363 protein-coding genes, 1 tRNA gene and 9 pseudogenes (1 of these 373 cut by a window edge) are annotated in these 461373 nt (G+C 41.1%); 170 read left to right on the top strand and 203 right to left on the bottom strand.

Translation table 11 applies throughout. The annotated features are described in order from the left end of the window. A protein-coding gene (locus ACFG4S_RS25100; protein WP_392531652.1) for an alpha/beta fold hydrolase crosses the window boundary here: on the bottom strand, nucleotides 1-668 show its 5' portion. The gene continues 160 nt to the left of window position 1, outside the view; the window shows 668 of its 828 coding nt (coding positions 1-668); its start codon is at nucleotides 666-668; its stop codon lies off the left edge, out of view. Nucleotides 669-775: 107 nt separating this feature from the next. Further along, on the bottom strand, nucleotides 776-1504 hold the full coding sequence (locus tag ACFG4S_RS25105; protein ID WP_392531653.1) for a lysophospholipid acyltransferase family protein: 729 nt from the start codon (nucleotides 1502-1504) through the stop codon (nucleotides 776-778). Nucleotides 1505-1887: 383 nt separating this feature from the next. On the opposite strand from ACFG4S_RS25105, the gene metG reads away from it, so the two are divergent. The 6 genes from metG to ACFG4S_RS25135 all read left to right on the top strand — a co-directional run bounded on the left by metG (nucleotide 1888) and on the right by ACFG4S_RS25135 (nucleotide 8660). Beyond that, a complete protein-coding gene (gene metG, locus ACFG4S_RS25110; RefSeq protein WP_392531654.1) occupies nucleotides 1888-3492 on the top strand; it encodes a methionine--tRNA ligase in 1605 nt (534 codons plus the stop codon). 167 nt (nucleotides 3493-3659) lie between these two features. Beyond that, a complete protein-coding gene (locus ACFG4S_RS25115) occupies nucleotides 3660-4289 on the top strand; it encodes an NYN domain-containing protein (RefSeq protein ID WP_392536077.1) in 630 nt (209 codons plus the stop codon). Continuing rightward, nucleotides 4286-5548, top strand: a complete 1263-nt coding sequence (lptC, locus tag ACFG4S_RS25120) for an LPS export ABC transporter periplasmic protein LptC (RefSeq protein ID WP_392531655.1) — start codon at nucleotides 4286-4288, stop codon at nucleotides 5546-5548. Before ACFG4S_RS25115 ends, lptC begins: the two co-directional genes overlap by 4 nt. A 127-nt stretch (nucleotides 5549-5675) precedes the next feature. Beyond that, complete coding sequence (locus tag ACFG4S_RS25125) at nucleotides 5676-6059, top strand: metal-sensing transcriptional repressor (protein ID WP_392531656.1); 384 nt, start codon at nucleotides 5676-5678, stop codon at nucleotides 6057-6059. Nucleotides 6060-6217: 158 nt separating this feature from the next. Continuing rightward, complete coding sequence (locus ACFG4S_RS25130; protein ID WP_392531657.1) at nucleotides 6218-7240, top strand: serine/threonine protein kinase; 1023 nt, start codon at nucleotides 6218-6220, stop codon at nucleotides 7238-7240. Between the two features lie 103 nt (nucleotides 7241-7343). After that, nucleotides 7344-8660, top strand: coding sequence for a GUN4 domain-containing protein (locus ACFG4S_RS25135; protein ID WP_392531658.1), 1317 nt, complete (start codon nucleotides 7344-7346; stop codon nucleotides 8658-8660). Between the two features lie 128 nt (nucleotides 8661-8788). Here the strand turns inward: ACFG4S_RS25135 and ACFG4S_RS25140 are convergent, their stop codons facing one another. After that, nucleotides 8789-10957 (bottom strand): DEAD/DEAH box helicase, encoded by a 2169-nt coding sequence (locus tag ACFG4S_RS25140; protein ID WP_392531659.1) that lies wholly within the window; start codon nucleotides 10955-10957, stop codon nucleotides 8789-8791. A gap of 47 nt (nucleotides 10958-11004) precedes the next feature. Continuing rightward, nucleotides 11005-12252 (bottom strand): M20 family metallopeptidase, encoded by a 1248-nt coding sequence (locus ACFG4S_RS25145; protein ID WP_392531660.1) that lies wholly within the window; start codon nucleotides 12250-12252, stop codon nucleotides 11005-11007. Nucleotides 12253-12679: 427 nt separating this feature from the next. Between ACFG4S_RS25145 and ACFG4S_RS25150 the strand changes: the two are divergent. The 3 genes and pseudogenes from ACFG4S_RS25150 to ACFG4S_RS25160 form a co-directional block, all read left to right on the top strand. Continuing rightward, a pseudogene (locus ACFG4S_RS25150) lies at nucleotides 12680-12906 on the top strand (substrate-binding domain-containing protein); the annotation flags it as partial. Nucleotides 12907-13235: 329 nt separating this feature from the next. Beyond that, nucleotides 13236-14201 (top strand): nitrogenase iron protein, encoded by a 966-nt coding sequence (gene nifH / locus ACFG4S_RS25155; RefSeq protein ID WP_392531661.1) that lies wholly within the window; start codon nucleotides 13236-13238, stop codon nucleotides 14199-14201. A 381-nt stretch (nucleotides 14202-14582) separates the two neighbouring features. Further along, nucleotides 14583-14939 (top strand): hypothetical protein, encoded by a 357-nt coding sequence (locus ACFG4S_RS25160; RefSeq protein ID WP_392531662.1) that lies wholly within the window; start codon nucleotides 14583-14585, stop codon nucleotides 14937-14939. Nucleotides 14940-15082: 143 nt separating this feature from the next. Here ACFG4S_RS25160 and ACFG4S_RS25165 read toward each other — a convergent pair whose 3' ends face one another. Both ACFG4S_RS25165 and ACFG4S_RS25170 read right to left on the bottom strand, forming a co-directional pair. Continuing rightward, complete coding sequence (locus ACFG4S_RS25165; RefSeq protein WP_392531663.1) at nucleotides 15083-15700, bottom strand: PEP-CTERM sorting domain-containing protein; 618 nt, start codon at nucleotides 15698-15700, stop codon at nucleotides 15083-15085. A 103-nt stretch (nucleotides 15701-15803) separates the two neighbouring features. After that, the gene (locus tag ACFG4S_RS25170) at nucleotides 15804-16643 is read right to left on the bottom strand and encodes a PEP-CTERM sorting domain-containing protein (RefSeq protein WP_392531664.1); all 840 of its coding nucleotides are present in this window, start codon (nucleotides 16641-16643) and stop codon (nucleotides 15804-15806) included. A gap of 150 nt (nucleotides 16644-16793) precedes the next feature. On the opposite strand from ACFG4S_RS25170, the gene ACFG4S_RS25175 reads away from it, so the two are divergent. After that, nucleotides 16794-17774, top strand: coding sequence for a 2-dehydropantoate 2-reductase (locus tag ACFG4S_RS25175; protein ID WP_392531665.1), 981 nt, complete (start codon nucleotides 16794-16796; stop codon nucleotides 17772-17774). 82 nt (nucleotides 17775-17856) lie between these two features. Here the strand turns inward: ACFG4S_RS25175 and ACFG4S_RS25180 are convergent, their stop codons facing one another. Further along, complete coding sequence (locus ACFG4S_RS25180; protein WP_392531666.1) at nucleotides 17857-18348, bottom strand: NUDIX hydrolase; 492 nt, start codon at nucleotides 18346-18348, stop codon at nucleotides 17857-17859. 108 nt (nucleotides 18349-18456) lie between these two features. On the opposite strand from ACFG4S_RS25180, the gene ACFG4S_RS25185 reads away from it, so the two are divergent. Then, nucleotides 18457-19035: an NADPH-dependent FMN reductase gene (locus ACFG4S_RS25185; RefSeq protein ID WP_392531667.1), complete on the top strand. Its 579-nt coding sequence runs from the start codon at nucleotides 18457-18459 to the stop codon at nucleotides 19033-19035. Nucleotides 19036-19088: 53 nt separating this feature from the next. Here ACFG4S_RS25185 and ACFG4S_RS25190 read toward each other — a convergent pair whose 3' ends face one another. Beyond that, nucleotides 19089-19412, bottom strand: a complete 324-nt coding sequence (locus tag ACFG4S_RS25190) for a TSUP family transporter (protein ID WP_392531668.1) — start codon at nucleotides 19410-19412, stop codon at nucleotides 19089-19091. Between the two features lie 271 nt (nucleotides 19413-19683). Here ACFG4S_RS25190 and ACFG4S_RS25195 point away from each other — a divergent pair, with 271 nt between their 5' ends. Together ACFG4S_RS25195 and cofG are read left to right on the top strand one after the other, a co-directional pair. Next, complete coding sequence (locus ACFG4S_RS25195) at nucleotides 19684-21375, top strand: NAD-binding protein (protein WP_392531669.1); 1692 nt, start codon at nucleotides 19684-19686, stop codon at nucleotides 21373-21375. Between the two features lie 321 nt (nucleotides 21376-21696). Then, nucleotides 21697-22656, top strand: coding sequence for a 7,8-didemethyl-8-hydroxy-5-deazariboflavin synthase subunit CofG (gene cofG / locus ACFG4S_RS25200; protein WP_392531670.1), 960 nt, complete (start codon nucleotides 21697-21699; stop codon nucleotides 22654-22656). Nucleotides 22657-22695: 39 nt separating this feature from the next. On the opposite strand, the gene ACFG4S_RS25205 is transcribed toward cofG, so the two are convergent. Together ACFG4S_RS25205 and ACFG4S_RS25210 are read right to left on the bottom strand one after the other, a co-directional pair. Next, nucleotides 22696-23013 carry a DUF2288 domain-containing protein gene (locus ACFG4S_RS25205; RefSeq protein ID WP_392531671.1) on the bottom strand — a complete coding sequence of 106 codons (318 nt, stop codon included), beginning with the start codon at nucleotides 23011-23013 and terminating at the stop codon, nucleotides 22696-22698. A 131-nt stretch (nucleotides 23014-23144) separates the two neighbouring features. Then, entirely contained in the window at nucleotides 23145-23783 is a 639-nt protein-coding gene (locus tag ACFG4S_RS25210; protein ID WP_392531672.1) for a lysophospholipid acyltransferase family protein, read from the bottom strand. Between the two features lie 134 nt (nucleotides 23784-23917). On the opposite strand from ACFG4S_RS25210, the gene ACFG4S_RS25215 reads away from it, so the two are divergent. Further along, nucleotides 23918-29722 (top strand): AAA family ATPase, encoded by a 5805-nt coding sequence (locus tag ACFG4S_RS25215; RefSeq protein WP_392531673.1) that lies wholly within the window; start codon nucleotides 23918-23920, stop codon nucleotides 29720-29722. Here the strand turns inward: ACFG4S_RS25215 and ACFG4S_RS25220 are convergent. Next, a complete protein-coding gene (locus ACFG4S_RS25220) occupies nucleotides 29711-30919 on the bottom strand; it encodes a 3-dehydroquinate synthase (protein WP_392531674.1) in 1209 nt (402 codons plus the stop codon). The genes ACFG4S_RS25215 and ACFG4S_RS25220 overlap by 12 nt on opposite strands. Nucleotides 30920-31599: 680 nt before the next feature. On the opposite strand from ACFG4S_RS25220, the gene ACFG4S_RS25225 reads away from it, so the two are divergent. The 6 genes from ACFG4S_RS25225 (at nucleotide 31600) to ACFG4S_RS25250 (ending at nucleotide 39288) form a co-directional block, all read left to right on the top strand. Continuing rightward, nucleotides 31600-32481, top strand: coding sequence for an EboA family metabolite traffic protein (locus ACFG4S_RS25225; RefSeq protein WP_392531675.1), 882 nt, complete (start codon nucleotides 31600-31602; stop codon nucleotides 32479-32481). A 55-nt stretch (nucleotides 32482-32536) separates the two neighbouring features. Beyond that, nucleotides 32537-33472: a TatD family hydrolase gene (locus ACFG4S_RS25230; protein ID WP_392531676.1), complete on the top strand. Its 936-nt coding sequence runs from the start codon at nucleotides 32537-32539 to the stop codon at nucleotides 33470-33472. A gap of 61 nt (nucleotides 33473-33533) precedes the next feature. Then, nucleotides 33534-34466 carry a UbiA-like protein EboC gene (gene eboC / locus ACFG4S_RS25235; RefSeq protein ID WP_392531677.1) on the top strand — a complete coding sequence of 311 codons (933 nt, stop codon included), beginning with the start codon at nucleotides 33534-33536 and terminating at the stop codon, nucleotides 34464-34466. An 89-nt stretch (nucleotides 34467-34555) separates the two neighbouring features. Beyond that, entirely contained in the window at nucleotides 34556-35779 is a 1224-nt protein-coding gene (eboE, locus tag ACFG4S_RS25240) for a metabolite traffic protein EboE (protein WP_392531678.1), read from the top strand. 15 nt (nucleotides 35780-35794) lie between these two features. Next, the gene (locus ACFG4S_RS25245) at nucleotides 35795-37168 is read left to right on the top strand and encodes an alkaline phosphatase family protein (RefSeq protein ID WP_392531679.1); all 1374 of its coding nucleotides are present in this window, start codon (nucleotides 35795-35797) and stop codon (nucleotides 37166-37168) included. Between the two features lie 629 nt (nucleotides 37169-37797). Then, nucleotides 37798-39288 carry a catalase gene (locus tag ACFG4S_RS25250; protein WP_392531680.1) on the top strand — a complete coding sequence of 497 codons (1491 nt, stop codon included), beginning with the start codon at nucleotides 37798-37800 and terminating at the stop codon, nucleotides 39286-39288. A gap of 210 nt (nucleotides 39289-39498) precedes the next feature. Here the strand turns inward: ACFG4S_RS25250 and ACFG4S_RS25255 are convergent, their stop codons facing one another. After that, nucleotides 39499-41115 carry a tyrosinase family protein gene (locus tag ACFG4S_RS25255; RefSeq protein WP_392531681.1) on the bottom strand — a complete coding sequence of 539 codons (1617 nt, stop codon included), beginning with the start codon at nucleotides 41113-41115 and terminating at the stop codon, nucleotides 39499-39501. 696 nt (nucleotides 41116-41811) lie between these two features. On the opposite strand from ACFG4S_RS25255, the gene ACFG4S_RS25260 reads away from it, so the two are divergent. From ACFG4S_RS25260 to ACFG4S_RS25275, 4 genes are all read left to right on the top strand, one after another. Then, nucleotides 41812-41985, top strand: a complete 174-nt coding sequence (locus ACFG4S_RS25260) for an SDR family oxidoreductase (protein ID WP_392531682.1) — start codon at nucleotides 41812-41814, stop codon at nucleotides 41983-41985. 33 nt (nucleotides 41986-42018) lie between these two features. Further along, nucleotides 42019-43422, top strand: a complete 1404-nt coding sequence (locus tag ACFG4S_RS25265) for a glycoside hydrolase 100 family protein (RefSeq protein WP_392531683.1) — start codon at nucleotides 42019-42021, stop codon at nucleotides 43420-43422. Nucleotides 43423-43879: 457 nt separating this feature from the next. Next, nucleotides 43880-44161 carry a hypothetical protein gene (locus ACFG4S_RS25270; RefSeq protein WP_392531684.1) on the top strand — a complete coding sequence of 94 codons (282 nt, stop codon included), beginning with the start codon at nucleotides 43880-43882 and terminating at the stop codon, nucleotides 44159-44161. A gap of 133 nt (nucleotides 44162-44294) precedes the next feature. Next, a complete protein-coding gene (locus ACFG4S_RS25275; RefSeq protein ID WP_392531685.1) occupies nucleotides 44295-44768 on the top strand; it encodes a hypothetical protein in 474 nt (157 codons plus the stop codon). Between the two features lie 119 nt (nucleotides 44769-44887). On the opposite strand, the gene ACFG4S_RS25280 is transcribed toward ACFG4S_RS25275, so the two are convergent. The 4 genes from ACFG4S_RS25280 to ACFG4S_RS25295 all read right to left on the bottom strand — a co-directional run bounded on the left by ACFG4S_RS25280 (nucleotide 44888) and on the right by ACFG4S_RS25295 (nucleotide 50190). After that, entirely contained in the window at nucleotides 44888-45070 is a 183-nt protein-coding gene (locus ACFG4S_RS25280) for a hypothetical protein (RefSeq protein WP_392531686.1), read from the bottom strand. 244 nt (nucleotides 45071-45314) lie between these two features. Then, complete coding sequence (locus ACFG4S_RS25285) at nucleotides 45315-48326, bottom strand: UPF0182 family protein (protein WP_392531687.1); 3012 nt, start codon at nucleotides 48324-48326, stop codon at nucleotides 45315-45317. A 326-nt stretch (nucleotides 48327-48652) separates the two neighbouring features. Further along, nucleotides 48653-49288: a pentapeptide repeat-containing protein gene (locus ACFG4S_RS25290; protein WP_392531688.1), complete on the bottom strand. Its 636-nt coding sequence runs from the start codon at nucleotides 49286-49288 to the stop codon at nucleotides 48653-48655. A 227-nt stretch (nucleotides 49289-49515) separates the two neighbouring features. Continuing rightward, nucleotides 49516-50190 carry a cadmium resistance transporter gene (locus ACFG4S_RS25295; RefSeq protein ID WP_392531689.1) on the bottom strand — a complete coding sequence of 225 codons (675 nt, stop codon included), beginning with the start codon at nucleotides 50188-50190 and terminating at the stop codon, nucleotides 49516-49518. A 656-nt stretch (nucleotides 50191-50846) separates the two neighbouring features. On the opposite strand from ACFG4S_RS25295, the gene ACFG4S_RS25300 reads away from it, so the two are divergent. Then, the gene (locus ACFG4S_RS25300; protein WP_392531690.1) at nucleotides 50847-51287 is read left to right on the top strand and encodes a Crp/Fnr family transcriptional regulator; all 441 of its coding nucleotides are present in this window, start codon (nucleotides 50847-50849) and stop codon (nucleotides 51285-51287) included. A gap of 135 nt (nucleotides 51288-51422) precedes the next feature. Here ACFG4S_RS25300 and ACFG4S_RS25305 read toward each other — a convergent pair whose 3' ends face one another. Both ACFG4S_RS25305 and ACFG4S_RS25310 read right to left on the bottom strand, forming a co-directional pair. Further along, nucleotides 51423-52817, bottom strand: a complete 1395-nt coding sequence (locus ACFG4S_RS25305; RefSeq protein WP_392531691.1) for a cobyrinate a,c-diamide synthase — start codon at nucleotides 52815-52817, stop codon at nucleotides 51423-51425. Nucleotides 52818-53223: 406 nt separating this feature from the next. Beyond that, nucleotides 53224-53592 (bottom strand): hypothetical protein, encoded by a 369-nt coding sequence (locus tag ACFG4S_RS25310; protein ID WP_392531692.1) that lies wholly within the window; start codon nucleotides 53590-53592, stop codon nucleotides 53224-53226. Nucleotides 53593-53722: 130 nt separating this feature from the next. Between ACFG4S_RS25310 and ACFG4S_RS25315 the strand changes: the two genes are divergently transcribed. Continuing rightward, nucleotides 53723-53884 carry a hypothetical protein gene (locus ACFG4S_RS25315; RefSeq protein WP_392531693.1) on the top strand — a complete coding sequence of 54 codons (162 nt, stop codon included), beginning with the start codon at nucleotides 53723-53725 and terminating at the stop codon, nucleotides 53882-53884. Nucleotides 53885-53894: 10 nt separating this feature from the next. Here ACFG4S_RS25315 and ACFG4S_RS25320 read toward each other — a convergent pair whose 3' ends face one another. From ACFG4S_RS25320 to ACFG4S_RS25335, 4 genes are all read right to left on the bottom strand, one after another. Continuing rightward, nucleotides 53895-56165, bottom strand: coding sequence for an Ig-like domain-containing protein (locus ACFG4S_RS25320; protein ID WP_392531694.1), 2271 nt, complete (start codon nucleotides 56163-56165; stop codon nucleotides 53895-53897). A gap of 143 nt (nucleotides 56166-56308) precedes the next feature. Further along, nucleotides 56309-56890, bottom strand: coding sequence for a CAP family protein (locus ACFG4S_RS25325; RefSeq protein WP_392531695.1), 582 nt, complete (start codon nucleotides 56888-56890; stop codon nucleotides 56309-56311). A gap of 581 nt (nucleotides 56891-57471) precedes the next feature. Beyond that, the gene (locus ACFG4S_RS25330) at nucleotides 57472-58314 is read right to left on the bottom strand and encodes a sulfotransferase family protein (RefSeq protein ID WP_392531696.1); all 843 of its coding nucleotides are present in this window, start codon (nucleotides 58312-58314) and stop codon (nucleotides 57472-57474) included. A gap of 5 nt (nucleotides 58315-58319) precedes the next feature. After that, nucleotides 58320-58865 carry a hypothetical protein gene (locus tag ACFG4S_RS25335; protein WP_392531697.1) on the bottom strand — a complete coding sequence of 182 codons (546 nt, stop codon included), beginning with the start codon at nucleotides 58863-58865 and terminating at the stop codon, nucleotides 58320-58322. Between the two features lie 404 nt (nucleotides 58866-59269). Here ACFG4S_RS25335 and ACFG4S_RS25340 point away from each other — a divergent pair, with 404 nt between their 5' ends. The 3 genes and pseudogenes from ACFG4S_RS25340 to ACFG4S_RS25350 all read left to right on the top strand — a co-directional run. Further along, complete coding sequence (locus ACFG4S_RS25340; protein ID WP_392531698.1) at nucleotides 59270-60643, top strand: sensor histidine kinase; 1374 nt, start codon at nucleotides 59270-59272, stop codon at nucleotides 60641-60643. Nucleotides 60644-60762: 119 nt separating this feature from the next. Then, nucleotides 60763-61410, top strand: coding sequence for a response regulator (locus ACFG4S_RS25345; RefSeq protein WP_392531699.1), 648 nt, complete (start codon nucleotides 60763-60765; stop codon nucleotides 61408-61410). 193 nt (nucleotides 61411-61603) lie between these two features. Then, nucleotides 61604-62404: pseudogene (locus ACFG4S_RS25350) on the top strand (transposase); the annotation flags it as partial. Nucleotides 62405-62592: 188 nt separating this feature from the next. On the opposite strand, the gene opcA reads toward ACFG4S_RS25350, so the two are convergent. The 10 genes from opcA to ACFG4S_RS25400 form a co-directional block, all read right to left on the bottom strand. Then, nucleotides 62593-63969 carry a glucose-6-phosphate dehydrogenase assembly protein OpcA gene (opcA, locus tag ACFG4S_RS25355; RefSeq protein WP_392531700.1) on the bottom strand — a complete coding sequence of 459 codons (1377 nt, stop codon included), beginning with the start codon at nucleotides 63967-63969 and terminating at the stop codon, nucleotides 62593-62595. A 108-nt stretch (nucleotides 63970-64077) separates the two neighbouring features. Beyond that, entirely contained in the window at nucleotides 64078-65607 is a 1530-nt protein-coding gene (gene zwf, locus ACFG4S_RS25360) for a glucose-6-phosphate dehydrogenase (RefSeq protein ID WP_392531701.1), read from the bottom strand. 141 nt (nucleotides 65608-65748) lie between these two features. After that, a complete protein-coding gene (gene tal, locus ACFG4S_RS25365) occupies nucleotides 65749-66894 on the bottom strand; it encodes a transaldolase (RefSeq protein ID WP_392531702.1) in 1146 nt (381 codons plus the stop codon). Nucleotides 66895-67249: 355 nt separating this feature from the next. Then, on the bottom strand, nucleotides 67250-68299 hold the full coding sequence (gene fbp, locus ACFG4S_RS25370; RefSeq protein ID WP_392531703.1) for a class 1 fructose-bisphosphatase: 1050 nt from the start codon (nucleotides 68297-68299) through the stop codon (nucleotides 67250-67252). Between the two features lie 1087 nt (nucleotides 68300-69386). After that, nucleotides 69387-70619 carry an aspartate aminotransferase gene (locus ACFG4S_RS25375; protein ID WP_392531704.1) on the bottom strand — a complete coding sequence of 411 codons (1233 nt, stop codon included), beginning with the start codon at nucleotides 70617-70619 and terminating at the stop codon, nucleotides 69387-69389. Then, nucleotides 70616-71809: an iron-containing alcohol dehydrogenase family protein gene (locus ACFG4S_RS25380; protein ID WP_392531705.1), complete on the bottom strand. Its 1194-nt coding sequence runs from the start codon at nucleotides 71807-71809 to the stop codon at nucleotides 70616-70618. Before ACFG4S_RS25380 ends, ACFG4S_RS25375 begins: the two co-directional genes overlap by 4 nt. A 580-nt stretch (nucleotides 71810-72389) precedes the next feature. Then, nucleotides 72390-72911 (bottom strand): Ycf51 family protein, encoded by a 522-nt coding sequence (locus ACFG4S_RS25385; RefSeq protein ID WP_392531706.1) that lies wholly within the window; start codon nucleotides 72909-72911, stop codon nucleotides 72390-72392. A gap of 355 nt (nucleotides 72912-73266) precedes the next feature. Beyond that, nucleotides 73267-73785: a hypothetical protein gene (locus tag ACFG4S_RS25390; protein WP_392531707.1), complete on the bottom strand. Its 519-nt coding sequence runs from the start codon at nucleotides 73783-73785 to the stop codon at nucleotides 73267-73269. Between the two features lie 309 nt (nucleotides 73786-74094). After that, nucleotides 74095-75474 carry an O-antigen ligase family protein gene (locus ACFG4S_RS25395; RefSeq protein WP_392531708.1) on the bottom strand — a complete coding sequence of 460 codons (1380 nt, stop codon included), beginning with the start codon at nucleotides 75472-75474 and terminating at the stop codon, nucleotides 74095-74097. Next, a complete protein-coding gene (locus ACFG4S_RS25400) occupies nucleotides 75456-76298 on the bottom strand; it encodes a hypothetical protein (protein ID WP_392531709.1) in 843 nt (280 codons plus the stop codon). The genes ACFG4S_RS25395 and ACFG4S_RS25400 overlap by 19 nt, the downstream gene beginning before the upstream one ends. 862 nt (nucleotides 76299-77160) lie before the next feature. Here ACFG4S_RS25400 and ACFG4S_RS25405 point away from each other — a divergent pair. The 4 genes from ACFG4S_RS25405 (at nucleotide 77161) to ACFG4S_RS25420 (ending at nucleotide 81274) form a co-directional block, all read left to right on the top strand. After that, the gene (locus tag ACFG4S_RS25405) at nucleotides 77161-77538 is read left to right on the top strand and encodes a hypothetical protein (RefSeq protein ID WP_392531710.1); all 378 of its coding nucleotides are present in this window, start codon (nucleotides 77161-77163) and stop codon (nucleotides 77536-77538) included. Nucleotides 77539-77989: 451 nt separating this feature from the next. Continuing rightward, the gene (locus ACFG4S_RS25410; protein WP_392531711.1) at nucleotides 77990-78814 is read left to right on the top strand and encodes an SIMPL domain-containing protein; all 825 of its coding nucleotides are present in this window, start codon (nucleotides 77990-77992) and stop codon (nucleotides 78812-78814) included. Between the two features lie 778 nt (nucleotides 78815-79592). Then, nucleotides 79593-79991 (top strand): VOC family protein, encoded by a 399-nt coding sequence (locus ACFG4S_RS25415; protein WP_392531712.1) that lies wholly within the window; start codon nucleotides 79593-79595, stop codon nucleotides 79989-79991. Nucleotides 79992-80368: 377 nt separating this feature from the next. Then, the gene (locus ACFG4S_RS25420) at nucleotides 80369-81274 is read left to right on the top strand and encodes a bestrophin family protein (RefSeq protein ID WP_392531713.1); all 906 of its coding nucleotides are present in this window, start codon (nucleotides 80369-80371) and stop codon (nucleotides 81272-81274) included. 113 nt (nucleotides 81275-81387) lie between these two features. Here the strand turns inward: ACFG4S_RS25420 and ACFG4S_RS25425 are convergent, their stop codons facing one another. Beyond that, the gene (locus ACFG4S_RS25425; RefSeq protein ID WP_392531714.1) at nucleotides 81388-82236 is read right to left on the bottom strand and encodes a M28 family peptidase; all 849 of its coding nucleotides are present in this window, start codon (nucleotides 82234-82236) and stop codon (nucleotides 81388-81390) included. A gap of 316 nt (nucleotides 82237-82552) precedes the next feature. Here ACFG4S_RS25425 and dnaK point away from each other — a divergent pair, with 316 nt between their 5' ends. From dnaK to ACFG4S_RS25460, 7 genes are all read left to right on the top strand, one after another. Then, a complete protein-coding gene (dnaK, locus tag ACFG4S_RS25430) occupies nucleotides 82553-84640 on the top strand; it encodes a molecular chaperone DnaK (protein WP_392531715.1) in 2088 nt (695 codons plus the stop codon). Nucleotides 84641-84834: 194 nt separating this feature from the next. Next, the gene (locus ACFG4S_RS25435) at nucleotides 84835-85827 is read left to right on the top strand and encodes a DnaJ C-terminal domain-containing protein (RefSeq protein ID WP_392531716.1); all 993 of its coding nucleotides are present in this window, start codon (nucleotides 84835-84837) and stop codon (nucleotides 85825-85827) included. A 430-nt stretch (nucleotides 85828-86257) separates the two neighbouring features. Beyond that, nucleotides 86258-86782, top strand: a complete 525-nt coding sequence (locus ACFG4S_RS25440) for a J domain-containing protein (protein WP_392536078.1) — start codon at nucleotides 86258-86260, stop codon at nucleotides 86780-86782. Between the two features lie 28 nt (nucleotides 86783-86810). Further along, a complete protein-coding gene (locus ACFG4S_RS25445) occupies nucleotides 86811-87083 on the top strand; it encodes a DUF3143 domain-containing protein (protein WP_392531717.1) in 273 nt (90 codons plus the stop codon). Between the two features lie 263 nt (nucleotides 87084-87346). Further along, a complete protein-coding gene (locus ACFG4S_RS25450) occupies nucleotides 87347-89332 on the top strand; it encodes a DUF4157 domain-containing protein (protein WP_392531718.1) in 1986 nt (661 codons plus the stop codon). Nucleotides 89333-89341: 9 nt separating this feature from the next. Beyond that, nucleotides 89342-89680, top strand: a complete 339-nt coding sequence (locus ACFG4S_RS25455) for a type II toxin-antitoxin system ParD family antitoxin (RefSeq protein WP_392531719.1) — start codon at nucleotides 89342-89344, stop codon at nucleotides 89678-89680. Nucleotides 89681-89778: 98 nt separating this feature from the next. Beyond that, a complete protein-coding gene (locus tag ACFG4S_RS25460; RefSeq protein ID WP_392531720.1) occupies nucleotides 89779-89985 on the top strand; it encodes a type II toxin-antitoxin system RelE/ParE family toxin in 207 nt (68 codons plus the stop codon). Between the two features lie 226 nt (nucleotides 89986-90211). On the opposite strand, the gene uppS is transcribed toward ACFG4S_RS25460, so the two are convergent. From uppS to lysA, 3 genes are all read right to left on the bottom strand, one after another. Beyond that, on the bottom strand, nucleotides 90212-90961 hold the full coding sequence (gene uppS, locus ACFG4S_RS25465; RefSeq protein WP_392531721.1) for a polyprenyl diphosphate synthase: 750 nt from the start codon (nucleotides 90959-90961) through the stop codon (nucleotides 90212-90214). Next, the gene (cdaA, locus tag ACFG4S_RS25470; RefSeq protein ID WP_392531722.1) at nucleotides 90958-91902 is read right to left on the bottom strand and encodes a diadenylate cyclase CdaA; all 945 of its coding nucleotides are present in this window, start codon (nucleotides 91900-91902) and stop codon (nucleotides 90958-90960) included. The genes uppS and cdaA overlap by 4 nt, the downstream gene beginning before the upstream one ends. Nucleotides 91903-92047: 145 nt before the next feature. Further along, a complete protein-coding gene (lysA, locus tag ACFG4S_RS25475; protein ID WP_392531723.1) occupies nucleotides 92048-93463 on the bottom strand; it encodes a diaminopimelate decarboxylase in 1416 nt (471 codons plus the stop codon). A 91-nt stretch (nucleotides 93464-93554) separates the two neighbouring features. On the opposite strand from lysA, the gene rimI reads away from it, so the two are divergent. The 5 genes from rimI to ACFG4S_RS25500 all read left to right on the top strand — a co-directional run bounded on the left by rimI (nucleotide 93555) and on the right by ACFG4S_RS25500 (nucleotide 100806). Then, nucleotides 93555-94106 carry a ribosomal protein S18-alanine N-acetyltransferase gene (rimI, locus tag ACFG4S_RS25480; RefSeq protein ID WP_392531724.1) on the top strand — a complete coding sequence of 184 codons (552 nt, stop codon included), beginning with the start codon at nucleotides 93555-93557 and terminating at the stop codon, nucleotides 94104-94106. A gap of 1327 nt (nucleotides 94107-95433) precedes the next feature. Beyond that, complete coding sequence (locus ACFG4S_RS25485) at nucleotides 95434-96477, top strand: sugar transferase (RefSeq protein ID WP_392531725.1); 1044 nt, start codon at nucleotides 95434-95436, stop codon at nucleotides 96475-96477. Between the two features lie 981 nt (nucleotides 96478-97458). After that, on the top strand, nucleotides 97459-99927 hold the full coding sequence (locus ACFG4S_RS25490) for an ATP-dependent Clp protease ATP-binding subunit (protein ID WP_392531726.1): 2469 nt from the start codon (nucleotides 97459-97461) through the stop codon (nucleotides 99925-99927). A gap of 304 nt (nucleotides 99928-100231) precedes the next feature. Further along, nucleotides 100232-100405, top strand: coding sequence for a hypothetical protein (locus ACFG4S_RS25495; RefSeq protein ID WP_392531727.1), 174 nt, complete (start codon nucleotides 100232-100234; stop codon nucleotides 100403-100405). A 194-nt stretch (nucleotides 100406-100599) separates the two neighbouring features. Continuing rightward, nucleotides 100600-100806, top strand: a complete 207-nt coding sequence (locus ACFG4S_RS25500; protein WP_392531728.1) for a hypothetical protein — start codon at nucleotides 100600-100602, stop codon at nucleotides 100804-100806. Between the two features lie 64 nt (nucleotides 100807-100870). Here ACFG4S_RS25500 and ACFG4S_RS25505 read toward each other — a convergent pair whose 3' ends face one another. After that, a complete protein-coding gene (locus ACFG4S_RS25505) occupies nucleotides 100871-101437 on the bottom strand; it encodes a hypothetical protein (protein WP_392531729.1) in 567 nt (188 codons plus the stop codon). Between the two features lie 206 nt (nucleotides 101438-101643). On the opposite strand from ACFG4S_RS25505, the gene ACFG4S_RS25510 reads away from it, so the two are divergent. Next, nucleotides 101644-102087: a Uma2 family endonuclease gene (locus ACFG4S_RS25510; RefSeq protein WP_392536079.1), complete on the top strand. Its 444-nt coding sequence runs from the start codon at nucleotides 101644-101646 to the stop codon at nucleotides 102085-102087. Between the two features lie 113 nt (nucleotides 102088-102200). Here ACFG4S_RS25510 and ACFG4S_RS25515 read toward each other — a convergent pair whose 3' ends face one another. From ACFG4S_RS25515 to ACFG4S_RS25525, 3 genes are all read right to left on the bottom strand, one after another. Then, nucleotides 102201-103604 (bottom strand): DUF2079 domain-containing protein, encoded by a 1404-nt coding sequence (locus ACFG4S_RS25515; protein ID WP_392531730.1) that lies wholly within the window; start codon nucleotides 103602-103604, stop codon nucleotides 102201-102203. 265 nt (nucleotides 103605-103869) lie between these two features. Beyond that, nucleotides 103870-105789 carry a DMT family transporter gene (locus ACFG4S_RS25520; protein ID WP_392531731.1) on the bottom strand — a complete coding sequence of 640 codons (1920 nt, stop codon included), beginning with the start codon at nucleotides 105787-105789 and terminating at the stop codon, nucleotides 103870-103872. Nucleotides 105790-105861: 72 nt separating this feature from the next. Beyond that, complete coding sequence (locus ACFG4S_RS25525; RefSeq protein ID WP_392536080.1) at nucleotides 105862-107169, bottom strand: mannosyltransferase family protein; 1308 nt, start codon at nucleotides 107167-107169, stop codon at nucleotides 105862-105864. A 535-nt stretch (nucleotides 107170-107704) separates the two neighbouring features. Between ACFG4S_RS25525 and ACFG4S_RS25530 the strand changes: the two genes are divergently transcribed. Both ACFG4S_RS25530 and ACFG4S_RS25535 read left to right on the top strand, forming a co-directional pair. Continuing rightward, nucleotides 107705-108901, top strand: a complete 1197-nt coding sequence (locus tag ACFG4S_RS25530) for a 1-deoxy-D-xylulose-5-phosphate reductoisomerase (protein ID WP_392531732.1) — start codon at nucleotides 107705-107707, stop codon at nucleotides 108899-108901. Nucleotides 108902-109427: 526 nt separating this feature from the next. Then, nucleotides 109428-109625, top strand: coding sequence for a hypothetical protein (locus tag ACFG4S_RS25535; RefSeq protein ID WP_392531733.1), 198 nt, complete (start codon nucleotides 109428-109430; stop codon nucleotides 109623-109625). A gap of 79 nt (nucleotides 109626-109704) precedes the next feature. Here the strand turns inward: ACFG4S_RS25535 and ACFG4S_RS25540 are convergent, their stop codons facing one another. Continuing rightward, nucleotides 109705-110205, bottom strand: coding sequence for an acyl-CoA thioesterase (locus ACFG4S_RS25540; protein ID WP_392531734.1), 501 nt, complete (start codon nucleotides 110203-110205; stop codon nucleotides 109705-109707). Nucleotides 110206-110340: 135 nt separating this feature from the next. Between ACFG4S_RS25540 and ACFG4S_RS25545 the strand changes: the two genes are divergently transcribed. Beyond that, nucleotides 110341-112410 (top strand): CHAT domain-containing protein, encoded by a 2070-nt coding sequence (locus tag ACFG4S_RS25545; RefSeq protein WP_392531735.1) that lies wholly within the window; start codon nucleotides 110341-110343, stop codon nucleotides 112408-112410. Between the two features lie 550 nt (nucleotides 112411-112960). On the opposite strand, the gene ACFG4S_RS25550 is transcribed toward ACFG4S_RS25545, so the two are convergent. The 3 genes from ACFG4S_RS25550 to ACFG4S_RS25560 form a co-directional block, all read right to left on the bottom strand. Further along, complete coding sequence (locus ACFG4S_RS25550) at nucleotides 112961-113305, bottom strand: DUF1815 family protein (RefSeq protein ID WP_392531736.1); 345 nt, start codon at nucleotides 113303-113305, stop codon at nucleotides 112961-112963. Between the two features lie 940 nt (nucleotides 113306-114245). Continuing rightward, nucleotides 114246-114461, bottom strand: a complete 216-nt coding sequence (locus tag ACFG4S_RS25555) for a DUF2839 domain-containing protein (protein ID WP_392531737.1) — start codon at nucleotides 114459-114461, stop codon at nucleotides 114246-114248. Nucleotides 114462-114595: 134 nt separating this feature from the next. Next, nucleotides 114596-116161, bottom strand: a complete 1566-nt coding sequence (locus ACFG4S_RS25560) for a helicase C-terminal domain-containing protein (RefSeq protein ID WP_392531738.1) — start codon at nucleotides 116159-116161, stop codon at nucleotides 114596-114598. A 145-nt stretch (nucleotides 116162-116306) separates the two neighbouring features. Here ACFG4S_RS25560 and ACFG4S_RS25565 point away from each other — a divergent pair, with 145 nt between their 5' ends. Both ACFG4S_RS25565 and ACFG4S_RS25570 read left to right on the top strand, forming a co-directional pair. After that, the gene (locus ACFG4S_RS25565) at nucleotides 116307-117278 is read left to right on the top strand and encodes a M48 family metallopeptidase (protein WP_392531739.1); all 972 of its coding nucleotides are present in this window, start codon (nucleotides 116307-116309) and stop codon (nucleotides 117276-117278) included. A 288-nt stretch (nucleotides 117279-117566) separates the two neighbouring features. Further along, complete coding sequence (locus tag ACFG4S_RS25570; RefSeq protein ID WP_392531740.1) at nucleotides 117567-117995, top strand: hypothetical protein; 429 nt, start codon at nucleotides 117567-117569, stop codon at nucleotides 117993-117995. 195 nt (nucleotides 117996-118190) lie between these two features. Here the strand turns inward: ACFG4S_RS25570 and rpmB are convergent, their stop codons facing one another. From rpmB to ACFG4S_RS25585, 3 genes are all read right to left on the bottom strand, one after another. After that, nucleotides 118191-118427, bottom strand: a complete 237-nt coding sequence (gene rpmB, locus ACFG4S_RS25575) for a 50S ribosomal protein L28 (protein WP_392531741.1) — start codon at nucleotides 118425-118427, stop codon at nucleotides 118191-118193. A 139-nt stretch (nucleotides 118428-118566) separates the two neighbouring features. Continuing rightward, nucleotides 118567-120561, bottom strand: coding sequence for a molecular chaperone HtpG (gene htpG, locus ACFG4S_RS25580; protein WP_392531742.1), 1995 nt, complete (start codon nucleotides 120559-120561; stop codon nucleotides 118567-118569). 332 nt (nucleotides 120562-120893) lie between these two features. Beyond that, nucleotides 120894-121535, bottom strand: coding sequence for a class I SAM-dependent methyltransferase (locus ACFG4S_RS25585; protein WP_392531743.1), 642 nt, complete (start codon nucleotides 121533-121535; stop codon nucleotides 120894-120896). A 378-nt stretch (nucleotides 121536-121913) separates the two neighbouring features. On the opposite strand from ACFG4S_RS25585, the gene ACFG4S_RS25590 reads away from it, so the two are divergent. Next, nucleotides 121914-122816 carry a peptidoglycan recognition family protein gene (locus ACFG4S_RS25590; RefSeq protein WP_392531744.1) on the top strand — a complete coding sequence of 301 codons (903 nt, stop codon included), beginning with the start codon at nucleotides 121914-121916 and terminating at the stop codon, nucleotides 122814-122816. A 36-nt stretch (nucleotides 122817-122852) separates the two neighbouring features. Here the strand turns inward: ACFG4S_RS25590 and ACFG4S_RS25595 are convergent, their stop codons facing one another. After that, on the bottom strand, nucleotides 122853-123707 hold the full coding sequence (locus ACFG4S_RS25595) for a PD-(D/E)XK nuclease family protein (RefSeq protein ID WP_392531745.1): 855 nt from the start codon (nucleotides 123705-123707) through the stop codon (nucleotides 122853-122855). Nucleotides 123708-123854: 147 nt separating this feature from the next. Here ACFG4S_RS25595 and ACFG4S_RS25600 point away from each other — a divergent pair, with 147 nt between their 5' ends. Then, nucleotides 123855-125294, top strand: coding sequence for a phosphoglucomutase/phosphomannomutase family protein (locus ACFG4S_RS25600; protein WP_392531746.1), 1440 nt, complete (start codon nucleotides 123855-123857; stop codon nucleotides 125292-125294). A gap of 72 nt (nucleotides 125295-125366) precedes the next feature. Then, on the top strand, nucleotides 125367-125645 hold the full coding sequence (locus tag ACFG4S_RS25605) for a LapA family protein (protein ID WP_392531747.1): 279 nt from the start codon (nucleotides 125367-125369) through the stop codon (nucleotides 125643-125645). Between the two features lie 69 nt (nucleotides 125646-125714). On the opposite strand, the gene ACFG4S_RS25610 is transcribed toward ACFG4S_RS25605, so the two are convergent. The 20 genes and pseudogenes from ACFG4S_RS25610 to ACFG4S_RS25705 form a co-directional block, all read right to left on the bottom strand. Next, the gene (locus tag ACFG4S_RS25610; RefSeq protein WP_392531748.1) at nucleotides 125715-127106 is read right to left on the bottom strand and encodes a PP2C family protein-serine/threonine phosphatase; all 1392 of its coding nucleotides are present in this window, start codon (nucleotides 127104-127106) and stop codon (nucleotides 125715-125717) included. A gap of 1130 nt (nucleotides 127107-128236) precedes the next feature. Then, a complete protein-coding gene (ftsY, locus tag ACFG4S_RS25615; protein ID WP_392531749.1) occupies nucleotides 128237-129865 on the bottom strand; it encodes a signal recognition particle-docking protein FtsY in 1629 nt (542 codons plus the stop codon). Between the two features lie 214 nt (nucleotides 129866-130079). Beyond that, nucleotides 130080-130721, bottom strand: a complete 642-nt coding sequence (nusB, locus tag ACFG4S_RS25620) for a transcription antitermination factor NusB (RefSeq protein ID WP_392531750.1) — start codon at nucleotides 130719-130721, stop codon at nucleotides 130080-130082. A 123-nt stretch (nucleotides 130722-130844) separates the two neighbouring features. Continuing rightward, nucleotides 130845-131558 carry a DUF502 domain-containing protein gene (locus tag ACFG4S_RS25625; RefSeq protein ID WP_392531751.1) on the bottom strand — a complete coding sequence of 238 codons (714 nt, stop codon included), beginning with the start codon at nucleotides 131556-131558 and terminating at the stop codon, nucleotides 130845-130847. Nucleotides 131559-131953: 395 nt separating this feature from the next. Next, complete coding sequence (locus tag ACFG4S_RS25630; protein ID WP_392531752.1) at nucleotides 131954-132862, bottom strand: glycosyltransferase family 2 protein; 909 nt, start codon at nucleotides 132860-132862, stop codon at nucleotides 131954-131956. A gap of 119 nt (nucleotides 132863-132981) precedes the next feature. Then, complete coding sequence (locus ACFG4S_RS25635) at nucleotides 132982-133824, bottom strand: HpsJ family protein (RefSeq protein ID WP_392531753.1); 843 nt, start codon at nucleotides 133822-133824, stop codon at nucleotides 132982-132984. A 368-nt stretch (nucleotides 133825-134192) separates the two neighbouring features. After that, nucleotides 134193-134834, bottom strand: a complete 642-nt coding sequence (locus tag ACFG4S_RS25640; protein WP_392531754.1) for a TIGR04282 family arsenosugar biosynthesis glycosyltransferase — start codon at nucleotides 134832-134834, stop codon at nucleotides 134193-134195. Between the two features lie 32 nt (nucleotides 134835-134866). Beyond that, on the bottom strand, nucleotides 134867-135433 hold the full coding sequence (locus ACFG4S_RS25645; RefSeq protein WP_392531755.1) for a Tfp pilus assembly protein FimT/FimU: 567 nt from the start codon (nucleotides 135431-135433) through the stop codon (nucleotides 134867-134869). Then, the gene (locus tag ACFG4S_RS25650; RefSeq protein WP_392531756.1) at nucleotides 135399-136454 is read right to left on the bottom strand and encodes a glycosyltransferase; all 1056 of its coding nucleotides are present in this window, start codon (nucleotides 136452-136454) and stop codon (nucleotides 135399-135401) included. Before ACFG4S_RS25650 ends, ACFG4S_RS25645 begins: the two co-directional genes overlap by 35 nt. Further along, nucleotides 136451-137440 (bottom strand): hormogonium polysaccharide biosynthesis glycosyltransferase HpsE, encoded by a 990-nt coding sequence (gene hpsE, locus ACFG4S_RS25655; protein ID WP_392531757.1) that lies wholly within the window; start codon nucleotides 137438-137440, stop codon nucleotides 136451-136453. The genes ACFG4S_RS25650 and hpsE (ACFG4S_RS25655) overlap by 4 nt, the downstream gene beginning before the upstream one ends. 15 nt (nucleotides 137441-137455) lie before the next feature. Next, on the bottom strand, nucleotides 137456-138424 hold the full coding sequence (gene hpsE, locus ACFG4S_RS25660) for a hormogonium polysaccharide biosynthesis glycosyltransferase HpsE (RefSeq protein ID WP_392531758.1): 969 nt from the start codon (nucleotides 138422-138424) through the stop codon (nucleotides 137456-137458). A 193-nt stretch (nucleotides 138425-138617) separates the two neighbouring features. Beyond that, nucleotides 138618-139328, bottom strand: a complete 711-nt coding sequence (locus ACFG4S_RS25665; RefSeq protein WP_392531759.1) for a Tfp pilus assembly protein FimT/FimU — start codon at nucleotides 139326-139328, stop codon at nucleotides 138618-138620. A 38-nt stretch (nucleotides 139329-139366) separates the two neighbouring features. Then, nucleotides 139367-140362: a hormogonium polysaccharide secretion pseudopilin HpsC gene (hpsC, locus tag ACFG4S_RS25670; RefSeq protein WP_392531760.1), complete on the bottom strand. Its 996-nt coding sequence runs from the start codon at nucleotides 140360-140362 to the stop codon at nucleotides 139367-139369. Between the two features lie 71 nt (nucleotides 140363-140433). Then, on the bottom strand, nucleotides 140434-141078 hold the full coding sequence (hpsB, locus tag ACFG4S_RS25675) for a hormogonium polysaccharide secretion pseudopilin HpsB (protein WP_392531761.1): 645 nt from the start codon (nucleotides 141076-141078) through the stop codon (nucleotides 140434-140436). Nucleotides 141079-141282: 204 nt separating this feature from the next. Further along, a complete protein-coding gene (gene hpsA, locus ACFG4S_RS25680) occupies nucleotides 141283-146184 on the bottom strand; it encodes a hormogonium polysaccharide biosynthesis protein HpsA (RefSeq protein WP_392531762.1) in 4902 nt (1633 codons plus the stop codon). A gap of 685 nt (nucleotides 146185-146869) precedes the next feature. Beyond that, a pseudogene (locus tag ACFG4S_RS25685) lies at nucleotides 146870-147234 on the bottom strand (endonuclease domain-containing protein). Nucleotides 147235-147406: 172 nt separating this feature from the next. Further along, nucleotides 147407-150937, bottom strand: coding sequence for a methionine synthase (gene metH, locus ACFG4S_RS25690; protein ID WP_392531763.1), 3531 nt, complete (start codon nucleotides 150935-150937; stop codon nucleotides 147407-147409). Between the two features lie 335 nt (nucleotides 150938-151272). Next, nucleotides 151273-151626, bottom strand: a complete 354-nt coding sequence (locus ACFG4S_RS25695) for a type II toxin-antitoxin system PemK/MazF family toxin (RefSeq protein ID WP_392531764.1) — start codon at nucleotides 151624-151626, stop codon at nucleotides 151273-151275. Continuing rightward, on the bottom strand, nucleotides 151607-151810 hold the full coding sequence (locus tag ACFG4S_RS25700) for a hypothetical protein (protein WP_392531765.1): 204 nt from the start codon (nucleotides 151808-151810) through the stop codon (nucleotides 151607-151609). Before ACFG4S_RS25700 ends, ACFG4S_RS25695 begins: the two co-directional genes overlap by 20 nt. After that, the gene (locus ACFG4S_RS25705; RefSeq protein ID WP_392531766.1) at nucleotides 151776-151901 is read right to left on the bottom strand and encodes a hypothetical protein; all 126 of its coding nucleotides are present in this window, start codon (nucleotides 151899-151901) and stop codon (nucleotides 151776-151778) included. Before ACFG4S_RS25705 ends, ACFG4S_RS25700 begins: the two co-directional genes overlap by 35 nt. Before the next feature lie 58 nt (nucleotides 151902-151959). Here ACFG4S_RS25705 and ACFG4S_RS25710 point away from each other — a divergent pair, with 58 nt between their 5' ends. Then, nucleotides 151960-152232, top strand: coding sequence for a hypothetical protein (locus tag ACFG4S_RS25710; protein ID WP_392531767.1), 273 nt, complete (start codon nucleotides 151960-151962; stop codon nucleotides 152230-152232). Nucleotides 152233-152400: 168 nt separating this feature from the next. Next, nucleotides 152401-153129 (top strand): leucine-rich repeat domain-containing protein, encoded by a 729-nt coding sequence (locus ACFG4S_RS25715; RefSeq protein WP_392531768.1) that lies wholly within the window; start codon nucleotides 152401-152403, stop codon nucleotides 153127-153129. A gap of 147 nt (nucleotides 153130-153276) precedes the next feature. On the opposite strand, the gene clpB is transcribed toward ACFG4S_RS25715, so the two are convergent. Both clpB and gloA read right to left on the bottom strand, forming a co-directional pair. Continuing rightward, a complete protein-coding gene (clpB, locus tag ACFG4S_RS25720; protein WP_392531769.1) occupies nucleotides 153277-155919 on the bottom strand; it encodes an ATP-dependent chaperone ClpB in 2643 nt (880 codons plus the stop codon). Between the two features lie 532 nt (nucleotides 155920-156451). Beyond that, nucleotides 156452-156886 carry a lactoylglutathione lyase gene (gloA, locus tag ACFG4S_RS25725; protein WP_392531770.1) on the bottom strand — a complete coding sequence of 145 codons (435 nt, stop codon included), beginning with the start codon at nucleotides 156884-156886 and terminating at the stop codon, nucleotides 156452-156454. Between the two features lie 172 nt (nucleotides 156887-157058). On the opposite strand from gloA, the pseudogene ACFG4S_RS25730 reads away from it, so the two are divergent. Next, nucleotides 157059-157211, top strand: a pseudogene (locus tag ACFG4S_RS25730) (DUF2887 domain-containing protein); the annotation flags it as partial. Between the two features lie 256 nt (nucleotides 157212-157467). Then, on the top strand, nucleotides 157468-158757 hold the full coding sequence (gene eno, locus ACFG4S_RS25735; RefSeq protein WP_392531771.1) for a phosphopyruvate hydratase: 1290 nt from the start codon (nucleotides 157468-157470) through the stop codon (nucleotides 158755-158757). 94 nt (nucleotides 158758-158851) lie between these two features. Here the strand turns inward: eno and argC are convergent, their stop codons facing one another. Then, a complete protein-coding gene (gene argC, locus ACFG4S_RS25740) occupies nucleotides 158852-159910 on the bottom strand; it encodes an N-acetyl-gamma-glutamyl-phosphate reductase (protein ID WP_392531772.1) in 1059 nt (352 codons plus the stop codon). A gap of 311 nt (nucleotides 159911-160221) precedes the next feature. On the opposite strand from argC, the gene ribBA reads away from it, so the two are divergent. Next, complete coding sequence (ribBA, locus tag ACFG4S_RS25745; RefSeq protein ID WP_392531773.1) at nucleotides 160222-161895, top strand: bifunctional 3,4-dihydroxy-2-butanone-4-phosphate synthase/GTP cyclohydrolase II; 1674 nt, start codon at nucleotides 160222-160224, stop codon at nucleotides 161893-161895. A gap of 430 nt (nucleotides 161896-162325) precedes the next feature. On the opposite strand, the gene ACFG4S_RS25750 is transcribed toward ribBA, so the two are convergent. Then, nucleotides 162326-163996 carry a transglutaminase domain-containing protein gene (locus ACFG4S_RS25750; protein ID WP_392531774.1) on the bottom strand — a complete coding sequence of 557 codons (1671 nt, stop codon included), beginning with the start codon at nucleotides 163994-163996 and terminating at the stop codon, nucleotides 162326-162328. A gap of 321 nt (nucleotides 163997-164317) precedes the next feature. Between ACFG4S_RS25750 and ACFG4S_RS25755 the strand changes: the two genes are divergently transcribed. Next, nucleotides 164318-167176, top strand: coding sequence for a cation-translocating P-type ATPase (locus ACFG4S_RS25755; protein ID WP_392531775.1), 2859 nt, complete (start codon nucleotides 164318-164320; stop codon nucleotides 167174-167176). Between the two features lie 263 nt (nucleotides 167177-167439). Continuing rightward, nucleotides 167440-168558, top strand: coding sequence for a DNA replication/repair protein RecF (gene recF, locus ACFG4S_RS25760; protein WP_392531776.1), 1119 nt, complete (start codon nucleotides 167440-167442; stop codon nucleotides 168556-168558). Nucleotides 168559-168701: 143 nt separating this feature from the next. Here recF and ACFG4S_RS25765 read toward each other — a convergent pair whose 3' ends face one another. Then, a complete protein-coding gene (locus ACFG4S_RS25765; protein ID WP_392531777.1) occupies nucleotides 168702-169133 on the bottom strand; it encodes a nucleoside deaminase in 432 nt (143 codons plus the stop codon). 17 nt (nucleotides 169134-169150) lie between these two features. Between ACFG4S_RS25765 and ACFG4S_RS25770 the strand changes: the two genes are divergently transcribed. Further along, nucleotides 169151-170074: a nucleoside hydrolase gene (locus ACFG4S_RS25770; RefSeq protein WP_392531778.1), complete on the top strand. Its 924-nt coding sequence runs from the start codon at nucleotides 169151-169153 to the stop codon at nucleotides 170072-170074. Nucleotides 170075-170146: 72 nt separating this feature from the next. Here the strand turns inward: ACFG4S_RS25770 and ACFG4S_RS25775 are convergent, their stop codons facing one another. From ACFG4S_RS25775 to ndhL, 8 genes are all read right to left on the bottom strand, one after another. Next, the gene (locus tag ACFG4S_RS25775) at nucleotides 170147-171340 is read right to left on the bottom strand and encodes a serine/threonine protein kinase (protein WP_392531779.1); all 1194 of its coding nucleotides are present in this window, start codon (nucleotides 171338-171340) and stop codon (nucleotides 170147-170149) included. Nucleotides 171341-171569: 229 nt separating this feature from the next. Then, the gene (rfbB, locus tag ACFG4S_RS25780) at nucleotides 171570-172637 is read right to left on the bottom strand and encodes a dTDP-glucose 4,6-dehydratase (RefSeq protein ID WP_392531780.1); all 1068 of its coding nucleotides are present in this window, start codon (nucleotides 172635-172637) and stop codon (nucleotides 171570-171572) included. Between the two features lie 275 nt (nucleotides 172638-172912). Beyond that, nucleotides 172913-173911 (bottom strand): glycosyltransferase, encoded by a 999-nt coding sequence (locus ACFG4S_RS25785; protein WP_392536081.1) that lies wholly within the window; start codon nucleotides 173909-173911, stop codon nucleotides 172913-172915. A gap of 167 nt (nucleotides 173912-174078) precedes the next feature. Beyond that, on the bottom strand, nucleotides 174079-174780 hold the full coding sequence (locus ACFG4S_RS25790) for a DUF6391 domain-containing protein (RefSeq protein ID WP_392531781.1): 702 nt from the start codon (nucleotides 174778-174780) through the stop codon (nucleotides 174079-174081). A 384-nt stretch (nucleotides 174781-175164) separates the two neighbouring features. Beyond that, on the bottom strand, nucleotides 175165-175821 hold the full coding sequence (locus ACFG4S_RS25795; protein ID WP_392531782.1) for a heterocyst differentiation related protein: 657 nt from the start codon (nucleotides 175819-175821) through the stop codon (nucleotides 175165-175167). Nucleotides 175822-176053: 232 nt separating this feature from the next. Then, entirely contained in the window at nucleotides 176054-176881 is an 828-nt protein-coding gene (trpA, locus tag ACFG4S_RS25800; protein WP_392531783.1) for a tryptophan synthase subunit alpha, read from the bottom strand. 86 nt (nucleotides 176882-176967) lie between these two features. Further along, complete coding sequence (locus ACFG4S_RS25805; RefSeq protein WP_392531784.1) at nucleotides 176968-177279, bottom strand: DUF3007 family protein; 312 nt, start codon at nucleotides 177277-177279, stop codon at nucleotides 176968-176970. Between the two features lie 24 nt (nucleotides 177280-177303). Next, nucleotides 177304-177516, bottom strand: coding sequence for an NAD(P)H-quinone oxidoreductase subunit L (gene ndhL / locus ACFG4S_RS25810; protein ID WP_392531785.1), 213 nt, complete (start codon nucleotides 177514-177516; stop codon nucleotides 177304-177306). Between the two features lie 205 nt (nucleotides 177517-177721). Between ndhL and ACFG4S_RS25815 the strand changes: the two genes are divergently transcribed. Both ACFG4S_RS25815 and ACFG4S_RS25820 read left to right on the top strand, forming a co-directional pair. Then, on the top strand, nucleotides 177722-177868 hold the full coding sequence (locus ACFG4S_RS25815) for a hypothetical protein (protein WP_392531786.1): 147 nt from the start codon (nucleotides 177722-177724) through the stop codon (nucleotides 177866-177868). Between the two features lie 1337 nt (nucleotides 177869-179205). After that, on the top strand, nucleotides 179206-180522 hold the full coding sequence (locus tag ACFG4S_RS25820) for a hypothetical protein (protein WP_392531787.1): 1317 nt from the start codon (nucleotides 179206-179208) through the stop codon (nucleotides 180520-180522). A 47-nt stretch (nucleotides 180523-180569) separates the two neighbouring features. Here ACFG4S_RS25820 and ACFG4S_RS25825 read toward each other — a convergent pair whose 3' ends face one another. Beyond that, nucleotides 180570-181490 (bottom strand): lysylphosphatidylglycerol synthase domain-containing protein, encoded by a 921-nt coding sequence (locus ACFG4S_RS25825; RefSeq protein ID WP_392531788.1) that lies wholly within the window; start codon nucleotides 181488-181490, stop codon nucleotides 180570-180572. Nucleotides 181491-181944: 454 nt separating this feature from the next. On the opposite strand from ACFG4S_RS25825, the gene ACFG4S_RS25830 reads away from it, so the two are divergent. From ACFG4S_RS25830 to ACFG4S_RS25855, 6 genes are all read left to right on the top strand, one after another. Further along, nucleotides 181945-182526 (top strand): hypothetical protein, encoded by a 582-nt coding sequence (locus ACFG4S_RS25830; RefSeq protein WP_392531789.1) that lies wholly within the window; start codon nucleotides 181945-181947, stop codon nucleotides 182524-182526. A gap of 462 nt (nucleotides 182527-182988) precedes the next feature. Beyond that, complete coding sequence (locus tag ACFG4S_RS25835) at nucleotides 182989-185184, top strand: transglycosylase SLT domain-containing protein (protein ID WP_392531790.1); 2196 nt, start codon at nucleotides 182989-182991, stop codon at nucleotides 185182-185184. 633 nt (nucleotides 185185-185817) lie between these two features. After that, nucleotides 185818-186450 carry a DUF1449 domain-containing protein gene (locus tag ACFG4S_RS25840; RefSeq protein ID WP_392531791.1) on the top strand — a complete coding sequence of 211 codons (633 nt, stop codon included), beginning with the start codon at nucleotides 185818-185820 and terminating at the stop codon, nucleotides 186448-186450. Between the two features lie 20 nt (nucleotides 186451-186470). Further along, nucleotides 186471-187238 carry an SPFH domain-containing protein gene (locus ACFG4S_RS25845; RefSeq protein ID WP_392531792.1) on the top strand — a complete coding sequence of 256 codons (768 nt, stop codon included), beginning with the start codon at nucleotides 186471-186473 and terminating at the stop codon, nucleotides 187236-187238. A 57-nt stretch (nucleotides 187239-187295) separates the two neighbouring features. After that, on the top strand, nucleotides 187296-188420 hold the full coding sequence (locus tag ACFG4S_RS25850) for a flotillin domain-containing protein (RefSeq protein WP_392531793.1): 1125 nt from the start codon (nucleotides 187296-187298) through the stop codon (nucleotides 188418-188420). A gap of 692 nt (nucleotides 188421-189112) precedes the next feature. Next, on the top strand, nucleotides 189113-190489 hold the full coding sequence (locus ACFG4S_RS25855) for a hypothetical protein (RefSeq protein WP_392531794.1): 1377 nt from the start codon (nucleotides 189113-189115) through the stop codon (nucleotides 190487-190489). 64 nt (nucleotides 190490-190553) lie between these two features. On the opposite strand, the gene ACFG4S_RS25860 is transcribed toward ACFG4S_RS25855, so the two are convergent. The 5 genes from ACFG4S_RS25860 to psbQ all read right to left on the bottom strand — a co-directional run bounded on the left by ACFG4S_RS25860 (nucleotide 190554) and on the right by psbQ (nucleotide 196345). Beyond that, a complete protein-coding gene (locus ACFG4S_RS25860; RefSeq protein WP_392531795.1) occupies nucleotides 190554-192833 on the bottom strand; it encodes a TOMM precursor leader peptide-binding protein in 2280 nt (759 codons plus the stop codon). A gap of 144 nt (nucleotides 192834-192977) precedes the next feature. After that, nucleotides 192978-193562, bottom strand: a complete 585-nt coding sequence (gene hemJ / locus ACFG4S_RS25865; RefSeq protein WP_392531796.1) for a protoporphyrinogen oxidase HemJ — start codon at nucleotides 193560-193562, stop codon at nucleotides 192978-192980. A 199-nt stretch (nucleotides 193563-193761) separates the two neighbouring features. After that, nucleotides 193762-194613, bottom strand: coding sequence for an alpha/beta fold hydrolase (locus tag ACFG4S_RS25870; RefSeq protein ID WP_392531797.1), 852 nt, complete (start codon nucleotides 194611-194613; stop codon nucleotides 193762-193764). 50 nt (nucleotides 194614-194663) lie between these two features. Further along, complete coding sequence (locus tag ACFG4S_RS25875) at nucleotides 194664-195815, bottom strand: NAD(P)/FAD-dependent oxidoreductase (RefSeq protein WP_392531798.1); 1152 nt, start codon at nucleotides 195813-195815, stop codon at nucleotides 194664-194666. Between the two features lie 74 nt (nucleotides 195816-195889). Beyond that, nucleotides 195890-196345, bottom strand: coding sequence for a photosystem II protein PsbQ (psbQ, locus tag ACFG4S_RS25880; RefSeq protein ID WP_392531799.1), 456 nt, complete (start codon nucleotides 196343-196345; stop codon nucleotides 195890-195892). Between the two features lie 474 nt (nucleotides 196346-196819). On the opposite strand from psbQ, the gene ACFG4S_RS25885 reads away from it, so the two are divergent. Continuing rightward, nucleotides 196820-197239 carry a hypothetical protein gene (locus ACFG4S_RS25885; RefSeq protein ID WP_392531800.1) on the top strand — a complete coding sequence of 140 codons (420 nt, stop codon included), beginning with the start codon at nucleotides 196820-196822 and terminating at the stop codon, nucleotides 197237-197239. Between the two features lie 200 nt (nucleotides 197240-197439). On the opposite strand, the gene ACFG4S_RS25890 is transcribed toward ACFG4S_RS25885, so the two are convergent. The 7 genes from ACFG4S_RS25890 to ACFG4S_RS25920 form a co-directional block, all read right to left on the bottom strand. Then, the gene (locus tag ACFG4S_RS25890) at nucleotides 197440-198333 is read right to left on the bottom strand and encodes a M23 family metallopeptidase (RefSeq protein ID WP_392531801.1); all 894 of its coding nucleotides are present in this window, start codon (nucleotides 198331-198333) and stop codon (nucleotides 197440-197442) included. 341 nt (nucleotides 198334-198674) lie between these two features. Beyond that, nucleotides 198675-200117, bottom strand: coding sequence for a glycogen synthase GlgA (glgA, locus tag ACFG4S_RS25895; RefSeq protein WP_392531802.1), 1443 nt, complete (start codon nucleotides 200115-200117; stop codon nucleotides 198675-198677). Between the two features lie 125 nt (nucleotides 200118-200242). Continuing rightward, nucleotides 200243-201214, bottom strand: a complete 972-nt coding sequence (hemC, locus tag ACFG4S_RS25900) for a hydroxymethylbilane synthase (RefSeq protein ID WP_392531803.1) — start codon at nucleotides 201212-201214, stop codon at nucleotides 200243-200245. Between the two features lie 98 nt (nucleotides 201215-201312). Then, the gene (locus ACFG4S_RS25905) at nucleotides 201313-203577 is read right to left on the bottom strand and encodes a PAS domain S-box protein (RefSeq protein ID WP_392531804.1); all 2265 of its coding nucleotides are present in this window, start codon (nucleotides 203575-203577) and stop codon (nucleotides 201313-201315) included. A 67-nt stretch (nucleotides 203578-203644) separates the two neighbouring features. Then, a complete protein-coding gene (locus ACFG4S_RS25910; protein WP_392531805.1) occupies nucleotides 203645-204139 on the bottom strand; it encodes an ureidoglycolate lyase in 495 nt (164 codons plus the stop codon). Between the two features lie 43 nt (nucleotides 204140-204182). After that, nucleotides 204183-205202, bottom strand: a complete 1020-nt coding sequence (locus tag ACFG4S_RS25915; RefSeq protein WP_392531806.1) for an RpoD/SigA family RNA polymerase sigma factor — start codon at nucleotides 205200-205202, stop codon at nucleotides 204183-204185. Between the two features lie 495 nt (nucleotides 205203-205697). Next, nucleotides 205698-206015, bottom strand: a complete 318-nt coding sequence (locus ACFG4S_RS25920; RefSeq protein ID WP_392531807.1) for a DUF3172 domain-containing protein — start codon at nucleotides 206013-206015, stop codon at nucleotides 205698-205700. A 30-nt stretch (nucleotides 206016-206045) separates the two neighbouring features. On the opposite strand from ACFG4S_RS25920, the gene ACFG4S_RS25925 reads away from it, so the two are divergent. Then, on the top strand, nucleotides 206046-206201 hold the full coding sequence (locus ACFG4S_RS25925) for a hypothetical protein (RefSeq protein ID WP_392531808.1): 156 nt from the start codon (nucleotides 206046-206048) through the stop codon (nucleotides 206199-206201). 21 nt (nucleotides 206202-206222) lie between these two features. On the opposite strand, the gene ACFG4S_RS25930 is transcribed toward ACFG4S_RS25925, so the two are convergent. The 10 genes from ACFG4S_RS25930 to thrS form a co-directional block, all read right to left on the bottom strand. Then, nucleotides 206223-206639 (bottom strand): hypothetical protein, encoded by a 417-nt coding sequence (locus tag ACFG4S_RS25930; protein WP_392531809.1) that lies wholly within the window; start codon nucleotides 206637-206639, stop codon nucleotides 206223-206225. An 826-nt stretch (nucleotides 206640-207465) separates the two neighbouring features. Next, nucleotides 207466-208554, bottom strand: coding sequence for a DNA polymerase beta superfamily protein (locus ACFG4S_RS25935; RefSeq protein WP_392531810.1), 1089 nt, complete (start codon nucleotides 208552-208554; stop codon nucleotides 207466-207468). Between the two features lie 207 nt (nucleotides 208555-208761). Further along, a complete protein-coding gene (locus tag ACFG4S_RS25940; RefSeq protein ID WP_392531811.1) occupies nucleotides 208762-210420 on the bottom strand; it encodes an alpha-amylase family glycosyl hydrolase in 1659 nt (552 codons plus the stop codon). Nucleotides 210421-210721: 301 nt separating this feature from the next. Next, nucleotides 210722-211099 (bottom strand): DUF1823 family protein, encoded by a 378-nt coding sequence (locus tag ACFG4S_RS25945; protein ID WP_392531812.1) that lies wholly within the window; start codon nucleotides 211097-211099, stop codon nucleotides 210722-210724. 226 nt (nucleotides 211100-211325) lie between these two features. Further along, a complete protein-coding gene (locus ACFG4S_RS25950; RefSeq protein WP_392531813.1) occupies nucleotides 211326-212939 on the bottom strand; it encodes an NAD(P)H-quinone oxidoreductase subunit 4 in 1614 nt (537 codons plus the stop codon). Between the two features lie 245 nt (nucleotides 212940-213184). Then, complete coding sequence (locus ACFG4S_RS25955; protein ID WP_392531814.1) at nucleotides 213185-213697, bottom strand: hypothetical protein; 513 nt, start codon at nucleotides 213695-213697, stop codon at nucleotides 213185-213187. 94 nt (nucleotides 213698-213791) lie between these two features. Next, nucleotides 213792-214703: a homoserine kinase gene (gene thrB / locus ACFG4S_RS25960; RefSeq protein ID WP_392531815.1), complete on the bottom strand. Its 912-nt coding sequence runs from the start codon at nucleotides 214701-214703 to the stop codon at nucleotides 213792-213794. Nucleotides 214704-214971: 268 nt separating this feature from the next. Then, the gene (locus ACFG4S_RS25965; RefSeq protein ID WP_392531816.1) at nucleotides 214972-216798 is read right to left on the bottom strand and encodes a lipoxygenase family protein; all 1827 of its coding nucleotides are present in this window, start codon (nucleotides 216796-216798) and stop codon (nucleotides 214972-214974) included. A gap of 485 nt (nucleotides 216799-217283) precedes the next feature. Further along, nucleotides 217284-218972 (bottom strand): NAD(P)H-quinone oxidoreductase subunit 4, encoded by a 1689-nt coding sequence (locus ACFG4S_RS25970; protein ID WP_392531817.1) that lies wholly within the window; start codon nucleotides 218970-218972, stop codon nucleotides 217284-217286. 114 nt (nucleotides 218973-219086) lie between these two features. Continuing rightward, the gene (gene thrS, locus ACFG4S_RS25975) at nucleotides 219087-220964 is read right to left on the bottom strand and encodes a threonine--tRNA ligase (RefSeq protein ID WP_392531818.1); all 1878 of its coding nucleotides are present in this window, start codon (nucleotides 220962-220964) and stop codon (nucleotides 219087-219089) included. Between the two features lie 392 nt (nucleotides 220965-221356). Here thrS and ACFG4S_RS25980 point away from each other — a divergent pair, with 392 nt between their 5' ends. Next, a complete protein-coding gene (locus tag ACFG4S_RS25980) occupies nucleotides 221357-221674 on the top strand; it encodes a DUF2605 domain-containing protein (RefSeq protein ID WP_392531819.1) in 318 nt (105 codons plus the stop codon). A gap of 296 nt (nucleotides 221675-221970) precedes the next feature. After that, the gene (locus tag ACFG4S_RS25985; RefSeq protein ID WP_392531820.1) at nucleotides 221971-222300 is read left to right on the top strand and encodes a DUF2973 domain-containing protein; all 330 of its coding nucleotides are present in this window, start codon (nucleotides 221971-221973) and stop codon (nucleotides 222298-222300) included. Nucleotides 222301-222475: 175 nt separating this feature from the next. Here ACFG4S_RS25985 and ACFG4S_RS25990 read toward each other — a convergent pair whose 3' ends face one another. Further along, on the bottom strand, nucleotides 222476-223153 hold the full coding sequence (locus tag ACFG4S_RS25990) for a response regulator (protein ID WP_392531821.1): 678 nt from the start codon (nucleotides 223151-223153) through the stop codon (nucleotides 222476-222478). 145 nt (nucleotides 223154-223298) lie between these two features. Then, nucleotides 223299-224273 carry a GTPase Era gene (gene era, locus ACFG4S_RS25995; protein WP_392531822.1) on the bottom strand — a complete coding sequence of 325 codons (975 nt, stop codon included), beginning with the start codon at nucleotides 224271-224273 and terminating at the stop codon, nucleotides 223299-223301. A 310-nt stretch (nucleotides 224274-224583) separates the two neighbouring features. Here era and ACFG4S_RS26000 point away from each other — a divergent pair, with 310 nt between their 5' ends. Further along, complete coding sequence (locus tag ACFG4S_RS26000) at nucleotides 224584-225681, top strand: ATP-dependent 6-phosphofructokinase (protein WP_392531823.1); 1098 nt, start codon at nucleotides 224584-224586, stop codon at nucleotides 225679-225681. A gap of 297 nt (nucleotides 225682-225978) precedes the next feature. On the opposite strand, the gene ACFG4S_RS26005 is transcribed toward ACFG4S_RS26000, so the two are convergent. From ACFG4S_RS26005 to ACFG4S_RS26035, 7 genes are all read right to left on the bottom strand, one after another. Then, nucleotides 225979-226272, bottom strand: coding sequence for a hypothetical protein (locus ACFG4S_RS26005; protein ID WP_392531824.1), 294 nt, complete (start codon nucleotides 226270-226272; stop codon nucleotides 225979-225981). Between the two features lie 290 nt (nucleotides 226273-226562). After that, the gene (locus ACFG4S_RS26010; RefSeq protein WP_392531825.1) at nucleotides 226563-227417 is read right to left on the bottom strand and encodes a tetratricopeptide repeat protein; all 855 of its coding nucleotides are present in this window, start codon (nucleotides 227415-227417) and stop codon (nucleotides 226563-226565) included. Nucleotides 227418-227478: 61 nt separating this feature from the next. Then, nucleotides 227479-228363 carry a hypothetical protein gene (locus ACFG4S_RS26015; RefSeq protein ID WP_392531826.1) on the bottom strand — a complete coding sequence of 295 codons (885 nt, stop codon included), beginning with the start codon at nucleotides 228361-228363 and terminating at the stop codon, nucleotides 227479-227481. Continuing rightward, nucleotides 228320-229513: an ATP-binding protein gene (locus ACFG4S_RS26020; protein ID WP_392531827.1), complete on the bottom strand. Its 1194-nt coding sequence runs from the start codon at nucleotides 229511-229513 to the stop codon at nucleotides 228320-228322. Before ACFG4S_RS26020 ends, ACFG4S_RS26015 begins: the two co-directional genes overlap by 44 nt. Before the next feature lie 386 nt (nucleotides 229514-229899). Next, the gene (locus tag ACFG4S_RS26025; RefSeq protein ID WP_392531828.1) at nucleotides 229900-231027 is read right to left on the bottom strand and encodes a succinylglutamate desuccinylase/aspartoacylase family protein; all 1128 of its coding nucleotides are present in this window, start codon (nucleotides 231025-231027) and stop codon (nucleotides 229900-229902) included. Nucleotides 231028-231065: 38 nt separating this feature from the next. Further along, nucleotides 231066-236393 carry a translocation/assembly module TamB domain-containing protein gene (locus ACFG4S_RS26030; RefSeq protein WP_392531829.1) on the bottom strand — a complete coding sequence of 1776 codons (5328 nt, stop codon included), beginning with the start codon at nucleotides 236391-236393 and terminating at the stop codon, nucleotides 231066-231068. Between the two features lie 326 nt (nucleotides 236394-236719). Beyond that, entirely contained in the window at nucleotides 236720-236968 is a 249-nt protein-coding gene (locus ACFG4S_RS26035; RefSeq protein WP_392531830.1) for a hypothetical protein, read from the bottom strand. Between the two features lie 538 nt (nucleotides 236969-237506). Between ACFG4S_RS26035 and ACFG4S_RS26040 the strand changes: the two genes are divergently transcribed. The 3 genes and pseudogenes from ACFG4S_RS26040 (at nucleotide 237507) to ACFG4S_RS26050 (ending at nucleotide 239799) form a co-directional block, all read left to right on the top strand. After that, nucleotides 237507-238097: a flavodoxin family protein gene (locus ACFG4S_RS26040; RefSeq protein ID WP_392531831.1), complete on the top strand. Its 591-nt coding sequence runs from the start codon at nucleotides 237507-237509 to the stop codon at nucleotides 238095-238097. 194 nt (nucleotides 238098-238291) lie between these two features. After that, nucleotides 238292-238488 (top strand): annotated as a pseudogene (locus ACFG4S_RS26045) (IS5/IS1182 family transposase); the annotation flags it as partial. A 144-nt stretch (nucleotides 238489-238632) separates the two neighbouring features. Next, nucleotides 238633-239799 (top strand): hypothetical protein, encoded by a 1167-nt coding sequence (locus ACFG4S_RS26050; RefSeq protein WP_392531832.1) that lies wholly within the window; start codon nucleotides 238633-238635, stop codon nucleotides 239797-239799. Nucleotides 239800-239956: 157 nt separating this feature from the next. Here ACFG4S_RS26050 and ACFG4S_RS26055 read toward each other — a convergent pair whose 3' ends face one another. From ACFG4S_RS26055 to ACFG4S_RS26070, 4 genes are all read right to left on the bottom strand, one after another. Continuing rightward, nucleotides 239957-240160 carry a hypothetical protein gene (locus ACFG4S_RS26055; RefSeq protein WP_392531833.1) on the bottom strand — a complete coding sequence of 68 codons (204 nt, stop codon included), beginning with the start codon at nucleotides 240158-240160 and terminating at the stop codon, nucleotides 239957-239959. Between the two features lie 78 nt (nucleotides 240161-240238). After that, a complete protein-coding gene (locus ACFG4S_RS26060; protein WP_392531834.1) occupies nucleotides 240239-240955 on the bottom strand; it encodes a pirin family protein in 717 nt (238 codons plus the stop codon). A gap of 580 nt (nucleotides 240956-241535) precedes the next feature. Then, entirely contained in the window at nucleotides 241536-242108 is a 573-nt protein-coding gene (dps, locus tag ACFG4S_RS26065; protein WP_392531835.1) for a DNA starvation/stationary phase protection protein Dps, read from the bottom strand. 198 nt (nucleotides 242109-242306) lie between these two features. Further along, a complete protein-coding gene (locus ACFG4S_RS26070; RefSeq protein ID WP_392531836.1) occupies nucleotides 242307-243359 on the bottom strand; it encodes an aldo/keto reductase in 1053 nt (350 codons plus the stop codon). A 166-nt stretch (nucleotides 243360-243525) separates the two neighbouring features. Between ACFG4S_RS26070 and ACFG4S_RS26075 the strand changes: the two are divergent. The 6 genes and pseudogenes from ACFG4S_RS26075 to ACFG4S_RS26100 all read left to right on the top strand — a co-directional run. Then, nucleotides 243526-243645: pseudogene (locus ACFG4S_RS26075) on the top strand (Uma2 family endonuclease); the annotation flags it as partial. Between the two features lie 84 nt (nucleotides 243646-243729). Then, the gene (locus ACFG4S_RS26080; RefSeq protein WP_392531837.1) at nucleotides 243730-244143 is read left to right on the top strand and encodes a thiol-disulfide oxidoreductase DCC family protein; all 414 of its coding nucleotides are present in this window, start codon (nucleotides 243730-243732) and stop codon (nucleotides 244141-244143) included. Between the two features lie 310 nt (nucleotides 244144-244453). Next, nucleotides 244454-246304, top strand: coding sequence for a malto-oligosyltrehalose trehalohydrolase (gene treZ / locus ACFG4S_RS26085; protein ID WP_392531838.1), 1851 nt, complete (start codon nucleotides 244454-244456; stop codon nucleotides 246302-246304). A 175-nt stretch (nucleotides 246305-246479) separates the two neighbouring features. Then, nucleotides 246480-249278 carry a malto-oligosyltrehalose synthase gene (gene treY / locus ACFG4S_RS26090; RefSeq protein WP_392531839.1) on the top strand — a complete coding sequence of 933 codons (2799 nt, stop codon included), beginning with the start codon at nucleotides 246480-246482 and terminating at the stop codon, nucleotides 249276-249278. Nucleotides 249279-249414: 136 nt separating this feature from the next. Beyond that, complete coding sequence (locus tag ACFG4S_RS26095) at nucleotides 249415-250929, top strand: trehalase family glycosidase (protein ID WP_392531840.1); 1515 nt, start codon at nucleotides 249415-249417, stop codon at nucleotides 250927-250929. Between the two features lie 768 nt (nucleotides 250930-251697). Then, nucleotides 251698-252651: an SGNH/GDSL hydrolase family protein gene (locus tag ACFG4S_RS26100; RefSeq protein WP_392531841.1), complete on the top strand. Its 954-nt coding sequence runs from the start codon at nucleotides 251698-251700 to the stop codon at nucleotides 252649-252651. Between the two features lie 188 nt (nucleotides 252652-252839). On the opposite strand, the gene ACFG4S_RS26105 is transcribed toward ACFG4S_RS26100, so the two are convergent. From ACFG4S_RS26105 to ACFG4S_RS26125, 5 genes are all read right to left on the bottom strand, one after another. After that, nucleotides 252840-252998, bottom strand: a complete 159-nt coding sequence (locus tag ACFG4S_RS26105; RefSeq protein ID WP_392531842.1) for a hypothetical protein — start codon at nucleotides 252996-252998, stop codon at nucleotides 252840-252842. Nucleotides 252999-253380: 382 nt separating this feature from the next. Next, complete coding sequence (locus tag ACFG4S_RS26110) at nucleotides 253381-254907, bottom strand: serine/threonine protein kinase (protein ID WP_392531843.1); 1527 nt, start codon at nucleotides 254905-254907, stop codon at nucleotides 253381-253383. Between the two features lie 76 nt (nucleotides 254908-254983). Next, complete coding sequence (locus ACFG4S_RS26115) at nucleotides 254984-256603, bottom strand: serine/threonine protein kinase (protein ID WP_392531844.1); 1620 nt, start codon at nucleotides 256601-256603, stop codon at nucleotides 254984-254986. A gap of 547 nt (nucleotides 256604-257150) precedes the next feature. Then, nucleotides 257151-258335, bottom strand: coding sequence for an esterase-like activity of phytase family protein (locus ACFG4S_RS26120; RefSeq protein WP_392531845.1), 1185 nt, complete (start codon nucleotides 258333-258335; stop codon nucleotides 257151-257153). A 149-nt stretch (nucleotides 258336-258484) separates the two neighbouring features. Then, entirely contained in the window at nucleotides 258485-259945 is a 1461-nt protein-coding gene (locus tag ACFG4S_RS26125; protein WP_392531846.1) for a TM0106 family RecB-like putative nuclease, read from the bottom strand. A 170-nt stretch (nucleotides 259946-260115) separates the two neighbouring features. On the opposite strand from ACFG4S_RS26125, the gene ACFG4S_RS26130 reads away from it, so the two are divergent. The 9 genes from ACFG4S_RS26130 to ACFG4S_RS26170 all read left to right on the top strand — a co-directional run bounded on the left by ACFG4S_RS26130 (nucleotide 260116) and on the right by ACFG4S_RS26170 (nucleotide 267091). After that, nucleotides 260116-261306, top strand: coding sequence for an aminotransferase class V-fold PLP-dependent enzyme (locus ACFG4S_RS26130; RefSeq protein WP_392531847.1), 1191 nt, complete (start codon nucleotides 260116-260118; stop codon nucleotides 261304-261306). A gap of 86 nt (nucleotides 261307-261392) precedes the next feature. Further along, on the top strand, nucleotides 261393-261917 hold the full coding sequence (locus ACFG4S_RS26135; protein WP_392531848.1) for an AAA family ATPase: 525 nt from the start codon (nucleotides 261393-261395) through the stop codon (nucleotides 261915-261917). A 14-nt stretch (nucleotides 261918-261931) separates the two neighbouring features. Next, nucleotides 261932-263014, top strand: coding sequence for a glycosyl transferase (locus ACFG4S_RS26140; protein WP_392531849.1), 1083 nt, complete (start codon nucleotides 261932-261934; stop codon nucleotides 263012-263014). Between the two features lie 83 nt (nucleotides 263015-263097). Beyond that, nucleotides 263098-263511 (top strand): secondary thiamine-phosphate synthase enzyme YjbQ, encoded by a 414-nt coding sequence (locus ACFG4S_RS26145; RefSeq protein ID WP_392531850.1) that lies wholly within the window; start codon nucleotides 263098-263100, stop codon nucleotides 263509-263511. A 359-nt stretch (nucleotides 263512-263870) separates the two neighbouring features. Continuing rightward, on the top strand, nucleotides 263871-264620 hold the full coding sequence (locus tag ACFG4S_RS26150) for a hypothetical protein (RefSeq protein ID WP_392531851.1): 750 nt from the start codon (nucleotides 263871-263873) through the stop codon (nucleotides 264618-264620). A 234-nt stretch (nucleotides 264621-264854) separates the two neighbouring features. Continuing rightward, nucleotides 264855-265643, top strand: a complete 789-nt coding sequence (locus ACFG4S_RS26155) for a Nif3-like dinuclear metal center hexameric protein (protein ID WP_392531852.1) — start codon at nucleotides 264855-264857, stop codon at nucleotides 265641-265643. Nucleotides 265644-265936: 293 nt separating this feature from the next. Further along, nucleotides 265937-266158, top strand: a complete 222-nt coding sequence (locus ACFG4S_RS26160; RefSeq protein WP_392531853.1) for a hypothetical protein — start codon at nucleotides 265937-265939, stop codon at nucleotides 266156-266158. Nucleotides 266159-266733: 575 nt separating this feature from the next. Continuing rightward, the gene (locus ACFG4S_RS26165) at nucleotides 266734-266862 is read left to right on the top strand and encodes a hypothetical protein (protein ID WP_392531854.1); all 129 of its coding nucleotides are present in this window, start codon (nucleotides 266734-266736) and stop codon (nucleotides 266860-266862) included. Next, entirely contained in the window at nucleotides 266837-267091 is a 255-nt protein-coding gene (locus ACFG4S_RS26170) for a DUF6679 family protein (RefSeq protein WP_392531855.1), read from the top strand. Before ACFG4S_RS26165 ends, ACFG4S_RS26170 begins: the two co-directional genes overlap by 26 nt. 53 nt (nucleotides 267092-267144) lie before the next feature. Here the strand turns inward: ACFG4S_RS26170 and ACFG4S_RS26175 are convergent, their stop codons facing one another. The 3 genes from ACFG4S_RS26175 to ACFG4S_RS26185 form a co-directional block, all read right to left on the bottom strand. Continuing rightward, nucleotides 267145-268815: an MBL fold metallo-hydrolase gene (locus ACFG4S_RS26175; RefSeq protein ID WP_392531856.1), complete on the bottom strand. Its 1671-nt coding sequence runs from the start codon at nucleotides 268813-268815 to the stop codon at nucleotides 267145-267147. 649 nt (nucleotides 268816-269464) lie between these two features. Next, complete coding sequence (locus ACFG4S_RS26180) at nucleotides 269465-269932, bottom strand: DUF29 domain-containing protein (RefSeq protein WP_392531857.1); 468 nt, start codon at nucleotides 269930-269932, stop codon at nucleotides 269465-269467. A gap of 245 nt (nucleotides 269933-270177) precedes the next feature. Beyond that, complete coding sequence (locus ACFG4S_RS26185; protein ID WP_392536082.1) at nucleotides 270178-271203, bottom strand: mechanosensitive ion channel family protein; 1026 nt, start codon at nucleotides 271201-271203, stop codon at nucleotides 270178-270180. A 108-nt stretch (nucleotides 271204-271311) separates the two neighbouring features. Between ACFG4S_RS26185 and ACFG4S_RS26190 the strand changes: the two genes are divergently transcribed. The 7 genes and pseudogenes from ACFG4S_RS26190 (at nucleotide 271312) to ACFG4S_RS26220 (ending at nucleotide 286276) form a co-directional block, all read left to right on the top strand. Continuing rightward, on the top strand, nucleotides 271312-272229 hold the full coding sequence (locus tag ACFG4S_RS26190) for a histone deacetylase (protein ID WP_392531858.1): 918 nt from the start codon (nucleotides 271312-271314) through the stop codon (nucleotides 272227-272229). Nucleotides 272230-272311: 82 nt separating this feature from the next. After that, nucleotides 272312-276790 (top strand): translation initiation factor IF-2 N-terminal domain-containing protein, encoded by a 4479-nt coding sequence (locus tag ACFG4S_RS26195; protein WP_392536083.1) that lies wholly within the window; start codon nucleotides 272312-272314, stop codon nucleotides 276788-276790. 506 nt (nucleotides 276791-277296) lie between these two features. Next, a complete protein-coding gene (locus tag ACFG4S_RS26200; RefSeq protein ID WP_392531859.1) occupies nucleotides 277297-277512 on the top strand; it encodes a hypothetical protein in 216 nt (71 codons plus the stop codon). 285 nt (nucleotides 277513-277797) lie between these two features. Beyond that, on the top strand, nucleotides 277798-280623 hold the full coding sequence (locus ACFG4S_RS26205; RefSeq protein ID WP_392531860.1) for a calcium-binding protein: 2826 nt from the start codon (nucleotides 277798-277800) through the stop codon (nucleotides 280621-280623). 360 nt (nucleotides 280624-280983) lie between these two features. After that, complete coding sequence (locus ACFG4S_RS26210) at nucleotides 280984-281895, top strand: IS982 family transposase (RefSeq protein WP_392530720.1); 912 nt, start codon at nucleotides 280984-280986, stop codon at nucleotides 281893-281895. Between the two features lie 93 nt (nucleotides 281896-281988). Then, nucleotides 281989-284487 (top strand): annotated as a pseudogene (locus ACFG4S_RS26215) (DEAD/DEAH box helicase). Beyond that, nucleotides 284426-286276, top strand: coding sequence for a hypothetical protein (locus ACFG4S_RS26220; protein WP_392531861.1), 1851 nt, complete (start codon nucleotides 284426-284428; stop codon nucleotides 286274-286276). The pseudogene ACFG4S_RS26215 and the gene ACFG4S_RS26220 overlap by 62 nt, the downstream one beginning before the upstream one ends. A 53-nt stretch (nucleotides 286277-286329) precedes the next feature. Here the strand turns inward: ACFG4S_RS26220 and ACFG4S_RS26225 are convergent. Beyond that, nucleotides 286330-286402 (bottom strand) — tRNA-Arg (locus ACFG4S_RS26225). Between the two features lie 358 nt (nucleotides 286403-286760). Between ACFG4S_RS26225 and ACFG4S_RS26230 the strand changes: the two genes are divergently transcribed. The 3 genes from ACFG4S_RS26230 (at nucleotide 286761) to ACFG4S_RS26240 (ending at nucleotide 289444) form a co-directional block, all read left to right on the top strand. Beyond that, the gene (locus tag ACFG4S_RS26230) at nucleotides 286761-287414 is read left to right on the top strand and encodes an Npun_F0813 family protein (protein WP_392531862.1); all 654 of its coding nucleotides are present in this window, start codon (nucleotides 286761-286763) and stop codon (nucleotides 287412-287414) included. Between the two features lie 140 nt (nucleotides 287415-287554). Beyond that, nucleotides 287555-288406, top strand: coding sequence for a hypothetical protein (locus tag ACFG4S_RS26235; RefSeq protein ID WP_392531863.1), 852 nt, complete (start codon nucleotides 287555-287557; stop codon nucleotides 288404-288406). Nucleotides 288407-288427: 21 nt separating this feature from the next. Then, nucleotides 288428-289444 (top strand): transposase, encoded by a 1017-nt coding sequence (locus ACFG4S_RS26240; RefSeq protein ID WP_392531864.1) that lies wholly within the window; start codon nucleotides 288428-288430, stop codon nucleotides 289442-289444. A 137-nt stretch (nucleotides 289445-289581) separates the two neighbouring features. Here ACFG4S_RS26240 and ACFG4S_RS26245 read toward each other — a convergent pair. Both ACFG4S_RS26245 and ACFG4S_RS26250 read right to left on the bottom strand, forming a co-directional pair. Then, nucleotides 289582-290524 (bottom strand): annotated as a pseudogene (locus ACFG4S_RS26245) (ADP-ribosylglycohydrolase family protein). An 87-nt stretch (nucleotides 290525-290611) separates the two neighbouring features. Next, the gene (locus tag ACFG4S_RS26250; RefSeq protein ID WP_392531865.1) at nucleotides 290612-291553 is read right to left on the bottom strand and encodes an ADP-ribosylglycohydrolase family protein; all 942 of its coding nucleotides are present in this window, start codon (nucleotides 291551-291553) and stop codon (nucleotides 290612-290614) included. Nucleotides 291554-291944: 391 nt separating this feature from the next. On the opposite strand from ACFG4S_RS26250, the gene ACFG4S_RS26255 reads away from it, so the two are divergent. From ACFG4S_RS26255 to ACFG4S_RS26280, 6 genes are all read left to right on the top strand, one after another. After that, entirely contained in the window at nucleotides 291945-292484 is a 540-nt protein-coding gene (locus tag ACFG4S_RS26255; RefSeq protein WP_392531866.1) for an outer membrane beta-barrel protein, read from the top strand. 252 nt (nucleotides 292485-292736) lie between these two features. Then, nucleotides 292737-294653 (top strand): sulfite reductase, ferredoxin dependent, encoded by a 1917-nt coding sequence (gene sir / locus ACFG4S_RS26260; protein ID WP_392531867.1) that lies wholly within the window; start codon nucleotides 292737-292739, stop codon nucleotides 294651-294653. 244 nt (nucleotides 294654-294897) lie between these two features. Beyond that, complete coding sequence (locus ACFG4S_RS26265; protein WP_392531868.1) at nucleotides 294898-295539, top strand: Uma2 family endonuclease; 642 nt, start codon at nucleotides 294898-294900, stop codon at nucleotides 295537-295539. 13 nt (nucleotides 295540-295552) lie between these two features. Further along, complete coding sequence (locus tag ACFG4S_RS26270; protein ID WP_392531869.1) at nucleotides 295553-296281, top strand: 16S rRNA (uracil(1498)-N(3))-methyltransferase; 729 nt, start codon at nucleotides 295553-295555, stop codon at nucleotides 296279-296281. A gap of 54 nt (nucleotides 296282-296335) precedes the next feature. Then, nucleotides 296336-297400 (top strand): tetratricopeptide repeat protein, encoded by a 1065-nt coding sequence (locus tag ACFG4S_RS26275; RefSeq protein WP_392531870.1) that lies wholly within the window; start codon nucleotides 296336-296338, stop codon nucleotides 297398-297400. A gap of 18 nt (nucleotides 297401-297418) precedes the next feature. Next, on the top strand, nucleotides 297419-298303 hold the full coding sequence (locus ACFG4S_RS26280; RefSeq protein WP_392536084.1) for a DUF4351 domain-containing protein: 885 nt from the start codon (nucleotides 297419-297421) through the stop codon (nucleotides 298301-298303). Between the two features lie 271 nt (nucleotides 298304-298574). Here ACFG4S_RS26280 and ACFG4S_RS26285 read toward each other — a convergent pair whose 3' ends face one another. Next, complete coding sequence (locus tag ACFG4S_RS26285; protein WP_392531871.1) at nucleotides 298575-299534, bottom strand: hypothetical protein; 960 nt, start codon at nucleotides 299532-299534, stop codon at nucleotides 298575-298577. A 252-nt stretch (nucleotides 299535-299786) separates the two neighbouring features. On the opposite strand from ACFG4S_RS26285, the gene ACFG4S_RS26290 reads away from it, so the two are divergent. Beyond that, nucleotides 299787-302120 carry a VIT domain-containing protein gene (locus tag ACFG4S_RS26290; RefSeq protein WP_392531872.1) on the top strand — a complete coding sequence of 778 codons (2334 nt, stop codon included), beginning with the start codon at nucleotides 299787-299789 and terminating at the stop codon, nucleotides 302118-302120. A gap of 57 nt (nucleotides 302121-302177) precedes the next feature. Here the strand turns inward: ACFG4S_RS26290 and ACFG4S_RS26295 are convergent, their stop codons facing one another. Continuing rightward, a complete protein-coding gene (locus ACFG4S_RS26295) occupies nucleotides 302178-302654 on the bottom strand; it encodes a hypothetical protein (RefSeq protein ID WP_392531873.1) in 477 nt (158 codons plus the stop codon). 479 nt (nucleotides 302655-303133) lie between these two features. Here ACFG4S_RS26295 and ACFG4S_RS26300 point away from each other — a divergent pair, with 479 nt between their 5' ends. Further along, a complete protein-coding gene (locus tag ACFG4S_RS26300; protein WP_392531874.1) occupies nucleotides 303134-303769 on the top strand; it encodes an esterase/lipase family protein in 636 nt (211 codons plus the stop codon). Between the two features lie 19 nt (nucleotides 303770-303788). Here ACFG4S_RS26300 and ACFG4S_RS26305 read toward each other — a convergent pair whose 3' ends face one another. Beyond that, nucleotides 303789-304220, bottom strand: a complete 432-nt coding sequence (locus ACFG4S_RS26305) for a VOC family protein (RefSeq protein ID WP_392531875.1) — start codon at nucleotides 304218-304220, stop codon at nucleotides 303789-303791. Nucleotides 304221-304372: 152 nt separating this feature from the next. On the opposite strand from ACFG4S_RS26305, the gene ACFG4S_RS26310 reads away from it, so the two are divergent. The 3 genes from ACFG4S_RS26310 to ACFG4S_RS26320 all read left to right on the top strand — a co-directional run bounded on the left by ACFG4S_RS26310 (nucleotide 304373) and on the right by ACFG4S_RS26320 (nucleotide 309483). Next, nucleotides 304373-305164, top strand: coding sequence for a TIGR00297 family protein (locus ACFG4S_RS26310; RefSeq protein ID WP_392531876.1), 792 nt, complete (start codon nucleotides 304373-304375; stop codon nucleotides 305162-305164). An 861-nt stretch (nucleotides 305165-306025) separates the two neighbouring features. Continuing rightward, entirely contained in the window at nucleotides 306026-306808 is a 783-nt protein-coding gene (locus ACFG4S_RS26315; protein ID WP_392531877.1) for a peptidylprolyl isomerase, read from the top strand. After that, the gene (locus ACFG4S_RS26320; RefSeq protein ID WP_392531878.1) at nucleotides 306757-309483 is read left to right on the top strand and encodes a peptidase domain-containing ABC transporter; all 2727 of its coding nucleotides are present in this window, start codon (nucleotides 306757-306759) and stop codon (nucleotides 309481-309483) included. The genes ACFG4S_RS26315 and ACFG4S_RS26320 overlap by 52 nt, the downstream gene beginning before the upstream one ends. Before the next feature lie 133 nt (nucleotides 309484-309616). Here the strand turns inward: ACFG4S_RS26320 and ACFG4S_RS26325 are convergent, their stop codons facing one another. Beyond that, nucleotides 309617-309865, bottom strand: coding sequence for a hypothetical protein (locus tag ACFG4S_RS26325; RefSeq protein WP_392531879.1), 249 nt, complete (start codon nucleotides 309863-309865; stop codon nucleotides 309617-309619). A gap of 221 nt (nucleotides 309866-310086) precedes the next feature. Here ACFG4S_RS26325 and ACFG4S_RS26330 point away from each other — a divergent pair, with 221 nt between their 5' ends. Then, the gene (locus ACFG4S_RS26330; RefSeq protein WP_392531880.1) at nucleotides 310087-310989 is read left to right on the top strand and encodes a DUF3153 domain-containing protein; all 903 of its coding nucleotides are present in this window, start codon (nucleotides 310087-310089) and stop codon (nucleotides 310987-310989) included. 89 nt (nucleotides 310990-311078) lie between these two features. On the opposite strand, the gene ACFG4S_RS26335 is transcribed toward ACFG4S_RS26330, so the two are convergent. Then, nucleotides 311079-311432 carry a winged helix-turn-helix transcriptional regulator gene (locus tag ACFG4S_RS26335; protein WP_392531881.1) on the bottom strand — a complete coding sequence of 118 codons (354 nt, stop codon included), beginning with the start codon at nucleotides 311430-311432 and terminating at the stop codon, nucleotides 311079-311081. A gap of 140 nt (nucleotides 311433-311572) precedes the next feature. Here ACFG4S_RS26335 and ACFG4S_RS26340 point away from each other — a divergent pair, with 140 nt between their 5' ends. Continuing rightward, nucleotides 311573-312190, top strand: coding sequence for an FMN-dependent NADH-azoreductase (locus ACFG4S_RS26340; RefSeq protein ID WP_392531882.1), 618 nt, complete (start codon nucleotides 311573-311575; stop codon nucleotides 312188-312190). Between the two features lie 212 nt (nucleotides 312191-312402). Here ACFG4S_RS26340 and pdxH read toward each other — a convergent pair whose 3' ends face one another. After that, complete coding sequence (gene pdxH / locus ACFG4S_RS26345) at nucleotides 312403-313047, bottom strand: pyridoxamine 5'-phosphate oxidase (protein ID WP_392531883.1); 645 nt, start codon at nucleotides 313045-313047, stop codon at nucleotides 312403-312405. 127 nt (nucleotides 313048-313174) lie between these two features. On the opposite strand from pdxH, the gene ACFG4S_RS26350 reads away from it, so the two are divergent. From ACFG4S_RS26350 to ACFG4S_RS26360, 3 genes are all read left to right on the top strand, one after another. Next, complete coding sequence (locus tag ACFG4S_RS26350) at nucleotides 313175-314263, top strand: AI-2E family transporter (RefSeq protein WP_392531884.1); 1089 nt, start codon at nucleotides 313175-313177, stop codon at nucleotides 314261-314263. A 164-nt stretch (nucleotides 314264-314427) separates the two neighbouring features. After that, on the top strand, nucleotides 314428-315258 hold the full coding sequence (locus ACFG4S_RS26355; protein WP_392531885.1) for a segregation/condensation protein A: 831 nt from the start codon (nucleotides 314428-314430) through the stop codon (nucleotides 315256-315258). A gap of 231 nt (nucleotides 315259-315489) precedes the next feature. Continuing rightward, complete coding sequence (locus ACFG4S_RS26360; protein ID WP_392531886.1) at nucleotides 315490-316659, top strand: sugar phosphate nucleotidyltransferase; 1170 nt, start codon at nucleotides 315490-315492, stop codon at nucleotides 316657-316659. Between the two features lie 113 nt (nucleotides 316660-316772). On the opposite strand, the gene speA is transcribed toward ACFG4S_RS26360, so the two are convergent. Beyond that, a complete protein-coding gene (gene speA / locus ACFG4S_RS26365) occupies nucleotides 316773-318791 on the bottom strand; it encodes a biosynthetic arginine decarboxylase (protein ID WP_392531887.1) in 2019 nt (672 codons plus the stop codon). A gap of 231 nt (nucleotides 318792-319022) precedes the next feature. Here speA and ndk point away from each other — a divergent pair, with 231 nt between their 5' ends. Next, nucleotides 319023-319472: a nucleoside-diphosphate kinase gene (gene ndk, locus ACFG4S_RS26370; RefSeq protein ID WP_392531888.1), complete on the top strand. Its 450-nt coding sequence runs from the start codon at nucleotides 319023-319025 to the stop codon at nucleotides 319470-319472. A gap of 80 nt (nucleotides 319473-319552) precedes the next feature. Here the strand turns inward: ndk and ACFG4S_RS26375 are convergent, their stop codons facing one another. The 13 genes from ACFG4S_RS26375 to rpsT form a co-directional block, all read right to left on the bottom strand. Beyond that, nucleotides 319553-320290 carry a TerC family protein gene (locus ACFG4S_RS26375; protein ID WP_392531889.1) on the bottom strand — a complete coding sequence of 246 codons (738 nt, stop codon included), beginning with the start codon at nucleotides 320288-320290 and terminating at the stop codon, nucleotides 319553-319555. A 94-nt stretch (nucleotides 320291-320384) separates the two neighbouring features. Then, the gene (locus ACFG4S_RS26380) at nucleotides 320385-320531 is read right to left on the bottom strand and encodes a hypothetical protein (protein WP_392531890.1); all 147 of its coding nucleotides are present in this window, start codon (nucleotides 320529-320531) and stop codon (nucleotides 320385-320387) included. A gap of 100 nt (nucleotides 320532-320631) precedes the next feature. Continuing rightward, nucleotides 320632-321378, bottom strand: coding sequence for a creatininase family protein (locus ACFG4S_RS26385; protein ID WP_392531891.1), 747 nt, complete (start codon nucleotides 321376-321378; stop codon nucleotides 320632-320634). A gap of 250 nt (nucleotides 321379-321628) precedes the next feature. Next, the gene (locus ACFG4S_RS26390; protein WP_392531892.1) at nucleotides 321629-321901 is read right to left on the bottom strand and encodes a cupin domain-containing protein; all 273 of its coding nucleotides are present in this window, start codon (nucleotides 321899-321901) and stop codon (nucleotides 321629-321631) included. Nucleotides 321902-321923: 22 nt separating this feature from the next. Then, nucleotides 321924-322283 carry a Mo-dependent nitrogenase C-terminal domain-containing protein gene (locus ACFG4S_RS26395; protein WP_392531893.1) on the bottom strand — a complete coding sequence of 120 codons (360 nt, stop codon included), beginning with the start codon at nucleotides 322281-322283 and terminating at the stop codon, nucleotides 321924-321926. A gap of 618 nt (nucleotides 322284-322901) precedes the next feature. Next, the gene (locus tag ACFG4S_RS26400; protein WP_392531894.1) at nucleotides 322902-324365 is read right to left on the bottom strand and encodes a YARHG domain-containing protein; all 1464 of its coding nucleotides are present in this window, start codon (nucleotides 324363-324365) and stop codon (nucleotides 322902-322904) included. 47 nt (nucleotides 324366-324412) lie between these two features. Continuing rightward, complete coding sequence (locus ACFG4S_RS26405; RefSeq protein WP_392531895.1) at nucleotides 324413-324958, bottom strand: GIY-YIG nuclease family protein; 546 nt, start codon at nucleotides 324956-324958, stop codon at nucleotides 324413-324415. Between the two features lie 117 nt (nucleotides 324959-325075). Beyond that, nucleotides 325076-325396 carry a hypothetical protein gene (locus ACFG4S_RS26410; protein ID WP_392531896.1) on the bottom strand — a complete coding sequence of 107 codons (321 nt, stop codon included), beginning with the start codon at nucleotides 325394-325396 and terminating at the stop codon, nucleotides 325076-325078. 597 nt (nucleotides 325397-325993) lie between these two features. Further along, nucleotides 325994-330073: a DNA-directed RNA polymerase subunit beta'' gene (locus ACFG4S_RS26415; RefSeq protein ID WP_392531897.1), complete on the bottom strand. Its 4080-nt coding sequence runs from the start codon at nucleotides 330071-330073 to the stop codon at nucleotides 325994-325996. Nucleotides 330074-330230: 157 nt separating this feature from the next. Continuing rightward, nucleotides 330231-332108, bottom strand: coding sequence for a DNA-directed RNA polymerase subunit gamma (locus ACFG4S_RS26420; protein ID WP_392531898.1), 1878 nt, complete (start codon nucleotides 332106-332108; stop codon nucleotides 330231-330233). A 136-nt stretch (nucleotides 332109-332244) separates the two neighbouring features. Then, on the bottom strand, nucleotides 332245-335544 hold the full coding sequence (gene rpoB, locus ACFG4S_RS26425) for a DNA-directed RNA polymerase subunit beta (protein WP_392531899.1): 3300 nt from the start codon (nucleotides 335542-335544) through the stop codon (nucleotides 332245-332247). Nucleotides 335545-336297: 753 nt separating this feature from the next. Further along, a complete protein-coding gene (locus tag ACFG4S_RS26430) occupies nucleotides 336298-337083 on the bottom strand; it encodes a TatD family hydrolase (RefSeq protein WP_392531900.1) in 786 nt (261 codons plus the stop codon). A 62-nt stretch (nucleotides 337084-337145) separates the two neighbouring features. Continuing rightward, nucleotides 337146-337442 carry a 30S ribosomal protein S20 gene (gene rpsT, locus ACFG4S_RS26435; protein ID WP_392531901.1) on the bottom strand — a complete coding sequence of 99 codons (297 nt, stop codon included), beginning with the start codon at nucleotides 337440-337442 and terminating at the stop codon, nucleotides 337146-337148. Between the two features lie 862 nt (nucleotides 337443-338304). Between rpsT and hisD the strand changes: the two genes are divergently transcribed. The 3 genes from hisD to ACFG4S_RS26450 all read left to right on the top strand — a co-directional run bounded on the left by hisD (nucleotide 338305) and on the right by ACFG4S_RS26450 (nucleotide 340699). Further along, nucleotides 338305-339606 (top strand): histidinol dehydrogenase, encoded by a 1302-nt coding sequence (gene hisD / locus ACFG4S_RS26440; RefSeq protein WP_392531902.1) that lies wholly within the window; start codon nucleotides 338305-338307, stop codon nucleotides 339604-339606. Between the two features lie 394 nt (nucleotides 339607-340000). Then, entirely contained in the window at nucleotides 340001-340426 is a 426-nt protein-coding gene (locus ACFG4S_RS26445; RefSeq protein WP_392531903.1) for a universal stress protein, read from the top strand. Nucleotides 340427-340495: 69 nt separating this feature from the next. Next, on the top strand, nucleotides 340496-340699 hold the full coding sequence (locus tag ACFG4S_RS26450) for a hypothetical protein (protein ID WP_392531904.1): 204 nt from the start codon (nucleotides 340496-340498) through the stop codon (nucleotides 340697-340699). A 35-nt stretch (nucleotides 340700-340734) separates the two neighbouring features. Here ACFG4S_RS26450 and ACFG4S_RS26455 read toward each other — a convergent pair whose 3' ends face one another. Further along, entirely contained in the window at nucleotides 340735-341121 is a 387-nt protein-coding gene (locus ACFG4S_RS26455) for a hypothetical protein (protein WP_392536085.1), read from the bottom strand. Between the two features lie 249 nt (nucleotides 341122-341370). Between ACFG4S_RS26455 and hslO the strand changes: the two genes are divergently transcribed. Further along, nucleotides 341371-342270 carry an Hsp33 family molecular chaperone HslO gene (gene hslO, locus ACFG4S_RS26460; protein WP_392531905.1) on the top strand — a complete coding sequence of 300 codons (900 nt, stop codon included), beginning with the start codon at nucleotides 341371-341373 and terminating at the stop codon, nucleotides 342268-342270. 158 nt (nucleotides 342271-342428) lie between these two features. Beyond that, the gene (locus ACFG4S_RS26465; RefSeq protein WP_392531906.1) at nucleotides 342429-344510 is read left to right on the top strand and encodes a chromosome segregation ATPase; all 2082 of its coding nucleotides are present in this window, start codon (nucleotides 342429-342431) and stop codon (nucleotides 344508-344510) included. A gap of 200 nt (nucleotides 344511-344710) precedes the next feature. Here ACFG4S_RS26465 and ACFG4S_RS26470 read toward each other — a convergent pair whose 3' ends face one another. The 7 genes from ACFG4S_RS26470 to ACFG4S_RS26500 all read right to left on the bottom strand — a co-directional run bounded on the left by ACFG4S_RS26470 (nucleotide 344711) and on the right by ACFG4S_RS26500 (nucleotide 353285). Further along, the gene (locus ACFG4S_RS26470; RefSeq protein ID WP_392531907.1) at nucleotides 344711-345589 is read right to left on the bottom strand and encodes an NAD(P)-dependent oxidoreductase; all 879 of its coding nucleotides are present in this window, start codon (nucleotides 345587-345589) and stop codon (nucleotides 344711-344713) included. Nucleotides 345590-345933: 344 nt separating this feature from the next. After that, nucleotides 345934-347121 (bottom strand): class I SAM-dependent methyltransferase, encoded by a 1188-nt coding sequence (locus ACFG4S_RS26475; RefSeq protein ID WP_392531908.1) that lies wholly within the window; start codon nucleotides 347119-347121, stop codon nucleotides 345934-345936. Between the two features lie 217 nt (nucleotides 347122-347338). After that, on the bottom strand, nucleotides 347339-349078 hold the full coding sequence (locus ACFG4S_RS26480) for a Dyp-type peroxidase (RefSeq protein WP_392531909.1): 1740 nt from the start codon (nucleotides 349076-349078) through the stop codon (nucleotides 347339-347341). 752 nt (nucleotides 349079-349830) lie between these two features. Then, nucleotides 349831-350220: a VOC family protein gene (locus ACFG4S_RS26485; protein WP_392531910.1), complete on the bottom strand. Its 390-nt coding sequence runs from the start codon at nucleotides 350218-350220 to the stop codon at nucleotides 349831-349833. A gap of 480 nt (nucleotides 350221-350700) precedes the next feature. Continuing rightward, nucleotides 350701-351237: a GAF domain-containing protein gene (locus ACFG4S_RS26490; protein ID WP_392531911.1), complete on the bottom strand. Its 537-nt coding sequence runs from the start codon at nucleotides 351235-351237 to the stop codon at nucleotides 350701-350703. A gap of 503 nt (nucleotides 351238-351740) precedes the next feature. After that, nucleotides 351741-351914 carry a hypothetical protein gene (locus ACFG4S_RS26495; protein WP_392531912.1) on the bottom strand — a complete coding sequence of 58 codons (174 nt, stop codon included), beginning with the start codon at nucleotides 351912-351914 and terminating at the stop codon, nucleotides 351741-351743. A 186-nt stretch (nucleotides 351915-352100) separates the two neighbouring features. Next, nucleotides 352101-353285: an NAD(P)H-quinone oxidoreductase subunit H gene (locus ACFG4S_RS26500; protein WP_392531913.1), complete on the bottom strand. Its 1185-nt coding sequence runs from the start codon at nucleotides 353283-353285 to the stop codon at nucleotides 352101-352103. 330 nt (nucleotides 353286-353615) lie between these two features. On the opposite strand from ACFG4S_RS26500, the gene ACFG4S_RS26505 reads away from it, so the two are divergent. Together ACFG4S_RS26505 and rsmH are read left to right on the top strand one after the other, a co-directional pair. Further along, nucleotides 353616-355529 (top strand): M48 family metalloprotease, encoded by a 1914-nt coding sequence (locus ACFG4S_RS26505; protein WP_392531914.1) that lies wholly within the window; start codon nucleotides 353616-353618, stop codon nucleotides 355527-355529. Between the two features lie 173 nt (nucleotides 355530-355702). Further along, nucleotides 355703-356590: a 16S rRNA (cytosine(1402)-N(4))-methyltransferase RsmH gene (rsmH, locus tag ACFG4S_RS26510; RefSeq protein ID WP_392531915.1), complete on the top strand. Its 888-nt coding sequence runs from the start codon at nucleotides 355703-355705 to the stop codon at nucleotides 356588-356590. 248 nt (nucleotides 356591-356838) lie between these two features. On the opposite strand, the gene ACFG4S_RS26515 is transcribed toward rsmH, so the two are convergent. After that, the gene (locus ACFG4S_RS26515; protein ID WP_392531916.1) at nucleotides 356839-358506 is read right to left on the bottom strand and encodes a S8 family peptidase; all 1668 of its coding nucleotides are present in this window, start codon (nucleotides 358504-358506) and stop codon (nucleotides 356839-356841) included. A 555-nt stretch (nucleotides 358507-359061) separates the two neighbouring features. Between ACFG4S_RS26515 and ACFG4S_RS26520 the strand changes: the two genes are divergently transcribed. Next, nucleotides 359062-359589, top strand: a complete 528-nt coding sequence (locus tag ACFG4S_RS26520; protein ID WP_392531917.1) for a hypothetical protein — start codon at nucleotides 359062-359064, stop codon at nucleotides 359587-359589. Between the two features lie 142 nt (nucleotides 359590-359731). On the opposite strand, the gene ACFG4S_RS26525 is transcribed toward ACFG4S_RS26520, so the two are convergent. Beyond that, nucleotides 359732-360886, bottom strand: coding sequence for an extracellular solute-binding protein (locus ACFG4S_RS26525; protein ID WP_392531918.1), 1155 nt, complete (start codon nucleotides 360884-360886; stop codon nucleotides 359732-359734). A 354-nt stretch (nucleotides 360887-361240) separates the two neighbouring features. On the opposite strand from ACFG4S_RS26525, the gene ACFG4S_RS26530 reads away from it, so the two are divergent. Continuing rightward, complete coding sequence (locus ACFG4S_RS26530) at nucleotides 361241-361615, top strand: hypothetical protein (protein ID WP_392531919.1); 375 nt, start codon at nucleotides 361241-361243, stop codon at nucleotides 361613-361615. A gap of 59 nt (nucleotides 361616-361674) precedes the next feature. Here ACFG4S_RS26530 and ACFG4S_RS26535 read toward each other — a convergent pair whose 3' ends face one another. From ACFG4S_RS26535 to ACFG4S_RS26545, 3 genes are all read right to left on the bottom strand, one after another. Next, on the bottom strand, nucleotides 361675-362886 hold the full coding sequence (locus tag ACFG4S_RS26535) for a nicotinate-nucleotide--dimethylbenzimidazole phosphoribosyltransferase (RefSeq protein WP_392531920.1): 1212 nt from the start codon (nucleotides 362884-362886) through the stop codon (nucleotides 361675-361677). Between the two features lie 84 nt (nucleotides 362887-362970). Further along, complete coding sequence (locus tag ACFG4S_RS26540) at nucleotides 362971-363711, bottom strand: DUF2232 domain-containing protein (RefSeq protein WP_392531921.1); 741 nt, start codon at nucleotides 363709-363711, stop codon at nucleotides 362971-362973. A gap of 17 nt (nucleotides 363712-363728) precedes the next feature. Next, a complete protein-coding gene (locus ACFG4S_RS26545) occupies nucleotides 363729-364394 on the bottom strand; it encodes a Crp/Fnr family transcriptional regulator (RefSeq protein WP_392531922.1) in 666 nt (221 codons plus the stop codon). 865 nt (nucleotides 364395-365259) lie between these two features. Between ACFG4S_RS26545 and ACFG4S_RS26550 the strand changes: the two genes are divergently transcribed. Continuing rightward, entirely contained in the window at nucleotides 365260-369228 is a 3969-nt protein-coding gene (locus tag ACFG4S_RS26550) for a hypothetical protein (RefSeq protein ID WP_392531923.1), read from the top strand. A gap of 468 nt (nucleotides 369229-369696) precedes the next feature. Beyond that, a complete protein-coding gene (locus tag ACFG4S_RS26555) occupies nucleotides 369697-370410 on the top strand; it encodes a sugar transferase (protein WP_392531924.1) in 714 nt (237 codons plus the stop codon). 251 nt (nucleotides 370411-370661) lie between these two features. Here ACFG4S_RS26555 and ACFG4S_RS26560 read toward each other — a convergent pair whose 3' ends face one another. The 9 genes from ACFG4S_RS26560 to ACFG4S_RS26600 form a co-directional block, all read right to left on the bottom strand. Next, nucleotides 370662-371498, bottom strand: coding sequence for a carbohydrate ABC transporter permease (locus tag ACFG4S_RS26560; protein ID WP_392531925.1), 837 nt, complete (start codon nucleotides 371496-371498; stop codon nucleotides 370662-370664). A gap of 86 nt (nucleotides 371499-371584) precedes the next feature. Beyond that, the gene (locus ACFG4S_RS26565) at nucleotides 371585-372010 is read right to left on the bottom strand and encodes an HNH endonuclease (RefSeq protein ID WP_392531926.1); all 426 of its coding nucleotides are present in this window, start codon (nucleotides 372008-372010) and stop codon (nucleotides 371585-371587) included. After that, on the bottom strand, nucleotides 372007-372348 hold the full coding sequence (locus ACFG4S_RS26570; protein WP_392531927.1) for a hypothetical protein: 342 nt from the start codon (nucleotides 372346-372348) through the stop codon (nucleotides 372007-372009). The genes ACFG4S_RS26565 and ACFG4S_RS26570 overlap by 4 nt, the downstream gene beginning before the upstream one ends. Nucleotides 372349-372683: 335 nt before the next feature. Further along, nucleotides 372684-373688 carry a catalase family protein gene (locus ACFG4S_RS26575; protein WP_392531928.1) on the bottom strand — a complete coding sequence of 335 codons (1005 nt, stop codon included), beginning with the start codon at nucleotides 373686-373688 and terminating at the stop codon, nucleotides 372684-372686. Nucleotides 373689-373725: 37 nt separating this feature from the next. Further along, nucleotides 373726-374280 carry a 5-formyltetrahydrofolate cyclo-ligase gene (locus ACFG4S_RS26580; protein ID WP_392531929.1) on the bottom strand — a complete coding sequence of 185 codons (555 nt, stop codon included), beginning with the start codon at nucleotides 374278-374280 and terminating at the stop codon, nucleotides 373726-373728. A 324-nt stretch (nucleotides 374281-374604) separates the two neighbouring features. Beyond that, complete coding sequence (locus ACFG4S_RS26585) at nucleotides 374605-375549, bottom strand: GDP-L-fucose synthase family protein (protein WP_392531930.1); 945 nt, start codon at nucleotides 375547-375549, stop codon at nucleotides 374605-374607. 23 nt (nucleotides 375550-375572) lie between these two features. Continuing rightward, a complete protein-coding gene (gmd, locus tag ACFG4S_RS26590) occupies nucleotides 375573-376652 on the bottom strand; it encodes a GDP-mannose 4,6-dehydratase (RefSeq protein WP_392531931.1) in 1080 nt (359 codons plus the stop codon). A gap of 702 nt (nucleotides 376653-377354) precedes the next feature. Then, on the bottom strand, nucleotides 377355-378113 hold the full coding sequence (locus ACFG4S_RS26595) for a sugar transferase (RefSeq protein ID WP_392536086.1): 759 nt from the start codon (nucleotides 378111-378113) through the stop codon (nucleotides 377355-377357). A 100-nt stretch (nucleotides 378114-378213) separates the two neighbouring features. Further along, nucleotides 378214-379368: a glycosyltransferase gene (locus ACFG4S_RS26600; RefSeq protein WP_392536087.1), complete on the bottom strand. Its 1155-nt coding sequence runs from the start codon at nucleotides 379366-379368 to the stop codon at nucleotides 378214-378216. 336 nt (nucleotides 379369-379704) lie between these two features. On the opposite strand from ACFG4S_RS26600, the gene ACFG4S_RS26605 reads away from it, so the two are divergent. Next, nucleotides 379705-380643: an NAD-dependent epimerase/dehydratase family protein gene (locus ACFG4S_RS26605; RefSeq protein WP_392531932.1), complete on the top strand. Its 939-nt coding sequence runs from the start codon at nucleotides 379705-379707 to the stop codon at nucleotides 380641-380643. Between the two features lie 720 nt (nucleotides 380644-381363). Next, nucleotides 381364-382242, top strand: a complete 879-nt coding sequence (locus tag ACFG4S_RS26610; RefSeq protein WP_392531933.1) for an SMP-30/gluconolactonase/LRE family protein — start codon at nucleotides 381364-381366, stop codon at nucleotides 382240-382242. Between the two features lie 660 nt (nucleotides 382243-382902). On the opposite strand, the gene pgsA is transcribed toward ACFG4S_RS26610, so the two are convergent. Beyond that, the gene (pgsA, locus tag ACFG4S_RS26615; protein ID WP_392531934.1) at nucleotides 382903-383421 is read right to left on the bottom strand and encodes a CDP-diacylglycerol--glycerol-3-phosphate 3-phosphatidyltransferase; all 519 of its coding nucleotides are present in this window, start codon (nucleotides 383419-383421) and stop codon (nucleotides 382903-382905) included. Between the two features lie 174 nt (nucleotides 383422-383595). On the opposite strand from pgsA, the gene ACFG4S_RS26620 reads away from it, so the two are divergent. Further along, a complete protein-coding gene (locus ACFG4S_RS26620; RefSeq protein WP_392531935.1) occupies nucleotides 383596-385017 on the top strand; it encodes an aspartate ammonia-lyase in 1422 nt (473 codons plus the stop codon). A 118-nt stretch (nucleotides 385018-385135) separates the two neighbouring features. Next, on the top strand, nucleotides 385136-386107 hold the full coding sequence (locus tag ACFG4S_RS26625) for a DUF362 domain-containing protein (RefSeq protein ID WP_392531936.1): 972 nt from the start codon (nucleotides 385136-385138) through the stop codon (nucleotides 386105-386107). A gap of 488 nt (nucleotides 386108-386595) precedes the next feature. Here ACFG4S_RS26625 and ACFG4S_RS26630 read toward each other — a convergent pair whose 3' ends face one another. From ACFG4S_RS26630 to ACFG4S_RS26640, 3 genes are all read right to left on the bottom strand, one after another. Then, on the bottom strand, nucleotides 386596-388077 hold the full coding sequence (locus tag ACFG4S_RS26630) for an HlyD family efflux transporter periplasmic adaptor subunit (protein WP_392531937.1): 1482 nt from the start codon (nucleotides 388075-388077) through the stop codon (nucleotides 386596-386598). Nucleotides 388078-388344: 267 nt separating this feature from the next. Beyond that, entirely contained in the window at nucleotides 388345-389220 is an 876-nt protein-coding gene (locus ACFG4S_RS26635; RefSeq protein ID WP_392531938.1) for an SDR family oxidoreductase, read from the bottom strand. A gap of 233 nt (nucleotides 389221-389453) precedes the next feature. Continuing rightward, nucleotides 389454-389831, bottom strand: coding sequence for a hypothetical protein (locus ACFG4S_RS26640; RefSeq protein WP_392536088.1), 378 nt, complete (start codon nucleotides 389829-389831; stop codon nucleotides 389454-389456). Between the two features lie 129 nt (nucleotides 389832-389960). Here ACFG4S_RS26640 and ACFG4S_RS26645 point away from each other — a divergent pair, with 129 nt between their 5' ends. Further along, complete coding sequence (locus tag ACFG4S_RS26645) at nucleotides 389961-390149, top strand: hypothetical protein (RefSeq protein ID WP_392531939.1); 189 nt, start codon at nucleotides 389961-389963, stop codon at nucleotides 390147-390149. A 205-nt stretch (nucleotides 390150-390354) separates the two neighbouring features. Here ACFG4S_RS26645 and ACFG4S_RS26650 read toward each other — a convergent pair whose 3' ends face one another. After that, a complete protein-coding gene (locus ACFG4S_RS26650) occupies nucleotides 390355-391257 on the bottom strand; it encodes a S1 RNA-binding domain-containing protein (RefSeq protein ID WP_392531940.1) in 903 nt (300 codons plus the stop codon). A gap of 106 nt (nucleotides 391258-391363) precedes the next feature. Then, nucleotides 391364-392107, bottom strand: coding sequence for a dienelactone hydrolase family protein (locus ACFG4S_RS26655; RefSeq protein WP_392531941.1), 744 nt, complete (start codon nucleotides 392105-392107; stop codon nucleotides 391364-391366). Nucleotides 392108-392427: 320 nt separating this feature from the next. On the opposite strand from ACFG4S_RS26655, the gene ACFG4S_RS26660 reads away from it, so the two are divergent. Next, the gene (locus ACFG4S_RS26660; RefSeq protein WP_392531942.1) at nucleotides 392428-393411 is read left to right on the top strand and encodes a GntR family transcriptional regulator; all 984 of its coding nucleotides are present in this window, start codon (nucleotides 392428-392430) and stop codon (nucleotides 393409-393411) included. 65 nt (nucleotides 393412-393476) lie between these two features. Next, nucleotides 393477-394064: a Uma2 family endonuclease gene (locus tag ACFG4S_RS26665; protein ID WP_392531943.1), complete on the top strand. Its 588-nt coding sequence runs from the start codon at nucleotides 393477-393479 to the stop codon at nucleotides 394062-394064. Between the two features lie 93 nt (nucleotides 394065-394157). Here the strand turns inward: ACFG4S_RS26665 and ACFG4S_RS26670 are convergent, their stop codons facing one another. From ACFG4S_RS26670 to tig, 4 genes are all read right to left on the bottom strand, one after another. Continuing rightward, nucleotides 394158-395078, bottom strand: coding sequence for an alpha/beta fold hydrolase (locus ACFG4S_RS26670; RefSeq protein ID WP_392531944.1), 921 nt, complete (start codon nucleotides 395076-395078; stop codon nucleotides 394158-394160). A gap of 125 nt (nucleotides 395079-395203) precedes the next feature. Then, complete coding sequence (gene clpX, locus ACFG4S_RS26675) at nucleotides 395204-396544, bottom strand: ATP-dependent protease ATP-binding subunit ClpX (RefSeq protein ID WP_392531945.1); 1341 nt, start codon at nucleotides 396542-396544, stop codon at nucleotides 395204-395206. Nucleotides 396545-396553: 9 nt separating this feature from the next. Further along, nucleotides 396554-397252: an ATP-dependent Clp endopeptidase proteolytic subunit ClpP gene (gene clpP / locus ACFG4S_RS26680; RefSeq protein ID WP_392531946.1), complete on the bottom strand. Its 699-nt coding sequence runs from the start codon at nucleotides 397250-397252 to the stop codon at nucleotides 396554-396556. A gap of 309 nt (nucleotides 397253-397561) precedes the next feature. Beyond that, on the bottom strand, nucleotides 397562-398986 hold the full coding sequence (tig, locus tag ACFG4S_RS26685) for a trigger factor (protein WP_392531947.1): 1425 nt from the start codon (nucleotides 398984-398986) through the stop codon (nucleotides 397562-397564). 949 nt (nucleotides 398987-399935) lie between these two features. Here tig and ACFG4S_RS26690 point away from each other — a divergent pair. The 4 genes from ACFG4S_RS26690 to ACFG4S_RS26705 all read left to right on the top strand — a co-directional run bounded on the left by ACFG4S_RS26690 (nucleotide 399936) and on the right by ACFG4S_RS26705 (nucleotide 404827). Continuing rightward, entirely contained in the window at nucleotides 399936-400973 is a 1038-nt protein-coding gene (locus ACFG4S_RS26690) for an aspartate-semialdehyde dehydrogenase (protein ID WP_392531948.1), read from the top strand. Between the two features lie 232 nt (nucleotides 400974-401205). After that, a complete protein-coding gene (gene dapA, locus ACFG4S_RS26695; RefSeq protein ID WP_392536089.1) occupies nucleotides 401206-402090 on the top strand; it encodes a 4-hydroxy-tetrahydrodipicolinate synthase in 885 nt (294 codons plus the stop codon). A gap of 280 nt (nucleotides 402091-402370) precedes the next feature. Beyond that, entirely contained in the window at nucleotides 402371-404143 is a 1773-nt protein-coding gene (locus ACFG4S_RS26700; protein ID WP_392531949.1) for a ribonuclease J, read from the top strand. 123 nt (nucleotides 404144-404266) lie between these two features. Next, nucleotides 404267-404827 (top strand): Uma2 family endonuclease, encoded by a 561-nt coding sequence (locus ACFG4S_RS26705; protein WP_392531950.1) that lies wholly within the window; start codon nucleotides 404267-404269, stop codon nucleotides 404825-404827. 75 nt (nucleotides 404828-404902) lie between these two features. On the opposite strand, the gene ACFG4S_RS26710 is transcribed toward ACFG4S_RS26705, so the two are convergent. Beyond that, nucleotides 404903-406099 carry an anion transporter gene (locus tag ACFG4S_RS26710; RefSeq protein WP_392531951.1) on the bottom strand — a complete coding sequence of 399 codons (1197 nt, stop codon included), beginning with the start codon at nucleotides 406097-406099 and terminating at the stop codon, nucleotides 404903-404905. Nucleotides 406100-406592: 493 nt separating this feature from the next. On the opposite strand from ACFG4S_RS26710, the gene ACFG4S_RS26715 reads away from it, so the two are divergent. Beyond that, entirely contained in the window at nucleotides 406593-406970 is a 378-nt protein-coding gene (locus tag ACFG4S_RS26715; RefSeq protein WP_392531952.1) for a Mo-dependent nitrogenase C-terminal domain-containing protein, read from the top strand. An 88-nt stretch (nucleotides 406971-407058) separates the two neighbouring features. Here the strand turns inward: ACFG4S_RS26715 and ACFG4S_RS26720 are convergent, their stop codons facing one another. Beyond that, nucleotides 407059-408945, bottom strand: a complete 1887-nt coding sequence (locus ACFG4S_RS26720) for a caspase domain-containing protein (protein WP_392531953.1) — start codon at nucleotides 408943-408945, stop codon at nucleotides 407059-407061. 200 nt (nucleotides 408946-409145) lie between these two features. Here ACFG4S_RS26720 and ACFG4S_RS26725 point away from each other — a divergent pair, with 200 nt between their 5' ends. The 3 genes from ACFG4S_RS26725 (at nucleotide 409146) to ACFG4S_RS26735 (ending at nucleotide 410969) form a co-directional block, all read left to right on the top strand. After that, nucleotides 409146-409592 carry a hypothetical protein gene (locus tag ACFG4S_RS26725; RefSeq protein ID WP_392531954.1) on the top strand — a complete coding sequence of 149 codons (447 nt, stop codon included), beginning with the start codon at nucleotides 409146-409148 and terminating at the stop codon, nucleotides 409590-409592. Nucleotides 409593-409933: 341 nt separating this feature from the next. Then, nucleotides 409934-410107, top strand: coding sequence for a 50S ribosomal protein L32 (gene rpmF, locus ACFG4S_RS26730; protein WP_392531955.1), 174 nt, complete (start codon nucleotides 409934-409936; stop codon nucleotides 410105-410107). Between the two features lie 256 nt (nucleotides 410108-410363). Next, a complete protein-coding gene (locus ACFG4S_RS26735; RefSeq protein ID WP_392531956.1) occupies nucleotides 410364-410969 on the top strand; it encodes a sulfite oxidase-like oxidoreductase in 606 nt (201 codons plus the stop codon). A gap of 71 nt (nucleotides 410970-411040) precedes the next feature. Here ACFG4S_RS26735 and ACFG4S_RS26740 read toward each other — a convergent pair whose 3' ends face one another. From ACFG4S_RS26740 to ACFG4S_RS26750, 3 genes are all read right to left on the bottom strand, one after another. Then, on the bottom strand, nucleotides 411041-412423 hold the full coding sequence (locus tag ACFG4S_RS26740; RefSeq protein WP_392531957.1) for an aldehyde dehydrogenase: 1383 nt from the start codon (nucleotides 412421-412423) through the stop codon (nucleotides 411041-411043). Nucleotides 412424-412658: 235 nt separating this feature from the next. Continuing rightward, the gene (locus ACFG4S_RS26745; RefSeq protein WP_392531958.1) at nucleotides 412659-413804 is read right to left on the bottom strand and encodes a response regulator; all 1146 of its coding nucleotides are present in this window, start codon (nucleotides 413802-413804) and stop codon (nucleotides 412659-412661) included. 159 nt (nucleotides 413805-413963) lie between these two features. Continuing rightward, complete coding sequence (locus ACFG4S_RS26750; protein WP_392531959.1) at nucleotides 413964-414104, bottom strand: hypothetical protein; 141 nt, start codon at nucleotides 414102-414104, stop codon at nucleotides 413964-413966. A gap of 73 nt (nucleotides 414105-414177) precedes the next feature. On the opposite strand from ACFG4S_RS26750, the gene ACFG4S_RS26755 reads away from it, so the two are divergent. Continuing rightward, nucleotides 414178-415569, top strand: coding sequence for a malic enzyme-like NAD(P)-binding protein (locus ACFG4S_RS26755; protein WP_392531960.1), 1392 nt, complete (start codon nucleotides 414178-414180; stop codon nucleotides 415567-415569). A 134-nt stretch (nucleotides 415570-415703) separates the two neighbouring features. Here the strand turns inward: ACFG4S_RS26755 and ACFG4S_RS26760 are convergent, their stop codons facing one another. Next, nucleotides 415704-415910 carry a hypothetical protein gene (locus ACFG4S_RS26760; RefSeq protein WP_392531961.1) on the bottom strand — a complete coding sequence of 69 codons (207 nt, stop codon included), beginning with the start codon at nucleotides 415908-415910 and terminating at the stop codon, nucleotides 415704-415706. Nucleotides 415911-416043: 133 nt separating this feature from the next. Here ACFG4S_RS26760 and ACFG4S_RS26765 point away from each other — a divergent pair, with 133 nt between their 5' ends. After that, on the top strand, nucleotides 416044-418344 hold the full coding sequence (locus ACFG4S_RS26765) for a PhoD-like phosphatase (protein WP_392531962.1): 2301 nt from the start codon (nucleotides 416044-416046) through the stop codon (nucleotides 418342-418344). Between the two features lie 226 nt (nucleotides 418345-418570). On the opposite strand, the gene ACFG4S_RS26770 is transcribed toward ACFG4S_RS26765, so the two are convergent. From ACFG4S_RS26770 to ACFG4S_RS26785, 4 genes are all read right to left on the bottom strand, one after another. Then, a complete protein-coding gene (locus tag ACFG4S_RS26770; protein ID WP_392531963.1) occupies nucleotides 418571-419011 on the bottom strand; it encodes a hypothetical protein in 441 nt (146 codons plus the stop codon). 69 nt (nucleotides 419012-419080) lie between these two features. Continuing rightward, nucleotides 419081-419773, bottom strand: coding sequence for a hypothetical protein (locus ACFG4S_RS26775; protein WP_392536090.1), 693 nt, complete (start codon nucleotides 419771-419773; stop codon nucleotides 419081-419083). Between the two features lie 183 nt (nucleotides 419774-419956). Further along, complete coding sequence (locus ACFG4S_RS26780) at nucleotides 419957-420682, bottom strand: Uma2 family endonuclease (protein ID WP_392531964.1); 726 nt, start codon at nucleotides 420680-420682, stop codon at nucleotides 419957-419959. Between the two features lie 22 nt (nucleotides 420683-420704). Beyond that, nucleotides 420705-421349 carry a restriction endonuclease subunit R gene (locus ACFG4S_RS26785; protein WP_392531965.1) on the bottom strand — a complete coding sequence of 215 codons (645 nt, stop codon included), beginning with the start codon at nucleotides 421347-421349 and terminating at the stop codon, nucleotides 420705-420707. 226 nt (nucleotides 421350-421575) lie between these two features. Between ACFG4S_RS26785 and acs the strand changes: the two genes are divergently transcribed. The 3 genes from acs (at nucleotide 421576) to ACFG4S_RS26800 (ending at nucleotide 426215) form a co-directional block, all read left to right on the top strand. Further along, entirely contained in the window at nucleotides 421576-423549 is a 1974-nt protein-coding gene (gene acs, locus ACFG4S_RS26790) for an acetate--CoA ligase (RefSeq protein WP_392531966.1), read from the top strand. Between the two features lie 196 nt (nucleotides 423550-423745). Further along, nucleotides 423746-424426, top strand: a complete 681-nt coding sequence (locus tag ACFG4S_RS26795) for a tetratricopeptide repeat protein (RefSeq protein WP_392531967.1) — start codon at nucleotides 423746-423748, stop codon at nucleotides 424424-424426. Nucleotides 424427-425363: 937 nt separating this feature from the next. Next, complete coding sequence (locus tag ACFG4S_RS26800; RefSeq protein ID WP_392531968.1) at nucleotides 425364-426215, top strand: SDR family NAD(P)-dependent oxidoreductase; 852 nt, start codon at nucleotides 425364-425366, stop codon at nucleotides 426213-426215. A gap of 129 nt (nucleotides 426216-426344) precedes the next feature. Here ACFG4S_RS26800 and ACFG4S_RS26805 read toward each other — a convergent pair whose 3' ends face one another. After that, nucleotides 426345-426872 (bottom strand): hypothetical protein, encoded by a 528-nt coding sequence (locus ACFG4S_RS26805; protein ID WP_392531969.1) that lies wholly within the window; start codon nucleotides 426870-426872, stop codon nucleotides 426345-426347. Between the two features lie 77 nt (nucleotides 426873-426949). Between ACFG4S_RS26805 and ACFG4S_RS26810 the strand changes: the two genes are divergently transcribed. The 3 genes from ACFG4S_RS26810 to ACFG4S_RS26820 all read left to right on the top strand — a co-directional run bounded on the left by ACFG4S_RS26810 (nucleotide 426950) and on the right by ACFG4S_RS26820 (nucleotide 429909). Then, nucleotides 426950-428446, top strand: coding sequence for a glycosyl hydrolase family 57 (locus tag ACFG4S_RS26810; RefSeq protein ID WP_392531970.1), 1497 nt, complete (start codon nucleotides 426950-426952; stop codon nucleotides 428444-428446). Between the two features lie 170 nt (nucleotides 428447-428616). Continuing rightward, the gene (locus tag ACFG4S_RS26815) at nucleotides 428617-429111 is read left to right on the top strand and encodes a hypothetical protein (RefSeq protein ID WP_392531971.1); all 495 of its coding nucleotides are present in this window, start codon (nucleotides 428617-428619) and stop codon (nucleotides 429109-429111) included. Nucleotides 429112-429345: 234 nt separating this feature from the next. Next, nucleotides 429346-429909 (top strand): exonuclease domain-containing protein, encoded by a 564-nt coding sequence (locus ACFG4S_RS26820; RefSeq protein WP_392531972.1) that lies wholly within the window; start codon nucleotides 429346-429348, stop codon nucleotides 429907-429909. A gap of 246 nt (nucleotides 429910-430155) precedes the next feature. Here the strand turns inward: ACFG4S_RS26820 and ACFG4S_RS26825 are convergent, their stop codons facing one another. Beyond that, nucleotides 430156-431088, bottom strand: a complete 933-nt coding sequence (locus ACFG4S_RS26825) for a serine hydrolase (RefSeq protein WP_392531973.1) — start codon at nucleotides 431086-431088, stop codon at nucleotides 430156-430158. Nucleotides 431089-431097: 9 nt separating this feature from the next. Between ACFG4S_RS26825 and ACFG4S_RS26830 the strand changes: the two genes are divergently transcribed. The 3 genes from ACFG4S_RS26830 to ACFG4S_RS26840 are packed head-to-tail and all read left to right on the top strand — an operon-like array spanning nucleotide 431098 to nucleotide 433847. Next, nucleotides 431098-431781 (top strand): NlpC/P60 family protein, encoded by a 684-nt coding sequence (locus tag ACFG4S_RS26830; RefSeq protein WP_392531974.1) that lies wholly within the window; start codon nucleotides 431098-431100, stop codon nucleotides 431779-431781. 14 nt (nucleotides 431782-431795) lie between these two features. Continuing rightward, on the top strand, nucleotides 431796-432800 hold the full coding sequence (locus ACFG4S_RS26835) for a glycosyltransferase family 2 protein (protein WP_392531975.1): 1005 nt from the start codon (nucleotides 431796-431798) through the stop codon (nucleotides 432798-432800). A 21-nt stretch (nucleotides 432801-432821) separates the two neighbouring features. Then, entirely contained in the window at nucleotides 432822-433847 is a 1026-nt protein-coding gene (locus ACFG4S_RS26840) for an ABC transporter permease (protein WP_392531976.1), read from the top strand. A 16-nt stretch (nucleotides 433848-433863) separates the two neighbouring features. Here the strand turns inward: ACFG4S_RS26840 and ACFG4S_RS26845 are convergent, their stop codons facing one another. Next, complete coding sequence (locus tag ACFG4S_RS26845) at nucleotides 433864-434469, bottom strand: hypothetical protein (RefSeq protein ID WP_392531977.1); 606 nt, start codon at nucleotides 434467-434469, stop codon at nucleotides 433864-433866. A gap of 946 nt (nucleotides 434470-435415) precedes the next feature. Between ACFG4S_RS26845 and ACFG4S_RS26850 the strand changes: the two genes are divergently transcribed. Then, the gene (locus ACFG4S_RS26850) at nucleotides 435416-436006 is read left to right on the top strand and encodes a thioredoxin family protein (RefSeq protein WP_392531978.1); all 591 of its coding nucleotides are present in this window, start codon (nucleotides 435416-435418) and stop codon (nucleotides 436004-436006) included. A 355-nt stretch (nucleotides 436007-436361) separates the two neighbouring features. On the opposite strand, the gene ACFG4S_RS26855 is transcribed toward ACFG4S_RS26850, so the two are convergent. Then, the gene (locus tag ACFG4S_RS26855; RefSeq protein WP_392531979.1) at nucleotides 436362-438581 is read right to left on the bottom strand and encodes an Ig-like domain-containing protein; all 2220 of its coding nucleotides are present in this window, start codon (nucleotides 438579-438581) and stop codon (nucleotides 436362-436364) included. 399 nt (nucleotides 438582-438980) lie between these two features. Continuing rightward, nucleotides 438981-439103 carry a hypothetical protein gene (locus ACFG4S_RS26860; RefSeq protein ID WP_392531980.1) on the bottom strand — a complete coding sequence of 41 codons (123 nt, stop codon included), beginning with the start codon at nucleotides 439101-439103 and terminating at the stop codon, nucleotides 438981-438983. Between the two features lie 45 nt (nucleotides 439104-439148). On the opposite strand from ACFG4S_RS26860, the pseudogene ACFG4S_RS26865 reads away from it, so the two are divergent. After that, nucleotides 439149-440164 (top strand): annotated as a pseudogene (locus ACFG4S_RS26865) (transposase). 320 nt (nucleotides 440165-440484) lie between these two features. Here ACFG4S_RS26865 and ACFG4S_RS26870 read toward each other — a convergent pair. From ACFG4S_RS26870 to ACFG4S_RS26890, 5 genes are all read right to left on the bottom strand, one after another. Continuing rightward, nucleotides 440485-441504 carry a diguanylate cyclase domain-containing protein gene (locus ACFG4S_RS26870; RefSeq protein WP_392531981.1) on the bottom strand — a complete coding sequence of 340 codons (1020 nt, stop codon included), beginning with the start codon at nucleotides 441502-441504 and terminating at the stop codon, nucleotides 440485-440487. A gap of 825 nt (nucleotides 441505-442329) precedes the next feature. Further along, nucleotides 442330-442566 carry a DUF6737 family protein gene (locus ACFG4S_RS26875; RefSeq protein WP_392531982.1) on the bottom strand — a complete coding sequence of 79 codons (237 nt, stop codon included), beginning with the start codon at nucleotides 442564-442566 and terminating at the stop codon, nucleotides 442330-442332. Between the two features lie 244 nt (nucleotides 442567-442810). After that, nucleotides 442811-443110, bottom strand: coding sequence for a DUF3011 domain-containing protein (locus ACFG4S_RS26880; protein ID WP_392531983.1), 300 nt, complete (start codon nucleotides 443108-443110; stop codon nucleotides 442811-442813). A 212-nt stretch (nucleotides 443111-443322) separates the two neighbouring features. Beyond that, nucleotides 443323-444339 (bottom strand): sulfate/molybdate ABC transporter ATP-binding protein, encoded by a 1017-nt coding sequence (locus tag ACFG4S_RS26885; protein WP_392531984.1) that lies wholly within the window; start codon nucleotides 444337-444339, stop codon nucleotides 443323-443325. Between the two features lie 111 nt (nucleotides 444340-444450). Continuing rightward, on the bottom strand, nucleotides 444451-445896 hold the full coding sequence (locus ACFG4S_RS26890) for a transglutaminase domain-containing protein (RefSeq protein WP_392531985.1): 1446 nt from the start codon (nucleotides 445894-445896) through the stop codon (nucleotides 444451-444453). A gap of 546 nt (nucleotides 445897-446442) precedes the next feature. Between ACFG4S_RS26890 and ACFG4S_RS26895 the strand changes: the two genes are divergently transcribed. The 7 genes from ACFG4S_RS26895 (at nucleotide 446443) to ACFG4S_RS26925 (ending at nucleotide 452441) form a co-directional block, all read left to right on the top strand. Then, nucleotides 446443-446949, top strand: coding sequence for a hypothetical protein (locus tag ACFG4S_RS26895; RefSeq protein ID WP_392531986.1), 507 nt, complete (start codon nucleotides 446443-446445; stop codon nucleotides 446947-446949). A gap of 225 nt (nucleotides 446950-447174) precedes the next feature. Continuing rightward, nucleotides 447175-447504 carry a DUF6464 family protein gene (locus tag ACFG4S_RS26900; RefSeq protein WP_392531987.1) on the top strand — a complete coding sequence of 110 codons (330 nt, stop codon included), beginning with the start codon at nucleotides 447175-447177 and terminating at the stop codon, nucleotides 447502-447504. A 269-nt stretch (nucleotides 447505-447773) separates the two neighbouring features. Beyond that, nucleotides 447774-449024: an ABC transporter substrate-binding protein gene (locus tag ACFG4S_RS26905; protein WP_392531988.1), complete on the top strand. Its 1251-nt coding sequence runs from the start codon at nucleotides 447774-447776 to the stop codon at nucleotides 449022-449024. Between the two features lie 7 nt (nucleotides 449025-449031). After that, the gene (locus tag ACFG4S_RS26910; protein ID WP_392531989.1) at nucleotides 449032-449982 is read left to right on the top strand and encodes a branched-chain amino acid ABC transporter permease; all 951 of its coding nucleotides are present in this window, start codon (nucleotides 449032-449034) and stop codon (nucleotides 449980-449982) included. A gap of 14 nt (nucleotides 449983-449996) precedes the next feature. Beyond that, nucleotides 449997-450599 carry a Uma2 family endonuclease gene (locus ACFG4S_RS26915; RefSeq protein ID WP_392531990.1) on the top strand — a complete coding sequence of 201 codons (603 nt, stop codon included), beginning with the start codon at nucleotides 449997-449999 and terminating at the stop codon, nucleotides 450597-450599. 39 nt (nucleotides 450600-450638) lie between these two features. Further along, complete coding sequence (locus tag ACFG4S_RS26920) at nucleotides 450639-451649, top strand: branched-chain amino acid ABC transporter permease (protein WP_392531991.1); 1011 nt, start codon at nucleotides 450639-450641, stop codon at nucleotides 451647-451649. Nucleotides 451650-451670: 21 nt separating this feature from the next. Beyond that, entirely contained in the window at nucleotides 451671-452441 is a 771-nt protein-coding gene (locus tag ACFG4S_RS26925) for an ABC transporter ATP-binding protein (protein WP_392531992.1), read from the top strand. A gap of 189 nt (nucleotides 452442-452630) precedes the next feature. Here the strand turns inward: ACFG4S_RS26925 and ACFG4S_RS26930 are convergent, their stop codons facing one another. Next, the gene (locus ACFG4S_RS26930) at nucleotides 452631-452786 is read right to left on the bottom strand and encodes a hypothetical protein (protein ID WP_392531993.1); all 156 of its coding nucleotides are present in this window, start codon (nucleotides 452784-452786) and stop codon (nucleotides 452631-452633) included. A gap of 15 nt (nucleotides 452787-452801) precedes the next feature. Between ACFG4S_RS26930 and ACFG4S_RS26935 the strand changes: the two genes are divergently transcribed. The 4 genes from ACFG4S_RS26935 to ACFG4S_RS26950 all read left to right on the top strand — a co-directional run bounded on the left by ACFG4S_RS26935 (nucleotide 452802) and on the right by ACFG4S_RS26950 (nucleotide 455917). Further along, nucleotides 452802-453560 (top strand): ATP-binding cassette domain-containing protein, encoded by a 759-nt coding sequence (locus tag ACFG4S_RS26935; protein ID WP_392531994.1) that lies wholly within the window; start codon nucleotides 452802-452804, stop codon nucleotides 453558-453560. Next, nucleotides 453557-454180: an ABC transporter permease gene (locus ACFG4S_RS26940; protein WP_392531995.1), complete on the top strand. Its 624-nt coding sequence runs from the start codon at nucleotides 453557-453559 to the stop codon at nucleotides 454178-454180. The genes ACFG4S_RS26935 and ACFG4S_RS26940 overlap by 4 nt, the downstream gene beginning before the upstream one ends. Next, the gene (locus ACFG4S_RS26945; protein ID WP_392531996.1) at nucleotides 454180-455097 is read left to right on the top strand and encodes a glycine betaine ABC transporter substrate-binding protein; all 918 of its coding nucleotides are present in this window, start codon (nucleotides 454180-454182) and stop codon (nucleotides 455095-455097) included. The genes ACFG4S_RS26940 and ACFG4S_RS26945 overlap by 1 nt, the downstream gene beginning before the upstream one ends. A 244-nt stretch (nucleotides 455098-455341) precedes the next feature. Continuing rightward, entirely contained in the window at nucleotides 455342-455917 is a 576-nt protein-coding gene (locus ACFG4S_RS26950; RefSeq protein WP_392531997.1) for a Uma2 family endonuclease, read from the top strand. Between the two features lie 127 nt (nucleotides 455918-456044). Here the strand turns inward: ACFG4S_RS26950 and ACFG4S_RS26955 are convergent, their stop codons facing one another. Together ACFG4S_RS26955 and ACFG4S_RS26960 are read right to left on the bottom strand one after the other, a co-directional pair. After that, the gene (locus ACFG4S_RS26955; protein WP_392531998.1) at nucleotides 456045-459173 is read right to left on the bottom strand and encodes an efflux RND transporter permease subunit; all 3129 of its coding nucleotides are present in this window, start codon (nucleotides 459171-459173) and stop codon (nucleotides 456045-456047) included. 67 nt (nucleotides 459174-459240) lie between these two features. Next, nucleotides 459241-460698, bottom strand: coding sequence for an efflux RND transporter periplasmic adaptor subunit (locus tag ACFG4S_RS26960; protein ID WP_392531999.1), 1458 nt, complete (start codon nucleotides 460696-460698; stop codon nucleotides 459241-459243). Nucleotides 460699-461373 lie beyond the last annotated feature (675 nt).

The following is a 461373-nucleotide window of genomic DNA, read 5'->3' on the forward strand; positions in this document are numbered from 1 at the left end:
CGCTTTACTTCAGTTACAGAAGGCAAAAGCCGATCGCTACCACCGGCAATCAATAAAGCCGGTTGCGTTAAGCAACGTAATTCCTTATCATCAACATGAAACTCTCGCAGTAAAGACAACCGCCAAAGAACGGTTTCTGAAGGGACAGAACGCATAGTTCTTAAGAGTTCATGGCGATCGCTGCGAGAAATCCGTGGCAAAGATGCTAAAAACGGCAATAACCCCAATGCGCCAATATCATACAAGCCTGATGGCACTAAATAAGTAATTTGCGATACCCAATTTAACCAAGGGCGAAGGTGAAGGGCTGAAGCTGGGTTAATTAAAATAATTCGTTTAAATAAATGCGGTGCTTTAATCGCCACTTTCATCGCCAAACAACCCCCAAATGACTCACCACAGAGGTAAACTGGCCTTTCAGGACTTTTTTCTAATTCGGCATAGATCAAATCCAATACATTGTTCCTTAGGACATCCCAGCTGTTGAGATCTTGACGGGGGATGGCGAAACAGCGGACATCAAAGCCAACTTCTAATCCAGCGGTTTGCGATCGCAATAGTTGACCTGTTCCATCCATTCCTGGTAAATATACAAACAGCGGATATTCTGGTTGTAGTCGTTTAGGCGTAAGGAAACAAGGCTTGAGTTCAACTTCTGGAGTAGTCATTGGTCATTAGTCAATGGTATAAAACTTTTGGACTGTTGATTGTTGAAGGAAGTTCTTCGCTTTTGAGAAATCAGCTAAAAATCGTAGCGACAATCCAAAATCCAAAATTAACAATCGCAACCTTGATGCAGTAAGTTGCTAATTTCAGTGTGACAGTGTTCTGTCAGTTCAGCCACAACAGTTCTCGCTTGTTTGCCATGATATCTTTTTTGATGTTGAGGCGTAATCCAATAAGGGCGACCGATTAACACGGCAACTCGACGATAAATTACTAAAGGATGCAAACCTGGTTGCTGAAATAAAGGCTCTGAAGGATCAAATAAACTTAACACCTTTAACGGTAAACCAGAAGTGTTTACTTCTTCTAAAGAAGCGATGGCGATCGGCAAAATTGCTAAATCCTGGACATCAGCCCGGAATGCTAAATGAGCAAATCCCCGCTGAAATTCACCTACCACGTTTGGCACAGTAAATTTCACCATTGGTTCAGTTCCTTCGGGAAATACTCCCACCATCTGCCGAGACTGCAATAGCATCTGTGACTGCACAAAAAAGCTTTGTTGGCGATTTTGGGTTTTCTCCAAGGGAAAACACCCCAACTGTCCGGTAACAATCTCCCGCATTATTGGCACTTGTCCCATGTAATGATGGCAAGCAAAGCGAATCGGACTTGATAACGCCGCCATTAAAACCAATGCATCCATAAAGCTGCGGTGATTGCTGACTACCAACACGCTGGCATCTTGGGGAATGCGATCTTCGTAATAACGAAATATTTGTGTTGAAAGCGCCGCCAGGAAAGCGTGGGAAACCAACTCAGGACTATTAAGACTCATACCTAAGCAATATATGTTTCGATAACTATGGGAGTTTATCTTAATTTAATTTTTACATTTCTTTACTACCGCTATGACCGTCTTAAGATAGAAATATCTCATCCATAAAGCCAGTTCAATTTTCTGCTTTCTGAGTGAATGTATTCTTAAATACAATATTTTTGTGTAATAAAAAGTGTTTCCAAAAGTAATTTAGTAGTTAATTTCTGTTTTTTAGGCAAAAACAAGCTGAATTAATGCATATTTTAAAACAATTGCCGACCTGATAAATTTGCTAGTATTAAGGTGTTATTGGAAAAAATCCTAGCAATGTTATATAATAGCTTGGTTTTGCCGATAAAACAAAGATGTAAAACGTTTTAATAAGTTGATTTTTATTTTGCATGAATCTAGTGAATAAAACAGAAAAAACATTTGCACTGACAACACCCTTATATTATGTAAATGATATCCCCCATATAGGCAGTGCTTATACAACTATCGCCGCAGATGTAGTAGCGCGATTTCATCGTTTGTTGGGGCATCAGGTATTACTAATTACAGGTACAGATGAGCATGGGCAAAAAATTCAGCGATCGGCAGAAACTTTAGGGAAAGCACCACAAGATTTTTGCGATGAAATTGTGCCTAGCTTCGTTAGTTTATGGGAGTTATTAGATATTCAATACGATCGCTTTAGTCGGACTACTGCCCCTCGTCATGAAGCGATCGTCAAAGAATTCTTTGAACGAGTATGGAAATCTGGTGATATCTACCAAGGACAACAACAAGGCTGGTATTGTGTATCCTGTGAAGAATTCAAAGATGAACGGGAACTTCTAGAAGGACACCGTTGCCCAATTCACATTAACAAAGAAGTTGAATGGCGAGACGAAAAAAACTATTTTTTCCGCTTATCTAAATATCAAAATAAACTGACAGATTTTTATCAGTTAAAACCAGATTTTATCCAACCAGAAACTCGACGCAACGAAGTTCTAAGCTTTGTTAATCAAGGTCTACAAGACTTTTCAATTTCACGGGTAAATTTAGATTGGGGTTTTCCAGTACCAAACGATCCCCAGCACACCCTTTATGTTTGGTTTGATGCATTACTGGGTTATGTAACTGCATTACTCGAACCAGATGTAGAACCGACTTTAGCAAATGCTTTAGAGAAATGGTGGCCAATTAATCTGCACTTAATTGGCAAAGATATCTTGCGCTTCCATGCAGTTTATTGGCCAGCAATGCTGTTATCGGCTGATTTACCCTTGCCAGAACGAGTATTTGGGCATGGCTTTTTGACCAAAGATGGCCAGAAAATGGGCAAAAGTCTGGGTAACACCCTCGATCCTGTGGCGTTAGTTCAGCGCTATGGTAGTGATGCCGTTCGTTATTACTTCCTTAAGGAAATCGAATTTGGTAAGGATGGAGATTTTAATGAAGTAAGGTTCATTAATGTTCTGAATGCAGATTTGGCAAATGACTTAGGTAACTTGCTCAATCGCACCTTGAACATGGTGAAAAAGTACTGCGCTGAGAATAATGTCCCACCAGTCGACAACGAAGCAATCTCTGACGAAAATCCGTTGAAAACAATAGGTTTACGTCTAGGGGAACAGGTCAAAGAAGCCTATGAGCAGCTAGCTTTCAATGAAGCGTGCGAATCTGTCCTTTTACTGGTACAAGCCAGCAATAAGTTTATTGATGAACAAGCTCCTTGGACATTATATAAACAGGGACAGCAGCAGCAAGTCGAAAAAGTTCTGTACGTAGTTCTAGAATCAGTTAGACTAGCAGCTTATCTGCTATCTCCAATTATTCCGAACATCAGTAGCGATATTTATCAGCAGCTGGGCTTTGGAATAAACTTTAACGATCGCATACAAAGTTCGCTTAATGCACCTTTTGCTACCCATGCAACTTGGGGGATACTATCCAGTAAACAACAGTTGGGTACACCCCAGCCAATTTTTAAGCGCATAGAACCCCCAAAAAACGATTAGTCCTTATCAAACTCCAATTTTGTTGATTTTTCTAATTCTCTGCTAAAAACTTATCGGGGCTTAAACCAATTAGTCCCGGAACATTATCATAAACCACTGTGACTAGAATGTAAAAGTTGTTAATTTGTATCAAAAATTACAGGGATAAAAATTGAGGTATGACAATGATGTTGAATAATTTAGAAAATGACTCGATATTTACACCAGAACAAGTTTTGGAAAATCGGGGTCGAGTCGCCATATTTATTGATGGCTCAAATCTATTTTACGCTGCACTACAATTAGGTATTGAAATCGACTATACGAAGCTGTTGTGTCGATTAACTGGAGGTTCTCGGCTATTGCGGTCTTTTTTCTACACTGGTGTAGACCGGACAAACGAGAAGCAACAGGGGTTTTTGCTATGGATGCGTCGTAATGGTTATCGAGTAATTGCCAAGGATTTAGTACAACTGCCAGATGGCTCTAAAAAAGCCAACCTGGATGTAGAAATAGCAGTGGATATGATGGCATTAGTAGATTCTTATGATACCGCAGTTTTAGTCAGCGGTGATGGCGATTTGGCATATGCAGTAAATTCCGTGAGCTATCGTGGTGTGCGGGTAGAGGTGGTAAGTTTGCGTTCCATGACTAGTGACAGCTTAATTAATGTAAGCGATCGCTACATTGATTTAGAAGCCATCAAAGAGGATATTCAAAAAACCCCTCGCCAAAGCTATCCATATCGACCATTATCGAGTATGGGATTTTTGGAAGACCCAAGAACTAGTGATGGACACCTGGAAATCCAAGAATGAAGTATCAGTTTAATTACAAGGGGAGAGAAGGGGACAAGGAGACAAGGGGACAAAGGGACAAGAGGACAAGGAAAAGTTTTCTTCCCTCACTCTCCTACTCTCCCAATACCAAACTCTCCTCTTTCTTTATTTGGCCTTTAACCTTTTTTTTAGTCATTGGATTAGTTAGCTGTGGGGGGAAATCCCCCATAGCTTCTCAACCAAATAGTACTGATTCCTCTGACAACTCTAGTAAATTGACATTTTTTGATGTCACCTTAGAACAAGCAGATGAAGTAGGAAGACCGATTTGGAAAGTCCAAGCTAAAAGGGCAAAATATACCAAAGAAAAACAAATTGGTCAGGCGGAAAATCCTTATGGGGAACTATACCAAGATGGTAAAGTAGTTTATCAAATCAAAGCAGATGTAGCAGACATAGAACAAGATGGCAAGCAACTGTTTTTGAAGGGTAAAATATTTGCCACAGATCCTAGTAATGGCGTTGTGTTGCAAGGCAATGAATTAGAATGGCGTCCCCAAGAAGGTTTGTTGATTGTCCGCAACAACATTAATGGTACTCATAAAAAACTACAAGCTGTGGCACAGGAAGCGCGAGTTAAAACTCGCGAACAGCTGATAGAATTTTCTGGAGGAGTAGTAGCAAATTCTAGCGATCCCCAATTACAAATCCGAACTGAGCATTTGAATTGGAATATTAAAGAAGAAAAACTACTTGCCGATCGCCCCGTACAAATTGACCGTTACAAAAATAATCAAATTAGCGATCGCGGCAAAGGAAACTCCGCCGAAGTCAACTTAAAAACCAAAATTGCCACCATCAAACAAAATGCCCAACTAGATTTACTAGACCCACCATTGCAAATAGCTAGTAACTCTATGACCTGGAACATGAACGCAGAAACTATCAATACAAACTCACCAACGCGGATGTTTCAGCGTGTTGAAAATGTCCTAGTGACAGCCAATCAAGGTGAAATGAAAATACCCCAAAAAACGGTTTATTTAACAGGTAATGTCAATGCCGTTGGTCAACGTCAGCAGTCTCTAAAATCTAATACACTAACTTGGTATCTAGATAAAAAGTTAGTTGAAGCTCAGGGAAATGTACTTTATCGACAAGTTGACCCACCATTAAATTTTACTGGTGAAACAGCCGTTGGTAATTTGCAAACAGAAAATATTGTTGTCAAAAGTGGCAGTTCTGGCAGTAGGGTAGTAACAGAGATTATTCCCCAAGAGAGGGCTAATCGTCAGTAGTAGAGTTTGGGCATTAGGCATTCTCACCTCTGCTCCTCTCTCGCCCGAATCTCCTTCATCCCGCACTCCTCAATTTTGGGTCAAGTACTAGGCTAGGATCTTAGTACTACAAGTCCTTTGATAACTCATGAATGGATCAAACCGATCGCCGAAAGAATCCTTACCAACATCCGAGCTAGCAGAACACACCCACGAGCATCTAGATCGTACTCCTGGGCATGGAGAATTAGCTCATCCTCATATGCATAGCGAAGAGTCATTACGGCGAATTGTCAATCGGCTATCGCGTATAGAAGGACATGTTCGTGGTATCAAAACAATGGTGCAGCAAAGTAGTCCTTGTCCAGATGTTTTATTACAAATAGCCGCAGTGCGAGGCGCATTAGATCGGGTAGCGCGAATTGTTCTTGATGAACATTTAACCGAGTGTATTGCTAGAGCCGCCAAAGAAGGCAATATGGAAGTAGAAATTCAACAATTAAAAGCTGCTTTAGATCGGTTTTTGCCTTAAAAGTGAGAAAAATATTTAGCCATAAATCAGGGTTTTTACCAAAACACATAATTTTGTATTTGTCAATCAATATTAGTAGATCGGCGCTCTAGCCTTGTTGTCCAAGCGTGAGAGCTATTTATGCCAAAATTAAGACAAGTGTCTCACAGTCATAGCTGATGGTTTGGGCAGTTCCAAAGCAGTTGCAGGGGGGTAAATATACCCTCGAAAGTGTATTAGGGCGGGGACGTTTTGGCATTACCTATCTTGCCAGGGATGAAAAAGGTGATCGCCTTGTCGTCAAAACCTTAGACGATCGATTACAGAGCCAACCAGACTTCAAAAGGTTGCAGGAAAGATTTGTCCAAGAAGCCTTCAAACTCGCTAAATGCAAACATCCTCATATTGTGCGCCTCTTAGAAGATCCTTTTCAAGAGGACGATTTGTGGTGCATAGCGATGGAGTACATCGACGGAATCGATCTCGCCCATCGCCAAAAGAATATTTTGCCAGAAGCAGACGCCCTGCAATACATCCAACAAATCGGCGAGGCGTTAACGGTAGTGCATCAAAATAACTTGGTGCATAGAGATGTCAAGCCAGCCAATATTATGATTAGGGCTGGTTCAAAAGAAGCCGTTTTAATTGACTTTGGGCTAGCACGGGGAATTGACAGTAAAAAGCTGAGTGTGAGCAATCTAGAAACAGAAGCCGAAGCAGGTTTTACCCCCCCAGAACTGTATTCACAGACAATTGAACTAGGGGCGTATACCGACGTTTATTCACTTGCAGCCACACTTTACAACTTATTGACAGGACAACTACCAACCAGCGCCAAAGAACGACTGCAAAATAATATTTCATTAAAAGAACCAAGAGAATTGAATCCTCAAATTACCCATAACATCAATCGTGATATTCTTTGGGCAATGGATTTAGATCCCAAAAAACGCCCCCAATCGATTCAAGGTTGGCTAGATTCACTGAGATTAAAACCTATACTTGTTGTCCAACCACAAGCAACACGAATTAATTACGATAACTTAGGTTTATGGCTTACAATAATAGGTTTAATTGTTGCAGTCATAGCAATATTCACAGGAATTTTCCAACAAGAGATTCGAGACTTTTTTATCAACGCATCGCCTTCACAGACGGAAAAATCAACACCAAAAGCGCCCCCAACAAAACCAACAAATTAATGAACAAATATTGGAATAATGTAATTAAATCCTATCCCTTTCTTCTCTCTGCGTCTCTGCGCCTCTGCGTGAAATAAAAATTAACTTATAACTAACATAAAATATGTACTGGAATAAAGGCCATCAACTACACAATGGTAAATACATCATTGAAGACGAGTTAGGACAAGGTGCTTTTGGCATTACCTATAAAGCCGTACAAAACAGCCGGATTAAGCTACCAGTTGTTATTAAAACTCCTAACATGCGCCTAAAAAAGGATAGACAATATCCCCGCTATGTAGAGAAATTTATCCAAGAAGCTGAATTATTAGGGCAACTTTGCCAAGCACCTCATCCAAATATTGTGCGAGTAATTGATTATTTTGAAGAAGGTGACACCAATACACCCTGCTTGGTAATGGAATTTATTGCTGGGAAAAACTTGTATGATTTAATTGAAGCTGAAGTAACAATACCACTACCAGAAATAGAAGCTATTAAATACATTTACCAAATTGGAGATGCAATAGCAACAATACATGAAAATTCAATAGTGCATCGTGATATTCACCCTGGTAACATCATGTTGCGAAGTGGGAACCAACCTATTTTAATAGACTTTGGTTTAGCTGGAGATATTGCCCCAGCAACTTCTTTTTCTAGAAGTTTTGGGAATAAAAACTTTGCTCCTTATGAGCAAATGAATGGAAGTAAAGATATAACAGTTGATATTTATGGTTTGGCGGCAACACTTTACTATGTAGTAACAGGTCAATATCCCACAACTTCCTGGGATCGCAAATATCATCAAGCTGATTTAATTGAACCAAAGCAACACAACCCAAGTATTAGTGAACAATTAAATCTGGCAATTCTTGAGGGAATGAGGTTAGAAGCAAATGAACGCCCAAAATCTATGCAAGCATGGTTAAATTTATTAGTTGACCAAAAGACATCTGATGATTTAAGTTCAGAAGTAGGGGTAGATTACAGCAAACTACGCGACTACCTAGCAGCAGGAAATTGGAAAGAAGCTGACAATGAAACTTATCTAGTGATGCTTCAAGCTGTAGGTTGCGAAGGAGGTGATTGGATTAAAGACCAAGAACTTTTCAAATTTCCTTGCAAAGACCTCCGCACAATTGACCGCTTGTGGGTAAATTATAGCAATGGGCGCTTTGGCTTCAGTGTTCAAAAAGAAATTTACCTCAGCGTTGGTGGTAAGCTTGATAGTAAATATTACAAAGAAGCTTGGGATAAATTTGGTGATTGCATTGGATGGAAAATGAATAGTAACTGGATTAGTTACCGAGAAGTTACTTATGATAATTCAGCACTTAAGGGGCATCTCCCTACAACAGAATTTTTGAAGGTGGATTTAGGGGAGAGGATGTGGTGGTGTTCTCTCCTCTTTCGCATCGAGACTTGTAAACTTTAATATTTAAGGCTTTCAGAAATTTATAAATATTAATTACAGCCTAGTTTTTCACGAATTAATCAACATTTGAGATATCCGATACCTGAAACTGCTTTTTTGAGTTGCTCAACTGAATTCTGACAATACCATTACCACTTTGCGACTTCTAGCCGCACTTCTTCCATATCTAAATAATCACTAATAAAAGCCTTCCTTAAAAGTGGATGAGGAATAAATCCATCATACTTTTGAATTTCTGGCGCTTCTGAACTACTAACTAAATTTTCTGCGCTAATCCTTTGCTCACATAATGAAGCAATTTCACGAGCAACATAATTAAATTTACCCTTACCTAATTTAATTATCAAATAATAAGGATTTACTCCACCAATACTTGAAATTTCCAAAGATTCCCGACATAAAGAATTAAGTAATCTTTCTAAAGTGCGATAACCAACAGTACCCATCCAAGGAAAAATACAACATTTACCTTTTTCTAATTGCAAAATATTCTGCTTCTCTAATCCCACCCGCCGCACCAATTGACGAACCGTCTGTAAACGTTGTAAAGCATTCTTTTGCAAATAGCTATACTCGACATACTCAAACAAAACTTGCCGCATTCGTTGCAAAACTCTTGTATGAATATTCCCACCACCACCACGCCAATAAATACTAGCTTTACCTTCAGCTTGTTTAACAAAAATAGCCTTTTTTTTGAAGTCAACTTCTACAACTTCCCAAGTTCTCCCAGCTAAAGCAAATTGATTACCAACAGGAACCGGAATCGCAATACTGCCAATTTCCGTTGTACTTTGCTTGACAATATATTGTTGTTGTTCAGCAAACACAGCATAAAACTGAAATTTTCTTACTACCTTTTCTCCTGCCAAACCCAGGATTAATTTACCTTGTTCAGTATGTTGAATATGATTGATATCAATTAAATAACGTAGCAATAATTTAAAATCTTCTTGAGAAATTGTAGCAAAGGGTGGCAAACTAAAAATTTGTTTAGCTAAAATATTAGGCGAAATTTCTCCCGCCGCTGTCAAAATACTCATTGTTTGGTGATAAAGCAAACTCAAAGGATATTTAATCGGTTTGATTGGTTCAATCCATTTTTCTTCTAAATAAAGTTGAATAATAGCGATACATTGCAAAAGTTGCCAGGGAATTTGCTCTGGCAAAGAAGCTTCTGATAATGGCTGTTCTTCAGTGCAAATAAAGCGCATATCAGCAGCTTCACCTCTCCTACCACTGCGTCCCAAACGCTGTAAAAAGCTAGCTACAGACAAGGGTGAATCTAACTGAATCACTCGCTCTAAATGACCGATATCTATCCCTAATTCTAGAGTCAGAGTAGCAGCAGTAACCGCTGGATTGTTGGGTTCACGCATGGCATTTTCAGCGGCTTGCCGCAAACTAGCCGATATACTCCCGTGATGCACATGATATATATCTGGTAGTCGTTGTTCTGTGGCAATTTGTCGCAAAGATGCAATTATAGATTCGGTGCGCGTGCGATTATTTGCAAAAATAAGACATTTCCGAGACTTGCTGAGGTTGAAAATATATTGTTCGTAAGCTGTCGCCTCAGATTCATCAACTTCATCAGTTATATAAAAATGTTCTACAGCTAATTTTATTTGCCGTTTTATCCCATCTATTTGCGGAGTAATTACTGCCTTCTCGGTTCCAGAACGCAACCACTCTTCAGCTATGGAATAATCACCGAGAGTTGCTGACAAACCAATACGCCGAGGTTGTTTTTGTGTGATTTTTGCTAAACGTTGTAATTGACAAATAATTTGACAACCGCGTTCTGAACCCATAAAGGCGTGAATTTCATCGATAATTACAAACCTTAAATCACCAAATAAGCGAATTAGGTCATTATTTTTGTTAATTAACAAACTTTCTAGAGATTCTGGCGTAATTTGTAAAATGCCTTGAGGATTCTTTAAAAGTTTGTTTTTTCGACTTTGAGAAACATCACCGTGCCAGTGCCAAACGGGAATATCTGCTTCTTTGAGTAAGTCATTAAGACGCTCAAATTGATCGTTAATTAAAGCTTTGATTGGACTAATATATAAGACACCTATGGTAGTAGCAGGGGAGGTGTGTAATAAAGTCAAAACTGGGAGAAAGGCTGCTTCTGTTTTACCCGCAGCAGTTGCAGCAGTAATTAGTAAATGAGCATCGGTGTCAAATATAACTTGACAAGCAGCAATTTGAACTGGTCGTAATTCAGTCCATTGGTGATGATAAATATATTCTTGAATAAAGAGTGCGAGTCGGTTAAAGGCGTCGCTCATGTTTGTTTCACGCAAAGGCGCAAAGGCGCAAATTAAAATCTATACAATCATTCTGTAACGCTAAAAAATTTCTCGACGCATTTCACAAATATTTCTACACCCATTCCTAAGGCTGTTTCATCAAAATCAAATCGGGGATGATGATGGGGATATGCTAAGTCTTTTTCTGGATTAGCAGAACCTAAAAAGAAATAGCAACCAGGCACTTCTTTTAAGAAAAATGACATATCTTCAGCAGCCATTGTTTGGCATTCTGGCACGATTCCTATAGGAGTTTCTACTACTTCTTCTGCTACAGAACGCACCAATTCTGCAATTTTGATATCATTAATTACTGGCGGATAAAGTGACCAGTAATCTAATTCATAATTTGCGCCCTGGCTCTGACAAATTCCGGCAATAATCTGCTCAACGCGCTGATGGAAAAAGCCTTTGAAATTAGGATTAAAATACCTGACAGTGGCGCTCATTCTGGCTGTGTCAGCAATCACATTCCGCTTAGTTCCCGCATGAAGTTCCCCTACTGTAACCACTGCTGATTCAATGGGGTTAACATTACGAGCAACAATAGTTTGCAAAGCATTGACAATTTGAGCCGCCACGACAACGGAATCCACTGTTTGATGGGGTAGTGCGCCATGTCCCCCTTTGCCCAAAATTTTACAGTTAAAGCATTCTACAGCGGCCATCAGCGCACCAGCACGGACACCTACAGTTCCCAAGGGCAAATTATTCCACAAGTGCAAACCGATAATTGCATCAACATCAGGATTTTTCAGGACTCCAGCTTCAATCATCGGCTTTGCGCCTCCTGGTGATTCTTCCGCTGGCTGAAAGATAATCTTCACAGTACCGGAGAAGTCTTGGCGATGGTGTTGGAGATAGTAAGCTGTACCTAATGCGATCGCCACATGTCCATCATGTCCACAAGCGTGCATCATTCCATTATGCTGGGATTTGTACGGCACTTCGTTAAGTTCTTGAATTGGCAAAGCATCCATATCTGCCCGAATTGCCAAAACCTTCTCAGTGCTGAGTGGGGAGTGCTGAGTCCTGAGTTTATTACCCTTGATGGTGGCGACAATACCAGTTTGAGCAATGCCTGTTTGATGTTCAATTCCCCATTCTTGCAACTTTTGTGAAACAAACTCAGCGGTCAGTTTTTCCTGAAAACCCAACTCTGGTTGTTGATGTAATCGCCGCCGCCACTCTATTAATTGTGGTTGCAATGAGCGGATTGAAAGTCTAATTCGAGATTGGTCAACAGAAGAAGCGTTTGGGAAAGTGGAAACCATTATCAAGAAAAGCTAGTTTAAGTACACCTAAGTTAGGTTATTTTCCCACTTTAACGTGAGTTTGACGAGTCTTATAGCCTTTAGGCATTATAAAACTGTATTATTGGTAACTTTCCACCAATTTAATTGGTAACACGAAAATGTCAGATAAATCCTGTAGGAGCGATCGCTAATGACTTTTAACTGATAACCAACAGATAAAAAATAGTTTTCAGCAAAAAAAAATGCCTTTCGCAAGTAAATTGGCAATATCTGTGATAGTCTTTATATATAGGGAATCAACGCAGCCAAAGCACAAAAGATCGTCTGAGAGAAATGATATAAACTCAAAGACATACTTTTACCTTGGCAGATTTTATTTAAATCCGCTGCGGCTTTTTAAAACTGAGAGATCAAGCCAATAGCCCAACCTGTAGTCGGAAGAGTTGTCGATGCAGGTATCAGTACGGCATCAGTACCCACCGCCTTTGGAATAGGATTTATTCCTCTAGAGTAATCACGGTACGACTTAGTAATTCTCAAAGAATATCTGGAAGAAGCACCTGTACACAGCAGTTGCTCAGTACTTTGTGACATGGAATAGTTCACTCACAATTAGAAATTCTAGGCGGCTACTATATCAGCAAAATCGGGGAAGTTGTAGCGACCATTTAGAAGAGATTGCAATGCTAGGTTGGTTGTGTGGTTCTGGGAATAAGTCTGCGTCGATTTAAATTCCCGCTGCAACTACTCTTCAGGTATGAGCAACCAAATGGGATTTTGTTACAACAACCGAGAATGCTTCAGTCAAAGTTTTCGAGGCTTTCCAATAGTTGAATATGTCATTAATGTTATCTGTGTTTGCGGTAGAGCGTAGCCTCCGTTGACCAGAAAGTGCTAATGCCTCTAGGCACGTTCTACATAGGTTCACTACTTTAACTCTACAGTGAACGCCTCATCAACCAAAAGACCCAGCAAACAAACAAATTGCAGGAAAAATCATCATGTCAGACAACAAAATTAGACAAATTGCTTTCTACGGTAAAGGCGGTATCGGTAAATCTACCACCTCCCAAAATACCCTAGCGGCTATGGCAGAAGTGGGTCAACGCATTTTAATTATAGGTTGTGACCCCAAAGCTGACTCCACTCGTTTGATTTTGCACTGTAAAGCCCAAACTACCGTATTGCATCTTGCTGCTGAACGTGGTGCTGTGGAAGATATCGAACTCGAAGAAGTCGTCATCACTGGTTTTCGGAATATCAGATGTGTGGAATCAGGCGGACCAGAACCTGGTGTCGGTTGTGCCGGTCGGGGTATCATCACGGCCATTAACTTCCTCGAAGAAAACGGTGCTTACTCAGATGTAGATTTCGTATCTTACGACGTATTGGGCGACGTTGTGTGTGGTGGTTTTGCGATGCCAATTCGTGAAGGTAAAGCCCAAGAAATCTACATCGTTACCTCTGGTGAAATGATGGCGATGTTTGCAGCTAATAATATTGCTCGTGGTGTTCTCAAATATGCTCACACAGGTGGGGTACGTTTGGGTGGGCTAATTTGTAACAGCCGAAAAACTGACCGAGAAGACGAACTAATTAGCACCCTTGCAGCCAGATTAAGCACCCAGATGATTCACTTTGTGCCTCGTGACAACATTGTACAACATGCTGAATTACGTCGAATGACTGTCAACGAATATGCACCCGACAGCAATCAAGCTAATGAATACCGGACATTAGCCGACAAGATTATCAACAATAAAAATCTTGCCATTCCCACACCCATCGAAATGGATGAGTTAGAAGATTTGTTGATTGAGTTCGGTATTCTCGAAAGTGAAGAAAATGCTGCCAAACTAATTAGTCAAGCAGATGCTGCTAAAAAGCAAGAAGATGCTGAGGGTGAAGCACTAGAAGCACTGAAAAAAGGCGATGTGGAAATAGTTGCTAGTGGAGAAAAGAAGTGATACCAATTTTCTATGAGCATTAATCGGTCAATCTTGACACACTAAAATTCCTAGAATTCTTTGTGTTCTCCTTCTCTTATACCAATTTTTTATAAAGCTGCATATAATTCGATCCCCCCTAGCCCCCCTTAAGAAGGGTGGAACCAGAAAAACATCTATTAAAGTCCCCCTTTTTAAGGGGGATTTAGGGGGATCAAGATATGTGCAACTTCACGTTAAATTGGTATTAATTGTAATTGGTTGATTGTTTACATTTTAGGGAATGAGAAAAATAATTTTCCATTCCCTTTTCCAGTCTTGCAATAGACAGAAAATAAATAAAAATCTCTCTAAATCCGTCTACTTTGCTAATAACAATTCTCCATCCTTCGTTACTGAACTATGAATAAATCATCTCTTCCTGCCGATGATATGCCTCCTACTAGAGTAACCCTACTTAATGAGTTATTCTACAGGCAATTAGAAGAAGCTACTTGCAGACGTTTTTACCAAGCTTGTAGCCCCATTATGCGAGTTTTACTATCGAGTTGCCACTGGTATTTTAAGATAAATACTAGTCCTCTAATGTTAGTGATTATCTGCTATGACACAGAAAGTTATCTATACATAGTCGATGCTATTCCCCACTTCATTAAAAAGTTAAAGCAGTTTTCTAACAAGTCGAAAATTCATGTCTTTTCACCATCTCATCAAGGAGAACCTTGGGAAATAGAGATTGAAGAAATATCGGATAATTGAGTCTAGCCGAGCAGTTAATAAGTTGATGTGCTTTTAAGTTGCATATAGAAAGACCCAAATACAAGGGGACGCAAAGACACAAAGATGCAATTTAAATGACGATTAGCTTACCAATTTTGCCAAAGATAATGAAAACGGGCTTGCTAACAGCCTTCTGAAATGATTGGGCGATATCCCTTTCGCTTATACATAACTAATCCAACACCAACCCCCACTAAAGTGCCTGGGATTGAATCTGATTCAGGAACTGCTACAACCTTACCTGAACCACTGATTGTATTGGTAAAAATACCAAAGTCACTTACCCGCCTACCAGTCGTTACTAAAAAGTAATTTCGTTCAGCGGTTAGTTGTTGGCTAAACGCAAAACTACCATCATTGGGAGTAGTATTTGCTATCAGCACATTGATTAATTGGTTAGTAGGGTTGAAACTGTCCTGATATAAAACCAGAAAATTATCCCAGGCTCCATTAGTAGGTGATGTAGCTTCGGGTACAGTACTACTAAATGTATACAGACCCGATTCTTCAACTACAAACTGAAAAACTTTGTAGGGTACGATCATACCCATTGTCCCATCTTTTTCACCACTTACTAAAATAGGAGGATCGCCTGGTGCAGTCCGACGCCAAGTTGGCTGATTTGTAGTATCACCTTGATATGTCAAAACATTGGCCTTAGCAGGAATAGCAGTACATAATGCAGCTAATCCTAACCCCAGAGAAAAAATTATTTTCTGGGAAAAAAATGCTGTTTTCAAAATCAAAATTTATCCTGTCTATGCAGTGTATAAGATAAGCTCTTTAGTCGTCAGTTCTAGACTGGAATATTTACAGATATTCAACGATTAAAGATTAATAATTTCAGCATCTAAAAAGTGATGTTATTTGCTGAAATACTTGGCGATATCTACGCAATCTATATGCTGTGAAACAAGATATACCAATTAAGAAAAATCCTGAAATTGATGGTTCTGGAACTTTAGTAATTACTAAAGAAAGATTATCTGCGTAAGCATCATTTACCCGTCCTCTGGCATAATTGGCGTTCAACAGTACATTGATTTGACGTGTACCCATAGGTACCGAACCATCAGCGGATTCCAAAAATAAGCCTGTGATATTGTTTCTTTGCACGGGAGTCGGCGAAGCAATAGTAGCTATGCCTAAAGACTGGTTAGCTTCATCTAGGAAAGTAATGTTTAGTGATGCACTATCTTCATCGGTATCATATCCACCTAACCAGGCGCTCAAGTTAAATGTACCTTGTCCTGCATCAATTGTTGAGGATAAATCAGACACATCAATTAATTGCGAAGCACTGGAAGAGGCTCGATTAGCACCACCAAAAAACAGGTTTTGACCGCGATTACTTGGTCCAGGAACATCAGTGCTTGGAAGAGTAACATTTACTACGTTACTTAAAGGGTTGGTAAAGCTAAAACCTGTTGCCCCGTATTTTAATACACTAAAACTACCCGTCGGAGTCCAGCCAGGAATGGTAGGTATATCAGCGCCAACGGCATTCCCAATTGAGTCGCCTTGTCCTTGTTCTGCATTACCATTGACAATCAGATTAGTACCAAAGCTGGCAGCATAGATGGGGCTAGAAAGCAACAGACTAAATGAAAGTCCTGCAATCGAGGATGTTCCAATCTTAGCCATTACTTGAGAAAATAAAGGAAAGATTGCTAGCTTATTCATAGTTTGAATGAATATTTAACGGCATTTATTACGTATTTTTGACTGGATTAATTTTACCAACTAAGTTGGTAAAAATCAATTCAACTACGTAATTAAACGCTGACTTTATGAAAACTTTAAATAGCAGTCCGAAAAAGTTATTTTGAAAAAATGAAAATCTGTATTGTTGGCGCGGGTGCGATCGGTGGATATTTAGGAGCAAAATTGGCACTAGCAGGTGAAACAGTGACGCTAATTGCTCGTGGTTCTCATTTGGAAGCAATTCAAAAAGATGGGCTGAAACTGCTGATGGCGGACGGTTCTAGCCAAGTTGCTCGTCCAGTTTTGGCAACTAATAATATTCAGGAAGCGGGGGAACAAGATGTAGTAATTTTAACTGTTAAAGCTCACAGTGTTGCAACGATCGCCCCTTCTTTCTCTGCACTCTACAATCCTCAGACTATGGTGGTCACAGCTCAAAATGGTATTCCTTGGTGGTACTTCCGTCATCATGGCGGTGAGTATGAAGGTACACGCATTCAATCTGTTGACCCAGATGGGATCGTTGAAGCTGGGATCGGTGTTGACCGTGCCATTGGTTGTGTTGTTTACCCAGCAACAGAGATCGTTGAACCAGGTGTAATTAAGCATATTGAAGGCGATCGCTTTACTCTTGGTGAAATCGATGGCACTAAAAGCGATCGCCTTCAATTATTAGCCCAAACTCTCAAACAAGCAGGATTCAAAACACCAATCCGCAATCAAATTCGCACAGAAATTTGGATTAAGTTGTGGGGGAATGTGGCGTTTAATCCCATTAGTGCCCTGACTGGTGCTACTCTAGAAGATATTTGCCGCTATCACCTTACCCGTGAACTGGCGCGGCAAATGATGACAGAAGCCCAGGCGATCGCGGAAAATTTGGGTATAAAGTTTGGCATTACCTTAGAACAGCGAATTAATGGGGCTGAAAACGTCGGTGCCCATAAAACCTCAATGCTACAAGATATTGAAGCCAGACGCCCCACGGAGATAGACGCTATTGTTGGCGCGGTGGCAGAATTGGGAAAACTCACTCAAATTCCCACACCCCACATTGATGCTATCTATGCCAGCGTCAAGTTATTGGAGGCGACCAAAGTAAAGGTTTGACAGTCTTGGAATCATTGAGGGTTTGAAACCCAAAAATTATTCAATTGGAATTCGGTATATTTTAGTTGTGAATTGTGAATTGTTAAAACAACAGAAATTCACCGCTTTTCTTGTATTCCTGAAACTTTTCCAAAACAGGGTCATCATTTGGCATTAATAATCTAGGCAAGTCCGCCAAATCAAAAAATTTCAGCGCCAGAGATTCTCCATCTAGACAAGCGAGGCTACCTTCCCATTCAATAGCGAGGAAAATCAAAATGAAGTTTTGCACGCGATCGCCGTTGGGATAAGTTACAGTTTCAAACGCTGGGTTAGAAGAAAATCCTACAGGTTGTAAACGCTTAACTGTTAAACCTGTTTCTTCAAACACTTCTCGGACGGAACATTGTTCGATAGATTCGCCTTCTTCAGGACAACCACCAGGTAGTCCCCAAAGTTTAAAATCACTTCGCTGTTGCAAGAGAACGCGCCCCAAGTTATCCTCGATAATCACCCGTGTGCCGCATAACATCAGTAGGCGGTTTCCTACAACTTGTCGTAACTTACCCAGATAAGAGTCTGACCAATTCGCCATAATTTTAGAGAAAATTTCTAAAGAAAATCTAAAGGTAGCAAATAGCGATCGCCTGAAAACAGGATAATGCAGCTGAGTTAACCAATCTTTCCCATTAAACCTAAAACTATGGCATCTACACCCAAGATTCTCGCTTTTGCTGGCAGCACCCGCATTGATTCTTACAACAAAAAATTAGTCAAAATCGCAGCAGCTGGTGCCAAAGCAGCAGGTGCAGAAGTAACTTATTTAGATCTCCGTGACTTACCATTACCTTTGTTTGATGAAGATTTAGAAGCTCAAGAAGGACAACCAGCCAACGCCCGCACATTGAAGGAATTGATGATTTCTCATGAAGGATTTCTCATTGCTTCGCCGGAATATAATAGTTCCCTCACAGCAGTTTTGAAGAATGCCATTGATTGGGCATCCCGTTCATCTCCGAATGAACCCCCACTACCTGCTTTTATCGGTAAAGTTGCTACGATTATGAGTGCTTCACCCGGTGGACTTGGTGGTTTGCGGGGATTGGTTCACCTGCGGTCTATTTTGGGAAATCTCAAAGTTTTGGTACTTCCCGATCAGATTGCTGTATCCAAAGCTTATGAAGCCTTCAATAGTGACGGCAGTTTAAAAGATCCCAAACAACAAGAATCTATTGAAAAGTTAGGAGATGGCTTAACAAAAATATTGCTGAAGCTGAATTAAACTCTTCAATTTGAAACTAAATAACGAATACCTATCATTAGTACAAATATACCCTACAGATCTTTCATGAACTCACTGCTAATGAAAGGCTGATTTGCAAACAATGCTCCGAAGAAGTTACCTACGATTAAACCAATTGCAATAATCAGGGTATATTTAATATCAAGATTAGCTTTGCGATGGTAAACTAAGGCTGCTAAAATGCCGATTGGTAAAATTTGGGCAGCCCCAAAAATTCCTGTAGCTAACTTCTGATCCAAACCTATTACTAATATCATTGCTGGAATCATAATTGCGCCGCTACCAATGCCAAACATGCCACCAGCAACACCAGAAACTAAACCGATTAATAACAATTGGATAAAAATATTAGACATAAACAATGATTGTGAAGTTGCTGACTGTTGAACGCCACTTGCTCCAATTGGGGAAACCCCAAGACCGCAGTAGCGATAAATCGCTCACTACAGACCCATCAAAATTAATCGAATAGACCACTATACTTCCCACTCCCCAGTTTACAAAGCTAAAAATTGCTGTATTTGAAGCAATCGTGTTGTCAGCTACAGTTATATCCGAGGTAAGTAGGCAATAATTTGGATAAATAACTAGAAATGCAGCCCCACCCGTAAAAGATGCTGCCGTTTCATGAAACCCCGAATTATCGTTTGTGGCTTAGGACGTACCGGATATAAAACCTTTCGTTTGCTGAGACAGCAGGGAGCATTCGTTGTTGGCATTCATCATCAAGCAATCCCTGGTGAAACAACAGGAGATGTGATTGTTGGTGATTTAGAAGCAGCGGCTACCCTCACAGCGGCAGGAATTAAGGAAGCACACACTTTAGTAATTACTGGTTCTAAAGATACTCTCAATTTGTCAATTATGATGCAAGCGCGGGTACTGAATCCCGAGATTCGGATTATCAACCGCTTTTATAATACAAATTTAGGAGAGCGCTTAGATCAAAGTTTGGCAGATCATTTGAGTATGAGTGTTGTGGGTTTGGCAGCACCAGTATTCACCTTTGCAGCATTAGGAAACCAAGCGATTGGACAAATCAAATTATTTCAGCAAACTTGGCCAATTCACGAAGAATACATTGATGAAAATCATTTGTGGAAAGGTCGAAAACTGAGTGATTTGTGGGAAGATCAATCGCGGATGTTGATTTATTATCTGCCAGTAGAAGGTGAGATGGATTTGGTGTCAGCAGTTATATCTGGACAAGAGATCAAAGTAGGCGATCGCTTAATTGTTGGTACACAACCCCGCACCCGTTCCCCGCGCAGATCCTTAGTGAGAAAACTGCTAAAAGTCTTAACTAATTTTCGTCAGTTTCAGCAACACGGGCGATCGGTACTGATCGGTGCTGTTGTATTACTCGCAGTTATTTTAATTGCCACACTCACCTATAAATCTGCTGAACTCAAGTTATCTGTTGTCGATGCTCTATATTTTTCTGTAGGCATGATTACCGGAGCCGGCGGTAATGACAAAGTAGTAGAAAATGCTCCTAACAGTATTAAATTATTTACCGTTGTTATGATGCTGGTTGGGGCGGTGGTCATTGGTATTTGGTATGCCATGCTCACCGATTTTGTCCTGGGAAGTCGCTTTAAGCAATTTTGGGATGCAGCTCGAATTCCCCACCGATATCACTACATTGTCTGTGGCTTAAGTGGTATTGGGTTGAGAATTGTCCAGCAACTCCACGCCAGCGGATATGAAGTTGTAGTAGTTGAACCTGACTCCAACAACAAATATATCAACACCGCCAGAGAACTGGGTATTCCCGTAATTCAGGGTGATGCCAGCTTCCGCACAATACTTAAAGCCAGCAATATAGATTCTGCCGCCGCAGTGCTTGCCGTAACTAGTAACGATGCCACCAACTTAGAGATTGCCCTCAAGGCCAAAGGCTTAACACCAACTATTCCGGTGATTGTCCATTATGCCGATCCTGATTTTGCCGGCATAGCGCAACAGCTATTTGACTTCGAGGCAGTACTGAGTCCGGCTGAATTGGCAGCGCCAGCTTTTGCTGCTGCTGCACTAGGAGGACGAATCCTTGGTAATGGCATCACAGCAGATAGTCTTTGGGTAGCATTTGCGACTGTGATTACAACTTCACACGCTTTTTGTGGTCAATGGGTCAAAGATGTAGCAATGTCTGCTGACTGCGTACCTTTATATGTAGAGACAAATCATCAAACCCTCCACGGCTGGGATTTGTTGGAAACCAATCTTAGTGTTGGAGATGTTTTATATATGACTATTCCTGCAACGCGGCTATATGAATTGTGGCGTGATGAGCGAGTTTGCGAAACACACGCTTAATTGGCGTTGCATAAGGGACTTTCAGAAAATAAACTATTCCCTCAGTAATAATAATAATCTTCTCAAGAGGATGAAGGGGCAGCCTCTTTTTGTAGTAATTTGAATAAGGATTGAGTTTTTGAGTGGGGTAACAGGTGGCTATAGTATTAACTGATTCTCTCAAAAAGTTGTTAATTGAAACTGCGTCTCAATTAAGGAACTTCCAAAGAATAAATTATTCCAAAAATAAAGAAGAGACAGGTTGCTTGAAAGAATAATTATCATTCTATTGGAGGCAAAAATTGAGTAATTTAATTTTTGGATGCCCCTAACTGGCCTATTATGCCAATTAATAATTCTCGTGTTGTCACTTATAGCCCTGCTTACACAATCGTTCCCACTTATGAGTGTTTTAATCGCTGTAGTTACTGCAATTTTCGTAGTGAACCAGGTAAAAGTCCTTGGATGAATCTGTCAGCAGCAGAAAGTATTTTAAAACGACTTCAAAGTGAAAAAGTTTGTGAAATTCTGATTCTTAGTGGTGAAGTACATCCCCATTCATCAAATCGTCAGGCTTGGTTTGAGCGAATTTATGATTTGTGTGAATTAGCACTTTCAATGGGGTTTTTAGCACACACGAATGTAGGTCCGTTGAGTTTTGTAGAGATGCAAAAACTGAAGCATGTAAATGTTTCGATGGGGTTGATGTTAGAACAGTTAACGCCAACATTGTTAAATACTGTACATCGACACGCACCCAGTAAATTGCCAGAAGTCAGGCTCGAACAATTACAATGGGCGGGAGAGTTGCAGATTCCCTTTACAACGGGGTTACTTTTGGGAATTGGCGAAACTGCTGATGATTCCTGGGAAACATTAACAGCAATAGCTGAATTTCATCAGCGTTACCATCACATTCAAGAAGTAATTTTGCAACCCCACAGTCCGGGATATCAACAGACTTTTAATGCACCACCTTTTAATCCCCATCAATTACCAGAAGTAATTGCTAAAGCACGTCAAATTTTACCGTCAGATATTACGATTCAAATTCCGCCAAATTTAGTTAAGGATGACGAATGGTTAATTGCTTGTATCGAAGCTGGTGCTAGAGATTTAGGCGGAATTAGCCCTAAAGATGAAGTTAATCCCGATTATCCTCATATGCAGGAGCTGGTATTGAGAGAAATTTTACAGTCTGCGGGGTGGGAGCTGATAGAGCGTTTACCCATTTATCCACAATTTGATGGCTGGTTATCGGAAGAGTTGCAAAGGTTGGTAAAATGGTGGAGAAAAAGTTAAAAGTCTAGTTTTTAGGTGTTAAGAAATAAATTCTCTTCATTAAGCTGTGATTATTTCTTGCACTAAAACGTAAGGCTGAACGATGAGAGTATTAAATCGTTTGTTGCGTTGGGGTAGCCCGCTTAAGGGATCGCCATTCCATTCTCCTACCTGTATTGTGGTAGGTTTGGTAATTAATTGTTCGCTAATCCATTGTTGCACTGATGCAGTGTTATCATTGGCGATCGCTACCCCAACATCCACCAAGTTTAACTCAAGTGCCACCAAAATTACTGCATCTCGCTGCACATGAGGAATTAGCCACTCCCATTCTGCCTCATCTAGACTTTCTGTTAATTCTGCTCTTAAATCCGACATTGTTCCTCAATGTTTATTTGTAGATAGCCATTTTTTTATTATTCACTAGTTCGTACTTCTTGACAAATAACCAATGAAAATTCAAGTGGCGATCGCTATTTTCTTAAAGTATATATTTAGGCTTGTGTAACTCATTGTCCTAACTCATGCATTTCATTAATCACGGTGGCGCACTTTTGTGTTAACATCTCCAATTCCTGTTTGTTCGTGGAATTGGGAGGATCAATTAAGTTACCAATTCTGATTGTAACGGGAACTGAGCGGGGTATTTTTGAACCTTTTTGTAAAATTCCCTCAGTACCCAAAAGACTTACTGGTAATATTGGAGCTTTTGCTTTTGCTGCTAGTAGTAGTGCGCCTCTTTTTGGGTCTGTAATTCGACCATCTGGGGTACGAGTACCTTCTAAGAAAACACCTACAGCCCAACCGTGATTGAGATATTCTAAAGCTGAACGAATGGCATTGCGATCGGCATTTCCCCGACTCACAGGGTAAGCACCATAGAGTTTAATTACTTGCGCCAAAATGGGGATATCAAATAATTCTTCTTTGGCCATGTAGGCTACTGGACGACGTACACAATTAGAGACTATGGGAGGATCAAAGTAACTAGCATGATTACTCACAACCACCAATGGCCCTGATTGGGGGACATTTTCTGCACCATAAATCTGGCCTCGAAAGTAAGTATGAAACATGGGGCTGACGACCGACCATTTCAAAGTGTGGTAAAGTGCCAGACTAATAAACGGTTCGCGGTTTCTGTCCACAGAAAACAATTCCAATTAGATTAGATTTAGCATAAGCGATCGCAAGACCGAAGGCAAACGCAAAAAAGCCATACACAAGAATTGCTTCACTCATCTGGGAATACTAAATCTGGAAATGTTTAGGATTTAACAGTATGGTTAGCAATATAGTCAGTATTCCTGGATATCAAATTAGCGAACAACTCTACAACGGTTCTCGAACACTGGTTTATCGAGGGTATCGAGAGGCCGACTCATTACCTGTAGTGATTAAATTACTGAAGAATCCTTATCCTAGTTTTAGCGAACTGGTACAATTCCGCAATCAGTACACCATAGCTAAAAATCTCAACTCACCTCTAATCATTCAAACTTATAGCCTGGAACCTTATCAGAATGGCTATGCGCTGGTGATGGAAGATTTTGGGGGAATTGCCCTAAAAGAATATTTAACCTCTCTAAAGACGCGATCTAAAGGGTTTATACAAGAGTTTTTAGAAATTGCGATCGCTCTATCTAATACTTTAGATATATTGTATTGCGATCGCATTATTCATAAAGATATTAAACCTGCCAATATTTTAATTAATCCCAAAACCAAGCAAGTTAAATTAATTGACTTTAGTATTGCATCTTTATTACCACGGGAAACTCAAACACTGATGAATCCCAATGTGTTGGAAGGAACACTTGGTTATATTTCTCCAGAACAAACCGGAAGAATGAATCGTGGGATTGACTACCGGACTGATTTTTATTCTCTGGGCGTCACTTTTTACGAATTACTCACAGGTGAGTTACCTTTTCGGTCAAATGATGTTATGGAATTGGTACATTATCATATTGCAAAACTTCCAGAACAAATCAAAAGCGAAGAAATTCCGCAAATGTTGTCAGATATTGTGATTAAATTGATGGCAAAAAATGCTGAAGACCGCTATCAGGGTGCATTGGGGCTGAAGTTTGATTTAGAAAACTGTTTACATCAGCTAAAAGAAACTGGTGAAATTCAGAGTTTTGAAATTGCCCAACAAGATGTATGCGACAGGTTTATTATCCCCGACAAACTTTATGGAAGAGAAACAGAAGTAGAAACCCTACTCCAAGCATTTGAGAGAGTTAGCCTTGGGGCAACAGAAATGATGCTGGTAGCTGGTTTTTCCGGTATTGGAAAAACTGTTGTCGTTAACGAAGTTCATAAACCAATTGTCAAACAACGCGGTTATTTTATCAAAGGGAAATATGACCAATTTCAAAGAAATATTCCCTTCAGTGCATTTGTGCAAGCCTTCCGGGATTTAATGGGACAATTATTAACAGAAAGCGATGCTCAAATCCAGCAATTTAAAACTAATATTTTAGCGGCTGTAGGTGATAATGGACAGGTAATTATTGAAGTCATCCCCGAATTAGAAAGAATTATTGGTAAACAACCACCTGCTACAGAATTATCAGGAACTGCGGCACAAAATCGATTTAATTTATTATTCCAGAAATTTACCCAAGTCTTTACCACTGAAGAACATCCATTAGTGATGTTTTTAGACGATTTGCAATGGGCTGATTCGGCATCACTGACGTTAATGCAGTTATTAATGGCTGATACAGGTCATCTTTTCTTAATTGGTGCTTATCGTGATAACGAAGTCAACCCAGCACATCCGTTAATGTTGACTTTGAATGATATCCAAAAAACAGCAGCTACGATTAATACAATTACTTTAGCACCACTTACTCAAGGGCAAGTGAATCAATTGGTAGCTGATACACTTAAATGTACAGAAAATTTGGCATTACCTCTTTCTCTACTTGTATCTCAAAAAACTGAAGGTAATCCGTTTTTCGCTATACAGTTTCTCAAGGCATTACATCAAGATGGATTGATTGAATTTAACTTTAAGTCAGGGTATTGGCAATGTGATATCACACAGATTAATCAGCAAGCAGTTACAGATGATGTTGTTAAGTTCATGGTATTTCAATTACAAAAGCTGCATCAATCAACTCAAAATATCTTGCAGTTAGCTGCTTGTATTGGTAATCAATTTGATTTAGCAACTTTAGCAATTGTTTCGGAAAAATCAGAAATTGAAACAGCTGCTAGCTTATGGAAAGCTTTGCAAGAGGGATTAATTTTACCGATTAGTGATGTTTATAAATTTTATCAGGATTCGTCATTGGTTAGTGGTCATTTGTCATTAGAAAATAGCGAGAGAAGAACAGTTTTTTATAGATTTTTACATGACCAAGTACAACAAGCTGCCTATTCTCTAATTCCTGATAACCAAAAACAAGCAACTCATCTGAAAATTGGTAAATTAGTTTTACAAAATTCCTCTCAAATACAACAAGAGGAAAAACTATTTGATATTGTCGGGCATTTGAATTTAGGACAAGAGTTAATCACTCAATTAAACGAACGAAAAGCCTTGACTCAACTTAACTTGGCAGCAGGAAGTAAAGCCAAAAATTCCACCGCTTATGCTGCGGCCAGAGCCTATTTACAAACTGGAATTGAGCTACTCACAGTCAACTGCTGGCAAGATGAATATGAATTGACCCTGAATCTTTATGTTGCCGCCACTGAAGCCGCCTACTTGAATGCTGACCTTGATGGCATGGAACAGATAGCAGTACAGGTGTTGCAATCAGCCGAGACGATTTTAGACAAAGTTAAAATTTACGAAATTCAAATTGCTGCCCAGACTGCCCAAAGCAGAATGTTAGATGCGATCGCAGTTGGCAGAGATGCACTCTTACAATTGGGAGTTGAGCTACCTATTGAACCAAATGATGCTGAGATTGGTAAAGCTTTACAAATCCTTGCCAATCAACTCAAAGGTAAACAAATTGAGGAACTGGCTGACCTCCCAGTAATGACCGATCTCCAAGCGCAAGCAGCCATGCAACTGTTAGGAATGTTGTTTGCACCCGTTTTCCAGGGAATGCCGGGTTTATTGCCTCTAATTAGCTCCACAATGGTCAGTCTATCGCTTCAGTTCGGGAATGCGCCCGCCTCCACGGTGGGTTATGGGCTTCACGGAATGGTGCTGTGTGCCTTTTTGGGAGAGGTCGAAGTGGGCTATGGCTTTGGGCAATTGGCATTGAATTTGCTCGATCAGTTCAATCTGAGGGAATTCAAATCCACAATTTCCATGTTATTTGGCGGTTTTATTCAGCATCACCGAAAAGCTCTCTCCGAAACGATACCATTGCTGAAAACTGGTTTTACATCTGGTATGGAAACTGGTGATTTTTTACATGCTGGCTATAACGTATGTTGTTACAGCTATGCGGTGTTTTGGAGTGGCTTTGAATTAAACAATTTGGAATCAGATATCACAAATTACAACGCCGCCTTGACTCAGGCGAAGCAACATTCTGCCCAAACTTATGTAAGTATTATGCGGCAGGTGGCAGAGAACTTCAGGGAAACGCAAATTCAGCCGGATTGTTTGAGCGGCAGCATCTACGATGAAACGGTGATGATTCTCAAACATCGTCAGGCTAATGAACTCACGGTAATAGCCGAACTCTATATCTACAAACTTTTGCTTGCCTATTCTTTTGGTAACTACAAGGCAGCGATCGCCTATATTGACCAAGCCAAAGAATATTTACTCGCAGTATCAGGATTAATTTTTGTGCCGATTTTCCATTTCTATGCAGCCCTGATACACTTGGCACTATTTCCCTCCCAGCCAGAAGTTGAACTTTCTCTAATTCTCGCCCAGGTAGAAATCTATCAAATCAATCTGCACAAATGGGCGCAAAATGCTCCCATGAATCATCTGCATAAATGGCATTTAGTTGAGGCTGAAAAACAACGAGTGTTGGGTAATAAAGCAGAAGCACTTGAACATTACGATCGCGCCATAACTCTAGCTAAAGCTAACAGCTACATTCAAGAAGAAGCACTTAGCAATGAACTAGTAGCCAAATTTTATCTCGATTGGGGTAAAGAAAAAGTTGCCCAAGTATATATGCAAGAAGCATACTACTGCTACGCTCGTTGGGGCGCAAAAGCCAAAATAGAACACCTAGAAAAATGCTATCCCCAACTACTGCAATCGATTCTGCAACACCAACGAATTAATCTCAATACCCTAGAAAATATTAGCTTTCGTGGCACTTCCTCATCTACTCGCACTTCTAGCACTGGCAGTACCAGTATTTCTGATGCACTAGATTTTACTTCTGTCCTCAAAGCCGCTCAAGCTATCTCCAGTTGTCTAGAATTAGATCGAGTGATTGCTAGTCTCACCCGCATTATCTTAGAAAACTCTGGTGCAAAAAAATGTGTACTGCTGCTTCCCCAAGATGATACTTGGCAAGTCCGAGCAATTACCTTTATTGCTGATGGAAAAATACAAACTATTCTGGCAAGAGAATTACTCGATAATTGTGAAGATGTTCCTGTAAAAGTGATCAATTACGTCAAAAATACTCAACAAACAGTTGTTATAGACAATTGTAAAACAGATATTATTGGCTTAATTGGAAAATACATGTATCAAACACAACCCCAAAGTATATTATGTACCCCGATTATTAATCAGGGGCATTTGCTGGGGATTCTTTACCTAGAAAATAAACTAACGCAAGGGGTATTTACTAGCGATCGCCTTTCTATTGTAAATTTCCTCTGCACTCAAGCTGCGATTTCTTTGGAAAATGCCCAATTATATAATCATCTCCAGGAACGAGGAAAGTTCCTCAATAGTATTTACGAAGGTGTTGGCTGTCTGATTTTTGTGACTGATATTCGGGATAATGGTAGATTTGAGTACACAGGATGGAGTAAATCGTGCGAATTAACGGTTGGTATACCTGCTTGGCAAGTCCTGGGTAAAAGTCCACAAGAAATAATGACTCCTGATGAAAGTGCAGCAATCGAGCAAAAATATCTGCATTGCTTCCAAACTGGAACACCCATTACCTATGAAGAATGTCTAACATTTAATGACGATAAAATTTGGTTCTTAACCACACTCAGTCCATTAAAAGATGAGACAGGGAAAGTTTATCGCGTAGTCGGGACAACTATTAATATTACGGATCGCAAACAAGCTGAGTCAGCCGTAACAGAAAAATCTCAAGCACTTGGAACAGCCTTAGAAGATTTACAACAAGCACAATTACAAATTGTTCAGAACGAGAAAATGTCAGCACTGGGTAATTTAGTAGCTGGTGTAGCCCATGAAATGAATAATCCTTTGGGCTTTATTTCTGCGAGTCTCAAACAAGCTAAACCTACTATTGCTGATGTTGTTGAACACCTAAAATTATATCAAGAAATCTTACCACATCCTGGCGATCAAATTATCGAACATGCTGAAGAAATTGACTTGGATTATAGTTTACAAGACTTACCCAAGGCAATTGATTCAATGGTGATGGCGTGCGATCGCCTGAAAAATATCAGTACTAGTTTAAGAACTTTCTCCCGTGCAGATAAAGATTACAAAGTGCCGTTTAATATCCATGAAGGAATTGAAAGTACGATTTTAATTCTCAAACATCGCCTGAAAGCTAACGAACAACGTCCAGGAATTGAAGTGATAACCGAGTATGGTAATTTACCACAGATTGAGTGTTTTCCTGGGCAACTAAATCAGGTCTTTATGAACATCTTGGCAAATGCTATTGATGCTTTAGATGAGTCGAATACGGGACGGAGTTTTGCAGAAATTCAAATAAATCCTAATAAGATTACAATTCAAACTTCATTCAAAAATAAACAGATTAAAATAGCGATCGCTGATAATGCTCAGGGGATGAATGAAGAAGTTAAACAAAAGATATTTGACCATTTATTTACGACGAAACCTGTAGGAAAAGGGACAGGTTTGGGGTTGGCGATCGCTCGTCAGATTGTCGTAGAAAAACATGGAGGAGCGATCGAGGTAAATTCTAGACCCGGCGAAGGTACTGAATTTGAGATCCAGCTACCCCTGTAGCAAAAGTTCCCAATCTTGCAGTAATGAAATAGCATCTTTATACAAAGATAAATCCACTTGGTTAACTTCCATTCCCTGCCCGATTCCTTCTAGAAGGGTAATTGTTAAATTTCCTCCTAAGTGTTCGCGGAACTCTGTGATGCCTCTAAATATACAATTTGGATGGTCTGGTCGATCTAATTCCTCTGCTAGTTCAGGTATGTACAATGTGAAGCCTAATTTCTTCAGCGTTACTAGAACTCTTTGCCATTCTGATTGTAAGAGTTGCCCTGCTAAATATGAATAAGTTGTGTCTAAAGCAATGCCGATCGCCACAGCTTCACCGTGACGTAAACTGTAATTGGTTAAATGCTCCAGTTTGTGAGCAGCCCAGTGTCCAAAATCCAAAGGACGCGATGAACCCATTTCAAAAGGATCGCCGCTATTAGCAATATGCTCTAAGTGCAACTGGGAACAGCGATAAATTAGCCTTTCCATGATGTCCATGTCTCGATTAGCTAATCTATCGGCATAAGTCCTAATAAAATCGAAGAAATCCGCATCTTTAATCAGCGCAACTTTCACGGCTTCTGCAATACCCGATCGCCAATCGCGATCGTCAAGACTAGTGATAAAATCAAAGTCATTCAATACAGCATAAGGTGGCATGAATGTACCGAGAAAGTTCTTCTTACCAAAAGCATTGATTCCATTTTTTACCCCTACACCGGAATCATTTTGCCCTAATACTGTCGTCGGTACCCGTAGGAGCCGAATTCCTCGGTGAGCCGTTGCTGCTGCATATCCTACCATGTCTAGCACGGCGCCACCTCCAATGGCTAACACGTAGGAGTGACGGCACAATCCAGCTGCATTAATAATCTGATGAATTTGCTCTATCAATCTAGAATCATTCTTGACTGCTTCTCCGCCTGGAACTACGATCGGTTCACCACTAAGTCTGAGTACATCTGCATAATACTCGGCATAAGCTGATAATTTTTTTAGCAACCCTTTTTGGTAATGTAAAACTCCTCCATCTACCACTACTAGCACTCGTTTTGGAGTTATCTCTCCATTTGCGGTAATCACTTGTGCAAGTATTGGATTATTTAACTCAAATAGACCTCTAGTGAACTGAACATCATAGTTAAAGGTTACTTTAACACATTGATGAATTGGTTGCACATTGAGAGTAGTCTTTTGTTTAAGAGCCATATTTAATATTATTAATTTTTAATTAACTGTGAGTAGATGTGCTACTTCTAATTAAAATTAGGAGTAATTTTAACAAAATGAATCAACCTGACACTTCAGCTACACGAGTTTGCAAGTAACTGAGGTACAAAATGCAGGAATTAAAATTATACATAAACAGTTTATAACTTCTGCCGACGCTCTCTACGAGACGCAAAAAGCCTAGCTTACTTCTCTCTAAAAGGACGCGGACTTTCTATATCTTGCCTTCTGCCTCCTGCCTCAAAACCTATAACTTTGTACCTCATGCGAAGAAAACTACTGTAAATAATTTGCCAGTCAATATTAAGCTAATAAATCATAGATTTACAGTGCTTTCAACCATTGTTAGATAAAATCTAAAATAACATTTATTGGCAAATTTATTTATTAATGCCTAGACTTTATATCTAAACTTTGGCAGTAGATCTTATCGTTACATAAAATTTTAATTATTTTCAGTAACCTAACTTGAGATTTTATCAATTCATAATCATATCTTTACAATATCTTATTTAAAAAGAGGATAATTTTATAGATTCAATGAAGTTATTAGCTAAGTAATATACTATGGACTTGGTTGAATAATAAAGTATCCAATTTAATGCTAAAAATTATACATAGTTGTTACAAAAAAGTTGAACAACTGACGCTGAATTTATATGAGCAAAGTAAACAAGTTACTACATCAGTGGTTACTACGGTCTGTTTCTGAGACAGCTATAGCTTGGCTGGAACAGAAACAGGCACAGATTGCTGGCGGTGCTGCTGAGCGAGTCTTTTTCACAGCTTTTAGTGCTGTACCGCGTTATCTGGGTAAAGAGAATTTGCAGCTAACATCCCAAGACTTGGAAGCAGCCCAGGAAATAGTTCCTGCTTGGTATCCTGATAATTGGACTGTAGATCAAGCAGGTCGCACACTCTTACTTTTAGCTTTACCCCATAATGATGCTGACGGCTATGTGCGATCGCTCGATCGAGTCTTCTCTAGTGCCGATATGGGCGAGTTAGTTGCACTTTATCAAAGTTTGCCTCTATTGCCACATCCAGAATTACATCGCCACCGGACTGCTGAGGGAATTCGCAGCAATATGACTAATGTGTTCCAAGCCATAGCATTAGGCAACTCTTATCCGGCAAATTATTTAGATAATGCCGCTTGGAATCAGATGGTGCTGAAGGCTGTGTTTGTTGGCAGCCCGTTGCATCAAATTTGGGGTTTGGATCGTCGCGCCAATCCAGAATTAGCCAGGATGTTGGTCAACTACGCCCACGAACGTTGGGCAGCTAAACGCTCAGTTCCCCCAGAACTTTGGCGACTTGTAGGGAAATTTGCGGATAGTGCAATCATCGCAGATTTAGAAAAAGTTCTGGCTACTGGCGATATAGCCGAGAAAGAAGCAGCAGCATTAGCTTGTGCTGAATCTTCTTTACCTAAAGCGCAAGCATTACTTTCCCATTATCCAGATTTACACTCATCTATTCAACAGGGTAATCTGACTTGGAACAGTTTTAGCCGCGATGCTTGCGGCGAGCGGCGCTAACGCCTTGTTGTTTCCCAATAAAGGAGACTGGGGACTAAGGACGAAGGAAAAACCAATGCTGAATAACCAAACCAAATTAAACCAAACTATAATGTTTATCGATCCTCACATTCACATGTGTTCCCGTACTACTTACGACTACCTCGTAATGCGGGAATATGGCATTGTTGCTGTTATTGAACCAGCTTTTTGGTTAGGACAACCCCGAACCAACGCCGGCACATTCAAAGACTATTTCAGTACTCTTGTGGGCTGGGAAAGATTTCGTGCTAGTCAGTTTGGCATCCAACATTACTGCACAATCGGCTTAAATCCCAAAGAAGCTAACAATGAGGCGTTAGCAGCAGAAGTTATCGAACTACTACCGCTTTATGCTTGTAAAGAGGGAGTTGTCGCCATTGGCGAAATTGGCTACGACGATATGACAGAAGCAGAAGACAAATACTTTTGTGAACAGTTAGCATTAGCCAAAGAACTCGATATGTTAGTACTCGTTCATACACCCCATCGTAATAAGAAAGCGGGTGCTATTCGGAGTATGGAAAGGTGTGTTGAATATGGCTTAGATCCTTCACAAGTAATTATCGACCATAACAATGAGGAAACTGTTGAGGATGTACTAAGACGTGGTTTTTGGGCAGCTTTCACGATTTACCCCCAAACGAAGATGGGTAACGCCAGGATGGTGGAAGTTGTTCGCAAATATGGACAAAATCGCATTATTGTCGATAGTAGTGCTGATTGGGGTATTAGCGATCCGTTAGCAGTTCCGAAAACGGCTCAGTTGATGTTAGAAAGAGGCATTCCTGAAGAACATGTGCGAGCAGTTTGTTACGAAAATGCCTTAGCTGCTTATAGTCAAACTGGGCAAATGAAAGCCTCAGATTGGCTCAATCCGGAATCTGTCGATCAACGTCAGCTATTTAGTGGAAATTCTGTATTGCGAGGACAAGAACCGGGAATTAATTCGGTTTCGGTGCTGATTGAGTAGAAGTTTTTTTGTCTCACGCAGAGACAAGAGAGGCGCAGAGACAGTAGGAGGAGAGGATTTTATGAATGTTGCAAATTTGAATTTTCAAGGGTGGCGGGGTTATCTGGAATTGATGCGTCCGGCTAATATTGTGACTGCTTGGGCTGATATTTTGGTTGGTTTTGCTGCTTCTGGTTCAACGATTATTTTTGCTGCATTAATCAATGGTGAAGCAAGTTTTGCCAGTTTAGTTATATTAGCTTGGTTGTTATTAGCTACAACTGGTTTATACGGCGGTGGTATTGTTTTTAATGATGTTTTTGATGCGGAACTAGATGCCAAAGAACGACCAAATAGAGCAATTCCTAGCGGTCGTGTGTCCCGTCGAAATGCTACTTTTTTGGGAAGTATATTGTTTGCAATCGGCATAGGAGCGGCTTTTCAAGTATCGTGGGTGAGTGCGGCGATCGCTATATTTATTACTCTGGCATCGCTGCTCTATGATTCGCTCGCTAAACATCATCCTTTTTTTGGCCCGCTTAATATGGGTTTATGCCGTGGCAGTAACTTATTATTAGGTGTAAGTGCTGTACCATTGATAATAGCAGAACGTTGGTATTTAGTCCTAATTCCTGTTATTTATATTGCGGCAATCACTGCAATTAGTCAGGGAGAAGTTCACGGAGGGAAAAAAATTACAGGAGTCATAGCACTAGTCCTAATTGCAATAGTTTTGACGGCTATTTTAGCTTTAGGATTATTACCAGAGTATACAGCGATCGCCGCATTACCATTTGCTATTTTATTAGCTATCCGAGTCTTGCCTAATTTTATCAAAGCTGCGCGTGAACCTGTAGCTGAAAACATCCGAAATGCGGTGAAAATAGGCGTTTTGTCTCTAATTGTCTTAGATGCAACGGTTGCATCTGGTTTTGCTGGTTTGTATTACGGTTTAGCAGTCCTAATTTTACTGCCAATTTCGATGAAATTAGCAAAAATATTTGCCGTGACTTAAATTAACCTTGCTCAATATAACTATGAAAATATCACGCAGAAGTGCTGCATCTCTGCGTGCAAATCAAAAACAGAGGATAAAGCTAGAAAATGAAAATTACAAACAATAACTTTCACTTAACTTATTGCAGCAATATTCATCCTGGGGAAAGTTGGCTCGAGGTTTTCGCCAATTTACAACAATATATTCCCAATCTAAAATCACGTTTATCCCCTACACTACCTTTTGGGATTGGTTTAAGATTAGCACATATAGCCGCTAATGAACTGTTACAAAATAATAACTTAGCTCAATTCCAGGAATGGCTAACTAAAGAAAATTTATACGTTTTTACATTAAATGGATTTCCTTACGGTGGATTTCATCGACAGGTGGTAAAAGACCAGGTTTATTCACCAGATTGGTCTACAGAAGAACGGTTGAATTACACATTAAATCTAATGCAAATTCTAGCAACTCTGTTACCAAACGGACTAGATGGCGGAATTTCTACACTGCCATTATCTTATAAACCTTGGTGGCAAAAAGACCAAGGTACTTTTGAGATAATTCTCCAAAAAATTTGTTTTAATCTAGTATCAGTTGTTGCAGAAATGGTTCGTATCTGGGAAGAAACGGGAAAATTGCTTCATATTGATTTAGAGCCTGAGCCAGATGGTTTAATTGAAAATACTTCAGAAGTAATTGATTTTTTTGAAAATTGGTTATTGCCAATTGGTGGGAAAATTTTATCAAATAAGCTAAGTATTACACAGAGCTTCGCCGAAATTAAATTACTAGAACACGTCCGGCTTTGTTATGATACCTGCCATTTCTCAGTTGAATATGAAGAACCAAAGTCTGTATTTACGCGTTTAGAATCGGCAGGAATTAAGATTGGTAAGATTCAAATTAGTGCCGCAATTAAAGTAAAAATACCTCCTGAAGTTGAGAAGCGTACTTTGATAGTTGAACGGTTACGTCCTTTTGCAGAATCTACATATCTTCACCAAGTAATCGAACATCGTAATGATGATACATTCCATCACTATCCTGATTTAATAACTGCATTACCATATTTAGAGCAATCTCTAGCTGAAGAATGGCGTACTCATTTTCATGTCCCAATTTTCATTCATGATTATCAAATTTTGCAGTCCACGCAAAATGACATTGCTACTGTTTTACATCTACTTCAGGCAAACAATGCTTGCTCACATTTAGAAATTGAGACTTATACTTGGGATGTATTGCCATCAGAAATGAAAATAGATTTGCTGACTTCAATTCAGCGAGAATATGAATGGGTATTAAAAGAACTCGCTGTAAAATAAGAGGAAATTAAGTTTATGCAAAAAACAGTTGTTCTAAATGTTGTGGGATTAACGCCTAGCTTATTGGGAGAAAGCACGCCGTTTCTATCTGCTTGGGCTGCTAAAGGTCAAGTGGTTCCCATCAAAACAGTATTACCTGCTGTAACTTGTTCTGTTCAAGCTACTTATTTAACTGGAAAATTACCTGATGAACATGGAATTGTTGCTAATGGTTGGTACTTCCGCGATGAGTGTGAAGTAAAATTTTGGCGTCAATCTAATAAATTAGTACAGGCTCGAAAAGTTTGGGAAATAGCTAAATCAATCGATCCCAATTTCACTTGTGCCAACCTTTTTTGGTGGTACAATATGTATTCTTCAGCTGATTATGCCATTACACCGCGCCCAATGTATCCCGCAGATGGGAGAAAATTACCTGATATTTATACACATCCTAGTGATGTGCGATCGCCAATTCAATCTGATTTAGGGCAATTCCCCTTGTTCGATTTTTGGGGACCGAAAACTTCAATTATTTCTAGCCAATGGATTGCCAATTCCGCCAAATGGATTGAGGAACGTTATAGTCCGACATTATCACTAGTTTATCTACCACATTTAGATTACTGTTTGCAAAAATTTGCTCACGATAAAACACATATCCAAGCAGATTTACAGCAAATTGATGCTGTTTGTGGCGATTTAATTGAATATTATCAAGCACGAAATACTCAAGTAATTATTCTTTCTGAATATGGTATTACCCCAGTTTCTAAAGCAGTAGATTTGAACCGCATCCTACGGGAAAATAATTTAATTGCCGTGCGGGAAGAATTGGGGCGAGAATTGCTTGATTTTGGTGCTAGTATTGCATTTGCTGTTGCCGATCACCAAATTGCTCATATATATGTCAACGACCCGGCGTATATTCCGAAAGTACGATCGCTTTTAGAAGCCACTGAAGGCGTCGCCCAAGTATTGGATCGAGATGGTAAACAAGCCTACCATCTCGATCATCCTAGATCCGGGGAGTTAGTGGCGATCGCCCAGTCTGACGCTTGGTTTACTTATTATTATTGGCTTGACGATCGCAAAGCGCCTGATTTTGCCAGAACTGTAGATATTCACCGCAAACCTGGTTACGATCCGGTAGAACTTTTCCTCGATCCAAAAATTAAATTTCCTCAGGGAAAAATCGCCCTTAAGTTACTTAAAAAACAACTGGGTTTTCGCTACCTTATGGATGTAATTCCTCTAGATGCTTCCTTAGTACGTGGTTCTCACGGTCACATTACCACTTCTCCAGATGAAGGGGCTTTATTTATTACTCATCAAACTCATCTAATTGATACAAACACAATTGAAGCTACAGATGTTTGTTCGTTGATTCTCAAACATTTAAGTAACTGAAATAAAAATGTAGAAATGCGACAAGTAAATCTGCGTAATTAAAGCTAATTACCTAAGACCGTCATTTGTCATTAGTGATTGTTTATTGGTAAGAATTTTAAGCCCATTTACGTTTCATAATATAATTTGGTTTATTCCCACTGACTTACTTCGTATCTTTACATTTTCATCGTTAGGAACGTGGATTAAATAAGATGCAAAACTTCATCCTGTCTCTAGCTTCCCTCTCCTTTATAAGGAGAGGGATTGAGGGTGAGGTAACCCGAATTTCTCACTAATAGGGTGGGGAGGTGTGGGAGGTAAAGCGATCAACATGAAGCGCCCATTCTCAATTCCTCCTCATTCTCCCCACACTCCCCACACCCCTCAATTTCTCGCTTGTGAGAAATCCAGGCTAAGCCAGGGATATAAATTTTCCTTAGGGGCACACAGCTAAATGTGCGCCCCTACAGGCAATTATCCCAAAAATATAAAAAACTTCTTGTAATTCATAATCATTTCGAGTATGCTTTAGTTATAAACTCGTTATGACTATGAATTAACATGCTCTATCAATGGGCATTCGTCTATCTACTGCCTAAAATATACAGTGGGCAATTTGAATAAGTTAATGGAGAGCTTCTTTACCCATGACTGAACACCAAAACTTGACAACTGCTGATGGTATCCCTGTTGGTGATAACCAGAATTCACTGACTGCTGGGGCGCGTGGTCCTCTATTAATGCAGGATTTCCACCTGATAGAAAAGCTGGCTCATTTCAACCGAGAACGTATTCCTGAAAGAGTTGTTCATGCCAAAGGTGCAGCGGCTTTCGGTACTTTTACGGTTACCAATGATATTAGTCGCTACAGCAAAGCCAAGCTTTTTTCTGAGATTGGCAAGAAAACGGAAGTCTTGCTCCGTTTTTCTACAGTTGGTGGAGAAAAGGGTTCAGCAGATGCCGAGCGTGACCCTAGAGGATTTGCTGTTAAGTTTTATACTGAAGATGGCAACTGGGATATTGTAGGTAATAATACCCCGATCTTCTTCATCCGCGACCCCCTCAAGTTTCCTGATTTCATCCATACCCAAAAGCGTAATCCCCAAACCAATTGCAAAGAACATAATGCAAAGTGGGATTTCTGGTCACTGAGTCCAGAATCGCTGCACCAAGTGACAATTCTGTTTTCAGACAGGGGAATTCCCAAAACCTATCGAAATATGGATGGCTTTGGTAGCCACACCTTCAGTTTAATTAATGCTCAGGGCGATCGCGTTTGGTGCAAATTTCACTTTAAGACTCTGCAAGGGCATCAAACCTTGACTGAGGAAGAATCGGCTAAAATTAAGGGCGAAGATCCAGATCATGCGACTCATGATTTGTTTGAAGCGATCGCTCAAGGAGACTATCCCAAGTGGCGGATGTGTATTCAGGTGATGACAGACGAACAAGCGTCAAAACATACAGATAATCCCTTTGACTTGACAAAAGTTTGGAAGCATTCAGAATATCCCTTAATTGAAGTGGGAATCTTAGAGCTAAATCGTAACCCTGAGAATTATTTTGCCGAAGTTGAGCAAGCTGCTTTTAGCCCTAGTGCAGTAGTCGCAGGGGTTAGTTTCTCTCCAGACAAAGTTCTGCAAGCTCGCCTCTTTTCTTACCCAGATGCTCAACGCTATCGTTTGGGTGGTAACTATCAGCAACTACCTGTTAACCAGCCCAAATGTCCAGTGATGCATAATCAGCGAGATGGCTTCATGGCTTTAGGAAACAACGGCGGTAGCGCTCCTAACTATGAACCAAATAGTGCAGAGGGTACACCCAAAGAAAACCCAGCATACAATGAGCCACCCCTTCACCTAGGCGATGTCGCCGCCCATCGTTACAGTCATCGTGAAGGAAATGATGATTACACCCAAGCGGGCGATCTATATCGGTTAATGACTCCCGAACAGCAAGAACGTCTTGTAAAAAATATCACTGGTACTCTAAGTCAAGCAAGACAAGACGTTCAAATGCGTCAACTTTGCCATTTCTTTAGAGCGGATGTTTCCTATGGTAGTCGTGTAGCTGAGGGGTTAGGCATTTCAATCGATCCTTCAATGCTGAGTGCTATTGCTCAACCTGTAGGTACTTAGTACCGCTACGCAAAAGTTTAGTTAAAGTAGCACACCTGTGCTACCCCATAACCCAATCAGGGGAAAAGGGGAAAGGGGAAAAATTTTGAATACATCCTTTAACCTTTACCCCTTTCCCATTCCCCAGATCGCAAGGAAAGTGAAAAATGCTTATCCGAACCAGCATCTTGCAGGAGAAATTCGCATTTGTATGAACGTGAGTTTCCTTCTTTAATCTTTAACGTCAAGCTGATAGCTTAATTTCGCGGGAAGTTTTACTCCAGAAGATTGAAATTGTAATCTGCGATGTTGAGATTCTAAATGGTACTCAGCAAGTTCACGATGTTTAAATTCTAAATGGTACTCGCCATTACCCACTGCCTCTTTTGGTATAGCACTTAATGGGAAATGTGCAATCACCTCCAAGTGAGTTAGGCAATTAGCACACTTAATCACATTCCAGCGACTAAGAACAGAATGATGACCAATATAATGTTTTGTGGATTCACCCTTGGCGTTCTTAACAATCGCGTAAGCTTCTACTACAAAAGAACCTTGGAATAAAGCACGGTCAATTTTACTAGCGACTAGTTTTTGGGAACTAAAATTACTTCTCGTTCCCATTAGGTGTGGTACTTCCTCAAGGGAACCTGGTGCGTATGTATACCCAAGTTGCTTTTCAATATTGATGCAGTCCCTCGATGTGTAAACAGTGGCAAACTCGTCTTTGAGGAACGGGTTGAGAAGAGTATCTAGTGTCAGTGAGGTACCAGGAGCGACGCCTGGGGTGGGGCCTTGCGAATCACTTGAACTAGTGCCTTGGTAGCCATCAATGATGTCAATTTTATCGGTGTGACCGTTTTGCTTTTGCCATAGCCAGAACATACGATCTATATTGCAATGGTGAAAGAAAAAAATCGGGTCCATAGCAGCGGTATTATTCTCGCCCATGTCACCGTTTGCACCATGTATTATTCCACCCTCTCCCTGTCCGGGTACGTCAAACCCCCCAACAGCTAGATGAATATCGTTGTGAGGAGATTCTAATGGAGTCACTACACCATGATGGTTCTTGTTCCACTCTGCTGCTGAAGTAGTGTTGGAAAAAACAGTGTAATTTGGTGCCCGCAAGCAGTTCTGGAATTGTGAATAGATACCATCACTTGGGTGACTCTCTGGGGTTGGGCCTTTTAGCCAAGCGACTATATTCTCGTTCAGTAACTTAACATTTTTGTTGAAGTCTGGATATGTCGCATTGTGTTCTTTAGTGGCAGATTGAGCCTCTGGAGTACCTACCAAACCTGACAAGGGGTAGCGCACCGTTTCATATCCTTGGGGCTTCTCATAAATCCTATCATCAGTAGGTACGTAATCAGATAACGCCTCAGGCAAGACAAACGAACGCAAGGGATTATCAATTATTTTTCCGTCAAGTTCAAATTTCTCTTGTGTCAGAATTGAGGGAATGCCATTTTTGAGAGAATATTCACTCGTTTCGTCCCAATATGGCATCGTTACACCAGGTACGATACTTTGCAATGCCTCTTCTAATTTGAGAACATATACTCTGTGCCAAGTTGGGAAGAGGACATTTCCATGATTACAATAACCTCCCCAATATGTATATGTGTCAACGCTTGATAGCTGATCGACTTGTTGGCGATATTGAAAAGGTTCGCCGTGATAACCGCCGAGAACAAAAAACGATCTTTTATCTGTTGCAGGGAGTTCTTTGATTCCTTTCCAGGCTCGCACCAAGTCTTCAAGAGGCTGCTTATTGCCTTGATGATATTGTTCTTCGAGGTACTCTACTGAGTAACGTACTTTCAGTTTTTTTGATGTAGACATGCTTAGTTCCTTTGACTTTCAATTAGAGGGTGATGAACTGATAATTCAGTAGTAACTGTGAAAATAAAATACATTTTCCGAGTAGGGTGAATAAGTAGTGTGTAGGAAAAAAAGGCACTCTATATTGAACGCAGATAGAAACTTTTATCGCGTCAAACCTATTGTCACGGAAAGTTATCGGTTTATCTTGTCAATTTACGCCTGTTTGACTAGCAAAGGGTTTTTGATTTTTATCTCCCGAAGTGTTGCTACTAAATGTAGTAATTTATATTCAGAGATAATACTGCATTGCAACCTCTGGTAACCAATCAATCCATTGGAAATATTTATTATTTATAGGGAGTAATTTTATACTCTTGATGCTTTTAGCTGGAATAAAAAAAAGCCTCGTGGAAGAAGTTTTACTGAGTCAGATTTTGTACTGTAATCCAAAATCTCAAATGCAAAATTCTTTGAGCGAGGAAATTATGATAGGGTTAAAATGAAAGAATACCCTAATTACAGGTGCAACATCGGGTATCAGTCAAGCGATCGCCATTAGACTTGCTTAACAAGGGTGCAATATCACTATCAATTACTGCAAAGACCTTAAAACTGGGGCAAAAAAGCAAGATATAACACTAGAAAAAGTTTGTGGAGATAACAAAAAGTGTGGTGTGAAGTCGCTGCTAGTCCAACGCCATTGTCACGGTAAATATGGGCAATGGTACTACTGAAGAGATAGCAGCGACAGTAGCTTTTTTAATTTCGTATGAAGCCGCCTACATCACCAGACAAACATTGTTTGTAGATTGGGGATTGACTCTGTATGCTGACTTGCGGGAATTCTGGTCAGCTTCAGAGTTTAGCTGGCGTGGTTTCCACAATTGAGCCGATACATACCATTAGTGGAATGAGACGCCTATGACTAGCACGATCGATCGGGACAATCTGGTGGAGGCAGAAGCCTGGAAATTTCTCGAAAAGTCGATAATTTATTATCAGGGAAAACCTATCGGTACTGTAGCCGCTCAAGATCCGGATTTAGAGGCACTCAATTATGACCAGTGCTTTCTTCGGGATTTTGTCCCTTCTGCCTTGGTGTTTCTGATGCACGGCAAACCAGAGATAGTCCGCAACTTTTTAGTAGAAACACTGAAATTACAAAGCCATGAAAAGCAGATGGACTGCTTTGAACCAGGAGCAGGGTTAATGCCTGCCAGTTTTAAAGTACAATTCAATGGCAGTGAGGAATTTTTGGTTGCTGATTTTGGCGAACAAGCGATCGCTCGTGTTCCCCCAATTGATTCTTGTATGTGGTGGATTCTCTTGCTAAGGGCTTATGAAAAAGCCACAGGCGATTTGTCACTAGCGCGTCAGCCAAATTTTCAAGCCGGAATCAAGTTAATTTTGGATCTTTGCTTAGTACATCGGTTTTCCATGTACCCAACAATGTTAGTTCCCGATGGCGCGTTTATGATTGACCGTCGTATGGGAGTCTACGAACATCCTTTAGAAATTCAAGCATTATTCTACGCGTCTCTGAGAGCTACTAGTGAATTGCTTTTACCAGATGCGGATGGTGAAAGTTACCTAGGCAAAGTCAATAGACGGTTGGGATCTTTGAAGTATCATATCCGCAACTATTATTGGCTAGACCTAAAACGGTTGGGAGAAATTTATCGTTACAAGGGTAACGAATTTGGTAAAGAAATTGTTAATAAATTTAATATCCACTCAGAATCAATTCCTGGTTGGTTAACCGACTGGTTACCAGAAACTGGAGGATATTTAGCAGGAAATCTTGGCCCGGGAAGGATGGATTTTCGCTTTTTTGCTCTGGGAAATCTCATGGCAATTTTAGCTTCTTTAGCTAGCGTTGCCGAATCTGAAAGGATCATGAATTTATTTTCTCAACGCTGGCAAGACTTAATTGGCTATATGCCTATTAAAATTTGCTATCCCGCAATGGATGGTTTAGAGTGGAGAATTGTTACAGGATGTGACTCTAAGAACATTGCTTGGTCTTATCACAACGGCGGGAATTGGCCTGTTTTATTGTGGCTATTTACGGCTGCGGCGCAGAAAACAGGGAGAACAGAACTTGCCCAAGCCGCGATCGCCATTGCCGAAAAACGTTTATTTAAGGATAAATTCCCCGAATATTACGATGGCAAGAATGGTCGTTTAATTGGCAAAGAAGCCAGAATTTATCAAACTTGGAGTATTGCCGGATTACTAGCAGCAAAACAGTTACTAGCAAATCCAGATTACTTGGAATTAATCAGCTTTGCAGAAGGTCTTGAAGGTCCAGGTTGTAGCATCTAAGTATTAAATGCTGTCAATACTTATGCAAAAATAACGTGAAAGCTTTGATTTTCTATAAGTAAGTAGGCGAGAATAAACCAAAGTAAGTTAAGTAATGTAAAAACGCTTGAGATGACTTTGTGGTGTTCGCGAAGCGTCTCGCAGAGAGGGCTTCTGCCCTCATTTGAGGACTAAAGTCTTCTCTATGAGACGCTGTAGCTTACTTCCCCAAAGGATACACGACAAATCTTTAATTATTTACACCGCTCTAGTTAGAGACAATTGCTCAATTCCCCCTACAGCCTGTACTTTTGCATAAATTCATAGACGCATCTTCAAAAAAAATGGTATGAGAAGAGGAAAATAACCTCAAATACCGAATAACTGATACACTATATTGTAAGAGGTATCTGAAGTGTCATACTTAATATCACAAGATAGTATTTGCATAATTCACACGTTTTAACGTGTATAAACCATGAAAACTACTTCAGATTTAGTTCCAGAATTTGAAAAACTATTCAGAGAAAAATTACAACTAAATAATTGCAAGCTTAGAAAAAAAAGACAAGAGAATAATTATGAAATAATTACTCCAGCTAAAGACATTTTTTTGATGTATTGGTGTGAATTTCCTGAAGTTAACTTGATATATCAGCATGTAGGGGTACGCAATCAGCAGACTGGAGTTTATGAGCGAGCTATCCGCTCTCACATTAGTTCTTGTTTGAGTAGTATCCAGAATAACCCTGACTCTTAATCACTATGTATTAGTCAAATAAGTAATACTTAAGATAACGCACAGAATATTTACTAAACTCTCGTCAGTTTTTCTCATCTAACTGACTGACGAGAGATTGGTGAGCCAAAATCTGTTGATCTGAGAAATAAAAATGCAATCCGAAAAAAATTCCGACGGAGATCGACTAGATTATAAAACTTTGTTAGCCAATGCAAAGCAAGCCTTAAAACTTGAATACCAAAAATCATCAGCTTTAACATCCCAACTCCAACGCGTAAAAACTGAATTAGAGCAAGTACAGACTGAAAACAAAACTTTAAGAGAGAGTGCTTATGAAGATGTAATTAAGCACTTTGAGGCACGTACCCAAGCAGCAGAAACATTAGCGCTAAAAACAGAAGTGCGCCAGAAATTCCTTGAAGCCAATGGTTGCAAGGATGATGAAAGCTTCGATACTTTATGGGAAAGCATTAAAAATAAGATTCAGATTCAAGATGGTGAAATCAGAATTGTTGCTCAAAATGGCACTCCCAAATTTACCTTTAAGGGCGACATGATGAATTTGAGGGATTTTATCCAATCCCTCAAGGAAGACCCAATCTGTGGAAAATTTTTCTTGGACTAGAAAGCCAAATTAATTAAACCCCCTATTCTTCCCCTTGTTGCTTCGCTCAACAAGGGGTATCTTGTGGAAAAGAAGATGAAAGCTTTCCCTAAAAGCAGACTAATGGTTATAGCAGAAAGTTATTCATCTTCGTCTCCTGGGGGTCGTTCGCTCTCGCTTTGTTGGGCGTTCCACTCCAAAACAATACGTTCTAACATCTCAGGTTGCGTACAGTTATTAACATCGGCGTACATTTTAATCAACTGCCTCACTTTAGGACTAACGTGGCGGATCTCTAGTTGGTTATTTTGTGCCATGTCCATTAACTTTTAGTGTCTACTAAATATGTTGAACCATTAAACTATGGCTTTTGCAATAAATTTTGTTAATGGCGATGTCTTTTAACTTGCTACTGCGTGTCTAATTTCCCTGTCGCCAGCTAAATTACTTGGATGGCTGATATCAAGTTCGGGTAATCATTTATCCAACAGAATTGAGAATTCAATATTAAAATTTCTCCGCATCCTCGTGTCAGCCCTAAGAATAAATCTTCAAGAAGACATCAGATTACTGACCTGGCGGGGCTGATTCCTCTAATGGGCGGATAATTGCAGAAGGTGGTGTAACCTCTGGTTGAAAGATTCCCTGTAATGCTTGTTCTAATGTTTGTGCCATCACAATCCGGTTTTCGTAAGCCACAACTACCCGCACCAAAGTTGGTAGACTATTTTGTGTAGCTTCTAGATAAATTGGCTCGACGTAGAGCAGTGATTGTTCAATGGGAATTATTAGTAAATTCCCTTGAATGGCTCTTGAACCCTGGCGATTCCAGAGGGAAATTTGTTGGGAAATAACTGGATCTTGGTTAATCCGTGCTTCGATTTGCTCTGGTCCGTATATCAGTCTTTCTTTAGGAAAGATATATAACAATAACTTACCGTAATTAACACTATCCGATCGCGCTGCCAACCAAGCGATTAAATTACTCCGTTGTTTGGGAGTATAGGGCAAAAATAGGATAAATTCCTCAAAAGGTACAGTTGGTAAACTAGTAATCAAATAATATGGCTCCACCGGACGGGCTTCGCTATCATAGATTTCGTTAGGAATTTGCCACTGGTCTTCCCGGTTGTAAAATACCTGGGGATCGGTCATGTGGTAAGTCATCAACCGCTCAGATTGAATTTTGAAGAAGTCCACAGGATAGCGGATATGATTGCGGAGAGTGATGGGCATGGCACTGAGTGGTTTAAAGGTATTAGGAAATATCCTTGACCAACTGGCAATAATTGGATCGCTGGGATCGGCAATATAAAAGTTAACGATGCCGTGGTAGGCATCAATCACCACTTTGACAGAGTTACGAATATAATTAATACCATCGTTACCAGTATCTGAGTAAGGATAGCGATCGCTCGTTGTGTAAGCATCAACAATCCAGTAAAGATAACTTTGATCGTTTGGGTAGTCTGGATTGCTATTATGAGAGTTTGCATCGGCACTGACGAGATAAGGATCGCTGTCAAATTGCAAAAAAGGTGCGATCGCCTGAATTCTTTGCTTGATATTCCGCCGTAGTAGTAGTTTTGTGTCTGGCAAAAAGTCTCGCGTTAATACCATCTGCCAATCTTTCAAATGCATAGCAAATAGCCAGCGGCGCCATACCGAACCGATTTTAACGCCACCCCGGCCATCGTAAGAGTTATAAACATTGTCACTCCCACTGGGATAATCTAATTCTCGGACTTTTGTCCCAGTCATTACATAATTATTAGTGATTTCACCGTAATAAATCCTTGGTTTGCCAATGGGAATATTTTCACGAATGCCTTTACTGGAAGTCGTAAGGGTGGTGCTATCACCGCTAATATCTTTAACAAAATATTCTGGTAGCCCACCCGCACCGACTGTATTAACTGGGCTAACAGTAAATCCGAAACCGTGGGTATAAATCAGACGGCGGTTAACCCAGGTTTGGGCTTCCTGCGGCACAGTAGTATAATCTAATTCTCGTGCAGCAATTAATACCTGACGCCGTTTTGTTGCTTCAACTAATTGCTGTTTAGATATTGGTGGTTTTTGGGTCGTAGATGGTCGGTCTGAAGTTACCTCTGTTTTTAAAGTATAGCGATCGATATCGGCATCGGGAAACCGATAATATGGCCGAATTTGTTGCAGCTGACGATTGGTTTCTAACAGTGGCCGCTCATCCCAAAGGCGAATATTCCGAATCGTCAAGTCATTTTTTTGAATATCAGCTTCAGTTAAGGTTCCTTGGGGGTTAAAGGTTCTGGCATCGATCGCCTCTAAATCAAATGCTTGGCGAGTCAAGGCAATAGTACGCTGAATGTAGGGTTGCTCTCGCTGCAACTCATTCGGTTGAACAATTAAATATTGCACCAAAGTAGGTAGAACAATGTCAGCTGCTGCAACTAATACTAGATAAACCCCTAATCCGTAAAATACGAAGCGACGATACTGAGATTTGGGTTTCCAGAGAAACGTTCGCCAAAGTAAGTAAAAGGCCATGGCCATTGCCAAGACGCACAAGACAGTGTAAGCCGGTAACTGAGCTGTCACATCGGTATAGCTCGCACCATAACTTACTCCCCGGCCAGAATACACCAATTCATAGCGACTCAACCAGTAACTTAAAGCGACTACCAGCATCAACAAGCCACCCATACCGTATAAATGACGTTGCTGCTGGGACGAAAAACCAGGGAAAATACCCCGACTCAAACTGTCTCCTGAGAGGAGATAAGTGAGGGTAACGGCTAAGAAGCCATACAGAAATAATCCCATCAGCCAGAGTTCTAACAACTCCCACAAAGGTAATGAAAATATGTAGAAGCTGATATCTTGACCAAATAAAGGCTCAGAGTAATTGAAGGGAGTCGGGTGTAAATATTGGAGTATTTTTGCCCAGTGTTGGAATAGGATGAATCCCAACATCGGACTGAAGAAAATTGCGATCGCTGTGACTAAAAATTGGGGATAAATTAAAATAGCGATCGATCCTCCCGCAATCAAGCCAAGATACCAAATTTGAGAGATAATCTGGTTTAAGAGTTGCCAGATTCTCTCTGGTCGGAATCGGGCGGGAATAGGTAAAGTAGTCTGGTTAAGTGAAGAGTCCCAGTAGGAAAGAGCAATTTCACCGTAGGAAGCCAAGATTAACCCGATTAACAAACTTAGTATCAAAGCTAGAAGTAATAACCAGTGTAGTTTTAATGGTTTTAGTCCTTGCACCTCAGGTATGGAAATTTCATCGCGTCTTGGATAATCAGGACTGAGAAAGTTTTTTAATTCACTGTTAAGTCCAACTTGCTCAATCTTCAAAGATCTGGGATACTTCAGCCGTTGTGCTAAGGCAAGGTTTAGCAGCAGATAGGCAGCACTGACACTAGCCACTACCATCCACAAAGCACCACGAGTTACTAGCCTCAGCAGAAATACTTGCAGGTAACCGACTTCCTGAAACCAAAAAATTTCTGCTCCCAGGCGGGAACCGAAATCCAAGAGTAGCCACAGCCCAAAGAATACGATGAATAATCTAAAGCTCGATTTCCAGAACATTCTGTGGCAGCCAATCTAGTACTTTTCATTATTCTAGTGTTCACAAAAGACATTGAAACTGAGCGATATCATTTCGGGTTGGAGACTTATCATTATCATTGATACAAAGTCCGCCAAATCACCCATCATAAACAGTTTGTAGTGGGGACTTCAGTTCCCAAAACTAGGACTAAAGTCCTTACTACGAACATTTTTATTCAGTTTGATTCAGCCGACATGATATGACGCGGGGACGCGAAGAGAAATCCCACCGACTTTAGCCGATGGGATTGTCAAGATATTGATTAGGTGAAGTCTATCTTGCGTTGTAAGCAACGCACTCTTAATTATTGAATGGTGAATCCTTCTGGTCTGATGGCATCTTGCAAATCAACTCCCATCAGATTTACTCCCTGGATGTTTGCATTAGTAAGATTTGTGTTTTCCAAGTCTGCATTCTGTAAGTTCGCCGTTTGTAGGTTTGCTCCCAGCAGATTAGCTTTCTCTAGGTCTGCATCAAATAGGTTGGCTCCTAGAAGGTTTGCTCCTGCGATGTTTGCCTTGCCTAAATCGGCTCCTTGCAAGTTTGCTCCTTGTAAGTTGGTTTGCTGTAAGTTCGCTCTCTCAAAATCTGCTTTTTGTAAGTTCGCACCCTCTAGGTTGGCTGCTTGCAGATTTGCATCTTTGAGGACTGCTCCAGTTAGGTTACATCCGACACATTCATTTGTTGTTAGTAAACGTCTCACATTTGCTGCTACAGACTCCATTGCTGGTGCAACTGGAGAGATGACTGGAGTCGGTTCCAATATTGGCGATGGAACTGGAGATATGACTGGGACTGGTTCCGATTGTGTTGGTATTGATGGTGTTACTGTTTGAGCTTTAGCACTGGGCTGGTCAACTAGTGAAAATACTGATACAACTACTATAAATACGGCAGTTACGAGCCACTGAGTTAATTTTTGAGAATTTGGTTTATTCATGAGTTCCTCTCTATTGTGATTTGCAATCTTGGATTTACTTTTGTAAGAGCCATCAATAATCTGAATGTCCTTGATATTCACTGTAGATAAATTGATTGATAAGAGCAAATATTATTTCGGTTTAAATTGATAAATTCAAGTGATGAAAAAATCTTTGAGGATGGGAAGCAATAAGCTGATTTTTTAGTCATACCAGCGAGATAGCACCCATCAAGAGTTTTGAGCCACTAATTGTTAAGCATTGCTAGACTGGGTAACAGTCGATAGCTTTCACTTTTAATCAAAATTGACAATCCCAAGTAAATTAAGACGAAGGGGAAGACTTTTCGACCATAGCGAGTTAAAACGGGAGTCATTAGAGGATTGCGAGTGAGGTTGTAAGATAGCAAGCACCACACCCCAATAGCCAAATAACAGACACACAAAATTACGCTCAAACTTGGAAGACTGCTACTGGCAAACAATGGTACATAAATTCCAATGTTATTTCCTCCATTGGCAATGGTAACAGCGGAAACACGGTAAGTTTGGGGATCGCGGATCGTTGCTAATAGTGATTTTTTTTGGCGTCCAGATTTTAGAGGAGAAGGTAAGTCAACTGACACAGCTTGTACTGTCTCTCCTTCCTCTTCTCGACTTATGAGATTACTGATACCAATGGCGATAGGAAGCAAACCGAGTAAACCAATCCAAGTGCTGGGAATAATCATACCGCCGAAGAAACCAGGGAGACTGGCAAACACTAATGCCGTGAATCCCAGAAATTCACCGATAATAATATGCTTAGGACGAAAGCTGTGATTCACTTTTCCGAAGAAAGCTGTCAAATATAAATTGTCGTCAAAGGTGGTTGCAAAAGCCGCAGAGATCCCAATAATTACTGTACTAATTAGCCAACTCATGGTCGTTACTCACAATGATTCAATGCTGTTTGCTCTCAGTCCTTCTCTGCTTCTCGATTCTGATGGCAGTTCAGAAGATGTTATGACTGTTTTTGCCTAGCGAAAATTTATGGAAGTTCGCTAGTCATCAGCCAGTTGCCCAATTTTCAGGATTATTGCGGCGATCGCCGACAATGCAATTCCGAGCAAATTGGTGATTTTTTTTTCTCAGCAAGGTACCTTGGGAGTTCATGGAGTCAATATTAGGACTTTTTACCGAATAAGAGCAAATACTCTTGTTTTTTAAAATGATAAATTAAAGTGATTAAATAACTTGGCCTTACTTATTGGCGAATTAAAAGGGTGTCGAGAACGCCATAATTAAAATCAGGGTTTCAATTTTGATTAATAATTATGAATAGCTTTCAAGAGATTTGTCGTTATATGCTAAGCAAATTTATGCCAATCAAGCCTAGGATATTCTTGGCAACTAGCGATCGACATCGGTTAATATAACTAATTGCGCTCTCACTTTAGTTTTAAGATGTTCTAGGATTTCCTGAAATTCTTGTTGCAAATACGTTAGAGGCGTACAGATGTACCCCCTTATAGCTGATTCATTAGTTGCAAATATTTTTGTTAATGGTATTAAGGAATGTATTTTTTAACTTTTAATTATGTTAACTAGTGTTGACCGTTTATTATTTGTCCGGCGAGTCCCGATTTTTAAGGAATTGCGGGATGATTTTATTGTGCGGCTCACTTCAGTGATGAATGAACTATCCTTTCCAGCTAATTACACGATTTTTCGACAGGGAGAAGAAGGGCGATCGCTTTATATTGTCGTCTCAGGCCGAGTCAAAGTTCACATCGGCAAGAAACAGCTAGCAGAAGTAGAACAGGGAAAATACTTTGGTGAGATGGCTGTATTTGATACTCAACCTCGTTCCGCCACCGCCACAACCTTGGAACCGTGTGAATTTTTAGAACTAACCCAAGAACAACTGTATGACGCGATCGAAGAAACTCCAGAAATTGCGGTGAATATCATTCGTGAGTTATCCCGCTTAATTCGCAGATTAAATGACGATATGAATATGACTTCTTTGCAAAGTTAATCATCCAATAAAGAGATTTTGAATTTAAAATTTGGGATTTTCGATTGACATTACAAGGCAAACAAAAGAAAAAATAACGCTTTCACAGCAAGTAAATTTATTAATTGAGATTTACTTGTTAGTTTTTAAATTTCCTTAAATCCATGTTTTTGAAGATGCAAATTTCAGACATTCTTTAAGAAACTGCTGCGGAATTTCTATGTTTTGTCCCCAATGGAGATGAACATAGGAAGCGTAAACATTTGCTGATAAACCCCATCCCTCGTATCCCATATTTTCATCACAATCATAGCGAGAAGTTTCAAATAGGGGCTGACTAGGAATTGAGGTTAAATGAGAACGATGAAACTCATGTCCGTAAACAGTTATACCTGCTTTTACTAACAGATTATCTCGCAAAGCTACAGCACGACGATAGCCCAAAATTAAACGCCCATCCATCACAGCAGATGCCGATAAAACTCCGACCATCGACCAAGATTTACTTTCAAAATCAATAATTTGCTCACACAAATACATCAATCCCCCACATTCAGCAATTGTCGGCATTCCTTTGAGAATTGCTGTTTTTACTTGATTACGGGCGCTGATATTTTCTGCTAATTGCTGGGCAAAAACTTCTGGGAAACCACCACCAAAATACATTCCTTGGATATCTTTTGGGAGTTCAGTATCTATTAAAGGACTCCAGAAAATCAGTTCTGCGCCTAGCTGTTGCAGTAAATCCAAATTGTCTTGGTAGTAGAAATTAAAAGCCCGATCGCGGGCAATGGCAATTCTAACCACAGAAGGGGGATGAGGGGGATGAGGGGGATGAGGGGGATGAGGGAGAGGGTTTGATTTTAATAAAGGTAATAAGCGTTGCCAATCAAAACAAGTATCTCCTAAATCGGCGAGGCGATCGATTAAAGCGTTGAGTTCGGGAAGTTCGGCTGTGGGTACTAAACCCAAATGGCGATCGGGAATTGTGATGTTGTCTTGACGCCTGAGTACGCCGAGAATTGGTAATTGTAGGGGTTCTAGGGAATCTTTCAGGAGAGAGAGATGGCGATCGCTTCCCACGCGATTTAATACTACCCCAGCTATTTTAATTCGGGGATCAAAAGATTGGTAGCCGTGAGCGATCGCAGCTACAGAACCAGATAAGCGACTGCAATCAATCACTAACACCACAGGTAAATCTAAAAGCCTTGCGATGTGTGCCGTACTGGCAAAATCAGTTAATTTTTCCTTTTCTTGCCCATGCCCAATTCCATCAAATAACCCCATTACCCCTTCCACTAGGGCATATTCACTCAGTTGGCTATGATGGGCAAAACATTGCTGAACGTAGGCTTCACAAGTTAGTACTGGGTCTAAATTGCGACAAGGAACACCAGTTACGTGTTGATGAAACATCGGATCGATGTAGTCTGGACCTACCTTGAAAGATTGCACCAGGCGATCGCGACGGCGTAAAGATGCTAAAAGGGTGAGCGTAACTGTTGTCTTACCCACCCCACTACGTTCTCCAGCAATGATTAAAGCCATAAATGAAACAAATTAGTATGCAGCAACTATTTTGACTATTGGCTGTGTGTCTATCGTCGCTTGTTGCAAAAGCAGATGCACCAGTTTCTAAAACCAACTAACTCAAACTTATACCAATTAGAAACAAGAAAACTAACCAATTAGGGGATTTAGGCTGAAAAAATTTGTCGCTTACAAACGTGCGCTTGAGCGTGGAGGCAAATATGACTATATGACAAAGACGCGATAAATCGCCGTCTCTACAAAGGAATTAATTGTAGAAATGGCGATTTATCCCGTCTCTTCCTTCTTCCTCTTGCCTTAACTTATAAGAAAAACAAGGTTGTGCAACTATTTGCTCAACCTTGTTTTTCTTATGTATTTTGTAGAGCGATCGCACATCTAAAATGTGTTAATTTTTCCTAGCTCATGATGCGACTAACTTTTTGCGGCTGGGACGCTTGTACTCTGATTTTTTCTTCAATCCTACCGCTTGGGCTTGATCGCTATCTAATCCATATTGTCCGCGCACAACTTCTTTCATCGCTAACACTGCATTATGAAATTCCCATTCTGCTAATCGCGCAGCATCAGCCGCAGCACGGTATAAAGCTAATTTTTCGGTTTCGGCTTGTTGCTGGGCTAACATCGCCTGATAAGCTTGCTGTAAGTTGGTAGCAGAGGCATCAGCACGGGTTGTTTCGTAAGTGCCGATGGTTTGTAAGCCGTGCCATGAATTAACATCTTCACTAATTAATTGAGGGCGCAAACGGCGTGTTGTATCTTGGGTAGCCATATCAGCATACTGTTGTTATTTACATATTTAATGTACCCATTGCAACTCTAAATATATCAGTAAGGTAAAGTTTTTAGATTAAACAAGGTTAAAGAAGTAAACTCATTTTTGCAACTTAGATACAACAAAGATGCAAGTCGATGCATCAAAGTTGCAAGTTGATCCACCAAAGTTGCAGGGCGATGCATCAAAGTTGCAGGGCGATGCATCAAAGTTGCAAGTCAATGCATCAAAGTTGCAAGTCAATGCATCAAAGTTGCAGATTCATGCAACTAAGGTCGGCGTTGTATGAATCGAGATCGTTAAAGCGTGACAAAATTAGCAGCAGTCAGCGTCGTAGTATTAATACCAGTCAGAGTTGCCAAAATCTCATTCGTAGAAGTCACCAAGATATTGCTACTTGAAAAACTTAATTGCCCGAAGCTCAAGCTATTATACAGCCCGATCAAATCTGAACCCTTAGAGAAATCAGTAATCGTATCAGTGCCTTCCCCAGCAGCAAAAGCAAAGATATCGTTACCGTTATTACCCGTGAGGATATCACTGCCAGCGCCACCATAGAGGAGATCGTTGCCATTACCACCGTAAAGGTGATCAACGCCAGCGCCACCATAAAGAGTATCGTTGCCATTACCGCCTTCGAGGTAGTCGTTGCCACTACCGCCATTCATGAAGCCATCGCCATACAAGAGGTCGTTACCATTGCCGCCTTCGATGGTGTCATTACCCGCACCGCCGTTGATGGTATCGTTGCCATTACCGCCTTCGATGTTGTCGTTACCGTTAGTGCCAACTAAGTTATCTGCTTGGTTAGTACCATCAATGTCACGACCGACAGCTACAGTTACGCTAGCAGTGCCAGTCAGGCTACCATCGTTGAGGGTATAGTTAAAGCTGGCATTACCACTAAATCCACTAGTTGGGGTAAAGATAACGAAATCATCTGCGGTATTGCTGGCAGTGCCGTTATTATTCAGGACAGCAGTACCGTGGGTAACGCCGCTAACAGCAGTGATGCTAAGTCCGGTGCTATCGACATCGGTATCATTTGCCAGCAGGGTACTAGTTTGAATGCTAACGGCAGTATTAAAGGCAGTAATCACACTGTCGTTAACACCAACAGGCGCATCGTTAACGCCATTAATAGTCAGGATAACTGTTGCTGTGCTGGTTCCGCCGTTACCATCACTGATAGTATAAGTAAAACCGTCGCTGGCAGTAGCTCCCGCAGCCAAAGATTCAAATTTACCGTTAGGGTTGTAGTTGAAAGTGCCATTGGCGTTGAGAGTGAGCAAAGCACCAGAAGTTAAAGTAATCTGATTGCCTATACCCGGAGCATTGCCATTTACCTGTGTCACCGTTAACGTGTCGTTGTTCGGGTCACTGTCGGGTGTAGTAGAATTGGCGATTAGCACATTACCGTTGAGAACTGTATCCTCATTCGTGCTGAGAGCATCATTAACTGCAATAGGTGGACTGTTAGTAACAGGTACTTGTGTGCCGTAAACATCATCGTTATTGCTGAGAGTTCCTGCATCGTCAGCCGCATTGTTGCCGCTGAAGGTAAATGAACCCACAAAACCGATAGTGCCAATGGTGGTGGGCATTCCTTGGTTGTTGCCGTTGGTGTTGGTGGTGGACTGCATGATGAAGATTGCCCCACCCAAGCCTTGACCTGGGTTATTCCCTGTACCGCCTGTAGCCGTGTTGTTAGTAAAGCTGGTGTTGTTCAGGGTTAAAAAACCACTGCGGACAAAAATACCGCCCCCTAGTCCAGCACCACCGCCGCCGCCATAAGCTCCGCCAGAGCCGGCGCCGAAGCCGCCCTGTGCGTAGCTGCCGCCGCCGCCATAACCCCCCTTCCCTCCACCATAGAAGCCGTAGCCACCACCACCGCCAAAGCCGCCACTGAAGCCGTTGCCTCCATAGACACCGCCGCCACCACCACCGCCAAAACCCCCGTTGCTAACAGCAAACACTCCGCCACCGCCGAAGCCACCGTTGCTGCTACCGCCGTAGTTGCCATTACCGCCATAGCCACCGTTGTTGTCAGTGCTATCGGCAAACAATCCGCCACCGCCGCCACCGCCGCCGTTGCCAAACAGTCCGCCGCCGCCTTGAGCCAGTCCGCTAACACCGCTATTACCGCCTTGTGCTGCGTTATTACTAAAAGCGACATTGGTTAAAGAGACGCTGCCATCATAGATAAACAAACCACCGCCTAAACCAGCGCCGCCGCCGCCTTGTCCACTATCTCCGCCTTTGGCTCGTCCGTTGGCGATGGTCAAGTCAGATATACTGACGGTTCCCGACAGAATGAATAAGGAGCGCACGTCGCCATTGTCGTTGATGCCGTTGTTATTGGCATCGCCGCTAAGGGTGTGGTTATTGCCCACAATGCTGATGTTGCTGTTCACCAGGGTTTTTACTACCCCAGTCACACGCACATCATTATTGAGCGTAATAGTGTCATCCCCTGCTAGTTGATTCGCTTGGAGGATTGCATAACTGAGAGTGCCTGCGGTTAAGCCAGTGCCGTCATCAGTGGCTTGGTTGACGATGAAGTTTGTCATTTGATTTTTTTCTTTTTTGAGGTAAATGAGAAGTTATTTGGAGAGTGGAGTGTCACTTAAACTAAATCGCTGGACTTAGAACCCCAGCTTCTTCAAGAAGTCGGGGTTCTGAGTTATTTGTAAGGTAGGCAAACAGCAGATGACTAAGGTTTCAGCACGTTAGCAGGAAACTGCCCTTCCACATTACCTGCGGGAGAGTACTGGCAAACCACGTAGAATGCGTTATATTTAGTGCCCTGGATTGTTGCAGTACCTTGGGCTGCACCACAGCCTAATTTGGTACTGCCTTTCCATACCACCTGAGTAAAATGTCCGGTTTCGCTAGAAAACCCTGGACTCTCGTACTTGTAATCTTTAATTTCGCTGTACCAGTCTTCAACTGCTCCGTTGCCAAGGGTGGTTGGGTCTATGGAAGTCTCGGAACTATAGGAAGCGTATATGTTCTCTCCGACATTAGGAGTCCCGCTGTGTTCAAAGTTTCCACTACTGGCAATCTTCTCAGCCCAAGCTTGAGCGCCTGTGTTCAGGGAATTATCGATGGTAATGTTAGGGCTATGATGGGTGGCTCGATAAGTGTTGTGTTTAGACACAGCAGCGCTACGCACGGCGGCTAAGTCAATAGATGTGTCTCCAAAAACGGATTTACTACTTATTACTCCTCCTGTTAGTGCAACGGTTAAAGCTGTAGCTGTTGTCAGGGTTAATCTTGAAAATAATTTATTCATGGTTTTGTGTCTTTTAAGTTAGCTTTTGCTGGTTTCTTGGCTAGGGGCGCTCATGTTGCCCACCCCACAGGATTGGATAATTTATTTGTTGAAAGTTTCTAAGTTGCAGGTCAGTACAACTTTGTTGCATGTGAGTGCAGCAAAGTTGTAGGTGAATGCAATAAAAATGCAGGTGAATGCAATAAAAATGCAGATGAATGCAGCAAAGTTGTAGGTGAATGCAATAAAAATGCAGGTTGATGCAACTAAGTTGTAGGTGAATGCAATAAAAATGCAGGTTGATGCAACTAAGTTGCAGCTTGGTAGGAAAAGTTCCTCCCTTTCTAAGGCTACGGTGTATGCATAAGTCTGAAATAGTTTACTCACCTGGTTTTTTGTGTCAGCTTTACCCCACCCTAACCTTCCCCGTATGTATTGAGGAGGGAACTAGATTTCCGGTCTCCCCCCTTTATAAGGGGGGATTAAGGGGGGTAATTTGACTTGTGTATACACCGTAGCCTTTGTAAGGGGCTAGGGGGGATCGCTAAGTGCCTAAAATCACAGCCAACCACTTTTCAAACAACCTCTTAAGATTGAAAGCTTCATTTACTCACCGCTTCTACCGGCTGTGCGACAATTACATTAGCTAGACTGTTGCTAGGATTCTTCCAAAAAGACAAGGAATCATACTGAGTAAATAAATCCGGTGGTAAAATCGTCAGCCGCGATTGAAACTCAACTTTAGGACGCACTTGATGTAGTCCTTTGGTATTCAGCCGATTATCAAACTCCGAAGCTTCGTATTCCACGTTGGCAAAATCATGCTCAAATGGTTCCTCCTGCAAAAATTGATAAATCAGCGATAGGGTTTTATCAGGTGCTTGGCTTAATAAGTCATAGTCCACCAAAAGCAAAGAGGCGCTATGTTCGCTATAGAATGCTTCTTTGAGGGCGTTATAAGCAAACCCCACTAACCGTCCCCCTTGACTTAAGGCTTCGGTGCGGGTGTAAACTGTCGAGCGTTCGCCAGCATTATTAAACATCCGCGACACATCAAAAGCGTTTTTTCTAATCAGCCGTTCGATGCTATCCATAATCCAAGCGACATTCCGCACGCAGCAAATCACTCTTGAGCCAGGAAATAGCTCTTGAATTAAGGAGAGTTTGCTACACCACAAGCGGTTAGTATCGAAGATTACTTCTTTTTGTGCTTGGGGTTCGTAAAATGTGGAAAAGATAGTTAAGGTTAATGCCCGTTTTTGCTCAGGGGTGATAAAGACTGAAAATTCATTATCTTCGCTCATCGCTTCTAGCATTCGGTTCACCAAACTACCGACGGGGCTAGTCATTCTGGCGTGAAACCGGGGGTTTTGCCGCAGTAATGCTCCGAGTAAGGTAGAACCTGAGCGAGGTAAGCCGGAGATAAAGTGGATTTTGGAAGTCATTATAGTTAATTAGCGGGTTTGATTTGTTGCCCTGAGAAGTTAAATGTTGCTACAGGTGGGACATTATTTAATAAGGGATTAGCATTGAGGCTGAAAAAACGCAGTGTAATAGTCCCTTGTACTGTCTGGGTTTGGGGATTAAAGCTGGCTTGATAGTCAGAGCGAGCAATGCTACCAGTAGATCCTGCACTTCCTGGAAAAGCAAAGGTAATTGATCTGGCGCTGACCCCAGTTTTGCTATTACACTTCCAAGCACCTTGTCCACTGCTAAAGGGATTAAAGACGTTGGTAACACCGCCTTGATTGGAGTCAATGACAAAAAAGTTACCTTCTTCGGTAAGTGTTATGACTCCACGCGATCCGATTGTGCCGTCTTGGTTGAAGATTGTTGTCAGATAAGAACCGCCGACATTTTGGCTACAACGTGCCGTACTATCATTAGTTTTTCCTGCTGACAACTCATTACCCCTAACAACATTAGGTGTGGCAAGTAGTGTGGAAGCAATAACAAAACTAAACAACAAGGTTTTGCGAGACGAGATTTTATTCATTTTCTTTTGAAATTGATTACACAGATTTAATGACTTTATGAGTATTTTCAGCTAAATATTTGTGGAGAAGTTGTATTGCAACATCTCTACGCAATACAGTGTTTTTACTCAATGGTGTTAGCGCACAAGCTTTTGCTCCTGTGGGTTTTGACCGTAGAGGCAAGGCGATCACTTACGGCGGGCGGTACGCTATCGCCAAAGTTTTGCTTAAATCATTCGCGTGATGAATTGTACTGCGATCGCCTGAGTGAGCGCATCGAATACTTGTCCTATTTTTGACTAGGATCAATGACCTATATAACTATTACTTATGAATAGAGAATGTGTGTGGAGAAGGTGAAAAGTCTCTATTCAGGTGATATTACTTGTTTGTTGCTAGCTGTCAATTTTTCATCAAACAAGTAATGACTCTTGTTCCAAGTATTCTCAATATATTTGCTGGTATTTGCCTCTATGTTGGTCTATTACACTTGCTAATTGCCTCTGGGCGATTAAAACCAGCGCTGCACTTATCTTTTGGGTTAACCTGCTTAATAATTTTTAGTTATATCTTAGCTCTTATAGCCAAATACAAAGCCATAGATGTAGATGATTATATAAATGCCAGAAAATTGCTATCTAGTTTGGGATATATTGACGGAGTTTTCACCCTCTGGTTTGTGGCTTTATATACTAAATTTAAGCCTGTACGCCTACTTTTGGCACTGAATACCCTCTATTTCATCTGCCTCTTAATTAACCAAGTTTCACCTACTGGGATTCTCTATTCCCATATCAGCAGACTATCAAGTATTCCTTTGCCTTGGGGAGAACCAATTACCCACCCAGAAGGTACACTCAATCCTTTAGTCGGGTTCCAATTCTTAGCTTTAATCAGTAATGTAGTTTTTGCTTTTTACGCCTGTTACCGTCAATATCAGCGTGGTGAAAAGCAGGCTGCACTGATTTTAGCTTTGAGTCTGGCGATTTTTGTCGGAACTGTTCAATGCGATCGCTTAGTAGATTTGGGGAAGATCAAATCTATGTACATTGCTGAATATGGATTTTTGTCCTTCGTGGTAATTATGAGCCTACATCTGGTCAAAGACTTGATGCAAGCGATGAAGCTACGCAAACAATTGATTGAAAGCGAACGGCTACGGAAGATTGCTGTGGAACTGGAGCGAAATCGCCTCGCGCGTGACTTACACGATTCGGTATCGCAGACATTGTTTACTATGGCGACGATTGCCGAAGCTTTACCTAGAGTTTGGCAACGCAACCCAGAGGTAGCCCAACAGGGATTAGACGAACTCGCCCAACTGACACAAGGGGCGTTAGCAGAAATGCGGAATCTTGTGATTGAGTTGCGTCCTAGTGGTTTGACAGATAAACCATTAGGTGAATTGCTACAGCAGTTAATCAAGGGAATTCTAGGACGGGCAAGTCTACAGATAATAACGACGGTAGAAGGCGATCGACCTCTATCTGATGATGTAAAGCTTGTTTTCTGCCGCATTACTCAAGAGGCACTAAATAATATTATTAAACATGCCAAAGCAACGCAAGTATCAGTCAGCCTCCACGGTGATTCACAAGGAATAGTCTTGCGTATTATCGATAATGGGTGTGGTTTTGACTACAACAAAATACCATCTGGTCATTTGGGCATAGCAATTATGAAAGAACGGGCTGAGTTCATTGGCGCTATCTTTCATTTGTCAAGCTATCCAGGAAAGGGGACTGAGATTGTCCTGAGTTGGTCAGCCGCTATCAATAAAATAGGGAGTGGTGAGTAGAAAATTGGTGATAAATAAAAAATTAAAGATTAAGAATCTCACGCATAAATACTGAGAATGGAACAATCATGTAATGTAAATGTATTAAAAATAGTTTTGATATCCCGGATTTATATTATATGGAAAAAGATAAATCATTGAAACCGATTCGGGTGATTACTGTTGACGATCATGAAATTCTGCGGGGAGGTATTAAATTTGTCTTGCTGGCCTTTGATGACATGGAATTAGTGGGTGAAGCGCGTAATGGAGATGAAGCACTACATTTGTGCGAACAGTTGCAACCAGATGTAGTGTTAATGGATTTGATGATGGTGGGGATGAATGGGGCAGAAGCAACAAGAGCTATCCGCAAAAAATACCCAGAAATTCAAGTTTTAATTTTGACGAGTTTTCTAGCGAATGACTTGGTACAGCAAGCAATGCAAGCCGGAGCTATTGGCTACTTGCTCAAGGGTATCTCGATTGATGAGTTGGCGGATACCATACGAGCCGCTGCCATCGGTCGGTCTATGCTAGCACCAGAGGTAATTCAGGCGTTGCTGCAACCAAGCAAACCATCATCCCAAGCTATCGATGAACTAAGCAAGCGACAGCAAGAGGTATTAGCACTGCTGGCTTTAGGATTAAGTAATGAAGCGATCGCTCAACGAATGAAATTAAGTCCTTCTACCATTAGGCATCATGTTAGCCAGGTACTAAATAAGTTAGGAGTAACAAACCGCACTGAGGCTGCAACTACAGCAGTGCGAGTTGGATGTGTTTAATACAAGTAAAATACCAAATTATTTCTAAATAATTTAGACTGCAAAGTTTTAAAATAATAGGACTTACGCATTGACAGAATAACAAAATAGTGAATTCATAAATAAGGGTTGTTTACTTTATAGGTATCGGACAATTAGAGAAATTACTAAACCATCCACAGGACAATGCAATCTAGACCTCTACACCTTATTTCTGCTGTCAGAGCCAAAGTTTGGGGGGTGCAGTAGGTTGGCAGAGATATTGGGAGACGTTTCACATGATAGTGTGAATCGGTTTTTGTTGAGAGAGAGATACGAAGCGAAAGATTTATTCAACATAGTAGAGAAAATCATTAACTTGGTAGGAGGGATATTAAGTGTAGACGATACAGTAATAGAAAAGATTTACAGCGACCCAAAAAATGCCGAATTAATCAGTTATTTTTGGTCAGTAAAAGCCCATAAAGCTATTATTGGCTTAAATTTAATCACTTTATATTACAGCGATACTAACGGTAATTCAGTCCCAATAAATTACAGAATATATGACAAAAAGGAGGCGAAAACAAAAAACGATTATTTTCGAGAAATGGTGAGTGAAATAATAAGCTGGGGAGTCAAGCCAAGAATAGTAACAGGAGATAGTTGGTATTCAGGAGTAGAGAATTTAAAATTTCTAAAAAACCAGAAGCTGGGTTTTCTATTCGGGATTGAAAAAAATAGAACTGTCTCAAATGAACCGCATAAGTATTGCCAGGTAAGTACTTTGGTGATTCCAGAGTCAGGATTAAGAACTCATCTGAAAGAATTTGGATTCATAAAGTTGTTTAGGAAAGACTTCAAGAAAGAAGACTCTAGACACTATATTTTGTATGTTCCAGATGAAGAAAGAATCAAGGACATAACCAGAAATGAATTTATCACAATTCATGATACCCATTGGGGAATTGAAACCTTTCATCGAGCCATAAAACAAGTATGTGGAATTTGTCGATTCATGGTCAATGCATCAAAGGTGCAGCTTGGTAGGGGGCAATAGCTCTCAGTTAAGGTAAGAGACGTGATAAATCGCATCTCTTGCAATCTAGTCCAAAAAACGAAGCAAAAGAGAAAAACCCTCCAGATTATTGAAATATCCAAAAATCTGAAGGGTTTGTGTTTGATTTTCGCAATTTGGGTAACTTTTATTGTTTCCAGGCGAAACTAACTATTTGTTGTCAACTTGAAAATATTCGCTGTAATCCCCAGACTTTCTTCAAAAAGTGACTCACGACCCCAACGTTGTACCTGCTGACTCAGTAATGCTTCCGCCTTTTGTTCCGAAAGTGAAGTCACTTGCTGAAACAGACCGGCTGATTGGGCACCACCATGAGTTTCCATCCGCATACAACCACCCGTTTCCGAGCAAATTACTGTACCACAGTCTGCCTGTGTATTTGTCGAACTGAGGCGTATAGCAATCAAGTCACCAACAATTTCACCCACATCAGCAACTGGAACTCCAGCTAACTCAGCTTCTACCTGTCGTTGATCTTGGGCTATAAAGCAAATGCGAGTGATGTCGTAATCTTCGGTTTCCTTTTGATAAGAAACTGGCTGCCATTCTAGACGACTTGCCAACCAACCCAAAAATAGCAATGCCTGTGCTGGGTTGCCCTTTTCGTAATCAATAGTTACTCGGTCAACTTCTTTAAGTGCAGCACGACGCTTAGGTGAATCGTAAGCTTCAGCTGTCAATTCCTGCCATGCTGAGAGGCGACGCCAGTTCAGGTCAGCTAGGGGAACACCACTATCAACCAATTCTTGTAGGCTAAGTAAATCACTTTCTGGCTCGTTAAAGCGGCAAGAATCCACAATCACATTATTGCAGACTGCTGCCAGGCGCTTAAATAGAGTGTTGCTGGGCTGTGGTGTTGCCTTCCACCAAAGAAACTTCGGCAAGCCACCAATCAACAATGCTGGAATCATGCCTCCTATCCGTTCCAAGGCGGCAGCAGTGCCGCTCAGAGTAATATATTCGCAACAGATAAGTGTACTTGACGATTGTTTTTGGATGGGGCAATAAGCAGAAACTTGAGCCTTTACGCCTTCATCTTCGCCAGTAATGGGAAACAAAGCAATAATTCGGCAGGGGTTACGGAGGGCGATTTCATCGGCAATTCTAGGGCTTGGGGCATTTAAGCTGGGAAGACCAACAGAACCATTATCCCCATTAGTTGCATTACCCTGACGTTTGGTGAATTCTTCTCTCAAGACAGCCAGGGTTTCAGGTGTTGCTGTTCCAGTTTCTGGCAGTCCATGTTTTGTCTGCACTTCCCGCAAAGCAGCTTGCATCTGAGGTCCTAAAATCCCGTCAAGGGGACCGTTGTAAAATCCCAAACTAGCTAAAAGATACTGGGTTTCTTCTGGTTCGTAGACCACTAAAGTAAATGTTGTGGCTCTTGTAGCAGCAGGAAGCCCACCATCCTCGCCGGTAATGCCGTAACTTTGCCAGATTTGATTGAGTTCCGTATCTATTTCGTTAAGCGAAATATCTTTTGGTGCCTGAAGTGAAAAAATTGTCGAAGCTTGGGGAGCCATAGGAAATTTTGGATTTTGGATTTTGGATTTTGGATCTTATCATTCGTCATTTGTCATTTGTCATTTGTTGTTACTAGTGACTCATGACTAATGACTAATGATTAATATTTAGAGTCTGCGCCAGCGACGACCATCCTGGTTAATTAAGAATTCTGCTTCTGCGGGTTCCCAAGTACCGGCTTCATATTGGGGAATCGTAGTTGGGTCGGTGGGTGCATCCCAAACGGAAAGGGCTGGCGTTACTACCTGCCAAGCTGCTTCTACTTCGTCTGCACGGGTGAACAATGTTTGATCACCCATCATACAATCAAGGAAAAGGCGATCGTAAGCATCAGATGTTGCTTGGATGCCAAAGGAACCATAGCTAAAGTCCATATCAACTGAACGGGTGCGGAATTCTGCCCCTGGCATTTTCACGTCAAAACGCAGGGAAATACCTTCATTTGGCTGAATCCGCATCGTCAAAATGTTGGCGTTTGTCTGTTGGGCGGCAGATTGGAACATCCGAGATGGAACTTCGCGGAAGTGGATGGAAATCTCACTGACTTTTTTCGGCATCCGTTTCCCGGTACGCAAATAGAAAGGAACACCTTTCCAGCGCCAGTTATCTACCAAAAACTTCATTGCCACGTAAGTGGGTGTGCTGGAGTTAGGATCGACACCTGGTTCTGTGCGATACCCTGGCACTGCTTGACCCTTCATCCAGCCAGCACTGTATTGACCGCGGACTGCCGATCGCGACAGATTGTGAACATCAGCTAAACGAGTAGCTTGGAGTACCTTCACTTTTTCTGTGCGGATGCTGTCGGCATCCATTGCGTTGGGTGCTTCCATTGCCGTGAGGCAGTAAAGTTGCATGAGGTGATTTTGCAACATATCTCGTAGTGCCCCGGCGCTTTCATAGTAACCAGCCCGGTCTTCCACACCTACGGTTTCTGCTACGGTAATTTGTACGTGGTCAACAAATTGACGATTCCACAACGGTTCAAAAATCGCATTGGCAAAGCGAAACACCAACAAATTTTGGACTGTTTCTTTACCCAAGTAGTGGTCAATGCGATAAACTTGGTTTTCTTTGCAAAATTTCTGTACTACTTGGTTCAGACTCTGGGCAGAAGCCAAGTCCCGACCAAAGGGTTTTTCAATTACCAGACGGTGTTTATAGGGATCTTCTAGCATCCCGCAGCTTCCTAACTGCTTAATTGCTTCAGGAAAGAATGAAGGGGCTACCGAGAGGTAGAACATCCGATTTCCTCGTGTGCCCCGCTTTTCGTCTAATTCACTCAATAAGCTTTTGAGTTTTTGGTAGCCTTCCGGGTTGTCTATATCCCCAGGACTATAGAACAGACCTTGAGAGAAGTCTTGCCAGAGTTCTCCCAAATCGACATCAGGATGTGCCTCTTCCATACCCTTCTGCATTTGTTCGCGGAAGTATTCATGGCTCCATTCTCGCCGTGCTACACCGACGATGGTAGTTTCGGGTGGAATGCGCCGTTCTCGCCGCAATTTGTACAAGGCTGGTACTAGTTTGCGCCAGGTAAGGTCACCAGAAGCGCCAAAGATAACTATAATTTGGGGTTCGGGCATCCCTTGCTGTTGCAGACCAACGCGCAAGGGATTTTCTAGCAGACTGACCATAGGAGTTTGGGATTTTAGATTTTGGATTTTGAGATTGGGGACTGGGTATTAGGGACTGGGTATTGGGTATTGGGTATTAGGAAAATTGTTTAGCAGTCCCCAATCCCCAATCCCCAGTTCCCAGCCCCTAGTCCCTAGTCCCTACACTGGCGACAATACCTTGATCTTTTCTTCTAAAGAGTTCATCAAGGACTGGAAGGGCTGGATGAACTTGTCAATACCTTCACTTAACAGTTCATCCATTACGGTATCAAGATCGATGTTGATATCAGGATCTTTGAGGTTTTCGATCAGCGTGTAAGCTTCTTCTACACCTGTTTCTAGGCGTTCGCCTACGTTACAATGATCGGCACAAGCTTTGATGGTCGATGGTGGTACGGTGTTAACGGTATCAAGGCCTATTAACTCTTCGACATACATCACATCTCTGTAGTTGGGGTCTTTGGTGCTGGTGCTAGCCCAAAGTAGCCGTTGTACTGTGGCTCCTTTTGCTGCTAAGGCTTTCCAGGGTTCGCTCTCGATGATTTTCTGGTATTCTTGGTATGCAACCTTGGCGTTAGCGATCGCTACTTTTCCTTTAACAGCTCTCAACTTCGCTTCTACGGCAATATCATCAACACCTTTTTTCAACTTAGCATCAATCTTGGAGTCAATGTTGCTATCAATCCGGCTGAGGAAGAAGCTAGCGACTGAAGCAATTCTACTGATATCCTTACCTTCAGCCACTCGTTTTTCTAAGCCACGAATATAAGCCTTTGCTGTGTTGACGTAGCTTTCTACAGAAAATAGCAGGGTGATATTGACATTCATTCCTTCGGCTATTACCTGTTCTACTGCTGGCAAACCAGGTTTTGTACCGGGAATTTTAATCATCAGATTTTCCCGACCAATTTCTTGGAAATAGCGCCTAGCTTCAGTGATTGTGGCTTCAGTATCATGGGCAATGGTTGGCGGTACTTCAATACTCACATAACCATCTACTCTATTCGAGGCTTCATAAACAGGGCGTAAAAGATCACAAGCGTTACGGATATCTGCAAAAACTAGCGATTCGTAAATTTTGTCTATCGGCAAGCCAGCACGAACTCCGGCTTCAATATCGGCATCATAAATTACGTTACCAGCGATCGCTTTTTCAAAAATTGCGGGGTTGGAAGTAATCCCAGAAATTCCTTGATTTTCAACCAGGTCTTGGAGTTCGCCTGATTGAATCATGTCACGGGTCAAATTATCGATCCAGATACTTTGACCGTATTGCTTAATTTCTAGTAGATGATTAGTTGCCATAACTCTGGTTTTTCACTCCTGTATGATGATGTTTCTTAGTGAATGTGGCAAAATCGATAAAATGTTCAAACAGTTATTGTTCACTGATTGTTGATGGTGACTTCTGAATTTTGCCGTTGCCAATCACTTATCGCATCGACCAGCTGAGATAATCTTTAATTTATTTTCAAGAAGTGCTATTATGCATTCCCAATCCTAAATCACGATGATTAACTTTTAATTAATGGCATAGGCTAGACGCATCCTTGATTTTCTCTAATTCTTGGCTAGTAAAGTATGGCGGAAATAACGATCTAGTTAAAAAAGGTAATAATGGCTTTATTTATCAGCTTTTTTCACCTTCTGCCGACCTGTACTAGTGACCGTTTTGAATAAAAGACTCCACTTTTGCTACATCCTCTTTGCTACCAATAATTAAAGGCGTGCGCTGATGCAGTTTTTTTGGCACTACATCCAAGATATCTACCAGTCCTGTAGTAGCCCGACCACCTGCTTGCTCAATCAAAAAGGCTAGAGGAGCGGTTTCATAAAGCAAGCGCAATTTACCTTCCGGTTTTTGAATTGTACCTGGGTAAAGAAATACGCCGCCTTGAACTAAAATTCTATGGATGTCGCTCACCATTGCGCCGCTATAACGAGCGCTGTAGCCTTCTGTACGATGAACGTAGCGAATATATTCTCGAATTGATTCTTCCCACTGCCAGAAGTTACCCTCATTCACGCTATAAACAGAACCGTGCTTAGGAATGCGAATATTTTCTTCAGTAAGAATAAATTCTCCTAAGCTGGGATCGAGAACAAAGGAATGAACGCCCTTACCTATAGTATAAACCAGCATTGTGCAAGGCCCATAGAGGATGTATCCGGCAGCAAGTTGCTTACGTCCATTGGTGAGTAGGTCAGTTGCTTTGCCATCGCTATCAGTTCCTTCTTGTTGGCGAATGGCAAAAATTGAACCTAAGCTGAGATTGTTATCTGTGTTGGATGAGCCATCAATTGGGTCATATAACAGGGTATAGCGCCCAATGGGGCAATTTTCCGGGATATAGTAGGGATTTTCCATTTCCTCAGAAGCGAGGCGACAAACTAAGCCGCTTTGTTTAAATACTGAGATAAACACGTCGTTGGCATAAACATCCATCTTTTTGACGGATTCACCTTGGACATTCACTTCCCCAGTAAATCCGAGAACGCCTTCCATTAAACCGGCGCGGCTCATGCGGCGAGCAATCAATTTGCCAGCCAGGGCGATACGATTCATTAGCGCACTCAAATCCTGTGCATCGGCTGAAAAACTCTGAAGTTGCTGTAAGACGTGACGCGATAGAGTTGTACAATCACGATCTAAAGCTCTATCTGTAGGGTCGTTCATAGATAAGTTTAAAGATTCTGGCGCTTGAGCCATTTTTGTATTCTCCGTAGCCACTAGCTGTTAGTTGGGTTTTAGTCGTGTATGACAACTTATAGTTGCTGCTTCTATCTTAGGAAGGTAATTTGAGAACTTAGATGCGACTTTAGATAAACTAAAGAAATGAATGTTCTGTGACCCCTGCGCCGAGAGCAATGGGTAATATTCCACTTATTAATGTATTTGCGAAGGCGATCGCAGTTTGAATTTAATAAATTATTTTCTTCGCGCTTTCACTGGGAAGTTTAAATTTGTATAATCTATGATATAATTCAAAACCCTGGGATATTGGCACAGGGGTAGCGCACATCCTTCACACGGATAGGGTCACTGGTTCAAATCAAGTATCGCCCACTTAGTACCCAGTAAGATTTTCTGCTAACTTGTAATTTCAAGCAGAAGTGGTTCTTGGCAACTTTTGGTGATCTCGGCTGGGGAAAGCAGAAGGCAGTCCCAATGAAACAAGTTTCATAGTCAAGCATGAAAATGCGATGTGAGACTGATCTATATAGATACTCATCGAAGGAGCATTTTCAAGTCAGAAGTTGGAAGTCACAAAGATATAATTGAGATACTGAGATACTTCAAATTTCACTCCATCAAATATTTGAGGGATAAGCCTCAGCAAACCCTATGCCAGTGCGAACTCAATACGGTTCGGATAAGGTTTTTTGATGAAAATTCTAGACCGCCAAGACGCGATCATTTGCCATCTTTACAAGAATAAGTCCTTTGTAGAGACGGCGACAGAACTTACGCATTGACAAATTAGACAACAACTGTAGTAGGCAAAAGAAGAAAAAATATGCGATCGCTAGTCGGTAGGTGAGTGGAAAGTTGGATAATTTACGTGTCTCTATTGAGGGTATGGGCAATCAGAGTAACTACCAAGCCATCCACCGCAAAGTGTGACCTTAACACTTACACTCTGTTTTTATTGGCAGAATCAAAAAAGATTTAGCCATCAATCTTGCTCCTTTATTCTTTGAAATCAGCAAATCCATGAGAAAGTTGCCGACATACAATGCTAATTGACGTTAGCAAAATCGGTATTTCTGGTATTTTTGGCAAAAAAATCAAATAATCAACTAACCAGATCGGCGATCGCTCCTGAAGTAGAAACTAAGCTTTCAGGTTGATAGCGGATGCCGGCTTGCTTGAAGCGACGTAAAGCTTCACCCAAGCGATCGCAGTCTGCAATCAAACTAATCCTGACATACCCTTCACCTGCTACTCCAAAGGCATTACCTGGGGTAACGACAACGCCAGTTTGCTGCAATACGTTCAAGGCAAAATCTGTTGAACCCATTCCCACAGGACACTTCACCCAAAGATACATTGTCGCTTTGGTTTTGGGGATATCCCAACCCAGCTGTCCTAATCCTTCAATGAGGAAATCGCGGCGGGTACGGTAGCGCTGTTGTACTTCATGCAAATAGACATCTGGCAGTTGTAAAGCGGTTTCGGCTGCTTTTTGTAAGGCGGCAAAAATGCCGTAATCCAAGTTAGTTTTTAGTGTCCGTAAACCTTGAATTACATGGCGATTCCCCACTACAAACCCGACGCGCCAACCAGCCATATTGTAGGTTTTTGATAAGGTGTGAAACTCTACACCGATTTCTTTCGCGCCAGGAATTTCTAGCAAGCTAGTGGGTTGATAACCATCAAACGCTAACTCGGCGTAACACAAATCATGCACCAACAAAATTTCATATTTGCGGGCAAAGGCAACAATTTCTTCAAAAAACTCGCGGGGAGCTGTGGCAGCGGTGGGATTACTGGGATAGTTAAAATAGAGTATTTTGGCTTGTCTTGCAACCTCATCAGGAATCGCAGCTAAATCGATTAACCAGTCATTTTCGGGTTTAAGAATCAAGCTGTGGATTTTCCCGCCAGCGATCGCGGGGCCGCGGAAATGTGCAGGATAAGCGGGGGAAGGAACGAGAACTAAATCGCCAGGGTTAACGTAGGCGATCGCTAAATGAGTTAATCCTTCTTTAGAACCCAGTAGTGGCAAGGCTTCACTATCCGGATCGAGAACCACATTATAACGGCGATGATACCAGTTAGTGATGGCACGACGGAAACTAGCAGTACCTTCAAAAGGAGGATAACCGTGATTAGCGGGATCTTTTAAAGCGGCGATCGCTGCTTCTACTACTGGTTGTGGTGTTGCACCATCGGGATTTCCCATACCCAAATCAATTAAATCTAACCCTTGTTCCCGTGCTTTCGCTTTGAGTTCATCTAAACGGGCAAATACATAGGGTGGCAGTTTTTGTATACGTTCTGCTGGAACAATCCAATTCAAACTCATTCTTCAACCTCGTCACTCATTCCTTTGGGGGAAACTCGATTCATCGTGTCTCTACTATCTATAGGTGCAGTGGTAGAAACCATTGCTGCCATCAACTGTTCTGGCGCGACTTTAAACGGTAGTCGATGAATGTCAGAATTAGGAGCTAGGGCAACTTCAGCGGCTGTTTGCAACTCACCTAGTGTAATATTTCCCAATCCCAAATCACTTAATTTTTGGGGTAGTCCAATTTCTGTGTAGAACTTTAACAACTGTTGCCGTGCTGATGCTGCTAGTTGATTATTTTGTAGCATTTCTTCTAAACGCAGTTGTACCAAAATTCCCAAAGCAACTTTTTCGCCATGAATACTGCTATGTCCGGAGATGTGCGTTAAACCATTATGCACGGCATGGGCAGCAACTGTCCGACATTGCGCTCCTCCAAGTCCGCCAACTACCCCTGCAAGTAACACAGTAGCATCTACAACTTCTCGCCAAACTTCACTGCCTGGTTCTTTCAAGGCAGTAGCTGACTTTTGCAATAAGATATCTCGCAAAATTCGTGCTTGTTGAACTGCGGCAATAATTAAAGTGTCTTGCAAATGCCCACTGCTAACTGAGGCTTCGTACCATTTAGCGATCGCATCACCAATGCCAGCGACTAAAGTACGTTGTGGTGCTGTTTTAATCAAGTCATAATCGAGTATCAATAAATCAGGACAACGAGACAGCCCCACATCGTAAAGAAACGCCCCTTCTTGGGAATAAACATTCGACAAGGCACTCCAAGCTGCACAGGTAGCCCCCGAAGTCGGAATCGTCACCACTGGTAACTGTAACTGTTGCGCGATTAATTTTGCTGTATCCAGGGCTTTGCCGCCACCAACACCGATAATCACATCAGCTTTATGCTCTTTTGCCGCCTTGCGTAAAGATTTCAGGCTGTCTTCGCAGCAATCTGCACCATAAGAAGCTAGAGCAGAATATAACTGTTGGATTTCTAAAATCGGTTGCAGATTTTCTTGGCTGATGGTGAGAGTGCGATCGCCCGCCACAATTAACGGACGATTTCCCAAACAGGCAATTTCTGCTGCGGCTGCTTGCAAGACGCCAGAACCACGGATGACTTTTGCTGGGGCAACTACGAGGGTAAATAACGAACTAGAAGTTTGAGTAGACAAAGAAGGTTGAGTAGAAAATTTATTAGGCATATAACTAGTTTGCCAAAACTTTGATATTTCTTAATCAAATTAGACTTACGGTTAGGGATACTTGTTGCCAAGCTGATTTTAGAATGGTTACAACCTTCCACTCCCTCGGCTGGATTTTAGCCGAGCCATAAAATAGACAAAGCCTCTTACCGACGTTGCTTGAATCTATGATGCCCATTGACCTGAAATTCCGAACTATCAAAGTTTTGAATAACCGTATAATTAAATAACATTACCACTCTCAGATTCTCTGGAAAAGCTATTGAAAACTGAATCATGAAGATTCTCCGAGAAACCCTGACCTTGAAAATTGCAACCTCGGTAACTACGAAAATAACTGACAAATCACAATTGTCAGCACCCATTCCCCGCAAGCTAATTAACTTTTTTCCACAATGGATGCACTAAAGTTTAAATAATCTTAATCTAAGATTAATCTTTAATGTATCGGTAAATACAAAATAAATGATGTCATTCTGATGACAAGTGAATTTTTGTTGGGCATTAAGAGTGCTGAGTTAGGAGTTTTATTTATCTCCTTGTCCCCTTGTCCTTTTGTCCTCCCTTGCTCCTCTGCCTCTTAAGCTTTGCCTTTTGGTAATTGGGCGAAGTTGTCTTCGTAAATTTTTACTGTCATTGGGGAGTTGTTATGGGAAATGAGCGATCGCTTCACCTCACCCAAGTAAACTGGTACAGAAATTCCTGGTTCTGGGTGGATAATGGTACGGGCACGAACTGTTAATTTATCGTCTTGCACTGTACCTGAGCGACCATAAGAAAACAGATTGCTAGCTGCTTGACGTAAAGTTGCTTCTAATTGTGTTGGTGTAATTTGGGTTGATGTGGCAATTACCGCTTGGGTTGAACCATTGTCATAAACAAGAGTGTAATGTACTGCTCCAGGAATCACGCTCCGACTCAACGGAACTATAGAGAGTGCAAACAAACCAGCTGTTAGCACCAGCATAAAGCCAGTTGTACCCACCAGTCGAAAGCGGATGCCCCATTTGAGAATAAAAGCCAAAATTACCAAGGCAGCAAATACCAAGGTAGCTATACCCGACCATTGGGTGTACTGAAGAAAGTTAGCTGTTGTAAACATATGCTTGGTTAATGAAGCGTCTTTTTTTCGTTACCGACACACCTATTTTACCGAGAGCTTACACCATATTGCTTACCATAGTCTTGAATGCCAATCAAAATATTGGGTGTATAGACGTGTTGGCGTCAGACATTGCACTCATAAATAAAGTTGACACTTACTTTTAGCCTAAGAGGATGTTTGAAAAGTATTGGGCGAATAGAATTCGCTACTACACAAAACTTAGTCCACCTCCGTGGACTAATACAAAATCAAGGGTTTTAACCCACGTAGGTGGGTTTTGTCTGTGTAGCCGCGATTTCCAATCGCCGAGGCTAGTAATAAATTAGACTTTTCAAACAACCTCTAAAGTTATTCATAACAGTATCGGCTCACCAGAGACGACATGAGAATTTTGAGATGTCTGCAACTTAGTTTGAACACTATCAATGATTCCTAACCAATCAGCATCTTTGTTCCATTTGTACTGAATCTTGGTTTTAGTCGCCGCGTCATAGAGGTTACAAAATACCACATTCTCTTTTCCCGCAATTGCAGCGATAATCAGGGGTTTGGAAAAGTCCTGAACTAGTGATGCAGCTAAAAGGAAAGTTTTAGCAAAGTTCGTTTCTATCCCAGTCCTAACAACATAAATTTCATCCGCTCTAACAACGATGTCTAACTTATTGTTGTCTCTTTCTCTAAATTCTTTCGTCGTTAATTTAAGTTCAAATATATACCCAGTTAGACCTGTTTGTTGAACAGGAATAGTTTTATTATTATTGATATCATACTGATACCACAGGTAGGATTCCCCGTTGAATTCTCCGTTTTTCACATACAAATAAATAGGTTGTGGCGGGTTACAAAGACCTAGTTTAATTTCAGCTAGCATATTTTATGCTCCTTAATAAAATATTTTTTTTAGATATTCTGTTCAATTCAATACTTGAAAATTGTAAATAATAAACATACAAAAGGGCATCTACAAGAGATGCCCGTCATGCAGGAAAACCCCAAAAGGGCTGTCCCTACACCTTCCCAACAATCAGCAACAGTGACTAATTAGGTATTAGTCACACTCACAGACGTGAATATAGTAATCTTATTAACTCCAAACTTTAAATGTCCCCAGTACATACACTGAAAAAGAATTCATAGCCATAGGACTAATCCAAGTGTCATAAGTTTTTCGTAGAGTCTATCAATTAAGTAACTCATTTTGATCGGATGCAAGCTTTTCTTGTTGGTGATGGTGATGTATTATTCCACACATGGCAGCCAAAATTAACCATGAGAAGGAATTTAAACGAAAATCGAAGAGGGTTACATCTACTGTATTCAATAGAATCCACCCAACAAAGGCCAGAAGATAACTAAAAAATATTAATCTGTCTCCTATATTGAGATATTTTGACTTTCGCAGTAATTGCAGGCCTGTAATGACAATCCAAAGTAGTAAGCCACAAAATAAAAAAGTACTGGGAAAACCAGTTTCAGCAGATAACATCAAAAACAAGTTGTGGGGATGACCCAAAGGAATCTGCATATGTGCTTTGTATAATCCACCAAAACTGCGTAAGCCCCAGCCAGTCCAAGGATGTTGCTCAGCTAAAGACCAGGCAAACTCCCACTGAGTTTTTCGCATTAAAGCCACGGGTCTGTCTGGATACATATCGTCGTTTAACCTAGCCCAAAAGAAAGCAGGAACTATCCGACGAAAAATTTCCGCGACTGGGGAGGGAGCAAAAGCCGCCAAAAGGACGCTAGAGACGATCGCAGCGATAGCACCCACAAGAATACGCCAACCTTGGTAGAGTGCATAAGCTAAACAGGCAAAAATAGCGATCGCCCACCCATTACGCGAGTTGGTGAAAATCAAGGTGATGAAATTCGTAATCACGGCTACGGTTAGAAAGAGGAAGGGGACTGGGGATAAGGGGTAATGGGGACTGGGGACTGAATTCTTCGCAATACCCAATCCCCAATACCCAATCCCCGCTCGCCATTGTTCGAGCCACAACCCTAGACTCAGGATGAAAACTATCACTAGATAAGCAGCGAAGGTATTAGCGTGCAAGAAGAAGGAAGCTATGCGGCCTGGTGGATTTCCTCCTGGGACGATCGTCCAACTTAATACAACCCACAAAATCTGCAACTTCAAACTCCAGCCTAAAAATAACTGTCCCAAGCCGATAATCACCACAGGTACGGAACCTATTGTCAAAGCCCAAGCCATTTGCCGCAATTGGGTAGTTGTTTGAATCAGGTTGCTAAAGGCGGCAAAAACGAAAAAGAATGGTAAGAAATTAAATAAGCCCAGGAAAGCTTCTGTCTTGTTGGAGGCAAACCCAGCAGTCAAAATCAGCAACAGACTCCAAAGGGCAAATCCCCAGTTAAGGGGGCGGCGGCTAATTTTGTGGTTTTGTCTCATCCAAGTGATTAATGTTACAAAACCTATAGTCACAGCCCCTACTAAAGGACTTAACGGGAAGATTAACAGTGCTAATAAAGAGTAATTCCAGGGGGATTGCCAACGAAAGTTGAAACGATAAAAAGCTTTGTTCAAGCTGGCTCCCAACATTCAGCACGAGTGAGACGAATTTGAGCTAAGGCGAAGATGGTAGGGATGATCCGACCATAGTTAGTGGCGATCGCTCTCCACCCTAAATCTGCAAAAAACCAAGCCCACATCATTGGTCCAATCACGGCAAACATCGTGCGGGCTGCTCCATAACGAGCTGCACTCACAGTCATACCCCGTTGCGCCATTTGCATAGCTACATAGCTTTGAAATTGGGTTGCAGCTGCTTCTGAGCCTGTAATTGCCGCTTGTTTGGCTACTTCATAGGTAGCAAAGTGGATGGCAAATTGCCGGGCAATTTGCTTGAGTACAAGTGGCTGAAGAAGAGAAGTAACCGCGATCGCGCTACCACCTTTAAAAAGTAATCCCAAAGGATCGCGTTGCAATAAAAGTGGTAAAGGTTCTTTTAGTTCTGATTTGAGAAGTTGACGTTGCACCCGTAGAGTCAATTTTTGCTTTTCCTGTTCCGGCAATTTTTTCCACACCTGTCCTAGCAGATGCAAAAATACTTCTGCTTCTAAATCAACGGTTGCCAACTGATTAGAATAAGGAATTTTTAGATACTTACATACTTGAACTAACGCTTGTCGGTAAGTTACTTGGTCTGTGCGTCCCCGCAATACCGTCATTCCATCTGCCGCTAAAAAGCGGAAGCGGCCTTCTAGTGCGTCTAACCAAGCTTTGCGGTCTTGGCTTTGTACTTCGATGGGTTCGGGTGTATGAACATAGTCTAGAGGATTGAACTTACGACTAAATAGAATTGCCGTTAAGTCTTGTAATTCTTCTTCGGTCGCTAACTCTAGCGCCGCCCTCATCTCATCCAATTTCCCTTCCTCCCTTCCGTGCAGCTTTTCTGTACCTTATTCTACTATCAGCTTTCAGCAGTCATTAGTAGTAATTTTGTCCTTTGTCATTAGTCATTGGTCATTAGTCATTTGTTATTGACCAATGATTGGTGCCAGAATAATGGGTTTAGTCTTTTGGATATTCAGTGCTAGTGCCAAAAATCACAGCTAACTACTTTTCAAACAACCTCTAAAACCAAAAAATGCATTTTTGGGACATTTTGTGGAGATATGGGGATGTCTTCTAACTAAACAATCCGTTATGTTGTGGCTGACTGAATCAGTATCTATGTGAACTTTTAAAACAATTTAACTATATTATTTCATCCGTCGTTAGACTGATTTTGCACTATAGGAGATCAATCTTTTGCTGACTTAGCAAATCAATCTGCAAGCAATAAGTTTTCTCGATGAAACAGCAGATTTTGCAGCGAATCTAAAAATAGTTATTAGTCACGAATAATAAGTTTAAGATTCACTAAAAATTTGTTTCTCATTTGGTTTATAGTCTTGCCATTAATCTTGATCCCCTAGCTTTTATACTGCGTTTTATGTAGATTTCTGCCAAAAAGGCACAAAGTTGAAATAATAAAGATTATAAATATAAAGTGTCGGTAGTTTATCAGCTTTGATAAGCAATACTGATGTAGAGTATAAACTATAACTCAAATTCAGTACAGCAGAATGTTTGATATCCTATCCTAATCAAAGAGTTCTTTGAGAGTCTGTTGCATGTATCAGTTGGATGATTTATAACTGATTGTCATGACAATGTTGGCATCTAAAAAAGTTGTTTACTTCACAAATCATTGAGTGGATTAAAAAAAGGAGTTTAAAAATTATGAAAACCGTAGTTAATTTAACACAGCAGTCAGTAATAGGAGAAATTGAAAGCGTTTTGGATACATATCCATACCATCCATATCAACAAGCCTTTGCAATTCCTGACTTACGTCAAGAGTTAATTGTCTTCGTCCTCAACCGCATTCCCTCCTTTTACAGCGTGATATCTGACAGACATATTTCGCTAGCCGAGACAGAACAAGAAAGCTTGTTAAATTACCAGTTACCTCGTAAACCCTTGGAACAGCAACTACATTTACAAAATTTGATTCACCAAGGTATTTGCTCAATTCTTCAAGAAAAGTCAGATTGGATTAGCCATCATCTTTGTGAAACAGTTCAAATTGCTTGTGAACCTTCTCACTGGTTTGGTTAATACGGGAGATTTATTAAAGAAAACAGGTTTTCTGTCTGGTTACCAAACCCAGATTGTGTAAGCTGTTCTACATGTAACTTACATAATTAGGGCACTTATGTTGCCCAACTCACAAGAGTTATGTTTAATTCAGTTATGCAAATTAGATGTTTTTCAGCTTATCTCTAACAAGATTTGTCTGTCTGTCTAGATACATATAGTTTCCATAAGTTTTGAATATTGAGCTAATCCACGACTAAAATCAGTCTAGAAAATGTGGGACTAGCTCAATATTTTTTGTCTAATTGCTAACCGTCTTTTCTGGCTAACGCTAAGTATGAGATTAATTTTTTGTCATTTTCACCTTTTCTCCAGTCCTTTTTTTTATGGATTATTTGGATAAAAGATTCAGTATATTGCTCTAGAAGTGTAAACTTTGACAAGTACTAGGTGAAAAGGACATTCCCAGAATATGAGAAAAATAACTGCTTTAATGTTGGCAAGTATAAATATGACTGTTGGGGTAGAGATATTAACACCTAAAGTCAGTAATGCCCAATTATTTTATCCACCAGCAAGCGATCGCCATTCTTTAATGGTAATGGGTCAAGGAGCAGTGAGAGTGCCAGCAGATACAGCGGATATTGAATTGGTATTTAGTCGCGGAACTAGCAATGATGAGTTACAAACGCAACCATCAGCCTTACCAGAAGCTCACCGTATATTCTCACCAACTGTATTTTTAACTGACAAAACACCAGTAGAATCTTTACCAGATAAAAAATCACTAACAAAAGGAACTCTCCAGCCGATAGTAGATAGCCTAATTGCTAAGGGGATTAGTGCTGATAAAATTAAAGTGCAAATTAATACTAATACTAGTGATAATAATGCCAAGATATTAATCAGAGTGGAAAAACCAACACGCGATCGCATCCAAGAACTCGTTGCTACAGCAAACAAAGCAACGAGCAAACTGGAAAACCTGACTATCAAAAGCGTCGGTGTGGAATATGCAGTCAACGATTGTCAGGCTTTGCAGAGTTCAGTTTATCAATCAGCAATGAAAGACGCTCAAAGTCGCGCTCAAGCTTTAGCGACTGCTATGGGCGTAAAACTTGGCATTCCTTCTGTAGCCGAGCCATTTTATACATTATTTTATCCTTCTTGTGGGTCTAAAACTGGAGTTCCTTTACCGTCGTTTGCTAGTTTGTTATTATCACCAACTTACGATCCAGATGCCCCAGCAGAAGTAGAGATGAAAAAGGATATTTTTGTGACATATACTGTGAAATAAGTATTTTTATTAGATGCGATTGCACTTCAATTTATATCAAATTTTAAAGTGCGATCGCGTTTTATATTTATCCTAGCGTCAATATTCCTACTTCGAAATTTACAGCCAGCGCCAATATTTTTAATCATTGTAGTCATATTTTCCCTGAGTTATTTAACTATTATTCTATTTTTTCATTCTAGCAATCTATAGAAAAATCAAATATTCACTTGAGTTGAGGCTAAATGAGTAATTGTAAACTCCAATAATGAAAAAACTCCAGAAATGTTTGTCACAAATCTGGAGTCAGGAAAGATACGCATTTACCTATACCAATTCTTCACATGAGATAATCCTACGTCATCAGGGTATACACTCAAATATAGGTAGATTAAGGTGATATGTGTCTAAATTATATAAACACTCTTTATAATCGTTGACGATTAACGGTTAACAATCATCAGTCATCACTCATTATGCAAAACAGCCCCAGATGAACTGAGGCTGTTTTGCGAGAGTTGTTTGGTAGAGGAGTACATCAATAAGTGATGCTTCGTTTTAAATATAGATAATTCAGTATGCATCCCTATTCAAGGCTGTTTTGGCATATCCGGACGATATAGATAATTCAGTATGCATCCCTATTCAAGGCTGTTTTGGCATATCCGGACGATTTAGAAAATAAAGAAACTCCAGATACGCTTAAGGCATTCTGGAGTAGTAACAGGTTTCTAACATAAATCAATTTTTACCTATGCGATCGCCAAATGTCCTTAGGGTATATACTCAAATGTCTTTTATGTCTCATCATCCGCAAATTGAACAACAGGTCACTTTCTTTTATACTCACGATCTCAATGCATCCACAGAATTTTATGAACAAAAGCTGGGTTTGGAGTTGTGGCTTGACCAAGGAAGCTGTCGAATTTATACTGTTAGTGGTTCAGGATACTTGGGATTGTGCCAAGCAAGCGAAATCTCAACTCCTTCACCAGAAAAGCAATTGAGTGTCATTTTTACCTTGGTAACACAGCAGGTAGATGAATGGTTTGAATATCTCCAAGAACGTGGCGTCAAATTTGAAAAGCCACCTACACTAAACGAAAAGTACAACATTTACCATTGTTTTTTACGCGATCCCAGTGGTTATTTAATTGAAATTCAACGTTTTGAGGCTAATCACAAAAAAAAGACATAACTTATTTAGCTATGTCTAAACACTGAATTTACAGGGCAGGATTTGTACAGGTTAGAACTTGTTGATTTACTAGGGTACGTGATAACGATTAATGACCTATGGTCATTATCGATAGGTATGTACCTTTTCTTCTATACATTTATCGGGGTACGATGCGGGATTTATGCAGCCAGCCTAGAATCGTTACATTTGTTTATAAACACGTGCCTAGGCGTAGGCATCGCCTTTGAATTTTTTCAGACAGAAACTAGGATACAGTGATTTCTGCAAGCATATCCCATTGATTTCTAACCCTATTTTTCCAGTATTTTCCTTGAAAATTGTGTTACTTCTATAGTTATTGTTTTTAAGTTATAAATGTTTTTTAGGGTGACTACATGATTACTGAAAAACTGAAATGGATAAACACAACATTACAACTTAAAGGTTCTGTAACAAGAAAGATTTACAAACACATTTTATGGTCTGGAGCTTTCGGATTTTTGATTTCTATACTTTACCATTTTAAACAGCCTGTATCCCAACCTATTTTAGGAAGTGTTATCCCTAGTATTGTTTTGGGTTTGTTACTTGTCTTTCGTACCAATACCGCTTATGAACGGTTTTGGGAAGGGAGAAAATGTTGGGGTTCTCTAGTAAATAACATCCGAAATCTGGCGCGGCAAATTTGGGTATCAGTTGACGAAATATCCCCAGATGATAAAGAAAATAAAATTATGGCACTAAATTTATTGGTAGCTTTTGCTGTGGCAACAAAATTACATTTACGCGGAGAACCTGTCAATAGCGAGTTACAAGAATTAATGCCATCTACCAAGTATCTACAACTGAAGATCATGAATAATCCCCCTATAGAACTAGCATTTTGGATAGGAGATTATTTACAACAGCAATATAATCGTAATTGCCTCAATAGCTATCAGTTAACATCTCTTCAAGAATTATTGAATAATCTTGTAGATAATTTAGGTGCTTGCGAACGGATTTTAAAAACACCCATGCCCCTCGCTTATGCTATTCATTTGAAGCAATTGCTGATTTTATATTGTTTCTTACTACCATTTCAAATCGTCCAGAGCCTTGGTTGGTGGACAGGTTTAGTTGCGGCTTTAGTTGGTTTTACGGTGTTTGGTATTGAAGCCATCGGTTTGGAGATAGAAAACCCCTTTGGGTATGATGCTAATGACTTACCTCTAGATGCAATTTGCAAGACAATGAAACGCAATATTGACGATTTAATTACTTTAACTCCTAGTGCCCAAACATATACAAAAAAGGTCTAACGAAAATATTAATTACAAGTTAATATTGTCTTTTTGAAAAACCTGGTGCTACCCTATTTAATTTTCGTTTAGTACTTCTATCAACTTGAAATAAGTAGATATTATTGGCTTTTTTATAAATGCCGAATTGCGATTTCCAATCCTTCACATACACCGCTGAGAAAATCTAAATCTAAACTAGCAATGGTGTCACTAGATTTGTGATAGTGTGGATTACGTAAAAATGCTGTATCTGTGATCATCATTGCTGGATAACCTAAATCCCAAAAAGGTGCATGATCGCTGAGTCTAGTTTGGGGAACTATTAAACCTCGATTTGGCACGGGTAGCCATTGACTAGGTACACCAACTTGCCGAATACTACGACTCATACCAATTAAGTCACCAAGTGTTCGCCAATTGCCAATTAAAGCAATAAAATCACCGCTATTTGGGTAGAAACGTTCCAAAAAAGGGGGGTAACTTTGAGAACCAGGTGTAGAATCTCTATAACCGAGCATTTCTAAGGAAATCATTAAACGTAGTTGTTGTTTTTGTTGGCGCAACACAGCTGCATAGTCAGCACTACCGAGTAAGCCATATTCTTCCATGTCAAAAGCAACGAACCTTAAGGGATATCTTATTGGTTCGGTAGCAAACTTCCTGGCTAATTCCAGCAAAACTGCTACACCTGTAGCATTATCATCCGCGCCTGGTGTTCCTGGAACAGCATCATAATGGGCACCAATTAAGATAGGTGACAAATCCTTTTTTTGTCCTCTAGCTTCCGACGGTAAATTTAATATGAAATTCTTACAAGCTTTACCTCTTACTTGGAAGGTGTGGATTTCCACACTCCCCCATTGGGAAAATTGCTGGCGGATATATTCTTGGACAAAAAAATGTCCACCTGTTGCCATGTAAGGATCGCGTTCTCGCGCTATCTCACTCAGGGAAGTTTGTAATCGTTCTGTTAAATTCAAATTTTTAAAATAGTCGCAATATTCAAGTTTTCAGACACTCAAAAAACCAGAGCAAGTATGATTAAGGTGCATTTACCAACTTGCAGATAGAGCGAATAGAAGTAGCTAGATAACAACAATTGAGGCTGCTTGGACACACCAACCATCGTCAATGCTATCCTAGTCTTGCAACTATCTCTTCTAGCTGAACTTTTTAACTTATTACCTTAATGACGACTATTATACCATTGAGGTGTTTTCACCCTTTAGCACAAAACTAGAGGTAGTTCCGCCAATCATAATAAATATATAAGACACTTTAGGAGAAGAGTAACGCATGGGCAAGGTAGTCGGCATCGACTTGGGTACAACCAACTCAGTAGTCGCCGTGATGGAGGGTGGCAAGCCGGTGGTGATTGCCAATGCAGAAGGAATGCGAACAACCCCATCTGTGGTTGGCTTCAGCAAGGAAGGTGAAAGAGTGGTTGGGCAAATGGCACGGCGACAAACCGTCCTCAATCCCCAAAATACCTTTTTTGCAGTTAAGCGCTTTATTGGGCGCAAGTATGGGGAACTTAGTCCAGATTCCAAGCGTGTACCCTACACTATCCGCAAAGACGAAGTAGGTAATATTAAAGTTGCTTGTCCCCGTCTCAATAAAGATTTTGCCCCAGAAGAAATTTCGGCAATGGTGCTGAAGAAATTGGCAGACGATGCTAGTCGTTATTTGGGTGAACCAGTGACAGGGGCAGTGATTACAGTACCCGCTTATTTTAACGATTCCCAGCGGCAAGCAACCCGCGATGCTGGCAGAATTGCTGGCTTAGAGGTGCTGCGGATTCTGAATGAACCGACTGCGGCATCTTTGGCTTATGGATTGGATCGGGGTGAGACAGAAACTATCTTAGTTTTTGACTTGGGTGGTGGCACTTTTGATGTGTCGATTTTAGAAGTAGGGGATGGCATATTTGAAGTTAAAGCTACCAGTGGAGATACACAACTTGGTGGTAATGATTTTGACAAACAAATAGTAGATTGGTTGGCAGAGCAATTTCTGGAAACAGAAGAAGTAGACTTAAGACGCGATCGCCAAGCTTTGCAACGTCTGATGGAAGCTGCGGAAAAAGCCAAAATTGAACTTTCTGCTGTCAGCGTCACTGATATTAACTTACCTTTCATCACCGCCACTGAAGACGGTCCCAAACATCTGGAAACTCGCTTGACTCGTTCCCAGTTTGAAAGTTTATGTGGTGATTTGGTAGGACGATTGCGGACACCAGTTAAACGCGCCCTCAAAGATGCCGGACTCTCATCTAGAGACATTGAAGAAGTTGTACTAGTTGGCGGTTCCACAAGGATGCCAATGGTGAAGCAGCTGGTACGGGACTTAATTGGCATAGAACCTAACGAAAACGTCAATCCCGATGAAGTAGTGGGAGTGGGTGCAGCAATTCAAGCAGGTATTCTGGCGGGAGAACTCAAAGATGTGCTGCTTTTAGATGTGACACCGCTATCTATGGGATTGGAAACTATTGGCGGCATCATGAAAAAACTCATTCCCCGCAATACTACCATACCAGTACGCCGCTCTGATATATTTTCTACGTCGGAAAATAACCAAAATACTGTGGAAATCCACGTAGTTCAGGGCGAACGGGAAATGGCAGCAAACAACAAGTCTTTAGGACGGTTCAAGCTGTATGGCATCCCTCCAGCGCCACGGGGTATTCCTCAAGTTCAAGTATCCTTTGATATCGATGCCAATGGCATTTTACAGGTAACAGCTTTAGATCGAACCACTGGGCGAGAACAGAGTATCACCATTCAAGGCGCTTCAACTTTGAACGAGTCGGAAGTGAATCGGATGATTCAGGATGCTCAAAAATACGCCGATGTCGATCGCGAACGTAAAGAACGAGTAGAAAAACGGACTCGTTCTGAAGCGTTGATTTTCCAAGCAGAACGACAACTCAGAGAAGTAGCCTTAGAATTTGGGATGCAGTTTGCCCGCAACCGCCGTCAAAGAATTGATAATATTTGCCGACAGCTAAAGGAGAGTCTCCAGGAAAATAGCGATCGCGGTATTGACCAAGCCTACGCTGACCTGCAAGATGCTCTATATGAACTAAATCGAGAAGTCCGTCAGTATTATGCTGAAGACGAAGACGATGATTTGTTGGGTACTATCCGTGACATCTTTACTGGCGGCGATAAGGAACGGGAACGCGAACCTTTCCGAGATACATTTCGGGAACGTGACTCCTATTCCAAGGACTATGGCAGAGACAAAGATTATGGTAAAGACTATGGCAGAGACTATAGCCGAGATAATCGTTCTTCCTCCTATGACAGCCGTCCTCCACGCAAATCCCGTCCTAGTTACCAAGATAACTGGGATGAAGAAGAAGATAATGATTGGTTGTAGTGCTTTTAAAAGAAGTTAGGAGTTAGTCAATTTTGGGTTTTAGATTTTAGATTTTTTCTTCAATCCAAAATCCCAAATGATAAATCTAAAATTGGCGAAGTGAGAAGTTAAAAATTAAATCTTTCAACTCTTAACTCTCACTCCTAATTAATCCAAAATCCCAAATCTAAAATCTAAAATTTAAATAACTGACTATGCAAAATTTGCAGAATTTCCGCGATTACTACGAAATTTTAGGAATATCTAAAGACGCCTCTAGTGAGGAAATTAAAAAGGTTTATCGGCGATTAGCAAGACAGTATCATCCCGATTTAAATCCTGGAAATAAGGCAGCCGAGGACAAATTTAAAGATATCGGTGAGGCATATGAAGTTCTTTCAGACACCGCTAAGCGATCGCAATACGACCAGTTTAGCCGCTATTGGAAGCAAAAAGGCTTTGCCGGCAACAAACAAACGCCAAAGGCTAAAAGCTGGCAAAGTGGTGCTAACGGTCGCAATGAGAATCAGGATGTAGATCCAAGTCAGTTTGCTGACTTTGAAAGCTTTATTAATCAAGTTATTGGTGTCAACAATAAAAATGGAGCTAGTAAATCTAATAATGGTAATAGCGATCCATATCGTTCGCCGAGAACAAAAGTTGCTTACACAGTTAACACCCCACCTCGGACTAATCGTCGTGATATAGAAGCCAGATTGACTATACCCTTAGAAAAGGCTTATCAAGGTGGTAATGAACGCATTCGCTTAGAAGATGGGCGATCGCTAGAAGTTACTATGCCTTCAGGTATGGTCACAGGTCAAACTATTCGTTTGCGAAATCAAGGTGTTGGAGGTGGTGATTTATACTTAAAAATTACCGTTGAGCCTCATCCATTATTTAAGCTTGATGGTTCCAATATAGTCTGCCAAGTACCAGTTACTCCCAGTGAGGCAGTTTTAGGAGGCCAGGTAGAAGCACCCACTCTCGATGGGCCTGTAAAAATGACCATTCCTCCTGGAGTTAGGTCTGGTCAAAAATTTCGACTAGGTAATAAAGGCTACCCCAGTGATGATGGGAAACGTGGCGATCAATTGGTAGAAATTCAAATAGTTACACCGAAGAATATTAGTCAGGAAGAACGGGAACTTTACGAAAAGTTGCGGCAAATTGAAACCTTTAAACCTCGCGCTGACTTAATAGGTTAGTCTTCATCTGGAAAAATAGTTTCTATATCTTGTGAACCATGCAATATACATAAGCTGATATGCGTCTAAATTATATAAAGACTCTTTATAATCGTTGATGGTTGACGGTTATCGGTCATCAGTCAACGGTCAACCGTCATCGAGACTGTTTTGTTTCAACCTACAACTCACATAAGCCGTACTAGAGAAAAAAGATTTACCATAAGATCGACCAGAAGTAATTACATTAAATACACATATCTGGCATGTAGAAAAAATAGCTGGTTATTTTAACTCGTTACATACCTGTAAATAAATTTTCCCCCGACCTACTTAAATTAATACTTTATTTGTTATGCCTTATTCTGTCTTTCCCAATGGATAAAGGATTTAAAATATAAAAATATCTTTGAGCAAAGTAACTCAAACAGCCGTGAATCAAAACGGGGCAATGCCACAAAGCAGTAAACCAACTTATTACTCCCTGCTAGGACTGCATCCCTCGGCATCGGTAATCGATATTCGTCGGGCTTATCGACAACTGAGCAAACGCTATCATCCTGATACTACAGACTTACCTGCTGCTGTAGCTACTACCAAATTCCAGCAAATCAACGAAGCCTACGCTACCCTTAGTCATCCAGAACGGCGGTTAAGCTACGATTTTAAAATTGGCTATTCCCGCTTTGGAGTGATTCAACCACCCCCTGACTTGAATCATCCCGTCTCCCATTCCTATGACTTTTCCAAATCAGCTTACCTCGATGCAAGCGATCGCCCCCTTTCATCTGGCGAAATCTTTGCTTTATTTATACTAGTGTTAACATTTGTCGGTTGTCTGTTACTAGCAGTTGCCATTGGCTTAACTCGTGGTGAGGCTGCTTTCCCAAAGCATTTGCTCCAACCAACTCAATCCATACACGAGCAAATTACCTATGTGTCCCAATTAATTACCCTAATGGTAATTAACAATTAAGATATTTGTAGTTCATTTTGAATTGCTTATGCCTCTTCTTCCCGCTGATACCCCCTTATACAATCATCCGCTACCACAAATTGAGCAGTGGCTAAAAGACCAAGGCTGTCAACAAGACGAAACACAGAAGCACTGCTGGCGCGTACAGCGACCCAATTGGCAAGCTGAACTTTGGCTCGATGTTGAGCAAATTGTCGTGCGATATTTCCAATCTGGAGAAAATGCACAAGATATTCAACGGTCATTCAAGTATTCTCTGAGTCGGGAAGATATAGAACAAGCAGTTTTTTCTGGTCCATAGAGATTGCTGAGTAGAGTTAAGCGTAAATTTAGACTAAGGTAGATAGCGATCGCATTTCCATAAACTGTAGAATTGTTGGGGATAATAATACGGCTTATGTGAGTTGTCGGCTGAAACAACGCAGTCTCGTTGATAACGGTAAGTTGACGATTAAAGCTAAGGCTGAAACCTTTGAGATTGCTGGAGAATTTTTAACTCACATAAGGCGTATAACGTCCGGCAGTAAGAATCATGACTATACCCATCGATGAAGGAAGGGTGAGATGAGCGATCGCACTTTTGGACTTAACAAAGCAGGTAGATCAAATTTTTTAAATCCATCTCTTGTCTCACCAAATACTCCAACGCTGGCGAATCCAACACGCAGTTTTGGTTTACCAACAAATAATCAGATCCAAACAGCCACAAAAGAACCAACCAACCTTCAAGAAACCGAGGCTATTGGCGAGCAATCGTTGTTATCAGAAGCTATTGAGCAAAGGTCTTTTGGTCACGATATTAGTCGCATAGCATTGCGTCGTCCCCAAGCAAAGCTAACGGTGAGAGAACCAGGGGATAAGTACGAGCAAGAAGCTGATTGGATGGCAAACCAGGTAATGCAGATGGTTGTGCCAGACTTATTTAACACTCCTAGCGTAGAGCCTGTACAAAATTCCTTGCAGCGCCAATGTGCAGTCTGCGAGCAGGAAGAAGAGAAAGTACAAACGAAGCTATCAATGCAATCGGCTAGTAATGGAGGTTTTGAGGCAGGAGATAATATTGAAAGTCGGCTCAATCGAAGTAAAGGTGGGGGAAGTCCGTTATCGGATGAAGTGCGAGGCTTCATGGAACCGCGCTTTGGTGCTGATTTTAGTCAGGTGCGGGTGCATACTGGCAGCGAAGCAGTGCAGATGAATCGAGAGTTAAATGCTCAAGCATTTACTCATCAGCAGGATGTTTACTTTGGCGCCGGCAAGTCTCCTGCAAAAGATGCGTTGACTGCTCATGAATTAACCCATGTTGTGCAGCAGATGGGAGGACTTAAAACTAAGCAAGTCTCGAAACAGCCAACTGTGCAACAAAAGTGTTCCATTTGCGAAAAAGAGGAACCAGAGATACAGCGATCGCCTAATATATCAGCAGTTTCTCCAACTGGGATACAAAGGTGGTCGCTTTTTGATGATGATGAAGATAAGACGGACTCAGAAAGTAGCTCAAGCGGTGGCATCTTAGATTGGGCTAAAGAGAAAGGCAGTGCAGCGGTAGATACCGTCACTCAAGCTGGAGGCGATGTTTATGACTGGGCTAAAGAAAAAGGTGGTGCAGCGGTAGATTCTGTCACTCAAGCTGGAGGCGATGTTTATGACTGGGCTAAAGAAAAAGGTAGTGCAGCCTTAGATTCTGTCACTCAAGCCGGAAGTGATGTCTATGATTGGGCTAAAGAAACTGGAGAGCAATACGTTAGTGCTTTGTTAGAGGAGAAAAAAGCCAGTCTACTTGCACAGATTAATAAAGCAATGCAAAAAGTTTCTGGACAAGAGTTTGTATACTTAACAGACGGTCAAATAACTACTTTGAATGGTCATTGTGCAGCCTTGAGTGAAAAATCACAAGGTTTGATAAATCTGCCCGGAATTGTTGCACTAAAAGATTCTGAAACTTCAACGGATGTTTCTGGAGCAAAGCCTATTGCAGCATCCACAGTTGAAAGTCTTTTGATAAATTTACAGTCATCAGTTTCTGCACCTTTCATGTCTCCTAGTTTAGTTTCTAGTACTTCTGATTCAGAAACTGTTCAAGGTAGTATTCAACGGTTTGCACCCGCAATTCCTTTGGTGGCAGGTCTTAGTCTTGCGGTTATTTTGGCAATAGTGGCAATTGCTTTAATGATTATTTTAATAATTGTATCAGCACCTCTGATAGTAGCTAAGATAAAAGAGAAGACGGACACTGACACAAAAGAAGAAGATAAGACTAAAACCAAGAGCAAGAAGTGTTCGGATGAAGTTGTCGAAACTCTTAACAACGAAATGCACGAGTTTTACAATAAAGCAAGAAAGTGTTCGCCGCAACTTGATACCTGTGAATCAGCAACGGCAAAGGTTGCTGCCGGTTACGGGGCACTTGACGGACGGGTAAAGCTTCAGCAAAAGTGTTATTCGCCAGGTGATGAAAAATATGAGGAGCATATGAAAAAGATAGCTGAGACTAACGCAACTCTCCAGAATTGCGTGGAAGTAATGCATGAGAAGTGTGGCGATCGCAAGTGAATGGCATAGTTGATAAAAACGCCCACCAAAAGCGATCGCTTACAATTAAAGTTACTCCTACTCATCCAAAAATCCATGCAAATCGTTCTGCCACCTGAAGTAGAAGCCTTAGTTCAACGCCAACTCACTAGCGGTAAGTATCAGAACGCGATTGAAGTTATTCTTGCGGGTATAAAACTCCTAGAACAACAAGAAGACATCTATCAAGCACGATTGCAAGATGTTCAACAAGAAGCACGCATTGGCTGGGAAGCCTCGCAGCGGGGCAAAGTCGTTGATGGCTCAACTGCAATGGCTCAAATTCGCGCTAATGTGCGATCGCGCTACGGTGTTTCAGACGAAACATGACCCCACAATTTCGCTTCACCAAACCTGCGATTCAAGATATCGAGCAAATTGCGGATTACATTGCTAGATAATCTGGCTTGGCTCAGTCTGAGATTTTTTTGAGTAAGCTTGATGTGAAATTTGCCAAAATTGCTCAGTTCCCTGGTCTTGGAAGACAGCGTGATGAAATTTTAACCGGTATCCGTAGTCTGTCAATAGAAAATTACCTTATCCTCTACATACCCATAGGGCAAGATGTGGAAATTTTCCGTGTTGTCAGTGGCTATCGAGATATAAAAGCTCTATTCCACGACTCTGATTCTTGATACTCCTCGATCTAAATAAACAAATAATAGGGGACATCCAAAAATTAAATTACTCAATTTCTGCATCAAATACGACTATCAGGTTTCTTCTCCTCCTGCTCCTCAAAGCGATTGATTATTTTTTTATTTGGAAGTCCGTAGTGCGATCGCTTATTTTGTAGGGTAGGTATTGCCAAAAATGGGCGAGCGCGTCAAAATCCTTAAAAGCAATGCTCACCCTACTGACTTAAACTTTCCCAAACCGTCGCTCTCTTCGCTGGTAGGCACACAAAGCGCGATGAAATTCCACACGGTCAAAATCTGGCCAGAGAGTATCGGTGATGTAAATTTCCCCATAAGCCATTTGCCAGAGCAGGAAATTAGAAAGACGCATTTCTCCACTTGTGCGGATTAACAAATCTGGGTCAGTAATTCCGGCTGTGTACAAATGGCTTTCAAATACCTGTTCATTTATTTCATCAGGTTGTAGGAGACCTTGCTGGACTTGGTTGGCGATCGCTCGACAAGCTTGTATAATCTCCTGCCGTCCGCCATAATTGGTTGCCACTGAAAATCGGATAGCACGATTATTTTTGGTTTCTTCCATCGAACGAGAAATTTCTTGTTGGAGCGATCGCGGTAAAGCTTGCAAATTTCCGACAAACTTGATTTGCACGTTCTCTTCAACCATTTTCCGCAGTTCTTGGCGTAAAACTTTTTGGAATAGAGTCATTAAAAAATCTACTTCTTCCTGGGGTCTTTTCCAGTTCTCGGTGGAAAAAGCATAAGCTGTTAGTGCTTGAATTCCCCAATCTTTGCAACAACGAAGCAAATCCTTGAGAGCATCAACTCCTCGCTTATGACCCATAATTCGGGGTAGACCTTGACGTTTAGCCCATCGCCCATTGCCATCCATAATCACTGCAACGTGCTGGGGTAATAGTTCTCTATTCAAATCAGTAGGCAAATCTTGGAGTTTAGTTTGTTGTAGTGTCATTTTTTATCTCGAGAAGCGGTTGTTCGCGTAGCGCGTCGAAGACGTGGTAATCGGAGTAAACGTGAAACCAATGCTAGTGCCTTCCCACCTATCTGACGAGCCAAGCTGAAAAGACCAGGAGCAACAGCTTCCCGATCGACGGTTGGGGATAACAGAGCCTCTAATGACTCTTTCAACTTCCTAATCGTCAGCGGCCTATTTAGGGTTCCCCGTTCCGCTAAGGAAATTGAACCCGTTTCTTCAGATACAACGACACAAATGCAATTTTCCACCCGCTCAGTAATTCCCATTGCCGCTCGGTGGCGTGTTCCCAGCTGGCGGGAGGCTGTGCGTCCCGAAAGTGGTAAGATTATACCCGATGCCACAATCCGAGATCCACGGATTAATGTCGCCCCATCATGTAACAAAGTTTTTGGCTGAAAAATTGTCTGAATCAGTTCTTTAGAAACTTCCGCGTTGAGCTTTACTCCTGGCACAGAAAAATCCCGCTCATCAATCGGCCCTGTGGTTTCCAAAATTAGTAAAGCTCCAATGCGGTTTTTTGACAATTCCTTAACAGCCTCAACAATTTCATCAATTACACTATCAGACTTGGGGATTGCTAAGCGATCGGGTTGAAACAGCTGACGGAATTCGCCACGCCCCAATTGTTCTAAAAATCGCCGAAATTCTGACTGTAGAGCAACTGCCATCGCTACAGCACAACCAATTACCAATTTTTCCAGTACAAAATTTAGCAGAAGTAGTCCGAATTTCCCACTTAGTGCTGAGGCTAACATCAAGATAATGAATCCCCTCACCATCCATAGTGTGCGGCGCTCACTAATAATAACTAGTATCATGTACGTCAGCGCCAACACCAATACAATATCCAGAGTCCCAAGTAGCAAGGACTGTGACCATCCCAGGTTTATCAGCCATTGCTTCCACCAATCTCTCATGACATCTGGATTACACTTTTGCCTCTAATTACACTTTGTCATTTATCATTTTTCATTTGTAATGAAACCAGGTCTATTTTGAAAACCATCTTTTTTTGTTAGGTTTCAAAATAGACAGGTTTAATTCCTATCTAATGACTAATGACTAAATCTTTAGTCTTTCCGGTAGGCGATCTTGTCGAATTAAGTCTTGATAAGTTTCACGTTGCAAAATTAAATTTGCTTCGCCATTCGCCACTAGGACAGCTGCCGATCGCGGCAAGCGGTTGTAGTTAGATGCCATACTGTAATTGTACGCACCAGTTCCCATAACTACGAGAATATCTCCTGGTTCTGTCTTTGGGAGTAGGGCGTTGTGAATCAGAATATCTCCAGATTCACAATGTTTACCAGCAATTGTGACTGTTTCTGTTGAGGCAAAGGACATTTTATTGGCAACAACTGCTCGATAAACTGATTGGTAAGTAATCGGGCGAGGATTATCAGACATTCCCCCATCGATCGCTACATAGGTACGAATTTCGGGAATAACTTTGGATGAACCAATAGTGTAGGCTGTAACGCAAGCTGTGGCAATTAGCGATCGCCCTGGTTCACAAAGTAATTTTGGCAAAGGCAAATTTTCGGATGTACAAGCTTCTTGGATCGCTTCACAAATGGCCTTTACCCACTCTTCAATGCTAGGGGGATCGTCTGATTCTATATACTTAATCCCTAAACCACCACCGACATTTAACTCTGTCAAATTTAAACCACACTTTAGTGCATCACGCAACCAATCCACCATGAGAGCAGCTAAATCTCGATGTGGTTGGCGCTCAAAAATCTGAGAACCAATATGAGCATGTAACCCCACGCAGTTAAGGATAGATTGCTTACTAACAAAAGTAAACAATTCCTTTAGCTCATTGGGATCAAAACCAAATTTACTATCTATTTGTCCCGTCCGAATATATTCATGTGTGTGACATTCAATACCCGGAGTTAGGCGTAACATAATCCGGGGAGAGAGTGACGCGGTGAGTGGCACCCCTTTCTCTGCGATTTCGATTAAAGTCTTTAATTCGTGCCAGTTATCCACCACAATAGTGCAACCGGATTCTGTGGCAAACAGCAATTCTTCACGAGATTTATTGTTGCTATGAAGATAGATTTTCTCAGGATTGACACCTGCTTGCAGAGCGGTGTAAAGTTCACCACCTGATGCTACATCGATTCCTAAAGCTTCAGATGCTGCGATCGCACAAATTGCCAGACAATTCCAAGCTTTTGAGGCATACAGTACCTGAGATTCGCCTTTGTAGTATTGCTTGAAAGCATCTCGGTATTGCTGACAAGCCAAACGCAGCGTTTCTTCATCTAAAATATATAAAGGTGAACCGAACTGCTTAACTAGGGTTGTGACATCACACCCACCAATTTGCAGGAAGTCATGATGATGAACTCTCGCAGTTAAGGGCAAAAGCTCCTGATTTGGTGAAGCATTGGCTTCGGTGCTGCGACTTGGAGGTAAATATTGACTTCCAGAATGTTGAACCCCAGTGGGGTGAGTCGATACCATAACTATAAAATTTGTCCTTGCTCAAATTACGGGGGTGAGTAAGTCTCCCGTTTCCCAGTTTACAAAGGGTTTGTAATCTTATTCAATAAATGTGATCTTATTAAATTTAGAAACTAAATTACTGACTTCAGAGCATCTGAGTGCATTGCTGGAATTAGATCAAGCGTGTTTTGGCGGTTTGTGGACAATGGAGGGTTATCTACGAGAGCTAGATAGTCCCAACAGCGATTTGCTGGGTTTATTTTCCCCCGTCTCTAATTCGAGACTGCTGGGAATGGGTTGCTTTTGGTCAATTTTAGAAGAAGCTCATATTACAATTTTGGCAGTTCATCCGCAATATCAACGTCAAGGTCTAGGACAAGCTTTACTATATTCACTGATCAAGGCAGCTTCCGATCGCGGCTTGGAGCGAGCTACCCTCGAAGTCAGAGCTTCTAATTTAGGAGCTATATATTTATATCAAAAATTTGGCTTTCAAACAGCTGGGCGACGGCGGGGTTATTACCAAGATAACGGTGAAGACGCTCTGGTTCTTTGGCTCCCAGACCTCCAACACCCCAAATTTCTAGCCACTTTAGACCAATGGTATTCTATTGTTAGCGATCGTCTGGGTAAATCTTCTTGGCAGTTGCTTTTTAACTAATTATTTAAGTCATCGAGCTTCGAGAACCTCCGCAACACACTAACTCGCCTGCATTGAAATTTTTTAACGTGGCTTAGGATTATACCCTCAATTTACTGAGTGTGTACCAACCTATTTATAAAGATTATATAAAGATTAGTTCGACTATCTACAAAATTTATTTACACAAGTCTATAAGTAAAACTTATTCGTGAGGATTTCTTCTTTAAGTAAGCAAGAAGTATATTTGTGACCCGCGATTTATCCATTCACAAAAGTGACTAAATCATCACTATCGATTTTCGGGCATTAAAGTTTGATTTTTCCCAATTGGCAAGCGATGGCTATCGTGGGCTACACTTACACTAATTATTTAGAAACTTCCCAATCAAAAAATATTCAATTATTTCTTAAATATAACTTAATAAAAATTTTACTTTTAACTCACATATATCGAATATTTTTAACAAAAAAGTCCCTATGTATTAGAAAATACTTAATTCAAGACATAATTAAGATTTTGTAAAGAACTTTACATGACTTCCGTATCATGATAATTAATTAAGTAGTACTCAGTAAATAAACTGACTAAAACTCCATAAATTAGTTATGAGTATAAACTCTAGCTAGTAAATTCATGCACTAAATTACAGGTATAAATAAAGCTCAGATTACTTATACTTCACGTTGTGAGTCTCTGATTTAATCTGATTTAAGCTGAACTATCTATAAATTTTGTGTACTATATCAACCTAAGCTTGGGTAATAAATGTGAGGTAGAAACTATAACCTATGATGCAGACAATATACTACCCTATGATGCTGTGTTATGTCAGTAACTAAAGGTAAAGTGGTAACTAGTATTTATATTTTGCAATAAATTTACACAAAGGACAGAACAAATAATACTAAACTAATGGTAAAAAAAGTTCTTAGGGGATTAAATTTTATGTTCAATGGGCAGAATTATGCAATAAATACCCTCAAGGGATTTTTAAGTGATTATCTTTTGGTGCAGTATCTCCCGTACAAGACAGTCGATTGGTTCAATTAATTAACTGTTTTGACTTAGCTGAATGAACTTTATGTATAAGCGCGGTAAAAAAACAGAGGAATCTCTAACTTACAGTGCTAGCAATCGAACAAAGTATTTCAGCATTTGCTCAGTTAAAAATCTACAGAGTTGCAGCAAATGTAATTTTACTTGTATCTTTTGTTTCAGTGAATGATGAAGTTAAGAGAAAAACTGTAGCTTGGAAAATCCACAGGTATTTGACCTCAGTTCCTACAGCAATTATGCAATTTTTAACGCCCAATAATGTTCGGTAGATTGCATCACAAAAGGATAATGAAAATTCAAAGCTTTATGAGTAGCCAATCCACTGAAGTAGATTTTTTAGTTACTTCTTTAAACGACACGGCGATAGTGCAGGTCTCCGCTCGGTTTAGCGTTCTCGAGGCTGTAGGCTTTAAGCAAACCTGCCAAAGCTTAATTCAAGCCAATTCACATCTTAAACAAATGATCATTGACTTTCGCCAAACTACTTTTATGGATAGTAGTGGTTTAGGTGCATTAGTCAGTAATTTTAAATACGCTCAGTCAAAAGGAATTGCATTAAGACTGCGAAATGTGACACCTCAAGTAATGGCAGTCCTAAAACTCACGGGATTAGATCAGGTTTTCAGCTTACATCTTGTTGATCATAGCCCAATAGCAGAACAGCAAGGTTTAATATACGATCGCGAAGCAGGTCTTCGTCAATTAGAGCAGTTACCTACTACTCATCCTTCTGTGGCATCTTGGATGAAACGGTTAATAGATATTGTCGGATCGCTAACAGGTTTAATAATTACAGGAGTTTTGTTTATTCCCATTGCGATCGCCATTACAATAGACGATCCAGGTCCTATTTTCTTTAGTCAAACCCGCTGTGGCTGGATGGGAAAGCGGTTTAAGATTTGGAAATTCCGCTCCATGTGTGTCGATGCAGAAGCGAAAAAATCCCTAGTAGAAAACCAAGCTCAAGGCGCTTTCTTCAAAAATAAAAACGATCCGAGAATTACCAAAGTAGGGCGTTTTTTACGGCGAACAAGTTTGGACGAACTACCCCAATTTTGGAATATCCTCAAGGGAGAGATGAGTTTAGTAGGAACTAGACCACCTACACCTGATGAAGTAGAACGTTATGAAGCACCACAGTGGCAACGTTTAGACGTTAAACCAGGTATGACTGGGGAATGGCAAGTCAATGGACGTTCAACAGTGCTTAATTTTGAGGATGTAATTCGTCTAGATTTGCAATATCAAAAAAATTGGAGTTTGCTATACGATTTAAAGCTTATTTTGAAAACAGTAGCTATTTTGTTCAATAAAAACAGTGGGGCTGTTTAGCTTTTTGCATTTACTATCCTAGGATTTTTGAATTGTCCAACTTAGAAACTTGCAAAAAATAAAATTATTAACAAACAGTAATGAAGCTCGTTACTGTTTTTCTTTTGATTATTGATTTTTTTAGGAATTTTCTAAACTTCAAAAAATCCCTCATCTAAGTTTATGGTCTCAAAACAACTTTTCCTCTCTCTTCCCCTGCTCACAGAGCAATAGGAAGGATATTTTTTTATTAGGAGTTTCAAAAGCCTTGGATGAAAGAAGAACTGAGGACTGGTATTTTTACTCAGCATGAGCTAAAGACCCCGCTAACAGCACCACTTTCAAGCTAGGTGGTAGGGGACTTCCAAATAAAAAAATAATCAATCGCTTTGGTATGCTTTTCTTGAGCAGAGGAGGAAGAATACAATTATGGTCTTGATTCTGAAAAATTGATAATTTAATTTTTGGATGTCCTTAAGAAGAAAACTGTCCTGTGCTTGCTTCTGCGATCATAGCGAGCTTATAGTGTCTCAAAATCTTTCTATACTTGATAGTCTTAGAGTAGTCTCTTACGGAGAAAGGATCGCTCTTAGTATCCTTTGGTGGAAATAGTTATGCTTCCATTACAAATGCTCAGCTCATCTTTTGTAAATTGGCGGTTATTTTAATTTAAATATCTTTTTAATATTAATTAAAGTTATAAATTAATCTTAATTTTAAAGTTTTTTGTTTGACAAAATAAGAAAAAATGATATAATTGAATGTTTTTAATTAAATAAATATTAAATATTACTAGTCAATTGTTTGTAATAAATCCTAAAAAGGCTAGTAACTAAGGCTCCTCAGTACACTAGCCACATAAAAGTAGTCAAAAGTTAGTAATTTCCGCATTAACCCAAATATGAAGCTTTGGATGTCTATAATCTGTTATACAGGCGTCCAAAAGCTTAGCCTGTGCTAAAATCAGCGTACCGGCACGACCGCAGGTGATGGGATAAAGCCATGTTTGAACGCTTCACAGAAAAAGCCATTAAGGTAATCATGCTGGCCCAAGAAGAGGCCCGCCGTTTAGGCCACAATTTTGTCGGAACCGAGCAGATCCTCTTGGGTCTGATCGGTGAAGGCACCGGTGTGGCCGCCAAGGTGCTGAAATCAATGGGCGTCAATCTCAAAGATGCCCGAATTGAAGTTGAAAAAATTATAGGTCGGGGTTCAGGCTTTGTAGCCGTGGAAATTCCCTTTACGCCACGGGCAAAGCGAGTTCTAGAACTCTCCTTGGAAGAAGCACGCCAACTGGGGCATAACTACATTGGCACCGAGCATCTGCTGTTGGGCCTAATCCGCGAAGGGGAAGGTGTAGCAGCCAGGGTGCTAGAAAACCTCGGTGTCGATCTATCTAAGGTAAGAACCCAAGTCATCCGTATGTTGGGAGAAACTGCTGAAGTTTCACCAGGCGGTTCATCCGGTCGCACAAAAACCCCGACTCTGGATGAATTTGGCTCAAACCTGACCCAAATGGCTACAGACAATAAGCTCGACCCTGTAGTGGGACGCGCTAAAGAAATTGAACGGGTGATTCAGATATTGGGTCGCCGAACTAAAAATAACCCAGTGCTGATTGGGGAACCAGGCGTTGGTAAAACTGCGATCGCTGAAGGCTTAGCTTCACGCATTGCCAACAAAGATGTCCCTGACATCCTCGAAGATAAACGCGTTGTCACACTGGATATTGGTTTGCTGGTAGCAGGAACCAAGTATCGAGGTGAATTTGAAGAACGCTTGAAAAAAATCATGGATGAAATCCGCTCTGCGGGTAACGTCATCCTGGTAATTGATGAAGTTCATACCCTAATTGGTGCAGGTGCAGCAGAAGGTGCTATTGATGCAGCCAATATCCTCAAGCCAGCTTTGGCGAGGGGTGAGTTGCAGTGCATCGGCGCCACAACCCTAGATGAATACCGCAAGCACATCGAGCGAGATGCAGCGCTAGAGCGACGTTTCCAACCAGTGATGGTGGGTGAACCCAGTGTAGATGAAACAATTGAAATTTTATATGGTCTGCGCGATCGCTACGAGCAGCACCACAAGTTGAAAATCTCCGATGAAGCATTGGTAGCGGCGGCAAAATTGTCAGATCGTTACATTAGCGATCGCTATCTCCCAGATAAAGCCATCGACTTAGTTGATGAAGCTGGTTCTAGGGTGCGCTTGATTAACTCCCAATTGCCACCCGCAGCCAAAGAGTTAGACAAAGAACTGCGTCAGATATTAAAAGAGAAAGATGACGCGGTGCGCTCTCAGGATTTTGACAAAGCTGGGGAATTGCGCGATCGCGAAATGGAAATCAAAGCCGAAATCCGGGCGATCGCTCAAAGCAAGACCAATGCAACTGGCACAGAAGGTGAAGAACCTGTAGTTACAGAAGAAGACATTGCTCACATTGTCGCTTCTTGGACTGGGGTACCGGTGAACAAACTCACCGAATCTGAATCTGAAAAGCTGCTGCACATGGAAGACACCTTGCACCAGCGTTTAATTGGTCAGGATGAAGCTGTGAAAGCAGTTTCACGGGCAATTCGTCGCGCTCGTGTCGGTTTGAAAAATCCCAATCGACCCATCGCTAGCTTTGTCTTCTCTGGGCCTACTGGTGTGGGTAAAACCGAGTTGGCGAAATCCTTAGCTGCTTACTTCTTCGGTTCCGAAGAAGCGATGATCCGCTTAGATATGTCCGAATACATGGAGCGTCACACCGTCAGCAAGCTGATTGGTTCCCCTCCAGGTTATGTTGGCTATAACGAAGGTGGTCAGCTGACTGAAGCCGTGCGGCGGCGTCCTTACACCGTGGTGTTGTTCGACGAAATCGAAAAAGCACACCCCGATGTTTTCAATATGCTGCTGCAAATTTTGGAAGACGGTCGGTTAACTGATGCCAAAGGTCGCACGGTAGACTTCAAGAACACCTTGCTGATTTTAACTTCCAATATTGGTTCTAAGGTAATTGAAAAAGGCGGTAGCGGTATCGGCTTTGAATTCTCCGAAGATGCTAGCGAGTCAACTTACAACCGGATTCGCTCTTTAGTCAACGAAGAACTCAAGCAATACTTCCGTCCAGAGTTCCTCAACCGACTCGATGAAATCATCGTCTTCCGTCAGTTGAGCAAGCCGGAAGTGACCCAAATCGCCGAAATTATGCTCAAGGAAGTATTTGGTCGTTTGACGGAAAAGGGAATCACCTTAGAAGTCACAGACCGCTTCAAGGATCGTTTGATCCAAGAAGGTTACAGTCCCAGCTACGGCGCAAGGCCATTACGTCGGGCAATTATGCGCCTGTTAGAAGATAGCCTAGCAGAAGAAATTCTGTCTGGTCGTATCAAAGATGGCGATACAGCGATCGTTGATGTGGATGAAAATGGCATTGTCCAAGTTAGTTCTCAACAGCGTCGGGAATTGTTACCTCAAGGTGTTGAGTAAAATTTAGAGTTTGGGATTTAAATCTCAAATAAAAAATTAGAAACCGGTAGAGTATTTATTGCTCTACCGTTTTTTATTGACTAAATATTCATTAAGTACCGAGACTTTGATTGCTTTTAATAACAAATACGGATTATACTGCAATACAGTTCAGATAAGCCCAAAATGCTTGTAGATACGGCGATTTATCGCGTCTCGAAAACCCAAAATTGTTGTCAGTAGCCCTTAACTGAACCGTATGGGATTATACTGACAAAAACCTATACTGCTATTACTAAATATATAACTTTATTTTCATACTTATATGAGTCAATTAGATAAAGCATTACGTAAATTTGAAGCGGTAGAGGCAAATTTAGTCAAACTTGAAAAGCTCTGGGATTTGCTAATAAAAAATATACCTAATGGTATTAATTTTGGGTCAAATCCTGTTTATGAGGATGCTTGTCGTTCATATGAGCATATACTTATAAGTTGACCATTAATTGATGTCATACAGTTTATCGAGGGCGGTTTAGTAAAAATTGATAAATTGTAGTTGCTTTATCTATATATCGACTTTCTATCAATAGCAATGATAATTATTACCCCAAGAGGTTGAGTAAGATTTAAAATTTTAATTTTATCGTTATGTTAGATTGAGCAGATAAGCACTAAAAGGTGTTTCAAGCTATGACCTTCAGTGATTTAGTTGAAGCAATTAAAAGTCTTTCCAGTGAAGAAAAACTAAAAATTCAACTGTTATTGCAGCAATATCTACGCCAAGAAAAACATCAAGAGATTTATCAAAATTTTCAGGCGGCGCAAGTAGAACAGCAAAATAGTGAACTAAAGTTTTCCTCAAATATCGATGAACTGAGACAACTGATAGAAGAGTGATGTTTGTTAAAAGCAAGTTTCAGTTCTTCATTTAAACGTGCTTTTAAAAATCGAATTAAACTGCTTAATTCATCACATAAAAACAGAAAATTTCTGTTATTTTACCTTTTTCAATAGTAAAATTTAAACCTCCAGGGCTGGGTTCTTCAACTATGTAATTTAAATTGGTAACTTTATCATCTTGAGATATTTCAGTTTTTCCATAGGTTCTAATTACTTTTGATTGTCTGTCACCTACTTTTATTCCATCTATGGTGGAATATTTAGAACTAGTTGCTTTAATTTGATAAACAGTAAAGTTACCTGGTTTAGCACCTTCATCTAAATCAACTGTAATTCCTGCATATTTCAGAGTACGAACTTTACCAATAGCAGCTATAAAGCCATTTTCTACTTTTACAGGTTTACCTAAAAATCTTCTGACTTGTGCCTCGGACATAGAAAGCTTTACGCCACCTATTCCTAAACGTTCAATAGTTATTCCTGTTGATTGATTATTCGTATTCTGAGAAATGTGATAGTTAGCGGTGGTAGCATTTACTTGACTATGCGTGTAGCTAGTCAAGGGAATAACAAAAGTAGCGATGCCTACGGCGAGCTGTGGCAACGCCAACGAAATTTCTCTTAACATAATTGCATACTCGACTATTTTATAGTTACTCAGCTGTTAGATCAGCCTGTGTATCAGTTTTATCACATGCTTTCTGGTGTGTCTTTATTTTCAATCGACTGATTTTGAATCAGAAGTGAAGTGCCTTTAAAATGGGAGAATATCAAGAATTATTGGGAGGAATCAATCGTCATGAGTGTGATTGTTGCAAAGTGGACGATTGACGAATATCACCAGAAGGGGAACCCCATGCTTATAGTAGTGCTGAAACTGGCGACTATCTAGCAAAGTTATTGGCTGGACGCGCCACAATACGTCAAGGTAAAGCAATTACTTTACCCAACGACTCGGAACCAGAACCAGATATTGCCATTGTCAAACCTTTAGGACGGGAGTATCGACAGCATCATCCCTATGCAGAAAATATTTTCTGGTTGATTGAGTATGCTAACTCCAGTTTAGAAAAAGATTTAGAAATCAAAACAAAAATCTACGCCCAAGCAGGTATTTTAGAATATTGGGTTGTCAATCTTAAAAAGCTACATCTAGTCGTGTTTCGAGAAATCTTAGACGGAGATTACACGACAAAATTAACACCGACTGCGGGAACAATTCAACCGCTTGCATTCCCAGATATTTCTGTTGCAGTAGAACAAATTATTAACCGCTAAGGTAATTTACAGCCTTTTTTATATCTTTGAACCACAATCCTGTTTCTGATAGCAAGCCTAACTTATGGTTTAATTAACTGAAAATTGCTGAGATATTGCTTAACTAAAAATTATTAAGAGACTTTGATAAACAAATACACATCATCACGCTGATATTTCAAATTAAATTTTTGATTGTTTTTTAGTTGTTCAATCAAGTTAACAGGAAACTTCTGATTGTTTGGTAAACCAGGGTGACGGAGATTGAGCAATATATAATCAAACGTATTTAAATTAGCAGTTGGGAAATCGGCACTTGTCAAAGTAATCACTTGACGATGGCTTAAATGAGGAGCAATTTGTGCTGTGGTGTAAACACTTCCTAGAGTTTGAACTTGAGCGATCGCTTCTTTGGTTGCTTGCAAAGTATCTATATATCTCAAATATCTGCCCCCAAAATACGTAAACTTTGCCAGACTCAAAAATGCCACCAATGACCACAGGATAATTGCTCGTTTATTGTGTAGCCATCCCCTACCTGCGGCGAGGCTAGAAATTACAGCTAGCACCAGGAATGGTAATGCTGGTAGAGAGTACTGGTATATCAAATCTTTTTGAGGTTGGTAATCAGCCAGAATGTTAAGCGCTAAACAAGGTAAAGCACCTACCAAAGGTTTCATACCTTGCAGTGAAAGCCCCCAAATCACAGGTGCTAGCAGCAGAACCAAATATCCCAAGTTATCCAGTGAAAAAACCTTTTCTAACATCAGTCCTGGATGAAACACTATATTTTTAGCAATGCTGAGAACTGAATTACCTAAATAACTGTAACGTGCTACTGCTCCTACTTCTGCTCCTGCTTCTGCACCTCTGAAATAAGGAATAATTACTTGAGTAGCAATGAAAAACCAGGCTACACCACTAAAAAGAGCGATCGCACCACATAAACGTCGCTTTTCAAAAAGAAGTAACCAAACTCCCATTGCCGCAACTGTCAGGGACAATACCGCCTTACATCCCAAAACTAGGAAAATATTTAAACAAAACCACCCTACTTGACCTAACTGTGCTGCTAAAACTGCTGTCAATAGTAGTGGTATAGCAATCACTTCCGGGTGAAAATCAAAAAGATTGACGTTAAACACCAACGGATATAAGAGGTACACAAATGCGATCGCTACTGCTTGATTTTCCTTTAGTCCTGCTTGACGCGCTAAATGCCAACTAGGCAAAGCACCTAATGCCAAAGCAGCTGCCTGGATGGCAAATAACCAGTAAACACTGGGGTAAATTTTGTACAGTAAAGCCAAGGGATAAAATACCCAAGCTGCATGATCGCCGAGAATGTGAAAACCGATCAAAGAACTAATAGGTGTTTGTCCTTGACTAATTAAATAAATCGCCTGATCAAAAATTGCTAAGTCACAGGCAGTTGATTGAAACAACTCGTGTCGTAAACTGCTGCACGCTAATAAAATTAACGTACTCACGCCAATAATCCAACCAACAGAACCAAGGTGATTCAGTTTTTTTCTCATGCCATCAAAAAAGTATTATTCATAAGGGACTTCCAAATAAAAAATATCCTACTCTTCACAGTTAACATTTCGGCTCATTTCGACTACGCTCAAATCGAGCGACTTGCACTGAGCGGCATCGAAGTGAGTCGATATTCAGGGACCACAGTCAACAACTTCAATCGGTTGTTTTTATTTCTTGGAGTTCCCTAAGCATTGAGAATACTATATAAGCTACAATCAACCCTACTAAGTTGGTTGAGAAAAGCTATTATTTTTTCTGCGGCTATAGTTCTTCGTTGGTTGCTTTCGCAGCAGATTGACTAGATTGTGCTAAATAAATACCTACTAAAACTACAGCAAAAATCACCCAGTCATACAAACCTACCTGTTCTGAAAAAATGAACCAGGCAAAAATCGAAGCGAGGACTGGTTCAGCGAGAAGGGTGACAGCAACCACCCCTGAAGAGATTCTGCTGAGGCTGTAAGCTAAAAGTCCCTGACCTAAGACTTGGCAGAAGAGAGCCTGGAAAATAATGAAAAACCAACCCATCCAAGAATAGGGGAGTAGTCTATCTTCGAGGAATGGAAGGACGGGTAGTAGAAACATGGTTGTGATTCCACAGCGCCACAGCATGATAGTCGCGGTACTAAATCGGGTTCGGAGTCTTTCTATCAGCAGCATACAGGTAGCCATGAAAATCGCAGTTAGAAATGCTAAGGCATCACCAAGTATTTGGTCGCTGGCAAATTGCACCTTATTGATTTCAAAGGCGATCGCTCCCCCCAAGGCTATGAGCAAACCAATCACGAACCTGTAATCGAAGCGCCGACCAAATAACAGATACCCAGCTAAAGCAACGAATAAGGAATTTAAATTAGACAATAAAGCTACGTTAGCAACGTTAGTTTGACTCAGAGACCAAGCCCACAACAATAGGTAAGTTGCAGCAGCAGTTCCCATTGCTAACAAGAGCCAGATTTCTTGACTGGTCAAGGGTTTCTGTTCGATAGGTTCCTCGGACTGTTGATTGCGGAAAGCCTCAAATCCATTCCATAGTGCAAAGACGACTGTGGCGATCCAACTGCGATGAAATACTACAGCATTTGCACCAATTTCTAATTGACACAATTTAGTCAGAGATGGTGCCAAAGATATGGGAATAAGGGCAAAAAATAATGAGACAGTTCCGATAAAAGCTGGTGTTGGAGAGAACTGTTGCTGTAGTAATGACAGTTTGGTTGTCATATTTTTAACAAAAATAGTTTTGACTGATTCTGGAAATGGGGAATTAACAGCAGCTTGGCTCAATATGGCTAAGTATAGACCGATTAAAACTACAGCAAAACCCATCAAATTAAATAAACTTAACTTTTCGGAAAATATTACAAGAGCGAAAATGCCGCTAAATACTGGCTCTAACAGATGCACCAAGGAGACAATCACAGAGGAAAACCTCGCAAGGCTATAGGTTAAAAGCCCATGACCTAAAACTTGGCAGATTGTAGCTAGGAAAACGACCCAAAGCCACCCATTGACCGAAATGGGGAAAAGCCGATCTTCAGAGAACAGAAGTATGGGGAAGATGACTAGCGCAGCGATCGTACAGATCCACAACTGAATTAAAATCGCGCTAAATTTAGTTCGCAATTTTTCTACTATCAGCAGGTATGCAGCCACAAACACTGCCGAAACAATGGCAGCTATGCCTCCTTGGACTTTGGCAGTGGCGATTTGCAACTCCTCAAATTCAATGGCTATAGCTCCTCCCAAGGCGATCGCCATCCCAATCAAGAATTGCAACTTCATACTATGACGAAATAACACCCATGCCCCTAAACTAGTAAATATTGGGGCAAGATTATGTAAAACACTAGAAATAGCGACGCTCGTTTGAGTCAGCGACCAAGCCAAAAAGACTAAAGTCGCAGCCCAACAAATACCACCCCCAACCAATAGCCACAAATCCTCACTGGTGTAGCTTTCTGGCTCTAAAGCTTTATCTAAGAAAAATCGCTGATGTATTACCTTGCATTCATGCCACAGTAAAAATACCAGACTACCAAGCCACAACCGATTAAATACAGTGGCATTTGGGCTGAGTTCAGTTTCGCTCAATCTCACGAAAATAGAGCCAAAAGATATGGCAGCTACACCTAGAAATAATGTCGCCAGCCCTATCTTCGTTTGATTAGATACATTCATGAGGAAAGTTCAATTCAAGCGATGACAAGATTTTTTCGTTCTTAATCCAATCTCCATTAGCTTTTACATCCTCTAACCAACCCAATGTTCTTGAGCAAATCCTACGGCAATTTTGGCCAATAATGTGACAAAAAATCCCAGTATTAAATATCCCTGACGCTGATGGCGAGATAACAGTACACCAATGGCTACACTCAAAGGCACAATACCATAGGCGAGACGGCTCAAGGAAATAGTACCTCCAGAGGCTAGTAGCAAACCAATACCGCAAAAGCCGTAGATGACTGTAACTGGAGTGAGTTGCCGATGTAAGTGCCATAAGACATAGCCACCACCCAAAACCATGACTATGTTCAGCAAGTTATTAACCCACTGTTCGTTTGCCAAGACCAACAATAATAAAACTAAAGCATAAAAGCCATAAACTAATTTCCCAAACAGAGAATGTTTACGGAAGCGCCATAAAACATAGCAACTGCTAACAATTACACCCACCAATAAGGGATACCAGGGGTCTTTAATGCCGCCAGATTGGTTATGAACCCAACCATATTGCCAATTTTTTGTGCCAACAGCAATTTGCATGAACATATTTAGCCAACCTTGCCAATCAAACCCTAGAGTTGGTCGCCATCCGCGTTGTGCTTGGATAAAAGCTAAAGGGTTATCAAAATAAATTGCACAATACAAACTGAATAGAAGTATGCCAATAGCGGTAGCAAAAGCGGCAATATAGGCAATCGGTGGTCTGCGTTCTTTCCAAGCTGCGATCGCCAATGCTGGAATTAGTGCCATACCTGTGGGACGTGTTGCTGTGGCCATCGCACCCCAAAGAGCAGTCCAACGATACTGCTTTTGATCGAAAGCTCGCAAAGCCGCCGTACTCAAAAATAAATACAGTCCTTCTGTGTAAATTACCCCAGTAAACATAGACGATGGATAGCAAGAAACCACCGCAGTCACCCACTGTGCTGCACTGAGACCGTAATGCTCTTTACTCCAAAAATATAAACAGTAGAGAGCTGCAATAAACGCCAAATTGTTTACTAAGATGCCAGCTAATTCAAATGGCAAGCCTAGCTTCATTAAAAGCCAGATGCTTAAAGGAAATAGGGGAAAAAAAGCGAGATTATGTTGGTTACCGTCATCGACGAATTCATAACCAGAAATAGCGATCGCTCGATAATGTATGCTATCCCATGCATCAAAAACCTCCCAGCCAAAACGAGGCCAAAATTCTTCTCCTGGTAAAGGTAGCCTTGGTGCAACCAGTAACATCGCTATCCAGATGAAGATTCGACTCGCAAGCCATATTGCTGCTGGAAATAGCAAATCATTTTTCCATAAAATTTTTCTGACAACTATCTGAACTTTGACCATAGACTTGAGCATTTCAAAAGACTACTTTATCCATCCTCTTATCTATGAATACAGCACAGGAATTTATCAGTAATATTATGCATTTTCAATCCTCCACCAACACAAGTAACAAACTAAACAAATCGGCAATTACCGAAAAATATTTTCTATTTTGGTCATTTTTGCCTGTTTTGTCAGCATTTATATTTAAAGATATCGTATTTATAAATACAAATTTTGTCTAATTAAATGAAAATTATGTTGGGCGTTGGGCAAAACAGTTCTGAGTGCCGAGTGGTGTACATGGATAGTGGGGCGTTTAGCCTGTGCTGAATTATAGCTGTAGTCACATATATTAGGACATTTTGAGAGCGTGAATTTCAGGTACAGCAATGTTTTACTTCCTGCCTCCTGCTATAAGAATGAGGAGTTTTATTTGTCCCCTTGTCCCCGCATCTCCCCCACTCCCCTTCTGTGTATCGATTATAGTGATTGGTGTTATTAATGAGTCCTCAGCAATTTATAGTGGGAGTTATCTCTAAATCCTGAAATGATTGTGAAAGCGATTACTCTTGTTGGTTCTACTGGTTCTATTGGGACTCAGACTTTAGATATTGTCACTCAGTACCCAGATCGGTTTCGGATTGTGGGATTGGCAGCTGGTAGCAATGTTGAAATGCTAGCTGCTCAAATTCGGCAGTTTCAACCAAAAATAGCAGCAATTTGCTCAGAAGAGAAATTGCCAGTACTAAAAGAAGCCATTAAAGACCTCGATCCCCAACCGATTTTACTGGCAGGTGAAACCGGAGTGATAGAAGTCGCCCGCTACGGGGAAGCTCAAACTGTTGTCACTGGTATTGTTGGCTGTGCTGGTTTGTTACCGACGATCGCAGCTATTAAAGCTGGTAAAGATATTGCCTTGGCAAACAAGGAAACCCTAATTGCTGGCGGTCCCGTGGTTCTACCGTTAGTGCAAAAGCATGGCGTAAAATTATTACCTGCTGATTCCGAACATTCGGCGATATTTCAGTGCTTGCAAGGCGTCCCAAAAGATGGATTACGGCGGATTTTACTGACTGCATCTGGTGGGGCTTTTCGGGATTGGGATGTAGAAAAATTAGCAGAAGTCACCGTTGCTGATGCCTTGAAACATCCTAATTGGTCGATGGGGCGTAAAATCACAGTAGACTCTGCTACTTTGATGAATAAAGGATTGGAAGTAATTGAAGCTCACTTCCTATTTGGGTTGGATTATGACGATATCGAAATTGTCATTCATCCCCAGAGCATTATTCATTCCCTCATAGAACTACAAGATACCTCAGTTTTAGCCCAACTCGGTTGGCCAGATATGCGCTTACCCTTGTTGTATGCTTTATCTTGGCCCGATCGCATTTACACTAACTGGGAACGCTTAGATTTGGTGAAAGCTGGAAATTTAACCTTCCGCGAACCAGATCACCAGAAGTATCCTTGCATGAATCTGGCTTATGCTGTGGGTAAAGCTGGCGGTTCGATGCCAGCTGTGTTAAACGCTGCTAATGAGCAAGCTGTAGCTTTATTTTTAGAAGAGAAAATTCGGTTCTTAGATATTCCTCGGTGTATAGAATCGGTTTGCGATCGCCATCAAAATGATAACCGAGCAAATCCCTCTTTAGATGACATTTTGGCAGCAGATAAATGGGCAAGACAAGAAGTTTTAATAGCAACTGAAAAGTTAGAAACTCACTCGCGGATAATTTCTCTGCGATAAAATGGCTCTTGACCAATTCTTATTTAGCCTTCAGCATTAGGCTGAAGGCTAATAGTTCAATCCATCTCCGGTAATTAACCTCTACAATAGATTTCAACATCTACCAAAGTCTCCGATCTACAAATCACAGCAAAGATGGTAATCGTGATAACATAAATTAATTTATACGCATTTCTCATGTTTGGAAGGTGTCATCGCATTTGTGATGTTGAGTAAATTGCGATCGCTATCAGAAAAAAACTAAAAATAAAACTTTTGTATGGTGTAATTCTTTATACCTAAATATCAATGAAAAAACGTTTTTAATAATTCTGCCAAATTGCCAAATAAGTTGCCTCTTATGTGAATCATTGTTTCAATTTCAGGTAATATAGCATTAGTACAGTTAAAAAAATCTTAGCTTTAGTATCTACTCAAAATTAGGTCTAATAGTTTTAGCACTAGTAATTTTTACTCAGATAAGAGGTGACCTTTTCTGAATAAACGCGTTCTCAAATAACGGCTATTGTTAAGGAATTTATATATTATGATTGCTACGTTAATTGTAGCTTGGATTGTCTTCATAATATTGTGGAAGTTGCTAAAAGCAACCATAAGTAGTGCATTAACTATTGCCGCAATTCTTGTTTTGTTAAATATCGGTTTTGGCATTACTCCCCAAGATATTTGGCATCATATTATGCAGTTTGCTCAAACTATCTCGCAGATCCAAAACGGGAAGTAAAAAATTAAAAATTCACCTTGATTAATCAAGGTGAATTGGAAAAATGACCACATACAATTTTCGTAACAACCTTTGTTGGTCAATTATTATTCAATGCTGAAATCTTAGCCAATGCATCCTTAAAAGTTGGGGGTAACTGACGCATAATCTTGCCTCTTTCGCGATCTAGAGCGACTAAAGTCACCTTGGCAGTGACATATAACTGTTGTCCATCAGTTGAGATAATGGCATAATCCCAATCGATCCGGACACCAGTTACCTCTGCCATACGCGTTTTGACTATTGCTACCATACCCAATTGCATTGAACGATGATAGCGCACTGACAGTTCTACAACTGGTAAATCACAACCTAAAGCTACTAAATCAGCAAATTCAATACCTATAGATCGCAAACATTCAACGCGTGCTTCTTCCATCCAAGCTAGATAGGAACCATGCCAGACAATACCCGCATAGTCAGTGTGGTGGGGTTGGACTCTTACAGGATATTCAAACCAGTTCTCAAATTCATGATTTGATGGACTATCAAGGGCGCTAGTTGGTGGTAGTTTTGGTTGGTTGGATTTTTCTTCTGACATCTTCAAGTTTCTGAGTGCTTATTTTCAGTAGTTAATAAATTAATTATCCAAATCAGGCAATAGTATAAAAATTAATTGTGTTACCGGACTTCTTGATTTAAGATTTACACTTCCAAGTATAGGGAGTGTTTTGTTATGCAGCCTAATCTCCGGTATGTTAGTGTTGTAACTTTTACTCTACTTAGTGTACTCGGTTTTGGGATGGCGTCCCCAGAAAGTAGCCAAGTTGGCACAAATGCAAAGTTGCAATCAAATTTTGCAGACAAAGCTCAAGTTTTACCCCAAAATCATCAACTTTCAGAAATTGAAAGGCTTAACATAGAGGCTATCAAACAATCTCAGCAGGGTCAATCGCAACAAGCACTGCGAAGATTACAACAAGCACTAGCTATCAGCAGAGAACTTGGAGAGCGTTCTTGGGAAGCTGTAATATTTAATAATATCGGCAGAGTATACCAAAGTCAAAGAAAGTATCTAGAAGCACTCAAATCTTATGAGCAAGCCGCATTAATTAACAAAGAATTTGGGGATCTCGTTCGACTTGGCAAAACCTACAGTAACATGGGTTACTTATTTGATATCCAAAACAAACCAGAGTTAGCAATTCTTTTCTATAAGCGCTGTGTGATTAATCGTGAGAAAGCTCGCTTGAATCCATCAGCACTTGCTGTACTACAACCAGATGCCTATAGCATAACTCTTAAGCAGACATATCGCTTTTTGAGTGAAAGATTACTCAAACAAGAACGTATTTCGGAAGCGCAACGGACAATGGATTTACTCAAAGTGGAAGAACTAGAGGAGTATCTCCAAAATGTACCAGGTAATAAACGTACTGCTAAAGGCATTGATATAGTGACAGGAGAAAAACCAATTATACAAAAGTTGGATCGAAGCCTGGATAATGCTGTTGTCTTAGGAAAAGAACTAACAAAACTGCGTAAAACTCCTCCCCAAGAGCGATCGCTCCAACAGGAACAACGTATCCAACAATTAGTCTTAAGCCAACAGCAACTCTTGGATGAATTTAATACATTTATCGATAGTCCTACCGTGAAAGTGCAGATAGAGCAAATTAGCCGTACAGCGAGGCGGCAAAATTTGGATTTGCAAAGTCTCAATGAAATTCGAGATAATTTAGCGCGATTACCCCAAAAATCTGCATTACTCTACCCACTGATTTTAAAAGATAGCTTGGAATTGGTATTAGTCACACCTGATTCTCCACCAATTCATCGCACCGTTGCGGTAACAGCCGAAAATTTACATCAAACAATTGGCGATTTCCGCCAAGCTTTAATCAATCCGAGTCAAAATATCAAAGCACCTGCACGTCAGTTGTATGATTGGCTAATTAAACCAATAGAAAAAGATCTGAAACTGTCATATACACAAACTTTGATTTATGCTCCAGATGACCAGTTGCGCTACATTCCTTTAACTGCTTTATATGATGGCAAACACTGGTTAGTGGAGCGCTTTGGTATCAATCATATTACATCTGCTAGTTTGACTAACTTAAACACCCCAAAGCAATCGACTTTGCGGGTTCTAGCAGGTGCTTTTACTAAAGGTAATTATGAGATCAAAATTGGTAATCGCCAGGTTACTTTTGCTGGTTTGCCGTTTGCAACACGGGAAGTAGATAGCTTAGCTGCGGCGGTTCCTGATACTAAGAAACTTTTAGACGATGCCTTTAGTCCCAAAATTGCTGTACCCCAAATGGATGATTATACAATTGTCCATTTAGCGACTCATGCTGCCTTTGTGGTTGGTAAACCAGAAGACTCATTTATTTTATTTGGGAATGGCGATCGCGTTAATTTTAGAAATGTCGCTACTTGGTCACTCCCCAATGTAGATTTAGTTGTCTTAAGTGCTTGTGAAACTGGTCTGGGAGGCAAGTTAGGCAATGGTGAGGAAATTTTGGGCTTTGGCTATCAAATGCAACAAACCGGCGCTAAAGCCGCCATCGCGTCGTTATGGTCTGTGGATGATGGTGGTACACAAGCACTCATGAGTGTTTTTTATAATATTCTCTCTTCTCAGAAGTTGACTAAAACCGAAGCTTTACAACAAGCTCAAATATCATTAATTAAGGGAAACTGGAAGACAAAAAATGAGAATGCACCCGCAGGAAGCATTAGTAACTTTAGTCATCCGTACTACTGGGCACCTTTTATTTTGATTGGTAATGGACTTTAAGTGTAATTATGTTGATTTAGTTTTGCAGTGGCGATCGCTGTTGCAAAAATTATTACCACTAAAATTCCCAAATGCTGGGATAAACTTCGAGGTCAACTGAGACTAATAGGAGAAAACCCACAGTCAAGTTAATATAATGATTGTTGATCCTATCCAGATTCACCAGCTGACCTTAGTAACGCGCAACATCAGCGATTTAGATACGTGTGGTATTCCATTATTGAATCCTTTGACATAAAACTGCGATCGCTTTTTAAATGAAGGAGGACTCGCGCACACTGGACAGTGAACATCTTGCAGATATTAATGACTAATGCACGCCACAACCACACTATTTCTAACTGTGGTGCGTTTTCAAAGCTTTTAGCTCAATGCTGAAAATTTGGCTTGTGAGGTTTTGGCAGATACACAAAAAAGGCGATAAGCCAGGAACAAGCTAATCACTTAGGGATAATGGAAAATGGGTAATGAGCGATCGTTAACTAAGCTACTATTACCGATTACCAGTTACCAATAATCAATTTTTAATTTGCCATCGACCCTTGGAAAGTTAATAGTTCTTAGCAAGAGTTTTAGAGCCTGTATCCGTTTGCATAGATTGCTTGATGAGATTAGCCAGTTCGTCTAATTGGCTAATTGCCTCTGCACCTTCTAGCTTCATTAATTCGCGGTCATCCCGCATTTCGGTCCAAGTAATCCCATAATCAGATACTAAAAACCGAATCAGATGGTTATCACCCAAGCTAACCATAAACGATGCACTATTCATTTGGTCGCCACAAGTGTAGCAGGACGCAGGATACCCGCGCCGCTCTAAAACAACCGCCAAGGCTTGCAGGTTCATTACCAAGTCTTGGACGAATTGTCGATGTTGATGCGCTAGTCTCAGAAACACTTTTATCCTCCAGACACCACAGTAATTTGACTTTCTTTTATATTTTCTTTAGATTTTCCTATCCATTCGTATTGTAAACTATTCATTACAATTACCGGATAGATGATATTGAGTAGTTAATTAGACTACCTTGTTTAGGGTAGTGCATTCAAGTTTTGAGCGCCGTATCAAACTATTCAGTTTGCAAATTCAAAATCTGGGACAGAATTGCTAAATTTAACTATATCTTTATACACTCCTGTCAGGGTAGATTCCTAGATGAAGCGATCGCTTCAAGATTAACTCAAATCTAGCAGTAGTCAACTCCGGAAAAGCTACATATTGCGTTTTGATTAACGATTTGCAGTTAGATTTGCAGTTACTAAGGGCTATAACGTAGTTTTCCGTGGTTATAGTCCATATTGCTTGTATATTTGATCTGTTATGTTTTTAACGTATGTTTTGGCATGGACAGGCAATTAAGTATACCAAATTTGTCGCTCCTGCTATATAAATTTGAGCAGATGATAATGTAGTTGCTTAATTAAGTACTAACTTGGGAATAAATAGTCAATATATATACAAAATCTACTTAATTGATATAAGTTTCAGTCTCGAATCCACAATGGATAATCTAATCTCAATACTGAGAATAGATAACCTGATGGAAACAATGTAACCATTTAGGAAATACTTTTAGGTATTTCCAGGCGATCTGTTCGTGGTTAAGCTTTGTAAATCAATTGAGTTGCATATCAATTCGCCCCTTGTCCAGCATCTTCAAGGCGAAGATTTTACTTTATTGGCATAGAAAACACTCAGGATTATCCTTAAGACAAACCTTTTCTAAGTAAAGCAATGTTAGAACAACATTTTCAAGAGGCGATCGCATTAATTTTCTGTGGTGTAGAAATGCGCTCCCAATAAGTTAATAATTCCGCCGTCTGAAAATGTAGAAATGTTAAGAGACTACTTGCCACCAACCAAAAGCCGGACCGATAAAACGAATAGTTACCCATCCTACAACCATAAGGCCAATGCCTATCCAGGCACCGCGAGTAGTCCAACTGACAAATAATTCACCTTGAGTTTTTGTGATGGGAATCCAAGGCAAGATTCGAGTTTCTTGACCGTAAGTTTCGCCTTGTATAGTTTTACGACGCTTTGCTTCACCCATAATAATCAATAATTGAAATTTACTTAGGTTCTAAGTTTATCTTGCCAGGAATTGGGGATATAGACAATTAGGGAATAGGGCATTGGGCATTAGTTAGGACTTATCATTTTACCAATGACCAATGACAAATGACTTTAAGCCGAATTTTCCTCATGTGTATTAGAAAACAGACTGGGATCGAGATAGTTAATACGTGCCAGAGGACTTAAAGCAGCGAGAATTTGAGCGCCGTAGCTGCGGTTAACTACACGACTATCCAGTAAAGCCACAATACCTTGATTTTCTCGCACTGGAGCGATCGCTCGTTGTAATTCATTTAATGCAGTTGGCAATAAGTATAAACGGAACCAATCCTGATGCGATCGCTTGTAATGAGCTACCCTACCAGCAACCAGCGGATTTTCTAAAGATGGGAGCGGTAAAGTCGCAATGATTAACAACTGGGGTGCAGGTAAGACTCGTTGATGTTCTCGCCAAAATTCCCAACCACCGATCAAAATACCATTTTCATCTAAACAAGTTTTTTCTACCTGCACGCGCGAACCAAACTCTGAAGCCAAAATTGCCCCGACTTGAGATTTGAGTGGAACATCGCCCACCAAGACAACAGTTAACCCTGGTGCTGTAGCACTTAGACAAACCAGCGTCCGGGCTTTGTGAATAAATGCTGCTTGGAATTCTGGGGTGTTTGGTAACGGTAATTTATACGGCACATACAATTGAATTGCTTCGGCTTGACTCTCCGAAGAGAATTTTAGACAAGTTACATCCTCCAAACCCAAACGCTGACGGAAAAGGGGAGCCTCAGTTTCCGGTTCTATAGCACTACCAATTAAAACTACTGGTTGTCGTTGCCAAATGGGCGCGAGTATTTCGCCTAATTCTATTGGGGCGTAGTGCAAAGAAAATAAACCTTGGCGACGGGCAATAGTCGCCCAGAAGAGAGGAGGGGGATTAAGGGGGGCAGGGGGGGAGAGATTTTCATCGAATAGTTGAAATTGTTGCCAGAAATCTTTCCAATTATCTGGAATATTACTTAGGTCTAAAGCAGAATATAGACGACTTAAAATGTCTATTTCTGGCTGATAAATCAGATAGCACTCATAGGGATTGGCAGGATGCTGAAAAAGCTCATGTGTCAGTTGTATCCGTGCTTCCCGAATTGCCTCAGCTTGCTTTGGGCAAGCTAGCATGAGTTGATCCCAATCATGGGGTTGAATTTCTTGAGTAAGCTGATGACGCACCCAATCTTCGAGATCGTCTACACCATCAATAATTGTAGGAATACCTTGGGGAAAGCGATCGCCATCAGTTAATTGCCCCTTTAACCAAGCTTCTGGGGAAGTTAAAAGTAGCCCTTGGAACTGGGCATCAGGCCAAGCGTCACCTGTCCTAATTGGTTTATTAGCTGGTAGCCACTGCTGTAAGCGAGGAATTTCCACTCGCAACAGAAGTTGCTGCACCGATTCTTGAGCAACAATAATTACAGGGCCATGCCACATTAGGGCTGATGCTATGAAACTAGTACGATATAGCCCTTGATAGCCACAAACTGCCCCTACTTGAATTAGGGCACTACGCTCAACGCGCAAGGCGCGTGCTACCAACCGTGCCATCGTCAAATGATGGGGCCAGGAAGGGAACCCCGCTTGCGATCGCAAAAAGTTATGTAGTGACAAATGAACTTCTGCCTCAATCACACGCTTTTAATCCCATACAAAGTGACTTTTACTAACAAAGCCCCATTTCTATTATGTTGTCCTTTGTCATTTGTCATTTGTCCAAAACTAATGACCAATGACCAATGACTAATGACTAATGACTAATCACCAACTACCCTGAATTATGCCAACTTACACAGGAATTTCCAGCGAAGCCTTCAGGCATCCACTAGATCGCCAAGCCGAGCAAGCTTTACGAAATTTACCGGGATTTGATTTAATCGCTCGTAAATTTGTGGAATTTATCTACGAACGCCCTCAGTTAGTCTATCTAATGGGTAACACCATCCAAGTCGGGCCGCGTCAATATTCCACTATTTACCAGATGTTTCGCGAATGCGTCCGGGATTTGGATATTTACCCAGAACCAGCACTGTTTGTCTCGCAAAATCCCGAAGCAAATGCCTATGCTTTAGGGCAAGAGAATCCTTACATAGTCATAAATACAGGGATACTAGAGTTACTAGACGAAGCCGAGATTCGGGCGGTGCTAGCGCATGAACTGGGGCATATTAAATGTGGTCATACTATTTTAATTCAAATGGCGATATGGGTGATGAGTGCTGCTTCTGTCTTAGGAGAATTAACCTTTGGCATTGGTAATATTGTCACTCAAGGTTTGATTTTCGCCTTTTTCGAGTGGCGGCGTAAAGCTGAGTTATCGTCAGATCGGGCTGCATTATTAGTGATGGATGACTTAAATCCCGTGATGTCAACGATGATGAAACTCTCTGGAGGTAGCAAGAAATATGCCAATGAATGTAGTTTACAAGAATTTATCAAGCAGTCAGAAAATTATCAGGCACTTGATGAGGATGGACTAAATCAGATCTATAAATTCTTAATCTACAATGGCGGTCAGGGTATGATCTTGAGCCATCCTTTCCCAGTGGAACGCTTACATTACTTACGTGCGTGGGCAGTATCGGAAGAATATCAACAAATTCGCCAAGGAAATTATCAGCGATCGCCTGCTTCTGGAGCCGTAAATGTTTCAGCAGAATCTTCTGAAAATGAAGCAGAAGCTTTGCGCCGTCAAGTTGAAGAATTACAACGGGAAATTAACAGAATGAGAAGAACTGATAGTAATTCATAATTTACGTCTAATGTGAATTGAGTGTGGAAATCCTGCTAATTTCGTCTATCGTTCCAAAAATAGGATTTTTAACAAGTCTTGAAACCCTTATGAGGAAAGAGGCGTTTTTAATTCACATCAGGCGTAATGGTCATAAGTGATAACAAAGAGGTTGGAATACCCCACGCTGTACTCGAGAGCAGCGTCGGGTCTATGTCAGACTACCAGCAATCCAAGATTTAAAAGTTAAGACTTGAAAATTGTTTAACTATATCTGAGCATTAAATTTAGATGTAGGCATTTATTAATATGGCAATTCACTTGACAAAACGGCTTTTTGTGTTAATTAATATTCTTGCCCTTGTTCTCTTCATGCCGGGAATTGCTTTAGCTGCACCCGTTCAACTCAATATTACTTCTAGTATCATTGTTGCCCAAGCTGTAAAACCCACGAGCGACTCGATCTCATTTTCAGAGAATAACTTGACTCCTTTACAAAGCCAACAACTCCAAGGTGTGCGTCAGAGAAGAAATAAGGAAATCCAGGCGGTGTTAAACTCATGGCAACGCGCTCGACTTACTCACAATCTCCGCGCTGGTAACGATATTAATCAAGGTATAAAAACACTGAATTTGCTACCAGAACAGCAAGAATTAGTAGAGGCGATACTGAAAGTTAGTAACTTGAAGATAAAGGCTATTTTATCTCGGTATTCGCTAAAAACAGAGTATAAATAACAATTTTTTCTCAAGTAAAGGGATTAGGTTGGAAGATTTTTGGTGTTTCATCCAAAAATATAAATATTAACAACAAGATTCCCGATTTCTTAAATGGAAATCGGGAATCTTTAGTCTTTTGATTTTCAGAATTGGAATAGTGCGTTACCTAGCTAATAGACGTTCTGAAAGTCTCAGTTTAGAAATACACCTGATTTAGTAATGATTCAGGTTAATACCAGCTTCTTTGGCCATTGCTTCCAACCCTTTGGTTTCTAGGGATTTGATTGCTTTAGTACACAGCTTTAATTTAACCCAGCGATTTCCACTTTCCCACCAAACACGCTTGACTTGCAGATTAGCGTGCTGAAGGCGTTTAGTACGGCGGTGAGAGTGGGAAACCGCAAAAGCGTTATTTGCCTTCTTACCAGTTAGTTCACAGCGACGGGACATAGGAATTATTTCCAGTTTCTTATTTTAATACAGCCTTTCCATTTTAGGACTTAGGCAGCAGAAGTGGGGAGATAAGGGGCAAAGGGGCGGGCGACAAGAAGATAAACAAAACTCCTAACTCCCAACTCCTAACTCAGCACTATTTACCAGCTTGTTCCGTCAATTTGGTAAGTACTTCATTCGATCGCTCTACAAACGATTTCATCCCATCAGCGTCAAATCCTTTCTGAGACATCAGGGCTAAATCGTAGACGTGTTGGCAAATCAAGTTCACTAACTGATCTGTAGACGATTGACCATCACCTTGAATGATACTACCCTGGTTAAGATTCGCCAGATTTTGAATCAGTGGATGGGCAGTATTCACTACCAAAATGTGATCTTCGGGAAACTCTACTGTCTGCTGCTGCATCATCATGGCGTTCATTTCCCGCATCCGCCGCAGAATCTCTGGTAAAAGTACGATCGCAGGTGGTGTTCCTTGAGGATCGTCTGATTTCAAAGCTTCGGTACGGATGTTGAGTTTCGGTTTGTTGAGGGATTTCTCAAATAACTCTTTGATCGTCTCACTCCGAGTTTTATTCGTCTTGGGATCGACAATTTCCGTCGCTTTGTCTTGTTCGAGCAGGGTATTATCTAAATCGGAGTCTACCCGCGTAAACTTGACATCCTGATATTCCCGCTCTAAGAAGTTAATGAAGTGCGTATCAATGAAGGAGTCCATAAATAGGACTTCCAAGCCTTGATTTTTGTGCAGTTCTATGTATGTAGCTTGGGTTGCTTCATCAGTGCTGTAGAACACCCGATTTTCGTTGCGTTCTTTGTTACGTTCTAAGTATTCTTTCAGCGTCGTATAGGGACTAGTGGGTGCTGAATTTTCAGAACTGGCTGAAGCAGGAGTGACATCTTGCCAAGCATCTCCTTCAGCAGACTGTACCTCAACGGCTGGAGTTTCGGCAGCAGGTTTTTCTGTCAGCTTGGCGGTGCTACGGAAAATGATGATATCTTCGATTTGTTTTTTGAATTTTTCATCGTTGAGAGCGCCAAATTTGACAAAAGTACCGAGGTCTTTCCAAACACCAGTGTATTGTTCGCGGTTGTCGCGGAAAAGCTCTTTGAGGCGATCGCCTACTTTTTTGGCAATGTAGTCACCAATGCGTTTCACGGTGCGATCGCCTTGCAATGCACTACGCGATACATTCAAAGGAATATCAGCACTATCAATCACACCGCGCATCGGCATCAAAAATTGCGGGATAATTTCTTCGCAGTTGTCGCTAACAAAAACTTGATTGCAGAATAGCTTGATTTGTCCTTTGGTAACATCGACATCCGGCCTCATTTTGGGAAAATACAAAATCCCGTTGATGATAAAGGGATAGTCAGTATTTAGATGTACCCACAACAGTGGCTCTTCTTGAAAAGGATACAGGTAGCGGTAAAACTCTAAATAATCTTCTTGAGTGAGATTACTCGGAGACTCTCGCCACGGTGCTTTTTGCCTATTTAATACTTCACCATCCAGCTTAATCGGTACTGGCATGAAGTCGCAGTAAGTCTTGACAAGATTCTTAATCCGTGCTGCTTCGAGAAATTCTTCTTCTTCTCCTTGCAGCGTCAGAGTAATAGTTGTACCACGAGTTGTTCGGGATGACTCTTCTAGGGTGAAGGCTGGGGAACCATCACAAGTCCAGTGAACCGCCTGTGTCCCTTCTTGGTACGATAGCGTATCAATCTCTACCTTCTGCGCCACCATGAAGGAAGAGTAGAAGCCAAGACCAAAATGACCGATAATCGGTTGATCTGATTTGCCTTGATACTTGTGAATAAATTCTTCAGCACTAGAGAAGGCAACCTGATTGATATATTTCTTAACTTCTTCGGCGCTCATCCCGATACCGTTATCGGAAATAGATAGGGTCTTCTTATCTTTGTCAATGGCAATTTCAATTTCTGGTTCGCCTATTTCTCCAGCGTAATCTCCGGCGCGGGATACCATTTTCAGCTTTTGGATGGCGTCTACAGCGTTGGATACCAGTTCCCGCAAAAAGATTTGGTGATCTGAGTAGAGCGACTTCTTAATGATCGGGAAAATATTCTCAGTATGAATACTGATAGTGCCTTGTTCTAACATGATTGGTAATCTTTGATGTTAGTATCTGAAATGATCGTAGTAGCTGATATAGCCCAGACCTGTGCTTTCAGGGATAAACCCGGAGAACATAGGAGAGCATGATACCAATTAGGATTTTAAAAGCATAGCTTAGGCGATCGCTTCTTTTTCGATCATTGTTTGCCCCCATTTGATGATTCGGATTTCCCTACTCCCTCATCTCCCGGTTGGTGAGTGTAGCACTTCGTGGAAGCAAGCTACGCGTAGCGTCTCCAAGAGTTGTCGAACCACATCTCACCCACTCAGTAGAGACACCTTAATCCCGTCTCTATCCACTCCCCAGAGACTACTGCCTAAGTATTTTTATGATTTTTTTCTAACACCAAAAAATAGTGGTATGGATAAGTAGGATCGATAAATTCTTGTTTGACACTTAACCCAGCATTGGCAACGGAATTTAAAATCCGCTCTTTAGGATATTTTTTCAGACCCATTTCCCAATAATGCTCATCACATACTGGCGTTGTACTCCAGAATTTTGGCACATTAAGTAATAAATGCCTTGGTCTACCGGAGAAGGAAGTTTTGATTTGCAATGACAAGTACTGGGTGCAATAAGGAATCGAAATCACCAAAAATTTGTTTGTTGCAATGGCAAGTTTTTTTAATGCTTGTTCTGACTGTTCGTAAGGGAAGTGTTCTAGCACTTGAAACAGGACGATCGCATCAAATTTATCTTTTGGCAAAGAAAAATCCGTGGTGAGATCCAAAAGCATATCTGGCTTCAGATTGGGGTCAACATCAGCCGTGCTGACGTTGTATCCATTATTCTTTAACAAATCTGTTAAGAGCGAATTAAAAATCCCAATTTCCAAAACATTTTTTACCTGATTACCCAGCGCAAAAATTAGACGCAGCTGGTGGTGGTAACTAATAAGCCGATTTTTTGATAAATATTCTGAGTTCCTAATATCTAAGGATGTGATGAGTTGCATAAACAATGCCTACTTAATTTGATCGAGTGACAAATGTAGCGGGTATACAACTACAGGATTCCCCGAAAAATAGTGAAAATAACAGCACTATCATTTTGATCGTGTAGCGCTAGTATTTGATTTTTGAAATACACCTAGGTATGTTAGCCCAGAAAGTACAGCATCATTCCAAACTTATAGTGTCTTATACTCCGCTGAGATTTTTTCAACAACAGACAGAGAAACTGTCTCAAACAATTACTTAGCATTAGATATACTAGTAACGTATTTTTCACTAAAATTAAGGTATCATAACGATTCTTCTTTGGATACCATAGGCGGTAGAAGCGTCTGCCTTCTACTTATAAGTTATATCTACCGTTTTACGAGTATAAAAAAATGAGGTTTACAGACTGGGCGACTAGAGTAATGTTCATTTCGCTGATGTTCGCCGCTCTAATTATAGTGCTGCTAATTGGACGAGGGACACAATTACAAAATAATACAACTACATTTAATACATTCAATACATCTAATACATCAAAAGCTGAGGTTACACCCTGGACTCAATATCCACAAGCGCAATTCCAATCAGCTAAATACCCAGAAAAAAAACCTCAAGTTGTTGTTAAGTCACCAGTCAAGACGCATCAGCCTCAGCCTGTATCAAGGTACGTTACCACTCAAGCTTTTGCACGTTACAGACCTCATTATCAAGTTGTCTCAATTGATCCAAGTAACTATGGAGAACGATATACCACAGACGTTAATGGTAGACCTGTCAACAACCAACCAATAGTCGTTCTCCATGAAACTGGTTATTCTGCTTCTAGCGCGATTAACTTTTTTCAAGTAGCTCATAAAGATGAAAGTGTCCAAGCAAGTTATCATGCTTTAATCAAACTAGATGGAACGGTAGTTTATCTAGTACCGCCAGAAAAGCGAGCTTTTGGTGCAGCTCACTCAGTATTTGATAGTCCTGATGGGTTGGAAACTGTACAGACTAATCCAAATTTGCCTCCATCTGTGAATAATTTTGCTTATCATGTTTCTTTAGAAACACCAGCAGATAGTTATAACAGTGACAGCCAAGCAACTCATAGCGGTTACACAGAACCTCAATATCATTCTCTTGCTTGGTTAATTGCTCAAAGTCAAGTTCCTGACTATCGCATTACTACCCACAAACAAGTAGATCGTTCTGGTAAAAAAGTTGATCCAATAAATTTTGATGGGAACAAGTTTCTGGACTTATTAAATATCTACCGTCAGGTCAGACCAATTTATAGGACACAGAGATAATTTAGCAAATCATTTAGATTATTTTTGGTCTTTCAGTTAGCTATTCACTCGTAAACTGGGTAGTGGATATGATTGATGCTGCTTAAAATCGGCAAAATCACAGATGGAATTAAATGGGCAAAAGCGACAGTGAGAGCCAGGATTAGGAGGAAATATTTTACTAAAATTACTAGTTTCTTCCTGATATTTTTGTAAATCTTGCTGGTGCTGGTGGGCAATATTAGCTAACTCAAATTTTAAAGATTCTAATTCACTGTTGTTAATGCTAATTAATTCAGATTTTTTACAAATTTCTAGATTATAAAATGATGCGACAGCTTCCCTTCCAGGGTAAAGATAACGAGCAGCTAGCAAATATACTAAAGCCTGTCGTCGGTCAAAAGCAGATTTACCAGTTTTGAAATCTAAAATATGTAAAGTGCGATCGCTCTCAATGAAAACGCAGTCCATCGCCGCATACAACCGAAAGCAATAATCCTCTTGTTCAATGACAATCGGTTTCGGAAAGCCTTCATCCCCCGGTGTTAATTGGATAATATTTTTATCCAAAAGCAACGGATCGTCATGATATTTTTTCAAAATTTCCAGCACGCGTTGCCGGACTTGCTCGCTTGAGTTGCCTAATTTCAGTAGCTGTGCAACTTTTTCTACCCCATCTGATTGCTTTAAAAGATGTCTGTGATTATGAAACTCATAAACACCTTTTTGGGCAAGTATTCCAATCCGTTGGGGTGCAGTGGCTTTCGCTAACAATGCTTTGACTTGTGATTCGTGTTGCCGCGCTTTGATAAACCCCCGTCTCATCTGGCAATGCCAGCGCTCTTGCCCTAACGCCGGGGCAACTAAAGACCAAAGGTGATAACTGGCAAAAGGTCGATCGGGGGTTGACATTGCTCAGAAACAGTGAGAGAAAGTACGGTGGGAAGAACTTAGTTCGTCAGTTTCCACCGAACAGAGCTTCGGAGGATACTTGCTGCTACACACGCTTTGCGGGAAGCTTTTAATAGTACTGATAATGTACGGGAGCAAGTGGCAAAAATGAGCGCTAGTAGCAATTCCAGCAAAATAAAATTTGGTACTGATGGATGGCGAGGCGTTATTGCCGATGACTTTACTTTCCCCAATGTACGGAAAGTTACAAGGGCGATCGCCAGTTACCTGGAAACAGCCTACACAAAAGACAGACCAGTACTTATTGCCTACGATACTAGGTTTTTAGCTGACCAGTTTGCCCGAACAGCCGCCCAAGTTCTGGCAGACTTAGGTTGGACTGTGAGAATTACCGATCGGGATTGCCCTACACCAGTAATTGCCTACAACGCCCGTTACCTAAATTCCGCAGGAGCGTTGATGTTTACTGCTAGCCATAATCCAGCACGATACTGTGGAATTAAATATATCCCTGATTATGCTGGACCTGCCACTCCAGAGATTACTGATACTATTGTGGCAAATATAGAAAGTTCATCGGATGAAATCCCGAGCAATAGCCGACGTGATTTAATTTCTATTTTCGATCCGAAACTAGATTACTTGCAATTTATCTATACGCTGCTTGATATACAACGAATTAGAAGTGCTAATTTAAAGATAAAATATGATGCTTTATATTCTACCTCTCGCGGTTATTTAGATGAAGTTTTGCAACATAGTGGCGTTGAGTTAGAAAGTTTCCACGACTGGAGAGATGTATTATTTGGCGGTGGGATGCCAGAACCAAAAGGAGAACAATTAGTTGAGTTAGTGGAAGCAGTCGTCCGCGATCGCGCTGATTTGGGTTTGGCGACGGATGGAGATAGCGATCGCTTTGGTATTGTTGATGAACAAGGAACCGTCCTCACTCCCAATACTGTGTTGTTAGTTCTAGCACGTCATTTAATTAAAAATAAAGATAAAACTGGCGCCATAGTTCGTACTGTAGCTACAACCCACCTCCTGGATAATTTCGCGGCTAAAAATGGGTTGCAAATTTATGAAACACCAGTGGGTTTTAAATACATTGGTGAAAAAATGCGGGAAACTACCGTACTGATTGGTGGAGAAGAATCAGGCGGATTAAGTATAATTGGGCATATTCCCGAGAAAGACGGGATTTTAGCCGATATGCTAGTGGCAGAAGCGATCGCCTACGCAGGTAAACCTCTGAGTCAGCTAGTGGCAGAAGCGATCGCCGAAGCTGATGGTCCGCTTTACAACAACCGCATAGACTTGCACCTCACAGAGTCTCACAAAACCGCTGTTATCGACTCCTTCACCAAAAATCCACCCACAGAGGTAGCAGGAATTAAAGTCAAGGAAGTCGGGCGTAAAGATGGCATTAAGCTGTATTTAGAAGAAGGTAGCTGGGTGTTACTGCGTCCTTCCGGTACAGAACCCTTGGTGCGTGTCTACCTAGAAACCAACACTCCGGAAAAACTTACCAAAATTGCCCAAGAGTTAGAGAGTGCCATTGCTAAGCTAGAGATGCTAGCAGTTTAATTAGTCAGAGTTAGGAGCTAAAAGTTAATAATTCTTAACTTTTAACTCCTAACTTCTAAGTTTTACCAAAATATGAAAACCTTAGCTCCTTTTTTGACAACTTTAGTTGTAGCTCTTTGGGTAGTGGCGATCGCCATTATTTCAGTTCAAAATGCCACACCAGTATCGTTAAAATTCTTAACATTCCAATCAATACAAATACCAGCAGGTTTAGTTTTAGCTTTTAGTGCTTGTCTAGGGTTAATTGGTATGGCACTGCTGCAACCCCTTTGGGGCTTAGCTGGTTCTGGGCAGAGTAATTCTCGATTGGAAGACGATGCCGAATTTTTTGTCGATGATGAAGATTTTTGAGGGTTGAATAGCTTTTTTCAAAGATGGCTATAAGGGAGTATTCATTTGCAAATGGCCAATGATAAATAACTAGAGAATTTGCAGAACAACTAGTGTCATATCATCAGTATTTTGCTTATCAGCACCGATAAATTGCTGAACTTGGTCAAATAAATAATCGACTATTTCTTGTGGGCCATTGCAGTACTTACAAGCTGTATTGAAGTCAGCTATAAAGTTTTCTTCGTCGAAGCGATCGCCGCTAGCAGCAGCAGCATCAGTCAAACCATCTGTATAGTAAATAATTGTATCCCCAGATTCTAATTGTACCTGGGCATCTTCATATTGACTGTTAGCATCCAAACCGATTAGCATTCCTAAAGTATCTAAACGGCTGACAGTTTTTGTAGCTGCGTGCCACCACAAAGGAGGATTATGTGCTGCATTGCTATAAGACAAAATGCGGTTATAGGGATTATATTCTGAGTAAAATAACGTCACAAAACGATGGGAATTTTCCAAATCTGCATACATAACTCGATTTAAGTTTTGCAGAATTCCGGCTGGAGAATTACCGTGTAAGACTTCTCCCCTTAGCATTCCTCGCATCATTGTCATAATCAGCCCAGCAGGAACACCTTTGCCCATCACATCTCCAATCACCAAACCCCAGCGGCCACTTCCCGCACTGCTTTTAGTGTTTAGCTGAATCTGATTGTTATTGGTGGCGATAAAATCGTAATAGTCTCCACCTACCCTATTGGCTGGTTTACAGCGTGCAGCAAGTACCGCACCAGGTATTATAGGGCATTGGCGTGGTAGGAGTCGCCGTTGAATTTCTGCGCCAATTTCTAGTTCTTGATCTAAACGTTCTTTTTTTCTCAGTTCTACAGCTAGTTCATCATTTTCGATGGCGACTGCTGTTTGGTCTGCCACTAACCTAACTAACTTTTGCCTAGTTTCTGTCCAACTATATTCAGGATCGCGGCTCAAAACATATAGCCAACCCCGTTCTGTATGCTTGACCAAAATTGCCGTACCAAAGATTTGCACATCTGGTCCCAAATAGCGATGCATTTGGTCATCCAAAATCCCCGTAGCATTTGCGAGAGGGGCACTATTGGGCATAAGTGTAATTTGACTGCTAGCTATTTCTAGCGCTTTGCGGATATCCTTACGCTGGCGACTATCTTGCCAATGTAGTTGCTCTAACCTGACTTGACCATTGGGTTTGTAGAGAAATAGGGCACTGCCATCCGCATCTGTTACTCTTGTTGCCATCAGCGGGATTAGCTCCAAAAACTGATTCAAATTATTGAAACTTCTGAGGGCGAATCCTAAAGAACTTAGTAAATCTTGAATTTTGTTCTGTTCCCGGTGCAACCTTGCTACGAGTTCTTTTAGTGCCACGACTGGCGTGACATCAGTCGTGGTACTACTATTGTTGTCAGTGGGTTGAGAGGGCAGTTGAGACACAGGCACAGGTACTATTACACTTTAATATTGGTAGGTTTGAGATTAGTTATAAATCTTTTAGTCTTGGCATTGCTAAACCATATTTAGACAAGAGTTGTCACTTTAGCAAGAGTATAAAGACGTAACAGGTAACTTTTATGAGTATTTTATTTGCTTATTTCATTCCCAATTGAATATTAGTAACTTCAAATCATGTATTTTTAATCCAAATCCAACCTGTTAAAATCACTAGTCTGAGTGATATTTCCGAAAATTTTTCGTTTTTTCCTAACTTAATTCTCAAAGCATATCTCTAAAGTCATAAAAATACTTTCATAAAAGAATAATTTATCAGGCCTTTGGAGTAAGTGTTTGACCAGAAGTAACATGTCCTTTGTTTTTTATCAGTTGTCCTTGGTCATTTATTTAGACCAGTGACTAATGACCAAACGCTTAAAATTTCTAGATTTCCTACAGAAAATATTTATAGATACTTTCGGAAGTAGGAACCGAGAATACACTGGGGAGTGTTGAAGCATTTTACTTACACTAATCCATGATTTTTGGACTTAAGCTGTTTCCAGTATTTTGTTTTCTAGTTAATTCAAGTGATGATACCAGATTCAGTTATCCCTAAATTTATCAATTTGTCAAGCAAAATTTTTAACCCCAGTTTTTTTAACCAGTACAGGTAGGCAACTTTGTGGAGTTTAAAATTGTTCCCATCTCCGTATAATACCGTTTCACTTTCAGATTGATAGAGATTCTTGCAGAGGAGGCAGGGGGAGCAAGAATAGTGATTTATTTGTATCAATAATTTCGTGAAATGGTATGGGAGCTTCTCCCGAAGTTCTGATGCTGATGACCGGCTACGGTAACGGTGGCAGTATTAGCAAGCAAGGCAGAAGGAATACTGCCTGATGCTCTCTACGAGACACTGCGCGTAGCTTGCTTCTCCAAAGAAGTATGCAGACTCGCTCTAAGTATTGGCATAACCTCTTGTAGAGAAGGCTTTAGGCTGCGCTATCTGCCTTCTGCCAGAAATCATTGCAAAGTAGGGGTTTAAGCTCCACTCAAAATCTCTGATTTGGTGTCCTGGAATCAGTTACGCTTCAGACCTACACTGATTGCAACCTTCTGCCTTCTGGCTTCCTTCTTCACCCACTCAAGAGCGCTTCTACAAACTCGTAGCTAGAAAAGGGTCGTAGGTCTTCAATTCCTTCACCTGCACCAATAAACCGAATAGGTAAGCCTAGTTGCTGGACAACAGCAAGGGCAACGCCACCTTTGGCTGTACCATCGAGCTTAGTTAAAACAACACCACTCAGTTGAGCCGCTTGGGAAAAAACTTCAGCTTGCCGCAATCCATTTTGACCTAAAGTGGCATCTAGAACCAACAATGATTCTACTTTTGCATTTGGGGCTTTTTTGTCGATAATTCGCCGGATTTTACTCAGTTCGTCCATTAAATTTTTCTTGTTTTGCAGTCGTCCAGCAGTGTCTACCAGAAGTAATTCTGTTTGACGAGCTTGGGCGGCAGCGATCGCATCAAATACAACTGCTGCTGGATCTGTATTTTTTCCAGGATTAGCAATTACTTCCACTCCACTTCTACTTCCCCAAACCTTAACTTGTTCCACAGCAGCGGCGCGGAAGGTGTCTGCTGCCCCAATCAAGCATTTATAACCAGATTTTTGCCCCAGGTGAGCAATTTTGCCGATGGTGGTGGTTTTACCAGCACCATTCACCCCAGTGATTAACCAAATATTTAAGGTTTCTTTTTCTGGGGTAAAAGTAGATTGATGGGATGTTTTGCTTGGCGCATCCAGCATATCCCGGAGAATTTTTTTCAGGTAAGCGATCGCTTCTTCTGGTGGAGTGACTTCTTGCAGCAGTTTTTTCTGGAGGGCATTGATAATCAAGTCTGTAGCTTCAACACCCACATCAGCTTGTAGGAGTAATGCCTCAATTTCTGACACAGCAGCTTGGTTAAGCGGTCCTTGACCAACGATCGCTTTGAGTTGGTTGAGAATGCTACGTCGGGTTTTGTCTAACCCTTGTCGGAGCTTTTTCAGCCAGGTAATTTCTTCAAGAGAAACGTCTTCCGGATGCCTACCTTGGGCTGCTAAGACTTCGGCAGACCAAACAAAGCCATCATCAAATACTAGTCCGGAGATTTCCTCTGGTATCTGTACTACCTCTGGTTCTGGAACTTCAATAGCTGTGGCTATGAGTTGCTCGAGCTTTGCTTGTCGTTCCGCCGCTGCGCGTTCTAAAAACGATGGTAATGTTGGCTGTGTTGTCTCTGGCGTAGCTAGTGGTTCGACTGGTGTTGTCTCAACTTCATTCGCCGTTGGTTCTGAGATAGTAATTGCTGCTACTGAAGAATCTTCTGTAGTTTCTTCATCTTTGACAGTAAATTCTTCAGTCGCTGTTTGGGTAATTTCTGGCTGTATTGTTTCTAGGGTTGTGACAACAGGTTCGTCAATTACATCTGTTTGGATAATTTCTATTTCAGAAGTTGCCGTTTCAGTGATTTCTGATGATTCTGATAAGACTAGGACATCTGCTGAATCAGGCGGAGTTTCTACTACTTGAGATTGTTGTTTTTGTTGAATATTTTTGTAAGCAGCTTTAGCAAACGCCAATAAGTCTGCCGTTGACTCTGATGAACTTTCGGCTGACTCTGGTTGCGGTTCTTGTACAGAAGGAGTTTCTTCCTGCTTCTTGTCAGAGGGGGTATCAGAGGAATCGTTATGTTGACGGCGGAACCAATTAAAAACCATTGCAGCAGTATTAGTTGTTATGAAAGTTATAAGTTATGAGTTTAATTTAAGTTTTGGTATTGGGCATTAGGAGTGCTGAGTACTGAGTGCTGTACATGGATAGCGGGGCGTTTAGCCCTTGCTGAGTGCTGAGTTAAGAGTTAGGAGTTTTGTTTATCTCCTTATCTCCTCATCTCCCCCACTGCCTCATCTTGGAGAGCAAATATAAATCTACCTATGCACTTTTTTGCTGGTCACTAACTCGGCGCAGAACACCGTTAATAAACCGATGACCTTCGTCTCCACTGTACCGTTTAGCTAGTTCTACTGCTTCGTTGATGGCAATGCTGTCTGGGACTCCTAAGAATTTCATTTCTGCTACAGCGATTTGCAGAATATCTCGGTCAATTTGGGCGAGGCGGTTTACTTGCCAATCTACTAAGGCACTAGATATGAGTTCATCTATAATTTGTCGATTTTCGTTGACTGTAATTACCAGATCTTTGGCATAATTGCGGACTCCCTTATCCTGATTAGCTAGCTGAATTAATTCTGGAAAATCAACAGCGGTACCCAACTGATTGATTGCTGTTTGGGTAGATGCGATCGCCTCTTGAAGCATTGTTCTAGCTGTATTCAGGTCGGAGGCGCGAGTTTGGCTACTTAAAAGGCGATCGTTACTGCGTTGCAGTTCACCTGCGGCATTATTAAGAGTATCTTGCACTTCTGAGGTGAGAGTGCGTACTGCACCTAGCACTAACTTTGAGACTAGTTGCTCATCTTGCAATTTATCTAATTTCTTTGGGTTGACTGGCAATTGACTAAGACTTAAAAGCGCCAATTCACGAGCAATTTGCTGGGGTTTACGAGGTTGCATAAATATTGAAGGTTAATTGTACGAAAATTGATTAACTAGGCAGGACAAACTTATAAGTCTATCAATTTTGGCACAGTCCAACAACAAGGTTACGCATTTGCTTGTGACTTTGCCAAATAGAGTTTAGGTTTCTTCCATGTGAATAACTTGATGTTTGATCTCGTCGTGTTTCATTTCCAATGTAGACTCTTTGGGGAAAACCAAAGGTGTATTAGGGGCAACAATTCCACCTGACACAACTATTTTAAAAGCGTCTTCAATTGACATGGAAAGGTTCACCACCTCATCTTCTGGGACAGCTGCGTACCATCCAGTAGTAGGATTTGGGGTAGTGGGGATAAAAACACTCAGCATGGGGCGAGACATCTGGGCTTGGATATCACCGCTGATTGCACCAGTGACAAAAGCGATCGCCCAAATTCCTCGGCGGGGATACTCTACCAAAATTACACGCCGAAACTTGCCATTAGAATCTTTTAGTATTGTTTCTAAAAGCTGCTTGAGGGTTTTATATACCTGACCAGCTAAAGGAATTGCTTGTAATAACCGTTCACCAAAATCTAGCAACCAACGCCCGGCAATATTCCGAGCCATTAAGCCAATCAATAGAATACTCAGTAATGGTACAGTCAGTCCTACTATTAGATTCAGTACATTTACTAGTATTGGGTGCAACCCATCAAAGGGATTCAGTTGTTTGGGGATTTGGGTGAGGAAGTTAATTACCCAAGTAGCAATGGTAATTGTGAGCCAGATAGTGGTTGCTAGGGGAATTACAACCAATAAACCAGCAATCAGGTCGTTTTTGAAGTCCTGTTTTAGGCGATCGATTACCAAGCCTCGATTCTCCTGTTTTAAGCTATTTTCCTACAAGCATACACATAGACATTTACCAACCGAATGGCGGTTGCTTACATTTCAAGTATGTTACTTTTCTGGATAAGACTTGTAAAGGATTGTTACAACATTCTTAGTTACTACTAATCTACCGCGTTCAATTAAAAGCTGCTGATGATTCTGAAAGCACCACTAGATAAGCTCAATAATTATTTTATCTGAGAAATTATTCACATATTCACAAAGCGCTTTTCTGAAAAAGCCCCGTAGAAATATTAATTTATTATAAATCAAACAGACCGAGGGTAGCACAGCTATCTGTGCTACCCTCTGTTTCAATGACTATTAGCTTGTAAATTCCAATCCCTGCGATCGCATTGCACCAACTTGAGACTTTAGACAACATCAGCGTGTGTAGTTTCTGAAGTCGCGCACTGTAACTGTTGCGTACTTTCCGGTTCCAGAGTTGCTGTTGCATCTAAGTTAGGCTTTGGTACGTACTTCATTTCCCAAACTTTGAGCAAAATTAGGTATTCATAAAATGCCTGCAATGTACACCAAGCAAGACCGGCGTGCCCGTCCAAGCAGCCGCCCAAGAGAAAATACATATATACAAAGCGTAGCAACGGTCTAGCAGGTAGACGCAAAGACAAATCTTTCAGGGCGCGGCGTCTTTCAACTTCCGACTTGCCAAAGAATAAATCTCCCCAATTTACCTTTCCTTGTTCTAACTGATATAGAGTTTCTTGAGCTTCATCTGTGGAATAACGGTTATGTTTTTCAATCCAGCGACTTAAGCCTTTGCTACAAGTGTAGTGGGGGTATGTTTCCTTTAAAAAGCTAGTTGCGCCGTCACATACTTCTCGTTCTGTATGACCATAGTCAGTAAACCAAACTTTACCATGACGAAACAAGCGCATTTGGTAACGGGGATATTGTGTGCTGTAACGAATCCAATGATTCAGAAATATGACGCGTTCAGCCACATAGTAGCCAATGTAATTTGGATTCTGACTTGCCTTTTCGCATTCGGCGAACAGTTCCGGTGTCATCCTTTCATCGGCTTCGAGAATGTAAACCCATTCGTATTTGGGGAGAATAGACTCTAACATCCAAGTGCGTTGGCGTCCGTGGCTTTCAAAAGGGTGTTGGACGACGCGGATAGGATAGCGATTGGCGATTTCCACAGTGCGATCGCTACTGCATGAGTCTACAACAATGATGTCATCTGATAGCATCGCCGATTCTATACAAGCAGCAATATCTACCTCTTCGTTATATGTCAGTATGTAAATTGAGAACATTCTCTAAGTTTTATAGTTAAAAGTTAAGAGTGAGGAGTCAAGAGTTAGGAGTCAAGAGTCAAGATTCAAGGCTTATTTTCCCTTGTCCCCTCACTCCCCACTCCCCACTCCTACAGGGATTAGCGTGCAGCAGCTCTAGGTTTACCACCTTGTACAGCACCCATACCTCTTAAACCTGTCCAGCCGATGATGATGTAGCCAATAGACAGCAGCAAACTACTAATACCAATTCGCAGTCCCGATTTCCAAGCATTATCTTTAGCTTGTTTTACAGCGTCATCTCTACGCTGGCGGAGTTGGCTCAATTGTTGATTTTTCAGTGTTTGAAGATCTGTTTGTTGTTCGATCGCTTTGTCAAGTTCTTGAGGATTAGTTTTCGCCTTCTTCAGCAACTCTTTGATATTTGGCGGAATTTGAGAGCTTTCAAGGGCTTGCTTATATTTTTGATCGTCTTTGAGTAGTTCTGTAAACTGAGCTTTGGTTTGGCTCCGCAGTTGTTCTAGCTGAGCTTTTCCTTGATCGGTATTCAGTTGTGCTTGCAATTGGGATAACCGATTGTTCAGTTGATTTTCTGCCTGATCTGCTTCTTGGGTGATTTGATTCACTGTTTGAGTCTTGGCTTGATTCACATTATTGAGGTGCAGGGGAAAGATTAGCAAGAACATCAACCCTAAAACACTTGAGATAATCAAAGCCGGAAATCTTAAATCGATACCTTGGGGGCGATCGCTTGCTGCATCAGCACTATCAATCCAATAGCCAGCAAACAAAAGCCCCAAGCCTACCAAAGGAACAATTCCCCGATCTACTAGTGCTGTTGCCAAACTGATTTGCCATCCTCGATCGGTCGGTTGAAAAGGCAACAGGAGAATAAAGAAGTCAATGAAAAAGGACAAAATGCAGATTATTCCAACTACCTTAACTGTGAGGGCAGTACTCACGGAAGTAAAACGGTTAACCATAGTTTTTCAAACTGGCGGTGAATACGAGTGATTTTCATAAAGCTACTTGAATATTGTGCCCATGACCGTGACTATTGTGTAGAAACACAAAGCAGATTCAATAATGGTGAAGGCTCTCTGCCTCTTGGTTTTCAACTAGGCCAGAGTAACATTTGTTATGTCCAGTGTCTTCAGGAAATTCCTAGTATTTGAAGATACGAAACTAATCCGGGGTTATGGATTCAGATCGAAATGCCACTAAGATAAGCCAATGTGGGGACACGGTAGGGGAGACACAAGAAAACTCATTCAAAAATATCTTCGCTTTCGGGCGTCAGTCTCAATGCTTAACTTAGTGCCATTTGATGTCAGATCCTAGAATCCTGGAATTACGTGGGGGATCTGGTCACTTTTTCCCAAATCGCCAGATCTTCGGGTCGGTCAATATCGGCTAAAGGGGGCAAGTTAATCTGTGATAAATTAAGCTTTTGAGCAATCTCCACAGTTTTCTGGAATACTTGAGCAGTTCCCCATTCGATATTAGCGAATAACTCTGAGATGGGTTGCCGCAAACCAATTAAGTAATATCCCCCATCCATAGCAGGGCCAATTACGAGGTCAAAGGTGTATGATTTATCAAAGGCTGTTGCTAAAATCTGGGTATTTACTCCAGGACAATCTGTACCGATGATAATTGCGTTTTCTGCACCAGATTGAAAAGCTTGGAAAAGCGATCGCGTCATTCGCGAACCTAAATCTCCTTCACCTTGAGACTGGTAAACCAAATCCAATCCCAACCATTCTTGCATCAATTGCGAATCGCCACCTGCAAAGCGCACTTCCACAGATATATCAATTACCTTTTGCAATTCTTGAACCTGCAATATTGTGTGTTCAGTCATTTGACGTTGAAGATTTGCAGCACCAACAGATCCTAAAACAGGTATCAGTCGGGTTTTTGTCTTCCCTGGTTCAGGATAGCGGGTGAAAATAATCAAGTGCTGTTTTGAGCTTGCTGGTAAGTTCAGCACGCAATACCTTAATTTAATAAACTAAAAATATATTAATAGCAATACTTGTTGTTTTCCGTTGTAGTATGCTCCTTTGCTGTTCGCATTCCCCCTAAAATCGTTGAAACAATTACACAACGTTTAGCTTTACCAGCATTCTTGCTAGATAGTGTAATCCGTCCTAGTGGTGGTTGCTGAACATTACCTCTGTGGTCAAATTTAATTTGCCTAACGCCATTGGAAATTTGTAATGTCGTTTCTGCATCTAACCGTACATTAGGATCTAAATTATTCCAGTTAGCGCTAGATGGGTTTACAGTCTCAGGATGAATCGCCCATTGAACAATGTTATTTTCCTCACGAAAACTGGCTTGCCAAGTTAATTTTTCCTTGGTGGCTTGCTTTTGGGCTTGACGCATCGCCTGGTAAATCTCATTTTGGGCAGTGTTGAGACGGCGAATATCTACAAAAGCCAGCCAGTTGGCTATTCCGACTGTAGCTAATATACCAATTAATACAACCACAACTAAGGTTTCTGTCAGAGTAAAACCATTGGTAGATGCATTATTCGACAGATTTCCTCTATTATCTATAAATTGTAAATCTACCTGAGTATTCATTTTTAGTTTCTGATATTTTTTCAGCTACCCAGTTATTGAGCAATGTTTCGCTTTCTTGGCTTTTTAGTTCACGCTGGTTACTAATATTCTGGAGTAAAGCTGGCAATATCAAGATTATGACAATTTTTAATAACAGTTTGAAAGTAAAATTTATATTATGAAACCTTGAAGAGTCGTTAAGAAAATACTTCCATAGAAATCTAGACGCTATTAAACCTTTTCGGCGAGTAAAAGGCTTTTGTAGGGCTTTACAGGTGAGGTATTTATATAAGTTGGCAATACTTTTATTCCAATCTTGGTTAAGTACTGGAGGTCTTTCTGTATATGCTCTCTCAAGGACTTTTAAACACGCTGTTTCTTGTCTGATAAGATTAGAAGAAACTGAATTAGCAGTCATTCGATATAATATTTGTACCGATGGTACACATATAAAATCAAATTTAGAGGCTAATCGCAGCCACATATCCCAATCCTGAGCCGCAGTTAAAGATTCATCAAAGCCACCTAATGTAATTAAAGCTTCTCTACAAATTAAGGGATTAGAGCCATTCTCTAGAAAGTTACTTAACAATAAACTTTCATAAATATTTCCATTTAGATTAATGCGCTTACCTGAAAGTAAGAATTTACCATTCGCATCAATATAATCAGTCCAACTGTAAGCGACTTTCGCAGTCAAATTTTCTTGCAGAGCCTTGAGTTGAGATTTAAGTTTACCAGGTGTCCAAATATCGTCTGCATCTAAGAAACTAACAAATTCTCCAACTGCTAGCTTTAACCCTCGATTACGACTAACATTTCCCCCCGCATTGGCATAAGAAAATACTTTTATTCGTGAGTCTTTAATTTCTGTAATAATATCTAAAGTTGAGTCTTCTGAACCATCATTTATTATAATCAATTCAAACTTAGAAAAAGTTTGAGCTAAAACAGATTCAATAGTTTCTTTAATTGTTCTCTCACTATTATAAGCTGGGATAATTACAGAAATCACTGTTGCTTCTAAAGGCGATTTAGTCATTTTGCTGTATTTTGTAAAATTTTGTCTAACTTCCATCTTAAAGAATAAAATGGACTCATCATGCTAGCCAAGTAAAAGTTAATTTCAAAAATTGCGATTAAATTAGTTTTTAATTGGCCTCGATACTTAATGAGATGCTTTAATAATCGGTGTAAATTTCCCAAGATGGTTTTAACTAAAACTATTGGTTTTTGCCAATTTTTAGCATTGATCAAGCGTAGCTGGAAAATACACAGGCCACAACCACGTGCTAGTACTAGTAAGTAATCTTTTTCTAACCGCCAATATGGAATTTGATGATTGATATGCATGGCTGGATTATACCAGATTTCCCAACCTGCTTTGTGTAAGTATAACAAAGCTTCTGTATCATCCCCACCAACCATCAATTGACTCAGTCTACCTTTAAAAATCAATTCATCCGGAACACTTTCACACCAAGCTTGCTTACGGACAACCAAGGCAGCACCCGGAGGAAGTCTTAAATTCTCTGCATCAAATAAATATGGTTCTAGTCCGTGTTCTCTAATAGCTAAAAAGGCTTCAATTTGTTTAAAATTTTCTGGGGGATTTACTTCAAAATCACCATGAATTTGACCACTCCAAGCACCAGCTTGAGGATGTTCTTTTCCGAAAATATAAGACTGAAAAACCCAATCATTTGCCGGTAGGTTATCATCATCTATGAAGGCAATAAACTCACCCTTTGCTTCATTTATAGCCCGCATTCTTGCAAAGGCTATTCCCTGTTTTGTTTCCTGAAAGTACCTCAATAAAAAATTTTGATTGTAGATTTTTTGGTAATCCTCAGTAACTTTACTTGTCTCGTCTTTACTATTATTATCAATAATAATAATTTCCCAATTCAGATTTTCTACTCCTGTCTGATTGAGTAGCAAATCTAAAACTTTAGGTAAACGTTTTGCTCCATTATATGTAGGAATAGCTACCGTAAAATCTAATTTTTCCAGCAAGTGCTTATCCATAAAAATATTAATATTCTAGTTATATTTTTTAGTTAAATAGCCATTTTTCCAAAGATAAAAAGGACTAACCAAGCTGCTTAAAAATAGTTGCATTTCGCAAGCAGCAACTAAATCAGTTTTTAACATAGTTCGATATTTGATTAGGTGTAAAACAATTTTACGCAAATCATTTATCATATAAGCAAAAAAAGCAAATGGTCTATACCAAGGTTGTATATTTACCATTCTAGTTACATAACGGCTAAGTCCAATCCCTCGAAAGAATGGAATTAAATAGTCTTTTTGTAACCTGGAACTTGGTATTTTGTGATAAATCTCCATTTCTGGGTTATACCAAATTTCCCATCCTGCTTTTTGGATGTAAGATAACATTTCTAAGTCTTCACTGGTAAGCATATTACCTTTAACTCTACCATTTAAAATAGACTTTTCTGGTACACTTTCTAACCACGCTTGTTTACGTATAACCAGTCCAGCAGAAGGAGGTAGCAATTTATTTTTTGCCTCATACAATAGTGGTAAATTACCTCGCTCTGTAATTGCTAAAAATGGAGCAATTCGCTGAAAATTTTCTGGTGGTTTTACTTCCCAATCAGGATGAATTTGGCTACCATAAGCTCCAGCCTTGGGATATTTTTCAGCAAAAGCATAAGCTGTGGCTACCCAATTTGATATCGGGTAGTTATCATCGTCTAGAAAACCTATAAATTTACCTTTAGCTTCTGTCACACCCTTTTTTCGAGCATAAGCTGCACCTTGTTTAGCTTCAAAGCAATACTTTAAAGGGTAAGGACAGTGCCATTGTTTTTGATAAGCTTCAACAACTTTAGCTGTGTTATCAGTACTGTTATTATCTACAACTATAATTTCCCAAGACAAATTTTCTGTACGAAGTTGGTTTTTCAGTCGCTCTAGTAGCTCAGGTAAACGACTTTCACCGTTGTAAGTTGGGATAGCTACAGTAAAGTCAAGGTTTTCAGTCATTTTCTGAAAGGTATATTTGATTAGGAGGCTTTTTATATATTAAGTCAACGGCTAATTTATCAGTAGCTCTTGAATAAAGACATGAAACATTAAACATTAAAACTGCATATGATATTTCAATTTTGCTATCAATGTGCAGTTTTATGTTCAGTATTATTTCGTATTTTTATAAGTTTAGTCCATAAAAACTACATTAGTTACATTGGGAGTCTCTCGCTGTCACCATTGAGCCTAAGAGAGTTTTCACAATGACGCATCGCTTGATGTTACTAGCAGATGTAGAATTTGTAGCAGTTGGTATAGCTACGGCTATTTTTAACCCAGGTGCTTCTGTCAAAGGGGTTGTAAATGTTCCAAAGTTTGCGTTTGGTAAAGTCCCCATATAGTCAAAAGTAATTTTTGTTGGCGTACTTAAACTGAAGGATACAGGAGAATTAACAGTAGAATTAGCAGTATTTTCACTACTAAGATTTGCGCCCAGCAGTAATTTATCTGAATTTGCTCCCACATCTGTTCCTAAAGGTTTCCATGTGCTGATTCCAATATCGGTACGATAAATAGCAACCTCTACATTTTGAGTTGTGCTATTTTTCTGAAAACTGACACTATAGCTAAGTTTTTTCTCTCTAGCTTGGCGCTGTGCGTCTTGTAGTGCAGCGATAACAGCATCATTAGCCTTATTCAATTGCTGTCGATTTAGAAATGCAAGCCAACCAGGTGCTGCGATCGCTGCGAGAATTCCTACTAAAAGTAGCACTACACTTAATTCTATCAGGGTAAATCCGTCATTTTGTTGATTGTAGCGATCGCTATGGCGTCTATTTCCTAAATATTGCTGCTTTATTTTTGTTCGGCTGTGCAACTGGAAATAATTTAATAGTCTTAAACTAATAATATTGGACATACTATCCTGCTTTTATTAATCTTGGTCAAAAATGTAAGCTATTTGGTAAAGATAAAGCTGCTTCCTTGAACTTTAATGTTTGCAGTCGGAAAATAACTAGATTTGCTCTGGGCATAACGTACTTGAGTTTCATCTTGTATTAAACGAGCTTGTGCATTACCCCTTAAATAAACCTCAACAGCACTTCTATTATTTAAGCTAACTGAATTTACACAAGTATAGAATCCCGATCTAACAATAGTTGCTGGAACTTGAATAAAGTTAGTAGAGCATGTAGCAGTGGCTGGCGCTCCCTGTGCTATTGTTGTTTGATCTATAAAATCAACTAAAACTACGGGAACTTGATCGTAACTCCCTCCTCCTGTCCAACTATTCATTTTTGCTTGTAATGTTAAGCCTTTTTGTGACAAGTCAAATGGTTTGAAACCTTTATCTGGACATGGGAGATATTTGTCGGTTGCAGTAAATCCAGAGCAAGTAACTGTAGCAGCACTATTTGGAACGCCATCTTTAATTTCCCATCTGGCGATGCGGGCAGCTTGAGACCAGTTAGTATTTGTGTCTTTAATTAAATAGTAGGCAACTAATGAGTAAACAAAAGTATCATCGTTTTGAGTGGCTGTAATTGTAATTGCTTGATTAACTAATTCTCGTTTCCAAAAGACAAGCACAGGAACTCCACCTGTTGGGCTAGGTAGTTGATTTGTACTTGCATTTGGGCAAGTGTTAGCGGCACTAGCATCAACAGTACCGCTTAGACAAGCAATTCCAGTAGCATCATATATATATATTGCTTGTTGGAGATCGCGAGTCATATAGTCAAGGGCTGCTTTAATTTCTTGCTCAGAAGTGGCTTTAGCTTGTTCCTGTCCATCAGTGTTTAAAACACTGACCATAAAACCTAGTAACGGCGTAATTACTAGAAATGCAATGACCATACCCACTAGTAATTCAATCAGGGTGAAGCCACTATTTTTAGTCTGCTTTTGAGAGGATTTTAGCTGAGTAGTTAACAGCGACCTCAATATATTCATCTTGCTACAGTTTCTCCTTAATGACAGATACTGAGTCATAAAATCATTGATGTTTGCTGGATTAATTATGTTTATTGACAACCACCAAGCCTTCCGCACAAAGCGTTGTAGGAGCTTTGACCCCTGACAATTTCAGTTGTCATTTCTACTAGTGGTGCTTTGCGATCGCCTAGTCCCCCTGTGGCTGTGGCAGCTTTTGTTCCACTGCTAGCGGCGGTTAGAGTACCAAAGTCAGCATCTGAACGATATACCCGAATTCCCAAACGATAGCCTTGACCGCTATCAGGGTCACTACCTGTCACAGCAGCGCGAATAGCCTGAATGTAAAATAGATCGCTAGTACAGCCGGGATTCGCAAGGCTACCATTTTTGTTAAAGCAATACAAAGTGGTTGCAGCGGTGGGAGCTGCTACACTGCTCATTAAATAGTCACTGGTTGAAGTTGATACCTTTCTAGTTGGATCGGCAGTTAATGTAACCGTGATTGTCGGGTCTGAGACGATTTTAGAATTGATACCATCAATGAAGGCTTTGGCTGCTCCTGTTGCCAATTCCACCCGTCTAGCTTGCACACGAGTTGCAGTTGAGATGACTAAGACAGGGGCGATCGCTACCAGCAAAACGGCAACCACGAGGATCGCTACAAGTGACTCAATGATCGTAAAACCAGACTCGTTAGGTTGGGCAGATAAATCTTGTAATTGTTGTGTGTTCATACTCATTTCCTCAATAAAGCTATGTTTTACAGCAATTGGCGATCGGGTGTAATACACTTGCAATCTCTCTCCAAATCTTTCCCCTTATAGAGGAGAAGCTTTGAATTTTCCCCCTTCCCTACTAGGGAAGGGGGCTAGGGGGTTAGGTCTCTTAATGCGATCTATTCACCCGAAAAGTGCTGTAGAAACTTTGATTCAGACACTTTAGGATGGTTGGAGTTTGCACTCGCCGTTACCAGGACGTTCAGCTGTAGGTAGCGCAAATTTGAAACCACTGCCAAAGTAAGTACTATCCGCAGTCTCAAATCCATCCGCTGCTTGAGTTTGGACAGCACACAACAGAGTTTGCACCCAAAGGTCATCCCGACCTACTTCTCTGAAGTATTCATTTGGAGGATCTGCTGCTGGAGTTACAAAGCGCTGGGCAAACAAGTCGGGGTTTTGCGCCAGTAACGCCACATCAAAACCCCAGTTACGGTTAGGAGGAATATAATAAGGCGCTTCACCACTAGGATTAGTAATGAAAGTACTATCTGATGTGTAACCGGGTCTGTCAGAATTCAGAACTCTGAAAAAGATACTGTTATTCTTGGCAAGACTAGCAGCGTCAGTGTTATTAGGGTCAGAAGTGGTTGCTGGAGGAGTTGTTGGTCCTGGTCTAACAAAAGCTTGAAATGGTGCGCTAGCAAAGATACTGCGTTTAAATTGGATGAATGAACCGTTGATATTGGTATCAATCCCACCCCAGTTTTCTAAGAAACGCACAAAGTTATGCAAACCCCCATTGATTTCGTAGGCACTTGAACCCACACGAGCAGGAGTATCACCAGCAGCAACTACTAGATTAAAATTTGTTGCACTTGCCTGAGACAACCATCTAGTGTTTTTAACAAGACTAGATGAAGATGTTCCTGCTAAACTCGAGTAATCAGTACCATCAGTTGGAGGTGCTGCGGTTGTTACCTGTAATTGCAATACAGGTTCTAATAACGGCTGGTATGTCGCATCTCTGGCTGTAAGAATCAATCCGGTTGTAGTTCCAGGAAAATCCCTCAAACTCTGTGCTGGTGGTTTGTGGTATCTAAAGAATAGACGATTAGTGGCGTTATATGTGATGGTGTTGAGTGCTGATCCTGGTGTTTTAGTGTAATCAGTATCTGTTGTAGTTGCAAACCATAGGGCATTATTTGCTGTTTCAGGTAGGGTGCCGTTAATAAATTGGTCTACTACCTTATTTCCGCTCACTGTTTTTATGCCCAGTACAAGGGGAGTAGCGCTATTCCAAGCCATAAAATTACCAGAAGCATCAACTGTCTGACCTAAATTATTTCGTTTGTAGGCAACCCGGCGGGCAAATCTTTCAAAACCAACCCTTGGTGGTTGAGCAGTAGTACCAGCTAATAGTTTGGTTTTTGCAGCATTTAGTACGCCAGTATCACTAGACTTTTTTTGGATTTCTGTTAGGCTCAAACTATTGGTTTGGTCATCGTCATTATCTAAACCAATATACCAATCAGTTACTCCACATTCCGAAACTGGTATCTTGAAGCACATTTCCATTACATACTCTGGGAAAGTTCCTCGGCGTTGAATGGGTGTGACGAAGTTGTTCAAGTAAGAACTGTTATTGTTTACTGAGTCGGTAGCAGTGGGAGTACCTCGATAGTAGGCATCACCACCAGAGTCAATCAAGAATTTAGATGAAGTGACGAAGTTGTTATTCCAGAAACCTACCTTTAGTCGGCTGAGTACGAGGTTAGGATCGCTTCCTTGGTTATTTCGCAAGTCGTAATCACCCTCATTACGGAAACCTTCGCGGAAGTTACTAGAAAGCAAGGTAACAGCATCAGCAATCACTGATGCTGGTCGCCAGGTTTCGCCTGTTGTGCAATTAGGTAGTCTAGGGTCACTAGGCCGACAAGCAAAGTCAGGATCGCGGTTTGCCGCAGCACGAGTGTAGAATTTAGTATCGTAGTTAGAAGCGCTGGGAGCAGGTAAAAGATCGGGGGTTTTGAATTCTTGTTTAGTGTGCAGATTAAAATCGCCTTTAACATACACTGGTAGCTCAGTTGCTAAAATTAAGCCTTTTTCTTCTGCTCTGTAAGTATTCTGGCGACTCAAGTCACTCCCATTAATCAACATAATGGCGTTGGGTCGCCGTTCTGGATCGAGCCTGTAGTCACTAGCGCTGACATTTTCACTAGTTGAGTTACTACGATCTTTTTGAGCATCATCACGAGAAGCATAGATAATGCCGCTATTGGGCAATAAATATTCGTTATCCGCTGCAACGCCGATTGCTTGTGTGCGAAGCTTACTTAAATCTATGGTTGTGGCACGAATTTCTAGAGGCTGACGCTGTTCGACTTCTAGATTGTAGTTTCCAGTTAATGTACCACCTTTATCTATAGCTTTAATTTGTCGGGCATCAAGAAATGCCCTTTCTGTGATTGCACCATGAGGAATGTAGGTAGTACTCTGAGCCACAGTGCCATCAGCAATGTTTATTGCACAGATAGTAGAGTCAATTGCAGATTGCTCAGAGAGAGTGAGTTTACTAGTAGTTGCCTTAGCCAGTGCTTGTCGTAGTAGAGGATTCACAAGGCGTCCATTGGGAAATACCAAGTTGGCTTGATATTTCAAGCGATCTAACAAAGTTACACCAGTGTTAGTAACATCATCAGCGCTAGCCGCAAGTGTAAAAAAACCATTGCCATCTACTGTCTGTCCTCTAGTTATGCCAGAAGATGTAGTAGCGGGAGCAGCATAAACAACCCCATTATTTGATTTGGCTCCAGCAGTTCTAGCAACACTTGTGTCACCGCTCACATCCGGTAGTGTACCTGTATTTCTTGCTGTCTCATTGTTTGTGGGATCGTAGTAGCTACTTACACAGGCCATGGGTGTTTGATAATCGTCTGGTGTAGCTGCCTGAGGATCGTAGGAATCAAAATTGTAGTGATACACTGCTGTGGCACGCATTACCAAATCACCACGTTTTTGTTTACTCGCATCCAGAGGATCGGTCGGATCGGGTACAAGCATAGGCAGAGCATCAGGCCAGACTACTATACCACCATTTTCCTTGACTACTGATGCTGGCGTGCTTGGATCGTCAGGGACTGTTGCTGGACGAGTAGGTAGTCCAGAACCTGTTGGTCTATATACTCCCGCACCTGTAATCACTCTCAGTCCACCCACCACATCAAGGGGATTGGTTCGGGGTGAAGCGGCTGAAATCTCCCAAAAACCATCACGTCCTGTTACCCCTAAATCTGATAACTGTTTGACACGAGTGGTACGAGTCCGATCTTTGGTAGTGCTACTTGTCCACTTCACAGCAGGAGTGATGGGTTGGGGATAATCATCTCCGACAAACTTTCCTTGTGTGTCGTACCATATGAGTTCAGGCAGGTTATTACCTACAGCGATGCGATCGCCTAACTCTGTTTCTGTTACGGGAGTATTATCTACAATGTCTGGATCTCTAGTAGGTAGTTGTGCTGTATTTAGTGTTAATTTTGTATTAGCATCTAGTGGATAAATCCAGGCATCCATCGGACGTAGCGTATCAACAGAACCCTTCATAAATATTGCTGCATCTGCTGTTGATGTGGTGTAGTCGACACCAGCAGATTTTTCAATCCCAGAAGTACCATAAGGAACTTCTTTGAATGGTACACGCCTAGTACGTTTACGGAACCAATTTCCTAATTCTTCCTTACGTACTGTAGTCGCATCTAAGCTTGGATCGCTGAGAAGCCGATTGTTGACATTATTTTGGATGTCTTGAGGATCGGTACTACTAGCATTAGCTAATTGTGCGTTCACTAATAAGTCTATCCGTTGAGCATAAGCCTGAGTGTTATAGGCAATGTCATTCGAGTTATTTGAGGTAGTTTTATTAGTAGATGCTAAAGTTTTATTTGTAGTCGGCGCACCATTTTCTACAAATAAATCTACGTATGTTCCACCTGTATCACTTGTACTAATTGGGTTACTAGTTGCAATATTACCGCCAACAACTATCCTGCCATTTTCTCGTTCGTAGTAACATGAATACCTACTACTGACCTGAAATAGGGTTATATCTTGACTAGTTTTGGCAGTAAATAAGTTACTATTCGTAAAGACGCGTCCATTGAGACGGAATCTAGGTCCAGGTGTAATATCTAAGTCATCCTCGTAGACAACAGCATTATTAGTAATAGAAACTTGACTACGATCTTGTTGCATTTCTAAAGCTGAGAAACCTTTATTACCTCGATACTTCTCATATTTGGTTGTATCAAGAGAAGTAGCTTGAGAAATATCACTAATGGGAACCGTTACTGCATATACGAAAAAGCTTTTTTTCAATTCGCCAGTTGGTAGTTTATACCAACCTGAACTACCTACTAAGCTGGCGCTAGTATTACCAGCGACATCACAAGCTCCACCTGCCTTAGCTGGTAGCATAGGAGGGGTTCTAGCATCTAATGGGCTTCTCTTTCTGAGAGTACCAGTTTGGGGTGGAGTGCGGAAGTAGATACCGTAGAGAATAAAGCTATCAAATTTACCGTTATTATCTGTATCGGCAGGAAATTTCCAGGCTGTTTGGATGTTTTCTTTATTTTCTAAAGCGATAGTATTATCTGCTTCAATTGTAGTATCTTTATCAAGATTATAAGCCAGGGTTATGGGAGTCTCATCACCAAATGTATAAACAGGAAGTTTATTGGTTAAGGTATTATATAGCGTTACATTTGATGGGACAGAACGTGGTAAAGTCGGGTCGGCAAACAGTGCAGTTATTTTGGCTTTAGCTCTTTCTAACGCAGGGGTAGCGGCTTGCATTGTTGCTTCATTCACCCTGACATTACTAGCATTTTTAGAACGTTCAAAAGACCGAAATAAAATTGCAGTTGTTAACAATACGACTACTAAAATTACCATTGCCACTGTTGGTAAGACAAAGCCAGCATTCACTGACCCACGTCTTCTATTCGTGAGAAAAATAGTTCTCAAAAGCCAAACAATTTGTCTGTTAATTGGAGATAAAAACTTCTTGCCAATTTGTTTGCAGGTTTTTTGAAGTATCTTGACTAGATTAATTTTTCGAGACATGGCTGCTTTCCTGTCAAGTGATTTGTAGCAGAATTTTGAGAAAAAATCAAAATTCGTAATTATGCCTTGCAAGTAATTTTGCAGGGACAAGTTGAAACTATATCTGTGTAACTAATGCATCTTGTTCTACTAATTGGAAAATAAAGTTGGCTACACCAAAAGACAATTTATTAAAGTTATATCATTCATCAATTGTTAATTTGATCCGGTAAATACTGATTTTTCCAGAATTCTTTCAAGGGATTGTGAAGAATAATAAGAGCATAACTTCACAGTAAATTTGCGGAAATGTATTTTATTGGAAGGCGAATTTATGAAGATAGTATTAGCAAAGCAAACTTATAATACCCAACTGTTAAAGGAAAGATATCAGTTGAGTACAAAATATAGTATTTCCTAACAAGAATGAGGTACAGGTTAATCTCACCCCAATAAACCTGACCCTGGTTATGCTACACAAAACCTGTCCCTCTCCTTACTAAGGAGAGGGATGTCCGCCACATAAGGTGAGGTTTTCTAAGGATTTCGGGTAATCAGATCGCTTTTGTGTACACCGTAGCCTTAGTAAAGAGAGGGGTTGGGGTGAGGTTCAACTACTAAGCTAATCGTCATTCATTTTTCCAGAATGATTCGCTTGTAGTAAGGGCTTCAGCCCTGCTTTTATGCAACTTAAATGCCGATTAGCTTATCCCCTTAAATTTCGTATATTCTGAGCAATACTTTCTAGTACCCCAAACAAATTAGCATACACATCATTATTCGTAAATCTAATAAACTTAATTCCTGCTGATTCAATAAATTCTTGTCTTGCTCGATCGTATTCAGTAGAACCTTCTTGAAAATGGGTTTCAGCATCAACTTCTATTGCTAACTTTAATTCTAGACTGTAAAAATCTATAACAAACTTATCCACTATTGTCTGCGAAACTTGCAGTTTTCAAGCTGTCTATCTCTTATTTTATTCCAGATAAGTTTCTCGAATTTTGTTATATTTTCGCGTAATATTCGCCTTTTTTCTATTTCACTATTTTTGTTATAAAGTTGAGTTATTTTTACTTAATTTTTTTGAAAATCGGACAATTTTATTTATTTCTAATTCCAGTCCCCTCTCCTTTATAAGGAGAGGGTTAGGGTGAGGTAAAGTAAGAACGATAAATGTTTATCTAGCCTTAAATTGCTCAAAAAAGCTCACCCTCTCGTTATTAAGGAGAGGGGATATGGATTAGGCGCTGAAGTATTTTGCTAGTGGGTGATAGGTAATAATCGCTGTTGTTGACTGTTCTGGATAAAGTTGTTCGCTTTCATCCATATACAAGTTAATCCTGTCTGTTTGCAATAACTCCAGCTGCTTGTACTGGTCTTGGATATTCGGGCAAGCGGGATAACCAAAACTATACCTTGAGCCACGATAGCGTTGTGCCAACATATCCCGAATATTACCCGGTTCTTCGGCAGCAAAGCCTAACTCACGGCGAATTCTAGCGTGTGTCCACTCAGCTAGCGCCTCTGCTATCTGCACTGCCATACCGTGGAAATATAGGTAATCAGTGTATTGATTATCCGCAAACAGCTTTTGAGCAAATTCTGTGGCAATTTCACCCACAGTTACCGCTTGCATTGGGAAGACATCTATAATTCCTGATTCCTTTGGTGCAAAGAAATCTGCGATGCACAGCCGCCTCAAGGATTTTTGTCTGGGAAATTCAAAAGTTGTAACGTGTTGTGAGTGGTTTTCTGAGTCATATATCAGTAGAGAATTTCCCTCAGATTGACAAGGGAAATACCCGTAAATTACTTGGGGATGCAATAGATTTTCTTCAATAATCCGCTGTTTCCAAGTTTCTAAAACTGGGTAGACTTTCTCTGCTAAGAATGTTTGATATTCTTCTTTAGATTGCTCTTTTGGTTTGCGGAATTGCCATTGTCCAGCTATTAAAGCTTGCAAATCCAAGTGCCAGAATATTTCCTCAATGGGAATATCACTAGGTTGCAATAACTCCGTTCCCCAGAAAGGTGGGTTGGGACGTTCAATATCTACAGCGACAGCTTCAGAACGTCTTGTATCTAGTTCTTTTGGTTCAGTAGATACTGTTTCTTGAGCAGTTTTAGCTACTTGTTCTTTGTGACCATTTGTGGAAATTTCAGCAGTTTCAACTTCGTTCAAAAATCCTTGCAAATCTTCCCAGTTACCAGCAGTCTTCGCTGGCATTAATTTATCCATGAAGTGTAAATCAGAAAAAGCATCTTTGCCATAAACTACTTTACCTTTGTAAGTGTTTTGACAATCTTCATGGACAAACTTGGGAGTTAGGGCAGCACCGCCTAAAATCACGGGTACGGTAATTCCCTTTTCGTTGAATACCTCCAAGTTTTCTTTCATGAAGGCAGTGGATTTTACCAGCAAACCACTCATCGCAATACAATCAGCTTTGTGCTGTTCGTAAGCGTTAATGATGTTTTCCACTGGCTGCTTAATTCCCAGGTTAATCACCTTGTAACCGTTGTTGGACAAGATGATATCTACCAAGTTTTTACCAATGTCGTGGACATCGCCTTTAACTGTGGCAATGATAAAGGTTCCCTTAGCATTGTTACCTGATTCTGACTTTTCCATGAACGGTTCTAGAAACGCCACTGCCGCTTTCATGGTTTCCGCAGATTGCAGAACAAAGGGTAACTGCATTTGTCCAGAACCGAATAATTCCCCGACAACTTTCATGCCATCTAGCAGGAAGGTGTTGATAATTTCTAAGGGGGGATATTCTTCTAAGGCTTTTTTCAGATGTTCTTCTAAGCCAATGCGTTCACCGTCGATGATGTGACGTTTGAGACGTTCTGGGATGGGGAGACTTTCATCTAAAGAGCGATCGCGCTTAGTTGTTACCCCAGCAAACGCTGTGGTAAGCTCTGCCAAGGGATCGTAAACGCAGACGTTACCCTCAAATTTCCGCTCGTCATAAATCAACTGGCGACAAATTTCTTGATGGCGGGCGTCAATCTTCGATAACGGTAGAATTTTGTTAGCGCTGACAATGGCTGCATCCATTCCCGCCGTTGTCGCTTCGTGCAAAAACACTGAGTTCAGCACCATCCGCGAGGCTGGATTCAAACCAAAGGAAATATTGGAAACACCCAAAATTACATGACATCCAGGCAATTCTTCACGAATCCGCCGGATAGATTCAATGGTGGCTTTACCGTTTTCTCGGTCTTCTTCAATCCCGGTGGAAATTGGTAACGCCAGAGTATCAAAGAATATTTCTGTGGGTGGTATGCCGTATTCTACAGCTTGACGGTATGCGCGTTGGGCGATCGCAAACTTTTTATCTGCTGTCCGCGCCATTCCATCTTCATCGATAGTACCAATGACTATGCCAGCACCGTACTTCTTCGCTAACTCCAGCACCTTCAAAAAGCGCGGTTCCCCATCTTCGTAGTTGGTGGAGTTCAGCAAACACTTACCACCGGCAACCTTTAAACCCGCCTCCATTTTTTCCCATTCGGTGGAGTCAAGCATTAAAGGCAGTGTCACATTATTAACAATGCGCGAAACTAATTCGTGCATATCTCGCACGCCGTCGCGTCCCACATAATCGACGTTGACATCGAGGATGTGTGCGCCTTCTTTGACTTGCGCCCTCGCCATTGAAACGAGTCCATCCCAATCTTCGGCATTTAGCAAATCGCGGCACTTCTTGGAACCACTGGCGTTCAGACGTTCGCCGACAATCAAGAAGGAATTATCTTGATCGTAGGGCTGAGTGGTGTAAATTGATGCTGCTGCTGGTTCTAAGCTAGGTTGTCTAACTTTTGGCTTCAGGTCTTTAGCAAGTTCTGCCAATTGTTGAATGTGTTCTGGACGCGTCCCACAGCAACCCCCGATCACTTGGACACCTAAATCTTCAACAAAATGCATCAATGACATCCGTAATTCCAACGGTGTCAGACGGTAGTGTGCTTGACCGCCGACGTTCTCAGGTAAACCCGCGTTGGGTATACAGGAAACGATGAAAGGTGAATGTTCTGCCAGATACTTGATATGTGGTTTCATCAAGTCTGGGCCAGTGGCGCAGTTTAGACCGAGAATGTCAATTGGGTAAGGTGCCAGAATTGTCAGCACAGCACTGATTTCGGAACCAACCAACATTGTGCCCATGCTTTCCATTGTCACAGACACCATCAACGGACGGCGATCGCCCTTCTTCGCAAATACTTCTTCAATAGCATTCAGCGCCGCCTTAATTTGCAGCACATCTTGGCAAGTTTCCACCAGAAATAAATCGACACCACCATCCCACAGCGCCTCTGCTTGTTCAGCAAAAGTAGCTTTCATGGTGTCAAAGTCAATATGTCCCAAGGTAGGGAGTTTCGTTGTGGGACCGATGGAACCTGCCACAAACCGGGGTTTTTCTGGCGTGGAAAATTCCGCCGCCACACGCTTGGCCAATTCTGCGGCTGTCTTGCTGAGGTAGTAGGCTTGGTCTGCCAAGTCATATTCTGCCAGCACCAGGGATGTACTGCCAAAGGTATCGGTTTCTATGACATCTGCACCAGCAGCGAGAAAGTCACGATGAACCTTAGCGACTGCTTCGGGTTTGGTATGGACTAGGTATTCGTTGCAACCTTCATACTGTGCGCCGCCGAAGTCTTCAGCGGTGAGGTTTTGGGTTTGTAAGTTGGTTCCCATCGCCCCGTCGAATACGAGGACTGGGCTATCTGGACTACGCAGGCGTTCAAGGAAAGGATGAGTCATATTTTCCGAGAATAATTTGGGTTAGTCGTATAATATTCGACTTACTTTATTATTTTCCCAAATTGTGATAATTCTGGCAGCTTTTAATCAAGCGCTGAAATAATTAGCGACTTCCAAATCAAAAAATATCCCAAAACTTACCAAAAATCCTCTCTATTTCTTCTCTCTCTGTGTTCTCTGCGTCTCTGTGGTTCGTAATTTATTTCTTGAAAATCCCTAAAACGATCGCATGTAGCGTTGGTGGGGTGATCGCAATTATAAAGCGATCGTAGTTGGGTTAAGGAAGGAAACCGAACATTTCCAGTGATTTTTGGCGTTAACTCAAGCGTATTGATTTATAATTCCAAAGCCGCAATTAGACAAAAATTTACCTGATTAATCGCCTCAGAGGAAAGAGAACCCAGCTTTCTGAGAATCATAGATTTATTTAATGTAAAAATTGACTCACAGCGAACTACAGACTCAACTCTAATACCTGCACTGGCAATTTCATCGCCCGTTATTAAGTATTGCGTCCCAGTTAAAGGGCGATTAGTGTTGGAAGTACAAGGCACAACCATCAAATCATCAAGAATTTGATTCAATTGATTTGCCGAAATTACAACAGCAGGGCGAACTTTAAACTGTGCCAATCCGGTTGAAGGCATGGGGACTCGACACAATACCACATCAGTGCGCTGTAAGTTCATCAGCAAATACTTCGTCGTAAATATCATTTTCAGGGCTTAGCCAATCCTGATAAGCCTGAGATTCAGCAGTAGGATTAACAGATTTTTCGCCATTCTTGAAAGAAAGAGCTAAATCTAGCAGTGCTGATAACTGCTCATCATTTAGTTGTTCAATCAGACTTAGAAGTTCTTGACGAATATTCATGGAATTTTCGATCGCTAACTATATTCAATGTATCCCCTAAAGCGATCGCCTGTAGCGTTGGTGGTGCGTAAGCGTAGCCTGTTGTAGACATTGCTATTATAAAGCGATCGCAGTCGTAGGATGTTTTAGCACAAAAGTGTAACGCACCTTTGATACTCGTGAATGAACCTCAAAGCTTCGTGAATGAACCTCAAAGCTTCGTCGATGAACCTCAAAGCTTCGGCGATGAACCTCAGAGCTTCGACGATGAACCTCAAAGCTTCGTGAATGAACCTCAAAGCTTCGTCGATGAACCTCAAAGCTTCGTGAATGAACCTCAAAGCTTTGTCGATGAACCTCAAAGCTTCGTCGATGAACCTCAAAGCTTCGTGAATGAGTTTTTGAACTCTGTTAACGAGTCTTTTATACTCGTTAATCAGTAAATGTTATTGCGAGGTTAGCGATGTCTACGACTGGCTACGCCTACGCACCCTGCTAATTTAAACATTACAGCCGTTTTTACGCAGATGAACACACTGATCCAGTCTCTAACGCTTAGTTGCGATACACTGTTACGGTAAATATCACTACAGAGTTGGTGAGGTTTGCAGGTGACAAACGAAGAACTGTTGCAAATTATAGAAAAAGCTGCGAAGAAAAAGACAACGAAGCTAAACCTCAATAACAATCAACTCAGCAGCCTGCCGCCAGAAATAAGCCAACTCTCCAAATTGACAAGGTTATCCCTCAATAACAATCAACTCAGCAGCCTGCCGCCAGAAATCAGTCAACTCTCCAACTTGACAATCCTAAACCTCGGTAACAATCAACTCAGCAGTCTGCTGCCAGAAATCAGCCAACTCTCCAACTTGACTTGGCTATCCCTCTCTGACAATCAACTCAGCAGTCTGCTGCCAGAAATCAGCCAACTCTCCAACTTGAGATGGCTAAACCTCTCTGACAATCAACTCAGCACTCTGCCGCCAGAAATCAGCCAACTTTCCAACTTGACAACGCTAAATCTTGCTAGCAATCAATTCAGCAGCCTGCCGCCAGAAATCAGCCAACTCTCCAACTTGACAACGCTAAATCTTGCTAGCAATCAGCTCAGCAGCCTGCCGCCAGAAATCAGCCAACTCTCCAACTTGACAGGGCTATCCTTCTCTTACAATCAACTCAGTAGTCTGCCGCTAGAAATCAGCCAACTCTCCAACTTGAAATGGCTAGACCTCTCTTACAATCCACAATTAAGCTCACCGCCACCTGAAATTGTTGAGCAGGGAACGCAGGCAATTTTGACCTATCTTCGAGCCAGGTTAGAGGGTAGCCAACGCCAGTAGGTTTCTAATGTAAGAGAATCTACCCAGATTCAGGGAATTTGAAACCCGCGTAGTGCGCTCAGAAGCAAAGAAAAATCTGAGCGGAGGAAACCTCTACTCAGACTTCAGTGTTTTATATCGTATAACCGCGAATTCTACTCGCTAGGCTTACGTAGCAATCTGTGTCACTGACACCTTAACTGGCACTTTTTTACTAAAAGACAAACCGTTTTCAGTTTTATCAATGAAAATCGTGTCTCCAGAGATAAAAGTATTTTCCAGTAACTTGGTAGCGAGGGGGTTTTCTACTTCTCGCTGAATCGCTCGTTTGAGTGGACGAGCGCCGTAAACTGGGTCATAGCCTGATTCAACCAGATAATCACAAGCTGATGAAGATATCTCAAAGAAGATTTTTTGATCGCGGAGGAGATTTTCTACTCGCTTGAGTTGAATACGGATGATCTGCCGCATTTCGGTGCGATTTAGGGTATGGAAAAGTATGATATCATCGACGCGGTTGAGAAATTCCGGGCGGAAATGCGATCGCAAGGCTTCCATTACCCTCACCCGCATGGTTTCATACTTGGAATCATCACCAGATATATCCAAAATATGTTCGCTACCAATGTTACTGGTCATGACAATAACGCTGTTGCGAAAATCTACCGTTCTTCCTTGAGAATCAGTAATCCTCCCATCATCTAATACCTGCAATAAAATATTAAACACATCGGGGTGCGCCTTTTCGACTTCATCCAACAGCACCACTGAGTAGGGACGACGGCGAATTGCTTCGGAAAGTTGACCGCCTTCTTCGTAGCCGATGTATCCTGGAGGCGCTCCCACCAGCCGAGAAACTGAGTGTTTTTCCATATACTCGGACATATCCAAGCGCACCAATGCATCATCAGAATCAAAGAGAAACTGAGCTAAAGCACGGGCGAGTTCGGTTTTACCGACACCTGTGGGACCCATGAACAAGAATGAACCAATGGGACGAGAGGGATCTTTCATTCCCGCACGGGCGCGCCGAATTGCCGCTGCTACTGCTTCTACAGCTTCTTCTTGCCCAATGACTCGTTGATGCAAATGACTTTCTAGTTGCAGCAATTTTTGTCGTTCCGATTCCAACAGGCGATTGACGGGAATTCCTGTCCACTTGGCGACGATTTCGGCAATGTCGGCTTCGGTGACTTGTTCTCGTAGTAAGGTGGAACCTTGGTTTTGAATTTCTAAAAGTTCTGTTTCTTTCGATTCGCGATCGCGTTGGACTCCTTCCAATTTGCCGTACTTCAGTTGGGCAGCTTTATTCAGGTCATAAGCACGTTCCGCCTGTTCAATTTGCACTCGCAGCGCATCTTCTTCTTTCTTTAAAGCGCTAATAGCTTCCAATAGCTGCTTTTCACCTTGCCATTGGTCGTTAAATATGTGCTGTTTTTCCGTCAAGGTGGCGATTTCTTGCTCAATTCGCTGCAAACGTTCTTTGGTTTGGGGAGTACCCTTTTCTTCGCCAGCTAATGATAGCTTTTCCATTTCTAACTGCATGAGGCGGCGATCGATGGTTTCTAATTCCGCTGGTTTGGAGGTAATCTCCATTTTCAACTGGGCGGCTGCTTCATCTACCAAATCAATCGCTTTATCTGGTAAAAAGCGATCGCTAATATAACGCGCTGACAAAGTTGCTGCTGCTACTAAAGCCGAATCAGAAATTTTGACGTTGTGATGGACTTCATAGCGTTCTTTCAACCCCCGGAGAATGGAAATAGTATTTTCCACACTGGGCTGATCGACAAATACTTGCTGAAAGCGGCGTTCTAAGGCAGCATCTTTCTCGATGTGTTTGCGGAATTCATCTAAAGTTGTGGCGCCAATGCAACGCAATTCTCCCCGCGCCAGCATTGGTTTGAGCAAATTTCCGGCATCCATCGCCCCTTGTTGATTGGAACCAGCACCGACTACGGTATGCAGTTCGTCAATAAAGAGGACGATTTGACCGTTAGATTCCATCACTTCTTTGAGAACTGCTTTCAGGCGTTCTTCAAATTCACCCCGTAATTTTGCCCCAGCAATCAAACTGCCCATATCTAAGGAGATGAGTTGGCGATTTTTCAGCGATTCGGGAACATCACCATTTACCATCCGTTGTGCCAAAGCTTCGGCAATCGCCGTTTTACCTACCCCAGGTTCGCCAATTAATACCGGATTATTTTTGCTGCGGCGCGACAATACCTGAATCACCCGACGAATTTCGTCATCCCGCCCAATTACCGGGTCGAGTTTTCCAGATTTTGCCTGTTCTGTCAAATCCCTGCCAAATTTTTGTAAAGCTTCATACCGGGATTCGGGGGTTTGATCTGTCACCTTTTGGCTACCGCGAACAGTTTTGACCGCAGCTTCTAGCTTGGCTGGATCTGCACTAAAGCCTTTGAGTATCTTTCGTCCAATGCGATCGTCCTCAGCAAAAGCCAGCAGCATGTGTTCTACAGAAATGTAGGAATCTTTCATCCTGACTCTAATTTCCTCGGCTTGGTCTAGCAAAACATCTAAACTGCGGCCAAGATAAAGCTGATCGCTTTTACCAACTTTCGGCTGACGTTGGGTAAAAGCTTCTAGTTGCTGCTGCAAGCGGATTGGATCGACCTCAGATCGAGCCAGGATACGGATTGCTAGACTAGTGGGTTCTTCTAACAGGGCAATAATTAAATGTTCAACATCTAATTGCTGTTGTTGATAAGCACGAACTATATCCTGAGATTTGACAATCGCTTCCCAGGCTTTATCTGTAAATTTATTGGGATCTGTAGGTTGCATCTTTAAAATTTTCGATTTCGGATTTTTATTTTAGGGCTTGGGGCATGGGGCAAAAAAGTGCTGAGTGCTGTTAGCGGTAGCGGGGCGTTTAGCCTGTGCTGAGTTAGGAGTTAAGAGTTAGGAGTTTTGTTTATCTCCTTGTCCCCTTGTCCCCTTGTCTCCCCTTGCCCCTCTGCCTCTCCACCCCCAGTTCCTAATCTCCAATTATCCAAACATTAACGGTATATATCCGTGTATATCTCCGGTGACAATTTGGGATTGGTAATTGGTGATAGTTTAATCTATTACCTATTTCCTAATTTAAAACGAAAATACTGTTATGAGCGTAGTTTCCTAGATGGTGCTATTGGAGCGATTTCTTGGACGGGCTATGGCTACGCTCTTGAGTTTGCTCATCAACGATAGTAGTGGGCTAATAACTACGTGGGCGTCTAAATAATCGTTGACGGTTGACGGTTATCAGTCAACCGTCATCAGGTCAATGTACTAGTTTTATGTGTAACAGCTTACTAACAAATGCTTGCTTTGAGAATTACTGACTCACAAGTTGCTCTTGTGATTCCTGTTTGGCTGCTGACCCCTGAGTTCCCAATTGAATCAGTTCAATTTTATACCCGTTTGGATCTTCCACAAAAGCGATAACTGTTGAACCATGATTCATCGGTCCTGGTTCTCGCACGATTTTAGCGCCCTGATTCCGGATTTGTTCACAGGTGGCGTAAATATCATCAACACCTAAGGCAATGTGACCGTAAGCATTACCCAATTCGTACTTTTCTACTCCCCAGTTGTAGGTTAGTTCTATGACTGTGTTATTGCTTTCGTCGCCATAGCCCACAAAAGCTAGAGTAAATTTTCCACCTGGATAATCTTTTTGGCGTAATAATTTCATTCCCAGGACTTCACAGTAGAACTTCAAGGACTCTTCCAGGTTACCAACCCGCAGCATTGTGTGCAGTAATCGCATATTTACCTTTGCTTGCTTACTTACATAATTTTTATATTTTATATCTCTCTGATGAGCAATTTCTATATAAACTACGTTGAAATCTGCTGGGAATTGCTCAATTTCTGGTAATTTTATTCAGTGGTAATTTATTTGTGAATGACTCGCTCTAATTTAATAAAAATGCGACTCTATCTTCTACAAATTATTTAAGCAATTTCCCAGTTTACTATTTGAATTAGTAGACTAACCACCGCCAGAAGCAGAAAACTACCAATTTGAATCAATTGAAGTTAAAGAAACAGTATTCCGAATTGATGGAGTATTTCTACCTCCTCCTAATGCTGACAAGACTTACACAAAAACTTTCTGAAACTTTTGTTTCTTCGTGTCTTAGTACTAGTATCATTTAACTCCTTTGCATATAAGTAAATCTAGCATACGAAGGTTCTAGAATTCGATCAATTCTCCTGTCAGTTGACTCCAAGTCTGGAAATCTTCTTTAATGTCAGCGGAGAAAGTCTCTTAACCGCCTATGCTAGCGATTGGGTTAGGCCACTGGACTACATGCGTAACACACTTGAACAAAGGATAAAGTACAGATGAGTAAATTTCTAGATACTGCCATTGAGGCGATCGCATCTCGGGAAATTCTGGATTCACGCGGTAGACCGACAATTGAAGCCGAAGTGCATTTAGCTAATGGTGTTGTTGGACTGGCACAGGTTCCCAGTGGTGCTTCTACTGGCACTTTTGAGGCACACGAACTGCGTGATGGCGATAAAAGCCGTTATGGGGGCAAAGGAGTCCTCAAGGCAGTGCAGAACGTCAGAGAAGCACTTGCGCCTCAATTATTAGGCTTGGATGCCCTCAACCAAGAACTATTAGACCGCACAATGATTGCGATCGATGGTTCTGCGAACAAATCCAATTTGGGTGCTAATGCAATTTTGGCGGTTTCCCTAGCAGCAGCTAAAGCTGGTGCCGAATCTCTGGAAATTCCCCTGTATCGCTATTTGGGCAGTCCACTAGCGAATTTGTTACCAGTACCTTTGATGAATGTGATCAATGGTGGCGCACACGCATCAAACAACGTGGACTTTCAGGAATTTATGATTGTCCCAATTGGGGCGAGTTCCTTCCGGGAAGCATTACGCTGGGGTGCAGAGGTATTTGCTACTCTTAGTCAGGTATTAGATGAGAAGGGTTTGCTGACTGGTGTAGGAGATGAAGGCGGCTTTGCCCCTAACTTAGAGTCCAATCAGGTAGCTTTGGAATTACTGGTTGCTGCTATTAAAAAAGCTGGTTATAAGCCAGGGGAACAAGTAGCTTTAGCCTTGGATGTAGCCGCTAGTGAGTTTTACAAGAATGGACAGTATGTCTACGATGGTAAACCTCATGCCCCTGCGGAGTTTATTGATTATTTAGGACAACTAGTCGATCAATATCCGATTGTCTCAATTGAAGATGGCTTGCACGAGGAAGATTGGCAAAGTTGGCAATTACTCACGCAGAAATTAGGTTCACGCGTACAATTGGTCGGAGATGACTTGTTTGTCACCAATGCTACTCGCTTGGAAAGAGGCATTCAAGAAAAAGCTGGTAATGCCATTTTGATTAAACTCAATCAAATTGGTTCCCTTACCGAAACCTTAGAAACAATTGAGTTGGCAAATCGTAACGGTTTCCGTTCAGTAATTAGCCATCGTTCCGGTGAAACTGAAGACACAACGATCGCCGATTTAGCCGTAGCAACCCGTGCCGGTCAAATTAAAACAGGTTCCCTCTGTCGCAGCGAACGGGTAGCAAAATACAATCGCTTGCTGCGAATTGAAGATGAACTAGGCGATCGCGCCGTGTATGCTGGTGTTGTAGGTTTGGGACCGAAGTAGGGAGACAAGGGAGAGGGGGGAGACAAGGGAGTAAAGATAGCTACCTTGTCTACCTTGTCCCCCTTGTCCCCCTTGTCCCCCTCATGCCCCTCATCTAGGGATAAAACCCCAATTTCGGCAACCCCAAAGTTTCATCCCAACCCATCATCAGATTTAAACACTGAATCGCTTGACCCGCCTTTCCTTTAATCAGGTTGTCAATTGCTGACATCACAATCACGCGACCTGTGCGCGGGTCAACTTCTAAACCGATGTAACAAAGATTGCTGCCATTAGCCCATTTTGTTTGAGGGTAAATACCGCTACCGCAGACTTTTATCCAAGGAGAATTGCGGTAGAAGGCAGAGAAAATTGTAATTAAGTCATCTCGCACCAGACCAGGATCGCGCATTGTGGCGTATACGGTTGCCAAAATACCGCGTACCATTGGGATGAAGTGTGGTGTAAATTGAATTGTCAATTCGTGACCAGCTAAGTCACTGCAAATTTGCTCAATTTCTGGGGTATCACGATGACGGCCAACGTTGTAAGCTGCTATGGAGTTGTCTGCCTCAGTGAATAATGAGTTAGTTTTGGCTGGCTGTCCGTTGTCGGATGTGCCAGACTTGGCATCAATAATCGCTGTTTCTGGCACGATTAAGCCTTGCTTTAACAGTGGCGAAAGTGCAAGGAGACTCGCAGTCGGATAGCAACCAGGACAGCCAATGAGTTGAGCTTCACTAATGCGATCGCGATAAAGTTCTGGTAATCCATAAATCGCGGTGGCAGCAGTAGAGCGATCGCTTCTCTCTATGCCATACCAATTTGTATAAGTTGTCAAGTTACTGAACCGATAGTCTGCACTCAAATCTAGTATTTTACATCCTTTTTCCAACAGTGTGGGTGCAATTTGGCAAGCCAGACCATTTGATAAAGACAGGAAAACTACTTCACAGCGGCGAGCAATTATTTCTGGTTCTACCGCCTCTATGGGCAGGTTAGCTGCATGAGCCAAGTGCGGATAAAGATCCCCCAAGGATTTCCCAATACTATTGTCACCACCTAAATAAACCAGTTCGACTTCTGGATGATCCATCAGTAACCGTACTAACTGTACTCCGCCATAGCCCGACGCGCCAACAATCCCAACGGGTACGCGTCTAAATTTGCCCATGATCTGAAATCCTTATCCCATGAATGGTTAATTCGTTCTCAGCTATCAACAATATCAGCGACAGACCCACAGCATACAAACCCCCCGAACCCCCAGAGCTGTTTCCGAGAGATGAGGGAGGAAAGCAACGATTATTCTCTCTCATCCCCCTCATCCTTTACTTTCGCTGCACTTTATCCCCAATTTTCGGGGCAAAAATTTTTGTTATGTTATCAAATCATTGCTAGTCTACTTCTCTGCCTTATAAAGGAGCTACAATCTAAAAGAAGAAATTGTTAAAAAAATTTACGTTGGTAGCTGGAAATCTTTCTGTGTCACAGACTAATACTACCCAAGCTTTTAAATTTGATTCGATTGATGCCGCCTTAGCAGACCTAAAAGCTGGTCGCGTAATTGTAGTTGTAGATGATGAAAATAGAGAAAATGAAGGCGATTTGATTTGCGCTGCTCAATTTGCCACACCTGACATGATTAATTTCATGGCAGTGGAAGCTAGAGGGCTGATTTGTTTGGCAATGACAGGCGATCGCTTAGACGAACTAGACTTACCTTTGATGGTAAGCAATATTACGGATACTAATCAAACTGCCTTCACCGTTAGTATCGATGCTGGACCAGATTTGGGAGTAACTACAGGCATCTCAGCCGAAGACCGCGCCCGTACTATCCAGGTTACTCTCAATCCAGCGACAAAACCTACTGATTTACGTCGTCCTGGACATATTTTTCCCATTCGGGCTAAGGCTGGAGGTGTACTCAAACGCGCAGGACATACAGAAGCGGCTGTGGACTTAGCTCGATTAGCAGGACTATATCCAGCTGGGGTAATTTGTGAAATTCAAAACTCCGATGGTTCAATGGCACGGTTGCAGCAGTTGATTGAATATGCCAAGCGTCACAATTTAAAAATTATTAGTATTGCGGATTTAATTAGTTATCGCCTCAAGCACGATCGCCTAGTGTATCGTGAGGTTATTACTAAGCTGCCTAGCCAATTCGGTCAGTTTGAAATTTACGCCTATCGCCACACTTTGGACAACACAGAACATGTTGCAATTGTCAAGGGCGATCCAGCTACCTTCAAAGATGAGCCTGTAATGGTGCGGATGCACTCAGAATGTTTAACTGGTGACGCTTTGGGTTCTTTGCGTTGCGACTGTCGGATGCAGCTACAAGCCGCACTAAAAATGATTGAAAGTGCCGGCCAAGGTGTAGTTGTATACCTGCGCCAAGAAGGGCGAGGAATCGGCTTGATTAACAAGCTAAAAGCCTACTCGTTGCAAGATATGGGACTGGATACAGTCGAGGCTAATGAGCGTTTGGGATTTCCCGCGGATTTACGAGACTACGGGATGGGAGCGCAAATGCTGATGGACTTGGGTATAAAAAAGATTCGTCTAATTACCAATAACCCCCGCAAAATTGCTGGAGTCAAGGGTTATGGTTTGGAAGTAGTCGATCGCGTGCCATTATTAATTGAGGCTAATGACTACAACTCTTATTACCTGGCCACAAAGGCAAAAAAGCTGGGTCACATGCTGTTGCAGACTTATCTGGTAACAGTAGCAATTCACTGGCAAGATGACCCGGAAGCAGTGACAGAACGTTATGAACGCCTAGAGAAACTGCGGCATTTGGCCAGAACGAATGATTTATTATTGCAGGAAGAAGCGCGTCCGTTAGCGATCGCTTTATTTGACGAACCATCTCTAACAGTACACTTAGGTTTCGATCAGGCAAAAGTTGCTAGCTGTGATTGGTATCGCCAAAGCGGTCATCCTTACATACAAGCAATCTTCCAAATTCTGGACGATCTGGCAACTTTACCATACGTCAAGAACCTAGAATTTCTGATTTCTTCTGGTTGCGATCCTTTAACTAATTTACAAGTTCAACTAGATCGCCAGATATTCGTAGATGGTACACTGCCTTCATCAATTAGCGATCGCTTGGAAACTCAACAAATTTATAGCTTTAGCAAATAGAGACAAACTATGTCCTAATTTCGCAGCATTTATCTAAAGTGACAGCTAGGTGTTTATTTATATCTGCCTAGGGTATGGCTATGATTTCTATGAGTCTAAGGACTATTACAGCAGGTTTCTTTTGCATGAAGTACAAAGCTACGGATTTGAAGGCAAGAGGTAAAAACTGTTTACATCTGATTTGAAGTCCTGCATTTTGCACCTCATTTACTTGCAAACTGCTCTATGGATCATGGTAATGTAATAAATTAAAGTAATTACTACTGACACTCCATAGTTAAGCGTTAGCGACGTAGGAGCGTCTGACTCGCTAACGCCTTTAGTATTGTCACCTTTAACAAGGCTGTGAGCATCTCTGAATTTTAAGAGAGACCCCGCCACAAAACTTGCTCCTTGTTAGTCGCTGTGAAACTTAAACCTCAGAATTAGTTTAAAAAGGTGGTAACTCTTTAAGAATTGTAAAGCGAATATGATTTATCGCTAAATCACCAAGGGGGATATCTTCTTTAGTTAACCGCGAACCTTGACTAGTCAAACTTTCAAAAGTGATACCTTTGCCAATTTCAATGTGATACCAGCATAAGCCCATAAAAAAGCGCGTTGGATAAGGTCCACCCTCACCGACATCATCCGGATTTGATTCCATTGGTAACCAACCAAAATTCGGTACGTAGAACTCCAGCCAAACATGATTAAAGTCCGGTTCTAGTGGCACTCCTTGTAAGTCACTATGGGGAGGGCATTTATATCTACCAACGGTACGGCAGGGGATGCCATTTAAACGACAGAGGGCAAGTAAGACACCGACATATTCCCCACAGGAACCAACGCCCCGTTCTAAAACTATATCTGGCGTATCAATGTATGGTTTAATACCATACGATAATTCGTCGTAAACATAATTACGAATGCTATACATTTTCCGCAGCACATTGGTTTCAGAACCAATTGCTTCTCTGGCGGCACGGCGAACAATGGTAGTATCCATTGCTAAGTCGTCGTCGTCCACTAAGTAACGGGTTTGTAATTCGGAGGACAGTTCAGGTACATCTTCCACATCTCTGGGTGTGATGCGATACTTAATACCTCGAACTTCCAAAAGTGCTTTCCAGCCAAATATATGCCGTTCGCCTGGGGTAAGAGAATCAAATTTAAAGACTGCGACACGTTGTCCCTCTATGACTTCTTCGGTAAACGGTATACCAATAGGTTCAACGTGTTTCACCTTTTGACGCTCAGTTTCCGATGGTAGGGCGATGCGCCATTCTACCTCAGGTAAATAAACTTCCTCTAAGGGAGCAATTTCCTCAGCATAAGACATTTCAATCAGATAGCCATTAGAGAGGGCATAGCGCTTATCTGGCTCGTAATGATAATACAGGGGATGAATAAAAGTGCGATCGCGGAACGTTAACTCATGACTTGGATCGGCATTGGGGTTGTCCCGGATATAAGCCTCTTCTGAGGCGTAAGCGACATAAATACTTTCTTTGCCTGTTTCGCCATTTTTATGTATGGCGATCCCTGTGGGACATTCAAAGGGTGTCAGGACACTAAATTGCAGTTCTCCGGTTGCTCGATCCATCGCGTAAACTGATTGTTCAGTGCGATCGCAAATCCACAGCATTTCTTGATTAACTGTCAAATTTTCCACCCCAACTCCAGGGGCATAAAATCTGGTAATCTCTTTTCGCGTTTCCTGGTCAAAAACCAGAATGTAGCCTAGCCTTTGGCAGCTGATATAAACTGTTGTTTCCCAAACAGCAACGCCATCGGCAGGATAAGGCAATGTCACAAAATGTTCTAATCCCAAAGTATTCAGATTAGACAAATAAACACTGCGATCGCGGCTCACCCATAGGGTATTTTCCCACACCGCCAAACCAGTAACATCTAAAAATTCTTTAACTTGATGGGGATTGAGAATTTTACTGTTGTCAGAGATGGGATCGATCTCCAGTAGATGCCCTTTAATACTGTCAATGGCAATTAGTCTATCTTTAATAAAAGTAATGCCAGACAACGTAGCAGCAGTCAGCGGTCGAATTGTTTTTTGCCCAAACATCTGGCTAACGGTCAAAGTGGGGAGTGCAAAACTCATAAAATCTTGTGGGAAGTGTAAAAACCCCTCACCTTTAGGTAGGAGAGGAAAAATGATTCAAACGGTTTTAACCGTAGTCAGGCCAATTGCTTGGTGGGAAAAATCTAGAGTGGATACTAATTGATTATCGGTACAATGTGTTCCGAAGAACTCTTTCGTGAGAGATAATACTAAGTCATAAGAGGAAGAATTTACAAATGTTAAGAATAACATTTACACTCATACACCTATAGAATCGCCTTAATGTAACTTTAGAAGATGCAATTCCAGCCATCACTAAATTATGATCGAATTTTGTAACCATTTGCTGTGACCTACACGATGTCTGCTAATTCTCTGCCTGAAGGTGCCGCCGTTTGGCATAGTTTAGAAGTTGATAAAGCGCTAGACCTGCTTGATAGTAATGCAGACAGTGGCTTAACACCCCAAGAAATTGAACAGAGATTGCAAAAATACGGCCCCAATGAATTAGAAGAAACTGCTGGCCGTAGTCCTTGGGAAATTCTGCTAGAGCAGTTCACCAACATTATGTTGTTGATGCTGATTGGTGTAGCCCTGATTTCTGGATTTATAGACCTCTGGAGTTGGCGAACGGGCAACTTAAAGCCTGGTGAAGTGCCATTCAAAGATACCATTGCCATCCTAGCAATTGTCATCCTCAATGGCATACTCGGCTATGTCCAAGAAAGTCGTGCCGAAAAAGCCCTGGCAGCCCTGAAAAAACTCACCTCTCCCTTGGTGCGAGTCATCCGCGAGGCTAGATTGGTAGAGATAGCAGCCAAGGAATTAGTCCCAGGAGATGTGATGCTATTGGAAGCTGGGATGCAGATAGCCGCAGATGGACGGTTGATCGAACAGTCGAATTTACAAATACGAGAGTCGGCGCTGACCGGTGAAGCCCAATCTGTCAATAAACATGCAACACTAAAATTGCCGGAAGAAACAGATTTAGGCGATCGCATCAATTTGGTATTCCAAGGAACTGAAGTCGTTCAAGGACGAGGCAAGGTTCTGGTAACCAACACCGGCATGACTACAGAACTAGGCAAAATTGCTGCCATGTTGCAGTCGGTAGAAAGCGAACCGACGCCTTTACAACAGCGGATGACTCAACTGGGTAATGTCCTGGTTACGGGTTCTTTGATTTTGGTGGCGTTCGTCGTCGTTGGCGGTGTGATCAAGGATGGAGGTTTTAAAAACATCCAAGAACTCTTGGAAGTTTCCTTAAGTATGGCGGTTGCTGTGGTGCCAGAAGGTCTACCAGCTGTCATCACCGTCACCTTGGCACTGGGAACTCAGCGAATGGTGCGCCAGAATGCCTTAATCCGCAAACTGCCAGCAGTGGAAACATTGGGTTCTGTAACTACCATCTGCTCTGATAAAACTGGCACCCTGACTCAAAATAAAATGGTGGTGCAATCGGTTTATACAAATGACAAAAATTTTCGCGTCACTGGAGAAGGTTATGCTCCCACAGGAGATTTTTTCTTAGATAGTGAAAAAGTTTTCCTAGAGGACTCCCCAGAAATCTCAGCTCTATCAGTTGCTTGTACTGTTTGTAATGATTCGGTATTGCAAAAAGAACAAGGGGAATGGGCAATTTTGGGAGATCCCACAGAGGGAGCATTAATCACCTTGGCGGGGAAAGCGGGAATCGAAAAAGACCAGTGGGGTAGTAAGTTACCTCGCGTTGCAGAATTTCCCTTCTCCTCCGAACGCAAGCGGATGAGTGTGATTTCTGAGGTGCAGTCAGTTGCCACAGGTGAAACTTCTCTGAATGCTGTTGACCCGGCGATCGCCGGTTTCTTAGAATCTGAACCTTACTTAATGTTTACCAAAGGTTCGCCAGAGTTAATCTTGGCACGTTGCACTCATGTTTATTTGGGCTATCACTCAAGACCCTTGACTGAAGAGCAACGTCAGAAAATTCTGGCAGAAAATGACAACATGGCCAGTAAAGGTTTGCGGGTGCTAGGTTTTGCCTACAAACCCTTGGTGGAGATTCCAGCAGAAGGTTCAGATGAGACATCCGAGCAGGATTTGGTGTGGCTAGGATTAGTCGGAATGCTCGATGCCCCACGTCCAGAGGTAAGAGCAGCCGTCCAAGAGTGCCGTGATGCCGGGATTCGCCCTGTAATGATTACTGGTGACCACCAGTTAACAGCACGAGCGATCGCCACCGATTTGGGAATTGCCCAAGAAGGCGATCGCCTCCTCACAGGTCAAGAATTGCAGCGGATGAGCGACCAGCAACTAGAGCAAAATGTTGACTTAGTGAGCATCTATGCCAGAGTTTCCCCAGAACACAAACTGCGAATTGTCCAAGCACTACAACGCCGGGGCAGATTTGTGGCTATGACAGGTGATGGCGTCAACGATGCCCCAGCGCTCAAACAAGCTGATATCGGCATTGCAATGGGGATTACTGGCACAGACGTAAGTAAAGAAGCCAGCGACATGGTATTACTTGATGACAACTTCGCCACCATTGTCAGCGCCACTAAAGAAGGTAGAGTTGTTTACACTAATATCCGCCGTTTTATTAAATACATCCTGGGTAGTAACATTGGCGAAGTGATCACAATTGCATCTGCACCCTTAATTGGTTTGGGAGGTGTTCCCCTAACCCCATTGCAAATTCTCTGGATGAACTTGGTAACAGACGGTTTACCAGCCTTGGCCTTAGCTGTGGAACCTCCAGAACCCGATGTGATGCAACGTCCGCCTTTTAGCCCCCGCGAAAGTATTTTTGCCAGGGGATTGGGTTCTTATATGATTCGCATTGGTATAATATTTGCCATTATCACCATTTCCTTGATGTGGTGGGCTTATCAATATACCCATGCAGATGGCTATCAGGGCGATCGCGAGGCTTGGAAAACAATGGTATTTACTACATTGTGTATTGCCCAAATGGGTCACGCGATCGCCATTCGTTCCAACAACCGCCTGACCATCGAAATGAATCCGTTCTCTAATATCTTTGTATTAGCGGCTGTGGTTGTGACCACGATTTTACAGTTGATGCTAGTTTACGTCCCACCTCTGCGAGAGTTCTTTGGCACTCATTACCTCACTTTACAGGAATTGGGAGTTTGTATTGGTTTCAGTGCCTTAATGTTTGTCTGGATTGAATTAGAGAAGATATTCTTACGCGTTATGGGCAAGAAAGCTGTGTAAATTGGGCATTGGGGATTGGGCATGGGGCATTGCTTATTCCTGGATTTCTCGCGAAAAATTGAGGGGTGTGGGGAGTGTGGGGAGTGTGGGGAGGAATTGAGAATGGGCGCTTCATATCGATCGCTTTGTGCAACGCAGCACCCCCACACCTCCCACACCTCCCCATCCTATTAGTGAGAAATTCGGGTTATTCTCGTTGTGTCCCTTGTCCCCTTACCCCCGTCATCCCCCTACTCCCCAATACCCAGTCCCCAATCCCCACTATGTACCTGAAAACTCTAAACCTCCGACAATTTCGTAATTATCAAGACCAAAAGGTTGAGTTTACTGCTGCAAAAACAATTTTGGTCGGTAATAACGCTCAGGGAAAGTCGAATTTATTGGAGGCGGTGGAGTTGCTAGCAACATTGCGATCGCACCGTATGGCACGCGATCGCGATTTAGTTCAAGAAGGAGAAGCCATAGCCCAAATTACTGGGACTCTTGAGCGAGAAACAGGCCTTAGCGACCTGAGCTTAACCTTGCGTCGTAATGGTCACCGTAGCGTTGCTCTTAATGGTGAGTCTCTACGCCGTCAAATGGATTTTCTCGGCGTTCTCAATGCAGTCCAATTTTCGAGCCTGGATTTAGAACTAGTACGCGGCGCTCCCGAAGGCCGTCGCAATTGGTTAGATACACTTTTGATTCAACTCGAACCAGTTTATGCTCACATTTTGCAGCAGTATAACCATGTGTTACGCCAACGCAATGCCTTTTTAAAAAAAACTCAAGACTCAGCATTGGGTACAGATAACTCAGAACTAGCGATATGGGATGCACAGTTAGCTACCGCAGGAACACGGGTAATTAGACGCCGCGATCGCGCTATCCAAAGACTAACTCCTATCGCTACCGCTTGGCACGCCAGCATCAGCGGTAGTACTGAAATACTGCAAATCAATTATCTGCCGAATATTCCTTTAGAAGATAACCATCCAGAAGAAGTCCAACAAGCTTTTTTAGCAAAAATTCAGCAGCGAGCCGTTGCCGAACTCTACCGAGGTACTACCCTTATTGGTCCTCATCGAGATGAATTAGAATTAACCATTAACCAGACACCCGCTCGTCAATACGGTTCTCAAGGTCAACAACGAACGCTGGTTCTAGCTTTAAAATTAGCAGAATTACAATTAATTGAAGAAGTAGTCAAAGAGCCACCTTTGCTTTTGCTTGATGATGTGCTAGCTGAACTCGATCTCTCCCGCCAAAATCAACTGCTTGATGCTATTCAAGACCGCTTTCAAACCCTAATTACTACTACTCATTTGGGTTCTTTCGATTCCCAATGGTTAAAATCGTCACAAATTCTTTTTGTGAAAGCAGGAGAATTAATCCGATATTGATAATAACCCAAGTTGCTAGTTACTCTTAGAGGATGTCTGAAAAGTAAAAAAGCCCACGTAACGGTATCCTGTCAGTAGAAAAAATACTGACATCCTCTTATAAGCAACAAAATTAATCTCTGTACCTCTGCATGAAATTAACTTTACTTACCAATATCTTCATTCCAAAGTTCAGGATTAGTTTCAATAAACTCACTCATTATTTTTTGACATTCCTCAAGATTGAGATCGATTACTTCTACACCGTGAGATACCATAAAGTCTTTAGCACCAGGAAAAGTTCTGGATTCTCCAGCAATAACTTTTTTAATGCCAAATTGTACCACTGCCCCAGCGCATAAATAACACGGCATTAAGGTTGAATATAGTGTTGTACCTCTATAGCTGCCAACTCTGCCAGCATTGCGAAGACAATCGATTTCAGCATGGGTGACAGGATCGGCATCTTGTACGCGTTTATTGTGTCCTCTGCCGAGAATTTTGCCATCCTTGACGAGAACCGAACCAATGGGAATTCCACCTTCTTGTCTGCCTTGTTTTGCTTCTTGAATTGCAGCCTGTATAAATTCATCCATTTTTTATTCTCCTTAATATGTCAAAACAACTTGTATTAATGGATCATGATGGTGGTGTAGATGATTATTTAGCAACTATGCTGCTGTTGACAATGGATCGTATCGAACTTCTCAGTGTTATTGTCACACCAGCCGATTGTTATATCCAACCAGCGGTTAGCGCCACACGTAAAATTCTCGATTTGATGGGATTTTCTCATATTCCTGTTGCAGAAAGTACTGTGCGTGGTGTTAACCCATTTCCTAGTCTCTATCGCCGCGATTCATTTATTGTTGACCATCTTCCCATTCTTAACCAAAGCGAAAGCATTGCTACGCCTTTAGTTGGCAAAACAGGTGAAGATTTTATGATTCAGGTTTTACGTGAAGCATCAGACCCCGTGACTTTGATGGTAACTGGGCCGTTGACGACGGTTGCAGTAGCTTTAGAGAAAGCACCGGATATTGAAGCAAAAATTCAGAAGATTGTTTGGATGGGGGGTGCTTTGAATGTCCCCGGAAATGTGGAAAAAAGTTTGGAACCAGGACAAGATGGTTCTGCTGAATGGAATGTTTATTGGGACCCAATTTCAGCAGCGCGAGTCTGGGAAACCCAAATTGAAATTATAATGTGTCCTTTAGATTTGACTAACAATGTCCCAGTCACATCAGAATTAGTGCAAAAAATGGGGCGACAACGCCATTACCCTGCCTCGGATTTAGCAGGACAATGTTATGCACTAGTTATCCCCCAAGATTATTATTTTTGGGATGTCTTGGCAACTGCTTATTTGGGACATCCAGAATTTTATCAATTGCGAGAATGGGAAACAGAAATTATTACTACTGGTGTCAGTCAGGGACGCACTAAAATTGTGTCTGGTGGTCGGAAAATTTCGGCGATGGATAAGGTAGATAAAGATGCTTTTTATAATTATATATTGCAGCAATGGGCGAGGTAAAAAATTAAAAAATTGGGTGGCGTGGATACTCAAACTTGTGCCTGTACAAGTTGTGTAATTTCTCCGCTATGGCTAAAGTGCAGATTTGAGCAAAGCGATCGCTCGAACCCACAGCATAATGCTCACAGGCGCCCCAATTAAAATACCAGCGATCGCCCAGCCTCTTTGATGTGCCTTAAATTGCTCAATACTGCGCCACCGTCTACTTTTCCAAGCCCATTCATTGCCTTTAGCACCAAGAGCGATCGCCATTAAACCCCCAACATGGGGTACAAAACAGAATATCCCATAGGAGACTTGATTCGGCCACATCCACAACCAAGGCATCAAAAATGCGCCCCAATTCCAACCGAGAATTTCCTCAGGGACTGTTTCATTTTGATTATTGATCCCGCATCCAGAATTGTTGATTATTTCTTTTAGCGGTAAAAGCTGATTCTTGTTTGCAGATTTGACAGTCAGCCCCGATTTGAGAGCCTTCAGCGCTTCATGGGAATTAGTAAATCGGTTTTCTGGTGCAGGTTCTATTAATTTTTCTAGCCAACTGATAAAACTGGGACTGAGGTTAACTCGATCTGTAAATTGCAGTCGCAAATCTTGCTGGGGTAAATCAGATGGGGAAGTTCCAGTTAACAAATGAATTAAAGTCGCCCCCAATGCATAAAGATCCGATGCAGCTACCGCACGCCCACCAAATTGCTCCATTGGGGCATAACCATAAGTACCGACAACAGTAAATGTAACGCCTTCTTTTGCCGCTTTATCTTGAACTGCACCAAAATCAACTAAATAAATCTGATTATCTTCACCCCAGATTAAATTACTCGGTTTAATATCTCTATGCAATACGCCTGGATTCAATTCATGTAAATACGTAAGAATATTTAATACTTGAACGGCGATTTTTTTAGTTCGTTTTTCACTAAACCTTTTGCCATTAGCCAGTTTTTCCTTCAGTGACTCGCCAGGGATATATTCTTGTATTAAGCCAAACCAAAGTGTGCGATCGTCAATACAAAAATAATCAATATACTTGGGAATTCGGGGATGATTTAGCTGTTTGAGAATTTGTGCTTCCCTCTCAAAAAGTTTCAGATCATCCCACTGCACAGTACCACCAAAGGCCAAAAGTTTGACCACAACGGTCGAATTTTCGCCATCAGAGGCTTGTAAATCCTTTGCGAGCCAAGTTTGGCGAATTCCATTATTGCCGAGTTGGCGTTGAATTTGATAACGGTCTTGTAATATTTGTTCTGCTTGCAGCATCTGACACCTGCTGGCACTTTACGCTGATCTGATTCCCTTATTATTCAAGGATAGTCCCGATCTAGAAAAACTGTCAGAGCCGGATAATTTAATCAAAGCATCCGGGAAGTGCTGCGACGCTCTCATGAGTGTGGATGGTAACTGTGGTACTTGTTGCCAATATCCCTGCCTAATTTATCAAAATCCTATCTGGCTAGCTTTTTGCCTTTTTACAACCATCGAACTCACGTCATTTTACAGAATAATTTTTGCGATAGTAAGCTTGATATTCCTCTGATAACAAAGGTTCCCACCAATCACGATGATTGAGATACCATTCAACAGTTAAACGTAAACCCTCAGTAATTGTGACTGAAGGCATCCAACCAAGCTCAGTTTTAATCTTATTTGCATTAATTGCATATCTTTGATCGTGTCCTTGTCTATCCTTGACAAAAGTAATCAACTGCTTGGTTGGACGCACTGGTAAATTAGTTGCTAATTCATCCATCATTTGACATAAAAGTTCTACAAGATGAATATTTTTTACCTCGTTATTCCCACCAATATTGTATGTTTCCCCTGGCTTTCCATAATTAATGACTACATCTAAAGCACGGCAATGATCTCCCACATAAAGCCAATCTCGGACATTTTGACCATCACCATAAACAGGTAATGACTGACCTATTAAAGTATTAATACACATTAGAGGAATTAGCTTTTCGGGAAACTGATAAGAACCGTAATTATTAGAGCAATTTGTGATGATGGTTGGAAGTTTATAAGTATGGTAATAAGCACGGACTAAATGATCGCTACCAGCTTTTGAGGCTGAATAGGGACTATTGGGAGCATAGGGTGTAGTTTCAGAAAAAGCTGGGTCATCTGGGCTAAGACTACCGTAAACTTCATCAGTAGAAACATGTAAAAAACGATAATTAGATGATTTTGCTTTTGTCTCCCAATGTTGCCGAAAAGCTTCTAGTAGGGTGAAAGTTCCTACCACATTAGTTTGCACAAAAGCGGCTGGCCCAAGAATAGAGCGATCGACATGAGATTCAGCAGCAAAATGGGCGATGGTATCAATATTTTCCGTTGATAATAACTCATCGATGATGGGGCGATCGCAAATATCCCCATGCACAAAGCGAAAATTTGCTCTTCCCTCAACCAGCGCCAAATTCAGACGATTCCCCGCATAAGTAAGAGCGTCCAACACTACCACTCGGTCATCTGGATAAACTTGACACCAATGATGCACAAAATTTGTCCCAATAAACCCCGCACCCCCTGTCACCAACAATCGCCGACTCATCTAATTTCCTCTCTCTGCGGTTTGTTGATTCTAAACATCTTCCACCATTTTTCTAGAATGGGCACCAATACTTGTCGGTTAAGGGGAAAAGGGGAAAGAAAAAACCTTTAACCTTTACCCTTTAACCTTTTCCCCAAACCCAATTCCGAGTTAAAAATGCTTTACCCGAGCAGTATTGGAATGGGCACTATTAACCTCTAGCGAAAACCCCGATTTTGACCTTTGTCACAGTGCCTACCTACAGTTATTAAAATGTATGCAAGAAGTTAGTGAAATCACCCCAGAACATATTTTTTTCTCAGCTTAGTATATATCCTCTGAACGAGTAATTTACCCATACGTAATTTTGTCAAACTCTTAATATTAGATGGTTGCTGAATCTTGTGGTCAAAGAACTCATTTAATTCATCTAAAATAACTTGCAAACGCTCAATAATATTTTCGGTTCGATACTCAGCTAAAAGCTCTTTAGATAAACTAAATACTACTGAAGAATCAAGCACTCTCAAAATACGTTGCACATCATATTCCTGTGAATATCCAGCAATTTTATAGGAATTAAATCCCGGATCTAAATAATCCGATAGTCCACCATTGACACTAGAAAATACTTGACATCCACAAGCAAGGGCTTCCATTGGTTGTAAGCCAAATCCTTCACTAACACGCTCTTGTGCCCAGTATTCCGCAGAATCATATAGATAAACCTTAGCCCGGTTAAATAGTCCAGGTAAATCTTCTATATATGAATCAACAACGAATACCTTACAACGTTTTTGCAGGGCTGGAATCAATTCTTTAATTAAATACTCAGAAGATTTTCGAGCCTGTACTAAAACATCAATATCTCGTTCCAAACCTAAATTTTGGAACTCATCAGAAATTTGATTGGGCAAATAATAAATGAGAGAATTGGGTGATTTTTCTCCCCAATATCCCATTGTATAGCGGCTAACAGTAATAATCGGAATACTTGCAGGCAACTTAAATTGATAACCTGCACTATGTGCATGGTAAATCACATTGTATTGCTTAAGTTTAGGAACAAGTTGAGCTACATCAAATCCCCAATTAATGACAAAAATAACATCATTTAGATTTTTTTCTTGGAGCAAATCATCAATAAAAAGCTTACCTTTTTCTCGTTGACGGTAAGTTACAACATCAGCACTACAAATCTGCTGAACCAGACTAACTGTTTTTAACTCTGCCCAAAGACCGCCACAAGCAAATTTCCCATCTGTACCGGGAAGTAAGAAGTAAAGTTTTCTCATAATTTTTTTAGAATTGGGCATTAGGAGTGCTGAGTTCTGATGCTGTACATGGATAGCGGGACGTTTAGCCCGTGCTGAGTTAGGAGTTAGGAGTTATTATCTCCTCCGCCCCTCCGCCCCTCTGCTCCTCTGCACCTCTACCCCTCCGCCCCTCCACTCCCTCATACCTACTCTTGCCAGCCCACTTTAACAAAATGTGCCTCACGCCCCCAAAGGTCACGTGTACGAATAATGTTTTCAATTGCTAGGTTAAAAGGAATGGCAGTTGTTAAGTAACGCTGAGCCATAGAACCTAAATCAGGTGCAAGTTCAGCGGCTGTGGTCGCAGCTAACCCCAAACCTATCAGTTGCTCAATTGGTCGGAATGGTAACAATAAATGCACACCAACAGCTAGTCCAGCGGTTAAAAGCATGGCTACTGATAAATTTGTGCCACAACGAGGATGTACAGCCAAATCCCATTCTCCAGTGGTAAGGCGATGTCGGGCAAGTGTGACTGCACGCCGCAAATCACTGATGTTGACTTCACCATAGAGGTAGAAGCCTTGCTCTGTAGACAAACCGCCTAATAGTTCGTTATCTACTTGAACCTCACTAGGTTCTCTTGTGTTCGTATAAGCTCTGTTTGATTCGCTCAGAACCCAAACAGTCGCATGTTCTAGGGCATGAACCTGGCGCACCATTAAAATTTCTTTTAACCCAGGAATAAATGATAGCTGTCTAAGTAAGTCAGCATCTTGGGTGGATTGCGGAAAGTCTAAGGGGTGGGATTCTGAAGTTGCAGCTTCTCCCGATAAAGGTATTGTCCAATCAAAGTTAAACAATTCAAAGGGAAACGAGCTACCTTGAAAAGAAGCAGAAGTATTCATTGGAACACTGCTCCCCAAGCATATGGAGCAAGATACATTTCTTTCAAATGTAACGCTTACACCGCTGAATTGTTGCTAATTTTTGTTGATGATTGTTGAATTTGGGAATTGGATATGAAGTCAACAGGTTTGTAAATGTCAAACCTTATCCAATTACTGGGTTTAAGTGTGTGGGGCTATGAAGGTCTAGGTTAAAAACGAGAGAACTGTGTTGCCACACTTCCCTATTTTCCATTAAGTCAGAATTTTGATCGGCTCATTTATAATCAGATATGCACAATGGTAAACACAGATGATTAATCTGTGTTTTTCCAAAGTTGCCATTGAAGCAAGCCAGAAACTCCTGACTTCTGTTTGTGTCGATCTATGGTTTGATTTTCTCTATCAGTGCATTTCGTCGTATTCTGGGGCTTCGACTCGTCTTGTTTCCATACGGGAAGCAGGGAGAAACTCAGCCCGACGTACCGGAACCAAAGGCGGTGTAGATCCTTGGTAAGGGTGAATCACTTGTACAGTACGGCTTGGTCGTTGCCGTGGTGAGAACAAAGCCAATACTCCAGCGACGACAACACCACCGCCGATTGTGAGAGTTGCGCCTCCCACTGCCCAGAGCATGGGTGAAGACCACCAAGGATTTTGGGGTTGCAATGCTGCGACTTTTTGTTGGTTATTCTGGGCTAATAGCAGCTGTTGTTGAGCGTTAAAATTTTGGACTTGACCCTGGAGTTGTTGGTTTTGCGCCTTCAGCTGTTCATTGTCGTTTTTTAAACGTTCAAGCTGCATTTGTGTATTCAATTTCTCCATCTCTAGCCGTTGGTCAGAATTAGGAGCGGCTGGTTGGGGATTGGGATATACTGGTTGCCCATAATACCCAGGGGGATATTGCATTGGTTGCTGCATTCCTGGTGCTACTACAGTACTTGGGATTTGGGGGGCAACAGCAAAGTTAGCTGGTAGCGGGGTATTTGTCCCTTTGAGTAATACGAGAGCCGCCAGCCCAGCAACAGCGACTCCGCCGATAAATGCCATACTCTCACTCATCGCCTTTGCCTCTCAACTCTGACGTGACTATAACCATTTGTGACCGACTCACTCTCACACTCATAATTTTTACCCACTTCACATAATACTCAGACTATAAGGTACTCTATCAGCTAGTTTTTTTACATCCTGATATCTGATGTTAATATTCAAGACCAGATCAGTCAAATTGTCTACTAAATTTAGGATAAAAAAACTACGCTGTTACACTTTTTTAATCTACTTTCCTACTCTAATCAAGAGGAGTATTTGTGCTGGTGTTGTCAGTCTTGATGGCTGCCTTGAGACTTTGAGAAAATTCAGCGATCGCATTTAGTCCCTGCTCTGGTGTCCCTTCTGCCAAGCGTTTGACAACAGCGCTACCCACGATCGCACCATCTGCGCCCCATTCCCTTACCTGACGAGCTTGTTCAGCTTCAGATATTCCAAAGCCGACTGCGATGGGTTTATCAGTAACACTACGAATTTGTTTGAGTAAATCGGACACGCGGTTTTCCAGTTGCGCTCGCACTCCTGTTACCCCAGTGACGCTGACTAAATAAATAAATCCTTGGGAAGAACGAGCGATCGCTTCGATCCGTTCAGCGGAACTAGTGGGAGCGATCAACAAGATGACGTCAATTCCCATCTCACTAGCTGCTTGGAGCAATCCTGCTGCTTCCTCTAAAGGCAAGTCAGGTATTACCAATCCTGCAACCCCAGCAGCAGCAATTTGCTCAAGAAATTTTTCAATCCCCCGGTGTAAAATGGGGTTGTAATAAGTAAACAGAACAATGGGCGATCGCAGTTTGGGAGTAGTTGCTTGCAACATTTCCAGCACCTGTTCCAATTTCGTTCCCCTTTGCAGAGCGCGGGTAGCAGCAGCTTGAATAACTGGTCCATCCGCCAAAGGATCGGAGTAGGGTATGCCGAGTTCAATAATATCTGCCCCATTGCGATCGAGAATTTGCAACGCTGCTGCTGTTGTTTCTAAGTCTGGATCGCCAGCAGTGATAAACGGAATTAAAGCGCACTCACGATTGTGCCTAAGGGTCTCAAAGCAGTCAGAAATAGCAGTCATGTACTCAAGTGTTAAGAGTTAATGGTCAATGGTCATTAGTTATTAGTTTTAGGCAAGTTACAAATGACAAACGACCAATGATTACTTTATACCTGAGATTGCTCTTCTTGTTCTATTTCGGCTTGAATTCGTGCTAGTTCTTCGGGAGTTAGTTCTTCCAAGCGCTTTTGCAGAAAGTCTTGCTCATACTGTTCGCGCTGTTGGTGGTAGGTCATTTTTTGTCCCACCGCGCGGAAAAAATAGGTAGCTAACCAGCCAAATAACCCGCCTACTAGTAAGACTTGGCTCCATATACCAGCTTGCTGATTATCCAAGCCAACTAGCTGCAATCCTATATACGCCAAGCCGCCGGCAATAAAAACACCTAAGCCAATTCCAATAGCGTCAATCCGTCGCATGAGAGTTATGACCTACCAATTTCGTTAAACTTGAATTTGTCGTGGCCGGGGTCGAATATTTACAAACGGCGATAGAACCAACAAACCTGGGAAGAAGAAGAAAACCAAAAAGTACATAAACACACGCTCAATGGAGCTAACTACATACCAACGCTGCTTGAGGTAGAACAAGACAGCGATCGGGATTACCACAAGGTAAGCTCCAGCTAAACTCAGATACAGCAGGGCGACAATCATAACTTTCAAGTCTTAAGCATCTATTTCCCATCATAGGCTGAAGAGTCAAACTCAGGGAAGTAGAATCATAATGCTTTCAACATAAGTCCCCCATCCCGGAGAAGCATTCCTCCTGCGACCTATTGACATATTTTAGGTATATGATGCTATGATAATGAGCCGACCAGCAAATAAGTGCTATTGCCCGGACAGAATGAAAATGTTTATGCAAATTGATGACGAAAAAGCAAAAAAGAGTTGCAAATCTGGAAAGCGATCGCCCAATCTGAAAAAATATTTTCAATCTAGTTGGACAAAAGACACAATTGATGGTGGAATAGATGAGGAGGTATTTCCTACCTCTAGAAAGTAAATAGTTGCCAAGCACCTGCGGGGGTGTGGCGGAATGGTAGACGCTACGGACTTAAATAATTGAGCCTTGAAAGAGAAATCTCTCAAGTGGAAGCTCTCAAACTCAGGGAAACCTAAATCTGCTAACAGACATGGCAATCCTGAGCCAAGCCGAAGCAAGTAGTGAGTCATGAGTCGTGAGTAAAGTAAAAACTCATAACTCCTAACTCATAACTCCTAAAAATTCGGAAGGTGCAGAGACCCGACGGGAGCTACCCTAACGTAAAGTCGAGGGTAAAGGGAGAGTCCAATTCTCAAAACTTAAGATGGCTATTGCTATCAAGTAGCAGTGAAAACTGCGGGAGAATGAAAATCCGTTGACCGTAAAAGGTCGTGTGGGTTCAAGTCCCTCCACCCCCATTAAACAATTCGCAATTTACAATTGTGACTGTGACTTAAAAGAATTGTTTGCCACAATGGCAAGCTTTTACTTTAAGTCACACACTTTTTTGCGTCAGATTTTCCGGAATTGGGCAAGATATGGTTCCGAAATTTTAGTCTGGAATTAAAGTTGTAGAAGTTTAGTATAAATTTGACGATCGCCTGTTTTGAGAACTGTTTTATTTCTCGTCCCCAAGCTCACCAAGAGCGTCATCAAATTTGCTGATGATATCGAGTAATATTGATACGACTCGTACAAAGATTTTTTTACGCTCTAATAATTTCGGTTTTTCGTTGCAAGCACTCAACACGGTTTCCCTTAATGTTCTCTGAGTTTTACAGTGATGGTTGGCAATAATCCAATAGGTAATCGATTAAGGCTGGGTTTTGGGGGTACATTCGGAATTTACCACCTCTGTCGTAAGCTTTGGTGCTGGTGAAGTCGTGTCTAAGCAAGTATAGGTCATAGCAAGGGTCTAGGCGTTGAAATCAGGAGAGGTGGCTTTATGGGAAATAAATTACACTTGTATCCAGATCTCACGGATGCTGAAAGCCCTATTGTTTGGATTGGTTATGAATTGCTTGCCGAGCTTGATTAAATAATAAACTTGCCTTTTGTTCACGGAATTTAAGTAAAAGCTTGCCGTGAGTCTCAAAGACAAGTAGAGTTAGTTGGTGTATTAGTAGCTTTGATTTTCAAAACTAAGTAATTTGACTGAATTATTTCATAAATTATTAGATAATTTATGTTTATAAATTATTAGATAATTTATGTTTAATACTTCATAAAGTACTGCGATTTTATCAAACTTATGTAAAAAGATTACTGAATTGCTCAACAATATATTGATGTGACTATTCAGCAAGGTTAAGCTGGTAACAATATAAACAGGAAACCTTGTTATCCTGAAAACTGGAATGGCCGCTAATAGTTTATCAATTAGTCAAGAAGATCAGCATTCTGCTAAGTCTAATTCTACACAGTTAAATGTGCAAATTGTACAAGAGAAGGTCTATAGCTTCTTGCAGGAAATTGTCAAAAAGTTGCAACCAGATGACGTTTTACGGGAATTCAAAGATTTATTTTTAGAAGGTCTTGATTTAGATAATTCTAATTATATACCTGGAATATATAGTATTTTTTTAGATGATAACGAAGAAGAGTTTCGTAATACACTAAAACGGTCTTGCTATATCATCGTTAATAACTGGGGAAGTAGCAGAAACAACAAATATATTGAAGAATTAGTTAATTTATTCGGTAATGAAAATCTGAGGATAAATACTAATAGTTCCCCAGTTATAAAAATTTGCAAAAGCTGGCTAGAAAATTTTGTTAACAGCAAAGACTACAAAGATTTGAAATTATTTGCTGCTAAATATGATGCTTCATATAAAGTTCATTGGGCTAATCGCTATAGTTCCTATTTATTAGTAGATCAATCTATTAATGAAAATAATTCTCAAGAGCAACAAGAGGCTTATAGAAACCTTTCTGCACAGATAAAAGACAAATTTAAGTTTGAACTTGCAATGTATATTGCTCGTTCTCAATCTGGTAACTCAAGCACCACACGCTATAATAATCCGAGTATTTTAGGAGATGATGTTCTTCGTTTGATAAAAGCTATTGTCTTAAAAAGAGGTGTGTTTAGCCATGAGAATATTGCAAATATATTTCTCAAGCAAACTGAAAATCAAACACTTGAGCAATTTAAAAAAAGCATAGAAAAATATCTATTTTTTTCTGTAGAGAATCAAGAATTATTCAATAATCTGCGGCAGCAATTTGCAGAAAATTTATCTTTATGGAAGCCAGATTATAATCAAGAAATAATTACTAAAGAATGGATATTGAGAATTTGTAATCGAATCATTGATTCCTTGACCATAGAAGGTAAAGAGCCTTCGCCATTATTTATTTTATTACTTGGTCAAGGTCATTCTTTAATATTGGTAATTATACTCTTAAAAATTATTTTGATTTCGAGAAATTCCCGCAGACATTTAGAAATTCGGATTGCTCATCTAATTCGTTATTATGAAAAATATCCAGAAGAAGAATGCAAATGGGTAATCAATTTTATCGAAATTTTTAATATAACCTTTGCAATTTACGCAGAAAATGTAGAATACAACTTGATTAAGATCAAAGAAGAAGAAAGTACTAATCCTCGACTAAATCTAGATGGTTATCATGTGTTTTCACAGATGAAAGTAGACCGAAAAAAATGAGTGTCGCCTGACAATGCATTTGTTAGAGGACATCCAGTAACTCAAAATCATAATTTAGTCAAACGTTCGTGTAACCAAGCCAAGGCAGCACCAGTAGTTTCAGCGAGAATACTAATGAGGCGATATAAGGCGATCGCACTAAAAACTAAGGCCGATGGAAACTGGTGTCGTAAAAGTTCATATGCAGTCGCTTCAAACACACCTAACCCACCAGGCGCACCTGGAATCACTAAGCCCAGCAACCAAGCGCAACTAAAAGCCCCTAGCAATAAAGGAATTTGACTCCAATTCCCTGAATTGAGGGCGAATACAGTTAAAATAAAACCGATGCCACGCAATATTAAAAAGCCCAATTCCCCTAATAAAGGTCGTAGGGGATAGCGTTTAATAGTTAAAGCGACACTGGGCTGAGTATTAGTATCAGATTTTTTTCCCTTGAGTTTATACAAAAAGCGAATGGCTGGGTTTAAAAATCTGGGATGAACTCCACAAAGCACCACAGCTAAACTCAGCAATTGTAAGATTCGTATAACTGGAGTGGTATTATTTGGTGCAAATTGGCTACTGAATAGGATAATAATGATTAAAGCAGCCGCTGCCATAAGTAGGGGTTCTAGCAAAACGCTTAAGGTGGCTGCACCGGTAGAAACATTGGCATTTTTGGCCGCGAGAATTCGCCCGTAATAATGCCAAATATTACCCGGTAAATACTTAGCAATATTAGTTTTGAGGTAAACTTGGATGAATTGGGAAGACGACACAGATTGATTTAAGTCTTGCAAAATCCAAGTCCAAATCCAGCCAGCCCAAGTATGTGCTAGTAAAGTGATGCTTGTAGCGATCGCCATAATTGCCCATCCTACCGCATCAATGTGGACACTAGTCACTTCAATCCAATTATCCTTCAGGGCTTTTCCTAAAAAAAATAGTGTTCCGCCTAAAATTATCCAACGTAAAAATTGTTTCATGAAATTAGTAATTTAACGGTTAAATCAACCAAGGCTAAATACCTCAAATTTTATGATATATCAGCTACATATCCAAAGATTTTCAACTATCAGAAAGGTTAATGTAGTATTTTTTACAAAAATACTATTGGATTAACTTATATCTCTCTAGAGTTAGATAAAAATATTCTTTTTGTATTAATTAAAATGTGGCCTGCGCTAGAGGTAAAGTTTATTTTATTATTCATATCCTTAAATAGAGGTTATCGAAAATTATGTCTAACTAAAACAAGCACAATAAACTGGTTGAAAAATATATAGTTTAGTAAGGAGAATTAAGTAAATGCAGTGATAGTATTATTGAAAAACAATATTGCACCAGCTAGATATTAACTCTGCTTGAGAATTGAAATAGATTGCAACTGCAATCTTTGTTGAAGTTTAACTTAGTCACAAAAATGCAAGGAGTAGAACTATGAAAAAATTAGGTACTTGGTTGGAAAATATTCGTCCGTTGAAAGTTTTAACTGTTTTGTTAGCAGGAATATTCCTGTTTCTCGCACAGGCTTGTGGCGCCCCAGGAGTAGCAGCACAACCACCTCAATCTAGTATCCAAGCACCAAATGCAGAACGATATGATTCCACCAAAAATTATCCTCTTTCTTCTCCTGCTGGTGGAATGAATAACTTTAGTGATGTAGATCCTAGAGCAAGATTAGATGAAAAGGCTGCTAGTGATAGAGCCGAGGCGTTGGTAAAAAATGCTAAAAAGAACATTGAGGAAAAGAGTGTTGACTCTAGAGAGCAATATGTCCGAAATATCCAACAAGGTACACCACTTGGTGAAAGAGTAAAAAACCTCGGTGAAGATATTGGTAGTTCTGCTGAAGACTTGCGCGAAGGCTTAGTTAAGGGAACTCAGCGCGGACTTGAAAATCTCAAGGGTAATACTCAAGATGCTACAAAAAATCTTGAGCGTGGAGCTGAAAATGCTAAAAGCAATATTCAGCAAACAGCTGATGATGCTGCCGAAAGTCTTAAAGACACATTAAAATAGGCTAGCTTAAATTAGTCCTTAAATTGGTGTTAAAAATCTGATTTAGAAAGATTTAAAACCACAAATAAACGCAGATAATTTATCTGCGTTTATTTGCTGTTTTTAATACTAAAATTCCAGATGTTCAACTTGGGTAAAAATTTGTGATGGAAATAATCCCCAAATTACCCTGTCCGCAGGGAGAAACCCATTAACTCGATCGCTCGATCGGTAAGAAAATTGAGGAATCACTGTAACAAAATGTAACTTTTTGCGTAATATTCCGAATAAATACATAAAATTTCAGACAGTTAAAGCAATCGGTACATAACAGGCGCTAAATAGTACTGTCAATCGTATGTATGGTTGAAGATTAGTATTTTTCTACATAAAATTAAAAATCTAAAATTAAAAACTGGTAACACTGATGGTTAGGAGTGCTAGAGTTTCAGGAAATTCATCGGAAATTTTCAGCGAGTATTCATGCTGAAGAAACTACAGAAAAAGCAAATTTCGATAATTGTGGGTGCAGCACTGTTTGCCTTTTCAGCTGGGGCAATGGTATCAGCACCAGAGATTGGCAAATCTCTAGGACAATGGCTTAAATTGAGTAATAATCAAGCACAGCAAACATCTGACGCTAACATTGCTCAATCAGCAGTCTTTCCATTGATCTCACAATCTCTGCCAGAACGGGCAGCAAAACTAGCTGCGATCGCCCAACAGTCGCCATCGCCAGACAGGAATCGCGCTCGTTATCTTTTGGCGAGTGATTACATTGAAAGAACCCAAGGGCAAAAAGCTCTAGTTTTACTCCAAGGACTAGAGAAAGACTATCCCGTTCTCGCGCCTTACATTTTGCTCAAACAAGCCCAAGCAGAGGATATGTTGGGCGAGGACGGCAAAGCCTCGGATCTCAGGCAAAGCGTACTGAAACTCTATCCCAAAGAAGCGGCCGCAGTCAAAGCCCTATATCTAATTGCCCAACCAAAGCAACAGGAAACTGCGATCGCTCAATTTCCTTCTAATCCTCTAACTTGGGAAATTATCCACAAACGCTTACAAGAAAATCCCAATCAGCCAAAATTACAGCTGATTTTGGCAAAATATGCCTACGATCAACCAGGCATAGTGGGGGTTTTGGATCAGCTAGTTAAACAGCCTAACCTCAAACCCGAAGATTGGGAACTCATTGGTACAAGCTATTGGGAAAATAATCAATCTTTGAAAGCGGCTGATGCTTATGCCAAAGCACCCAAAACATCGCGCAACCTCTACCGCACTGCACGAGGGATACAGATCGGGGGTAAAGATAAAGATAAAGCGATCGCCACTTATAAACAACTGGTGCAGCAATTTCCCAATACTGAGGAAACTGCAAATGCATTACTGCGATTAGCAGAAACGGCAAAAACTCCTAAAGACGGCCTACCATATCTCGATCAGGTAATTAGTAAATTTCCTAAACAAGCTAGTACTGCATTGGTACAAAAAGCCAAAACTCTCCAAGGAATCAAGGATCAAAAGTCAGCTAGCGCAGCGTGGCAATTACTCTTGGGCAAATACGGCAATTCTGACGAAGCCGCAGAGTATCGCTGGAAAATCGCCCAAGATAAAGCCAACGGCAAAGATTACGTAGGTGCATGGCAATGGGCAGAACCAATTGTTACTAACAACCCTAACAGTATTTTGGCTCCCAGAGCAGGTTTTTGGGTCGGTAAATGGGCAGGTTCACTAGGAAAACAGCAGGAATCTCAAACTGCTTATCAATATGTGATTACCCAATTTCCCTACTCTTACTATGCATGGCGATCGGCAACAATGTTGGGGTTGAATGTCGGCAACTTTGACAACGTGCGCTTGATGAAACCGGAAGTTGTCGCACCCCAGCGTCCATTACCACCGGCTGGTTCTGATGCTTTCAAAGAATTGTATCTGTTGGGTCAAGACCGCGATGCTTGGTTACAATGGCAGACAGAATTTCAGAATAAACTTCAGCCAACGGTAGCAGAACAATTTACAGAAGGATTGATCCAGCTGGCAAGGGGAGAAAATCTCTTAGGAATTGACAAAATTTCTAAATTGGAAGACCGGGAAATACCAGCAGAACTTGCTCAATATCAAACTTTGAGCAAACAAATCACCTATTGGCAAGCTCGTTATCCATTTCCCTATCTCCGAGAGATTGAAAAGTGGTCTACTGAGCGTCAACTTAATCCTCTGTTGGTTACTGCCTTAATCCGTCAAGAGTCACGGTTTCAGCCAAAAATCAAATCTGTTGCCGATGCTACTGGCTTAATGCAGTTATTGCCAAGTACAGCTAAATGGATTGCCCCACAAATCAAGTTGGATATCAAAACAATCAACCTAGAAAATCCCAACGACAATATCATGCTGGGTACATGGTATTTGGATCATACCCATCAGCAATACAACAATAACTCGTTGTTAGCGATCGCCAGTTACAATGCCGGACCTGGCAATGTTTCTAAATGGCTGCAAACTCTAACTACGCAAGATCCAGATGAATTTGTTGAACAAATTCCTTTTGATGAAACCAAAAATTATGTGCGTCAAGTATTTGGAAATTACTGGAATTATCTCAGACTTTACAACCCTGAGATTTCTGGCATAGTAGCAAAGTACTCAACTACACACCCAAAACTGCCCACACAGTGATATTGGCTAGTAAAAAAGTCAAAAGGTAAAAGGCAAAAGAAAAAATAATCTTTTGCCTTTTTATTTTTGGTTTTTCAAAAATCATCTTTATATTTCAATACAGTTCAGATAAGACCAAAACACTTGTATAGACAGCGATTTATCACGTCTCTAAAACCGAAAATTTTTGCCAGTAGCCCTTAGCTGAACCGTATTGCTTTATATTTATACCAATTTTAAAAAGAATCTGACAGATACAAACCTGCAAAATAGATAAAATCAGGCTTTCTTGATTTTGAATTGGTATAAAGTTAGGTTAGTTTTTTTTGAAAAACTTTAAGAATTATATTATTTTATCAGATAAAAAATCTCATCTTTTTTTTATAAGCAACTACTCATAAAATGAAAATGTAAGTAAATGTATTAACATTGTAGTATAATGAAATAAAAAATTAGAATTTAGCAATGCTTGAAGTGCGGTATTAAAGCCACTTAATTCATATGTTTTATCTGAAATGTACGCTAGTCAGTTTTAAGCTTAGTATATTTTACCAAACTACCGACACATCTCATTAACGAAATATTATGCTTTTTAGTCTAAACAACTTGCCCTATTGGATTTTTCTGGGGATGGGAGTCTTGCTGTTCTTTTTTATGATAATTTCCGGCGGCGGAGGGCAAGATTTTGATGCAGATGTAGATGTAGATGTAGATGTAGATGTGGATGTTGATGCAGATGTAGATACAGATAGCAATAACGAATTCAGCTTTGGGCAATTCCTGGGATGGGCTGGGATTGGAAAAGCTCCATTGATATTGTTACTGGCAACAGATTTGAGTTTGTGGGGCGTTTTAGGTTGGATGTTGAATGTTTGGGTTGGTGGAGATTCAAATAATAATATTGGTAGTTTTATCGCCAGTATTATATTATTTGGCTCACTGATTATTAGCTTGTTATTGGGAGGACTAATTGCTCGACCAATTGGTAAAATATTTGCAGAGTTTGGCGAAGATGTGAGTAGCGATCGCTTAATAGGTTGCGTTGGGATTGTCACATCTGCTTATATTCCTAGGGAAAATCAGGGCAGAATTGGACAAGTAGATGTACTGGATGCAAAACGTAATCTTTTGACAGTTAGTGTTGTTTTAGCAGGCTGGGCAACTATTGCACCACAACGTGGAGAAAGAGTTTTAATCATTGAACAAAAAGCACAAATTTACGTAGTTATTGCCAAAGATAGTCCCGATCAAGAACAATGGTTAAGTAATTCATCCCGTATAAATTAAACTAATGGAGAGGTAAAAATATGCTTTTTTGGTTGACTTTTATCCAGTCTTTACCAAGTGTAAAAATAACTGAAGTTCCAAAAATTCAATTGCAACCACAACAAAAGCAAATAACGTTAATCGATCAAACACTACCAGTAAAAATTATGCCTAATTTTGCTCAACTCAACAGTGGATTAGTATTTCCAGTAGTTATTGCTGCCTTAGTTTTATTACTATTACTTAGCTTATTTGCTTATACACGGGTTTATGTAGTGACACCCAACAACGAAGCTTTCGTCAGGACTGGGGGTCTTTTTATTAAAAAGAAAGCGGTGATTCTTTATGGTGGTTGCATTATTCTACCAGGATTTCATCAGCTGACACGGGTACCTCTGCGAGAAATTTCCATTGATGTGGAACGTACTGGTAAACTTGCAGTCCGGACTAAAGATTACTTACGAGCCGATATCAGAGTAACTTTTTATGTATGCATTAATGCTTCAGAAGAAGATGTGTTGACAGCAGCCGCTAGACTATCTCAAAATGGCACCAGAATTACTCCAGAAGATATCAAAAATGCTTTAGAAAAAAGAGCAGATGATGCCATTAGAGCGGCAGCTAAAACTAAAGATATCGCCGAAATTGATTCTGACAAATTGGGGTTTGCTCAAGAAGTTCTGAACTTAGTAGGAACAGATTTAAAAAAAGTCGGATTAACTTTAAATAATATTGCCATTTCCGAAATCTTAGAAAGTGTAACTTACGATCCCGATAACTTTTTTGATGCTCAAGGTGTGCGTTTGTGAACAGAAATTATTCAGCGTTCCATTCAACAAAAACGGGAAGTTGAGTTATTAACGCAAGTGACAATTGAGCAAAAAGAACTGGATGCTCAAAAGCGATCGCTACAAATTGCCCAAGAGCAAGAAAGTGCTACACTAGAGCAAAAATTTCAAGTAGAAGCACTAAAAGCCCAGCGAGAACGGGAAATTCAAGAATCCAAAGATCGTGAAGCTGCAACAGTACGCCGAACTAAAATTTTGCAGGAGAAATCAGTTGAAGAAGAAGAAATCCGCAAAAAGTTATCGGTGCAACAAAGCCAAATTGAAGCTGATATTTCTCTAGAAGAAGGCAATAAACAGCTAAAGGTAGCACAATCACTGCAAAAACAAGAATCTGAACTAGCAGAGATTGCCCGCCAACAAAGTGTAGAATCAGGAAAGCTCCAAGCCCAGGTGCAGATAGCTGAGTCAGAACGACTAGCAAAACTAGCTCAAGAAGATGTAGCGATCGCCATTGCCAATAAAAAACGCGAAAGCTTTGTGGCACAAGCAGAACAAGCCAAAGCCGAAGAATCAGTAAAGACAGCTAGTGAAGTCGAAAAAGCCGAACGCAACAAACGCCTATCAACCATTGCCGCCGAACGAGAAGCCCAAGAACGGAGTATTGGCGATCGCAACGTTGTCGAAATTGATGCCTATCGCCGCCGTCGTCAAGCAGAAATTGCCCAAGAAGCAGCAGAATTAGAAGCACAAGCAATTCGCACCCTAGCAGCCGCTAACCGCGATCAAGTTTTAGCCGAAGCCGAAGGTATTCAAGCAAAAATTACCGCCGAAAATTCCATTAGTAACGCCAATCTCACTGCCAAAATTATCACAACTATTTGGCCAGAATTAGCCGAGAAACTACCAGAAATTGTTGCTGCCTTAGCACCGCAACCAGGAGTTTTAGGAGACACTCGTATTTATTCATTCCCTGGCGCCAACGGCACTAACAGCAGTCAGGACATTAACAAATTGCTACTATCCACCAGCGGACTTTCCTTAATCAATACCTTACTTGACGAAGGCAAATTAGGTGAACTAATTGGTCAAATCAATCAGTTAGTACGTGGTAAAAATCAAGTAATAACTGGCACATCAAACCAGGTTACCTTAGAAAATCCCGCAACACCAACTGTCAGGGAAAACAACACGGAAGCTGATTAAAATAATTCGTAATTCAGTTTTGTAATGGTGATTATACGACGAATATAATTCAATCCAGTTCAGATCAACCGAAGAGGATAAGATTTTGTAAAAGTTCTCTTGTTGGGATCAAAATTTGCTTGATTGGTTGATATATCTGGGTTTCAGGCGTTTTCAGGCATTTGGTGTATTTTCCTTACCCCACAATGGTTTGAGGCTTATTTATTCGTCAAAAATGTTTAAGTCCCGTTAGCATAAAATTTGACCCCTCAAAATTTTTCAAACACCCTCTTCAAATAATCATCTCTGGAAGCCTTGTGTCATGGCCATAAATTTTACCGATAATTAACGGGTTACTGAAAAATACCTGAACTTATCCCACTAATAATATTTGTGCTACAAAGGTTAAGCTTATTGAGAACTGAAAACGAAAAATTAAGGTTTTCAAGCACATTTTACGAAACTAAGTAGGACTTTTTGAAATAGTGGGATAGGTTCCTGTTTATTTTTGCATTAAGCCTTTAATTCCCGTTCGGATCTCAAAATAAGCTAACGCACAGTGAGTACAGCGTTGCATTTAGCAATTTGTATGAGATGATGTTTTTAGAGAGTTAATACTTTGTTCCAAATAATTTTTGAGAGTCAGTAATATTGCTGCTATTTGGAATGGCAAAGATTAAATAAATTATAGCTATTGAGAGGATTTACTGAGTATGGCATTTGAAAGAGTTGACAAATCTCATTCCAGTAGATCCCAAACACCGCAGTCAACATCACAGTTTTCCTCAAGACCCTTTGCACCGCCATCTAAACGAACAACGCCGACACTAACAACTGAGAATCAAATTATCCAGGGAAAGAAACTTGTAAACAAAGCACATACCAACTTGCTAGAAATCCCTGGTTTATGTTTGCCGCCTAAGAAGGGGGAACCACCAAGAGTACAGGCAAAGCTGACAATTGGACAACCAGGGGATAAGTATGAGCAGCAAGCCGACGCAATGGCACATCAGGTAGTGGAAAAGATTCATCAGCCACAAAGCGAGATTCGCTCAGAATCTTTACCTCAAGACAAAGACCAATTGCAAGCTCAACCCGACACAAATACTATTCAGCCTCAGGTCTCCCGATTAACAGCAAAGTCCACAAAAATTATTCAACGTATGACAGGTGGTGAAGCTGTTAAGAGATTTGTGATGGGAGGACTTGGATACGCATTCTTCCTTGGATGTGTAATTTCAAATATGATCAGAGGGGAGACGATGATAATACCGGCCGGAATTGGGGGAGGAATACTGCATGTGTTAATGGGGATGTTAACAGAATGGGTAGAAAAAGAGAGAGCTATAATAGCAGCTCGAAATAACCCAAATCTTGTACCTGTTGAAGAAGTTCCTATTCCTAACAAACAGCAAAGAAAGCAAGAAAAAAGGCGAAAGAGAATAGAAGATGCAAACAAAGAAGTGATACCTTCTGTTCAACAGTTGCTGTTACCGCCTGAACCCAATTCTCAAGAGCTTGCCAGTGAGCCTAGCTCGTCTCAATTCGTTAAGGTTGAACCAGTAGGCAATGACTTTAAACTAAGTCTAACCTCAAAAGCGCGGCAGGATATAGAAGAGTCAACACCAAGACCACAAGGGCAGGAAATAGCAGAAGCAACACCAAGAAAAGAGAAGAAGAAGAGAAGGCAAGACAACATCGAAATTGCGGAAAACACAGACTCTGATATCCTTGACACTGACTCCTCAATAAAATTCATCTGGCATGGGGAAGAACACACACGAGAACAGCTGGAGATAAAAATCCAGGAAGTGATGCCCGCTAACACACAAAAGTCAGCAATTGGTAGATGTATTACAGGGATTGAAAACGGGTATGGAAAAGCTACCACAGGTCATACTAATGTCAAACATTTTTCTGTGGGAAAAGCTGGCAGTAATAATGGTTGCACACTCTTCTTTGAAGTGAACACTGAAACCAATGTTAATAATGTTGTTGGTGTCGGTCAACATGAATCTACTGCCGGAACCGCAACAACATATAAAATCTTCATGGGAAAAGAGAGATTTGGTAACATACTCAGATTATAAGGTGCTGAGTTGTTTGCAAGGTCAGCCGATCGCCTTCAAGGGAGTGGTGAAGGCATTAGACATATCAAAACACCATTGGCATCGGGTTCATCTGGTCTTCAGTCAACGGTGAAGCGAGCCACCCTAGTTTTGCGGGGACATCATACAGCCGTCCTGCTCCAAATCGGGACCAGAAGTGTCGTAAACCAGGCACAATGACTTTGACGACGGGTAAATCGATATCGGGGCGGGTTTGATTCAGCACAAGCATTTCTAGCTCTGCTCGTCTGACGACTTCTACGCAGGTCAAAACATCTTGCTGAATATCATTGCTCCAGTGCTGTGGATAATCGGCATATTGTTTGGGCGGCGTTTGTGAGGGAGCTAGATAGGGCTGATTGGCTAAGGTTGCCTGGGTAAACCAATGGTGCAGGGCAGGGTCAGAGGCAGTTGAATAATCCCGGTGGTCTACATTGAAACCAATTTGATTCATCTCAGTGACAGCGCGTAAAATCGCAATTTTAGGATCGAAGTGCGCTCCGTATCCGGTAATGATTCGTTCTTCACTGCCACTTCTGTTGCGAGAGAGGGCGGCAAAGGCGGGAATGCCCAGGTCAGTGGTTAAATCGAGTACCCACAGATCGCGTTGCTGGCTGGAATACCAATCTTGCAACTCTAATAGGTAGGAATCGTTAAAGCTGGCTAGGTCTACAGATGGGCGCGACAGGCGATTGTACCACCAGAGTCCGACACTATCACGCTCCACTAACTCGAAAAATCCCTGGAGAATGGCATCTTCTAGCGTTCCTCCGGCAGCGTTGCCGTTGGAGTCGGCAAAACAAAAGCGGTGAGCTTTGGGCAGTGGATAGTTGTAATAGCAAAAAGCAGTGGGGAGGTATTTGTGTCGTTGCTCGGTCATTGACCATACAGGAGTCCAATCAATCACCTGGTGTTCATCAAAGGGTTGCGGAATCCAATCATGCTCCACGATCGCTGTTTGATTCAACTCCTTCCGATTTTGATACTGATTGTGGCTAAACAACAAGCACTCGGCTGGATGAATGGCGCAGTCGCTCAAATCAGCAAACGTTGCGCTAATTTTGAGTTCATCGCCTTGATAGATGCCGGAATAGCGTTCGATCGCTTCACAGAGTCCGCTTACCTGGGATTGGCGATCGGTCTTGCCCTTACCGCCGCTTTTGTGTCTTAGCGATTCTCGCAAGTGGTTCAGGTTTGAAGAGGAATCGGAGGCATGGGTGGCGTTGTAGGTATGGATCAGGAGGTTGTTGGGGTCAGAGACTCGCACAAGGGCACTGACGACTCCGGTAATCGGACTGATTAAATGCTCATAGCGTTGCAAGATTTGTTCTGGTGTAAATGCCCGATGTCCCCCATCTTCGGTAAACAACTTTTTGCGGCTGGTGAGAGCGATCGCTCGGTTAACCTGTTGACTGACTAAATCGGGATTCCCACAAGTGGGACATTGAGGGCGCTGAGTCAGGGAGTGCATTTTCAGGGTGAAGTTCGTTTGATCGAAGGTGATGATTTTCCCAGCTAACGTCTCAATTTTCGCTTCTGGGACAATTTGCTGCACTAGCCATTTCGCAACTTCGGTGGTGGTGAGAGCGATCGCTGTTTGTTGTGTCGAAGGCAATCCAGCAACAGCAGTTGGTAAACATCCACTCCCTGTCTTCCCTTGCTGTTGCAAAATTGAAGTTTCTACCTCCCGATTGCCCTGTAACCGATGGGCTAAACATTCCCAGCAGCCTGTTTCTCCTGGTACAAAGATCGAGCCGAACCACGGTATCCCACCGAGTGGTTTAACGAGTAGCCAGGGTTGCTGAGTTTGCAGGGCGATTTTATTGATGTGACTTAGTTCTGGCTGAAGATAGTCATCGGTGAGAACCACCCATAGGGAATGAACCCCTGATGTTGGTTCGTCTGGCTGTCCTTGCTGGACGGGAATTTCTACCGCCTGCAATGCTTCAATTAAATTTTGCGCTTTTGCTGCACCAATGGCTGTCACAAAAACTTGGGTATGTGCAAGGCGATCGCTAACTACCTGTGGTTCTACACCTAGTAGACTCCAAAAGGCCGCCGCTTCTGGAGTCAGGGTGTGAGCGGCATCGGTTAGGTAGCCTTTTTCTTGCAAGCGATCGAGGACGTAGTGAATATGGTCTGGCGCGACCTGCCCATCTAGCTGCTGGGTAATTTCGTCTAGGGTGTGCTGACCATTCAGAAACGGAAGAATCCGGCAATAGAGACTACCCGTGAGCGCATGAGTAGCAGATTCGCTGAGTAAATAGACGGTTTTAGGTTCAACTATTTCGATGCAAAAGTGAGGTTTAATCTGGGGAATTTTCATACCTGGTTTAGGATAGCTTAGGCAGTTATGGGATTTTTACTCAGCACTTACCACGGGCTAAACGCCTCGCTATTCATGTACAGCACTCTCAAATCAGGAGGGCAGAAAAGGTAGAAGCGATCGTACTGGGGAATAAACTATATTCTAAATTTGCTCTTGAGGAATTTGCCCTATCTGCGCCGTCAACTTCTCTTTATCCTGCCTACGTTTTTTGGCGTAAAGTTGAATAGTTACTGCCATCAAAATAATCATGGCAAAAATGCCCCAAACTGTGATGTCTGTAGGTAGATTATTCTTAAATACAGCCAGCAAAACGATCGCTACCAACATGACTGTTGGCGCTTCATTTAAAGCACGTAATTGTTGACCACTCCAGTTACATTCATCTACGGCTAACTTCTTCATTAGGCGAGCGCAGTAATGATGATAGCCAATTAAAATTGTCACAAACAGCAGTTTGATATGCAACCAACCCTCTTTTAACACTTCCGTTTCAGTACTTACTAAACCGATCGCCATTGCGATTGTCACATACATTCCTGGATTAGTAATGATATAATACAGGCGCTTTTCCATGATTTGATATTGATTTTTCAGTATCGTTCGCGCTGGCTCAGGTTCAAGGTTAGCTTCAACGTGATAAATAAACAGACGTACCAAGTAAAACAAACCGGCAAACCAAACTACAAATCCGATAATATGAAATGCTTTAAACCATGAATAAGCCATGAATTCTCATCTCCTTTACTTGTGGTTGTGATGCACTTTTAATGATAATAAAAAGTTCACAAATCCCGTCTGGGATAACACTATAAGCCTGGCAGAAATCCAGAATTTATTTTTGACTACAGATAAATCACAGATTTTTATCTGTAGTCATCTTGGTTTCATTTTTTATAATATCGATAATTTTGCCAGAGGTATATTATCAATGAGCATCTTTACGACGCACAAATGGTAAAAGGTCTTCTAAAATAGTTTCGTGGTAGTGTTCTTGAGGATAATGTCCGACGTTATTAAGTTTTATTAATTCGGCATTTGGTACGGAATTTGCAAACTTTTCTGCAATGTCTACAGGTAACCAAGGGTCAATCATTCCCCATTGAATGAGAATTGGTTGTTGCCATTCTTTAAACCCAGATTCGATTTCTGTCATTGCTGAATCAAGTTGTAAATTACGAATACTTGCTAATAGACCTCGACCAGATGCAGAGGTTGTCAAAAATGGTTTTCGATAAATATCTAAATCCTTATCTTCTATACGATAACGGCTGCCACCTTCTAGGGTTCGGTCAACCAATAGAGGGTCTTGGGTTATGACTTCACCTGCCAAAGGTAAACCCATTTGTTTTATTTTCCAAGGTAATTTAGCAGTAGTTGAAATTGGTGTATTTAAGATAGCTAAATTGGCAATTTGTTCTGGGTGACGCAAGGCGTATTGTAGTCCTACAGAACCTAAAAAACCTTGGACAACTAAAGAGAAATGTTCAAGTTCTAGCGCTTTGATAAATCCTTCTAAAGCTGTAATAAAAGCATCAGGAGTGTAAGCAAAATCTCGTTTTTCTGGTTTTGCAGAAAAGCCATAACCAATCCAATCTGGAGCGATCGCTCTTGTACCTTGATTTGCCAATGCAGGTATAATATGACGCCAACTGTAACTTTGTGAAACCAAGCCGTGTAACAACAATACAGGCGCTAAATCACTTCTGCCGATTGGTAAAGATTCCCGATAAAACCATTCCAGTGAATCTACATTGATTTTATTTTCTGTTATTGACACGCTATTTTCCTATATTTGTATTGGGGATTGGGCATGGGGCATTGGGTTATTTATTCTCCCCCTGCCTTTCCTACTCCCCCTGCTCCCTGATTCCCCATTCCCTGAGGAATAATCATCTCACGAATTGCATATGCTGTAGCGGGTGCTAATAAAACGCCGTTGCGATAGTGTCCGGTAGCGAGGAGGACGTTACTAAACCCTGGTAGCTTACCAATGACTGGGGCTGGCCTTCCTTGAGGACGGGGGCGTAAACCTGACCAAGTGCGGAGAATACTTGCTGTGGCTAATTCTGGGCAAAATGCGATCGCTTGTTCTCTCACAGATTCGAGCAATTGTTGATTTGGTGGGATTTCATCGCCATTGGTGGGAAATTCGACTGTTGCACCCACCCAATAATCTCCACCACCCACAGGCACAATATGGACATCGTTACCTGTAATTGCTGGCTGGAAGTTGGCATTTCCCAAGGGATGCCGTAAGCTTAGTTGCAACGCTTGCCCCAACACAGGGCGAATATCAATCACTTGGTTTAATTTTGCCGTTAGTGGAGTTGAACCTAGCCCTGCTGCCACTACAAACCAATCAGCGGCTATTTTTCCTTCTGTAGTCTCAAGGCGATCGCAAAATTTGGGCGAAGATTCAGATGTTGAGGTTTGAGCATCTAAAACAGTTACGCCAAATTTGAAAGTTACACCATTGCGCTGGGCAGCGTCAACTAAAGCTAATGTGAGGGCAGTTGGATCGAGTTGACGGTCTTGGGGAGAATACACAGCACCAGTAACTTTTTCGCCATTGACTTGAGGACACATATTCTGAAGTTGAGTAGTATCCCAAATTTCTAAATGCCAGCCTTGAGATTGGCGGATTTTTACTAACTTTTCCCATGCTGACATCCCCTCTAGGGAGGAATCAGACAACAACATGAGAATTCCTTGGCGATTAAAAAGGATTTTCCGATTCGTTAAAGCTTCTAATTCTGGAATTAAGGTTTCATAGCGTTGGATGCTAGTTTGGCGCATTTGCCAAGCTTTGCCCTTGATTTTTTGGCTGATTGCGCCCATTAAAACGCCAAGTGCAGCACCCGTGGAAGCTTGTGCTGGTGGTTGTCGATCGCAAACTGTGATTTTCAGCCCTTTTACTTGACTCAGTTCATAGGCGATCGTAGCCCCAACCACACCACAACCGATAATGACTACATTCATAATTTTTGTTTGAAATTAGGAGTTACGAGTTAAAAATTTAAAATCTTTAACCCTCAACTCCTAACTTTTAACTCCTAACTCTCTTCTGCTTTAGGAAGCAACTGGAGGAATTTATCAATATCGGCGAAAGCCGCTTGGGAGTTAATCGAAGCAAGTTGAGCGTTACTAGCGTTAGCAGCTCGATCGACCTTAACCAGGTGATTAAACAAATCTCGCGCTATTTGACGTGCTGTAGCTTGGTCTTGAGGCAGGAGGTTGGGAGTGACATAAGTCAGATTCAGCCTCGCTGAGGTTATAGGACCATGTATAAAGTTACTCACGTTGATCCAATCACTTTTTTGGATCAAGGTTTTCAACTCTTCTGAGCGATCGCGCACAGCCTCAATTTGAGGAACATATAACTGAATTTTCTCAATTTGAGCTGTTGTGTAGGTTGGAGGTGCCACTGCGACACCAGGACTACCACAACTAATGAGAAATGTGGCCATTAATACTAGAAGTAAGGAAAAAATCGAGCGTTGACGCGCCATACAGTGAACTTATTTGCTTTTTGTTTGCCGATTAACAGTGTCATTTTAGATCGCTACCGCGATTTATCGTTCTTGTGGTTCAAGGATTTTACAGAAAATCTTAATATTTTCTTCAAAAAAGAGAGTTTCATCAGCTTTTGAGAAAATTTTAAGTATAATTACTTAAAAGGTGTTATTTAGTCTCAACAAGAAGCGATTTTAATGAGCAGGAGTCAGAATTCAGAATGATCCCACAGATGAACCTTTTAAGGGAAAGGTTTTCAAGATTCTATGAAAAGTCAGATCCATTTCTGGCAAACTCACCATTGTGGCTTCTGAATTCTTTTTAGTAACAATATTGTTAGGAAAGCCTGATTTAAAGTTGCTAAATTTCCAAGGTCTTGATAAGCTGAAACACCAATATTATAAGCCTTCTGGCGATTTTACTGTCTTCACATATCCCCAGACGCTGACGCAATATAGGAGTGTTTTTTAGTGAACGCATCTGAACAGGCAACTAACCTTGAACTCGCCAGCAAGATTGCTACAGTAGTTAATTTGTTCAAATTCGAGTTTCCGGATGCCAAATCTGACCTCAAACCCTGGAAGAATGACCCAGAAACTAGGGAGTTAGTCGATCCAGATTCTATAGATATTGGCTTTCATTTTCCTGGTATTAGCAAATCTTGGCGAAGTCGCAGTGTCTTAATTCAAATCCGATTTTATCAAGACCCGATCAATAATTTACGCCGGGCGATCGGCGTGGAAGTAGCCGGATTCGATCATCGCGGTGAGGCGTGGCGACTTTCTACGGTCGAAAACTGGAGTATTCTTGGCGCATCTTCGCCTTCTGGTGAAATCGGGGATAAGCTCAAACAGATTTGCCGACAGATTTTAGAAGTATTTAATAATTGAAAGTTGAGATCGAAGGTTGCTAGATCGACGTACCCAAAATTGCAATTAATCAAAATCTCTATTAGGAATTGAAACTTAAAGACGCTTTGAGTTTAGATATACGAAATATATTGCAATTAATTAAAATCCCTATTAATGAAACGTTGACGCTACATACCTCTTTAAATTTTAAATTTTGCCTTGGAGTATTAGTTTAAAATCTAGAAACTTTCAGAACGAATCCGATTGCCATTTCGCCAAACTTCTACTTTTTTAGGAGTGACTAAATAAGAGAAACTACCACTATCAGCTTGATATCTGCCTTTGCCAATATTTAACGCTGGTATCTTTATAGGCTGACTTGGATCTTGTTTCATCTGCCCAATGTAAAATAAGTGACCATTTTCTTCACACACTTTTACACGAATTTTTGCAGTTTCGCCTTCAATGACTGTAATTCCATTGCATCCAGTATTCGCATTTAAAGTTGCAAAACCTATTGCAATTGGTTGTGAAGTTGAAACTTGCTTTCCTACTGAGGATATCAAGACTGAGTGGTTCGTATTACCGACTTGCTCAACTCTAGAATTAGAGGCGACGTTTGCATCTGAGGATGCCAATACACGAAGCGGGTCAACTGCTATTCGACCATCTGAATGAACTTCAAAGTGAAGATGAGGTGCTGTACTATTGCCTGTAGATCCCATTTCAGCAATAATTTGGCCTTGAATCACCTGTTGACCTTTGCTCACTAACAAACGTCGATTGTGCCCATAAACAGTTATGCTACCGTCAGGATGTTTAATAGTTATAGCATTGCCTAATCCCCAATTATCCCAACCTGCTTTGACAACTGTACCGGATGCAGCCGCAACAATAGGAGTACCAGATGTCCCGGCGATATCAATTCCTTCATGTTGATATTTACGAAAGCCTTGAGAAATAAACCCTTGAGTCGGCCAGATCAAGTTAGTAGTAGCAATGGGATTTGGCTGAATTAGGGAATTTCTTGCTAACTGTGTTAAGGCTGATGTAGTTGTACTTAATACAACAGTTAAGGATATTAACCCAATTAGTCCACAGGTACGGTATCGATCAATACTATGCTTTTTCATAAGTTGGAAGCTTGTGAGAATAACAATTTAGACACTTGCTAATTATTTGTTGTTTCAAGCTAACTCAGAAAAGATCGGGAAATTATACCAATTCAAAAAATATTGTTAACATAATAATCTAATACGCTTGGGTTAAGGGCTACTGGCAAAAATTTTGGGTTTTTGAGATGCGATAAATCGGCGTCTTTACATGTCTTTTTGTCTTATCTGAACTGTATTGACAGATAAACCCTCTTGGAGTAAAAAATTTGACAAGCAAAAAACTCATGATGGCATTGTTCAGACATCAAGCCAATCTGAAAAATACCATCACGAGTTGTAAAAAGTAATTATTTAGGGGTTCAGGAACTACTAGTGGCGACTGCTTCGTTTAACACTAACTCTGGTTGTGGTGTCTCCTCTTCTTCTTCCGGCAAGCCATAAATTGACCTGTACAATTTCACGTACTGCTTAGCAGATTGATACCAGCTAAAGTCTTCCCTCATGCCGCGTTTTTGTAGTTCTTGCCATTGGGGTTTGAAACGGAAGCCTTCCCAAGCTCGAATCATGGAGGTGAAAAGGTCTAGGGTTTCGTAGCGGTCAAAGCAGTAACCGGTGCCTGCTGCGTTTTCGGGGTCGTGATGTGATACGGTGTCAACTAATCCGCCTGTACGGCGAACAATGGGTACAGAACCGTAGCGCAAAGCCATCATTTGGCTAATACCGCAAGGTTCAAAACGGCTAGGCATTAAAAAGGCGTCAGTACCAGCGTAGATCCGGCGAGACAAGGCATCGTTATACAATAGGTAAGTTGCCATGCGTCCGGGAAAGCGAGATGCTAATTGCCACATCTGAGTTTCATAGTAGCGATCGCCTGTCCCCAACAGTACAAACTGTGAATCTGTATAGGAAAGAAAGCGATCGAGGATTTGTAAGATCAAATCAATGCCTTTTTGTTCAACTAATCGCGTCACAATCCCAATTAAAAAGGCTTTAGAATTGACTTCTAATCCTACTTCCTCTTGCAAAGCAATTTTGTTAGCCTTTCGTTTATCTAGGGTATCAGCAGTGAAGGTTTGGGCAATATATTTGTCATTGGCTGGGTTATAAACTTCGGTATCAATACCATTGATAATCCCAGATAATTTACCGCTAATAAAAGACAACAAACCTTCTAATGTTTCACCATAAGCAGCTGTCTTGATTTGTTCGGCATAAGTCGGCGAAACTGTATTTACCTTATTGGCAAATTGCACCGCCGCTGCCATTACATTATGTCCTTGCATATACCAAGGACACCATGTAATTTTTTCTAAATACCAACGCCACGGCCCCTGATAAGCGAGGTTATGAATAGTAAATACCGTAGTGATATCAGGATCTTGGTGCATCCATACAGGAATCATTCCCGTATGCCAATCGTGGCAATGAATAATATCTGGTTTCCAGTAATTCCAGGCAAACTCGGCTGCACCATTGGCAAACAAGGTGAACCGCCAGTCTTCATCTTCTCCGGAATAAATACGGCGGGGCATGAATGAGGGATGTCCGAATAAGTACAAGGGAACATCAGTACCAGGCAAAACGCTTTCATATACTGCAAAGTGCTGGAACATGGCATCTCCCCACCAAATGGGTTCCTTGGGAATCTCCATTTTGTCTGGGAGGAAGCCATAGTAAGGCAAGAATATTCGCACATCGTGCCCCATTGCTCTGAGGAACTTGGGCAATGCTCCAACAACGTCACCCATTCCTCCTACTTTCGCAACAGGAGCTGCCTCTGCCGCAACAAATAAAATCCGCATGGTAAGTTTTGTTTCCCCGATTCTGCCTATACAGTTATCAGTCGTCAGTTTTTAAGTGTTTACTGGCTACTGATGACTGTTTATTGATTACTTACTTATCTAATCACATCAGCTTGTGCAATTGCTTAGGAACCCCGCTGAATCACCGCAAAAATTTCGGCTAAAATTTCTTGCGCTCCTTGTCCCCGCAACAGATGTGCTAGTTCTGTGCCTAGTGCTTCGGCATTGTTGGCTTCCCCGGTGACGGTATCTTTTACCATCTTTTGACCATCGATACTGGCGACGATTCCTGTTAAAGTTAATTTATCGCCAGAGATTTCTGTATTGACACCAATAGGTACTTGACAGCCGCCCTCTAAATCACGCAAGAAAGCTCTTTCAGCGAGACAGCGATCGCGTGTTGCCGGATGTTCGATCGCTTTGAGTAGGGTGATTAATTCGCTATCATCTGCACGGCATTCTATTCCTAGAGCGCCTTGGCCAACGGCGTGGAGTGAGATTTCTTTGGGTATGATTTGATGAATGCGATCGCTCATTTCCAATCGCTCTAATCCGGCTGCTGCCAAAATCAAGGCATCATATTCACCTACATCTAGTTTCGCCAACCGTGTAATCAAGTTTCCCCGGACATCCTTAAAAGAAAAGTGGGGGAAGTGGTGGCGTAATTGTGCTAACCGTCGTAGAGAAGATGTGCCGATGACTGCACCCTCTGGCAAAGTATCGATTTGTTTATCTTTGTGCTTTTCATGCACTACTAGAGCATCTGCGGGGTTTTCCCGTTCGGTAATTGCTGCCAGTGTTAACTGTTGTGGTAGGTTAGTCGGCAAATCCTTCAGGGAATGAACCGCAAAATCAATCTCGTGATTGAGCATTCCCAACTCAAGTTCTTTAGTAAAAAGTCCTTTATCGCCAATTTTGGCTAAGGCTACATCCAAGATTTTGTCGCCTTGGGTAGACATGGTGTGAACTTCAAAAGTGATATCAGGAAAGCTTTTCTGAAGTTGCTCTTGTACCCAGTAGGTCTGAACTAGAGCAAGTTGGCTTTTGCGTGAACCAATGCGAATTGTGCGTGGGGGACTAGAAACAACTGAAGTCATAAAACTATATATCAAACTAGGCGATAAATTCACTCTCATCTAGACTACCGTAGTCAGGGACTCGCACTAATTTTCGATTTTAGATTTGGGATTTTGGCTTACAAATCTTTACCTTTTAATGGCAGAGCGATCGCACAAGTTGTACCAATTCCGACTTCACTGGTGATGTTAATATGACCTTGGTGTAAGTCTACACACTTTTTAACCACTGCCAATCCTAATCCTGTACCAGGAATACTTTTGACATTTTTACCCCGATGAAACGGCTCAAACAGTTGCTTTTGATCCGCTAAGGGAATTCCAATACCTCGATCTTGAACTTGGAGAATCACCCGATCTGATTTAAACTCTAGACTCAGATCGATATTGCCGCCTTCTGGAGAGTATTTAATCGCATTCAGCAGTAAATTTGAGAGAATTGAACGCAACAATCTTTCATCCACCCAAGTAGGAACAGCTTGGCCTTGGGAAACAAATGTAAGTGTATGCTTTTCGTCTGTACTCAGGCGCATTTCTTCCAGAAAACAACCAGAGAATCCTTCTAAATCTAAAAGTTTGGGATTAAATTCTAGTTTTCCGGTTTCGGCTCGATTGATCGTCAAAATATCGTCTAGAATCTGAACCATATTTTTTACAGAGAGTTGAATCCGCTGTAAGTTCCTCAATCGCTTTGCAGAGTTATCCCATTCATCTTGGCAGTTTTCTAACAATTGGGCAGCTGCTAGAGCAGTACTTAGAGGAGTGCGAAATTCATGAGATGCCATTGAGAAAAAACGTGTTTTCAGCAAGCTGAGTTCTCTCTCTCGCTCTAGTGCCATACGAATTTCATCTAGCCGCTTGCGTTCGGTGATATCGCGTTGTACTGATATCCAATGGGTATAGCAGCCTGTTTGATCGGCTATCGGTACGATGCTAAATTCATTCCAAAATTCCGAGCCGTCTTTGCGGTAGTTGATTACCTGAACGGTGATTGTTTCCCAACGAGAAAGGGCAGTCCAGACTTTATCTAGTTCAGCCCGACTTGTTTTTGACCCTTGAAGGATACGGGGCGTTTTACCCAAAACTTCTTGGAGGCTGTAGCCAGTAATCCGGGTAAATGCTTCATTAACATAGATAATATATGGGCCAGGTTCGTCAATGGGTTCTGCTTCGGTAATAACTACAGCATCATTAGTATTGACAACTACAGATTGCAACAAACGTACCTGTTCTTCCTGTTGCTTTTGGTGTGTAATGTCAGCAATCACTGCCACCATACCGTCAATATTATCCTCAGTATCATGCAATGGAGCGGCAGAGAAAACAATGTCGATCGGACTGCCATCTTTTTTATAACGGCGTAATTCTACTCTGGTATAAGTTGTTCCTTGGAATATGCTTTGTTGTAGGGTATGATATTCTTGTGATTGGTCATCTAAAAAAATCGGGTTAAGACGATCGATTACCTCCGCCTCTTTCCAACCAAACATCCGTTCCGCCGCAGGATTCCAAATTTTTACGTGACCTTGTAAATCAAGTGTGAAAATGGCACGAGGAGAGGCAGTAATTAAAGCTTGCAGTGCAGCTTGAGTGCGCTGACGTTCAGCGATTTCTGCTCTCAGAGAGACGTTGGCTAAAGCTAACTCTTGAGTTCTCTTTCGGACGCGATGTTCTAACTCAGCGTTAAGTTTTTGTAGCTGTTTGTAAAGTTCTGACTGTTGGATAGCAATCGCCACTTGAGTCGCAAGTTGCTTCATCAATTCAACTTCCCAGGATTCCCAGACGCGCGGGCGATCGCACTGATGGGCAATCAATAATCCCCAAAGATAAGGCACAGAAGCGGGTGTTTGGCGATCTCTTTGTTGTTCTGCTTCTCGATTTTCTTGTAAAATAGGCACAACCAACTTCGCTTGTACGCCGAATTTCTTCACGAAGTCTGCCAGACATAGCTCTACATCTGCTTGTTCAACATTAGCGATCGCTCGGGTTTTCCCCAATGAATATGCTTGATGATATTCTCTAGGAAACACTTCTTCGGGAAAAGTTTCTCCCAAAATTTTTGTATATTCAGGTAAAACGGTTTCAGTAATTGCACTGCCTGTCCCATCTTCCCAAATGCGATAAATTAACACCCGATCTGCTTGGAGAAACTCCCGCACTTCGGCAACAGTGGTAGTCAGAACCTCCTCTAACTCCAAAGATTCACGGATATGTTGAGCAATCTGGTTTACTAATCGCTCTCGCTCAGTTTGTTGCCGTAGTACCATTTCTGCCCGTTGTCGTTTAGTTACTTCTAGGTTGAGAAAATAGTAAATTACCCCTACAGCAACAATAGTAAAGGCGACACTGATGGGCGCAAGATTGATAATGTTAAAGTCGCGCATAAGTATGGGAAAGTTTCAGTGTGTCAAAGTCAATTATCTAATTTTGAGTAACGACTTCACTATCCACTTACACCATCTCAAACTCTAACTGATGACTTTTGAGAAAATCATGAGTGAAATGATCTACCACATTCGTATCAGCTAGTTCCAAATTATAAAAATCTACAGCTTCATGCTCAAAATACGGCCCAGCGTGCCAAGTTCCCTCATGTAATTTGATAAAACAATTCCCCGGAATTCGGAAAGCAGCAATTTCCTCTAACGCTGGTTCTTTCACTTGATTATTAGGTGGACAAACTGCAATTAACCAATCTTTTCCTGCCAAAGAACCAAGACATTGAGTGCATTGCACATGGCGAGTAATTTTATGAAACTTTCGCCCCCTTTTTTCCAACCGTATAATATAAAATCGGGGAGTTCCGTTTTGCAAGTTTAAGTTGGCATCTTCTGCATCGTCAGCTTTGCCATCAAGACTTGCAAAAATTACTTGTCCATAACGCCGAAAGTTTTCTGGCGTCACCCATTGCACGTGTAATTGTTGTAATGTTGGTGATGTACTCATATCAAATTTTTTTGAAATTACTCAAGGAATTCCAAAAACCATCTTAGCTAGCTAGATAACTACGTACTTGTTCTTTTTGGCGTCGTAGGAGACTGAGAGCTTTTTGCTCTATCTGACGTACCCGTTCTCGACTAATACCCATGCGATCGCCAATTTGTGCTAGAGAAAGTTCATGCCCATCAGTCAGACCAAAGCGCAAGGTTAATATTTCTCGTTGCTGAGGAGACAGTTTTGACAATAAGTCTTGCAAGTCTTGATGCAGGGATTCCTCCGCAGCGTAATCTTCGGGAGAAAGTCCGTCGTCTTGGAGTATGTCTTGTAATTCTGTATCCTGTTGTTCGCCAACTCGCGCCTCTAGAGAGAAGGGTTGACGGGCTAAATACAAACACTCTCGAATCTGGATCGGTGTTAAAGACAAAGCTTCAGCGATTTCCGCAGTAGTGGGAACGCGACCCAATTGTTGAGATAATTCTCGCTGTACCCGCTTAATTTTATTCAGTTTTTCAAAGATATGAATCGGTAACCGAATGGTACGTCCTTGTTGAGCGATCGCTCGTGTGATTCCTTGACGAATCCACCAGTAAGCATAAGTTGAAAACTTATAACCAAGAGCGGGATCAAATTTATCCACTCCTCGCTCTAAACCCAAAGTACCCTCTTGAATTAAATCCATAAATTCTAAGTTGCGGTGCTGGTATTTCTTCGCTACTGCTACCACTAACCTGAGATTCGCTTCAATCATTTTCTGCTTGGCTTGCTGTCCTTGAGTTAGTTGTTGCTCCAACTCTTCAACAGTTAACTCCATCTTTTCTGCCAATTCTTGTATTGTAGGTTCATACTTTAATTTCACAGCTAATTCTTCTTTAGCCGCCAGTAAAGTCATCATCTGCTGCACTTGTTGGGCAAAAACAACTTCCTGCTCACGAGTCAACAAATCTACACGCCCGATCTCTTGCAGATAAATACGCACAATATCATCTGTAGTTCGAGGTTTTTTATCTGCAACTAAACTTTTTTTCTTCGTTTTTGTAACTTCGGTTTGTGGAGATGTTAAGTTGCTCATGGTTATTCACTCCTGTGTAACCTTATTAATTTATTGGTATCAAGTCTAGAACTTCAGACTCCTAGCTATTTCACACCACTAATCCATCCATTGGTAAGACTTAATCAATTTCGGTCTATGATACATTACAAGTCAATTATTGGAGATAAGAAACCCAAAATCAACTGCCTCCCTAAATATTACCATTATTGGTGCTGATAAATCAATTACCAAAATTATCATCAACAGATAGATAATTTTAAACAATTACACTCCTTGATAAATTACTTTTAGATATCGGTAAATTGATTAAATCCAAAATCAGCAATTGCCTCCATATTCCTCACATTAAATCATCTCGATAAATACTAAATCAATATATTTTTATAATTTTTCTCACTCAATTTTCTCCAAAATATGCCGATACATTCTCTAGATTTTTGAGAAAGATAAAATCAATTAAGCTTTTTTTAAAATTGCTTATTTTTTGAAAACTCGCCATTTTTTATGGTAAAGTTACCGAAAGGATGTGATGCTAAATATATCTAAAGTTCCATAAGCAATTACGTAACATAAACTTTCCAGGAATTTAAGATGACAAATAAAGACGCAGGTATCTGTGAAAATTTCACTTGTGCCATAATGCACACAGATATCTGCATTCGATGTAGTATTATAAGTGTAATTACAGCTGGAGACATTCTTGGGACTAAAAGTAGTAACAGTCGTCACATTAACACCAAGGATAATAGTTGGCAAGACAGTAACACCCACGATCGCCACTAATATCGTATTGAAGTAAAAAAATTTTCCTTGAGCAGCATAACTATACATTCAACAAAATATTTAGTACAGATATACGCATTGACAGAAAACACTAAATATGAATACTGCGAAAACCGGATCTATCGTAGTGGTAAAGCATTAAACTCCAAATTTTTAGACTGTAAATTAAGCGATCGCATTCGCCAAAATACCAAAAATTGGTACTTGATTACCTTGCAATCTCCTGTATGTTGATTATTTGACAAACTTCCCATATCAGAATTGAGTAACTGTTACACTAATTCCAGAATCGAGCTTAGGAACCTTCAAATACTCAATTGGCTCGGTACTTTGAGAATTTTGGGCATTTGTTTGCTTCTGACATTGCTTGAAGAAAGCCTGTGGGTTATCGATCAATTCAAGAGGGTTAAATTTCTGACATTCTTTGTCTTGTACTACTGAAATTGATTGAGGAGTTTGTTGTGGATTGTTAGTTTGTCCAGTAAAACTTCTCCATGTATTGGTAATACTGGCGGGTTCAGTCAATAAAACTTCAGCCTGATTGCGATCGCCAAGCGGCTCGTTACTGGTATCGCCTATTGTATTTAGAACATTGTCTTGGTTCGCATAGGCACTCTGGGAGAGAGTCAGTGCAGCGATCGCAATGACTAAGGAGACGTAAAAAGATTTCATGATTAAATTTCTCAAAATTGTCAGTTTAATAATTACAGTTAGCTACTACTGCTTTGCGGAATTGGGAATTAATAATCCGTAATTCATGTACTGTAAGGGACTTTCAAATAAAAAAATACTCAACTACTTCTTGTGGGGTGGCGTCTCGCCCGCCCTTGTATGTGGGCGCTCATGTTGCCCACCCCACAATATTGGGTAATTTATTTCTTGGAAGTCTCTAAGCGTTTTATTAATTTGCAATGGGTAGTTTGTTTACCCACTGGTGTACTAGTAGTTCGCCAAGGAAACTTGGCGGGGTAAAGGGAAAGGGGAAAAGGGAAAAGGTTTTAATTCCTTCCCCCAACCCCAGTCCCCTTTTCCCAGTCCAAACCTAGCAATTTTGGGTTGGCAGACTACTAGATACGGAAGCCGAAAAATAGCAGCTTGGTTTTAGAACTTTTGAACACAGATGGGAAGGAGAATCATAGTTCAGTTCTAGCAGATAATATTCTTCATGGCTGGATTTTTTTCTTTAGCCTTCAAACTTCCCTTGATAAGCTGTTACGCATTTAATTTGTACATTTACCTGATGACTGATGACTGGTAAGCATTAACCGTCAACAGTCAACAGTCAACGACCATCAAGAGTGTTTATATACTTTAGACGCGCATCAGCTTAGACTAATTAACCTGAGTTCGGGATATGCAGGAATGCAACTCTTAGAAAGGCTCTACCAACGCGAACAGCCCTGATTTTAAGGACTAAAGTCCTCTCTGCGAACTAAAAATAATATGCCAATTGCGTAAGTCCTATAAATAATAAGTCTGCAACCAGATATGATATGACTCACCAACTCTGCATTTCCACTAATTCCATGCATAAATCATTAATTTGCTCTAAATCAGGTTTGTGAGGTAAGGTAGATTGTTCGTAAACAATTTCCATTTCGGCAACTAAATCTTCTGCCATTTTCATCACCTGTTCATAGGAATATTCACCCTTGAGAATAGCTTTTAAATCATCAACATCACCAGCTATTCTTCTATCTACAATTACTTCTCCTTGGCGCAATATTTCTAATCCGCTGCGTAACAATCTAATACAGTGCATCCCGTGTTTGAGGTCAAAGCCTGACTTTAGTTCCATTTCTGCTCTAGCCGGATTTCTATTTTCCTGCCAAGATAAGTAAGCTTTCCATTCTCTTAAAGCTATTTGATAACTTTGACTTTTCTGAAGCAGACGGATAAAATCTTTACGGCTATTGGTTAACTTTTGGGTATATTCTAAAGTCTCATCGGGTAAAGTATATTGTTTCAGCACTCCTTTAAAATCAATATCTGCCGTCAACAATTGGTATAATTGCTCTGCCTCTTCTAAAAACTCAATTCGTCCTCTGATTAAATTATAAAGATACTCTAAAAAAGCATTTAGTTCATCTTTACTTAGCGGTGCTTCGTCTTCTATGGCAAAGTCAGATGGGATTGGTTTTTTTTGCGGTGGCTTTAACAACCATTTGCGATGAGTTTCCATTTTTTTTATTTGGGCAAAGGCATAACCAGTGTAAGTATGCTTTACCTTCTTGCTCAAAAATAACTGTTTATGATTAATTAAATGTTGTCCTACTGGAGTTAAAAAAGGATAGTCATTTAACCACAACAATTCTAAAACGTTGGGATTAGCTCCCGATAATAACTGGATAATTTTTTTTAATTCATATATGACTGTATCTTTATTGCCATCTATAAATGGAAATATTCCTGGCTCATCCCAACCAGTATCTTTTTGTTCTATGCGATCGAATCCTAAGTAGTACCTTTTGGGTGCGATAAATACTCCCCGATAATCAAAGTCTGAATCAGGACGATTTAAACCATACCCGTGGCTACCTGCCAAACCAATGAAGATAGTTCTTTGTTCAACTTCTATTCTTTTCATATCACCTGATTAAAATATAGTTATCTTAACTTATGAGTTATGCAAAGTTTCTCATTTGAGTTGAGTACATTTTAATGAGGGAAAGAGGTAAAGTCTAGCGATTATAGGTTAGAGTGATATATCTTATTTAAATTAACGTCAAAAGGGGGCTATATGTCCCCCTTTGTCTCAGTTATTGAGATGTTAACTCAGAGCCACTAAATTTAATTACTGCCAGACAAACACCTTAGCTTCGTATGGTCCCAAATCAATGATAATGCCATCGTCACCAGCTTCTACATCATAATTCGCCGTCCATTCGTGCCATGTACCAGCGGCAGGAAAGTTAGGAACATGATAACCAGCTAGGAAATTTTCTGAGAAATTTGCTACCACAACTACACGAGAGCCTTGCTCATTCCAACGGCTATAAGCCAGTACTTTTGCATCAGGATTTTCATGGATGAAATCAATATTTTCTGTGTAGAGAGCATGATTATTTTTACGCAAGTTGGTTAAACCTTTATAAAAATCAAATAAACCACGATTTAAATCATTACCTAACAGCGTCCAGTCGATTTTCGATGATTCAGGTTGTTTAGGTTTATACTCACCAAATTCCTCTCCCATCCAAATTAAAGGTACACCAACAGCAGTCATCAAGATAGCTACTCCTAATTTAGAGCGCCTAAAAGCTTCTTCGTTAAAAATCTCACGGTTGCCCAGTTCTACCATGATATGATTATGGTCGTGGTTGGTGAGGTAATTTACTACATTAGTAGCACCTAAGAAACCTTGACGTTTGCAGTCAATAACGTCTTTGAGACGCTCTAAATCAAATGTATCGCCGCAGATATGTTCTAAAATACAGTGATAGAAACTATCATGCCAGCAACCATCCATAGGTCCATCAAAATTGGTAATGCTGGTAGTTTCCGGAATGTGTTCGGCGACGTTATAAAAGGGCTTTGCACCAGCAGTATTTTTTGCTTCTTGAACAATCCAATGCATGAAATCGTAGTTAGCAATTTGCCTTGCAGCATCATAGCGAATACCATCAAGATGATATTCCTGAATCCAAAAACGGATTGTCTCACCAATAAATTTACGTGCTGGATGAGTTTCTAATTTTTCATCATAATGTTCATAGTTAAATTCAGGACCCCAATTATTATCAGGGTCACGAGGCGAGTGATGATACCAATAATCGTGATCGATTTGTGTTAATGGAGCAGATGCTTCTGAGTGGTTATAAATACCATCAATAATTACACGAATGCCTCTACCATGACACTCATCAATCAAATTTTTTAATTCCGCAGTAGAACCATAACTAGATTCTGTTGCAAAGAAGTGGCGGGGATTATAACCCCAACTATAATCACCGGGATATTCTTTCAGTGGCATCAACTCAATAGCGTTGATTCCTAATTCACACAAATAATCTAGCTTTTCAACAACGTGTTTGTATTTGCCTCGTGCATAAGGGTCATCTTCACCACCAGAAAAATCACCAACATGCAGTTCATAAATTACTAATTCGTGGTCAGCAGGTAAAGGTTTATCATCATTTTGCCAAACATAAGTATCGGTAATTCTTTGCCCATCTTTAACGCGAATAATACCGTTATCTTCTCCACCTACTTCATCGATATCAGTTACACACGGATCTGTGACATTAACCCATTGTTCTGGTTCAAAAAACCATGAATTTGATTGAACGCGGAATTTATATTTATAAACGCCATCTTCTAATTCAACACTTGTGCGGAAATAACCATCTTCACCTTTTTCCATTGGAATTTCTTGCCAATCAGAAAAAGAACCAATTAATGAGGCTCCTTTGTTATAGGGTGCAAATAAATTAAATTCAATTGGCTTTGACATAGAAGTGTTTATAATATGAATGGTTGATAGAAGTATTCTCTAATGATTAATTAAATTTGCAAATAGCTCTAGAGAATGAATTGAATAAGTAGTGCTTCTATCTACAGGAATAATTTATAAATATTTTCTGAAGTTTAATTCTATGGTGGGTTAGACAAAAGCCATAAGCCATAAGCGGACCATACTAATGATAATAATGATAAAACTTTGGCAAATAAGTTCAAAAATTTTTGTTAATTACTAAAACAGCAAACATTTGGTAAAAATAAGATATTTTAGCCCAAGTATTTGCTAGATAATATTACTTAATGTTGTCGATATTTTGTTGTAGATAACTTAACAACCAATTCGCTGCTGTTGCCCTGCGAGTTTGGCGAGGTCCAAATTCACCAATTTTATAACCTTTGAAGCCAAGTTTTTCTTTGAGCGATCGCTTATTTTCAACTGGAATGGAACGAGTCAATTTGACTGTTGCTGGGCGAGAGTCAATAAAATCTGGTGGTTGTGGGTACTCATTCTGCCATTCTGGTGCAACTTGGCTAGTATCCCATTGTGCATTTGATGAGTCATAGCGATAGCCTAAATAATGCCATAGCAATTGATTAACTGTGGCATCATCTAGTTCCTCGTTGAGAATTGCCCAAATTGTTTCTGTATTGAGTGGTGGCAGATTAGACATAAGCAAGTCAGGAGTCATAATTTAAGAAAACCTTTATCATTATCCCGTTACTCTGTTACATCAACATACTGAGCTACTTAACGAGTTGTATAAGCTCCAGCAGATTGAGCAAGGAACATGGAATACTCACTCCTAACTCATAACTCCCCATTAAGGGGAGTTATTTAATATCAGTTAACTAGCTAAAGTGAATTTAATTACAGCATCCTTTGTGAGGATGTACATTTTATTTTGAAATATTAACTAAACTTTCCACTTCAGAACTAGCCAAAGTTGGTGCTGTAAAAATACGCGAGTAGAGACTTGATGGTTGCTGATGAGCAACGACTGGTAGAACTTGACGAGCATGGGTAGCTAATTCCACTGCCTTCACATCGTAAGTCTGCGTTGCCAACTTGGGATAAAATCCAATACTAATGATTGGCAGCAGCAGACAAGCAGTAATAAACAATTCGCGGGGTTTAACATCGGATATTCCAGCATCCAAGTGTAATTCTTGACTTTGGTTACCGTAGAACACTTGACGCAGCATTGATAGTAAGTAAATCGGTGTCAAAATCACGCCAACTGCTGACAGCAAGACGACTACAATTTTGAAGCTGGAACTGTAAACATCACTGGTGGCGATACCTAGAAACACCATCAACTCACCGACAAAGCCACTCATCCCTGGTAAAGCGAGAGAAGCCATTGAACCAACGGTAAACAGAGCAAATGTTTTGGGCATTACCTTCGCCATGCCACCCATTTTATCCATCATCAAGGTGTGGGTGCGATCGTAGGTTACACCAGATAGGAAGAACAAGCTAGCAGCAATCAAACCGTGGGAAACCATTTGTAGCACAGCACCGCTAATACCAAGTTCTGTGTAGGAGGCAATGCCAATCAGTACAAACCCCATGTGGGCAATTGAAGAGTAAGCCAAGCGTCGCTTGAGATTAGTTTGAGCAAATGCACAGCAAGCACCATAGACAATGTTCACTACACCTAAAATCGCTAGCACTGGGGCAAAGTAAACATGGGCATTAGGCAGCATCTCAACGTTGATGCGGATGAGAGCATAACCACCCATTTTTAACAACACACCAGCTAAAATCATCGAACCGGGTGCTGATGCTTCACCGTGGGCATCAGGTAGCCAAGTGTGCAAGGGGAAAATCGGCAGTTTTACACCGAAGGCAATTAAGAAACCTGCGTAAACTAACAGTTCTAAAGTTTTGGGATATTCCTTCATTCCCAGAGTTGCCATATCGAAGGTGATGGTATCTCCTGAGAATGCCATTGCAAAACCCGCTACCAAAATGAATATCGAGGCGGCAGCTGTGTAAAGGATAAACTTGGTGGCTGCGTAGCGGCGGTTTTGTCCTCCCCAGATGGAAATTAATAGGTAAACTGGCACTAACTCGATTTCCCACATTAAGAAGAACAACAGTAAATCTTGGGCGAGAAATACACCAAGCTGAGCGCTGTACATCGCTAGCATCAAACCATAAAATAATCGCGGCTTGTTGGTAACTTTCCAAGCCGCGAAGATTGCGAGGGTATTGATTAAGCCTGTCAGAAGTATTAAGGGCATCGATAGTCCATCAACCCCCACAGCCCAATGCAAACCTAACTGCGGTACCCAAGGATAGTTTTCTATGAGTTGGAGTGTTGAACTGTGAAAGTCATATTTATACCAAAAGGTATAAACCATCAATGCAAAATCTGCAAAAGCAACTCCTAAACCATACCAACGGACAGTTTTACCCTCTTTATCTGGGATTAAAGGAATGGCTAAGGCAGCCACCAACGGCAAGATAACTATGGCTGTTAACCAAGGAAATTCCATAGAATTCATCACTTCTGACAATCAATTTCGCTTTTCGCTTTTAATTACATTATATTAAGCAGTTTGTAGATTTGTAAACGCGATCGCTTTTGAAAAGATTAAATTTAAGATTTGGATAGTAATAAATACTTATTTGGACTCACTCTAGCCCATTCTAAATATAAAGTTTTGCAACGTCAACAAAAAACGGCAGCCAATGCCACCGTCCTGAATTATGGTTTTGTCTGATTTTGGGTTGATGAGTGTTTGCTCAGTTAAATAATCCGGTTGACAATTGTCCAGACTTCAAGATCTGAGCGGACATAGGGAACAGAGATTGTCTTGAACCCAGTGATAAAAGGCTTGTAATAAACCTGCCAATAGATGGGACTGAGATGATCGGCACAACCTTTGAGTAAACGGATTTCTGTAGCTAATTCTGCTGCAAGTTGATTAATCCGTTGAGCATGAATCTGAGCTACTTTTTTCGCTTCCTCTAGCTGTCGCTCTTGGGCAAGTTGTTTTGATTCAATTTGCTGAGGGGCTAATTGGGCTTGTTTTTGCTGTATTTGCAATTCCAACGCTGCAACTGCATCATCGATACCTTTGACTTCTGCAGATAATTGGGGATTTTCTCTGGCGTGGCGACGGTAAGCCTCAACCATTGCCAAGGCTGAATCATTTTTGCCAGATATTACATCATTATTAATATTCAGAGTAGCCCGTTCTTGTTCGAGAGCCTGAATCTGAGATTTAAGTGCCGTTATTTCAGCCTGAATTTGATCCATAAGGGGAAATGAGGGAGATGAGAGAGATGAGGCAAAGAAAGGAAAGAACTCCTAAATCAACAGTCAACAGTCAATAGTCAACACTCCTCATCTTCTAACTTTTTGCGCCTTGGATATCCAGAGAAAGCGATCGCACATTAGCTGTAATTCCTTCTTCTTGCCAAGCAGCTGACATTGCCGCTTGCACAGCCTTGGAGTGTAAATCATCTGTCAAAGCTAACAGTGTCGGTCCTGCACCACTAATTACCATGCCATAAGCACCAGCAGCAACAGCTGCTAAATTGACAGCATCATAACCAGGAATCAAAATCTTGCGATATGGCTGATGCAATTTATCTTGCAAAGCTGCCTTTAACCATTCTGCTTTACCTGTTTCCAAGCCACGTAACAATAAACCCAGATGTGCAGTATTGAAAATCGCATCTGCACGACTTACTTCAGTTGGCAGAACGTGCCGCGCTTCTGAAGTCGAAAGTTCAAAATCAGGAATAGCTACAATTGCTATGATGTCCTTGTGCCAAGGAACATCACAAATTTCCCAACCTGCACCACTGGTAGCAGCTAGCCGGCATCCGCCCAACAAAGCTGGAACGACATTATCGGGATGTCCTTCTATTGCGATCGCTAACTCCATTAATTGCGACTGACTCATCGGCGCACCTTCAAGTTGATTTGCCGCAATTAACCCACCAACTACTGCGGTAGCCGAACTACCCAAACCCCTCGCTAAGGGTACACCGATTTGAATTTCTATTTTCACCGCTGGCGGTGTTTGCTCTATATGTTGATAAAATCTGATAAATGCTTGATAAAGGAGATTGCTGTCATCAGTTTCTACTCGTTCAGCTTCTTCACCTGTGACAATGATAATTAACCCACCCTCTTCTCTTCGAGTGAACTTGAATTGGTTGTACAGTTTTAACGCTGCACCGATGCAATCAAAACCAGGCCCCAAATTAGCAGTTGTGGCAGGAACGGTAACAGTAACACTAGAAACAACAGACATCTGCAAATACTCCCTAATCAATCACCAGCATCTCACGTAAAGGGTTAATTTGTTCATATGGTAAGCTGTCACATATAAAAGCGGTACATTTACCTGATGATGGTTGACTGATGACTGATAAGTGTCAACGATTATAAAGAGTGTTTATATAATTTTAGACGCATCTCAGGTTATCTGTGAAATAACCTAAGTGTAAGATAGGGGCACACAGTTAGCTGTGCGCCCCTACGCTCTGTTGTATTCAAATGAGAATTACTATGAGCTTTTCCTAGATAGCAATACTTTGGGCAATTCGGGAAGGAAGGAGGTAAGTGTAAGGTTGAGAAACAGACGCATTGCGGACGGATATTTTAGTTTCGATTTCCTGAAGACTTGTTTGGAATTTTTGGAATGCTTGCTTTGCGACAGGATCAGAGAAAGGATTTGTCAAAGTCACAAGAGATTTACTGGAATATGGAGGCGCTATAGTTAAAGCTTTCACCAGGACTATTTGCAGAATAGATTGAAAGCGATTTGGTAATCTTTGAGTGAGTGTTACTTTGTTTTGACTTTGAGATTCAAATATATCTAAGAAAGGCTGATACACAGCAAATGGGTTATTAGGAATCCATGCAGCGTAGTCATATTGACCAAAATTGACAGCTGAATGCTGAGCAGTTGCTGTAAAAATAATGTTGGTAACAATCTCAATTAAATCATCCAATCTATCCAACTGCTGAGATTCTCTCTCAGGAAGTAGTCCTTTGATATTGCCATTATTTATCAGTTCATCTTTCCAGTTTTGAAGTTGGCGATCGCCAATGACTTCTGCATCATTTGTGTAGTGGGGTCGCAGAATATCTTCTACATAAGTTTTGATAGCATTCCAGATTAATAATGCATCATCACGATAGTAGTAGTTTGGTAATTCATCAACCTCACGTTCTCTTAAATCATACGGCAAAGCTAGCTCGTAAAACTTTAATTCTCTTACTTGTTTATTCGTTTCTTCAGAACTGGGTTTTCTATCGTTGTATCCTCTATTCAAAAGTTCATTAGAACCCGTATAACCCAGGGAGCCTATATTATCAAATAAACCACCCCTGCCCAGGAATACATTACGAGCCATATTATTGATAGGCAAGGTGTTGAAAAAGTGAGGCTTTAACAGTTGATACAAAATATGTTGCGGTGATAGTTTTCGGTTTGTGCTGACTGCAAAAGGCTCAATAATTAAATGTGTGTTCAGCAAGTGAGAAAGCATCCCTTGGTGAGCAACATCAGCACTACTTATGGCTAGCTTGGCTGCCGCCCAGTGTTCAGGTAGCGAGTTGGGGGTGAAAATTTGGTTAAATTTTTGGTCTTGGCCGTCAGTTTTTTGCTGTAATTTTATGGCAATAGGAAGAAGCTGTTTTTGGTCATTTACATAAAAAAGACAAATTGGAGATTGTAAATATCTTCCTAATTGGTCTGCTAAGTCAGCAGTGATAATCTTATCGAAGATTTTATACTCCAAGATATACAGACGATTTTCTACCAATGCTGTTGTTAGATCAATATCCTTACCCTTAACTGGGTTAATGATTTCATTAGTAACTGGGAAATTTCCAATGGGATTAATATCTTCGAGCTTACACTTGCGTATCAATACTGGATTCATTCCATTTAGACGTTGCCGACCAAATTCTATATCTGATTGCCAATTTTTCGCAACATCTGGCTTTTGGAAAAATGTCCAAGGTTGAAAAAATTCATTAAATTCTTCTAGGTTGTTCCAGTTATTAAAATCAGAAAAAATTGCGATTAACCCCAAATCTGCCGTACCTGTAAAGACAATTTCGCCTTTTTTAAATTTATCCCAAAGGTAAGGAAAGAGATGGAGAAATTGGGCTGTCAGTAAACCTATAACGCCTTTAATGGCAGTAAAAAGGAAAATGATGATTTTTCCTATACTAAAGCCTTCTCCTTGGGGAACACCTTTGACATGACCAGGTAAGTTTTTATAAGTCTGCTCCCATTGATAAAGGCTTTCTGTGTTCTGGTAAATTTTTTGATTACTTTGATTATTGCTGGGTGGAGTGAAATCTTGTACTGTGGTTGTTTTCGGATAATTCATGATCTAGAATTCCTGGATTCTCAATTACTAAAAAGGCAGTAAAAGTGTAAGATTCCAGTCTTTTAGGTGTGATATTTCCTTGATAACGATACTTACGTCATTACTACCTTAGCCTCAAATTATGCTTTATTTTCCGATTATTTACCTAGTTGAAATTACTTATTTTATTGTTAAGTAATATTTCTTTTACAGTGATAATTACTGATATAGCGATCGCCTATAGGCTTTGATAAATTATCCTTTGATAAATAGCGTAGGCGTAGCCCGCCGCAGACATCGCCTAAAAAGTGCCGAAAACTCAAGAACCGTAAAAAGTTAGTTGCATTATGAGCTAGGAACAATCAACACATTCTACATGGGCATAAAACCAAAAGGGTGGGCAAATATTTGCTCACCCTACTTTTTGCTAGAAGTTCTCGAATTTAGCGTTGCCGCACCCCATCGGTAGTATTGCCCTTTTCCACAGAATATAGATTTGTAGCAGGTTACTTCAAAATTCCTAAAATTGGTGTTAGCTCAGTTTCTGAGATTTTCGGAACCAACAATCTATTTGCATAAATCTGGGGATTTGTTTGGGAGACTATAGCATAAGATTGGCGAATATGAGCATTAATTGCCACAGTCTTCACATCGTACATCTGCATCGCCATCTTGGGGTAGAAGCCAATGCCGATAATCATCAGCAGAAAACAGGCAGCGATAAACACCTCGCGAGGTCTGGCATCTTCGTAGACTGCATCTTCTGGCACGAAACAGTCTGTACCAAAACAAACTGTTCCCTCGTCTTCTTGATTTTCCAAGCCAGCATTATTAATGTCGCAGATAAGTGCTGCACCCTGACCATAAAATACCTGCCGTAACATCGAAAGTAGATAGATAGGTGTGAGGATGACTCCGACTGCGGCGAGAAAAACTGTGACAGTGGAGAAAGTTGAACTGTAAACGTCACTGGTCGTGATACCAAGGAAAACGGAGAGTTCGCCAGCAAAGCCGCTCATACCGGGAAGAGCCAGTGACGCCATTGCTGAGATTGTAAACAGAGCAAACACTTTGGGCATGGCTTGACCAACACCACCCATATCTTTCATCACCATAGTGTGGGTGCGATCATAAGTAACACCCGCCAAGAAAAACAGCACCGATGCAATCAAACCATGCGAGATCATCTGTAACATCGCGCCGTTGATTCCCAAATCAGTGAAGGACGCAATACCCAGCAGTACAAATCCCATGTGTGAAATCGACGAATAAGCCAAACGCCGTTTCATATTCGTCTGAGCAAAGGAATTCAATGCACCATAAATAATGTTGACAACGCCCAGAATGGCTAGAATTGGTGCAAAATAAATGTGTGCATCAGGAAGCATCTCAAGATTTAGGCGAATTAGTCCGTATCCGCCCATTTTCAGCAAAACGCCAGCCAAAATCATCGACACAGGAGAGGATGCTTCCCCGTGAGCATCAGGCAACCAAGTATGCATTGGGAAAACAGCGAGCTTGACACCAAATGCAATCAACAATCCGGCATAAAGCAGCAATTGTAGACCAAGCGGGTATTCCTTCATACCCAGTGCGGTTATATCAAAAGACATATTACCGCCGCCGTATAGACCCATTGCCAAGGCTGCAACTAGAATAAATATTGAAGCTGCTGCTGTGTAAAGCAGGAATTTTGTAGCTGCGTAGCGACGTTTCTGCCCACCCCAAATGCACACTAGTAAGTATACGGGAATTAGCTCGACTTCCCACATAATGAAAAATAGTAGCAAGTCTTGGGCAACGAACACGCCTACCTGTGCAGAATACAGCACAAGCATCAGAAAATAAAACAGGCGGGGTCGGTGATTAACCTGCCAGGCTGAAAAAATCGAGAGTGTGGTGACAAATCCTGCCAGAAGCACAAGGGGAAATGAAAGTCCATCGACCGATACTGCCCAGTTTAAACCTAACTCAGGCACCCAGGCATAGCTCTCCACGAGTTGAAAACTAGCACTACTCGCGTCGTAATGCTTCCAAAAGGCATAACACATTAAGGCAAAGTCTGCCATACCTACACCTAGTGCATACCAACGTACAATCTTGCCGTCTTTATCAGGCAGCACAGGGATGAGCAGGGAAGCAATGAGTGGCAGCAAAACAATCGCGGTAAGCCAGGGAAATCGATCCGCTATCATATCAGTAAAAAATAATACTTATCTGTCGATTATGTCATTGTACTAAACTTTGTAACAATTTCTTTATAATTTTTGAAGCTGGGCATTACCCAGCCTACTATTTGTTATTTGAAATTAATCTGGACTTGTGACATCAATATAGAAGTTATCGAAGTTAGCGATCGCATCTTTTAATTTATCCAGAACTCGATCGACAGCAATACTACCTAAGTCTCCAGAAGTGCGGGTACGAATACTCAAAGAGTTAGTTTCCACTTCCTTAGCTCCCACAACCGCCATTACGGGTATTTTATCTTTTTCGGCGTTGCGGATGAGTTTACCCAGGCGATCGCCACTAGTATCCACCTCTGCACGGATACCCAATGCCCGCATCTTTGCTGCCACCTCTTGACTAAAATCTAACTGTGCGTCACCCACTGGTAGTAATCTCGCTTGCACTGGCGCCAACCATAAGGGAAAATCCCCCGCATACTCTTCAATTAAGATGCCAATCAACCGTTCCAGCGAACCAAAAGGGGCACGGTGAATCATCACTGGGGGTTTGCGAGAACCATCTTCAGCAACGTACTCTAAATCAAAACGTTCTGGCAAGTTGTAATCTACTTGTACAGTTCCCAATTGCCACTCCCGTTCTAGGGCATCACTGAAGATAAAATCGAGTTTCGGTCCGTAAAACGCCGCTTCGCCAATTCCCTCAAAGTGTTCCATCCCTAAAGTCTCAACTGCACGGCGAATCGCGCCTTCGGCTTTATTCCAAACTTCATCGCTACCGATATATTTATCACTAGCAGGATCGCGGAAACTGAGTCTAGCTTTAAAGTTCTTCAGTTGCAGTTTATTGAAAACCGATAAAATCAAATCCACCACATTGAGGAATTCGCTATCGAGTTGTTCTGGGGTGACGAACAGGTGAGAATCATCCACAGTAAAACCGCGTACTCTCGTTAAACCGCCCAATTCGCCCGATTGTTCGTAGCGATAAACAGTACCAAATTCTGCCAAACGCATCGGTAGTTCCCGATAGGAACGTAATTCACTTTGATATATTTGGATGTGAAAAGGACAATTCATCGGCTTCATCACGAAGCCCTGTTCCTGTGCGGCCGCTTCTTGGTCGTCGGCCATTAAGGGAAACATATCTTCTTTATATTTCTGCCAGTGTCCAGATTTTTTAAATAAATCGACTTTGGCAATGTGGGGCGTTACCACAGACAAATAACCGCGTTTTAGTTGTTCCTGTTTCAGGAAGTCTTCTAAAATACTCCGCAACAGAGTACCTTTGGGCGTCCACAAGGGTAAACCTGGCCCTACTAAGTCAGAAAATATAAATAATCCCAGTTCTTTACCGAGTTTCTTATGATCTCGCCGTAATGCTTCTTCTTTACGTCGTTTGTACTCAGCAAGTTGTTCTGAGCTTTCCCAAGCGGTCGCATAGATGCGTTGTAGTTGCGCTTTGGTTTCATCCCCACGCCAATAAGCGCCAGCAACACTTTCTAATTCAATCGCTTTGGGGTTTAACTCACTGATGTTTTCCAGATGAGGCCCAGCACACAAATCCCACCATTCATTCCCCAAGTGGTAAATTGTGATTGGTTCTTCTTTGATATCTGCCAGGATTTCTAGTTTATAAGGTTCCTTAATTTCTTGAATCCGGCGTTCGGCTTCTTCCCGACTGACTTCTTCCCGAATCACTGGTAGTTTGCGATTAATAATCTTTACCATCTCTTTCTTGATGGTTTTGAGATCGTTTTCGCTAAATGGTTCTGGGTTGTCGAAGTCATAATAAAATCCGTTTTCAATCCAAGGGCCGATTGTAACCTGTGCCTTGGGAAACAGCTTTTGTACTGCCATTGCCATTACATGGGAAGCAGTGTGGCGAATCTTTTTTAATTTCTCCGATTCGCTGGTACGCGGTAAATAAATTTTTTCAGGTTTTTCTGACTCTTCTGACGGATTTGATGATAATTTTAGCGACATTGGCTGCTGAACCATTGGCGAAGTGATTACAAATTGATCTGAATCTATAAGCTTATTCAACTATAGCGGCATTGGGTATGGGGCATTGGGCAAAAGAGTGCTGTTAGCGGATAGCTAAGGTTTAGCCCGTGCTGAGTTAGGAGTGATTATTCTCCCCCATCTCCCCATACTTCGGCTTTGCGGTAGTTTAATCCCGACTTCTGCAAGAAGTCTATTGATTTGTCTCCCTCATCTATATCCATAGACACCTATCCAAAGGGACTGTACAACTCGGAGAGCAAAACTATATAATAAAATCTGTAGTTTTCGTTACATTTTTTATAATTGTGTGAAAATAATAAGACAATTGTTAAGAAAGGTGAATAACGTTAATATTAGTAAGAAAATTGAAAATATCCTCCTGATTTATGCGAGACTCTAATTTACCAGGGACTCAGTTGCTCAAAACTGTTTTAGAACCCCTGCTGGATGATTTTCAGTATTGGTTTACGCGATCGCGCGACTTACTGGAAACCCAGCAACTCTCATTTATGAGTAACCAAGAGCAATCTGACTTGCTCTTACGGATCAAGCAAGCGCAAGAAGAACTAAACACGGCAAAAATGCTTTTTAGTGCTACTGATGGACAAGTCGGGATTGATATGGCAACTTTAATGCCTTGGCATCAATTAGTAACAGAATGCTGGAATGTAGCAATACGCTTTCGTCAAGCGCCTGAAGTCTAAGCCACATCTGCTAAATTTCAGTAGATTGCTTAGGATAGAAAGACGCTATATGTGGTCGAGCAAATAGTACAAAACTCTTAACATTTTCTTAAGATTGTTTAGATTAACAAAATAATGTATCCTATGCTACCGTAAGTAAAATAACGGTTGACACATCGCTCCATGTATATGTAAGTGCATGAAAAAGTGCGTTGGATGTTTGTCAAAACTGTGAGCCTAACTGTAAGCCATAGTGTCGGGGAACCAAAGCGTTACAAAATAAAGTTTTAAAAATTGCTGCCCTGGAGGAAAATTCAATGTTACACCTACTTTACATCTTTGCTTTTACAATCCTTGCATTTATAGCTGTTGGTAACTTAATTCGTAATCTGATCGTGTTCAGTTTTGATCGAGATCGAACTTACCCCACTAATTGCTCGCCAATGAATAATCAAGGCAACTATGGTTATTATTCATCAAAAAAACAGTTTGTACCCCATCCCGAATTATTAGATAGTGCCGGCAACTTAATTAAAGAACCATTGTTGGTAATGCGTTCAATTAACGTTGAAGATGCACGTCAACACCTTGATGCACTTTACGAAGCATCTCCAGGGCACAAAAGAGAAAATTCGGAAGAAGCATAAAACTTAGGAGTTTGGAGTTTGGGTGTAAATTATTATTGTTTTTACATCCTTAACCTTTCCCCGAGAAAATTATATTACCATCCTGAAAATTGAGGCGATCGCGTCAATAGGTTGGTAAATTAATGCAAGGTTATCCTACTATTAATAATTTCAGTGTAAAAAGCAGTTTCAGTAATTAAACCAAACCTGAACGCAATGCGACGACTGCTGCTTGTACGCGATCGTCTACTGCTAATTTATTCATAATCCCTCTGACGTGAGTTTTAACTGTGTTGGGACTGAGATAGAGTTTCTGTGCAATCTCTGGGTTACTCAATCCGTCCACCATGAGTTTCAATACTTCTAATTCCCGTACAGATAAGTTGGCGGTGTTATTGGTGGGTGAGGGTGGTTTAAGATTGTCAATTACTCGCCGTGCAATTTGCGGATCGAGATAAGCTGCACCATCAACTGCGGCAGCGATCGCACTTAACAATCTTTCTACACTTGCACCTTTGATACAATAGGCATCAGCACCGCTTGATAGTGCAGCAATAATTTCTGTCTCGGTTTGATGAGATGTCAGCATTACCACATGAGTTTCTGGTAGCGCTGCTTTAATTTGTTGTGTCGCTGCAATCCCATCAAGTCGCGGTAACCCAATATCCATAACTACCAAATCAGGTTTCAGTTGCAGTGCTGCTTGGACTCCCAAATAGCCATCTTCTGCTTGTCCAACAATTTCCAACTGGGGATGAACCATTAATGATTGTTCTAATCCTAATTGCATCATTGGATCGTCTTCTACGATTAATACCCGTAAGGGGGGAGCGTTAGCTGGCAGATTTAAAGGATAGTGAGTATCTAAAGTCATTTGTTATTTGTCATTTGTCATTTGTTATTTGTTAATAATCAATGCCCAATACTTCGACTCCTTTCGACTTCGCTACCTCGGCTACTTCGGCTTTGCGGTAGTTGAGCGTAGTCGAAACTAAGTACAAGTCCCCAATCCCCAATTTTTATTCTTCTACGCGATAGCCTAACTCTGCTAAACTTACCCGTGATTGTCGCCATTTTGGCTCGACTTTCACAAACAGTTCTAGATAAACTTTGCCAGAAATTAATTTTTGGATTTGTTCGCGGGCTTCGCTACCAATTGCTTTGAGCATCGCTCCACCTTTACCAATGAGGATGCCTTTTTGGGAATCCCGCTCGACGTTGATGGTGGCGAGGACACGGGTAATGCTGGGAGTTTCTTCTACTAGGTCGATGGCGATCGCTACGGAATGGGGTACTTCTTCCCGAGTTAAGAGTATAATTTGTTCTCGGATCAATTCCCCCATAATAAAGCGTTCTGGCTGATCGGTTACTAAGTCGGGCGGATAGTATAATGGCCCAACTTCTAAATGTTCGATTAATAATTCTTGCAGTTGTGGTAATCCTGCACTCGTCTTGGCAGAAAATTTTACGATTTCCCACTCATGTAACTTAGCCATCTGGGCGTAACTATCATCTAGAAACTGGGAATCGGTGGGTTGTTGATCGGTTTTGTTGACACCCACAATTATTGGTGTTTTGCTGCGACTGAGCAATTCGGCAATGTAGCGATCGCCAGCTCCACAAGCTACTGAGCCATCTACCACAAAAAGCAATATATCTACTGATTCAATGGCTATTTTGGCATTTTTGACTAAGACTTCCCCTAATTGATGATGGGGTTTATGAATTCCTGGGGTATCTACAAATATTAACTGCGCCTCTGGTGTAGTTAATATACCGCGCAACCTATTACGTGTAGTTTGTGCTACTGGTGATGTTATGGCAATTTTTTGTCCTACTAATTGATTCATCAAAGTAGATTTACCGACATTGGGACGACCAATAATGCCGATAAAACCTGATTTGAAATCAGGAGGAGCCTGAGGGATTGTTACTTCTCCTGAAAAAGAGAAGGTGTAATTATCAATACTAGTCACCTTTTGCTCCACCTTCATATTTTACAGTTTGAATAATTTGGTTTTTTCTTAAACTTAAAACAAACATAGAATCACCCTGGCATTTTGGGGGGGGATTGCTTTTTCTAGGGTTTAATCTATTACTTGCTACACACTTATATTTTACAGCTGAGATAACTTAACTTGTAAAAATTCAGAAGTCAGAATTCTGAATTCTTAGAGTTGGTTTTGTTTTTAGACACAAAACCAACATAAAATTACCTTGGCATTTACAGAGCTTTTGCTTAGATTTAATCTATTACTAACCCAGGTTTGAGCTTAATCCACTACTAAATATATTTGGATCAAAATGTCAACAAAAAATGTAGGAGAACCCAAACGCATTGGAATCCTTACAAGTGGAGGAGATTGTTCTGGCTTAAATGCAGTGATTAGGGCTGTAGTAACTTGTGCTGTAAATACTTACGGCTGGGAGGTTTTGGGAATTCGTCAAGCGACTCTAGGATTAATGACGCGTCCGCCACAATTCACAAAGCTAGAAGTAGATCGAGTTGATTCGCTGTTAACTGCGGGTGGGACAATGTTGGGGACAACCAATAAAGGCGATCCTTTTGCGTTTCCGATGGCGGATGGAAGTCTATGCGATCGCTCCGAAGAAATTATTGCAGGTTACCATGAATTAGGTTTAGATGCTTTGATTGGTATTGGCGGCGATGGTAGTTTGGCAATTCTGCGCCGCCTCGCCCAGCAAGGTGGCATTAACTTAGTGGGAATTCCCAAAACCATCGATAATGATATTGGCGTTACTGAACACGCCATCGGTTTTGATACAGCAGTAAATATCGCTACAGAAGCATTAGATCGGTTACATTTTACCGCTGCAAGTCATAGCCGAGTCATGATTTTGGAAGTGATGGGGCGTGATGCAGGACACATAGCCATAGCTGCGGGAATTGCTGGGGGAGCAAATGTAATTTTAATTCCAGAAATTCCCTACACTGTTGACCACATTTGTCACAAAATTAAAGAACGCCAAGAAAAAGGCAAAAATTATTGTTTGATAATAGTTTCCGAAGCTGTTCGGACTCAAGATGGCGAAAATGTGACGATTACAAATCGCTTAGGTCAATCTCGATACGGCGGAATTGGTGAATACTTAGCTGATGAAATTATTCAGCACATTGGTGTAGAAACGCGAGTCACGGTTTTAGGACACATTCAACGGGGTGGAACAGCTTCACCACTGGATAGATTAGTTGCAACAGCCTTTGGTGTAGCGGCGGTTAATCTGATTGCCGAGGATAAATACGATCGCATGGTAACCTGGCAAAATCGCCAAGTATTAAGTGTACCAATTACCGAAGCGATCGCTCAATATAGCGCTGTCGATCCTAACGGTACTTTAGTTAAAACTGCCCGTGGTATGGGTATTTATCTGGGAGACTAAACATACATGGTACAGGCACAGCACAGCTGTGCCTATCAAAGTACAAAGTTTAGTAGAATTTGATATTGTGAGAGACTTCAGCTTGCTTCAGGACTACAAAATAAATACAATATTGCTAGCAAAATCCTCTGGAGCATTTATCTTAATTTGTTTCAATTTTGACATGAAACTTGGTTTTTTCAAATCTTGTTTAGATTGGGAAAAATCTTTGATTAATTGAAGGTTCATATCGAATTATCTATTACATCAAGCCCAAACAAATTGATGTACTTGCTGTTATACATGGGACACAGGAAATTACACCCAGTATAGAATGAATAGCGATCGCACCCCCACAAACCCAAACGCATAGACGCAACGCGGCTTGTCGTTAGCGATCGCCAAAATAACAAATGCGATTGCAAAATCGATGAAGTGTTCGCTGACATAGAAAACACCATCGCCAAAATAACAAATGCGCTCGCAAAATCTATGAATGTGTTCGCTGACATAGAAAACGCCATCGGCAAAATAACAAATGCACTTGCAAAATCTATGAATGTGTTCGCTGAAATAGAAAATGCGATGCCAAAATAATAAATGCGCTCGCAAAATCTATGAATGTGTTCGCTGAAATAGAAAATGCGATGCCAAAATAATAAATGCGCTCGCAAAATCTATAAATGTGTTCGCTGAAATAGAAAACGCGATCGCACCTCCATAAACCTTCCCGTCATTGCGAGGAGGAACGACGTTCGCGGAGCGTGTCGCAGACAAGCAATCGCAATATCTTAAAATACTAAACGAGTCTGTGTGATTGCTTCGCTTCATTTCATTACGCTCGCAATGACAAGCGATCGCACTCCACAAAACCCAAACGCAATTGATCGCCTTTACCCTGCTTACTCCGGTAAACTCTCTAAAATATCCCATGCTACCTTAGCCCAATATTCATCCTGATACTCAACATATATCTCCAACGCTGTCTGCAAATTAGCCCTAGCTTCCGCATAATTTGCCTCAGCTTGTGCAAGTGTTCCTAAACAATGAAGCGTGAGAGCTTGCGAATAGCGATCGCCAAATTCGATTTTGATTTCCAGGGCTTGTTGATAATAATCCCGTGCCTGGTCGTATTGGCGCAACTCTTGGGCAACCCTTCCCAACTGGTGGTAAGTCCCAGCACACTCATAGCGATCGCCAAATTCGATATATATTTCCAGGGCTTGTTGATAATAATCTCGTGCCTGGTGGTATTCCCGCAACTCTTGGGCAACGTATCCCAAGTTGTGGTAAGTCCTAGCACTGGAATAGCGATCGCCACATTCGATATATATTTCTAGGGCTTGTTGATAATAATCCCGTGCCTGGTCGTATTGGCGCAACTCTTGGGCAACCCTTCCCAACTGGTGGTAAGTCCTAGCACTGGAATAGCGATCGCCAAATTCGATTTTGATTTCCAGGGCTTGTTGATAATAATCCCGTGCCTGGTCGTATTGGCGCAACTTTTGGGCAACGATTCCCAAATTGTGGTAAGTCCTAGCACTGGAATAGCGATCGCCAAATTCGATTTTGATTTCCAGGGCTTGCTGATAATAATCCCGCGCCTGGTGGAATTGTCGCATATTCAAAGAGACATTACCTAAATAATGCAAGGAATTGGCGACACCACGACGATTTTTCTGCTTTTTGGCAATATCTAAAGCTTGTTGATGATAGCTGTTTGCACTTTCAAACTGTCGTTGCTGCTGATATAGCAATCCTAAATGATATGTGAGAGTTCAATAAGCCTCAAATGCCTATAAGATAACGATTTTTATCTCAGTATTTTCTCACGTTTGGATTAGGATTGCTATAGCTTTTACCTAACTGATTGATAACTTCGATTTCTAAGGAATAATCAGGAAATTGCTTGGCAATTTTCCCAGCTTTTTCTAAATATTCTCTAGCTTGAATTGGTTTATTCTGACTTAAATATGCTTTGCCTAATTCATTTAAAATATTACAGCAATTGCGGAGATGCTCTAGGCTGGGTATTTCTCCAGTTGGGTTATATTCCATCAACAAGCTATGTAATAAATCGATACGTTCTTGTTGTTCTGGTGTTGGTAAGCGTTCTATATTGGTGTCTGCATTCAAAGTATTGGCAATTGCCCTATCTCTAGTCAATTCTGTAGTTTTAAAGCGAAATAAACCTGATTTCCAAGCCCAAAAATCAGGTGCAAATTTTGCTAACCGCGAAATTGCATAATCTGGCAAGATAAATAAAAGCGGATGGGGTACACTTTGACGATAGGAATCGCGGACGAAGTTTAAATCCTGTAAAACTGGTGGATAATCTCCAAAAACTCCAATCGATTTTTCTAAATTACGAATTAATAAAACAAGTTTTTTATTTGTTTCTTTAGTAATTTTGGCTAATTGTTGCACCAATTCATCCCGCAGAAATCGCAAATTCTTCTCAGGAAAATCTAAAACCACGAATTGGATTTCTTCACATTGAGGGTTCTGTTGCAATCCAGCAATTAATAGGTCTATATCGGGTGTAAAGTTAATTTCAATAAAACCTAATGTAAATTTTTCTGCAAAATCGACAAATGTCACTAATTCAGCAAATTCATCTTTATTATAGGCAATAAATTTACCTATTTCGGCTTGAAGTTCACTGTTTTTGTGCTGATTGGAGAGCTTCTTGGAAGAACTCATTTCGCTTCACCACCGGATTTGGATAATTCCACCTTTTATCACCGTTATATTCCAATACGGAAGTATTAAATAACATTAATTGTCCAATTTCATCTTTACTGACATTTTTAGTTAAACAAACCTGAGCCAAATGAGCGTAATGTTCTTCAGGAATAAACCGCTCAAAACTAAATTGTTGCTGTTTAACTGCATACTCTATATCTTCGGAGATAATTTTTGCGTGTTTTTTGGTACTCGCTGTTTGACATGCAGAGCGCATCATTTGCATTAACTGACGCACATGTCCACCAGTTGCTTTTGCTAGTTCTAATAATTGATTACGGCTCTCGAAAATTGCATCAATATCAACCCGCTTTTCAATTACACTTGCCATCGCATCTAAGCCCAGCTGATGATAATTTAGATCGCATTTATGCCGTTCAAATTCATAGATATTAATCATCGGCACAATATGAGGATTACCATCAAATTGATTTAGGGGATTTTTCGGCGAGCAAAGAATTGAAATTGGTACTGTATAAATGATTGTACAATTTAATTCTTGCATCTGAGCCGCATAATCAAAGAACAAATGTTCTGCTACGACAGGAGGAACCCGATCCAAATTATCGAAGATAATTAATAAACCTTTACATTGAGGAAATTTTTGCCGCAATTTTGCGTAAGCGTCGCTTAATAACAGATTAGTATCAGATTTGAGGCGAGATAAATCTTTTTCTAGAGTTTGCCGAATAGTTGTCTTTTGCTTGTCCGAGCCTTTAATTTGTGCCAGCAATTTGACCATTAGTTTGGCGAGAAATGGCGCAGTAGGGCTGAGAGTTGCTTCTGCATCGACGTTGACTGATTTTTCGACACTTTGCTCGTTTTCTTGAGTAATGTCTTTAAACCATGATTCAAAACTTTTTAATAAATCTTGATTAAAAGTCAAACCTAATTTTCGTAATTCAAATTCAACTTGTTTAATTACAATCAAATATAAATCTGTATACCGGGTATCATTAATATCTGTCTCTTCATTCGCTTCTAAATAAATAACCCGATAATTGTTTTCCCAAAGACTCTGAATTTTTTTTAACTCTGTACTTTTACCACAACCGCGATGTCCAGTAAATAAAATTGTTGTAAAATCACCTGCTTCTTGAAAATCCAAAATTGTACTTTATATACTTACGCATAAACTACAATTCCAGGAAATTGTCGCCAAATTCACTAGAAAAACCTACGTTTATCATCGAAAGCGTTTCAATTTATTTGTACATTGATGTGTATTTTTGTCAAGACCAGTTTTGGAAATATCGCTTTGTGAGAAAACCGATATTTCATTAGGTGTAGGACTAGGGCGTGTTTTCAAACTAATCGTTTAGTCTCCTAACTTTTTAGATCCCCCTAAATCCCCCTTAAAAAGGGGGACTTTAAGAGACTCTTAGCCCCCCTTTTTAAGGGGGGTTGGGGGGATCTAAGACTTTGAAAACACGCCCTAGTCCTAAGGTGGTGCAATCCGTATAGCAAAATATCTTAATTACGAACTGTTATCCCCTAACTAATAACTCCCAAGACAAATTCGCCTTCATTCACAGCTTGATTAGTTGCAACATCATAAACTAATCCATCTTCTTGAGCGCAGACATCAATTACACTAGGTAACTTACCTTCTTTATTAAAACTGAGAATTTCATACAGCTTTTCTCCAGTTTTAACTCTACTACCTAATTCAATTCTGGATTGAATCATACCACCTGCGATCGCATAATATTTTTTCCGGTTGCTACTGGATGCAAAAGTCATCTCATGGCTTTTTATGTCATCCGATAAATTAGGAATTTGCAGTACACCTTTTTGTACTAAATAGTTTTTTACACCCCGTACACCTTTGGCTACTGAATCAGAGTTCATTTGCATTCCTGAGCCTAATTCTAGCGTCCAAGCTTCCACATCAAACTTGATTTCTCTACCCAACTCTTTAAAACAAGCTTCCAATGCTAACCAAGGTTTGATAAAAGCTTCATCAAAAGCATCACCATCATATTTATCAAGTAAGATTCCGAAATCAAGCAGAAAGTATTTTGCACTATCTTCTCGATTTCGGAAGTAATAAACGTAGTCTAAAGCTTGATTGGTAGAACTATGTAAATCAATTAAGTAGTCTGCATCTAAACTGAGACTTTGTAGCTTGTAGCTAAAAAGCTCAGTATAGGCAACGAAATTAGGAGAATTAATTTTTTCTAAAATTTTGGCGAATTGTTGCTTAATTATAGTTAGATAATTTTGTCGAACGACCTCTAGATCGATATGAAGTTGAGATTTAGTAAAAGCTACTAAATCATCAGCTTCTTTCTCGTAGTCCCAAAATATGCGATTCCAGTCTTTGGCTTCGTAAACGCAGTAACGGCCAGGAGAAAAATGCTGAGCGCGTTCATTAGTACCCATTGGATTACAAACGGGGACTAACCAAATTTCTCCCGTTAATTTTGTATCATTTATTGTCAATAAAAACTCAATTAACTGGTGAATAACGGCATTTCCAGAAATTTCTGCACCGTGGAGATTCGATTGGATGTAAACTTTTTTACCAGGTTTAGCGCCGATAAATTTGTAAACTTGCAGAAAAAGGCGATCGCCTGATGCCATTTGACGTAATACAATTTTTTCAATAACTGGCAGCATAAAATAGCTTGGTGAGAATGAGAGTAAATTATGTTGGTTTAAAATCGACTTTCATACTCTACTAAAAATTGATTTTCGTTATCCAAATTAGTTGAGCCGCGCACAAGAACTTCATCATTCAAACGATAAAGCACATTGTAACGGAAAGACTCATTAGTAGCAAAAGCCCGTGATAAAGAAACAGAGAAGTTCCGATTGACATTAAACACGCCTTCTGCTGACAAATCAAGAACCGAAGACCTTCTTGATTCTTCATTAGTGGTAGGAGTAGGAAATATCCGAAATTCGTTAAAACCAACAGCTTGTCCGATGGAAGTTATAGTTCCTTGTAGACCACCTAAAATCGTAGAACTGGCGAAATTAGTCAATCCTTGTGTTAAATCTCCTGGTTGACTTAAAGAGTTGAGAATCGAGCCACCAAGTAAACCAACGATTTCTCCCCGACTTCGGCTTGGTTCACTTGTTAGTTCCAGATTATTTGCTAGTTCACTAGCTGGCCCTGTGGCCGTTGCTTTTACCCGAACGGTGCGTAAAGTACCAAAGCTATTAACTGAAGCATCGCTGATTTCCGCAGACAAAGGTGATTCTAAAGTGCGATCGCTAATTGCCGATGCCTCTGGTACAATTGCCTCCAGTCGGACATCGAGAATAGGGTCAAGTCCTTGACTTGGGGTAAATCGCGCAGTTTGTTCGTAGCCCCGCGCCAAGGTAAACTCAGTAGTAAATAAGCTCAGGCGTCCTCCTGTCAAACTGATGACTCCTTCGGGGAGAGGCTTGGCTAAAGTACCATTAATAGTCAAGTCACCTTTAGCGTCAAAGCTGAGTATCGGTTGACTCAAGGCCGCTCCTCCAGGTACAAAGTTCAGTAAAGGCTCGCTTGTAACCCGAATACCCTTGCCCAAAACCAACCGTAAATCTGCAAACTCTACAGGTAATTTCGGCACAGTTGCAGCGCTAGTACTAGCATCTGTTGTAGTTGCTGCATTAGTATTAGCCTCTGGTGTATTTAGAGTAATAGAAGTAGGCTGTGGTGCAGTTGCAGTTGTATTTGCTGATTTTGAGCTATCAGTGGCAGATTTGCCAATAATTACTTTACCATTACTTAGTTCAATCTCTCCGCCAATTCGAGGTTTTAGTGCTGTTCCGCGAATTACAGCATTACCGCTGACATCACCTTCATACAATCCTGGAACTTTAAAATCTAGTTGTTTTTCTATAGATACTGTGAGAGGATTAGCTGCGCCTTGCTCAGGAGTAAAAATCGGCAGAATTCCTGATGCAATCACTTGCCCTTGATTATAACTACCTTGAATATTTTCTACATTTAATGTATTGCCATTAAATAGTAGTGAACCTGTAACATTTTTTAAGGGGTCAGATAAAGCTTGAGCCGTAAAAGTAGCATTATTGATTTTAGCGGTTCCATTGATAATTGGCTCGTTTAAAGTACCTTGAACGTTGACATCCACTTGTCCTTCACCGTTTACCCAACTAACTTGATTGTTAGTAAATACATTTAACAGTGACAAGCCTTCATTATTCACATTGGCTTTAACGTTGATTTGATTATCTGGTTTGACTGCGACAAAAGGTAAGGGAGCAGGTATATTACCTGTAATTGTAATGGGTTGGGTTCCCGTCAATAACAAAGTACTATCAAAATTCACACGAGCATTGTTATAGTTAAATTTCACCTGTCCTGTTTGCACGGGTTGTTTATTTAAAGTGGCATTGGCTAGTGATACTTCGCCATTAACTTTAGGGTCTTTTAAACTGCCTTGTAAATTAGCCGCAGCATTTACTTCACCAGTAACATTTACAGGATATTTTTCGATAAATGGCTGTAAAAGTGATAGGGGTAAACTGGCTACATTCAAATTTCCAGATAGTTGTTCAGTTCCTAACTGTCCAGAAAAAGCGATTAATCCTTGATTTATGCCAACACTTAAAGGTGACAGTGTGACCACACCATCGGCAAAATTACCTTTAGCTGTGACTTGATTAATGGAATATTCACCCCATTGCCAATTATCACCTTGAAAATTAAAGGTGGCATTCAAACCAGATTTTAAAGAACCGCTGGCTGTAATTCCTCCACTCAAAGCACCTGTTAATTCTGCAAGTGTGGGTAAAGCTGGTACTTTTTGGGTATTTGTCTGCTGTTGTTGTGCTACCGATGTTTTAATTTTGGAAAAATACGCTAACTGGGTTAGCAAATCTGCATTTGGTAAATTCACAGATGTAGTATTGAGTGCTTCTGCTCCCGCGAATGTGGGAGACTCCAAACCGGTATTAAGGTCTTTAAAATCGAAAATATTAAATGCTTGTAAGAGTTGCTCAATTCTAGTTTGGTTTAAACTAGCTTGTACTTGAAATTTCGGGTCATTGCCGGTTTGCAAATTTCCACTCAGGGCTATATTGCTATTTCCTAACCGCAATAGACCGTTATTTAAGCTAGCGGTTCCATCGGCATAGTTGATATTACCGCGAAATTCGTTGGCTGAGACTCTGGCAACACGCGGATTAGCGATCGCTACGTCTCCACTAGTTGCATAATTATTTAGGTTAACAATTAAATTTCCTGATAACTGCCCAGATAAAGGTTTCAATCTATTATCAGGTAAAAAGCCGCCAACAAGAGCTATAGGAAACTGTTGGGCGTTGATAATTAAGTTATCTCCCTCGGTTCTACCTGTGCTAACTGTTTCACCGCGTTTGACTAAAAATGAGGTTGGGCGATAATCTGCATTCAGGTTAACCGCTATTCTGTCTTGTTTTCCTGCAAGTTGCAGTCTTGCTCCTTGTCCGCCTTGAAAATTTACGTCTCCAGTTAAAACTGGGTCAAATGCCAAGTTACTCACATTGAAATTTCGCAGCCGAATATTTCCCCTAGCTTGAGGGGTTTTCAGAGTGCCTGTAACTTGCCCATTAAAATCAAGTAACCCTGCTACTGCGACATCTCCGGGTACTTTAAAGCCTGTATTTTTCAGGTTGAAATTTTGGGCTAGGACATTGAAATTAAAGCCAGCAATCTGGGGTGTACCCGTTTGTGGTAATTGTACAGCGATCGCCCCATTAGCGCTAACTCCTGGAGTTGTTGCCCGTGGAACTATAATCTGCTGTCCATTCCATAGAAATTGGGCTGTTAACGGTTGTCCTAACTGTGCTAATTGGGAAGCGCGGATTTGTCCATCGGCGCGAATGTCTGCAAGCTGGAAAGATTCTGTTGTACCTGTCAACTTGACATCACTACTCAGCCTTCCTTGCAGTTGTGGTGAGAAACGGTTGAGTTGAATTCGGTCAGCGTTAGCTACAGTTTGCCAGCGACCAGCATCCAGGTTAATATTCCTGAGGTTAACTGTACCTCCTGCCACATTCAAACTTGCTTGTCCTGTGGCTTGAATGCTTGAGGGTTTAAAAGAAGCAGTGCTTCCTGACAAATTTACCGACGCATTCCTGAGAACTCCCTGAAATTGCGATGGTATCTGCTTGAAACGATTTAATTGCAACTTTTGGGCGTTGACAAAAGCTTGCCAGCGTTGTTGTACAAGTCTACCCGTGGCTGTGATTGTACCGCCAGCGACGTTAAAAACAGCACTTGGCAATAAGATATTCTGCCCTTGTTGAGCAATCACAAGTTCTCCCGTAGTGGGATAAGTCGCAGTAGGCGCTTGCAGTTGAGTTATTGCCCGCAGATTGCCAAGCGTGCCAGAAATTTTGGTATTTGTCGAGATCATACCAACTTTGATAGCGGATGAAGGATCTTTTGTATTCGCAATTGCATCTCCAGGTAAATTTTCAGCTTTCAGATTAAACAAGACGTTACCTTGGGGTGCCAGCTGCACTTGACCGTTCCCGACAATTTGCCCACCCGCTGGTGGTTTTAACTCAACACTAGAAATGTTCAACACCAAAGGCTGTTTACCCAGCGAACCAGTAATTTCTGCCTTAGTGGAGACATTGCCAACATTGATGGGAGGATTCAAATTATAGCTACGTGCTAGTATATCCCCGGATATTCCGTCAGCTTGCATACTAAATTTTACCTTTCCTCCCAGTGCAGCTTCACCACCTCCGGTAATCTCACCACCTGCTGCTGGGACTAATTTCAGATTAGAGATGGCAATTTGAGATACAGTTTTAGATACACTCAAACGAAAATCAGTGTTGACAGCTTTGAATTGAACGCGGTCAACTTGAATCGGTTTAGTATTGCTTACTGTACCGCTGAGAACTGGCTGTTGAAGTGACCCCTGCACTTTAACATCTGCTTGCATTTCTCCAGTAGCGACCACTGGCGAATTTACTTTTAGGGTATCGAAGAGATTTTTAGCCGTGACAGGTTTTACCTGCGCTGAGATGTTAAAACCTGTTTTGGTATTAATTGTGCCATTTGCTACAATGGGTACTTTGCCAAGGTTTGTAGTTAGATTATCTAAAGCGATCGCCTGACCTTGAAATATCAATTTACCATTAGAATTAGCAAAGCTTTGGGGAATATTTGCAATTTGAGCAGTTACCTGATTAGAAATAGCTGTACCCGTAATTGCTATGTCCGAGATATTGGAGGGAATTGTAACTGCTAAATCAGCATCTACACGCCCTGCTTGCAAAACAATTGGTAGCTGGATTAATCGACTGACATCAGATGCTTGTAAACTTTGTGCTAATAGCTTGAGATTAGTTTGTTGGGGTTTAAATTGTGTTTCACCAGAGATATTAACTGCACCTCCTCTAGTGAGTTGACCATTGATTTGATAACCAACACCTTTGTTTTCTGGTAAAAATCTGGCAACACCACCCAATTGATTTATAATTACAGAACCTTTTGGTTTAGTTGGTACGGAGGCTGGTAATAACTCGACATTTCCATCAACAAGCTGAAGTGTTTGTAACTCAATTTGAATAGCACTTTTACCTTCTCCAGTCTTAAGTTGAGCCGTCACCCAGCGACCATCTTTATCCTGTTGGATGTAGACATTGGGCTGAACTAATGTGACACTTAATGGCAGTTTTCTAGTTAAAAGAACTTGTAAAGGTGAAAACTGCACATCTATAGCTTTTGCTGTCACCTGGTCTGCATCAGTGGGAGTTGGGGGTATTGACAGCGAAGCAAATCTTAAACTAGAGAGTGAAAATCGTTCCACTTTCCCTAATTTTATCGGACGACCAAGCAATTGCTCAAGATTTTGCTCTACTAAAGGTGCTAGATCTTCATATACATACTTTCTAGTCCACCAAATACCAGCTGCAATTGCTGTAAGCAAAACAATTCCTAAAAACAGACTGGTACGTTTTAAAAGGAGGAGATATAAACGACGGTTCGTTGGCTCTTGATCGTTTCCTGGATTTGGAGAACTCGTCATTTTCGTTACCAGTACTGCTATTGAGTAACAAACAATTTATTACAAGAGAATACCATAGTTGGTTTTAGTAACTTCTAAAAACTTTCTCTAGATAGATTAGTAATTCATTCCGATGAATGATGACATTTTAGATTATTAGATAATGTGTAGTAAATATACGTAAATATATGTATGCATTGATGATTTGATAACTATATATCTTCAGCAGAACCGAGCCTTAGATTGGTGCTGTCATTCAGGTATAATCAAAAATGATTATCTGCATCTCGCAGTAGCCTTAACTTTAATAAGTCTGCAAGTTTTATCTATTTGCTTTGGTTTGATTTCTAGCCAGTTGTATGGCGGGAACACAACGCTATTAGTGCTGTATCAATCATGTAGAGCCGTTCTACAGCAATAGCGTCAACAACTGGCATAGTCAGGACTTTTGAAGCAGGAGTTTTCACTCCATTTCTTGTACAACTTCTTTTTCGTCCTGTTGTTCTGACATATTCATTAAAACTGAAAGTGAAAAATAGATGTTGCCAAATTGCCGAAATCGAAAATTCATCTCGTGCTTGAATAGATCGATACAATTAAACTCTTTATAATCATTGATAGTCCACGGTTATCGGTCATAAGTCAACCGTTATCAGGTAAATGTACAAGTTAAATGGGTAACATAATTTGATTACTGAATCGATGCTTTAGGGACTTCCAGAAATTAAATTATTCAATTTTGCCAGAGAAGACGATCGTTAGATTCTTCCTCATCTGCGTCCCCTGCATCCCCCGCTTACTGAGCAGCTTGCCTTGACTTGTGCCGAGCGGACTTGTACTGAGTTTCGCCTACGCGGAAATCAAGCGACTTGCACTGACCGGTGTCGAAGTGAGTCGAGATTCAACTACCACAAAGCCGAAGTAGCCGAGATAGCGAAGTCGAAAGGAGTCGAAGTATGCTCCCCTTCCCCTGCTCACCGAAACGATGGGGATATTTTTTTAGTTGGAAGTTCCTTAGAGACCACTGTGCCCACTTTATAACCGAACTGTATTGAGATTACTTTACTTGAGGAAGCAGTATTATCTATGATATTTCTCGTTCCTTTAAAGTCAAAAAAGTGACCTAAGTTTTCTATGCCTACCATTGCGATTATCTATTTTTCTGGTGCAGGACATACTCATTTGATGGCGCAAGCCATTGGCGAAGGCGCAAGTAAAGTTGAAGGCACGACTGTTGAACTACTAAGGATCGCTGGAGAGCAGATTATCAATGGCCGCTGGAAAAATGATGCAGTTATGGAAACCCTCAATCAAGCTGATGCAATTGTGTTTGGCTCACCTACTTATATGGGTGGTGTAGCGGCTCAGTTTAAGGCGTTTATCGATGCAGCTAGCGAAGTTTGGTTCCGACACGGTTGGAAAGACAAAATCGCTGGGGGTTTTACTCACTCTAGTTCCCCTAGTGGTGACAAGCAAGGAACGCTCTTATATTTAGCAACGAACGCAGCTCAGCACGGGATGATTTGGGTAAATGTGGGAGACTTGCAAAGCTTTTTGTCCGGTAAGGATGATGGAGTTAATCGGCTAGGGGGATTTCTCGGTGTTATGGGACAAAGCCAACTCGATATGAGTGGTAAGGAAGCTGTGCTAGATTCAGGAGATTACCTAACATCAGAACGCTTTGGGCAACGTATTGCAGAGGCAACTAAACGTTGGGTCAAGTAGCCTTTAATATTTAAGTAACTTGAGCAAAAGTATTACCTCGACAAGATCTCAAGTAAATAGAAACTTTAGCGGGAAGTCAAAGTCCCGCTTTTGTATTATTTTAATTTCCTTATGGGGAAATAGTAGGCATGATTTGAGCTTGTTGATTAACCTCTTTTTTCTTCTTTAGATTTACTTGATAAATAGCCTCTAACAGACTATATAAGATGTTATTGTTCGTCGGAGAAGTCTATCGTCAACAACTATGGTTATATGAAAATAAAAACAAAGTATTGATGACCGGATTGTGAGTTTAAGCAAAGCACATATCCGTCCAACTGTCCGAGGGAAAGCCGTGGAATTCAGAGCAAAACTGTCGGCTATTTATTACAATGGATATGTATTTTTAGACCTTTTTGTTCAAATGTTTTTTTCTTTGAACTTTGCGTTTTTATTTTAATCGCAGACGTTGAACCCTCATAAATTGGCAAAGGTATTGCTAATAATATTATTATTGTTTAATATTAGCTAGACGGTTATTGTTGGGTACAATCCGATGACATTCCAAAGAATTGCAAAAACTGCTACTAGCAAACCAGAAATTCAAACAAAATCCCAGTTTGCATCAAGACCCTTTGCACCGATTACCCAACAGACAAAAGTAACTCCCGATCAACAAACTCAAGGACTAGCTCAAAGAAAGACGAACCTGCTAGAAATTCCTGGTTTAATGACAGAACCACGAAGACCAAAATTATTAACCCAACTCATCCAACCAAAGCTGACAATTGGACAACCAGGAGATAAGTACGAGCAGGAAGCGTACGGGACAGCACACCAAGTAGTGCAAATGATTCATCATCAACCACAAAACCAGATTCAACCAGAGTCTTTGTTCGCTCACACAAATACTGATAGCGTTCAGTGTATGCTGGAAAATCCACCATCTCAAGAGAGTCGTCTGTTGACAGATCAGGAATATGAACAAATAAAAGATTTGTGTGTAAGTATACTTAAAAAGTATCCACCGAATAAATACTGCTATATCGGATTAGGAAAAAGCCCAACCCCTGTTCTGGCATTTTTACAAGAATATGGTGTAGAAGCTAGCAATATAGCTTTAAGTAAATTCAATCCTTCGTTAGATAAAAACAAAGAACCAAAACAAATAGGACTAGGAAATAAGCTAACTAAAGAACAATACAAAGAACTCAAACATCATTTTGATAGATTTATTCCACAACAAGATGCTATTAAAGGTAAAAAAATTCTGTTAATAGATTATACCCTTTCAGGACGCTCTTTATACGCAACTTATGCACATTTAACAAAGTACTTAAATGACAAGTACTCTCCAAGAAAATTATTTCATTTTCGTTCTAGAGGAGAAACTCCACCACAAGTAGTTCCATTGGCTTTATATACTGAAGAAATGGGAACTCACAAATTGGATGAAACCAGGATTGAAAACAAATTGTCTTTACCAGGAAAATTAGAAGATCCAAATTCCTTAGCGTCTGCCATCGGAGGTGAAAGGTATAAACCATTAGCAGAATATCCAGAAGACTTTAGGATTACAGCAGGAGACAAGTCAGATGATATTCAACGCGATCCAAATCGAAAATATCAGCAGTTAAGACAAGAATTAAGTAGCTTGATTCAAACTGAAAGACCAATATTAGAACTAATGTTGGGAAGAAGTAACCTTGAGGACTTCCAATAAATAAAATACCCAATATATAAGAATGATAATCATTGTAGGGAAAAGGGAAGTCAAGGCTACCAACGGTAACTCTGACTTCCCTTTTTTTTGGATGAGGGAAAAATTCACCTTCGTTGGCATTACGGTTTTAAACCAATACTTCTCGAGTTTTGCACTTTTAACTCGGAATCGGGTTTGGGGAAAAGGTTACTGGGTTTGGGTTAAAGGTTTTTTCTTTTCCCTTTCCCATTCCCCTTTTCCCCTTAACCGAAAAGTATTGGGTTTCTACCTGTTCCCACCATTGAGGGTTAGTCAAAATCATCTGCACTTCCTGAAGATCGGTATTGCTGCTGCTAAAAGCGATCGCCTGTATGTAGTACAAAAAAATTGTAGGGTAGCACCGCTATGCTACCCTACGGTGTGTCTCATTTAAAGGCTTGTTAGGAAACAGACTTCAAAATTAGCCTAAATCAAAAAGCAAGATTTCGCCGCCGATGTTAGTGCTAATTTCTAGCTGTTCTTCGCCATTGATTTGTACGCCATCACCAGCTCTGAGTTCTTCTCCATTTAAGTTAACTATGCCTTGGGCTATTTGTAACCAGGCATAACGATTGGGTTTGACTTGATAATTAAGAACATCACCTTCCCTTAAAACAGATGCGTATAAGTCAACATCTTGGTGAATTGTTACAGCACCATCGCGCCCATCTTTAGCAGCAATTAAGCGGAGTTTACCTTGCTTTTCTTCTAGAGGAAAAGCTTTTTGTTGGTATCTTGGTGTCAATCCTTCTTCATCGGGAAGAATCCAGATTTGTAGCAAATGCAGTGGTTCTGTTGGTGAGGGATTAAATTCACTGTGCTTAATTCCAGTACCAGCGCTCATAATTTGGGCATCACCAGGACGAATCACTGAGCCAGTACCCAAGCTGTCTTTATGCTCTACGGCACCTTCTAAGACATAAGTGAGGATTTCCATGTCTTGATGACCGTGTGTAGGAAATCCAGCACCAGGAGCGATGCGATCGTCGTTAATCACTCGCAGAGAGCGAAATCCCATACGGTTAGGATCGTAAAAACTACCGAAGGAAAAGGTGTGATAACTATCGAGCCAGCCTGTTTGAGCGTGACCGCGTGCATTGCGATCGTGAATTAAGTGGGTAATTGTATTTTGAGACATAAATTTACCTCGTTGTTAATTGTTTGTAGAATAATTTAGAATTGAAAGTCTTGATTGATTAGACCTAATTTGTAACTATTCAAATAGTAGAGTATATACATAAAAATGAAAAGTACGCACTTCAAAGTAACGTAGTTACTAAAAAGATACTAGGAGATTTAACAGAGGTTTTTAATTAAATGGAACACACTCTTTCAAAACTAAATTACTCTAACAAGACTTACAATTTAAAAATACTCGACTACTTTTCAATACGGTTCAGATAAGTTTTTTTAATGACACGCCGTAGATTGTAAAGACGACGATCTATCGCAATACTGCTCGGGTAAAGCATTTTTAACTCGGCATTGGGTTTGGGGAAAAGGTTAAAAGGTAATGGTTAAAGGTTTTTTCTTTCCCCTTTTCCCCAAAACCCGACAAGTATTGCGATCTATCGCGTCCGTTACCTTAACTCCAACAAAATTTATATCCCCGATTTCTTCAAAAAATCGGGGATCTGAGGAGGCACTTTTGCTTAGGCAAGTGCTATTTTAACGTAGTACTACAACTTAAGATTTACTGCTCGCTGATTGAGAAGCACTTATTTGGCAGCAACAGGTGTCTTTTGAGTTTTAGTAGTACCCGCTTTGCCATTCTCTGCCTTAATTTCTGCTACTTGGAGATGAGCTTCTAAGAACCAGAGTCGTTTGTCAATGGTGCGAGAAATTTCGGTGTAGAGGTCGGCGGTATCGAGGTCGTCTAATTCATCAGTTTTGGCGATCGCCTCTCTAATATGTTTAGCATAAGGTGCAAAGCGATCTGCTAAGGCTGTTACATGGTCTTTACCATCCAAAATATCAAAGGGATATTCTGGCAAAATGGAATTACTGGCAGCAGCGCGGGCTGTTCCTAAAGCATATCCGCCTAAAGCTGTGACGCGTTCAGCCACCATATCGACGTACTCTTCTAATTCACCAGCTAGTTCATCAAATAATTCGTGTAACTGGTAGAAGTCAGTGCCTTTAACATTCCAGTGCGCTTGCTTGACCTGAGTTTTCAGATCTAAAGTAGCTGCTAAGGTTTGGTTGAGAAGTACCACAATTTGCACTCGCGCTTCAGCGGGAATATCAATGCGGGTAGGATACAGACGTGATGAGATGGTGTTGTCGCTCATGGTTGTAGTGAATGCTTTTTGTCTTTTAAACTTAACTTTACAGATAGTAGCTAGCGATGCGAAACTCTCTGACGATAGATTGTATTCACGCTTGAATGTGTTACTGCTTTTAACTTCAGTTAATGCGCTTATAGATTGCGTCAGTAGTCATAAGTTATTAGTCAGTAGTCATTGGTTATTTACAAATGACAAATTACATCAAATGCGATGATTATCTATGGTATTAAATGTACCACCAAAAAGGCGATCGCGAATAATATCGTTATGTAAAAAGTCATGGGGAAAACCCAGTTCAATTTGACTCACTTCATTTAAGCGTTGCAGATGTTCTGAAGAAAGGGTGACATCTAAAGAAGCTAAGTTATCTTGAAACTGAGTTAATTTACGTGCGCCAATGATGGGAATAATCACCCCACTTTGAGCGCGTAACCAAGCTAATGCTACCTGTGAGGGTGTGTGGCCAATTTCTGCTGCAACTTGGCTAACTACTTGGGCGATCGCTAAATTTCTTTCGGAAATAATTCCTAACGCTGGATTTGCTAGCCGTCTTTGTTCATCTCCTTCTTGAGGAGGTTTGTTGTATTTACCTGTCAGCACACCACCACCCAAAGGTGACCAGGGTGTAACTGCTAAGTCGAAGGCTTTGGCCATGGGTATTAAATCGCGTTCTGGTGTCCGCTGAATTAAACTATACTCAATTTGCAAAGCCACAAACTGCGTCCATCCTTGATATTGGGCGATGGTATTTGCTTGGGAAACAATCCAAGCGGGTGCATCAGAAATGCCGATGTAAAGTACCTTACCTTGGCGGACTACATCATCAAGCGATCGCAATACTTCTTCAATCGGCGTTGTAAAATCCCAAGCGTGCAACCAGAATAAATCAATATAGTCGGTATTTAATCGTTTGAGGCTACCTTCTAGGGATTGAATTAAATTCTTGCGATGGTTTCCACTGGCGTTAGGGTCGCCCTTCTTGTCATTCATCCGCAAGGGAAAGGAATATTTTGTCGCAACTACAAAGCGTTCCCGATCTTTGGCGATTAATTCACCAACAATTTTTTCACTGCTACCATCTGTGTAACCATTGGCGGTGTCAATGAAATTTCCCCCTGCTTCCACATAGGTATCAAAGATTTTCTGACTTTCGTCCTGAGAAGCACCCCAACCCCAATCTTCACCAAAGGTCATGGTTCCCAAGCTGAGTTCAGAGACTCTTAACCCGCTTTTACCTAAGAGTTTGTATCTCATGAATATTTTCTCATTAATGAAAAAACTATGCAAATACCATCCCAAAGGCATGATACATCAGAATTCAGAATTCAGAATTCAGCAGTCAGGGAGATTTAAAACTTAAAAGTTGAGCTTCTAAGGGTGAAAGTTGACCTTTTGAGGGTGAACGTTGATTTTTTGAAAGTCAATTTGTCAGGTAGTTAATGGTGTGTACCAACAGGAACAATATCGCTTAGGAGATACTATTTCCTCTGGTATTTTACCAAATTTACAACTTAAACTTGATGATATTATACATATTTGACATGTTACACCTAAGCTAATTCACGGCTTTTTTCTACTAAGATCGCTTTAGACACATCGTCATTGCCAAAGAACTGTTATTTCCATGAGTTACTACGTAATCTACGACGGAAATTGTAATCTCTGCGTTACACTAGTGCGAGCGCTAGAAACCTTAGACCAGGGAAAGCTATTTAGTTATGCTCCAATGCAAGATGAGCAGACACTTTTACAGTGGGGAATTACAGCCCAAGACTGCGAACAGGGGATGATTTTAATTGACGCCAACGAACCTCAAAGACGTTGGCAAGGTAGTAACGCAGCAGAAGAAATTGGGCGGTTATTGCCAGCAGGAAGTATATTTGTAGATGCTTATCGGGGGTTACCGGGGATGAAATGGGCCGGCGATCGCTTTTACGAACAAATCCGCGATAATCGCTATGCACTCTTTGGGAAGCGTTCTAGCACATATAAATCAGCATACTGTGTTGATGGAAACTGCAAAGCAAGTAATGAGTAACTTTGATTAACTGGCTTTTGTCGCTCTAATTGTCTGAACCCTAAATACGCTCTGGACGTAAATTATCCCTCTTTCCGCGCTCTTCTCTGCACCTCTGCTCCTCTGCGTGGCACAAAAAAATATTTATGCAAGAGGTCTAATAGCTAATTAGATAGATTTTTTCAGTACAAAAATCCGTCTCCAGGTGCTAGCAAAAAGTCTGCGAGAACAACCATTATGCTATCTGGTGTGTTTGTAAACATATGCAACAACATCAAATTACTTTCACGCCAAAATTCAGCACAACAGACGAGCTAGGGGGAGAATCTGCGTGAGAATTGGTGCTAATTATTTGGGGAACGGAGAGTGTGAGTTTACAGTGTGGTCACCAACGTTAAATAGCGTCGCTGTACAAATTTTGACGCCACAACCGCAAGTAATTGCGCTCAAGCCTCTGGGAGAAGAATATTGGCAGACAAAAGTGAGTGATGTCTATCCGGGAACGCTTTATCGATATGTGGTGAATGACGAAAACGCCTTTGCCGATCCCGCATCGCAGTATCAACCCGAAGGTGTGCATGGTCCGTCTCAAGTTGTCGATCGCCAATTTGAGTGGACAGATTCACATTGGGCTGGGATTCGGGTGGAGTCGATGATTTTTTACGAACTCCATGTGGGCACATTCACCCCTGAAGGTACCTTCACCGCCATCATTCCCCGCCTAGCCGAACTGCGGGAACTGGGAATTAATGCGATTGAAATTATGCCTATCTCCCAGTTTCCAGGAGATACCCATATTGAGGCAACTCTTGCGTACCGTAACTGGGGCTACGATGGAGTTTACCCGTTTGCCGTACAAAATTCCTACGGTAGCCCAGCCGATTTGAAGCAACTGGTGAATGCTTGCCACGAACACGATATTGCTGTAGTGCTGGATGTGGTGTATAACCACTTTGGCCCAGAAGGTAATTACATGGGTCAATTTGCGCCCTACTTTACCGAAACCTATAAAACCCCGTGGGGCAATGCGATGAATTTCGATGGTGCCCATAGTCAGGGCGTGCGAAATTATTTTATTCAAAATGCCCTGTATTGGTTGGGGGAATTCCATATTGATGCCTTGCGGTTGGATGCAATTCAAGCAATTTATGACTTGGGTGCGAAGCATTTTTTATGGGAACTGTCCGAAGCAATTCATCATTTTTCCCAACAAGGGCAAAGATGGAAACGCCATTTAATTGCTGAAAGTGATTTAAATAATCCGCAAATCATTCGTCCCGCCGAAGTCGGTGGATATGGACTGGATGCTCAATGGTGTGATGATTTTCACCATGCACTGCACGTAGTGTTGACAGGCGATCGCCAAGGGTATTATCAAGATTTTGGGAAATTTGCCGATTTGGCGAAAGCTTATGAAGATAGTTTTGTCTACGATTGGAAGTACTCCCCCGATCGCAAGCGGTTTCATGGCGTATCTTGCCGCGATCGCCCTTTATCACAATTTTTAGTCTGCATTCAAAATCACGATCAAATCGGCAACCAAATGAAGGGAGAACGCCTCACACAGCGCATCTCTTTTGAAGGCTTAAAGTTAGCTGCTGGCGCTGTGCTGCTCTCGCCTTATTTACCGCTATTATTCATGGGAGAAGAATATGGCGAAACCGCACCTTTTATTTACTTTGTTAGTCACTCCGACCCAGATTTGATTGAAGCAGTTCGAGCCGGACGCAAAGAAGAATTTGAAGCATTTCACTACGAAGAAGATCCCCCAGACCCCGAATCGGCCGAAACCTTTTTATGTTCTAAACTCAACTGGGAATTACGTCATGAAGGTAATCATCAAGTTCTGTGGAATTGGTATCGCCAATTAATTAATTTGCGGAAGACGCATCCAGCACTTCTCAACCAAGACCGCAACTTCATTGAAGCGACTAGCGATGAAGATAAACAATTAGTTGTTGTGCGTCGTTGGTGTGAAACGAGTGAAATCATATTTGTGATGAATTTTAATTCGTCTCCAGTGACAGTCACTCTCCCAATTCAACAAAATGCTCACAAACTTTTGGATTCAGCAGATAGCTCATGGTCTGGGTCTGGTTCCCAAGCACCTGAATATTTGTCTGTGGGAGAAGAAGTGAAATTGCAACCCACTAGTTTAGTACTGTATGAGGTAGACCGTTAATTACTCTTTTCCTCTGTGCTTAACCAGGATGTGAAATATTCACGCAGAGGAGCCAGTGCGTTGGGTGGCTCTAACGACTTGTTCGCGTAGCGTCCTCCGACAGGAGAAGCAACTGGCGTCGCGCAGAGGCGCAGAGGTAAGAAGAAACTAAATCTAAAAACAACACATTACATTTATGCGAATTCCTAGAGCAACTTATCGAATTCAGTTTACACCTCAGTTTGGCTTTGACAACGCTAAAGCGATCGCGGGTTATTTGGCAGATTTGGGCATTTCCGATTTATATGCTTCGCCGATTTTTAAGGCGCGATCGGGGAGTACGCATGGCTACGATATTGTAGATCCGACTCAACTTAACCCGGAACTGGGAACTAATGAGTCTTTTGATGCCTTAATTAGTGAAATACAATCCCAAGGTATGGGTTGGTTGCAAGATATTGTGCCAAATCACATGGCGTATACCAGCCAAAACGATTACTTAATGGATGTATTGGAACACGGTCCAGATTCCAGCTATACTGACTACTTTGACCTTTCTTGGAATGTGCCATTTGGCGATCGCCAAGAGCGAATTCTCGCTCCTCTGCTGGGAGATTTCTATGGTGTATCGTTGGAAAATGGAGATATTCAACTGCAATATGAGCAAAACGGTTTAACTGTCAACTATTACAGTTTAAAATTACCACTGCGGTTAGAGTCTTACACAAAATTTATCATTCATAATCTCGGCAAACTGACGCGCACACTAGGACGCAATCACCCCGATTTTATTAAGCTGTTGGGAATTCTTTATATTCTCAAAAATGTGCCTTCCGAAGTTGCGGGTAAACAGCGACAAGACCAAATTGCATTTATCAAAGGATTAGTTTGGGAACTTTACACCACAAACGAATTAATCCATGAGTTCATTGACGAAAACCTCAAGGCTTTTAACGGAGAACCAGGGAATTCTGAAAGCTTTAATTTACTAGATGATTTACTCAAAGACCAATTTTACCGTCTTGCCTTTTGGAAAGTCGGCGCGGAAGAAATGAACTACCGTCGATTCTTTACTGTCAACGAATTGATTTCTCTGAAAATTGAAGAAGTGCGGGTTTTTAATAACACTCATAGTTTGATTCAAAAGCTGGTTGAAGAAGGTAAGTTTACAGGTTTACGTATTGACCATATTGATGGACTTTATAACCCAATCCAGTATCTAGAAAGACTACTGGAAAAAATGGGAGATGTTTACATCACAGTTGAAAAGATTTTGGAAGTCACCGAAGATTTGCCAGAAAATTGGCTAATTCAAGGTACGTCGGGATATGACTTTCTCAACTATGTAAACGGCGTATTTTGTGAAACGGATGCAGAATCATGGCTGGATAAAATTTACCATGCCTTTATCAGTACAAAAGTAAATTATACATCACTGGTAAGAGAGAAAAAGCAGCTAATCTTAGAAAAGAACTTAGCCGGAGACATTGATAATTTAGCGATTCTGTTAAAGAATATTTCCAGCAAATACCGCTATGGCAATGATTTTACCATCAATGGACTCAAAAGGGCGATCGCGGAAGTTTTGACAGTGTTCCCCATTTACCGCACCTACATTACTCCTGAGGGAATTGGAGAGAGCGATCGCGCTACCATTCAAGAAGTAATTCGCCAAGCCAAAGAACAAACACCTTTATTACAGCACGAACTAACTTTTATCGAAAAGTTAATGTTGTTAGAATTTGATAATTCGCTTTCTCAAACAGAACGCGAACAGTGGATCTATTTTGTCTTGCGGATGCAACAATACAGTGGACCCCTAATGGCGAAAGGTGTAGAAGATACAACTCTGTATGTTTACAATCGCTTGTTATCCCTGAATGAAGTAGGAGGAAATCCCGGTCATTTTGGCATCTCTGTAGCCGACTTTCACAGTTTTAATCAAAAGCACCAAGCAACATGGCCTCATACCATGAACGCCACAGCTACCCACGATACTAAACGCGGCGAAGATGTGCGAACAAGGTTAAATCTGTTATCAGAATTGCCAGAAGAATGGGAAGAACAGGTAAACATCTGGAGTCATTACAATCAAGGACATCGCAAGGTTCGCAACGGATTTGCAATGCCCGATCGCAATGATGAATATTTTCTCTATCAAACACTGGTGGGTGCGTTTCCTTTTGCCGAACACGAACATGCATCTTTCGTGGAACGAGTGAAAGAATATATGATTAAAGCAATTCGAGAAGCGAAAGTCCATACTGCATGGTTGCGACCTGATAGCGAATATGAAGAAGCTTGTACTTCCTTTGTTGAGAAAGTACTAAATCCTTCAATTTCCGGGCAATTTCTCGAAGCCTTTTATCCTCTTCAACAGAAAATTGCCTACTATGGAATGTTCAATTCCCTTTCTCAGACTTTACTGAAAGCGACTGTATCCGGCGTACCCGACTTTTATCAGGGAACGGAACTCTGGGAGTTTAGTTTAGTCGATCCAGATAACCGCCGTCCCGTGGATTTTGACCAGCGACGGGGTTACTTAAGCAGTATCAAAGAGCAAATTAAGACCGACATTTTGGGATTGATTCAGGACTTACTGAAGCACAAAACCGATGGCAGAATTAAACTGTTTTTAACGGCGCAATTACTCAAAGCCAGAACAGACTATCTCTCATTATTTCAAGATGGGGATTATCTACCGTTAGAAATTCAGGGAACTCATGCCAATCATATTATTGCCTTTGCTCGACAATTGGGGAATCAAACAGCGATCGCCATTGCACCTCGCTTTTTAACTCGCCTCATTCAGCTTGGAGAAGATCCCTTAGGCGAGTCAGTATGGGAAGATACGCACCTGCAATTACCTGCTGGAAGTTCCTCGTCTTGGAAAAATGTTCTCACTCAGCAATCTTTAGAGATAAAAGAAACATTATCTATTGGATCTGCTCTCACCCATTTTCCTGTTGCTTTATTGGTTAGTGGTGCTGAGTGAAAAGATAAATTTGTCGTGCTACGCCCCGCTTCGCTAACACGCAGAGGCGCAGAGAGAACGCCGAAAAATCTCTGCGTGCGTACCTCTGCGATTCCCTTTGCGTTCCTTTGCGTTTAAAAAAATTCTGAATCAAATTATGACTCCATCACTACTCACCACCGCCCAAATTGACGCCGTACAATCCCACATAAAAAAAACGTGGAAAACCTTAACGCGATCGCACGAACACTTATTACAATCTGCCAAGGATACAAAACTAGATCACAAAATAGAAACTCCTTGGCTAGTCTACATTTCACCTTTGGAAGATTGTCCTAATATTCAAAGTGTGTTAGAGCGATCGCTATCTCGCCAGGATATGCAAAGAATTGAAATTCGCACTTTGCCGTCGGAAGTGGAAGCAATTAAAGAACATGGATTATTATACCTGCCAGGGCCTTATGTCGTACCTGGTGGTCGCTTTAACGAAATGTATGGTTGGGACAGTTACTTTATATTACTGGGACTTCTGCACGATGATGAATTAGAGTTAGCCCAAAACCAGGTAGACCAATTACTTTACCAGGTGAAGCATTACGGTACTATCCTCAATTCCAACCGGACTTACATGCTGTCGCGATCGCAGCCACCCGTCCTCAGTATGATGGTGATGGCGCTATTCCAGCACACCCAGGATGAAGAGTGGCTCAGATCAACTGTCCCGCTGCTAGAACAGTTTTACTATTACTGGGTAGTTCCGCCGCACCTGAATCCCGCAACAGGTTTATCCCGATTTTATGCCTTTGGAGAAGGCGCTGCGCCAGAAGTTTTGTTTTCGGAGCGAGATGAAGAAGGAAAAAGCCACTACGATCGCGTGAAAGAATACTATCAAACCTTTGAGGTTGAGGATTATGACGTTAATCTTTACTACGATCGCGAAAATGACGAACTGACGAACTTATTTTATAAAGCCGATCGCACTATGCGCGAGTCCGGTTTTGATATCACCAACCGATTTGGCCCCTTCAGTGCTGATATCCTCCATTATGCGCCTGTGTGCCTCAACAGTTTGCTGTATCAAATGGAATTAGACTTAGCGAAAATTAACGAGATTTTCCAAAACGAAGAACTAGTACAGCAATGGCGCGATCGCGCAGATATTCGCCGCGATCGCATCGATCAATGTCTTTGGGATGAAGAACAAGGACTTTATCTCGATTATCACTTCTACAGTCAAGAACGCCGCCGCTATGAATTTGCGACTACGTTCTATCCCCTGTGGCTGGGAATTGCTTCCGAAAATCAAGCCCAGCGCCTTGTGGAAAATCTCTCTTTATTTGAAGCACCAGGCGGAATTTTGACCAGTACTCGTGTTACTGGTAATCAGTGGGATGCCCCGTTTGGCTGGGCACCATTGACCTTAATTGCCGTCCAGGGACTTCACCGCTATGGATATCATGCAGAAGGCGATCGTATTGCTAATAAATTCTTAGCGATGGTAGTTAAAGAATTCGAGCGTCACAACACTCTAGTCGAGAAATATGATGTTGAACGCTGTTCTGCCAACGTTTCTGACGAAATCTCTTTTGGCTATAGTTCAAATGAAGTTGGTTTCGGCTGGACAAATGGAGTCATTCTGGAACTTTTAGCAGCTTTTGAAAGAAAAGTTTAAATATATCAGATCAATTAACTTTAAGCGATCGCTACCCAATCCTGACTCCTCAAAGTGCGATCGTATGGCGCAAAATTCCCGCAGCTATATCCTTAATGTCTAATACCGTTTCACTTTAAGATTGATCGAGATTCTTGCAGAGGGAGCAGAGGAGGTAGAGGAGGCAGGGAGAGCAATAATAGTGATTTATTTGTATCAATAATTTTGTCAAATGGTATAACTCCTAGCGTAGACATTTCCGATTCGCTTGGATTATCAGAGCAGTATTCAAGGTAACCTAAACAATCAAGAATTCGTCTTCAAATTTACACGCCGCAGTACTCTCTCATAATGAATATGCTTTAAAGAGTGAGGTCCGAAAAATGTGGATTTGGGCGTTGTTGAATAGGATATGAAAATTAATGTTTTAAAAATCTAAAATTTAGATTTTTTGCGCCTACTCTCCGAGATTGCTAAGAGCGATTGCGCTTACCCTGCGGGAACGGTTAGCGAATGAGTGAAACAAAATTCATACTGCAATCAGCAATGCCTGGATTTGTGCCTTTTCGATGAATATTTTTATATTTAATATTTTTTATGTCCAGCTCAATCTATCTTAAATATTAATTAACTTATTTTTAAATTTTTGCAAAAACTTAAATGTGATGATAAAGACAACCTCTTATGTAGCGGTGTAGCGGTCACTCATTTTTCTATTTTAATGTAATAGCAAAAATTGCAGGAACCCCTAAAAACAATAATTTCATTAGTAACAGGAGTAAAGTAAGCTTGAAAAAACAACTTTTAGCGGCAGGATTTGTCTTCTTCTATTTCATGTTGCCACTAAAAACAATGGCTGCTAACTTTAGTCAAATTTACGCTTTTGGCGACAGCATTGTTGATGATGGTAATGCTTTTGATCTAACCCAAGCGGCGATAGGAGTTGAATTTCCCCCAAGCCCGCCTTATTTTGAGGGGCGTTTTTCCAATGGCCCAGTCTGGGTAGAATATTTGGCTGACGATCTGGGAATAACGTCCACTAACTTTGCTGTCGGTGGTGCAACTACAGGAACTAGTAACCTTGTCTTCCCGTTTTTACCAGGATTAGTCCAGCAAATCCAAGGTTTTACAGCAACAAATCCGATAGCTGACAAGAACGCACTGTACGCGATCTGGGCTGGCGGGAATGATTATTTTAGCGGTGACATTCAAGAGCCTACTCAGCCAGTCAATAATTTGATGAATGCAGTGACTTCACTCGCCAATGTTGGCGCTAAAAATTTCTTAGTGTTTAATTTGCCTGATTTGGGCAACGCTCCAAGCACAAGGAACCTTCCTAATTCTGCTGAACTCAACGCTTTGACTAAAGCTCATAATGAGACTTTAACTCAAGCTCTCAACACTTTGAGCAAGCAGGAACCAAACCTCAATCTTACCCTTTTTGACGAGAATTCCCTAGCGAATCGAATTATAGCTAATAAGGAAGAATTCGGTTTCACAAATGTTACCGATCCTTGCTTACAGTTCAATAGTCCCACGACTTTCAAAATCTGTAACAACCCGGATGAATATTTATTCTGGGATGAGAATCATCCAACAACACGCGGTCATCGTGTCCTAGCAGGAGCAGTTTTGGTGGCGGTCCCAGAATCCTCGACGATGTTGGGGACGTTGGTTTTTGCTGCCTTGGGTGTAGCGGGAACTTTGAAGCACCAACAAAAAAAGTCAGCTTTGACTCCATAGGCTTTCAAACACAAGCAGAGTAGCGTTTAAAAAATCTCAAACATCTGGTTTAGGATAAGCGTTTATCCTATTATGTAACTACTACGGGGAGTGCGATCGCTGTCTATTAGTCAGGAGGCAAAATTCTCTTCTTCGCGCAGCGGAGTGTAGTCCATTTGACTCCTGACAGCTATATTAATTAGTATCTACTAATTATCATCTGTACGTTTATCATAAGGCTCACCTGTAAAGGGTTGTATGCCAATAGTAGGATAAGCATCATCAGTAGGACCAAAAATCCGCATTGCAGCTTCGGAAATATACTGGGTTACGTTAGCAAGCATTTGGGAAATATTGGAAATAGTCATATTATTTGACTCCTGATTTTCGAGTCGCTTTTATTTTGATACCTATACTCTAATCCCGATCTGATTAATTAGCTCTTATTCTCAATATATTGAGAATATATGCAATGTTTATTCAGATAAGTTTGCAATACTTTAGATTGTCAAAAAGTCAAAGTTTTTTCTTTAATCCTAATTGTAACTTAGCTATTTTATCAGAACTCAGTACCCAGGAGAAGTCAATGCAGTAGACGAGTTTGCCGACTAGTTCGCTCTTAGCATCCAGTTATTGACAAAATGCGCTTTATTTCAGCCTCTCACGAATGTAGGGCTATCTGTGAGAGGTTTTAGAGTACTGCTTCTTTGAAAATTAAGAATTACCTTAGTGTAGCCCATTACAAACTAGTTAAATAGACCCTGACAATACAACCTGCGGCTTTGATTCTAGATGCTGCAATATCCGCGATTGGATTTGTTTATACTGCTGCTTTAATAGCTGTTTACTTAAATGAGGTTGAGAAGCAGGTGGTAGGTTCTGACTCTGTTGTAACCAGGTTTTCAACATTTGTCGCCCAGTTGGCTCAATACGACTGCTGAGAACATTAGCACACGAATTTGGTGCTTCCAGAGTAAAGAAAATTAAAGGGTAGTGTTCATTTTCAGCTAATAAACTGGCCATCTGACGATTTGCGAGATTTTGCATATCTAGGTAGCAGGGTAGCCACTTAGGAGTTAATCCCCGATTATAGAGTACAGTCACCCACAACAGCATCGGGTGAGGGGATGTTATGAAAATAAACTGATTGTAACGGGTAGAAAAAGCATAGTTTTTTATTTCTTCTTTAGGCAACATCAACCATAGTGCTGGAACAGATTTTTGTATGGTGTCTATAAGCTGGGGAAAAACAATTTCTTGAATCGGTTTATTCTCAGGCCAGGAAAGTTGCCGACAGGTTTCTTCTAATGTGATTGGTAACCTAGAATCTATGGGACGACTCAGGATTGATCTAGAGGCTAAAGTTGTAGGTAAAGTGGGGCAACTTGATTGTTCTAAACTGTTTAGAACTTGCAAAATTTGAGCAATGTTTTGGGGGCGATCGCTTGCTTTTTTAGCAAGGCAAGACATGATTAAATGATTTAGTTTCTGAGGTAATTTCAGAGTAGGTTTAACATCTGCGATCGCTTTTGGTTGTTCAAAGTGATGTGCTTTATACCAAGCACCAAAATAATCAGTTTCTGGTTCCCAGGGTTTTTTACCTGTGAGCATCTCAAACATCATCACACCCAAGCTATAAATATCAGAACGACCATCTAATTTTTCACCATCTAGTTGTTCTGGAGAACAATAGGGCAAAGTGCCATTAAAGCCTCTACTCGTACTGGCTGTTGATGCATAATTCAAAAATCTAGCAATACCAAAGTCTAAAATTTTAACTAACTGACCCAATATCGGATCGGGAATAACTAATATATTTGCAGGTTTTATATCTCTATGAACTAACGGACAAATTTTGCCGTCAATATTAATGCCTTGATGAGCGCACTGTAAGCCCAAACAAATTTGGCGAGATAGCGTTAAAAACATCGGCAAGGATACCGGAATTAAATCCTTTAAACTCTTACCAGATAGATATTCCATGACGTAGTATGGTTTTCCTTTTTCATTTACGCCATAATCATATGCGCGCACAATATGCACACTTTTTTGACTCAAAGCTGCACTCATTAAAGCTTCACGAGCAAAGTCTTGTTGCATTTTGCCATCAACAACAGTTTGAGTCAAAAACTTAATAGCAACTGGAGTTCCCCCTAACAAAATATCATTTGCTAAAAAAACTTCCCCCATACCACCGCTGCCAATTAATTGCTTGAGTTGATAACGATTGGCAACCAAGCCCGTACTACTTGGAGATGCAAATGGGCTTTTATTCACTTTAATAACCTCTGCTCCTTAATCTATTTAAATTACTAATGGACAGATATAAATTTCATTAGCTAATAATGGACTGCTAACGAAATGATAAAAATTTAAAAAAAATCTCCAAGAATTTAGCCATTTTATCTTTTAAACTTTCTCTGTCTGATTTTTGATGTGTGGCTAACTTTTGTAAAATATCTATTTTTATTTTTTCATATTCGATTTTTAAAATATTTTTAGCTTCCTTAGGTAAAATCGATTCATTTGATTGTTGACTCATATTTAACCAATCTAGAAGTTGTTGGCGTTGGTTAGCTGTGAGAATTAAAGTTGTTACATGAGAACAAAGGTTCGGATCTTCTAGCGGAAAAAATAATAAATGATAGTAACCTACTTCCGCTAAAATACGGGCTATATTCTGACCTCTCTTATCTTTTAAATCCAAGAAATAAGGTAACCATTTTGTTAGAGAAGGCTCAGTATCATATAACACTGTCACCCACAAGAGCATAGGGTATAAATTCATTTTGATAATAAATTCTGTGCCGTGTACTTTATCAAAAAACTTGGTAATTTCTTGTTTTGGTAACATTGCCCAAAAAGTTGCTATGGGTCTTTGAGAAGTATGTAATAAATGGGGAAAACCAATTGGGGCAATTGGTTTATTTTTAGGCCAGGTTTTTTGTAAACACTCTTTTTCTGATAATAATGTTGCCGGAACTAGTTGCATAGGTAATGATACTTTGATGCTGTCACTAATACTAGGAATAGCATCTTCAAGCTGACTAGTAACCTTTGCTAAATCGTCTAATATTTGGTTTATATTTTGAGGGCGATCGCTTACTTCTTTAGCTAAACAACTCATTAATAGCTTTTCTAATACCTGTGGTATTTTGACTTGTGGATTTACTTCTTCAACTGTAGGTGGCAATTGAAAACGATGTGCTTGATACCAACTACCAAAAGAGTTACTTTTTGTTTGAAATGGATGTTTACCTGTCAACATTTCAAACATTAATACTCCTAAGCTATAAATATCAGAGCGAACATCTAGTAGTTTCCGTCCTTCCATATGTTCTGGAGAACAATAAGGCAAACTACCAATGAAAGAATCTGTCAGCGTCATACCACTTCGCTCTGTTAAAAACTTGGCAATGCCAAAATCGAGTATTTTGACAATTTCTCCACGTTTAGTATCTTCACTAATGAATATATTTTCTGGTTTAATATCCCTGTGAACAATAGGATAAATCTCTCCTTTGAGGCTTATACCTTCGTGGGCGCATTGCAAACCTAAACAAATTTGATGAGAAATTTCTAAAAACTTGGATATTGTTAAAGGTTGAATTTTGAGAATCTGTTTGAGATTTTTTCCCTGGAGATATTCCATAACAAAAAAAGGAATTTTCTCCTCAGTTACACCGTAACTTAAAATGCGAACAATATGTTTACTTTTGCGACCCAATTGAGCGCCAATAAAAATCTCTCTGGCAAAGCGTTGGGACATATGCTGGTTCGCTAGACTGAGTGATAAAATTTTGACTGCGATCGCTATACCACCTTTAGCAGTATCTTCTGCTAGGTAAACTCTACCCATTCCCCCTTTACCAATCAAATCTCTAATTAAATAGCGATTATTTAAAAATTGTCCAATGTAATTGTCTAATTCTGCTTTTTGCCCTACCATATTCTCAATTTTATTTTGCGACATAAAAATCATTTATGAAAAATATTGTTGGCAAAATACTTGAATAAGTTTCGTCAATTCTTAATTTAAGTTCTAAAAAGTATCAGATTTTTTAGAGTAATTTCTCATATAATTTAAAAACTTACCTTCAGAAAAGTTTATTTTCTTAATCATGGATAAAGTCTTACACATTATGTAACATATTTATTAAGGAACACGGTTGAGAAATTACACTGAAAGTACAACTGGGCTAGATAAATTTACCAGGTAGATTCCGTGAATACACAGGAACAACCAGAAAAGTTGTGAATAGTAGTAAAGATAATTAGGGACTTCCAAATAAAAAATATTCCATTCTTCACAGTCAACACTTCGGCTCATTTCGACTACGCTCAAATCGAGCGTTCGCGTAGCGTCTCCGTTAGGAGAAGTCGAGATTCAATGACCAACGCTCAAATCGAGCGACTTGCACTGAGCGGCGTCGAAGTGAGTCGAGATTGAATGACCACAGTCAGCAACTTGAAGCGGTTGTTTTTATTTATTGGACTTTTTTATGTGAAACTTTGTACTATTAACGGTTTAAATTCGGTACTAAACGGCGTAATAATCTGATTAGTGGCGTTTCAATTTTGATTTTAAAAGCCAATATTTGTGTGCGTTGTAGAGAGTTAAAATTGTTGTCGCTGATGAGGATTAATGAGTCTTCTCCATCAGGTAACTTAGGACCAAGAGTTAAGCCTTCGATATTGTCTAAGAGTACATCTAGAGTTCTCAAGTCTAACAACAGTTTTTTCTGAGCTGGTTTAATGTTCTGGGAATCAACTGCTAAAAGGCTATCAATGTTGTGAATATCGTCGGCTCCTTCTAAAGAAACCTGAAACAGAGAGACGGCAAATCCTAAACCAGTAAAAGACCGTTCTAAACTTAAGAAGTGTCCTTGATTATCGAGAGCGAGTAAATCAGGTAATCCACTAGCGAACTTACCCGTTACATTGAAAAATGGTGCGATGGGTTCAGTTTGGTAAAGAAATTCCTGTTCTGGCTGGTTTGTCAGCAAGTTATATTGCAAAATGCGGCAAGGACTACCGATGTTAGCTTTAGCTGGTGAACCATCTTGAATTAGAGCATTTTCTGTAGCTGTGAATAGATGCTTTTCATCGGGTGTGATAGTAAGGCTTTCAAAAGCCAAATTGTTGCGAATACCTTGTTTACCATTCTTATCGGGCAAAAACTTGTTTGGTATGGGAAGTGTTGTAATTTCTCTGCCAGAAGATATAGAAAACTCTTTAATAAAAGGATTAATTAATTTTCCCACATCGCCCTCAGAAGAAATAAATACAGTTGCTTTATTAGTTAAAGCAATGCCTTCTGTATCAGTTTCACCAGGAGGAAATGGTTTATCATTTTCGTTTAATAATGTGGTAACACTAACAGGAACAACTCCACCCTTTTTTAATAAACCCTTACTTAAGTCGATTTTCAAGGTGTAGAAACGGGTATTACCTTTTTGTCCACGGTCATCAGAAATAGCATAATAAAGGTTCTTTTTTGTATCATAGGTAATTCCCGATAAACCACCAACTTCAGTTTTTTTGAGGATTAAACCTTTTGGTAAAGTCGCTTCTCCGATAAATTTTATACTACCGATTTCAACAGCGCTTGATGGTAAGTTTGTGAAGAAGAAACTAATAATTAGAATTGGGATGAAAAAATAAATAATTCGTGGAAATACGAAGATTTTTTTAATTAACTGCATAGAAAACTATTGCTAAAATGTGAAAATCATAAACAAGATAGCATTGAAATAGTACTGAGTGCTGAGTACCGAGCGCTGAGTTAGGAGTTACAAATTGTTTCGATACTCCCTCACTCCTCACTACCGACTCAGCACTCAGAACTAATTAATTAAGCAAGTTGCAAACCATATTCATCCTCGAAAAACTTAACGAGCCAGTCTTTGACTCTGCGGGTGGCACGACAATCATCTTCATTGTAGCTTTGGATACTTTCTAGTAAGGTACGATCGCCTGTTGCGAGCCACTGATCGTACCAGTAGATACATTTAGCACCACTAGCTTCTTTGTTGCGCCACTCAAATCCTAACCAACGAGCGATCGCTTTCAGGGCATAGCTTTCTATTGGTAATGCTACACTTTGGGTTAATTGTTCATATATATCGACAAATCGATTCAGTACAGGACGCACGGAGGAGTACGGAGTATTATAAAGCTTTGCTAGGCGTTTGACTGTATCAAATTCGTACACACAAAAATGATAAATTGGTGCTTCGGGATATTGCCAAACTAAATTCAAAAATTGCTGCCAAACTAATTCTTCGTCTTCTGGTTTGTCTGCTAAAAACGAATAAAACTGTTCTGTGTTGGCAATTCTATCAACTACCAAAACCCCCAACAAATAATTTAAATCTAAGTCTGGCTGTGCTTCAATATCAAAGTAAAGCTCTATGGGTGCTGTGAATGTAATCTCTTTTATCGATGGCGGGTACGGTAAGATTAATGGTCGTCTTTCTAATGCAGATTGAGCTTGCACTACTAGTCTTGGCGCTACTTCCCTGTCGAAACCAACTAGGTTTTCGAGAATGGTGGGACTGGTGTTAGCGAGAGATTCAACTGTGGTGATATCTAAGGCTTGGAGTTGAGTGTAGCGAATTGGTGTTACGCCTGGTAATAGTGAGAGGTGTTTTTCTGATTGAGCGATCGCATAACATTGACTATACCAATGACAAAGATTACACTTTTGCCGAGAAATAAACACCTCTGGCGGATTTGGTAACTCTAAAACTTGAATAAATTCTTCTAGAATCTGCTGCATTCGTGGTATCCATTTAAACAGATCCACGCCATAGCTTTGATCTTTGCTTCGCAACATCAGCGAACCTGTTTCAGGTATAACTCCCTGGATTGTTGCTAACACTTGGGTATGAAATGCGGCGACGACTTGATATTCTTGCTTAGGGCGCTTACCTAGTTCAATACTAGCCGGGACGTACATCCAATCACCAAAATGAGACTTTCCAGGCTGTTTGACGAGTAAATCTGGACGACTCAGTAAGGTGTATCCTTCAGAATAAGTTGCTAACAATAGTCCTTTATGAATGTATTCAACTCCCCGCTGCATCAATTCTAAAGTTGTCTTCTCTCCCTTTTCCCAATTTCCATATGAATAATCTGGTTGCTGATAAGTCAGCTGTGCCAAATTACTCAGTTGATGGGTGATTTTATCCTGTTGAAGTTTTTGGAGCAACTCATTGGGTGCATCACGCTGACTTTTGTCACCGTAGATATCTAGAAAAGGTCGGCGTTTACAACGTTGATATTGCAGTAGGAGTTCAGCATTAATTAGCATTTCTTTAAGCTAACAAGAATTAGCACTCTCTGGGGGTGACTTAGACAATTAATAATGGAGTGGGGGAAATGGGGACGCGGGGACACACAGACGCGGCGACGCGGAGAATTAACTAATGACAAATGACCAATGACCAATGACTAATCCAAAATCTAAAATCCAAAATTACTATGACTAGTATTTCTGTAGCACAAACCAGGTTGCATTCCCATCGAGAGCAATTTCCCGCTTTAGCGAATAAGACTTATTTCAATTATGGGGGACAAGGACCGATGCCCCAAAAAGCAATGGATGCGATCGCTCAAACTGAAGCTCATATTCAGCATATCGGTCCCTTTGGTAATGAGGCGTATCGCTGGATTAAACCACAAATGCAAGCTGCAAAAGAAGCGATCGCTTCCGAATTGCATATATCAACCGAAACGATTACACTCACTGATAATGTCACTGTTGGCTGTAATATCGGCATGTGGGGTATCGAGTGGCGTGCTGGCGACCATATGCTACTCTCAGACTGCGAACATCCAGGCGTGATTGCCACAGCTCAAGAAATCAGCAGACGATTCGCTGTAGAAGTTACTACCTGTCCGCTAAAGGCGACTTTAAATGAGGGTGACCCCGTAAAAATCATTGCCCAGCACTTGCGCCCCAATACTCGCCTAGTAATATTGAGTCATGTTTTCTGGAACACTGGTCAAGTTTTACCTTTGAATAAAATTGCCGAAGTATGCAGAAATAATCATTCTCTGCTACTGATAGATGCTGCTCAATCTGTTGGTTTGTTGCCTTTAAACTTGACTGAATTGGGAGTTGATTTTTATGCTTTCACTGGTCATAAATGGTTATGTGGTCCTGCTGGTGCAGGTGGTTTGTATGTACGACCAGAAGCACGAGAAAGCCTGAAACCTACATTTATTGGCTTCAGTGGAGTTGTTGTGGATAGTGAATCTCAGCCTGTGGATTGGCTTCCAGATGGGCGACGATATGAAGTGTCTACATTCGCTTATTCTTTATATGCTGGTTTACGAGAGGCGATCGCTATTCATCAGCAATGGGGAACCTCACATGAACGTTACGAGCAAATTTGTCAAAAGAGTGAGTACCTCTGGCGAAAGTTAGGCGCGTTACCTGATGTCAAATATCTGCGAACTTCCCCACCCGAAAGTGGTATAGTCTCTTTTCAACTAACAAATAATCAGCCCCAAGGGAGTCTGAAATTAGTGCAATTTTTAGAGTCACAAAAGATATTAACTCGGACAATTGCTAACCCTAACTGTATACGCGCCACCGTCCATTACTTTACTTTAGAATCGGAGATTGACTTATTAGTTGAGACGATTCAAAGTTTTGGCAAAATGTAGGATAAGTAGGGTGTGCTGTAACGCACTTTTACTAGTGCGTTATGCTATCTCAATTTAAGAGGCTGTACTTAACTCTGCTGAACTAAATGAAAACTCTTTATTTACTTTGTGGTTTGGCGTTTTCTGGTAAAAGTACCTTGGCTAAAGCAATGGTCGATTACCTAAACTGTGGATATGTAAGTTTGGATGACATCAATAAAGACCGAGGACTTGGTTTTGGTGGAGATGGTATTCCCGTTGAAGAGTGGGAAAATACTCACCAGATTGCAATTGGTATCTTGGACAATTTAATGCAGCTAGAACAAGATATCATTCTCGATGATACAAACTGTTTCCGTTGGTTGCGTGACAGATTTAGAGAGGTCGCCAAACGACATAATTATGGAACCAAAGTAATTTACTTTGATGTTCCGCTAGAGGAAATTTACATAAGAATGCAAATGAATGAACAGACTAAAAAACGTCAAGGAATCAAAAAGGAGATTTTTGCAGAACTAATACAACATTTTCAGCCTCCTGAAATAGATGAAAATATTTTGCTATTCAATAATGAATACACTATCAAAGATTGGCTAGAAACTCAATTAGATTCTACATTTAATAATTTATAATTCCTAACATTAAAATGGAACGTCCAATCTTATACTTAGCTATAACTAACCACGGCTTTGGTCATGCTACCCGTATGGCTTCTGTAGCTGCAACAATTCAAAAGTTATGTCCAGAAGTTCTACTAATTTTGGTCACCACTGCCCCACGCTGGTTGCTAGAATGCTACATAGAAGGTAATTTTATCTATCGTCCCCGTGCATTTGATTTGGGTGTGGTGCAAGCAGATAGTTTGACAATGGATAAAGCAGCAACTTTAGAAAAGTTGCTGGATATTAAAAAGCATCAAAATTCGTTAATTGCCTCAGAAGTTAATTTTATCCGTCAAAATCGCGTTAATCTCATCTTGGCAGATATTCCTTTTCTTGCTCCTGGATTTGCCCAAGCTGCAAATATTCCCTGTTGGATGATGAGTAACTTTGGCTGGGACTTAATCTACCGAGATTGGGGAGGTGAATTCACCGCAGTTGCAAACTGGATTAGTGATTGGTACTCAAAGTGCGATCGCCTGTTTCGTCTTCCTTTCCATGAACCGATGCAAGGTTTTAATAATATCACAGATGTTGGCTTAACGGGCGGTTCTCCCCGTCACTTTGCTGATGATTTACGCTCTATTTGGGGGATAACTGCACCAGTCGAAAAAACTATTTTATTGACTTTTGGCGGTTTGGGTTTACAGCAAATTCCCTATGAGAATCTGCGGAAATTTTCCGATTGGCAATTTATTGTCTTCGATCAATCTGCCCCAGATTTACCTAATTTAGTAAAAATTAACGATCGGAAATATCGCCCTGTAGATTTTATGCCTATTTGTGCGCGAGTCCTTTCAAAACCTGGTTACAGTACTTTTGCGGAAGCTACATTAATGGGAGTACCTATTGTTACTATCCCACGCGAGGATTTTGCTGAAGCAAGTTTTCTCATAGAAGGTCTAGTTAATTACAACCATCATCAAATTATCAGCCCTGCTGAGTTTTTTCAAGGAACTTGGGATTTTCTGGATGAGTTACCTAAAGCACCAAATCAATCCCAAGCAATTGCTAAGGATGGAAATGAAGCGATCGCTAAATCTGTTCTAAACTATTTACAGACGCAATAAAATTATTAAAAATAAATCATATAAATTAATAGCACATCGAACTGCTAATTAAGTTTTACTGTCATCAATAATTATTGTTTCACATGACTCACTATCAAAAGTTACTAAGAATTTCTACCACTGGCAAATCTTTTTACAATATCACTGGTAAAATTGAAGCGATAGTTGCAGATTCAGGCGTTCAAACTGGGCTTTGTACTTTATTTTTGCGCCACACTTCAGCTAGTTTAGTCATCCAAGAAAATGCCGATCCTGATGTTCTTGTAGATCTAGCTAATTTTATGGCAAAACTGGTGCCAGAATCAGGCAAATATATCCACGATGCAGAAGGTGGAGATGATATGCCAGCACACATCCGTACAGTCCTCACCCATACTTCTGAACATATTCCCATTAATAGCGGTCATTTAGTGCTGGGAACTTGGCAGGGAATTTATATTTGGGAACACCGCCAGCGCAATCATTCCAGAGAATTAGTTGTCCACATTTCTGGATAGCAATTTCTCAAGTTTAATTTATTTAAGGCGTAGCTTTGTAGAGTTTAAATACTCTGTTAATACAGCCTACCCTTTGGCTACAATATTGTAAACTTCGCTGTGATGCCTTTTTTGTAAAAAATCTTCATATTGAATTAACCAGATACAGACTCAAAAATTTACATACTATTCCTACTTGATTTTTGCAAAGCTAGGTAAACTTTTATTCTCTATTTCTATAATTGATTCGGCAATCAAATATGGTTGCTATATTTAGTATTTTTATTGGATAATTAAGTTTATTTATAATTATTTAATAAAAAATTTATTTTCAACTAAAGTAATATTTAGTGTAAGCTATATGGGCTATATCAAAGACTATGAAGCAAGAAGTGATACCAACTCATACTTTCCAATTTATTGATGAAATACTTGCCCAACATTCTGTTAATTTATTGTCACTTAATCCCCAAAAAAAATTAATTACCAGTTTTGCAGAATTGGGGAATTTGATTGCTCAACAAAATATCGATATCCAAATCATCACAACGGTTCAGGAAACATTAGAATCTATAGTTAATGCTCAGTTAAAAAATTTTCCAGAAAACATATTCTGGGATTTTGATTTTATTGTAAGTAGTATGCTTAGGCAGGCCTTAGTAGCAGATGAAGGTGCTGTTCCTTTTTTAAAAGCTTTTGGTGAAAAGATGGTTTCTTTAACAGAGATGTTCGGAATTAATACAGAAATCCGCTTCCGTTACGTTCACGATTTTATTTATGGATTTGATTGGGCAAGATGGGTACAAAAAGAGCCGCAAAATCGTGCATATATAGAACCTTTTAGTCTGATTTTTTTTGATTATTTACTTGCGAAAGGAAAGGAACTTCAGCAACGTATTAGTCACGGACAAAGCTCATCTTATAAACTGTGTGACACAGGCTACCGTAATCCTTTCAGTTTTTCGCGTGAACCAAAAGATGAATACCGACTGCTAACTTATCTTGCTGAAGAACAACTTATTCCGGTAGCAGTCTGGGACTGGAATACTAGCCCAGTCTGGAATAAACCTTTCCAGGAAATGCGTCAGCAATTAGCATTAAAATTAAATATTCAACCACAAAAACACTGATAGAGAAGAAGAATTGAAGAGTCAAAATTTGTAAGAAATTTAGTATGATTACGCTGATGCAAGTCTAAAGTATATAAATACTCTTGATGCTCGTTGACTGTTGACAGTTAACGGTTAACAGTCATCAGGTAAATGTACAAATTCAATGCATAACAGCTTAGTATATTCATTGATCAAATTTTCTCTGAATTATTTGACTATTCTGGATCATGAATTCTGGCTTAAAAATTAATTATGAAAATTGCTAATTTAATTACTTGGTTTGAAGCATGGGCAAATCCCACTTGGTGCGAAAGCTGGGATAATTGTGGCTGGCAGGTTGAGCCAGGGGTGTTGCAGGAAAAAGCACGGGTATTGGTTTGTTTGACACCAACTTTAGCAGTTATGCACGAAGCGATCGCTCTGAATGCTAATCTAATTTTTGCCCATCATCCTCTAATTTTCACGCCTCCCAAGTCTTTACGCACTGGTGAAGCGATCGCCGAAATGGTACGCTTAGCTTTTACCCAGAATATTGGTATTTACAGCGCCCATACTAACTTCGATCAAGTCCAGGATGGTACTGCTGATGTGTTAGCTCAAATTTTAGAACTCAAAGAAGTTACTCCCATAGTACCCACACAAGGCAGATTAGGATATGGTCGTGTTGGTTCGCTAGAGCCAGTGATGACACTACAAGAATTACTCGCAGCCATTCAAACCAGACTGGCTTCGCCAAATTTAATTTTTTCCCCAACTGCTAATTTACAGCAAATAATTTCACGGGTTGCGGTTTTGGGTGGTTCCGGAGCTAGTTATATTTCAGCAGTTAGCAAAACTGGCGCCCAAGCTTATCTGACATCTGACTGCAAATTTCATCAATTTCAAGAAAGCCGCGATTGTAATCTAATTTTAATCGATGCTGGACACTATGCTACCGAACGTCCTGCTTGCGATCGCTTAGTGCAAAAATTCCAGTCATTAAACCTCGATTGGGTACAATTAAGTCAAAAAGATGAAGATTTTCGCCAGTTTTTTGCTTAATTGCCGATATTTGAATATTCTTTTTTGGATGCTTTCCTAAAAGTTTTACTATATTTTAATATTATTAAATGACCTAGCTTGTCAATATATATACTTAAATATTTGTAATATTATGCACAAGTATCTTTCTCGGCAAATACACCAGAACCTTATATATTCAATTATCACTGTGATATGAATCACCAATACTATGTAATTATAATCACATACTTTCCTGCTCTATATCAATTGGTCACAACAGAAAATATTCCACACTGGGGTGATAAATTGTTTACTCTGCCCTCCTAATCAAGATGATTCGTACACTTGTTGAATCTGCTTTTCAAACTGGATATCTTAGTGTTGAATCTGAAGGTTTACTCCATCAAATGCTGGCGACTAAATGCTATCAGCCAGAGGATTTGTCAGCCCTTGCAGCTTTATACGATGCAGTTCGCACAGGCCAAATTAAACGAGAAGCATCTTCCTCAAATGTCCTGTTAATGGAATTACCCACACCCTACAAATCTTGCTGATACTCGTAGAATCGCAGTGAGGATGAGGGAGATGAGGGGGATGAGGGGGATGAGGCAGAATAATTGTTAATTTTCTTTCTCATCTTCCTCATCTCCCCCTTGAAGACTTGTTCGGCAAAAAACTGGAAAAACTCAAAACTCTTTGGGTGTTGTTCTTGAAAATCATCAAGGTCAGCAAGAGAATGAGTTAAGATCAAATACATAAGGGTAAAAGTAAAGTCAAGTCCCGGGACTCCCCATTAATGCCAATGACTACAAGTAGGCAACTTAAACAACCGCAATCAACGCTTGTTTCTCAGTATTCTTTATTACATAATGGTAGAAAGGACTCACCAACAAATATTAACCTTGTTAGGACAAATAGCGACTTGTTTGACTTCATATGAAGCAAACATTCGCTAAAATCAACCTGAAACAGATTGAATTCATTGGTACAGCAACCATTGGTTGATGACCCAAAATCTCCCTAGATTTTGCCAACTACAAGCAAATCTTGAGATTGGGTGATGAGGCGTACTTGTTCTCAACCATGAAATTAATCTCTTAAAGGTGTAAGGTAATGGGGTAAAACCCAGATGATGACAGGTTTAACTACGTTGTTTAAAAAGGCAGAAGCAGTACATGCTACACCGCAAGATTTATCAACTGTGTTGCGACGGGCGGGAGGTATGTGTATTCTTGCGGGACCAGCAACGCTGGATTGAACGCGCCCGCATCATAGATATAGAGGGAGATTTAGTAACCCTACGCTATGAAACAGAAGAAGAAGACGAAGTTTGTTCTTGGGAAGAAATGGTTCGCCTCGAGAGCATTGGTGCTGTAACGCAAAAATTGGCTTCAGTACCACGCGGAAATGTGGAACCTCTCATGACAGAGGATTGTCCCGAAGCTGAACGCATCCGCAACCATTACACTGATTCCAATCCAGAATAATCAGTGTTAAGTACTGAGTTCTGAGTGCTGAGTAATAAATCCTAACTCAGGACTCAGGATTCAGAACTAGATAACCGCTCAAAAGCAGGACAGTAACCTTCTAGAGTCACCTTAAAATTGTACAATGGGGAAGCTGGATTCCAACACCGCTGACCCCTTTGATGTCGGCAAGTGCCGCAACAGTCTATATCAGTCCATGTATAGCGATCGCTATTTTGATTCAGCAATTCTCGTTGAGACAATCCCCTTAATACTAGTTCTTCCCCTTGCCAACGAGCCTCGATTAAACCAGTATCAGCAAACTCTTGCCAACGAGGATCGGCTGTAATGGCCTCAGGTAGGGTGATTGTAATTACTGTGCCCAACTCCGTCAGTTCACCTTCATAATTAGTCTCTGGTGCTGCGGGTTGCAAAAATGTATCGCCGATAGGCAATTCCACCAAAGTCTCAGCCGCCGGAGAATGCACGTGATAGCGGTTTTGCAACTCCTCTAAGCTTGTGAGATCGGCTAAATAGGCAGGAGAACCGTGGACAAAGATGACGTGCTGGGGTCGCAAATTATGAATTAGCTGCGTAGTACCCGGACCATCACTATGTTGAGCTAGCAGATAGCTTTCCACAGTAGTGGGTGCTAAATATTTTTGGTTAACTTTTATATCAATTTTTTCCGGTACAAGGATCAGCCAAGGACCGGTATCGGGTTGGCAGTGTTCGCCTAAATCAGATGTAGAGTCAGTTAGGACAATACACGGAGACTTGCCCACTGTGGCGCGTTCTTCTGGCTGTAAACGACGCACGCGGGGACGTACCCGTTCATCCCAAAACAAAGGTTGATGGCGGGCAAAATTTTGTACTGATGGCGGGAGGTGGGGTAACAGTTCTAGGTAGGCATCGCACCCTGTGGCGACTGCACCATCTACCCAGATATTTAAATCTCGTCCAGTAAAGTGGTGATGAGATCGTAAGAGCATTAATAATTCCTGACCCAGCCCCAAAGCCGGGGTAGGAAGGATTACAGAACAATGTTCAGCGATCGCTCGATTAATTCGTTCTGCTAGTTGATTTTCTTGGTTACGGCGGTGGGGATGACGGGATGTCCCATAAGTGCCTTCAACGATCAGTACATCCAAGTCTAAGCCCCGTAGTTCTTCTAAGCGCAAACCTTCGACCAGCCGGGAGTTCGATAAGAAAAAATCCCCTGTATACAGTAGCTTGTAACTACGTTGTTGGGTGGTGTAGGTGAGGAGAATTGCCACTGCTCCTGGTAGATGGCCGGCGGGGAATAATTCTGCCACCAGTCCTTCTTGGAATTCCACAGGCGATCGCAATGGCAAGGCGTGACAAAATTGGGAAATCTTCTCAGGGTCTTGGTCTTCCCAATTCAGCGGCAGTAATTTACTGGTTACCTCGCTACCATAAATAGGTAACTTCGGAAAAGCTTTATGCAGTGCCAGTAAGCCTCTAGAGTGATCTGGGTGGGCGTGACTAATTAAAACTAAATCTGCTGGTAGGGGCGAACTACCTCCACGTATCGACTTAGTAACTCCCCTCGCTAGCGATGAAATATCCTCCAAACCGCAGTCCAACAGAATGCGGTGTGGCCCCATTTTCACTAATAAACACACACCCTCGTCGTTATGCTGGACACTATAGGGCAAAAATTCTAATTCACTACCCCTTTCCCCAGCATCTACGCCAGAGGATGCCGACAAATTATCCCTCATGCTCTCCTCCCCTCAAACCTCATCATCATGGACATATCCCAAAAGCCAAAAATTTAGACAAATTTTGGTTTTGTGAATTAGGGGTAAGTTTTATCGTGCGCCCCTACACCCTGAGAATACGGATTTTTGATTGGGGAGGACGCCTCTACCGAACCCGCACTGGTTCGGAAAGGTGGGCTAATGAGAAGCCATCAAACTAGGAGCTACAGGAGTTTGCCTCTTGTTTATTTTCCCTTTGTAAGTTCTAAGCTGTCTTAGCCAAGTCACCTACGGGAAGTAGCCCAAGTATCTACAGACCGCTCTCAATGCGCGGAGCCATTACCGTGATAGTTATCTGAATCATAGAAACCATTTTTCGTACCAAAAAACAAGCACGAAATTGTAAATATAACTGTTAATCCAGCTAGAATGAGCTTTACATCCATTTGTTTGCTGTCCCTTATTCAAGACTTTCCTATATTAATTTAGTGGTTCCACGATCAAATGGAATCACTAGAAAATCTTTACTATGCATATGTGGATTGGGCAATAAGTAAAATTACCGCAATGAGTCAGATTGTAGAACTTTTCGGTTCACGTGTCTATCCATTTAGATGTCAACCAATATGATGAGTGCGATGTCTACGACGGGCTACGCCTACGTAATTCTCTACAGCCCGTAAAAATCTTCATCTAGAATCTGCTCAATGGAAAAAGGACAAACGGTCGGATATTCACTTTCTTGGGGTATGCGAATCCCAAACTTAGCTAGCTTACCTTCCTTAATTCCTAGCTTGCGAGCATCTGGGTAGGCTTTTTCCACCGCCTCAACCAGAAAACTTTTTAGAGAAGGAGTATCTGCCAAATTATTCAGAACTCGCTGGCGATGTTCCAGTATTGAACTATACCAGCTTCCTTTCATGCTATCAGGTACATCATACTGAACCCTTAACTTGAGTAAATGTGCCAATAAAATTGTCAGATTGCTTTTGAGGGCATTTTTCTCTGCCTTACCCAAATCAACTAGCTCCTCAATCAAATGCTCAATATCCAACGCCTCAAATTCATGATTTTGTAACTGTTGAATGGTTTGCTCAATCCATAATTGCAAATCTTGATCGTATAGCGGGTTAGGCATTTCTCAGATCAACTCCCTTAATTGTTGGACAATCGCCACTTCACTCATTTTTTTGTTGGACATTGGTTGCATCCTGAGTACAACTTGTTAGTTATCCATTTTTTTCCCCGCTCTACAAATCATTATTATTTTTCTCTCATTGTATAAAACCACCCTCTTTTTTAAAGGGGATTTAGGGGAATCTAAAACTTTTGATACCGACAAGAGGACTTTTCAAACGTCCTCTTAGCAAGAATTAGTCTAGATTAATGGCTAATTTTATTTGTATTATTTAGCACATAAACCTCCTTCATCGGAAAAGGAATTGTAATCCCAGCTTGCTGATAGCGCTTGTGCAATTTTTTGACAAATAGATGTTTACCAATACGCTGATCGAAGTATTCGCTTACGCGCATATAAAGCGTAAAATCTATACTAAAATCATTAAATGTATGAAATCTGATATATGGTTCACTTTCTTTTAATTCCGGTGCAATTTCTTGCATGACTTCTTTAGCAACTTCTACAGTCACTTTTTCAACGTGTTCCAAATCGCTATCATAACTAACACCCACATCCATTGTTAAAGTAATTTCCTTTGCGGGTAAATGATAATTTGTAAAAATTGCAGAAGATAACTTAGAATTGGGAACAATAACTACATTATTGGAAATTTCTTTAATTGTCGTATTCCGCCAAGAAATATCTATGACATATCCCTCATGTCCAGCATCTAATTTCACATAATCTCCGGTTCTAACTTGCTTAGAAATAATTAAATAAAAGCCAGAAAACAAATTGGCTAGTGTGTCTTGAAGTGCCAAACCAACAGCTAGACCACCAATACCTAAAGTTGTGACTATCGGTGTAATTTGAACACCTATCGTTTGCAAGATAATTAATGTTCCCAAAACTAAAACAGTAGTTTTAGCAAGGTTATAAATTAGTGATGTAGGAACTCCTTCGGCTCTGCGAATATATAAATTAAGAAAACCAGCAGTCAATTTGGCTAAGACTAAGGTTATTGAATACAGGAATGCCATCGTCAGAATTGTTTGCAGTACGATGGCAATATCTGGCTTGAGGGGAGAACTCAGAATTGCCCAAAAAAAGCCGCCAATGACAAACCAGATAAAAGTCATACGGTGCAGAGAGTAGAATATAATATTACCCCCGGCAATCCGTTTATTATTAACAAATCTTTCGAGTTTTTTAAAGATAACTTTTTCACCAATTATTCCGGCCAGGAAGCCAGCTAGAATAAATGCTATCGGCGTAATCCATTCCATGATATCAATTTTCAATTTGGAGTTTTAGATTTACGAGACCAGCATTTTTGCTGTAATTATGGCTAAATTTTACCTTGTTCTTGGATTAGCTGCTTGAGATTTTCTTTCCTTATGGATTTGCCAATTATTTACCATCCAGATTACATTGCTCCCCTACCTGAAGGACATCGCTTCCCGATGTCTAAGTTCCGACAACTCTATGAATTGCTGTTAGCTGATGGTGTAGCGAATCAAGAACAATTTCACACTCCCGAACGTCCATCTCCAAAATTGATAGAGTTAGTCCACACTCCAAACTATGTTCAAGCTTACTGCGAAGGAACCCTAGACCCGAAAGCACAACGTCGCATTGGTTTGCCTTGGAGTCCAGCTTTAGCGAATCGTACCTGTGTAGCGGTAGGTGGTACAATCCTCACAGCTAAACTAGCACTAAGTCAGGGTTTAGCTTGTAATACGGCTGGTGGCACTCATCATGCCTTTCCTAGTTATGGATCTGGTTTTTGTATTTTCAACGATTTAGCGATCGCCTGTCGCGTTTTGCAACAACTCGGACTCGTCCAAAAAATCCTCATTGTCGATTTGGATGTCCATCAAGGAGACGGCACCGCTTTTATTTTCCAAGACGACGACAGCGTTTTTACTTTCTCCATGCACTGCGAAGTCAATTTCCCCGGTACTAAACAAAACAGCGATTTGGATGTTCCTTTGCCGGTGGGAATGGAAGATGACGCTTATTTACAAACTTTGGCAAATTACCTATCAGATTTACTATCTAAAGTCAAGCCAGACATAGTATTTTATGATGCAGGTGTTGATCCTCATATAGGCGATCGCTTGGGAAAATTAGCTTTAACCGATACTGGTATTTTTCGCCGAGAAATGCAGGTTTTAAGTACCTGTATGAATAGCGGTTATCCCATCGCTTGCGTCATTGGCGGCGGTTACACAGATGATATGAAATCTCTTGTTTGGCGACACTCCCTACTGCATCGCGCCGCCAGTCAAGTTTACCGCCAATATAAACTTTGATAGAACATAACTTATTACTTTAAAATTTATCTCTGATTTTATTTTCCTAAATAGAAAAACTTTGGTGCAAAGGCAGTACCGGATGAACAACGGCAAACTTAGAATTTACGAACTAGCAAAAGAATTAAATTTGGATAGCAAAAAGCTATTAGCAATTTGCGAAAAGCTGAAAATTGCAGTTAAAAGCCATACCAGCGCCATCTCCGAACCCGACGCAGAACGTATTCGTTTAGTGGCAAATAAACTAACAGCAAAATCCTCGAAAACTAAAACTAACTCTGAAGATTGGAGCTATATGTTTATAGCTTCAGCAATTGATAGCTTTATCCGCCACCTGGAAGGTGAAAGCGCCCTGAAATCATATCCTGAATTTAGGGAACGGCGCGATCGCGCCAATGAGTTAATGTCTGAATGTGTCGGAAAAAAGCCTTCTCTATTTTATGTACGTCGTAAAGGTGCAGGGAAAGAAGCAAGAGAGGAAATTTGGGATTTGACAATAGCAACAGACTCCGATGAGTTTCCGTTACCTGCAAGACTTGAAAAGCTCAAAAAAACATTAGGATTTAGAGCCGCTGTACCTAAAGATGGACGTGGCGGTTTAAAAATACTTTCGGCTCAGTTGTTACAACCCTCACGGGGACACGCCGATAGCTATGCTATACCTTGTCGCTTGCGTTTGCTATCTAATCATCAGCATCATCTCGACATTCCCAGCGCAACATTAAAACGCATTGCAGCCGCGCCAGTTTGTGGCGATCATGTGCCTACAGAAGAACAGCTAAAAGCTTGGAAAGCGTTTTTGCAAATTGAAGAAAAAATTGCGAAAGCGCGTCAGTTTTGCGTCCGTTATATAAGTCACAACTATAACTTCAAAAGACGAATCAGTTTTGAAATTGATGTAGCCTCAGCCACCCTTGACGGATTTTATCAAAATTCTCTCAATGTTGAAAACTTTTGGGAACGAGCAAGACGCACAAAAAACGAAGATTTAAAGCTTTTTGAAACTGCTCCAGTCGGCAAAAATTGGATTAGCGGTCGTCAATTAGGGACTGTTGAAGAAGTTGATCCCAATCGTTGTATTATCAGCCTCAGATTAGACCGTGACTTAGCTGAATTTATGGCAGCAGAGCGTTATAAGTTGCCAGATACAGGATTTTTGTGTTTTGAGGCAGTTGGTGATATTCAGCAGATTCAGCGTAAGAAAAAAGCTTTAGATGATTTGAATAATGGTTACACCCAAAATCCTTATTTGGGTAGCTTTTTATTCGACGCTTCTCAGGCTAGACAAATCAAAACAACTGTTGAAATTCAACCGCAAGATTTATTGTTATCCTCTGCTAATCCTGGTCAAAAAGCAGCAGTAGAAAAGGCACTTGCTGCGAAAGATCTTGTACTTATTCAAGGGCCACCGGGTACTGGTAAAACTACCGTAATTGCGGAGATTTGCTATCAAATTGCCCTTCGCGGTGGACGCACCTTAATTGCTTCTCAAGCCAATTTGGCAGTAGATAACGCCCTAAGTCGATTAGTTCATAATCCAGTGATTCGAGCTGTACGCAAAGGTAGAGCCGAGAAAGTTGGGGAAGAAGGACAGCCATTTTTAGAAGACCAAGTGATTGGCAGATGGCTAGAAAATACAGCCAATGACTGCGAAAATAATCTGAGTCAACGCCTCGAAAATATCAAAGTTTTCAGTCAATTATTGGCATCAGCACCAAGATTTACAGCTTACTTCAAAGCGGAGGAAGAATTTAATCAGCAACAAAATAAATTCCATAAAAATAAGCTAAAAATAGAAGTAAATTTTAAAAATCAAGAAAATTATTACAACGAAACCTTAGAAAAAGAGAAAGAGGTTAAATCCCTCATTGTTGGACTCGAAAAGATATTAGATACTACACAAAATGTAAACTGGGAAGCTCCAGAAGTCATAGATTTTTTGCCACTTCTTAAGCCATACACAGAAGGTAACAGTTTAGTAGAAGAATTTTTAACAAATGTTCGTCAAACTATCAAATATACTAATGAACTTGGTTTTGTGCGTCCGGCGCTTGGCGCTTTTGGTTTAGCAGCTTGGTTACGTAAAACTGTAGCGACAGAAATTGCTGAATTTAAAACTGCGTTGACTTCTGCTCAAGATGCAAGTGAAGCTATTTCAAAAGTTGCAGCGTTGGTGCAGATTGTCAAACAAAATTTTGCTTCATTAAATCAACTACAACCAGATTATCAGCAATATATTACCAAGCTGCAAAACTTACAGCAAACAATCCAGATTTGGGAAAATCGCCAACGAGAAATTGATTATATTATCTCAGCAGTTAAGGAATGGAAATCTACAGCACCTTCTCATCTTTATCAAACTTTGAAAGAATGCCATCAATCTGGTTTACCACTCACAGAGAATTTAGTGGATTTACCACTAGGTTTATTAATGTTTGCTAATACATTAAAGTTAACAATAGTACCAAAAATATATAAAATTAACCTACCAGAGTGGGAAGTATTGGCAAAGGCGATCGCTTATGAAATAGACGGAGGTTTTACTGACAGGCGGGGTAAACAGCATAATTTTAGCTATTTTTTACAGGAAAATTTTAGTCAGATTCCAATGGTGCTATCAAAGAGCGATCGCACTCAATGGCAAGAAACCTATAAACAGTTTAGCAATTATCAGCTACTCAACCCCAAACAGCGAAAATTACTAGTTGAGAATACCCAGGTTTTTTTAATTAGAATGCAGCGGAGTTATGGTGCATCATGGGAGTGGAATAATATCGACTCTACTCTCACCCAAATTACACAGGAATTGCTAGATACTATTCTTGTAAATGCGCGTCAATGCGTTTTAAAAGTCAAAACGGAAACAGAACAACAGCTTCAGCATTTGCAACGACAATTAAAAGAACATCAGAAAAATCAAGTTAGCCAACAGCAAATATCTATTACTCAAGCTGAGGTAGAAAAAGCACAACAAGATGCTAATTTCCAACTTGGACAAGTTATTAATATCTTGCAAGAACTTAATCAAGAAAATATACCTCCTCAACTACGCATTCTAGTTGAAAAATATCTTGCAACACAATCAAATATTTGGGAGTATCCTCAAGAATTTGCCAATCAAGTGAATTATTGGGGAAATTCCATTAGTCAGCTAGAAACCTTAATCTCATCATTAGAACCTTTTACTGTACTGGAGATAATTAAACATTCTCTAAATGAGCATTTATCAAAGCTACAAGAAGAAAGTAAAACTTCTCTACAGTATCTACAAAAATTACAAACTAATTTCCGTGAAATACAAGAGAAGTCACAACCGCAGCCATCAGAAATTTTAATAAGAGAAAGAAACTGGTGGGTGAAAGAATGGCAAACAATACCTGATAATTTGAAGGTGGATAATTCTAATGGTGACTTGTTTAATTTAGAGTTTTTACGCACTATTAATAGTCAGTTTGAATCTTGGCAACAGCAACTCCAAAAAGACGAAACTTATCTCAATAGATATCAGAATTTTGTACAAGATTGGATAGAAAAATTAAGACGCCCAAATGAGCGCGATCGCGACGATTTAAGGCGCATATATTTAGATAACGCCAACGTCGTTGGTATCACCTGCGTTCAGGCTGCAAATAGAGGTTTTTCGGAAGAATTCAAATCCTTTGATGTCGTCATCATTGATGAGGTTAGCAAGTGTACTCCACCAGAGTTACTAATCCCAGCTTTGAAAGGCAAAAAGCTAGTTATGGTAGGCGATCATCGCCAATTACCACCCATGCTTGATACTAGCACTTTAGAAGAAGTTGCTCAAACAATAGGCAATACAAGAGACGAACTACAATTCTTAGAAGAATCACTATTTAAAAGTCAGTTTGAATCTGCTGATGAAAGTATCAAACAAATGCTAACTACACAATATCGAATGCATCCATTTATTATGGGAGCAATCAATCAGTTTTATGACGGTAAATTAGAATCTGGCATTTTGGAACCTGATACAAAACGCGCACATCATTTAGCAGATGAAATCATCCAAGAATCTCAGCATCTTCTTTGGGTAAAAACGCCTATAGAAAATCAGTTTTTAGAGCAACGAAATGGAACTTCTTACTTTAATATTCCCGAAATTGATGCGATTGAACGTCTCTGTCAGCAGTTTGAGAATACTTGGGCTTCTAAAGTTGCTAATGGTGAATCCAAAAAAGAAATTGCCGTAATTACATTTTATGGCGCTCAATTAAGAAAAATTGATGAACGTCTGCAATCTGAACTTTTTCCTTCCCTAGAAATTCGTACTGGTACTGTAGATAGATTTCAAGGTATGGAAAGACCTATTGTCATTGTCAGTATGGTTCGCAACAATAGTAAAGGAGATGTGGGATTTGCTAAGAAGCCAGAACGAGTAAATGTTGCATTTTCCCGCGCTCAAGAACTGCTGATAATTGTGGGTTGTCATAATTTATTTACCCATCAATCAGGTAAAGTCGGAAGTATGTATTCAGAAGTTTCAAATATTGTAAGTCTTCATGAAGGTTTCGTTGATGTTTCTCGCCTCTTCAGCTAAACCTATTGATGAAAATCTCAAAAATTTAGCACAGTCTAAACGCTTCCTTAGCATTAACAGTACTCCCAGAGATTTTCATCCGAAAAAATAAAAATACATAACTCTTGATTTCTCCTTTTGTAGTACGGCTTTTTACCCCTCTCCCCCACCGTGTGAGAGGCTTGGGAACCCTGTTTTAGTTTTTCTCTGGTTACATCAAACCACCTTGCTTACCGCTAACAGCACTCCTAAATATCATATCTACTTAATCAATTGTCAAAAAAAATCTCAGTGTCTCCGCATAAGCTTAAATAGAAAGTATTCAATCAGACATGATATGAGAGAATCTCTAAAAAATAACTGATTATGATTTTATACTAATTACCTACAACCTTTACTGGCACTGGATTTAAAGTTGATAGAGTACATAATTTAGGTCTGGTAATTAGACATAAAAAATATTGATAAAGCATATATTTCTGGAAAAGAGATTGTGCAATGTGTAGTAAAAGAGCAAATATCACTTGATGCTTAATTTAGCTCAAGGGGGTCTAATGATCGATCGCTTTGTGAATTTTATTTTTATCGATTTCTTCGCCCTAGCAATTAACCTGATGTTTGGTACATTACTACGGACTAAAATCTGCAATTATTCATGGGAAGGAATTGGAGGTGATGAACTTTCAACACCAGAAATTAGCGCTAGTTCTTCTGAATCACCACCATCTTTGGAGGACGTATAGCGCTTCTTAAGCTGAGATTATAGTTTAACTTCATCCTCCTCTCCGTCAGTTCGGAGAGGAGTTAGAGGTCAGTTTTTCAGATGTATTTTACGCTTATGAGCAAACGGTTTCATAAAGCCTATATGCTATTTGCAAAGATTATTAAAACTTAATCTTTTCTAGAACAAAAAAGTCTGAGAATTGCATTACCTTAAAATTCCTCAAGAAGCTTAGAAAGCTTTAACGAATTATCTGTGGATATTTTCGTTTCTTTTTGTCTCTATACTTTAGTTAAAAATTCTTTCTATGACAGAACCTAACAATACTTTTGACACCGCGACAAACATTGCTCCAGACTCAAACTTTTTCCTTGAGCAGAATGTAATCCTTAACGATTCAGTCAGTTCAAGCGACCCTGACGATTACTACCAGTTCTATACATTGTATGGGCCATCGACCCTCTACGCCCCTTTGGATGGCTTATCGGCCGACGCCGATCTCTACCTCTACGACCAAAACAAAAACCTAATCGCTAGTAGTACCCTGGGCGGTAACCTGAGTGAGACGATAAATGCTTCGCTACAGGCGAATCAATATTACTACGTTCGAGTACACTCCTATTCAGGAGTTCCTACAAACTATGCGCTGTACCTATACAACGACTATGCCGGGTCAACTCTAGCCACAGCCAGAGATATCGGCACTAGTTGGGGTCAAACGAGTAGTAAGCCTAGTTACTATAACAGCATTAACTGGCAAGACTATCTCGACTATCGGGATAACGTCGATGTGATGAAGTTCACGATGGAAGCCCCTGGCACCATCAGTCTGCGGATGAAGGACTTCACCTATACTGGTGGGCTACAGGCCACTATGCAATTGCTCGACTCCAATGGCAACGTACTACAGAATGTCTCTGGTACGGTGGGCAATGGTCTTAATGTCGATCGCTACTCTGCCCCTGCTGGCACTTACTACGTCAAGTACACTCAGACTTCTGGCTCTGACCCTTACACCATTCGCATCGTCACCGATTACGCGGGTGACGTTACTGGCACAGCACGAGACTTAGGTAACGTTAGCGGCAGCAGTCGTCGCTTGTACGACATGGTAGGAGGTTCATTTGGGCTACCAACTTATGAAGATGCTAACGATCTCTACAAATTCACCTTAGATAAGACCTCACCTATCGATTTGCGTTTAGATATCGATACTTCTGCCTTCCCAAGCCCAACCTTCGATGCCAATTTACGCCTCGCCCGTGACACAAACAACGACGGGTTTATTTCAGCAGGAGAAGTCTTCCTTTCATCGTCGAACCCAGGAGACGATCAGCTCTCAACCACCTTAGGGGCAGGTACTTATTACATTCAGGTCGTACCAAACGGAGCTTATACTAGCTATCAGCTCGATCTCGATTCCGACTTCGATGCTGTTCCCAGCGATCCACAGCCGTATAACAACATGTCAAAGGCACGTTCCCTTGGTGCTTTGATTGGGGAGACGCCTTTTAATTTGGCTGATGGGTTTGGATTGAGTGCGGGGGATTTCTCTGATTTCTTCAAGTTCACAATGACCGCTGCGGGCAAACTCTCGGCTTCAGCATTTAATAACTCCTACTACTCTAGAGCTACTCAGAATCCATCTCTGTCAATTGTCCAAGACTTGAACAATAACCAGCGGCTCGACCCTGGTGAAACCATTACGCCGTTTAGTATTGGTTCCCTAACCGCCAACCTGGCAGCAGGAACATACTTTCTCCATACAGGTGGTACTGGCGAACAAGCCGCCTACAACTTCCGACTGGTGTCAGACTATGCCGGAAATACCTTAAGTACAGCCCGTTCACTAGCAGCGATTAGTGGGGCGACGCCAGCGAACCAAACTTTCCAGGATTACATCGAACAATCCTTCGATGCCTCCAGCGATGTCAACGACTTCTATCGCTTTAGTTTGTCAAGTACCTACGAAGTCACGTTGAACACCACAGGCGTTAGCGGTGAAGATTTATCGCTTTCACTGATCGAGGATGTCAACAATAACAATGCGATCGATGCAGGTGATATCTTAGCTACATCTAACGTCTTGAATTCGCCAACAGAAACTCTCTCACGAGTACTTGGGGCTGGCCAGTATTTTGTGCAAGTCCAGGGCATTAACGGTTCTACAAACTACACCCTGACCTCAAAGTTTGTCAGTCCGAGTCAGGATAATGATGACACGATCGCTGAAGTTGACAGTTCTTCAGGTAGTACAAAGACGCTAGGTCAGTTCGTTGACTATTCCTTGAATCCACAAACTGATGTCGATCTCGTTAAGTTTACAGTTTCTGCTGGGCAACAGGTCGGGTTCGATGTGGATTCTCGCAATGGGTCAAACCTCAACACCTACCTGAGAGTATTTAACTCAAGCGGCACACAACTCGCAGCTAACAATGATGGAGCTGCACCGGGTGAAGCCTCTAGTCAGTTCTCCTACTTGGCTTATACATTTACTCAAGCAGGTACATACTACGCTGGCGTGTCCCTCAGCCCGAATTCCAATTACAGCCCTGTAACGGGTATTGGCGATGTCGCTGGTTCAGGGGCTACGGGAGAATACCGTCTAACGCTCAACGATCTCGGACGAACCTTCACTGGCGATGCTGGGAACAACTCCATCACTGGTGGTAGTGGTAACGATAACTTTAATGGAGCTGGGGGCAATGACACGCTGACTGGCGGTGCTGGCAATGACATACTAGTTGGTGGTACTGGTAATGACCTACTAGTTGGTGGTGCCGGAAATGATACGCTAACCGGAGGTGATGGAGCAGATACTTATCGATTTACAGCTGCTAGCGATCGCCTGGATACGATTAATGGCTTCAGTGGCTCTGGTGGCGACAGAATTCAGGTATCTGCTGTCGGCTTTGGTGGAGGATTAGTCGCAGGTACTTTAGCCTCAAACTATTTTCGTTCCGGTGCGGGCATTACCACAGCAAACACCACAACTCAGCGGTTCATTTACAATACAACGAATGGAGCTTTCTTCTTTGATGCCGATGGCAGCTTAGGCGGATCTGCACCATTACAGATTGCCACATTATCCGGCAATCCTGCCCTGAGCAACACCAATATTGTGGTTATCTAACCGCCAACTGTGTCTGTAATCTTCAAGTAGCCATTACCAAATGAAATTTCAGTTTTGAGTCACTGTGTAGTATTGACAGTGCAGACCTATTTGGTTGGTGAAAATTAAAAGGCTTAGATTCCCGACATCTTTAAAATGTCGGGAAATTTATTTTTGCTGGGTAATACTACCCCAAATAAGTAAAGCAGCAGAATTTTAACGTGAGTTCGACGGTTAGAAAAAGCCAAAAAAGCTTGCCATATATAGATTTGCACAATTGGGTATTGTTCAGGCGATCGCTACGATTGATTGAGAATCTGTGAAAAAGTGACAAAAAAATGCCGAGACTAAAAATATCTAAGAAAAATCAAGGTCTCGGCTATGTCTACCATTGTATCTCGGCTCGATATCACTCAAATATTCTGGGATGTAGATGATTTCTGTAACCAATGGGAAAATCTATGGCAGCAAATACCACAATTACCGTCTACTTCTGGAGAGCGTCGCAGTAAATCGAGGATGTGTTTATCAGAGGTAATGACAATAGTCATTGCATTTCATGGCAGTGGATATAAGACTTTCAAGGAATTCTACACTCTGCATGTGCTTCAAAGTTGGCATCAAGCATTTCCGAATTTGGTCAGCTACACTCGGTTTGTGGAATTGATGCCTTGGTGCTTAATGTTATTATGTTGCTTTTTACATACACGTACAGGAGAAATTACAGGGATTAGCTTTATTGATTCCACTCCGATTAATGTTTGTCATAACTGTCGAGCCCATTCTCATAAGGTATTTAAAGGCTTAGTAGAATGGGGTAAAAATTCTGTAGGTTGGCACTTTGGATTTAAACTTCATTTGATTATTAATGATTGCGGAGAATTACTTGCATTTTCATTAACTCCGGCGAATGTAGATGACCGAAAACCAGTTCCAGAAATGACTCGTGACTTAATTGGTAAACTTTTTGGTGACAGAGGATACATCTCTCAAAAATTATTTGAGGAGTTATATGAGCGCGGATTGCAGTTAGTCACAAAATCTAAGAAGAAAATGAAAAACCGTTTGGTAAAACTGATTGATAAGATTCTGTTACGCAAACGCGCTGTGATTGAGTCCGTCAATGACCATCTAAAAAATATATGTCAAATCGAACATTCTCGCCATCGTAGTCCATTTAACTTTTTGGTTAATTTAATGGCTGGTTTAGCTGCTTATACTTATTTGCCTAAAAAACCTTCTATTGACATTTACCCAAAAGGCTTACTTGCTCTACCTCCTGCCCTTTTTTAGCTCTGTCGAACTCACGTAATTTTAAGATGTTTTTCCTTCTCAGTATTTGGGAATACTGAGAAGGAAAACTTTGTTGACAAAGGCAAGCAGTGCATGAACAACGCCCAAGTCAGGATCTATGAGCTATCAAAAGAATTGAATTTGGATAATAAAGAGTTACTAGCAATTTGCGACCAACTCAAGATTTTAGTCAAAAGCGATAGTAGCAATATTTCAGAATTTGATGCAGGACGAATCCGTTTGGCTGCTAAAAAAGCTGCCCTTCATAAACAACAAACTTTGGAAATTGATCAACCCAAAATCTTAACAAATCGTCCCTCTCAAACGCCAGAACTATCCGTTACTACCTCTTTCCAAGCAAGTTGCTTAGAGATGAAAACAGATTCAGAAAAATGGGGCTATGTCTTCTTAGGTTGTTCGGCAATTAATAGTTTAATCAGCAATTTTGAAAGTCAAGTATCCCTTGAATTGTATCGTGAACCTTGGCAGCGACGAGAACGTGCTAACGAGTTAATATTTGATTTACTGGGTCAAGAGCCTCACCTAGTCTATGTACGCCGCAAGGGCGCGGGGCAAAATCCTGGAGAAGAAATTTGGGATTTAACCATAGCAACAGATCAGGATGATTTTCAATTACCTGCAAGACTTGAGAAGCTAGGAAAAACACTAGGATTTAGAGCAATTGTACAACAAGATGGAAGGGGCGGTTTAAAGGTACTATCTGCTAGGTTGCTACAACTTTCAGAGGGAAATGCTGATGGCTATGCTGTACCTTATCGTTTACGACTGCTGCCTAATAATCATCAGTCTCGTATCGATATTCCGCCAACGGCATTGGCACGGATGGCAGCTATGCCTATATGCGGCGACCATTTGCCTACAGAAGATCATCTGCGAATTTGGGAAGTATTTTTACAGATTGAGGAAACAATCGCTAAAGCACGCCAGTTTTGTGTGCCTTTTTTCACTCACAATAGCTTTGGAAGACGAATTACTTTTGAGATTGACGTAACCTCGGCTACTCTTGACGGTTGTGATGAAAATTCCTTGACTGTGGAAAACTTCTGGGAACGGGTAAATAGAGCAAAACCAGCTTGAGGTTCAATTAAATGAACAGATGAGGTTGGCGGCTAATAAGCAGCAAAAAATATCTGCTAATCAAGAGCAGTTAGAAACTTCTCGCAGTGAATCTGACTTCAAATTTAAAAGAGCGATCGCACTCTTGCAAGAACTTTCATCTTTTCCATACTTGCCTAATGAATTAAGAATTTTAGTGCAAGAATATCTTAGTAATTCCTCAAATATTTTGACTGAAACACCACAAGTCATAGCAAAAATACGCAACTGGGAAAATCGGACAAAACAGCTTAATACTTTGATTTCGTTAATCGATACTTTTGCTCTATTCCTGATAAATTGAAGCCTGAAGTTAATTCTATAGACTTGTTTAATCTGGACTTTTTACGCACTATCAAGGATAAATTTGAAAATTGGCAACAGCAGATCCAAACTGAAGAAATTTATCTCAATCGATATCAGTACTTTGTTCAAGATTGGATAGGAAAATTAAGAAGCTCAAACGAGTGCGATCGCACAGATTTAAGGCGCATCTATCTAGATAATGCCAATGTCGTTGGTATCACTTGCGTTCAAGCCGCAAATTACAATTTTTCACAAGAATTCAAATCCTTTGATGTCGTCATCATTGATGAGGTTAGTAAGTGTACTCCACCAGAGTTATTAATCCCCGCGCTGAAAGGCAAAAAGTTGGTTATGGTAGGCGATCATCGACAATTACCACCCATGCTCGACACGAAGACTTTAGAGGAAGTTTCTCAAGAGATTGGCAGCACAAATACAGAACTACAATTATTGCAAGAATCACTATTTAAAATTCAGTTTGAAACGGCTGATGAAAGCATCAAACAAATGCTAAATATTCAATATCGAATGCACCCGATAATTATGGGCGCAATCAATCAGTTTTACGAAGGTAAACTAGAATGTGGTATTTTAAAGCCTGACACTGAACGCTCACATAATTTAGGATGTGAAATAATTCAACCAGACAACCATCTTATATGGGTCAAAATTCCTGGAGTAAATGAGTTTAAAGAGGAATATAAAGGAACTTCATTCTTTAATATTCTGGAAATTGATGCGATTCAAAGCCTCTGTCAGCAATTTGAGAGTACTTGGGCTTCTAGAGTTGCCAATGGTCAACCAAAAAAAGAAATCGCCGTGATTACTTTTTATGGCGCTCAACTCCGAAAAATTGATGAACGCTTGCAATCCGAACTTTTCCCATCGCTGCAAATCACTACTGGTACAGTAGACCGATTTCAAGGTATGGAACGGCCTGTTGTAATTGTAAGCATGGTTCGCAATAATAGTAAAGGAGATGTGGGGTTTGCCAAGAAGCCAGAACGAGTTAACGTTGCTTTTTCCCGCGCTCAAGAACTACTAGTAATTGTGGGTTGTCATTCGCTATTCACTCAGCAGCGTGGACAAATTGGGAGTATGTACTCCAATGTTTCAAACATCGTGCGTCTACATGGAGGTTTCATTGATGTTTCTCGGCTCTTCTGCTAAACCTATTGATGACAATCTCAAAAAAATTGTAGACGAAATTGAAGCGCAAAGTCCTAGTTTGTCAGTTTTAGCAGCGCGTGAATTTCGTTATAGTTTGCGTCAAACTCCTGTAGAAGTAAATATCAAAGAACCTCGCCAGTTTAATATACTCGAAGAATTTATTATCCGCGCTGCTATTGAATTTCAACCTCCGCCAACAGAAGATGAATTAGCCTCTGTACTTGGGCTTGATTCTGTCTTTATCAAAACTACTACTACAACTCTTCGCTCATTACAAACTCTATCAGCAACATCGCCACTAACAGTTACTTCTGAAGGGCGTTTATTTTATGAAAAAGGGTCTGTACCACAGTCGCCATATCCTCTACAAATTAATGCTATTACAGACCCTTTAAGCGACAAGATAACCTTTCAATCGGAATCTTTAAATGAGACTACGATAAATTTGCCTGACTTGGCAGATTTTATAAGTATTGATCATATACTTGCTGATATTTCTTCTTTACCGCTTGAGGAAATCCAAAAAAGTATTCAGACTTCAGGTTTAGCGCTTCATCTCCCAGAAGAAGGAAAAATCGTCACTTCCTATAAGGTATTAGCTTCGGCTCAAAAATTTTGGAGAAAGATATCGCTTTTCGCGATCTTCGATACACTGGAAGATAAGTTGAGCATTCAAATCAGAAATGGAAAGCAAATTTTAGAGTCAGCATCAAATTGGTTAGAAGTACTACACGCTGAAGGTAAAATTTCTTTGCAAAGATTATGCAAATTGTCAACTGAAACCATCAATTTTGAGCGTGAAGTCATTCTCAAACAGAAAAATACTGAAATAGAAGCTAGACTCGAAAATATTCGCAAGAAGGCGCTAGAAACTGCGACAAAAGTAGGCAATTCTACAGTAGCAGGTGAAGCGATACAGTTACGCGATGGACAAATTAATCAAGCTTTTATAGAAGTTTTAAACTCAGCTAAAAGTCAAGTTCTGATTTATTCTCCTTGGGTGAATCAAGCAGTTGTCAATGAAAAATTTTTAACTCTGTTGCAGAAATTAGCTAATCGCGGAGTTGGAATTTTAATTGGATATGGAATTGCACGGCGAGAAGAAGATGAAGAGAAATTAATGTCACTAGAACTAAAAGAAAAACTTCGAGCAATAAAAACACCTGATGGTTTACCATCTGTACAGGTTTTTTGGTTGGGAGATTCCCATGTTAAAGAAGTAATAGTCGATAAAAAAACCCATCTTTGTGGCTCTCATAACTGGCTATCTTATCGCGGTGATTACCTACCACGAGGTGAATCAGTTTATAAAGTTACAATTCCCGATCAAGTTAAGGAAGCTTATGAATTTCTCGCTCATCGCTTCCAAAACCACGCTCAAAAATTATGGCAAAATGCTCTGAAAAAACGTGATTTTAAACTGGCTGTAGAGTGTTTATGTTTGTGGGGTGCGCTAGGTATGGAAGACGTTGCACTTAAAGAAATACAGCAAAACAACTGGCTAGAAATTCTGTCTGTGTGGTTGAATGTAGCACTTCAGGGGTTAAGGTCGAAGAATATACAACCTGATTCAGTCAGTTTTCAAACAGCACTTTCCTTGCTGAATCAGGTTTCGATTGAAGACGTTTTTGTTGAGTCATTACAGCAGGGATCTCGTAAAGTTATCAGCGCGATCGCCAATAATAATCCTCAAACGGCTTTAAACTTACTTAGTGATGAAGTCTGGGCGCAGTTTCTCCGTCTCAATATTGCTCAAGAAAGTGATTCACCTAAGAATTTTATCTTGTAATACATAAATCCATATATAGTACAGACGTACATCTGTACTATATATATTTCAAACGAGCGCGGCAGGGTTCGAACCTGCGACCGATTGCTTAGAAGGCAATTGCTCTATCCACTGAGCTACGCGCCCAAAATAAAACACTGGCTCCCAAAGGAGTCATCTGGACTATTATATCGTTTTGCCCTATTAAGAAGCAATAGAAAATTGCAGATTTGCTACTAGCAAGGCTAAGATCCAAGTCGCTAGTTATTCAATGTACACTAAAAACGAAGCACATGGGGTATTGGTTAGATATATTGTGTTGTCAAGGGGTTATTTACCCTAGCCTGAGTCCTTGTGGGCGGCTTACTCTAATGAAGTATTTAGCGATCGCTCACTAAACCCATTTTTAAAGTACGCTAGGTAATTTCAGCCTTGGCGATGCTGCCAAATGCCATTATATATTCCATATTAAGAGTGCCCCTGTGAGGAGTTATTTGCTAGTGCCATGTTTATTCTCAAACGGCAGGATGTTGAAATATCAAGCATTCAGCACCCAAAACGGGATCAGCAGGTGCCGATCCTAGATTATCAAGGGCAGACTTTTCGCTTGATTAGTGTTTTTAAAGCTAGTCAAGAAGAAGAAGCTAGAGCCTTATGGAGAGAATTAACGGATAACCGGGGTAAAGCCTGTGTCTTGTTGGAAGAACCGGAACGCTTCAGCGTTTGGGGGAAAATCCGTTTAGAACAGTTGGGTAATGACACAGGTGGTAATCATGGCAAAACGGAGATTTTAATCCAAGGCAGTATTTTGCTGTTACAGGGTGTTTATATTGACATCGAAGAATTTTTGGGCGCTCGCCAAGCTGCATTATTTCAAAAAGATATTGCGGAAGTATTCCAGCAAAAGCAATTTGCCCAAGCATCCCCTGTAGAAACAGTTAAATCTTTGCTATCTTCTGAGACGGTCAAACTGCCTACTTGGCAAGAAAATCACGTAGTCATCCTTTTGCAAGAATTGCATCGACTAGGAAAGACATATTTTGGCAACGCCAATTTTACCAAACAAGTGATTTATAAATTAGAAGATATGCCAGAAGCGGAGCGATCGCTATTTCTCAGTTGGCTAAATCAATCAGCACTGGGTAAACTATGGCAGTAGTGTGGAAATTTTTTAAAAAAGTTCCCACTGTCGGTACTTGCTTTTGGTGTCCGATTGTGCATTGCTTGGCAGACACACTGCTAGGCATACAATCATCTAACTCAAAATACTGCCAGACTGCATCTACATAGTCAAGCCCTATGAATAACTCTTACGACAATTCCTTGCTTTCTAAATCCGTTTTTACCACTCAGAACATTGTCTTGGCTAATATTGCCTGGGCAGTACTGGCACTGTTATACTTTTTGTTGTTTAGTGCCAAACTTCCGGCAACAGATGGCGTAGAAAGCCGAGCCGAGTGGTATGTGATTGGCACAAATATTTTTGAAGCCATAGCTTATTTAAGTGCCAGTATCTTATGCTTGAGGAACTGGCTTAGTCCGCAAATCGTCAGTGGTCGGAATGTTTGGCTCTCTATTGGCTTAGGTATGCTTTCTTATTTCGTGGGAGGGATAATTTTCGGGTATACCGAAATAGTTTTAAAAAAAGACCCAGATGTGTCTCTAGGGGATATATTTTTTGTATTGACTTATCTGTTACTTGGCACAGGCATGATTTTAGCTGTGGCTTCCAGGCGAATCAATCTGGAAAAATGGCAGTGGCTAATTGTATTAGCAATTGGTGTGTTCGGTAGTTTGTTGGCATGGTGGATTTCTATGCAACAGGAAAAACCCTCAGAACTGTTAGTCGCTATTTTGAATTGGTTTTACGTAGTTAGCGATGTGTTTCTGTTAATTATTGCTACCACTCTGCTGTTAGCCTTTTGGGGAGGAAGAGTTTCCCAGTCTTGGCGAATGATTGCCGCAGCGGCCTTTTCGCTCTACATTGCAGATATGTGGTTTAAATACGCCCAAGGTCCAAATTATGAAAGTGGAGAAATCTTAGAAGTGTTTTGGGTGTTTAGTGGAGTGTTATTTGGTATGGGCGCTGCCCTAGAATATGACGCATCACTGAGACGAACGCGGCGTACCAGCACACGAAAACGAGCTTAGCAAAGATTTTTGGTATCTACCGTGAGAAAATTAACAGACTCTGACAAGCAAGAAATTCTAAAGTTATATCGAGAAAGTGCCGAAACAACCTCAACTTTGGCAGACCGCTATGGTGTGAGTAACTCGACAATTAGTCGCCTACTCAAAAGCACCTTACCAGAAGATGAGTATGAATACTTAGTCTCTTTAAAGCGGGCTGCTAGAACTCCTGAGGGTAGGGCACAGGTAAGCTATGAGCAGTTACCCCTGCTGATTCAACCAGAACCAGAAATCGAACTTCCACCCATTATCGACAGCCAACCTTTGCCAACTCCAAAGGTTGAGCCACAGCCGCGTCGTATAATTAATGTTGAGGTAGAGGTCGAGGAGGAACTTGACTCAGAGGATACAGCGGAGTCAATCGCCGCTAGTAGACGAGTGCGCCGACGCCCCTCAGCCTCCGAAAAACCGAAACTACGAGTAGCAGAGAAATTAGACACTCCAGAGCAAAGACCGCTAGAAATAGTCAGCATCCCCATCCCACCGCTCAAGGATGAACATCCAGGAGCGACTGTCATAGCGCACATGCTGGGAGAAGACCTGCTAGACGAATCGGAAGATTTGGACGATTTAGAAGATGACGATTTAGAAGATGATGACTTTGAGGAAGAAGAAGACTTCGAGGAAGATGAATTTGATGAGCTAAGGCCTTTAGTTACAAAGCGCAGACCAGGTGAAGTATCAGTTCAAGTTTTACCATTATCGGCAGCTCATTTGCCGAAAACTTGTTATTTGGTGATTGACCGTTCATCAGAATTAATCACGCGGCCTCTGAAGGATTTTGGTGACTTGGGGCAAATTCCTAACCTCGAAACCCAGCAAAGAACTCTACCGGTGTTTGATAATCATCGCGTCGCCAAGCGTTTTTCTACCAAACGCGATCGCGTGATTAAAGTTCCCGATAGTAAAATGCTTCATAAGGCTCGTACTCATCTTCAAGCCAAGGGCATCACACGATTGTTAATTGATGGTCAAGTCTACTCTTTGTCTACGGTTTAACATTGGATATGGGGTATGGGGCATTAGGAGTGATGAGTGCTGTTAGCGGATAGCTAAGGTTTAGCCCGTGCTGAGTTAAGAGTTTTGTTTATCTGCTTGTCCCCTTGTCTCCCTTATCCCCCTCATCCCCACTCTTTTCAAATATACACAGCCTTAGCAAAACGTTCTGCCAAGTAGATAATGTCCTGTCTACGAGCGATTTGGTTCATCCATTGTCGAGGAATATTTTCCACCCCGTAATAAATTCCCGCTAAGCCACCGGTGACGGCGGCGGTAGTATCTGTATCTTTGCCTAAGTTCACAGCTTTGAGTACTGCCTCAGAATAAGACGAGCTGTTTAACAAACACCACAGGGATGACTCCAAAGTATCAATCACATAGCCACCAGAATTAATCTCTATCTACTGGTAAATTGGCAATGTCACCACTGAAAACTCTGCCGAAATGGGGCTTCTCTAACAAAAATTCTTCCACAGAATATATTGTTTGGATATCTTGTAATCCTTGTAGATAAGCTGTTTGGGGGTCAGCCCCTTCGAGTAAGGACACTGCAATACTAATATAAATGCCGCAAGCCATTTGGGAACGGAGATGAGCGTGAGTAATGCAAGAAACTTGATGCACCCGTGCAATCAATTCATTTAAAGTTAAGCTTCTGTGACAATAAGCCATCGGCAAGATTCTCATCAACGAACCATTGCCATTACTATTTTCACTGTTACCACCTGCTTTTAAAGGTGAAGCTCCCTGTTTCCAATTCACAATTGCTAAAAATGTAGTGTTACCGATGTCAAATACTTCGCCTTGAGCTGTCCAGTAACTTTCGTGATACCAGCGCCAGAAAGAATTGGCTATAGCATCCAGTGAAAATCCCTCACAAAGACATTCTGCCAAGCAAAAGGTTAGCGAACTGTCATCTGACCATGTACCAGCAGGAACATCCCAAGTTCCATAACCCAACATCGATGTGACTGGAGATTTTATGCGTTCGGCACGGCTAGTAAACTCCACTGGCACACCCAATGCATCACCGACACATAAACCCATAAAACCAGACAACGTTTTTGCAGTGGTTAGCATGGTTCAACCAGCATGAAACTTTTCTACAACTGATTTTACTTGCCAAAAGCCGCCGATCAAACGCTTGGTATAATTTCTAATTCCCAACTAACTGTAGACAGCCCTAGCAAAACGTTCTGCCAAGTAGATAATGTCCTGTCTACGAGCGATTTGGTTCATCCATTGTCGAGGAATATTTTCCACCCCGTAATAAATTCCCGCTAAGCCACCGGTGACGGCGGCGGTAGTATCTGTATCCCCGCCTAAGTTCACAGCTTTCAATACCGCCTCAGAATAAGACGAGCTGTTTAACAAACACCACAGGGATGATTCCAAAGTATCAATCACATAACCACCAGAATTAATCTCTTCTACTGGTAACTTGGCAATCTCACCACTGAAAACTCTACCAAAATGGGGCTTTTCTAACAAAAATTCTCGCACGGAATATATGGTTTGGATATCTTGCAATCCTTGTAGATAAGCTGTTTGCGGGTCAGCCCCTTCGAGTAGCGCCACTGCAATACTAATATAAATGCCGCAGGCCATTTGCGATCGCGCATGAGCATGGGTAATCGCTGAAACATCATGCACCCGTGCCAGCAATTCGCCTAAAGTTAAGCTTCTGTGACAATAAGCCATTGGCAAGATTCTCATCAACGAACCATTGCCATTACTATTTTCAACTTTTCCCCCTGCCTGATGAGCTACAACTCCCTGCTTCAGGCGCATAATTGCTGTATGGGTAGTTTGACCAATATCAAAGACATCGCCACGGGGAGTCCAGTAAGCTTCCTTGTACCAGCGCCAGAAGGAATTAGCTATGGCATCCAGCGAATAGCCTCTACAAAGGCATTCTGCCAAGCAAAAGCTCAGGGAACTGTCATCTGACCAAGTTCCTGGCGGTTGATTCCATGTGCCATAACCCAGCATCGTTGTCACTGGAGATTTTACTCGTTCAGCACGGCTAGTAAACTCCACTGGCACACCCAATGCATCGCCGACACACAAACCCATCAAACCAGACAACGTTTTTGCAGCGGTTAGCATTATTCAATCTCCAAGAATTGCTAAAAATTAACTTTATAGATTTCCTCAATAGCTTGTTGCCACAGTTGTTACAGGCTACTTTTTCATCCTATGTGAAAAGCTCAAATAAAGTCAGTAGACTAGCTATGATTCGCCTGAATTTAGACTTATTGTTAGTTCCCATAACTATGCCACTTTAAAAAGCGTCTGTTTTTGACAAAAAAACTCGAAGCTGGAGAAAAAACAAGTGTAATTATAACACTTTCATCAAAGATTATTTAGCCAAATGCTCTTAAGTCTTGTGCATCAATAGCAACAGCTACTTAAGGAAATATCAGAATTATCTGGAACATTTTTACCGGGCTTTCGACTGGGAATATAACAGTAATAAATACACAATTTGCTCACAATTATGAAAGGTTTACTCAAGTCTTTTCTAACAATTTCTGCATTATCTTCTTTACTAGTTGCTCCGGTGATTCTATCAGCTGGTCAAGCTTCTGCGGAAACAAAAAAGGGTACTGATGCTAGTTATGTTGGTGCTGGTATTGCTGCTGGGGTTACCAACGGCGGACAAGGCACTAACGATGAGGCTACATTTGGTGGTAATGTCACAGGTCGTTTGAAATTAGGAAATACCCCGTTTTCCGCACGCGGTAATGTCCTTTGGAGCGATCAAACAAGTGCTATCATTCCAGAAGTTTCTGTGGATGTGCCAATTGCTAATAGAACTAATGCCTATTTAACTGGTGGTTATTCTTTTGTAGAGAAAGATGGCTCCGCAACTCCTATCGGTAACAAAGATGCAGTAGTGCTAGGTGCTGGTGTGGAATCGGAAGTTGCTAATAATTTCCTCGTCTACACTAATGCTAAAGTAGGAATTAGTGCCTATCAAAATAGCGATACTCCCGCTGTTAGCATTAACGCTGGCGTTGGCTATAGCTTTAAATAAAAAATTACTGAGTCCTCTGTTACTCTATACTTTATTTAGTACTCAGGACTTAGCACTTTTTCACTCACCACTCCAAAAAGCTGGTTTTGTTAAGTGTTAGATCACTGAGAAAGCCGGCTTTTGCCGTGTTAAAATTAAAAAATTCCTCATCATTCCGGCCGGATTACCGGGGATAAATTTAGCCGAAAGGATACTTACATCTTGCTACTTCGGCGTCCACGAATGCTTTATTGAGAATACTATACAACTCTAATGGTTAAATCTGCTCCTTCCCCCGTCGCTAGCCGTAAGCCTTCCAAAGTCGAAGGAATCAAGGAAAATAGTAATTTTTTGCGTGAACCTGTAGCAACTGAGATTCTTGAAGACACGACTCATTTTACTGAAAATGCAGTGCAGCTGTTGAAGTTTCATGGTTCTTATCAACAGGATAACCGCGACAATCGCACCAAGGGACAGGAAAAAGATTACCAGTTTATGCTACGGACAAAAAATCCGGGTGGCTTGGTGCCGCCGCAGCTGTATCTGGCTTTAGATAAACTCGCTGATGAGTATGGTAACCACACCTTACGAGCAACTACCCGTCAAGGTTTCCAACTGCACGGAATTTTAAAGAAGAATCTGAAATCAGCAATTGCCACTATTGTCAATAACTTGGGTTCGACCTTAGGAGCTTGCGGGGACATCAACCGCAATGTGATGGCACCACCAGCCCCCTTTAAAAATCGCCCAGAGTATCAGTATGCGTGGGAATATGCCCAGAATATTGCTGACTTGCTGTCAGCACAAACAGGTGCTTATTACGAAATTTGGTTAGATGGGGAAAAGGCAATTACCGCTGAAGAAAATCCAGAGGTGAAAGCAGCGCGACAGCGTAATGGGAATGGCACAATCATTCATGACAACGAAGAACCGATTTATGGCACATACTATATGCCCCGCAAATTCAAAATTTGCGTGACAGTGCCAGGAGATAATTCGGTTGATTTGTATTCCCAAGATTTGACGTTGGTAGTCATTACCAATAAAAAAGGAGAATTACAAGGATTTAATATTTTTGCTGGTGGTGGCTTAGGCAGAACACACAATAAAGAAGAAACTTTTGCTAGGTTAGCAGACCCAATTGGCTATGTAGCCAAAGAAGATGTTTACGATATGGTGAAAGCGATTGTGGCCACTCAGAGAGATTATGGCGATCGCACTGACCGGCGTCATGCCAGACTAAAATATCTAATCAACGATTGGGGTGTAGATAAATTCCGCACCCAAGTTGAAGAATACTTTGGTAAATCAGTCGCACCCTTTAAACCACTGCCAGACTTTAAATATCACGATTTCCTCGGCTGGAACGAACAAGGCGATGGCAAACTATTTTTAGGAATTTCCATTGACAATGGTCGAATCAAAGATGACGGTTCGTTTCAATTGAAAACCGCTTTGCGGGAAATTGTCCAGCAGTTCAACTTGTCCATTCGCCTAACGCCCAACCATAACCTGATTTTTTATGATATCCAGCCAGATAGCAAAGAAACCATTCAAGAGATTCTGAATCGTCACGGCATCGGAGACGACCCCAGTAAAATCGAACCTCTAGTACGGTATGCAATGGCTTGTCCCGCTTTGCCTACCTGCGGCTTGGCAATCACCGAATCAGAACGGGCAATACCGGGGATTTTGGAGCGAATTCGCGCTCTCTTAGATAAATTAGGTTTACAAAAAGAACATTTTGTGGTAAGGATGACAGGGTGTCCTAACGGCTGCGCTCGTCCCTACTTGGCAGAATTGGCTTTTGTCGGTAGCGCCCCAGAAAGTTACCAATTATGGTTAGGAGGTTCGCCAAATCAAACGCGACTGGCGCAACCTTACACAGAAAAGCTGCACCATAATGATTTGGAAAGCTTCCTAGAGCCAATTTTTGTCTACTTTAAAAAATCGCACAAATCAAAAGAAAGTTTTGGTGATTTTTGCGATCGCGTTGGTTTTGATGCCATCCGCGAATTTAGCGCCACCTATGAACCTAACACGGGTGATGGTGTCAACAAATCACGCCATCGGGTAAATCTGAAAGCTGATATTTATGGCAGGTTGAAAGAAGTATCTGAAAGCGAAGGTAAGCCAATGACTCAATTGGTGAGTGAAGCCCTAGAAGCTTACTTCCAGAATCTTTCCTAAGCCAAAAAATTGAAGATAATGAAATCAAAGAGAGACATAGATAAATTCATCTGTGTCTCTCTTGCGTCAATGCTACTCCCAATACGGTTCGGTTAAGGCAAGAGACGCGATAAATCGCCGTCTCTACAAAGGACTGATTATTGTAAAGACGGCCTTCCTCCTCTAAAATTACCTCTCTTTCCTTTCTCCGCGCCTCTGCGCCTCTGCGTGAGATAAAAAAGGACATCCACAGGAAAACTGAACTATGGTAACCACAGCAAAATTCGCAGAAACTAGGGATGTGCTGCAAAACATTAGCTGGCAGACATTTAAAGCTATGCTGGCAGATATGGGATCTGAGCGAAATAAAAGGCTAGCTTATGACAACGGCATATTAGAAATTATGACTCCACAGATGCCACATGAGAACTCAAACCGTCTCATTGAAGGTTTTGTTCTGGTGCTGTGTGAAGAATTTGGTTTAGAAGTTAAAAGTGCTGGCTCGTTGACTATGATGCGGGATGATTTGCAGCAAGGAGCCGAGCCGGACAGTAGTTACTATATCCAAAACGAATTTTTAGTCCGCAACAAAGAAAATATTGACTTGAATACAGACCCACCACCAGATTTGATATTAGAAGTAGAATATTCCAGATCCAAAATAAACAAGTTAATGCTTTATGCTGCAATGGGAGTCCCAGAATTCTGGCGGTATAACGGAACTCTGTTAAGAATTTACACCCTTAACAATGGGCAATATTGCCAGAGCGATCGCAGTCCAACTTTTGCACCCGTTCTAATGACAGAAATTCCCCGATTTATCCAAGAAAGCAAGAAAATTGGGCAAATAGCAGTAACTCGTGCTTTCCGTGGTTGGGTTAGACAGCAAATGTCTACAACAGAGTAGTTTATTCACAAAAATGTCTCAACTGCAAAGAATTGCGATCGCCCCCTCTCAACTCCAACAAGAGCAAATTTCGCTTACCAAAGAGCAACAACATTACTTATTGCGGGTGTTGCGCTTGCGTGAAGGCGATCGCTTTATTGCAATGGATGGTAAAGGAAAATGGTGGTTGGCGCAGCTAACAGGAGAACAAGCACAAGTTTTAGAACTATTAACAGTAGAAACTGAGTTACCTGTATCAATTACGCTGATGATGGCGTTACCCAAAGGCAATGGTTTTGATGAAGTAGTGCGGTGTTGTACAGAATTAGGAGTCACTTGTATTGCACCCGTATTGAGCGATCGCACTTTGCTTCATCCCAGTCCCCAAAAGCTCGAACGCTGGCGGCGCATCGCTGCGGAAGCCGCCGAACAATCAGAGCGATCGTTCGTACCAACAATTTTAGAACCTGTTGCTTTTAGTGCGGGTTTGTCAACAGTTAACAGCCAACAGTCAACAGTCAACACTCACCAATATATCTGTGTAGCTCGTGGTGACTCTCCCCATTTAAGAGATTGCTTACAGCACAAAGGACAAGAAGCAATCGTTATAGCCACTGGGCCAGAAGGTGGATGGACAAAACAAGAAGTTGAAAATGCCATCGCCCTGGGATTTCAACCTGTTTCCCTTGGTCGTCGCATCCTCAGAGCAGTGACGGCACCAATAGTAGCATTATCCTTGATTACCGCAGCTTGTGAAGTATAAATGAGTTATGGCTCACGCAAAGATGTGAGATATTTCTCTAGTGTGCATTGAAATATGATTGAGCAAGTTGCGATCGCTTTTGATCATAAAGACTATCAAACAGCTGCTAAATTACTCAAGCAGCTACTAAAAGAATCACCGGACAATCCTTGGGTGCAATTTTATCTCGCAAGACTGCATGAAGTATCTGAAAAGCACCAAAACGCCGAAAAAATTTATCGCCAACTGCTGCGAGATACGACCACTGCAAGAATAGTCACGCTAGCAAGAGAAGGTTTGCGGCGGCTGCAAGAAATTGAGCAAGAAGAAAGACAACGAGCAATTTCTAAAGCAACATCCGAACCCAGCAATACCGAACTTGGCGTACTAATCTTAGAGCCTCTTAGTAACGATCATAAAACAGAAGCAGCGCGAAAATTTGCCCAGATTATGCAAATAGATCCCTACAGCGCTCGGCTGATGCTACCGAGTCGTGGCTGGAGATTGTACCGCACTGGACAATTAGGAGAACTCAAATTTTACGGTGAACAACTACAGCAAGCTGGTATTCCCTGTTTCTGGACAACAATAACAGCCATTCAACAAATTCAAGTTTTTCAAGTCGAATATTTTTCAGGATCTCAACAAAAAGCAACTGTTGTTTGCCGCAATCAAGGAAATCAACTCGGTTCTCTCACCTTTGACTGGTCAGAAGTTACAGCACGAGTCAACGGGCTTTTACCGATTTTTGAACAGGTTATAGATCTTGATGCCCACCGTAAACTGGAACGTAAAACTCAAACACAAGACTATGCTCAATTTTGTGATTTACATCTACCTAGTAGACATTGTATTCTGAGACTTTATGATAACGGCTATGAATTCCACCAAGGTTTAGAAATCATTCCTCAAGCTACCCAAAATACAATCAGAATTAATTGGAATAGTTTATCGAGTTGGATTGAGCAGCAACTACCTCAAATTAAAACTTGGTCAGATTTCGCACCTTTTGCAGATACAGTATTGGATCAAACAGAAATTTTGGGTCAAATTAAATCTCACATTTACTTACTTCGTAGAGAAGAAAATAATTGGGACTCAGCTTTTCATTTGTATAGTGGATTAGTCTTTGTGAAATAATTCTTAGATACCTATAAAATAACGCGCTTTATACATGACAAATTCGCTAAGGACTATCTGGAAGAATTACTAAAAGATTATGGAGAAGTCAAGTCATCAGAAAAATTTTCCGGAGAGATTAAAGAAATAGATGTTCTATTCACTCCTTCTAAACAGCAAAACTCGAATTTACAAGTACTGGGTTTACTAGGAAGATTTGCTGAACATCCTGCGATAATTGAACCCTTCCGCAATCCAGCTTCTACCGATGAGATATGCGACTGTATTCTCAAATTATTAGAAATAAAAGCTCTCGTGCGACGAGAGGCTAAGTCAACTAAAACCAAACTTCAAGAGTCAGAAATTCCTAAGTTGTGGGTTCTTACACCTACTGTATCTGAAACTAGATTATCTAGCTTTGGAACTATTCAAAAAGAAGGTTGGTTGTCGGGAGTGCATTTTCTACCAGATGCTTTGCGGACAGCAATTGTGGCAATACATCAACTACCACAAACACCGGAGACATTGTGGTTAAGGCTTTTGGGAAGAGGAAGTGTGCAATCACAAGCGATTATTGAGTTGCAAGCGTTACCATTAAATCATCCATACCAGAAAGCAACACTCGAATTAGTTTACAACTTGCGCGAAAACTTAAGAGTAAATCAAGAATTAGAAGCAGATGATAGGGAGTTAATTATGCGACTAGAACCACTTTATCAAAGAGATAGGGAACAAGCTGTACAGTCAGGAGAACAACGTCTAGTTCTACGCTTACTTAATCGCCGTATTGGGGAAATTAATGCATCATTAATGGAGCGAGTTCAAGGATTATCCATTGAACAATTAGAAAATTTAGGAGAAGCATTACTAGAATTTTCTACTGTTGCTGATTTAGAAATTTGGTTAAACCAACAACAAGGATAACTCATCATCAGTAGATTAATTACAGCAGATTTCCAGTTAGGGAAGTAGACAAAGATTTATCACAAAGCCAGGTATGAATCCTGTTTTACTTCTGAATTCTACTGTAAAATTAACCGTCAGTAATCGCCGCTTATATATAGCAATCCTAAATGAGTTGTGACAATTTGTGTTGTCCAGATCCCTGAGTTCTTTGAGAAGTCGGGAATCTAATTTTTCACGATTGATTTAAGACTGCTATATTTGTTTAATAAAGAGCAAATAGTAGAATACCCTAATGCACTACTGTTTTTATTAAAGAATTCAGTGATGAATTTGTAACACCTTGGATTTTGGCTATTGCCATTAGCAACTCTAAATTATCCTGACTCCATTTTTTCATTTCGGTGGGAAGTTGGGAATTGGATTCTGTGAAAAACCCTCGTGTCTCTATATCCTCAGGATATTTGGGTTCCAACAAAATAATTAAATCAGAAGATTGAACATTTTTATTATCTTCATCATAAATAAGTTCGACTTTAAAATTATAAATATATGATGTACGTATCAAATACGGTGACTGGTAATTGCTAGATAATTGTTGCTCACTGGTTGGCAAAAATAAAGTAAACGTAAATCTATCTACATCATTACAACTTACGCACTGAGAAATTTTAAAGTTTTCAATATAAATAATTTCTGATTGTGTATTTAAATAATTTTCTGTAGAAAAATTCAATGGTAAAGGAACATCAAAATTTAGAGTTACTGGTAAATAAATTTGATAATCACAGCTAGGGGGAACAGTTCTACTCCGCTGCATGGCTATAGCTGGTGATGGTGAATAAGCTAGCTGTTCATTTATTTCAAGTCTAGGTAAAACCCAACTTTTAAGCACCCAGGCATTATGAAATAAAAACTTAGCGTTTTTCAGAAAAGCAACCTGATTGCCAATATTACGAACTTTTAAATCAATCACACAAGAATTAATCGAGCCTTCAAGTGAAATATCAACAATTTTGATTAACGAATCATTATTTGGCAATGAAAGATGAGAAACGCTGGTTTTATAGTTAGCTTTTGCTAGCCAGTCAGTTACTTCTCTCCAGTCTTTTAAGGTGTTAGAAGGGCGCTTAGTTAGTACTTCGATGTAGCGATACAATCCTCTAGATAAATCAACTCTTAAACCCCTAACCTCGCGATTGATTGCAGTAGCTATTTCACTAGGACTATAACCACAAAGTAATCCCCTCAAACAATTTATTTCCAATGGTGTCAGTTGTTTGGGTTTACCAGAAATTTGCTGTTTAGCAGAGGTGAGATCTTGGCACAAGCTTTCTAAATCCCAGTCATTTTCAGCTTGTGTAAACGGTTGGAGGATTGGTGTCATTGTTAGATATATCAGTTTCTACTCAATATCCTAACAAAACTCCTAACAGTGGTTAGGTTACAGTTAATTGTTACTTTAGTTAGTCTAGGTTTATGTTCCACACAAAGGATCAAATCTATGAATACAGTAAGTGCTAAAAGACAAGAGTTAGGGGGTTTGTACGTCCAATCCCCTGAAGGAGAACAGCTAGTTTTTCCTCTCAAGCACACGGAAGTTATCGCAAAAATTGCAGGTAATTTGTCACGAGTTGAGGTGATTCAAAGCTTTGAAAATCCCTTTACGCAGCCTTTAGAAGCAGTGTATATCTTTCCGTTACCAGATGAGGCGGCGGTGGATGATATGGAAATCAAAATCGGCGATCGCACTATCAAAGGTAATATTAAAAAACGTGAAGAAGCGCAACAAATCTATGAAAAGGCAAAACAAGAAGGACGCACCGCTGGACTTCTAGAACAGGAACGAGACAACATCTTTACCCAGTCTCTGGCTAACATCAAACCTGGCGAACAAATCGATGTCACAATTCGTTACACTGAAAGTCTAAAATTTGAGGCGGGAAACTACGAGTTTGTTTTTCCGATGGTGGTGGGGCCAAGATATATTCCTGGAACACCGATTGATGGAAGCGGCGATACAGATAGAGTTCCTGATGCTTCGCGCATTACACCGCCTGTAGTTCCAGAAGGAATGCGTAGCCGTCACGATATTCATGTCACAGTGGAAATTGACGCAGGTTTACCAATTTCTCAAGTACGTTCTCCTTCACATCAATTAACAATTGAACATTCCGGTCAAATTGTGCGGATTCAATTAGCTGGAGAAGATACAATTCCCAACAAAGATTTAATTCTCCGCTATCAAGTTTCTGGTGAAGAAACTCAATCCACACTATTAACCCAAGCTGACGATCGCGGCGGACATTTTGCCATATATTTAATTCCAGCTTTAGAATATTCCACTGATGAAATTGTCGCTAAAGATGTCGTATTTTTGGTGGATACTTCTGGTTCCCAATCTGGCGATCCGTTGAAAAAGTGCCAAGAATTGATGCGGCGATTTATTAATGGGTTGAATCCCAACGACACTTTTACAATTCTCGATTTTTCCGATAAAGTCAGACAGTTATCAAAGAAACCCCTACCGAATACAGCAGAAAATCGTGCTAAGGCGATCGCTTACATTAACAATTTACGAGCTGATAGCAGCACAGAAATGCTCAGCGGCATTCGTGCAGCCATCAATTTCCCCACACCAGCCGGAAGATTACGCTCTGTTGTCCTTCTAACTGATGGCTACATCGGCAACGAAAATGAGATTTTGGCAGAGGTACAACAGCACCTCCAACCAGGAAATCGCCTTTATAGTTTCGGTGCTGGTAGTTCAGTTAACCGTTTTTTACTGAATCGCATCGCCGAAATTGGCCGGGGAATATCCAGAATTATTCGTCACGATGAACCCACAGAAGAAGTTGCTGAAAAGTTCTACAGGCAAATCAACAACCCCGTACTCACAAATATTGAAATCTCTTGGCAAGGTGACACAGAATCGCCTGTTATTTACCCAGCGATCGCCCCTGATTTATTCTGCGAACAACCATTAGTTTTATTTGGTCGCAAACAAGATAGAGTCAGTGGTAATCTGCAAATCTCCGGCATTGCTGCGGGCGGGAAGCACTACGAAAAGACGTTTCACCTCATATTTGAAGAACCCGGAAATATTGCTGTAGCGCAGTTATGGGGACGTGCTTGTATTAAAGACTTGATGAATCAAATGGTGAGTTTTGAAACCAAAGCTGGTGTAGAAGCAGTTACAGAAACAGCCTTAACTTATCAATTGCTTTCTCAATACACCGCTTTTGTGGCTGTCAGTGATGACGTGCGGGTTGAACCAGGTAGCGAATATCGGTCTATGCAAGTCCCGGTAGAAATGCCGGAAGCAGTTAGTTATGAAGAAGTGTTTGGTAGCCCTCCGGCTGGTGGTATTATGCACCAACTCTCATCAAACTTCTCACCAACCTCGATGCCAGCACCAGCGCCATCAGCAGAAGCTCCAGATGTTCTCTACAGAAGGCGATCGCCACAATCTCCAGTAGCCAAAAAAGCCAATGTATCTTCTAGCTTTGATTTACAGGAGATGGAAGAAGCTAAAATATCAGACGCAGCCATCAACCATCAGTTAGAAATAATCAGCGTCACAGGCTTAGATGAAGCTGCAATCGCCGATCTAACCCAACACTTACAAAAACTAAACTTACCTTTAGGCTTTGGTGGTGAAATCGTCTTTGAGTTCGCCATCAAAAAAGGTCGGGTAGAAAGGATAGTTTTGGATGAAAAAGCCTCAACCCAAAAAGATGCAGCTGTAGTGGAGAAAATTAAGCGATCGCTCCTACTTTGGAGACTTCCCCAATCTACAACTGCCAAAGTTGTTTTAACCTTGCGTATTCACGCTTAAGTTTGTAGAGAGGCGGTAGAGAGGCAAAAATTCCCGTCTCTATCGCTTCTGTGGGATTTAATTATTAGGAGTCTTAACTTGACGTGCCATGTCTAAATAAGCACTCATATTTGCCCCTGGAAGCCGACGACCGTTAGAGCTAGTAGCCGAAGGAGCAAGATATTTTGGTGCAAAGGTGGTTTCAGTAGGAGCCTTTTTGGTAGCGGCTGCTGGAACTTTAGCTGGTTCGGGAGCTTTGCCATTTTGAGAAGCTTCTACTTTGGTTTTCTTGGTAGTATTTGCTTCAGAGCTTTTTTCAGGTTGGGATTCTACTTGTGGCTCTGGATCAGATGATTTTGAAGCTTTTTTGCCATTTGATACTTCTGACTTCACTGATTTAGCTGCTGCTGGTCTGGAATCACTGGCTGCTTCCTCCAGTTCTAAAAAGTAACCGTTGCTTTTTTTCTTCCCACCAGGTAACAACCCAGTAACTAAACCTAGAATACTGCCAACGAAACCCAGAAGACCTGAAATCAACTTTTTGATAAAATCCATTACAATTACTCCTGCCTTTTATATTTGAAATTTGACCGTAATTATTAAAAATTACGACAAAATGTTACATTTTTGCTTTGCGTCACTCTAATTTTGGTGACAACCTATATAGGTTTGTGTTTAATCAACATTGTAGTAAAACTACAGGGTAAATGCTGTATTGCAAGCACTTGCCAGCTATATACACCGAGAACTAATTATTAAATTTTACTGTAACTAAGAGCAAGATTCTGAAAGTAAGCTTCACAAAAATTAACATTTATTTGTTTAATAATTAGGCGATCGCTTTACGCTTAATAAGCGAGAGGAGTATCATCGCCTATTGGCAACTAATGAAATACTAAGTTAAATTTTTTTACAAGCATTTTCGGTTTTATAAAAAATCCTTTAAAGAATCCGAAAAGCAACAACTTCAGTTTGTAGAGCAGTATGTACGTATAAAAATGAAACACACCATTTAATTCAGCCAGATTTTGCAAATGAACACTGAAAATCAGCAACGCAATCCTGTTTTGTTACTACATGGGATTGACGACACAGAAGCAGTTTTCTATAAAATGAGGGCGTACCTAATACAACAAGGTTTGTCTGTATATGCCCTGAATTTAGTGCCGAATAATGGTGATGTGGGTCTTGATGAATTGGCGAAGCAGGTAGCCGAATATGTGACAACTAACTTTGCATCAGAACAACCACTGGATTTAGTAGGCTTCAGTATGGGAGGAATTGTCAGCCGTTACTATCTTCAGCGACTGGGAGGAATTAACCGGGTGCAGCGGTTTATCACAATTTCCTCACCCCATCATGGAACTGTCGTTGCTTATGGTTCTAGGCGTCCTGGTTGCGTGCAAATGCGCCCCGATAGCATTTTTCTTAAGGATTTAAATTCTGATGCTGTCATATTAGGGCAACTAAATTTTACATCTATTTGGACACCTTATGATTTAATGATTGTCCCTGCGAATAGTTCACAAATGTCTGTAGGACAGGAAGCAAAAGTACCAGTTGCTTTACATCCTTGGATGCTGACAGACTCCAGGAGTTTAGCAGTAGTAGCAGCAGCTTTAGTAAAGCCTATTAATCTAGCGTTACTGAAGAAAAAATCTAGTCAGTAGCCTTTGAATTTGGAATTTCTTAAGTCCTATCGCCAATTTGTGTATGTTCGTAACTCCCAAAAATCGCCTCTGGGTAGCGATAATACTTGAACTCCATTAAGTTATAAAACGGATCTTCTAAAAAGAAAGTACGATGCTCAAGAGGAGAACCAACAAAGCGGTTTTTAGTTTCTTCACGAAAAAGTAGCTGTTTTTGTTGTGCCCTTTCTAGTAAGTCTTGCCAGTCACGTTCTTGAGTAAAAATTAGTCCAAAGTGTCTGGGATAAATGCTATTTTGCGGTATCAAAGGTTCTTTGGTGACATGAGCCACTAGTTGATGACCGTAGATATTGAGAATTAGGGCGTGATGGTTTTCACGACCGGGAATACAGCCCAAGCCATCTACATAATATGCTTTTGTTTGGCTAATGTCAGTCACAGGGAAAGCCAGATGGAATAAAGTTTGGCTCATAGCTGACGACAGATAAACATATATGTATCGTAGGGTAGCACAGCTTTGCTAAGACTCGTGTGATGACAATTATACCGACATCTCTAGTCAATCATGATTCTAAACAAGTTATTCTGGTAAGATTTTGGCAAAACTACTGTAATTGATTTTTGATGTTTTCTTTAATTGACTATGCCAACCCCTGGTTAGTGGGATTAGGGTTAAACACAATTCTATTGGGTTTAGCTGGGATTGCTCCCAAAAAGCTCCTCACCCCAGCAGGATTATTTCACGCCTGGTTACTGGCCATCCTCATTTGGGGAACTTTAGGCTGGCAAGGATATGCAGTCGTAATGTTCTATTTTATAGTTGGTTCTGGTGTTACCCGCATCGGTATGGCGCAGAAAGAGGCAGAAGGAATTGCCGAAAAGCGTTCTGGGGCAAGAGGTCCAGAAAATGTTTGGGGTTCGGCTTTGATTGGGGCGCTGTGTGCCTTGGGAGTAGGCCTGCTCTCGGGATTTCTTGTACCCAGTCCCCAATCCCTAGTCCCCAATCCCCAGTCACTATTATTGTTAGGCTACGTAGCGAGTTTCAGTACCAAGCTGGCTGACACTACTGCTAGTGAAGTCGGTAAAGCTTATGGTAAAAGTACCTTTTTGATTACCACACTCCAACCAGTGCCTCGTGGTACAGAAGGGGCGATAAGTTTAGAGGGAACTTTAGCTGGTATTGTCGCTTCTGTGGCGATCGCTCTTGTTGGTTGGGGAGTTGGTTTAATCGATCTATTGGCCGTAGTTTGGTGTGTACTGGCAGCATTTATTGCCACCAACATAGAAAGTGTCATTGGAGCAACACTGCAATCAAAATATACCTGGCTAACCAATGAAGTAGTAAATATTTTTAATACATTAATTGGTGCGATCGCAGCTGTGCTAGTTGCATGGGCATGGGGTATGGGGCATTGATCGACCGTTGGCTTGCGGAGAAATTCGGGACTGGGAACTAGGGACTGGGGAGATGGGGAGACTTGTACTGAGTTTCGACTACGCTCAACTACCGCAAAGCCGAAGTAGCTGAAGTAGCCGAGGTAAGTCGTTCGCGTAGCGTCTCGCAGAGAAGGGATGCCCAATCCCCAATTCTTTTTACGCTGTTTTAATTGATTTTTGTTTAGTTTACCTAATTATTTAGCCTAATATATAAAGATTTTTTCACACAACTAGCTGTGCCTTGATTTTGCGCGATCGTTTATATTTTAAATCCTGTTGTGTCTTCCCAAGACCGTATAAATAATCATGAAAAATTATATGATCGAGAAGACGCCCAGACGCAAAGCGAAATCCAAAATCAGGCTTACTTTAGATGGCTCTGTGTTCCCGTACCCCTACCCTTAAAGCTTGCTAGCAAGAGTGTCTCTATCAGGAGAAGGGAACATGAATTGCGATCGCTCAAAGAGTATTTTTGCTCGATTGCTCACATCAAACCGTTTCCATATTCCCACCTCCTTGCATCTCTTTTTCAATTAGTAGTGACAGCAGATTTAAACTCAGGTCAAATACACAAGCTAAATCTAGTAACCAGATGAAAAGTGCTGAGTACTTTTTCTTCAGCAACACTCAGGACTTAGGACTTGATACTGAGTATGGCATAAAGCCTGTTTTACCTAAGGATTCAGAATTGCTGAATTCTGTTATATATTTTTCTTGACCATTTCTACGTTATTAGTTTATGGAATCTTTATCATAATAATCGGTCAATGACAAGATGATTTCTATATGATTTAATTTAAAAGTCCTATAAGTGTTTAACCATTTTCACATAATTAGTTCATGAAATCTTTACCATTTTTGACCGTAAATGACGAATCTATTTCTATTGAAGAAGCAGTAAAGTACCTGCAAGCATCGGGAAAATTGGGGCAGTTCATTGGGGATATTCTCCGTCAGCACATAATTGAGCAAGAAATCCGAACACGAGACGATATCGAGATTGGCACAGCAATAACTGAACAAGCAATTATTGACTTTAGACTAAGCAATCAATTGACTGACCCCCAAAGTTTTCAAGAATGGTTAAACAGGAATAACACAGATTACACTACGTTTCATACATCGGTTGCTTTTGGTTACAAGTTAGAAAAGCTCAAAGCTGTAGTCACAGAACCAAAACTCCAAGAATATTTTATTGAACGTAAAATTTTTTTAGATCGGGTGGTAATTTCTCGGATTGTTGTTAATAATCGAGAACTCGCAGATGAACTACAAATCCAAATTGAAGAAGGAGGTAGCTTTGAGCAACTAGCTAGAGAGTATTCAACTACAGAAGACCGAATTGTGAATGGCATCATGGGAGTAATCAGCCGAGGAAGTCTACCGGATACAATCCGAGCAGTTATAGATGTGGCGACTCCTGGACAATTGCTAGGACCACTAGAAATGGTTGGCGGAGCCTCTTTGCAAGGAGAAGGTCCTTATGGTTTGTTTCGAGTAGAACAATTTCTGCCAGCATCATTAGAAGATACTCAAATAAAGCAAGCACTACAAAATGAGTTATTTGACAAATGGCTAGCAGAGAAAATTCAAAAACTGACAGTCAAATTACAAGTGAGTTAAAAATTCTGGATAATGAATCTTTACGATTAGAAGTGCTAGCTTCTTTACCTTGGAATCAACCTCCCCTTTGTTGGTTGACTCCAGAACAACAATCCCGATTGGAAAATGAATCCCAAGCCCGTCAGTATCGTCTTGGAGATAAAATCTGGTCAAGCGATATCGGCGGTTACCAATTCTTTATTGTGGCTGGTAAAGTGCGTTTAAGAGATGGCAGGACAAACGCATCCAACGGTCTGTCTCAAGAACGTGTTGGCAAACCCATACCCACCCTAGATGCAGGAGATTGGTTTGGTGATTTACAAAAACTGTCTGGGGATTTTAAAGCTGTAGCTGCTAGTAAAGAAGTAATAGTAGTGTGTTGGAATACAGCGCTCTGGGCAGAATTTTCTCATCCACAAATTCAGGAGTTTTGGCAAGCGTTACCAGTAGAGAGGGAAGTAGAAAAGGAGACATTTTCTTTTTCTTCTACAGCTTCACTACCCCCAGCCTCGGAGAGTACTTCCACTCTACAAACCCAAAAAGGACTCCCCGCGGCCAATCTGATCGTCCAAAATTATCCTTTTGTTGGCAGTTGGAACACTGCTGCTGCATGTTTAACAATGGTGGCGCAACAATTAGAAAATTCTGTGCAACTGGAATGGGTGCAACGCCAACTGAGAGGACAACGCCCAAAACATGTTGTGGAAGCAGCAGAAAAAGTAGGGTTAGTGTTACGCCGATTACGAGTCAGTTGGGGTGAGTTGCGCCAAATGTCATTTCCAGCTTTGTTGCTGTGGAATACCGATTCACCCCAGAGTCCTTCTTGGGTAGTAGCTTATGGAGTTAGAGGCGATCGCTTAATTATCGCTAATCCTCTAAATCCCGATCGTGCTTGTGAAAGTTTACCTCAGTCAATAGTTGAAACTTGCTGGGATGGACAGTTATGGCAAGCAGAACTGATATCCCAGCAAGAAAAATTTAATCTCAGTTGGTTTACCCCAGCAGTTTGGAAGTATAAAGGATTGCTAACCGAAGTATTATTAGCATCTTTTACCTTGCAGCTTTTAGGGTTAACAACACCCTTGATTACCCAAGTCGTCATTGATAAAGTGATGGTGCAGGGAAGTTTGCCGACTCTTGATGTCATGGCATTTGCGCTTCTTGCTGTCGCCATATTTGAGTCTATACTTGGCATTCTCCGCCTATTCATCTTTACTCACACAGCTCGTCGCTTAGATTTGAGTTTATCAGCACAGCTGTTTCGCCATCTGATGCGTTTGCCTTTGGCTTATTTTGAATCACGGCGTGTTGGAGACACAGTAGCACGAGTCCAAGAACTCGAACAAATCCGGCAATTTCTCACAGGTACAGCATTAACTGTGATTTTAGATAGCATCTTTGCTGTGGTGTACCTGGCATTGATGTTTTACTATAGCGTCCCACTCACCTTTGTAGCTTTAGCAGTATTGCCGTTATTTGCCACCTTAACGATAGTTGCAACACCAATTCTGCGTAACTGGCTCAACGAAACTTTTAACCGTTCTGCCGATAGTCAATCGTTTCTTGTGGAGACAGTAACGGGGATTCACTCCGTTAAAGCTCATGCGGCCGAACCAGTAGCCCGCGATCGCTGGGAAGGCTTATTTGCTCGCTTCATCCGCACAGGTTTTAAAGCCTCTACCACTTCCAACATCAGCAGCAACATTGGTGACTTTCTCACCAATTTTTCCACCATGCTGATTCTCTGGTTTGGCGCCAAGTTAGTCATCGAACAAAAACTGACAGTTGGACAGCTTGTTGCCTTTCAAATGTTATCTGGTAGAGTCACAGGCCCGCTTTTGCGCCTAGTACAGTTGTGGCAAAACCTCCAACAAGTCCTACTTTCAGTAGATCGCATTGGTGATATTCTTAACGTTTCCCCAGAAGCAGAACTAGGAACTGGCTTAGTTTTACCACCCCTGAAAGGTCAAATTACCTTTGAACAGGTGTTTTTCCGCTACCGGCTGGGCTTTGAGGCAGTTCTGCGGGGAATATCTTTTAATGCCGAACCAGGGCAATTTGTTGGTATTGTTGGACGCAGTGGTTCTGGTAAAAGTACCCTTTCTAAATTATTGCAACGCCTTTATCAAATTGAATCAGGACGCATCCTGATTGATGGTTTTGATATTAAAAGTGCCGATTTAGCCTCACTGCGACAACAAGTTAGTGTAGTTCTCCAAGAAGACTTTTTATTTAACGGTTCTATTTTGGAAAATATCACTCTCGGTAATCCCGATATTACAGCAGAGCAAGTAGTCGAAGCCGCAAGATTAGCAGTAGCACATGACTTTATCAGTCAATTACCCTATGGGTACGAAACTAATGTTGGTGAACGCGGTACAGCTTTATCTGGTGGACAGAGACAACGGATTGCCCTAGCAAGGTTATTTCTTTCCGAAGCACCAATTTTAGTTTTGGATGAAGCTACCAGCGCTTTAGATAGTGAAACTGAACAGCAAGTACTGCAAAACCTGCAAAAAATTTCTGCTAATCGTACCGTCTTTCTGATTGCTCACCGCTTTGCTCCTCTCAAACGTGCCGACTTAATTTTAGTATTAGAGCAAGGCGTGATTGCAGAACGTGGTACTCACTCAGAATTATTGCAACAAAGAGGTTTGTACTGGTCACTATATCAACGGCAGCAAGCAAATGTGTAGTAGATTTAACTACTTAAAAGCTTCTGTATAGTAGAGTATAGCGTAAATCTAGCTACTATCTAAGTCAACCAGACAAGTTGCTTGAAAAAGTGCTGGCGAATATCTGAATCCAAGTTTGCCATACCTGCTTCTGCTAAAGGAGTTGGACGAGCAAATTGGACGCTATAGATAACATCAAAGCCTTGCTGTTATAGTAGCGTGATTTACCAATGCTGGTAAAATACCACGGATTCAGTGCTTGTGTAGGGGTATTAATTGCTTCTAAGGCGCTGGATAAGGCTGTGGCGATCGCCTTTAGATTCCCTGTACCACCAAATTCGGCGACAAAACGCCCTCCGGGTTTTAGTGCTTGATGTATGGAGGCGATCGCTTGGACTAACACTCATGGCGTCTCCCCCGTCCATCGCCAAAGGCTGGCTTCTCGCCCCAGCCGACAACATTGAATAATTTATTTGTTGTAAATAGCTAATTATACTAGTAAGTTAAGCGCCGATTTAGCAAAGGTATAAGATTTGGCTTTGTTGGCAAATTTTTCAAAGTCTTGTTTAATAAGCTAAAGCTGCCAGACCTTAATGGAATTGACTTTGGGGGAGATTTATCGTGATGAATTCTTCAACTTTAGGACAAATTTTTTTGTGGTTAATCAGACCATTTAGTTTTGTATTAGCAAAGATAAGATTTCTTTCGCCACGAATTGGTCGAAATCGAGTCAACCAGATTTTGCCGATCCAAAATCCTATTTTGTGGCTAGTGCTGTTAACATCCCTGCTATTATCTGGTTGTGTTAAGTATGATGTCGGAGTTAACTTTAATAACTCAAATAGTGGTGAACTAGTACAACATATTAAGTTAGGAGAGCAATTAACTAGCTTTAGTGGTGATTCTGTATATGAATGGTTAAATAGCATAGAGCGCCGCGCCCGTAACCTTGAAGGTAAAGCGCAGCGAGTTTCCAAAGAAGAAATAATTGTGACAATTCCTTTTAGTAGTGGTAGGGAATTGCAAGAAAAGTTCAATGAATTTTTTAATTCCCATGCTAATCAACCCTCTGAGCCTGTACAGAGCGAATCGAATTCAGAACTGCCGAAAATTGAATCAAATGTACTTTTGGAGCAGAACAATTTTTTACTTTTAGTAAAAAATCGATTGATTTATGATTTAGATTTGCGATCGCTATCTCTAATTGCCAGCAAAGGTAACGTCCTAGCTAATGCAGGTTCAATTCTCGATTTGGAATTTAGCTTGAAGACTCCTTGGGGAGCCAAAAATATTCAACTAACTGAAACTGCAATAGAGCCTGAAAAGAACGGCAAACAACTAGTGTGGAAACTCCAGCCGGGTGAGCTAAATCACATAGAAGCTGTTTTCTGGCTTCCCAGTCCGCTTGGAATTGGTGCGTTTTTGATTATCCTATTTGTCTGGGGAGGATTGTACTTAAGATACAATTTTATGCCAGATCCGAGAATTCAATTTTCTCCTAAAGCACCAGCAGTTCAAGAACAGTAGACTATTCATCTGTTTGATCTTGTCATCTCAGCCGATGCATTGTCCATCGGTTTTTTTATATTTATTAGAGATTACATTCACGCGATCGATTAAACATTGCGATTGCTAGGTTCTCGTTGTTCGCTGCCATACCAACGTTCTGCAAGTGCATTGAGTTGATGAAGGATTTCAATCAATTCCTGACCCCGTTCTGTGAGACCGTAAGTTACTTGGGGTGGAACAGTTGGTTCATATTGGCGATAAATAATCTCTGCTGCCTCCAGCATCCTCAGTCTTTCCGTCAGAACTTTGGTGGAGATGCCTTCCACTAAGTGCTTCAATGCACCAAAGCGAGTAGGACCACTATTACACAACACCCACAGTATATACATTGTCCAGGGACCTGAAAGTAAGGACATCAGAATACTGATTGGGCAAGCATCAGGATTTTTAGAGGCAGACATCGACAAATTTCTCAAAATTATCCAATAGTTACTTTATGGTAACTACTTTACTTTAGTAAGTAGTTACTTTTAGTATCTAATGTAATGCTTTGAATTTTCAACTCAAAAGCACTAATCCCAGGCAATTAAGGAGATATTTGGTGGTAAACATTCTACATATTGATTCCAGTCCCCGTGGTGAGCGATCGCACTCCAGAGAACTATCTAAAGAATTCGTCAGTGCTTGGAGGGCAGCGCATCCAGAAGATGCGATCGCCTATCGAGATTTAGGGCATCACCCAGTTCCTCACGTTGATGAAGCTTGGATTGCGGCATCCTTTTCACCACCAGAAACCCATACCCCAGAATTAACTGAAGCGCTGAAGATTTCTAACCAGTTAGTAAATGAATTTTTGGCAGCCGATCGCTACGTCTTTGGAGTGCCAATGTATAACTTCAATATACCTTCCACTTTCAAGGCTTACATCGACCAAATCGTTCGCCCTAACCGGACTTTTGCTATGGATGCTCAAGGCTTGAGAGGATTAGTCCAGGGTAAAAAAGCAGTTATCATTACAGCTCGCGGCAGCGACTTTAGTGCGACATCTCCTTACGCTCCCTACGATTTCCAAGAACCATACCTACGAACGATTTTTGGTTTTATCGGGCTTACAGACATTCAATTTATTAACGCTAATAGCCTGAATGAAGGTGATGCCCGTAGCAAATCTTTAGCACAAGCACGGGTAGAAATTCAAAATCTCATCGACCAGTGGTAAGGGGGTAAGAGGACAAGGGGATTGGGGACACTTCTCTGCGAGAGGCTGCGCCAACGACAAGCTTAGTGCATCGCTGGGGACTGGGGAGATGAGGAGACTTGTACTGAGTTTGGACTACGCTCAACTACCGCGAAGCCGAAGTAGCCGAAGTAGCCGAGGTAAGTCGTTCGCGTAGCGTCTCGCAGAGAAGGGATGCCCAATCCCCAATCCCCTTAAGGTGACAACCGCTCTATTCTCCAAGTGCAATTATCTAAACAACTATAGAGTAAGCGATCGTGTAAGCGGCTAGGACGTCCTTGCCAAAACTCAATTTGTGTGGGGATCACTCGTAAGCCTCCCCAATGAGGGGGTCGAGGAATCTCCTCATTTTCATATTTGCTCATAAACTCTTTTAAGCGTTGCTCTAGGACTTCTCGACTTTCTATCACCTCGCTTTGATTCGATACCCATGCGCCTAAACGACTGTTGGCAGGGCGGCTGTGAAAATATCTATCGGACTCGGTTTCGGAAACTTTCTCTACATACCCACAAATCCGGACTTGACGTTCTAGTTCTGCCCACCAGAAAATTAAAGCCGCCTGGGGATTTTCTGCCAGTTCTTGTCCTTTGTGACTGGTGTAATTGGTGAAGAAGGTAAAACCTCGTTCATCAAAATCCTTGAGTAGCACCATTCTGGCTGAGGGCTTACCATCTGGTGTAGCAGTGGCAATGGTCATGGCATTAGGTTCGGGAAGTTGGGCTGCTAGTGCCTGATCGAACCATTTTTTAAATTGGATAAAAGGATTGATATCAACTTCAAGTTCGCTTAAACCTTGTAATGTGTAGTCTTTGCGAAGATCGGCTATGGTTTTGTCCATTGTGATTTACTTCCTTGGTATCAGATAGGTTTATACATGTCTCTGTTAAAAATATCTATGATGATGATCAGCGCCAACACCAGTTTTACAATTTATCTCCAGGAGCCTTGAAAAGAGATTGCATCAGATGCGCCGTTCGGCCTCCCTTAAACGCTTGTTAACCTATGGTCTGAGCGGTCCGCTTATCGCTCTTAATGTCTGGCTGCTATCCGTGCTTTTTCGCTATTTCCAGCATCCAATTAGTATTTTGAGCCTTGCAGCAATTCTGGCTTTTTTACTAAATTACCCAGTTAAGTTTTTTGAACGCGCTCGGATCACTCGCACTCAGGCGGTGATCATTGTTTTGCTTGCCACTTTAACGATTTTTGTCATCCTAGGCGTGACGCTAGTGCCGATGGTGATTGACCAAACAATCCAATTATTAAATAAGATCCCTGATTGGTTAGCTGGCAGTCAAGCAAACCTGGAGCAGTTTGAGGCGATCGCCAAGCAACGACGTTTACCCTTGGATCTGAGGGTTTTAAGCAGTCAAATCAATGCCAATATTCAGAATCTAGTGCAACAGCTAGCTTCTGGTGCAGTGGGATTTGCTGGAACACTGCTGTCAGGATTATTTGATTTTGTGCTAGTAGTGGTGCTGGCTTTTTATATGCTTTTGTATGGCGATCGCGTCTGGTATGGACTGGCGAATCTTTTGCCCTCTAATATCGCAGATCCCCTCACCGCATCCTTGCGTCTGAATTTCCAAAACTTTTTCCTTAGTCAGTTATTACTGGGACTATTCATGGTAATAACCCTGACCCCAATTTTCTTAGTCATAAAAGTGCCCTTTGCTCTTTTGTTTGCCATACTAATCGGTATCTCAGAACTTATTCCCTTTATTGGAGCGTCTCTCGGTATTGGTCTAGTGACGATTTTAGTATTATTGCAAAATTGGTGGTTAGCAGTTCAAGTTGCTGTGGTAGCAGTTCTCATGCAGCAGGTTAAAGATAATCTATTAGCTCCGAGATTACTCGGCAACTTTATCGGACTGAACCCGATCTGGATTTTTGTTGCTATTTTGATGGGGTATGAGATTGCGGGATTGTTAGGGACGCTTGTTGCTGTTCCCATTGCTGGTACTATTAAAGGCACTTTTGATGCCATTAAAAACGCTAAGCCAGGTGATTTTGTATCAAAAACAGTCACTATTACTCATGAGCCACCCCTTGATTGAACCAAAAGGTAAGGGACAAGGGGACAAGCTTCCGTAAGCCCTGTTGTTTTAGTATCCTCTTCCATCACCTTATTCTCTTGGATAAAGAACGTCTCCCCGCCCTTCTGCCCCTCTGTGCCCTTTGACTCCTAAATTCTGACGATTAATTAACGTAGAACCTGCTGATGGACGCTTCCGAGCTGTTAGAAACAATTACACTTTTGATTTATCAAGCCCAGCAGGGGGAAATTGACCCTTGGGATGTCCAAGTGATTGAGGTGATTGACCGTTACTTAGAACTAATGGCACCTGAGGCAATAGGAAAAGGGTATGAAGCAGATTTGTCTCAATCTGGACAAGCTTTTTTATCAGCATCAATGCTGGTATTATTTAAAGCAAATACTTTAATGCGATTGGCAACAGTAGAAGATGGGCAAAATGATGTATTAGATGATGCTCTAATTGAAAGCGAAGAAGGTGTATCACATCAGGGTCATCGTCTACCATTAGAACGGCAATTGCGTCGTCGTCCAGCAGCAATGCCGCCGCCAAAACGTCGAGTAACTCTCCAAGAGTTAATCGAGCAATTACAGATTATGGCAAACCAGCTCAAACTTGTCCAGAAAGTCAGCAAACCTATCCGTCTCAAGCGTCAGCCTAGCATTCAAAGTATGCGAGAGGCTTTAGAGTTAGCTCACCAAGAAAATTTGACAGAAGTAGCTGGAGAACTGGAGCAGGTATTAAATTTATCGGCAAAAGAGCTATCTTTAGAACAAAATTGGTTGAATTTAGAACAACTTGTCCATCTGTGGATTCAGACAAGGCAATCATCTGAAAATGGATCTGGACATGAGTCTGAACACAGTCACTTAGTTAGCGTTTTCTGGGCGCTACTACTACTCTCAGCTCAATCCAAAGTAGAGCTACTTCAAGAGGAGTTTTACCATGAAATTAAAGTTCGTTTACTTACAGATTCGGCTAAAAACTGCAAACCCTTTGAGCAACCAATAAACTAACGAAGCCAAAAGTATCTCTACAGATAATTGACAGATTTTTGATTCAATTCCAAAATCCGAGTAAATTGAAAAGATAAGCGATCGCTTGTCATCTAAGTATACCTATGGTTGTAATAACCATGAAATTCCTGTTATCCCTGTTTAGAGGGATGACTTAGAGCAGAAATAAAACTGATGATTAAGTATCACTCGATGAAAGTAAACTGGCTTGTGGTTGAGGAATAAATTTTTATGAAAGCGATGATTCTCGCAGCTGGCAAGGGTACTCGCGTGCGTCCGATTACGTACACTATGCCCAAGCCAATGATGCCCATACTGCAAAAGCCAGTGATGGAGTTCTTGCTGGAACTGTTACGCCATCATGGATTTGACCAGATTCTAGTCAATGTTAGTCATTTGGCTGAGGAAATAGAAAACTATTTCCGTGATGGTCAGCGGTTTGGGGTGCAGATTGCCTATTCGTTTGAAGGAAAAATTGATGACGATGGTAAACTGGTGGGAGAGGCAATCGGTTCAGCTGGAGGGATGCGGCGCATCCAGGACTTCTCACCGTTTTTCGATGATACCTTTGTAGTTTTATGTGGTGATGCTTTAATTGACTTGGATTTAACTGCGGCTGTTAAATGGCATAAATCCAAAGGAGCGATCGCTACCATTATCACTAAGTCTGTACCCAAGGAAGAAGTTTCTAGCTATGGTGTGGTTGTGACTGACGAAGAGGGTCGTGTCAAAGCTTTCCAAGAAAAACCTTCAACTGAAGAAGCCCTCAGCACCAACATCAACACAGGTATTTACATCTTTGAACCAGAGGTATTCAATTATATTCCCTCTGGCGTTGAGTACGATATTGGTAGTCAATTGTTCCCCAAATTGGTGGAAATAAAAGCTCCTTTCTACGCCATTCCTATGGACTTTGAATGGGTAGATATTGGTAAAGTACCAGACTATTGGCGGGCGATTCGCGGTGTACTACTGGGTGAAATCAAAAATGTGCAAATTCCTGGTCATGAAGTCGCCCCTGGGATTTACACCGGCTTAAATGTAGCCGTAAATTGGGACAAGGTGGATATTACAGGTCCAGTTTACATTGGCGGGATGACGAGAATAGAAGACGGAGCAAAAATCGTCGGACCAGCGATGATTGGCCCCAATTGTTGGATATGTAGTGGCGCAACAGTAGAAAACAGCGTCATTTTTGAATGGTCACGTTTGGGTCCAGGTGTCCGCTTAGTCGATAAGCTAGTATTTGGACGTTATTGTGTTGATAAAACTGGGGCTGCGATCGATGTTCAAGCTGCTGCTTTAGATTGGCTAATTACTGATGCTCGTCAAACAGTACCATCACATACTCCTGTTGAGCGACAAGCGATCGAGGAATTGCTAGGGACAAGTGTAAATTAGGGAATGGGGCATGGGGCGATGAGGGAGATGAGGGAGATAAGGGGACAAGGAGATAAACAAAACTCCTAACTCCTAACTCAGCACTCAGCACTCCTAACGCCCAATCCCCAATCCTAACTATTTAGATACGTATATCTTCTGAGACTTTGTTCGTAGGTTTGTAGGAGTCGCTGAGATTCTGCTAGAGTAATGCGCTTTTCTTCTAAAGCTTTCTCACAGCGCTGGCGGATATTTTCCACCATATCTTCAGAGTCATATTGAACGTAGCTGACTACTTCGCTCATAGTGTCACCTTTGACTACATGTTCAATTTGGTAGCCTTTGGGCGTCAATTGAATATGAACAGCGTTGGTGTCGCCAAATAGGTTATGTAAATTACCCATAATTTCTTGGTAAGCTCCATTCAAGAACATTCCCAAATAGTAGGGTTCTCCTGCTTTGTAGGAGTGGAGTTCTAAAACCGATTTGACATCCCGCAGGTCAATAAAGCGATCTATTTTACCATCGCTATCGCAGGTCAGATCTGCTAAAATTCCCCGCCGCGTTGGTTCTTCATCCAAACGGTGGATTGGCATGATGGGAAATAGCTGATCGATCGCCCAGCAATCTGGTGCCGATTGAAACACTGACATATTGACGTAGTAAATGGAAGCCATAATTTTTTCTAGGTCTTCCAGTTCGTCTGGTACGTATTCTTGCTGTCTGGTAATGGTTAAAATTTTCTGGCAACAAGCCCAGTAAAGTCGTTCGGCTTTGGCTCGTTCTCTGAGACGTAAAATTCCCAAGTTAAACCGACTAATAGCTTCTTCTTTGAATTGTGCAGCGTCGTGGTATAGTTCTTGGTAATTTTCTTTGTTGATGGATTGATAGCTTTCCCAAAGGTAATTAATAATTGGGGATTCTCCATCTTGTGGAGGTTCTGGTGAATCGAGGGGGACATCACTGGTGCTGAGAACGTCGAAAATGAGTACCGACTGATGAGAAGCGATCGCTCTGCCACTTTCACTAATTAGTGTTGGTACGGTAATTTGCCGTTCGGCACAGGTATCTTTTAACTCTGCCACGATGTCGTTAGCATAGTTCTGCATGTTGTAATTTTTCGATGCATAGAAGTTGGTTTGGGAACCGTCGTAATCTACACCCAAGCCACCACCGACATCAAGGTATTTCATGTCTGCCCCTAGCATTGCCAATTCTACATAAATGCGGCTGGCTTCCTGGATGGCATCTTTAATCACATTAATGGCAGAGATTTGTGAGCCGATGTGGAAGTGCATCAACTGCAAAGAATCGAGCAGGTTAGCTTCGCGAAGCTTGTCAACAGCCTCAATGACCTCAGGCATAGTCAAACCAAATTTAGCGCGATCGCCACTGGAAGCTCCCCAACGTCCCATACCTTGGGTACTGAGTTTGGCACGAACCCCCAAAATAGGTTTAATACCTAACTGGCGATTGGCATCAATTACCAAATCCACCTCTTCAATCTGTTCTAAGACAATAATTGGTGTTTGCCCTAGTCTTTGGGCTAACATTGCTGTTTCGATGTATTCTCGGTCTTTGTAGCCATTGCAAACGAGCAATGCTCCTGGTGTATCCAAGACAGCCAGAGCAATCATTAATTCTGGCTTGGAACCGGCTTCCAAACCAAATTGATGGGGCTTGCCAAATCTCACCAAATCTTCAATCAAATGTCGTTCTTGGTTACACTTGACAGGAAACACGCCACGATAGACACCAGGATAGTTGTAACGGGCGATCGCCTTGGCAAAACAAGCGTTCAACCGCTCAATTCGGTCTTCCAAAATATCAGAAAAGCGAATCAACATAGGTAATCCCAAGTTGCGTTGCTTCAAGGAATTGACTAATTCAAACAAGTCCAGAGAACCCCCGCGATCGCCCTTAGGTGCCACAGTCACATGACCAGCAGCGCTAATCGAAAAATAAGGTTGTCCCCAACCTTCAATACGGTACAGCGCTTCGCTATCCTCAATTTTCCAGGAGCGAGGTAAATCTCCTGCGGTAGTACTAGGTGCTAACAGTTTTTTTTGCTTATGATTTTTCACTTCAGATTTTTGTCCATTAGACGGTACCAGTACCACCTCGTCAGATGTAGCCGTTGATTCAACACCCATTTCTTCCTAACCTCTGTGTATCACCCACGAATTAACAATTTAGCGCATTCGTTTGAGAACCGATATGCACCCAAAGATAATTTCTGAGATAAACTCTGATTGGTCAAGAGTCATGTGTCATTAGTCATTAGTCATTGGTCATTAGTCATTAGTGCAGAACCCTTGGACAAAGGACAACAGACAAAGGACAATTGACTAGATAAAAATTTTATTAAGTTTTGGGAGATAGCAATGGAGCGCACATTTTTAGCAATTAAGCCTGATGGTGTACAGCGTCAATTGGTAGGGGAAATTATCCGTCGCTTTGAAAGCAAAGGTTTTACCCTCGTTGGTTTGAAGTTCCTGAAAGTCAGTCGGGAATTGGCTGAACAACACTATGGTGTTCACCGAGAACGTCCCTTTTTTGCTGGACTAGTTGAATTTATCACTTCTGCACCTGTAGTAGCGATGGTGTGGGAAGGAGATGGCGTAATTGCTGCTGCGAGAAAAATCATTGGTGCAACAAACCCCTTAACTGCCGAACCTGGAACCATTCGAGGCGATTTTGGTATTAATATTGGCCGCAACCTAATCCACGGTTCCGATGCGCCAGAAACAGCACAACAGGAAATAGCCCTGTGGTTTAAAGATGAAGAATTAGTCAATTGGCAACCGCATTTAACACCTTGGTTGCACGAGTAAGACATTAGGAGTGTTGAGTGTTGAGTTAGGAGTTTTGTTTATCTCCTTGCCTTCTGGCTCCCACTCCCTTCCTGCTCTATTTACTTCGGTACTTCAGTCTTTTCTGGTTCTGGTTGGGGTAGTTCTACCTGGGGTAATTCAGTACTCACACGCTTGGAAAATCCCCAGCCTAAAATCAGGAAGATGGCAGTAATCATTACCCATTCTGGTGGGACTAAACTATCATTCACCACTTTTAAGAACAGTCGCAAGCCCACAAACGCTACAGTTACATAGCCTGCATCTTCGAGGTTTTCATATTCGTCTAGCCAACGGATAAATAATCCCGCCATAAATCGGAGCGTAATAATCCCAATTGTTGCACCTGTTAGTACTAGCCATTTTTCTTGAGAAACTGCGATCGCAGTTGTTACGCTATCCAACGAAAATGCTAAATCTGTAAAGGCAATCACAGGTATGGCTTGCAACAATGAATTAAAACGAGGCCCGTGATGGCGATCGTCTTTGGCTTCTTCCGAGGTAAAGTGTTGAAATACCAACCACAGCAAATAAACAGCGCCCAATAATTCAAATTGCCAGAATTGTTGCACCCAAGTGGCAGTGAGAATCAGAGTGATTCGCAGCACATAGGCAACTACTAAACCAAAGTTCAAAGCTCTACGCTCAAGTTCTTTGTCATCCAGTCCCCGAGCGATCGCAGCCAGAGCGATGGCGTTGTCGGCAGATAACAGTGCCTCTAAAACCACTAGGATCAGCAGAACTATTGGGGCTTCAACGCTGAAATGAAAGTCGAGGTAATCAAAAATTTGGTCTAGCATTCCGGGTTTCTCAAGCAAAAAAAATTAAAATTTGACAAGAACAGAGATTTGCATATTTATTAAAAAGCGCAATCAATTGCTACTTTAATTCAGCTTAACCTGGTTGTGGTGCATTTTGAAGAGGGTTGAATGTGTGCGCTCGCCGTAGCGATGAGGGAATTTGCGTATAAGTCAATACACAAAAGGTTTTAACATCTAGCTTAGTGCGATCGCAATGGACTGCTGTGCTGTCAGTTTGCATCCAGAATGGTTGGACATGAAATGAATCAATTTCAAGTTGGAGCTTGGTTATTGAACCAGTTCCAGCAAAACGAGGATTGAACTTGGGCAGTTTGGAGTATTTATTTTGCGTTCACAAATTCCAAATACCCGCTGCTAAGTTCTTTCACCGCCAAGTCATAAAATTGCTTACCATGTTCAGGCGTTGCTAAAGCCGGATTTGATCCCATACGTCCATCTGGATAACGCACTCGAAAGTCAGCTGCACTATAAATCCGATGTCCCCTTGCAACTTCTGGTGAAAGGTGTGCTTGCTTAATCGCCTCTGGATAAACATACTGGGTAAGGGCTACTTCACTTGGCGTTGCATGAGAACCTTCTTGATCCCCATATAATTCTTTAGCTAGCTTATATACTGAACCGCACATAAACCAGTTTGCCACTTGACATTGCACCTGTTGGGCATTGGCAATCTGCAAATCTTCTAAATGGGCGTAAGTTTCTGAAAAAGCTGCTTTCAGGGTGGCGATATTCCCGCCATGTCCGTTAATAAAGTAAAACTTGCTAAAACCAGCTTTAGCTAAACAAGTTACATAATCTCGCACCACTTGAATTAAAGTGCTGGGACGCAGACTGATTGAGCCAGGGAAAGCAGTATGATGCAGTGCCATTCCCACATTGATTGTAGGAGCAACGATCGCTCCAGTTGCATCAGCTACACCACGGGCGATCGCTTCTGCACAAATCGCATCAGTACCAATTAACCCCGTTGGTCCATGTTGTTCTGTAGAACCAATAGGAAAAATAATACCCTTTGACTGCTGTAAATAAGCTTCTACTTCTTGCCAAGTACTTAAATGTAGTATCATATTTGATGATTTTCCTCAATAAAATTGAGTGGGATCAAACCTTTTTTGCTATGGAATATCTTTTAGAAACCCCATCCCACTAACACGATTATGAATGCGATCGACCACAGAGCGATCGCAAGCTATAAGATCCCCGACTTTTTGGAAAAATCGGGGATCTTATTTATCAGAAATAATGTAGGATTGATTTATGAGATGTTGCCTTTATGGATCATCAATAAAACTATGGGGATCAATCTTATGCTATCGATCAATCAAAGTAATAATGTTTTTTCACGTTACTTTTAATTTCCCATATACAAGACATGCCAGGGGGAAAAATTACCAAATCTCCTTCACCCACCTGCACTGGCTGTCCACCATCAGGAGTAACAACTACATTACCTTCTAAAAAGTAGCAAGTTTCTTGAGAATCATAAGTCCAAGGGAATCTAGAAACTTCTTTTTTCCAAATTGCCCATTTATAGACACCCAATTCTTCGAGACGTTGTTGACTGGGTTGATGCTCAATTTTAATTTCCATACTGTATTTGCTATAGTTATCTTCAGCAGTAGGATTGAATATCCTCTCCACATTGATCTACTAGATAACACAAAGCGCGAAAACGCAAGTACACAAGTTCGTTATAAAGTGGATTGAGCTTGCACATTGGCGGAATATGACCTATTTTGCGACCAAAAAGCATGATATCACGCTCAAATGGGCACTGGGCAGGAATCAGTTTAGCGATAAATCTAGCTAATTTACGATTCTGAATTTCGATTTTGTCAAGCCGTTGACGTAATGGTTGCAATAAATCTAATTTGGGCTGAACAAATTGTTTGTCACTAACTGCTTGATTATTTTCTTGTAAAGGGCTAATAAAAGCAGGTAGAAAAATACGCCGATTATTGGTTTTAAGCATGGTTTTGAGCAAGGTTTTCCTTGTGTAGATGGACTATTTCTCGGTTGGGAATATTGCCATGTAATTTGTCTGGGCAATTTGCATTCTACTTGTAAATCGAAGCAAAATAAGCAGAATCCAAAGTATTTACATGCATCTTTGGGGTGAAATAGCTTAATTAATTGTTATTTAAACCCACCAAATGTTCAAGAACTGTCCCGTTAAATACAAAATAACAAAGAAAATATAAAAATGGCATTTCTTTAACTTATGGATTACTAATCTCGTCAATAGTAATTCTATATACATAAATATAAATGCCTGGTTCTAAAACTGACTAGTATCTATAGATGTACTTTTAGGAACAAAAATACAGTTTTGCCTTTGCTCCATATACACTTCCCTAGAATTAGCCCCTACTATCTTTAGATTTTAGAGTACTGAATATTCAGTACTCTGTGCAAGATAATACACAAGCCAACACAGATATTATTTAATAAGTAGCAGAAAATCGTTTGATAAGTTCAAACTAATATTGGGCATTAGGAATGGGGCATAGGGCATGGGGCATTGGTAAATGAATCAATAGTTTTTCTTCTCTTACTTTCTCATCTCCTTTATCCCATAGCCAATGCCCCTTTATTTCTTAATATATCTCAAGCCGTAACTATCTTGATATTTGCTGATATAATCTACATTTCGTTGCTCTAATTTTGATAGCAAATTAGACGGAAATTTTTCTGGTAAATATATAGGACGATACCAAGGTTGTTTATCAAAGTAATCTTGGAATGCAGGTGTCTCAAAACGGCGTCCGTGACTAGCAAATATGGAATTTCGCATAATATCTAGTTCAAAACCATTTTTACCATCCAAATCTGCATCAGTTACAGGTCTAGAGGAAAGCCAAGAATAATTGTTGACAGATGTAGTGGTATCTGGCGTTATTAATGGACTTGGAGAAGGTGTAGATTGAGTAGGAATAGATGAAGTAGTTGGTGTAGATGTCGGAGTTTCTATCACCGGGCTTGGTACAGTTGAGGGTGTTTCTGAAGGTAATATCGTCTTCTCTGCTATGGGTTGAGAATATTTTGGTAAAAACTGATTAATAATCAGATATGCAGCAATTAACCCACCTGCAACGAAACTACCAATCAGAATACGATTTGGCTGATTACTTTGAGGGTTTGGCTGTGGGTTAACATGGGCTATTTGCGGTGGTGGTGCGGATACTACAGTTGGTTCAGTAAAAATTGGTTGAGTTGGGGGAATTGGATTTGCTATGTTCTGCAAAGCATCTAGCATTGCTCTAGCTGTAGGATAGCGATCGCGTGGATGATAAGCGATAGCGCGATCGATTATTCCTGCCATGATTGGGCTAATATGACTGGCATATTGTCGCCAGACAATTTCACCCGTCTGGGAATCTGTCTCTAGTTGTTGGGCTACTCTTCCAGTCAGCAAATAAATTACTGTCATTCCCAAACTGTATAAATCACTCGAATACACTGGTCTACCTGCGGCTTGTTCGCTGGGCATATATCCAGGCGTACCAATCACAATAGAACTGGTAGGATTGCCTTGAGAATTCACTACAGTTCCCATTGATTCCCGCACCGCACCAAAATCAATTAGCACAGCTTTACCGTCACGCTGACGCACAATGATGTTATCCGGTTTGATATCCCGATGAACAATATTTTTAGAGTGGACGTAATCCAAGACGGGTAGGAGATTCATGAATAATTCCTGAGCAGCGGCTTCACTAAATAGCCCCTGCTTTTGGATTTTTGTAGTTAGGGTATCACCTTCAATCCACTCCTGAACTAAATAAAATTCCCCGCCTGAAGAAAAGTAAGCGTATAACGCTGGAATCTGGTCATTTGCGCCACCTAGCTCTTCTAAAATAGCTGCTTCCCGTTGAAACCTCTCTTGGACTATTTGGTAAACTTGAGGGTTGTTGTGAATCGGTCTTAGCTGTTTAACCACACAACGGCGCTTTGAAGGCATATAGGTATCTTCTGCTAGATAGGTTTGACCAAACCCACCAGCCCCCAATGTGCGGATAACTTGATAGCGATCGTTCAGTAGCTGTGTTGTCATGAGAGATTACCAGCGATATTCATAAGATAGTTTTCCCAAAACTACCTTCATTTCAAATCGAGTAAACCTTGTTCTTTCAATTTAGGATTAAAGCGAATTTCTAATTGCAAACCACGCGCTTCTAATTCTTGAGAAATTTCTACTTCTACTCGTCGTGCCACGTTTTTAATAATTTTTATTTGTGCTAATTCATCATTTGCTGGATTATGATACTTTGCCTGTTCTTCAGGTGTCATTAGCACTTTGACATCAATGGGATCGATCCATTTTTGTTTGTTATCTCCATTTCCTACTGGCACACTACCATTTTCCGTAATCCAAGCATTTTCAATATTTTCTAAAACTGTGCGACTGGGGCGTTCAATAGTTTGAACTTTCACCCAATAACATTGCTGTGGTTGACGTACTAAATGCTGCTTGAGGCTGAGATAAACATCACGCGAATATCCCACAAATTGCAGAACTTTTTCTTGGTTGAAGATAGCATATACGCCGATTTTACCTTGAAATTGTTCGGGGAGTTGACCGCGATCGCCAATGTAAGGAGTGTATTCTAAGCTTACTAAAGCAGAAGTATTTGTTTCAGTAGTCATAAATCAAATCTAAAACTTGCTATTGCCTTTTTATTTGAGATTTTATCGAGCAATCCTAATTTATTAATTAAAATTTCTCTTATATCTCCTTGCTGCGCTTCTACATGAAATTATTCTTCAAAGTCTCTGGTAAATTGCACAGAGGCGACTAGGTTTAAATATCTTAGCTGTAAACATGAAATTCGGTGGTACGTTGATGATCGCATATTCCTCAGATTGATGGTACTTTTCAAATTCTGTCGGCATTCCCTTGGTAGTAGTTAAGCTATAAGGAACTGGCTGGAAAAGTAACTCTGTAAATTCAACTTTTTCACACTGTAATTGCTGGCATATCTGGTTTAAAAAAGCTTCACTCGTTAATAATTGGAATAGACTTTCTTGAGCTTGTGGTTCGAGAGTAAAACTGGCATCAAAGTTATGGACTATTTTAAGGGGCATTTTCTCTATAGGTACTAATTAACAACTCAGTGATGATAGATAGTAGGCAATATTTTGTACATGGCTATCCCCAAATACTGAGGAACAAAGCCTACCTTTTTCACTAGTTGAGCTTTGTGAAAAATCACCACTTTAAGATCAGCCTATTGGATTATGGTACTTCTGTCAGCCACAAAAGTAAGCTAGCATGATTAAGAATCATGAAGTAATTGACCAGTGAATATATCCCAAATTTGAATTGTTTTATGTTGACGACCAGCAGCCAACAACTTAATTATTCAGACTAATATTAATTGGCTTCTTCTGGAGGCGCACGTTGATTTAAGACTGAATAAGCTGATGCGTGTTTAAAGTATATAAACACTCTTGATGGTCGTTGAATTTTGACGGTTAATGGTTAACAGGCATCAGGTAAATGTAAAAATTAAATGCGTAACAGCTTAATCATTTACCGATTACTTTGATGTCGTGTCCCTGTTAAGTAATAAAGGAAGTCCCTAACTACATCTATTTCTTGAAAGCAAATAAAAAGGCAAAAGAAAATCTTCTTTTGCCTTTTTATTTTTATACAGACGCGATTAATCGCGTCTCTACTTTTTATTCTTCATCAAAATCGTCTTCGTCGTCTTCGTCGTCTTCTTCGTAATCCTCTTCATCTGCTGCTACTTCATCAGCGATTAAATCATCCTCCTCATCTAAAACTGACCTTTCTGCACGTCTGTTACCATAGCTAGAGTCTCCAACTCCAAGGGTAGGAGAATCTAAATTATAGGTGCGAGCAGTGCGGTCATCTAAGACCATATCCAGGGGATCGTCAACTTCATCTAAGACACTACTGGTAATATCAGCAGCATAGTCATCGATCGCACTGGTTTCTTCATAAGTGTTGTAACCAGTACCAGCCGGAATCAATCGCCCGATAATCACGTTTTCTTTTAATCCCCGCAGCCAGTCAGATTTACCTTCGATAGCTGCTTCGGTTAATACCCGTGTGGTCTCTTGGAAGGATGCAGCGGAAATAAAGCTGTCGGTGTTCAAGGATGCTTTGGTGATACCCAACAATACTGGGGTATACTGTGCCTTTGCACCACCTGTAATTGACATGGCTTCGTTCACCTGCTCAACTTGGCGCAGTTCCACCAATTCTCCAGGAAGCATTGTGGTGTCACCACCATCATCAATCCGGACTTTGTTGGTCATCTGGCGAACAATGACTTCAATGTGCTTGTCGGAAATATCAATCCCTTGAGACTGATACACCATTTGTACTTCATTCACCAAAAATGACTGTACCTTCTGCAAAGCATGGCTAGCACAAGCATAAATTCCGTCTTCCGAACCCAGGCTAAAGAAGATTTCCAAAATTTCGTGGGGATTGGATGGACCATCAGTTAACGGTTGTCCGGCTAACACATGAGAACCATCTGGGACAATTAAATTTTGTCCAGGGCCTAGAGGATAATCTGTAACTACGCCATTGGATTCTACGACCTTAATGGCGATCGCTTCATCACCGTCGCCGTAAACTACTTTAACTTCTCCCGCCCGCCGACATAAAATACAGGCTTCTTTCGGTTTACGAGCTTCGAGCAGTTCTTCAATCCGGGGCAAACCTTGAATGATGTCTCCGGTTTTGGCGCGTTCAAACACCAACAACACTAAGTTATCACCCCGTTGTACCAAATCACCATCTTCTATCTGCAACACAGCACCAGGGCTGACTCGGTAGGGGCGACCAACGCGGATAGTAATAGCGTAGTTCTGAGTTTGGAGTGAGGAGTTAGAAGTTTCGGAATTACCTTTTAACTCCTCACTGTTAACTCCTAACTTTTTCACATTCATTACTTGCCCAGATTCTTCACTAAATACTCCGGCAGCAACTTCTGTACCTTCTACCAGCAAGTCACCCGCCTTTACTTTCGGTTGACTAGTAGTATTCAGCGTTATCATATCAGTATCACGCAACACTAAGCATCGGCGGACATTTTCGGTTCCCTTTTGGACACCCCGGACTATCCCACCTTCTTTAGACAAGATTTGGGTACGTGCCACCACAGAACCAGGGGCGATGCTTAGTCCATCTTGTACTTCCAGTGTTGTCTGGGTACTACCTTGGGTAGCATCGGCGGTAATGTCTCGACGAATTACTAAGGACTCCAAAATCACCAGTTGCAAGCGCTGAACTTCTGGGTCTTCAGTATCCTGTACCAATTCAATATCTGCTGCTAGGGGCGAAGCGTTGTGGTCTTGTTCGCCTTCTTGCTCAATCTCCAACACTAGCTGGGTTCGTAGCAGTTCCACACCTTCCACAGATTTCACGCGTTCGGAATCTTTGTAAGGCAGTCGTTGCACTGCCCGCAACTCAATGGAACGCCCAGTTTGTTGACTGACCGATGTCGTTGATGGCACATCGGGATTGTTTGGTACGGCAAACTCGACTACCGGACGACTTAACAGGGCAGGTCCTTCTGGTGTCTCCACATATTGGATATAGCGTAACTCTGTGGCTACCCTGCCTTGGAATTCCTCGCCTGGTTGGATAAAGGTGTTATCCCGTCCCATAACTGATTCGGGATCGTCCACCATCAGCAGTTCCCCTGGTTTCACCACGACTTCCCGCAGGATGTCGTTTTTCTGGGTAACTTCGATGACGCCACTGTTTTGGCAGAAGATATCCTTCACAACTTCGGTACCAGCTTCTACAAACTGCCCGTCTTCTACCAAAAGTAACGAGATATCTTTATTAACTTCGTGGCTTTCTTCGGGAATCCACAACAGTGTACCGCCCTGGACAACTTCGTAACCCAGCTTGGCTTTGCCTTTTTTCTGGACTTCCACCCCTGCGAATTTCAAGAATCCACCGGTGGTTGTGCGATAGCGATCGTCAATTAACTCAGCTACCACTTGACCATTTTGTACTTTTGTGCCTGGTGTAGCCCGGAGGTTAAATACCTGGTTGTTGCCAGTTGATACTAGGTAGTTATTGCGACCTTGGGAACTTTGGACTGTGACTGTTGCTTGGTCTAAGACCACAGAAGCAGTGATAATCTCAATTTCCCTGGTACTCTTACCTGGGTTAGCTTCGGGTAAGCGCACCACACCACCGTGTAAAGTGGTTAACTTGGTTTCTGCTAAAACTCCGTTGGAGGCGATCGCATCACCATTTTTCACCACCAATTCTGCACCTGGTGGCAAGTTGTAAACTTCCCCAGACAAAATCCAAATCAAGCCACCCCGTGCGGCTGTGGTTGTGGTGTTACCTTGGCGATCGGTTTTTTGTTCTGGGACTACTTCAGCAAATTGCACTTCCCCTGCTAAATCAGAGGCAACATCTTTAACGGCTTTTTCTGTATTAGTCCGAGTTGTCCGCCCACCAAGGGCAACCTCTGCCAACAACTGTCCTTGTTTTACCTTATTTCCATCAAATACATATAATGTTGAACCTTGAGTCAGATGAACCTCTTGGTTGTCTGGGGTGACATCACCTACTTTTGTTGGCTCCAAAAGCATGATGCCATTAGCCTCAACATAGAGGGCATCTTCCCCGTGGCGGGTACGATATGTTCTGGTCTTCAGTTTCCGGGGAAGCTTGACAGTTCCATCGATTTTAGAACGAACTTGTTGCGCCACTTCCCCAGTAAACACCCCACCTGTGTGAAATGTCCGCATGGTTAACTGGGTACCAGGTTCGCCGATACTTTGAGCAGCAATAATCCCCACAGCCTCGCCTAAGTCCACCATCTTGGCGTGGGCTAGACTCCAACCGTAGCAGTGTTGACAAACAGAACGTGCTGCTTCACAAGTTAGGGGCGATCGCAGTACAACTTCTCCTACCCCAGATTTTTCAATCTTCTTCGCTAAGTCCTCAGAAACTGGAGTATTGCGTGGTGCAATGACTTCTTTTGTCACCGGATGCACCACATCTTCGCCAATTACCCGTCCCATCAAGCGGGTTCCCAGAGGGATCAAGGTTTTCGCACCTTCTGTCATTGGGCGAATGGGAATTCCTCTGGTAGTGCCGCAGTCAAATTCCCGAATAATTACATCCTGGGATACGTCCACCAAACGCCGGGTGAGATAACCAGAGTCAGCCGTTCTTAAGGCGGTATCTACCAATCCTTTTCTCGCACCGTAAGACGAAATAATGTATTCCGTTACAGTCAATCCTTCACGGAAATTGGTTTTGATGGGTAAATCGATAATTTCTCCTTGGGGATCTGCCATCAGTCCCCGCATTCCTACCAATTGCCGGACTTGGGAGATGTTACCACGCGCCCCAGAGAACGCCATCATGTAAACAGAGTTCAGGGGATTAGTCTTCTTGAAGTGGACGACTACTTCATCTTTGAGGGCTTCACTAGTACTATTCCAGGTATCAATTACCTTTTGGAACCGTTCTACTTCAGTGATTTCTCCCCGTTGGTAACGTTGCTCCGTTGCCCGAATTTCTTCTTCTGCTGCTTCAAGGAGCAATCGCTTGGTTGGTGGCACCATCAAGTCATCTACACTGATTGAAACCCCTGCCTTGGTAGCGTAGCGAAAACCCAAATCTTTCAATTTGTCCGCCATCACTGCGGTTCGCGCTGTACCATAATTCGTAAAAGCCCAAGAAATTAAATTTCTTAGTTGACCTTTGTCAACCACGCGATTCCGAAAAATCATTTTTTCGTTAGTCATTAATCATTAGTCCTAAATTAATAATTCGTAATTCGTAATTGAAGGATTAATTACGAATTACGTTAGCGCAGCGTAAAGCCTTCTCTTTCAGAGACGCTAACGCGAACGGCATGGCTTCGCTTAGAGCGAGTCCGCGAGCGTCATTAGAAATTACTAATTAACTTGCTAGTGCTTCTTGAATGGCATTGTTGTAAATAACGCGACCCGGAGTTGTGTATATATACTGAGAAAGTACATTGCCCTTAGCGTCTTGTCTGACTCGACGGAACTTATAGAGTAATGTGCGGGTACCATCCTCGTTTTCCGTCACTTTCACGGGTTCTGTATCCGGTTGGTCTGATTCTATTTCACCGTCAAACCTTACGTAAATATAAGCGTGCAAGTCAATTTGATCTTGCTGAAAAGCCATAATTACATCCTCTAGCGAAGAAAAGTACTTTCCTGCGCCTTTTGTCGCACCAGGATTTTCTGCTGTTAAGTAATATGCTCCCAATACCATATCTTGGCTAGGCGTGATAATGGGTTTACCTGTGGCTGGTGACAAAATATTGTTAGAAGCCAACATCAGCAAGCGCGCTTCAGCCTGACTTTCTAATGACAAAGGCACGTGTACCGCCATTTGGTCGCCGTCAAAGTCGGCGTTAAACGCTGGACACACCAGAGGATGCAGTTGAATCGCTCTACCTTCTACTAAAATCGGTTCAAAAGACTGAATACCCAAACGGTGCAACGTCGGTGCCCGGTTTAGCATCACCGGGTGTCCTTCAATCACCTCTTCTAGGACATCCCAAACACTGGGATCATTGCGGGATATCAGCTTTTTCGCAGCTTTGATGTTATTCACCATGCCACTACGAATTAGGCGGTTAATCACAAATGGTTGAAATAACTCGATCGCCATTTCTCTAGGCAAACCGCACTGGTGAATTTTCAGCTTTGGTCCGACAACAATAACCGAACGTCCAGAGTAATCAACCCGTTTACCTAACAAGTTTTGTCTAAAACGTCCTTGCTTACCCTCAATAATGTCGGATAAAGATTTCAGTGGTCGGTTATTTGCCCCTACCACAGTCCGTCCCCGACGACCATTGTCAATCAAAGCATCCACTGCTTCTTGCAGCATCCGCTTTTCGTTCCGCACAATAATCTCTGGCGCCAAAATTTCTTGTAAGCGTGCCAAACGATTGTTGCGGTTAATTACCCGCCGATATAAATCATTCAAATCGCTGGTAGCAAAGCGTCCGCCATCTAGTTGCACCATTGGGCGCAAGTCGGGAGGAATCACGGGAATGACTGCCATTACCATCCACTCTGGTTTTGAACCAGTAGCGATAAAGTTGTCAATCACCCGCAGTCGCTTAATTAGCTTGGCTCTCTTTTGTCCCTTGGCGTTGCCAATTTCTTCCCGTAGGCTTTCGGCTTCTTGTTCTAAATTAATATCGGCAAGCAAGCGCAACAGTGCTTCAGCACCAATACCTACCTCTACGCCTTGCAGCAGAGAATCTTCACTATAAATTTGGTCTTCAATTTCCAGCCACTGGTCTTCACTCAGTAGCTGTTTGTAAGTTAAAGTTTCGGCATTACCTGGACTTAGGACAACATAAGAGTTGAAATAGACAATCTGCTCGACATCCCGCAAAGGCATATCCAACAGGATCGAAATATAGCTAGGAATGCCTTTGAGATACCAGACGTGAGCTACTGGTGCGGCGAGTTTAATATAGCCCATACGGTGGCGACGCACCCGCGACTCCGTGACTTCTACACCACAGCGCTCACAGACAATACCTCTATGACGAACTCTTTTATACTTGCCACAATGGCACTCCCAATCTTTCGCAGGCCCAAAGATCCGCTCACAGAACAAGCCATCCATCTCTGGCTTCAGAGTTCGGTAATTAATCGTTTCTGGCTTGGTGACTTCACCGACTACTTGACCGTTGGGCAATGTTCTCTCGCCCCACTGACGAATGCGTTCGGGGGAAGCCAAGCCGATTTTTACGTAGTCAAACTGATTCGTTTGGGCAGGTCTCATACTTAAGTGCTGAGTTCCGAGTTATGAGTTTTGAGTTTTGAGTATATTTAGTTTTAAGGTTTGAATTAAGAAAGATCCAAGTGCTAAATGCCAATTACTGAGTTTTTAATACTCAGCACTCAGCACTCAGCACTCCTTATTCGTCATCTTCCAGTGATTCGCGGGAAAGAGATTCATAGGTCGGTCGAGGAGGTGTGCGACGGGCTGATTGGTCTGCCATCAAATCGACTTCCACATCTAGGGAACTGCCGTCTGCTTGGGTTTCAACCTTGTGTACGGCAATGTCTAACCCCAATGATTGCAACTCGCGCATTAGCACCTTAAAGGACTCTGGTGTTCCTGGTCGGGGAATTGCTTTACCTTTAACGATCGCATTTAACGCTTCATTCCGTCCTTGCATATCGTCTGATTTAACTGTCAGCAATTCCTGTAAGGTGTAAGCTGCACCAAAGGCTTCCAATGCCCACACTTCCATTTCTCCAAACCGCTGACCACCTTGTTGGGCTTTACCACCCAAAGGTTGCTGAGTCACCAGTGAGTATGGACCTGTTGAACGGGCGTGGATCTTATCATCCACCAAATGCACCAGCTTCAGCATGTAAGCCACACCGATGGTAATTGCCCGGTCAAAGGGTTCGCCTGTACGACCGTCATACACCATGATTTTGCCTGGATTATCTGGGTTATATACCCAATCTTTCCCTGTTTCGTCTCGTGCTTCTTGCAATTTGCCATGCACAATTCGCCGAGATGACTCTTCACCGTACATTTCGTCAAAGGGAGTAATCTTAAATCGTACTCCCAAGGTTTGACCAGCCCAACCCAAGAGGCATTCAAATACTTGTCCGACGTTCATCCGACTGGGTACACCCAAGGGGTTAAGTACGATGTCTACTGGCGAACCATCGGGCAAATAAGGCATATCTTCCGCTGGCAAAATCCGAGAAATAATCCCTTTATTACCGTGGCGTCCTGCCATTTTGTCGCCAACTTGGATTTTGCGTTTTTGGGCAACATACACCCGGACTACCATGTTGGCTCCTGGTGGTAGTTCATCGCCTTGTTCGCGGGTAAACAAGCGCACGTCAACTACGCGACCTTTTTCACCGTTGGGAACTCGCAAGGAATTGTCTCGCACATCTCGGGCTTTTTCACCGAAAATGGCACGCAACAGTTTTTCTTCTGGCGGTTGGTCAGATTCACCTTTTGGTGTAACTTTTCCTACCAAGATATCCCCAGCTTCTACCCATGCCCCAATGCGGATGATTCCCTGTTCATCTAACTGACGCAAGGCATCTTCCCCGACGTTGGGAATTTCTCTGGTGATTTCTTCTGGCCCTAGTTTCGTCTGTCTAGCTTCAATTTCATATTTTTCAATGTGAATTGAGGTGTAAACATCATCCTGCACCAGTCTTTCGGAAATTAAAATTGCGTCTTCGTAGTTGTAGCCTTCCCAAGGCATGTAAGCAACGACGATATTTTGTCCCAAGGCCAATTCACCACCTTCGGTGGAGGAACCATCAGCTAGTACCTGACCCGCGACTACTTTTTCCCCAATGCGGACGAGGGGTTTCTGATTTAAACAAGTATCTTGGTTTGAGCGTTGGTACTTGGAAAGGGTGTATTTAATTTCTGAGGTATTGGGTTTAGGACGGACACGAATTTCTGTGGCATCCACATAGGTGACATCGCCATCAGTACGTGATACAATTACCATCCCAGAGTCTCTTGCTCCTTGAGCTTCCAAACCTGTGCCCACCAAAGGACGCTCTGGCTTGAGTAGGGGTACTGCTTGCCGTTGCATGTTTGACCCCATGAGCGCTCGGTTAGCGTCATCATGCTCCAAGAAGGGAATCATACTGGTCGCCACAGACACAATCTGTACCGGAGACACGGCTACATAGTCTACTTGCTCTGGCGTTGTAGTAGAGAATTCCTGACGATAGCGTACTGGCACTTGTGGACCAATAATGTGGCCTTCATCATCTACAGGAATATCCCCAGGAGCAACCCGCAGGTCATCTTCTTCATCGGCTGTCATGTAGGCCGGAGGCAGGTCAAACCGAACCAGCCCATTTTCTACAGGTCTAAATGGCGTTTCTAAGAACCCATACAAGTTAACTCGCGCATGGGTTGCCAAGGAGCCAATCAACCCGGCGTTGGGTCCTTCTGGTGTCTCAATGGGACAAATACGCCCGTAGTGACTAGGATGAATATCCCGGACGGCAAATCCGGCGCGTTCGCGGGTTAAACCACCAGGACCAAGAGCGCTGAGACGGCGTTTGTGGGTCAGTTCGGCTAAAGGATTGGTTTGATCCATGAACTGACTTAACTGGCTAGAACCAAAGAATTCTTTAATTGCTGCTACCAGCGGTTTGGGGTTCACCAAGGAAGCTGGTGTCAGAACTTCGGCATCGGATACAGTCATCCGTTCCCGAATAATTCTTTCTAGACGGTTTAAGCCTACCCGCACTTGGTTTTGCAGCAATTCGCCGACACTTCTCACCCGACGGTTGCCTAAGTGGTCAATGTCATCGATATTACCGATGTCATATTCTAGGTTAATCAGGTAATCCACGGCTGCCAAAATATCCCCAGCAGTCAACACCCGCATGGTATCTGGGACAGAAAGGCGTAATTTTTTGTTTAGCTTGTAGCGTCCAACCCTACCCAAGTCATAACGTTTTGGGTCAAAGAAACGAGAGTCTAAGAGTTGTTGTCCACCTAAAACTGTGGGTGGTTCACCAGGACGCAGTTTGCGATATAACTCCATCAGGGCTTCTTCTTCGGAAAATTGCCCTTCTTTTTCGATGGTTTTTTGGAAATATTCTGGGTGGCGTAAGGCGTCAAAGATTTCGTTGTCTGACAAACCTAGAGCTTTTAGGAGTACCTGCGCTGAGAGTTTGCGGGTTTTGTCAATGCGTACCCACACCAAATCGTTACGGTCTGTTTCAAATTTCAGCCATGCCCCCCGGTTGGGAATTAAGCTAGCTGAATAGGTACGTCGCCCGTTTTTGTCGATTTCTGATTTGTAGTAGACTCCTGGCGATCGCACGATTTGATTTACAATTACCCGTTCGGCTCCGTTAATAATAAACGTCCCGCGATCGGTCATCAAAGGCAAATCACCAATGAATACCTCTTGCTCTTTGATTTCCCCGGTTTCTTTATTAATCAACCGTGTGGGAACATACATTTGGACGGCATAGGTACTATCCCGCCGTTTGGCTTCTTCAACGCTATACTTTGGTTCTTTGAGTTTGTAGTTATGACCCAAAAAGTGCAGTTCTAGTTTGCCCGTATAATCTGTAATAGGACTAAAGGAGTTAAGTTCTTCTATCAGCCCTTCTTCCAAAAACCAGCGAAAGCTTGACCTCTGGATTTCAATCAAGTCGGGCAACAGAAAGGCGGGTTCCATATATGTTTCTTTAGTCATGCCTCTACCTTTGTCAACCTGGTTAAATTTTCCCTTGGACACTGCTGTTTGACGCTTCCCACTGCTAGCTAGTGTCCAAAGCTATTTGGGAACACTTTCTCTGACACACTTGCGATTTACAGGTGTGGACAAACGCAGCCATTAAAGCTGGTTGGAATGAGCAATTTTGACAATGGGTAATCGCCACTAATGGGTGACTCAGCAGCCAAAAACCAACTATAGTCTTGATTCAAAAAGAATATACAATTGAGATATTCCTGAATTCGATCTACTTTTCTCACTTACCCTCCAAAAAGCGCGTTAATCTGCTGACGCAGCTGCAACACGGTGAATCTTAAACCCACCCTGCTGTTTATACTCTCAGTGATATCTGAGATATCCTAAGACTGAGGGAATGATCTGTACCTTGTCGGTTTGGAATCAGAATCACTTCATTTTGCTGAATTTTACTCACAAGGCAATTTTGTTTAACGATTTTGAATAGGTTGAATACACACCAAGCTGATGTTTGGCAAAAGTGTAGCTCAATTTGGGTTCGCACGGTTAGTCATGTGTGGAGAGCATCCGCTTGTAGAGATTTGGAGGATGGTCAAGCCGATAACATCACGGGAAATTCCGATGAGAAGTTCTACGATCCTTCCTTTATCATTATGGCGCTTTTCAAATGTTTTGGAGGGAACGATCTTAACATATTTTTGTCCTCCTAGAGTTTTATTTTTTTACCCAACTGAATAAAATAGACTCAAGCAAACTTTATATTGATAGACCAAATAATTCACACGCATTTTGGGTAGTTTGATGGGCGATCGCCTCTACTGTTTCCTGACGCAGTTTCGCTACTTGTTCTGCTACATAAAGCACATAGGCCGGCTCGTTGCGTCTCTCGCCGCGTTTCGGAACAGGAGCCAAAAAAGGGCAATCTGTTTCAATCAGTAGGCGATCGCTACTCACCATCGCTGCTGAGGATTGGATCGCTTTAGCGTTTTTGAACGTTACTGTTCCGCTAAAGCTGATGTAGAACCCTAAATCAAGAAACCATTGAGTTTCTTCTGGCGTTCCTCCCCAACAATGCATGACACCACGGACTCTTTCTTTTTTGAGTTCCCGCCATTTTTGCAACACTTTTCTGGTTTGGGCAGCAGCATCACGACAGTGGATAATCACTGGTAAGTTCAGTTCAGCTGCGATCGCTAACTGCGACTCAAATACCATGTACTGTTGCTCGTAGTTATCAGCTTTGTAAAAATCTAGCCCCATTTCCCCAATTGCTACGACATTCGAGTCGGAACACGCCAAAAATTTGATTTTCTCGGCGGTGTCGCTATGCCATTTATCAGCATCTAAAGGATGTAATCCCACTGCAAAGCTGATTTCGGGAAACTGGTGAGCTATGGATTGAATGCTGGAAAACTCCTCTGGATGAACACAGGAATGAACTAAACGTACTACACCTGCTTCTTGCCACCGCGATCTAACTGTTGCTAAATCTGGCTGGAAACTATCAAAGTTGAGATGAACGTGGGTGTCTATCAGTTGCATCGTTTGTCTTTTGTCCCTTGTCCTTCGTCATTTGTCGTTACTAAATGACAAATGACCAATGACTACTCAGCTGTTTGTGTGAGAGGTTTGAGTTTCTGAGCCAAGTTTGACTTTTTCCTTGCCCCATTGTTCGGGTGAAGTACACCCGTTTTTACTGCTTTATCGATTTTGCTGTAAGCCTCAGATAACCTAGAATCCACTTCTTGTTTTGATTCTGGGGTAGGATTAGCTGCATAAACAGTTACAGCATTCAAGTATTTCTTCATCAGGGTTTTAACTGATGATTTGTAAGCTTTATTACGCAGTCGATTACGTTCTGCGATTTCGGCACGCTTGAGAGCAGATTTTGTATTCGCCACAGTCAATTCCAGAAAGAATATTAATATTTACACACACTACTAGACTTACTAATATAGCATCCAAATTGCCAATGTTAGAATTTCCTAAAAAAATTCTGTACTTGGGTATTAAGTTAGGGATTAGGGACTAGTGTGGTCTGTCAAATTCATTTTGTTATAGAGACATGATAAATCGCCCTCTCTACAGCAAGTCTATCCATTAGTTATGGAGAGACTACCAGAGGAGATGAGGGGCAGGGAAAAAAGTTTCTTGCTGCAACTTTTTTCCGTTCGTTCCTTTGCCCCATACCCCAATTCACTGTGTCCCCAAGTAAGGAAATGCGTTAAAATAGACTCCATAACTAAAATAAAATAGTTACCCTAACTCACTACCTGAAGAAACAGTGCAATTACTTTAAAATCTAAATCTATCCTTCCAGGGGTATGTGATTTAAAGGTAAAGAACTGTAAACATTGAAATCTCAGGAAGTTTAGACTATAGAACCGATATGTTGTTTCTGTACATAAACTACTAAAAGTTAGGAAAATTAAAAATTATACTCAGACCCTACCCCCTGTAAATTGGGGAAACTGGCTCTGTAAGCACGCAATCTCATACTCCCCCCGTAAGGAGTGGAGATAAAAGCATAAGGATAGTGGGAAATGGCAAGCCTGCTCCTTACCGATCGCCAATCAAGGCTTATCGGATTGAACAATTAAATTGCCTTCTCAAGTAAAGCATGTGTTGGAAACCTTGGGAGTATCAAAAAAATCCAGGTTAAGCTAGAGAAGAGAATTAGAGTCAGCTTCCACACCCCAATGGGTGAAGAGCAACACTAAATCTCATGTGGGAATATTATAATTTTGGCATTGTCCTTACTCCATGCTGCGAATCATTACTCAGCAGGCAGACGTTAGAGCAGAACTACAACGGATCTGCGATCGCACCCATGACGAACAGGTGCTTAACAAAGAAGCAACCGTGCGGGAAGTTTTGCAAGCAGTGAAGCGTCAAGGCGATAAAGCTGTATTGCATTACACGGCCGAATTTGACAAACAAACCCTCAAGCCAGAAGAACTCCGTGTCACAGGCTCGGAACTAGATGCGGCCTATCAACAGGTGTCAAAGGAGTTGATGGGGGCGATTCGGCTGGCTTGCCGCCAAATTGAAGCGTTTCATCGTCAGCGAGTACCGAAAAGCTGGGTACACTTTGGCGACGATGAAGTAGTACTGGGCAAACGCTACACTCCGGTAGACCGTGCCGGTTTGTATGTACCTGGTGGTCGTGCCGCCTATCCTAGTACAGTGCTAATGAATGCAATTCCCGCAAAAGTAGCTGCTGTACCTCACGTAGTGATGGTAACACCACCAGGACTAGGGGGTGCAATTAACCCAGCAGTGTTGGTAGCAGCTCAAGAAGCAGGAGTGCAAGAAATTTATCGCATTGGGGGGGCACAAGCGATCGCCGCTTTAGCCTATGGTACAGAAACAATTCCCAAAGTGAATGTGATTTCTGGACCTGGTAACATTTATGTCACCCTAGCGAAAAAACTTGTCTATGGCACTGTTGGTATTGATTCTTTGGCAGGCCCTAGCGAAGTGCTGGTGATTGCCGATGAAACTGCTAACCCGGTGTATGTCGCTGCTGACTTATTAGCCCAAGCCGAACACGATCCGATGGCGGCAGCTATTTTGCTGACGACGGATGCTGCTTTGGCCAAGAATGTGCAATTAGCCTTGGAAAGACAGCTAGTGGATCACCCACGGCGAATAGACACAGAAAAGGCGATCGCTCACTACGGCTTAATTATCGTTGTCGAATCCTTGGCAGCAGCAGCAGAACTCTCAAATGAATTTGCCCCCGAACACCTGGAACTAGAAATCAAAGACCCTTGGGCACTATTACCACAAATTCGCCACGCTGGGGCAATCTTTTTGGGTTACTCAACACCAGAAGCAGTAGGAGACTATTTAGCAGGTCCTAACCACACCTTGCCAACCTCCGGTGCTGCTCGGTATGCTTCGGCATTGGGGGTTGAAACTTTTCTCAAACACTCCAGTATTATTCAATACTCCCAAACTGCACTGCAAAATGTGGCTGGTGCTATTGATGTGCTAGCAACAGCAGAGGGATTACCTTCCCATGCTGATTCAGTCCGACGCCGAGTTCAGCAAGAAGAGTGATTTGTAATACTTATTTTTTCCTATACTGTTGGCAAAATTCACTCGATAGCTTCTGCTGAAAAATTTGGATGGCGATCGCCATTTGCGATTCTAAACGAAGCCTTCTGGTGGGTGTCTAAAGTGAGGCATTGCCGATACTTTTAACAAGGGGCTTAAGCCCCTTGTCTGGCTAATTGAAATAATAGCCATTATTAACTGCGTATACCAAAACCGATGAAAGAGTTACTGGGGACTGGGGATTAGGGACTAGTATTTTTACTCAGTATGGGCTAAATCCCCCGCTATCGCTAAGAGTACTTTCAAGTCAAGCCGGTAGAAAATTAATTTAGTGTAGTTGCCAACAGGTTTTAGTAGATACTTATGTATGGGGTCTACTCTTTAGGAGACGAGAGCGGTGCTAAAAAATATTTTGGTAGCTCTGGACGGTTCGGAAATTTCAGAACGAGTAATTCAGACTTTAGATAATTTGGTGTTGCCAAAAGATGCCAAAGTTATTCTTTGTCATGTATTTCCTACGCCAGAGTCAGAGATCGAACTACCTGCCGATCGTCCTCAGCCAGAGTCGTCAACATTTTCTTATTTTTATATTGAAAAACAGCTCCAATCTTATCAGGAAAATTTATCAGTCACAAGTCAGTTAGAACTGGTAACTGGCGATCCTGCCGAAGAGATTATTCGCCTTGCCAATATTTACAAAACTGACTTGATTATAATTGGCAGTCGCGGGTTGATAGGCGTAAAGCGAATTGTTCAGGGTTCTGTTAGCAGTCAAGTTGTGGAAGAGGCGAATTGTTCAGTGTTAGTCATAAAACCAAAGTAAAGATTCGCAACGGGAAGCAATGACTATAACTACCCCAAAATTAACCTTTGAAGAATACTTGAAAACAAGGTGGCGATCAGGAGCAACGCGATTTTGTGGTTGGGTAAAAAAGATTTCTTTGCCAGTAGCTTTTTCATATTCATTAAAAGGATTATTTGTGTTGCTTACTTAACTAGGTTTGCGATCGCACGTTTTTTACCAAACCTCACCAAATCGCGTTGTTCCTACAGCGATCGCCCTCTTCCCGAAAACACAAAACAAGACTGGGACTAGGGATTAGGGGAACAAGGCAATCCCTAATCCCGAATTTAACGCCTTTGAGTTGCCAAAAACTGACGTAAGCTCAACAAACTCAAGGTTTGTCCCAAATTCAAGGGTAAAAGCGAAACTCCTTCCAAACGCGACTGTACCCAACCTTCTCCCCAGTACCATTCATGAAACCCGTCAATGCCTCCACTAAGTAGCAAGCGGAGGCAATTGGATTTTACAACGTCTACTTGATGATGAATCGCAATCGGTCCAGTCCAAGTTGTAAACTGGAATCCGGCAAGCAGTTCTTCTGGCATTCCTGGCGCAAAGCGTTGCCCTAAAAGCCATTTTTCTAGTTGCACAGGATGCACCAGACTGTTACGAATTGCATCTGTTGGTGCTTCAATTTCGATCCGCAGTTGACTTTGTTGAAAATTACCCAGCATTTTTCTAAGATTACCTAAAGGTGAAACATCGCTACTTCTAATATTGCAAATCCAATCACTGGTTAAGCTGTTACGCATTGAACTTGTATATTTACCTGATGACGGTTGACTGATGACTGATAACAGTCAACGATGATAAAGAGTGTTTATCTAAAGTTAGACGCACATCAGCCTATTACGGTGTGACTTTTCTACCAGCAGAGAACTTAGAATAGAAAAGTGGACTTGTTAAGAAATGTAAGGGTATTCATGGCGGATCAGTTAATTCGTGCAACAGCAGCCGGGGGTGGGATTCGTGCCGTAGGTGCGATCGCCACACGTTTAACAGAAGAAGCACGACGGCGACATCAACTTTCCTATGTGGCAACGGCAGCACTAGGACGAACAATGGTAGCTGGCTTATTAATGGCTTCTAGCATGAAGCGAACTGGATCGAGGGTGAATGTCCGAGTTAAGGGTGATGGACCTTTGGGTGGAATCTTGGTAGATGCAGGTCTAGATGGCACAGTACGGGGGTATGTGGGAAATCCATCTGTGGAGTTACCCCCCAATGCCAAAGGTAAGCTAGATGTAGGTGGTGCGGTGGGTAGCGGCTACCTCTACGTTGTCCGAGATATCGGTTATGGTTACCCTTACTCTAGTACTGTAGAACTAGTTTCTGGAGAAATTGGTGATGATGTAGCTCATTATTTGCTGAATTCCGAACAAACTCCTTCAGCTTTAGTTGTAGGTGTGTTTGTGGGAGCAGGTGGAGTAACTGCTGCTGGCGGATTACTGGTGCAAGTGTTACCCAAAGCCGCCAGAGACGAGGCACTAGTAGAAACCTTGGAATCACGAATAGCTGGTTTAGCGGGATTTACACCATTGTTACAAGCTGGGAAGACTTTACCTGAGATATTTGGCGATTTGCTAGGAGATATGGGACTGGAAATGTTTCCAGAACGGCAAATGCTGCGCTTCCATTGTGGCTGTTCTTTCGATCGCGTTTTAGGCGCATTGAAGATTTTGGGAGAAACCGAACTCCAAGATATGATTATTAAAGATGATGGCGCCCAAGCAACTTGCGAGTTTTGCGGCAACGTTTACCAGGCAAGTAGCGAACAGTTGGCTCAGCTCATTGCCGATTTGAAGGCTGAATCTACCGTTTGAGGATAAAGTATAAAAGGTCACTATTCTTTGAGATTGCTAATGGTATCTGTGGAGACAAACCCGGAAAAAGTAGCTTTATAATCATGACAAAGCTACTATAGCAACAATGGAATTATCGACCTAATACAGAGCGCTATTAAATTATTTTGGTGTGAGAGATGACAGAGCGGGATATTCCTGACAGTTGGTCTTCAGCCAGTGGAAGAAAGCCAGATCAAAACGAAAGATTATCCCGAACAGAAAAATTCGGTGAAACTCAGCCATTTGATGTCCCAGCTACTGGTTCTAACTCTAAGTCAGTGAAGCGGCGAAAAAAAAAGAATTTCTTTTCCGGCTGGTCTCGTAGAAATATAGATAGTTATTCCGAAGGAACTGCCCCAACGGGTAAAAGTTCTCGGAAATGGCCACGCTGGATGAAAAGCTGGATATTGTGGTCATTGCTCCTAAGTTTGATTCCTGGCAGTGTGGGGTTATTGGCAATGGCAATGCTGTTAAAGTTGCCAGCCGCCCCTAACTGCCCCTCGATTTTCTGGCCTCTCGCTAGTGCTTCGGTAAGATTACACTGCGCTCAGCTAGCGGCTTCTAAGGATACAGTGAATGACTTGCTGCAAGCGATCGCCTTAGTCAAGCAACTACCAGAAAATCACCCATTGCACGAAGAAATTAATCGTTTCATCGAAGAGTGGTCGCGGGATATTTTGAAGCTAGCGGATCAAAGTTTCCAAACAGGAAATTTAGAGGAAGCGATCGCTACTGCTCGCCAGATCCCCTCAGATGTGGCAGCCTATAAATTAGTAGACGAGCAAATTGACAAATGGCAAACAATTTGGTCTAAGGCAGAAGCCACATACAACGGTGCCATTGCCGAAGTCAAGGAACGGCGATGGCAATCGGCATTCATGTTATCCGCTAAAATGCTCCGTGTAGAGAATCAATACTGGGCGGGTACTAAATACGACCAATTGAATCGTCTAATTGCCACAGCGCGAGAAGATGGTGATAAGTTAGGAAAAGCCGAAAATTTAGCCAGCAGTAAAGTAGTTGATAATTTACTAGAAGCGATCAAGCTAGCTGAGTCCATTGGGCAGGAAAGTTACCTTTATCAAAAAGCTCAAGAGTCGATTCCCGTATTTGGACGTAAAATGCTGGATTTGGCAAAAGCAAAACTAGACCAACGAAATGCTGATGAAGCGTTGGATATTGCTAGACAAATTCCCGAAATTACGAAACTACAGGGCGAAACAGATGACTTTATTGCGATAGCTGACGCCAAAAGAAGTGCTTGGCTAGGTAATGTCTCTGGTTTAGAAGCTGCGATCGCTCAAGCACAACAAATCGATCCTTCAAGACCAGTATATGAGGAAGCGCAACAGTTAATTGCTCGTTGGCAGTTGGAAATTGAAGACGTTGCTCATCTAGAAAAAGCGAGAATTTTGGCTAGCCAAGGAACAGTTAATAATTTAACAGCTGCCATCGCCCAAGCCCAACTCATTCCTGCGAGTAACCCCAGAGGCACAGAAGCTAGGCAAGAAATGAGTCAGTGGGAGGCGCAAATCGAGACAATCGAAGACCAACCTTATCTAGAACGTGCTGACCAGATAGCAGTATTTGAAGATATTAATTCATTGCAAGCTGCGATCGCTCAAGCTAGCCAAATCCGCAGAGGTCGTGCATTATATCCAGAAGCACGAAGAAAAATTGGCACTTGGGCAGCAAAAATTCAGCGAATCGAAGACCAACCCTATTTGGATCAAGCACGAGAACTGGCTCAGAGTGGAAATTTAACCGCCGCCATTAGCGCAGCTCAACAAATTGCATCATCAGGAAGAGCGCTTTCTGGGGATGCCCAAGCAGCTATAAATGACTGGGAAGGGCAAATCCGCACCACAGAAAACTGGAAAAAAGCCCAGGAAGTGGCAGCTGCTGGTACGCCAGAAGCTTTAGTTGAGGGAATACGACTAGCAGATCGGGTTTCAAACAATAGCATCTTACGTATGGATGCCAATCTCGCCATTGACCAATGGAGTCAGCAACTGTTAGAAATAGCACGCTCTCAAGGTCAGTCTGACATTACCAAAGGTATTGAGATTGCTAAGTCAATTCCACGGGGTAGTAGTGCTTACAATGCAGCCCAAGACCAAATTAAAAGTTGGCAGGAATTTCTGAATCCTCAACCTGAACCTCAGCCTCCGCAAGAGTCTCCAGGATCGCCGCCTTCAACCACTACCATCGGTCAGTAAATTTTTTAAGATTTAGTTAACGAACTTTGGGGGTTTAAGTCCCCTGTCTCTACAGGTAACGCGTTTTGTGTCGGGGATTTAGACCCCGACACAAAACGTAATTACGAATTACGAACTTGTACTGAGTTTCGACTACGCTCAACTACCGCGTAGCCGTTGGCGCAGCCTCTCATAGAGAAGTATTAAGAATTACGAATTATCTAATCCCCGATCGCTTCTCCCCATTCCTTAATCACAGAAAATAGTGATGAGTAATCGTCATCAGCAAATGACATTTTCACGGCTGTTTGTAAGATTTGTCGAACACCTTTAATACTACTGAGATCCAAACTTCGAGATTTCGCTTCCGAGATAAATAATTCCGTATCTTTGAGCAAGTGTTTTGTAGGGAAATTCGGATCGGCATAATTGCCATCTAACATCCGTTGTAGCTTTTTGTCAAAGGTAGGCGCGTAGAGTGGACTATCGCGCAATATTTGCATAAAGACATCCACATCAACACCCTGACGTTGGACAAAAGCTAGACTCAGAGCAAAGCTAGTTGTCAAAGAAGCTATTAGTTGATTTAGCGCCAATTTGAGCGCAGCCGCAGATCCCACTGGCCCGATAAATAAAGGTTCTGTTCCAAAATTTTGGAGTAACTTCAAGTGGCGTTCATATTGTTCTCGCTCAGCCCCTACCATAACACTCAACTTGCCAGCTGTTGCTTCGGGAATACTCCCTAATACAGGTGCTTCTAAATACTCGCCACCACCCGCAACAACTGCATCTCTAATTTCCTGGCTTTGAGTGGGCGTAATTGTTCCCATTTGAACGATTGTACGTCCCTTGAGAGTTTGCGAAGCTCTATCTGAAAGCAACACATTATAAATGGCTGGGGCATTAGTCAGCATGAGAATTACGCACTCAGCAGCACTAATTGCATGACGGGGATGTGTAGCAATTTCAGCCCCAGCTGCTTGCAGTGGTGCTAATTTTTCTGGGGTACGATTGTAGGCAACTAGCTGTATATCTGCGGCTAATAACCTTTGAGCCATTGGTAGTCCCATCAGTCCAGTTCCCAGAAATGCCACCTTCATTTTTTACGTTCCTTTAATACAGCGTTAGCGATGCAGAAGCGTCACTTTTTAAGACCGATGACTGTTGACGGTTGACTGATGACTGTTAACCGTCAACAGTCAACGTGAAGTCCCATACCTTTTTAAAGGTGGGATGAGCTTAACCACCAGCGGCAAAAGTAGCCATAATTATCACTGAAAGTAAAATGCCAGGAGTAAGTAGTGTTACTAACATAAGCAGGTCATGAGAAGTCATAATTATTACTTTTGTATGGTGTTTAAATTAACAGGAACCACTGCTATGCTAGTCTAAATAAGATTGATACTGCATTCTTAAATAGAGTTTTAACTTTTCAAGTTTACGTTTATTCTGGCAGAATTAATCCTTTTAGTGGTTGAGAAATTTTTGTCTTCTCTAGACCTTTACTCTGAATTAGGACTCCAAAACCACCCAGTCCTGTGGGATCTAAAAGCTGGTGTAATGCATCGCGCCGCTTTAGTAATTGGGAGAGGGGTTGTTTTTGATAGGAGATGGCAGAAATACGTAAGCCTAACCCCAACGCCATCAAAAATAATCCTTGCTGGATAAAACCAACCTTCTCTAAACCGCAGCGATCGCCCCAGCGTTCTAAAGCCGTAAAGTCAACATGGGCAGTGATATCTTGTCGTCCAATATTAATATAAGGATTGTCATGGAACCGGTGGTGATAATAGCACTGTAATGTTCCTTGCGATCGCCTGGGATTATAGTAACGACTGGCGGGGTAGCCATAATCAATTGTTAACACATAGCCGCACTGCAAGCGGTCTGCTACTATACTCAACCAGTTTAGAGCAGCTAAATTAATTTCACTACGGTAGCCATCTGGATATGCACCTGAAGCTAAATCGATTCCTACTAAGTCGAAATATTCAGCTACTTTGGGTGTAGAAGGTTTCCCTGTTACTTCAATAAATAATGGGTATGGGGCATTGGTTTGTTCCTCATTGCTATCTGTTGTTACATAAATTTCTTGGAGTTCCCCAGTTTCTAGGGTGAATTGATGCACTGGGAAAGCATCTACTAACTCATTAGAAAAAAAACAGCCGTTGATGGAGTTAGGTGGAATGTCCTCTAAATTGCACCAACGCACAGGTAAGTCTTGTAAGCATTGCTGTTGTTCTTGCCTTAAAGTTGGCGACTTTTCAACAATGATGTATTCTAGGGCGGTGAAAAAATCTGGGTATTGTAACTGATAATACTTGAGGATATGCAATGCTAGTAGTCCTTGACCAGATCCCATTTCTACCAGAGAAAAGGTTAGAGGGCGTCCTAAAATTTCCCACATCTGGAAAAATTGTTCTGCTAGTAACTCGCCAAAATCAGCAGTGAGGTTGGGAGACGTGAAAAAATCAGCGCCTTGAAAGCCAATTTTAACTGCATCGCTGGAATAATAGCCGTGTTCAGGATGGTATAATACCATGTCCATGAATTTGGCGAAAGTTATTTGTTGCTGGGGACTGGTAGTAATGTGATTGGCGATCGCTGCACACAATGCTGGATTTGAATCCATAAAATTTGAGGTTTGAGATTGGGGACTAGAGAAAAATAAATGAATTATGAATGATGCAAAACAAAATTCATAATTCATTATTTCCCTAACGGTCTACAAACCCCATGATATCGACCACCGTGGCATAATCGCTGGCATTTATTGACAGACAAAACTTGGGAAGTTTGCAGTTCAATGCGATCGCCAAAATGGTTCTGCCCTTATTTACCTAAAAACGTTATTGTGTCAATACTTCCTTCAAAGCAGAAATCGAGGGTGCAAAGAAGTAGCCGCCACCAGTGGGAATTACCCAGTCTTCAGGTGCAGTCAACTCCTTAGTTTGAGGTTTATTTTGGTCATCCTCCAAGTGGATAAAGAATTTGCGTGTGCGATCGCCATTTGGTTTATTATTGTCGCTTTGACCAATAATTGGATCGTGACCAAGAGTTAATTTCCCTTCAAACTCGTGGCCGGTAGCAGCCTCCTGACTAAAGTTTGGATTATTAGCCCAGAATCTGGTAACAAACTCAAATTGGTCTACAATCGAGGTCTGATAAGCCAAAAAGTGGAGACCGCGATCGACGAAGTTCGGGTCTTGTAGTGGATTATTTGGCGTTGAAGGAGACACCGGACCATAAGGAATACCGCGACGGAGCAAGCGATGCGTCTGAGTCGTCACTTCACTACGATCAATCTCTTCTGGACTAGGGCCACCACCTCCTGGTGTTTTGTCATTGCGTGGATAAGTCTTGCGGGTATGGGCAATAAACGGACAGCGCAAACCAGTTGCATCTTTGGAAGGTGGAACTACGTCGTTTTTGAAGAATTTTCCATCTGGTGCATCATCACCGTTGAATTCAAAATCATTGTTGGCATTGTCATCATTACCCAAACTTGGGGCATCTTCTTCCGGCGTGCGGACAGTGGGAGCGCCACTAGGCCAGCGACCAATCAGCTTTGCACTCACCTTTCGAGCATCAGTGTCTAGGTCAGCAGCAATATCGTTTAAGAACTTGTGGAACTTATACACATCTTGACGCAATCGCCGAAATACAAGGTAAGAGCCATCATTCGCCCAGTGTAGTCCTGCCGATACAACCTGACCTTTGCTATGTTCCAACTTTTTAGCATCATTGTCCTGACCCTCATAACCAAAAACGAACTCTCCTGGCCACAGCAGATCCTGCCCTGGTTTGCCCTGGTTTTTATTCTCTGGATTCTGCCGAGGAGTCAGAAGGTCTTTAGGATTATCAGCAACCCGACCACGAATACCAGGCTGTGATATTCCATCCAGGTTACCGAAATGCTCATGTCCAACTAGGGGTGCGGGTAAGTTCGCTCCTTCTTCCAAAAAGGTAATTCTGGCTCCGCTGCTCTTAGCGTTGCCTTTTCCATCTGTAAATGCCACAATACTTTCTAAAATCCGCGAAACTTCTGCTAACAAGTCCGCGCGTTCATCGCTGGCAATGATGAAAACCACATCAACTTTGCCATTATCTGGCCCGCCCACAACCCAGCCAATAGGCTTACCATCTTTGTCTACTGGATCGTTCAGCTGAGCAGCCCGTGCTGCTAGCCCAGCTTTAAAGGCTTCATCCGTAAATGAGTCGGCATCATTGGTTAATTTCTTCAGCCCCTCAAAGGAGAAAGCTACATTGACCCAGGTTGCCTTAACAGTACCTTCTCGGCCTCGTCGCTGTCTGCTGGACTTAAATAGGCGGTTGAAGGCAATCACTTCTGAGGCAGTGGCAATGAAGTTGATCTGTGACTTCAGCCAGTGCTTAAAGGCATTTGGATTTTCAATTTCAAGGAACAAAAGCGCCTGGTAGTCTTTATTGAACCCACCGAGAATGTTGCCTTGAATATTGTTGACATTGAGAATAGGCTCATTAGGTGCAGGGACGTAGAAGAATGCGTTTGTCTGTTGACCTTCTAACGGATCGGGAGCCGGTGCTTCACGAATGATTTGTTGTGTCATGATAAAAGTCCTGTTGATTGTAAAGCCTATTGGCTATTCCAGAATGCAAAGATGGAATCAGGTATCTCTAATGGGAACCTGTGTTAACTTATCGGACTTAGGTAAGAGATTTATGCAGCAATTCTACCCATATTTCATCGTTAGGAAGATTGCGTTGTGTAAATAAACTATACATATTTTAAATAGGGTCATAAATTATAGTATTGAGCAAGATATAGCAACAGTTTTGTATTTCTGACTCAACCCTATTAGAGGCAAAATTGAAGAAAAACAATTTTAATTCTCATAAGTAAGTTTAATAATATAATAATAATTATTAATTGATTGCTAGTAATCGGCTCTAATGAGTGGATTTGAGGGTTCATTGCTACATTTATTATTTTATAGAAAAATAATAAATGTAATGTTTTTATAGTTATTTTGACTCTTAGTGATTTGAAATAAACCAGACGCTTTCAAAACACGTTTTAGTGTATTAATCCCATACTTTTTAGGCGTACAATTAGGGTCTTGCCACTTAATAAATACTCCTGCTCTTGCCAGTGAAGTCATATCATCTGTTTTGTCTATGATTTGTCACGAAAAACATAATTAAAGTGCTTAATACACCGCTATAGAAAACGGTGCGTTAGGCTAAAGCCGTAACACACCCTACTGAAAATTTGTTTTATAAATAGTATTTTAGGTCTTGATTTTAACTCTAGCGATCGCAATCCTTACCCCAATTAATTGCGTCCAAGACAATTTGCTACTTAGCCACTTACCAACGACACCAGCACGCCATTAAGATCCCGCACGCGAGCAATTGTTTGTCCCCAAGGCTGGGCAATAGGAGCATTTAATGCTTTTGCACCTGCTCCGATCGCTCTCATATAAGCGCTACCAACATCAGGAGTAATAAATGATATCTGGATTAATGACGGTGATTGCGTGGGATGGTTGGGATGGAAGCCGCCAGGAAATAACTTTTGGGCTTCGCTAGTAGAGGAAAAAGCTAGTGTGGTGCTGCCGGTTTCGATTTCAGCCCAGGTAAACTGCCCCATATCCTGGATAGTGCGACGAACTAGACCAAATGCTTTTTCGTAAAACTCAACGGTCTTAACTACATCGTCTACCCAGATGACCGTGTAACCAAATTTCACAGTTTTTTCTCCTTATTTAGAAAAATTAGTGCTGGTAAGAGCCAGAACAAATGGAATTAGGGACTTCCAGAAAATAAATTATCTCATTTTCATAGTGGCAAATTCTTTCTCCTCTGCCTCTTCTGCATACACAACGATGGAATATTTTTTACTTGGAAATCCCTTAGCTGCTATATAAACAAATTCCACTTCCGCAGACTAAGGAAAAACTCAGGTTTTCTAACTCAGATCGCTGGGTTTTGTCTCAATACTTCTCGGTTAAGCATTTTTAACTCGGAATCGGGTTTGGGGAAAAGGGTAAGGGTTAAAGGTTTTTTCTTTCCCTTTTCCCTTTTCCCTTTCCCCTTTTCCCCTTAACCGAGAAGTATTGGGTTTTGTCTGTATAGACAAACCAGTGCGTTAGCTGGCTCTTCCGACTGGAAGCAACTGGCGAGCAGTTTCTAACAGATCTTTTAACTAAATTACGAATTACAAATTGTTTTAACTTTCCAGAATATTATGGTCTGTTGCTAGAGTTTGGGCAGCTGTTTGCATGATTTCTATATCTAATGGCGACCAATCATGAGACCCTTGGCAGTGATGTGCTGCCAGTAATCCCCACAATCCTCTGGGAATCAAAATTGGTACTACTAAGTTGGCTCGAACCTGCATACTACGGAGAAAATCTCGGTGACAAAGCTCAATTGGCTCTAATTCAATATCAGCGATCGCTCTTACCCGTCCTGCCAAGTATAAAGCAGCATACTCGTCGTTAAAACAATCATCTGGCCCAGTGGAACCAAGTATTGAGAATTCTTGAGAACTCAAAGATTCAAAAGTTACCTGTCCTTGCCACTGCCCGTAAAAATAATACAACACCACCCGATCTACCTGAAGCAATTCTCTGAGTTGATTTGTTGTTTGCCTGACTAATTCATTCCGCTCTATTGACTTGACAAGGCGATCGAGCAATTTTTGCAAACCTTGTTCGGGGTGATTGTTGCTTTGGTGAAATTCTGAGTGAGGATGAATTTGCACGGCTCTAAAATTACGACTAAGTAAATACTGCCAGATTTATATGGTAGTTTATTAAACTTTATTTAAATACATTCTTGTATTTATGGCAGTATTCCAATTGTAACGGAAGATAATAGTAGTCAAGCTCTTCAATGAATTTAAAACAAATTATTAAAAAATAATAATTTTTTGTTTCCGCCACATGTAATTCCCAATTATAAATTTAAAGTTAAGATATTTGAAATGTTACAAAAAATATGCATAGTTTTTCTATAGTTTGAAGTAATCAATATACTTAAAGCTGTAATGAAAAAAGTTAGTTTGTATTCATCATTACAGATATTTATCAACGAATACAATCTGTCTTTTGTTTTGATGCAGATTCTGGGAATCAAAGACTATTTTAGATTCTCCAAATATTGAGCTAGAGTAACGATAAGCTGACAATGTTGCTTATTTAGAGGTTTTGAAACCCACCGAGATGGTTTTGCTGATTTTAGCGTGGTTTATAACAGCCCTTTGAACTATTTAACCTTTAACCAACTAAATATATCTACTGGTGTAATTTGCCAATCTGCTAATAGATCAAGAACAGTAAATTTATCATTATTATATTTTACTTCCGGCAATTTATTAGGTTGGAATACAATCACCGATGGATCGTTAGAGTTAATAAACAAAGTCCTAACTACAAACATTTATTATTCAGCTTGATTAACCCAAGGCAATATTAAGCCTTAACTAAATTGGGGTATCATTGTCAATCTTACTAAAAGCTAAAAAAATAGAACAGTTGCACTGTAATACAACTGTCCTAAAAAATAAACACTTGTAGAGATGCGAAATTTCATCTCTCTACATTCTTTTCCGAAGATGTCTATTTTCTACCTATCCACAGATCCCATAATCACGTCAATACTACCGAGAATGACTACGATATCTGCAACTTTCATCCCCCGCAGTAAATGTGGAAGAATCTGGAGGTTATTGAAGTCAGCGGCGCGAATCTTCCAGCGTAATGGAAAGACATTATCATCGCCTACCAAATAAATTCCCAATTCACCTTTACCACTTTCTACACGAGAGTAAATTTCGCCCTTGGGAATTTTAAAAGTAGGAGAAACTTTCTTACCAATGTACTGGTAATCAAATGCGTCCCACTCTGATTTTTTACCTGCGGCTAAACGCTTAGCTTCGAGATTTTCGTAAGGACCGCCGGGAAGTCCTTTGATTGCTTGGCGAATAATTTTTACAGATTCGCGCATTTCCCGCATCCGCACCACGTAACGGGCAAAGCAATCACCGGTTGTTTCCCACTGCACATCCCAGTCGAAATCATCGTAGCATTCATAATGGTCAACTTTCCGCAAATCCCATTTCACACCAGATGCGCGTAACATTGGGCCAGAAAGTCCCCAGTTAATTGCTTCTTCACGGGTGATAGTCCCAATACCCTCAACACGTCGCCGGAAGATGGGGTTATCCGTCACTAAGCGTTCGTACTCATCAACTTTGGGTATTAAATAATCGCAGAATTCTAGACACTTATCTACCCAACCATAGGGCAAATCAACTGCTACACCACCAACGCGGAAGTAATTATTATTCACCATTCGGTAACCAGTGGCGGCTTCCCACAAATCATAAATCATCTCCCGTTCCCGAAACTGGTAGAAAAAGGGAGTTTGAGCGCCTACGTCAGCGAGGAAGGGGCCAAACCATAGCAAGTGGTTAGCGATGCGGTTCAATTCCAGCATGATGACGCGGATGTAGCTAGCGCGTTTGGGTACAGCAACACCTGCTAGTTTTTCTGGGGCGTTGACGGTGACGGCTTCGTTGAACATACCCGCAGCGTAGTCCCAGCGACTAACGTAAGGGACGTACATTACATTAGTGCGGTTCTCGGCAATTTTTTCCATTCCCCGGTGCAAATAGCCGATAACTGGTTCACAGTCAACGACATCCTCGCCATCCAAAGTCATGATTAGCCGCAGAACCCCGTGCATTGAGGGGTGGTGTGGCCCCATGTTTAGCACCATTGGTTCAGTGCGGGTTTCTAGTCTGGTCATAGATTTTGTGTTCTCCGTTCGTGAAAAGATTGAATTCAACCGCGCAGATGCCAACTAGACCCAATTTATCTTGTTTGTCAAGCCAAAGTAAGGGTTGTGGGAAGAGGAATTTGATTTGATGTTTAATTTTGTTGCACTTCTTCAACCATTATATGGAAGCTCGATATGCAGTTAATTAAGGCATCGAATTTTTTTATCTCATTGTGCTGGAAAGACGGGGTGAAAGAAGATGCGTTTTCTCAATGATAACTATTGACTTCTGGGTTTATACGTAAGCTAGAGAGATATTGTGTCAGCTATATTACAGGTTTATCAGGCTGATACATATTTATGACTTTCAATCAAGAGCGTTTTGATAGGCTAATTCAAAAGTTAGAAGTTTTTGCTAACAAACAACCGCGTCTTTATAAATTGCACGTTGCTTTTTTGGCTACTTTGGGTTATGCATATATATTTTTGGTTCTAGCTGTAACGTTGACTCTGCTGGTAGGTATTGTCTTTTTAATGCTTAATGCTCATTCAGTTAATGCCTCATCTTTGAAAGGTGTTCTGTTTTTGCTGGCGTTTGCATTGGTGTTAGTGCGATCGCTTTGGGTTTCTTTTCCCCCACCTACAGGTTTACCATTACAATCTAAAGATGTACCCAATCTCTATTCTGTAACTAACGAAATCTCATCGAAGCTAAAAGCTCCACGGTTTCACCACATCCTGCTGACCAACGATTTTAATGCAGTGGTTGTCCAAAGACCACGCTTCGGTTTGCTGGGATGGCAGCAAAATTACTTAATTGTCGGTCTACCGCTCATGCTAGCACTGCCACCCGAACAATTTCGTGCCGTGTTAGCCCATGAACTAGGACATTTATCAGGAAATTACAGCCGTTTTGGTGCTTGGATTTATCGTCAACGTCTAACTTGGTATCGCATCGTTGAAGGGCTAGGACAAGGTGGAAATGAAGTATCATCGTTAATCTTTGATCGGTTTTTGACATGGTACAGCCCGTTTTTTAATGCCTATTCTTTTGTGTTGGCACGGATGGATGAATATGAAGCAGATAGATGTGCCGTTGAGCTAACCGGAGAACAAAATATTGCTGAGGCTTTGATAAATTTCCAGGTCAAAGCTAGATTTCTAGAAAGATATTTTTGGTCTAGCATCTATAAACAAGTTGAGACAGAAATCGAACCGCCAAAAATGACTTATATGGCTATGCAGCAGGCTTTAAGTCAGAGACTTCATCAAGAGATAACAAGTAGTTATTTAGTGGAAGCTTTAACAAGAAAAACTAATAATGCTGATACTCATCCTTGCCTCACAGATAGACTAAAAGCTTTAGGATACACCCTCAATACTCAGCAGGAATTAACTATATTTGCGCCAATTGAAATCAGTGCTGCCCAAGAATTATTGGGAAATAGGTTAGGAAAATTTATCGAATATTTTAGTCAAGCTTGGCGAGAAAAAATAGCAACACCTTGGCGACAAAAATATGTTGATTTTCAACAATCAATAGCTACATTAAAAGATTTAAATCATAAATCACAAAAACAACAGCTAACCTTAGAAGAAGCGAGTAAACGAGCATTTTTGACATTTGAGTTTGAGGGTGAAGAAGCAGCTATTCCACTTTTAAAGGAAATTATTCATCGTGAAGCTCACCATGCCTCAGCTAATTATTTACTAGGGCAAATATTATTAAACAAACAGGATGCAACGGGGATAGAGTACATTGAGAGGGCAATGGATCAAGACTCAAGTATAGTCATAGAAGGTTGTCAGATAATTTGTTATTTTCTTCACCAACAAGGAAAAATTAATGAAGCAAAATCTTATCAACAACGTGTTGAAAATTACAATGATTTCATTTTGAAAGCGGAGCAAGAGCGTTATAATCTAAGACAAAATGATAAATTTAAATCTCATGATATCTCAGATATAGAACTAAACAAGCTTTGTAAGCAGTTATCTCATTATCCGCATATAACAACTGTTTACTTATTTCAAAAAGAATTACAATATTTTCCTGAAAAACCACTTTATATTCTAGCTGTGAAGCGAGAATTCAGTTGGTTAGAAGGTAGCCACGAGGCCGATAACTCTAAACTTGTGAACAGCTTGTTACAAGAAAATGAATTACCCGGTAATGTATTCATTTTTATTTTAAATAACGATTTAAGAAATATGGAGAAAAAATTAAAAGTGATACCAAATTCGATGATTTACCAAAAAAAAGGTAAAAAATAGCACCACAGATGTTTAAAGCTCAACATCCAAGGCTGACGCTGGGTGTGGAATTTATGATATTTTCCTTTTGTGTCTTTGTGGTTTAAAACCTATTTTTTAGCTAGAAACCGGCAAAGACACAAAGAAAAGAATACATAATTAAAGTTCATCTCTGGTTTTTTGCCCTAAGTCTCATGAATCGTCAGCTAGCTATCGAAGAACCGATATTTTCCCATCTACCAGTGTTACCGCAGGAAACGATCGCAGGTTTAGCGGTATCTCCAGGAGGTCATTATCTAGATACGACTGTAGGCGGTGGTGGTCATAGTCGCCTAATCTTAGAAGCTGCGGCGGATGTGCGAGTAACGGCGATTGACCAAGATGAGGATGCTTTAGCAGCAGCAAGGAAAGAATTAGCAGAGTTTGGCGATCGCGTAAAATTTATTTATAGCAATTTTGCTGCCTACGATTTTACCCCTAACACTTTTGACGGTATCCTCGCCGATTTGGGGGTGAGTTCTTACCATTTAGACCAAGCAGAACGAGGTTTTAGCTTTCGCCAAGCTGCAAATTTAGATATGCGAATGGATCGAGGGCGATCGCTAACTGCTGCTGATGTGATTAATAATTGGGATGAAGGCGAATTAGCAGATATTTTCTTTAAATACGGTGAAGAACGATTATCACGGCGCATTGCTAGACGCATTGTGGAACGGCGTCCCTTTGAGACGACTGTTGAGTTAGCTGAGGCGATCGCTTACTGTGTTCCCCCTAAGTATCGTTATGGTAGAATTCACCCAGCTACACGGGTTTTTCAAGCTCTGCGAATTGTCGTCAATGATGAGTTAAAATCCCTAGAAACTTTGTTGGATAAAGCACCCAATGCGCTTATTCCTGGTGGTAAAATTGCGATTATCAGTTTTCACAGTCTGGAAGACCGTTTGGTAAAGCATAGTTTAAGAAATTCACCTTTGTTGCAAGTATTGACGAAAAAACCAATTACTGCACAAGAAGATGAAATTAGTCAGAATCCGCGATCGCGTTCTGCTAAGTTTAGGGTAGCCCAGAGAAAAGAGGGATAAAATTAGGTAAACTAGGACTAAAAATGTAGAGATGCAAAATTTCACATCTACAATCTCTACAAAGTTTTTCCTTTAGTTGATTTTTTGACCTAAATAAGCTGTTAGGCATTTAGTTTTAACAGTTATCTGTTGACTGATGACTGTTAAAAGTCAACAGTCAACCACCATCAAGAGTGTTTATATACTCTTAGACGCACATCAGGTTACTATTAGCTCTGTATTAGAATCAACTGTAAATCGCTATCATTTTAAGCGATACCGAAGAATTTTTTATACTGATCCATTTGTTTTTGCATTCCCTCTAGTAATTTGCCATAATCAATATTATTTTCATCATTGCTATCTGTATTGATATCGCTAATAATTTGGTCATAGTCTTGTAATTGAGACCATAATTCTGTATTGGCTAATACATTACTACCTTCAGATGAAGTTAAATATTTTGACGTATCTGTAATTGCTTGACCGATAACAGAAGCTAAATCAGAATTATTCAAACTAGCGATAGTATTTGGTGTCAAATATTTTGTGATTTCTGTCATCACCTGATTAGTCCCAGAAGCTAAATCAGAATTATTCAAACTATCGATAGTATTTGGTTGCAGATATTTGGCTATTTGTGTAATGGCCTGATTACTCGCAGAACTAAAATCATAACTATTCCAATTAGAGATAGTTTTTGGTGTTAGATATTCTGCTGTTTTTGTAATTGCCTGACTGGTCAGAGAACTGATATCAGAAATATTTAAACTAGAGTTTGTACTCTGTGTACTACTTCCTGCGGTTTCTGTGACAATCTGACGTACTTGGGCATCGGTCAGTTTGGAGTTAGCACTTAACATTAGAGCAACGACACCAGCAACGTGGGGAGCAGCCATAGAAGTGCCGCTATAAGTCGCATACTGGTTATTTGGAAGTGAGGAGTATACCTTGACTCCTGGGGCTGTAACATAGGCGATTTGATTTGTTCCTGAGCGGTCAGAGAAGTCGGCTATATTATTGTTTTTATCTACCGCCCCAACAGCAATTCCTGACTTAGATGCATAGCGGGCGGGATAATCCGGTGATGACTCACCATCGTTACCAGCCGCCATGACGACAATTACTCCTTTGCTACTGGCATAATTGATGGCTGACTCTAGAGTACGATTGGAATATGCGCCTCCCAAGCTAAGGTTAATCACATTGGCTCCATTGTCCACAGCGTAGTGAATGCCTTTAGCTATAGAACTATAACTACCAGAGCCAGACTCATTCAAAACTTTGACAGGCATAATTTTGGCATCATAGGCAATGCCAGTGACACCGTAATTATTATTTTCTCCTGCGATCGTTCCAGAAACATGGGTACCATGACCGTTGTTATCTAGGGTGTTATTGTTGTTGTCTGAAAAGTTCCAGCCGTAATTATCATCAACATAGCCATTGCCATCATCATCTATACCGTTACCCGGAATTTCTTTGCTATTTGTCCAGATATTATTTTTTAAATCTTCGTGGTTGTAATCAACCCCAGTATCTATAACAGCAACAACAACGCCTTTACCTGTGTATCCGTGTGCCCAAACTTCTGGCGCTTTTACAAGGTCTGCTCCCCAATTATTACCACCAAGATTAGGAACATCAGCAAAGGTATTTTGACCAGCAGCTTCAGCCACTGCTGCTGCTGCATTAATTAAGCCATAACCTGTGGTGGAATTATAATTTCCACTGATAGTAGCAGTATTGTCACTGCTAATTTTTAAGTCATTTTTATTTAGCAATTGCACGTCAGCATCATTGGCATTATAGCTACTACGACCGCTGATGTTGAGACTGTAGTTATCCTTAGTATTAAAGATATCTAGTGAGGATTTTGAAGTGACATTTAACTCTTGACTCGAAAGCAAATTGTTATTAACATCATTATTGAGCATGAGTATTTTTCTCAAAAATAGCAATGTTTTTTGACACATGAAAACTTTAAAACCTTTGGAAAACAAAAGTTTTAATATACAAAATAGCAGTTATCAATTACATGAGGTAAACTCTCTAACCACTGAAAGGAAAGAGATATACCTCACTAAAATGAGAAATGCTATAAGCTGTATTGTTAATAATTACTATGAAATCTAACAACAAAATGCCAATTTTATTACAAAAAAAGATGAGGATGAAGTATGAATATTTTAACAAGGCTTTCTAGTGAGCAACAAATACAAGTAATTCCCGTCTTAGAAGAATATCTAAAGCCAACACTATATCAACAAGGAACTTAGACAGCAGATTGTCGAACGATTCGCATCGTTGCTATTAAAATTTAGATTGTGCGAATTTTAACTTTTATATTACTGAAAATAGGGTATGGGGTGTAGGGATTGAAAGAATCCTTGAGGAGTAGCTTTAGAGCCGGAGTAAGAAAAAAAGATGTATTTCCAGCCAAGCCCTACACCCTATCCCCTAAACCCTCAAATAAGGCACTTTTCATCATTATGCATCTAGCCAAATTGTCCGATCGCCAAACATCGTTTTCATTACTACTAACTATTAGCTTGACTGCTTTACTAGTCTCACCTTCAAGAGCGCAAACACCCCCAATCCCATCGCCTTCTAGTGCGCCTTTAGAACTAGATTTATTGACCAAGCCAAAAGACTATATCATCACAGCTAACACCATTAACTCAACACGATTAACCGTTCCCAGTTTATGGTGGGCACAACAAAATTCCGAGAAAAAGCTATTGGATAATTGGATAGCATATCCAGCTTTTGAGAAAGAACCTGCGCGAGTTGACTTAATAGTAAATCAGCAAATTTGGAGTTTACTAGAATACGTAGAGCGCTATGACTTCGTGAATCGTTTAGGTAGCGCTGCACGGAACTTTGGTTACAATGTTCGGGTATTCAATTATCAAAAAGAATCCTTAGCAAGCTACACTTGTAACTTTAGTAACAGTCCAGCTTTATGCAGTATCCAGATGGCTACTCAGAACAAAATAGGGCTGAAGCGTTCTTTGTAGAAATTAGGGACTAGTATTGCTTGGCGTAATTTGTAATTACTTGTTTACAAGGGTTTCAGACATTGAAAATGGGTGGTTCATTTACTTTGCGCTGTAGGGACTGGGCAGGTAGAGGAAGAAATAAGCAATAACAAATGACAAATTAAACCTTAATTTTCACAAACAAAGATTCGTATTTTTCGGTTGCTGATGGGGATAAGGGAAGCAAGAATTCACTTCTATCTAAAACTGAGCGATTGCTTTGTAATAAATTCCGTAATGGCTTCTGAATATCAGAATCGAGAATATTTGTAGAAATTGGCGAATTACTTTTAGTTAGTAGAGAAATTTCCATAGCAGTACTTGGTTGCCAACAAAAATCAATCCATTGATCTGATAAAGCATTTGTCGCAATATCTATAGGACGTACCCACAAGTCTGCCCAAATTGCTGTTCCTGACTGCGGAATAATTGCTACTAGTTCTGGATAACGTCCTAAAACTGGTAGTACATCGCTAGACCAACCAACTGCTAGCCAAGTGTCTCCCATCATTAGAGGTTCCAAATAATCAATAGAACTGTAGAACTTCACCTGTGTGTTTAATATCTCTAATTCTTTTTCCAAGTCTGGTACTTGGTCAAAATTTTCTGTGTTGTAAGACTTTCCTAGCTTCTTTAAAACCAAACCAATAACTTCTCGTGGTTGATTGAGTAGGGAAATACGCTGCTGCAATTCATCTCGCCACAAATCACTCCAATCAGTGGGCGTCCATCCCAATTTTTGAAACTTGTCACGGTTATAAATAATCACTGTGCTACCCCAGCGATAAGGCGCACCCCAAACCTTTCCTTCAGTATCCAGGTTACCTTCTTCGTTGCGCGTTACAAGTCTCTTCCACTTTTCATCTAAACCCGACCAATGCTTAAATTGGTTTCCTTGTAACTGTTGGAGTGGTTGAATCAATTTTTGCTCAATAGCTGCTTTTAGCCAGTAATCTCCCAATGTCACGAGGTCAGCTTGAGCAGTTTTTTGACTTTGCCTAAAGGGTATAAAGCGGCTCCATGCCTCCTCATCAGAGGCTTTTGGTTTCTGCCAATTTTGTAATTGCCCAAATAAATCCTGTATCTCCTCCACAGGAGCAAACTTCAATTCTACCTGTGGTTGCAAACTTTTCTGGAATTGATTAACCACCTGAGCTGGTATAGAGCCTTTTAATAACTGTACTTTTAGTTGAGCCTGGTTGTTCCCACTACAGCCAAAAAGCAGTTGCGAAAGCGTCAGTGTACTTGTACCTAGTAAAAAAGACCGTCGATCCATTGATTTTGGATTTGAGATTTCTGACTATACCTATATTAAGCAGAGATTCACAGAGACTGACTGTCTAAAAAAGTATAGTTATCAAATTTTTGGCATTTTTCCCTGGTAATATTGATAAATTTGAATATTTGAATCAAATTAGCGAGTTTTTATGCAAATTGCTACCTAAAGACCAATTTTTCTCCATAAATTTCCTTAGGGGTACTGATGCTCAATCTTTACTTAATATTTAGAAGTAATGATTTAAATGTCATATTGCCACAAAAAATATGAATACTTAAATAATTCATAAGTATAGTTAAGATTCGCAGTAAATTGAATAACATAAAGAAAATCTGCCGATGAGGGTATTGAATGGAGCCATTACAAAAGCAAATCCTGACTTTAAGTCAAAAACTGGATGCCCTCTGCCAAGTAATTGAGCAGCTTGACATTAAAGTAACTCAAGCTTTTTCAGAGTGTTCAGTAGCAAATACACAGGCAAAGGATAATTATCAGGAAAATAACGCGAGTGGAGGCTACCAGGTAAAAGGACGTATCGGTTTAAATGCGGCTATGGAACACAAGGATGTATTAACAGACGGCGTTTATATAGATATGCATCGTCAAGGTGGCGATAGTAACTTAACACCAGAAATTCAAATACAACGACTAACAGCGCAATTAACAGCAGCATACAACCGCATTGCTGCCTTAGAAGAACAATTACTTAGAGAAAGAATTCATTAATTTAGTCAATATTTATTGAGTTAAAATATTTACCGGAGCTTTATAAGTTTCCGGTTTTGCTATTTGTAATTTATCAGGCTAAGGCGTTCAAGTTGAGCTTCAATAGCTGCTAAAAGTTGGTCTTGTGGCCAATCTTGGCTCAGATGGGCGGCGATGCAAGCTGCTCCAGCACCCATACCTTCTTTGACAAAGCCCTCCTCATAAGCTCTGAGTTGGGGATAACGAGAATCAGTAAAGTTGAGATTAGTTGCTAAAAGGGGAGGAGTTCCTCCAATCTGAGTTGAATTATCTTTATCTAAGCTAAGGGCTAAGTCAACAGTAGCGCCAGTAGGATCTTCTGCTACCCATCGGGTTGTGCCCACAACTACTTGTTCTGGTTGCCATGATAAAGTGTAAGCTTGAGCGATCGCACTCATTAGCGCATAAACTGCCAGCATTTGTGTACCTCCAGCCAACATTACACCACAACTACGACTAGCAGCGATCGCCATCCCAGCCACCACAACTTGCATCGGATCGCCCACAGCAGCGACGAGTTTTAGCGGATCGAGTAGAGAAGCAAAGATGGAAGAAGACGTAGGGACGCAGGGACGTGGGGACGAGGGGAAGGAACTTTCCGTGTCTTTCCCTTTCTTCATCCTCTCCAGCCCAGCTTGCACTAATGCCGATTTTTGCTCGTGGTTACAAATAGGGTGGCTACTGTTAACTTTTCCGGTAGCTTCTATACCCAAACCAGTTAAGATTGCTAAAGCCGTTGTAGTGCCTCCGACAACGCACTCACCGACAATCAAATATCCCTGTTGAATATTGGCAGCAAGGCGTTCTCCCCAAAGTAGTCCTTGTTCAAGTAAGTGATGTACCGTTGTGATATCTATAGCAGCAGCCCCACTTAAACACTTAGCAGGACTGCCACCCAAATCAATTACCGGAACAGCAGGAGCTTGGGGTAAGCCAGCATTAAACAAATAAACTGGTATTTTTAGCGATTCCAATACAGCACGAGAAATCAGCACAGGCGAAGCCCCAGCCGCCAACGGTGGTAATGGATATTGGGGTTTATGTTCGGCACCGTAGTACAAAAACTCGGCATCAGCACAAGCAGTATATTTTCGATCCTCTGGAGTGCGACCAGCCGCAGAAATTCCTGGAATCAAACCCGTTTCAGTAAATCCTAAAACACAGGCAAATACGGGTAGACAACCACGATATCGTCGCAGCCAATCTTCACCCTGTTCTTTTTGGGTATAAATATGAATTGGGGAATTGGGCATTGGGAATTGGGAATTGGGAATTGGGCATTGGGCATTGGTGATTACTTAGGACTCATTATTGAACAAATGACAAATGACAAATAACTATCCTTCATAATCCATCAGGACTTGTACCCACTGCGGTGGAGGGGGAATGGGATTGCCTAGACGGTCAAAAAGCAGCCACGATGCTAGGTGTACTACAAAGAGGTAGATAAAGTTGTTGAGTAGAATCAAAGCGATCGCGCCTATTTGAATCCAAAATACACTGGGACTGGCTAATAAACTCAGCTTCAGAAATGCCCACTCAAGAAACTCAGTTACCTGGGTAATCACATAAACCCAGAGGTCTTCACCCGATAACACAGACAACAACCACAACCGAAAAAACACTCCCAAAGTACCCAATAGTGTTCCCAAGGTGATGGAAACAATCCAGGGAACACGACGACGATACCACGCAGATCCTAACAGCACGCCCATAAATCCGTAAGGCATGACGAACAGCAAACTGCGGGCAGGTCCCATCAGTACCGTCAGAAGTAACCCGGAAGTAAGTGCTGCCATCCATGCTGCTCGTTTGCCCCAGCGTAGATAAACTAGAGCGATCGGCACCGGAAAAAATATCCGCAAAACTGGACCCAAAGGAAAGTAGAAATTAATAAACCAAATTAGGCTAGCAGTACTAGCTAAAAACGCCGTTTCCACCATCTTCAGGGGCGTATCAGCCTTAAGTTGAGGACGGGTTAACTTTTCTTGTTTGTCTAACCAATGATTGGCGGGAGTTTGAGATTCCGGGGGTGGATTTTTCTCTGGCTCATCTGGCAGAGAATCTGAAGTACTCATATTATTGTGACAAGTTGTTAAACGATCATTCTTTCCAAGGCTGGCAAATCGGGAATACAAATAATGTCTTGATCCCGTCTAATCAAGCCTTTTTTTTCTAGCCTTGTCAACACTCGCGTCACTGTTTCCCGCGCCAGTCCGCTTAAACTACTCAATTCCCGGTGAGGTAAATTGGGGATTTCGGTTCCTGTTTGCCCTTTTTTTCCCTGTCCTTCTGCTAAAAATAGTAACGTATCCGCTACCCGCGACTGGCTATCAGATTCCCGCAAGCGCAATCGCCGATTCACTTGCTGTAAACGCTCTGCCATCAGTTTTGCCAATCGAAGCCCTGCTAAAGGTTCTATTTTCAGTAAATTGCTAAAATCTGAAGCAGGAATACTGCCAATTAGCGTGGGAGTCAGGGTAATCACATCAGTAGTTCGACGTTTTTCACTCAGAGCTGCCATTTCACCAAACAATTCTTCTTTGCCAAGAATATTCAGTGTTACTTCTTTTCCTTCTAAATTATAAGTACGAATTTTTACCCATCCATCTCTGATAAAATACACAGCACCACCCCAGTCATTTTCTAATACAATTACTTGATTAGCTGGGTGAGTACGGGTTACAAGATGGGTAAGGGCTGTTTCCACAACTGCTTCTGGCAACCCCTGAAAAAAGGAGGGCACATATCGGTCTTCCATTACGACATTTTCATTCAAGCTGCTATGTACACGACACACAAGAGCGTTCTTTTAAGCCTAAGCTATCAAAGCACAGCCCCCTTTCAACAATAAAAATAACCTATGCTACACAAGAAAGTAATAAGAGCGCTTTTCTAAACAATCTTTACCTATGGCTTTAAATGGGGTAAAAGTTTTGCAAAAACTAGTTTATAGTCTGCTGAAATATTGTTTAGGGGCTAGCTGCACTAGCAAACTTGATTACTAAGAATATAGGCAAACAACATTCATCATACTCAAGCTAGTAAATTATTGCTCACATATTTTACTGGTTTTGAGCAATCAAGCTAAGCTTGTTGAAAAAGGGTCTGGCAATTGGGGATTAGAGACTGAGGCTGGGAAAATTTGCAAGGGGATTGAGACCCCAACCAAATTTTGTTGGCGCAGCGTCTTGTAGAGAAGAAAACTCTTCCTAGTCTCCAGCCCTCAGTCCCCTGCATAACTGAACTGTATTAATCTGTTACGCATTTAATTTGTACATTTATCTGATGACTGTTAAGCGTTAACCGTTAACCGTAAACATTTAACAGTCAACGACCATCAAGAGTGTTTATATACTCTTAGACGCGCATCAGCTTAGTTGATCGGCAAGGAAAGCCTGAGTTTTTCACCCACCTTTCATCCCCAAGTTTCGGTGCGCTTGATATGGAGACTTCTCGGCAGTTTTCTTCAACAAACAATGACTGAAGATTGCCACTACTGGCAGTAATCCATAACATAATGACAGTCAGAAGTCCAAGTAGCGGCTTTTGCCACTCAAAACTTCGCTGATTGTGAAGTAATTGTCACACTACTTGACGTACAGTTATAGCTAAGGTAATAGAAAGTGACTTCCAGTGCAGATGAAATTCAAAGGCTGATTGCAGACATTGACAACTTACTTGCCAACGGTGGTAAGCGCCTGTCTAGATTTCTGTCTGGTCAGGCGCAAGAACCGAAAGAGGTTTTGGAAAGAATTCGCAACTTCTTGGTGAGGCTACAAGAAAAAGAAGTATTAGAGGGGAGCATCGAAAGTCAGTCTTTTGGAGAGCCGCGTTCACCCTTGTTAACAAAATTTATCGATCAAAGCAATAACCAGCTTTTACTACCGCAGTCTCCAGCGAATCAAGAACAGAGTACTGTTGAGGCAGAACAATTAAAAACTGAATTTTCCAGATTGATACAGCCATTGCGATCAGAATTAGAAGGACTATTGCAAGAGCGTGCCTCTCTCTTACAAGAAATTAGGCAGCTTGAGCAAAAGCGCTTGCAAAACTATTCCCTAGCGCAACAGTTGACAAACCAAGACCAAATGATTACCGAGTTTTTGCAGGTACTCATGAGTCGTCTTGTGCCAACTTTAACGCCTTTAATAACACAAAATTTGGCAAATTCCCCCAATTCTTCAGGAGCAATTAATCAGGGAAACTCAGAACCAGTAAATTTTGCAAATCAACCTTTATTAGAATCGCCAGATCGTGTAGAGCAGCTAACACAGCTAGCTAAGGAGTTAGATCGGCGCTTACTATCACTAGATGGAACTGTAAATGTTGTCTTTGAGGCACTACAGCGCAACATTAATACTTATTACGAGTCCTTATCGCAAGCTCTGGCAAGAATGCATAGCAAGGGAATGCAAGGCGAACAGTTGATGGCCAGCTTCCTCAATAATTTGACTCAGCATTTGCAACAAGAATCTCCTAGTTCTCAATCATCTTTCCTGGGGGTGGAAGCTAAAACAATACCTCTATCAGTGGCTAACGCAACTAATATCAATACTGAAGTTGTCCTAGATCCTTTAGAACTGATACAACCCGAAACTTCATCAATTAATCCAGAGCAAGAGAATACTAACCTCACAGAAGATTTAGATGCAGTGCTGTTGCAGCTTGGCTTAGACTCATCTCAAACTTCTGAAAATCTGACCGAATTACCGGAAGATATTTCTGCGTTAATTTCTGATGAAGTAGACCAACTTTATGCCAGTTTGTTTGATACTGGTAATAATTTATCTGCTTCTATTACAAACTCTCTATCAACTTTGAATATCCCTGATGAGGCATCCGTCATCACGCCAACCGTGGATTCTAAGGTTGTAATATCTGATAGTTCTGTTGAAAAAACAGACACAGATCTTTTCGATTTTAGTAATGCTCATGCTGACGGAGAAAATACAGATTTATCTTCTGATTCAGCAGAAGGACTATTTTTTGAAGAGGATAATGACCTAGCGTCGCTACCAAAAACTTCGCTAACAGACAGTTTATCTGGGGAAACAATTACTCAGCCAGCGACGGATGACACAATTACTACCTTAACCGATCTATTGGCTGATGTAGATAGCGATCGCCAATTTCTACTAGAATTACCATCTCTTCTAAATGATGCCACAATTACACCACCAATCAGTTCCGAAGTAGCAGAAATTACCCTGCCAAACCCTACTGAAGGTATTGCTACAAACGAGCGGCAAGAACCTTCTTTAGATAACTATATTCCGGCTTCGCCACAAGAAAACTTACTTTCTTTAGAGTCAAATCAGGCTTTAGTCGTCCCTGATATTTCCTTAGATGAAGAACAGTTGCAGCAATTAGATCGGGATTTGGCTAATTTTGATCGACAGCTAAATTTTGAGTTAGAACCAGCTACTAACTTAAATATTTTTCCGGAATCTGTTGGTAAAAATCAAGAGGCTATCCCTACGGCTCCCCCTGAAGAACTCTCTGAAAATCTCCAAATAGCAGAAAATATCTCAGCGGCAGCTTTCTCTAGTTTACCAGTTACCCAGGTAGAAACTGAAAAAAAAAAGCAAGACACAAATTCTATTTCCGAAACTTCTATACCTGCAAATTCCAACTCGATAAACGATACAGAAGTTTCGCATGATTCTCTAGAATCAGTTTGGTATTTAGGAATTGATTTGGGTACAACAGGGATTTCCGCTGCATTATTAAATAGTTCTTCTTTGGTTGTACATCCTATCTACTGGTCATCACAAAACTCATCGGGAACAACTTCTTTCCAGCAATCGTTTCGTTTACCAACAGAAGTTTATCTGCCCACGGCTTCGGTTCCCCACGGAGAAAATGAAAGTATCGAAGTGCATGAACATACAGCACCTGCGGCTGTAGCCCAAGATAAAACTCCTGCACCACCAAGATCGACCGCAGATTCTACCAACAATCTTTACTCGGCGCAGTTGAAGCCTTATTTACAAGTAGCCATTCCTTATAAAAGCGAACGGCAAAAATGGGAACCTGTTTTGCAATTAAATGAATTTTCGGCAGGGCCTTTAATTTGGGTGGTGCGATCGCTCTCTAAGCTACTGTTAACCCTCAAATCCGATCAAACTAGTACTACCCCTAGTTTAATTGCTGCTGCTGTTGGAATTAACCAACAAAATTTCCCAAAGATTATTGATCGTATTGCTGGTGTAATTTGCACCTGTCCCTCTAGTTGGTCGGAACAATATCGCTTTAACGTTAGAGAAGCTGTACTCACTAGCAAACTGATCAAACATCCCCAGCAAGTCTTTTTTGTTGAAGAAGCGATCGCTAGTCTACTCCCCGAACTCGATGCTGCTAACGGTGAGGCAATAAAATTAAGCCAAGGTGAAGATTCTCATCCAGCAAAAACCAGCGAACATCCTCTTGTAGGCAACACCCTCGTGATTAATATTGGTGCAACTGCCACCGAAATGTTGCTGGTAGATGTGCCAGAAACCTTAGTGCAATTAACATACAATGATTTCATGCTCCACAGTTTTGCCTACGCTGGCAAGGGAATTGAACAAGACATTATCTGTCAGCTGCTTTTACCACCTAAATCTCGACAATCACGTTTAGAAACCCAAAGCGACAGCAAAACTGCTACCACTAATCCTTGGCAATGGCAACCATCAATTCCTGGTTTAGACCAAATGCATTGGCAGAGTTTAGGGTTGGAAGAATTAGAACTACCTCGAGTCGGCGAACCAGATATCACGGCTCGGATTCGTCTCCAGCAACGCCTAGAAAGTTCTCTGCTGGGACAGGGGGTATTAGATGCAGCACTTGCTCTAAAGCTGATTTTGCAACACCAAGACTCTTTTACCCTGGATTTAGCCGATCAGCGGTGGATTTTGCAGCGACGAGACTTAGAAAGCCAAGTATTTATCCCCTTTGTCCGTCGCCTGAACCGCGAACTCAACAAGTTATTGGTCGCTCGTGGTATTCCCACAGAAGCAATTAATCAAGCTATCCTGACTGGTGGAGTGGCTTGTATCGGGACGGTGAACCGTTGGCTACGACAAAAACTCCCCAGCGCCAAGATTATTCAAGATTTATATCTCGGTGAAAACGGCGCTCCTAATTGTAGTCGGGTTGCCTATGGTTTGGTGATGCTACCTTTGCATCCCCAAATATTAGATGTACCCAGACAACAATACACTGATTATTTCCTATTTACAGAATTGCTGCGTCTGCTACCAGACCGACCTTTATCTTTTGGTGAGGTTATCCAGTTATTTGAGGGTCGTGGTATTAATACCCGCACTTGTCAGCAACGCCTGTTAGCTTTTTTGGAAGGTGAATTACCTTCGGGTTTGATACCTTCAGTCACAGACTCGACCTGGTTAACCCAGACTTCCCAAGAAAATCCTGACTATCAGGCGATCGCTACTGCACCACTTTTTGAAAAACAAGGCAGTCTCACCTACCGTCCCAATTCTCAACAACTCTTATCTTTGCGTCGCTATCTTGATGCGATCAAAGCTAGTAATCAGCAATCACTGGAGGAACCATATTCGGTTAATTTTGCCTTAGAGGTTTATCATTGAGACCATTATTGCTTGCTAGACGACAAAATTCAAAAGCAGCCAATTTGTGAGTAAACAGTAGTTTTGCTCACAAAATTTTTATGCATTAACACCATTTTTGGGTTTTCACAAAAAAATACTGAAAATTTATAATCTACCTGCTTAATTGAAAGATTTTGTAAAATTTGGGTTTTCGGTTTTTTTATATTTATACTTTTGTGTATATTGTCACTCAGTAGTAGGACACAAGTATTGAAAAATCAGATAAAAACGCCATATGTGCCTTCTTCTTAAAAACCCTCTCTTGAAAGGCTTTGATTCTTATACCAATTTGAAAAAGAATGTGACAGATACAAAAGAAGGAAAGCCTGATTTTATCTGGGTTTCTTAATTTTGAATTTTGAATTGGTATTACTCTTCTTCACTTATTGGGAAGGTGTTGCACATTAGGTTTGAGAGAGTTGACACGGCGTTATAAAAATCATCTCCATGTCTACACTACTGATGCAAATGATGCAAAAACTTCTCTTTATAGATAAATTAGCCCTTGTGAATCATCTTTATTTTTATTCCCTTGATTGCTCGGAACAACCCTCACACCCCTCAACCGTAAGCGTCAGAAAACGATTCATTGACATTGTTGGGGCAATTGTAGGTCTCGTTATTACGTTTATAATACTAATTCCCGTAGCAATTGTTACGTTTATATACGATCCAAGCCCAATATTTTATTCCCAAATTCGCTGCGGTTTGAACGGAAAACCCTTCCGGATATGGAAATTTCGTTCCATGATTGTTGATGCCGATAAACTCAAGCATTTAGTGAAAAATCAAGCCAAAGGTCACATCTTTAAATCTGTTGACGATCCTCGGATTACTCCTTTGGGTAAATTTTTGCGGCGTACTAGCTTGGACGAATTCCCTCAATTCTGGAATGTTTTAGTAGGTGATATGAGTTTAGTTGGTACTCGTCCACCCACTTTTGATGAAGTCAAGCATTACGATTCACATCACTGGGATAGATTGCGAGTCAAACCAGGCATTACTGGAGAATGGCAAGCGAATGGTCGCTCCAGCATTACAGACTTTGAAACTATCGTCAAGATGGATATAGATTATCAACGTAAGTGGTCTGTAACTTATGACTTGAGTTTGATTATTAAAACAATTTGGGTAGTCTTTAAAAAGAGTGGTGCTTATTGAATTGGGGATTGGGAACACTTCTCTGCGAGAGGCTGCGCCAACGACAAGCTCAGTGCATCGCTGGGGACTGGGGATTGGGGAATAATCAATAGTTTTTCCTGCCCTGCCTTTTCCTCCTTCACCCCCAATACTTTTCGGGTTTTGGGGGAAAGGGGAAAAGGAAAGGGTTTGAATTTCCCTTTCCCCATTGCCCTTTAACCTTTCCCCAGACCAAAAAAGAGATTATTGGGTTTAACCGAAAAGTATTGCCTTCACCCCTTGACACCGCTACCGGTTTCTGTGGGTACAATATAACGCTGTAAAAACAGAAATAGTAATAGTACTGGGGCGATCGCAATTACCGATCCAGCAGCTACCAACCGCCAATCAAGGGAAAATGTCCCTGCTAGCTTGGCAACTCCCAGAGGAAGAGTATATAAATTTTCGTCTTGGATGACAATTAGAGGCCATAAAAAGTCACTCCACGCACCAATAAAGACAAAAATAGCTAAAGTTACTAATGCTGGGCGAACTGCTGGTAACATCACATGCCACCACAAACCTAACTCAGAACTGCCATCCATGCGGGCGGCTTCTTCTATCTCTTTGGGCACACTCATAAAAGCTTGGCGCAACAGAAAAATCCCAAAAGCAGAAGCTAAGCTCGGGAAAATCATGCCTAAATAAGTATTTATCAAACCCAACTGGACTGTCAAAATATACAGGGGAATCATCACGATTTGGAAAGGAATCATAATCGTAGAGACGATCGCCACAAAAATCCAGTCTCGCCCCACAAACGACAATCTTGCTAACGGATAGGCAGCTAAAGCGCAAAACAGCAGGTTTAAGGCCACAGTCAGCACTGATACTAAGGTGCTGTTATATAAATATTGTCCAAAAGGTAGAGAGTGCCAAACACTAACAAAGTTATCTAGTGTAGGTTGACTTGGTAACAGCTGCGGTGGCGACTGCGAAATATTTTCCGTAGGTGATTTTAAAGCTGTGCTAATTAGCCACAGTAAAGGAAAGAGCATCACTAGGGCGATCGCTCCCAATAGGGCATACATTAGCAGAATTTGCGATCGTGATTTTTTCCAGTTCAGCATTTGATTAATAACTCTCAGACTTTTATAAATATTTATTACAACCTTCTTTATAACGCTACAACTTGCTTCCAATATTTTGCAGTTGGTCAAATATTTGGTGGATGCTCACCCATTTTTACCCACATTTTACGCACACGAGTTAATTGCAGACGATTCATTTTTAAAGTAGAAATTGTTGCTCTCCCAATGGTTGTAAGTCCTACAACTTCTGTAGCATCTTCACTCCAAGCAAAATGGTCTGTCCACAATTGCTCTTGTGGATTAAATAATTTCACCTCATTCTGAGTATTGGGGTCAATTGCTGTTTGACGAGTTGCTTTATAACGATTACAAGATGGACAAGCCAAGCAGAGATTTTCAAATGCAGTTATCCCACCAGCAGACAAGGGAATGATATGCTCAAATTCAAAAGTAGTGACTGTTAAAGCTTCAGCAGTGCGACAGTAAGCACAAAAATCAGCAAAATGATTGCGAATTCTATTTTGTAATTCAACAGAAATGTAAACACTCACGCTACTTTTTGTTTGTTTTTTAAGATATTTAATGTATATCTAGCTCTAGTTTTAATAATATTTAATTGGTCTACTTGTGCCAACAATCTATCTAAATTTTGAGTTTCTTCATTTGACAAATGATGTTCAGAATTTTTAATTAATAACTCCTGTAATTGTATCTGATTTTTGGTAGATAAAGAAATTTCTGCTAACGCTTGTAACTCATCTAGGTTTAAAGCAATCAGTAGTTCAGAATCTACAGACAAGTTCGTTAGCTGTTGGTAAGTTTCTAAATCTAACAGTACTCCAACTTTTTCGCCCTGTGCGTTAGTGACATACTGAACTGAGTCAGACATAGCTTTCCTTGATAATTTGATTAATTTTATCTTAATCTATTATCAATAATCAATCGTTTTTTTAGGAATTAGCCATCTAAAAACTATCTATAATATTGCTAAAAATATTCGTTAAAAAACAATACGTTTCGGTTAAGTACAATTGTAACCCGGCTTCAACTTAGGGCTTTTGGCGCTAACCGAAACGTATTGCCTGAAGAACAATATTACTGACTTATTTCAAGACTTGGGAATTCGGGTATTTCAATTCTAACTCATCAGATAATATTGCCATAACTCCAGTTTATCTGCATACATTTCCAGAGCTTTTTTAAGCCAATTTATAGTGGTTAATCTTAACCCGCTACATAAGGTTGTGGTTCCCGTAAGCGTTGGGCAATTTGTTCTCGTCGATGCTTTGCAAGTTCGCTGTAAAGCCTCTTACGAGATAGATTCACACTTCCAACAGGCTCATGTTCTAGCAGTGTATGCCAAGGTGAAAACAATATACCCTCATCTAACCGTTTGCGTTCTTCAAAGTCAAATTTTTGACTGGGAATGCGAACAGTTGCAACTTTAATAAACGGTGAATCTGCTTCTTGCCATTCATGAATATGGTCTTCAATCGGTGTTTTTTCATCATCTACATAAAACTGAATGAAGAAGTCAAAAGATGCTTCTCGACCTTCCTCAGTCAAATATTTGACTATTGCTTCCCGGAGGTAATTTTCTGATTCTGGAAGTATTTCGGGTGGTTGTTCGCGCTGTTGAGATTTGACAGATAATTTTACAATGCGACTACCAAATTTAAACGGAGCCATACTCCAATATTGAATTAAAAGCGGATTTCCTACCTTCTTGCTGTTAATTTCTCCTAAGATTTTAATGATGTAATTAAGTTCCTGCTTTCGTTCTGGGCTAAGTTCTTCAGTACTTAGTTTGGGGAGATCGGCGTAATCACGAACGTTTTTAGCCAAGAAAGTAGGATGATTGTTGAGTATAAAATCTTGAGTTTTTTCTTCATCATCCAGCACTTTTTGTCCGTCCACATTCATCACCTTGATGGCAATGCCGCGAACATCAGGTTGGCTATCAGAGTTAAATTGACCACGCGTTTTAGGCGAACCACCATTAGAGAAACGAATCCATACTGGATACGTTTTAGGGGTTTTGAACAAACCTACTCTCAGGTCTTCAGGAAGATTGGGTTCAATAATAAATTCTCCCGAAAGGAGTCCATGACTTTTGGTATGAATTTGACGGAGGTCTGGGCCTGTTTTTTGTTGGGATTGGAGACTACCTGCGATAATTTCGTCGATTATTGCTTCCTGATCGGCGGTAGATGACGTTGGGTTACTCATAAAACATTTGATAATGTGTCTTCATTATCCTGAAGCTTCAACCTTTCCGAGTCAATCCGGTTTCTGTAGAAACAGCTTGTAGCGGTTTATCCCAAGATTCAATAGGTATTTGGGACAAATAGGCAAACTCAAAGACAATTCCGATGGTGGTCTTTGTCTTCCACTGCGGTAAACTCAGCAAGCGATCGTAATATCCACCGCCATAACCAAGGCGATATCCTTGATAGTCGCAAGCGACACTGGGGACGAGAATCAAATCAATTTCACTAGGGTCTAAGGTTGGGGCATGGGGATGGGGTTCACTAATACCATAAGCGCCACTTTGGAGAGAATCTTCAGGTCTCCAAATGTGCCAACACAGGGATTTATTAACGCAGCGAGGAAATCCCCAACGGTATTTGGTGTTTGTAAATAGTGGACTGAGGTCAGGTTCTTGGCGAAAGCTGAAGTAAGCAAGTATTGTTTTTGCTTGGGTGAAAAGAACAGAGGTTTGGAGATGGAAGCAAATGCGATCGCTTTTTTCTCTCCATTCTTGCACAGACATTGATTGGCGCGTTTTCAGAAGCTTTCGGCGTAATTCTGATTTTTCCATCGAAAGAATCTAGAGATGGTGCAATGAAATCTTAAAATGCTGACACTGCGATCGGATAAATTCTAGGGATTACCAAGAAATAAATTATCCAATATTGTGGGGTGGGCGTCTCGCTCGCCCAAAGCGTGGGGCGGACAAGATATCCACCTCACAAGAAAAATTGGCTTTTTTTTATTTGTCAGTCCCCTATGGAATTTTAGTGTAAGTAAATGTTTAATTTCTTTTAGGCTAGCTCAATCTACAGTTAGGAGACGATTCTACTAGTTTTTTTATTTTTAATTATTTGTAAAGTGGGCATTATTGCCCACCCTACACAAGTAAGAGTTATGCAGCGTGTTGACGATACCACTCAATAGTATTCTTTAGCCCTTGCTCAAAACTTACTTGAGCGGTGAAATTAAAGGCAAGCTCAGCGCGTTCAGTATCTAAACGGCGTCTGGGCTGACCATTAGGCTTGTCAGTTTGCCAAACAATCTCACCCTTAAACTCCATCAATTTACAGATTAGAGTCACTAAATCAAGAATGGAAATTTCATCACCTGTTCCCAAATTCACTGGTTGGGATTCATTGTAGAATTGGGTGCCCATCACAATTCCCCTGGCTGCATCTTCTGAATAGAGAAATTCGCGGGTGGGACTACCATCACCCCAAACTGGGAGTTGTTTTTGTCCTTGAATTTGGGCTTCGTGAACCTTGCGAATTAAGGCTGGAATCACATGAGAACTTCCTGGTTCAAAGTTATCTTCCGGACCATATAAATTCACTGGCAGTAGGTAAATACCATTAAAACCGTACTGCTGGCGGTAAGATTGCAATTGGACTAAAAGTGCTTTTTTGGCAATTCCGTAAGGAGCATTGGTTTCCTCTGGGTAACCATTCCACAAGTCATCTTCTTTGAATGGTACTGGAGTGAATTTCGGATAAGCGCAGATAGTACCAATACAAACAAATTTTTCGACTCCGGCTTCATAGGCAGCGTGGATTAGCTGGGTTCCCATGATCAAGTTATCGTAGAACAACTCTGCGGGCTTTTCCTGGTTGAGACCGATACCGCCAACATGAGCCGCTAAATGGATAACTATGTCTTGCTGGTCAACTGCATGTTGGCAATTTTCCCAAACACGCAGATCGTTTTGCCGCGATCGCACTATCGTAATTTTCTGACGATCAGCCCCTGCTTTACACAGTTGATCTATCACCTGACGACCGAGAAACCCTGACCCGCCAGTGACGAGAATGCGTTTATTTTTTAGTTCTAAGGCGGTCATATTTTTATCCTCTGTGGTCCAAATCAGAAGTGCAAAGCGCCCAGTTCTTGGCGAATAGTCGCAATATCATGTGGAAATTGGGAACCATTTCCATTAGGTGAAGTGTAACCCAAGGCTTGCAAGTCTGCTTCTACCATTAAGGAAACTAATTCCTCAAAGGTTACCGATGGTTTCCAGCCTAATTTCTGCTGTGCTTTGGTAGAATCCCCAATCAACAGCTCGACTTCAGCAGGACGTAGATAACGTTCGTCAAACTCGACATAATCTTGCCAATTGAGATTTACATAACTAAATGCTAACTCTAGGAATTCCCGCACTGAGTGGGTTTCACCAGTAGCAATTACATAATCATCTGGTTGCTCTTGCTGCAACATCAACCACATTGCTTTTACATAATCTTTGGCATAGCCCCAATCTCGCTTAGAATCTAGATTACCCATATAGATTTTTTTCTGCTTTTTGGCAACGATGCTGGCCACTGCCATAGTAATTTTGCGGGTGACAAAGGTTTCACCCCGTCGTGGTGACTCGTGGTTAAAAAGTATGCCGTTACAAGCAAACAAATCGTAAGATTCACGGTAATTTACCGTTTGCCAATGAGCGTATAGTTTCGCACAAGCATAGGGACTGCGGGGATAAAATGGCGTTGTTTCATTTTGAGGTATTGCCTGTACCAAACCGTACATTTCTGAAGAACCTGCTTGGTAAAACCGCACCTGAATTCCGGTACGCTGTTGGTAATCTCGAATTGCTTCTAACAAACGTAGTGTCCCCATTCCCACTGAGTCCACTGTATATTCTGGGGAGTCAAAGCTGACTCTGACATGGGATTGAGCGCCCAGGTTGTAAATTTCTACTGGCTTGACTTCTTCTAAAATCCGCCGCAGTGTTGTCCCATCTGTCAAATCACCGTAGTGAAGAAATAACTGCACTCCTTCTTTGTGCGGGTCTTCGTAAATGTGGTCGATGCGGTCTGTGTTGAAGGTTGAAGTCCGACGAATTATCCCATGAACTTCATAACCTTGTTCTAATAAATACTCACTCAGATATGAACCATCTTGACCGGTAATACCAGTGATCAACGCTCGCTTTTTTTGTGTCATACTCTATTATTCCTTAGTCTCTTTGATTAGAAAGTTACAGGCAATATGATACAAGCTAGCAGTTAATCGCTGAATTGCCTAATGGGAAACCTACGAGTTCTAGTTTATGGCGGAATTTATTCGTAAATAAATATACTTAATAAAAGTAATTTTACAAGTCAGGCGTACTTTAGGTAGATCAAAAATTATTTAACTTTATGTGTGATTATTTGATTATTATAAAAACTTCACACACCTCTAATTTTTCTCAAGCCTTATTAACTAATTCAAAATTGAAATAGGGACTGGTGACTGGGTACTGGGGAAGAAAATATGAGTAAGATTTGGTTGAGGATTCAGACCTCAATTCCCAATCCTTAGTCCCTGTTTCTAAGGGGGATTGGGGAATTTTCTAAAGATTAAAACTTTAACCAAATCGTATTGAGAGAAACCCGACTTTAGCTAGATTCTCCTGGGTAACTGAGACTAAGTGTAGAGTTAGGGGTTTTAGACCGTTTATATTACGATAAATTAAGTATTTAAGATTGATTCACAGAGTATTTTGTTCTTAAAAAGATCTGATAAAAATTAATATTGTCCGATGTATTTTAGTGAAAGCCTGAGGACAATTATCTGAGCAGTTGAATGTAGCCGTTTAGTTTTAACGGAAGAATTAGTACTTGGGGGCATTGACTGCCCCACAGAATCAACCTCAGTAGTTACTCAATATGCCCCGTTATTTTTGGGGAGAATGACCACATCAACAGTTTTCAGAATGATCCATAAATCAAGCCAAAAATTCCGGAATTTGACATAATGCAGGTCAATTTGGACTCGCCGAGGATAGGGAATGTCATTACGCCCAGACACTTGCCACAAACCGGTAATTCCTGGACGGATTGTTAAAATCTCATCAATATAACAACCATATTTTGGCAGTTCTTCTGCTACTAATGGGCGAGGTCCGACTACACTCATATCCCCTTTTAAAACATTCCAGAACTGGGGAAATTCATCTAAGCTAGTAATTCGCAAAAATCGACCAATTTTAGTAATCCGCGGGTCTTGTTTTAGCTTAAAACTACTCTCAAATTCTTGCCGCAATTGGGGCGATGTTTCCATCATTTGCACGAGGATTTCGTCCGCATTGCTTACCATTGTTCGGAACTTAATACAGTTAAATGGTTTGTAGTTTTTCCCTACCCGTTCCTGAACATAAAAAATCGGACCTTCTGAACTGAAAGCAATGAGCAAGGCCAAAATTAAGTAAACGGGGAAAAACAAAATCAACACCGACAGCGAAAAGACTATATCGAACAGTCGCTTGGCAAACTCTCCGTTTAAACCCTGAAAAGATAAACCTTTAGGTTTAAGTCTAGGCGTCTTTGTTTTTTGACCGCGTTTTAAGAGAGTACGCGTAGACGCTCTAGTGTCTTGCCGTACACCTTGCTTGCCGGAGAGGAGTGAGCTCTGGGCAGTCATCATACTCCTTAATAATCCACACCACACATAGTCCCAATCTTAAAGCCAAAATGAGGTGCTTCTGGGGGTAAATTGCCAAAAGCCTAAAAAAATCAGTAGATTAACTAAGACGATTATTGAAAAAAGGTCTTTTTTCGTTGCACTTGTTTACAAAATCTAGATAACGATCTGCAAAGACTTGCGGTGAAAACTGCGCGGCGTGCGATCGCATATACTCAGAACTGAACGAACCCTGATATACTTCAAACTTTTCTACTGCCTCCACTAAAGCCACCTCTGTTTGCGTTCTGAAGAATATGCCTGTTCCTGTATCCGCACAAGAGCGAATATCTCGCACTGTTTCTAGGGCGCCTCCTGCACCGTAGGCAATTACTGGCGTGCCACAGGCTTGTGCCTCCACTAGGGCAATACCAAAATCTTCACAAGCTGCATACACAAAGGCCTTAGCGCTAGCCATATATTTTTTTACCACATTATCGGGTTGCCATCCGAGTATTTCTATATTTGAGTTTGCCATCTCACGAATATTTTTCATTTCCTCTCCTATGCCAATGACTACCAATGGTAGTTTTAGTTGATTAAACGCTTTGACAATCAACGATACTTGCTTATAACTCACTAACCGGGAAACTGTCAGGTAAAAATCCTCTTTTTGTTGAGAAAATGGAAATTCCGTAATATTGACAGGTGGGTAAATGACTGTTGCTTCTCGCCGGTAACAACGCCAAATCCGCCGAGCTGTATGCTGGGAGTTGGCAACGAAGTAATCAACGCGATTGGCACTTAATACATCCCACTGGCGCAAACTATGTAATAAATATCGCGTTACCCACCCAGGTAAACCACTACCTACTTTGCTGTGGTGTAGATAATCAAAAGTCAAGTCCCAGGCATACCGCATAGGACTGTGACAGTAGCAAATATGCAACTGATCCGGAGTGGTAAGGATTCCCTTGGCAACAGCATGGGATGAAGACAGAATTACGTCATAATGGCGCAAATCCAGTTGTTCAATAGCTAAAGGCCACAAAGGCAAATATTTTTGTATACCGTTGCGAGCGTTGGGAAATTGCTGAAGAAACGTCTTGCCAATCTGACGCTTATATAAATAACTTTCAGGGTTACTCGATTCAAAATCGATGAGGGCATACAAATCAGCATCAATGTGATTCAAAATTTCTCGTACAACGAGTTCTGAACCACCGGTGGCTTTGGGTGTCAGCCACTCATGAACCAGAGCATATTTCAAGGGCACAGCTAAAGAATTCAAAATTCAAAATTCAAAATTCAAAATAGTTTTCTTAGACTCCGACTGAAAAATTTCCCGTTGTGATTAATTAATGGGAAGCGCCCCAGATTAGCAAGTTGGACGCAATCTTTCTGTTAGAGGTTCCAGATGGATGCTGCAACCTGATAATCTCAGATTGGGGAATGGGTATTGGGCAAAACAGTTCTGAGTGCTGTATATCGATAGCGGAGCGTTTAGCCCGTGCTGAGTTAGGAGTTTTGTTTATCTCTTGTCTCCTTGTTCTCCTCTACTCCGTCATCTCCCCCACTCCCTTGACGAAAATTGATATAGGAATGAGAATCTATGCGAATTTTAATTATGGGTGGCACTCGGTTCATTGGTGTCTATTTGACTCAGCTACTAATCGAACAAGGACATGAAGTGGTGCTGTTTAATCGTGGGAATCGACCAGCACCTTCTTTACAGGGAGTAGGACAAATTATAGGCGATCGCACTGATGCTGCTCAATTAAAAGCAAAATTATCACCAGAAAATTTTGATGTGATTTTTGACAATAATGCCCGAGAACTTACTGATACTCAACCACTAGCGGAGATTTTTCAAGATAAGGTGCAACATTTTGTTTATATGAGTTCGGCGGGAGTGTATCTCAAATCTGACCAATTACCCCACGTAGAAGGCGATGCGGTAGACCCCAAGAGTCGCCACAAGGGTAAACATGAAACGGAAGCTTATCTGACTCAGTTGGGATTGCCTTTTACTTCTATTCGTCCTACTTATATTTACGGGCCTCGTAATTATAATGAGTTGGAAAGTTGGTTTTTTGACCGAATTGTGCGCGATCGCCCCATTCCTATCCCTGGTAATGGGTTGCATATCACGCAGCTAGGCCATGTCGAAGATTTAGCACTAGCAATGACTCAAGTTTTAGGCAACAAACAAGCCATAGGGCAGATTTATAATATCTCTGGCGATCGCTTTGTCACTTTTGATGGTTTAGCCCGTGCTAGTGCTGTAGCGGCTGGTAAATCACCGGATACTGTAAAAATCGTCCATTACGACCCGAAAAAGTTTGATTTCGGCAAGCGTAAAGCTTTTCCGATGCGGGTGCAGCATTTCTTTGCTTCGGTGAATAAAGCACAAACAGAATTAAATTGGCAACCTAAATATGATTTGATTTCGGGATTACAAGACTCTCTCGAGAATGATTATTTGGCTTCTGGTCGAGATAAAGCTGATGTTGATTTCTCTGTAGATGAAGAGATTTTAAATAATTCGTAATACTTCGGCTCCCTTTGGCTCATTTCGGCTCATTTCGGCTATGGTCAATGACCAACGCGGTAGTTGAGCTTAGTCGAAACTCAGGGCAAGACGCTCAGTACAAGTTCGTAATTCGTAATTATCAAACAGAATTCAGGAGTCAGAATTCAGAATGAATTCTGACTCAAAAGGCTGAAGTACCCTATCGCTCTTCTATTACTCTCGTTAAATAAAAATTCATAACCCTTGAGTTTTAAGGCTTTGATAAATTTACGAGTAGGTTGGGTTGAGGGACGAAACCCAACACGAAAAATCCTTGGTTTTGTTGGGTTTCACTAAAGTTCAACCCAACCTACATTTTTTTCTTTCATCAGAGTCATAAAAGAGCGCTATGCACTATTACCCCTCATCAGGGTTAATGCCCAATTCTCGCAACTTCGCCGCTAATTTATCAGCACGTTGTTTTTCTTGATCGGCCTGTCGTATTTCTTGTTCTAGCTGCGTAGAAATCCAATTTCCCCTTTCATCGTACTAACGTAACCATAAGCGATTGCGGTAAAGGTTTGGCTAAAGTCAAAAGAAAAATATTTTTTTCTACCTGGGAAAGACGCAATTTATCGCCTCTTTGGTTTTTACTGAAACAGGAATGATAATTTCCTGTACTAGTCAGGCAAATATTTTTGAGAATTATCTCAGGGCTACTGAAATTACTTTCTGTAAATACTGTTGTTGGTTGATAAAATGAGCCAGGTTTTGCAATATCCACTCCACAATGTTTTAGAAGCCCGCGCTCGGTTAGGGGAATGCCCAATGTGGGACTCGACTAAAAAGCTGCTTTACTGGGTGGATATTTTTAACCATCGGGTACATCAGTTCAATCCTGCTACGGGAAAAGACTTGTTTTTTGATGTGGGAGATGTAGTAGGGGCGATCGCCACAGCAGGTAGAGATAGATTAATTATGGCACTCCATCGTCACTTGGCATTCCTCAACACCCAGTCAGGTGAAGTTACTCCCATTTTAGAAATTGAAGCAAATCTGCCAAATAACCGTCTTAATGATGGCAAATGTGATTCTCAAGGTCGTTTTTGGTTCGGTTCAATGTGTGCTTTAGAAAAACCTCATGCTAGCCTCTATCGCTATGATGCTGATGGTTCATTACATGTAATGGAAACGGGATTAACTATCTCTAATGGTTTGGGTTGGAGTCCCGATGAAAAAACGTTTTATTTGAGTGATTCTCCTCACCAAAAGATATATGCTTATGACTTTAATTCAGTAACTGGCAGCATTACTAATCGCCGGATTTTTGTTGATTTAACTCATGAATCTTTCTACCCCGATGGGTTGACAATCGATAGTCAAGGAAATATTTGGTCAGCTATGTGGGATGGATGGTGTGTGATTCGTTTTAATCCCAAGGGTGAAGAGATATTGCGGATTAATTTACCTGTACAATTGCCAACTAGTTGCACTTTTGGCGGCGAAGATTTGCAAACACTCTACATCACTACTGCTTCAGTTGGACTCAGCCAAGGGGAGATTGACAAAAGTTTTTACTCTGGTGATTTGTTTGCTCTCCACACTGATGTTAGTGGATTACCTAGCTATGATTTTTAGGAATTTGGGATTGGAGATTGGAGATTCGTAATTGAGAAAGTCAGATTTAATTTGAAGTGTACATAACATAAATTTTATTTTTTAGCCTCAAGACAACAAAGTGCTAATAATTAGGTTAAAGATTGCATAAACTGAAAGGAAATGTTTGCAGTCAAAGGCTTTGGTAGTGGTTTTCCTTGTGCTTGGTAATCTTCAATCAAAAGTTCTAGCACTTCCTCACCATTATTGAGAGCATCCGCGTAGGTATTTCCATGAGTGTGTGCATAAGGGCCAAACTCAGGTAGGCTGACAATGTACTTTTTATCTTCGTCAAATCACTGAATTACAATACTATATTGTGGTTTCATTCCTCTTCTCCTTTGTCTTCTTCTTTCTCCAGTTGTTTTATTTCTATGAGCGCATTTCTAACATCTTTTTCCTGGTAACGATCTGCATCTGCTCCGTCTTTGCCAGACAAAGTGAGGCTGTAAAGTAGCAAAGGATGGCTCTACACTGTATGACTGTCTTTGCCACTTCTATAAGTGAATCCAACTTTTAGGAGCATTGCTTTTAGCTCCCGAATTTTCTTAGGCACTGTTAGAAATTTCTGACTACCTACAAATATTTTTTCATGATTATCTGCGAAAATTTCAGACCTAAGTGACAATACAGTATATATTTTCAATCAGCAGTGCTAACTTTTTGGGGTAAAAGATAAATACCCCCAGATATTAACGTCAAGGCAACAGAAACCCAAAAGGCAATCAGAGAGGGAGTTTGCCACACTTCAGGTAGTGGTGCAATTAGAAGGGCGATCGCCACTATTTGACTAACAGTTTTGAGTTTACCCCAAATGTTCGCTCCGGTAATGGTCGTTTGATTTACCCGCCAACCAGCGATCGCTAATTCCCGCGCTAAAATCAAAAATACTCCCCAAGCTGGCACTTTGCCTAATTCAATCAACACCATTAACGGCGCAAGTACCAGAAATTTATCCACTAAGGGGTCAAGAAATTTTCCCAACTCGCTAATTTGATTGAGTTTTCGCGCTAAATAACCGTCTAACCAGTCAGTCAATGCAGTAATGATAAAAATCGCCAAACAGATCCACCTAGCTTGAGGTGTGGGATTATATAAACCGTAAAGCAGAAATGGTACACCCAGAAGGCGAGAAAAGGTAATCCAGTTGGGTAGAGTCACGTTGCTTCGCTCCGAATTCAAAATTCAAAATTAATAATCCCCATAAATTTCGTTGCTCTGTCATAAGTAGTCATAGAGAAGAGGGGATAAACTGACTGCAACTTCTCCTTGTCTGCCCACTTTCTCCCTAAGCGTGGGAAAATCTGTTTTCTGAAGCTCTTTTAAAACAATACTATGACTCAATACACAGACTCCGAATTTCGCATCGAATCGGATTCGATGGGCGATCGCCAAATTGCTAGTAGTGTTTATTACGGCATTCAAACGCTACGCGCTATTGAGAACTTCCCCATTAGCGGGATAAAGCCTTTATCTACTTACGTAGATGCTTGTTTGATAATTAAAAAAGCTACGGCAATTGTGAATGGCGAACTCAGTTGTATTCCCCAAGATATTAGTCAGGCGATAATCCAAGCAACTGATGAAATCTTAGCTGGGAAGTTCCGCGATCAGTTTGTCGTGGATGTTTATCAGGCTGGTGCTGGAACTTCTCACCACATGAATGTCAACGAAGTTCTGGCTAATCGCGCCTTAGAAATTCTTGGTGAAGAAAAAGGCAATTATAAACGGGTGAGTCCTAACGATCACGTTAATTATGGGCAGTCTACTAATGATGTAATTCCTACTGCCATTAGGATTGGCGGTTTATTGGCACTTTCTCACACATTACACCCAGCTTTAGAGGAGGCGATCGCCTCTTTAGAAAACAAAGCTGTAGAATTTCAAGATATCGTCAAATCTGGTAGAACTCACTTACAAGACGCTGTACCCGTGCGTTTGGGTGAAAATTTTCGGGCTTGGGCACAAATCCTCGCAGAACACCAAAACCGCATTTACACTGCCTCTGGTGATTTGATGGTATTGGGTTTAGGAGGTAGCGCCGCCGGAACGGGGTTAAATACTCATCCTCTATATCGCGCCCGTGTAGTGGAAGTTCTCTCAGAATTGATTGACACTCCTTTAGAACCTGCACCTCATTTGATGGCAGCGATGCAGAGTATGGCGCCATTTGTCAATGTTTCCGGTGCTTTGCGGAACTTAGCCCAGGATTTAGCCAAAATATCTCATGACTTGCGGCTGATGGATTCAGGACCGAAAACTGGTTTAAAAGAAATTCAACTGCCCCCAGTGCAACCAGGTTCCTCGATTATGCCAGGGAAATATAACCCAGTGATGGCAGAGATGACATCAATGGTGTGTTTTCAGGTGATGGGTTACGACAATGCGATCGCCTTAGCCGCACAAGCGGGACAATTAGAACTAAATGTGATGATGCCGCTGATTGCCTATGACTTAATTCACAGTATCGAAATTCTCGGCAATACCATCGCTGCACTCACCAAATCTTGCATCCAAGGAATTACAGCTAACAAAGAACGTTGTTTAGCTTATGCCGAAGGCAGTTTAGCTTTAGTAACCGCACTCAACACCCACATCGGTTATTTAAATGCCGCAGCGATCGCTAAAGAATCTTTAGAAACTGGTAAATCCCTCCGCCAAATCGTTCTAGAACGAGGATTGATGAGTGAAACAGACTTAGCCACAGTCTTAAATCTAGAACAAATGAGTGGTATCTTACCCTTGAAGACAGAATAATAGGTTATGGGGCATGGGGCGTTAGGAGTGCTGAGTGCTGAGTTAGGAGTTTTGTTTATCTCGTTGTTCCCTTGTCCCCTTGTCCCCCAATCCCCAATCCCCAATCCCTATCAATACCATGCACACTCAAAAACCATCTGTTAGTCTCATTCGGGCTACATCCTACGAACGAGAGGCCTTACGAGAATCCTTAGTCATACTGCTGGAACCTTTTGGAGGAATGGCAGCGTTTGTGAAAAAAGGCGATCGCGTTTTACTAAAACCCAATCTACTTACAGGTAGCCGTCCTGGTAAAGAATGTATTACCCGTGCTGAACTAGTTTATGAAGTTGCCCAAATGGTAATTGAAGTTGGTGGTAAACCTTTTTTGGGTGATAGTCCGGCTTTTGGCAGTGCCAAGGGTGTAGCGGTGGCAAATGGCTATCTGCCTATTTTAGAAGAACTCAATCTTCCCATCATCGATTTTCACGGTCAGCGTTACCAAACTGCGAGCGACAATTTTAACCATCTGCGGCTGTCTAAAGAAGCAATGGAAGCAGACGTAGTGATCAACCTACCCAAAGTCAAATCTCATATGCAGTTGACACTGACGCTGGGCGTAAAAAACTTGTTTGGTTGCGTCCCGGGCAAAATGAAAGCTTGGTGGCATATGGAAGCTGGAAAAGACGCCAACAGATTTGCTGAAATGTTAGTAGAAACTGCCAGGGCAATTAATCCTAACCTAACCATCTTAGATGGCATCATCGGTCATGAAGGTAATGGACCAAGTAACGGTGAACCTCGCCAATTGGGCATTTTAGCAGCTGCATCAGATATATTTGCCTTAGATCGCGCAATGGTAGAAATCCTCAACGTTCCTCCCGAACAAGTGCCCACAGTTGCAGTTTCCCAAAGATTAGGAGTTTGTCCAGAACTTGCTGCCATAGAGTTTCCCAATTTAAATCCTGACTTATTAAAAATAGAAGATTGGCGGCTACCAGACAAATTAATGCCCATTGATTTTGGTATGCCTCGTGTAATTAAATCTACCTTTAAGCATCTTTACACCCGATTTATCAAGGAACCAATAAATGTTTACGCAAGGAAGTAAACGCAAGGAAGTAAAGAGGAGAGGGACACAGAAGATTACTTAGTCACCAATGTCCCAATTTCAAAATGCAAACTTGGTTAAAGGAATTTCATTTATTAGCAAATATACCAGGCGATTAGAAATCGTGGCTACACAAAGGTACGCCGTTGGGTAACCCGTTCGCGTAGCGTCCCGCAGGGAAGGAGAAGGGTAGACCGCCTATCGTGCTTGCGCTGCGCTTCACGCACCACGCAAACTCAAAGAATTTGAAACCCACGCAGGTGGCTTTTGTCTGTATAGCCAAGCCAGTGCGGTCTTCTCCCAAAGGGAGAGGCTAGCGCCTTTCCTTCTCTACGAGACGCTACGCGAACGGAACGCTATGCGAACGCGGAGCGTCTCGTAGAGAAGGGGGTTTCCCCCATGAGCAACTGGCGCGCGAATTACATTCGCCAGGGCAGCTGTGTTTTTACACTCAGTGAGATGCTCTTAAACATAGCCATACCAGATAACTACCTAACTGAAAATGCCTCGCTGAACCGCCGTGTCACAGGCTCGGTAATGAAGGTTAAAATCGACTTTTTACGAGTGACAATTTCACCCGTAGCAGCCATACCTGGTGTAAATTCTACTTCTTGACCACGAACATTGACTGCGTGTTTACATAGCTTAATTCTTGTGGGAAAAACTAAACCCAATTCTTTATCAACAATTGCGTTGGGACTGACTTGCATAACTTCGCCATCTATAGTCCCAAATTCTTGGAAGGGGAAAGTTGCCATTTTCACTTTCGCTCTCATCCCTTGACGAATAAACCCAATATCACGGTTGAGGACTTTCACTTCTAGGAGCATTTCTTCTCCTTCCGGCAAAATGGAAACTAATTCTTCACCTGATTGCACTGGGCCTTTAGTGGCTTTGACTCTGTAAATCGTACCACTCACGGGAGCCTCAATGGTTTCCAAAGCTTGCTGTTTTCTCGCTTGCTCTAATTGACCTTGAACAGTTGTCAGTTCTTCTTTACGCTTGTTTAGCTGGGTCAAAATTTCACTTTGGCGTTCTGATGCTACACGCTGGGCTTGATTTTGTGCGCCTTTATAAGCTTCTTGGGCTTGGCGAATTTCTTGGGCTTGAGCATCAATATCTTTTTCTAAAGATGTGACTTTATCTTGAGCTTCTGTGATTTTATTCTGGGCGTTGGTTACATCGTCTTGCGACCTGGTGATTTCTGTCTTTGCACGAGTTAATTTTTCTTGGGCATCCAAGTAATCGACACGAGGTACAGCGCCGGGAGTAATTAGGGTGCGTAAGCTCTTTTCTCTTTCTTGTGCAAGTGCCAAATTGCTTTCGATTTTAGTACGGATACTCTCGGCGTTAACGAGGTTGGTTTTAGCATTGGTAACGGTGCTTTTAGCGTTAACTAAGTTGTCTTGTAACCTAGTCAACCGGACTTTGGCTTGATTGATAATTGCTTGTTGGCGATTTGCTTCGGCTTCAGCTCCAGCTTGACGTGCTTGGAAATCTTGCAAGCGGGAGTTTAAAAGTTCATCTTGTAGTTTAGTACCAGTAAGTTTGCTTCCAGTGCGTTCTGCATCCAAACGTTGCAAATCGTCTTGAATCAATCTGGTAGATTTGGCTAAGCGGGAAACGTCGGTTTTCTGCAAATCCGGATCTTTTTGAATCAAAACTTGACCTTTAGTGACCCGATCGCCTTCTTGCACTTTCACAGCGACAATTGAGCCTCCACCCAAGGATGTCACTGGTCTTACCTGTGTAGAAGCAATTAATTCCCCTGGTGCTGTTGCTACTTCATCGATTTTGGAGAAATACGCCCAGGCGATCGCCCCAAATACAATCACGCTAATTGTTCCGGCTAATAATCTTGTATACAGCGGTGGTAATTCCTGTACCGCCTTACCCAATTCATAGGTAAGTTGTTCCTCTGGTTGAGCGAATCGCTCTTTTGTCTGACGTGCTTGAGCAGCATTTACCATATTATTTTTGTCCTTTGTTATTTTTTATTTGTCATTAGTCATTTGTCCTTTGTCCTTGGTTATTCACTAATGACTAAGAGCATGTCTGAAAACTTTTTTGTGTTGTATTTGAGACTTGTATATCCCCCTAAATCCCCCTTAAAAAGGGGGACTTTGAGATAAATTCCCCCCTTTTTAAGGGGGGTTAGGGGGGATCAGACGAAATATTTAATACTTCTCAGACATCCTCTAATGACCAATTACCAATGCCAATGACTTGTGTTTAATTCAAACTGCTAGATAACGCCGCAAAAAATTCTCTAATGTCTCCAATTGGAAGTTAAAAATCGCTTCTAAATTGGCAATTTCATCTTTGGTACAGAAAAATTCATTTGCTAGCAAGGTACGATAGGTTCCCACAGCTTTTTGCATTTGAGGATTAAATAAACCCAATGCACCTTGTAATCCATCAATGACAAATAGTGGTGAATTAATTATTACTGGCTCTTTAGCGAAGATCCGACCAAAAATGCGAGGAATATCTTCTCTAAATAAAATTTCCGGTCCTCCCACTGGGAAAATCTGGTTGCGAGCGCCTTCAACTGTTACAGAATCAACTGCTATCCTTGCTAAATCATCGGTGCTGATAATTGAGGTGCGATTTTTGCGATCGCCAATCAGCAAATACAATCCAGTTTCCCGAAATCGTTCCACTAGTGGTAGCAGGTTAGATGCTAATCCAGCTGGACGTAAAATTGTGTAATTTAAGCCACTAGCTACCAAATATCGCTCTACGGCTGGTTTGGCTTTAAAAACCGGAGCGTCTTCATAACCGCGATCGGCACCCAGTACGGAAATAAAGACAAAATGCTCTACGCCATTGGCTTTTGCTTGGTCAATGAGTTCAATATTAGCGCGGTAGTCTAAGGATAAAGCATCGCTATCAGAACCGTGAGCGCTGATAATATACTTGACACCCCGACCAGCCTTTTGAATATCTTTTTCCTCTAGCAAATCACCAATGAAGATTTCTGCACCCCGGTGTTCCAACTCGCTGTAGCGAGAGTTAAGCCGGACAAATGCCCTCACAGATTGCTCTTGTTGCCGTAATAGTCGCACAACTCTGCGACCAATGCCTCCGGTTGCTCCAGTTACTAGAAACATATAAAAACCTAAATTCAATAATTACAGCGTTAATAGTTGTCGAAATGCTCAATATATGCTCAAAACCCGTTTAGCAAAATTTAAACATGAGCATATTTTTATACTTAGTAACCATGCCCAAGATATCCTCACGCCAACTAAGCCAATAGGTCACACCTTATTTATCTTAATACGCTAAAAATTATCCCCCACATCTTTAAGTAGATGCAGAGGATAAGATAATTGGATTAGTTTTAGTAGTTTAACAAGTCGATTGCTTGTTCCAGCGACATTTTAGCCTTGTGTAAGTTCAACAGATTCTCTTGGTCATATCGGTCAGGATAGCTCATTTTCCTGCCCTCCAGCGTTATCCTAATGAGTGCTGCTTGCTCATCTGTGGGTGAATTCATCTCGTCAATAGCAGAATGGATTATCTGGATAGCGTTAAAGTTAGGGAATTTTAACCCTTTACCTTGCTTCATTTGTTGGAGCGCTAAAAGTGGAAATGCCATCAAAGTTACGATATACGAGGTTTTGTATCCTGCGTTCCCAGTAGGTTTGATGCCGTATCTCCGACACAAATCGCGTAATTCTTTAATGGTTTTGATTTCAAGTTCCGAACGCGTGAACATAAAATAGTAGTGTCCATTTTGCAAATTGGATATTAGTGGTTGTACTTCCGGCAAGTTGTAGCAACCACTAAAAACCAATTTAATCTGCTGCATACCAGTGATTCAAATTATATTTATATTTCTACATAAATGCCTAACCCTAAAGGTCATCCAGAAAATTTAAACCCATTCAAATCAGAGAGGGAAGAATCTTTAAGTGAGCGTCTTAACTTACGTGTCACAAAAACTATGAAGGAAGAACTATCCACAAAAAATGATCCTCCAGAATTTTGCCGTCGTGCAATTCAGGAAGCATTAGATAAAGATAGAGAAAAATGAATTATTAAAAGGACTCAGCCATCAAGCATATTGAGAAACAATATGCTTGATTGCGTGGGTAAAATACCAAAACAAAAAAGCAAAATGCCATTTGACTTTCTCAAAATGGCATTTTGCTTTTTTCGGTATGTAAAACTTTGGTTTTTTTGCAAATAGCCCACCACCATAATGTTAATGCTTTTTGGTGATGAGCATGTGTTTAAAACTATTCAGAAGCTTTGTTATTCGCTCTATTGGCACGCGCCTCAGCCGAAGCCATCACTTCATTCATATTCTCTAAAACTTCACCAGGAAAGTTTTCCAAAACTCTGGTAGAAAGAGCAACTCGCCCTTTACCTTCATCCAAATCAATAATTACAGCTTTAATTGGCTGACCAAGTTGAAATACTTTTTCGAGAGATTCAATGAATTTTTGGCTTACCTGCTTGATATGAAGTAAAGCGCTCATTCCATCTAAATCGACAAACACACCAAAAGGTTTGATGCCAGTAACTTTGCCTTCGACCAATTGACCTAATTGTAATAAGCTGAAGTTGCTAGAACGAGTTGCTAAGCGCTGGGAAAGAATGAGTTTATTGGTGTTTTTATTAATTTCCAAAAAGCCCACACTCAGAGTTTGACCTTTGAGTGCTTCTAAATTATCACGCTCTGCCAGGTGCGATCGCGGAATAAATCCCCGCAAAGACAGAATATCAACTGTGACACCACCTTTATTTACACCCATAACCTTTACTTGGACAGTCTGGGTATTTTCCTGCATTTCGGCCAATCGTTCCCAGATGTGCTGAATTTCCAACTGCTTTCGAGAAAGAGTAACTTGACCTTCTGCATCCTGATCTCGGATGATCAGAAACTCCAGCTCCTCTTGCAATGGCAGCACCTCCGATAAATCGGTCACTGCTCTCAAAGAAGCCTCATCGATGGGGAGAAAAGCTGACGATTTGCCACCAATATCGACATATGCTCCATCATGGTCAAGCTGGAACACTTTGCCACGTACAACCTGTCCCTTTTGAAACTGGTAGTCGTGTTTTTCTAGTGCTTTGGCAAAATCATCCATCGTAAACGGCGAATTGGCTGTTTGAGAAAGTTTCGATTCGGAATTCATGACTTTTGAAGATTAATTTTTATTCGATTGTCATTAGTCATTTGTCTTTTGTCATTTGTTATTGACTAATAACTAATAACTAATGACTAACTTGGTTGTATCGGCTTCAGTTCAGTTGACTAAAGAGTTCTTGCACCTGCACCCAAGCATCGGCTGTCGCTTTAGGATTATAACTGGCACGATGGTCACAGAAAAATCCGTGATCAGCTCCATCGTAGCGAAACACACGATGAGGAATTTTATATTTTTCTAACTCTGCTTCAATCTCATCTACTTGTTCGGCTGGGATGCTAGCATCTTCTTGCCCAAAAAAGGCATAGAGAGTACCTGTAATTTCTCTGGTGCGAGTCAGAGTAGGAGCGCCACCTCCTGGTATACGGGTGGTAATTCCAGCACCGTAGAAGGAAGCCGTAGCCTTAATGTCTGGTAAACTGGCTGCAAGATATGCGACATGACCACCAAAGCAGAAACCAATACAGCCAAAACTATCTTGTTTGATTTGGGGCAGACTTTTAAGGTAGTTAATTGCTAATTGAATATCGTTTAATAACTCTGATGCTTGAGTCTGTTCCCAAGCGTATTTTCTGCCAATTTGGACATCTTCGGGTGTGTAGCCAGTTTCAAAACCAGGGGCGATACGTTCAAAAAGTGCAGGGGCGATCGCTACATACCCAAGTTTGGCAATTCTTTCTGTAACTTCCCGAATGTGAACATTGACACCAAAAATTTCCTGTAATACTACAACTCCGGGGTAAGATCCAGATTCCTTAGGCTCTGCCAAATAAGCAGACACTTGAATATTATCTTGCAAAAGTTTAACCGTTGTGGTAATTATTGCTTGCTCTGTCATAATAATTTTTACCAGTGCTATGTCATTAATGGTGTGTTTATTTGATATAACTATGCCAGTATGTCCAGGTTATTTCCCATTAAATTACCAATTACCATAGTGAGCGCATTTAAATTTTGTACCCAAAAAATTTCATGTGTAAATCAAATATTTGACATCTATTAAATGCAGCTGGTCAACAAAGAGGAAAGGTGGCAGGAGGGCAGGGGAGCAGGGGCAGATGAGGGAGTCAATTATATTTATTCCTCCTCATCTCCCCATCCCCTGATCCCCTGCCGATTTTGTTCACTCGCTGCTACTAGTATTCAGGAGGTTTGGTGATGATTCAATTCCGTATTCAGCCAGACAGTGAAATTCCCGCATCAACCCAGCTGTTTAATCAAATTCGGTTTGCGATCGCTTCCCGGCAATATCCCCCGGCTTACAAATTGCCAAGCACACGAGCCCTGGCAATGCAAACTGGATTACACCGTAACACCATTAGCAAAGTTTACCGTCAATTAGAAGAAGACGGATTTGTTGAAAGTCTGGCTGGTTCCGGAATTTATGTACGTGCCCAAGGTCATGAGGGCGGTAGTAGGCTGCAATCACCAATTCTCAAGGAACATCCCGATGCATATAAAATTGTCCAAGAAGCACTCGATCAACTGCTCTCTCAAGGATGTTCGCTGAGTCAAGCTAGAGAGTTGTTTTTAGCGGAAATTGACTGGCGCTTACGTTGTAGTGCGCGAGTACTAGTTGCAGTCCCATCTCATGATATGGGTGCTGGTGAACTCATGGTGTATGAATTAGAGCGATCGCTGAAAATACCAGTCCAGTTGGTAGCAATGGAAGAATTAGCAGCGGTACTAGATAAAACTACTTCTGCCACAGTGGTCACAAGTCGATATTTTATCAGTGATGTGGAAGCGATCGGCGCTCCAAAAGCTGTACGGGTAATTCCTCTGGATATCTACGACTACAGCAAAGAACTCAATCTCTTGAAAACCCTACCAAAAGAAAATTGTGTAGGCATAGTTAGCCTCAGTTCTGGAATTGCTCGCGCGGCAGAAGTCATCCTCCACGGTTTACGAGGAGATGAACTACTGATTATGACTTCCCAACCAAAAGATGCCTATAAACTTCAAGCAATGGTTAAACGGGCTGAAGTAATCATTAGTGACCAAGCCAGTTTTACGGCTGTCCAAGCAGCAGTGCAAGCAGCTGACGAAGATATTATTCGTCCACCCAAGCTGATTAAAGTTGATAATTATATCGGCACTAACTCAATTAACTTGCTAAAACGAGAACTGGGTTTGGGTTAAATCTCAAAGTTGTGATTTCTAGCCAACACACAGTAGTAGTCTATCAATAAATAATTCGACCTAATATGAGCATTCCACTTCTAGATCAGCCCATACAAGAGAAACTAGTAACCGTCAATGATGTTTCTTGGGACGAATTCAAAGCTATTGAGGCACAGCTAAAGAACAATCGCAATGTCCGACTCTCTTATTTGTCAGGAATATTAGAAATTATCTCGCCCATTGGTGAAAAACACGAGTACGTTAAAAGAACTCTTAGCTATTTGCTAGAAGCTTACATGAGAGAGTTGGGTATCCGGTTCTACGGTCGTGGTGGTTTTACTCTCGAAGAACCTGGATATGCTTCCGGTACACCAGACGAATCTTACTGTATTGGCACCAATAAAGAAATGCCAGATATTGTTATTGAAATCATCGTTACTAGTGGCACTCTTGACCGTAAAGAATTATTCAAACCCAAGAAAGTACCTGAAGTTTGGTTCTGGAAATCTGACAAAATAAACATATTCTGGTTAAATTCGGTTGGCGAGTATGAAGAAGTAAACCGTAGTGGTTTCTTCCCGAATTTAGACCCAGTTTTGTTGCTGAAATATATTGGACATCCTGACCAGTACGATGCTGTTAACGAATTTGTGCAGGCTATCCGCAAATAACTTCTGATGCCAATTTGAAAGGTTGAGAAAAGAAGTAAATACTAAATTAAGTTTGACTAAGTTTAGATAAGTTTTATAAAGCAGATAAACAAGTTAACTGACCTGTGGCTGTGGAGTGTTAATTTGCAAAAACTCTTGTACTCGTTGCAGGTAAGTTGATGCATCTTCCAACATCGGAAAATGGGCTGTATTAGGAATAACTACAAACTCAACTTTCTCACTCAGTGCAGCTGCTTGACGCCCCATCTCGGCAGGAATAATCTTGTCATACTCCCCCGCTACCAGCAGAGTTGGCACTGTTAGCTTGGCAAACTCAAGCGGCATCACTTCAGCTTGAACTTTACTGACCGAAGTAAAAATTGTACCTAAAGCTGCATCGTAATCTGCTTCGAGAAAGTCTTGTAAAAAAGCCTTTCGTTCCGAATTTGGTATCGAACTATATAAAAATCTGGCCATAAACATCCGGTCAACAAATGGAATTTTGCTTAACCATTTGGGACGGAATTTGACTACATAGCCACCAAATTTATGAAAGGCACTAAAAGATTTTTCATCGTACTCAAAAATGCCGCTACAAGTTAAAATCCCTCGTTCCACCCGTTGGGGGTAGCGGTTAAAAAATAAAGTCGCAACAGAAGCGCCCATTGAATGAGCATGAATATAAACACGCTGAATATGCAACCCATCTAACAAAGCTGCCAAATCATCAGCGTATTCTTCTAATTCATAAGTTAACTCTTTGATTGCCTCTGATTCTTCCTGGGGTGACTGAGATTCAGCAACAGCTTCACTCGCTTGGGCAATGGTTGGCTTCCCACGAGAACGCCCAAATCCCCGCAAATCGTAGAGTAAACAATCAAATTGCTCTGATAAAGCATCAGCTGTATTTTGCCAATACTTAGCCGAACCAGCCCAACCGTGCATGAAAACCATCACTGGTTTTACTGAAGAACCAGATGGCTTTTTCACCCACTCATAGTAATGCTCTACGCCGCGAACTTTAATGTAAGGCATTTCTCATTAGTCATTTGTCACTTGTTCTTTGCCATTAGTCATTTATCGTTGGTACATGGTTATTAGTCGTTAGTTTTTGAGAAATGACTAATTATTAATGACCAATGACTAATGACTAATGACTCCTAGGCTGATTCTGGCTTCGGTAGTGAAGATGGATGCACGATCAGTTCGGCTGTCGATCGCTTCTCAACCATTTCCCGTGTTATTGTACAGCGTGTCACGTCTTTACGAGACGGTAACTCATACATCACATCCAGCATTAATTCTTCCACAATACCCCGCAGCGCTCTAGCACCGGTTTTCCGACGGTAGGCTTCTTGAGCGATCGCTCGCAGAGCATCTGCTTTAAAATCTAACTGGACATTATCCATCTTTAGCAGCTTTTGGTACTGCTTGACTAGGGCGCTGCGTGGTTCGGTGAGAATCGCCATCAGCGTTTCTTCATTTAGCGGATCTACCACTGCTACCATTGGCACACGCCCAATAAATTCTGGAATCATGCCAAATTTGACTAAATCATCGGGTTCTAGATGGCGGAGAGTGTCTGCGGCTCGTTTTTCTTTCGATTGACCTTCTCCTGGCTGCACAAAACCGATTGCTTTTTTGCCAACTCTCTGATCCACAACCTTTTCTAAACCGACGAAAGCCCCACCACAGACAAACAAGATATTACTGGTATCAATTTGGATACAGTCTTGATACGGGTGCTTGCGTCCTCCTTGGGGTGGTACGTTGGCGATCGTTCCCTCTAACATTTTCAGCAAGGCTTGCTGCACACCTTCGCCGGAAACATCACGGGTAATGGAGGGATTTTCACTCTTGCGGGCAATTTTGTCAATTTCGTCGATGTAGATAATTCCCCGTTGGGCTTCCTCTATATCCAAATCTGCCACTTGCAACAGTCGCAACAAGATATTTTCCACATCTTCTCCCACATACCCTGCTTCTGTCAGCGTCGTGGCATCGGCAACAGCAAAGGGTACATCTAAGATTTTAGCTAGAGTTTGGGCTAAGAGAGTTTTGCCGCAACCAGTCGGGCCGATTAACAAAATATTAGACTTTTGCAGTTCTATTGCATCATCTGCCCCAGCTTTACCACTGGCTTTGGACTGAATAACCGCCAGCCGCTTGTAGTGATTATAAACTGCGACTGATAGCACTTTCTTGGCTTCGTCTTGACCAATAACGTGTTCGTCAAGATACTTTTTAATCTCTCTAGGTTTGGGTATTTGATTAAACGAAATGCTAGAAGAGCGGGTACGCCGTTTTTGAGGTGGTTCTGCTCTTGGTGCGGGTTGGGCTGCTGCACCATTTGTATCCAGTAACTCCTCATCTAGTATTTCATTACACAAGTCAACGCATTCATCGCAGATGTAGACTCCCGGACCTGCGATTAATTTACGCACCTGCTCTTGAGACTTGCCACAAAATGAACATTTTAAATGGGAGTCGTACTTAGACATACCAGCCTCTTATTTCAGAATGGTGACGTTTTCCCCTGCTGTGGGAAGATTTTGCCTGGAAATGACCTGATCTATCAAACCGTAGTTCTTCGCCTCTTCTGCCGACATGAAAAAGTCGCGCTCAGTATCAGCTTCGATTCTTTCTAAGGGTTGACCAGTATGGTGAGCCATTAGCTGGTTCAATTTAGCCTTTACATAAAGAATTTCTCTAGCTTGAATTTCAATGTCAATGGCTTGGCCTTGAGCGCCACCAAGGGGTTGGTGAATCATAATCCGAGAGTCGGGCAGAGACATTCGCTTACCGGCAGCTCCTGCTGTCAACAAAAATGCCCCCATGCTCGCGGCTAATCCAAAACATATGGTAACAACATCAGGGCGAATTTGCTGTATCGTATCATAGATTGCCATCCCTGCGTAGACTGAGCCGCCAGGAGAATTAACGTACAGTTGAATGTCCTTTTCTGAGTCTTCAGCGTCCAGGAATAACAACTGAGCGACAATTGAATTGGCTACTGCATCGTCTATTGGCGTTCCCAAAAAGATAATCCGCTCTCGCAGCAGGCGGGAGTAGATGTCGAAAGCCCTTTCCCCCATACCAGATTGTTCTACCACCATCGGCACGATGTTGGTAGGGCTATTCAACTGGGAGTTAATGTTTATTCGACTTTGGTTGCTGATGGGGTAGTTTCCCGACTGCGATAGAAACATAGAAGATTTAACGATAATTGGGACAAGAGTCTGAGCAGCGGATGCTGCCTTTTTGACGAGTGGAATTTTTGTTTAAGCTACGTGTTAACCATTATGCCTCATATAAATTCCTCTCGTGTAACACAGTATCAAGCTCAGACGCTAACAGTGTCACTATTCGCTGATAATTCTTCAATTATTCTGAGTCAACAGGTATGGGGCATGGGGCATTGGTTATTTATTTTTCTGCCTCATCTTTCTCATCTTCCTTAACTTACCCATTTCACCAGTACTTTAACTCAAGACTGGTGAATTGCTGTGGAATTTTGATTATCCTGGTGTGACAGGTTCGCTGCTTTCTTCCTCAATTTGAGGTGCATCGGTATCTGATTCTCTTGTCTCAGTTTCCTCTGCTGGATTCAAGGAGCCTTCAGGTACAAGTTCAACTGAGGAGTGTTCTAAGAGCCAGTCAATGATTTTCTCCGTTAACAGTTCATTTTCCACTATTGAGCGCAGTCTTTCTTCGTCAACATCTTGCTCATCTGGGTATTCTTGCAAAAGTTCTGTGACTCTGGCCGCGATTTCATCTGGTGTTACTTGGATAGATTCGCGTTGACCGATTTCCCGTAAGGATAGAGAACGTTTCAGGCGTTCAATTGCCTCAGGGCGCGATCGCTCCCGTAATTGGGTAATAATCTCTTGAGTGAACAACTTTCTTACATCTAGTCCCTGCTGAGACAGACGGATTGCTGTTTGGGTTAGCATTGCATCCACTTCTTTCTCAATCAAGGTTGCGGGAAAGTCAATTTCTACGTGGTTGAGCAGTTCTGTTAACAAGGCTTCTTGCTTATTGGTTTTGGTTTTTTCCTCAGCCTCTTTTTGGTATCGCTCTACCAGAGATGCTCGTAACTCCTCTAAGCTTTCAAAGTCGCTGACTTCTTGGGCAAAGTCGTCATTTAATTCCGGTAATTCTTTTTCTTTGATTTCTTTGAGCGTTACTGTGAAAGTTGCTGCTTTTCCGGCTAACTCTTCATTAGCATATGGATCTGGGAACTGCGCGGCAATTTCTCTGGTTTCACCAGGATTCATCCCCAACATACCAGAGACAAAACCTGGAATAAATTTATCTTCCTGCAATTCCACTTGAAAATCAGTCGCTTCAGCTCCAGGAATAGCTTCGGGTTCGGTTGTTTCGTCGTCGTCTTCGGCTTTGGGGAACACACCTTTAAAATCTACTACGGCAATATCGCCGATTTGAGCTGCACGTCCTTCCACAGGAATCAATGTTGCCAATTCTTGACGTTCCTTTTCCAGACTGCTCTCCACTCGTTCTGGATCGTACTTGACTTCCTCGGCTCTGGCTTGCAAATCAGTGTACTGCACTAGATTTACTTCTGGTTCTACATCGACAGCAGCCGAAATTGTCAGTGGTTTCCCAGGTTCATAATTATTAATCAAATCCTCAAAGGAGGAGCGCAATTGCGGCTGACCGATTGCTTGGATAGCTTCTTGTTTAAGTGCTTGCTCAATGCCATCTTGAATTAGTTCTTCCAACGCTGCTGCTTTGATTCGAGTCGTACCCAGCCGTTGTAGTAATATCGGCCGAGGCACCTTGCCTTTACGAAACCCAGGAATATTGGCAGTACTCGCTAAGTTTTTAATGACCTGTTCGTAAGTTTGCTTGGTAATTTCCGGCGTAATTTCTATTTCCAGGCCAATTTGGCTGGCGGGAAGTTTTTCCTGGGTGACTTTCATGCTTCGTCTCTAGTTTTCTGGTATTTTAAACTCTGAGTACACACAAAACGCAAGTAATCGCGTTTATGACTTGATGTCTTTTCGGGGGAATGGGAGGTTGCCACAAGGCTTCATGACATCCAAAGATGGCTGCTTGTCCTAGTGCAAAGATCCAGTGTACTGCCAATGTCTAAAGACTTGACATCTTACCTTCATAACAATTTGGGAATTGGGCATTGGGCAAAGTAGTTCCAAGTTTTGAGTAAAGAAGTGAAATGCCCCACTCAGTACTCTTGACTCAACACGGGCTAAACGCCCCGCTATCCATGTACAGCAATACTGAAGGGCATTGGTTGTCTCCCTCACCTCCCTACTCTCCACTCTCTTTAAAACTGAATCACTAACTAATTAATTCTTCACTAGACAGACACCGTGATATCCTGGTTCTCAAGCAGTGGTTACTACTCTAAAGTTAAAGTCATAGCATTGAGTTTTAGATATTAACTTGTTTTATGAGAGGGTATATTTTGCCTAGCACCAAAGGTTAATTTAATACTTTAGTAGGTTTAATCTGTTGGAATTATTTATATTCATCATTTTGGTAACCTAGTTCCCAAGCAATAGGCTTCTAGCTTTACATGTAAAATGTTTGTGAAAAGACCAGGTAGAGATATTTTTATCCTAAAATCTAGTTTGTTGTATAGTATAATATTATTAAATTAACTTATTAAAGTTGACGACCAAGCAATCATTAGTAAAATACAACATAACTTAACTTAAATTATGTTAAATGGCCTAAATGTGCTGTGGAAAAAATAAATTTAATTTATTTAGATCTAGAAATATAAGTTAGAGAAAAATATTTTATTAAAAATGTATTCACAAAGTGCGATACCTGGTTTAAATATAAGTAAATTGACGATTTTTAAACAATAACACATAAATCTCTCTCTTAAAGGAGGAAGCGAGTTTGTCGAAATCGTATCGTGTAGCTATTTTGGGAGCAACTGGTGCCGTCGGTACAGAGTTGCTGGAATTATTAGAAAGCCGTGCTTTTCCTCTGGCTGAGTTAAAGTTATTGGCATCAGAGCGGAGTGCTGGGCGATCGCTACAGTTCAAAGGTGAAAATATACCAGTAGAACTGGTAAGCGATCGCGCCTTTGAAAACGTTGATATACTATTGGCTAGTGCAGGTGGTTCTACATCTAAAACTTGGGCAGCCGTTGCTGTGGAAAAGGGTGCAGTGGTAATTGATAATTCCAGTGCCTTTCGGATGAACCCCGAAGTTCCCTTAGTAGTTCCAGAAGTAAATCCCCAAGCCGCAGCCAATCACCAAGGCATTATTGCCAATCCCAACTGCACAACAATTTTAATGACTGTGGCAGTATGGCCGTTGCATAAAGTTAAACCAGTACAGCGGATCGTAGTCTCAACTTACCAGTCTGCTAGCGGTGCTGGAGCCAGAGCAATGGCAGAAGTCAAAACCCAAACCAACGCTATACTACAAGGACAGCCACCAATTGCCGAGGTATTGCCTTACCCATTGGCATTTAATTTATTCCCGCATAACTCGCCATTAAATGATTTGGGTTATTGTGAAGAAGAAATGAAAATGGTCAACGAAACCCGAAAAATTTTTGGCACTCAGGAGATCAGAATTAGTGCGACTTGTGTACGGGTTCCCGTACTGCGCGCTCACTCAGAAGCGATTAATTTAGAATTTGAAACTCCTTTTAGTGCAGAGGCGGCCAAAGAGATTTTAAATTGTTCTCCTGGAGTAAAATTGGTAGAAGATTGGAAAACTAATCATTTTCCGATGCCAATTGAAGCAACGGGTCGAGATGAAGTTTTAGTGGGAAGAATTCGTCAGGATATTTCTCATCCTTGTGGCTTAGAATTATGGTTGTGTGGTGACCAAATCCGCAAAGGCGCAGCATTGAATGCTATACAAATCGCCGAATTGTTAGTAGAGAAAAATCTACTCAAACCATTAGCTATCAGTCATTAGTCATTGGTCATTTGTCATTAGTGAAAACCTAAGATAAAGAGTAGCCACACGAGTCTAAGATAAGCGTTCCTCCAATGGCTCCATAAAGCCAAAAGCGAAAAAAATTTCGGGACAAAGGACAAAGGACAAATAGCAAATGACCAATGACACTTGAAAGCAATATGCAAATAGGTTATTACAATAGAAAACCACCAAGATATAAATATATGGGTAATTAGGAGTGACAAAGAGGGTGGGAGATTTTGGCAATGTTTTAACCGCTATGATTACGCCGTTCAAAGCAGACGGTAGTGTAGACTACGATGTAGCGGCAAAATTAGCAGCACATCTAGCTAACAATGGTACAGATACATTAGTAGTGTGTGGCACAACAGGAGAATCCCCTACCCTGAGTTGGGATGAGGAATATCAGTTGTTTGTCGAGGTGTTGCAGTCTGTGGCAGGAAAAGCCAAGGTAATAGCAGGTTGTGGTTCAAATTCCACTAAAGAAGCGATCGCTGCAACCCAAAAAGCGGCTAAAATAGGAGTACATGGCTCCTTACAAGTTGTTCCTTATTACAACAAACCACCGCAAGCCGGCTTAAAAGCGCACTTTCAGGCAATAGCAGAAGCCTGTCCCGACTTACCATTGTTGTTATATAACGTCCCTGGTCGTACTGGACAAAACCTTCAGCCAGAAACAGTTGCCCAATTAGCTGAGGTTAGCAACATTGTTGGCATAAAAGAATCCACTGGTAGCATAGATCAGGCCAGCGAAATTCGCCGCTTGACACCAAAAGAATTCCAGATCTACTCTGGTGATGATTACATGACTTTGCCTTTGTTAGCGATCGGGGCAAAAGGTGTAGTAAGTGTGGCTTCCCATCTGGTAGGAAACCAACTACAGCAGATGATTCAAGCTTTTAGTGCGGGAAAAATCGAGGTAGCCAGCAAAATTCATCTCCAACTCTTCCCATTGTTTAAAGCTCTATTTCTCACTTCAAATCCTATTCCAGTTAAAAAGGCACTGAAACTTCAAGGTTGGGAGGTTGGTTCGACTCGTCTGCCACTATGCGAAGCTGATTCAGAAGTTATTCAAAAGTTAGAAGCAGTTCTCAAAGAACTTACTTTAATCTAGCTACTACCTGGTTGAGTGCTGGTAATCTGGTGCTTGCCAAGACATACATATAAACAATGACCATAATTGTCAACAGGTTCCTATTGAAAAACCTGTGTTAGGACTGATAGATATACTATGAATCCTTTGGTGTAGTGTCTGTTTTATTGAATAAAAAATTGAAAATCTCAATTAAAACTTGATTGATTTGGGACTGAGTTAAGAGACAAATGATGTTGTCTTCAACACAAGTTCGTTAACTATCAACTTAATTAACAACAAGTAACAATCTAAGGAGAAAATGGCTAAAAACGAAGCTAACAATTCCGCCTTGAAAATTATTCCTTTGGGCGGTTTGCATGAAATTGGAAAAAATACCTGTGTATTCGAGTACGATGATGAAATTATTTTGTTAGATGCAGGATTGGCTTTTCCCACAGAAGCCATGCATGGAGTAAATATTGTTCTGCCAGATACGACCTATCTGCGGGAAAATCGCCACAAAATTAAAGGGATGATTGTTACCCACGGTCATGAAGACCATATTGGTGGGATTGCTTTTCATCTCAAGCAATTTGACATACCTGTGATTTATGGGCCAAGACTAGCAATGGCAATGCTAGAGGGTAAATTAGAAGAAGCAGGAGTACGCGATCGCACAGAATTAAGAAAAGTTATGCCCCGGGATGTCGTGCGGATTGGTAAAAACTTTTTAGTCGAATATATCCGTAACACCCATTCCATAGCTGATAGTTTCACTGTTGCCATTCATACTCCACTTGGTGTAGTTATTCACACAGGCGATTTTAAAATTGATCACACCCCAGTGGATGGTGAAAAGTTTGACCTACAACGACTAGCAGAACATGGCGAAAAAGGCGTCCTTTGCCTGTTAAGTGATTCCACTAACGCTGAGATACCAGGATTTACACCTTCAGAACGTTCTGTTTATCCCAATCTAGAAAGAGTATTTAGTCAAGCCACTGGGCGATTATTCGTCACCACCTTTGCTTCTAGTGTCCATCGCATCAACATGATTTTGGATATCGCCAAGAAGCAGAACCGTGTAGTGACGATTGTGGGGCGTTCCATGCTCAACTTGATTGCTCATGCCCGCAATCTAGGTTACATCAAGTGTGAAGATAATCTGCTGCAACCATTGCACGCAGTCCGCAACCTTCCTGACGAAAAAGTTTTAATTCTGACTACAGGTTCTCAGGGTGAGTTGATGGCAGCAATGACCCGCATTGCCAACAAAGAACATCCTCACATTAAAATCCGCCAAGGAGATACCGTAGTATTCTCTGCTAACCCGATTCCGGGAAATACCATTGCTGTAGTCAACACCATCGATAAATTGATGATTCAGGGTGCAAAAGTTGTCTATGGTCGGGACAAAGGAATTCACGTCTCCGGTCACGGCTGTCAGGAAGAGCAAAAGCTGATGATTGCCTTAACTCGACCGAAGTTCTTTGTGCCATTTCACGGCGAACATCGGATGCTGGTGAAACACGCAGAAACGGCTCAGAGTATGGGTATCCCAGCAGAAAACATGATCGTTATTCAGAATGGTGATGTTGTTGAACTGACTGAAGATGCCATTCGCGTCGCTGGTAAAGTGCCATCTGGTATAGAACTGGTGGATACTACTAGTTCGGGAATGGTTAGTGCTAAAGTCTTGCAAGAACGGCAACGTATGGCAGAAGAAGGTATTGTCACCATTGCAGCTGCGATCGATTGGCATGGTAAATTATTGGCAAAACCAGAAATTCACCTCCGTGGTGTAGTTACAAATTTAGATCGATCGCTGCTACAAACTTGGGTAAAACAAAGGATTGAAGAAATTCTGACTGTGCGTTGGTCAGAATTTGCTCCTAGTGAAGGTGAAGCAGCAGATATAGATTGGGGCGGATTGCAAGGAACTTTAGAGCGAGAATTGCAACGTTCTATCCGCAGAGAATTACAATGTCAGCCATCTGTGACTTTGTTGATGCAAATTCCTGATGAACCACCTGTGAAAGTTGCTGATGGGAGAAGACGGCGGACTCGGACTGCTGCACAGGTTGCATCGTAGATAATAAGCTCACGCAAAGGCGCAAAGACGCAAAGGGTTTCTGAGGCTCTTTGCGTTTTGGCGTGGGATAGGATCTTTGATTATGGGTGTAGAACTTGCCTATAGTTGTTGGAGGCGATCGCTATGACTAAAACACCAATTAAGATTAATACTCTCGACGAGTATATAGATTTTGATGATGGCACCGACAAACGTTATGAAATTGAGGATGAGGTGCTGGTAGAAATGCCTCCTGGTACTGGTAAACATGAAGCGATTATCACTTTACTGTTAGTTCGCTTTTTTTTAGAAATTCAAAAAATGGCACTGCCTTTACAACCACGCCCTAATGGTACAGAGGTGCTGACCAACAAACAACTTAGAAGACCTGATGTTTGTTTAATTACGAATGAACAGGCAAAAAGTATTGAGAGTACTTCGGCTATCCTCAAAACTGCCCCACCCCTTTTAGTTGAGGTAGTTAGTCTTGAATCTATTGATAGAGACTATAATCAAAAAACCTCTGAGTATGCAGCTATAGGTGTGGTCGAATATTGGATTGTTGACCCCCTCGAAAATAAAGTAACTGTGTGTTTACTAAATCAGGTCAATTACAAGCAAACTGTCTTTATCAACGACCAACAGATTATTTCTCAAACGTTCCCAGAATTAACCCTGACAGTCCAGCAGGTACTTTCAGCTTAAAGTGAGTAACTTACAAACCCACTCTTGCGTTCTTCTCTGCGCCTCTGCGCCTCTGCGCGAACAAAAAGATCGCCCTCAATGAACCCAAAAATACACTAAAACTAAAGTACACACCGTTAGGGGCGCTCCAAATCTTAGATGTTCCCAAAAAGTTAGCTTATAACCTAAATCAGCAGCAGCTTCTACAACTATCAAATTGGCGACTGAACCAAACACAGTCAAATTCCCAGCCAAGGTTGAGCCAGCTGCCAGTAATAGCCAATACTTAGTATCACCCTGAGTAACCAGGGGATGCAGTAAAAGTACAGCAGGCACATTAGAAATCAAGTTAGATAAAATAACAGTCACACCCAAAAAACTCGCAGCAGAGTTAACCGCATGGGTAAATGGCTGAAGTAAATTCAATTTTTGCGTGACTCGCGTCAGAATAAATAATCCAGAAAACATTACCAGCAGATTCCAATCTACCTTTTGCAAGATGCGCTGGGGTTTAACCCGTCGAGTAATTAGCAACAAGCTAGCAGCGACTAAAGCAGATTCAGCTAAGGGTAAGCCCACAGTAAAGGCAATCAGTAGCCCAGTTGTGATAACTAATGTTTTATTAAATAACGGTTTAAAAATACGTTGGTTGGTGGTGGGTAATACTTCGCAAGGTTTGACTGAGCGTACATCTGGGTAAAGTAGCCACAGTAATCCTACCTGAACTACCAAGCCTGCAAGGGCAACTGGGGCTAATACACGCAGAAAATCTAGGTAGGGAATGCCTGAAAACGAGCCAATCAGGATGTTTTGGGGATTACCGCTTAAGGTTGCTACCGAACCTATATTAGTTGCACCAGCGATCGCTAGTAAATAAGGAATCGGATTTAAACCCAAACTTTGAGTCAAACTCAAGGTTAAAGGTGTAAAAATCAACGCTATGGTGTCATTGAGAAAAAAGGCGGAAAGGATACCACTGCCAAAAGTTAAAGCAATCAATAAACCCAGAGGACTACTAGTAATACTCAATATTACCGAGAGCGATCGCCTAAAAAACCCTGCATAGGATAAGTTGGCATTAACTACCATCATACTCAACAGAAACACGATGGTATTAGCATCAATGGCCTGCCATGCTTCCTGTAAATTTAGAACACCTAAAGCAATTAAAAACGCAGAACCGACTAAAGCAATGGTGGCGCGGTTCATGCGTAAACCCGGAATGTAGCCCAATGCTAACCCCAGGTAAGTTAACCCTAATACGCTATAAGTGGCAAATTGCACAAAAATCACTAATATTTAGCCTGATTAGCTTGGTTACGCAGACTTTGTGTAGGTAATCTCATACTAAAGCCCAATGGCATTTTTCTCTCCTTCTACCGCATTCAGCCAGCCATTAACAGGATATAAAGATGCAAAAACGCGGAAACACGGAGACCAAAGACTGCCCACTAGGGTATTACTGATATTTATACTTATAAAAAATACTTTCAAATAGATATTATATTTAGTTTTGTAAATGTTACACTAAAACCTACCCAAGGGTGGATGTCTTCACTAAAATTTAAACTGTGTCAAGCTACGAACAAGATTGCATTACTACACTACCGATCCCGCGAAAATTGCGGTTAACTTGACGTAGTAATAAATTAGGTTCTGACTTAAGTGGCTGAACAGGTATTACATTATATCGCAGTCAGGACACAAATCATCCGGGAAAGTTCGTTGCCACGTTGTATACATTCACCAGAAACGTGAACAGCCTCAATAACACAGAGGATTAACCATGAAGGTATTCGATAATACCACAAAAAAGATTTTTCTGGCAAGCTGGGTCTCATTCAACCAACCAGAAACTAGTGGACATAAAGTAACCCAGCTAAACCATTCTGTTTCCAAGTCGTACTGGAATATTCTCCAACCCTTACGGCAGCGGGTAGATAACATTCAAGTTAGCGATCGCCAAATAGCTCATCGCTTGTGCAAACTGATTCCATCTCAGTGTCCCTTTGAGCGAGATGTCAAGTTATTCGGGAAGACCCTGTTTCATATTCCGCCTATGTGTAAACTCAACCCCTTATATGAAGAAGTGGTTGGCTTACGTTTCCGAGCGCTGTGCTATCTCGCCGACGAATGTGGCGAAGATGTATCGCAGTACTGTTGAGTGCTGAGTAGGGAGTAGGGAGTAGGGAGTGCTGAGTTAGGAGTTAGGAGTTTTGTTTATCTCCTTGTTGCCTTGTCGCCTTGTCCCATTATTTTTTCTGCCATTTTTGGATGGCATCCTGAGCATCTTCGTAAGAGGCTGTCTCCTCTGGCACTAAAGCAGCGGTCGCAATTGCCGCATTGAGTTCTCCTTCAGCGGCGCGACGCTTGGCCAGATCTAAAATTTTCTCACTCCAATTATCAATTGATTTTTGGGCGGTATCGAAGCCTGGTTCACCTGACGGTACTTTTTTCGCAACTTCGATCGCCCGATTGTAAGTAGATGCCTGTCCGGACTTAATTAAGGCATTCGCTGCATCTAAAAGAGTTTTGTTACTTACATACTGTTTGCCTTCTAGCCGCCATAAATTAATTGCTGCTTGTGCTTTGGCATAAGCTGGCTCATCTTTGGTAATTAATCGAGCGGCTGCAATAGCATTAGCATACTGTCTTTGTTTAGCACGACCTTCTGCTAAATCTAAAATCATTCGACTCCAAATCTTAATATTTTCCTGAGCTTGCTCATAGAGTGGTTCGCCGGGTTGAATTCTTCGAGCTGTGGCGATGGCCAAGCTCAAATCACTAGCCTGAGTTTCTTTGAGCGACATTTTCGCCAGGTCTAATACTGCTTGATTGCGCTTTTGCGACTCGGAATTCGATGCCGTTTGGACGCTAGATTGGTTTTTCGGTCTAACTGGTGCAGTAGTTTGAATTATTGAGGAGTCATTTGCTAAATTCTGGATCGTCTTGGGACTGCTAGCAGTAACATTGGGCGATCTATTTGATATATCCTTAATTCTAAAAGTTTCTTGATTACGCAGAAAAACTACGGCGATTAAACCTGCTATTAGCAAGCTGCCTCCACCCCATAAGATAAACTGTTTCCAAAAAGGAATGCTTGGTTGATTCGATGGAAATCGAGAGACTTGGGCTTGGGAAGAATTGGGGATAAATCTTCCCCTCGTGTTCACTCCCAAAGAAGTTTCTGGCATTGGTTGGGAAACTAAGCTACTAGCTGACTCTTGGACTTGTTTACCGTTAGACTTCTGGACATTCTCAGTCTTCGAGGAGTTAATAGTTGCTTCTTGCCATCTGCCTCGTTCGGCTGAAGTTCTTGGGTAATCGTCGAGGGGCGGAGCTGCCAGGGCAATAGCAAATGATTCTTCTGGGTAAATCAACGATTCTGACCGAAAATCGCTGCCTATTGCGAATTTTGGTAATATTACCTGCGCTCTTGATGGGATAATAATGGCAGGGTTTTGGATCGGACGCCAGTGGTGTTGACATAATTTTGGCACTAGAAGGCTGAGGTAGCTTTCCAAATCTGCCAAGTTGCTGCAATTCCCAGAACGTAAAGCTTCTAGGAAAGCTGCTGTAAAGAATCCGTGACCGAGTTCGCTACTCTCGTGGGAAAACTGCTCTGGTTGACAAGAAAGAATTGTGGCCAGTTGTAGTTCTTGGGCTAGTTCTATGGTTTCTTCGCCAACGGGAGCATCTGCTTGAGTGCCAAAAGCGCGGTTGATATCAAGTAGTAGTAATACATTCAAATCAGCAAGTTGCAGACTTTGCATTAGCGATCGCAATTCTATGCCTGTCTCTGGCACAAGTTCGGGGTTACCCTCCGCCGGCATTAAGTAATCTTTGCCTTTGTGGTTAACTCCATACCCGCTAAAAAATAACCAGAGATAGTCTTCTGGTTGCCAACAGGTCGCTGCCAAATCCTCAAGCAGCAGCAAAATATTCTCTTTAGTTGGATAAGTCGATCTATCCCCAATGGGCGGGGAAGTATCCGTCATCAGCAGGCAATGTTCGGGGACAAAACCTGCCTCTGTCACCAAAATATCTTTTAATGCCTCAGCATCGGCTTGGGCACAACTCAAAGGTTGAAATAACTGATATTGATTGATGCCAATAGCGATCGCCCAGTAATTTGCCATCCCGCTCTTTGTCAGTTATTGTTTGCTGGTCTTAAAATTACGGTTGGCTTTGCCCAAAAAACAAAGCTAACCTGATGTTTTATAGTCTAGGTGATTCTTAGCGAATCTTAAGATAGAATGTAGTTTTTATTACGTTAATTGACCGGAAAATACTTTCACTTAATTTCAACTACAGATCTTTAATAAGGAGCTACAAGGTCATGAGCAAGATTTATGCTCACATACCATCATCGATCACTCCCTTTTCAGTTATTAGCCAAATTGCCAGAAGAATCCGGATATTTCCTTTAGTAATTTTGCTCATATCTACTGTTCCTGCATGGTTTTTGACGGAAGGGATCGCCCCGCAAGTTGTACGCGCTTACACAGCCAGAGTTGACTTAGCGATCGATCGTCTACCAGAAGAAAACTACGAAACTGTTCTGCGAAGAGCGGAAGCGGTCGCTCGCACAGCTGCCCAGCGGAGCTTCGACCAAGATATTTTAGTGACAGATGTTTCCATAATTGTATCCGTACAAAATTATGGAGCGATCGCACCAGTTCTGACATTAGAAGTCAGTCGTCCAGAATGGCGATCGCGCCCTGATGCTCAAAATTGGGCAACTTACTATAAAACTGCGCGATCGCTACTGTTCTTTGAGAAATAGCCAGAATTCCCAATGTAGTTCCAGCAGCCTGGTTGTGGAGACAGGGGTAGTGGCAATACTTGTCGGTTAAGGGGAAAGAAAAAACCTTTAACCTTTACCCTTTAACCTTTTCCCCAAACCCAATTCCGAGTTAAAAATGCTTTACCCGAGCAGTATTGGGGGTAGTGGGAGATGAGGGAGATAATACTAACTCCTAACTCAACACGGGCTAAACCTTAGCTATCCGCTAACAGCACTCTTTTGCCCAATGCGTTTACTTAATTCTTGGCTAAATTCGCATCCTTGTCGTCAATGGATGGCCTAAAATAAAAAGGTTGTCAAAAATCACGATATCTGCTGATATGGCTGTTCCTAAGAAGAAAACTTCCAAATCAAAACGAGATAAACGCCGAGCTACTTGGACGCACAAAGCTGTTGTTGAAGCTCAGAAAGCTCTGTCTCTGGGCAAGTCAATTTTGACTGGGCGTTCTACATTTGTCTATCCAGCTGCTGAAGAAGAGGAAGAAGAATCATAATTTTCCAGTCAGGACAAGCATGAACAGCAGCGATAGATGTCATTGACGAAAGAAAGTCACCGCTCGAACTTCTCAATAGTCGATAAACGCTTTTTATTAGCTTTCCTGATTGGATTATGAATCAGAAATACTCTACACAAGTTCATTAAACCTGGAAAAATTGGTAGTGAGTAATTGGAAATAAATATCCATTACCCATTACCTATTCAGCACAAAAGCTTCTAAATATCTTGAAAAGAATAAGTTTTCTCCCACTATGTTAGGAAAATTTTTTCAGAAACCAGGGAAGGAAGAAGGCGAACGCGTTCCTCCAGGTCAACACTTAGCAAAAGGTTTCCCGGTATTAACTTACGGCGCAACTCCTCAAGTCAATACTGAAGAATGGGAGTTTCGGGTTTGGGGTTTAACAAAACCTGCTACCTTTAGTTGGTCAGACTTTATGGCGCTACCTCAACACGAGTTCACGGCTGATTTCCACTGTGTAACGCGCTGGTCTAAACTGGATGTCAAATGGACTGGAATTAAAGTCACAGATTTCATGGATCTGATTGAGCTAGACCCCAAAGTAGCCCACATTATGGAACACTGCTATGGCGGCTACACTACTAATATTTCTATGGAAGACTTTATCCGACAAGAAAACTTCTTTGCTTTTAAAGTTTTTGGTGAAGATCTTCCAGCTGAACACGGTGGCCCGATGCGGCTAGTTGTTCCCCACCTCTACGCTTGGAAAAGTGCGAAGTGGATTAATGGTTTAGAGTTTTTAGCTGGTGAAGAACTTGGTTTTTGGGAGCGCAATGGCTACCATCGCCGTGGTGAACCTTGGGCTGAGGAGCGTTACAGTAGCGCGTTTGGGTTTTGATTTTTGGATTTTAGATTTTTCCTCCAATTCAAAATCTAAAATTAGCAAAATTAACTTATAACTCATGGGTTTTAACCCAAAAGTTTCTTTATGAGCGGTAACTTGCTTTTATAGGGAGCGTATCGCCATTTCAAATCCAGCCAGAAGGAGTTTTGCAAGACGCTTTTGTTATGGGAAAAGGTGTCAAAGCTGGCTTTACCGTGGTAATTCCCAATACCGCTATCCCCTACTCCACCAAATGGTAAAGATGAAGTACCAAACTGCATCATTGTATCATTGAGACAGACTCCACCAGATGAAGTTTCCTGTAAAACTCGCTTTTGCAGGTTTTTGTTGTGAGAAAATAAATATAACGCCAAGGGTTTTGGTCTAGAGTTAATCAAGGCGATCGCTTCTGCAATGTCAGTGTATTCAATTATGGGCAGAATCGGACCAAAAATTTCTTCCTGCATTACAGAATTTTCTAATGAGACATTATCAATTAGTGTCGGGGCAATATAACGCTCGGAAGATTTAGTTTCTCCGCCAACTATAGCTTTACCATCTTCAAGAAACTTAACCAATCTGTCAAAGTGTTTTTGACTAATAATCCTGGCATAATCAGGACTGTTTGCCGGATTCTCTCCATAAAATTCTTTTAAGCATTTTTTCAGTTCGTCTATTAGATCTTTTTTGATTTTTTTATCCACTAAAAGATAGTCGGGGGCGATACAAGTTTGTCCGGCATTAATAAATTTGCCCCAAGTAATTCGTCTGGCAGTGTGTTCAAGATTAATGTTGGTATCCACTATACAAGGACTTTTCCCACCTAATTCTAAAGTAACTGGTGTGAGATGTTTTGCCGCTGCTGCCATAACAATTTTGCCGACGGCTGTACCACCAGTAAAAAAGATATGGTCGAATTTTTCTGCTAGTAATTTTTGACTGGCTTCTATCCCTCCTTCTACTACTGCAATATAAGCTGTTTGGAAATATTTTCTAATAATCTTGGCGACGATACTAGATGTATGAGAGGCAATTTCTGACGGTTTAATAATTGCACAATTTCCGGCGGCGATCGCTCCTACTAAGGGTGAGATCGTTAGCTGAAATGGATAGTTCCAAGTACCGATAATTAAAACAACCCCTAGTGGTTCTGGATAAATGTGGGCTGAATAGGAAAAAAAATCAAAGGAAAGCTCTGTTTTTTTTGGCTTAGTCCAGCTTTTTATATATTTTATGGCATAATCAATTTCCTTAATGACGACGATTTCTGTCAGGTAAGTTTCCAGTTCTGGTTTATGTAAATCTGCTTGTAAAGCCTGGATTATTTCTTGTTTATGTTCAATTATTGCTTCCTTGAGTCTTTGAAGTTGCTGAATGCGAAAATTGACATCTTTAGTTTTGCCAGTTTGAAAAAACTCACGCTGATTCTGGATAATATCGCCAATATTTGATGATTCAGTGTTAATCATTTTTTTGTCCAATAAACAAATACTTATTCAATATTAGCTCTGTGTTAATATATTTGATTTTGAGCGTGCAAAGGCACAAAGAAGAGATAAAAAAGCTTTTTAGGAAGTAAATACAGTTTCGTGAATATTTGTATAACAGGTATAATGCAATATTTTCTATGGCGCTGATTCGAGATAATTTAAACCAGTTATGGTTTAATAACTCCTAATTTATGATTGCTGCTAATTAATTTTATTATATTTTCTTAGGTAGAAGGACAAGAAATGTACTACCTTTACCTAATGCTGAATTAAGCAAAATAATCCCTTGATGCGCTTCGACAATTCTGCGAGCTAGGTAGAGTCCTAAGCCACTACCAGAACTCTTGTGACTGCCTTGGCGAAATCGTTCAAAGATAGTGGCTTGTTCTTCTGGGCGAATACCTGAACCAGTATCTATTATCTCAATACTAATGTAGTCAGAAAAATTAGATTTTCCAAACAATTGATATTGGCTAGTTTTGTCAAACTGGTGTTGAGAAGTAAGACGAATAGTCACTGAACCAGAGTCGGTAAATTTGATTGCATTACCTATAAGATTAGTGAATAAACGATGTAATTCTAAACGATCGCCAATCACTGTGTTTGTGTTTAACTCTTCAGTAAACTCCAGATTGAGCAAGAGTGTTTTCTCTTGAGCCAGGGGTGTTAATTCTCCAGCTACCTCTTGTAGTAACTGTACTAAATTAACTGGTTGCAATACTAAAGTTTTGCGACCGGCTTCAAAGCGATAAACTTCTAATAAGGTATTGACCATAGAAAGCAGGTTGATATTACTTCGCGCCATAATGGCGATCGCTTCCTGCATTTGCGATGATAATGCTCCCAAAGCGCCTTGTTGAAATAGCGATAACATCCGATCGGCGGCTACTAAGGGTGTGCGTAAGTCGTGGGTGAGGCGGGAAACAAAATCTTCTCGCTGGCGGGCTATTTCATCGCGTTCATCCATACTGTGTTTCAAACGCAAAAGCGATCGCACTCTTGCCAGTAATTCATCTACTGTTACGGGTTTGCGGATAAAATCATCAGCACCTAAGTCTAATCCGTGGGCAACGTTGGGCGCATCGTGGGCAGTGATTAGCAATATGGGAATATATTGTGGCAACTTCATATCTCCACGAATATGCTTAGTTACTTCATATCCGTCCATATCTGGCATCATCAGATCTAGTAGAACCAAGTCACAAGAAGATGCTTTTAATTGTGCCAATGCTGAAATACCATTTTCTGCGGTGCTAATGGTGTAACCTTCTTCTTCCAAAATAGTTTTGATCAAAAATACATTATCAGGAGAGTCATCAACAACCAGAATTTTGCCAGAACGAGAAGATTGTGCAGTCATGTTACAGCTAGGTATGAAGTAAAAGTAAATTTTTGTAAGTTTAATGCGGTGTGCAACTTTCTCTCAAACCTAACCCCAAGCCTCACATCGCGCAAGTTTAGCTATATTTGTATCAATTTGTCTGGAAATTTCCTTATTTGACCTCCCACCAAAGACATATTATTTACCACGCTCTGCGACTGGGGACTGGGGTGATGGGGTGAAATTCTCTCCACCACCCCACGTCTCCCATACCCAATCCCCAATCCCTTTTACGTATTGGCGATCGCAACACAGGATGGTAGAGTTCTTGTGAACCACATATTTTAGCTTTTGTCTAGATTTTTACCGAGCAATTCAATATAAAATCTAAAACTTAAAATACAAAATCAACATGGCAGACCTAACTCCTAATTCTAGTTTTAGTTTGACACTGCGCTTGCAGATTCCCAATCGTATAGGGATGTTGGCGTCAATAACTCAGGCGATCGCCACAACTGGCGGTAATCTCGGTCAAATAGATTTAATCGAGCAAACCCGCAAAGAGTCTACCCGCGATCTGACGGTTGATGCTGCTAGTACCGAACACGCTGAGACGATTGTGCAAGCAGTCAAAGCATTACCAGACATCAAGTTACTCAGTGTTTACGATCGCACCTTCAATTTACATCGCGGTGGCAAAATCAGCATTACTAGCAGAATTCCCTTAAAAAGCGTCTCTGATTTAGCAATGGCGTATACACCGGGAGTTGGTCGGATTTGTACTGCGATCGCCCAAGATCCAGAAGAAGTTTACAAGTTAACCATTAAACAAAATACTGTTGCCATTGTTACAGATGGTAGTGCAGTTTTGGGTTTAGGAAATCTCGGACCAGCGGCTGCACTCCCAGTTATGGAAGGCAAAGCAATGTTATTCAAGGAATTTGCTGGGCTAGATGCTTTTCCCATCTGTCTGGACACCCAAGATACAGAAGAGATTATCCGAACAGTCAAGAATATCGCTCCCGTGTTTGGTGGCGTGAATTTAGAGGATATTGCTGCCCCACGCTGTTTTGAAATTGAACAGAGATTGCGAGAAGAGTTAGATATTCCCGTTTTTCATGATGACCAGCATGGGACCGCAATTGTTACCTTGGCAGCATTGTTGAATTCCCTAAAGCTAGTACATAAATCAATGGCGGAAATTCGCATCGTGATTAACGGTGCGGGGGCGGCGGGAATAGCGATCGCTCGCTTACTCAAGAAAGCCGGGGCAGAAAAGATCTGGATGTGTGACTCTAAAGGAATTATCTCTACCAGTCGCACCGATTTGACAGAAGAAAAACTCGAATTTGCTGTGAAAGCTCAGGGCACTTTAGCAGGTGCCATGCAAGGGGCAGATGTATTTATTGGAGTCAGCGCACCGGGAGTTTTGACACCAGAAATGGTGCAATCAATGGCAAAAGATCCAATTATTTTTGCAATGGCAAATCCAATTCCCGAGATTCAGCCAGAATTAATCAGCAAAGATGTAGCTGTCATCGCTACTGGTCGCAGTGATTACCCGAATCAAATCAATAATGTCCTGGCTTTTCCTGGGGTATTTCGTGGTGCTTTAGATTGTCGGGCAAGGACAATAACCACCACAATGTACCTAGAAGCCGCAAATGCGATCGCTTCTTTAGTCAAGCCTTCAGACTTAAATCGGGAACATATTATTCCGTCAGTTTTTGATGAGCGTGTGGTCACTGCTGTTGCTGCTGCTGTGCAACAAGCAGCACGTCAAGAAGGTATTGCTCGGAATTAGGTAGAAGGGACTGGGGACTAGGGATTGGGTGAAGAGCGGAAAAATTATGGAATTTGCTCTAACTCTTGCCAATTTTTAGAATAATTTCCTAGTATCCAGTACCCTAATTTGTAGTAAAAGAAACATTAGTGTGTTTATCGATAAAATAAGCGATCGCAGGTCGAGGCATTCACAATGCGAGTCGATGCATTCACAATGCGAGTCGATGCATTCACAATGCAGGTCGAGGCATTCACAATGCGAGTCGATGCATTCACAATGCGAGTTGATGCATTCACAATGCGAGTTGATGCATTCACAATGCGAGTTGATGCATTCACAATGCGAGTCGATGCATTCACAATGCAAGTCGATGCATTCACAATGCAGAGCTTAGATTACTTATAGTAGTTCTTAAATTATTAGGATTTTTGGCAATATTTTAGTCATAAACCAAGATAATCCAAAATATCATCATTTTGTCAACTGTTTGTAATGAAGTACCAAGCTGGAGATGAGTTTTTCCAAGAACTGCCGCTAATTTTGGCAGGGCCAATTCTCAAACATACTGAACCTGAATCAGTAACGGTATGGGTGGCACTCAAACAGTCTTGTCAGGTAGAACTTAAGGTTTATGACACAACAAATGATGGTGGATTACTGGAAAATTGCTTATTGTCAGGGGAACGCTCTACTGTTGCTTTGGGTAAGTATCTTCATGCAGTTGCCATAACGGCTCGGTCTAAAATTGGACATCACCTCACAGCAGGTCATATCTATGCATACGATCTGCTATTTACTATTGCTGACCAGTCCGTGCAAACGCTGCAACAAGCATTATGCTCCAACTCCTTTCCTACAGTTAGCATTAGCTACTTCGATCATCAAAAACCAACCTTTACCCTACCGCCCACTCGTCTCCAAGATTTACAAATTGTCCATGCTTCTTGTCGTAAACCTCATGGTTCTGGGTTTGATACATTACCGATTCTTGACTGTTTAATTGAGGCATCAGCAAATCAACCACAACAACGTCCTCACCAGTTATTCCTCACCGGAGATCAAATTTATGGCGACGATGTAGCAGATCCCTCGCTATGGGTTGCCACTACTCTTGGGGATGCCCTGCTGGGTTGGGAAGAACAACTTCCTGTGGGTGGAGCGTACTGCACTCCCAAGGAACTGCCCCCTGGAGAGCGGGCTGAAGTTGCGACAAAGGAAGCAGGTTTAACCGCAGGATTACATAATAAATCTGAGAAAGTTGCTAGTCATCTTCTGAGTTTGGGGGAGTATTACGCTACTTATTTATTAACCTGGTCGCCAGTGTGCTGGCCGGCCGCCTTTCCTCAAGGACACGAAGTAACACGCGATCGCCATGCGATCGAACACTGGAACCAAGCAGTGCGGGATTTGCGACAATTCATTTATACCCTTGGGAAAGTGCGTCGCGCCCTCGCTAATATTCCCGTCTACACCATCTTTGATGACCATGATGTTAGCGATGATTGGAATTTGAACCAAGCTTGGTGTTTGCGGGTGCTGGGGCGTCCCTTAGGGCGACGAGTAGTCCAAAATGCATTGTTAGCTTATACAGTATTTCAAGCGTGGGGCAATACACCTGGGCAATTTACAAAAGGTCAAACTGGCGAAAAACTGCTGATGGCGGCAGAAACTTGGTCAGCTTCCCAAGGAACGGACACAAAGGCTGATGAAGCGATCGCTCGTTATGTTGGGATGCCACCCAACGATCTCCACACAGGCTTACCCGTCTTAGTTGAAGACGGTTCGGTGTTCATTCTGGCTCGACATCCAGAAGCACTTACTTGGAACTACATAGTCCAGAGCAATTGTCATGAAGTGATTGTCTTAGATACACGTACATGGCGAGGCTACCCAATCGAGCAAAAAGCAATCGCCCCACCGATGCTGCTATCTCCAAAAGCCTTTGAGCAACAACTAGTTTTGCCTTTACAAAAAATAGCTGAAGAAACTGAGATTCCAGCTACATTTGTAATTGCACCCACTAATGTATTTGGCTCGCAAGTGATTGACTGGGTTCACCATTGGAATTTAAAACAAGAGAAAGTTTTTGCCACAGATGTTGGTGATGCTTGGAACATCAATGTTGAAGCACTGGCAAAATTCCTCAACACTTTATTTGGGCAACGTCAACAAGTGATTATTTTGTCTGGGGATATTCACTACAGTTTTGCGGCTCGCCTGTCTTATGAACGTACCGATTCTCAATTGCAATCTGTTTTAGTACAGTTAACTTCTAGTGCTTTGAAAAATGAAGAAATGCTGACGCGGCTGATTCATACACGATTGAAAGATTGGTTATTAGCAGAAAAAATCCGATATTGGATGGGGTGGATGAATCCAGCCAATATGGTAGAAATTTCTGGGAAAAAATTACACCATAATCGGCGATCGCCAAATTCCCCAGACTGGTATTGTGCGCTGGAATGGATTCCTCGACAAAGCGCTCAGACTTATCGCTACACAGCAGATTTAGCATCATTTATCGCTCCTTGGCAACGACGAGAAAAGACCAAAAGACGAAGTTTACAACCCCTAATGTTTTGGAAATCTCGCTGGTTTCAAGAAGGGCGAGAAGTAATTGGATTAAATAACTTAGGTTTAGTTCGGTTTGAGTTGCCAAATGGGAGTAGTTCTTGCCAAATTATTCAAGATTCCTACTGGTTTTCTTCTTGGTATCCAACCCAAATTGTTTACAGTCGTTTTGAGAGTCAGTTAATGCCTAATCAGTCATTGTTAGGGAATTTTAGATTTTAGATTTGGGATTTGTAAGTCCCTTAGAACTTACGCTATAACTTTCTCAAACTCTTAATTCTTTGTATCCTTTGCGTCCTTCTCCCTTGGCGTTAGCCCCTCCCTTTGGAAGAACTACGGTGTACACACAGAGAGAGATGCAGTGTTGCAAGCGATCGCCTATATGCTACCCAATCGCAACCGAAAATAAGACTTCAAAATTTACTTTACAACTACGCCAATAAAAATTTTACAAAATCTCTACTAACTTTATCAGCAGAATATTTGCTAAATCCAATAAGGTAACATCATCTGTATCAATACTATTCTCTTCACCAGCTAACAAGTTTATTACAGCCGATAACCTGTTACTTGTTTCAGAAATTCTCCAAGATTCATCTAAATTTACGGCAAAGTCAAAAAGCGATCGCTCTCCCAAATACTCCCTCACCTTTACAGCCACATTATCATGACTTACCAAAAATTCTTTGATGGTATCTAATTGAGAATTACCTAATATTTCATCATGTCCCCAAGTTTCTAACCAGTCTCCATCTACATCTTCAACATAAAAATTGACAAAATTAACCCCGTAAGTTAACCAGTTCTGCTGCATTTGTCGAGCCGTTGCTAATGCTTCAGTAAAATTATCTACATTGTTGCAGCGGTGAGTTTCTCGTTGGTGAGCCATAAAAGCTGTAATTAGCAGGTAAGTATGTAGGCTAGAATACAAATTTTGTACATCAAAATCCGGAGATGATCAGGAAAATTTTAAATATTTCCCACCAGAAAGGTAATCGCTGTTATACAGCGCTACGTTAACTAATTGGTTAACAAAGTTAGCGTTTTTGGGGTTGTAACTTAAGAACAGCCCTCTCTCGATTTGCCAGGATCGCAGTGTATTTTGCCAAGCTTGGTACTTTTGCTGATTAAGTTGTTCACTCACACTGGTAATTTGAATGCAGAGTGGTTGGTGGTTACGATTACAAACAATTAAATCTGTTGCCATTGAAAGGTCGGCAATATAACGCTGCCAAAAACTACCTTCTCGCTGGACAATATCTTGGGCTATATCTCTAATGATATCATCATCAACCTGATTAAATTCACCCGCCATTAATTTTTGCTTCCAAATATAAAATTTGGAGTCGTTTGCATTAATCCATCTAGGGAAAAGGTAACGATACCAATATCTCTCAATCGGTGTCATTTGATCGAACTTTGCTTTTTGTTCTGCTTCGGAAGGTGATGATTTGATTATCAGCCAAATTGTAGAATCCGTAATCACTTCTAGGAGAAAAGCAAGTACAAAAGGTTTTGCCGTCAGTGAACCCGGCTTGATATTTTTTACCCAACGATTGATTTCATCTAATCTTCTCGCTAAATTAGGATCTATCGAGGAAGCTTGCTCGATGAGGGATTGTAATTTATCCTTAATCTCTTTTGCTTGCAAACGACGCCCTACTTTCAAAAACTAACGCTTTTCTAACAGTTACTTAGTTACCTATTGTCAGTTTTGTCGCTTGGGTATAAGTTCCCTGTAATACGCTTTAGCTGACTGTTCGCTGTTTACTGTTTCAACAAATTTATATCTAATTTTAACTGTAAAGTGTCTCTTGTGATTTTATTGATGTTATCAAATGTTCTCAGGATCAATGCCTTGTGTACGTAAAAGTTCACGCAGTCGGGCAATTTCTTGTTCTGCTTCTTGGGCACGTTCTTCTGCTTGTTCGGCACGTAAACTTTCCTGTTGGGCTAGCTCTTCAGATGATGGTATCAATTGATTTTCAGCCGTGAAGAATCTTAATTTACCTTCATAAACTCCCAAATAAAGTTCTAACTGCTGACTCCACAAACGTCCATCAGTGGTGGTTGGAATTTCTTGATACTTACCATCAACTAAATGAAATCCCTGAAGTTCCATTGTTACAGGATCAAACCAAAAATAATCGGGTGTACGGAAGGTATCCTGATAAACTTGTTTTTTTAAACCTTTATCAACTGCTGCGGTTGAACTTGACAAAATTTCCACAATCAGGTTTGGATATTTGCCGTCTTCTTGCCAAACTACCCAACTCTTACGGTCTTTTTTTTCGGTTCCCAAAACGACAAAAAAGTCTGGGCCGCGAAACTTTTCTGATTTTTTCTGGTTAGGACTGTAGTAAATTGTCAAATTCCCAGAAGCATAAAAATCTTGTTTTTCTCGCCACCACAATTTGAGTAGGCGAATCAGCAAATCAATTTGATCTCGGTGTAGGTCACTTTCCAAGGGTGGTTCGTCACTAAGTATATCGCCCGGAGGAAAAATAATTTCCTCTGAAATATCATCAGAAATGATTTCTAAAGTAGCAGGTTCAGACATGAGCGATCGCTCCGCAATTTATTTACTGAAAATTTGGTAACTTGCAGATGGCTTTGAAAACTTGCAATAACTCTGTTGCACCGGGAGATTCATTCAGATTTAATAATGGCATTGACTGATAAATTGGCTGTTCGTCACGTTTTAAATAAACAAATTGATAACGCAGTCCGTTAGTTACCAGTCCCCAAACTGATGGTTGTTGATCTAAACTCTTAAAAGCATAAGTGAGTAATTGAGGTAAACCCTCACCTACTTCAACCGCACTATTTTTCGTTTCCATCACTAGAACCCAAAATGGCGGCGCAATATTACTTTGAGGACTGTTGATTGCTAAAATATCCATCCGTCCGGTAATTCTTCTGTCTTCATCTTCAACTGCGATCGCAATACTATCTTCCATTGTCAACCGAATCGGTACATCGTAAAATCCTGCTAACCGCATTAATGGCGCAATTGTTAAAAATTTAACCAAACCCTCAGAAATTTTACCTGCACTTAAGTAACGATCGAAGTCGTTTCTGATTCGCAATAAATCCTGCTGTTCAAAGTCAGAGAGTGTTTCTAAACTTAAGAAGTCTGTGAATGAAGCATTTGAAAGCTTTTCCAGTTTTAAGAAGCGATGAACATCATTGAGAGATAGGCTGCTAACTTCGACGGTGAGAGTCATAGTTTTAGGCTTTGCTTGTCAAGACTACTTACAATATTGCAACATTCCCGGTAGATAGGTTGCAAAACGTCTTTACATTTCTCGATCGCTTGCTTTTGCTAGATGAAAATGAATGTAAACTAAATAACTCGGCAATTTCTACCCAGCTTAACGAAAATCTAAAAGTTCTACAGCATAACTGGGCTAAGAATAGTTTTTAGTAACAATACCGTTTGCAAATGTAACTATGTCTCAACCAACCATAGAATCCATCCTTCAAGAGAATCGCCTCTTTCATCCTGCCTCGGAATTCTCACAAAACGCCCATATCAAAAGTCTAGAAGACTATCAGCGCCTTTATGACAAAGCCAAAGCCGATCCGCAGCAATTTTGGGCAGATTTGGCCACAACAGAATTATCATGGTTCCAAAAATGGGATACAGTATTAGAGTGGCAACCACCTTTTGCGAAGTGGTTTGTTGGCGGTAAAATCAATATTTCTTACAACTGTCTTGACAGACATCTCACTACTTGGCGTAAAAATAAAGCAGCATTGATTTGGGAAGGAGAACCAGGTGATTCCCGTACCCTCACTTATGCCCAACTGCATCGGGAAGTTTGTCAGTTCGCCAATGTTTTAAAGCAACTGGGTGTACAAAAAGGCGATCGCGTTGGGATTTATATGCCGATGATTCCGGAAGCTGCGATCGCTATGTTAGCTTGTGCGAGAATTGGCGCACCCCACAGTGTCGTATTTGGTGGTTTTAGTGCCGAAGCTTTGCGCGATCGCTTAATTGATGTTCAAGCCAAACTGGTAATCACAGCTGATGGTGGTTGGCGCAAAGATGCGATCGTTCCTCTGAAGGTACAGGTAGACAAAGCCTTAGCTGATGGTGCTGTTCCTAGCGTCGAAAATGTCCTGGTTGTCAAGCGCACCGGACAAGAAACTAATATGCAGTTGGGGGGACGCGATCATTGGTGGCATGATTTGCAAAAAGGAGTATCAGCAGATTGTCCCGCCGAACCGATGGACAGTGAAGATATGCTGTTTGTCCTCTACACTTCCGGCAGCACAGGCAAACCGAAGGGCGTAGTGCATACAACTGCTGGTTATAATTTGTATACCCACATGACCACCAAGTGGATATTTGACCTCCAAGACACGGATGTATATTGGTGTACCGCAGATGTAGGTTGGATTACAGGGCACAGCTACATTGTTTATGGTCCGCTTTCCAACGGTGCAACAACGATTATGTATGAAGGTGCGCCCCGTGCTTCTAATCCTGGCTGTTTCTGGGATGTTATAGAAAAATACGGCGTTAATATTTTTTATACTGCACCTACGGCAATTCGGGCATTTATTAAGATGGGCGAACAACATCCTAATGCGCGAAACTTGTCTTCGTTGCGTTTGTTGGGAACCGTCGGCGAACCAATTAACCCCGAAGCTTGGATGTGGTATCACAAAGTAATTGGTGGGGAGCGTTGTCCGATTGTGGATACTTGGTGGCAAACAGAAACCGGCGGTATCATGATTACACCGCTACCAGGGGCAATTCCCACCAAACCCGGTTCCGCAACTCTTCCCTTCCCAGGAATTATTGCAGATGTCGTAGATTTGGAAGGAAATACTGTACCAAATAAGGAAGGCGGTTATTTGGCGGTGCGACATCCTTGGCCAGGAATGATGCGGACAGTCTACGGCGATCCAGAACGCTTCCGCCGCACCTACTGGGAACACATCCCACCCAAAGATGGTAACTATACTTATTTTGCTGGTGATGGTGCGAGGCAAGATGAAGATGGCTACTTCTGGGTAATGGGTCGTGTGGATGACGTATTGAATGTATCAGGACACCGACTCGGTACAATGGAAGTAGAATCAGCTTTAGTTTCTCACCCAGCGGTTGCAGAAGCCGCTGTAGTTGGTAAGCCCGATGAACTCAAAGGTGAAGAAGTAGTTGCTTTTGTGACTTTAGAAGGCAGTTATCAGGGAAGTGAGGAACTTAGTAAAGAGCTGAAACAGCACGTTGTCAAAGAAATAGGTGCGATCGCTCGTCCCGGAGAAATTCGCTTTACCGACGCTTTGCCGAAAACGCGATCGGGTAAAATTATGCGGCGCTTATTGCGAAATCTAGCTGCGGGACAAGAAGTATCTGGTGATACTTCAACCTTAGAAGATAGAAGCGTGTTGGATAAGTTGCGAGAAGGCGCGTAGCAATTTTAGATTAATACTGGTGCAATACTTGTCGGGTTTTGGGGAAAAGGGGAAAGAAAAAACCTTTAACCTTTACCCCAAACCCAATGCCGAGTTAAAAATGCTTAACCGAGTAGTATTGAATATTGGTGCGTTACCGTGTAACGCACCAGCGTTTTATCATAAATATTAGAAGATTATTGAGGCATTCAGGGTGATGAAACTGAACAGCAAACTGAAATTAGGATTTGTTCAATCTATTAGCTGTATGATAATGAGTATTATCACTCCAATTAGTCTATCTCCGTCAGTGTTAGCAGTTTCTGGAAAAGTTTCTTTACATACGCCTGAACAGGATACAGAAAGACAACGGCAAAAAATAGCCCAATTTTCCGAGACTGATCCACCAGAGCGATCGCAGCTTTTGCAACAAGCCAATGCTTTACTTAATCAGGGAGACTTGACAGGTGCAGAAGGAAATTTACGCAAATTCATTAAAAAATTTCCCGAAGATGCCTTCGGACACTTTCAACTCGGGAACGTGCTTTTTGGGCAAAAGAAACCAGACGAAGCAATTAAGGCCTATCGAGAAGCCATTCGCCTACAATCAAAATATGCTCTAGCTTACAATGCTATCGGTGTTGTTTATGCTAGTGAAAATCGCTGGCAAGAAGCCATTACTGAATATCAAAAAGCTTTAGACATTAATCCTAATTATGCCGAGGCATTAACTAACTTTGCCCTAGCAATGTGGCAAACAAATAAACCAGATGAAGCAGTGTCTTCTTTAGAAAAAGCTTTAAATATTTTCCAACAACAGAATAGAAATGAAAAAGTTAATCAAGTTAAACGAATCTTAGAAGAGATAAAAAAATCAGACGATCCTAGTGTTTCCTAAAAATCATATTATTCAGTATAAAATTCCGAATAGTTGCTTTTAGGATGCTTTGCCAAAAATGCGATCCGTTAATGATGATGATGTGGCACTTCCTGTATAATTTGGTTTTTGTGGAAATCATAATTTTATTTCTTTCGGAAAAAATACGAGATAATACGGAGGTAGATACAGCAGTTTGCAAGTAATGAGTTACAGAGTGGTGGATTTCAAATTCATATATAATATAGCTTAAAAGGTTCTTTCTCAGTATACTGAGGAAAATTTAAGTAGATTTTCTATACCATGTAACTTAATATAGAATATAGTTATTGCAATCATAAGAAAAATAATATAACAATCTTGAATAATCAGTGAAAAATAGATACCCGACTTCTTTGATAAGTCGGGTATCTTCGGTTTGAAATTCTTACAAATCAAATAGATTGCTATAGTATGTCTTTTTTATTTCTAAGCTGTGGCTTAGTTATAACAATTTCTGAGAACAGGATTAATTGTCAGAGAATTGAGATATTTGTACCTAGGTATTCATAAAAACTTATTTAATAAAATTTTTTCTATATATATACTTGTGTTAACAACTATTAAGAAATTCTTATTAAAAAATATTGCGGCAAGTTGATTTAATTGCTAACGTGTGTATGTCAACGGTGCTGATAAACGCTCGGATCGAGGAGAAGTAAAATCTATGAACTATATCGATTCAGCCAAGTGTGTTAGGTATTAACAAGTAAAAAACGAGAAATTTCTACCTCGTATAGACAATTACGAAGGATTGTAGAAAAACTTAAGAAATACATCGTTACTAAGGGCTTAATTTTGGTTTGATATCAATTGCGATGGACTACTCATCTTACCCAATGCCGACAAGCGACTAGCTGTGAATGTGTCTGTTGGCAACAAAGAGTTTGGTAAGACTTAGATTTTGGAGATAAAACAAATGGAGATTCAAGGTAAAGTAGCCCTGATTACAGGGGCTTCTCGTGGCATTGGTAAGGCGATCGCTCTGGAACTAGCGCAACAAGGGATCAAGCGCCTGATATTGGTAGCACGCGATCGCCAAAAGCTAGTGGAGGTAGCGAACGAAATCGAGGCGATGGGTGTGGAAACTGCAATCTTTGCCTTAGATTTGACTCAGGTCATCGAGGTGAATGTCACCATTGCCCAAGTTTGGCGCAACTATGGTCCAATTCATCTGCTGGTCAATTGTGCCGGAGTCGCATACCAAAGCTCATTTTTGCAATCTAAAATGCCCCAAGTTCAAGAAGAACTCTCTGTGAACTTATTCGGAATGTACAACCTCACAAGTCTCATGGCTCGACGTATGGCCAGCCAAAGACAAGGGACAATTATCAATGTGTCGAGCTTAATGGGGAAAATTGCTGCTCCGACGATGGCGACTTACTCCGCAACCAAATTTGCCATCTTAGGATTTACCCAAGCTTTACGCCGGGAACTAGCCCAACACAATATCCGAGTCATTGCATTACTACCTTCCCTGACAGACACAGACATGGTGCGTGACATGAAATTATTTCGCTGGGTGATCCCCATGACTCCCCAGCAAGTAGCTCAAGCTCTCGTCGTTGGAATGCAAAATGATTCACCAGAAATTTTAGTCGGATGGCAAAGTCATTTAGCTGTGTGGTGTCAACGCCTCGCGCCTTGGTTACTAGAACTGATTTTACAAATAGCAACTCCACCAGCACCAAGAAGAGAACAGCGTCAACCAACACTGGGTTTTTTAAGGAAAATCCATCGTTTTAGCGATTTGCTTTGGTCAAGAACATAATTTCTAGCGCGTCTAGGCGTCAGACCTAACTTTTTTCAAGCACTCTACCGCGGTCAACTGCCTTTTGCTAAAAGGTAAAAACGGGAATATCCGACGAAATAAAACAGATTGACCGCAATTAGCAATCCTTTACTCCACTGGGATCGCATAGAAGGAAACAGATAAATTGTTGCCCCTAGAACCAAGAGAATTTCTACCAAAGCCGCGATCGCCTACGGCGGGCGGGTACGCCATCGCGCCATAATGATTTTTGTCCCAGTAAGAAATCGGGCTGATGAAACGGTAATTACTAAAAGGAAAAAAATGTCTGCGGGCGTCGTTGTTGTGGACTGGTAAATCTAAAAGCGAGTGTAGCACCATACTGAGCAACCCAATTTCAATCAACTGCCAACTCAAGACATGGGCAATCAATATCCCCATCAACGCCAGGGGAATCGAATGAAACGTACTAATAATAGCTTGCCAAAAAGGTTGATAATAAACTTCTGACCAAATCTGGCGTGTCGGCAGATGGTAAACAAACTTCATTAAAAAGTAGAACACAAAAATGGGAATATCTGGTAAGACTGCGCCGATGACAATTGCTGGACTTGCTTGAGTTCGCAATTGTTGATTAAAAATCAGCAAGTTGAGAATGGCGTGACTTGGGGTATTCATTGGATATACGCTATGTCAAGTATTATTAAATACAAACGCAATTTTTCTAGATATAACTCATATTGGAGCAACCAAAAATGCTTTCCTTCCCTACTACTCTTAGTAATTTACCCGAAATCATTGATGGCTTGCCGAATATTTCTGGTTGGGAAACAGAGGTTCTCTCTGTAGTTAACCATGATGCACCAGTATTTTTACCAACAACCAATATTAAATTAGAAGACGTAAAAGCTGTATTTGCGATCGCCTTACATATGCACCAGCCCACAATCCCTGCTGGAAATGGTGGTACACTCATCAGTAATCTGCAACATATGTTTGAACATCCCAACGAGGGGGATAACCATAATGCAGCACCTTTTGCTAATTGTTACAGCCGTATGGGAGACTTGATCCCCGAACTTGTAAGTCAAGGTTGCAATCCCCGCGTAATGTTGGATTACTCAGGTAATCTTTTATGGGGACTCAGGCAAATGGGACGCGATGATGTTCTGGATAACTTGAAACGCATCACTTGCGATCCAACCTATCAGCCTTATGTAGAATGGCTGGGTACAATGTGGAGTCATGCAGTTATTCCTTCCACTCCCATAGCAGATATAAAATTACATATCGTTGCATGGCAACATCACTTTGCGGCAATTTTTGGCTGGCAAGCATTAGCGCGAGTCAAAGGATTTTCACCTCCAGAAATGCACCTCCCAAATCATCCTGATGCTCTCTTTGAATTTGTCAAAGCGCTGAAAGAATGTGGATATCGTTGGCTACTTGTTCAAGAACATTCTGTAGAAACAATTAGCGGTGAATCTCTCACTTACAAACATTTACCACATCGTCTGATTGCTCGTAATTCTCAAGGTGAAACAATTAGTATTACAGCATTAATTAAAACTCAAGGTTCTGATACTAAATTAGTTGCTCAAATGCAGCCTTATTATGAAGCAAAAACCTTATCCAAACAACAAATTGGCAGTGTATTTGTCCCACCAATAGTTAGTCAAATTGGAGATGGTGAAAATGGCGGTGTCATGATGAATGAATTTCCTAGTGCTTTTAAACAAGCTTGGGGAGATATGGTAAATAACGGTGGAGGAAAATCAGGCGTTGTTGGTATCTGTGGCACAGAATATTTAGAATTAATCGAAGCTGCTGGATGCAAACCTGAAGACTATCCATCTTGTCAACCAGTTGGACAACATCAGATTTGGGAAAGAATTTCACCCGATAATTCCCACTCTGATGCTGTAGAGAATGCCATTCAAGAATTAAAGCAAATTAACTCTAATTTTCACATGGATGGAGCTTCCTGGACAAATCATATAAGTTGGGTAAAAGGATATGAAAATGTGTTGTCTCCTATGTATCAATTAAGCAGTCTATTTCATCAGAAAGTTGATCCCTTACAACAAGCTGACTCAGCAGAACCTATCACTAGAACATCTCAATACCGTAATGTTCTCTTACATAATCTTTTGCTGCAAACTAGTTGTTTTCGTTATTGGGGACAAGGTGCTTGGACTGAATATGCAGGCGACATTTATCAACGTGGTGAAAGCTTGCTGCAAAATAAATAGATTTTAAGTAAGAATTCAGCACCTAGAAGTCAGGAGTCAGAATTTATAATAAATTTAGAACAATTAGTATATTTAAAGAATAAATATACTAATTATTCTTTAACTATTCTGACTCATTCTGACTACTGAATTCTCACTTCTGAATTCTTCTTTAATAACCCTTCATCCAAATGAAGCATTTTGAAAATAAATTTTCAATTATCCTGAACGAAACTTTAGATCCTCAATTAATAGCAGAACGCCTAGAATCTCTTAAGGCTGGAACAGTTGGAGGTTTTTCCCTATTTTTTACCTTCGTGATTACCAATCTTTTAAATACTTTAGTACTGGCAAAGTATTTTCACACTCTCACAATTCTGCAAAGTGATATTAATTGGCACTTGTGGATGAGTGCTACAGTTGCAAGTTTTATGGGTTTCCTATTTGGTGTCACTTACCGCTATATCATTCGCTCAGATAAAAATCCTCAGCTAAAAACTGGCGGTGTATTGGCTTTTGGCTTGGTGCGGGGATTAACTCAGATAGAACTTGGGTGGAATTCTGATAGCACAATTTGGCCTTTTGTGGTTATGGCTTTGGAAAGTGTGCTGTGGTTTGGAATAGCAGCGATCGCTCTTAATATCACTATTCAGCTCAGCTGGGTTAAACCTTTTTCATCAATTTAAATTCCCTATCCCTACAGTGGTTGTAGTTCAAATAAATGAAAACAACTATGAGGATTGTAGTTTTGTAGTATTTATATTACAATAGTAATTGTATAAGGGACTTCCAAGAAATAAATTACCCAATATTGTGGGGTGGGCAACATGAGCGCCCACCCCACAAGAAGTAGTTGAGTATTTTTTATTTGTCAGTCCCTAAGCTTAAATACTACGTATAAATACTTGCCAATATTTAATATGAAAACTAAAAGATCCCACTATTATTTGATCGTCGATCTGGAGGCTACATGCTGTGACAGTGGGACAATTCCCCGTCACCAAATGGAAATCATTGAAATCGGTGCGGTGATGCTGAATCGAGCAACCTGGGAAATTGATTCAGAGTTTCAGCAATTCATCCAACCAGTGATACATCCGCGACTTACAGTTTTTTGCACCGAATTGACAACTATTCGGCAGCAAGATGTTGATGAAGCACCAAAATTTTTAGAGGCAATTTCTGGTTTCAAAGAATGGATTTCTTCATTTCCAAATCATATTTTTTGTTCTTGGGGCAATTACGACAAAAAGCAATTTATTCAAGATTGCGCGTTTCATAATTTTCCTTATCCTTTTAGTTCAGAACATATAAATATCAAACAGGAATTTTCCGAATATCTGAGCGTATCTAAAAAATTTGGTATGGCTGAGGCTCTCAATAAGCTAAGAATAGAATTGAAAGGGACACACCATCGTGGAATTGATGATGCCCGCAATATCGCATCTATTTACAGAGAGATTAAAACAAAAAAATTAAGCTGAATAATTGGAAGTTTATAACACAATACAGTTCAGATAATACCAAAGCACTTGTAGAGACGGCGATAAATCGCGTCTCTCTAACGTGTCAGTCTTTTAGACGCGATAAATCGCGTCTCTACATGATGGCTTTCTGGCTTATCCCAAGGGTATTGGGATAAAACTGCTGACTTGTGTGTACACCGTAGGTCCTTAGGAGAAGGACGCGAAGACAGAGAAGGAAGAAATGCTTAACTGAATTGTATTGGGTTAAAGACTACTAATCGCTTCTGAAACTAGCTTCGAGACAAACGGCAAAATCTCGCGGTTCTTAGCTTGGGCTTTGCCTTCAGTAAATACTACTAAAAGGTAGGGGCGCTGGTTTGGTAACTCAATGTATGCTACATCATGGCGAACTTGACTTGTCCAACCTGCTTTTGACCAAATTTGAGCATCTTTAGCCAGTCCACCACCTAAAAAGCCTGTTACCTGATTTTCTTCTCCGTCAGTGGACAAATTGTCAAGATTACGTTTGAGCAAAGCCATCATCGCTTGCGATCGCCCACTTGAAACTGCGACTCCACCAACAATACTATGCACTAATCTGGCGATCGCATTTGTGGTCAACATATTCCGATTTTCCAGTAACTCTCCTACAAACGCCCGTTCTCGTCCATAAGGGCCATCACCCCAAGTTTTTTGACAGACGTTAATTGTCTGCATTTCTTCCCATCCGAGAGATTGGTAATAGCGGTTAATAATATTACGTTGATATTTCCAGGTTTCAAACGGCGCTGATGGTAGTTCTGGACCCGAAGTCGTGCCACTAAGAATATCAACAATTAAACTAGTAGCATCATTACTAGAGTCTACAATCATATCTCGCAAGGCTCGCTCTAATTCCTTAGAGGTTTGACTCATGCCTTTTTCTAGCCATTCGTTGACCGCCACTAGATAAAATAACTTGACTACACTCGCAGGGTAAATCCGCTCAACACCGCGATAAGAAAAACCACGGACTGGATGATTCCAAAAAGCGTTAGGAGTCAAAGCACCACCAGTATTTACCAGTACAGGTGGATCGTAAACAACCCAAGTCAAGGCAATTTGATTGCGGGCTAAGGTAGGAAATGCTGCCCAAGTTGCATCTAAAATGCCATTACCAAGATTTTCGAGTTGTTCGTCTTTATTAAAAAAAATCATTCTTGAATAATGTCCCTTAATCTAAAATCAGCAGAGTATCAGTGTCTAGCAGACCTTAATTTATACGATTCTCCTCAATGCACACGCTTAGCAACTCAAGCCGCATCTGGACGACATTTATGGCTAACATCAAATTATCAGGATTCGGCAGTTGAGGTGTATTTGCGTGAAGATGACTATCCTGGGTGGGTATCCTTTTCAGATTTGAGTTTATTACAATCTGCTACTGTACTTTATCAAGCTGTAACATTTTCTGAATCTGAAATTAAAAAACTGCTAACACAAGTTATCACCTTTACCCAAAAAGCGATGCAACAATCAAATTATTACCTTTGGGGTGGTACCCTAGCACCAAATTACGATTGTTCTGGGTTGATGCAAGCGGCGTTTGCTTCGGTGGGTATTTGGTTACCTAGAGATGCTTATCAACAAGAAGGATTCACCCAACCAATTACCATTGCAGAATTAGCAGCCGGGGATCTGGTATTTTTTGGAACCAACCAAAAAGCAACCCATGTCGGGCTTTATTTGGCGGATGGTTATTATATCCATAGTTCTGGGAAGGAACAGGGACGCAATGGGATTGGCATTGATATTCTCTCGGAACAGGGAGATGCTGTTAGTCAGTCGTACTATCAGCAGGTGCGAGGTGCTGGTAGAGTTATCAAGAGTTACAAACCACAGAGACGCTGAGGACGCTGAGGGATATGAGGGGTGGGTTGGTTTATGACGGGTTAAATGGGGCGATTTCCGCAATTGTCCCGGATGTTTCGGTGGTGCTACCGATACATAACGAGGTGGAAAGTTTGCCGCTTTTATTAGAGGCGATCGCCTCTACTTTATCTTCTAGTCAGATAAACTATGAAATCATTTGTGTAGACGATGGTTCTACAGATGGTTCTGGGGAATATCTCAAGCAAGAAGCGCAAACACGTTCTGATTTAAAGGCGGTGATTTTGCGTCGCAACTACGGTCAAACTGCGGCCATGGCTGCTGGATTTTATTATGCACTGGGGAAAGCGATCGTCACTTTAGATGCCGATCTCCAAAACGATCCCGCTGATATCCCGATGTTATTGGCAAAGCTGGATGAGGGTTACGATTTGGTGAGTGGTTGGCGACAAAAACGCCAAGATGGTGCCTTAAATCGCTTACTTCCTTCCAAAATTGCCAACTGGCTAATTCGCCGCACCACTAGCGTGAATATTCATGACTATGGTTGTTCGCTGAAAGCCTATCGTGCAGAACTACTGGCAGATATGAACCTCTACGGGGAACTACATCGGTTTTTACCTGCTTTGGCGTACATCGAAGGAGCTAGAATTACCGAAATGCCTGTGCGTCATCACGCCCGGCGCTTTGGTCAGAGTAAGTATGGCATTTGGCGAACTTTTCGGGTGTTGATGGATTTGTTAACCATTTTGTTCATGAAAAGATTCCTTACCCGCCCGATGCATGTTTTTGGGCTGTTGGGATTGATTTCAATAGTTTCGGGAACAGCGATCGGAATTTATTTAACTTTCATCAAATTAGCTTTCGGTGAGATGATTGGCAATCGCCCTTTGCTGATTTTAGCAGTTCTGTTGCTAGTAACTGGAGTACAGTTGTTTTGCTTCGGTCTTTTAGCAGAATTGCTCATGCGTACATATCATGAATCCCAAGGACGGCCTATTTATCGCGTGCGAGAGGTGGTAGCAAAAAATGACAAATAACAAATAACAAATAACTAAAATATGTCTCGCTCTAAAGCTTTACAATATTACATTGTTTCTCGGTTGCTGCTTGCGCCACTTCAGCTATTAACTATCATCACTATTGTCTTTCTCTTACTAAGAGCAACACCAGGAGATCCAGCAGATGCAATTCTTGGTGGACGGGCGCCAGAAGCAGCTAAAGAGGAATTACGAAAACAACTCGGTTTAAATCTGCCTTTGTGGCTACAGTACGTCAACTACTTGGGAAATCTGTTGCGCTTTGATTTGGGAACCTCTTTGTTAAGTCGGGGCGAGAATGTTTGGAACATAATTGCCCAATATTTCCCGGCGACAGTGGAGTTAGCAGTATGTAGTATGACAGTTGCACTTATTGTCGGAATTTTAGTTGGGACTCTTTCGGCTTCTCGTCCTGGGACATATTTCGATATCGGTGGGCGCTTGTTTGGAATCATTACCTACGCACTTCCCATGTTTTGGGCGGGAATGCTTTTGCAATTGATTTTCTCAGTCCAACTGGGTTGGTTTCCCAATTCCAACCGCTTTCCGCCTAATCTTCCCGCCCCCACATCTATCACAGGATTGTATACAATTGATAGCCTACTGGGTGGAAACTTTAGCCAGTTTTTCACATCTTTGCATCATCTTGCCCTACCGAGTTTGACTTTGGGAATTTTGCTCAGTGGGATTTTTGAGCGAATTGTGCGAGTGAATTTAAAGCAAACCTTGCAAGCCGATTATGTAGAAGCCGCTAGAGCCAGAGGTATTGGAGAAAATAAGATTTTAGTCTCCCATGCTTTAAAAAATGCCTTAATTCCCGTTATTACAGTCTTGGGATTAACTTTTGCATCTTTGTTAGGTGGGGCGATTTTGACAGAGGTAACATTTTCTTGGCCTGGGTTAGCTAATCGACTGTATCAAGCCATTAGCGATCGCGATTATCCCACAGTCCAGGGAGTGTTGGTATTTTTTGGAGCGATCGTTGTGAGTGCCAGCATCTTAATTGATATTTTAAATGCTTATGTAGACCCACGAATTCGGTATTAAGCTGTTTGAAATTTTGTTAATTTTCTTGAGAAATACCACTGGCTAAAATACCAAGAATTTTATTCACATCTTTGAGATAATATTCGCTTAAATCAATGGTCAATGTTTGTTCTTCTAATTTGAGAAATTGCCAAATACTGCCCGTTGTGACTGCTCCGTAAATTGTTTTAATCTCAGTTGCAGCTTGCTCATTAAAAATTTGGGCTGCTACCATTTCTGCTGCACACTGACCCAAACCGCCATTAATATTTTCTTTTTTAGCTTCTACAACTGTAATTACTGGTGCTGTCAAAATGAGAATTTCTGGAGATTTAGTAATAATAAAATCGCAAGTACCATTTAATCCTTTGCTATTATCTACAGTGAAATCTACACCTGAAAACAAACTAATTTGTTCTCGTAATTTTCGGCGTAAATCAACTAATATCGGAGCAATGATTAACTCAGAACGAGCTTTTTCACTATTACTAGCTAAAGCAATCTCCAGATTATAATTGAGTGTTTCTGTCAGTAAATTACTCGCTGATAATTCCGGAACAGCAGCAAAAATATCGCGTTTTTCTAATGTGTTTAAACTAAACTCTTGTTTTGCTTTAGCTAAACTAAACTCGCTGTAAGCCATAAAAATATTACTCCCTTTTGCTTTGAAACAGAAGATTGAAATTACTGTCCAACATCCAAGTCAAAGTCAAAACTACTCTCAATATATTTGATAATGGGTATGCTAAATCGGTGCTTTCCTGGTTCAAGCTTCCAAGTTTTTTGGAAGTTACCAATATTATGGCAACCAGCATTAATTGCGAAGGTACTAGGAGTGAAAAGACCATTTTTATAACTTTCAGCTCCATTTTAAATAGATACCCTTTTACTTCTACTTTATTGACTGAAGCTAAGGAATCTTTAAAGATATTTAAAACAAACCATATTGATTCCCCATTAATACCTTTAGTAATTTATCTTCATAACTATTCTTAATATTGAGTAAGTTATACGTCCTTGATTTAGTTTTCTCCTCAATTGCTGTCCTTGTTAAGTTCTATCAATTAATTGACCCAATAATTCGCCATTGAAAATGCGTTAGCGCCGCGTTAACGAGTCCGCTTACTCCTCCAAAGAAGCAAGCTAGGCGAAGCGTCTCGTAGATAACGTCATTGCGAATTGGAAATTACGAATTGGAAATGATTACTTCTACTACCAATTTAACAGAGTTACCTAGTACAGCACGACGGAAATAAACCACCCATTCCTAATCAACGAAACCCTTACGCTGCATACATTTTAAATTTTGTTAGCCCAGCGTAAAGCAAGACCTGCGCTAACGGCATAGCTTTGCTTAGAGCGAGTCCACGTACTCTTACAGACAAGCAAGCTACGCTTTTAGCGTCTCCTAGAGAGCGTCATTTTCAATTTTGAATTCAGTCCGTACTAGTGTAATCACTGACTCAGTTTTTCATAATGATTCATTTGCTAAAACCATGTGATGGAGTAATGATTCTAATAGTGAAGAGAACGGTTCGACTCAGTTAAACTAAAGAAGATACTACTTAATAAGTTTTAATAATTCTGTTATGAATATGGGTTTACCAGGTAATTCTCCTGAAAAGTCTGAATCCACGTTAGGGAAGCGTTTGAGAAACTTCTTAATTGCAATGGTAGCGATCGCCCTGAGCGTCTCCCTGTTCTTGGGATTGAGAACGGAAACAACCTCGGCAACTCTAGCCAAGTTAAGTGATAGCTCCACACCGTTAGAAGTAGCCCTCAGCAATGGCAAACCATCTCTAGTGGAATTTTATGCTGATTGGTGTGCCGTCTGCCAAAAAATGGCACCAGATATTGCCCAACTAGAAACACAATATGCTGACAAGCTGAATTTTGTCATGCTGAATGTGGATAATACCAAATGGCTACCAGAGATGTTGAAATATCGAGTGGATGGGATTCCTCATTTTATGTTTTTGAAACCAGGTGGAGAAACCATCGCTCAAGCGATCGGCGATCAACCCCGCACAATTATGGCTAGCAATTTAGAAGCTTTGGTTACTGGTTCCTCTGTCCCCTATGCTCAAGCTAGCGGACAAGTTTCCAAATTCTCAGCCCCAGTAGCACCAACCGCTAGTCAAGATGACCCCCGCAGTCATGGCAGCCAAGTGGTAAATTAGCAAAAACAACCGATCTCAAAACAAAGTTCACCGAATGAATTCAATATTTGTCGGGTTTTGGGAACAAGGGGAATAGACTTCTTGAAGAAGTCGGGAAAAGGGGAAGGTGGGGTTCCCCTTTAACCTTTTCCCCAAACCCACCTCTTGCAAAAAGCACTTTTGCAAGAGGTCTAATGAGAAAGGCGAAAGAAAAAAGCTTTAACCTTTTTCCCAAACCAAATTCCACTTCACATCACCATTTCTGAGAGGATGTTTTAAAAGTATTTTTGGTAACATCAAAACTTCGGAAACCTAACCCATTTTCTTCCCTATAAAGGAATAATAGGGTTAGGTTTTTGATTACTAAATCGATATTCTAGACAATAGTGAAATTAGCAGCAGTCAACGTCGTAGTATTAATCCCAGTTAGCGTTGCCAAAATTTCATCAGTTGCAGCGACGATGATTTTGTGACCAGAGAAACTCAATTGATCAAAGCTCAAACCACCAGATAATCCAATTAAGTCAGTGCCCTTGGAGAAGTCAGTAATAGTATCAATCCCTTGAGTTGCAGCCAAGACAAATTTATCTTTGCCATTGCCACCAGTGAGGGTATCGTTACCAAAGCCACCAGACAATCTGTCATCACCATTTCCACCGCAGAGAATATCTTTGCCATTACCGCCATCAAGGGTATCATTCCCATTGCCACCATAGAGAGTATCCTTCCCATTGCCGCCATAGAGGGTATCGTTACCATTGCCACCATAGAGAGTATCCTTCCCATTGCCGCCATTGATGAGATCGTTACCAGCAGTGCCAGTTATATAGTCGTTACCCTTGCCACCAGAAAGACGAGCGCCTACTTGCACAGTCACTTTTGCAGTACTAGTCAGTTGACCATCAGTGATGGTGTAGTTAAAGCTAGCTGCACCACTAAACCCTTTAATTGGGGTAAATAGGATGAAGTCATCTGCTGTGTTATTGGGAGTACCGTTATTTTTGACTACCGCACTGCCATTCTTTGCACCACTAACACCAGTAATACTGAGGCTGTTGCCATCGATGTCGCGATCGTTAGCCAGCAGGGTATTTACTTGAATAGAAAAGGCAGTATTTTTCGCAGATGTAACAGTATCGTTGATGGCAACAGGTGCGTTATTAACTTGTTGTTTTGGAGTACCAAACACTACGTAACTCTGTCCAGCACCAGAGGAAGCGCCGGGTGCGCCAACAATCAAGTCATCGACACCATCGCCGTTGAGATCTCCAGCAGCACTGACTGAAATACTTGAGATATCAGTATTATTAATGCCGTTGATGACAAAGCCTTGGCTAGGATTAAGGTTGGAGAGGTCAAGGCTGGCATTAAAGCCGCTATGACGACCAAATACTACATAACTCTGTCCAGCACCGGATAAGGCAAAAGGTGCGCCAATAATCAGATCGGCAATGCCGTCTTTGTTGACATCCCCAGCAGCACTGACTGAGTAACCTGAGGCATCATTAGGATTAATCCCCTTGATAGCAAAGCCATTGCTACCGTTTAGGCTAGACAGGTTGAGGTTCGCACTAAAACCTCTACTACTACCAAACACTACATAACTTTCTCCTGCACCCGATAAGGCATTGTATGCACCAATAATTACGTCGTTGATGCCATCATCGTTAACATCTCCAGCATTACTAACTGAAGCGCCGGAGAAATCAGTATCATTACCACTGATGGTAAAGCCGTTGCTACCATCAAGGCTAGAGAGTTCGAAACTGCTATCAAAACCCTTGGTACTGCCAAACACTACATAGCTCTTTCCTGTACCTGGTGCGCCAATAATTAGGTCGCCGATTTTGTCGCCGTTAACGTCTCCAGCACTACTGACTGAACTGCCTGAGGAGTCAATGCCATTACCATTGATAGCAAACCCATTGCTGCCGTCTAGGTTAGAGAGGTCAAAGTTTGCACTAAAGCTTTTGGTGCTGCCAAACACTACGTAGCTCTGCCCTGCACCAGAAGCGGCATTGCGTGCGCCAATAATCAGGTCGTCGATGTTGTCGCCGTTAACATCCCCAGCATTACTAACTGAGTTACCTGATGAGTCTGAGAAACCATCGGAGTTAACGCCATTAATGCCATTAATGGCAAAGCCGTTGCTACCGTCTAGGTTAGAGAGGTCGAAGTTGCCACTAAAGCCCTTGGTGCTGCCAAACACTACGTAGCTCTGCCCTGCACCCAAGGAAGCACCAGGGGCGCCAATAATTAGGTCGTCGATGTTGTCACCGTTGATATCCCCAGCATTACTGACTGAGACGCCTGAGAAGTTATTCCCACTGCCGTTGATGGCAAAGCCGTTGCTACCATTCAGAGACGAGAGATTGAGGTTGTTACTAAACCCCTTGGTGCTACCAAACACTACGTAGCTTTGTCCTGCACCCAAGGCTGCACCAGGTGCGCCAATAATGAGGTCGTCGATACCATCGCCATTGATGTCCCCAGCATTACTGACTGATGTCCCATTGGAGTCATTGGCATTAATGCCGTTGATGGCAAAGCCGTTGCTGCCATTGAGGGACGAGAGGTTGAATAATTGATCGGCCATGATTTTTTTGTATGTTTGTTGTTAGCAATGGAGTAGATATAAAATTTTTAAACAAATAACATTAGCATTAGTTAAAAGTTCGGTTAAGCCAATTAATTTTAAATAGCTCCAACCAATATTTAGGAAGTTCTAAAAAATCAATTATCTGAAATTATTTGTAAATTTTTAGGGTCACACATCTGTGTGCCCCTACGATGGAAGCAAAGAAAAATGTAGAAATAAGCTCATATTTCAGCAACGCTAAATACTAAATTAGGACTTATGCAAGTGTCACAATAAATTAAAACTTTTAGTTTGTAGTAAGGGCTAAAGCCCTGATTTTGATGACTTTAGTCCTCTCTGCGAGACGCTGGGCGTAGCAATATCCCCGGAGGGTTACACTACAAACTAAAACAGGACTTACGCAACTGGTACAGAGCGATCGCCGATAGATAGTACATGAGTATTAGTTAAATCTGATTCCGAAAGCCTTGTATTCGTAATAGAAGCAGGTGTATTGGAGGCAAAGCATGAAAGATTCATGAGAAAATAGGTAGAGGTTGTATTAGATAAATGTTGCTTACGGTAATGAAATTTACTAAGCTTGATTACTGCCAATACTTATTAAGTAGTCAGATTAATTATACAGTGACCAATTTGGCAGAGCATTTAGAAAGTATTAGCCATGATGCAATTAACTATTATTTAAAAAGAGAAAAATTAACACCTCGGTTATTATGGGATAACGTGAAAGAGGTAGTTGAGCCTGATACGAATGGTTACATAATATTTGATGATAGCGTTTTAGATAAAAGGTATTCTGAAGAAATAGAAATAGTTAGAAAACAATATAGTGGTAATGAGCATGGTGTCCTCAAAGGTATTGGTGTAGTTAGCTGTGTTTATGTAAACCCTACTATTCAAAAATTTTGGGTAATCGATTACCGCATTTTTAATCCTGATGTCGATGGTAAAACCAAGATAGACCATGTGAAAGATATGCTGCAAAACCTTGTATATCATAAGCTTTTACCATTCGATACTGTTTTGATGGACACATGGTATGCCGTAAATAGTTTAATGCTTTATATTGATAGTCTAGACAAAATTTATTATTGCCCTTTAAAAACTAATCGGTTAGTTGATGATACATTTGGACAAGAAAAATATAAACGTGTTGAATTATTAGAATGGAGTCCTGAAGAATTAGACTGTGGTAAGATAATTAAAATTAAAGGGTTCCCAGCTAATAAAAAAGTGAAACTATTCCGGGTTACTGTTTCTACCAACAGAACGGATTATATCGCCACTAACGATTTATCTCAAAGCTCCACGGATGTTGTACAAGAGGTGTGTAAAATTCGTTGGAAAATCGAGGAGTTTCACCGAGAGATTAAACAACTAACAGGCATTGAATCTTGTCAATGTCGTAAAGCTAGGCTTCAAAGAAATCATGAAAGCTTCGTGCAATGTTGGTTTGGATTAGATTAAAGAATTTAGCCTATCAAACTGGTCAAACTGTTTATCAAATCAAGCATAATTTGCTTTCTAATTATTTAATTCAGCAACTAAAACGCCCAAGCATTTTTATGTGCTTGGTTTGAGTTGAATTGTCGCTGGGTAGGGCTGCACTTACCCCCTTTTTGTGCCAGTTGCGTAAGTCCTGTAAAAATAATATGCTAGTTGCGTAAGTCCTAACCAAAATATTTTTATCTGACGCAGAGATATAGGACTCCTATTTTATTTTTCAAAAAACTCAGTACACTTTTATTCCTTGTTCCCCCAAATCTTTTCCCTCCCTATGCCGCTTGCGCTGCGCTTCTCTGCGAGACGCTTCTCCTGACGGAGAGGCTTCGCCAACGCAGAACGCACACCACGCAAATAATTTCAGGAATCAAAATGGATTCCTATAAGTTTGATATTGTTAAAGAATAGATTGCCGCTTGAGACGTTTGTGAGCATACATTAACTCATCAGATCTAGCAACCAGTTGTTCTAATGACATATTGCTTTCTGCTGAGTAACGCTCTATTCCCATACTCATAGAAAGTTGATAGCTACGGTTTTGCTCTTGATTAAAGTTGGCAACATTTGTAAGCAAATGGGCTTGTATGCTATTTGCATCTTTGAAGTAGCTGGAAATGAAAACAATGAATTCATCTCCACCCAGGCGAGCAACAATATCCGAGTTACCAAAACTTTGCTTGAGTAATCGAGCAGCATCAACAATCAAGTCATCTCCTGTGTCATGACCAAGGGTGTCATTAATCTGTTTTAACCCGTCTAAATCAATGAAAACCACCCAGCACAAGAGTTTCATTCGGTGAGCAATTTTCAACTCTTGTTCAGCCAGTAGAAAGAAACCACGCCGATTATGCAAACCTGTTAGTTCATCGGTTAGCGATAACTGCCTTCCTTCAATTTCTGCTTGTTTTCGGTTACGCACTTCCTGTATGAGTTCCATCTGGGCGATCGCCTGACGACTTAAGCGTTGGAGTGCATCTAACTGCTGGTAACTTAGGTGACGAGGATTAACATCGATCACACACAATGTCCCGATAGGAAAACCATTGGGCGTAACTAGTGGCGCACCAGCGTAAAAACGAATTTTGGGATTATTTTTAACTAAGGGATTGTTGACAAAGCGATCGTCTTTGACGGCATTGGCAACTACCAATATTTCTTGTGGTTGTAGAATGGCATGGGAGCAAAAAGCCCACTCTCTGGGCATTTCCGTAGATTTTAGTCCCACTTTAGATTTAAACCATTGGCGATCGCTATCCACTAAGCTAATTAAAGCAATTGGAGTTCCACAAATGTAAGCAGCAAGAGCAGTTAGGTCATCAAACGCTTGTTCGGGTAGCGTATCCAGAACATTATAAGCCTCTAATGCTTTGAGCCTTTCTGCTTCATTGTCAGGTAGAGGAGCAGCTTGGGTTTTCACAGATGAGCGTCTGAACCTTAAGCTCGGAACTCCGCTAGGACGGGAATTTTGCAATAATCGCAGGATTCGCTCTCGAGCGTCAAATCTGCACGATAGAAACATCTCTGCAAGGGCAATCAACATTCGGTTGAATATTATACAGAGATATTGTATTGCATTCTGTTCTTCATGCCTTTGGTTTGCTCTATTGTTCATTTCGCCCTAACTTTCACTGTGCAACTTCCCTGATATGTAGATGCTTACAAGGTCTTGTGCCCAAAGCCAGGTTGAAAACCATTGCAATTGACTAAAAATTATCAAAACTTATTATGTTGTCAAAATTCTTCGTCAAAGCTTGATATTTTTGATACCAAAAATTTGTGCAAACCCTGAGGAAAGTCCGGGGATCGGTTATTTTATAAGGGACTGACAAATAAAAGGGAAAAGGGAAAAGGTTAAAGGGGAAAGGGATGAACAGGTCGCTTGACTTCGGCCGAAAGCGTGCAGTGGGACGAAGTAGGGTTTTTACCTTTCCCCCCGCCCCTTATCCCCAGAGGGGACCCCACCTTCCCCCTTCCCCTTCTTCATAAAAAATATCCCACTGCTCACAGTCAACAGTCAGCAACTTTAAGCGGGATAATTTATTTCTTGGAATTCCCTAAGCCCACTACTTTTTAGTGGCTTGGAATCACGTGGGGCATTCAATACCCTTCTGGTTCCTGTCCTTGTCCTCCGAAGTATCTTTCTGGAATAAATCTTGTGGGGCGAGGCGAGACGTCGACATACAAGAAATACTGGTGAGATATTTAGCCTACTCTACTTCAAAATTCAGAATTCTTATAAAAATCATTTAGGATTACTATAAGATTCCAAAATACCACTGCGAATAATTAGTTGTGGCCAAAGCAACACAAAAAATCCCATCCACGTCGCTACAGGGATAGAGACAAGAACTGTTACCCAGATAGTTTTAAATATTAACCAGCTACCACTAATCAGCGTTACACCTGTGAGCAGTATAGACCACGGTTGACACCACCAAGGTTTGTAATTCCAGGGACTTAAGGGCTTTTGTTCAGACATTGGTTTTGTTTGGCAAATCAGCAAATCTTCCTTAAACAAGTTTAAACGTCATAGTGCTTATTTTTCTTGTAGCAAATATACCAGGCAATTAGAAATCGCGGCTACTGTTACGCATTTAATTTGTACATTTATCTGATGACTGTTAACGATTAACAGTTAACAGTCAACGACCATCAAGTTATTTTCATCTTGGATTTAGTAACCCCAAGAGTTTCATCCTTTCTCCCTGCTGTCATCTTTTTGACTATCTGTCATATCTGTCGTTTCTCCGATTGCCAACTGAGAACTCCGCTCGGCAACCATTTTTCACCCAAATACGATTTCTCCTATAGCCCCAATTTCCTCTACAACTGGCATTAGACAATTGTCTAACAAACCTCACTCTGCCTCTAGTATTTATTGCACAAGTGTTCCTCTGATTATTCTGGCTGGAACAAGTGATTATCTCTTGAGCTGAGGCTGGAGCTGCAACGCCCAAAAGTGTTCCTATACTGACGGTTGTAGCCATGAAAGTGGCAGTAATTATGGGAAAACGCATAACCATCTTAAATGTTAGAGTTGTTCAAAAATTTGAAAACGCAAACTATAGTAATTGTAGCGAACTCTATTAAGAGCCAATTTGCCAATCAAAATCAAATGCAAAGAATATTTGCACTCTTGGCGTTAAAGCTGGCATAAAATTGTAACTCCAAAATAATAACTGTGGAATTTCAGCTATTAGTCTGGAGTTTTCATGGTTAAGAAACTGGTAAAAGTCTAAATTGAATAAGAGACTGGGAAAGACTTTGCATCCTTTGGCTTTACATACACCCGCTGTTTCGGCTCTAACTCTAATTGGTTAAAGCGATCGCGTGTTAAATGCGCCGTCACTACTTGGCCGTCATCGAAAGTTAATTCTACCTGAATTTCCCAACCCAAATGTATCAACCGACTGACTATAGCTGGCGTAGTAGCATCATTGGCATTAGTTTCCAAAATCACATCTTGCGGACGCAAAAACACTTCTGGGTGTGGCGCATCAAACCCGCTGCGTTGAAAAATTTTTGAACTGCTAGGCAATACATTCACCGGGCCGATGAAACTCATCACAAATGCCGTAGCCGGATCGTCGTAGATTTCTGCTGGTGTTCCCACCTGTTCGATGCGACCTTTATTCATCACCACAACTTCATCGGAGACTTCCATTGCTTCCTCTTGGTCGTGGGTAACAAAAACTGTGGTAACATGCACCTCATCATGAAGGTTGCGTAACCAGGCCCGTAAATCTTTGCGGACTTTAGCATCAAGTGCGCCGAAAGGTTCATCTAGCAATAAAACTTCAGGTTCTACTGCCAGCGCCCTTGCCAATGCTACCCGCTGTCTTTGACCACCGGAGAGTTGTGATGGATAGCGATCGCCTAGTCCACTCAATTGCACCAATTCTAGCAACTGTTCTACCCGTCCTTTAATTCTCTTTGGTTGTGCCTTGCGGATTTCTAAGCCAAAGGCAATATTCTGCCTCACAGTCAGATGCTTGAATAGGGCATAGTGCTGAAACACAAAGCCAATATTCCGCTGTTGCACACTTTGATATGTCGCATCTTTGCCGGTAAGAAGGATTTTGCCGCTATCTGGCATTTCTAAACCTGCAATTAACCGCAACAGAGTAGATTTACCCGATCCAGATGGCCCAAGTAACGCAACAAGCGAACCACTCTTAATTTCCAAACTGACTTGATCGACTGCCTTGAAACTTCCGAATTGCTTGGAGACATTCTCAACTACAATACCCACTGCCGCTGTACCTCTGCAACTAAATCTACAGTTCCTTGCTAGGATTACCGTGTCTTACATATACCATACAGAGACATTTTTGGATGAACAAGATTTAGCTATTTCTGACTTTTAGCGCGGTTGAGCATTAAATTTCAGTTGACCTAGAAAGCTAACTTTTTGTCCAAGACTGAATACCAAAACTTCATAATCTCCTGGTTCTAGAAACTGACAGAAGATTTCAGTTTCTCCACCTGCATTAGGTTGACTCTGGCATTTTTTAAAATTTTGTAGTTTTGCTTGGGTATCTTGATTATCTTCTAGTAAATTAAGAGATAGTGGTAAATCCCACAATGAAGACTCAGTTTTTTGTGCTTTAGTAAATAGGGCAACAATTTTTTTGTGGTAATTTGGAGAGCTACCAATTTTAATGGCAGCGACTTTTTGAACCTTTGTTCGATATTCAGTTGGGGAAATTAGCTTTAATTCTTCGGTGAAAAACTGAGGTGACAGAATTGGCTTTTGCTCAAAAGTATTGTAGTCTTCACGATGTGGTAAAAGTTGCCAATCTAATTGCTGAGGAAAATGACTTATGCTCATAACTTCAGGAGGAAGTATGAGATAATCTGCACTATATGAATCGGCAAATTCGCTAGAATCACCATCGTCCCAGGTTGTATCAACTAATTGCCAATTATCTAAAATTTTGACTGCATTCCAAGCATGATTTGTCCAATCATAATCAGAATATAACAGTCTAAAAACCTTAGGAATTAAGTCTATAGGGGCTAAGTCTCGACGAATTTTACCTCTGACATAAACAACATCTGCACCCATAGCTCGCCCCAATGCCATGAATAGATTAGCATAGCCTTCGCAAACTGCTTTGTGAGTAGAAAAAACAGTTTGAGCATCTTGATCCGGTCGTATTCCTGTTTTCAGCACTTCTAAATCATAAGTAACTCGACTAATAACATAATCATGTATAGCTTTAATTCGTAAATACGGGTCTGATTCGTGTTGATAAATATATTTAGCAACAGATTGAATAGTTGTTTCAATATTAGATGGGATATTGGCAACAACTGGATGAATCTTTGTATTATCTTTCCACGGCCAAGGTGAACTTAGTGTGGGAGGTGTAGGCTTATATACTATAAAATTGACTAAACCATTAATTTGGTTAAGAATTAGAGACGGATTAATTACATCAATTAATGCTATTAGTAGTAGAGTATAGCCTAATAAATATTTAGGTGGAATACGTTTTAAACGACTAATTTTCTCAGAAAATACAGGAAAATTGTAACGAACTAAGTATACTCTATCTTTAGTTAGATAAATAAATAAAAATCCCACAACAATCAATACTAAAAAAATTAATAAAAGTACTGTTCCACTAATAGCTGAATTACCTAAGTTCCAGATATAATTATCTTGAAAAAATAAATATATAAACCCACTCACTATACCTACAAGCAGCAAAAGCACCCCAATTCTACGAATAATGCGTTTTCTGTTTTTCTGCTTCAGCTTACGAATTTCTTTGAGAAGATGGTTTTCAAGATTCTCAGGCATAAAATACCTTTATCAAAATTAATGTCAGCGAAGAGGATGTTTTTAAAGTCTAATTTATTACTTGACTAGCCTTAGCAAGTAAAAATTGCAGACCAGTGGCTCCCCAACCCACTGGCTCAGCTACAGAGACAGAAGCCGTCTAGACGTGTTTAATAACTACAACTTTACAGTATAGTAATTCAGATATGTTACAAAAAATTATACCTATAAATGTTCCCTTTACTAAGATACTTCCAATAAAAAAATCTCCAAGCGACACAGCCTACGTGTCTTTTCCAAAATCAAATAGCAGTCCTGTATCTTGAATAAAGGTTAACGGTTAACAGTCATCAGTCATCAGGTAAATTTATTCGTCATATTCTTTCTCTGGATCGGGTTACCCAATTAACTCTGTAAAATTTTATCAATTGTTTTAAATTATACGCAAGATAGTATAATTACTGCTTATCTCTGAGAAACAACCTCAGCATACAAAAACATACAGTACAAATGTACTATTTTGCTGCTACAATGCCTTAGAAGTCAGCTAACGTTGCTTGAGGTAGTATGAAAAAAATCGCAGACAGCTACAAAAACCCTATTTTGCGAAAAGTTTCGTTGTTGCAGCCGACATCTATGACTACTGGTATAGTGCCACTGCAACCCCAAGAGGAAAAAATCATTAGTGAACGGGAACGTTTAACAGCGCAAGTTGAACGTATTAACCACATAGCAGGAGAGCTAGAAGCCGCAATACTTGAGTTGAAGGCAATAACTAACACACTCAATAGTCAAGAACGTTACCCACTCTTGAAGCCGAAGCCATACAAAAACATTTGTCAGTATTTGGCAGTTAGCGTCCCCTGGGTAAGACAAAAATCAGACCAGTCTTTTATTTTGACGACGCGAAGAGTTGATTTATTCCGAGCAGAAAGGGAAGCAGCATTACTAGCACAGCAACTTCGTCAGCAAACCAAAAAAAGATTAGCGTCCCAGCAGCACAGAAAAAACAAGAATGTGACTGAAGTTGACACAAAACGATTCTTCAAAAAGTCATTAGTCAACAAATCTTAAAACGATCGCCATTTAAAGGTAACCCAGCTCTTGGGTTGTAACAGTTATGCTGATTGAAGTGGTAGAAGGAACATATTCTCAAAACTGCCTGATACCACACTGCAATTGCTAATTGCAACCAACTATGGTAGTGAAAAGGCACATTTGCTCTCAGATTTGCACTTCGTCAAACCAGAGTGCAACATCAGGGACGATCGATCAGCGCTCAAAAGAGGTAAAAAGAAGGTGTTAAAGACACTTTTAGTGATTGCCATTGGTTTTTTACCGTCCCTGTTTTCCCTGTGGGCGATCCGGAAAACGCGATCGCGATCGCGTGTACGGATGAGACAAGCAGCCATGAATTTTCCAGGAGTCCGGGAAGGGCGAAACCTGATTACATCGGTTGAAGGCGATCGCTATTATTTAGAAGGGGTGGGCTACCTTATTGGCGACATCAGCTGCAAATTTAATGCCCGATCTGGCTACATCCGCTGTGCCGTAAATCCCGACGGACCATGTAACGGTTGTCGTCACTACGAATCAAAAGAATTAGCTGGTAACGAAAAAAAGGCTTGAGAGTCTGTCAGAATTCAAGAGTCAGAATAGTTAAAGAATCATAAGAATTTAGTACTACATTCCTCGGTTTAACCTGGGAATGATAAAATTATTCCCTACTAGAATAATTTGTATTTACAAAGACTTTGAATATTTGTCTTTATATGGTCAAATAAAAATGATTTAATATAATTCTTGCAAAAGTGTAAATTTGTCTCATCTTCTTCGGAAAATGTGGGCTTTACTAATAGCTTTTGCAACCTATCTAATAGCTACATGATTATTTAACGATGAAAAAGATTTTGCCTCGGATAACAGCATTATTATCAACTTGTACTTTACTATTGACAGCCTGTGGTGGTGGCAATAGTACTGTTAAAAATCCTCCAGATAGTACTAACAATAATACTGCGAGTGATGCCGCAGCAACAACAGGTACATTATCAGGTGCTATTCCTATTGGGATTGCTGTTGCCCAGACTAGCAATGTAGCATTACTAGGTCAAGAAGAAGTTGCTGGAGCTAAAATTGCCGAAAAGTATTTTAATGCTAAAGGTGGTGTCAACGGCACTCCAATTAAATTGGTGTTTCAAGATACTAGTGGGGATGAAGCAGGAGCGATTAATGCTTTTCAAACTTTAATTAATAAAGATAAAGTTGTTGGTATTGTAGGGCCAACTTTATCACAGCAAGCCTTTAGTGCCGATCCAATTGCCGATCGTGCTAAAGTACCAATTATTGGTCCATCAAATACTGCTAAAAATATTCCGGAAATTGGTGATTATGTGGCTCGTGTTTCGGCACCAGTCTCTGTTGTCGCTCCTAATTCGGTAAAAGCTGCACTTAAACAAAATCCCCAGCTTAAAAAAGTCGCCGTTTTCTATGCCCAAAATGATGCATTTAGTAAATCAGAAACGGAGATTTTTCAGCAAACAGTTAAGGATCAAAGCCTGGAATTAGTAACAGTACAAAAGTTCCAAACTAGTGATACAGATTTTCAAAGCCAAGCTACCAATACCATTAACCTCAAACCAGATTTAATTATTATTTCTGGCTTAGCTGCTGATGGTGGTAACTTAGTCCGACAGTTACGAGAACTTGGTTATAAAGGTTTAATTGTTGGTGGTAATGGTTTAAATACATCGAATATATTGCCCGTTTGTAAAGCACTTTGTGATGGGTTATTGATTGCTCAAGCCTATAGTCCAGAACATCCAGGGGAAGTTAACGCGGCATTTCGCAAAGCCTATGCTGACGAATATAAAAAAGAACCACCCCAATTTAGTGCCCAAACTTTTGCAGCAGTACAAGTTTATGTTGAAGCTCTTCAAGCTTTAGATAAAAAGAGCAAAGTTAATAAATTACAACTACCAGATTTACGGACACAATTAAACAAACAGATACTTAGTGGAAGATACAATACACCTTTGGGTGAAATTGGTTTTACTCCCGTAGGTGAGGTGATTCAAAAAGATTTCTATGTAGCCCAAATCAAAATGCAAAAAGATGGCAGTCAAGGTAAATTTACATTCCTCAAATAATTGCTAAATGAATATAAGTCTATTTTTACAGCAATTATTAAATGGTTTATCCATTGGTAGTGTATATGCAATTTTCGCCTTAGGATATACCTTAGTTTATTCTATTTTGGGCATCATTAATTTAGCTCATGGAGCAATTTTTACGTTGGGTGCATATTTCACTTATGCACTCATGGGTGGTAACTTTGGATTTAACGGCTTATTAGCTAATGCAGCCTTGCCAATAAAATTACCATTTGCTATAGCTTTGATTTTAGGAAGTAGCTTGGCGGGATTAGTAGGGGTAGTGATGGAACGAGTTGCCTTTCAACCGCTACGACGTCAAGGCTCCGATCCTTTACTAACTGTTGTTTCTAGCTTGGGAGTAGCAGTGGTAATTGTGAACTTAATCCAATATTTAGTAGGTGCAGAAAGTTACACATACCCAGCAAATACTTATGGCAACTTACCGCCTTCTATTAACTTTGGTACTGAAGAAAAGCAGATTCCGATTCGCACCGTTCAGATCGTAATTTTTGCTGTATCAGTCGTGATTGTGGCAATTCTCAGCTATTTTATCAATCGCACTAAATATGGTAAAGCAATGCAAGCGATCGCCGAAGATCCAACCACTGCTAGTTTGTTAGGCATTAATAGCGATCGCTTTATCATCTTAACCTTCTTTATCAGCAGTTTTTTAGCAGGATTAGCGGGAACTTTAGTCGCTTCTAGTGTTAGTATTGCTGGTCCATATTTCGGCATTGCCTTTGGTTTGAGAGGTTTAGCGGTAATTGTCTTAGGTGGTTTAGGTAGTATTCCTGGTGCTGTTTTAGGAGGACTACTCATTGGATTAGTTGAAGCTTTTGTTCCTTCGGAATATTCTGGTTATAAAGACGCTGTAGCCTATGGAATATTATTTATCATGTTATTAGTTAGACCCCAAGGTTTGCTAGGTCGTCGGTTTATTCAGAAAGTTTAAAGATAGGTAGCCCTATGAAAACATACACCAAACAAAAATTAACTTTTGACCAATTTTTGGAAGAGTGTCCAGAGGAAGGTTTATATGAACTTGTGGATGGAGAAATTGTAGAAATGCGTGCAACCAGAAATCATAATGATGTCGCCAAGTTTCTATTGTTTGGTTTCAATGATGAAATTAGGCGACTAAACATAAATTATGTAGTTCATAACACAGCAGTTTTTAGAACTATAACTGCTAATGGAATAGAACAAGGGCGCAAGCCTGATGTAAGTGTCATAAATAAAGATGTATGGCGCTCAAATCGTTCTGCTTATTCTGCACTTGAAGAACCAATCCAGTTAGCTATAGAGGTAACATCAACTAATTGGGAAGATGACTACATTGATAAATTAGATGAATATCAACGCTTAGGTATTACAGAATATTGGATTGTAGATTATTTGGCAATTGGTTTAAGAGAGTATTTGGGAAATCCCAAAGTTCCGACTGTGTTTGTTTTTCTACTAGATGCTGAGGGAAAATATCAAAGGACACAGTTTAGAGGTTCTGAACGAATTGTGTCACGAACTTTTCTTGACTTGGCGCTGACAGCAGAGCAAATATTAACAGCTTAAGAATTGATCGAAGTGATAGCTTAATCAAAATATTTTACAATGTCTGAATTTTTCTCTACTTATGAGTCACCAATAGTCTATATGGTATTGGAGGCTTTATTAGGACTATCGCTTTATTTGCCGCTGATGGCTGGGCAATTGTCTTTGGCTAGCCCTGGATTCTATGCTTTAGGTGGATATATTGCAGCAATTTTATCTACACAAGTTTTCACCTCTAGTAATACTTTATTTCCGATTCCATTACTTTTAAAAGTTTTCCCATCTAATAATAATTTATTTCCGATTGCATTACTTTTATTAGAGATGTTGATTGCTGGTTTAATCTCTGGTATATTAGCTGTAATAGTGGGAATTCCGGCATTACGGTTACGGGGAATTTATTTAGCGATCGCTACTATTGCTTTTGTCGAAGTCTTGCGAGTTGTATCCTTAAATCTAGATATTACAGGCGGCGCTGTCGGGATTTTTGGGATTCCTCAACCTTTCCAAACACAACTTGAATACTTGTGGATTGCCTTGCCATTACTGTTAGTTAGTATGGTGTTGTTTTACCGTTTAGAACGCATTCGTACAGGCAGGGCATTTATTGCTATTCGTGAAGATGAATTAGCTGCCAGTGCAATGGGAATTAACCCCACTTACTATAAGGTTTTAGCCTTTACTCTAGGGGCAATTCTTGCCGGAACTGTAGGTGTAATCAGCGCTCATTTTCTCAATACTTGGAATGCGAGACAAGGTACTTTTGATGCCAGTATTACTTATTTAACCATTGTATTAATTGGTGGTTCTAGAACATTTTTAGGTTCAGTGGTAGGTGCTATTGTATTAAAAGTCTTATTAGAAATAATTTTGCGAAGAATAGCTGATGTAGAGGGTTTTCCAAATTGGTTAGCCCAATTTTTACGCGATGGAAGATTAATTATTTATGGTATTTTAATAGTTTTAGGAACTATATTTTTTCCCCAAGGATTTGTGACTCCAGACATTTTGAAAAAGCTGAAAAGGATATTGATAAAGTTAATTTTCAAGATATCAAAACAGACAAGTTAATAAACAGAAGACTGGAGACAAATGACAAATGACATAGTTTTAGAAGCAAAATCACTGACTCGCCGCTTTGGAGGTTTAGTTGCGGTAAATAATGTATCTTTTACAGTGAATGAACATGAGATTTTTGGACTTATTGGCCCTAACGGTGCTGGGAAAACAACACTGTTTAATTTGATTACAGCTTTTATTCCACTTTCTAGTGGAGAATTATGCTATCAAGGGACAAATATTTCCCAGCTACGCCCCCATCAAATTGCAGGTTTAGGTATCGCCCGGACTTTTCAAAATATTCGCCTATTTGGTGAATTATCAGCCTTAGAAAATGTCATAATTGCCCGACATCTGCATAATAAAAGTAATATATTCACAGGAGTTTTAGGATTACCACCAGCTCGTCGGGAAGAGAAAAAAAGCAGAAAAACAGCTTTACAATTATTGGATATGGTCGGTTTGAGCGATCGCGCTGATGAAAAAGCGAAAAACTTCGCCTATGGCGATCAACGTCGCTTAGAAATTGCGCGCGCTTTAGCATTAAAACCGCAAATATTACTCCTAGATGAACCTGCTGCGGGGATGAACACCAACGAAAAGCAGCAATTGAGTGAATTTATCCGTAGTCTGCGAGAACAGTTTAATTTAACAATCGTCCTGATTGAACATCATGTACCATTAGTAATGGGTTTGTGCGATCGCATTGCTGTTTTAGATTTTGGACAGTTGATTGCTTTGGGTGAACCATCTGTAGTCAGAAATAATCCGGCTGTAATTGAAGCTTATCTAGGAAATGAATAATGTGTAACTAGGGAGCATCTTAGTTTTGCAAATGCACCCTAAATCGACCCCCCTTAGTCCCCCCTTAGTAAGGGGGGAAACAAAATATTTGCTCCCTCTCCTTACCAAGGAGAGGGTTGGGGTGAGGTTGAAAAAGCTTTCTACAAAAGTGAGATGCTCCCGTGTAACTATCTGCTTAAATTACAAGACTTATTGTAGTTCTTCTAGATTATTTGCAGTTACAATATGCCATAAAATCGTCTTCAAACGCTCTAAATCATGAATTTGCTTGATTTGTGGCATCAACTGTAACCCGTTATCTGCTACCCTAATAACGTAATTTGTATCAACTTTTTGATCGTCCAAAATCTAAATCGCTTCATGCCGCAAAATAACCAAACCGCTGTCGAATTCCGTGATGTCACCTTTAGCCGCAATCATCGCCCATTGGTGTCAAATCTCAATTTCACCATCCAACAAGGAGAAGCACTGGTATTACTTGGGCGCAGTGGTAGCGGTAAAACTACAACAATGAAGTTAATTAATCGTCTATTCACACCTACACAAGGCGAAGTTTTATTTGATGGTATTCCCACAACTCAATGGGATGAAATTAAACTGCGGCGCAAGATTGGTTACGTAATTCAAGAAATTGGTTTATTTCCCCATTTTACAGTTGAACGTAATGTGGGTTTAGTTCCTTCTTTAGAAGGTTGGCAACCAAAACAAATTAAAACGCGGGTTTATGAGTTATTGCAATTGGTGGGTTTAGAACCAGCACAATTTGCTGGGCGTTATCCGCATGAACTTTCGGGAGGACAAAGACAAAGAATTGGTGTAGCCAGGGCTTTAGCAGCAGATCCGCCAGTATTGTTGATGGATGAACCCTTTGGCGCACTCGATCCCATTACACGCCTAGAAATTCAACAAGAGTTTCGGCATTTGCAGCAAAAATTAGGCAAAACAGTAGTTTTTGTCACCCACGATATTCAAGAAGCGTTTATTTTGGCATCAAGAATTGGTTTAATGTATGGCGGAGAATTGGTAGTATTGGGGACAACAGATGAATTTATGCGATCGCAACATCCAGAAAGCCTAGCCTTTCTCCAATGTTTGCGTTCCCTGAAAAACGCTTTATGAAAGATTTCTTCCTCGTTAAGTATGCCCCAGAAATTCTTCAGCATACTCTAGAACACTTATTTTTAGTAGGCATTGCCATTGGAATTGCCATAATTGTAGGCATTCCATTGGGTATTTTAATTACACGTAAAACTTATCTCCGCCAACCAATTCTCGGTATAGCAAATATTTTCCAAACTATTCCTAGTTTGGCACTATTTGGTTTACTCATTCCCATTGCCGGAATTGGTGTAGTCCCAGCAATTATTGCCTTGACTTTATATTCTTTTTTACCAATCATTCGCAACACTTATACAGGCATCACTGGCGTAGATCCAGCAATTCGAGAAGCTGGGAGAGGTATGGGAATGACAGATAGACAATTATTATTACAAGTTGAAATTCCCTTAGCAATGGGAGTGATTCTGGCGGGAGTAAGAGTAGCAACAGTAATTGCTGTTGGAATTGCAACTATTGCAGCTGCAATTGGGGCTGGTGGTTTAGGAGTATTTATTTTTCGCGGGATATCAGTAGTCAACGATCAGTTAATTTTAGCTGGTGCCGTTCCAGCGGCGGTAATTGCATTATTAGCTGACTTTGCAATTGGATGGATGGAGAATAAATTAAAAATTAAAAGTTAATGAAAAGATTTTTAGCATTTGTATTTTTAACTTTTGCTGTATTACTGCTAACCACTAGCTGCACGCCGAATTTAAAGAGTAGTAGTGGTGCTAATATTATCGTTGCTTCTAAAGATTTTACTGAACAAGATATTTTAGGTGAACTGTTAGCACAGCAAATCGAGGCTACAACTAATTTAAAAGTCGATCGCCGTTTCCGTTTGGGTGGTTCTTTTGTTTGTCATAGTGCGATTACTGCTGGCAAAATTGATGCTTACATTGAATATACAGGTACAGCTTTTACAGGAATCTTGAAGCAAAAAGCAGTTAACGATCCTAAAGAAGTTTATCAAAGATTAAAACAAGCTTATGCCCAACAGTTCAATCTGCAAGTAATGCCCAGCTTGGGTTTTCAAAACACTTTTGCTATGATTATTCGGGGTGAAGCTGCCAAACGCTACAAGATTCAAACTCTCTCCGAAGCTACTCAATATACACCTCAATGGCGCGGTGGTTTTGGCTATGAATTTTTAGAACGAGAAGATGGTTTTCCTGGATTAGCTAAAACTTACGATTTACATTTTGCTAAACCTCCTCAAGTCATGGATTTGGGTTTAATATATCGTGCATTGATTCAAAAACAGGTGGATATGGTTGCGGGTAATTCCACTGATGGGCAAATTGCTCGTTTGGGATTAGTTGTCTTAAAAGATGATAAACAATATTTTCCCCCTTATGAAGCTACGCCCATTGTCCGACAAGAAATATTAAAAAAATACCCGGAATTAAGAAATGCGATCGCCTCACTTGCAGGAAAGATTTCGGCAGATGAAATGCGGCAACTAAACTATTTAGTTGAGGGTGAATTACGGGATATTAAAGATGTTGTTCAGGAGTTTCGGAAATTGAAGGGATTAAGTTCATCTCAAAACTCGTAAAAATGTTGAATAGGATCGAAAATTGATTGTCACATTTAAGTTCAACAGTTTAATCAAACTCTATTTGTGTACACAGGTAAAATCTTCCAGTGATCGGTAGCCCCAATATCCTGTCATGGCTCCCAGCAATATGCCACCTACGCACAATTTGAAGGAATGGGGAAAGGCAATCGGTAATGTTTTGGTAAGCTATTGGATATTTACTTTTTAGCCCAGTCAGCAAACAAAAATGGGAGATACTCCTATGACAGCACTAACATTAAACCTTAATTCTGTAATTAAACTCACAAGAGAGCAGTTTTATCAATTGTGTGAAGAAAACCCCGATTTGAAATTAGAACGCAATGCCAAAGGAGAGTTGATTATAATGCCACCTACGGGAGGGGAAACGGGAAAAACTAATTCTACTATTAACGCTCAAATATGGTTCTGGAACGATCAAAATCAATTGTGCGAAGTTTTTGATTCATCGACTGGATTTACTTTACCTAATGGCGCTGACCGTTCTCCGGATGTTTCTTGGGTAGAAAAATCTCGTTGGAATGCTTTGACCAAAGAACAAAAAGAAAAATTTATTCCCCTATGCTCTGATTTTGTCATCGAGATACTCTCACCTAATGACAGCTTGAAAAAAACTCAGATGAAAATGCAAGAGTATATCGAAAATGGTTGTCGTCTAGGTTGGTTGATAAACCGAAAAAAACAGGAAGTAGAAATTTATCGCCCAGGACAAGATGTGGAAGTTTTAAAATTTCCTGAAACTATTTCCGGGGAAAATGTTCTACCTGGTTTTGTACTCAAAATACAACAAATTTGGTGAAAGTTTGTAGTGTGGGGATTGGAGATTGGGGATTAGAGATTGGGGATTAGATGAGAAAAACTCTTTCCTAGTCCCTAGTCCCTCTTCTAAGATTGGGGATTGGGCAGAATTCCTAACTCCTAACTCTTTATGAATGCGATGATTTTTTGCCAAAGCCATAACGCAATGTATCCAGAATCCAAGTTTGGAAGTTGTCAATGTAGCTAAATATCACCGGCACTACCACCAGTGTCAACAGGGTGGAAGTTGTGAAACCGCCCATAATGGCTATTCCCATTGGTTGGCGAACTTCAGAACCCGCGCCAATTCCCAATGCTAAAGGGAGAATACCGGCGATGGTTGCTAGCGAAGTCATGATAATCGGACGCAGACGTGACACACCAGCTTCTACGAGTGCCTGACGTTGGGTTTTACCTTCTTGCATGTTGATGATTGTGTAGTCAACTAACAAAATCGAGTTTTTGGTGACAATCCCCAACAGCAACACAATACCAATCAAGGCATATATTCCCAAAGGTTTTTGGCCAATCATCAACGCAACCAAGGCGCCGCCTAAACAAAAGGGCAAAGCCGCCATAATCGATAATGGATGGAGGAAGTTGTTGTATAGCAACACCAAAATTGCATAGATACACATTAATGCGAGCCCTAATGCACCGCCAAAGCGACTGAAGATGTCCCGCATAATTTTGGCACTACCTGAAGGTTGCTGTGCTACTCCTGGTGGCAAGTTTTGCATTGCAGGTAGTTTGTTAACTGTTTCTACTGCTTCTCCTAAAGAAATACCTTGCAGGTTAGCTTCTAAAGCAACTTGACGGGCGCGATCGTAGCGATCGATGGTTGCGGGACCGCTACCAAAACGGATATCTGCTACTGCTGCGAGGGGAACCAAGGTACCATTTTGGCTGGGGACTTGCAGATTTGTGATTGTGTTGATGTCAGCCCTAGCTTCGGGGTCAATTTGCACGCGAATGGGGATTTGCCGATCGCTCAAATTAAATTTTGCCAAGTTGGCATCATTATCACCGATGGTACCAAGAGAAGCTGTCCGAGCGATCGCTTGCACTGTCACCCCCAAATCTGCGGCTCGTTGGGGGTTCGGAATTACCAAAATCTCTGGTTTCACTAAACTCGCAGTTGAAGACACTTCTACTAATCCGCGGATGCTTCGCATCTGCCTTTCTAAAGCATCAGCGGCTTGATTCAATGCTTGGGGATTTTCACTTCTGAGGACTATGGATAAAGCTTTGCGACTATCACCTGGTGACTGACTTTGAAAACTAATTCTCGCTCCCGCTATTTTCTCAAATGAAGGGCGTACTTGTTCCTCAAACTGTTTTTGGGAAATATTCCGTTTTTCTCTCGGTTTGAGATTAATGGCAAGACTGGCTGAATTGATTTCTTCTGTGGCTAGTACGCCTTCAACAACTGGGTTTTGGCGAATAATATCAGTGGCTTGTGTGACTACCTTGTTAACATCTACTAATGTGGAACCAGGTGGTAGTTCTATAGATACGTTGGAAATTCCGAAGTCACCATCATCAACGAAACCCTTAGGAATCAAAGGCACCAGCATCAGGCTAGCCATAAAGAAAGCTAAGGCGATCGCCATTGTTATCAATCTATGGCGTAATGCCCACTCTAAGAGCGATCTATAAGGTTGAAAGCGGCGATTATTCTGAGTTTTAACTGTCTTACTACCTGGAAGCCTAAATTTAAAATTAAACAGTTTTAGGTATCCCCGACTGCCAACTGCCGATTGCCGACTACCATGCTTGTCATTTAAAAGATACGCTCCCATCATCGGTGTAACCATCCGCGCCACAAAAGTTGAGAAAATTGTGGATACAGCAACGGTAACGCCAAAGGGTTGGAAAAATTGCCCCGGAATTCCACCCATAAAGGCAACTGGCAAAAACACAGCAACAATTGTCGCGGAACTGGCGACTACTGCTAATCCCACTTCGTCAGAAGAGTCAAAAGCTGCTTCCCAAGCTGACTTGCCCATAGCCATGTGGCGTTCCATGTTTTCAATTTCTACCACGGCATCATCTACCAAGTTGCCCACAGCTAAAGCTAATGCCAACAAAGTCATGTTGTTGAGGGTGTAACCAAGATATTGCTGTACTGCAAAGGTAGGAATCATTGACAAAGGCAAGGCTACAGCAGTAATTAATGTTGCTCGCCAGTCACGTAAAAACACTAAAATAACGATGACTGCTAGCAGGGAAGCCTGAATTAATTCATCAATAGTAGTTTGGTAGGATTGACGGACAATATCGGCTCTAGTAAAAATTAAATCTAGTTTGACATCTGAGGGGAGTGTTTTTTCTAGTTGGGCGATCGCTGCTTTTACTCCTTGTTCCACAGTCACCAAAACGCTGCCAGTGCTACGCAACACCTGAAAAGCTACCACCGGCTGATTATTTAAAACGGCGGCTTGGCGCACATCGCCATATTTATCTTCTACCGTTCCCAAGCTGGATAAGGGTACAGATCCACCTCCTGGTAAAAGAATTTCGTAGGTTTGGAAAATATCCACACTGTTGGCACTTCCAAGTGTGCGAATACTTTGTTCGCTACCACCGACTTCGGCACGTCCGCCAGGTAAGTTAATGTTTAAAGCGCGGATTTGGTCGTTTACCTGGGTGGCGGTGATGCCTAAAGATTGTAAGCGGTCTGGATTGAGATTAACGCGGATTTCTCGATCAACTCCGCCCACACGCTGAATTTGTGCCACACCTGAGACTGCTAATAAGGCGCGGCTAATGGTTTGATCTACGAGGTTGCTCAATTCTTCTACAGAACGTCGATCTGATTTAACGGCATAGGTAACGATCGGTCCCCCAGAAAAATCTAAGCGTTCGACAATTGGATCGTTAATGTCTTGGGGTAATTCTTGGCGAATTTGAGCGATCGCATTGCGGACATCATTGGTGGCGCGATCGGTGTCTGTACCCAAAACAAAATTGATTGTGGTCTTGGAACTGCCATCAGTGACGGTAGAAATCATATAATCGATATTGCCCAACCCCGCCACCGCATCTTCAATTTTTTTCGTCACTTGAGATTCGAGTTCCGTCGGTCCTGCACCTGGTTGGGTGACTTTTACCAAAACTGTTGGCACATCAATATTTGGGTTAATATCAATTCCCAAGGATATGAAAGAAAACCAACCCAATACAGTCAAAATTAAAAATAAAACTATCGTGGGAACAGGTTTTTTGATTGACCAAGCAGAGATATTAAAGGACATCAGAAAATTTTAGATTTTAGATTTTAGATTTAGTCAACAGTCACCATTCCCCAGTCACCATTCCCTTTTACTTTACAACTCGAACTTTGTCGCCATCTTTGAGATATGCTGCACCGTCAACTATGACGCGATCGCCTAATTGCAACCCACTCTTGATTTCCACTTTGTCACCATTGGCTGGATCTCCTAACTCTACTTTTTGGGTGTGGACTATATCCTCACCCGATAAGGTGAATGCAATTACACTTGAGTCTGGTTGAGACTGAACTGCTTTTTGCGGTACTACTATCTTCATGGCTGAGTTGGTGGTGATTGCAGCACGGGCAAACATCCCTGGTTTGAGTAAAGTTGTCGGTGGTAAATCAATTTTTACTATAGCCTCACGCCTTTGATCGTTAATCTGTGGTTGTATCTCCCTGACTCGTCCTTGCGATCGCACTCGCCGATCGACATCAGAAGTAATTTGCACCGATGCACCAATTTTTACCTGTGTTAGTTGAGTTTCCGGCACCTTCGCCTGAAGTTCTAGTTTGTCATCTTGAATAATCGAAAATAGTTTCTGTGTGCCACCAATCACAGTTCCAGCTTGGGTTTGCGGCGGTACCCCCGTGACATCGCCGATTCTAGCAAGTTTTTCGGCGATCGCTCCCGAAACCGGTGCCCGCACCACAGTTTGTCCCAACTGAGTTTGCAGTTGTTGTACCTTAGCCACACTACTCTTGACATCGGCTTTGGCTTTGTTGATGCTAGCTTTGGCGTTACCAATATTCGACTGAGCGCTTCTGACATTAGCTTGGGCGCTATGCACATTCTCTTGGGAAAGATTTACAACTTGTATAGCAGTTTTCACAGCATAGGACCGAGTGTCGAGTTCTTGCTTACTAATGGTTCCAGAGTCGGCTAGTTGTTGATATCGCTGATAATTCTTGGCTGCTTCCTCTAATTTAGCCTTGGCTTGAGCCAAATCTGCTTGTTTTTGCTGGACTATCGCCTGACTTGATGCCAAATCCGATTGTTTAGATGCTAGATCTGCTTGCCTAGATTGGACATCAGCTTGTTTTGATTCTACATCTGCTCTTGCTTGGCTAATTTGGTTTTGCAGTACAGAATCATCCAACACAGCTAAAACTTGACCTTGTTTGACAAAAGCTCCTTCTTTCACATCTTCCGGGATGCTTTTGATTTGTAAGCCGTTGGTTTGGGGTAGCACCGGAATTAAATCACGCGCTGCTACAGTACCAGTGGTTTTCAGGGTACGGACAACACGCCCGGTTTGTACTGTAGCGATGGTAACTGTCATCGCTGGGTTAACTTTTTTATCCGCTACTGCACTTGGTTGACGAGATGGCAGATGACTTAATATAGCCATACCAGCAAAGGCGATCGCTATTCCTAAACCAGCACCTAAGAATAATGGCTTCAACCATACTCTAGTTTGTTTTTGATCCGATTTGTTCAGAAAGCTACCATCTTCAGACGTTACAGGTTGTTCTACCTCCACTTCGGAAACACTTTCATCATTCACAGTGCCACCTCCACTTTCTGTCTATGCCTACAACTGTTGGTATTTTCTTAAGAAAACGTGAAATTTATTTACTTGTTATCAACTATCACCCATTTCTGAGTAAATATGTTTTTCAAGCAACAGTATATAATATGACGAAATTATATATTTTGCTAAGAGTAATTACTAAGAAAGTCACTAAAAATTTTGATGCAACCTATAATACAAAAATTATGTCATCTCATCTAAAGGATTTGGAATTTACAAAAGACTCAACTACTTGTTGTCAGGTGCGCGTCTCGCCCACCTTTGTCTTTGAGGGACTAAGATGCCCACACACAAGATTGAATAATTTATTTATTGTAAGTCCCTAGCTATTCTAGGTCACACACGAGATGTATTTAGATCACTGCCAATGATTAGTTAAAAATGAAAAACTATAAATCTGATGTCACTATATCTAGATTAGAGTTAGAAGTATTCATTAATGTATGCTTGTATACTAGCTACTTGCTCATACCACGCAATTTATCATCTCTTGGAAGCGTTTGTGTTGGTTCAGACTTACACCCTATCTTGTAATCGAGGATAGGTCAAGGTAGCGTCTACACCTATACCTGAGTTACAAAAGAGCAAACTGCATTGTCCTAAATTCCAATAAAGCTAGTCTTGATTAGGGTATAGGAAAGAGGAGGC

The sequence above is a fragment of the Nostoc sp. C117 genome, from assembly GCF_043099735.1.
Taxonomy (GTDB): domain Bacteria; phylum Cyanobacteriota; class Cyanobacteriia; order Cyanobacteriales; family Nostocaceae; genus Nostoc.

Coding starts and splice junctions, on each gene's coding strand:
- ACFG4S_RS25105 (WP_392531653.1), bottom strand. CDS start 1,504: ATGAGTCTTAATAGTCCTGAGTTGGTTTCCCACGCTTTCCTGGCGGCG.
- metG (WP_392531654.1), top strand. CDS start 1,888: ATGAATCTAGTGAATAAAACAGAAAAAACATTTGCACTGACAACACCC.
- ACFG4S_RS25115 (WP_392536077.1), top strand. CDS start 3,660: ATGTTGAATAATTTAGAAAATGACTCGATATTTACACCAGAACAAGTT.
- lptC (WP_392531655.1), top strand. CDS start 4,286: ATGAAGTATCAGTTTAATTACAAGGGGAGAGAAGGGGACAAGGAGACA.
- ACFG4S_RS25125 (WP_392531656.1), top strand. CDS start 5,676: ATGAATGGATCAAACCGATCGCCGAAAGAATCCTTACCAACATCCGAG.
- ACFG4S_RS25130 (WP_392531657.1), top strand. CDS start 6,218: ATGGTTTGGGCAGTTCCAAAGCAGTTGCAGGGGGGTAAATATACCCTC.
- ACFG4S_RS25135 (WP_392531658.1), top strand. CDS start 7,344: ATGTACTGGAATAAAGGCCATCAACTACACAATGGTAAATACATCATT.
- ACFG4S_RS25140 (WP_392531659.1), bottom strand. CDS start 10,957: ATGAGCGACGCCTTTAACCGACTCGCACTCTTTATTCAAGAATATATT.
- ACFG4S_RS25145 (WP_392531660.1), bottom strand. CDS start 12,252: ATGGTTTCCACTTTCCCAAACGCTTCTTCTGTTGACCAATCTCGAATT.
- nifH (WP_392531661.1), top strand. CDS start 13,236: ATGTCAGACAACAAAATTAGACAAATTGCTTTCTACGGTAAAGGCGGT.
- ACFG4S_RS25160 (WP_392531662.1), top strand. CDS start 14,583: ATGAATAAATCATCTCTTCCTGCCGATGATATGCCTCCTACTAGAGTA.
- ACFG4S_RS25170 (WP_392531664.1), bottom strand. CDS start 16,643: ATGAATAAGCTAGCAATCTTTCCTTTATTTTCTCAAGTAATGGCTAAG.
- ACFG4S_RS25175 (WP_392531665.1), top strand. CDS start 16,794: ATGAAAATCTGTATTGTTGGCGCGGGTGCGATCGGTGGATATTTAGGA.
- ACFG4S_RS25180 (WP_392531666.1), bottom strand. CDS start 18,348: ATGGCGAATTGGTCAGACTCTTATCTGGGTAAGTTACGACAAGTTGTA.
- ACFG4S_RS25185 (WP_392531667.1), top strand. CDS start 18,457: ATGGCATCTACACCCAAGATTCTCGCTTTTGCTGGCAGCACCCGCATT.
- ACFG4S_RS25190 (WP_392531668.1), bottom strand. CDS start 19,412: ATGTCTAATATTTTTATCCAATTGTTATTAATCGGTTTAGTTTCTGGT.
- ACFG4S_RS25195 (WP_392531669.1), top strand. CDS start 19,684: ATGAAACCCCGAATTATCGTTTGTGGCTTAGGACGTACCGGATATAAA.
- cofG (WP_392531670.1), top strand. CDS start 21,697: ATGCCAATTAATAATTCTCGTGTTGTCACTTATAGCCCTGCTTACACA.
- ACFG4S_RS25205 (WP_392531671.1), bottom strand. CDS start 23,013: ATGTCGGATTTAAGAGCAGAATTAACAGAAAGTCTAGATGAGGCAGAA.
- ACFG4S_RS25215 (WP_392531673.1), top strand. CDS start 23,918: ATGGTTAGCAATATAGTCAGTATTCCTGGATATCAAATTAGCGAACAA.
- ACFG4S_RS25220 (WP_392531674.1), bottom strand. CDS start 30,919: ATGGCTCTTAAACAAAAGACTACTCTCAATGTGCAACCAATTCATCAA.
- ACFG4S_RS25225 (WP_392531675.1), top strand. CDS start 31,600: ATGAGCAAAGTAAACAAGTTACTACATCAGTGGTTACTACGGTCTGTT.
- ACFG4S_RS25230 (WP_392531676.1), top strand. CDS start 32,537: ATGCTGAATAACCAAACCAAATTAAACCAAACTATAATGTTTATCGAT.
- eboC (WP_392531677.1), top strand. CDS start 33,534: ATGAATGTTGCAAATTTGAATTTTCAAGGGTGGCGGGGTTATCTGGAA.
- eboE (WP_392531678.1), top strand. CDS start 34,556: ATGAAAATTACAAACAATAACTTTCACTTAACTTATTGCAGCAATATT.
- ACFG4S_RS25245 (WP_392531679.1), top strand. CDS start 35,795: ATGCAAAAAACAGTTGTTCTAAATGTTGTGGGATTAACGCCTAGCTTA.
- ACFG4S_RS25250 (WP_392531680.1), top strand. CDS start 37,798: ATGACTGAACACCAAAACTTGACAACTGCTGATGGTATCCCTGTTGGT.
- ACFG4S_RS25255 (WP_392531681.1), bottom strand. CDS start 41,115: ATGTCTACATCAAAAAAACTGAAAGTACGTTACTCAGTAGAGTACCTC.
- ACFG4S_RS25260 (WP_392531682.1), top strand. CDS start 41,812: ATGGGCAATGGTACTACTGAAGAGATAGCAGCGACAGTAGCTTTTTTA.
- ACFG4S_RS25265 (WP_392531683.1), top strand. CDS start 42,019: ATGACTAGCACGATCGATCGGGACAATCTGGTGGAGGCAGAAGCCTGG.
- ACFG4S_RS25270 (WP_392531684.1), top strand. CDS start 43,880: ATGAAAACTACTTCAGATTTAGTTCCAGAATTTGAAAAACTATTCAGA.
- ACFG4S_RS25275 (WP_392531685.1), top strand. CDS start 44,295: ATGCAATCCGAAAAAAATTCCGACGGAGATCGACTAGATTATAAAACT.
- ACFG4S_RS25280 (WP_392531686.1), bottom strand. CDS start 45,070: ATGGACATGGCACAAAATAACCAACTAGAGATCCGCCACGTTAGTCCT.
- ACFG4S_RS25285 (WP_392531687.1), bottom strand. CDS start 48,326: ATGTTCTGGAAATCGAGCTTTAGATTATTCATCGTATTCTTTGGGCTG.
- ACFG4S_RS25290 (WP_392531688.1), bottom strand. CDS start 49,288: ATGAATAAACCAAATTCTCAAAAATTAACTCAGTGGCTCGTAACTGCC.
- ACFG4S_RS25295 (WP_392531689.1), bottom strand. CDS start 50,190: ATGAGTTGGCTAATTAGTACAGTAATTATTGGGATCTCTGCGGCTTTT.
- ACFG4S_RS25300 (WP_392531690.1), top strand. CDS start 50,847: ATGTTAACTAGTGTTGACCGTTTATTATTTGTCCGGCGAGTCCCGATT.
- ACFG4S_RS25305 (WP_392531691.1), bottom strand. CDS start 52,817: ATGGCTTTAATCATTGCTGGAGAACGTAGTGGGGTGGGTAAGACAACA.
- ACFG4S_RS25310 (WP_392531692.1), bottom strand. CDS start 53,592: ATGGCTACCCAAGATACAACACGCCGTTTGCGCCCTCAATTAATTAGT.
- ACFG4S_RS25315 (WP_392531693.1), top strand. CDS start 53,723: ATGCAAGTCGATGCATCAAAGTTGCAAGTTGATCCACCAAAGTTGCAG.
- ACFG4S_RS25320 (WP_392531694.1), bottom strand. CDS start 56,165: ATGACAAACTTCATCGTCAACCAAGCCACTGATGACGGCACTGGCTTA.
- ACFG4S_RS25325 (WP_392531695.1), bottom strand. CDS start 56,890: ATGAATAAATTATTTTCAAGATTAACCCTGACAACAGCTACAGCTTTA.
- ACFG4S_RS25330 (WP_392531696.1), bottom strand. CDS start 58,314: ATGACTTCCAAAATCCACTTTATCTCCGGCTTACCTCGCTCAGGTTCT.
- ACFG4S_RS25335 (WP_392531697.1), bottom strand. CDS start 58,865: ATGAATAAAATCTCGTCTCGCAAAACCTTGTTGTTTAGTTTTGTTATT.
- ACFG4S_RS25340 (WP_392531698.1), top strand. CDS start 59,270: ATGACTCTTGTTCCAAGTATTCTCAATATATTTGCTGGTATTTGCCTC.
- ACFG4S_RS25345 (WP_392531699.1), top strand. CDS start 60,763: ATGGAAAAAGATAAATCATTGAAACCGATTCGGGTGATTACTGTTGAC.
- opcA (WP_392531700.1), bottom strand. CDS start 63,969: ATGGCTCCCCAAGCTTCGACAATTTTTTCACTTCAGGCACCAAAAGAT.
- zwf (WP_392531701.1), bottom strand. CDS start 65,607: ATGGTCAGTCTGCTAGAAAATCCCTTGCGCGTTGGTCTGCAACAGCAA.
- tal (WP_392531702.1), bottom strand. CDS start 66,894: ATGGCAACTAATCATCTACTAGAAATTAAGCAATACGGTCAAAGTATC.
- fbp (WP_392531703.1), bottom strand. CDS start 68,299: ATGGCTCAAGCGCCAGAATCTTTAAACTTATCTATGAACGACCCTACA.
- ACFG4S_RS25375 (WP_392531704.1), bottom strand. CDS start 70,619: ATGAGTTTGAATTGGATTGTTCCAGCAGAACGTATACAAAAACTGCCA.
- ACFG4S_RS25380 (WP_392531705.1), bottom strand. CDS start 71,809: ATGCCTAATAAATTTTCTACTCAACCTTCTTTGTCTACTCAAACTTCT.
- ACFG4S_RS25385 (WP_392531706.1), bottom strand. CDS start 72,911: ATGTTTACAACAGCTAACTTTCTTCAGTACACCCAATGGTCGGGTATA.
- ACFG4S_RS25390 (WP_392531707.1), bottom strand. CDS start 73,785: ATGCTAGCTGAAATTAAACTAGGTCTTTGTAACCCGCCACAACCTATT.
- ACFG4S_RS25395 (WP_392531708.1), bottom strand. CDS start 75,474: ATGTTGGGAGCCAGCTTGAACAAAGCTTTTTATCGTTTCAACTTTCGT.
- ACFG4S_RS25405 (WP_392531710.1), top strand. CDS start 77,161: ATGAAAACCGTAGTTAATTTAACACAGCAGTCAGTAATAGGAGAAATT.
- ACFG4S_RS25410 (WP_392531711.1), top strand. CDS start 77,990: ATGAGAAAAATAACTGCTTTAATGTTGGCAAGTATAAATATGACTGTT.
- ACFG4S_RS25415 (WP_392531712.1), top strand. CDS start 79,593: ATGTCTCATCATCCGCAAATTGAACAACAGGTCACTTTCTTTTATACT.
- ACFG4S_RS25420 (WP_392531713.1), top strand. CDS start 80,369: ATGATTACTGAAAAACTGAAATGGATAAACACAACATTACAACTTAAA.
- dnaK (WP_392531715.1), top strand. CDS start 82,553: ATGGGCAAGGTAGTCGGCATCGACTTGGGTACAACCAACTCAGTAGTC.
- ACFG4S_RS25435 (WP_392531716.1), top strand. CDS start 84,835: ATGCAAAATTTGCAGAATTTCCGCGATTACTACGAAATTTTAGGAATA.
- ACFG4S_RS25440 (WP_392536078.1), top strand. CDS start 86,258: ATGCCACAAAGCAGTAAACCAACTTATTACTCCCTGCTAGGACTGCAT.
- ACFG4S_RS25445 (WP_392531717.1), top strand. CDS start 86,811: ATGCCTCTTCTTCCCGCTGATACCCCCTTATACAATCATCCGCTACCA.
- ACFG4S_RS25450 (WP_392531718.1), top strand. CDS start 87,347: ATGAGCGATCGCACTTTTGGACTTAACAAAGCAGGTAGATCAAATTTT.
- uppS (WP_392531721.1), bottom strand. CDS start 90,961: ATGACACTACAACAAACTAAACTCCAAGATTTGCCTACTGATTTGAAT.
- cdaA (WP_392531722.1), bottom strand. CDS start 91,902: ATGAGAGATTGGTGGAAGCAATGGCTGATAAACCTGGGATGGTCACAG.
- lysA (WP_392531723.1), bottom strand. CDS start 93,463: ATGGTATCGACTCACCCCACTGGGGTTCAACATTCTGGAAGTCAATAT.
- ACFG4S_RS25485 (WP_392531725.1), top strand. CDS start 95,434: ATGAAAATTCAAAGCTTTATGAGTAGCCAATCCACTGAAGTAGATTTT.
- ACFG4S_RS25490 (WP_392531726.1), top strand. CDS start 97,459: ATGTTTGAACGCTTCACAGAAAAAGCCATTAAGGTAATCATGCTGGCC.
- ACFG4S_RS25495 (WP_392531727.1), top strand. CDS start 100,232: ATGAGTCAATTAGATAAAGCATTACGTAAATTTGAAGCGGTAGAGGCA.
- ACFG4S_RS25500 (WP_392531728.1), top strand. CDS start 100,600: ATGACCTTCAGTGATTTAGTTGAAGCAATTAAAAGTCTTTCCAGTGAA.
- ACFG4S_RS25505 (WP_392531729.1), bottom strand. CDS start 101,437: ATGTTAAGAGAAATTTCGTTGGCGTTGCCACAGCTCGCCGTAGGCATC.
- ACFG4S_RS25515 (WP_392531730.1), bottom strand. CDS start 103,604: ATGAGAAAAAAACTGAATCACCTTGGTTCTGTTGGTTGGATTATTGGC.
- ACFG4S_RS25520 (WP_392531731.1), bottom strand. CDS start 105,789: ATGAATGTATCTAATCAAACGAAGATAGGGCTGGCGACATTATTTCTA.
- ACFG4S_RS25525 (WP_392536080.1), bottom strand. CDS start 107,169: ATGGTCAAAGTTCAGATAGTTGTCAGAAAAATTTTATGGAAAAATGAT.
- ACFG4S_RS25535 (WP_392531733.1), top strand. CDS start 109,428: ATGATTGCTACGTTAATTGTAGCTTGGATTGTCTTCATAATATTGTGG.
- ACFG4S_RS25540 (WP_392531734.1), bottom strand. CDS start 110,205: ATGTCAGAAGAAAAATCCAACCAACCAAAACTACCACCAACTAGCGCC.
- ACFG4S_RS25545 (WP_392531735.1), top strand. CDS start 110,341: ATGCAGCCTAATCTCCGGTATGTTAGTGTTGTAACTTTTACTCTACTT.
- ACFG4S_RS25555 (WP_392531737.1), bottom strand. CDS start 114,461: ATGGGTGAAGCAAAGCGTCGTAAAACTATACAAGGCGAAACTTACGGT.
- ACFG4S_RS25565 (WP_392531739.1), top strand. CDS start 116,307: ATGCCAACTTACACAGGAATTTCCAGCGAAGCCTTCAGGCATCCACTA.
- ACFG4S_RS25570 (WP_392531740.1), top strand. CDS start 117,567: ATGGCAATTCACTTGACAAAACGGCTTTTTGTGTTAATTAATATTCTT.
- rpmB (WP_392531741.1), bottom strand. CDS start 118,427: ATGTCCCGTCGCTGTGAACTAACTGGTAAGAAGGCAAATAACGCTTTT.
- htpG (WP_392531742.1), bottom strand. CDS start 120,561: ATGTTAGAACAAGGCACTATCAGTATTCATACTGAGAATATTTTCCCG.
- ACFG4S_RS25585 (WP_392531743.1), bottom strand. CDS start 121,535: ATGCAACTCATCACATCCTTAGATATTAGGAACTCAGAATATTTATCA.
- ACFG4S_RS25590 (WP_392531744.1), top strand. CDS start 121,914: ATGAGGTTTACAGACTGGGCGACTAGAGTAATGTTCATTTCGCTGATG.
- ACFG4S_RS25595 (WP_392531745.1), bottom strand. CDS start 123,707: ATGTCAACCCCCGATCGACCTTTTGCCAGTTATCACCTTTGGTCTTTA.
- ACFG4S_RS25600 (WP_392531746.1), top strand. CDS start 123,855: ATGAGCGCTAGTAGCAATTCCAGCAAAATAAAATTTGGTACTGATGGA.
- ACFG4S_RS25605 (WP_392531747.1), top strand. CDS start 125,367: ATGAAAACCTTAGCTCCTTTTTTGACAACTTTAGTTGTAGCTCTTTGG.
- ftsY (WP_392531749.1), bottom strand. CDS start 129,865: ATGGTTTTTAATTGGTTCCGCCGTCAACATAACGATTCCTCTGATACC.
- nusB (WP_392531750.1), bottom strand. CDS start 130,721: ATGCAACCTCGTAAACCCCAGCAAATTGCTCGTGAATTGGCGCTTTTA.
- ACFG4S_RS25630 (WP_392531752.1), bottom strand. CDS start 132,862: ATGTTCTCAATTTACATACTGACATATAACGAAGAGGTAGATATTGCT.
- ACFG4S_RS25635 (WP_392531753.1), bottom strand. CDS start 133,824: ATGGTTAACCGTTTTACTTCCGTGAGTACTGCCCTCACAGTTAAGGTA.
- ACFG4S_RS25645 (WP_392531755.1), bottom strand. CDS start 135,433: ATGAATACTCAGGTAGATTTACAATTTATAGATAATAGAGGAAATCTG.
- ACFG4S_RS25650 (WP_392531756.1), bottom strand. CDS start 136,454: ATGACTAAATCGCCTTTAGAAGCAACAGTGATTTCTGTAATTATCCCA.
- hpsE (WP_392531757.1), bottom strand. CDS start 137,440: ATGGATAAGCACTTGCTGGAAAAATTAGATTTTACGGTAGCTATTCCT.
- hpsE (WP_392531758.1), bottom strand. CDS start 138,424: ATGACTGAAAACCTTGACTTTACTGTAGCTATCCCAACTTACAACGGT.
- ACFG4S_RS25665 (WP_392531759.1), bottom strand. CDS start 139,328: ATGTCCAATATTATTAGTTTAAGACTATTAAATTATTTCCAGTTGCAC.
- hpsC (WP_392531760.1), bottom strand. CDS start 140,362: ATGAATATATTGAGGTCGCTGTTAACTACTCAGCTAAAATCCTCTCAA.
- hpsB (WP_392531761.1), bottom strand. CDS start 141,078: ATGAACACACAACAATTACAAGATTTATCTGCCCAACCTAACGAGTCT.
- hpsA (WP_392531762.1), bottom strand. CDS start 146,184: ATGTCTCGAAAAATTAATCTAGTCAAGATACTTCAAAAAACCTGCAAA.
- metH (WP_392531763.1), bottom strand. CDS start 150,937: ATGACTCATCCTTTCCTTGAACGCCTGCGTAGTCCAGATAGCCCAGTC.
- ACFG4S_RS25695 (WP_392531764.1), bottom strand. CDS start 151,626: ATGAACTTACAGCGCACTGATGTGGTATTGTGTCGAGTCCCCATGCCT.
- ACFG4S_RS25700 (WP_392531765.1), bottom strand. CDS start 151,810: ATGAATATTCGTCAAGAACTTCTAAGTCTGATTGAACAACTAAATGAT.
- ACFG4S_RS25705 (WP_392531766.1), bottom strand. CDS start 151,901: ATGTCTACAACAGGCTACGCTTACGCACCACCAACGCTACAGGCGATC.
- clpB (WP_392531769.1), bottom strand. CDS start 155,919: ATGCAACCTACAGATCCCAATAAATTTACAGATAAAGCCTGGGAAGCG.
- gloA (WP_392531770.1), bottom strand. CDS start 156,886: ATGCGATTACTGCACACAATGCTGCGGGTTGGTAACCTGGAAGAGTCC.
- eno (WP_392531771.1), top strand. CDS start 157,468: ATGAGTAAATTTCTAGATACTGCCATTGAGGCGATCGCATCTCGGGAA.
- argC (WP_392531772.1), bottom strand. CDS start 159,910: ATGGGCAAATTTAGACGCGTACCCGTTGGGATTGTTGGCGCGTCGGGC.
- ACFG4S_RS25750 (WP_392531774.1), bottom strand. CDS start 163,996: ATGAGTTTTGCACTCCCCACTTTGACCGTTAGCCAGATGTTTGGGCAA.
- ACFG4S_RS25755 (WP_392531775.1), top strand. CDS start 164,318: ATGTCTGCTAATTCTCTGCCTGAAGGTGCCGCCGTTTGGCATAGTTTA.
- recF (WP_392531776.1), top strand. CDS start 167,440: ATGTACCTGAAAACTCTAAACCTCCGACAATTTCGTAATTATCAAGAC.
- ACFG4S_RS25765 (WP_392531777.1), bottom strand. CDS start 169,133: ATGGATGAATTTATACAGGCTGCAATTCAAGAAGCAAAACAAGGCAGA.
- ACFG4S_RS25770 (WP_392531778.1), top strand. CDS start 169,151: ATGTCAAAACAACTTGTATTAATGGATCATGATGGTGGTGTAGATGAT.
- ACFG4S_RS25775 (WP_392531779.1), bottom strand. CDS start 171,340: ATGCTGCAAGCAGAACAAATATTACAAGACCGTTATCAAATTCAACGC.
- rfbB (WP_392531780.1), bottom strand. CDS start 172,637: ATGAGTCGGCGATTGTTGGTGACAGGGGGTGCGGGGTTTATTGGGACA.
- ACFG4S_RS25785 (WP_392536081.1), bottom strand. CDS start 173,911: ATGAGAAAACTTTACTTCTTACTTCCCGGTACAGATGGGAAATTTGCT.
- ACFG4S_RS25790 (WP_392531781.1), bottom strand. CDS start 174,780: ATGAATACTTCTGCTTCTTTTCAAGGTAGCTCGTTTCCCTTTGAATTG.
- ACFG4S_RS25795 (WP_392531782.1), bottom strand. CDS start 175,821: ATGAGTGAGAGTATGGCATTTATCGGCGGAGTCGCTGTTGCTGGGCTG.
- trpA (WP_392531783.1), bottom strand. CDS start 176,881: ATGACTGCTATTTCTGACTGCTTTGAGACCCTTAGGCACAATCGTGAG.
- ACFG4S_RS25805 (WP_392531784.1), bottom strand. CDS start 177,279: ATGCGACGGATTGACGCTATTGGAATTGGCTTAGGTGTTTTTATTGCC.
- ndhL (WP_392531785.1), bottom strand. CDS start 177,516: ATGATTGTCGCCCTGCTGTATCTGAGTTTAGCTGGAGCTTACCTTGTG.
- ACFG4S_RS25815 (WP_392531786.1), top strand. CDS start 177,722: ATGCAAATTGATGACGAAAAAGCAAAAAAGAGTTGCAAATCTGGAAAG.
- ACFG4S_RS25820 (WP_392531787.1), top strand. CDS start 179,206: ATGGCCGCTAATAGTTTATCAATTAGTCAAGAAGATCAGCATTCTGCT.
- ACFG4S_RS25825 (WP_392531788.1), bottom strand. CDS start 181,490: ATGAAACAATTTTTACGTTGGATAATTTTAGGCGGAACACTATTTTTT.
- ACFG4S_RS25830 (WP_392531789.1), top strand. CDS start 181,945: ATGAAAAAATTAGGTACTTGGTTGGAAAATATTCGTCCGTTGAAAGTT.
- ACFG4S_RS25835 (WP_392531790.1), top strand. CDS start 182,989: ATGCTGAAGAAACTACAGAAAAAGCAAATTTCGATAATTGTGGGTGCA.
- ACFG4S_RS25840 (WP_392531791.1), top strand. CDS start 185,818: ATGATAATTTCCGGCGGCGGAGGGCAAGATTTTGATGCAGATGTAGAT.
- ACFG4S_RS25845 (WP_392531792.1), top strand. CDS start 186,471: ATGCTTTTTTGGTTGACTTTTATCCAGTCTTTACCAAGTGTAAAAATA.
- ACFG4S_RS25855 (WP_392531794.1), top strand. CDS start 189,113: ATGGCATTTGAAAGAGTTGACAAATCTCATTCCAGTAGATCCCAAACA.
- ACFG4S_RS25860 (WP_392531795.1), bottom strand. CDS start 192,833: ATGAAAATTCCCCAGATTAAACCTCACTTTTGCATCGAAATAGTTGAA.
- hemJ (WP_392531796.1), bottom strand. CDS start 193,562: ATGGCTTATTCATGGTTTAAAGCATTTCATATTATCGGATTTGTAGTT.
- ACFG4S_RS25875 (WP_392531798.1), bottom strand. CDS start 195,815: ATGAATGTAGTCATTATCGGTTGTGGTGTGGTTGGGGCTACGATCGCC.
- psbQ (WP_392531799.1), bottom strand. CDS start 196,345: ATGGCGCGTCAACGCTCGATTTTTTCCTTACTTCTAGTATTAATGGCC.
- ACFG4S_RS25890 (WP_392531801.1), bottom strand. CDS start 198,333: ATGAAAAAGCATAGTATTGATCGATACCGTACCTGTGGACTAATTGGG.
- glgA (WP_392531802.1), bottom strand. CDS start 200,117: ATGCGGATTTTATTTGTTGCGGCAGAGGCAGCTCCTGTTGCGAAAGTA.
- hemC (WP_392531803.1), bottom strand. CDS start 201,214: ATGACTTCAGTTGTTTCTAGTCCCCCACGCACAATTCGCATTGGTTCA.
- ACFG4S_RS25905 (WP_392531804.1), bottom strand. CDS start 203,577: ATGCGCGACTTTAACATTATCAATCTTGCGCCCATCAGTGTCGCCTTT.
- ACFG4S_RS25910 (WP_392531805.1), bottom strand. CDS start 204,139: ATGAGTACATCACCAACATTACAACAATTACACGTGCAATGGGTGACG.
- ACFG4S_RS25915 (WP_392531806.1), bottom strand. CDS start 205,202: ATGAGCAACTTAACATCTCCACAAACCGAAGTTACAAAAACGAAGAAA.
- ACFG4S_RS25920 (WP_392531807.1), bottom strand. CDS start 206,015: ATGTATAGTTATGCTGCTCAAGGAAAATTTTTTTACTTCAATACGATA.
- ACFG4S_RS25930 (WP_392531809.1), bottom strand. CDS start 206,639: ATGAAATCTTTTTACGTCTCCTTAGTCATTGCGATCGCTGCACTGACT.
- ACFG4S_RS25935 (WP_392531810.1), bottom strand. CDS start 208,554: ATGAAAAGAATAGAAGTTGAACAAAGAACTATCTTCATTGGTTTGGCA.
- ACFG4S_RS25940 (WP_392531811.1), bottom strand. CDS start 210,420: ATGTCAAAGCCAATTGAATTTAATTTATTTGCACCCTATAACAAAGGA.
- ACFG4S_RS25945 (WP_392531812.1), bottom strand. CDS start 211,099: ATGTCTAATCTGCCACCACTCAATACAGAAACAATTTGGGCAATTCTC.
- ACFG4S_RS25950 (WP_392531813.1), bottom strand. CDS start 212,939: ATGAATTCTATGGAATTTCCTTGGTTAACAGCCATAGTTATCTTGCCG.
- ACFG4S_RS25955 (WP_392531814.1), bottom strand. CDS start 213,697: ATGGATCAAATTCAGGCTGAAATAACGGCACTTAAATCTCAGATTCAG.
- thrB (WP_392531815.1), bottom strand. CDS start 214,703: ATGTCTGTTGTTTCTAGTGTTACTGTTACCGTTCCTGCCACAACTGCT.
- ACFG4S_RS25965 (WP_392531816.1), bottom strand. CDS start 216,798: ATGAATTATCCGAAAACAACCACAGTACAAGATTTCACTCCACCCAGC.
- ACFG4S_RS25970 (WP_392531817.1), bottom strand. CDS start 218,972: ATGATAGCGGATCGATTTCCCTGGCTTACCGCGATTGTTTTGCTGCCA.
- thrS (WP_392531818.1), bottom strand. CDS start 220,964: ATGGTTCAGCAGCCAATGTCGCTAAAATTATCATCAAATCCGTCAGAA.
- ACFG4S_RS25980 (WP_392531819.1), top strand. CDS start 221,357: ATGCGAGACTCTAATTTACCAGGGACTCAGTTGCTCAAAACTGTTTTA.
- ACFG4S_RS25985 (WP_392531820.1), top strand. CDS start 221,971: ATGTTACACCTACTTTACATCTTTGCTTTTACAATCCTTGCATTTATA.
- ACFG4S_RS25990 (WP_392531821.1), bottom strand. CDS start 223,153: ATGACTTTAGATACTCACTATCCTTTAAATCTGCCAGCTAACGCTCCC.
- era (WP_392531822.1), bottom strand. CDS start 224,273: ATGAAGGTGGAGCAAAAGGTGACTAGTATTGATAATTACACCTTCTCT.
- ACFG4S_RS26000 (WP_392531823.1), top strand. CDS start 224,584: ATGTCAACAAAAAATGTAGGAGAACCCAAACGCATTGGAATCCTTACA.
- ACFG4S_RS26015 (WP_392531826.1), bottom strand. CDS start 228,363: ATGAGTTCTTCCAAGAAGCTCTCCAATCAGCACAAAAACAGTGAACTT.
- ACFG4S_RS26025 (WP_392531828.1), bottom strand. CDS start 231,027: ATGCTGCCAGTTATTGAAAAAATTGTATTACGTCAAATGGCATCAGGC.
- ACFG4S_RS26030 (WP_392531829.1), bottom strand. CDS start 236,393: ATGACGAGTTCTCCAAATCCAGGAAACGATCAAGAGCCAACGAACCGT.
- ACFG4S_RS26040 (WP_392531831.1), top strand. CDS start 237,507: ATGCCTACCATTGCGATTATCTATTTTTCTGGTGCAGGACATACTCAT.
- ACFG4S_RS26050 (WP_392531832.1), top strand. CDS start 238,633: ATGACATTCCAAAGAATTGCAAAAACTGCTACTAGCAAACCAGAAATT.
- ACFG4S_RS26060 (WP_392531834.1), bottom strand. CDS start 240,955: ATGTCTCAAAATACAATTACCCACTTAATTCACGATCGCAATGCACGC.
- dps (WP_392531835.1), bottom strand. CDS start 242,108: ATGAGCGACAACACCATCTCATCACGTCTGTATCCTACCCGCATTGAT.
- ACFG4S_RS26070 (WP_392531836.1), bottom strand. CDS start 243,359: ATGAGATACAAACTCTTAGGTAAAAGCGGGTTAAGAGTCTCTGAACTC.
- ACFG4S_RS26080 (WP_392531837.1), top strand. CDS start 243,730: ATGAGTTACTACGTAATCTACGACGGAAATTGTAATCTCTGCGTTACA.
- treY (WP_392531839.1), top strand. CDS start 246,480: ATGCGAATTCCTAGAGCAACTTATCGAATTCAGTTTACACCTCAGTTT.
- ACFG4S_RS26095 (WP_392531840.1), top strand. CDS start 249,415: ATGACTCCATCACTACTCACCACCGCCCAAATTGACGCCGTACAATCC.
- ACFG4S_RS26105 (WP_392531842.1), bottom strand. CDS start 252,998: ATGACTATTTCCAATATTTCCCAAATGCTTGCTAACGTAACCCAGTAT.
- ACFG4S_RS26115 (WP_392531844.1), bottom strand. CDS start 256,603: ATGTCGCAAAATAAAATTGAGAATATGGTAGGGCAAAAAGCAGAATTA.
- ACFG4S_RS26120 (WP_392531845.1), bottom strand. CDS start 258,335: ATGCAGTTAATTAAAAAAATCTTCGTATTTCCACGAATTATTTATTTT.
- ACFG4S_RS26125 (WP_392531846.1), bottom strand. CDS start 259,945: ATGCTAATTAATGCTGAACTCCTACTGCAATATCAACGTTGTAAACGC.
- ACFG4S_RS26130 (WP_392531847.1), top strand. CDS start 260,116: ATGACTAGTATTTCTGTAGCACAAACCAGGTTGCATTCCCATCGAGAG.
- ACFG4S_RS26135 (WP_392531848.1), top strand. CDS start 261,393: ATGAAAACTCTTTATTTACTTTGTGGTTTGGCGTTTTCTGGTAAAAGT.
- ACFG4S_RS26140 (WP_392531849.1), top strand. CDS start 261,932: ATGGAACGTCCAATCTTATACTTAGCTATAACTAACCACGGCTTTGGT.
- ACFG4S_RS26145 (WP_392531850.1), top strand. CDS start 263,098: ATGACTCACTATCAAAAGTTACTAAGAATTTCTACCACTGGCAAATCT.
- ACFG4S_RS26150 (WP_392531851.1), top strand. CDS start 263,871: ATGAAGCAAGAAGTGATACCAACTCATACTTTCCAATTTATTGATGAA.
- ACFG4S_RS26155 (WP_392531852.1), top strand. CDS start 264,855: ATGAAAATTGCTAATTTAATTACTTGGTTTGAAGCATGGGCAAATCCC.
- ACFG4S_RS26160 (WP_392531853.1), top strand. CDS start 265,937: ATGATTCGTACACTTGTTGAATCTGCTTTTCAAACTGGATATCTTAGT.
- ACFG4S_RS26165 (WP_392531854.1), top strand. CDS start 266,734: ATGATGACAGGTTTAACTACGTTGTTTAAAAAGGCAGAAGCAGTACAT.
- ACFG4S_RS26175 (WP_392531856.1), bottom strand. CDS start 268,815: ATGAGGGATAATTTGTCGGCATCCTCTGGCGTAGATGCTGGGGAAAGG.
- ACFG4S_RS26180 (WP_392531857.1), bottom strand. CDS start 269,932: ATGCCTAACCCGCTATACGATCAAGATTTGCAATTATGGATTGAGCAA.
- ACFG4S_RS26190 (WP_392531858.1), top strand. CDS start 271,312: ATGGATTTGCCAATTATTTACCATCCAGATTACATTGCTCCCCTACCT.
- ACFG4S_RS26195 (WP_392536083.1), top strand. CDS start 272,312: ATGAACAACGGCAAACTTAGAATTTACGAACTAGCAAAAGAATTAAAT.
- ACFG4S_RS26200 (WP_392531859.1), top strand. CDS start 277,297: ATGCTTAATTTAGCTCAAGGGGGTCTAATGATCGATCGCTTTGTGAAT.
- ACFG4S_RS26205 (WP_392531860.1), top strand. CDS start 277,798: ATGACAGAACCTAACAATACTTTTGACACCGCGACAAACATTGCTCCA.
- ACFG4S_RS26210 (WP_392530720.1), top strand. CDS start 280,984: ATGTCTACCATTGTATCTCGGCTCGATATCACTCAAATATTCTGGGAT.
- ACFG4S_RS26220 (WP_392531861.1), top strand. CDS start 284,426: ATGTTTCAAACATCGTGCGTCTACATGGAGGTTTCATTGATGTTTCTC.
- ACFG4S_RS26230 (WP_392531862.1), top strand. CDS start 286,761: ATGTTTATTCTCAAACGGCAGGATGTTGAAATATCAAGCATTCAGCAC.
- ACFG4S_RS26235 (WP_392531863.1), top strand. CDS start 287,555: ATGAATAACTCTTACGACAATTCCTTGCTTTCTAAATCCGTTTTTACC.
- ACFG4S_RS26250 (WP_392531865.1), bottom strand. CDS start 291,553: ATGCTAACCGCTGCAAAAACGTTGTCTGGTTTGATGGGTTTGTGTGTC.
- ACFG4S_RS26255 (WP_392531866.1), top strand. CDS start 291,945: ATGAAAGGTTTACTCAAGTCTTTTCTAACAATTTCTGCATTATCTTCT.
- sir (WP_392531867.1), top strand. CDS start 292,737: ATGGTTAAATCTGCTCCTTCCCCCGTCGCTAGCCGTAAGCCTTCCAAA.
- ACFG4S_RS26265 (WP_392531868.1), top strand. CDS start 294,898: ATGGTAACCACAGCAAAATTCGCAGAAACTAGGGATGTGCTGCAAAAC.
- ACFG4S_RS26270 (WP_392531869.1), top strand. CDS start 295,553: ATGTCTCAACTGCAAAGAATTGCGATCGCCCCCTCTCAACTCCAACAA.
- ACFG4S_RS26275 (WP_392531870.1), top strand. CDS start 296,336: ATGATTGAGCAAGTTGCGATCGCTTTTGATCATAAAGACTATCAAACA.
- ACFG4S_RS26290 (WP_392531872.1), top strand. CDS start 299,787: ATGAATACAGTAAGTGCTAAAAGACAAGAGTTAGGGGGTTTGTACGTC.
- ACFG4S_RS26295 (WP_392531873.1), bottom strand. CDS start 302,654: ATGGATTTTATCAAAAAGTTGATTTCAGGTCTTCTGGGTTTCGTTGGC.
- ACFG4S_RS26300 (WP_392531874.1), top strand. CDS start 303,134: ATGAACACTGAAAATCAGCAACGCAATCCTGTTTTGTTACTACATGGG.
- ACFG4S_RS26305 (WP_392531875.1), bottom strand. CDS start 304,220: ATGAGCCAAACTTTATTCCATCTGGCTTTCCCTGTGACTGACATTAGC.
- ACFG4S_RS26310 (WP_392531876.1), top strand. CDS start 304,373: ATGTTTTCTTTAATTGACTATGCCAACCCCTGGTTAGTGGGATTAGGG.
- ACFG4S_RS26315 (WP_392531877.1), top strand. CDS start 306,026: ATGAAATCTTTACCATTTTTGACCGTAAATGACGAATCTATTTCTATT.
- ACFG4S_RS26320 (WP_392531878.1), top strand. CDS start 306,757: ATGGCTAGCAGAGAAAATTCAAAAACTGACAGTCAAATTACAAGTGAG.
- ACFG4S_RS26330 (WP_392531880.1), top strand. CDS start 310,087: ATGAATTCTTCAACTTTAGGACAAATTTTTTTGTGGTTAATCAGACCA.
- ACFG4S_RS26335 (WP_392531881.1), bottom strand. CDS start 311,432: ATGTCTGCCTCTAAAAATCCTGATGCTTGCCCAATCAGTATTCTGATG.
- pdxH (WP_392531883.1), bottom strand. CDS start 313,047: ATGGACAAAACCATAGCCGATCTTCGCAAAGACTACACATTACAAGGT.
- ACFG4S_RS26350 (WP_392531884.1), top strand. CDS start 313,175: ATGCGCCGTTCGGCCTCCCTTAAACGCTTGTTAACCTATGGTCTGAGC.
- ACFG4S_RS26355 (WP_392531885.1), top strand. CDS start 314,428: ATGGACGCTTCCGAGCTGTTAGAAACAATTACACTTTTGATTTATCAA.
- ACFG4S_RS26360 (WP_392531886.1), top strand. CDS start 315,490: ATGAAAGCGATGATTCTCGCAGCTGGCAAGGGTACTCGCGTGCGTCCG.
- speA (WP_392531887.1), bottom strand. CDS start 318,791: ATGGGTGTTGAATCAACGGCTACATCTGACGAGGTGGTACTGGTACCG.
- ndk (WP_392531888.1), top strand. CDS start 319,023: ATGGAGCGCACATTTTTAGCAATTAAGCCTGATGGTGTACAGCGTCAA.
- ACFG4S_RS26375 (WP_392531889.1), bottom strand. CDS start 320,290: ATGCTAGACCAAATTTTTGATTACCTCGACTTTCATTTCAGCGTTGAA.
- ACFG4S_RS26380 (WP_392531890.1), bottom strand. CDS start 320,531: ATGCAAACTGACAGCACAGCAGTCCATTGCGATCGCACTAAGCTAGAT.
- ACFG4S_RS26385 (WP_392531891.1), bottom strand. CDS start 321,378: ATGATACTACATTTAAGTACTTGGCAAGAAGTAGAAGCTTATTTACAG.
- ACFG4S_RS26390 (WP_392531892.1), bottom strand. CDS start 321,901: ATGGAAATTAAAATTGAGCATCAACCCAGTCAACAACGTCTCGAAGAA.
- ACFG4S_RS26395 (WP_392531893.1), bottom strand. CDS start 322,283: ATGCTTAAAACCAATAATCGGCGTATTTTTCTACCTGCTTTTATTAGC.
- ACFG4S_RS26400 (WP_392531894.1), bottom strand. CDS start 324,365: ATGACAACACAGCTACTGAACGATCGCTATCAAGTTATCCGCACATTG.
- ACFG4S_RS26405 (WP_392531895.1), bottom strand. CDS start 324,958: ATGACTACTGAAACAAATACTTCTGCTTTAGTAAGCTTAGAATACACT.
- ACFG4S_RS26410 (WP_392531896.1), bottom strand. CDS start 325,396: ATGCCCCTTAAAATAGTCCATAACTTTGATGCCAGTTTTACTCTCGAA.
- ACFG4S_RS26415 (WP_392531897.1), bottom strand. CDS start 330,073: ATGACTAACGAAAAAATGATTTTTCGGAATCGCGTGGTTGACAAAGGT.
- ACFG4S_RS26420 (WP_392531898.1), bottom strand. CDS start 332,108: ATGAGACCTGCCCAAACGAATCAGTTTGACTACGTAAAAATCGGCTTG.
- rpoB (WP_392531899.1), bottom strand. CDS start 335,544: ATGACTAAAGAAACATATATGGAACCCGCCTTTCTGTTGCCCGACTTG.
- ACFG4S_RS26430 (WP_392531900.1), bottom strand. CDS start 337,083: ATGCAACTGATAGACACCCACGTTCATCTCAACTTTGATAGTTTCCAG.
- hisD (WP_392531902.1), top strand. CDS start 338,305: ATGCTGCGAATCATTACTCAGCAGGCAGACGTTAGAGCAGAACTACAA.
- ACFG4S_RS26455 (WP_392536085.1), bottom strand. CDS start 341,121: ATGCTGGGTAATTTTCAACAAAGTCAACTGCGGATCGAAATTGAAGCA.
- hslO (WP_392531905.1), top strand. CDS start 341,371: ATGGCGGATCAGTTAATTCGTGCAACAGCAGCCGGGGGTGGGATTCGT.
- ACFG4S_RS26465 (WP_392531906.1), top strand. CDS start 342,429: ATGACAGAGCGGGATATTCCTGACAGTTGGTCTTCAGCCAGTGGAAGA.
- ACFG4S_RS26470 (WP_392531907.1), bottom strand. CDS start 345,589: ATGAAGGTGGCATTTCTGGGAACTGGACTGATGGGACTACCAATGGCT.
- ACFG4S_RS26475 (WP_392531908.1), bottom strand. CDS start 347,121: ATGGATTCAAATCCAGCATTGTGTGCAGCGATCGCCAATCACATTACT.
- ACFG4S_RS26480 (WP_392531909.1), bottom strand. CDS start 349,078: ATGACACAACAAATCATTCGTGAAGCACCGGCTCCCGATCCGTTAGAA.
- ACFG4S_RS26495 (WP_392531912.1), bottom strand. CDS start 351,914: ATGTTTGTAGTTAGGACTTTGTTTATTAACTCTAACGATCCATCGGTG.
- ACFG4S_RS26500 (WP_392531913.1), bottom strand. CDS start 353,285: ATGACCAGACTAGAAACCCGCACTGAACCAATGGTGCTAAACATGGGG.
- ACFG4S_RS26505 (WP_392531914.1), top strand. CDS start 353,616: ATGACTTTCAATCAAGAGCGTTTTGATAGGCTAATTCAAAAGTTAGAA.
- rsmH (WP_392531915.1), top strand. CDS start 355,703: ATGAATCGTCAGCTAGCTATCGAAGAACCGATATTTTCCCATCTACCA.
- ACFG4S_RS26515 (WP_392531916.1), bottom strand. CDS start 358,506: ATGCTCAATAATGATGTTAATAACAATTTGCTTTCGAGTCAAGAGTTA.
- ACFG4S_RS26520 (WP_392531917.1), top strand. CDS start 359,062: ATGCATCTAGCCAAATTGTCCGATCGCCAAACATCGTTTTCATTACTA.
- ACFG4S_RS26525 (WP_392531918.1), bottom strand. CDS start 360,886: ATGGATCGACGGTCTTTTTTACTAGGTACAAGTACACTGACGCTTTCG.
- ACFG4S_RS26530 (WP_392531919.1), top strand. CDS start 361,241: ATGGAGCCATTACAAAAGCAAATCCTGACTTTAAGTCAAAAACTGGAT.
- ACFG4S_RS26535 (WP_392531920.1), bottom strand. CDS start 362,886: ATGCCCAATTCCCCAATTCATATTTATACCCAAAAAGAACAGGGTGAA.
- ACFG4S_RS26540 (WP_392531921.1), bottom strand. CDS start 363,711: ATGAGTACTTCAGATTCTCTGCCAGATGAGCCAGAGAAAAATCCACCC.
- ACFG4S_RS26545 (WP_392531922.1), bottom strand. CDS start 364,394: ATGGAAGACCGATATGTGCCCTCCTTTTTTCAGGGGTTGCCAGAAGCA.
- ACFG4S_RS26555 (WP_392531924.1), top strand. CDS start 369,697: ATGTCTACACTACTGATGCAAATGATGCAAAAACTTCTCTTTATAGAT.
- ACFG4S_RS26560 (WP_392531925.1), bottom strand. CDS start 371,498: ATGCTGAACTGGAAAAAATCACGATCGCAAATTCTGCTAATGTATGCC.
- ACFG4S_RS26570 (WP_392531927.1), bottom strand. CDS start 372,348: ATGTCTGACTCAGTTCAGTATGTCACTAACGCACAGGGCGAAAAAGTT.
- ACFG4S_RS26575 (WP_392531928.1), bottom strand. CDS start 373,688: ATGAGTAACCCAACGTCATCTACCGCCGATCAGGAAGCAATAATCGAC.
- ACFG4S_RS26580 (WP_392531929.1), bottom strand. CDS start 374,280: ATGGAAAAATCAGAATTACGCCGAAAGCTTCTGAAAACGCGCCAATCA.
- ACFG4S_RS26585 (WP_392531930.1), bottom strand. CDS start 375,549: ATGACCGCCTTAGAACTAAAAAATAAACGCATTCTCGTCACTGGCGGG.
- gmd (WP_392531931.1), bottom strand. CDS start 376,652: ATGACACAAAAAAAGCGAGCGTTGATCACTGGTATTACCGGTCAAGAT.
- ACFG4S_RS26595 (WP_392536086.1), bottom strand. CDS start 378,113: ATGACTGCCCAGAGCTCACTCCTCTCCGGCAAGCAAGGTGTACGGCAA.
- ACFG4S_RS26605 (WP_392531932.1), top strand. CDS start 379,705: ATGCGAATTTTAATTATGGGTGGCACTCGGTTCATTGGTGTCTATTTG.
- ACFG4S_RS26610 (WP_392531933.1), top strand. CDS start 381,364: ATGAGCCAGGTTTTGCAATATCCACTCCACAATGTTTTAGAAGCCCGC.
- ACFG4S_RS26620 (WP_392531935.1), top strand. CDS start 383,596: ATGACTCAATACACAGACTCCGAATTTCGCATCGAATCGGATTCGATG.
- ACFG4S_RS26625 (WP_392531936.1), top strand. CDS start 385,136: ATGCACACTCAAAAACCATCTGTTAGTCTCATTCGGGCTACATCCTAC.
- ACFG4S_RS26630 (WP_392531937.1), bottom strand. CDS start 388,077: ATGGTAAATGCTGCTCAAGCACGTCAGACAAAAGAGCGATTCGCTCAA.
- ACFG4S_RS26635 (WP_392531938.1), bottom strand. CDS start 389,220: ATGTTTCTAGTAACTGGAGCAACCGGAGGCATTGGTCGCAGAGTTGTG.
- ACFG4S_RS26640 (WP_392536088.1), bottom strand. CDS start 389,831: ATGTTCACGCGTTCGGAACTTGAAATCAAAACCATTAAAGAATTACGC.
- ACFG4S_RS26645 (WP_392531939.1), top strand. CDS start 389,961: ATGCCTAACCCTAAAGGTCATCCAGAAAATTTAAACCCATTCAAATCA.
- ACFG4S_RS26650 (WP_392531940.1), bottom strand. CDS start 391,257: ATGAATTCCGAATCGAAACTTTCTCAAACAGCCAATTCGCCGTTTACG.
- ACFG4S_RS26655 (WP_392531941.1), bottom strand. CDS start 392,107: ATGACAGAGCAAGCAATAATTACCACAACGGTTAAACTTTTGCAAGAT.
- ACFG4S_RS26660 (WP_392531942.1), top strand. CDS start 392,428: ATGATTCAATTCCGTATTCAGCCAGACAGTGAAATTCCCGCATCAACC.
- ACFG4S_RS26665 (WP_392531943.1), top strand. CDS start 393,477: ATGAGCATTCCACTTCTAGATCAGCCCATACAAGAGAAACTAGTAACC.
- ACFG4S_RS26670 (WP_392531944.1), bottom strand. CDS start 395,078: ATGCCTTACATTAAAGTTCGCGGCGTAGAGCATTACTATGAGTGGGTG.
- clpX (WP_392531945.1), bottom strand. CDS start 396,544: ATGTCTAAGTACGACTCCCATTTAAAATGTTCATTTTGTGGCAAGTCT.
- clpP (WP_392531946.1), bottom strand. CDS start 397,252: ATGTTTCTATCGCAGTCGGGAAACTACCCCATCAGCAACCAAAGTCGA.
- tig (WP_392531947.1), bottom strand. CDS start 398,986: ATGAAAGTCACCCAGGAAAAACTTCCCGCCAGCCAAATTGGCCTGGAA.
- ACFG4S_RS26700 (WP_392531949.1), top strand. CDS start 402,371: ATGGCTAAAAACGAAGCTAACAATTCCGCCTTGAAAATTATTCCTTTG.
- ACFG4S_RS26705 (WP_392531950.1), top strand. CDS start 404,267: ATGACTAAAACACCAATTAAGATTAATACTCTCGACGAGTATATAGAT.
- ACFG4S_RS26715 (WP_392531952.1), top strand. CDS start 406,593: ATGAAGGTATTCGATAATACCACAAAAAAGATTTTTCTGGCAAGCTGG.
- ACFG4S_RS26720 (WP_392531953.1), bottom strand. CDS start 408,945: ATGGCAAATTACTGGGCGATCGCTATTGGCATCAATCAATATCAGTTA.
- ACFG4S_RS26725 (WP_392531954.1), top strand. CDS start 409,146: ATGAGCAAGATTTATGCTCACATACCATCATCGATCACTCCCTTTTCA.
- rpmF (WP_392531955.1), top strand. CDS start 409,934: ATGGCTGTTCCTAAGAAGAAAACTTCCAAATCAAAACGAGATAAACGC.
- ACFG4S_RS26735 (WP_392531956.1), top strand. CDS start 410,364: ATGTTAGGAAAATTTTTTCAGAAACCAGGGAAGGAAGAAGGCGAACGC.
- ACFG4S_RS26740 (WP_392531957.1), bottom strand. CDS start 412,423: ATGATTAACACTGAATCATCAAATATTGGCGATATTATCCAGAATCAG.
- ACFG4S_RS26745 (WP_392531958.1), bottom strand. CDS start 413,804: ATGACTGCACAATCTTCTCGTTCTGGCAAAATTCTGGTTGTTGATGAC.
- ACFG4S_RS26755 (WP_392531960.1), top strand. CDS start 414,178: ATGGCAGACCTAACTCCTAATTCTAGTTTTAGTTTGACACTGCGCTTG.
- ACFG4S_RS26765 (WP_392531962.1), top strand. CDS start 416,044: ATGAAGTACCAAGCTGGAGATGAGTTTTTCCAAGAACTGCCGCTAATT.
- ACFG4S_RS26770 (WP_392531963.1), bottom strand. CDS start 419,011: ATGGCTCACCAACGAGAAACTCACCGCTGCAACAATGTAGATAATTTT.
- ACFG4S_RS26780 (WP_392531964.1), bottom strand. CDS start 420,682: ATGTCTGAACCTGCTACTTTAGAAATCATTTCTGATGATATTTCAGAG.
- ACFG4S_RS26785 (WP_392531965.1), bottom strand. CDS start 421,349: ATGACTCTCACCGTCGAAGTTAGCAGCCTATCTCTCAATGATGTTCAT.
- acs (WP_392531966.1), top strand. CDS start 421,576: ATGTCTCAACCAACCATAGAATCCATCCTTCAAGAGAATCGCCTCTTT.
- ACFG4S_RS26795 (WP_392531967.1), top strand. CDS start 423,746: ATGAAACTGAACAGCAAACTGAAATTAGGATTTGTTCAATCTATTAGC.
- ACFG4S_RS26800 (WP_392531968.1), top strand. CDS start 425,364: ATGGAGATTCAAGGTAAAGTAGCCCTGATTACAGGGGCTTCTCGTGGC.
- ACFG4S_RS26805 (WP_392531969.1), bottom strand. CDS start 426,872: ATGAATACCCCAAGTCACGCCATTCTCAACTTGCTGATTTTTAATCAA.
- ACFG4S_RS26810 (WP_392531970.1), top strand. CDS start 426,950: ATGCTTTCCTTCCCTACTACTCTTAGTAATTTACCCGAAATCATTGAT.
- ACFG4S_RS26815 (WP_392531971.1), top strand. CDS start 428,617: ATGAAGCATTTTGAAAATAAATTTTCAATTATCCTGAACGAAACTTTA.
- ACFG4S_RS26820 (WP_392531972.1), top strand. CDS start 429,346: ATGAAAACTAAAAGATCCCACTATTATTTGATCGTCGATCTGGAGGCT.
- ACFG4S_RS26825 (WP_392531973.1), bottom strand. CDS start 431,088: ATGATTTTTTTTAATAAAGACGAACAACTCGAAAATCTTGGTAATGGC.
- ACFG4S_RS26830 (WP_392531974.1), top strand. CDS start 431,098: ATGTCCCTTAATCTAAAATCAGCAGAGTATCAGTGTCTAGCAGACCTT.
- ACFG4S_RS26835 (WP_392531975.1), top strand. CDS start 431,796: ATGAGGGGTGGGTTGGTTTATGACGGGTTAAATGGGGCGATTTCCGCA.
- ACFG4S_RS26840 (WP_392531976.1), top strand. CDS start 432,822: ATGTCTCGCTCTAAAGCTTTACAATATTACATTGTTTCTCGGTTGCTG.
- ACFG4S_RS26845 (WP_392531977.1), bottom strand. CDS start 434,469: ATGGCTTACAGCGAGTTTAGTTTAGCTAAAGCAAAACAAGAGTTTAGT.
- ACFG4S_RS26850 (WP_392531978.1), top strand. CDS start 435,416: ATGAATATGGGTTTACCAGGTAATTCTCCTGAAAAGTCTGAATCCACG.
- ACFG4S_RS26855 (WP_392531979.1), bottom strand. CDS start 438,581: ATGGCCGATCAATTATTCAACCTCTCGTCCCTCAATGGCAGCAACGGC.
- ACFG4S_RS26860 (WP_392531980.1), bottom strand. CDS start 439,103: ATGAATCTTTCATGCTTTGCCTCCAATACACCTGCTTCTATTACGAAT.
- ACFG4S_RS26875 (WP_392531982.1), bottom strand. CDS start 442,566: ATGTCTGAACAAAAGCCCTTAAGTCCCTGGAATTACAAACCTTGGTGG.
- ACFG4S_RS26880 (WP_392531983.1), bottom strand. CDS start 443,110: ATGGTTATGCGTTTTCCCATAATTACTGCCACTTTCATGGCTACAACC.
- ACFG4S_RS26890 (WP_392531985.1), bottom strand. CDS start 445,896: ATGCCTGAGAATCTTGAAAACCATCTTCTCAAAGAAATTCGTAAGCTG.
- ACFG4S_RS26895 (WP_392531986.1), top strand. CDS start 446,443: ATGAAAAAAATCGCAGACAGCTACAAAAACCCTATTTTGCGAAAAGTT.
- ACFG4S_RS26905 (WP_392531988.1), top strand. CDS start 447,774: ATGAAAAAGATTTTGCCTCGGATAACAGCATTATTATCAACTTGTACT.
- ACFG4S_RS26910 (WP_392531989.1), top strand. CDS start 449,032: ATGAATATAAGTCTATTTTTACAGCAATTATTAAATGGTTTATCCATT.
- ACFG4S_RS26915 (WP_392531990.1), top strand. CDS start 449,997: ATGAAAACATACACCAAACAAAAATTAACTTTTGACCAATTTTTGGAA.
- ACFG4S_RS26920 (WP_392531991.1), top strand. CDS start 450,639: ATGTCTGAATTTTTCTCTACTTATGAGTCACCAATAGTCTATATGGTA.
- ACFG4S_RS26925 (WP_392531992.1), top strand. CDS start 451,671: ATGACAAATGACATAGTTTTAGAAGCAAAATCACTGACTCGCCGCTTT.
- ACFG4S_RS26935 (WP_392531994.1), top strand. CDS start 452,802: ATGCCGCAAAATAACCAAACCGCTGTCGAATTCCGTGATGTCACCTTT.
- ACFG4S_RS26940 (WP_392531995.1), top strand. CDS start 453,557: ATGAAAGATTTCTTCCTCGTTAAGTATGCCCCAGAAATTCTTCAGCAT.
- ACFG4S_RS26945 (WP_392531996.1), top strand. CDS start 454,180: ATGAAAAGATTTTTAGCATTTGTATTTTTAACTTTTGCTGTATTACTG.
- ACFG4S_RS26950 (WP_392531997.1), top strand. CDS start 455,342: ATGACAGCACTAACATTAAACCTTAATTCTGTAATTAAACTCACAAGA.
- ACFG4S_RS26955 (WP_392531998.1), bottom strand. CDS start 459,173: ATGTCCTTTAATATCTCTGCTTGGTCAATCAAAAAACCTGTTCCCACG.